331 protein-coding genes, 12 tRNA genes, 1 pseudogene and 1 riboswitch are annotated in these 367,675 nt (G+C 63.9%); of the genes and pseudogenes, 133 read left to right on the top strand and 211 right to left on the bottom strand.

The features are described 5' to 3' along the window. Positions 1-727, bottom strand: a 727-nt coding sequence (locus tag U5A67_RS40735) for a hypothetical protein (RefSeq protein ID WP_415767886.1), incomplete at its 3' end; no start/stop codon positions are given. 9 nt (positions 728-736) lie between these two features. Here U5A67_RS40735 and U5A67_RS40730 point away from each other — a divergent pair. Further along, the gene (locus U5A67_RS40730) at positions 737-1,504 is read left to right on the top strand and encodes a pseudouridine synthase (protein WP_415767885.1); all 768 of its coding nucleotides are present in this window, start codon (positions 737-739) and stop codon (positions 1,502-1,504) included. 91 nt (positions 1,505-1,595) lie between these two features. Here the strand turns inward: U5A67_RS40730 and def are convergent, their stop codons facing one another. The 5 genes from def to U5A67_RS20810 form a co-directional block, all read right to left on the bottom strand. After that, the gene (def, locus tag U5A67_RS20830) at positions 1,596-2,129 is read right to left on the bottom strand and encodes a peptide deformylase (RefSeq protein ID WP_027814833.1); all 534 of its coding nucleotides are present in this window, start codon (positions 2,127-2,129) and stop codon (positions 1,596-1,598) included. Continuing rightward, positions 2,126-4,186, bottom strand: a complete 2,061-nt coding sequence (ligA, locus tag U5A67_RS20825) for an NAD-dependent DNA ligase LigA (RefSeq protein WP_321814473.1) — start codon at positions 4,184-4,186, stop codon at positions 2,126-2,128. Before ligA ends, def begins: the two co-directional genes overlap by 4 nt. A 197-nt stretch (positions 4,187-4,383) precedes the next feature. Next, positions 4,384-5,718 (bottom strand): cell division protein ZipA C-terminal FtsZ-binding domain-containing protein, encoded by a 1,335-nt coding sequence (locus U5A67_RS20820; RefSeq protein WP_321814474.1) that lies wholly within the window; start codon positions 5,716-5,718, stop codon positions 4,384-4,386. Between the two features lie 132 nt (positions 5,719-5,850). Further along, positions 5,851-9,369, bottom strand: coding sequence for a chromosome segregation protein SMC (gene smc, locus U5A67_RS20815; RefSeq protein WP_321814475.1), 3,519 nt, complete (start codon positions 9,367-9,369; stop codon positions 5,851-5,853). A gap of 210 nt (positions 9,370-9,579) precedes the next feature. Continuing rightward, positions 9,580-10,734 (bottom strand): DMT family transporter, encoded by a 1,155-nt coding sequence (locus tag U5A67_RS20810; RefSeq protein WP_321814476.1) that lies wholly within the window; start codon positions 10,732-10,734, stop codon positions 9,580-9,582. Positions 10,735-11,014: 280 nt separating this feature from the next. Between U5A67_RS20810 and dapC the strand changes: the two genes are divergently transcribed. The 6 genes from dapC to cls all read left to right on the top strand — a co-directional run bounded on the left by dapC (position 11,015) and on the right by cls (position 17,362). Next, the gene (dapC, locus tag U5A67_RS20805; RefSeq protein WP_321814477.1) at positions 11,015-12,238 is read left to right on the top strand and encodes a succinyldiaminopimelate transaminase; all 1,224 of its coding nucleotides are present in this window, start codon (positions 11,015-11,017) and stop codon (positions 12,236-12,238) included. 91 nt (positions 12,239-12,329) lie between these two features. After that, entirely contained in the window at positions 12,330-13,157 is an 828-nt protein-coding gene (gene dapD, locus U5A67_RS20800) for a 2,3,4,5-tetrahydropyridine-2,6-dicarboxylate N-succinyltransferase (protein ID WP_205981752.1), read from the top strand. Further along, positions 13,157-13,522, top strand: coding sequence for an arsenate reductase (locus tag U5A67_RS20795; RefSeq protein ID WP_205981753.1), 366 nt, complete (start codon positions 13,157-13,159; stop codon positions 13,520-13,522). Before dapD ends, U5A67_RS20795 begins: the two co-directional genes overlap by 1 nt. 113 nt (positions 13,523-13,635) lie before the next feature. Continuing rightward, positions 13,636-14,775: a succinyl-diaminopimelate desuccinylase gene (gene dapE / locus U5A67_RS20790; protein ID WP_205981754.1), complete on the top strand. Its 1,140-nt coding sequence runs from the start codon at positions 13,636-13,638 to the stop codon at positions 14,773-14,775. A gap of 29 nt (positions 14,776-14,804) precedes the next feature. Further along, complete coding sequence (gene prmB, locus U5A67_RS20785) at positions 14,805-15,701, top strand: 50S ribosomal protein L3 N(5)-glutamine methyltransferase (protein ID WP_205981755.1); 897 nt, start codon at positions 14,805-14,807, stop codon at positions 15,699-15,701. A 194-nt stretch (positions 15,702-15,895) separates the two neighbouring features. Next, the gene (gene cls / locus U5A67_RS20780; protein WP_321814478.1) at positions 15,896-17,362 is read left to right on the top strand and encodes a cardiolipin synthase; all 1,467 of its coding nucleotides are present in this window, start codon (positions 15,896-15,898) and stop codon (positions 17,360-17,362) included. A 20-nt stretch (positions 17,363-17,382) separates the two neighbouring features. On the opposite strand, the gene U5A67_RS20775 is transcribed toward cls, so the two are convergent. Beyond that, complete coding sequence (locus U5A67_RS20775) at positions 17,383-17,874, bottom strand: glutathione peroxidase (RefSeq protein WP_205981757.1); 492 nt, start codon at positions 17,872-17,874, stop codon at positions 17,383-17,385. 185 nt (positions 17,875-18,059) lie between these two features. Between U5A67_RS20775 and U5A67_RS20770 the strand changes: the two genes are divergently transcribed. Further along, positions 18,060-20,036 carry an ATP-binding cassette domain-containing protein gene (locus tag U5A67_RS20770; protein ID WP_321814479.1) on the top strand — a complete coding sequence of 659 codons (1,977 nt, stop codon included), beginning with the start codon at positions 18,060-18,062 and terminating at the stop codon, positions 20,034-20,036. A gap of 72 nt (positions 20,037-20,108) precedes the next feature. After that, positions 20,109-21,296: a CaiB/BaiF CoA-transferase family protein gene (locus U5A67_RS20765; RefSeq protein WP_321814674.1), complete on the top strand. Its 1,188-nt coding sequence runs from the start codon at positions 20,109-20,111 to the stop codon at positions 21,294-21,296. A gap of 103 nt (positions 21,297-21,399) precedes the next feature. Here U5A67_RS20765 and U5A67_RS20760 read toward each other — a convergent pair whose 3' ends face one another. The 3 genes from U5A67_RS20760 to alr form a co-directional block, all read right to left on the bottom strand. Next, positions 21,400-21,663, bottom strand: coding sequence for a DUF2866 domain-containing protein (locus U5A67_RS20760; RefSeq protein ID WP_205981759.1), 264 nt, complete (start codon positions 21,661-21,663; stop codon positions 21,400-21,402). Positions 21,664-21,797: 134 nt separating this feature from the next. Next, positions 21,798-23,174, bottom strand: coding sequence for a DNA repair protein RadA (radA, locus tag U5A67_RS20755; protein ID WP_321814480.1), 1,377 nt, complete (start codon positions 23,172-23,174; stop codon positions 21,798-21,800). A 104-nt stretch (positions 23,175-23,278) separates the two neighbouring features. Further along, entirely contained in the window at positions 23,279-24,349 is a 1,071-nt protein-coding gene (gene alr / locus U5A67_RS20750) for an alanine racemase (RefSeq protein ID WP_205981761.1), read from the bottom strand. A gap of 218 nt (positions 24,350-24,567) precedes the next feature. On the opposite strand from alr, the gene lplT (U5A67_RS20745) reads away from it, so the two are divergent. Beyond that, entirely contained in the window at positions 24,568-25,878 is a 1,311-nt protein-coding gene (gene lplT, locus U5A67_RS20745; protein ID WP_205981762.1) for a lysophospholipid transporter LplT, read from the top strand. A gap of 147 nt (positions 25,879-26,025) precedes the next feature. Continuing rightward, entirely contained in the window at positions 26,026-26,832 is an 807-nt protein-coding gene (thiD, locus tag U5A67_RS20740; protein ID WP_321814481.1) for a bifunctional hydroxymethylpyrimidine kinase/phosphomethylpyrimidine kinase, read from the top strand. A gap of 31 nt (positions 26,833-26,863) precedes the next feature. Here thiD and U5A67_RS20735 read toward each other — a convergent pair whose 3' ends face one another. Genes U5A67_RS20735 through tsaB form a run of 4 tightly spaced genes read right to left on the bottom strand, consistent with a single transcriptional unit; the run spans position 26,864 to position 30,252 of the window. Next, positions 26,864-27,964: a DUF1853 family protein gene (locus U5A67_RS20735; RefSeq protein ID WP_321814482.1), complete on the bottom strand. Its 1,101-nt coding sequence runs from the start codon at positions 27,962-27,964 to the stop codon at positions 26,864-26,866. Next, positions 27,961-28,938 carry a uracil-DNA glycosylase gene (locus U5A67_RS20730; protein ID WP_321814483.1) on the bottom strand — a complete coding sequence of 326 codons (978 nt, stop codon included), beginning with the start codon at positions 28,936-28,938 and terminating at the stop codon, positions 27,961-27,963. Before U5A67_RS20730 ends, U5A67_RS20735 begins: the two co-directional genes overlap by 4 nt. Further along, on the bottom strand, positions 28,925-29,419 hold the full coding sequence (rimI, locus tag U5A67_RS20725; protein ID WP_167055936.1) for a ribosomal protein S18-alanine N-acetyltransferase: 495 nt from the start codon (positions 29,417-29,419) through the stop codon (positions 28,925-28,927). The genes U5A67_RS20730 and rimI overlap by 14 nt, the downstream gene beginning before the upstream one ends. Beyond that, entirely contained in the window at positions 29,416-30,252 is an 837-nt protein-coding gene (gene tsaB, locus U5A67_RS20720) for a tRNA (adenosine(37)-N6)-threonylcarbamoyltransferase complex dimerization subunit type 1 TsaB (protein ID WP_321814484.1), read from the bottom strand. Before tsaB ends, rimI begins: the two co-directional genes overlap by 4 nt. 162 nt (positions 30,253-30,414) lie before the next feature. Between tsaB and U5A67_RS20715 the strand changes: the two genes are divergently transcribed. The 3 genes from U5A67_RS20715 (at position 30,415) to aceA (ending at position 34,689) form a co-directional block, all read left to right on the top strand. Beyond that, positions 30,415-30,684 carry an acyl-CoA-binding protein gene (locus U5A67_RS20715; protein WP_205981766.1) on the top strand — a complete coding sequence of 90 codons (270 nt, stop codon included), beginning with the start codon at positions 30,415-30,417 and terminating at the stop codon, positions 30,682-30,684. Positions 30,685-31,143: 459 nt separating this feature from the next. Beyond that, on the top strand, positions 31,144-32,904 hold the full coding sequence (locus U5A67_RS20710) for a DEAD/DEAH box helicase (protein ID WP_321814485.1): 1,761 nt from the start codon (positions 31,144-31,146) through the stop codon (positions 32,902-32,904). 450 nt (positions 32,905-33,354) lie between these two features. Then, positions 33,355-34,689 (top strand): isocitrate lyase, encoded by a 1,335-nt coding sequence (aceA, locus tag U5A67_RS20705; protein ID WP_321814486.1) that lies wholly within the window; start codon positions 33,355-33,357, stop codon positions 34,687-34,689. A gap of 188 nt (positions 34,690-34,877) precedes the next feature. On the opposite strand, the gene U5A67_RS20700 is transcribed toward aceA, so the two are convergent. Both U5A67_RS20700 and U5A67_RS20695 read right to left on the bottom strand, forming a co-directional pair. After that, positions 34,878-35,312 carry a universal stress protein gene (locus tag U5A67_RS20700; protein ID WP_205981769.1) on the bottom strand — a complete coding sequence of 145 codons (435 nt, stop codon included), beginning with the start codon at positions 35,310-35,312 and terminating at the stop codon, positions 34,878-34,880. 127 nt (positions 35,313-35,439) lie between these two features. Further along, positions 35,440-36,348 carry a LysR family transcriptional regulator gene (locus U5A67_RS20695; protein ID WP_205981770.1) on the bottom strand — a complete coding sequence of 303 codons (909 nt, stop codon included), beginning with the start codon at positions 36,346-36,348 and terminating at the stop codon, positions 35,440-35,442. 141 nt (positions 36,349-36,489) lie between these two features. Between U5A67_RS20695 and U5A67_RS20690 the strand changes: the two genes are divergently transcribed. Next, the gene (locus U5A67_RS20690; protein WP_321814487.1) at positions 36,490-37,266 is read left to right on the top strand and encodes a haloacid dehalogenase type II; all 777 of its coding nucleotides are present in this window, start codon (positions 36,490-36,492) and stop codon (positions 37,264-37,266) included. A 71-nt stretch (positions 37,267-37,337) separates the two neighbouring features. Then, on the top strand, positions 37,338-38,930 hold the full coding sequence (gene aceB, locus U5A67_RS20685; protein ID WP_205981772.1) for a malate synthase A: 1,593 nt from the start codon (positions 37,338-37,340) through the stop codon (positions 38,928-38,930). Positions 38,931-39,040: 110 nt separating this feature from the next. Here the strand turns inward: aceB and U5A67_RS20680 are convergent, their stop codons facing one another. Next, entirely contained in the window at positions 39,041-39,442 is a 402-nt protein-coding gene (locus U5A67_RS20680) for a gamma-glutamylcyclotransferase (protein WP_321814488.1), read from the bottom strand. Positions 39,443-39,645: 203 nt separating this feature from the next. Here U5A67_RS20680 and U5A67_RS20675 point away from each other — a divergent pair, with 203 nt between their 5' ends. Then, positions 39,646-40,545, top strand: a complete 900-nt coding sequence (locus U5A67_RS20675) for a helix-turn-helix transcriptional regulator (RefSeq protein ID WP_321814489.1) — start codon at positions 39,646-39,648, stop codon at positions 40,543-40,545. Positions 40,546-40,602: 57 nt separating this feature from the next. Here the strand turns inward: U5A67_RS20675 and U5A67_RS20670 are convergent, their stop codons facing one another. The 9 genes from U5A67_RS20670 to gltX all read right to left on the bottom strand — a co-directional run bounded on the left by U5A67_RS20670 (position 40,603) and on the right by gltX (position 43,853). Beyond that, positions 40,603-41,067 (bottom strand): GNAT family N-acetyltransferase, encoded by a 465-nt coding sequence (locus tag U5A67_RS20670; RefSeq protein WP_205981775.1) that lies wholly within the window; start codon positions 41,065-41,067, stop codon positions 40,603-40,605. 164 nt (positions 41,068-41,231) lie between these two features. Further along, positions 41,232-41,308 (bottom strand) — tRNA-Asp (locus U5A67_RS20665). A 77-nt stretch (positions 41,309-41,385) separates the two neighbouring features. Then, positions 41,386-41,461 (bottom strand) — tRNA-Glu (locus U5A67_RS20660). Between the two features lie 78 nt (positions 41,462-41,539). Next, positions 41,540-41,616, bottom strand: a tRNA-Asp gene (locus U5A67_RS20655). 82 nt (positions 41,617-41,698) lie between these two features. After that, positions 41,699-41,774: transfer RNA gene (locus tag U5A67_RS20650), tRNA-Glu, on the bottom strand. 75 nt (positions 41,775-41,849) lie between these two features. After that, positions 41,850-41,926 (bottom strand) — tRNA-Asp (locus tag U5A67_RS20645). A 72-nt stretch (positions 41,927-41,998) separates the two neighbouring features. Beyond that, positions 41,999-42,074, bottom strand: a tRNA-Glu gene (locus U5A67_RS20640). A gap of 55 nt (positions 42,075-42,129) precedes the next feature. Then, positions 42,130-42,205, bottom strand: a tRNA-Ala gene (locus U5A67_RS20635). A gap of 226 nt (positions 42,206-42,431) precedes the next feature. Beyond that, positions 42,432-43,853: a glutamate--tRNA ligase gene (gene gltX, locus U5A67_RS20630; protein WP_321814490.1), complete on the bottom strand. Its 1,422-nt coding sequence runs from the start codon at positions 43,851-43,853 to the stop codon at positions 42,432-42,434. Between gltX and U5A67_RS20625 the strand changes: the two genes are divergently transcribed. Together U5A67_RS20625 and U5A67_RS20620 are read left to right on the top strand one after the other, a co-directional pair. Then, positions 43,852-44,352, top strand: a complete 501-nt coding sequence (locus U5A67_RS20625) for a hypothetical protein (protein ID WP_321814491.1) — start codon at positions 43,852-43,854, stop codon at positions 44,350-44,352. The two genes, gltX and U5A67_RS20625, sit on opposite strands and share 2 nt — an antisense overlap. Before the next feature lie 47 nt (positions 44,353-44,399). Further along, a complete protein-coding gene (locus U5A67_RS20620; RefSeq protein WP_321814675.1) occupies positions 44,400-45,362 on the top strand; it encodes a patatin-like phospholipase family protein in 963 nt (320 codons plus the stop codon). A 120-nt stretch (positions 45,363-45,482) separates the two neighbouring features. Here U5A67_RS20620 and U5A67_RS20615 read toward each other — a convergent pair whose 3' ends face one another. The 5 genes from U5A67_RS20615 to U5A67_RS20595 form a co-directional block, all read right to left on the bottom strand. Beyond that, positions 45,483-46,196 (bottom strand): C40 family peptidase, encoded by a 714-nt coding sequence (locus tag U5A67_RS20615; RefSeq protein ID WP_205981777.1) that lies wholly within the window; start codon positions 46,194-46,196, stop codon positions 45,483-45,485. 160 nt (positions 46,197-46,356) lie between these two features. Further along, positions 46,357-47,976: a dipeptide ABC transporter ATP-binding protein gene (locus U5A67_RS20610; RefSeq protein ID WP_321814492.1), complete on the bottom strand. Its 1,620-nt coding sequence runs from the start codon at positions 47,974-47,976 to the stop codon at positions 46,357-46,359. Next, positions 47,973-49,127, bottom strand: coding sequence for an ABC transporter permease (locus U5A67_RS20605; protein ID WP_415767879.1), 1,155 nt, complete (start codon positions 49,125-49,127; stop codon positions 47,973-47,975). Before U5A67_RS20605 ends, U5A67_RS20610 begins: the two co-directional genes overlap by 4 nt. Next, positions 49,081-50,118, bottom strand: a complete 1,038-nt coding sequence (locus U5A67_RS20600) for a microcin C ABC transporter permease YejB (protein ID WP_205981780.1) — start codon at positions 50,116-50,118, stop codon at positions 49,081-49,083. The genes U5A67_RS20605 and U5A67_RS20600 overlap by 47 nt, the downstream gene beginning before the upstream one ends. Before the next feature lie 25 nt (positions 50,119-50,143). After that, a complete protein-coding gene (locus tag U5A67_RS20595; protein WP_241023224.1) occupies positions 50,144-51,976 on the bottom strand; it encodes an extracellular solute-binding protein in 1,833 nt (610 codons plus the stop codon). A gap of 220 nt (positions 51,977-52,196) precedes the next feature. Between U5A67_RS20595 and fabI the strand changes: the two genes are divergently transcribed. Then, the gene (gene fabI / locus U5A67_RS20590) at positions 52,197-52,988 is read left to right on the top strand and encodes an enoyl-ACP reductase FabI (RefSeq protein WP_321814493.1); all 792 of its coding nucleotides are present in this window, start codon (positions 52,197-52,199) and stop codon (positions 52,986-52,988) included. Positions 52,989-53,081: 93 nt separating this feature from the next. Here fabI and U5A67_RS20585 read toward each other — a convergent pair whose 3' ends face one another. The 7 genes from U5A67_RS20585 to cysS all read right to left on the bottom strand — a co-directional run bounded on the left by U5A67_RS20585 (position 53,082) and on the right by cysS (position 61,119). Further along, positions 53,082-53,429 (bottom strand): hypothetical protein, encoded by a 348-nt coding sequence (locus U5A67_RS20585; protein ID WP_205981783.1) that lies wholly within the window; start codon positions 53,427-53,429, stop codon positions 53,082-53,084. A gap of 655 nt (positions 53,430-54,084) precedes the next feature. Beyond that, a tRNA-Ser gene (locus U5A67_RS20580) sits at positions 54,085-54,178 on the bottom strand. A gap of 184 nt (positions 54,179-54,362) precedes the next feature. Continuing rightward, positions 54,363-55,613: an aspartate kinase gene (locus U5A67_RS20575; RefSeq protein WP_205981784.1), complete on the bottom strand. Its 1,251-nt coding sequence runs from the start codon at positions 55,611-55,613 to the stop codon at positions 54,363-54,365. A 476-nt stretch (positions 55,614-56,089) separates the two neighbouring features. Beyond that, the gene (gene tilS, locus U5A67_RS20570) at positions 56,090-57,520 is read right to left on the bottom strand and encodes a tRNA lysidine(34) synthetase TilS (protein ID WP_321814494.1); all 1,431 of its coding nucleotides are present in this window, start codon (positions 57,518-57,520) and stop codon (positions 56,090-56,092) included. Between the two features lie 47 nt (positions 57,521-57,567). Next, positions 57,568-58,539 (bottom strand): acetyl-CoA carboxylase carboxyltransferase subunit alpha, encoded by a 972-nt coding sequence (locus tag U5A67_RS20565; RefSeq protein ID WP_205981786.1) that lies wholly within the window; start codon positions 58,537-58,539, stop codon positions 57,568-57,570. Positions 58,540-58,723: 184 nt separating this feature from the next. Continuing rightward, a complete protein-coding gene (locus tag U5A67_RS20560; RefSeq protein WP_321814495.1) occupies positions 58,724-59,674 on the bottom strand; it encodes a DNA-3-methyladenine glycosylase in 951 nt (316 codons plus the stop codon). A gap of 47 nt (positions 59,675-59,721) precedes the next feature. Beyond that, positions 59,722-61,119 (bottom strand): cysteine--tRNA ligase, encoded by a 1,398-nt coding sequence (cysS, locus tag U5A67_RS20555; protein ID WP_205981788.1) that lies wholly within the window; start codon positions 61,117-61,119, stop codon positions 59,722-59,724. A 292-nt stretch (positions 61,120-61,411) separates the two neighbouring features. On the opposite strand from cysS, the gene U5A67_RS20550 reads away from it, so the two are divergent. The 4 genes from U5A67_RS20550 to U5A67_RS20535 all read left to right on the top strand — a co-directional run bounded on the left by U5A67_RS20550 (position 61,412) and on the right by U5A67_RS20535 (position 64,267). Continuing rightward, a complete protein-coding gene (locus U5A67_RS20550; protein WP_205981789.1) occupies positions 61,412-62,113 on the top strand; it encodes a tetratricopeptide repeat protein in 702 nt (233 codons plus the stop codon). 79 nt (positions 62,114-62,192) lie between these two features. Then, positions 62,193-62,780: a peptidylprolyl isomerase gene (locus tag U5A67_RS20545; RefSeq protein ID WP_205981790.1), complete on the top strand. Its 588-nt coding sequence runs from the start codon at positions 62,193-62,195 to the stop codon at positions 62,778-62,780. A 135-nt stretch (positions 62,781-62,915) separates the two neighbouring features. Continuing rightward, positions 62,916-63,410 carry a peptidylprolyl isomerase gene (locus tag U5A67_RS20540; protein WP_205981791.1) on the top strand — a complete coding sequence of 165 codons (495 nt, stop codon included), beginning with the start codon at positions 62,916-62,918 and terminating at the stop codon, positions 63,408-63,410. Positions 63,411-63,454: 44 nt separating this feature from the next. Further along, a complete protein-coding gene (locus U5A67_RS20535) occupies positions 63,455-64,267 on the top strand; it encodes a UDP-2,3-diacylglucosamine diphosphatase (RefSeq protein WP_205981792.1) in 813 nt (270 codons plus the stop codon). Between the two features lie 69 nt (positions 64,268-64,336). Here U5A67_RS20535 and cysE read toward each other — a convergent pair whose 3' ends face one another. Next, a complete protein-coding gene (cysE, locus tag U5A67_RS20530) occupies positions 64,337-65,158 on the bottom strand; it encodes a serine O-acetyltransferase (protein ID WP_321814496.1) in 822 nt (273 codons plus the stop codon). Between the two features lie 221 nt (positions 65,159-65,379). Then, a complete protein-coding gene (locus U5A67_RS20525; protein WP_415767878.1) occupies positions 65,380-66,228 on the bottom strand; it encodes an RNA methyltransferase in 849 nt (282 codons plus the stop codon). 419 nt (positions 66,229-66,647) lie between these two features. Between U5A67_RS20525 and U5A67_RS20520 the strand changes: the two genes are divergently transcribed. The 4 genes from U5A67_RS20520 to U5A67_RS20505 all read left to right on the top strand — a co-directional run bounded on the left by U5A67_RS20520 (position 66,648) and on the right by U5A67_RS20505 (position 73,146). Further along, on the top strand, positions 66,648-67,457 hold the full coding sequence (locus U5A67_RS20520; protein WP_321814497.1) for an inositol monophosphatase family protein: 810 nt from the start codon (positions 66,648-66,650) through the stop codon (positions 67,455-67,457). Between the two features lie 177 nt (positions 67,458-67,634). Further along, positions 67,635-68,933, top strand: a complete 1,299-nt coding sequence (lplT, locus tag U5A67_RS20515) for a lysophospholipid transporter LplT (protein ID WP_321814498.1) — start codon at positions 67,635-67,637, stop codon at positions 68,931-68,933. Positions 68,934-69,095: 162 nt separating this feature from the next. Then, positions 69,096-71,810 (top strand): DNA mismatch repair protein MutS, encoded by a 2,715-nt coding sequence (gene mutS, locus U5A67_RS20510; RefSeq protein WP_321814499.1) that lies wholly within the window; start codon positions 69,096-69,098, stop codon positions 71,808-71,810. A 55-nt stretch (positions 71,811-71,865) separates the two neighbouring features. Further along, positions 71,866-73,146, top strand: a complete 1,281-nt coding sequence (locus U5A67_RS20505) for a hypothetical protein (RefSeq protein WP_321814500.1) — start codon at positions 71,866-71,868, stop codon at positions 73,144-73,146. A gap of 100 nt (positions 73,147-73,246) precedes the next feature. Here the strand turns inward: U5A67_RS20505 and U5A67_RS20500 are convergent, their stop codons facing one another. Next, a complete protein-coding gene (locus U5A67_RS20500) occupies positions 73,247-73,792 on the bottom strand; it encodes an FKBP-type peptidyl-prolyl cis-trans isomerase (RefSeq protein ID WP_205981798.1) in 546 nt (181 codons plus the stop codon). A 32-nt stretch (positions 73,793-73,824) separates the two neighbouring features. On the opposite strand from U5A67_RS20500, the gene U5A67_RS20495 reads away from it, so the two are divergent. Both U5A67_RS20495 and U5A67_RS20490 read left to right on the top strand, forming a co-directional pair. Continuing rightward, on the top strand, positions 73,825-75,060 hold the full coding sequence (locus U5A67_RS20495) for a cupin domain-containing protein (RefSeq protein ID WP_205981799.1): 1,236 nt from the start codon (positions 73,825-73,827) through the stop codon (positions 75,058-75,060). A 232-nt stretch (positions 75,061-75,292) separates the two neighbouring features. Continuing rightward, complete coding sequence (locus tag U5A67_RS20490) at positions 75,293-75,568, top strand: hypothetical protein (RefSeq protein ID WP_103703960.1); 276 nt, start codon at positions 75,293-75,295, stop codon at positions 75,566-75,568. A gap of 236 nt (positions 75,569-75,804) precedes the next feature. Here U5A67_RS20490 and U5A67_RS20485 read toward each other — a convergent pair whose 3' ends face one another. From U5A67_RS20485 to U5A67_RS20475, 3 genes are all read right to left on the bottom strand, one after another. Next, positions 75,805-78,078, bottom strand: a complete 2,274-nt coding sequence (locus U5A67_RS20485; RefSeq protein WP_321814501.1) for an ATP-dependent DNA helicase — start codon at positions 78,076-78,078, stop codon at positions 75,805-75,807. 75 nt (positions 78,079-78,153) lie between these two features. After that, complete coding sequence (locus U5A67_RS20480) at positions 78,154-78,387, bottom strand: DUF465 domain-containing protein (RefSeq protein ID WP_205981801.1); 234 nt, start codon at positions 78,385-78,387, stop codon at positions 78,154-78,156. 133 nt (positions 78,388-78,520) lie between these two features. Beyond that, a complete protein-coding gene (locus U5A67_RS20475) occupies positions 78,521-79,645 on the bottom strand; it encodes a colicin transporter (RefSeq protein ID WP_321959738.1) in 1,125 nt (374 codons plus the stop codon). 87 nt (positions 79,646-79,732) lie between these two features. Between U5A67_RS20475 and U5A67_RS20470 the strand changes: the two genes are divergently transcribed. Next, positions 79,733-82,087 (top strand): Tex family protein, encoded by a 2,355-nt coding sequence (locus tag U5A67_RS20470; RefSeq protein ID WP_321814502.1) that lies wholly within the window; start codon positions 79,733-79,735, stop codon positions 82,085-82,087. Positions 82,088-82,206: 119 nt separating this feature from the next. Here the strand turns inward: U5A67_RS20470 and U5A67_RS20465 are convergent, their stop codons facing one another. The 17 genes from U5A67_RS20465 to ndk all read right to left on the bottom strand — a co-directional run bounded on the left by U5A67_RS20465 (position 82,207) and on the right by ndk (position 101,861). Next, a complete protein-coding gene (locus U5A67_RS20465) occupies positions 82,207-84,093 on the bottom strand; it encodes a potassium transporter Kup (RefSeq protein WP_205981805.1) in 1,887 nt (628 codons plus the stop codon). A 285-nt stretch (positions 84,094-84,378) separates the two neighbouring features. Beyond that, positions 84,379-84,951 carry a phosphoribosyltransferase gene (locus U5A67_RS20460; RefSeq protein ID WP_205981806.1) on the bottom strand — a complete coding sequence of 191 codons (573 nt, stop codon included), beginning with the start codon at positions 84,949-84,951 and terminating at the stop codon, positions 84,379-84,381. 24 nt (positions 84,952-84,975) lie between these two features. Next, positions 84,976-86,322 (bottom strand): adenylosuccinate synthase, encoded by a 1,347-nt coding sequence (locus tag U5A67_RS20455; protein WP_205981808.1) that lies wholly within the window; start codon positions 86,320-86,322, stop codon positions 84,976-84,978. A gap of 168 nt (positions 86,323-86,490) precedes the next feature. Then, positions 86,491-87,645 carry an ATP phosphoribosyltransferase regulatory subunit gene (locus U5A67_RS20450; protein ID WP_321814503.1) on the bottom strand — a complete coding sequence of 385 codons (1,155 nt, stop codon included), beginning with the start codon at positions 87,643-87,645 and terminating at the stop codon, positions 86,491-86,493. Positions 87,646-87,793: 148 nt separating this feature from the next. Further along, on the bottom strand, positions 87,794-87,985 hold the full coding sequence (locus tag U5A67_RS20445; RefSeq protein ID WP_027814897.1) for a DUF2065 domain-containing protein: 192 nt from the start codon (positions 87,983-87,985) through the stop codon (positions 87,794-87,796). A gap of 44 nt (positions 87,986-88,029) precedes the next feature. Then, entirely contained in the window at positions 88,030-88,929 is a 900-nt protein-coding gene (locus tag U5A67_RS20440; protein ID WP_321814504.1) for a protease modulator HflC, read from the bottom strand. A gap of 11 nt (positions 88,930-88,940) precedes the next feature. Next, positions 88,941-90,449: an FtsH protease activity modulator HflK gene (gene hflK / locus U5A67_RS20435; RefSeq protein ID WP_321814505.1), complete on the bottom strand. Its 1,509-nt coding sequence runs from the start codon at positions 90,447-90,449 to the stop codon at positions 88,941-88,943. Between the two features lie 92 nt (positions 90,450-90,541). Next, the gene (gene hflX, locus U5A67_RS20430; RefSeq protein WP_415767877.1) at positions 90,542-91,729 is read right to left on the bottom strand and encodes a GTPase HflX; all 1,188 of its coding nucleotides are present in this window, start codon (positions 91,727-91,729) and stop codon (positions 90,542-90,544) included. 59 nt (positions 91,730-91,788) lie between these two features. Further along, on the bottom strand, positions 91,789-92,025 hold the full coding sequence (gene hfq / locus U5A67_RS20425; protein ID WP_027814901.1) for an RNA chaperone Hfq: 237 nt from the start codon (positions 92,023-92,025) through the stop codon (positions 91,789-91,791). Positions 92,026-92,198: 173 nt separating this feature from the next. After that, a complete protein-coding gene (gene der / locus U5A67_RS20420) occupies positions 92,199-93,536 on the bottom strand; it encodes a ribosome biogenesis GTPase Der (protein ID WP_321814506.1) in 1,338 nt (445 codons plus the stop codon). Between the two features lie 371 nt (positions 93,537-93,907). Then, the gene (bamB, locus tag U5A67_RS20415) at positions 93,908-95,053 is read right to left on the bottom strand and encodes an outer membrane protein assembly factor BamB (protein ID WP_205981818.1); all 1,146 of its coding nucleotides are present in this window, start codon (positions 95,051-95,053) and stop codon (positions 93,908-93,910) included. Between the two features lie 60 nt (positions 95,054-95,113). After that, complete coding sequence (locus U5A67_RS20410; protein ID WP_205981819.1) at positions 95,114-95,743, bottom strand: tetratricopeptide repeat protein; 630 nt, start codon at positions 95,741-95,743, stop codon at positions 95,114-95,116. A 140-nt stretch (positions 95,744-95,883) separates the two neighbouring features. Then, positions 95,884-97,221 (bottom strand): histidine--tRNA ligase, encoded by a 1,338-nt coding sequence (hisS, locus tag U5A67_RS20405; RefSeq protein ID WP_205981820.1) that lies wholly within the window; start codon positions 97,219-97,221, stop codon positions 95,884-95,886. A 121-nt stretch (positions 97,222-97,342) separates the two neighbouring features. Beyond that, positions 97,343-98,662 (bottom strand): flavodoxin-dependent (E)-4-hydroxy-3-methylbut-2-enyl-diphosphate synthase, encoded by a 1,320-nt coding sequence (gene ispG / locus U5A67_RS20400; RefSeq protein ID WP_205981821.1) that lies wholly within the window; start codon positions 98,660-98,662, stop codon positions 97,343-97,345. A 112-nt stretch (positions 98,663-98,774) separates the two neighbouring features. Next, a complete protein-coding gene (locus U5A67_RS20395; protein WP_321814507.1) occupies positions 98,775-99,932 on the bottom strand; it encodes a helix-turn-helix domain-containing protein in 1,158 nt (385 codons plus the stop codon). Between the two features lie 209 nt (positions 99,933-100,141). Next, complete coding sequence (gene rlmN, locus U5A67_RS20390) at positions 100,142-101,302, bottom strand: 23S rRNA (adenine(2503)-C(2))-methyltransferase RlmN (protein WP_321814508.1); 1,161 nt, start codon at positions 101,300-101,302, stop codon at positions 100,142-100,144. Positions 101,303-101,435: 133 nt separating this feature from the next. Continuing rightward, the gene (ndk, locus tag U5A67_RS20385) at positions 101,436-101,861 is read right to left on the bottom strand and encodes a nucleoside-diphosphate kinase (protein WP_205981824.1); all 426 of its coding nucleotides are present in this window, start codon (positions 101,859-101,861) and stop codon (positions 101,436-101,438) included. 305 nt (positions 101,862-102,166) lie between these two features. Between ndk and U5A67_RS20380 the strand changes: the two genes are divergently transcribed. After that, entirely contained in the window at positions 102,167-102,865 is a 699-nt protein-coding gene (locus U5A67_RS20380) for a Bax inhibitor-1/YccA family protein (RefSeq protein ID WP_027814910.1), read from the top strand. Positions 102,866-102,978: 113 nt separating this feature from the next. Here the strand turns inward: U5A67_RS20380 and U5A67_RS20375 are convergent, their stop codons facing one another. The 10 genes from U5A67_RS20375 to U5A67_RS20330 all read right to left on the bottom strand — a co-directional run bounded on the left by U5A67_RS20375 (position 102,979) and on the right by U5A67_RS20330 (position 112,189). Further along, the gene (locus U5A67_RS20375) at positions 102,979-103,755 is read right to left on the bottom strand and encodes an MBL fold metallo-hydrolase (protein WP_205981825.1); all 777 of its coding nucleotides are present in this window, start codon (positions 103,753-103,755) and stop codon (positions 102,979-102,981) included. Between the two features lie 7 nt (positions 103,756-103,762). After that, entirely contained in the window at positions 103,763-104,905 is a 1,143-nt protein-coding gene (bamC, locus tag U5A67_RS20370; protein WP_205981826.1) for an outer membrane protein assembly factor BamC, read from the bottom strand. 98 nt (positions 104,906-105,003) lie between these two features. Then, positions 105,004-105,909: a 4-hydroxy-tetrahydrodipicolinate synthase gene (gene dapA / locus U5A67_RS20365; RefSeq protein ID WP_321814509.1), complete on the bottom strand. Its 906-nt coding sequence runs from the start codon at positions 105,907-105,909 to the stop codon at positions 105,004-105,006. Between the two features lie 44 nt (positions 105,910-105,953). Next, the gene (locus tag U5A67_RS20360; protein WP_321814510.1) at positions 105,954-106,622 is read right to left on the bottom strand and encodes a class I SAM-dependent methyltransferase; all 669 of its coding nucleotides are present in this window, start codon (positions 106,620-106,622) and stop codon (positions 105,954-105,956) included. A gap of 6 nt (positions 106,623-106,628) precedes the next feature. Then, positions 106,629-107,831: a tryptophan--tRNA ligase gene (locus U5A67_RS20355; RefSeq protein ID WP_321814511.1), complete on the bottom strand. Its 1,203-nt coding sequence runs from the start codon at positions 107,829-107,831 to the stop codon at positions 106,629-106,631. A 4-nt stretch (positions 107,832-107,835) separates the two neighbouring features. Next, positions 107,836-108,501: a site-2 protease family protein gene (locus U5A67_RS20350; protein WP_321814512.1), complete on the bottom strand. Its 666-nt coding sequence runs from the start codon at positions 108,499-108,501 to the stop codon at positions 107,836-107,838. A 60-nt stretch (positions 108,502-108,561) separates the two neighbouring features. Next, the gene (locus U5A67_RS20345; RefSeq protein WP_205981831.1) at positions 108,562-109,197 is read right to left on the bottom strand and encodes an L-threonylcarbamoyladenylate synthase; all 636 of its coding nucleotides are present in this window, start codon (positions 109,195-109,197) and stop codon (positions 108,562-108,564) included. Between the two features lie 171 nt (positions 109,198-109,368). After that, positions 109,369-110,199, bottom strand: a complete 831-nt coding sequence (locus tag U5A67_RS20340; RefSeq protein WP_205981832.1) for a 3',5'-nucleoside bisphosphate phosphatase — start codon at positions 110,197-110,199, stop codon at positions 109,369-109,371. 105 nt (positions 110,200-110,304) lie between these two features. Then, positions 110,305-111,204: an alpha/beta fold hydrolase gene (locus tag U5A67_RS20335; RefSeq protein WP_205981833.1), complete on the bottom strand. Its 900-nt coding sequence runs from the start codon at positions 111,202-111,204 to the stop codon at positions 110,305-110,307. Between the two features lie 94 nt (positions 111,205-111,298). Next, positions 111,299-112,189, bottom strand: a complete 891-nt coding sequence (locus U5A67_RS20330; protein ID WP_321814513.1) for a ferritin-like domain-containing protein — start codon at positions 112,187-112,189, stop codon at positions 111,299-111,301. Between the two features lie 173 nt (positions 112,190-112,362). Between U5A67_RS20330 and U5A67_RS20325 the strand changes: the two genes are divergently transcribed. The 3 genes from U5A67_RS20325 (at position 112,363) to U5A67_RS20315 (ending at position 114,425) form a co-directional block, all read left to right on the top strand. Further along, positions 112,363-112,887 carry a gamma carbonic anhydrase family protein gene (locus U5A67_RS20325; protein ID WP_205981835.1) on the top strand — a complete coding sequence of 175 codons (525 nt, stop codon included), beginning with the start codon at positions 112,363-112,365 and terminating at the stop codon, positions 112,885-112,887. Positions 112,888-112,960: 73 nt separating this feature from the next. After that, positions 112,961-113,923, top strand: a complete 963-nt coding sequence (gene hslO / locus U5A67_RS20320; RefSeq protein ID WP_321814514.1) for an Hsp33 family molecular chaperone HslO — start codon at positions 112,961-112,963, stop codon at positions 113,921-113,923. Between the two features lie 76 nt (positions 113,924-113,999). Next, positions 114,000-114,425 carry a hypothetical protein gene (locus U5A67_RS20315; protein ID WP_321814515.1) on the top strand — a complete coding sequence of 142 codons (426 nt, stop codon included), beginning with the start codon at positions 114,000-114,002 and terminating at the stop codon, positions 114,423-114,425. A 120-nt stretch (positions 114,426-114,545) separates the two neighbouring features. Here U5A67_RS20315 and ftsB read toward each other — a convergent pair whose 3' ends face one another. From ftsB to U5A67_RS20270, 9 genes and pseudogenes are all read right to left on the bottom strand, one after another. Next, positions 114,546-114,965 carry a cell division protein FtsB gene (ftsB, locus tag U5A67_RS20310; protein ID WP_205981837.1) on the bottom strand — a complete coding sequence of 140 codons (420 nt, stop codon included), beginning with the start codon at positions 114,963-114,965 and terminating at the stop codon, positions 114,546-114,548. Positions 114,966-115,066: 101 nt separating this feature from the next. Next, positions 115,067-116,350, bottom strand: coding sequence for a phosphopyruvate hydratase (eno, locus tag U5A67_RS20305; RefSeq protein WP_205981838.1), 1,284 nt, complete (start codon positions 116,348-116,350; stop codon positions 115,067-115,069). Between the two features lie 401 nt (positions 116,351-116,751). Beyond that, positions 116,752-117,606, bottom strand: a complete 855-nt coding sequence (gene kdsA / locus U5A67_RS20300) for a 3-deoxy-8-phosphooctulonate synthase (protein ID WP_205981839.1) — start codon at positions 117,604-117,606, stop codon at positions 116,752-116,754. Beyond that, positions 117,603-119,264: a CTP synthase gene (locus U5A67_RS20295; RefSeq protein ID WP_205981840.1), complete on the bottom strand. Its 1,662-nt coding sequence runs from the start codon at positions 119,262-119,264 to the stop codon at positions 117,603-117,605. Before U5A67_RS20295 ends, kdsA begins: the two co-directional genes overlap by 4 nt. 209 nt (positions 119,265-119,473) lie before the next feature. Further along, positions 119,474-120,277, bottom strand: coding sequence for an alpha/beta hydrolase (locus U5A67_RS20290; RefSeq protein ID WP_321814516.1), 804 nt, complete (start codon positions 120,275-120,277; stop codon positions 119,474-119,476). 141 nt (positions 120,278-120,418) lie between these two features. After that, positions 120,419-122,998 (bottom strand): annotated as a pseudogene (locus U5A67_RS20285) (ComEC/Rec2 family competence protein). A 61-nt stretch (positions 122,999-123,059) separates the two neighbouring features. Beyond that, positions 123,060-123,848 carry a TatD family hydrolase gene (locus tag U5A67_RS20280; RefSeq protein WP_321814517.1) on the bottom strand — a complete coding sequence of 263 codons (789 nt, stop codon included), beginning with the start codon at positions 123,846-123,848 and terminating at the stop codon, positions 123,060-123,062. Positions 123,849-123,890: 42 nt separating this feature from the next. Further along, a complete protein-coding gene (locus U5A67_RS20275) occupies positions 123,891-124,622 on the bottom strand; it encodes an ABC transporter ATP-binding protein (protein WP_321814518.1) in 732 nt (243 codons plus the stop codon). Then, on the bottom strand, positions 124,615-125,868 hold the full coding sequence (locus tag U5A67_RS20270) for a lipoprotein-releasing ABC transporter permease subunit (RefSeq protein ID WP_321814519.1): 1,254 nt from the start codon (positions 125,866-125,868) through the stop codon (positions 124,615-124,617). The genes U5A67_RS20275 and U5A67_RS20270 overlap by 8 nt, the downstream gene beginning before the upstream one ends. Before the next feature lie 372 nt (positions 125,869-126,240). Between U5A67_RS20270 and U5A67_RS20265 the strand changes: the two genes are divergently transcribed. The 5 genes from U5A67_RS20265 (at position 126,241) to U5A67_RS20245 (ending at position 133,123) form a co-directional block, all read left to right on the top strand. Then, positions 126,241-127,371, top strand: coding sequence for a regulator (locus U5A67_RS20265; RefSeq protein ID WP_321814520.1), 1,131 nt, complete (start codon positions 126,241-126,243; stop codon positions 127,369-127,371). Positions 127,372-127,388: 17 nt separating this feature from the next. Beyond that, entirely contained in the window at positions 127,389-129,095 is a 1,707-nt protein-coding gene (gene recJ / locus U5A67_RS20260; RefSeq protein ID WP_321814521.1) for a single-stranded-DNA-specific exonuclease RecJ, read from the top strand. A gap of 152 nt (positions 129,096-129,247) precedes the next feature. Beyond that, a protein-coding gene (gene prfB / locus U5A67_RS20255; RefSeq protein WP_205981848.1) for a peptide chain release factor 2 occupies positions 129,248-130,352 on the top strand; the annotation gives its coding sequence in 2 pieces (ribosomal slippage) (positions 129,248-129,328 and positions 129,330-130,352; 1,104 coding nt in all). Between the two features lie 133 nt (positions 130,353-130,485). Beyond that, the gene (gene lysS, locus U5A67_RS20250) at positions 130,486-132,030 is read left to right on the top strand and encodes a lysine--tRNA ligase (RefSeq protein WP_205981849.1); all 1,545 of its coding nucleotides are present in this window, start codon (positions 130,486-130,488) and stop codon (positions 132,028-132,030) included. Positions 132,031-132,397: 367 nt separating this feature from the next. After that, positions 132,398-133,123: a glycine zipper 2TM domain-containing protein gene (locus U5A67_RS20245; RefSeq protein WP_321814522.1), complete on the top strand. Its 726-nt coding sequence runs from the start codon at positions 132,398-132,400 to the stop codon at positions 133,121-133,123. 109 nt (positions 133,124-133,232) lie between these two features. Here the strand turns inward: U5A67_RS20245 and iscX are convergent, their stop codons facing one another. The 12 genes from iscX to U5A67_RS20185 all read right to left on the bottom strand — a co-directional run bounded on the left by iscX (position 133,233) and on the right by U5A67_RS20185 (position 142,841). Beyond that, positions 133,233-133,430 (bottom strand): Fe-S cluster assembly protein IscX, encoded by a 198-nt coding sequence (gene iscX, locus U5A67_RS20240; RefSeq protein ID WP_027814936.1) that lies wholly within the window; start codon positions 133,428-133,430, stop codon positions 133,233-133,235. 26 nt (positions 133,431-133,456) lie between these two features. Continuing rightward, entirely contained in the window at positions 133,457-133,798 is a 342-nt protein-coding gene (gene fdx, locus U5A67_RS20235) for an ISC system 2Fe-2S type ferredoxin (RefSeq protein ID WP_205981851.1), read from the bottom strand. A gap of 146 nt (positions 133,799-133,944) precedes the next feature. Then, entirely contained in the window at positions 133,945-135,816 is a 1,872-nt protein-coding gene (gene hscA, locus U5A67_RS20230; protein WP_321814523.1) for a Fe-S protein assembly chaperone HscA, read from the bottom strand. 169 nt (positions 135,817-135,985) lie between these two features. Beyond that, positions 135,986-136,522 carry a Fe-S protein assembly co-chaperone HscB gene (hscB, locus tag U5A67_RS20225; RefSeq protein WP_205981853.1) on the bottom strand — a complete coding sequence of 179 codons (537 nt, stop codon included), beginning with the start codon at positions 136,520-136,522 and terminating at the stop codon, positions 135,986-135,988. 108 nt (positions 136,523-136,630) lie between these two features. Beyond that, positions 136,631-136,954 carry an iron-sulfur cluster assembly protein IscA gene (iscA, locus tag U5A67_RS20220; RefSeq protein WP_205981906.1) on the bottom strand — a complete coding sequence of 108 codons (324 nt, stop codon included), beginning with the start codon at positions 136,952-136,954 and terminating at the stop codon, positions 136,631-136,633. A 173-nt stretch (positions 136,955-137,127) separates the two neighbouring features. Continuing rightward, complete coding sequence (iscU, locus tag U5A67_RS20215; RefSeq protein ID WP_205981854.1) at positions 137,128-137,532, bottom strand: Fe-S cluster assembly scaffold IscU; 405 nt, start codon at positions 137,530-137,532, stop codon at positions 137,128-137,130. 107 nt (positions 137,533-137,639) lie between these two features. Continuing rightward, positions 137,640-138,863, bottom strand: coding sequence for an IscS subfamily cysteine desulfurase (locus U5A67_RS20210; RefSeq protein WP_205981855.1), 1,224 nt, complete (start codon positions 138,861-138,863; stop codon positions 137,640-137,642). A 79-nt stretch (positions 138,864-138,942) separates the two neighbouring features. Beyond that, positions 138,943-139,476 (bottom strand): Fe-S cluster assembly transcriptional regulator IscR, encoded by a 534-nt coding sequence (iscR, locus tag U5A67_RS20205; RefSeq protein ID WP_143887201.1) that lies wholly within the window; start codon positions 139,474-139,476, stop codon positions 138,943-138,945. 165 nt (positions 139,477-139,641) lie between these two features. Then, a complete protein-coding gene (locus U5A67_RS20200) occupies positions 139,642-140,124 on the bottom strand; it encodes a low molecular weight protein-tyrosine-phosphatase (protein WP_321814524.1) in 483 nt (160 codons plus the stop codon). A 103-nt stretch (positions 140,125-140,227) separates the two neighbouring features. Further along, a complete protein-coding gene (locus U5A67_RS20195) occupies positions 140,228-140,464 on the bottom strand; it encodes a hypothetical protein (RefSeq protein WP_321814677.1) in 237 nt (78 codons plus the stop codon). A 176-nt stretch (positions 140,465-140,640) separates the two neighbouring features. Further along, complete coding sequence (locus U5A67_RS20190; protein WP_321814525.1) at positions 140,641-142,080, bottom strand: lactate utilization protein B; 1,440 nt, start codon at positions 142,078-142,080, stop codon at positions 140,641-140,643. A 38-nt stretch (positions 142,081-142,118) separates the two neighbouring features. Next, the gene (locus tag U5A67_RS20185; protein WP_205981858.1) at positions 142,119-142,841 is read right to left on the bottom strand and encodes a (Fe-S)-binding protein; all 723 of its coding nucleotides are present in this window, start codon (positions 142,839-142,841) and stop codon (positions 142,119-142,121) included. Between the two features lie 213 nt (positions 142,842-143,054). Between U5A67_RS20185 and U5A67_RS20180 the strand changes: the two genes are divergently transcribed. After that, positions 143,055-143,855 (top strand): IclR family transcriptional regulator, encoded by an 801-nt coding sequence (locus U5A67_RS20180; RefSeq protein WP_205981859.1) that lies wholly within the window; start codon positions 143,055-143,057, stop codon positions 143,853-143,855. A gap of 33 nt (positions 143,856-143,888) precedes the next feature. On the opposite strand, the gene U5A67_RS20175 is transcribed toward U5A67_RS20180, so the two are convergent. The 3 genes from U5A67_RS20175 to pbpG form a co-directional block, all read right to left on the bottom strand. Beyond that, positions 143,889-144,413, bottom strand: coding sequence for a helix-turn-helix transcriptional regulator (locus U5A67_RS20175; protein WP_205981860.1), 525 nt, complete (start codon positions 144,411-144,413; stop codon positions 143,889-143,891). Positions 144,414-144,426: 13 nt separating this feature from the next. Next, on the bottom strand, positions 144,427-144,735 hold the full coding sequence (locus tag U5A67_RS20170) for a hypothetical protein (protein WP_321814526.1): 309 nt from the start codon (positions 144,733-144,735) through the stop codon (positions 144,427-144,429). Positions 144,736-144,994: 259 nt separating this feature from the next. Then, complete coding sequence (pbpG, locus tag U5A67_RS20165) at positions 144,995-146,176, bottom strand: D-alanyl-D-alanine endopeptidase (protein ID WP_321814527.1); 1,182 nt, start codon at positions 146,174-146,176, stop codon at positions 144,995-144,997. Between the two features lie 748 nt (positions 146,177-146,924). Between pbpG and U5A67_RS20160 the strand changes: the two genes are divergently transcribed. Then, positions 146,925-147,497, top strand: a complete 573-nt coding sequence (locus tag U5A67_RS20160; RefSeq protein WP_205981862.1) for a phasin family protein — start codon at positions 146,925-146,927, stop codon at positions 147,495-147,497. A 266-nt stretch (positions 147,498-147,763) separates the two neighbouring features. Here U5A67_RS20160 and lpdA read toward each other — a convergent pair whose 3' ends face one another. The 3 genes from lpdA to aceE form a co-directional block, all read right to left on the bottom strand. After that, positions 147,764-149,530, bottom strand: coding sequence for a dihydrolipoyl dehydrogenase (gene lpdA, locus U5A67_RS20155; RefSeq protein WP_205981863.1), 1,767 nt, complete (start codon positions 149,528-149,530; stop codon positions 147,764-147,766). Positions 149,531-149,633: 103 nt separating this feature from the next. Continuing rightward, positions 149,634-151,307, bottom strand: coding sequence for a dihydrolipoyllysine-residue acetyltransferase (gene aceF / locus U5A67_RS20150; protein ID WP_321814528.1), 1,674 nt, complete (start codon positions 151,305-151,307; stop codon positions 149,634-149,636). Positions 151,308-151,385: 78 nt separating this feature from the next. Then, positions 151,386-154,082: a pyruvate dehydrogenase (acetyl-transferring), homodimeric type gene (gene aceE / locus U5A67_RS20145; RefSeq protein WP_205981865.1), complete on the bottom strand. Its 2,697-nt coding sequence runs from the start codon at positions 154,080-154,082 to the stop codon at positions 151,386-151,388. Between the two features lie 298 nt (positions 154,083-154,380). Here aceE and fixL point away from each other — a divergent pair, with 298 nt between their 5' ends. The 4 genes from fixL to U5A67_RS20125 all read left to right on the top strand — a co-directional run bounded on the left by fixL (position 154,381) and on the right by U5A67_RS20125 (position 161,116). Beyond that, positions 154,381-156,897, top strand: coding sequence for an oxygen sensor histidine kinase FixL (fixL, locus tag U5A67_RS20140; protein WP_205981866.1), 2,517 nt, complete (start codon positions 154,381-154,383; stop codon positions 156,895-156,897). Further along, positions 156,894-157,550: an oxygen response regulator transcription factor FixJ gene (fixJ, locus tag U5A67_RS20135; protein WP_205981867.1), complete on the top strand. Its 657-nt coding sequence runs from the start codon at positions 156,894-156,896 to the stop codon at positions 157,548-157,550. The genes fixL and fixJ overlap by 4 nt, the downstream gene beginning before the upstream one ends. A 322-nt stretch (positions 157,551-157,872) precedes the next feature. Next, positions 157,873-158,727 (top strand): bifunctional methylenetetrahydrofolate dehydrogenase/methenyltetrahydrofolate cyclohydrolase FolD, encoded by an 855-nt coding sequence (folD, locus tag U5A67_RS20130; RefSeq protein ID WP_321814529.1) that lies wholly within the window; start codon positions 157,873-157,875, stop codon positions 158,725-158,727. A gap of 292 nt (positions 158,728-159,019) precedes the next feature. Beyond that, positions 159,020-161,116: a M3 family metallopeptidase gene (locus U5A67_RS20125; protein WP_321814530.1), complete on the top strand. Its 2,097-nt coding sequence runs from the start codon at positions 159,020-159,022 to the stop codon at positions 161,114-161,116. 80 nt (positions 161,117-161,196) lie between these two features. Here U5A67_RS20125 and U5A67_RS20120 read toward each other — a convergent pair whose 3' ends face one another. Beyond that, positions 161,197-162,483, bottom strand: a complete 1,287-nt coding sequence (locus tag U5A67_RS20120) for an amidohydrolase family protein (protein ID WP_321814531.1) — start codon at positions 162,481-162,483, stop codon at positions 161,197-161,199. 240 nt (positions 162,484-162,723) lie between these two features. Here U5A67_RS20120 and U5A67_RS20115 point away from each other — a divergent pair, with 240 nt between their 5' ends. Then, positions 162,724-163,440, top strand: coding sequence for an aspartate/glutamate racemase family protein (locus U5A67_RS20115; protein WP_321814532.1), 717 nt, complete (start codon positions 162,724-162,726; stop codon positions 163,438-163,440). A gap of 60 nt (positions 163,441-163,500) precedes the next feature. On the opposite strand, the gene U5A67_RS20110 is transcribed toward U5A67_RS20115, so the two are convergent. Continuing rightward, positions 163,501-163,577: transfer RNA gene (locus U5A67_RS20110), tRNA-Met, on the bottom strand. Positions 163,578-163,709: 132 nt separating this feature from the next. Further along, complete coding sequence (locus tag U5A67_RS20105; protein WP_205981872.1) at positions 163,710-164,258, bottom strand: PadR family transcriptional regulator; 549 nt, start codon at positions 164,256-164,258, stop codon at positions 163,710-163,712. A 172-nt stretch (positions 164,259-164,430) separates the two neighbouring features. Between U5A67_RS20105 and U5A67_RS20100 the strand changes: the two genes are divergently transcribed. After that, positions 164,431-165,417: an NAD(P)H-dependent flavin oxidoreductase gene (locus U5A67_RS20100; RefSeq protein WP_205981873.1), complete on the top strand. Its 987-nt coding sequence runs from the start codon at positions 164,431-164,433 to the stop codon at positions 165,415-165,417. 68 nt (positions 165,418-165,485) lie between these two features. Here U5A67_RS20100 and U5A67_RS20095 read toward each other — a convergent pair whose 3' ends face one another. After that, a complete protein-coding gene (locus U5A67_RS20095; protein WP_321814533.1) occupies positions 165,486-166,106 on the bottom strand; it encodes a 2-hydroxychromene-2-carboxylate isomerase in 621 nt (206 codons plus the stop codon). Positions 166,107-166,188: 82 nt separating this feature from the next. Here U5A67_RS20095 and U5A67_RS20090 point away from each other — a divergent pair, with 82 nt between their 5' ends. Next, complete coding sequence (locus U5A67_RS20090) at positions 166,189-166,914, top strand: SDR family oxidoreductase (RefSeq protein ID WP_321814534.1); 726 nt, start codon at positions 166,189-166,191, stop codon at positions 166,912-166,914. A gap of 153 nt (positions 166,915-167,067) precedes the next feature. Further along, the gene (gene xth, locus U5A67_RS20085) at positions 167,068-167,853 is read left to right on the top strand and encodes an exodeoxyribonuclease III (protein WP_321814535.1); all 786 of its coding nucleotides are present in this window, start codon (positions 167,068-167,070) and stop codon (positions 167,851-167,853) included. Positions 167,854-167,910: 57 nt separating this feature from the next. Here xth and U5A67_RS20080 read toward each other — a convergent pair whose 3' ends face one another. The 5 genes from U5A67_RS20080 to U5A67_RS20060 form a co-directional block, all read right to left on the bottom strand. Then, on the bottom strand, positions 167,911-169,992 hold the full coding sequence (locus U5A67_RS20080) for a prolyl oligopeptidase family serine peptidase (RefSeq protein WP_321814536.1): 2,082 nt from the start codon (positions 169,990-169,992) through the stop codon (positions 167,911-167,913). Between the two features lie 115 nt (positions 169,993-170,107). Next, entirely contained in the window at positions 170,108-171,676 is a 1,569-nt protein-coding gene (ntrC, locus tag U5A67_RS20075) for a nitrogen regulation protein NR(I) (RefSeq protein WP_205981878.1), read from the bottom strand. A 78-nt stretch (positions 171,677-171,754) separates the two neighbouring features. Continuing rightward, positions 171,755-172,897 carry a nitrogen regulation protein NR(II) gene (gene glnL / locus U5A67_RS20070; protein WP_321814537.1) on the bottom strand — a complete coding sequence of 381 codons (1,143 nt, stop codon included), beginning with the start codon at positions 172,895-172,897 and terminating at the stop codon, positions 171,755-171,757. 185 nt (positions 172,898-173,082) lie between these two features. Then, positions 173,083-174,498, bottom strand: coding sequence for a type I glutamate--ammonia ligase (gene glnA, locus U5A67_RS20065; RefSeq protein WP_205981880.1), 1,416 nt, complete (start codon positions 174,496-174,498; stop codon positions 173,083-173,085). Further along, complete coding sequence (locus tag U5A67_RS20060; RefSeq protein ID WP_205981881.1) at positions 174,495-174,668, bottom strand: hypothetical protein; 174 nt, start codon at positions 174,666-174,668, stop codon at positions 174,495-174,497. The genes glnA and U5A67_RS20060 overlap by 4 nt, the downstream gene beginning before the upstream one ends. Before the next feature lie 379 nt (positions 174,669-175,047). Between U5A67_RS20060 and U5A67_RS20055 the strand changes: the two genes are divergently transcribed. After that, the gene (locus U5A67_RS20055; RefSeq protein WP_205981882.1) at positions 175,048-175,512 is read left to right on the top strand and encodes a rhodanese-like domain-containing protein; all 465 of its coding nucleotides are present in this window, start codon (positions 175,048-175,050) and stop codon (positions 175,510-175,512) included. A gap of 148 nt (positions 175,513-175,660) precedes the next feature. On the opposite strand, the gene U5A67_RS20050 is transcribed toward U5A67_RS20055, so the two are convergent. From U5A67_RS20050 to hrpA, 5 genes are all read right to left on the bottom strand, one after another. Next, on the bottom strand, positions 175,661-176,470 hold the full coding sequence (locus tag U5A67_RS20050; protein WP_205981883.1) for a competence/damage-inducible protein A: 810 nt from the start codon (positions 176,468-176,470) through the stop codon (positions 175,661-175,663). 54 nt (positions 176,471-176,524) lie between these two features. Further along, positions 176,525-177,358, bottom strand: a complete 834-nt coding sequence (locus tag U5A67_RS20045) for an EI24 domain-containing protein (protein ID WP_205981884.1) — start codon at positions 177,356-177,358, stop codon at positions 176,525-176,527. Positions 177,359-177,508: 150 nt separating this feature from the next. Continuing rightward, complete coding sequence (locus tag U5A67_RS20040) at positions 177,509-178,537, bottom strand: sterol desaturase family protein (protein WP_321814538.1); 1,029 nt, start codon at positions 178,535-178,537, stop codon at positions 177,509-177,511. A gap of 19 nt (positions 178,538-178,556) precedes the next feature. Continuing rightward, positions 178,557-179,543: a beta-propeller fold lactonase family protein gene (locus U5A67_RS20035; RefSeq protein WP_415767884.1), complete on the bottom strand. Its 987-nt coding sequence runs from the start codon at positions 179,541-179,543 to the stop codon at positions 178,557-178,559. Between the two features lie 196 nt (positions 179,544-179,739). Then, on the bottom strand, positions 179,740-184,473 hold the full coding sequence (gene hrpA, locus U5A67_RS20030; protein ID WP_321814539.1) for an ATP-dependent RNA helicase HrpA: 4,734 nt from the start codon (positions 184,471-184,473) through the stop codon (positions 179,740-179,742). A 23-nt stretch (positions 184,474-184,496) separates the two neighbouring features. On the opposite strand from hrpA, the gene argA reads away from it, so the two are divergent. The 3 genes from argA (at position 184,497) to proP (ending at position 188,323) form a co-directional block, all read left to right on the top strand. Next, on the top strand, positions 184,497-185,900 hold the full coding sequence (argA, locus tag U5A67_RS20025; RefSeq protein ID WP_205985030.1) for an amino-acid N-acetyltransferase: 1,404 nt from the start codon (positions 184,497-184,499) through the stop codon (positions 185,898-185,900). 44 nt (positions 185,901-185,944) lie between these two features. Beyond that, positions 185,945-186,220 (top strand): oxidative damage protection protein, encoded by a 276-nt coding sequence (locus U5A67_RS20020; protein WP_065060302.1) that lies wholly within the window; start codon positions 185,945-185,947, stop codon positions 186,218-186,220. 648 nt (positions 186,221-186,868) lie between these two features. Beyond that, a complete protein-coding gene (proP, locus tag U5A67_RS20015; protein ID WP_415767883.1) occupies positions 186,869-188,323 on the top strand; it encodes a glycine betaine/L-proline transporter ProP in 1,455 nt (484 codons plus the stop codon). Positions 188,324-188,409: 86 nt separating this feature from the next. Here the strand turns inward: proP and U5A67_RS20010 are convergent, their stop codons facing one another. From U5A67_RS20010 to U5A67_RS19990, 5 genes are all read right to left on the bottom strand, one after another. Continuing rightward, positions 188,410-188,889, bottom strand: coding sequence for a metallophosphoesterase family protein (locus U5A67_RS20010; RefSeq protein WP_321814540.1), 480 nt, complete (start codon positions 188,887-188,889; stop codon positions 188,410-188,412). A 49-nt stretch (positions 188,890-188,938) separates the two neighbouring features. Beyond that, positions 188,939-189,262 (bottom strand): cupin domain-containing protein, encoded by a 324-nt coding sequence (locus U5A67_RS20005; protein ID WP_205985026.1) that lies wholly within the window; start codon positions 189,260-189,262, stop codon positions 188,939-188,941. Next, the gene (locus U5A67_RS20000) at positions 189,259-190,668 is read right to left on the bottom strand and encodes an FAD-containing oxidoreductase (protein WP_321814541.1); all 1,410 of its coding nucleotides are present in this window, start codon (positions 190,666-190,668) and stop codon (positions 189,259-189,261) included. The genes U5A67_RS20005 and U5A67_RS20000 overlap by 4 nt, the downstream gene beginning before the upstream one ends. A 292-nt stretch (positions 190,669-190,960) precedes the next feature. Then, positions 190,961-191,221 (bottom strand): hypothetical protein, encoded by a 261-nt coding sequence (locus U5A67_RS19995; protein ID WP_415767876.1) that lies wholly within the window; start codon positions 191,219-191,221, stop codon positions 190,961-190,963. A gap of 140 nt (positions 191,222-191,361) precedes the next feature. Then, positions 191,362-191,976 (bottom strand): glutathione S-transferase, encoded by a 615-nt coding sequence (locus U5A67_RS19990; protein WP_321814542.1) that lies wholly within the window; start codon positions 191,974-191,976, stop codon positions 191,362-191,364. A gap of 473 nt (positions 191,977-192,449) precedes the next feature. Here U5A67_RS19990 and U5A67_RS19985 point away from each other — a divergent pair, with 473 nt between their 5' ends. The 9 genes from U5A67_RS19985 (at position 192,450) to U5A67_RS19945 (ending at position 201,519) form a co-directional block, all read left to right on the top strand. Further along, positions 192,450-192,698, top strand: a complete 249-nt coding sequence (locus U5A67_RS19985; RefSeq protein WP_205985014.1) for a hypothetical protein — start codon at positions 192,450-192,452, stop codon at positions 192,696-192,698. A 275-nt stretch (positions 192,699-192,973) separates the two neighbouring features. Then, positions 192,974-193,246, top strand: a complete 273-nt coding sequence (locus U5A67_RS19980) for a hypothetical protein (protein WP_205985012.1) — start codon at positions 192,974-192,976, stop codon at positions 193,244-193,246. Between the two features lie 1,044 nt (positions 193,247-194,290). Continuing rightward, on the top strand, positions 194,291-195,349 hold the full coding sequence (locus U5A67_RS19975) for a substrate-binding domain-containing protein (protein WP_321814543.1): 1,059 nt from the start codon (positions 194,291-194,293) through the stop codon (positions 195,347-195,349). A gap of 110 nt (positions 195,350-195,459) precedes the next feature. Further along, positions 195,460-196,506 carry an ABC transporter substrate-binding protein gene (locus tag U5A67_RS19970; RefSeq protein ID WP_321814680.1) on the top strand — a complete coding sequence of 349 codons (1,047 nt, stop codon included), beginning with the start codon at positions 195,460-195,462 and terminating at the stop codon, positions 196,504-196,506. Between the two features lie 32 nt (positions 196,507-196,538). Continuing rightward, positions 196,539-197,363 (top strand): ABC transporter permease, encoded by an 825-nt coding sequence (locus tag U5A67_RS19965; RefSeq protein WP_321814544.1) that lies wholly within the window; start codon positions 196,539-196,541, stop codon positions 197,361-197,363. Next, the gene (locus tag U5A67_RS19960; RefSeq protein WP_321814545.1) at positions 197,360-198,253 is read left to right on the top strand and encodes an ABC transporter permease; all 894 of its coding nucleotides are present in this window, start codon (positions 197,360-197,362) and stop codon (positions 198,251-198,253) included. Before U5A67_RS19965 ends, U5A67_RS19960 begins: the two co-directional genes overlap by 4 nt. Further along, the gene (locus tag U5A67_RS19955) at positions 198,250-199,290 is read left to right on the top strand and encodes an ABC transporter ATP-binding protein (RefSeq protein WP_321814546.1); all 1,041 of its coding nucleotides are present in this window, start codon (positions 198,250-198,252) and stop codon (positions 199,288-199,290) included. Before U5A67_RS19960 ends, U5A67_RS19955 begins: the two co-directional genes overlap by 4 nt. Positions 199,291-199,321: 31 nt before the next feature. Continuing rightward, positions 199,322-200,149 (top strand): phosphodiesterase, encoded by an 828-nt coding sequence (locus U5A67_RS19950; protein ID WP_321814547.1) that lies wholly within the window; start codon positions 199,322-199,324, stop codon positions 200,147-200,149. Positions 200,150-200,307: 158 nt separating this feature from the next. Then, positions 200,308-201,519, top strand: a complete 1,212-nt coding sequence (locus tag U5A67_RS19945) for an MFS transporter (RefSeq protein WP_321814548.1) — start codon at positions 200,308-200,310, stop codon at positions 201,517-201,519. Between the two features lie 40 nt (positions 201,520-201,559). On the opposite strand, the gene U5A67_RS19940 is transcribed toward U5A67_RS19945, so the two are convergent. Then, a complete protein-coding gene (locus U5A67_RS19940) occupies positions 201,560-202,102 on the bottom strand; it encodes a ferritin-like domain-containing protein (RefSeq protein WP_205984986.1) in 543 nt (180 codons plus the stop codon). A gap of 156 nt (positions 202,103-202,258) precedes the next feature. On the opposite strand from U5A67_RS19940, the gene U5A67_RS19935 reads away from it, so the two are divergent. Beyond that, on the top strand, positions 202,259-202,396 hold the full coding sequence (locus U5A67_RS19935; protein ID WP_205984984.1) for an entericidin A/B family lipoprotein: 138 nt from the start codon (positions 202,259-202,261) through the stop codon (positions 202,394-202,396). A 197-nt stretch (positions 202,397-202,593) separates the two neighbouring features. Here the strand turns inward: U5A67_RS19935 and U5A67_RS19930 are convergent, their stop codons facing one another. Next, complete coding sequence (locus U5A67_RS19930) at positions 202,594-203,589, bottom strand: EamA family transporter (RefSeq protein ID WP_321814549.1); 996 nt, start codon at positions 203,587-203,589, stop codon at positions 202,594-202,596. A gap of 652 nt (positions 203,590-204,241) precedes the next feature. Between U5A67_RS19930 and U5A67_RS19925 the strand changes: the two genes are divergently transcribed. The 5 genes from U5A67_RS19925 to U5A67_RS19905 all read left to right on the top strand — a co-directional run bounded on the left by U5A67_RS19925 (position 204,242) and on the right by U5A67_RS19905 (position 210,142). After that, positions 204,242-204,649 carry a GreA/GreB family elongation factor gene (locus tag U5A67_RS19925; protein ID WP_321814550.1) on the top strand — a complete coding sequence of 136 codons (408 nt, stop codon included), beginning with the start codon at positions 204,242-204,244 and terminating at the stop codon, positions 204,647-204,649. 204 nt (positions 204,650-204,853) lie between these two features. Further along, positions 204,854-204,995, top strand: a riboswitch (TPP riboswitch). A 110-nt stretch (positions 204,996-205,105) separates the two neighbouring features. Further along, a complete protein-coding gene (gene thiC, locus U5A67_RS19920; protein WP_205984980.1) occupies positions 205,106-207,037 on the top strand; it encodes a phosphomethylpyrimidine synthase ThiC in 1,932 nt (643 codons plus the stop codon). A 228-nt stretch (positions 207,038-207,265) separates the two neighbouring features. Continuing rightward, positions 207,266-207,487 (top strand): glycine zipper 2TM domain-containing protein, encoded by a 222-nt coding sequence (locus U5A67_RS19915; RefSeq protein ID WP_205984978.1) that lies wholly within the window; start codon positions 207,266-207,268, stop codon positions 207,485-207,487. A 259-nt stretch (positions 207,488-207,746) separates the two neighbouring features. Beyond that, positions 207,747-208,262, top strand: coding sequence for a hypothetical protein (locus U5A67_RS19910; RefSeq protein ID WP_321814551.1), 516 nt, complete (start codon positions 207,747-207,749; stop codon positions 208,260-208,262). 278 nt (positions 208,263-208,540) lie between these two features. Continuing rightward, positions 208,541-210,142 carry an L-lactate permease gene (locus U5A67_RS19905; RefSeq protein WP_205984970.1) on the top strand — a complete coding sequence of 534 codons (1,602 nt, stop codon included), beginning with the start codon at positions 208,541-208,543 and terminating at the stop codon, positions 210,140-210,142. A 92-nt stretch (positions 210,143-210,234) separates the two neighbouring features. Here U5A67_RS19905 and bamC (U5A67_RS19900) read toward each other — a convergent pair whose 3' ends face one another. Next, positions 210,235-211,491 carry an outer membrane protein assembly factor BamC gene (gene bamC, locus U5A67_RS19900; RefSeq protein ID WP_205984968.1) on the bottom strand — a complete coding sequence of 419 codons (1,257 nt, stop codon included), beginning with the start codon at positions 211,489-211,491 and terminating at the stop codon, positions 210,235-210,237. A 400-nt stretch (positions 211,492-211,891) separates the two neighbouring features. On the opposite strand from bamC (U5A67_RS19900), the gene U5A67_RS19895 reads away from it, so the two are divergent. Together U5A67_RS19895 and U5A67_RS19890 are read left to right on the top strand one after the other, a co-directional pair. Then, the gene (locus tag U5A67_RS19895) at positions 211,892-212,407 is read left to right on the top strand and encodes a DUF2844 domain-containing protein (RefSeq protein WP_321814552.1); all 516 of its coding nucleotides are present in this window, start codon (positions 211,892-211,894) and stop codon (positions 212,405-212,407) included. Continuing rightward, on the top strand, positions 212,404-213,684 hold the full coding sequence (locus U5A67_RS19890) for a DUF3443 domain-containing protein (protein ID WP_321814553.1): 1,281 nt from the start codon (positions 212,404-212,406) through the stop codon (positions 213,682-213,684). The genes U5A67_RS19895 and U5A67_RS19890 overlap by 4 nt, the downstream gene beginning before the upstream one ends. A gap of 45 nt (positions 213,685-213,729) precedes the next feature. Here the strand turns inward: U5A67_RS19890 and U5A67_RS19885 are convergent, their stop codons facing one another. After that, complete coding sequence (locus U5A67_RS19885) at positions 213,730-214,344, bottom strand: hypothetical protein (RefSeq protein ID WP_321814554.1); 615 nt, start codon at positions 214,342-214,344, stop codon at positions 213,730-213,732. A 174-nt stretch (positions 214,345-214,518) separates the two neighbouring features. Between U5A67_RS19885 and U5A67_RS19880 the strand changes: the two genes are divergently transcribed. Both U5A67_RS19880 and U5A67_RS19875 read left to right on the top strand, forming a co-directional pair. After that, the gene (locus U5A67_RS19880; RefSeq protein WP_321814555.1) at positions 214,519-216,261 is read left to right on the top strand and encodes a VRR-NUC domain-containing protein; all 1,743 of its coding nucleotides are present in this window, start codon (positions 214,519-214,521) and stop codon (positions 216,259-216,261) included. After that, the gene (locus tag U5A67_RS19875) at positions 216,258-218,540 is read left to right on the top strand and encodes an ATP-dependent DNA helicase (RefSeq protein ID WP_321814556.1); all 2,283 of its coding nucleotides are present in this window, start codon (positions 216,258-216,260) and stop codon (positions 218,538-218,540) included. Before U5A67_RS19880 ends, U5A67_RS19875 begins: the two co-directional genes overlap by 4 nt. An 85-nt stretch (positions 218,541-218,625) precedes the next feature. On the opposite strand, the gene U5A67_RS19870 is transcribed toward U5A67_RS19875, so the two are convergent. The 6 genes from U5A67_RS19870 to xylA all read right to left on the bottom strand — a co-directional run bounded on the left by U5A67_RS19870 (position 218,626) and on the right by xylA (position 226,119). Continuing rightward, the gene (locus tag U5A67_RS19870; RefSeq protein WP_321959737.1) at positions 218,626-218,832 is read right to left on the bottom strand and encodes a hypothetical protein; all 207 of its coding nucleotides are present in this window, start codon (positions 218,830-218,832) and stop codon (positions 218,626-218,628) included. A 319-nt stretch (positions 218,833-219,151) separates the two neighbouring features. Next, entirely contained in the window at positions 219,152-220,351 is a 1,200-nt protein-coding gene (locus U5A67_RS19865; protein ID WP_205984949.1) for a sugar ABC transporter permease, read from the bottom strand. Further along, complete coding sequence (gene xylG, locus U5A67_RS19860; protein ID WP_415767882.1) at positions 220,348-221,889, bottom strand: D-xylose ABC transporter ATP-binding protein; 1,542 nt, start codon at positions 221,887-221,889, stop codon at positions 220,348-220,350. The genes U5A67_RS19865 and xylG overlap by 4 nt, the downstream gene beginning before the upstream one ends. A 97-nt stretch (positions 221,890-221,986) precedes the next feature. After that, positions 221,987-223,015: a D-xylose ABC transporter substrate-binding protein gene (gene xylF / locus U5A67_RS19855; RefSeq protein ID WP_321814559.1), complete on the bottom strand. Its 1,029-nt coding sequence runs from the start codon at positions 223,013-223,015 to the stop codon at positions 221,987-221,989. A 221-nt stretch (positions 223,016-223,236) separates the two neighbouring features. Further along, positions 223,237-224,727 carry a xylulokinase gene (gene xylB, locus U5A67_RS19850; RefSeq protein WP_321814560.1) on the bottom strand — a complete coding sequence of 497 codons (1,491 nt, stop codon included), beginning with the start codon at positions 224,725-224,727 and terminating at the stop codon, positions 223,237-223,239. A 69-nt stretch (positions 224,728-224,796) separates the two neighbouring features. Continuing rightward, positions 224,797-226,119, bottom strand: coding sequence for a xylose isomerase (xylA, locus tag U5A67_RS19845; protein WP_321814561.1), 1,323 nt, complete (start codon positions 226,117-226,119; stop codon positions 224,797-224,799). Positions 226,120-226,413: 294 nt separating this feature from the next. On the opposite strand from xylA, the gene U5A67_RS19840 reads away from it, so the two are divergent. Both U5A67_RS19840 and U5A67_RS19835 read left to right on the top strand, forming a co-directional pair. Then, on the top strand, positions 226,414-227,640 hold the full coding sequence (locus U5A67_RS19840; protein ID WP_205984934.1) for a XylR family transcriptional regulator: 1,227 nt from the start codon (positions 226,414-226,416) through the stop codon (positions 227,638-227,640). A gap of 43 nt (positions 227,641-227,683) precedes the next feature. Continuing rightward, positions 227,684-228,769: an aldose epimerase family protein gene (locus U5A67_RS19835; RefSeq protein WP_321814562.1), complete on the top strand. Its 1,086-nt coding sequence runs from the start codon at positions 227,684-227,686 to the stop codon at positions 228,767-228,769. Between the two features lie 65 nt (positions 228,770-228,834). Here U5A67_RS19835 and U5A67_RS19830 read toward each other — a convergent pair whose 3' ends face one another. The 3 genes from U5A67_RS19830 to U5A67_RS19820 all read right to left on the bottom strand — a co-directional run bounded on the left by U5A67_RS19830 (position 228,835) and on the right by U5A67_RS19820 (position 231,795). Further along, a complete protein-coding gene (locus U5A67_RS19830) occupies positions 228,835-229,689 on the bottom strand; it encodes a 3-hydroxybutyryl-CoA dehydrogenase (protein WP_321814563.1) in 855 nt (284 codons plus the stop codon). A 182-nt stretch (positions 229,690-229,871) separates the two neighbouring features. Next, positions 229,872-230,438, bottom strand: a complete 567-nt coding sequence (locus tag U5A67_RS19825) for an acyloxyacyl hydrolase (protein ID WP_205984928.1) — start codon at positions 230,436-230,438, stop codon at positions 229,872-229,874. A gap of 418 nt (positions 230,439-230,856) precedes the next feature. Next, positions 230,857-231,795, bottom strand: coding sequence for a DMT family transporter (locus U5A67_RS19820; protein WP_321814564.1), 939 nt, complete (start codon positions 231,793-231,795; stop codon positions 230,857-230,859). Between the two features lie 899 nt (positions 231,796-232,694). On the opposite strand from U5A67_RS19820, the gene U5A67_RS19815 reads away from it, so the two are divergent. Further along, positions 232,695-233,573 carry an FkbM family methyltransferase gene (locus tag U5A67_RS19815; RefSeq protein ID WP_321814565.1) on the top strand — a complete coding sequence of 293 codons (879 nt, stop codon included), beginning with the start codon at positions 232,695-232,697 and terminating at the stop codon, positions 233,571-233,573. 93 nt (positions 233,574-233,666) lie between these two features. Here the strand turns inward: U5A67_RS19815 and U5A67_RS19810 are convergent, their stop codons facing one another. The 19 genes from U5A67_RS19810 to U5A67_RS19720 all read right to left on the bottom strand — a co-directional run bounded on the left by U5A67_RS19810 (position 233,667) and on the right by U5A67_RS19720 (position 253,971). Beyond that, positions 233,667-234,275: a hypothetical protein gene (locus U5A67_RS19810; RefSeq protein ID WP_321959736.1), complete on the bottom strand. Its 609-nt coding sequence runs from the start codon at positions 234,273-234,275 to the stop codon at positions 233,667-233,669. 20 nt (positions 234,276-234,295) lie between these two features. Next, on the bottom strand, positions 234,296-234,625 hold the full coding sequence (locus tag U5A67_RS19805; protein ID WP_321814568.1) for a hypothetical protein: 330 nt from the start codon (positions 234,623-234,625) through the stop codon (positions 234,296-234,298). Positions 234,626-234,627: 2 nt separating this feature from the next. After that, positions 234,628-235,098, bottom strand: coding sequence for a glycoside hydrolase family 73 protein (locus U5A67_RS19800; protein WP_321814569.1), 471 nt, complete (start codon positions 235,096-235,098; stop codon positions 234,628-234,630). Then, the gene (locus U5A67_RS19795) at positions 235,095-235,382 is read right to left on the bottom strand and encodes a hypothetical protein (protein WP_321814570.1); all 288 of its coding nucleotides are present in this window, start codon (positions 235,380-235,382) and stop codon (positions 235,095-235,097) included. The genes U5A67_RS19800 and U5A67_RS19795 overlap by 4 nt, the downstream gene beginning before the upstream one ends. Before the next feature lie 13 nt (positions 235,383-235,395). Further along, entirely contained in the window at positions 235,396-235,884 is a 489-nt protein-coding gene (locus U5A67_RS19790) for a hypothetical protein (RefSeq protein ID WP_321814571.1), read from the bottom strand. Positions 235,885-235,938: 54 nt separating this feature from the next. After that, a complete protein-coding gene (locus tag U5A67_RS19785; protein WP_321814572.1) occupies positions 235,939-237,015 on the bottom strand; it encodes a hypothetical protein in 1,077 nt (358 codons plus the stop codon). Positions 237,016-237,027: 12 nt separating this feature from the next. Next, entirely contained in the window at positions 237,028-239,322 is a 2,295-nt protein-coding gene (locus tag U5A67_RS19780; RefSeq protein ID WP_321814573.1) for a hypothetical protein, read from the bottom strand. Between the two features lie 56 nt (positions 239,323-239,378). Further along, positions 239,379-241,964 carry a hypothetical protein gene (locus tag U5A67_RS19775; protein WP_321814574.1) on the bottom strand — a complete coding sequence of 862 codons (2,586 nt, stop codon included), beginning with the start codon at positions 241,962-241,964 and terminating at the stop codon, positions 239,379-239,381. Positions 241,965-241,967: 3 nt separating this feature from the next. Continuing rightward, positions 241,968-244,688 carry a transglycosylase SLT domain-containing protein gene (locus tag U5A67_RS19770; protein ID WP_321814575.1) on the bottom strand — a complete coding sequence of 907 codons (2,721 nt, stop codon included), beginning with the start codon at positions 244,686-244,688 and terminating at the stop codon, positions 241,968-241,970. Between the two features lie 130 nt (positions 244,689-244,818). Continuing rightward, positions 244,819-246,960, bottom strand: coding sequence for a hypothetical protein (locus tag U5A67_RS19765; RefSeq protein WP_321814576.1), 2,142 nt, complete (start codon positions 246,958-246,960; stop codon positions 244,819-244,821). A 1-nt stretch (position 246,961) separates the two neighbouring features. Then, positions 246,962-247,765: a hypothetical protein gene (locus tag U5A67_RS19760; protein WP_321814577.1), complete on the bottom strand. Its 804-nt coding sequence runs from the start codon at positions 247,763-247,765 to the stop codon at positions 246,962-246,964. Position 247,766: 1 nt separating this feature from the next. Then, a complete protein-coding gene (locus tag U5A67_RS19755; protein ID WP_321814578.1) occupies positions 247,767-248,201 on the bottom strand; it encodes a GNAT family acetyltransferase in 435 nt (144 codons plus the stop codon). Next, the gene (locus tag U5A67_RS19750) at positions 248,198-250,507 is read right to left on the bottom strand and encodes a hypothetical protein (RefSeq protein WP_321814579.1); all 2,310 of its coding nucleotides are present in this window, start codon (positions 250,505-250,507) and stop codon (positions 248,198-248,200) included. The genes U5A67_RS19755 and U5A67_RS19750 overlap by 4 nt, the downstream gene beginning before the upstream one ends. Positions 250,508-250,524: 17 nt before the next feature. Next, positions 250,525-251,142 carry a hypothetical protein gene (locus tag U5A67_RS19745; RefSeq protein WP_321814580.1) on the bottom strand — a complete coding sequence of 206 codons (618 nt, stop codon included), beginning with the start codon at positions 251,140-251,142 and terminating at the stop codon, positions 250,525-250,527. 26 nt (positions 251,143-251,168) lie between these two features. Further along, the gene (locus U5A67_RS19740) at positions 251,169-251,420 is read right to left on the bottom strand and encodes a hypothetical protein (RefSeq protein WP_321814581.1); all 252 of its coding nucleotides are present in this window, start codon (positions 251,418-251,420) and stop codon (positions 251,169-251,171) included. Positions 251,421-251,423: 3 nt separating this feature from the next. Continuing rightward, positions 251,424-251,876, bottom strand: coding sequence for a Bbp16 family capsid cement protein (locus U5A67_RS19735; RefSeq protein WP_321814582.1), 453 nt, complete (start codon positions 251,874-251,876; stop codon positions 251,424-251,426). 37 nt (positions 251,877-251,913) lie between these two features. Then, on the bottom strand, positions 251,914-252,915 hold the full coding sequence (locus tag U5A67_RS19730; RefSeq protein WP_321814583.1) for a major capsid protein: 1,002 nt from the start codon (positions 252,913-252,915) through the stop codon (positions 251,914-251,916). 32 nt (positions 252,916-252,947) lie between these two features. Further along, positions 252,948-253,664, bottom strand: coding sequence for a hypothetical protein (locus tag U5A67_RS19725; RefSeq protein ID WP_321814584.1), 717 nt, complete (start codon positions 253,662-253,664; stop codon positions 252,948-252,950). Between the two features lie 25 nt (positions 253,665-253,689). Then, complete coding sequence (locus tag U5A67_RS19720) at positions 253,690-253,971, bottom strand: hypothetical protein (protein ID WP_321814585.1); 282 nt, start codon at positions 253,969-253,971, stop codon at positions 253,690-253,692. Positions 253,972-253,993: 22 nt separating this feature from the next. Between U5A67_RS19720 and U5A67_RS19715 the strand changes: the two genes are divergently transcribed. Beyond that, positions 253,994-254,269 carry a hypothetical protein gene (locus U5A67_RS19715; RefSeq protein ID WP_321814586.1) on the top strand — a complete coding sequence of 92 codons (276 nt, stop codon included), beginning with the start codon at positions 253,994-253,996 and terminating at the stop codon, positions 254,267-254,269. A gap of 5 nt (positions 254,270-254,274) precedes the next feature. Here U5A67_RS19715 and U5A67_RS19710 read toward each other — a convergent pair whose 3' ends face one another. The 17 genes from U5A67_RS19710 to U5A67_RS19630 form a co-directional block, all read right to left on the bottom strand. Next, positions 254,275-255,909, bottom strand: a complete 1,635-nt coding sequence (locus tag U5A67_RS19710; RefSeq protein ID WP_321814587.1) for a portal protein — start codon at positions 255,907-255,909, stop codon at positions 254,275-254,277. Beyond that, positions 255,909-256,109, bottom strand: coding sequence for a hypothetical protein (locus U5A67_RS19705; RefSeq protein WP_321814588.1), 201 nt, complete (start codon positions 256,107-256,109; stop codon positions 255,909-255,911). The genes U5A67_RS19710 and U5A67_RS19705 overlap by 1 nt, the downstream gene beginning before the upstream one ends. 65 nt (positions 256,110-256,174) lie before the next feature. Then, positions 256,175-257,596 (bottom strand): TerL, encoded by a 1,422-nt coding sequence (locus U5A67_RS19700; RefSeq protein ID WP_321814589.1) that lies wholly within the window; start codon positions 257,594-257,596, stop codon positions 256,175-256,177. Continuing rightward, the gene (locus tag U5A67_RS19695) at positions 257,593-257,961 is read right to left on the bottom strand and encodes a hypothetical protein (protein ID WP_321814590.1); all 369 of its coding nucleotides are present in this window, start codon (positions 257,959-257,961) and stop codon (positions 257,593-257,595) included. The genes U5A67_RS19700 and U5A67_RS19695 overlap by 4 nt, the downstream gene beginning before the upstream one ends. Before the next feature lie 8 nt (positions 257,962-257,969). After that, positions 257,970-258,704, bottom strand: coding sequence for a terminase small subunit (locus U5A67_RS19690; protein WP_321814591.1), 735 nt, complete (start codon positions 258,702-258,704; stop codon positions 257,970-257,972). An 18-nt stretch (positions 258,705-258,722) separates the two neighbouring features. Continuing rightward, on the bottom strand, positions 258,723-259,130 hold the full coding sequence (locus U5A67_RS19685; RefSeq protein WP_321814592.1) for a hypothetical protein: 408 nt from the start codon (positions 259,128-259,130) through the stop codon (positions 258,723-258,725). A gap of 10 nt (positions 259,131-259,140) precedes the next feature. Further along, positions 259,141-260,226, bottom strand: coding sequence for a hypothetical protein (locus U5A67_RS19680; RefSeq protein WP_321814593.1), 1,086 nt, complete (start codon positions 260,224-260,226; stop codon positions 259,141-259,143). Between the two features lie 108 nt (positions 260,227-260,334). After that, positions 260,335-260,760, bottom strand: coding sequence for a DUF2829 domain-containing protein (locus U5A67_RS19675; protein ID WP_321814594.1), 426 nt, complete (start codon positions 260,758-260,760; stop codon positions 260,335-260,337). A gap of 25 nt (positions 260,761-260,785) precedes the next feature. Next, the gene (locus tag U5A67_RS19670) at positions 260,786-261,034 is read right to left on the bottom strand and encodes a hypothetical protein (protein WP_321814595.1); all 249 of its coding nucleotides are present in this window, start codon (positions 261,032-261,034) and stop codon (positions 260,786-260,788) included. 17 nt (positions 261,035-261,051) lie between these two features. Then, positions 261,052-261,519, bottom strand: a complete 468-nt coding sequence (locus U5A67_RS19665; RefSeq protein ID WP_321814596.1) for a hypothetical protein — start codon at positions 261,517-261,519, stop codon at positions 261,052-261,054. A 42-nt stretch (positions 261,520-261,561) separates the two neighbouring features. After that, entirely contained in the window at positions 261,562-261,906 is a 345-nt protein-coding gene (locus U5A67_RS19660; protein WP_321814597.1) for a hypothetical protein, read from the bottom strand. Next, positions 261,903-262,319, bottom strand: a complete 417-nt coding sequence (locus U5A67_RS19655; RefSeq protein ID WP_321814681.1) for a nuclease domain-containing protein — start codon at positions 262,317-262,319, stop codon at positions 261,903-261,905. The genes U5A67_RS19660 and U5A67_RS19655 overlap by 4 nt, the downstream gene beginning before the upstream one ends. Before the next feature lie 20 nt (positions 262,320-262,339). After that, positions 262,340-263,005, bottom strand: a complete 666-nt coding sequence (locus U5A67_RS19650) for a hypothetical protein (RefSeq protein WP_321814598.1) — start codon at positions 263,003-263,005, stop codon at positions 262,340-262,342. 18 nt (positions 263,006-263,023) lie between these two features. Further along, positions 263,024-264,136 (bottom strand): hypothetical protein, encoded by a 1,113-nt coding sequence (locus U5A67_RS19645; RefSeq protein WP_321814599.1) that lies wholly within the window; start codon positions 264,134-264,136, stop codon positions 263,024-263,026. After that, positions 264,137-264,433 (bottom strand): hypothetical protein, encoded by a 297-nt coding sequence (locus U5A67_RS19640; protein ID WP_321814600.1) that lies wholly within the window; start codon positions 264,431-264,433, stop codon positions 264,137-264,139. Then, a complete protein-coding gene (locus U5A67_RS19635; protein WP_321814601.1) occupies positions 264,423-264,950 on the bottom strand; it encodes a YmfL family putative regulatory protein in 528 nt (175 codons plus the stop codon). Before U5A67_RS19635 ends, U5A67_RS19640 begins: the two co-directional genes overlap by 11 nt. Positions 264,951-265,015: 65 nt before the next feature. After that, a complete protein-coding gene (locus U5A67_RS19630; RefSeq protein ID WP_321959735.1) occupies positions 265,016-265,240 on the bottom strand; it encodes a hypothetical protein in 225 nt (74 codons plus the stop codon). A 95-nt stretch (positions 265,241-265,335) separates the two neighbouring features. Between U5A67_RS19630 and U5A67_RS19625 the strand changes: the two genes are divergently transcribed. The 17 genes from U5A67_RS19625 to U5A67_RS19545 all read left to right on the top strand — a co-directional run bounded on the left by U5A67_RS19625 (position 265,336) and on the right by U5A67_RS19545 (position 273,948). Next, complete coding sequence (locus tag U5A67_RS19625) at positions 265,336-266,061, top strand: XRE family transcriptional regulator (RefSeq protein ID WP_321959734.1); 726 nt, start codon at positions 265,336-265,338, stop codon at positions 266,059-266,061. Then, positions 266,058-266,351, top strand: coding sequence for a hypothetical protein (locus U5A67_RS19620; protein WP_321814604.1), 294 nt, complete (start codon positions 266,058-266,060; stop codon positions 266,349-266,351). The genes U5A67_RS19625 and U5A67_RS19620 overlap by 4 nt, the downstream gene beginning before the upstream one ends. A gap of 156 nt (positions 266,352-266,507) precedes the next feature. Then, on the top strand, positions 266,508-266,693 hold the full coding sequence (locus U5A67_RS19615) for a hypothetical protein (protein WP_321814605.1): 186 nt from the start codon (positions 266,508-266,510) through the stop codon (positions 266,691-266,693). 38 nt (positions 266,694-266,731) lie between these two features. Continuing rightward, positions 266,732-267,004, top strand: coding sequence for a hypothetical protein (locus U5A67_RS19610; RefSeq protein ID WP_321814606.1), 273 nt, complete (start codon positions 266,732-266,734; stop codon positions 267,002-267,004). A 271-nt stretch (positions 267,005-267,275) separates the two neighbouring features. Then, positions 267,276-267,434 (top strand): hypothetical protein, encoded by a 159-nt coding sequence (locus tag U5A67_RS19605; RefSeq protein WP_321814607.1) that lies wholly within the window; start codon positions 267,276-267,278, stop codon positions 267,432-267,434. 80 nt (positions 267,435-267,514) lie between these two features. Continuing rightward, entirely contained in the window at positions 267,515-268,228 is a 714-nt protein-coding gene (locus U5A67_RS19600) for a hypothetical protein (protein ID WP_321814608.1), read from the top strand. A gap of 74 nt (positions 268,229-268,302) precedes the next feature. Continuing rightward, a complete protein-coding gene (locus U5A67_RS19595; RefSeq protein ID WP_321814609.1) occupies positions 268,303-268,605 on the top strand; it encodes a hypothetical protein in 303 nt (100 codons plus the stop codon). 88 nt (positions 268,606-268,693) lie between these two features. Beyond that, on the top strand, positions 268,694-269,044 hold the full coding sequence (locus tag U5A67_RS19590) for a hypothetical protein (RefSeq protein ID WP_321814610.1): 351 nt from the start codon (positions 268,694-268,696) through the stop codon (positions 269,042-269,044). Between the two features lie 26 nt (positions 269,045-269,070). Next, on the top strand, positions 269,071-269,274 hold the full coding sequence (locus tag U5A67_RS19585) for a helix-turn-helix transcriptional regulator (RefSeq protein ID WP_321814611.1): 204 nt from the start codon (positions 269,071-269,073) through the stop codon (positions 269,272-269,274). 24 nt (positions 269,275-269,298) lie between these two features. Next, on the top strand, positions 269,299-269,586 hold the full coding sequence (locus U5A67_RS19580) for a hypothetical protein (RefSeq protein WP_321814612.1): 288 nt from the start codon (positions 269,299-269,301) through the stop codon (positions 269,584-269,586). A gap of 12 nt (positions 269,587-269,598) precedes the next feature. Then, entirely contained in the window at positions 269,599-269,787 is a 189-nt protein-coding gene (locus tag U5A67_RS19575; protein WP_321814613.1) for a hypothetical protein, read from the top strand. Positions 269,788-269,808: 21 nt separating this feature from the next. Next, positions 269,809-270,690, top strand: coding sequence for a hypothetical protein (locus U5A67_RS19570; RefSeq protein WP_321814614.1), 882 nt, complete (start codon positions 269,809-269,811; stop codon positions 270,688-270,690). Continuing rightward, on the top strand, positions 270,687-272,009 hold the full coding sequence (locus U5A67_RS19565; RefSeq protein ID WP_321814615.1) for a hypothetical protein: 1,323 nt from the start codon (positions 270,687-270,689) through the stop codon (positions 272,007-272,009). The genes U5A67_RS19570 and U5A67_RS19565 overlap by 4 nt, the downstream gene beginning before the upstream one ends. Beyond that, the gene (locus tag U5A67_RS19560; protein ID WP_321814616.1) at positions 272,006-272,266 is read left to right on the top strand and encodes a hypothetical protein; all 261 of its coding nucleotides are present in this window, start codon (positions 272,006-272,008) and stop codon (positions 272,264-272,266) included. Before U5A67_RS19565 ends, U5A67_RS19560 begins: the two co-directional genes overlap by 4 nt. Further along, positions 272,263-272,637: a DUF4031 domain-containing protein gene (locus U5A67_RS19555; RefSeq protein WP_321814617.1), complete on the top strand. Its 375-nt coding sequence runs from the start codon at positions 272,263-272,265 to the stop codon at positions 272,635-272,637. Before U5A67_RS19560 ends, U5A67_RS19555 begins: the two co-directional genes overlap by 4 nt. Continuing rightward, positions 272,621-272,857, top strand: coding sequence for a DUF4224 domain-containing protein (locus tag U5A67_RS19550; protein WP_321814618.1), 237 nt, complete (start codon positions 272,621-272,623; stop codon positions 272,855-272,857). The genes U5A67_RS19555 and U5A67_RS19550 overlap by 17 nt, the downstream gene beginning before the upstream one ends. Beyond that, positions 272,854-273,948 carry a tyrosine-type recombinase/integrase gene (locus U5A67_RS19545; protein WP_321814619.1) on the top strand — a complete coding sequence of 365 codons (1,095 nt, stop codon included), beginning with the start codon at positions 272,854-272,856 and terminating at the stop codon, positions 273,946-273,948. The genes U5A67_RS19550 and U5A67_RS19545 overlap by 4 nt, the downstream gene beginning before the upstream one ends. A 114-nt stretch (positions 273,949-274,062) precedes the next feature. Here the strand turns inward: U5A67_RS19545 and U5A67_RS19540 are convergent. The 15 genes from U5A67_RS19540 to U5A67_RS19470 form a co-directional block, all read right to left on the bottom strand. Then, positions 274,063-274,139: transfer RNA gene (locus U5A67_RS19540), tRNA-Pro, on the bottom strand. 92 nt (positions 274,140-274,231) lie between these two features. Then, the gene (locus U5A67_RS19535) at positions 274,232-274,630 is read right to left on the bottom strand and encodes a MerR family transcriptional regulator (protein WP_321814620.1); all 399 of its coding nucleotides are present in this window, start codon (positions 274,628-274,630) and stop codon (positions 274,232-274,234) included. A gap of 145 nt (positions 274,631-274,775) precedes the next feature. Then, entirely contained in the window at positions 274,776-275,186 is a 411-nt protein-coding gene (locus U5A67_RS19530) for an integration host factor subunit alpha (RefSeq protein WP_027815071.1), read from the bottom strand. An 82-nt stretch (positions 275,187-275,268) separates the two neighbouring features. Further along, positions 275,269-277,725, bottom strand: a complete 2,457-nt coding sequence (pheT, locus tag U5A67_RS19525) for a phenylalanine--tRNA ligase subunit beta (RefSeq protein ID WP_321814621.1) — start codon at positions 277,723-277,725, stop codon at positions 275,269-275,271. Between the two features lie 118 nt (positions 277,726-277,843). Beyond that, a complete protein-coding gene (gene pheS / locus U5A67_RS19520; protein ID WP_205984873.1) occupies positions 277,844-278,857 on the bottom strand; it encodes a phenylalanine--tRNA ligase subunit alpha in 1,014 nt (337 codons plus the stop codon). A gap of 248 nt (positions 278,858-279,105) precedes the next feature. Beyond that, a complete protein-coding gene (gene rplT / locus U5A67_RS19515) occupies positions 279,106-279,465 on the bottom strand; it encodes a 50S ribosomal protein L20 (protein WP_004192938.1) in 360 nt (119 codons plus the stop codon). 30 nt (positions 279,466-279,495) lie between these two features. Beyond that, a complete protein-coding gene (gene rpmI / locus U5A67_RS19510; protein WP_027793434.1) occupies positions 279,496-279,693 on the bottom strand; it encodes a 50S ribosomal protein L35 in 198 nt (65 codons plus the stop codon). A gap of 313 nt (positions 279,694-280,006) precedes the next feature. Next, the gene (gene infC, locus U5A67_RS19505; protein ID WP_084068824.1) at positions 280,007-280,528 is read right to left on the bottom strand and encodes a translation initiation factor IF-3; all 522 of its coding nucleotides are present in this window, start codon (positions 280,526-280,528) and stop codon (positions 280,007-280,009) included. Between the two features lie 49 nt (positions 280,529-280,577). Further along, on the bottom strand, positions 280,578-282,485 hold the full coding sequence (gene thrS / locus U5A67_RS19500; protein ID WP_205984871.1) for a threonine--tRNA ligase: 1,908 nt from the start codon (positions 282,483-282,485) through the stop codon (positions 280,578-280,580). A 284-nt stretch (positions 282,486-282,769) separates the two neighbouring features. Further along, a tRNA-Val gene (locus tag U5A67_RS19495) sits at positions 282,770-282,846 on the bottom strand. Positions 282,847-282,938: 92 nt separating this feature from the next. Then, positions 282,939-285,191 (bottom strand): bifunctional (p)ppGpp synthetase/guanosine-3',5'-bis(diphosphate) 3'-pyrophosphohydrolase, encoded by a 2,253-nt coding sequence (locus U5A67_RS19490; RefSeq protein WP_321814622.1) that lies wholly within the window; start codon positions 285,189-285,191, stop codon positions 282,939-282,941. A 105-nt stretch (positions 285,192-285,296) separates the two neighbouring features. Continuing rightward, positions 285,297-285,650, bottom strand: coding sequence for a RidA family protein (locus tag U5A67_RS19485; protein WP_321814623.1), 354 nt, complete (start codon positions 285,648-285,650; stop codon positions 285,297-285,299). A gap of 110 nt (positions 285,651-285,760) precedes the next feature. Next, positions 285,761-286,636: an alpha/beta hydrolase gene (locus U5A67_RS19480; protein ID WP_321814624.1), complete on the bottom strand. Its 876-nt coding sequence runs from the start codon at positions 286,634-286,636 to the stop codon at positions 285,761-285,763. Positions 286,637-286,943: 307 nt separating this feature from the next. Continuing rightward, positions 286,944-287,585: a CoA transferase subunit B gene (locus U5A67_RS19475; RefSeq protein ID WP_205984863.1), complete on the bottom strand. Its 642-nt coding sequence runs from the start codon at positions 287,583-287,585 to the stop codon at positions 286,944-286,946. A 15-nt stretch (positions 287,586-287,600) separates the two neighbouring features. Then, a complete protein-coding gene (locus tag U5A67_RS19470) occupies positions 287,601-288,305 on the bottom strand; it encodes a CoA transferase subunit A (protein ID WP_321814625.1) in 705 nt (234 codons plus the stop codon). Between the two features lie 239 nt (positions 288,306-288,544). On the opposite strand from U5A67_RS19470, the gene U5A67_RS19465 reads away from it, so the two are divergent. Next, a complete protein-coding gene (locus U5A67_RS19465; protein WP_205984854.1) occupies positions 288,545-289,111 on the top strand; it encodes a LuxR C-terminal-related transcriptional regulator in 567 nt (188 codons plus the stop codon). Positions 289,112-289,180: 69 nt separating this feature from the next. Here U5A67_RS19465 and U5A67_RS19460 read toward each other — a convergent pair whose 3' ends face one another. After that, positions 289,181-289,621: an acyl-CoA thioesterase gene (locus U5A67_RS19460; RefSeq protein WP_321814682.1), complete on the bottom strand. Its 441-nt coding sequence runs from the start codon at positions 289,619-289,621 to the stop codon at positions 289,181-289,183. A gap of 56 nt (positions 289,622-289,677) precedes the next feature. Beyond that, positions 289,678-290,457: an SDR family oxidoreductase gene (locus U5A67_RS19455; protein ID WP_205984852.1), complete on the bottom strand. Its 780-nt coding sequence runs from the start codon at positions 290,455-290,457 to the stop codon at positions 289,678-289,680. Between the two features lie 177 nt (positions 290,458-290,634). On the opposite strand from U5A67_RS19455, the gene U5A67_RS19450 reads away from it, so the two are divergent. Beyond that, complete coding sequence (locus U5A67_RS19450; protein ID WP_321814626.1) at positions 290,635-292,308, top strand: electron transfer flavoprotein-ubiquinone oxidoreductase; 1,674 nt, start codon at positions 290,635-290,637, stop codon at positions 292,306-292,308. A gap of 60 nt (positions 292,309-292,368) precedes the next feature. On the opposite strand, the gene U5A67_RS19445 is transcribed toward U5A67_RS19450, so the two are convergent. From U5A67_RS19445 to U5A67_RS19430, 4 genes are all read right to left on the bottom strand, one after another. Beyond that, positions 292,369-294,075 (bottom strand): tetratricopeptide repeat protein, encoded by a 1,707-nt coding sequence (locus tag U5A67_RS19445; RefSeq protein WP_321814627.1) that lies wholly within the window; start codon positions 294,073-294,075, stop codon positions 292,369-292,371. Between the two features lie 242 nt (positions 294,076-294,317). After that, a complete protein-coding gene (gene aroC / locus U5A67_RS19440) occupies positions 294,318-295,418 on the bottom strand; it encodes a chorismate synthase (protein ID WP_321814628.1) in 1,101 nt (366 codons plus the stop codon). A gap of 108 nt (positions 295,419-295,526) precedes the next feature. Next, complete coding sequence (locus tag U5A67_RS19435; RefSeq protein WP_321814629.1) at positions 295,527-297,512, bottom strand: MFS transporter; 1,986 nt, start codon at positions 297,510-297,512, stop codon at positions 295,527-295,529. A gap of 122 nt (positions 297,513-297,634) precedes the next feature. Further along, a complete protein-coding gene (locus U5A67_RS19430; protein ID WP_205984834.1) occupies positions 297,635-298,090 on the bottom strand; it encodes a CBS domain-containing protein in 456 nt (151 codons plus the stop codon). 413 nt (positions 298,091-298,503) lie between these two features. Here U5A67_RS19430 and U5A67_RS19425 point away from each other — a divergent pair, with 413 nt between their 5' ends. From U5A67_RS19425 to U5A67_RS19415, 3 genes are all read left to right on the top strand, one after another. Continuing rightward, a complete protein-coding gene (locus U5A67_RS19425) occupies positions 298,504-299,841 on the top strand; it encodes an O-acetylhomoserine aminocarboxypropyltransferase (protein ID WP_321814630.1) in 1,338 nt (445 codons plus the stop codon). Next, positions 299,838-300,674 carry an alpha/beta hydrolase gene (locus U5A67_RS19420; RefSeq protein ID WP_321814631.1) on the top strand — a complete coding sequence of 279 codons (837 nt, stop codon included), beginning with the start codon at positions 299,838-299,840 and terminating at the stop codon, positions 300,672-300,674. Before U5A67_RS19425 ends, U5A67_RS19420 begins: the two co-directional genes overlap by 4 nt. A 193-nt stretch (positions 300,675-300,867) precedes the next feature. Beyond that, positions 300,868-301,194, top strand: a complete 327-nt coding sequence (locus U5A67_RS19415) for an Mpo1-like protein (protein ID WP_205984821.1) — start codon at positions 300,868-300,870, stop codon at positions 301,192-301,194. Positions 301,195-301,251: 57 nt separating this feature from the next. Here the strand turns inward: U5A67_RS19415 and U5A67_RS19410 are convergent, their stop codons facing one another. Then, on the bottom strand, positions 301,252-302,559 hold the full coding sequence (locus U5A67_RS19410; RefSeq protein ID WP_205984819.1) for a YihY family inner membrane protein: 1,308 nt from the start codon (positions 302,557-302,559) through the stop codon (positions 301,252-301,254). Positions 302,560-302,660: 101 nt separating this feature from the next. Here U5A67_RS19410 and wrbA point away from each other — a divergent pair, with 101 nt between their 5' ends. The 4 genes from wrbA (at position 302,661) to U5A67_RS19390 (ending at position 306,216) form a co-directional block, all read left to right on the top strand. Then, positions 302,661-303,269: an NAD(P)H:quinone oxidoreductase gene (gene wrbA / locus U5A67_RS19405; protein ID WP_321814632.1), complete on the top strand. Its 609-nt coding sequence runs from the start codon at positions 302,661-302,663 to the stop codon at positions 303,267-303,269. A gap of 152 nt (positions 303,270-303,421) precedes the next feature. Next, positions 303,422-303,817: a DUF2069 domain-containing protein gene (locus U5A67_RS19400; RefSeq protein ID WP_241023818.1), complete on the top strand. Its 396-nt coding sequence runs from the start codon at positions 303,422-303,424 to the stop codon at positions 303,815-303,817. A gap of 145 nt (positions 303,818-303,962) precedes the next feature. Next, positions 303,963-305,390: an FAD-binding oxidoreductase gene (locus U5A67_RS19395; protein WP_321814633.1), complete on the top strand. Its 1,428-nt coding sequence runs from the start codon at positions 303,963-303,965 to the stop codon at positions 305,388-305,390. A 19-nt stretch (positions 305,391-305,409) separates the two neighbouring features. Then, a complete protein-coding gene (locus U5A67_RS19390) occupies positions 305,410-306,216 on the top strand; it encodes a metallophosphoesterase (protein ID WP_321814634.1) in 807 nt (268 codons plus the stop codon). Positions 306,217-306,320: 104 nt separating this feature from the next. Here U5A67_RS19390 and U5A67_RS19385 read toward each other — a convergent pair whose 3' ends face one another. Together U5A67_RS19385 and U5A67_RS19380 are read right to left on the bottom strand one after the other, a co-directional pair. Then, positions 306,321-306,473 carry a hypothetical protein gene (locus tag U5A67_RS19385; protein ID WP_205984808.1) on the bottom strand — a complete coding sequence of 51 codons (153 nt, stop codon included), beginning with the start codon at positions 306,471-306,473 and terminating at the stop codon, positions 306,321-306,323. 199 nt (positions 306,474-306,672) lie between these two features. Further along, a complete protein-coding gene (locus U5A67_RS19380) occupies positions 306,673-307,611 on the bottom strand; it encodes a LysR family transcriptional regulator (protein ID WP_205984807.1) in 939 nt (312 codons plus the stop codon). Between the two features lie 155 nt (positions 307,612-307,766). Here U5A67_RS19380 and U5A67_RS19375 point away from each other — a divergent pair, with 155 nt between their 5' ends. From U5A67_RS19375 to U5A67_RS19350, 6 genes are all read left to right on the top strand, one after another. Further along, entirely contained in the window at positions 307,767-309,368 is a 1,602-nt protein-coding gene (locus U5A67_RS19375; protein WP_321814635.1) for an efflux transporter outer membrane subunit, read from the top strand. Between the two features lie 11 nt (positions 309,369-309,379). Next, a complete protein-coding gene (locus U5A67_RS19370) occupies positions 309,380-311,680 on the top strand; it encodes an FUSC family protein (protein WP_321814636.1) in 2,301 nt (766 codons plus the stop codon). Then, positions 311,670-311,870, top strand: a complete 201-nt coding sequence (locus tag U5A67_RS19365) for a DUF1656 domain-containing protein (protein ID WP_167056474.1) — start codon at positions 311,670-311,672, stop codon at positions 311,868-311,870. Before U5A67_RS19370 ends, U5A67_RS19365 begins: the two co-directional genes overlap by 11 nt. 26 nt (positions 311,871-311,896) lie before the next feature. Beyond that, positions 311,897-312,760: an HlyD family secretion protein gene (locus U5A67_RS19360; protein ID WP_321814637.1), complete on the top strand. Its 864-nt coding sequence runs from the start codon at positions 311,897-311,899 to the stop codon at positions 312,758-312,760. Positions 312,761-313,065: 305 nt separating this feature from the next. Beyond that, positions 313,066-313,647 carry a HyaD/HybD family hydrogenase maturation endopeptidase gene (locus tag U5A67_RS19355; protein WP_321814638.1) on the top strand — a complete coding sequence of 194 codons (582 nt, stop codon included), beginning with the start codon at positions 313,066-313,068 and terminating at the stop codon, positions 313,645-313,647. Between the two features lie 166 nt (positions 313,648-313,813). Next, a complete protein-coding gene (locus U5A67_RS19350) occupies positions 313,814-315,727 on the top strand; it encodes a propionate--CoA ligase (protein ID WP_321814639.1) in 1,914 nt (637 codons plus the stop codon). A 52-nt stretch (positions 315,728-315,779) separates the two neighbouring features. Here the strand turns inward: U5A67_RS19350 and U5A67_RS19345 are convergent, their stop codons facing one another. After that, the gene (locus tag U5A67_RS19345; RefSeq protein ID WP_321814640.1) at positions 315,780-316,568 is read right to left on the bottom strand and encodes a 5'-methylthioadenosine/adenosylhomocysteine nucleosidase; all 789 of its coding nucleotides are present in this window, start codon (positions 316,566-316,568) and stop codon (positions 315,780-315,782) included. Positions 316,569-316,641: 73 nt separating this feature from the next. Further along, on the bottom strand, positions 316,642-319,029 hold the full coding sequence (locus U5A67_RS19340) for a UvrD-helicase domain-containing protein (protein WP_321814641.1): 2,388 nt from the start codon (positions 319,027-319,029) through the stop codon (positions 316,642-316,644). Between the two features lie 267 nt (positions 319,030-319,296). Between U5A67_RS19340 and U5A67_RS19335 the strand changes: the two genes are divergently transcribed. Together U5A67_RS19335 and galU are read left to right on the top strand one after the other, a co-directional pair. Beyond that, on the top strand, positions 319,297-322,164 hold the full coding sequence (locus tag U5A67_RS19335; RefSeq protein ID WP_321814642.1) for a valine--tRNA ligase: 2,868 nt from the start codon (positions 319,297-319,299) through the stop codon (positions 322,162-322,164). 65 nt (positions 322,165-322,229) lie between these two features. Then, positions 322,230-323,111: a UTP--glucose-1-phosphate uridylyltransferase GalU gene (gene galU / locus U5A67_RS19330; protein ID WP_205984799.1), complete on the top strand. Its 882-nt coding sequence runs from the start codon at positions 322,230-322,232 to the stop codon at positions 323,109-323,111. 79 nt (positions 323,112-323,190) lie between these two features. On the opposite strand, the gene U5A67_RS19325 is transcribed toward galU, so the two are convergent. From U5A67_RS19325 to U5A67_RS19310, 4 genes are all read right to left on the bottom strand, one after another. Further along, positions 323,191-323,418: a sulfurtransferase TusA family protein gene (locus U5A67_RS19325; protein ID WP_205985046.1), complete on the bottom strand. Its 228-nt coding sequence runs from the start codon at positions 323,416-323,418 to the stop codon at positions 323,191-323,193. Between the two features lie 185 nt (positions 323,419-323,603). After that, positions 323,604-324,659: a Gfo/Idh/MocA family oxidoreductase gene (locus tag U5A67_RS19320; RefSeq protein ID WP_321814643.1), complete on the bottom strand. Its 1,056-nt coding sequence runs from the start codon at positions 324,657-324,659 to the stop codon at positions 323,604-323,606. 91 nt (positions 324,660-324,750) lie between these two features. Further along, on the bottom strand, positions 324,751-325,758 hold the full coding sequence (iolG, locus tag U5A67_RS19315) for an inositol 2-dehydrogenase (RefSeq protein ID WP_321814644.1): 1,008 nt from the start codon (positions 325,756-325,758) through the stop codon (positions 324,751-324,753). Continuing rightward, a complete protein-coding gene (locus U5A67_RS19310; RefSeq protein WP_205984796.1) occupies positions 325,751-326,641 on the bottom strand; it encodes a MurR/RpiR family transcriptional regulator in 891 nt (296 codons plus the stop codon). Before U5A67_RS19310 ends, iolG begins: the two co-directional genes overlap by 8 nt. Positions 326,642-326,898: 257 nt before the next feature. On the opposite strand from U5A67_RS19310, the gene U5A67_RS19305 reads away from it, so the two are divergent. The 7 genes from U5A67_RS19305 to iolB all read left to right on the top strand — a co-directional run bounded on the left by U5A67_RS19305 (position 326,899) and on the right by iolB (position 335,904). Next, positions 326,899-327,960: a sugar ABC transporter substrate-binding protein gene (locus U5A67_RS19305; RefSeq protein WP_321814645.1), complete on the top strand. Its 1,062-nt coding sequence runs from the start codon at positions 326,899-326,901 to the stop codon at positions 327,958-327,960. Positions 327,961-328,103: 143 nt separating this feature from the next. Next, positions 328,104-329,270, top strand: coding sequence for an ABC transporter permease (locus U5A67_RS19300; RefSeq protein WP_205984794.1), 1,167 nt, complete (start codon positions 328,104-328,106; stop codon positions 329,268-329,270). A 13-nt stretch (positions 329,271-329,283) separates the two neighbouring features. Further along, positions 329,284-330,105, top strand: coding sequence for an ATP-binding cassette domain-containing protein (locus U5A67_RS19295; protein WP_321814646.1), 822 nt, complete (start codon positions 329,284-329,286; stop codon positions 330,103-330,105). Positions 330,106-330,122: 17 nt separating this feature from the next. Then, a complete protein-coding gene (locus U5A67_RS19290) occupies positions 330,123-332,147 on the top strand; it encodes a bifunctional 5-dehydro-2-deoxygluconokinase/5-dehydro-2-deoxyphosphogluconate aldolase (RefSeq protein WP_321814647.1) in 2,025 nt (674 codons plus the stop codon). After that, positions 332,144-334,156 carry a 3D-(3,5/4)-trihydroxycyclohexane-1,2-dione acylhydrolase (decyclizing) gene (gene iolD / locus U5A67_RS19285; protein ID WP_321814648.1) on the top strand — a complete coding sequence of 671 codons (2,013 nt, stop codon included), beginning with the start codon at positions 332,144-332,146 and terminating at the stop codon, positions 334,154-334,156. Before U5A67_RS19290 ends, iolD begins: the two co-directional genes overlap by 4 nt. Before the next feature lie 33 nt (positions 334,157-334,189). Further along, on the top strand, positions 334,190-335,104 hold the full coding sequence (gene iolE / locus U5A67_RS19280) for a myo-inosose-2 dehydratase (protein ID WP_321814649.1): 915 nt from the start codon (positions 334,190-334,192) through the stop codon (positions 335,102-335,104). Beyond that, positions 335,101-335,904 carry a 5-deoxy-glucuronate isomerase gene (gene iolB / locus U5A67_RS19275; protein WP_321814650.1) on the top strand — a complete coding sequence of 268 codons (804 nt, stop codon included), beginning with the start codon at positions 335,101-335,103 and terminating at the stop codon, positions 335,902-335,904. The genes iolE and iolB overlap by 4 nt, the downstream gene beginning before the upstream one ends. Before the next feature lie 75 nt (positions 335,905-335,979). Here the strand turns inward: iolB and U5A67_RS19270 are convergent, their stop codons facing one another. Beyond that, on the bottom strand, positions 335,980-337,665 hold the full coding sequence (locus U5A67_RS19270; RefSeq protein ID WP_321814651.1) for a methyl-accepting chemotaxis protein: 1,686 nt from the start codon (positions 337,663-337,665) through the stop codon (positions 335,980-335,982). A gap of 563 nt (positions 337,666-338,228) precedes the next feature. Here U5A67_RS19270 and U5A67_RS19265 point away from each other — a divergent pair. The 3 genes from U5A67_RS19265 to U5A67_RS19255 all read left to right on the top strand — a co-directional run bounded on the left by U5A67_RS19265 (position 338,229) and on the right by U5A67_RS19255 (position 341,057). Further along, positions 338,229-339,491: an MFS transporter gene (locus U5A67_RS19265; protein ID WP_321814652.1), complete on the top strand. Its 1,263-nt coding sequence runs from the start codon at positions 338,229-338,231 to the stop codon at positions 339,489-339,491. 181 nt (positions 339,492-339,672) lie between these two features. Then, positions 339,673-340,158 carry an adenosine-specific kinase gene (locus U5A67_RS19260; protein ID WP_321814653.1) on the top strand — a complete coding sequence of 162 codons (486 nt, stop codon included), beginning with the start codon at positions 339,673-339,675 and terminating at the stop codon, positions 340,156-340,158. Then, complete coding sequence (locus tag U5A67_RS19255) at positions 340,158-341,057, top strand: ATP adenylyltransferase family protein (RefSeq protein ID WP_415767881.1); 900 nt, start codon at positions 340,158-340,160, stop codon at positions 341,055-341,057. The genes U5A67_RS19260 and U5A67_RS19255 overlap by 1 nt, the downstream gene beginning before the upstream one ends. Before the next feature lie 9 nt (positions 341,058-341,066). On the opposite strand, the gene U5A67_RS19250 is transcribed toward U5A67_RS19255, so the two are convergent. The 6 genes from U5A67_RS19250 to U5A67_RS19225 all read right to left on the bottom strand — a co-directional run bounded on the left by U5A67_RS19250 (position 341,067) and on the right by U5A67_RS19225 (position 345,834). After that, positions 341,067-341,774 carry an ABC transporter ATP-binding protein gene (locus U5A67_RS19250; RefSeq protein WP_321814684.1) on the bottom strand — a complete coding sequence of 236 codons (708 nt, stop codon included), beginning with the start codon at positions 341,772-341,774 and terminating at the stop codon, positions 341,067-341,069. A gap of 10 nt (positions 341,775-341,784) precedes the next feature. Next, complete coding sequence (locus tag U5A67_RS19245; protein WP_321814655.1) at positions 341,785-342,549, bottom strand: ABC transporter ATP-binding protein; 765 nt, start codon at positions 342,547-342,549, stop codon at positions 341,785-341,787. Further along, positions 342,546-343,790, bottom strand: a complete 1,245-nt coding sequence (locus tag U5A67_RS19240) for a branched-chain amino acid ABC transporter permease (protein WP_321814656.1) — start codon at positions 343,788-343,790, stop codon at positions 342,546-342,548. Before U5A67_RS19240 ends, U5A67_RS19245 begins: the two co-directional genes overlap by 4 nt. Positions 343,791-343,796: 6 nt before the next feature. Then, a complete protein-coding gene (locus tag U5A67_RS19235; RefSeq protein WP_321814657.1) occupies positions 343,797-344,735 on the bottom strand; it encodes a branched-chain amino acid ABC transporter permease in 939 nt (312 codons plus the stop codon). A 19-nt stretch (positions 344,736-344,754) separates the two neighbouring features. Then, positions 344,755-345,207: a thioesterase family protein gene (locus U5A67_RS19230; protein ID WP_321814658.1), complete on the bottom strand. Its 453-nt coding sequence runs from the start codon at positions 345,205-345,207 to the stop codon at positions 344,755-344,757. A 96-nt stretch (positions 345,208-345,303) separates the two neighbouring features. Next, the gene (locus tag U5A67_RS19225; RefSeq protein ID WP_205984781.1) at positions 345,304-345,834 is read right to left on the bottom strand and encodes an NUDIX domain-containing protein; all 531 of its coding nucleotides are present in this window, start codon (positions 345,832-345,834) and stop codon (positions 345,304-345,306) included. 266 nt (positions 345,835-346,100) lie between these two features. On the opposite strand from U5A67_RS19225, the gene U5A67_RS19220 reads away from it, so the two are divergent. Next, the gene (locus U5A67_RS19220; RefSeq protein ID WP_321814659.1) at positions 346,101-346,589 is read left to right on the top strand and encodes an outer membrane beta-barrel protein; all 489 of its coding nucleotides are present in this window, start codon (positions 346,101-346,103) and stop codon (positions 346,587-346,589) included. Positions 346,590-346,655: 66 nt separating this feature from the next. Here U5A67_RS19220 and U5A67_RS19215 read toward each other — a convergent pair whose 3' ends face one another. Then, the gene (locus U5A67_RS19215; RefSeq protein WP_321814660.1) at positions 346,656-347,903 is read right to left on the bottom strand and encodes a YbfB/YjiJ family MFS transporter; all 1,248 of its coding nucleotides are present in this window, start codon (positions 347,901-347,903) and stop codon (positions 346,656-346,658) included. Positions 347,904-348,048: 145 nt separating this feature from the next. Between U5A67_RS19215 and U5A67_RS19210 the strand changes: the two genes are divergently transcribed. Beyond that, a complete protein-coding gene (locus tag U5A67_RS19210; RefSeq protein ID WP_321814661.1) occupies positions 348,049-348,957 on the top strand; it encodes a LysR substrate-binding domain-containing protein in 909 nt (302 codons plus the stop codon). A 69-nt stretch (positions 348,958-349,026) separates the two neighbouring features. Here U5A67_RS19210 and alaS read toward each other — a convergent pair whose 3' ends face one another. Then, positions 349,027-351,651: an alanine--tRNA ligase gene (alaS, locus tag U5A67_RS19205; protein ID WP_321814662.1), complete on the bottom strand. Its 2,625-nt coding sequence runs from the start codon at positions 351,649-351,651 to the stop codon at positions 349,027-349,029. 302 nt (positions 351,652-351,953) lie between these two features. Here alaS and U5A67_RS19200 point away from each other — a divergent pair, with 302 nt between their 5' ends. Beyond that, a complete protein-coding gene (locus tag U5A67_RS19200) occupies positions 351,954-353,174 on the top strand; it encodes a CaiB/BaiF CoA-transferase family protein (protein ID WP_321814663.1) in 1,221 nt (406 codons plus the stop codon). A 36-nt stretch (positions 353,175-353,210) separates the two neighbouring features. Here the strand turns inward: U5A67_RS19200 and U5A67_RS19195 are convergent, their stop codons facing one another. Beyond that, the gene (locus U5A67_RS19195; protein ID WP_321814664.1) at positions 353,211-353,798 is read right to left on the bottom strand and encodes an RBBP9/YdeN family alpha/beta hydrolase; all 588 of its coding nucleotides are present in this window, start codon (positions 353,796-353,798) and stop codon (positions 353,211-353,213) included. A 188-nt stretch (positions 353,799-353,986) separates the two neighbouring features. Between U5A67_RS19195 and U5A67_RS19190 the strand changes: the two genes are divergently transcribed. Then, positions 353,987-355,705 (top strand): glutamine--tRNA ligase/YqeY domain fusion protein, encoded by a 1,719-nt coding sequence (locus U5A67_RS19190; RefSeq protein ID WP_321814665.1) that lies wholly within the window; start codon positions 353,987-353,989, stop codon positions 355,703-355,705. A 76-nt stretch (positions 355,706-355,781) separates the two neighbouring features. On the opposite strand, the gene U5A67_RS19185 is transcribed toward U5A67_RS19190, so the two are convergent. Continuing rightward, entirely contained in the window at positions 355,782-356,231 is a 450-nt protein-coding gene (locus U5A67_RS19185; protein WP_205984775.1) for an NUDIX hydrolase, read from the bottom strand. An 8-nt stretch (positions 356,232-356,239) separates the two neighbouring features. Further along, positions 356,240-356,626 carry a hypothetical protein gene (locus U5A67_RS19180; protein ID WP_321814666.1) on the bottom strand — a complete coding sequence of 129 codons (387 nt, stop codon included), beginning with the start codon at positions 356,624-356,626 and terminating at the stop codon, positions 356,240-356,242. 217 nt (positions 356,627-356,843) lie between these two features. Between U5A67_RS19180 and U5A67_RS19175 the strand changes: the two genes are divergently transcribed. Next, complete coding sequence (locus U5A67_RS19175) at positions 356,844-357,086, top strand: hypothetical protein (protein ID WP_321814667.1); 243 nt, start codon at positions 356,844-356,846, stop codon at positions 357,084-357,086. A 46-nt stretch (positions 357,087-357,132) separates the two neighbouring features. On the opposite strand, the gene U5A67_RS19170 is transcribed toward U5A67_RS19175, so the two are convergent. Next, entirely contained in the window at positions 357,133-358,518 is a 1,386-nt protein-coding gene (locus tag U5A67_RS19170; RefSeq protein ID WP_321814668.1) for a cytochrome-c peroxidase, read from the bottom strand. A 280-nt stretch (positions 358,519-358,798) separates the two neighbouring features. Here U5A67_RS19170 and U5A67_RS19165 point away from each other — a divergent pair, with 280 nt between their 5' ends. Together U5A67_RS19165 and U5A67_RS19160 are read left to right on the top strand one after the other, a co-directional pair. After that, a complete protein-coding gene (locus U5A67_RS19165) occupies positions 358,799-360,379 on the top strand; it encodes an acid phosphatase (protein WP_205984772.1) in 1,581 nt (526 codons plus the stop codon). Positions 360,380-360,673: 294 nt separating this feature from the next. Beyond that, positions 360,674-361,069, top strand: coding sequence for a PH domain-containing protein (locus U5A67_RS19160; RefSeq protein ID WP_321814669.1), 396 nt, complete (start codon positions 360,674-360,676; stop codon positions 361,067-361,069). A 60-nt stretch (positions 361,070-361,129) separates the two neighbouring features. On the opposite strand, the gene U5A67_RS19155 is transcribed toward U5A67_RS19160, so the two are convergent. Further along, positions 361,130-361,206: transfer RNA gene (locus U5A67_RS19155), tRNA-Arg, on the bottom strand. A 123-nt stretch (positions 361,207-361,329) separates the two neighbouring features. After that, positions 361,330-362,160, bottom strand: coding sequence for an undecaprenyl-diphosphate phosphatase (locus tag U5A67_RS19150; protein ID WP_205984770.1), 831 nt, complete (start codon positions 362,158-362,160; stop codon positions 361,330-361,332). A 618-nt stretch (positions 362,161-362,778) separates the two neighbouring features. Here U5A67_RS19150 and U5A67_RS19145 point away from each other — a divergent pair. From U5A67_RS19145 to U5A67_RS19125, 5 genes are all read left to right on the top strand, one after another. Beyond that, positions 362,779-363,690 (top strand): aldose epimerase, encoded by a 912-nt coding sequence (locus U5A67_RS19145; RefSeq protein ID WP_205984769.1) that lies wholly within the window; start codon positions 362,779-362,781, stop codon positions 363,688-363,690. Between the two features lie 165 nt (positions 363,691-363,855). Further along, entirely contained in the window at positions 363,856-364,608 is a 753-nt protein-coding gene (locus U5A67_RS19140) for a peptidoglycan DD-metalloendopeptidase family protein (RefSeq protein ID WP_205984768.1), read from the top strand. Positions 364,609-365,332: 724 nt separating this feature from the next. Further along, a complete protein-coding gene (locus tag U5A67_RS19135; protein ID WP_321814670.1) occupies positions 365,333-365,641 on the top strand; it encodes a DUF2288 domain-containing protein in 309 nt (102 codons plus the stop codon). 50 nt (positions 365,642-365,691) lie between these two features. Continuing rightward, positions 365,692-366,993: an MATE family efflux transporter gene (locus U5A67_RS19130; protein WP_321814685.1), complete on the top strand. Its 1,302-nt coding sequence runs from the start codon at positions 365,692-365,694 to the stop codon at positions 366,991-366,993. 356 nt (positions 366,994-367,349) lie between these two features. After that, complete coding sequence (locus tag U5A67_RS19125; RefSeq protein WP_205984766.1) at positions 367,350-367,523, top strand: hypothetical protein; 174 nt, start codon at positions 367,350-367,352, stop codon at positions 367,521-367,523. Positions 367,524-367,675 lie beyond the last annotated feature (152 nt).

Raw genomic sequence — 367,675 nt, 5'->3', positions numbered from 1 at the left:
TCGCGATGAAGGTGGTGATCGTCGCTCGTTTGGGCCGCGTGAGGATGGCGAACGCCATCCGTTCAAGCCGCGTGAAGGTGACGGTGAGCGCCGATTCCCGCGTCGTGATGAAGGTGGTGAACGTCGCTCGTTTGGCCCGCGTGAGGATGGTGAACGCCGTCCGTTCAAGCCGCGTGAAGGCGATGGTGAACGCCGATTCCCCCGCCGCGATGAAGGCGGTGAACGCCGCTCGTTTGGGCCGCGTGAAGATGGCGAACGTCGTCCGTTCAAGCCGCGTGAAGGCGATGGTGAGCGCCGTTTCCCGCGTCGTGACGAAGGTGGTGAACGCCGCTCGTTTGGTCCGCGTGAAGATGGAGAGCGCCGTCCGTTCAAGCCGCGCGAAGGCGATGGTGAACGCCGCTTCCCCCGCCGTGATGAAGGTGGTGAACGCCGCTCGTTTGGTCCCCGTGAAGATGGCGAACGCCGTCCGTTCAAGCCGCGCGAAGGCGACGGTGAGCGCCGATTCCCGCGTCGTGATGAAGGTGGTGAGCGCCGTTCCTTCGGCCCGCGCGAGGACAGCGGCGAGCGCCGTTTCCCGCGCCGTGACGAAGGTGGCGATCGCCGCTTCGCCCGCCCGGTAAAGTCGTCGTATGGCAGCGAACGCACCGACCGCAACAGCGCCCCCGCGCGCAAGTTCGGCGACAAGCCCGCAGGCAAGTCCTTCGACAACGCACCGCGCCGCGTCCAACGCGAGGAAATCGACGGCGACAACGCGCTGCGTCTGTCCAAGCGCATGTCGGAGCTGGGTCTGTGCTCGCGCCGCGAAGCCGACGAGTGGATCGAAAAAGGCTGGGTTTTCGTCGACGGCGTCGTCGTCGACACGCTGGGCGCCAAGGTCACGCCCGAGCAGCGCATCGAAATCGATCCCGCTGCACTCGCCGCCCAGGCGCGTCAGGTGACGATCCTGCTGCACAAGCCGATCGGTTTCGTCTCCGGTCAGGCCGAAGACGGCTACGCGCCCGCCGCCACGCTGATCACCGGTGAAAACCACTGGGACGGCGACCGCTCGGGCATCCGCTTCTCCGCCCAGCACCTGCGCACGCTCGCACCGGCTGGCCGCCTCGACATCGACTCGACCGGTCTTCTCGTCCTGACGCAGGACGGTCGCGTCGCGAAGCAACTGATCGGCGAAAGCTCGGACATCGACAAGGAATACCTCGTGCGCGTGACCTACGGCGACATCGAGACCGAAGTCGACCAGCACTTCCCGGCCGATCTGCTGGCGAAACTGCGTCACGGCCTCTCGCTCGACGACGTGCCGCTCAAGCCCGCCCAGGTCAGCTGGCAGAACGGCGAGCAGTTGCGTTTCGTCCTGCGCGAAGGCAAGAAGCGTCAGATTCGCCGTATGTGCGAGCTGGTTGGCCTGCACGTCGTCGGCCTCAAGCGCGTGCGCATGGGCCACGTGCTGCTGGGCGCACTGCCGCAAGGCCAGTGGCGCTATCTGTCGGCGGACGAAGCCTTCTAAGCCTGACGACACCGGCGCGGACCACGCGCCGGAGCCATAAAAAATGGGAGCCGCGGGCTCCCATTTTTATTGTGCGCTACATCCGCGTGATTCAATCGTCGCTATTGGGATCGAGATCCGGGAACAGCACTTCGGTAAAACCAAACTTCGAGAAGTCGGTAATGCGCATCGGATACAGCTTGCCGATCAGGTGATCGCACTCGTGCTGCACCACGCGCGCATGAAAACCTTCCGCGACGCGCTCGATCGGCTTGCCGTACTGGTCGTAGCCGTTATAGCGGATCATCGAATAGCGGCTCACCGCGCCGCGCATGCCCGGCACCGACAGACAGCCTTCCCAGCCCTCTTCCATATCGTGCGAAAGCGGATGGATCACGGGGTTGATCAGCACCGTTTGCGGCACGGCTGGCGCTTCGGGATAACGCTCGTTCTGCTCGAAGCCGAAGATCACCACCTGCAGATCCACGCCGATCTGCGGCGCAGCGAGTCCCGCGCCATTCGCCGCGTGCATGGTGTCGAACATGTCGGCGATCAGCTCGTGCAGTTCCGGCGTGTCGAAATGATCGACGGGTCTGGCGATGCCGAGCAGGCGCGGATCGCCCATCCTGAGAATTTCGCGAATCATGTTGAATGCCCCTCCAGGAGCTTGTGCAACCCTTCTTCGTCGAGCACCGGCACGCCGAGTTCCTCGGCTTTCGCGAGCTTGCTGCCCGCGTCGGCGCCCGCCACCACGTAGTCGGTCTTCTTCGACACCGAGCCGGCCACCTTCGCGCCAGCCGCTTCCAGCATCTCTTTCGCCGCGTCGCGTGTGAGCGTCGGCAGCGTGCCCGTGAGCACGACCGTCTTGCCCGCGAGCACGCCCACCGGCGCCTTGGGCGCGGGCGGACCTTCTGGCCATGTGACCTTGCCGGGCGCGCGCAGTTGCTCGATGACCGTGCGGTTATGTTCTTCCGCAAAGAACTGGTGAATCGATTCCGCCACGATCGGCCCCACATCCTTCACTTCGAGCAGTTGCTCGACGCTCGCGTCCATGATCGGATCGAGCGAGCCGAAGTATTTGGCCAGATCCTTCGCGGTGGATTCGCCTACCTGCCGAATGCCCAATGCATAAATAAAACGTGCGAGCGTGGTCGACTTGGCTTTTTCCAGCGAATCGAGCAGGTTTTGTGCCGATTTCTCTGCCATGCGGTCGAGTTCCGCGAGCGTGGCGAAACCCAGGTTGAACAGGTCCGCCGGCGTGCGCACGAGATTCTGCTCGACCAGCTGATCGAGGATCTTTTCGCCCAGACCGTCGATATCCAGTGCGCGGCGCTGCGCGAAGTGCCAGAGCGCCTGCTTGCGCTGCGCCGGACAGAACAGACCGCCAGTACAGCGCGCGATGGCTTCGTCGGGCAGACGTTCGATGCGCGAACCACACACGGGGCATTCGGTGGGCATCACAAATTCGTGTGCATCTTCCGGGCGACGCTCCAGCAGCGCGCCCACCACCTCGGGAATCACATCGCCCGCACGGCGCACGATCACCGTATCGCCGATACGGATGTCCTTGCGGCGCACTTCGTCTTCGTTATGCAGCGTAGCGTTGGTGACCGTCGCGCCGCCCACGAACACGGGTTCCAGACGCGCAACCGGCGTGATGGCACCCGTGCGCCCCACCTGCACGTCGATGGCGAGCAAGGTCGTGAGCACTTCCTGGGCCGGAAACTTGTGTGCCAGCGCGAAACGCGGCGCGCGCGAGACAAAGCCGAGCGCATCCTGTTCGTCGCGGCGATTGACCTTGTAGACCACGCCATCGATGTCGTACGGCAAGCCGTCGCGCGTCTCGCCCACGGCGCGGAAAAAGTCGAGCAGACCTTGCGCGCCCTTCACGACCGCGCGCTCGCTGTTCACGGGCAGACCCATTTCCGCGTACCAGTCGAGCAGTTCGCCATGCGTGGCGGGCATCGGCTCGCCTTCCAGCACGCCAATGCCATACGCAAAAAACGACAGCGGACGCTGCGCCGTAATCTTCGAATCGAGCTGGCGCAGGCTGCCGGCCGCGGCATTGCGCGGATTGGCAAATTCCTTCTGGCCGGCTTCGCGCTGACGCTCGTTCATACGCGCAAAATCGCGGCGGAACATCAGCACTTCGCCGCGCACGTCGAGCACCTTCGGCACGCGCGCGCCCTTCAGCCGCAGCGGCAGTGAACGGATCGTGCGCACGTTTTCGGTAACGTTTTCGCCGGTTGTGCCGTCGCCACGTGTGGACGCCTGCACGAACACGCCATCCACGTAGCGCAGCGAAATCGCCAGACCGTCGAACTTGAGTTCGCAGGCGTAGTCGACTGCCTCGCCTTCGGCCTTGCCGAGCGTGTCATGCACGCGCTTGTCGAATGCGGCGATGTCTTCGTCGGCGAAACCGTTGTTGAGCGAGAGCATCGGCACGTCATGGACAACCGGCTCGAAGCCCGCCGACGCTTCGCCGCCCACACGCTGGGTGGGCGAATCGGGCGTGATCAGATCCGGATGTTCGGATTCGATGGCCTGCAGTTCGCGGAACAGCGTGTCGTATTCCGCGTCGGGCAACTCGGGCTGGTCGAGCACGTAATAAGCGTGATTGGCGCGCTCGAGTTCGGCGCGCAGCCACGCCGCGCGCTCGGTCGCGGGAGATGCTTCGGTAGGACGGGCGGGATGACGGACCATGCTGGTTGCGGCTTCTGACGAGTGATTTAAGAGTCAGATTATCTCAGGAAGCCGCGCCTGTGGCATCGGCCGAACGGCTAACTTCGTGCGCCGCCGAACCGGCCGCAAAATGAAAAAGGCGCAGCGCCTCGATGGCACCGCGCCTTTCAGGCGGGCGAACGGCCGCTTCCGGCCGCTTTCGCCCGACTCCGCCCGCGTTACTGGCTGAAGAGCCGGCGCGTCGCCGCCGAACCCGCCGGAATGCCGGCCTGTTCGAGCTTCGCGTAGAGCGTCATAAGCTGCTTGTCGATGTTCTGCAGAACCGACTCCGGCAGCGGCCGGCGCTGGTCGTCCACCACGCGCCCGCCAATGCGCTCCGCGAGCGAGCGCGCGTAATCGCACATCAGGCGGAACGGCAGGATGTCCTCGTCGGCCACCGGCACGTCGAGGATCAGCGTGATCATCTGGCCGCCCTTGTAGGTCAGGTCGTCGCGCAGGAAGTTGGTGTCGCCGAACTGCAGCATGAACACCGGGCTCTGCTTCGCGTCGAGCTTCACGAAACGCGTGCCGTCGCGCGACAGCAGCAGGCCGTCCTGCGCCGACACCGCCTGCACGTAATTCGCCGACCACGGCGCGCCATCCGACAGCACGTTGATCGAAAGCTGCGCGTCGCACTGCGCCGCAAAGCCGTCGAGTTCGCGCGCCATCGCCACGGTCTCGGTCATGTCCGGGAATTCGGGCAGACCGTCGAGCGCATCGGCCAGTTGATGGACGCCCGCGACGAATTCCGAAAACTCCAGCTCGTTGAGCGGGCCATTGCGGTTCGCGAGTTGCGCGGCGGCGCGCAGTTCTTCGTAGCGCACGCCATTTTGCAGCAGTTCCCAGCCGTCGCCGCCTTCCGGCTTGCCTTCGATGTGCACGGGCTTGCTGCCGGCGCGGCGCAGACGCTGCGCGAGCGGAATCACACGCTCGCCGGGCAGCGCGCCGCCCAGGCGAATCGGCACGATGCAGTCGATACGGCGATCGACGATCGCGGGCGGCGCCGAAGAAATCGTGGTCGCAGCCGGCATCACCGGTTCGACGCGCTCGTCTTCTTCGCTGGCCGGCGCTTCGTCCTTCGCGGCAGCGGTTTCGTCATGTTCGGCGGGCGTTGCCACAGCCGCTTCGGCTGCGTCGGCGGCATTAGCCGAGACCGCGCCTTCGGCCTGCGCCGCTTCACCTTCGGCAAAACCGTTCGGCGAGGTGTTCTCGGCCTGGATATCGACGGGCGTATCGGCAGGCGCAACCGTGCCGAAGCCCGGTTCGACGCGCTCTGCGCTTTCTTCCGCGCCCTGGCCCGCAAGCGAAGGCTCGCGACGCGAAGGCGCGCGAGCCGGTTCGATAAACGGGCTAGGTTCCTGCAGGTCGTCGCGCAACGGCGATTCGACGGCTTCCTCGGGCATCGGGCGCGGCATGCGACGGCGCACCCTGGCGCCCTGCCACGCGTTGTACACCACCACGCCCCCGACGACTACGGCACCCGCGCCGATCAACCCGAGAGTCAACTGATCCATGCATGCTCCATCTGCAATTCTTTCTTGTCTGGCGGCGCGCGCCGGCCTGTGCCGCTGCGCAAACCGCAAGCGTGGCGCCGCTGGCTGTCGCGCCGCGCGCCGTCCCTTGGATGTCTAAACCGTTTCGACCGTTTAGCCGATATTTTGTGCGAAACCCGCCGCCGTTTCCATGTCTACGGCCACGATGCGCGACACGCCCTGCTCCTGCATCGTCACGCCGATCAGTTGCTGCGCCATCTCCATCGCGATCTTGTTGTGCGAGATGAAGAGGAACTGCGTCTTGTCCGACATCGCGCGCACGAGGTTGGCGAAGCGTTCCGTGTTGGCGTCGTCGAGCGGCGCGTCCACTTCGTCCAGCAGACAGAACGGCGCCGGATTGAGCTGGAACATCGCGAACACGAGCGCCGTGGCGGTCAGCGCTTTCTCGCCGCCCGACAGCAGGTGAATCGTCGAATTCTTCTTGCCCGGCGGCTGCGCCATCACCTGCACGCCGGCGTCGAGAATTTCGTCGCCGGTCATGATGAGCTTCGCCTGGCCGCCACCGAACAGGCGCGGGAACAGCTCGCCGAAATGGTGGTTCACCTGGTCGAAAGTGCCTTGCAGCAGCGTGCGGGTTTCCTGGTCGATCTTGCGGATCGCGTCTTCGAGCGTTTCGATCGCGCTCGTCAGATCGGCCGATTGGGCGTCGAGGAAGCTCTTGCGCTCCTTCGCCGCCGCCAGTTCGTCGAGCGCGGCCATGTTGACGGGGCCGAGCGCCGCAATCGCGTTGTTGATGCGCGTGACTTCGCCCTGCAGATACGGCGCCTTCAGGTCCGGCGAAAGCTTTTCCTGCAACGCGGCTTCGTCCACACCCGCCGCCTGAAGCTGCTCGATGAACTGCTCGCCGTTCAGGCGCGCGGCCTGTTCCTTGAGCTGCAGTTCCGTGATGCGGTCGCGCAGCGGCTGCAGCGCGCGTTCCGCGTTCAGGCGGGTCTCGTCGGCGGCGCGCAGTCGGGCGCTCAGATCGTCGAGTTCCACCCGCGCGTTGCGCAGCGCTTCCTCCTTTTCGGCGCGAATTTCCAGCGCGTCCTGCAGGCCCGTGTGAGCGGTCTGTTCGTTGATCGTTTCCAGTTCGGCGCGCGCGTCTTCGAGCGAGGCGGCCACGCGCTCGCTCTGATCGTGTGCGATCTGGATATTGCGCTTGAGCTCTTCGATGCGGTTGGCCATGTTGCGCGCCGCAAAGCGCGCATCGCCGGCCGCACGTTCGAGATCGCGCGCCTGGTTGCGCGCATTGCCGAGGTCTTCGTCGAGCGCTTCGAACGCAAGCTGGTTATCTTCGAAGCGCGCCTGCAATTCGGCCAGTTCGCTGTCGTGACGCTCGAAATTCGCTTCCGATTCCGCACGCAGCGCACGCTGCTCTTCGGTCTGCGCACGAATCTCTTCGCGCTCTTCGCGGATCTGCGTGCTGCGCGCCGTGTAACGCTCGTGTGCCTGCGTCAGCTTGAGCACGTCCATCTGCAAGGCGTGCACGCGCTGGGTCGCGCGCTCGGCCTGCTGGCGCAGTTCGCCGAGCTGCTGCGCCGCCGTGGTATGCGCGGCTTCCGCGCGCACCACCGCCGAGCGGGCTTCGTCCGCCAGCAGCGCCTGGGCGCGCAACTGGCGCGTCAGATTTTCGATTTCCTGCTGGCGCGCCAGCATGCCGGCCTGTTCCGAGTCCGCGGCGTAGAGCTGCACGCCTACGCGCGTGACCATATGGCCGGCCTTCACCACGAACACGCCGCCTTCCGGCAACTGCGCGCGTTGCGCGAGACCTTCGGCGAGATCGGCGGCCACGAAGGTCGTCGCGAGCCATTCGTTGAGCACCGCGCGCAGGCCGGCATCGTCGATACGCACGAGCGAGAGCAACGGCGTGAGTCCGGCAGGCACGGCCGGTGTCAGACCTGCGGGCGGCGGCGCATAGAACGCGAGCTTGGCCGGCGGCGCGTCGCTCGCGAACGCCTTGACCCAGTCGAGATTCGACACTTCGAGCGCCGCGAGACGCTCGCGCAGCACCGCTTCGAGCGCGGTTTCCCAACCGGCGTCGACATGCAGCTTCTTCCACAGACGCGGCAACGCACCCAGTTCATGGCGTTCGAGCCACGGCTGGATCTTACCTTCGGTCTGCACGTTTTCCTGCAACTGCTTGAGCGCGGCCAGACGGGCTTCGAGCTGGTGGGTTTGCGCGCTTTCCGCATTCACGCGGTCGTGCGCGGCGCGCCGCTCGGCATCCAGACGCGGCACGTTTTCCTGCGCATCGGCCAGACGCCCCTGGGCGTCGTGCAGCACTTCTTCCTGCTCGGCGAGCTGCATGCGCAACTCTTCGAGCTGCACTTCGTCCGGTGCATCGAGCCCACCCGCTTCCGACTTCAAACGCTCTTCGCGCTGCTGAAGCTGCTGGAGCATTTGATCGGCGTTACGCTGATGCGCGGCTTCGAGCTTGATCGCCTGTTCGGTGCGCGCAATGCCCGCGCGCTCTTCGTTCAGCTGCGTCTGCGCATCGCGCCAGCGGTTTTCGAGCGCAGGCAAGGCTTCCTGTTTCGCGGCCGCTTCTTCTTCCGCGACCGCCGCCTTTTCCTCGCCCATCGCCAGTTGCTCTTCGGCGTCTTCGATGTCGTCCTGGGCTTTTTGCGCCTGCACCTGCCATTGCTCGCGCTGCGCGGTGAGCGCGGCGATCTGCGCCTGCACCCGGTTGCGCGATTCGACGATGAACTTGATTTCGGCTTCGAGGCGGCTGACTTCGGCGTTCGCTTCGTAGAGCGAACCCTGCGCGCCCTGCATGGCGTCGCTGGCCGAATAGTGCGCGACGCGCAGCGTTTCGAGCTGCGCTTCGACTTCGCGCAATTGCGCCGTATGACGTTCGAGGTCGATCTGCGCCTGCTCGATCGCGCGCTGCTGGCGCTGCTGCTCGGCCGCCGCTTCGTTCTTGCGCAACAGCCACAGCAGACGCTGCTTTTCTTCGCCGTCGGACTGCAGTTCGCGGAATCGCGTCGCCACCACGGCCTGCCCTTCGAGCTTGTCGAGGTTGGTCGAGAGTTCGCGCCCGATGTCTTCCACACGCGTCAGATTCTCGCGCGTGTCGTGCAGGCGGTTTTCCGTTTCGCGACGGCGTTCCTTGTACTTCGAGACACCGGCGGCTTCTTCGAGAAACACGCGCAGCTCTTCAGGCTTCGCCTCGATGATGCGCGCGATCATGCCCTGGCCGATGATCGCGTAGGCGCGCGGCCCGAGACCCGTCCCGAGGAAGATGTCCTGAATGTCGCGGCGGCGTGCCGGCAGATTGTTGATGTAGTAGCTCGACGTGCCGTCGCGCGTGAGCACGCGCTTGACGGCGATTTCGGCATATTGGCCCCACTGGCCGGCGGCGCGGCCGTCCGCGTTGTCGAACACGAGTTCGACGCTCGCGCGGCTACCGGGCTTGCGCGCCGTGGAACCGTTGAAGATGACGTCCTGCATCGACTCGCCGCGCAGCTCGGACGCGCGGGACTCGCCGAGCACCCAGCGCACGGCGTCGATGATGTTCGATTTGCCACAGCCATTCGGCCCGACCACTCCGACGAGTTGGCCCGGAACCTGGAAATGCGTGGGATCGACGAAAGATTTGAAGCCAGCGAGTTTAATCGAGGTCAGACGCACGGCGATATCGCTGTTGGAATAGGGAGGGTGAACGGGACCGCCCGCGCCTGTGGTCGCAGGCCGCGCGCCGCCGACCTCGCAACCGGTCGCACGACGGCGCAGCGCGCCGCATCAGGCCTACATCAAGCATCTCGGGCAGCCGCCACGGCTCGCCGCACCGCGCGCATCAAACACAGCCTGCGCGCCCCGGCCGGCGAGGATCAGCGGCAATCATACCATCGCACGCGAGCCATTCTGCCCGCTGCGCGGAGAAGCCGTGGGCGGCGCGCTGTCTTTCGCGCCGCTTTCGGCTTGTGTGGCGTCGTCGCTGACGCCGGCATCGGCCTTTGCGGCATTTTCGGCGTGATCGCCGCGCTGACCCGGCGCGCCCTCGTCGTCGTCGAGCCGGTTTGCCTGGGCGTGCGCGATGGCGCTGGCATCGGCGCTTGCGTGGGGCGTGTGCGGTTTGCGCGCTGTGCCCTCCTCGCGTTTCGCGTCCTGCGCGCGATGGACCCAGCTCGACAGCAGCGAGGCCAACACGATGCACGCGCCGCCCGCCCATTCGCGCGGCCCCGGCGTCTCGCCCGCCAGCAGCCAGGACGAGAGCGCCGTCACGACGATCTCGAACAGCATGATGATCGACGCGCGGTTCGCAGGCACGCGTGCGAGACCGTACTGCACGAGCATATTGTTCGAACTGAGCAACAGGCCGAGCACCAGCACGAGCAGCATGATCCGCGCGACCGGTTCGCCTGCGTGAATCACCGGCAGCGGCTCGAAGCACGAAGCGAGCGCGCCGAAGATCGCCGCGCCGCCAAAAATCACGGCCGTGCGCATTTCCGGCTTCATCTGCGGCAGGATGCGGCTCGTCTTGACGACCAGCACGTTACTCATCGCGAAACCCATGCCGGCCACGAGTCCGGCCCACTCCGCCGCGCTGCCCGGCAGCGGCACGCCCAGTTTCGGCGACCAGAGCATCATGACCGCGCCCAGCAGCGACAGCCCGGCGAGCGCCGCGCCCGACCACGACAGGCGTTCGTGCAGGATGAAATGGGCGAAGATCGCGGTCCATGCGGGCGTGAGATAAAACAGCAGCAGCACGCGCATCACTTCGCCGTGGATCGCGCCCCAGACAAAGCCGATATTGGTGATGCCGGCCGCGAGCCCGAGCATCGGCAAGATCCAGTGCCAGCGCACGGTCGAAATCGAGCGGCGGCGCAGCAGCAGCACGAACAGACAGCCCGCCGCGCTCGTGGCCGCGCCGGCGGCCGTGCCCGTCAGGCCGAAGCTCGCGAGCGTGCGCAGCGGATACCAGATCACGCCCCAGACCGAAGCGCCGATCAGAATCGCGAGCGTAGGCCAGCCCGCTTTGAGATTCGCGTTCATCGCGCGGCCCCGGTCAAGCGCACGACTGCGCGCGGCGCACCCTTCACAGATTGCATTTCCAGGCCCTTTTTCCTGTCTCATGCGTGCCCGGCTTGCCGCGCCAGCCTTGATGCCGCGCAACGTCCAGACGACGCCAAGTTATAATTCCCGCTTTTCCAGCCGCAGATGCCGCGCAACCTGCGCCGCAAACGCGCGCTACGCGCGTCGATCCGACGCCGCTGCGCCCTGCCCGCTGCCTGTCCGTCTTTCGCTCCAGCTCGCCTATTTAGCCCGCCAAGCCGTGAATCCGCTCCTCGACACCCTCCAGTCCTATCCCTTTGAAAAGCTGCGCGTGCTCTTCAAGGACGTCACGCCGAATGCCGGCCTGCGCCACATCAGCTTCGGGATCGGCGAGCCGAAACACCCGACGCCCGCGCTGATCCGCGACGCCATCGTCGATTCGCTCGACGGTCTGTCGGTGTATCCGGCCACGGCCGGCACGCCCGCGCTGCGCGAGGCGATCGCGAAATGGGTGACCGAGCGCTACAGCCTGCCGAAGATCGACGCCGCCACCGAAGTGCTGCCGGTGTCCGGTTCGCGCGAGGCGCTGTTCGCGCTCGCCCAGGCGGTCGTGGACCCCACGGCCGGCGTGAAAGACCCGGCGAAGCGGGCGATCGTACTCTGCCCGAACCCGTTCTACCAGATCTACGAAGGCGCCGCGCTGCTCGCAGGCGGCGAGCCGTATTTCGTGAACAGCGATCCGGCCCGCAACTTCGCCTGCGATTATTCGCAGGTGCCGGAAGACGTCTGGGCGCGCACGCAGCTGCTGTTCGTCTGCTCGCCGGGCAATCCGACGGGCGCCGTGCTCACGCTCGACGACTGGCGCGAACTGTTCGCGCTGTCCGACAAATACGGCTTCGTGATTGCGTCCGACGAATGCTATTCGGAGATCTATTTCGACGAAACGAAGCCGCCGCTCGGCGGTCTCGAAGCCGCCCGCCAGCTCGGCCGCGGCTTCGAGCGTCTCGTCATGCTCTCCAGTCTGTCGAAGCGCTCGAACGCGCCGGGCATGCGCTCGGGCTTCGTGGCCGGCGACGCCGCGATCCTCAAGCAGTTTCTGCTTTATCGCACGTATCACGGCTCGGCCATGTCGCCGGTCTGGCAATCGGCTAGCATCGCCGCCTGGGGCGACGAAGCGCACGTGCGCGACAATCGCGCCAAATACGTGCAGAAGTTCTCGACCGTCACGCCGTTGCTCGCCGACGTGCTCGACGTGAAGCTGCCGGACGCCGCGTTCTACCTGTGGGCCAATGTCTCGCGCACCGGCCTCACGGACGACGCGTTCGCCCAGCGCCTCTACGCCGACTATAATGTGACGGTCCTGCCGGGCTCGTTTCTCGCGCGCGAAGCGCATGGCGCGAATCCCGGTGCCGGTTTCGTGCGCCTCGCGCTCGTCGCCGACGTCGCGGAGTGCATCGAGGGCGCGCAGCGCATCGTCGACTTCTGCCGCTCGCTCAAACCGTAAAGCTTTCCCTGCGTGCGGGGTGTGTGCAGCCCGCCTGCCACCCGCCGTGCGCAACTCCGCTTTCCACCATCAATTTCACGAAATCACCACCATGTCGCAACAACTTCAGCAGATCATCGACACCGCCTGGGAAAACCGCGCCGACTTCTCGCCCAAGTCCGCGCCGAACGACGTGCGTGAAGCCGTCGCCCACGTCATCGCCGAGCTGGACAAGGGCGCCCTGCGCTGCGCCGAAAAGAAGGACGGCGACTGGATCGTCAACCAGTGGGTGAAGAAGGCCGTGCTGCTGTCGTTCCGCCTGGAAGACAACGCGCCGATGGCCGCAGGCGGCTTCACGCAGTTCTTCGACAAGGTGCCGTCGAAGTTCGCCAACTACACGGCTGAAGACTTCGCAGCAGGCGGCTTCCGCGTCGTGCCGCCGGCCATCGCTCGCCGTGGCTCGTTCATCGGCAAGAACGTCGTGCTGATGCCGTCGTACACCAACATCGGCGCATACGTCGACGAAGGCACGATGGTCGACACGTGGGCAACCGTCGGTTCGTGCGCGCAGATCGGCAAGAACGTGCACCTTTCGGGCGGCGTGGGCATCGGCGGCGTGCTGGAGCCGCTGCAGGCCAACCCGGTCATCATCGAAGACAACTGCTTCATCGGCGCGCGCTCGGAAGTCGTGGAAGGCGTGATCGTCGAAGAAAACTCGGTCATCTCGATGGGCGTGTACCTCGGCCAGTCGACCAAGATCTATGACCGCGAAACCGGCGAAATCACCTACGGCCGCATCCCGGCTGGCTCGGTCGTCGTGGCCGGCAACCTGCCTTCGAAGGACGGTTCGCACAGCCTGTACTGCGCCGTGATCGTCAAGAAGGTCGATGCCAAGACGCGCGCCAAGGTCGGCCTGAACGAGCTGCTGCGAGGCGACTGATGGCGAAGGCCGCAAAGACTGTCGTATACGGCATTCCGAACTGCGATTCCGTGAAGAAGGCCCGCGTGTGGCTGGAAGAGCACGGCATCGAGTTCGAGTTTTACGACTTCAAGAAGGCCGGCGTATCGAGCGCGCTGGTGCAGGACTGGCTCAAGGACGTGTCGCTCGATCAGCTGATCAACAAGCGCGGCACGACCTGGCGCGGCCTGTCCGAAGTGCACAAGGCCGAAGCCGATTCGACCGCCGGCGCGATTGCGTTGATGAGCCACAAGCCGTCGATCATCAAGCGGCCGGTCATCGTCGTGAACGGCCGCGTGAAGGCGCTCGGCTTTGCCGCCGAGCAGCTCGAAACGATTTTTGCCTGAAGGATTGATCCGATGAGCGCCAGACGCCCATCGGACAGCCCGGCCATCACCAGCTGTTGCCGGCCCCTGACTCGTCAGCGGTGCCGGCATTTTCATTTGCAACCGGTCCCTCCATGTCCGCCACCCTCGCCCTTACCGAAGCCCTGATCGCGCGCGCGTCCGTGACGCCCGACGACCAGCACTGCCAGCGCATCATGACCGAACGCCTCAGCGCGCTCGGCTTCGCGTGCGAAACGATCGAATCCAACGGCGTGACCAACCTATGGGCCGTCAAACGCGGCGCGGCCGGCACCGACGGCCCGCTGCTCGCCTTCGCGGGCCATACCGATGTCGTGCCCACCGGCCCGCTCGAGCAATGGAGCTCGCCGCCGTTCGAACCCCATCATCGCGACGGCATTCTCTATGGCCGCGGCGCCGCCGACATGAAGACCTCGCTCGCCGCGTTCATCGTCGCCAGCGAAGAGTTCGTGGCCGCGCATCCGCAACATCGCGGCGCGATCGCCTTCCTCATCACCAGCGACGAAGAAGGCCCGGCCACCGACGGCACCGTCAAGGTGGTCGAGGCGCTGCAGGCGCGCGGCGAGAAAATGGATTACTGCATCGTCGGCGAACCGACTTCGTCGGCAACGCTGGGCGACTGCGTGAAGAACGGCCGCCGCGGTTCGATGTCGGGCAAGCTTGTCGTCAAGGGCGTGCAAGGCCATATCGCCTACCCGCATCTGGCGAAGAATCCCGTGCATCTGCTGGCGCCGGCGCTGGCCGAACTCGTCGCCGAAAAATGGGACGACGGCAACGAATACTTTCCGCCGACCACCTGGCAGGTCTCGAACATGCACAGCGGCACGGGCGCGAGCAACGTGATTCCCGGCCACGCCGAAGTGCTGTTCAACTTCCGTTTTTCGACCGCCAGCACCGTGGAAGGCCTGCAGCAGCGCGTGCACGCGATCCTCGACAAGCACGGTCTCGAATACGATCTGCACTGGAGCGTGAGCGGCCTGCCCTTCCTGACGCCGCGCGGCGCGCTGTCGAACGCGCTCGAAAAAGCGATTCTCGACGAAACCGGCGTGACCACCGAACTGTCGACCACGGGCGGCACCTCGGACGGCCGTTTCATCGCGCGCATGTGCCAGCAGGTCGTGGAGTTCGGCCCGCCCAACGGCAGCATCCACAAGATCGATGAGCATATCGAAGTGAAGTTCATCGACCCGCTCAAGAACGTGTACCGCCGCGTACTCGAACAACTGATCGCCTGAGCGCCCGCGCCCAGGCTGGAGTTCCCAATATGACCCAACCGCTTTCCACGACGTTTAGCACCGTGCGCGATCTGCTGCGCTACGGCGTTTCGCGTTTCTCCGCCGCGCAGCTCGCGTTCGGCCACGGCTCGACCAATGCCTACGACGAAGCCGCGTATCTGATCCTGCACTCGCTGCATCTGCCGCTGGACCTGCTCGATCCGTTCCTCGACGCGCGCCTCGCGCCCGAAGAAATCGACAAGGTACTCGCCGTGATCGAGCGCCGCGCGACCGAGCGCGTGCCGGCCGCCTACATCACGCAGGAAGCGTGGATGCACGGCCTGCGCTTTTACGTCGACGAGCGCGTGATCGTGCCGCGTTCGTTTATCGGCGAACTGCTGGCCGACGGCCTGCAGCCGTACGTGGAAGATCCCGAGCAGGTCACCGCCGTGCTCGAACTCTGCACCGGTTCGGCGAGCCTCGCGATTCTCGCGGCGCACGCCTTCCCGAATGCCGATATCGATGCCGTCGATCTGTCGGCTCCGGCACTCGAAGTCGCGAAGCGCAACGTGCACGAGCATGAGCTCGACGCGCGCATTTCGCTGTTCGAAGGCGATCTGTACGCACCGCTCGCCGAGCGCCGCTACGACGTCATCATCACGAATCCGCCGTACGTGAACGCGGGCTCGATGGACGCGCTGCCGCCCGAATACCGCCACGAGCCGGAAATGGCGCTCGCGGGCGGCGAGGACGGCATGGACATCGTGCGTCGCATCATCAAGGAAGCGCGCAACTGGCTGACCGACAACGGCGTGCTCGTGGTCGAAATCGGCAACGAGCGCGAGAACGTCGAAGCCGCGTTTGGCGGCCTCGATCTCGTCTGGCTCTCGACGAGCGCCGGCGACGATCAGGTGTTCCTGATTCAGGCCTGCGACCTGCCGGTCTAAGCGCCAGCTTGTACCCATCGCGCGCCGCACTCGTGGCGCGCGATCCTGATACCGGGCGCGCCCTCATCCCGCTGGGTTGGGTAAGATGGACGTTTCCCGGTTTACGCGGCAAGGACGTCTTGCGGCTCGGGCCGCAGCGCGAAAGTCTGTAAGAACGAACGCGCTGCCCGGCTCCTGCAGCGTCCCGCGTCTCTATGCGATTCGACTGGTCCACTCTCGGCATTCTGCTCGCCACCGTCCATCTGCTGGGACTGGTCGCCGCGTGTCACGCCATTCTCGTCACCCGCACCTCGCAAGGGGCGATCGCGTGGGCTGTCTCGCTCGCGACGATGCCTTACCTCACGCTCATCCCGTATTTATTCCTTGGCCGCAGCAAGTTCGCCGGTTACGCGGATGCGCGGCGCCTGCGCAACGAAACGCTACGCTCCCGGGCGCGCGCGCCCGACCTCGGGCAGCTCGGCAGCGAATCGGGCGAGCGCTTCGCGCAGGAAGCGAACGGGCCCGCCGACGCGCTGAACCCGCGCGTGATCCGCACGCTCTCGCACCTCGGCGGCATGCCGCTCGTGCCCGGCAACGCGGTGCGCACGCTCGTCAACGGCGAAGCCACGTTTTCTGCGATCTTCGACGCCATCGAACAGGCACGCCAGTACGTGATCGTGCAGTTCTTCATCGTGCGCGCCGATGCGCTCGGCGACATGCTCAAGGATCTGCTGCTCGCCTGTGCCGCGCGCGGCGTGCGCGTGTACTTCCTCTACGACAGCATCGGCAGCTTCGATCTGCCCTCCAGCTACGTGAGCAGCCTGCGCGCGGGCGGCGTGGAAGTGCACCCGTTCTCCACGCGGCGGCGCATCGTCAACCGTTTCCAGCTCAATTTCCGCAACCATCGCAAGATCGTCGTGGTGGACGGCGAGCGTGCCTTTGTGGGCGGCCACAACGTGGGCGTGGAATATCTGGGCGCCAAGCCGCCGCTTTCGCCGTGGCGCGACACGCATATCGAACTGCGCGGCCCCGTGGTGGCGAACATCCAGTTCGCCTTCACCGAAGACTGGTACTGGGTCACGCAGGAACTGCCTGGCAGCGAAGCGCCCGCCGTCACGCCGCGCGACGGCGACGACATGGCCTGCCTCGTCATGCCCACCGGCCCGGCCGATCGGCAGGAGACCTGCTCGCTCTTCTTTGTGGAAGCGATCAACGCAGCGAACAAGCGCATCTGGATCACCACGCCCTACCTCGTGCCGGATTCCGCCGTCTTCGCCGCGCTGCGCCTGGCCGCACTGCGCGGCGTGGACGTGCGCATCCTGATTCCAAGTCGGCGCGATCACTACGTGGTATTCGAAGCCTCCACGCTTTACGCCTACGACGCGGTGCGCGCGGGCATCCGCATCTTTCGCTACAAGCCGGGCTTTTTGCACCAGAAGGTCGTGCTGATCGACGACACGGCCGCCGCCATCGGCAGCGCGAATCTGGACAACCGCTCGTTCCGCCTGAACTTCGAAATCATGGTGCTGACCGTGCACGCGGGCTTCGCATCGGAAGTCGAGGCCATGCTGCGACACGACTTCGAAGCGAGTTTCGAGATCGACCGCGGCGAATATCGCGATGCGCCCGCGTGGCGCAAGATCGCGATGCACGTCGCGCGCCTGTTCGCGCCGATTCTCTAGACTTCGCTCAGACCACGGCTTTACAGCAGTTTTTCGATATCCGCGGCAATGGCTTCGGGCTTCGTGACCGGCGCGTAGCGCTTGATGACCTTGCCGCTGCGATCCACGAGAAACTTGGTGAAATTCCACTTGATGCGCTCGAGCCCGACCAGCCCCAGCAGGCCCGGCGCTTCGCTCGTGAGCCAGCTATAGAGCGGATGCGCATTTGCCCCGTTCACGTCGATCTTCTCGAACATCGGAAACGTCACGCCAAAGTTCTTCTCGCAGAACGCGCCGATCTCCGCACTTGCGCCCGGCTCCTGTTTGCCGAACTGGTTGCACGGAAAGCCGAGCACCGCAAGCCCGCGCGAGGCGTACTGGTCGTAGAGCTTTTGCAGGCCCGCGTACTGCGGCGTGAACCCGCACTCGCTCGCGGTATTGACGATCAGCAGCACCTTGCCGGCGTAGTCTTCAAGGCTGACTGGCGCGCCGCCACCCAGCGGTTGCGCGGTGAACGAATAGACCGTGGACATCTGGCTCCTCCCCAAGGAAAGCGCCAGTCTACGTGAGAACCGATCCCGCCCGCACCTTGGCCAGATGGCCAGTGAAATGTCCAGCGAGATTAGCGATGATTGCGCATTAGCCGTTCGGCCAATCCCGGGCTGCGCGCGAGCCAGTTTAAAATAGCGCTTTACGTTTTATCTGCGCTGGCGCTCCCGTGATCCGCTTCAATCAATTCAGTCTTGCCCGCGGTACCAAGCCGCTCTTCGACCAGACATCGTTCACCCTCAATCCGGGCGAAAAAGTCGGTCTCATCGGCGCCAATGGCGCGGGCAAATCCACGCTGTTCGCCGTGCTGCGCGGCGAGCTGCATGCGGACGGCGGCGACTTCTCCATGCCGCCCACATGGGCAATCGCGCACGTCGCGCAGGAAACCCCGGCCGTCGATAAAACCGCGCTCGACTACACGCTGGACGGCGACGCGCCGCTGCGCGAGATCGAAGCGCGCATCGCCGCCGCTTCCGCGGCCCACGACGGCGCGGCCGAAGCCGAAGCCCACGCCGCCTTCGCCGACGCCGACGGCTACACCGCGCCCGCGCGCGCCGAAGCGCTGCTGCTCGGCCTGGGCTTCACGATGGATCAGACCCGCCAGCCGGTCGCGAGCTTCTCGGGCGGCTGGCGTATGCGCCTGAACCTCGCCCAGGCGCTGATGTGCCGCTCCGACCTGCTGCTGCTCGACGAACCCACGAACCACCTGGATCTGGACGCCATCGTCTGGCTGGAAGACTGGCTGCACCGCTATCCCGGCACGCTCGTCGTGATCTCGCACGACCGCGAATTCCTCGACTCGGTCTGTAACGTCACGCTGCATCTGGAAAACCAGCAGATCAAGCGCTACGGCGGCAACTACTCGCAGTTCGAAATCCTGCGCGCGCAGCAACTGGCGCTGCAGCAAAGCGCCTACGAAAAGCAGCAGAAGACCGTCGCGCATCTGCAAAGCTTCATCAACCGCTTCAAGGCCCAGGCCACCAAGGCGCGTCAGGCGCAAAGCCGCGTCAAGGCGCTGGAGCGCATGGAGCTGATCGCGCCCGCGCACGCGGCCTCGCCGTTCACATTCGAATTCCGCACGCCGGATTCCGCGCCCAATCCCATGCTGGTCATGGACGGCGTGCGCTGCGGCTATCGCGCCGAAGACGGCACCGAAACGCCCATCGTCGAACGGGTGGCGCTGTCGATCCAGAACGGCCAGCGCATCGGCCTGCTGGGCGCGAACGGCCAGGGAAAATCCACGCTGATCAAGACGCTCGCAGCCACGCTCGAGCCGCTTTCGGGCGAACTGCGCACCGGCAAGGGCCTGCAGATCGGCTATTTCGCCCAGCATCAGCTCGAAACGCTGCGCCCAGACGACACACCTCTCCAGCATCTTGCGCGCCTCGCACCGGACACGCGCGAGCAGGAACTGCGCGACTTCCTCGGCTGCTTCAATTTCCCCGGCGAAATGGCCACGGCGCCCATCGCGCCCTTTTCGGGCGGCGAAAAGGCGCGTCTCGCGCTCGCGCTGATCATCTGGCAAAAGCCCAATCTGCTGCTGCTCGACGAACCGACCAACCACCTCGACCTCGAAACGCGTCACGCGCTCACCATGGCGCTCGCGCAGTTCGAAGGCACGCTGATCGTGGTCTCGCACGACCGGCATCTGCTGCGCGCCACCACCGACCAGTTCATGCTGGTCGCCAAACATCGCCTGCAGCCTTTCGACGGCGATCTGGACGACTACCGCGACTGGCTGCTGCAACACGCGGCCGAACAGCGCGCCGCGTTCAAGGCCGCGGCGGCAGGCGGCACGGCGAATGCGGACGGCACGGTCAATGACACAGCGAACGACGCAGGGGCTGACGACAGCGGCGTGAACCGCAAGGAACAGCGTCGCCAGGAAGCGGAAACGCGCCAGCGTCTCGGACATCTGAAGAAGCCCTTACAGGCGAAGATCGGCAAAATCGAAAAGGAAATGGACGCGCTCAACGCGGAAAAAGGCACACTGGACGCGTTCATCGCCGATCCAGCCAGTTACGAACCCGCGCAGAAGGCCAAACTGACGGAATCGATCCGCCGTCAGGCCGAAGTGCAGGCACGCCTGGAAGCGCTGGAAGCCGATTGGCTCGAAGCGCACGAGGAACTTGAGCAGATCGGCTAAGCGCCCACTTTTTATCGTCTACGCCAGCCAGCGCTATCGTCAGGAGCTATCCGAGTGTCGACACCCGCCGCCTTGCAGGGCCTACGCGTTCTCGATCTGACCCGGCTTTTACCCGGGCCTGTGGCCACGCTGCGTCTGGCCGAAATGGGCGCCGACGTGCTCAAGATCGAACCGCCGGGTGCGGGCGACGCAGCGCGCACCATGATGCAAAGCGCCTCCGATGAACTCGCCGGCCGGCCAGGTGCGTTTTACCGGCTGGTCAATCGCGGCAAGCGCGAAACCCGCATCGACCTGAAGTCCGAAAGCGGTCGCGCCGTGCTGCTCGCGCTCGCGCGCGACGCCGACGTGCTGGTCGAAAGTTTCCGCCCGGGCGTGATGGAGCGGCTGGGCGTCGGTTACGAAACGCTGCGCGCGGCCAATCCCAAACTGGTGTACTGCGCCATCACCGGCTATGGCACGACCGGCCCGTTCTCGGATCGAGCGGGCCACGACCTCAACTACGTCGCTTACGCGGGTGTGCTCGATCAGGTGGCCGGGCGCGACGGCGCGCCGGTGCTGGCGAATTTCCAGATCGCCGATCTGCTCGGCGGCGCACTCTCGGCCGTCACGCAGATCCTCGCCGCGCTCTGGCAGGTCGCACGCGGCGGCGAAGGCCGTTTCGTCGATATCTCGATGGCGCACGAAGCGTTCGCGAACAACGTCGTCGCGCAGGTGGCGCTCGCCAACGACGACGCGGCCGCGCTCCAGCCCGGCGGCGGTCTGCTCAACGGCGGCGTGCCCTGCTACAACCTCTACCGCACGCAGGACGATCGCTGGCTGGCAGTCGGCGCGCTCGAGTTGAAGTTCTGGCAGGCCTTGTGCACGGCGCTCGGGCGCGAGGACTGGGCGCAACGGCATTGGAGTCTGGGTCAGGCGATCGGCGGGTCGGACGCCGTATCGCTCACGCGCGATCTGGGCGCAGTGATTGCGTCGGAGCCGTTACAGACGTGGATCGACCGCCTCGAAGTGATCGACTGCTGCGTTTCGCCGGTACTCAAGCCCGGCGAGGCGGCCAACCATCCGCTCTTTAACACCGACGTGCTGCAGGCGCTGCTCGACGAAGTCGAAGCGCAGCGTCAGGCAGCGGCGCAGCCGCCCGCAAGCGTTGCCCGTCTACCGATGGGCGTCACGTCGGCCGCCCCCGCTGTTTCGCCCACCAGCGCTCATCCTCAAGCTGGCCAGGCGGGCAAGAAACCGTTCAATTACGGTCCGTGGGGCTGAAGGCGCTCAACGAGGCATTAAAAGAGCAATGGGCCCATCGTGCGCCCATTGTCTTGTGTACTGCTGAAAACATAGCTGGAAATGTTGCTGCGAAAGCGCATGCCTATCTGCGCGGCAGCGTCTGGCGCGGCGCACGTTCGTCGTCGTACAGCACGTGCTTGCGGCCTTCGACATGGTGGGCGATGGTGCTACGCACCTGCGAAGGCGTCACGTTGCCGGCCACCACCTGGCGCGAAATGCGGCCATCGCCGTCGATCCACTCGACGATGCGGCAACTGCTGCCCCAAGGCTGCATAAGCGGCTCGGAGACCCGGCAGCCGCGCACGACGATCGAACTACCGCCAATGGACGATTCTGTCTGTTTCAAAGTCGCTATCCTTTCCGCTTGATGCGGGGTTGCTCATGCGGGCAAGGATAGGGAAATCGCAAAACTTTCTGGTTACAGCGCGCGCCGGGGTTGTTACTAATCGTTACGCGCCAGAACAGGCCGGCGCGCGGCGTTCAGTCGAACTCGCGCACGCGATCGATCGCTTCCTCAATTCGCTCGACGGCGATCACATTCAAACCTTCGATCGGCTGTTTCGGCGCATTGGCGCGCGGAATCAGCGCGCAGGTGAAACCGAGCTTGGCCGCTTCCTTCAGACGATCCTGGCCGCGCGGCGAGGGACGGATCTCGCCCGCCAGACCCACTTCGCCAAAAACGATCAGACCCTTGGGCAACGCCTTGTTACGCATCGAGGAATGAATGGACAGCAGCACGGCCAGGTCGGCGGCCGGTTCGGTGATCTTCACGCCGCCCACGGCATTGAGGAACACATCCTGATCGAAGCAGCCGATGCCGGCATGGCGATGCAGCACGGCCAGCAGCAGCGCAAGACGGTTTTGCTCCAGCCCGACCGCGAGGCGGCGCGGGTTGGGCACCTGCGCCGTATCGACCAGCGCCTGCACTTCCACCAGCAGCGGCCGCGAGCCTTCCTGCGTGACCATCACACAGGAACCCGGCACGCTCTGCTCGTGTTGCGACAGAAAGAGTGCAGAAGGATTGGCCACACCGCGTAAGCCTTTCTCCGTCATCGCGAACACGCCCAGCTCGTTCACCGCGCCGAAGCGGTTCTTGAACGCGCGCACCAGCCGGAACGACGAATGCGTATCGCCTTCAAAGTACAGCACCGTATCGACGATGTGTTCCAGCACGCGCGGCCCGGCGAGATTGCCCTCTTTCGTCACGTGGCCGACCATGATGATCGACGTGCCCGACTGCTTGGCGATGCGCGTCAGTTGCGCCGCGCACTCGCGCACCTGCGCGACCGAACCGGGCGCGGAAGTCAGCGCTTCGGAATAGATGGTCTGGATCGAGTCGATCACGGCGACGTCGGGCTTTTCGGCTTCGATGGTCGCCTGGATCTTTTCAAGCTGGATTTCGGCGAGCAGTTGCAGCTCGTTCATCTTCGAGCCTTTCTCCAGCAGCCCGAGTCGTTGCGCGCGCAACGCAATCTGCGCCGCCGATTCTTCGCCGCTCACATAGAGCGCGCGTCGATCGGCCGCGATTTCGGCGAGCGACTGCAGCAGCAGCGTCGATTTGCCGATCCCCGGATCGCCGCCGATCAGCACCACGCCGCCCGCGACCAGACCGCCGCCCAGCACCCGGTCGAATTCGCCGACACCGGAGGTAAAGCGCGGCACGTCCGAGGCTTCGATATCGGCGAGACGGCGCACCGGCGCGCTCTTGGCGAGCGCCTGGTAGCGATGGTTGCCGGCCGGCTCGGGCGCGCTTTCCACCAGCGTGTTCCAGGCATTACAGGCGGGGCACTGCCCTTGCCACTTGGGCGCCTGTCCGCCGCATTCCGTACAGATATAGACCGTCTTCGCCTTCGCCATGCTGGTTGCCGTGCCGCGTGTCCGCGCCTGCGTTGTGATGGGTTCGAAAGATGAGCGGGCCGTCGAGCGCTACCCGACAGCCCACTATATAGATACAGAAACGCTTATTCCGCGCGTACCGGCACGCGCGGCGCGACCGCGCACATCAGCTCGTAGCCGATGGTGCCGCACGAGGCGGCCACGTCGTCGATCGGCAGATTCGCGCCCCAGAGTTCGACACGCGTGCCCATGCCGGCGTTCGGCACCGGCGTGAGGTCGACGGTGATCATGTCCATCGAAACGCGGCCGACGATGCGCGTGCGCACGCCATCGACGATCACCGGCGTGCCTTCGGGCGCAATGCGCGGATAACCATCCGCATAGCCGCAGGCCACCACCCCGATGCGCATGGTCTTGCGCGCCGTGAAGGTCGAGCCGTAACCCACGCTCTGCCCTTCCGCGACCGTCTGCGTGCCGATGATTTCCGACGCCAGCGTCATCGCCGGTTGCAGACCGGTGCCGTCAAGCAGCGTCGCCACGCCCGACGGCGAAGCGCCATAAAGAATGATGCCGGGGCGCACCCAGTCGAAATGCGACGACGGATGCCAGAGCGTAGCCGCCGAATTCGCGAGGCTGCGCGTGCCGGCGATGCCTTGCGCGCCGCGCTCGAATGCTGCCATCTGCTCGCCGATACCGCGCGGCGCGTCGGCGTCCGAGAAGTGCGTCATCAGCGTGATCTGACCGATGCCGGGGCAAGCGCGCGCGCGCTCCCAGGCCGCGCGGTATTTTTCCGGCGTATAGCCGAGGCGATTCATGCCGCTATTCATCTTGAGCTGCACGTTGACCGGCTTCGAAAGCCGCGCCATTTCGAGCATGCGCATCTGCTCGTCGCAATGCACCACCGTCGTGAGGCTGTAGCGGTCGATGACGTCGATATCGGTAGGCCGGAAAAAGCCTTCCAGCAGCAGGATCGGCCCGGCCCAGCCGAGCTCGCGCAGTTTCACGGCTTCTTCGAGATCGAGCAGGCCGAAACCGTCGGTGGCGCGCAGACCGGGAAAAGCGCGCGCAAGCCCGTGCCCGTAGGCGTTGGCCTTGACCACGGCCCAGATTTTCGACTTCGGCGCGTATTTCCGGACGACGGAGAGATTATTGGCGAGAGCGGCGGTATGGATCGTGGCTGAGAGGGGGCGCGGCATGGGAGTTTTTTCGCAAAGACGCTTTCTAATCAGGAGCTTACAGGGTGTTTTCAGCGCCCGGCAGGCCCGCCTGATGGGCGGTCAAGGAATGTGCTAGTCCGAATACAGCTATTTTCGTGATATAAAGCCCTGCGCACAACCCATTTCGAACGTATTAAGCCCGGATGCCTCCACCCGTCCGGGGCGGACGGACCGCAGCGAGGACAGCATCGCATCAGATGAAAAAAGGCTTTTACACCATCATGGCCGCGCAGTTTTTTTCGTCGTTGGCCGACAATGCGCTCCTCATCGCTGCGATAGCACTGCTGAAAGACCTCCACGCTCCGAACTGGATGACGCCGCTGCTCAAGCTGTTCTTCGTCCTGTCCTACGTTGTTCTTGCCGCTTTCGTCGGCGCCTTCGCCGATTCGCGCCCCAAAGGGCGCGTCATGTTCATCACCAATACGATCAAGGTTGTCGGCTGCGCCATGATGCTGGCCGGCACGCATCCGCTATTGGCCTACGGCGTCGTGGGTTTTGGCGCGGCGGCCTATTCGCCGGCCAAGTACGGCATCCTCACCGAACTGCTGCCGCCTGAGCGCCTCGTGGCCGCCAATGGCTGGATCGAAGGCACGACGGTCGGCTCGATTATTCTCGGCACCGTGTTGGGCGGCGCGCTGATCAGCCCGCATATCGCCGCGCACGTGATCCGCCACACGCCCGCCTCGATCAACACGCCCGCCGAAGCCGCGATGCTCGTGATCATGGGCATCTATGTGATCGCCGCGCTCTTCAATCTGCGCATCCCCGATACCGGCGCGCGTTATCCGCGCCAGGAACATGGGGTGATCCGCCTGATCACCGATTTCGCCGATTGTTTCAACACGCTCTGGCACGACAAGCTCGGCCAGATTTCGCTCGCGGTCACGACGCTGTTCTGGGGCGCGGGCGCGACGCTGCAGTTCATCGTGCTCAAGTGGGCCGAAGTGTCGCTTGGCATGTCGCTGTCGGAAGGCGCGGTATTGCAGGCCGTGGTCGCCGTCGGCGTGGCCGCTGGCGCAATGATCGCCGCCGCGCGCATTCCGCTGAAGAAATCGCTGTCCGTGCTGCCCGTGGGCATCATGATGGGCATCGCCGTGATGATCATGGCGTTCTACACGCGCAATCTGTTTCCGCCGCATTGGGGTCTGCATATCGGCCACATGCGCATTCCGGGTTATCTGCTGTGCGCCTATCTGTTCCTGATGGTGGTGGGCGCATTGTCGGGCTTCTTCGTCGTGCCGATGAACGCCCTGCTCCAGCATCGCGGCCACGTGCTGCTGTCCGCCGGTCACTCGATCGCCGTGCAGAACTTCAACGAGAACCTCTCGGTGCTCGTGATGCTGTGTCTCTATGCCGTGCTCGTCTGGCTCGACGTGCCGGTCACGCTCGTGATCGTGCTGTTCGGCACCTTCGTCTGTCTGATGATGTGGCTCGTGATGCGCCGCCATCAGGCCAATCAGCGCGCGTTCGACTCGGTCGCGCTGATCGGCGAAAATCATCGGCACTGAGCCACACTGGATTGCATTTTTCGGCATTTTTCGACGGCGGCGCGATCGCGCCGCTGACGTTCTCCGTATCGACCTCTTCCAGCGCCGGCGCATTCGCGGCCTCGACATCGAAGCCCCTCGCGTGCGCGGCGCGTAAGCGACGCTGACATGACTTCTCCGATTCCCCACGTCCTCACGATCGCCGGTTCCGACTCCGGCGGCGGCGCCGGCATCCAGGCGGACCTCAAGGCGTTCTCCGCGCTCGGCGCGTATGGCGCGAGCGTGATCACCGCGCTCACGGCGCAGAACACGCGCGGCGTGAGCGCGATTCACGCGCCCGACGCGGCGTTCGCCACGGCACAGCTCGACGCGGTATTCGACGATATCCGCATCGATGCCGTGAAGATCGGCATGCTTGCCAACGCATCGATCGTGCGCGCAGTCGCCGACGCATTGCGCCGCCACAAACCGGCGCGCGTCGTGCTCGATACCGTGATGATTTCGAAGAGCAATCACGCGCTGCTCGCGCCGGAAGCCGTGGCGGCGCTGCGTGAAGAGTTGCTGCCGCTCGCGGGCATCGTCACGCCGAATCTGCCCGAGGCGGCGGCGCTGCTAGGCGTCGAAGCGGCAAGCGATGAAGCGACGATGGTCGAACAAGGCGAAGCGCTGCGCGCGCTCGGCGCCCAGGCGGTGCTGATGAAAGGCGGCCATCTGGGCAGCGCCGATAGCCCCGACTGGTTGATCGAAGACGCCGGCACAGTGCGCCTGGGCGGCCCGCGTGTGCCGGTGACGAATACGCACGGCACGGGCTGCACGCTGTCGTCGGCGATTGCCGCGCTCTGGCCGCAGCAGGCGACGCTCGCCGATGCGGTTGCACAAGCGAAAACGTATCTGACGGGCGCGCTCGAAGCGAGCGACCGGCTGGACGTCGGGCATGGCGTCGGGCCGGTGCATCACTTCTGGCGCTGGTGGTAAGCGGTTCGCGCCAGCCACCACGAACCCGGCACTACGAGCGCGCGTAAGCCAGTGCGCGCTCCGGCCAGTCGTCGGGGACGATGAAACCGCGCGAATGCTCGACGTAGCCGCCTGCGCCATCGGCGGTGAATGCAACGACCATCACCGGTTCGTGAGCCCGTTCGAGATTCGCAAAAAGCGTCGCGGCGTCTGCCGGCGCTTGTATCTCCATGCGTGCGAGGTGCGCTGACATCGACTCGGGCACGGCATCGCCGTCACTTTGCTGAGCCGCGCTGAATTGGCTGTTAGTTGCGAATGAAGCGGCCGGTCGAGATTCGATTCGACGCGGTGCGAGCCACGCCAATCTTGGCAGCACGCTCCAGCCATCGGCATCGCTACGCTCGGCGAACGCGCTCCAGTCAGCGTGCGTCACCCACCAGCCGCGACCATGCTCGCGCGCAAGTTCCGGTGCATCGGCCACCTGCGTCCCGGCGCGATAAAACAGCCAGCCTTTGATGTACATCTGCGCGCACCACTGCCCCGCAAAGCCCAGCGATGCCAGCTCGGGCCGCTCGCTCAGACGCAGTTGATGATCGCGCAGATGCGCAAACTTCAGATCCAGCCGATCGCGCAGATTCGGCCCAACGTAATCCGCCAGCCGCGATGCGCTTTCATGCGCTGCGCCCGCATGCAGAAAACACTTCACGGCCAGTTCCCAATGCACACGCGTGCCGTCCGGCGTTTCGAGAAGAAAGTCGCATTCGCCGATCGTCCGGCCCTCGCCGCGTAACGCGATGTTCGCAGCGACAAGCCGCAGCGCCGGTCCGTTCTCCAGATACCAGCCAAGCAGGGTTTCGGCGTAACGCCCGAGACGCGTCACGCGCGCGCTTTCGAGCGCGGCGTGCAAACGCTGCAAGCGGGAAGGATCGTGATCAAGTTGCACGAGCCAGGCCGCGACTTGCGCGGCCTCTGCATCGTCGGACCACGGCCGCGCGAGCGGCATGGCCGGTTGCGCGCGCAGCAGATCGGCACTGTCCAGCAGCCACGCGAGATCGCGCAACACCGGATCGGTCAGACGATCGACCAGCGAGCTTGCCAACGATCGCGCGTGCGGCTCATCGCCCATCGGATGCGCGGGCCGCGCCGCGCTCATTGACCGCCGCCCGCCGAGCGCCAGGTATCGCGCGCGAGGCACAGATCGCTCCACGCTTTCGACTTGTCCTGCAGACTGCGCAACAAATACGCCGGGTGATACGTGACGATGACCGGCACGCCCTCGTATTGATGCACGCGAGAGCGCAGCGAAGCAATGCTGTCGCCGGTCTTGAGCAGACTCTGCGCCGCAAAGCGCCCCATCGCGACGATGATCTTCGGCTTCACGAGCGCCACCTGACGTTGCAGATACGGCTCGCAGCGATCGACTTCATCGGGCTCGGGATTGCGGTTGCCGGGCGGCCGGCACTTGATGACGTTGGCGATATACACGTTCTGGGTGCGCGAGAGCGTCAGCGAACGCAGCATATTGTCGAGCAGCTTGCCCGCCTGGCCGACGAAAGGCTCGCCCTGGCGGTCTTCGTTCTCGCCCGGCGCTTCGCCGATCAGCATCCAGTCCGCTTCGCGATCGCCCACGCCGAACACCGTGTTCGTGCGCTTCTCGCACAAACGGCAGCGCGTGCAATTCGCGACGCGTTCCGAAAGCGCATCCCAGTCGAGCGTGGCCGTATCGTCGCGCGGTGCGCGCACCGGTTCGATGTCGTGCGGCAGCACCGGTTCGGCGACGGAATCGAACCAGGCGAAATCGTCTTCGGTGAACGGCGGCGGTTCTTCCGATGCGGCTTGCTGAACCGGCTGCTGAACCGGCTTTGCCACGACGCGTTCTGGCTGAACCGGCGGCGGCGTTTCTTGCTGCGCGGGAACGCGTTCTTCGACGCGCGCGCGCGGCATCTCGCGTTCGACCGGCGCGGCGGCACGTGCCGCAGGCGCAGCAGGTTCCGCCACCACTTCGGCCACGACGCTCGCAGGCGCCACGTCCACTGCCGCAGCCTCGGGCGCTGCGACCGTCAAGCCCTTGCGTACCCAGCGCGGCGCGAGGCCGAATTCTTCCAGGGCGATCTCATCGAGCGGCATCCGCGCCCTCCAGTGCAAAAGAAAAACGCATCACGATCGCGTCTTCGCGACTGTGATGACGGGCCGGATAGTAATTCTTGCGCCGCCCGATCGTGACGAAACCGAACTGCTCGTATAGCCGGATCGCCCGGTGATTCGACGGCCGCACTTCGAGCAGCAGCCCTTCGAGTCCCTGCACGCGCGCGATACGTACGCCCTCGCGCAGCAGCGCGAGACCGGCGCCCACGCCCTGCGCCTGCGGGGCGACGCACAGGTTCAGCAGATGCATTTCGTCGACCACGGGCATCAGCACGCTATAGCCAATCAGCGTGCCCGTCACATGGCGCATGCAGATGCCGTAATAGCCGTTGCGCAGCGAATCTTCGAAATTGCCGCGCGACCAAGGAAATTCATAAGCGGACTTCTCGATGACGACGACCTCGTCGAGGTCGCTCTCGGTCATCTGCGACAGATAGCGATCCGTCATCAGCACGCCGCTCATCGATTGCCCTCTTTCGTGCCGCCCTGTGCGCCGATTTGAGCGCCGCTCTGTGCGTCCTTCTGCGCCTTCGCGGCCATGCGCTCGGCGGTGGTCTGCGCGACCTTGTTGCGCACGTATTCCGGCGCGGCCTGATCGGCGGGCACCGTGCGGCCGGCGCGGAACGCGCGCAGCGCGGCATGGGCGAGCGGCACGGCATGCGGCAGCGCCTCGGCGTCGATGGTTTGCGCCGACATCGACGCGGTCAGCCGTGCGCCGAACGCCGCCGCGGCATTGCCGGCCAGCGTGAACCGCGCATCGGGCGCGACGATCGCTTCGGGTGCGTCGAGCGAGGCCGCGCGCAGCGTCTGCCAGTCGCCCGCAGTCGCATCCCAGGCGTAATCGGCCCAGTACGCTTCGTCCATGCGCGCATCGAGCGCGGCGAGCACACGCAGCGCCGACGCATCACGCAGGCGCGCGCTTTCTGCGCACACGAGTAGCGTGCTCACCGGCACGACGGGAATATTCAGGCCGAAGGCGAGCCCCTGGGCCACGCCGGTCGCCGTGCGCAGTCCCGTGAAGGAACCGGGGCCGGAACCGAAGGCGATCGCATCGCAATCGGCCAGCGCGAGGCCCGCCTCGGCGAGCAGTTCGCCGATGGCCGGCAGCAGGCGCGTGCTGGACACGGCGCCCGTCGCCTCGTGGCGCACCCAGACGCGCGCTTCGGGCAGCGTCTGGCCAGCCGGGACGGCTTGAGTGGAGTCAGCGGCGACGCCAGCGGGCGTGGCGGCGCGAAGCAGCGCGACCGAGCAATATTCGGTCGAGGTATCGAGGGCAAGCAGCACGGTTTCAGTCATGACCGCTATTGTAATGCGCCGTTCCCGCGCAGTCGCCGCCTGGGCATGCCCTGTGCACCGACGGCGCACGCCCGACTAGAGTGGAGGAATCGTTCCAGCCCTATGCCGGATAGCGCTGCTACCATCGTCGGGCTATGTCGATCTTTTAGGGAGAAGAAAACAATGAGCGATGTGAACGCGCAATTTACGCAGGCGCAGGAAGATGTCCAGCAACTGACCGAGCGTCCGGGCAACCTGACGCTGCTGCGTCTTTACGCCCTCTTCAAGCAGGCCACCGAAGGCGATGTGCACGGCGACAAGCCGGGCTTCACCGACATCGTCGGCAAATACAAGTACGACGCCTGGGCCGCCCTGCAAGGCACGGCCGAAGCTCAGGCGAAGACGCAATACATCGAACTGGTCGAATCGCTCAAGAGCGGCGCCGCCAGCTAATCCGCGCAGCAGCGATCTGAAAGGGCCGGATGCAACGAACGTCGCGCATCTGGCCCCAAACTCCCGTGTTTCTCCGTTCCTCATCCGCCGTCTTGCGTCAGGCTGTCGCAGGACATAAGGGCTTTGCCGCGCTGGCGCGACGCAACAAAACGAGATACAATGCACGCTGCGTTGCGCTCCGGTCGCCTCTGCGATCAGCAATACGCCACGTAGCGTTAAGCTCCAATCCAGTTTAGAACCTGTCCCCCCCTGCCGTGGCCCGCTTTCCGGGCCGTCAAGAATCAGGCTGGCGGCTGACCAATCCCGGTCAGAGTCGCACCCAAAACAGCTTCTAACGAAAAAAATCCGCCCTTTACGTGGGTGCGGATTGCCCCCGTTTTTCGATTTGCTCGCAAAATCAGACGACTTGGGTATGCCGATTGGCGCCGACGTTCTATTTCCTGTGTACCAAGGATTTTCATGACTTCGAGCAATACCCAAAGCCCCCTCGACGCGATCGCTAACGACGCCCTCGGTCTCGACGCTGCTGCTGACGCTTCTGTTGAAGCTCCCGCGCAAGCCGCCGACGCCAATGATGGCGCGTCGTTCGCGGCGCTCGGTCTGTCGCCGGAGATCGTCTCCGCGCTGATCGCAGCGGGCTATAAGGCTCCGACGCCCGTGCAGGAACGCGCCATTCCTGCCGGCATCGCGGGCCGCGACCTGCTGGTCTCCAGCCCGACCGGTTCGGGCAAGACCGCAGCCTTCATGCTGCCTGCGATCGAGCGCTTCGCGCAGATCCAGAAGGCACAAGCCGCACAACCGCGCGAGCCGCGCCCGCAAGGCGCTGCACCGCAAGGCCAGCAAGGCCGCTCGCGCCGTCCGCAACAACCGGTCGCCCGTCCGGGCCTGCTCGTTCTCACGCCCACGCGTGAGCTCGCCATGCAGGTGACCACGGCCGCCGCGACCTACGGCAAGCATCTGCGCCGTCTGCGCACCGTCAGCATTCTGGGCGGCGTGGCCTACGGCCAGCAGCTGATGCTGCTCGCGAAGAACCCCGAAATCCTGGTGGCAACGCCGGGCCGTCTGCTCGACCACCTCGAGCGTGGCCGTATCGACCTGTCCGAGCTGAAGATGCTCGTGCTCGACGAAGCCGACCGCATGCTGGACATGGGCTTCATCGACGACATCGACACGATCGTGGCTGCAACGCCGGAAACGCGTCAGACGATGCTGTTCTCGGCAACGCTCGACGGCAAGATCGCTTCGGTGACCGGCCGCCTGCTGAAGGACCCGGAGCGTATCGAGATCGTCCGCAAGGTCGAAGCGGCTTCGAACATCGCGCAAACCGTGCACTACGTCGACGACCGCGATCACAAGGATCGTCTGCTCGACCATCTGCTGCGCGACGAAAGCCTCGACCAGGCTGTCGTGTTCACGGCAACCAAGATGGACGCCGACCAGCTCGCCGGCAAGCTTGCCGACGCTGGCTTCGAAACGGCCGCCCTGCACGGCGACCTGCCGCAAGGCGCGCGTAACCGCACGATCCGTGCACTGCGCGAGCGCCGTGTGCGCGTGCTGGTGGCAACGGACGTCGCCGCTCGCGGTATCGACATCCCGGGCATCACGCACGTGTTCAACTACGACCTGCCGAAGTTCGCGGAAGACTACGTCCACCGTATCGGCCGTACGGGCCGTGCTGGCCGTTCGGGCACGGCAGTGAGCCTCGTGCATCACGCCGAGCAAGGCGCGCTCAAGCGCATCGAGCGTTTCGTGCGTGCTCCGCTGCCGGTCAACGTCGTCGAAGGCTTCGAGCCGCGCAAGGCAGCGCCGTCGAACCGCGGCTTTGGCGGCCGTGGCCGTCCGGGCGGTGGCAACGGCGGTGGCCGTCGCTTCGGCAACGGTGGCGGCAAGCCGGGTGGCTACGGTAACAACCGTGGCGGCAACGGCGGCGAGCGCAGCTTCGGCGACCGCTCGAACGGTGAACGCAGCTTTGGCGACCGTAACAACAACGGCGGCGATCGCAACGGCAACAGCTGGGGCAACCGCTCGGAAAACTCGCGCGGCGGCTACGGCCAGCGTGACGGTGGCAACAGCAGCGGCTACGGCGCCCAGCGTCGCGAAGGCGGCAATCGTGGCGGCTACGGCCAGCCGCGTGGCGAAGGCTTCGGCGGCGGCCGCCGTGAAGGCGGCTACGGCCAGCGTCGCAACGACGGCCCGCGTGGCGCGCGTCGCGACAGCTAAGCCGATTCGCGTACCGCGATGATGCAGACGGAATGAAGATTTCGTCTGTCTCGCGCGAGTCACGAAGCGCAGTTAAAAAAGACCGGTGCTCAGGCACCGGTCTTTTTTTGTCCGCAGTAATTTGTCTACAGACACGCTTTCACGATACGGGAAAATTTTTTGCTTCGTAAAATGTCGTGCTGCGTGGCACAAAGTATCTGATTGCAGGATAAAAAACGACATTTCTCATCGCGAAACGCACGCAATATGTCGTTGATTTAAATAGAATAAAAAGACGATAAATTCCCTTTTCGCGGCCTGTTGCAGAGCGATCGAATTGCCTAGACTCTTATATAAGAGTTCGCGGAACGAACGCCTCCAGACATGCACGGGACGCACGCTTCACGAAGTTCACCCGCTCAGCAGTTCCGAACAACGGTTCATCTATCAGGTAAACGGAAGGAGCTCACCATGTCGACTCGTCAACAGCAGGCTCAGGAACTTCAACAGCAATGGGACACGGACCCGCGCTGGAAGGGCATCAAGCGCGATTACACGGCTGAAGACGTGGTGCGGCTGCGTGGCTCGATCCAGCCCGAGCACACGCTCGCGAAGCACGGCGCCGCCAAACTCTGGCATGGCATCAACAACGAACCGTTCATCAACGCGCTTGGCGCCCTCACCGGCAACCAGGCCATGCAGCAGGTGAAGGCCGGGCTCAAGGCGATCTATCTGTCGGGCTGGCAGGTTGCGGGCGACGCGAATCTGGCCGGTGAAATGTACCCGGACCAGTCGCTCTACCCCGCCAACTCGGTGCCGCAGGTGGTCAAGCGCATCAACAACACGCTCACGCGCGCGGATCAGATCCAGTGGTCGGAAGGCAAGAATCCCGGTGACGAAGACTACGTCGACTTCTTCCAGCCGATCGTGGCCGACGCGGAAGCCGGCTTCGGCGGCGTGCTCAACGCGTTCGAGCTGATGAAGGCGATGATCGAAGCGGGCGCGGCCGGCGTGCACTTCGAAGATCAGCTCGCTTCGGTGAAAAAGTGCGGTCACATGGGCGGCAAGGTGCTGGTGCCGACGCGCGAAAACGTCGCCAAGCTCACGGCCGCGCGACTGGCCGCCGATGTCTGCGGCGTGCCGACCGTGCTGCTCGCCCGCACCGATGCCGAAGCCGCCGACCTGGTCACCTCCGACATCGACGATAACGACAAGCCGTTCCTGACCGGCGAGCGCACCGTCGAAGGCTTCTTCCGCACGCGCAACGGCCTCGAGCAGTCGATTTCGCGCGGCCTGGCCTACGCGCCCTACGCCGACATGATCTGGTGCGAGACCGGCAAGCCGGATCTGGAATTCGCGAAGCAGTTCGCGGAAGCAATCCACAAGGAATTCCCGGGCAAGCTGCTGTCGTACAACTGTTCGCCGTCGTTCAACTGGAAGAAGAATCTGGACGACGCGACCATCGCCCGATTCCAGCGCGAACTGGGCGCGATGGGCTACAAGTTCCAGTTCATCACGCTGGCTGGCTTCCATTCGCTGAACTACTCGATGTTCAACCTTGCGCATGGCTATGCGCGCCAGAACATGAGTGCGTTCGTCGAGCTTCAGCAAGCCGAGTTCGCCGCTGCCGAAAAGGGCTTCACCGCCGTGAAGCACCAGCGCGAAGTGGGCACGGGCTACTTCGACGCGGTCACGCAGACGGTCGAGCGCAACGCGTCGACGACGGCGCTGCACGGATCGACGGAAGACGAGCAGTTCTTCGAGTCGAAAGACCAGAACGATCAGAAGGATCAAAAGGTCGCGTAATAGCGAGGCAGGCCGAAGCGGGGGCGCATCGCTTCCCGCTTCGCGAAAGGTGGGGTTGTTTCATCGTGGCAGACGGCGGCGGTGGCCGGCGTGCGAGTCCTTGGCGGGACGCGCCGGTTGCCGTTGCCGTTGTAGTTGCCGCACGCATTGACGCATGCATTGACGCCCGTCGCGCACCGAAACGCCTGCTAGCGATAGACGATCACCGGAATCTTCGTATGTGTGAGCACGCGCTGCGTTTCGCTGCCGATCAGCAGGCTGCCCAGGCCGCGACGCCCGTGCGAGGCCATGAAGATGACATCGCAACCAGCGTTTTCCGCCGCTTCGATGATGCCGATGTACGGCGACGAATGCACGCTGACGCAGCTATCGCAGGTCACGCCCACGCCGCGCGCGGCCTCCTCGACTTCATCCAGATGCGCGCGCGCCTCTCGCTCACTGCGCGTCTGGAAATCGCCGGGTAGTTCGATCACGACATCGGCGTAAGGCGAGTACGGATATTGCGGCAGACAGGCGTAGGCGGTGATGCGCGCGCCCACGCTACGCGCCAGATCGATGGCGCCGTCGATGGCCTTTTTCGAGAGATCCGAGCCGTCGGTCGGAACGAGGATGTGCTTGAACATGGCGCCCTCCGTCATTGTTCGGGGCTGCGGGCTGGCCTCATTTCGATTGTAGTGCGCGAAGAAGCGCCGCAAGGCGCGCCTACGGGCTTCTCCGCATAGTGAAAACACGCACTGACGAGGCGCGCGTTCAGTCCTGTCCCCAGTAACCCGGTTGGCCGTAGGTATGCTTGAGATAGTCGAGAAAGAGGCGCACGCGCAGCGGCAAATGGCGGCGCTGCGGAAATACCGCATGAATGCCGATGGGCGGCGCAGCATAGGCGTCGAGCACGCTCGCAAGCCGGCCCGCCGCAATATCCTCGCCGACTTCCCACCACGAGCGCCAGGCCAGACCGTGGCCTTCGAGACACCATTCGTGCAGCACCGCGCCGTCCGAGCACTCCATGGTGCCCGCCACGCGAATCTGCACCACTTTGCCCTCTTCCTGGAACGTCCAGCCGCGTTGCTGGTTCAGGCTCGCGCCGAACGCGAGACAGTTATGGCGCGCGAGATCGGCGGGTGTATCGGGCGCGCCGCGCCGCGACAAATAAGCGGGCGACGCCACCACCACGCGGCGGTTTTCGCCGAGCTTGAGCGAAACCAGCGACGAGTCCGGCAATTCGCCCAGCCGCACCGCGCAGTCGAAGCCTTCGTTGACCAGATCGACGAGACGATCGGACAAATCGAGCGTGATCGTGACGTCTGGGTGCGCGGTCGTGAAATCGGGGACGAGCGGCGCGACGTGGCGACGCCCGAAACCCGCCGGCGCCGACACGCGCAAGTGCCCGCTCGCCTTCACGCCGCCCGCCGACACGCTCGCCTCGGCGTTCTGGAGTTCGTGGATGATGCGCTGGCAATCCTCCAGAAACGCCGATCCCTCGAACGTCAGTGTGAGGCGTCGCGTGGTGCGCACGAGCAGCTTGACGCCCAGCCGTTCCTCCAGCGCATCGATACGCCTGCCGATGATGGCGGGCGCCACGCCCTCGGCCTGCGCGGCTGCGGAAAGACTGCCTTTTGCGGCGACGGTGGCGAAAGTTTCGATCTGTTTGAAGCGATCCATGAGCACGCCTGTAGCAGAAACAATGAATTCGGCGCACAGATTAGGTGGGTAAAAGTAAAAGATCAAGTGATCAATCCCGACTTTTTCCACCATTGCACTCATGAATACAATGCTCCTCGACCTCTGATGGAGTGCACGGCTATGTCGGCCACAACGACAATCCACTATCCCAAGGCTGTGATCTTCGACGCGTACGGCACGCTTTTCGACGTGCATTCGGTCGTCGCGGCCGCCGAGCAGATGTTCCCCGCCCACGGCGAGGCACTGTCGCAGCTCTGGCGTCTCAAGCAGATCGAGTACACGCAGCTGCGCACGCTGTCGGACCCGGCGGGCGCGCGTTACAAGCCGTTCTGGGACATCACGCTCGACGCGCTGCGTTACGCCGCGCGCCGTCTGAACCTGCCGCTCACGGGCGCGGGCGAAAAGCGGCTGATGGACGAATACGCCTGCCTCTCGGCTTTCCCCGACGTGTTGCCGGCGCTGCGACGTCTGCGCGAACCGCGCGAAGACGGTACACGCCTCGGTCTGGCGATCCTGTCGAACGGCAATCCGCAGATGCTCGACATCGCCGTGAAGAGCGCGGGCATGAACGGCCTGTTCGATCACGTGCTGTCGGTGGATGCGGTGCGCGCCTACAAACCGGCTGCCGCAGCCTACGCAATGGGCACGGCCGCGTTCGACTGCGCGCCGCGCGAAATCGTTTTTGTTTCGTCGAATGGCTGGGACGCCGCAGGCGCCGGCTGGTTCGGCTACACCACTTTCTGGATCAACCGCCAGCGACTGCCCGCCGAAGAACTCGGCGTGCCGCCGCATGGCACCGGCGGCGGCATGGCGGAGCTTTCCACCTTTATCGCCGCCATTCTCGACACCGCAGCGACCGCCGAACGAAGCCGCCCCCGCCCCAGCCCGGGCGCATGACGACCGCGTTCAGCCAGCACGGTAATAACAACACCCAAGCAATTACATCTGACCGACCAAGGAGTTAGCAAATGGCGAACACGTTGCAACTGCCGCAAGGCATGCAGATCACGGCCGAGATTCAACCCGGCTTCGAACAGATCCTCACGCCCGAGGCACTCGAACTCGTCGCGAAGCTGCACCGCGCATTCGAGCCGCGTCGGCAGGAATTGCTGAAGGCGCGCGTCGAACGTACGAAGCGCCTCGATGCGGGCGAGCGTCCCGATTTCCTCGCAGAAACGAAGTCGATCCGTGAAGGCGACTGGAAGATCGCAGCGCTGCCGAAGGATCTCGAATGCCGCCGTGTGGAAATCACCGGTCCGGTCGAGCGCAAGATGATCATCAACGCGCTGAACTCGGGCGCGGATTCCTACATGACCGACTTCGAGGATTCGAACGCGCCGAACTGGGACAACCAGATCACCGGCCAGATCAACCTCAAGGACGCGGTGCGCCGCACGATCTCGCTGGAGCAGAACGGCAAGTCGTACCAGCTCAACGACAAGATCGCCACGCTGATCGTGCGCCCGCGCGGCTGGCATCTCGACGAAAAGCACGTGACGGTCGACGGCCAGCGCGTCTCCGGCGGTATCTTCGACTTCGCGCTGTTCCTGTTCCACAACGCGAAGGAACTGATCGCGCGCGGCAGCGGCCCCTACTTCTATCTGCCGAAGATGGAAAGCCATCTCGAAGCGCGTCTGTGGAACGACATCTTCGTCGCGGCGCAGGAAGGCGTGGGCATCCCGCGCGGCACGATCCGCGCGACGGTGCTGGTCGAGACGATTCTCGCCGCGTTCGAGATGGACGAAATTCTCTATGAACTGCGCGAACACAGCTCGGGCCTGAACGCCGGCCGCTGGGACTACATCTTCTCGGCGATCAAGAAGTTCAAGAACGACCAGGACTTCTGCCTCGCCGATCGTTCGCAGATCACCATGAACGTGCCGTTCATGCGCGCTTACGCGCTCGAACTGCTCAAGACCTGCCACAAGCGCAACGCGCCGGCGATCGGCGGCATGAGCGCGCTGATCCCGATCAAGAACGATCCGGCAGCGAACGACAAGGCCATGGGCGGCGTGCGTTCGGACAAGGCGCGCGATGCGGGCGACGGTTACGACGGCGGCTGGGTCGCGCACCCGGGTCTCGTGCCCATCGCGATGGAAGAGTTCGTGAAGGTGCTCGGCGACAAGCCGAACCAGATCGGCAAGCAGCGCCCCGACGTGAACGTCACGGGCGCGGACCTGATGGACTTCCGCCCGGAAGCGCCGATCACGGAAGCGGGCCTGCGCAACAACATCAACGTCGGCATTCACTACCTGGGTTCGTGGCTCGCGGGCAATGGCTGCGTGCCGATCCACAACCTGATGGAAGATGCCGCGACCGCTGAAATCTCGCGCTCGCAGGTGTGGCAGTGGATTCGCTCGCCCAAGGGCAAGCTCGAAGACGGCCGCAAGGTCACGGCCGGATTCGTGCGCGAACTGATTGCGCAGGAACTGGACAAGGTGAAGGCATCGGTGGGCGGCGACACGCAGCCGTACGACCGCGCCGCGCAGATCTTCGAAGAGATGTCGACTTCGGAAAACTTCGTCGAATTCCTGACGCTGCCGCTGTACGAAGAGATCTGAATGCAGGTCGCTTGATCCTTCGCCTGAAACCTTGAGGCGATGAAAAAGGCCCGGCGGATGCGAGTCCACCGGGCCTTTTCGTTGCTACCTGGATGTTTTGCGTCGTGCGTTTAGCGTGCGAGCCGATGCGCGATCCAGTCGCCGCCGTGAATCTGCGTCAGGCCTTCGACCGCTTTTTGCGTGACCGGATAGAACAGACAGTCGATCTGAGCGCCTTCGACTTCGACACTCACCTCGCGGGCGAGGAACAGGCCTTCGACGCCCGGATACACCTCTTCGATTTCGTCGAGCACGGGCACGAGCGCCTCATCGATTTCATAGACATCGCCGAGCACCGCTGACTCGGACGCCTCGGCGACCATGCCAGGATAACGCCCGAAGTCGAACAAGCGCCCCGCCACCGTCGTCTGGCCGACCAGACGCGGCTGGCTGATTGCATTGCGCGCAGCGGCGTGATTGATGTCGTTGATCTCGCCCGCGCGCAGCGTGCCATAGACGAATACGTATTTCATGCGGTGTGTTCCTTCGAGTTTCGCTGACGTCCTTAACGTCGCAGATGTCACGGATGTCCCAGAGCTGGGTTCGGCGCGCGGCCCAAAAAACGATCGGCTGAATTATGCGCTTGTCATTATCGCTGTGGGCGCATTCTCGCTGCGGTGTCCGCGAGATACGACACCCGCCTAAAATGATGCCGACAGAATCACCCGGACTCACCATGCTTACGCCGCCGTCCCATACTGCCCCCCACACTGCGCTAGATACGTTGCCGCCCGCCGAACTCGCCGATATCCCGCCCGAGTTCGAACCGTCCGGCGAGCATCCTTTCCGTGTGCGCTCGCGGCCGATGGCGGCCGGTGTGCGGATCGCGCGTCACACGCACGCCTGGGCGCAACTGGCCTACGCGTCGCGCGGCGTGTTGCGGATGGCGACACCCGGCACGACGTGGATGGTGCCGCCGTCACGTGCCATCTGGGTGCCGCCTCATGTCACGCACGAGGTCTCCATTGTCGAAGATGCGTTTTTGCGCACGCTTTACGTCGATGCCTCGGTGATTCCGCCCGGGCTCGACGCTTGCCGGGTCGTGGAAGTCTCCGGGCTGCTGCGCGAGGCCATTGCCGCTTTCGACGAGCGCGCGCTCGGTCTCGCGCGCGAAAGGTTGCTGGGCACGGTTGCGCTCGACGAGATCACGCGCTCCGCGCCCTTGCCGCTCGCCGTGCCGATGCCCGAAGAAAAGCGCCTGCGGTCGCTCTGCGAAGCCTTGATCGCCGATCCCGCGGGCCCCGGTTCGCTCGAACACTGGGCCGCGCAGGTGGGTGCGAGCACGCGCACGATCGCGCGGCTGTTTCGTCAGGAACTGGGGGTGAGCTTTTCGCAATGGCGTCAGCAGGCGATTCTCGCGCGCGCGATTCCGCTGCTCAATCAGGGCAAGCCGATGTCGGTGGTGGCGCAGGAATTGGGCTATCAAAGCCAGAGCGCGTTTTCCGCGATGTTCCGGCGAGCCTTTGGTGAGAGTCCGCGTGCCTTCATTGCGCGTGGCACCGGCGAGCGCGAACCGGATCAGCGCGAAGAAGAACTGACCAACGACGCGCCGATGTCTGCGCCTCGTGACGCCTGAATTACGCCCCTTGGGTCACGCCCCTTGAGTCACGCCGCCTGATTCAAGACACATGAATCAGACCAGCCGCGTCATGTGCCGGATCGAACCCAGCCGCGCCAGACGCGGCCCCGCGACCCGATACCCCATGCGCAGATACAGCCGCGCAGCCGGGTTATCGACGAAAACGCGCAATTGCAGTTCGCGCAGACCGCGTTCGCGCGCCCAGCGATGCGAGATATCGAGCAGGAAGGTCCCCGCTCCGTTGCCGCGATAGCCTTCAGCGATCTGCACATCGCGAATGTGCAGCGAATCGTTCTCCTGCGTCACACGCAGCACGCCGATCGCGTCGCCATCGAGTTCGAGAATGAAATTTTCCGATTCGCGGTAGCTGGCGAGAAAAAGATCGCCCCGCCAGATCAAATGATGCCGCTGATAGTAGCCACCCATGTTGCGCCGCGTGAGCGCCTCGGCGAACTCGAAATCGTCCATGGTGGCGTGACGCAGCTGGAAGCGCGACGGGATGTCGTTCGGTGCGAACATGGCAGGCAAGGCGGCAATCGCGAAAAATCAGAGTTTCGACAACGCTACGATAACGCGCCGGCTCAGGCAATGGCCGTTTGTCCGTACGGAAGCGGAAAAGACAGACGAGGAAGGCGGAAGAGAAATAGAAAAAGCCCGCTGGTTTGACCCAGCGGGCTTTAATCTGGCGGAGCGGACGGGACTCGAACCCGCGACCCCCGGCGTGACAGGCCGGTATTCTAACCAACTGAACTACCGCTCCAGCTTGCTGCATCACCGACGGGCGTTGGTTAGACCCGTTGGCGGCGTCGCCTTGACTGCTTTGGCGCCACTTGAATTTGGCGTCCCCTAGGGGATTCGAACCCCTGTACTCACCGTGAAAGGGTGATGTCCTAGGCCTCTAGACGAAGGGGACAACACAGGCTTACGCCTTGAACTACATGCTACCCGAAGTTTTCGCACAACTTCTGCGAAGTTTCTGGCAGCAATTAACTGGCGGAGCGGACGGGACTCGAACCCGCGACCCCCGGCGTGACAGGCCGGTATTCTAACCAACTGAACTACCGCTCCAGTACTGCTTGACCACTACACCTGCGAGATCGACACGACCCGCTGGCTGCGTCGCCTTGACTACTTTGGCGCCACTTGAATTTGGCGTCCCCTAGGGGATTCGAACCCCTGTACTCACCGTGAAAGGGTGATGTCCTAGGCCTCTAGACGAAGGGGACAACACAGGCTTGCGCCTTAAACTTATACAGCTACAACTAAAAAGCCCACTCACGCTTTCTGAGCGGGCTTCTATCTGGCGGAGCGGACGGGACTCGAACCCGCGACCCCCGGCGTGACAGGCCGGTATTCTAACCAACTGAACTACCGCTCCAACTTCGACACAACAGATGAGCGTCACCTCCCTCACCTGCCGCACCGTCAACCTCGTTGACGACGCCATGTCTGGCGTCCCCTAGGGGATTCGAACCCCTGTACTCACCGTGAAAGGGTGATGTCCTAGGCCTCTAGACGAAGGGGACATAATCTTTGCAGATAATGCCTTGCTACACTTTACTGCTAAACACACTGTTTTGTTGGTGGAGGTAAGCGGGATCGAACCGCTGACCTCTTGCATGCCATGCAAGCGCTCTCCCAGCTGAGCTATACCCCCCTTGCAAAACAGAAGCGAAATTTTAAACTGCATTTTTTCGCTTGTCAAGCACTTTCGAATCATTTTTTTACTACGCTTTGAAGTTTTGGCGAAACTTCGTTGCTTGATTCGAGGTACTTTTCGCAAGATCTGCTGCTTTTCTTGCGTTCCCCGTTCAGAGGAGACCGAATACTACAGGACTTCTTGCCCCGGCGCTAGTGCCAGAGCAAGAAAAACTTCAATTTTTTTACACAGCCGCAGAAATACCCTTTTCGATACGGCTCAGCACCACGTCACGGCCAAACAATTCGAGCACCGCGTCGATCGCCGGGGTGTGCGTCGTGCCTGCCACGAAGAGGCGCACCGGCATCGCCAGTTGCGGCATCTTGAGCTTGTGCGTGGCGAGCGTCGCCTTGAATGCAGCCGAGATCTCCGCCTTCTCCCACTGCGCGCCCTTGAGCGCCGCGAGCAGATCGGCCAGTGCCGGACGCACGGCGTCCGTGACGTGCTGCGTAAGCGCTTCGGCTTCCGGCTGCGGCTCGCGATAGAACATCGTTGCGCTTTCGGCCACTTCCTTGATCGTATTGGCGCGATCCTTGAAGAGCGCGACCACGCCTTCGAGCGGCGCGCCCTGCGCCAGCGCGGCGGCGTCCACACCCAGTTCGGCGAGGAACGGTCGGGTCAGTTCGGCCAGACGCGCGTTATCGACGCTCTTCAGGTAGTGGTTGTTGAGCCAGTTCAGCTTGTTGTGGTCGTACTGGGCCGGCGACTTGCCGAGGTGATCCAGATCGAACCAGTCGACGAACTGCTCGCAGGTGAACACTTCCGCATCGCCATGCGACCAGCCCAGACGCGCCAGATAGTTCAACACCGCTTCCGGCAGATAGCCGGCGTCGCGGTAGCCCATCACGCTCATCGCGCCGTGGCGCTTGCTCATCTTCTCGCCCTGCTCGTTCAGCACGGTCGGCAGGTGGGCATAGACCGGCGGCTCGCCACCGAGCGCGCGCAGGATGTTGATCTGGCGCGGCGTGTTGTTGACGTGGTCGTCGCCACGGATCACGTGCGTGATCTTCATGTCGAGGTCGTCCACCACCACGCAGAAGTTGTACGTGGGCGTGCCGTCCGGGCGTGCGATCACGAGGTCGTCGAGTTCTTCGTTCGAGATTTCGACGCGGCCCTTCACGGCGTCATCCCATGCCACCACGCCCGTCAGCGGGTTGCGGAAGCGCAGCACGGGCTGCACGCCTGCGGGCGGCGTCGGCAGCACCTTGCCCGGTTCCGGGCGCCACGTACCGTCGTAGCGCGGCTTTTCGCCGGCTTCACGCTGACGCTCGCGCAGTGCGTCGAGCTCTTCGGTCGACATGTAGCACGGGTACACGAGGCCCTGCTGCTCCATCTGCGCGAGCACTTCGCGATAACGGTCCATGCGCTGCATCTGGTAGAACGGGCCTTCGTCGAAATCGAGGCCGAGCCAGGCCATGCCTTCGATGATCGCGTCCACGGCTTCGGTGGACGAACGCTCGACGTCGGTGTCCTCGATCCGCAGCACGAAAATGCCTTTGTTGTGGCGCGCGAAGGCCCACGGATAAAGCGCGGAGCGGATGTTGCCGAGGTGGATGAAGCCGGTCGGGCTCGGCGCGAAACGGGTACGGACGGGAGTCGTGGTCATGGGCGAATACTCGAGGACGGTGCCGCCTCGCGGCCGGTACGCGCCGCTTCACAGCGAAGGAAGCGGACCGATCCGGCCGGCGGTGGACGGCGAAGGTTCGCGGCGCAGGCCGCTGCAGTGGCAATTCAACGAGCGGGATCGGCTCGCTGGTCTGCACGGCGCGGCGCCGAAGGCGAACGAAAAAACCGGGAAAATTAGAGACGGGATTATACCCGCCGCACGGCGGATCGACCGTCCCTGGGCAAGGGGGGCAAACGACTGGCCGATTCAGGCGGCGTTCCAGCCGTTTACCGGTCTCCAGGAGGACGAAATCGCGCTATTTATGCGCGTCACATCGCGTTACATGCACAAGACGTGCAGGCTTCGCGCTTTGCCTTATGATGTCGGCGCGCCGGCCCCTCGCCGGCTGGAATCGGTCCGCCCACGCGGGCCGCCAGAACAAATGCGGCGCGCATCACACGCTCAGCCTGCCTACGCGCCGCCTGGAGAAATTGCTTGAAGCCCAGTTCGAAGCCCGCCTTGCAGTCCCCCGCCTCGCAATCCGATTTGCAGAACGATTCCGGGTCATCCGCCGCCGCGCCCTCGGCCTTCTCGCTGCGCCGCCGCCACTTTTCGCTCGCGGCTGCGTCCAGCGTGCTCGCGGCCTGCACGACCGGCGCGCAATCGCCCGAGAACAAGCCGCAGGTTGCCCCGCCGCCGATCGCACGCACGCAGCGCCCGATCCGCGTGGGTCTCGCACTGGGCGGCGGCGCGGCGCGCGGATTCGCGCATATCGGCGTGATCAAGGCGCTGGAGGCGCGCAATATCCAGGTCGATCTGGTGACGGGAACGAGCGCGGGTTCGGTGGTCGCGGCGCTCTACGCCTCGGGCATGAACGGTTTCGCGCTCAACAAACTCGCGCTGACGATGGACGAAGCCTCGATCAGCGACTGGGCCATGCCGTTCCGCACGCGTGGCATCCTGCAGGGCGTAGCACTGCAGAACTTCCTCAACACGACTCTGCATGACCGCCCGATCGAGAAGATGAACAAGCCGCTGGGCGTTGTCTCCACCGATCTGCAGTCGGGCCAGCCGATCCTGTTCCAGCGCGGCAACACCGGCATCGCGGTGCGCGCGTCGTGCAGCATTCCGTCGATTTTCGAACCGGTGAAGATTGGCGGCCACGAATACGTCGACGGCGGTCTGGTCAGCCCGGTCCCGGCTTCGTTCGCGAAGAAAATGGGCGCGGATTTCGTGATCGCGGTGGATATTTCGTCGCGCCCGGAATCGGCTTCGACGCTCAGCCAGTTCGACGTGCTGATGCAGACGTTCACTATCATGGGCCAGTCGATCAAGACCTACGAGCTCGACAAATACGCCGACGTCGTGATCCGCCCGAGCCTGAACGCCATGTCGAGCAGCGACTTCACGCAGCGCAACGCGGCGATTCTCGCGGGTGAAGAAGCCGGTGCGCGCGCGGCGGCGGAAATCGAGCGCAAGCTGGCTGCCGCACGTAGCGCGCAAGCCTGAGTATTCTGAGTATTTTCGGCGCGCCAGACGCAAAAAAGCCTGCTTCGATGAAGCAGGCTTTTTTATGCGCCGGATCGTTAGGCCAAATCCCTCAGCCAGATCCCGCATTGAAGACCGCGATCAGTTGCCGCCGGTCGTATCGAATTGCGCGCTCACGCGCTGCTTGAGACTTTGCTGCTGGTCCGGCGTGAACGAGGTCTCGATACGGCGAGCGCCCGTGAAACGCTTTTCCCAGTAGCCGTCGTCCAGATCGTCAACGCGGATCGTGCTGCCGGTGGACGGCGAGTGCACGAACTTGTTGTCGCCGATGTAGATGCCCACGTGCGAGAACGTGCGGCGCATCGTGTTGAAGAACACGAGGTCGCCCGGCTTCAGGTTGCTCATGCTCACCTTTTCGCCGACACGGCTCATTTCCTCGGCACGGCGCGGCAGGTTCATGCCGAGCGTATCCTGGAACACGTAGCGCACGAAGCCGCTGCAATCGAGGCCCGAATCCGGCGTGTTGCCGCCCCAGCGGTAACGCACGCCAATCATATTCAGGGCGCCAACGACAACGTCGCCTGCCTTGCCAGCCATGCCGGACAGGAAAGCGCGTGCGCCGCCGCCATCGGACGGAGCCGGAGCGGATTGCGTGCTCGACGGTGCGTTCTGGATAGCGGTTTGCGCTTGCGGGAGCGACTGCGAATTCGCCTGGTTAGCCGGGGCGAATGAGACATTCTGGTTAAAGCTGCTAGCTTCGTCGGCAAACGCGCCGTTAGCTGCGGCCATCAGTACGCCGATGAACATGCCGGCGACGACTCGCGTGCAAGCCTGGGTCAGGTATCGGTGCTGCATGGGTCGGTAGAAATTGCCCGTAAATCAGGGAGTTAGAAGAAAAGTTTGGACGATACTAGCCAGATAGTATTTGTGTGTCAAAACAAATAGAAAAATACAATCGCGACGCGCACCTCATTGGTGAATTTCACCAAAAATCCCTCTAAAGTTCCTCGAAGGTTCAACGGTCGAAGGCGGCTTTCAGCAACTTTCGCGTGTAAGGATGCGTGGGGTCGTCAAAGATTTTTGTTACATCTCCGGCTTCGACGATGGCGCCGTTCTGCATGACGGCAACACGGTGCGCCATTGCCCCGATCACCGCCAGGTCGTGGCTGATAAACACGTAGCCCAGGTTGTACTTGCATTGCAGATCCGTCAACAATCGCAAGACCTGCTGCTGGATCGACACGTCGAGCGCGCTGGTCGGTTCGTCGAGCACGATTACGCGCGGCTCCAGCACCAGCGTGCGCGCGATGGCAATGCGCTGGCGCTGGCCGCCGGAAAATTCGTGCGGATAACGTTGCAGCGCCGTGCGGTCGAGACCCACTTCACGCAGCACCGCAACAATGCGCTTGCGCCTTTCGTCGGCGGACAGGTCGGGCCGATGCAGCGCAAGCCCCTCCCCTACGATGCGCTCGATGGTCTGACGCGGCGAAAGCGAACTGAACGGGTCCTGAAAGACCACCTGCAGATGGGCGCGCAGACCCAGCTTGTCACGGCCCTGATAACTCGCGAGCGCGCGCCCCTGGAAGTCCACGGCGCCGCCCGCGGTTCGTTGCAGACCCAACAAGGCCATCGCCAGCGTCGATTTGCCCGACCCCGATTCACCGACGATACCCAGCGTCTCGCCCTGGCGCACCGAAATGCTCGCGTCGTTGACCGCGCGAAAACGACCACGCGTCCACCAGCCCTTGAAGCCCGGCAGCTTCGTCGCGAAATCGACGCTCACGTCTTTCGCTTCGAGCAGCACGGGCGCGATCGGCAACACCGGCAGCACGTTGCGCTCGGGGCGGCTGGCGATCAGCCGCTGCGTGTACGGGTGCTGCGGCGCCTCGAAAATCTGCTCGACCGTGCCGGTCTCCACCAGCCTGCCCTTCTCCATCACGGCCACGCGCTGCGCGAAGCGGCGCACGAGGTTCAGATCGTGCGTGATCAGCAGCACGGACATGCCGCGCCGCGCGGCTTCCTCGCGCTGCAGTTCGAGCAGCAGATCGACGATCTGGCCGCGTATCGTCACGTCGAGCGCCGTGGTGGGCTCGTCCGCCAGCAACAGGCGCGGACGGCACGCCAGCGCCATCGCGATCATCACGCGCTGCCGCTGCCCGCCCGAAAGCTGATGCGGATAGCTGAAAATGCGCCGGCGCGGCTCGGGAATCCCGGTGCGCTCCAGTAGCCCGACCGCCTGCTCGTAGGCCGCCTTTTTCGTCACGCCGTCGTGCAGCACGATGGTTTCGGCAATCTGCTCGCCGATCGTGTACAGCGGATTGAGCGCCGTCATCGGCTCCTGAAAGATCATGGCGATGTCGTTGCCGCGCAGGCCGCGCATCGCGCGCTCGCTTTTCGCGAGCAGATCGTCGCCGTCGAGGCGAATCGCGCCTTCGATGCGCGCATCGCTCAAAAGGCGCAGGATCGCCAGCGCCGTCACGGTCTTGCCGGAACCCGATTCGCCCACCAGCGCCACCCGCTCGCCACGGCCAATCGCCAGCGCGATATCGTCGACGGCAAGCGTGTCGCCAAAGCGCACGCTCAAATGTTCGATCGACAGCAGCGGCGCGTCGATCGTTTCAGGCAACGCGCTCATTGATTGCCTCCGGCTTTCATGGCGTCGGAGATGCGCGTGTCGAGCGCGTTGCGCAGCGCATCGCCCATGAAGGTCAGCAGCAGCAGCGTGACGACCAGCACGCCGAACGTCGACATCGAAATCCACCAGGCGTCCAGATTGCCCTTGCCCTGCGCGAGCAGTTCGCCAAGGCTCGGCGTAGGCGGCGGCACGCCCAGCCCCAGAAAATCGAGGCTCGTGAGCGCGAGAATCGATCCGCTCATGCGAAACGGCAGGAACGTGATGACGGGCGTGAGACTGTTCGGCAGCACGTGACGCCAGATGATCTGCCAGTTCGACAGCCCCATCGCGCGCGCGGCGATCACATAGTCCTGATTGCGATTGCGCAGAAATTCGGCGCGCACGTAATCGGACAAGCCGATCCAGCCGAACAGCGACAGCAGCACGATCAGCAGAATAAAACCCGGCTCGAAAATCGACGCGAAAATGATCAGCAGATACAGCTCCGGCAACGCGCTCCATATTTCGATCAGGCGCTGCCCGACGATATCGATGCGCCCGCCGAAGTAACCCTGAAACGCGCCCGCCAGCACACCGAGGAAGGTGCCGATCGCCGTGAGCACGAGGCCGAATTCCACCGACACCTTGAAGCCATACAGCAGCCGCGCGAACAGATCGCGCCCGCTCGCATCGGTGCCGAGCCAGTTCTGGCGCGACGGCGGCGCGGGGTTCGGCACCTTCGAGAAGTAGTTGAGCGTGTCGTAGTAGTACGGATTCGGCGGATAGAGCGCGAAGTTGCCGGGCGCGTCGAAGCGATGGCGGATATACGGATCGAGATAATCGGCGGGCGTGGGGAAATCGCCGCCGAAGGCCGTTTCCGGATAGTCCTTGAAAAGCGGGAAATACAGATGGCCTTCGTAGCGCACGACAATCGGCTTGTCGTTGCACCAAAGCGGGCCGGCCAGACTCGCCGCAAACGCGACGATAAAGATAATCAGGCTCCAGTAGCCCAGCCGTTGCTGCTTGAAGCGCAGCCAGACGCGCCGCGCGGGCGTGGGCGATTTGAAGGCGCGCACGCTTTCGGTACGCAGGTCGGGTTCGGCGCCGGTGCGGACTCGGTTCAACTCAGCGCTCCAGTTGTTCGAATTGGATGCGGGGATCGACCCACACATAGCAAAGATCGGAAATCAGCTTGGTCAGCAGGCCGATCAGCGTAAACAGATACAGCGTGCCCAGCACGACCGGATAGTCGCGCCGCACCACCGACTCGTACGACAGCAGACCCAGGCCATCGAGCGAAAACAGCGTTTCGATCAGCAGACTGCCCGTAAAGAACGCGCCGATAAACGCCGCGGGAAAACCCACCACGAGCGGCAGCAAGGCATTGCGGAACACGTGCTTCCAGAGCACGGTGCGCTCGGACAATCCCTTCGCGCGCGCGGTCAGCACGTACTGGCGGCGAATCTCTTCGAGGAAGGCGTTCTTGGTGAGCATCGTCGTCACGGCGAAACTGCCGACGACCGAAGCCGTCACCGGCAGCGCGATGTGCCAGAGGTAATCGAGGATCTTGCCGCCGAGCGAAAGCGTGTCCCAGTCATCGGAAGTGAGATTGCGCAGCGGGAACAGTTGCAGGAAAGTGCCGCCGCCGAACAGCACGAGCAGCAGCACGCCCAGCACAAAGCCCGGAATCGCGTAGCCGATCAGCACGACCAGACTCGTGACGAGATCGAAGCGCGAGCCGTTGCGCACCGCCTTGGCGATCCCCAACGGCACCGATATCAGATAGGTCAGAAAGAAGGTCCACAAGCCGATGCTGATCGACACCGGCAGCTTCGACACCACCAGCGACCACACGCTCTGATGATGGAAATAGCTCTGCCCGAGATCGAAGCGCGCGAAGCGGCCGAGCATCAGGAAATAGCGTTGCAGCGGCGGTTTATCGAAACCATAGAGCTGCTTGAGTTGCGCGATCTGTTGCGCGTCCACGCCCGAATGCGCGCGCATGCCGAATGGCATGCCCTGCTCCGCGCCGCGGCGCAGATCGCGCACCGCCTGTTCGACAGGGCCGCCCGGCACGAACTGGATCACGGCGAAAGTCAGCGTGAGTACGCCGAGCAGCGTCGGGATCATCAGCAGCAGGCGTTTGACGATGTAGCTCCACATGATTCTGTGCTCGCTTCGAAGATGATCAGTGCTGCGCCGGCTGTGGCGATGGCTGTGCTGGCTTGCGCCACCACGTCGAGATGATCCAGTCGACCGCGCCATAGTACAGCGGCAACGTCGCCGGATACGCGAGCGTGTTTTTATAGGCCACCCGATGCGTCGCGCTGTACCACTGCGGCACCACATAGTAGCCGTGCATCAGCACCCGGTCGAGCGCGTGCGTGGCGTCGAGCAACTGCTCGCGGGTCTGCGCCTGCATCAACGCCTTGATGATCGCGTCCACGGCCGGCGACTTCAGCCCGATCAGATTGCCCGAGCCCGATTCGCCCGCGGCCTTGCTGCCGAAGCGGTCGAGCTGCTCCGCGCCGGGCACCTGCACGTCGGGAAATTTGATGGTGGTGAGATCGAAGTCGAAGTCGTCGAGGCGCTTCTGGTACAGCGCGAAATCCACCGACCGATAGTTCACGCGGATACCCAGACGCGCCAGCGCCTGCGTGTACTGCGCCATGATCGGCGCCCATTGCGCAGACGCCGCCGTATCGTCGAGCACTTCGATCACGAACGGCTCGCCTTTGGCGTTACGCAGCGCGCCGTCGCGATAGGTCCAGCCTGCATCGGCCAGCAGCGCGCGCGCCTTGAGCAGATTCGCGCGCAGCGATCCCGGCGCATTCGTATCCGGCTGCGCAGGCGGCGGCCCGAACACGGCCGGGTCCAGTTGCTTGCGCAACGGTTCGAGCAGCGCCATCTCGCCTGGCGAAGGCGTGCCTTTGGCCTGCAGATCGGTATTCACAAACCAGCTATCGATCCGCCGATACTGGCTATAAAACAGCATGCGATTGAGCCACTGGAAATCGAGCGCGAGATCGAGCGCCTGGCGCACACGCACGTCCTGCAACTGCGGCTTGCGCAGGTTGATGACGTAGCCCTGCATGCCGGTGCCGTTATGTTGTGGAAACTCGTGCTTCACCAGTTCGCCGCTATCGAACTTCTTGCCGATATCGCGACGCACCCAGTTGCGTGCGACGTATTCGACCAGCGCGTCGTATTCGCCTGCCTTGAACGCTTCGAGCCGCGCGACATCATCGGAATAGAGCTTGTAGACGATGCGTTCGAAGTTATTCTGGCCCACGCGCACGGGCAGATCCTTGCCCCAGTAGTTCGCATCGCGCTTATAGGTGATCGTGCGGCCGTTCGAATAACGGTCGATCACATACGGCCCGCTGCCGATCGGCTCCTCGAACGCGAGTTGATCGAACGCGATACGCGTGCCATCGGCTCGCAGTCCCCACTTGTGCGAAAACACCGGCAGGCCGCCCGCGATCAGCGGCAACTCGCGATTGTTGGTGCGAAACTCGAAGCGGATCGTAGCCGGATCGACCACCACGGCGCGCACGATATCGCTGTAGTAAGCCTGCATCGACGGCGCGGCCTGGCGGCTCTTGAGCGTGTCGAGCGAGAACTTCACGTCGGCGGCGGTGACGGCATCGCCATTCGAAAAGCGCGCGCGCGGATTGATATGGAACGTGACCGAAAGACGATCGGGCGCGACGTCGATATCGTCGGCAAGCAGGCCGTAGGCGGACGCCACTTCGTCCATGCTGCCGGTCGTCAGGCTCTCGAACAGCATGCCGATGCCCGGCGCGACATTGCCACGCAAGGTGAACGGATTGAACTTGTCGAAGCTCGTCGAGCGGTCAGGATTCGCGAGTACCAGCGTGCCGCCTTTGGGCGCGTCCGGGTTCACGTAATCGAAGTGCTTGAAATCGGCCGGATATTTCGGCTCGCCGTATTGCGCGATCGCGTAGACCGCGTGCGCGGCGGGCATCGTGATCCAGCACAGCGCACATGCCGCGCTCATGGCGAGCAGCGCCCGCTGGACCGACGCTGCGCGCCGCCACCAGGCAGGACTCGTTGCTCGTTGCGCCGCCTGCGCGGTCCTGCCTCGCGTTCCTGTCGTCATAGATCGGTGGGTGTCCGGGGTGCCAGGTCTAGTGTGAGAGAATTTTACCCAAACCGCACGGCTGCGCCCTACCCGGCGCGCGATGTCCCGAATGTATCGTTTCCGATCAGGAGCAATCATGGGCTTTCTCGCTGGCAAACGTATCCTGCTGACCGGCCTGTTGTCGAACCGGTCAATCGCCTATGGCATCGCGCAGGCTTGCAGGCGCGAAGGCGCGGAACTGGCGTTCACGTATGTAGGCGAGCGCTTCAAGGAGCGCATCACGGAATTCGCGCGAGAGTTCGACAGCGATCTGATTTTCCCTTGCGACGTCGCCGACGATGCGCAGATCGACGCGCTGTTTGCCGATCTCAAACAGCATTGGGACACGCTCGACGGCCTGGTGCATTCGATCGGCTTCGCGCCACGCGAAGCGATTGCCGGCGACTTTCTCGAAGGCATGACGCGCGAGAACTTCCGCATCGCGCACGATATCTCCGCTTATAGCTTCCCCGCACTCGCCAAAGCCGCGCAGCCAATGCTCGCGAATAACGCCGCGCTGCTCACGCTCACCTACCTCGGAGCGGAGCGCGCGATTCCGAACTACAACACGATGGGGCTCGCCAAAGCCTCGCTCGAAGCGAGCGTGCGTTATCTCGCAGTCTCGCTGGGCGCGCAAGGCGTGCGTGTGAACGGCATTTCGGCCGGCCCGATCAAGACGCTTGCCGCCAGCGGGATCAAGAGCTTCGGGAAGATTCTCGATTTCGTCGAACACAATGCGCCGTTGCAACGCAATGTGACGATCGAACAGGTCGGCAATACAGCCGCATTCCTGCTTTCCGATCTTGCAGGCGGCGTAACGGCCGAGATCGTGCACGTCGATGCAGGATTCAATGCCGTGGTGGGCGGCATGGCGCATCTGTGCGACTAGCAGAAAGAAGCAAAACCAAATTCGTTGCACACGCAACGGCATCGGAAAACAAAAAAGCCGCTTCGAAAAGCGGCTTTTTCAATTCTGATCGGCTTAGCGCCAATGTCCCGGCGGCGGGCCACCGTGGTCCCAACCATGGCCACGGCCCGGGCCGTAACCACCGCCGTGATGGCGATACCAGTCGTCACGGCCCCAGTAGCGGCGGCCATCCCAGTAACGGTCGCCGTGCCAGCCGATCACGACTGCAGGCGCGGCATACACCGGCGCAGGCTGATAAACGACGGGCGGCGGAGGCGGCGGAGCATAGACCGGCTGCGGAGCGACATAAACCGGGGCCGGAATACCGATGTTGACACCGACGCTCACGCCAGCGAAGGCCGCGCTCGATGCACCGATAGCCAAGCCCCCGAGCAGCATTGCAACAACACGAGCGAACTTCATGGACTCACCTTTTGGGGTTGATGTTTTGTTGAAGCCAATATAGCGCAGGCTCCCCAGCCCGCGTATTTCAACTTTGTAATAACTGATGCACAAAAGCACGATGCATTCACCTGGGTAACGTCTCGTTACATCGGGTCGACGCATCGCTGGATGGCTTGTCCAGAAACCGCTTTTATTGCCCTCTTGTTGCGGCTCAATTGCCCAATCGGGCGCGCATGCCATCTCGTAAAGCAAGCGTTTGCGCACTGCACCCACGGTGTTTTCAAGACGGCGACCGGGAGAATAGCATCGCTCGCGTATCGACCGTGAGCAGGTCCGCAGATGTGACGCCGATGAGATGCAAAGACGCAACCGAAGCCTACGACAGCATGCGATATGCCTGCCGAACCGCTTACAAGCGACCTTCCTGGATATTTCGCCTGCTCATCTGCGCGTGAAGCGCGCCCGCACCGCTTCAATTCGGATGCCGAACTATCTTGATCGACGATAGCAAAACGTCTGCACGCGTGGCTCGGCGCTCGTCAGTTCGAAAAAGGAGAAAGTCCCGCAGTCCTACAGAAGCGCAGAATCTGCATCGCGAAAACCGCAGGAAATGGACGCGGAAAAAGAAAAACCCCGCAAGCCGAGACTTGCGGGGTTTCCACCGCCATTTTACTGGCGGAGACGGAGGGATTCGAACCCTCGATCCAGGTTTTGGCCCAGATGCTCCCTTAGCAGGGGAGTGCCTTCGACCTCTCGGCCACGTCTCCCGAAAACTACGTTGGCGCCAGGGAGGCAGCGCAACGAAGCCAAGATAATAGCGGGTTAAAGCCGATCGGTCAATTCATTAGACGCTTTTTTTGCTAACTTTTTTTAGCGAGTGCGTCGAGCAGTTCGAAACCCCTCTCGCACAGCGTCCAGAATGACCTGGCCGGCCGTCACGCCGCCGTCACATCAAGCCTGTTCGAGCTCGAATGCCTTATGCAGCGCGCGCACGGCGAGCTCCATGTACTTCTCGTCGATCAAGACCGAGATCTTGATTTCCGACGTCGAGATCATCTGGATGTTGATGCCCTCTTCCGACAGCGTGCGGAACATCTTGCTCGCCACGCCAACGTGCGAACGCATGCCCACGCCAACCACCGACACCTTCGAGACCTTCGCGTCGCCGAGCACCTTCTCCGCGCTCACGTGACCCTGCACGGTGTTCGTGAGCACGTCGACTGCGCGCTGGTAGTCGCCGCGCGGCACCGTGAACGTGAAGTCGGTCTTGCCGTCCACGCTCTGGTTCTGGATGATCATGTCGACGTCGATGTTCGCGTCCGCCACCGGGCCGAGGATCTGATACGCGATGCCGGGCTTGTCGGGCACGCCGGCCACGATGATGCGGGCCTCGTCGCGCTGGAACGCGATACCCGAGATGACTGCTTTTTCCATGGTCTCGTCTTCTTCAAAAGTGATCAGGGTGCCCGACTTCATTTCCGCGTCGAGGTCCATCATCGGGTCGGTCAGGCTGGAGAGCACACGCGTCTTCACCTGATACTTGCCCGCGAATTCGACCGAGCGGATCTGCAGCACCTTCGAGCCGAGGCTGGCCATTTCCAGCATCTCTTCGAAAGTGATGCGGTCGAGGCGCCGTGCGTCGTCCACCACGCGCGGGTCGGTCGTGTACACGCCGTCCACGTCGGTGTAGATCAGACATTCGTCGGCCTTGAGTGCAGCCGCCACCGCGACTGCCGAGGTATCCGAGCCGCCACGGCCGAGCGTGGTGATGTGGCCTTCGGGGTCGATGCCCTGGAAGCCCGTGATCACGACCACCTTGCCGGCGTCGAGATCGGCCAGCACGCGTTCGCCGTCGATGTCGTTGATGCGCGCTTTGGTGAAGGCGCTATCCGTTTTGACGGGCACTTGCCAGCCGGTGTAGCTGATGGCGTCCACGCCCGCATCCTGCAGCGCGATCGAGAGCAGACCGACGCTCACCTGTTCGCCGGTCGACGCAATCATGTCGAGCTCGCGCGGATTCGGCTGCGGCGAAAGTTCTTTCGCGAGACCGAGCAGACGATTGGTTTCGCCGGACATCGCCGAGGGCACGACGACCATCTTGTGGCCGGCCTTGTGCCATTTGGCAACGCGCTTGGCAACGTTCTTGATGCGCTCCACCGAGCCCATCGAGGTGCCGCCGTATTTGTGTACGATGAGTGCCATTGTCGTTCTGAACTGGAGATGTTACCGCGCTGGCGCACCGAAGACGGTGCTGCCGGAGAGACGGTGAGGCCGTGGAAGACCAGGGAACCGGACCGCGGCAGCGGCTTGGCGCGTGCAGCACACGCGGAATTTGCCCCGGAAGCGCGAAGCCACGCTGGTTCGCGTTCCGCCCGCACACCGCTACGACGTCCTTGCAATCGTCGGATACCGCTCGAAGGAAAAATCGCGCCTTCAGGGAAGTGCGCCGCTTTTGACGGCGTCCGTGAACGCGAAAAAGCGGGCTGGACAAACAACTAACCCTACCCGATCGAGGTCAAAATTACAAGACGAAATTGGCCGACGGGAAGCCAAAAAGGCTTGTGCGGCAAGGATTTGCGGCGTTCCACCAACAGCGCCGCGCGCGCCTTGCGCAACATCGGCAGGATTTGCCGATCATGCCGCGCGGCTGCGCTCCAGACTTCGCACGCCGAATCAGCTCAGGCGATCTGCAGATCTTCGCGCCATTCGATGCGGCGCCAGGTCTGCGGTCGCGCGGCACCCGCTTCGCCAAACGCCGACCGGTTCACGCCGATGCGGGGCACGAACAGCAACGTGTCGCCGCTATAGAGCAGCGGCACATCGCGCTCCCACGCAGGCACGCCGCGCGACTGGAACAGGTTCTTGAGTGTGCGACTCAGGTTCGCGGCTTCGTCGCGCAGACGCTCGCCGCCTTCGCGCTCACGCGCCACCAGCGGCGCACGCTGGAGCACGGCTGCGGGCACTGCGTCCGGGTCGTTTTCGTCGGCGGGCGCGAACACATAGGTGCCGCGCCAATGCGGCAGACGCCAGATTTCTTCGCCACGCCAGTTCAGTTGCACGGGTTCGCGTCTAGCGCCCTCGCCTGCGCCCGGCACAGAAGCCGACGCTGCACGCGCTTCGTCCCAAAGCACCTCGCCGCGATAGCAACGCAGCGTACGACCCGCGTGATCGACTCTTAACGCGTGGTCTTCGCCTTCGCGGGCAATGGCGCGCAACTGACGCAACACATCGGCGAGACGCGCGGTGGAAGCGGCGGGCAGTGCCAGGCTACGCATCCAGTAACGCAGCAGATTGAGCGCGCGCGTATCGTCGAGCGCGATGAGCGCGGCATGGGACAACGCTTCGGGATGATCGGTGCGCGCGGCCTGAAGATCGATGCGGGCGAGTTCGTCGAGCAGACCTTGCGCCGATGCCGCATGCGCGGCCGTGCGCGCCAGCGCCTCGCGAAAACCCGGGAAATGCGCGGAGAGCGCCGGCATCACGTCATGCCGCAATGCGTTGCGCGCATAGCGCGTATCGGCGTTCGATTCGTCTTCGATCCAGCGCAGATCGTACGTGTGCGCATAGCGCTCAAGTTGCGCGCGCAACAAACCCAGCAGCGGCCGCACGCGCGGCACGCCGCCCGCGACCGATCGCACCGGCGCCATCGCAGCGAGTCCCGCCAGACCTGCGCCACGGAGCAATTGCAGCAGCACGGTTTCGGCCTGATCGTCGGCGTGCTGGGCGAGCCAGAGCGATTGCGCGTCGTGCGCGGCGCACATCGCGTCGAGCGCACGATAACGCGCGTCGCGCGCGGCCGCTTCCACACCCGCGGGATCGTCGTGCGCCACGCTCACGCAGCGCGCGTCGAAGCTCACGCCATAGGCCAGCGCCGTGGCTTTGCAGTGCGCAAGCCACGCATCGGCGTTCGGACTCAGGCCGTGATGCACGTGAAGCGCAACGAGCCGCGCCGCGCCGACAGCGTGCACCGCCGCATCGAGCAGCACCGACGAATCGAGGCCGCCGCTATACGCAATGGCGATACGCGCGTCGTCGGGCAGCGCAGAAAGCACAACGCCGAGCGCATCGCGAAGGATGCGCCCGGCGTTGGAATCGGAATGGGCAGTCACGTGTTGACGGCGCTCGCGCGCCGGCTGCAGTGATGACGTCGTGCGCCTTACGCGCCCGGCGTCGTTTCCTTGTACTTGCCGTAAGCCATCAGGCGCTCGAAACGACGCTCCTTGAGTTCGGCAATGCTCATGCCCTGGAACTGGCGCAGCGAGTCGGACAGCGCACGGCGCAGCAGCGCGGCCATCCCCTTCGGATCGCGATGCGCGCCGCCGAGCGGCTCGTTGACGATCTTGTCGATCAGGTTCAGCGCCTTCAGGCGGTGAGCCGTGAGGCCCAGCGCTTCGGCTGCGTCCGGCGCCTTCGCGGCGCTCTTCCACAGAATCGACGCGCAGCCTTCCGGCGAGATCACCGAATAGGTCGAGAACTGCAGCATCATGACCGTGTCGGCGACGGCGATCGCAAGCGCACCGCCCGAACCGCCTTCACCGATGATCGTGGTGATGATCGGCGTCTTCAGCTCGGCCATCACGTAAAGATTGTGGCCGATCGCTTCCGACTGGCCGCGCTCTTCCGCGCCGATGCCCGGGTACGCGCCCGGCGTGTCGACGAACGTGAAGATCGGCAGGCCGAACTTCTCGGCCAGACGCATCAGGCGTTCGGCCTTGCGATAGCCTTCCGGACGCGGCATGCCGAAGTTACGCGCAGCGCGCTCCTTCGTGTCACGGCCCTTCTGGTGGCCGATGATCATGCACGGCTGGCCATTGAAGCGCGCGAGGCCGCCCACGACCGAGAGGTCGTCGGCGAACGAACGGTCGCCATGGAGTTCGTGAAAATCGGTGAACAGCTCGTTCACGTAGTCGAGCGTGTACGGGCGTTGCGGATGACGCGCGATCTGCGAAACCTGCCACGGGCTCAGGTTTGCGTAGAGGTCCTTCGTGAGCTGCTGGCTCTTCTTCGACAGGCGATCGATCTCTTCCGAAATATCGACGGCCGAGTCGTCCTGAACGAAGCGCAGTTCTTCGATCTTCGCTTCGAGTTCAGCGATCGGCTGTTCGAAATCCAGAAACGTGGTTTTCATGTGTTGGAATCCTTGCACTTTGCGGCAGCGCGTATTCTACCCGCGCCAGCCGACGTCGAAATCGGAGCGGAACTATCGACTTCTTGTAACGATAGGAAAATTCTGAGGAAACAGTAAGCTGTTTAAGAAGGGCCGGAACCGCTGCGCCTGACGAATCGCGCAGCCCTGCACCGGCGCCCTGCTCTCAAGCGTGTTCGAGGCTGCGCCACATATACCACGTTGCGACGGTTCGCCACGGCTCCCAGTTGGCGGCCACTTCGCGCGCTTCGCTGCGCGTGACGGGTTCGCCGCTGAAGTAGTTGACGCTGATCGCCTGGATCAGCCCCAGATCGTCGAGCGGCAACACATTCGGGCGCGCGAGATTGAAGATCAGGAACATCTCGGCGGTCCAGCGGCCGATGCCGCGGATGGCCGTGAGTTCGGCGATCACGTCTTCGTCGTCCATCGTGGTCCACTTGCCCACGTGGAGCGCACCGGACACGAAGTGCTGCGCGAGATCGAGGATGTATTCCGTCTTGCGTTTGGACAGCCCGCACGCCGCGAGCTTTTCGTGGCCGAGCTTGATGAACTGCTGCGGCACGAGCTTCGGACACGCGGCTTCCACGCGTTTCCACAGCGCCTGCGCCGCCGCCGTCGAAATCTGCTGACCGACCACCGAACGTGCGAGCGTGACGAACGGGTCGTCGCTGCTCATTAGATGAACGGGGCCGAACTTCGGAATCAGTTTCTTGAGAATGCGGTCGCGCTTGACCAGATCGGCGCACGCCTTGTCCCAGTAGTCGGGGCGCACGACTTCTGGCGCAGCCGTAGCCTGCACCGCATCGCCTGCGCTTTCCGTCTGCGCGACGGGCGCGATGTCGATGGTGGCGCCGTTAGCCTTCGCGCGCGACGGCTTCGCCGCGCCATTGAGCGCATGTGCATCACCATCGGCCTGCACCTGCACCTTTGCGCCGCGTGCGGAACCTGTTTTTACTGTGGCCTTCTTCGCGCCGGCCGCTTTCGCGGCTTCGGCTTCCTGCTGCGCCGCGAGCGCGCCACTGCGCGCCCCACGTCGTGCGGCCTGGCTCGTTTCGTCGCCTGCCGCGCCCGTTAGCGACGCAGACCGCCTGGCCTGCGTCTTCGTGGCCGTTGCCATCCTGCCTCCTGCCTCGCGAATCGATCAGTGGAAACTGGACAGCCCGCTCACACGCGGCGCCACTCGGTCAATCCGCCCGGTTTGTCTTCGAGCGCTACACCGGCATCGAGCAGTTCGGCACGAATCCGGTCCGCCTCGGCATACTGTTTCGCCTGCTTGGCCGCCGTGCGCGCAGCGATCTGTGCTTCGATCGCCGCCACGTCGAGCGCGCCCGCGTCTTGCGCACCCGCAGCCTGCTGCAGGAACGCACGCGGTTCGCGCACGAGCACGCCGAGCACGCGCGCAAGGCGCTGCAACTGGCGCGCCAGCACCGCGTCGTGCGTGCGGTTCACTTCGGTCGCCAGCTCGAACAGCACCGAGATGGCCACAGGCGTATTGAAATCGTCATTCATCGCTGCCTGGAAACGCTGCGCATGCGCTTCGTTCCAGTCGAGCTCGCCCGCATCGGGCGTCACATCCTTGAGCGCGGTGTACAGACGCGTGAGCGCGCCACGCGCGTCGTCCAGATGCACATCGCTGTAATTCAGCGGCGAACGGTAATGCGCGCGCGCCATGAAAAAGCGCACCACTTCGGCGTCATACTTCGCCAGCACTTCGCGGATCGTGAAGAAGTTGCCGAGCGACTTCGACATCTTCTCGTTGTCGATATTGACGAACCCGTTGTGCATCCAGTAATTGACGAACTTCTCGCCGGTCGCGCCTTCGCTTTGCGCAATTTCGTTCTCATGGTGCGGGAACTGCAGATCCTGACCGCCGCCATGAATGTCGAAATGATCGCCGAGCAGCGTGCAGCCCATCGCCGAACATTCGATGTGCCAGCCCGGACGGCCGCGACCATACTGCGAGTCCCAGCTCGTGTCGGCCGGCTCTTGAGGTTTTGCCTGTTTCCACAGCACGAAGTCAAGCGGGTCCTGCTTGGCATCGTTCGCCGCCACACGTTCGCCCGCGCGCAGGTCTTCGAGCGACTTGCCCGAGAGCGCGCCGTAATTCGCGAACTTGCGCACCGCGTAGTTCACATCGCCGTCCGAACCCTGATACGCGTAGCCGTTTTTTTCCAGCGTGCCGATCATGTCGAGCATCTGCGGAATGTACTGGGTCGCGCGCGGTTCGTGATCGGGGCGCGCCACGCCCAGCGCGTCGGCGTCTTCATGCAGCGCCGCGATATAGCGGTCGGTCAGCGCCTTGATGGTTTCGCCGTTTTCCACTGCACGACGAATGATCTTGTCGTCGATGTCGGTGATGTTGCGCACATAGGTCACCTTGTAACCGAGCGTGCGCAGCCAGCGCTGCACGATATCGAACACCACCATCACACGCGCATGGCCAACGTGACAATAGTCGTACACCGTCATGCCGCAGACGTACATGCGTACGACGCCGGGTTCGAGTGGCACGAAATTTTGCTTGTCACGCGCGAGCGTGTTGTAGATGCGCAGTGATTCCATAAAGACGGTGGATACGTGGGTCGAAAGAAATCCGCAGCAGCGCCGACAGCAGCCCGTGGGTGCATGGCACCGCATTGCTCGAGGCTGCATACAGTCGCGCTCAATCAGTCATCAGGCGGAGACGACCACGAGTGGCGAAAGAAAGCCATGCATTTCGCGGGAGCCGACTGCCTGGATCGGGACTGCAACGAACCGTAACAGGTGCTCAACCAGCGCGCTGCAAAAGCGCGCGACGAAAACGCACGGACCTTTTGTTAGAATGGCTCGGAGTATAACACCGCGACCTCACCCTATGAAATCTTCCAGCGGCCGCGCGCCCCGCGCTGCGACCTTTGCCATGGCGGCTCTCGCGAGTGTCGCGTTCGTTCTCGGCGGCGCTTCCAGCGCCTTTGCGGCGCCCCCCGCGACGGCCGACGGCACGCCCGGCGCCGACACCGCCATCGCCCAGCACAACTGGGCCACGGCGCTCACGCAACTGGACGCGCGCATCAAGTCGAACCCGCGCGACGTGCAGGCGAAATTCAAGCGCGCGACCATCCTCGCGCGTCTCGGCCGCGACGACGACGCGATCGAAGCCTTCACCGAACTCACGCAGAGCTACCCCGAACTGCCCGAGCCGTACAACAACCTTGCGGCGCTCTACGCGAAGCACGGTCACTACGACGAAGCGCGTATCGCACTGGAAACGGCCACCAAGGCGAATCCGTCGTACACGCTCGCATGGGAGAACCTGGGCGACCTGTACCTGCGTCTCGCATCGGCGTCGTATCAGCGCGCGAGCAAGCTCGGTCACACGAGCGGCGCGACCCAGCAGCGCCTCGCCGATATCAACAAGATCGTCAATCCGCCGGCCGCCAGCAAGGCCGCCCGCGCGGCTGCCGCAGCTGAAGCCAGCGGCACGCGCGCAGGCCCGATGCTCGACAATCCGGTGTATCAGTTCGGCGGCCCGACCGGGTCGCTCGCGACGCCGCCATTCATGGCGCCGTCGAACTAAGCCGTAGCGCGTCGCCGGCCATCACATAAGATCGACGGCGCGCTTCGACACGTTTTTCCCCGTACTTCCGAGGATACAAATGAAATGGTTGATGTTGGCGCTCGGCAGCGCCGCCCTGATCGCGAACGCACCCGCTTTTGCGCAGTCGGCCCCGCAAGGCCAGGCCGCCCATCCGCAGGTGCTTTTCAAGACCAGTGAAGGCGACATTCGCGTCGAGCTCTATCCCGAGAAAGCGCCGAAGACCGTCGACAATTTCCTCCAGTACGTGAAGGCCGGCCAGTACAACGGCACGATTTTCCATCGCGTCATTCGCGGCTTCATGATCCAGGGCGGCGGCTACACCACGAGCTTCGTCGAGAAGCCCACGCGCGCGCCGATTCCGCTCGAAAGCAAGAACGGTCTGAAGAACACGGCCGGCATGCTCGCGATGGCGCGCACCAGCGACCCGAATTCGGCGACCGCGCAGTTCTTCATCAACACCGTGGATAACGCCAACCTCGACTATCCGAACCCGGATGGCAACGGTTACGCGGTGTTCGGCAAGGTCACGCAGGGCATGGACGTCGTGAAGAAGATCGAAGCGGCGCCCACCACCTCGCGCGGCCCGATGTCCGATGTGCCGCAGAAGGAAATCGTGATCCAGTCGGCTAACGTCGTCGGCAAGTAAGCCCACAGGCGCAAGTCAGCGCCTCACCTCATTCTCCGCGCGGCGCGGCACCGGTACACGCGAAGGCAATACGTCCCGCCTCGTACCGGCGCTGCACCGCCCCATTCCCACCAGCCACAGGTAAAGGATTCCATCATGGTCGAACTGCATACGAACCACGGCGTCATCAAGCTCGAACTCAACGCCGAGAAGGCACCGAAGACGGTCGCCAACTTCCTCGAGTACGTCAAGAGCGGCCACTACGACGGCACGGTGTTCCACCGCGTCATCGACGGTTTCATGATCCAGGGCGGCGGCTTCGAAGCCGGCATGAAGCAAAAGCCGACGCAAGCGCCGATCGACAACGAAGCGAACAACGGTCTGAAGAACGTCCAGGGCTCGATCGCCATGGCACGTACGAACGATCCGCACTCGGCATCGGCACAGTTCTTCATCAACGTGGCCGATAACGACTTCCTGAACCACTCGTCGCCGACGCCGCAAGGCTGGGGCTACGCCGTGTTCGGCAAGGTCGTCGACGGCCTGGACGTGGTCGAGAAGATCAAGTCGGTCAAGACGGGCTCGAAGGGCTTCCATCAGGACGTGCCGGTCGACGACGTCGTGATCGAGAAGGCTGTCATCGTCGACTAAGCTCGACGCACATTAGCTTCAACCTTTAGGCGCACGCTTCATCGATGCTGCAGGAAAAGACACGGGGTTTGGGAATGGCCGCTGCGGGCGTGCCCGGCGAGGGCAAACGTCCGCATGCGGCGCGGCCTTTCCTGTTCATTTCCGATCTGCATTTGAGCGAAGCGATTCCGCGCACGGTCGCCGCGTTCGAACACTTCATCCGTGTGTCGGCCGATCAGGCCGACTCGGTGTTCATACTCGGCGACCTCTTCGAATACTGGATCGGCGACGACATGCTCGTCGAACCCTTCGTCGCGCGTATGGCCGCGCTGATGCATACGCTCTCCGAGCGCGGCATCGCGCTCTACATCATGCACGGCAACCGCGACTTTCTGATGGGCAAACGCTTCATGAAAGCGGCGGGCGCGATCTGGCTGCCCGACCCCATCGCCATTACCGCGTTCGGCACGCGCATCGCGCTCGCCCATGGCGACGCACTGTGCACCGACGATCGCGGCTATCAGTTCTTCCGCAAATTTGCGCGCAACCGGCTTGCGCAGGTGCTATTTCTCGCGTGGCCGTTTCGCGGGCGCCGGGCACTGGCCGAACGCATGCGCCGCAAGAGCGAAGCCGGCCGCGAGCGCCCCGTCGCGCTCAATCCTGCGAAGTACGATGTCACCGCAAAAGGCGTGGCCGCACTTTTCCGGCGCGCGCGCGCGAACACCATCATTCACGGCCATACGCACCGGCCCGCGCGTCATCAGGAACCGGGCGGGACGCGCTGGGTGCTGCCCGACTGGGAACTCGATCACGGCACGCCGCGCGGCGGCTATCTGCGCGTGGATGCCGAAGGATTCAGGATGTTGCCGCTCGATTGAGCGCATCCCACGTGAAAAGAAAAACAGCCGCTCGAAGCGGCTGTTTTCGTATTGGGAACGACCTGCGAATCAGACGTGCGTGGTCGTGTCTTCGTCCGCTTTTGCGGCTTCCTGCGCCACCGCCTCGCCTTCGAAACCGGCCGACAAACGACGCAATTCGACCAACGCCGCGTCGGCGCCATGCAGCGCTTCGAGACGCGCGCCCAGGCGCTCCAGCGCGACGACGATCGCATCCACGCGCTGCGTTTGCGTGGCGGCGTGATCGATCAGACCGTGGATGGCGAGCGAGACAGGATCATCCGCATTCGGCGAGATGCCGTAGGCGCAAAAGCCTTCGCGCGCCGATGCCGGTTTGGCCTGCTCCGGCGCAGCCTTCGCTGGCACGATGATCCGGGCCGGATTGCCCACTGCCGTGCCGCCCGCCGGAACCGGCTTGACGACCACGGCGTTCGAGCCGATCTTCGCCTGCGCGCCCACCGTGAAGCCGCCCAGCACCTTCGCACCCGCACCGACGATCACGCCCGGCCCGAGCGTCGGGTGACGCTTCGCGCCGCGCGTGAGCGACGTGCCGCCCAGCGTCACGCCTTGATAGATCGTGCAGTCGTCGCCGACTTCGGCGGTCTCGCCAATCACGACGCCCATGCCGTGATCGATAAACACACGCCGGCCGATGGTCGCGCCCGGATGAATTTCGATGCCGGTGAGAAAACGCGCGAGTTGCGAGACATAGCGCGCGAGCCAGCGGCGCTTTGCCCGCCAGCAGGCATGCGCGAAACGATGCAGGACGAGCGCATGCAGACCCGGATAACAGGTCAAGACTTCCCAGGCGCTGCGGGCGGCGGGATCGCGCTCGCGGATCGTGGCGATATCTTCGCGAAGTCTATTGAACATGGCAGTCACACGCTGGACGTGGGGAACATGGGGAAGACTGGCCGCGCGTCGCGAACGGAAGTCCGGCGCACGGCTCGCAGCCGGCCTGACGGAACGCTCGCGCGCCTTCAGCAGCCGTGCTGATTTGCTTGTGATGTGGAATCGATTGTAGGCGAAAGGCGCACGACAGCCGGGAAGTCCACGCGGGCAGCAAGGTTGGTCGCCTGGCTGCCCGCCAGCGCTTATTTCGCGCCGCCTTTACCCTTGAGCATGAGGATGTGTTTGGCGATGCCGCGCACGATATTGACTTCCTCGCGCTCGAGCCCCGAACGCGCAAACAGGCGCCGCAAACGCGACATCAGCTTCTTCGGATTGGCCGGATCGAGGAAATCGAGCGCGATCAGCGCGTTTTCGAGATGCACGTACATGCGCTCGATGTCGTCGCTGGTGGCGAGCGGCGTGCCCGACGCACCGGCTCCGCCAGCCGCGCCATCGCCCGCCGCGGGCAAGGCCAGACCCGCGCCTTCCCCATCGAGATAAGCGACGCGCAGCTCATAAGCTAGCACCTGCACCGCCTGCGCCAGATTGAGCGAGCTATAGGCCGGATTGGCCGGAATATGCGCAAGCGCGCTGCAGCGCTCGACGTCTTCGTTCGAAAGCCCCGTGCGCTCGTTGCCGAACACCAGCGCGATATCGCCGTGCGCGACCTGGCGGCAGGCGTCCTGCACGGCCTGACGCGGCGCGCCGGGCGGCGGACCGTATTCGCGCATGCGCGCCGTGAGCGCCAGCGACCATTGGGTGCCGATCAGCGCATCGGCGAGCGTCGGAACGATGTGGGCGGCGGCAAGCACGTCGTCGGCGCCGCTGGCCATGGCGATCGCTTCGGGATCGAGCTGGACCTGCGGCACGCGCGGGGCGACCAGCACCAGACGCGAAAAACCCATGGTCTTGAGCGCGCGCGCCGCCGCGCCGACGTTGCCGGGATGACTCGGTTCGACCAGCACGAAGCGTGTGGAGGTGAAACCGCCGCGCAGCGGCTCGTGGGCGTCGCCGGCGGCGTGAACGGTATTGGATTCGGGGGGCTGCACCAAGATGAATCTCGAAGAACGGCGTAAGGAAAGGCGTATGTTATCGCGCCTCGCCACGGCGGCCTATTGGATACGGCGGGAAGCGGCGAGGTAAGCCGGCCCTCGAACGACAGCCCCCGTCCCGCAGGCATTCGCGTAATCCCGTACACGGCCAGCCCAGACGCCCCAGACTCGGGTAAAATACGAGATTCGCGCGCGTTTTTCGGCCAGCGTTCCGGTCACTTGTCTGAAGATTGACCGGCCACCGGGACTCCCGCGCACCGCTCTTATCCAATTCGTCTCCGTTGGCGGGACAGGTTCCGCCAGGCTGCGCAGCTCGAACGCGCGGCTTGCGTCCTGTCCAATCGTTAGACGCTCTTATCTTCGGCACCCCCGTGCGCCGCGCTGCCCGCGCGCGCCGGATTACAAGGATATCCAGGCTCATGCATCCCATGCTCAACATTGCTGTCAAGGCCGCGCGCCGCGCCGGACAGATCATCAACCGCGCGTCGCTCGATCTCGACCTCGTGCAGGTTTCGAAGAAGCAGCACAACGATTTCGTCACGGAGGTCGACAAGGCCGCCGAAGCCGCCATCATCGAGACGCTCAAGACCGCGTACCCCGACCACGCCATCCTCGCCGAGGAATCGGGCGATTCGGGCGACGAGTCCGAATACCAGTGGATCATCGATCCGCTCGACGGCACCACCAACTTCATCCACGGTTTCCAGTACTACTGCGTCTCGATCGCGCTCGTGCACAAGGGCATCGTCACGCAGGCCGTCGTCTATGACCCCACGCGCAACGACCTGTTTACCGCTTCGCGCGGCCGTGGCGCATTCCTGAACGACCGCCGCATCCGCGTGGGCCGCCGCGACCGTCTGGCCGATGGCCTGATCGGCACGGGCTTCCCGTTCCGCGAAAAGGACGGCCTGGAAAGCTACTGCGACCTGTTCGCCGAAATGACCAACGCCTGCGCCGGCCTGCGCCGCCCGGGCGCGGCAGCGCTCGATCTGGCGAACGTCGCTGCCGGCCGCATGGACGGCTTCTTCGAACAGGGCCTCAATCCGTGGGACGTCGCTGCAGGCGCACTGCTGATCACCGAAGCCGGCGGCCTGGTGGGCAACTACACGGGCGATTCGGACTTCCTGCACGTGGGCGAAGTCGTCGCGGGCAACCCGAAGATCTACGCACAAATGGTGCCGATCCTCTCGAAGTACACGCGCATCAAGAAGGAAACGAAGGAAGCCTGATCGCGCTTCACAGGCGGCGGCGCGCGGGGGAAAACTGCAGCGCCCGGCCGCCCATGTCACAATCGCCGCATCGGTGGCAGCCTGGTCGATCCGGCCAGGCCGCCCATCCCGGCGAGTCAAGCGGCTTCGGCCGCTTTTTTGTTTGGCGCGCCCGGTCCATCTTTCGATTTACCTGCGATGAAAAAAGGCTTCTACACGATCATCGCCGCGCAGTTCGTTTCGTCGCTCGCCGACAACGCACTTCTGATCGCGGCAATCGCGCTACTCACGGTGATTTCCTCGCCGGCCTGGGTCACGCCGCTGCTGCAAATCTTCTTTACCGTCTCCTACGTGCTGCTTGCGCCCTTCGTCGGCGCTTTCGCGGATGCACTGCAAAAGCGGCACGTGATGTTCGTCTCGAACGCGCTCAAGGCAACCGGCTGCCTGATGATGATCGCGGGCGTGCATCCGATGCTCGCGTATGGCGTGGTCGGCTTCGGCGCGGCGGCTTACTCGCCCGCAAAGTACGGAATCCTCACTGAATTGCTGCCCGCCGAAAAGCTGGTGGCGGCCAACGCGTGGCTGGAATCGGCGACGGTGCTTTCGACGATCGTCGGCACGATGATGGGCGGCGCGCTGGTCTCCACTTACGCCGAGCGCTTCATCACGCGTCATCCGATGCCGCTGATCCATTCGGCCGCGGATCTCGCGATGCTCGCGACGATGATCACCTACGCAATCGCCGCGCTCATCAACATCGGCGTTCCCGACACCGGCGCGCGCTATGAAAACCGTCTGAAGCAGCCGGGCCGGCTCGTCTCCGATTTCACGCACTGCTTCAACGTGCTCTGGGCCGACAAGCTCGCGCAGATCGCGCTGTGGGTCACGACCCTGATGTGGGGCGCAGCCGTCACGCTGCAATTGCTGGTGCTCAAATGGGCCGACGCCAACCTCGGTCTTTCGCTTTCGAAGGCTGCCGTGATGCAGGGCGTGACCGGTTTGGGCATTGCGCTGGGCGCGGCCGCTGCGGCCGCGTGGGTCTCGTTGCGCGCTTCGCTGCGCGTGCTGCCCGTGGGCGTGCTGTGCGGCGTCGTGGCCATGGCGATGGCGTTCTACAGCAAAGGCCTGTTTCCGCCAGGCGAAGGCGTGCGTTTCGGCAGCTTCATCATGCCCTTCTACCTGCTGTTTGCTTATCCGCTGATGGTGCTGCTCGGCACGCTCGCGGGTTTTTTCATCGTGCCGATGAACGCCCTGCTCCAGCATCGCGGCGCAACCCTGCTTTCGGCCGGCCACTCGATCGCCGTGCAGAACTTCAACCAGAACCTGGCCGTCCTGCTGATGCTCGGCGCCTACGCGCTGCTGCTGACGGCGAAGATGCCGGTGCAGTGGATCATCGTCGTGTTCGGCATGTTCGTTTCGGGGATGATCTGGCTCGCGATGCGGCGCAGTGCGGCAAACGCACGCACGATCGATATGCAGGCGCTGGTGGACGAGTAGTTCTTCGACGCCCGACAACCATCGACGCACAATCCCCGTCAATCTGGCGCGCATTCCTACGCTATCGCACAAGGATTTGCACGCCGCCTGGCCATCCGGCCAGGTTCACGCGCCCCCGCCGCGGGTTAAACTCACGCCCTGAACCTTAGCAAGACTCCGAGGATGGCTACACACACCGCCAGCGCCGGCGACATCGCGCAACACACCCCCATGATGCAGCAATACCTGCGCATCAAGGCCGACCACCCGGACACGCTCGTGTTCTACCGGATGGGCGACTTCTATGAGCTGTTCTTCGGCGACGCCGAGAAAGCCGCGCGCCTGCTCGATCTGACACTCACGCAGCGCGGCGCATCGGCCGGCAATCCGATCAAGATGGCGGGCATCCCGCACCACGCCTGCGAAGGTTATCTCGCCAAGCTGGTGAAGCTCGGCGAATCCGTGGCGATCTGCGAACAGATCGGCGACCCGGCCACCTCCAAAGGCCCGGTCGAGCGCAAGGTCGTGCGTGTGGTCACGCCCGGTACGCTCACCGACGCCGCCCTGCTCTCGGATAAAAACGACGTCTACCTAATGGCGGTCTGCCCCGGCCACAACCGGCGCGGCGTGACCGTGAACGTCGGCCTCGCGTGGCTCAATCTGGCGAGCGGCGCGCTGCGTCTGGCCGAAGTCGCGCCGGAACAGGTCGCTACCGCGTTCGAGCGCATCCGTCCCGCTGAAGTGCTGGTCGCGGACATGCCGTCGGAATCGTCGGGCTGGGCGCCGCCGGCGGGCGTGGGCGCGCTCACGCGCGTACCGTCGTGGCACTTCGACCTCGCCTCGGGCAAGCAGCGCCTGTGCGACCAGATGGACGTGGCAAGCCTCGACGGCTTCGGCGCGCAGACGCTCACGAGCGCCTGTGGCGCGGCCGGCGCGCTGCTGCTTTACGCTGCAGCCACGCAAGGCCAGCAATTGCGCCACGTGCGCAGCCTCAAGGTCGAAGCGGAATCGGAATACATCGGCCTCGATCCGGCCACGCGGCGCAACCTCGAATTGACCGAGACGCTGCGCGGCACGGAATCGCCCACGCTCTGTTCGCTGCTCGACACCTGCAGCACGACCATGGGCAGCCGTTTGCTGCGTCACTGGCTGCATCATCCGCCGCGCGACGCCGCTATCGCGCAAATGCGCCAGCAGGCGATCGGCGCGCTGCTCGACGCGCCGCCGCCCGCGAGCGTCGACTCCCTGCGTAGCGCGTTGCGCCAGATCGCCGACGTCGAACGTATTACGGGGCGTCTTGCGCTGCTGTCGGCACGTCCGCGCGACCTGTCCAGCCTGCGCGATACCTTCGCCGCACTGCCCGTCTTGCGCGAGCAGGTCGCCATGGCGGGCGGTGCATCCGCGTCGCTTGCACGCATTGTCGATGCGCTGGAGCCGCCTGCCGAATGCGCCGATCTGCTGCAGCGCGCGGTCGCGCCCGAACCCGCCGCGATGATTCGCGACGGCGGCGTCATCGCACGCGGCTACGACGCTGAACTCGACGAGTTGCGCGACATGTCGGAAAACTGCGGCCAGTTCCTGATCGACCTGGAAGCACGCGAGCGCACGCGTACCGGCATCGGCAATCTGCGGGTCGAGTACAACAAGGTGCACGGCTTCTATATCGAAGTCACGCGCGGTCAGACCGACAAGGTGCCCGACGACTATCGCCGTCGTCAGACGCTCAAGAACGCCGAGCGTTACATCACGCCCGAACTGAAGACGTTCGAGGACAAGGCGCTGTCCGCACAGGAACGTGCGCTTGCGCGCGAGAAGGGTCTGTACGACGCGTTGCTGCAGGCGCTGCTGCCCTTTATCGCCGATTGCCAGCGGGTGGCCGCCGCGCTTGCGGAACTCGATCTGCTCGCCGCGTTTGCGGAACGCGCACGCGCGCTCGACTGGAGTGCGCCGGAGTTTTCCGAAGCGCCGGGCATCGAGATCGAACAGGGGCGCCATCCGGTGGTCGAGGCGCAGGTCGAGCAGTTCATCGCCAACGACTGCGCGCTTCACGCCGACCGCAAGCTGCTGCTCATCACCGGCCCGAACATGGGCGGTAAATCGACGTTCATGCGTCAGACCGCGCTGATCGCCCTGCTCGCTTATGTGGGCAGCTACGTGCCTGCACGGCGCGCGCGTTTTGGCCCGATCGACCGCATCTTCACGCGTATCGGCGCGGCGGACGATCTCGCGGGCGGACGTTCGACCTTCATGGTCGAAATGACCGAAGCCGCGGCGATTCTCAACGATGCCACGCCGCAAAGTCTCGTGCTGATGGACGAGATCGGGCGCGGCACGTCCACCTTCGACGGCCTCGCACTGGCGTGGGCGATCGCGCGGCATCTGCTCGCGAGCAACGGTTGCCATACGCTGTTCGCCACGCACTACTTCGAGCTCACGCAACTGCCTGCGGAATTTGCGCAGGCGGCTAACGTGCATCTTTCGGCGGTCGAGCATGGGCACGGCATCGTGTTCCTGCACTCGGTCAGCGAAGGGCCGGCGAACCAGAGTTACGGTTTGCAGGTTGCGCAGCTCGCGGGCGTGCCGAACGCGGTGATCCGCGCGGCGCGCAAGCATCTCGTGCATCTGGAGCAACTGTCGGCGGGCCAGCCGACACCGCAACTCGATCTGTTCGCCGCGCCCGCTGCATCGATCGACGCGTTCGACGAGATCGACGATCCTCGCGACCACGACACGCGTAACGCGCAGCACTACGTGGAAGACGCGCCCGCCGATCCCGCAGCCGCGCTGGTTGCCGAACGTCTGCGCGCGCTCGATCCAAACGAGTTGCGCCCGCGCGAAGCGCTCGACCTCCTGTACGAACTGCATGAGCTGGCGAGCAAGCCGGACGCCAGCCGCTAAGCGTCGCCTCGCGACGCCGCCGTGGCCATCACGATATGGCCGCGGCGGTTCTGCTTTGCCTGCTCTGCAACGTGCGCTGGCCGCACTCCTTCTGCCGGGCGCGCTTGCCTTAACAGGCAACGCATACGCAGCACCCACGCAAACGCCCACCTGGCGCTACGCGTTCGCCGTCGTGGCGAACGTCGTCACCGAACCCGGCGACGAAACCACGCTGCAGCGCCTGATCGACGCGATCGGGCGCGATCCGCAGATCTCCTTTCTCGTCTACGACGGCAATATCAAAGGCCCGCGCGAATCGTGCCTCGACCGTCTCTATGAACGTCGCCACACGCTGCTCGATGCATCGCGCGCGCCGGTTGTCTTCGTGCCCGGTCAACGCGACTGGGTCACTTGCGGCAACAGCGGCGCCGGTGGCTACGATCCGGTCGAACGGCTCGATTTCCTGCGCCAGAACTTCTATGCCGATGCCAAGGCGCTCGGCGAGACGCCGCTTTCACTCACGCGCGAAAGCGAAGTCTCCCGTTTCCGGCCTTATCGCGAAAACGTGCGCTGGCAGGTGGGTGACACGGTGTTCGTCGCGCTCAATGCGCCCAGCGGCAACAATCACTATCTGAACGCGGGCGGGCGCAACGGCGAGTTCGAAGACCGCGTGATCGCCAATGGTTTCTGGCTCGAACACGCGGCGGAGTTTGCGCGTCGCCGTAACGCACGCGCCATCGTCATCTTTATGCAGGCCGACGTATTCCCCGAGCGCGAAGAACGCAACGACCGCTTCGCCTGGCTGCGCTTTCACCGCGCGCCGCGCGACGGCTACGCGGAACTGCGCCGCAGCCTGCTCAAGCTCGCCGATAACTTCCGCGGCCCGATCGTCATCGTGAATCCCGACGAAGCCCGGCTGCCGCGCGGCTTCACCATCGAGCAGCCGTTGCGCAACGAAAAGGGAATCAGGATTGCTAACGTAACGCGCGTAGCGTTTTCGCTGCGTGATCCGCTTACGCAGTGGCTGCAGATCGACGCGGACATGGCACGTAATACGCCGCTACGCGTCAGCGTTCACGACGTACCGAAGCATCTGCCCTTGCTGCCCACGCAGCCGCAACCGATCGTGCCCGACATGCCCGAGATTTCGTCGATGCCCGATGTCACGGAAATTCCGGGCATGCAGCAGGCGCCCGATCTCAACGCAGCGAGTTCGGCCAGCGGCAGTAGCGTGAGTGAAACGGGGACGTTTGGCGCGCCGCCGGCATCGAGCGCATCGCAAACGGTTGCGCCGCCAAGACCGCTGATGCCGCCGCCGTGGATTCAGCAGCAGACGCCCGCCGCGCCTTCGAACTGATCGCCGCAGAACAGCGGGGCGACAAAGAAAGCGGATTGAAATCCAATCTGAAACGAAATGCGCCGGCATAGGAGCCGGCGCATGGAACTACGGGTGTTGCTTAGTGCAGGGTAGGCTTCGAATCGGCTTCGTCGCCGTCTTCGTCTTCATCTTCGTCGACGACTTCGAGGCCATCCGCGCCGTGCGCGTGCTCATGTTCGATTTCGTCTTCGGTCGCCTGACGCACTTCCTTGACCGACAGCGAGAAACGCAGCGCCATGCCGGCGAGCGGGTGATTGCCGTCGAGCACGACCTTGTCTTCTGCGACGTCGGTGACCGTGTAGATGAGCGCGTCGAGGTCTTCGTCGCCCTCTTCCGGCGTGCCTTCGAACTGCATGCCGACTTCGAGCGGTTCCGGGAAGCGGCCACGCGGCTCGATCTTCACCAGCTCCGGGTCGTACTCGCCGAATGCATCCTGCGGCTCAAGCTGGATCTGGGTCTCGAAGCCCGGCTCCTTGCCGTCCAGCACTTCCTCGATCTTGGGGAACGTGCCATCATAGCCGCCGTGCAGATAGACCATCGGCTCGTCGCTTTCCTCAATCAGATTGCCCTGCGCATCCGATAGCTTGTAAGCGACCGACACGACGGTGTCCTTTGCGATTTTCATTCGATTCTCCAGATTACAGACCTCATTATACGATGCCCAAGCGGTCCCCTGAGCACCCGGAGGACGCCCGCAAGCAGCGCGCCTCCCCTTCCCTGGCATGTCCTGCGCCCGATACGCCCACGCCGCTGCTGGGTGGCCTGAGTCCCGCGCAGTTCATGAAGAAATACTGGCAGAAAAAGCCATTGTTGATCCGCCAGGCGATACCCGGCATCGAAGCGCCGCTCACGCGCGACGAACTGTTCGAGCTGGCCGACAGCGAAGATGTGGAATCGCGCCTCATCACGCATTTCCGCAAGCGCTGGGCGCTCGAACACGGCCCGTTTGCCGCCGATGAACTGCCCACACCCAAAACGCGCCAGTGGACCCTGCTCGTGCAGGGCGCCGATCTGCACAACGATCGCGCCCGCGCACTGCTCGAACGCTTCCGTTTTGCGCCCGACGCGCGCCTGGACGATCTGATGATCTCCTACGCGAGTGATGGCGGCGGCGTCGGTCCGCATTTCGACTCCTACGACGTGTTTCTCCTGCAGGTGCATGGCACGCGCCGCTGGCGCATCGGCGCGCAGCGCGATCTGTCCTTGCAGGAAGGTATGCCGCTCAAGATTCTTGCGAATTTCGAGCCGGAAGAAGAATGGGTGCTGGAGCCGGGCGACATGTTGTATCTGCCGCCCCACATCGCACACGACGGCGTGGCCGAAGGCGAGTGCATGACGTGCTCGATCGGCTTTCGTTCACCTTCCACCGACGAACTCACGAGCCAGTTCCTCTATTGGCTCGCCGAACGCGGCACGGAGAGTGCGGAAACGGGCAAGCGCGAGCTTTATCAGGACCCCGATCAGCCCGCTGTCGAGCATCCTGCACAACTGCCCCCGGCACTTGTGGAGCGCGTCTCGTCAGTGCTTGCTAAAGTGCGCTGGGACGACGCCGATGTGTCGTCGTTCGTGGGCTCCTGGCTTTCAGAACCGAAATCCAATGTGGTGTTCGACGCCCCCGAAAAGCCCCTCGACGAGGCCCGTTTTGTTGCGCGCGCCGCGAAAAACGGGATAAGACTCGACCGCAGGACAATCCTGCTTTACGATGCGCGGTCGTATTACCTGAACGGGGAACAGTACTTGCTCAAAGAGGCAAGGAAGTGGTTGCCGGAACTAGCCGATAACCGCTTGCTGGATGGGAAACGCTTTGTAACACTCTCACACGATTCGAGTGTGACAGTGTTGCTACACGAGTGGTATTGTGCGGGCTGGTTACAGCTAGGGGTGCTTGCGTAAGCGCTTCGGGCTGTTATACCGTACTAATATAGTGCTTGTATGAGAAAGACAACGTATTGTCCCCGGATTTGTCGACGGTCGATACGAAAGTGCCTATAATTTCCGCCCAGGCCGTAGGGAAGATTCACGCTCTTGCAGTGCATCTCCACCAGCGGCTCAAGGTCGGTGTTGGGGCACATTACCGGTATTATTTTGCGCTGTTGCTTACCTTTAACCATAAAAGGACGTGATCATGAAGAAATCCCTCCTCGTAGCATCCCTGCTGGCAGCTGTTGCACTGGCTGCATGCAACAAGAGCAGCGACCAAGCTGCTGCGCCGGCTAGCGATGCGACCGCTGCTTCGGCACCGGCTGCTGCCGCTTCGGATTCCGCAGCTGCTGCATCGGGCGCTGCTGCTGCTGCGAGCGACGCTGCTGCTTCGGCTACGGCTGCTGCTTCGGACGCAGGCGCTGCTGCTTCGGACGCTGCTGCTTCGGCTGCTGCTCCGGCATCGGGCGCAAGCCAGTAAGCTGCATTCGCCCGTTGCCCGCGAAGCTTCGGCTTCAGCGGGTATCGAAGCGAACTGTCGTGCAGCCTGACGTCATCGTCAGGCGTGCGACAGGCAAACGAAAAAGCCACGAACGCGAGTTCGTGGCTTTTTTGTATTTGCGCGCTTTAAATGCGGATTCGGTGTTGCTTCGATAAGACGAGGATGAATTTCATGCTCCACGCATGTAACTCACCTCGCTTAACTGAAAGCGCATATTACGCGCCTTCCTGAGCCTCTTCTTCGCCCGAGAAAAACGCCTGCACAACTTCGATCTCGCGCGTGCGTTTAAATGGCGGCAAACTCTGCCAGATCCGTCGGCCATAAGGCTTATCGACAAGACGCGTATCGCAGATCATCAGCACGCCTCGATCGGTTTCCGCGCGAATCAGGCGCCCTGCCCCCTGCTTGAGCGTGATGACTGCCTGTGGCAGTTGATGGACCGCGAACGGGCTCAAGCCCTTCTTCGTCAGCGCATCGAGACGCGCGGCCAGCACAGGGTCATCGGGCGGCGCAAACGGCAGCTTGTCGATGACGACGAGCGACAGCGCATCGCCACGCACGTCCACGCCTTCCCAGAAGCTCTGGCTGCCCACCAGAATGGCATTGCCATAGGCGCGGAAGCGCTCGAGCAACTCGGTGCGGCTCGCATCGCCCTGCACGAGTAGCGGCGTGTTCCAGCCACGTGCTTCGATCGTATCGCGCAGACGATCGGCGATCTTGTTGACCGCGCGCAAGGTCGTGCACAACATAAAGACGCCGCCGCCCGAAGCCTCGATGGCGGGCAACGCTGCATCGAACACGGCATCGGTGAATTGCGGCGACGACGGCTGCGGCATATTGCGCGGCACGTACAGCAAGCCCTGCTGCGGATAGTCGAACGGGCTGGGCAAGGTCATCGAACGGCGCGAACTCAAACCCATCTGCGCCGCATAGTGCGTGAAGTCGCCGCGCACCGAAAGCGTCGCCGAGGTGAAGACCCACGTGCGCGGCACACCCGCGCGTTGCTTCGCGAAAATCGGCGCAACGGACAGCGGCGTTTCGTGCAACTGGACTGTGTGCGAGAACACTTCGACCCAACGGACTTTTTCGTCGTCGCCGTGTTCCTGCGCGGCTTCGCCCGGCTTTTCTCCGGCCTTCTCGCGCTTGTTGTCGGCCGCCACGACTTCGGCTGATCCGCCTGCCGTCCAGCCGCCGAGCACGCCTTGCAGTTCGCGCGCGCGACGCAGACAGACGCCGAGCGATTCCGCGCGCTCCGCCTGGCCAGCGAGCGCATTGGCCAGCGTGCCAAGCTCGGTCTGCAAGGCGTCGAGCGAATCGAATAGCGGATGATCTTCGGGGAGCTGCGTGATCGACACGCGCAGCGAATCTTCCTTGAACGCGAGGCGCACATCGCGCGCCGCCCGTTCGAGCCCTGCGCCGAGCTTGACCCACTCCACGGCATCGCGCGCGTGGCTCAGACCTTCGGCGACGCAATCGCGCGCGAGTTCGAGGAACTGGGACGTCGACAGCGTCTCGCCGAAGAACAGCGTCGCCGTCTCGGGCAACTGGTGCGCTTCGTCGAAGATGATGGTGTTGGCGCTCGGCAGCAGTTCGGCCATGCCGGTATCGCGCAGCATGATGTCCGCGAAGAACAGATGGTGATTCACCACCACGATGTCGGCCTGCTGCGCCTCGCGGCGCGCCTGCATCACGAAGCAGTCCTTGTAATTCGGACACTCCTGCCCAAGGCAGTTATCGCGCGTCGATGTAACCATCGACCACACAGCCGCCGTTTCCGGCACGCTCGCGAGCTCCGCCTTGTCGCCCGAACGCGTGATCTTCGCGAAGCGGATGATCTCCTGCAGATACGAGGTTTCCTGTCGCGACGGCAGGCGGCCGTTATCGGCCGTGCGCTGCAGGTAGTAGTGGCACAGATAGTTCGAGCGGCCCTTGAGCATCGCGACACTGACGGGCACGGCGAGCGCGTCGCGCACCGTCGGAATATCGCGGGCGAACAGCTGGTCCTGCAGGTGCTTGGTGCCCGTCGAAACGATCACCTTGCCGCCCCAGAGCATGGCCGGCACGAGATAGGCGTAGGTCTTGCCCGTGCCGGTCCCGGCTTCGACGATCAGCGTGTTGTCGCCGGATTCGGGGGCGGCATTGGCGAGATTCGCGGCTTCGTCGCCAGCCGATGCGGCGATGGGCGCACCACGTTCCAGACGGCGCGCCGGACGCGACTGCGTCTCGAACATCGCCGGTTCGGGCAGCGCCTTGGCGGCGGCTTCCATGGCGGCGGCGACGGCACGCGCCATCTCGATCTGCGCGGCACGCGGACGATAGCCGTCGATCTCGCGCGCCAGCAGTCCATCGGCGGCGAACAGTTCTTCGAGCTCGGCGACACGGCGCGGGCTCAGTGCGGGCGGCGACGCCGTTTGCGCGGCGCGCGCGTCGCCGTTCCGCGCGCTGTCGTCGCGCGCAGAACCGGATCGGGAAACGGTCGTTGAGTTCAAGGCAAGCGGTTCCTGCTCGGATCTCGGGGCGCGGCCCGACTGCTGCCGCGCCCCGGCGCCTGCCGGGACCCGGAATCAGGCGTGGCCGTTCGAGGTCTTCGGTAAATCGGGGTCCAGCTGCAATTGCAGCAGGAGTATGTTGTCTTTCAGCTTGAGCTTGCGCCTTTTCAGCTTCTGCAGTTCGAGATCGTCGAAGTCCGACGTCTCGCACATCCGCTCGATCGTACGGTTGAGATCACCGTGCTCCGATTCCAGTTGCAGAATACGGTCACGAAGGACCTCGCTCTTGACTTCACGTTGCTCGCGCATGCTCGCCTCCTCGTCATGATCGGCGTGCACCTTGCGAAAGGGTCGCACGCCTGAGGTTGCTGTCTGGCTGAAAAAGCGTGATGTTGCCGGGTAAGCCTGGTAACGCCCGGCATGGCCTGGGCGTTGCCGGGTATTACTGGTTCTGCTGCTTTTGCTGCTTCAGCAGATCCTGCTGTTGCTTGAGCTGCTGTTCCTGCTGCTGCTGTTCCTGCTGCTGCTTTTGCTGCGCCTTCTCGGCCGCCTGCTTCTGACGTTCCTGCACGTCAGCCGCGTGCTTTGCCGCGTCCTGCTGCTTCTGCTCGAAACGCTCCGCCTTCTGGTCGCGCTCCTGAGCCTTCTGCTGGCCTTCGCGGCGTGCCTGGTCCAGTTGCTGCTGGTAATTCGACTGCTTGCGGTCGTAGGCGGCCTGATTGGCGTCGCGCTGCGACTGTGCCTGCGCACCTGCACGCTGCGCCTGATCGAGCGCGTGCTGACGCTGCTTGTTCTCAAACGCCTGCGTATTGGCGGCACGCTGCGGCGCTTCTGCCTGACGCTGCGCCTGATCGAGCTCATGCTGGCGCTGCTTGTCCTCGAACGACTGCGCGCTCTTCGCCTCGTTGGCGGCGCGCTGCGGCGCGTCGGCCTGATCGCGGGCGCGCTGCAGAGCGGCCTGTTCGTCGCGGCGGCGCGCGTTATCGGCGCGCTGCTCTTCGTCGAGTGCCAACTGCTCGCGGCGAATGTCGGCCTGCACCACGCGCATCTTGTCGCGCGCCTTGCCCAGACAGTGATTCACGAAAAACGTGTCGTAGCAGTTGTGCTGCGCCACGCCATATTCATAGTTGTTTTCCGCCGTACGCCGGTCCAGCACCTTCTGGCGCGCACCGAAATCGTTCGGCGCACCGCTCGTGTCCTGCGCGCCGGAAGCCGCCAACGGCACGGCTGCGCTGGACGCCGGGCGCACGCCTTGCGCGCCCTTGCCCGCGGCATCGACACCGGACACCACCCCGGAAGCCGCTTCCTGCGCGAGGGCCGGAACACTCGCCGATGCCAGCAAGGCTACGGCACACGCCGCCGCACGGGCGGTGGTCCGCCATGCCGCGACTTCGCGCGCAATGGACCGGACGGAAAGGGAATCGGGTATCAAGCCAGGCATCAAGCGGGATGGGTTCAACGTCTTCTGAGGGCAGCGGAACATGCCGCAAATTCTAACATCCCCCGAGTTGAGCGCCCCGCCATTTATGGCAAAATGCCCCGCTCTACTGGCCGGCGGGCCTCCCATCGCGGACCTGTCCCGCCGGTTGCCGTGCCGGTTGCCGGATAGCCAATCCGGACCGCAAACCGATCCTCGCAGGAATATCCAGACCCTATGACGGAAACCGTAGCACTCAAGATCGTCCAGCGTATCGCCAGCGAGCTGACCGTTCAGCCGCGTCAGGTGGCGGCCGCCGTCCAGCTTCTCGACGAAGGAGCGACCGTTCCGTTCATCGCCCGTTACCGCAAGGAAGTCACGGGCAATCTCGACGATACGCAGCTGCGCACGCTCGAAGAACGCCTGATCTATCTGCGCGAGCTCGAAGAGCGCCGCGCCGCGATCCTCGCGAGCATCGAAGAGCAAGGCAAGCTCACCGACGAGCTGCGCACCGCCATCGCAGCCGCCGACAGCAAGCAGGTCCTCGAAGACCTCTATCTGCCCTACAAGCCCAAGCGCCGCACGCGTGCGCAGATCGCCCGCGAAGCCGGCCTGCAGCCGCTCGCCGACGCGCTGCTCGCCAACCCGCTGCTCGATCCGCAAACCGAAGCCGCGCAGTACGTCGACGCCGAAAAGGGCGTCGCTGACGTGAAGGCCGCGCTCGACGGCGCGCGCGACATTCTCTCGGAACAGTTCGGCGAAACCGCCGAACTGCTCGGCAAGCTGCGCGACTGGCTGCACAACCAGGGCGTGGTGATGTCGAGCGTGGTCGAAGGCAAGGAAAACGAGGAAGGCGAGAAGTTCCGCGACTACTACGACTACTCGGAAACCATCAAGACCGTGCCGTCACACCGCGCACTCGCCCTGTTCCGGGGCCGCAACGCGGGCGTGCTGATGGTCAAGCTGGGACTCGGCGGCGAGCAGGATACGCAGACGCCGCATCCGGGCGAAGCGCATATCGCGCGTCACTTCGGCATCGCCAATCAGGGCCGTCCGGGCGACAAGTGGCTTTCCGATGTGTGCCGCTGGTGCTGGCGCGTCAAGGTGCAGCCGCATCTCGAAAACGAACTGCTGACGAACCTGCGCGAGCAGGCCGAAAACGAGGCGATCCGCGTATTCGCGCGCAACCTCAAGGATCTGCTGCTGGCCGCACCGGCCGGCCCGAAGGCCGTGATCGGCCTCGATCCGGGCCTGCGCACGGGCGTGAAGGTGGCCGTGGTCGATCGCACCGGCAAGGTGCTCGCCACCGACACGATCTACCCGCACGAGCCGCGCCGCGACTGGGACGGCTCGCTCGCGAAGCTCGCGCGCATCGCCGCGCAGACGCAGGCGGAACTGATCAGTATCGGCAACGGTACGGCTTCGCGTGAAACCGACAAGCTGGCAAGCGAACTGATTTCGAAGCATCCGGAACTGAAGCTGCAGAAGATCGTGGTGTCCGAGGCGGGCGCGTCGGTTTATTCGGCATCCGAACTGGCGGCGAAGGAATTCCCGGACATGGATGTCTCGCTGCGCGGCGCCGTGTCGATTGCACGCCGTCTGCAAGACCCGCTCGCCGAACTCGTGAAAATCGAGCCGAAGGCGATTGGCGTCGGCCAGTATCAGCACGATGTGAACCAGCGCGAACTGGCCCGCTCGCTCGACGCGACCGTCGAGGATTGCGTGAACGCGGTGGGCGTGGATGCGAACACGGCGTCGGTGGCGCTGCTGGCGCGCGTGTCGGGTCTGAACTCGACGCTCGCGCGCAATATCGTCGATTATCGCGATGCGAACGGTCCGTTCCCTTCGCGCGAACACCTGAAGAAGGTGCCGCGTCTGGGCGACAAGACCTTCGAACAGGCCGCCGGCTTCCTGCGCATCAACAGCGGCGACAACCCGCTCGATCGCTCGTCGGTTCACCCGGAAGCGTACCCGGTCGTCGAGCGCATGCTTGCGAAAATCAAGCGCTCGATTGGCGATGTGCTCGGCAATCGCGAGGCGCTTTCGGGACTCTCGCCGACCGAATTCGTCGATGATCGCTTCGGTCTGCCGACCGTGCGCGACATTCTCTCCGAACTCGAAAAGCCGGGCCGCGACCCGCGCCCCGAGTTCAAGACCGCCACCTTCCGCGATGGCGTCGAGAAGGTCTCGGATCTGGTGCCGGGCATGGTGCTCGAAGGCGTCGTGACCAACGTGGCCGCGTTCGGTGCGTTTATCGACGTGGGCGTGCACCAGGACGGTCTGGTGCACGTTTCGGCGCTGTCGACGAAGTTCATCAAGGACCCGCACGAAGTCGTGAAGGCCGGTCAGGTCGTGAAGGTGAAGGTGCTCGACGTCGATGTGAAGCGTCAACGTATCGCCCTCACCATGCGTATGGACGACGATCCTGCAAGCGCTGCGCAACGTAGCGGCGGCGGCGCGGGTGCCGGCGGCAATCGCGACCGGAATGAGCGCGGCGATCGCGGCGGTAACGGCAATCGTGGTGGCCAGCGTTCGCGCGATGCGGAACCGGCTGGCGCGATGGCGGCGGCGTTTGCGAAGTTGAAGCGGTAAGCGTCCTGCAATGCACGTGAGCCTTCGGGCTCACGCTGCTCACCTTGCACACGCAACAAAAAAAGGCGCCTTCACGGCGCCTTTTCTACATCTGGCTCCGGCCGAAACCGGAGTCATCATCAAATCTCGATCTTCGTCCCCAACTCCACCACGCGATTGGCGGGGATGCTGAAGAAATCGGTCGGCTTCGCGGCGTTCTGATGCATCCACGCGAACACACGCTCGCGGAAAATCGACATGCCGGGCAACTGCGTCGGCACCACGGTTTCGCGCGCGATGAAGAACGACGTGTCCATCATTTCGAACATCAGCCCTTGCGAGCGGCCCACTTCCTCGAGCACGGCCTTCACGTCCGGCGTTTCGTTGAAACCGTAATCGGCCTTCACCAGATACAGACCGCCGCCCACATCCCGCACGTTCACGCGCTCGGCATTCGGCACGTAAGGAATGTCGCGAATCTTGAAGGTCAGGAAGAAGGTGCGTTCGTGCAGCACCTTGTTGTGCTTGAGGTTGTGCAGCAGGCTCACCGGCACGAGCGTGTCGCTGCCCGTCAGGTAGATCGCCGTGCCCGACACGCGATGCGGCGGATGCGCCAGCAGACCCTGCAGGAAAGGCATCAGCGGAATGCCGTCGGCGGCCGTGCGCTCCTTGACGATCATGCGCCCCTTGAACCAGGTCATCAGCAGGAAGAACAGCAACGCGCCGATTCCCAGCGGCAGCCAGCCCCCCTCTTCGACCTTCAGCAGATTGGCGCCGAAAAAGCCCAGATCCACGGCCAGCAACACGCTGATGATGGCCGCCACGAGCGCCTTGTTCCACTTCCATACCTTCGTCATCACGACGGCGACCAGCACCGTGGTGATCACCATCGTCGCGGTCACGGCGATACCGTAGGCGGCAGCCAGGTTGTCCGAACTCTTGAACGCCACCACGATGCACAGAATGATGAACAGCAGCATCCAGTTCACGACCGGCACATAGATCTGGCCGATGGCGAGATCGGACGTATGCAGCACCTTCATGCGCGGCACGTAGCCGAGCAGAATCGCCTGACTGGTGAGCGAATACGCGCCCGAAATCACCGCCTGCGACGCAATCACCGTAGCAACCGTCGAGAGCACGACGAGCGGCAGCAGCGCCCAGTCCGGCGCGAGCAGGAAGAACGGGTTTTCGATCGCGTGATGGTCCTGCATCAGCAGCGCGCCCTGGCCGAAGTAGTTCAGCACCAGCGAGGGCATGACGAGCGAGTACCACGCGCAGCGAATCGGCTTGGCGCCGAAGTGGCCCATATCGGCGTAGAGCGCTTCCGCGCCGGTCAGCACCAGTACCACCGAGCCGAGCACCACGTAGGCCTGCAGCAGGTGCGCGCCCATGAAGGTGAAGGCGTAATACGGATTGAACGCGGCCAGCACACCCGGCTGCTCGATGATGCGCGACACGCCGAGCACGGCGATCGTCACGAACCACAGCACCATGATCGGCCCGAACAGGCGGCCGACGAGCGAGGTGCCGTGGCGCTGAATCCAGAACAGCGCGATCAGGATCACCATGGTCAGCGGCAGGACCAGATGCGCGAGTTTCGGTGCGGCGAGCTCGAGCCCCTCGACCGCCGACATGACGGAAATCGCCGGTGTAATCACCGCGTCCCCGTAGAACATGCAGGCGCCGAAAATGCCGAGCGCCGTGAGCACCACCGCCGCCTTGCTTCTGCGGTCGAACGAGCGCATGGCCATCGCCATCAGCGCGAGCACGCCGCCTTCGCCGTTGTTGTCGGCGCGCATCACGAACAGGACGTATTTGACGCTGACGACGATCACGATCGCCCAGAACAGCAGCGAAATAACGCCGAGGATGGAAGTGTCGTTGAGAGGAATGCCGTGGGCGGGGCTGAACGCCTCTTTCAGCGAGTACAGCGGACTCGTGCCGATGTCGCCGAACACCACGCCGATGGCCGCTACGGCGAGCGAGGGTAGCGGCTGTTTTGCCACGTGCGTGTTAGTTGTCATATACGCGGAGATCCGTTTGAGGCGGAAAAAACGAGCGCTATTCTAAACCGGCTTCGGGGGCGGAACCCAGTGGGGCCGCAGCGTATGCGTTGTGACCCCGCGACGCACCGCTTTCCGGGGCAGTTTAGCATCGGCCTTTGACAGCGTCTGCCCGCCTGCGCCACATAGTGAGCGCAAGCAGGCGCCAAAGCGCGGCAAACGCCGCAGCACAAAGGCCGCGCGCAAAAAAAACGGAGCCTCGTGAGGCTCCGTTCGATGCCATGGCGGCCGCGCTACTGCTGCGACTTACTTCTGCGAATCCTGCTGGGCCTGCTGAAGGCCTCGCTTGATCCATGCGCCAAGATTGTGCGGACGTACCGTGTCCCATTCCTCGAAAGGCTGGTGAATCCACGGATTGGTCGGCAGATGCTGGACAAAGTAGTCCGGCGTCACCTTCGAGCAGCCCTTGTACCAGAGCACCGCGGAACGCACGCCGGTCACCGCCGGGTAGCGCAGCTTCAGGTGCTCCTGCACGCGAGCGAGTGTGACGCCCGAATCGACCAGATCGTCGACCAGCAGCACGTTGCCCGAGAGTTCGCCGCGCGTCATCGTGATGTACTGCGCGATGTCGAGTTCGCCCTGCTCCGTGCCCGCCGCTTCGCGGTACGAGCTGGTCGCGAGAATCGCCAGCGGCAGATCGTAGATGCGCGAGAGCTGGTCGCCCACGCGCAGACCGCCACGGGCGAGACACAGGATCTGGTCGAACTTCCAGCGCGACTCGTGAACCTTGAGCGCGAGCAGTTCGATCAGCCGGTGATACTCATCCCAGCCTACCCACAGATGCTTATCGTCGTTGCGCGGGTCCGTCATTTGAATCATCTTTTGCTTCTACCTTCTTACCACTTAGACCTTGAACGGATGACGCAGCAGGATCGTTTCGTCGCGATCCGGGCCGGTCGAAACCATGTCGATCGGCACACCAGCGACTTCCTGCACACGCGTGAGGTAGGCCTGGGCGCTCTTCGGCAGTGCGTCGAACTGCGTGACGCCGATCGTGCTTTCCTTCCAGCCTTCGAACGTTTCGTAGACCGGCTCGCACGCTGCAACCTGCGAGGCGCCGCGCGGGAGAATATCGACATCCTTGCCGTCGACCTTGTAGCCGACGCACAGCTTGACTTCCTCGAGACCGTCGAGCACGTCGAGCTTGGTGATGCACAGGCCCGTCACGCCGTTGATCTGGATCGAGCGGCGCAGCGCGGCAGCGTCGAGCCAGCCGGTGCGGCGCGGACGACCCGTGACCGAACCGAATTCCTTGCCGACCTTCGCGAGCGTGAGGCCCACTTCTTCCTGGCGATCGGCGTTATCGGCGTCGTACAGTTCGCTCGGGAACGGACCCGAACCGACGCGCGTGCAGTACGCCTTGGTGATGCCCAGAACGTAGTTCAGCTTCTGCGGACCGACGCCGGCGCCAGCCGAAGCCGCACCTGCGACGCAGTTGCTCGAGGTGACGAACGGGTACGTGCCGTGATCGATGTCGAGCAGCGTGCCTTGCGCGCCTTCGAACAGCAGATTGCTGCCTTCGTTGTTCACGTCATACAGACGACGCGAAACGTCCGTTACCATCGGCTTCAGACGGTCGGCGTACGAGAGCATCGTGTCGAGCGTCTGCTGATAGTCGACAGCCGGCGCGCCCAGATACTGCGTGAGCACGAAGTTGTGGTAGTCGAGGTTTTCGCGCAGACGTGCAGCGAAAGTTTCCGGCTCGAACAGGTCCTGCACGCGCAGACCGCGGCGTGCCACCTTGTCTTCGTAGGCCGGGCCGATACCGCGGCCGGTCGTACCGATCTTCGCAGCGCCGCGCTTCGCTTCGCGAGCCTGGTCGATGGCGATGTGGTACGGCAGGATCAGGGTGGTGGCTTCGGAGATGAAGAGGCGCTTCTGGACGTCGATGCCCGCTTCTTCGAGTTCGCCGATTTCCTTGAACAGGGCTTCGGGCGAGAGCACCACGCCGTTGCCGATGTAGCAGGCGACGCCGGCGCGCATGATGCCCGACGGGATCAGTCGGAGAATGGTCTTCTTGCCGCCGATGATGAGAGTGTGGCCGGCGTTGTGACCGCCCTGGAAACGCACCACGCCTTGCGCGTGGTCCGTCAGCCAGTCGACGATCTTGCCCTTGCCTTCATCGCCCCATTGGGTGCCCACGACGACGACATTGCGTCCCGGGGTTACATTCACTGCGCTGGCAGACATGGTGTTTCGTTAGCTGGTTAAAAACGTATTCTACCTGGGTTCGGCGGCAAGACCGCCATTTTTTCCCGAAATTCGCGGAATTTCCGTTTCCGCTCAACGGCATGCGGGTTGGCGCCCAGGGCTTACTGCACCGTTTTTGCGCCCTTCCCGCGCCATCAAGCGGACATTTCAGGCGCCGTGCGCTTCCACGACCCACACGCCGTTGCGCTCGACCAGAACGCGGTCGCAGGCGAATTCGTCCATATCGTGTTCGTGCCCCGGCAGCGCCTGGATGACGACTTCGCCGGCATCGCGCAGGGCCGCGACGGCGGCGCGCAGCGCTTCGTCGTGACGCCACGGCGCGAGCACCGCGGTGCTGCGCGCTTCCACCGGCGAAATACGCGCCACTTCGCGCAGATCGAGCGAGAAACCCGTTGCCGCACGCGCACGGCCGTAAGCCTCGCCGACCTTGTCGTAACGGCCGCCGCGGGCGACCGCGTTCGGCACGCCGTCCACATACGCCGAGAACATCACGCCGCTGTGATACGCGTAACCGCCCAGATCCGCGAGATCGAGCATCAATTCCGCGCCTTCGATTTCGCCCATCAGGAATGCGAGATCGTCGAGTGCGCGCGCGATACCCGGCAGCGCCGGCAGGCGCTTGCGCGCTTCGTCGATCACGCTGGCGTCGCCGTACAGCGAAGGCAGCGCGCGCAGTGCGTCGCGCGACACCGGCTGCAGCTTCGCCGTCAGTTCGGCCAGACGCGGCACGTCCTTTCCTGCGAGCGCTTCATACAGCGCGTCGCCGAGTGCGGCAGCGGCCGGATCGGCTTCGAAAATCGCCGCGAGCACGCCGGCGTGCGACAGATCCAGGCGCACCTTCGAGAGGCCCGCCAGACGCAGCGCGTCGAGCAGCAGTTGCTGGATTTCGAGGTCGGCTTCGAGACCGGCGTGACCGTAGATTTCGGCGCCGATCTGAATCTGCTCGCGCGTGGCGTGCAGACCGCGCGGGCGCGTATGCAGCACGTTGCCCGCGTAGCACAGGCGCGTCACGCCCTGACGGTTCAACAGATGCGCGTCGATACGCGCCACCTGCGGCGTCATGTCGGCGCGCAGACCGAGCGTGCGGCCCGAGAGCTGATCCACCAGCTTGAAGGTACGCAGATCCAGATCGCGCCCGCTGCCGACCAGCAGCGACTCGATGTACTCGAGCAGCGGCGGCATGACCATTTCGTAGCCGTAAGCGCGGAAACGGTCCAGCAGGCGGCGGCGCAGCTCTTCGATCTTGCGTGCCTCGGAAGGCAGCACGTCGGCGATATTCTCGGGAAGTAACCAGGTCGACATCGGGTGAGTCCTACAACGAAAAAGGCCGCAAAAAAGCCGCGATTCGGGCCGCGCGAGCAACGCGAGACGCGACGAAGGCGCGCGCGAACGCACCCTGCACGGGCCGGACGATAGAAACGGCGAACGCCTCGCGGCGCGCGCCTTGAATTCAGGTAGCGAGCATCAACAGCACGAGACCGAGCACCATCACGATCAACCCGCCGATCCGGATGTGATGTGGCGGCCGTTCCGCAATTCTACGGAAAGTGTCGCGCCACGCCGTCGGGAAGACGAACGGGAACATGCCCTCGATAATCAGCATCAATGCGATCGCGAGCAACAGGGAGCCGGCTATGTCCATGCGAAGAAGATGCGCCGCGCACACGCGCGGCGCCAGTGTCTCGTTTAGTGTTTGCGCGGTGCGGCGGGCGCCGACGGCGCGTCCCCGTTAGGGCTGCGCATGTAGCGGAAGAAGTCGCTCGACGAATCGACGACGACGACATCGCCCGGCTTGAAGCTCTCGCGGTACGCCTGCATGCTCTGGTAGAAGCGGTAGAAGTCTGGGTCGCGGCCATACGCCTGTGCAGCGATCGCAGCGGCCTTGCCGTCGCCGTCGCCCTTGATGGCCTGCGCCTGGCTGTACACATCCGCGACGGCGCCCTGCTGCTTGCGCTCCGCATCGTCCTTGATCTGCTGGGCTTCGGCGGCGCCCTTCGCGCGCTCGTCGGCGGCGGCCTGCTCGCGTGCGGCGCTCATGCGCTTGTAGACCACGTCGGCCACTTCGGACGGATAGTCGATGCGCGTGAGTTCGATATCGATCACGTCGATGCCGAGCGGCGCGGCGGCCGTCTTGAGTTCGTCGCGCGCGCGGGCCGCGATGGCTTCCTGCTGCGCAAGCGCGTCGACCAGCGTGACCTTCGAGAACGCGTCGGCCAGCGCATCGCGCGAAAGCGAAGCGAGCCGGTCGGCGAGCGTTTGCGGATCGCCCTTGGTCGCCGCGAACAGCTTGAGCGGCGCGCCGATGCGATAACGCACCACCGGATTCACCAGCAGCTCGCTTTTATCGGAGGTCGTGTAACGGTCCGCGTCCGGCGCGTCGAACGCCTGGATGCGGGTATCGAGGAAAGTCGTGGTCTGGAACGGCGGCGGCAGCTTCACGTGCAGACCGGGTTCGGCCAGCGAGGCCTTCGAGCCGCCCGAGGACGACACCACGGCCACATGACGCGGATCGACGACGAAAACCGCCGACGATGCCACCAGCACCACCACCACGAAGGCAACGACGAACGCAATGATCTTGTTCATGTCGGCGCCCCTTATTGCACGTCGTCTTCGCGGCCGCGCGAGCGGAACGCGTCGCGCGAACGGAAGGCATCGCTAGCCGCTTGCGCCGCATCGCTGGCCGAGGGCGCGGCTGCCGCGCCCTGCTGCTGCGAGCCTTGCTGTGAGCCTTGCTGCGCGCCCTGTTGCGGGGCTTGCTGCAGGCTTTGCGGCTGCGCGTTTGGCTGCGCGTTCGGTTGCGGATTCTGCTGCATATCGCTGCTTGCTGCCGGCGCGGATGCGGCGTTCGAATCGGCCGAACCATTCGCTGCGTTCGCCGCGGGCACGACCGCGCCCGAAGTAGCCGCCGCAGCCGCAGCACGCTGACGCGTTGCATCGACGATCTTGTCGAGCGGCAGATAAATCACGTTATTGCCCGACTTGCTGTCGACGAACACCTTCGTCGAATTCGAGTAGATGTGCTGCATCGTGTCCAGGTACATGCGCTCGCGAATCACCGCCGGCGCTTTCGCGTACTGCTCGTAGACGCTGTTGAAGCGCTGGGCGTCGCCCTGTGCCTGCGCAACCACGCGGTCGCTGTAGGCCTTGGCATCGTCGATCAGACGTGCGCCGTCGGCTTGCGCACGCGGCAGCAGCTGGTCGGCATAGGCCTGCGCATCGCGCTTTGCACGCTCGCGGTCCTGATGCGCCTTGGCTTCGTCGTCGAAAGCCGCCTGCACGCGATCGGGCGCCGCGACGCTTTGAATCGTCACGCCCACCACGCCCAGCCCGGTCTTGTACTGGTCGAGCGCGTGCTGGATCGTATCGGCGAGTTGCGCGCGGATCGGTTCGCGGTCCGCGTAGAGCAGATCGTTGGTGCTGTGCGCGCCGACGACCGCACGCACGGCAGCCTGCGCGGCCTGGCTCACGGAAAGATCGGGATCGACACTGCGGAACAGGTAGTCGGTCGGCTGCTTGACCTGGTACTGCACGATCAGGCGCACGTCGAGAATGTCGCCGTCATGCGTAATCACGGACGCATCCTTCGCGTTCGACGGACGCACCACGTTGTTACGGCCGATCTCGACACTGCGGATCTGGCCGACATTGACGACATCATGCGCCTGGAACGGGAACGGCAGGCGCCAATGCACGCCCGGACCCACCGTATGGCGATACTGGCCGAACTGCAGGACCACGCCGGCCTGACCGTCCTGAATGATGAACACGCCACTACCCACGTAGATGGCGATCAGCACGCCGAGCACGAGGCCCACGCCGATGCGCGCACCGTGGCCGTTGTCCGGTCGCGGGCCGAGGCCGCCAGGCCCCTTGCCCTTCTTGCCGAAGAACGACGACAGGCGGCGATTGAACTCGCGCCACATTTCGTCGAGATCGGGCGGGCCGTCGCCCTTGCCGCCGTTGCCGTTGTTGTTGCCGTTGTTACCTGAGGGACGCCGTTCGTCGCTACGCTGGCCATTGCCCTCGCCGCGGCCCCATCGCGGGTCGTTCAGCGAGAAAATGGCACGCGCGCGCCAGCCAGTCCGCTTGTTGTAATCGTTCACCTGTGTTCGTTCACCAGAGTAGACAGCGGGTCATGTGCGTGGAAGCGCGCCCGCGCACCACAAGGGCGACGCCGGGCGCTACCGGATTCGGTTCAGCGGCCGTGCTCGGGTTCCCTGCTGGGTTCGTGCGACAGCGGATTCCAGTCGGCGGCGGCCTGAGGCTGCGACGGCTCGCCAAGGGGTTCGGCAGTCGCGATTTCGGCGATGGCGGCGCGCAGCGCATCCAGTCCGACGCCCGTGCGCGCGCTCAAAAAGACGCGCGAAATATTACCATACTCATCCCGCTCGACCGTCCCGCCTCGGGCCGCCAGTTCGGGCACGGCGTCGATCTTGTTGATCACCAGCACCTGGCGGATCGTATCGGCGCCGATCTCGTGCAGCACCTCGTTGACCTGATCGATCTGATCGAGACGCACGGCGCTCGACGCATCGACCACGTGCAGCAGCAGATCGGCCTGCACGGTTTCCTGCAGCGTCGCACGGAAAGCGGCCACCAGCTGGTGAGGCAGTTCGCGGATGAAACCGACGGTATCGGACAGCACGATCTGGCCGACTTCATCGCCAAGCCAGACGCGCCGCGAAGTGGTATCGAGCGTGGCGAACAGCTGGTCGGCGGCGTAGGCCTGCGCTTTCGTCAGCGCATTGAAGAGCGTGGATTTGCCCGCATTCGTATAGCCGACCAGCGACACCGACATCGTGCGCGTACGTTCGCGCTGACGACGCTGCGTGCCGTGCTGACGGCGCAGCTTGGCGAGCTTGCCCTGCAGCATCTTGATGCGCTCGCCGATCAGCCGCCGGTCGGTTTCGAGCTGCGTTTCGCCAGGACCGCGCAGACCGATACCGCCTTTCTGACGCTCGAGGTGGGTCCAGGCGCGCACGAGACGCGTGGCGAGATACTGAAGCTGGGCGAGTTCGACCTGCAGCTTGCCTTCGTGGCTGCGCGCGCGTTGCGCGAAGATGTCGAGGATGAGGCTCGTGCGGTCGACCACGCGGCGGCCGAGTGCGCGCTCCAGATTACGTTGCTGGGCGGGCGACAGCGCGTGATTGAAGATGACGATTTCGATGTCGTTCGCTTCACAGGCGAGACGCAGTTCCTCGGCCTTGCCGCTGCCGATAAACATGGCGGCGTCGGGGCTCGAACGGCGTCCGGTGAGCGTGACAGCGGGAGTGGCGCCCGCGCTTTTGGCGAGCAGGCTGAGTTCTTCGAGACTGGCTTCGAAGTCGGTCTTGCCGAAGTCGATGCCGACAAGTGCGGCGTTGATCAAATTAGCTGGTATCAAAATGGAAACGGCCGGTCGCGAAGCGCCTGCGAGGCGCCCCGGACCGGCCGCGTCATGGGTCAGGACGCTTCCGAATCCGGGTGGAAATTCACCGGACGGGCCGGGACCACCGTGGAAATGGCGTGCTTGTAAACCATTTGCGTAACCGTATTACGGAGCAACACGACGTACTGGTCGAACGATTCAATGTTCCCCTGAAGCTTGATGCCGTTGACCAGGTAGATCGAAACAGGCACGTGCTCCTTGCGCAGCGCGTTCAGAAACGGGTCTTGTAACAGTTGCCCTTTGTTGCTCATAGCAAACTCCGTATTTTTTTGCAGGTTTAACTTATATTGGGGTGAAGAAAAAGAAATCCACCACCAATCGCTACACTATAGCTGATTCTCGTTACCCCGCGCCGCTAGCGGCAGCCCGGCCAGACGGCCCGGCAGCGCCATTACGCGCGGTTATGCGGGGTAGCGAACGCAGCTCAGTTCTTTTCGGTGTAGGGGTTCGTCGAAGAACGAAACTCTATGCGCAATGGAGTGCCCGTCAGCGAGAAAGTTTCCCGGAAACGATTTTCCAGATAGCGTTTGTACGTTTCCGTAATCGCATCGAGCGCGTTGCCGTGGATCACGATAATCGGCGGGTTCTGGCCCCCCTGGTGCGCGTAGCGCAGCTTCGGGCGGACCGGGCCGCGGCGGCGCGGCTGCTGGAACTCCACTGCTTCGATCAGCGCGCGCGTCAGGCGCGGCGTCGGCAGCTTGGCCATCGCGGCGGCGTAAGCGTCGTCCACCGAGCGCATCAGCGCGCCGATACCGAACTTTTCCGTCGCCGAGATGAAGTGGAACTTGGCGAAGTCGAGGAACTTCAGCTTGCGTTGCAGGTGGTGCTTGGTGCGATCGCGTGCGTGATCGTCCATGCCGTCCCACTTGTTCACGCCCACCACGAGCGCGCGGCCCTGCTCCACCACGAAGCCGGCGATATGGGCGTCCTGGTCGGAAATTTCCTGGTGCGCGTCGAGCAGCAGAATCACGACGTTGGCGTCGGCGATCGACTGCAGCGTCTTCACCACCGAGAACTTCTCGATCGCTTCGAACACCTTGCCGCGACGGCGCAAACCGGCCGTATCGATCAGCGTGTACTTCTTGCCGCCGCGTTCGAAATCGACGTAGATCGAATCGCGCGTCGTGCCCGGCATGTCGAAGGCGATCACGCGGTCTTCGCCGATCAGCGTATTGACGAGCGTGGACTTGCCCACGTTCGGACGGCCGACGATCGCGATCCTCACACCGCGCTTACCCGGATCTTCTTCCTCTTCTTCCGGACGATCGGCGTAGGCCTGGTCGAGCGCCTCGTTGATCATTTCCGTCACGCCGTCGCCGTGCGCAGCGGAAATCGCGCGCGGGTCGCCCAGACCGAGTTCGTAGAAGTCGGCGGCCACGGTGCTGTACTTCATGCCCTCGGCCTTGTTGACCACCAGGAAGATCGGACGGCCGGTCTTGCGCAGGTAATCGGCGATGTGCTTGTCCTGCGGCGCCAGACCGTTACGGCCGTCGCAGATAAACACAACGATGTCGGCTTCCTCGACAGCCTGACGCGTCTGGCGCGCCATTTCGTGCAGGATGCCGTCCTTGGCGACCGGCTCGAAACCGCCGGTGTCGACCACCAGATAGGCGCGGTCGCCCGTGCGCCCTTCGCCATAGTGGCGGTCGCGCGTGAGACCGGGCAGGTCGGCCACCAGCGCATCGCGCGAACGCGTGAGCCGGTTGAATAGCGTGGATTTCCCCACATTGGGGCGCCCAACGAGGGCGATTACGGGTTTCATCTGATCTTTTCTACAGTAAGGCGCGGTCCCGGAACGTCCGGCACGCTGCGCGGCAAGCGTCTGCTATGAGTGCCCGCAGAAGCTGCAATAGTTGCAAATTATCACGAATCGGGCCGTGCGCCCGATTGCCGGCGCGATGCCGCGACTGCCAGCCCGAAGCGACAAGTTGCGCTTCGTCGTTCGACTGGAGCACCGGAGGTAGCCGCTCCGGGCATCCGTCGTCTCATTAAGTTCGCGGGCGCTGCCTGCCCCACTTGCGCGGCGTTGGACCACTCCCCAATGCGCGCCGGAAAAACACAAGAGGCCGCCGCCCTTGGGCGCGGCCCCTCGATGCGACACCAGGCGGCTGGCCGCCCGGCGTCATCGCTCGATTAGCGCGGACGCAGACCGTACAGGTCGCCGTCCTTCGTCAGCACGACCAGCGTATTGCCAGCCAGCACCGGCGCTGCCGTAATCGGGCTGCCGTCGGTCTTCACGCGCGCAACGAAGCTGCCGTCGTCGAGCGAGAGGAAGTGCACGTAACCCTGATAATCGCCCACCGCCACGGCATGACCGAGCACGGCCGGCACGCTGACGTCGCGGTTCTTGAGCTTGTCGGTGCTCCAGGTCTGCGTGCCGGTGGCCACGCTGTAGGCCTTCACAACCGACCAGTCGTCGCCGCCCACCACCGTGGTGTCGTCCTGAGCGATGCCGCTCGTGCTCGAGAACGGCTTTTCCCACATCGGACGGCCCGAGTTGGCGTCGAAGCAGCCAAGCTGGCCCTGGAACGTGACCGCGCAAGTGGTTGCGCCAACCAGCGTGGGCGGACCGCTCACGTCGTTGATACGCTCGACTTCCGTCACGCCCTTCGGATACGACACCGGCGTTTCCCAGAAAGCGTCGCCGCTTTGCAGGTTGATCGCCGAGAACGCGCCGCCCGGGAAGCCGGCCAGTACGGCCTGGTCGCCTGCGAACGTCATGCCGGCCGACACGCGCAGGTTCAGCGGCACCGCACGGTTGCGATAGGCCCACTTCTGCTCGCCCGTCTGCGAATTGAACGCGACCACCTGGCCGTCGATCGTGCGCACGACCACGAGGCCGTTGCCGACCAGCGGCGGCGAGATGATTTCGCCCGGCGCCTTGGCTTGCCACGAGAGCTTGCCGTTCGAATCCAGCACGTAGACGTCGCCCTTCAGGCCGCCGACCGCCGTGAGGTTGCCGTCGCTGCCCACACCTGCCGACAGATCGTCCTTGAGCTTGGTGCTCCAGACTTCCTTGCCCGTTTGCGCGTCGAACTTCGCGACCGAGCCGTTCTCGCCCGCGGCGTACACGGTGTCGCCCACTGCGACCGGCGAGAACAGATAGCGGCCGGCCTTGCCGACGCTCGCCTTCCACACCTGCTGGACGTCCAGCGCCGGCTTGAACTCGGTCAGCGGCACCGGCACGCGGCGCTCGTCTTTAGTCGACGAGCAAGCCGCCAGTGCGAGAACGGTCATCGCACAGGCGACAGGCACAACGGTTCGTTTCAGCAGATTCATCGGTGAACGAAGCATGAATGAAGTTGATTGAATGGTTTTGCGATCGATGCAGGCTGCGCGTCAGCCGCCCAGTGCGTCGAGCTTGAACTGGACCAGTTGACGCTCGGAAGCATCGGTCTTCGGCAGGCTGTCGAGCGCGAGCTTGTAGGCCGCACGCGCGTCGTCGTGCTTGCCCGCTGCGGCGAGCAGGTCGCCGCGGCCGTCGGCCACGACGCCCTTGAACGGACCCGCATCCGGTTGCGGAATCAGCGCGAGGCCTTGATCGTAGGCCTTTTCGTCGAGCAGCACGGAAGCCAGACGCAGCTTCGCAACCTGACGGAATTCCTCGTCCTTGGCGTGATCGGCGGCCCATTGCAGTTGCGCCTTCGCACCGGCCGTGTCACCCGCCGTATAGAGCGACTTCGCCACCGTGAGCGCGCTCATCTGCGCGTACGCGGTGCCGCCGAAACGGTCTTCCATGTCGGTTGCAATGCGCGTGAGCAGCGCCTTGTCATTACCGGTCGCCGCCTGCTGCACCTGGTCGTAGAGCACTGCCGCTTCCGCAGCCTGACGGCGCTGCCAGAAGTTCCAGCCATTCCACGCGGCGAGCGCGAGCAGAACGATCAGCACGAGCCACGTGGTCGCATTGCCCCACTGCGTCCACCAGGCCTTGAAACTCTCGATCGATTCCTGTTCGTCGTGGTAACTCATCGCGTCGCGATTCCTCGATTATTTTTTGAAGCCTGTTTTCGGGCGCGCTACTGAGTCCATGCACAGGTCCATGCAGGACGAAGCGGCGCGCCACAAAGCCGGTCAAACAGCCGGACTACGCGTCCGGCCCAAGCGCCCGATCAATCCTCGCCGTCTTCGGCGGATGCAACCATCGCATTGATCAGATATTCGGTCAAGTCCTCAAAGGCTACCGTTTGTTGCTCGCTGCGGGCTTCCGCCGCCTGGCCGCGCAGCGCCTTTACGCCGGCCACGCCCTTCGCGACTTCGTCCTCGCCGAGCACCACGGCAAACGCTGCGCCGCTGGCATCCGCACGCTTCATCTGCGACTTGAAGCTCGCTGCCTGGCCATCTGCGCTGCAGTGGAGAATGACGTCGAGGCCCGTATCGCGCAGACGCTCCGAGACGATGAAAGCCTGCTCGCGCGCGGCTTCGCCCTGATGCACGACGTACACGTCGCAGCCTTCGGCTTCCGGCACGAGGTTCTCTTCCTTGAGCAGTTCGAGAATGCGCTCGATGCCCATCGCCCAGCCGCACGCTGCCGTCGGCTTGCCGCCCAGTTGCTCGATCAGCGGATCGTAACGGCCGCCGGCCGCGACCGTACCCTGCGCGCCGAGCTTGTCCGTCACCCACTCGAACACGGTCAGATTGTAATAATCGAGACCGCGCACCAGACGCGGGTTGATCTTGAACGGGATATTGTTCGACTTCAGGATGCGCTGCAGGCCTTCGAAGTGCGCCTTCGATTCCTCGCCGAGGAAGTCGATGAGCTTCGGCGCCTTGTCGGCCATGTCCTGCAGCGCCGGATTCTTCGTGTCGAGCACGCGCAGCGGGTTCGTGTAAAGGCGGCGCTTGCCGTCTTCATCGAGCAGATCGACGTGCTGTTCGAGATACTTGATGAGTTCGACGCGGTGCGCCGCGCGCTCTTCCGCGAGACCCAGCGAGTTGATTTCCAGCTTGATACCGGTCAGACCGAGATCGTCCCAGAGACGCTGGCACATCAGAATGATTTCCGCGTCCGCATCGGGACCCGCGAAGCCGAGCGCTTCCACGCCCACCTGATGGAACTGGCGATAACGGCCGCGCTGCGGACGCTCGTGACGGAACATCGGGCCGATGTACCACAGACGCTTCGGGCCGTCGTAGAGCATGTTGTGCTCGATCGACGCACGCACGACCGCCGCGGTGTTTTCCGGGCGCATCGTGAGGTGCTCGCCGTTCAGCGCATCGGTGAAGCTGTACATCTCTTTTTCGACGATGTCGGTGACTTCGCCGATACCGCGCGTGAAGAGCTGCGTGTGCTCGACGATCGGCGTGCGGATGTTCTGGTATCCGTACGAACGGAGCATGGACTTCACGGTCGTTTCGAAGAAGTCCCACAGCCCTGCATCCTGCGGCAGGATGTCGTTCATGCCCTTCACGCCGGTGAGCTTCTGCGGCTTGCTTTTCTGTTCAGTCATTGCGATGCGAAAGTGTCGTTGCGAGTGCGCGGCGTATCCATTCCCGCCGCGCTGCTCGATGTTCGATGTTCGGGTGTCCGTAGCAAGTGCGCGCGGGACGTCATGCCCCGCGCCGCCGCGATCAGGCCGTCGCTTCGGCCTTGCCGTACTTGCGTGCGACGTAGTCGCTCACGATCTGCTGGAACTCTTCGGCGATACGCTCGCCGCGCAGCGTCTTGACCTTTTCGCCGTCGATAAAGACCGGCGCGGCCGGGTTCTCGCCCGAGCCCGGCAGGCTGATGCCGATGTTTGCGTGCTTCGATTCACCCGGACCGTTGACGATACAGCCCATCACGGCAACGTTCATGGTTTCGACGCCCGGATACGAATCGCGCCACACCGGCATCTGCGCGCGCAGATAGCCCTGGATTTGCGAAGCGAGTTCCTGGAACAGCGTGCTGGTCGTGCGACCGCAGCCCGGGCAGGCGATGACCATCGGCGTGAACGAACGCAGGCCCATCGTTTGCAGGATTTCCTGGCCGACCACCACTTCACCCGTGCGTGCACCACCCGGCTCCGGCGTGAGCGAGATGCGGATGGTGTCGCCGATGCCTTGCTGCAGCAGCACCGACAGCGCCGCCGTCGAGGCGACGATGCCCTTCGAGCCCATGCCCGCTTCGGTCAGACCCAGGTGCAGCGCGAAGTCGCAGCGCTTCGCCAGCTGCTGGTACACGGCGATCAGATCCTGCACGCCGCTGACCTTGCACGACAGAATGATCTTGTCGCGGCTCAGGCCGAGTTCGACCGCGCGTTCCGCCGAGCCGATGGCCGACTGGATCAGCGCTTCGTACATCACGCTCTGCGCTTCCCACGGCACGCTGCGCGCCGCGTTTTCGTCCATCATGCGCGCGAGCAGATCCTGATCCAGGCTCCCCCAATTCACGCCGATACGCACCGGCTTGTCGTACTTGATGGCCGCTTCGATCATCTGCGCGTACTGCGTGTCGCGCTTGGCGCCCTGGCCTACGTTGCCCGGGTTGATACGGTACTTCGACAGCGCTTCCGCGCACGCGGGGTGATCGCGCAGCAGCAGGTGGCCGTTGTAGTGGAAGTCGCCGACCAGCGGCACCATCACGCCCATGCGGTCGAGCTGGTCGCGCACGTGCGGCACGGCGGCGGCCGCTTCCGGCGTGTTGACCGTGATACGCACGAGTTCCGAACCGGCCTGCGCGAGTTCCTTGATCTGGATCGCAGTGCCGATGGCGTCGGCGGTATCGGTATTGGTCATCGACTGCACGCGCACCGGCGCGTCGCCGCCGATCGTCACCAGCTGACCACCCCAGCGCACATGGACGGCGTGCGACTTGCGGCGCGGCGCGTGGCCGCCAAGGATCGGTTCGTTGGACACGATCTGACTGTTGCTGGTCAGGGATTGCGGTTCGCTTTGCATCGAAAAACCCATTTACACCTCGCGCGCGCCACCGTTCACAACGAACGGCTACGCTGCACGAATTGAAAAAGCGTCGCGGCCGGCAAAAAACTATTCGCCGGCCGCGACGCGTGCCATGTCTCTATCAGGGCAGCACGAAACGCGCGACATTGCCGCGCGCCGACGCGTATTTCGCCGCGTCGACCGGCTGACCGTCGATGGTCATCGACTCGATGCCGGCCTTGTTGCCCACTGTTACCTTCAGCGGTCCTACACCGGTGATCTCACGGGCGTCGCTGCCGTGGACCAGGCCGGAGAAGACCTCTTTGCCATCTTTCTGCCGCACGCTGACCCAGGTGTCCTGCGTCACGCGAATAGCGAACGTCGAGGTGTCGCCCGCTGCCGCCACCGGCGCCGAAGCGCCCTGCGCGGCTGCCGGCGCGCTCGCTGCAACCTGCGCTTGTGTCTGGGCCGCTGCGCTCGCCACCTTCGGCGCGACTGCCGTATTCGCTGCCGGCGTTGCGCTGGCCGGTGCAGCAGGCGCAACCTGCGCCGCCTGCGGCGCGCTGGCCGTGTTCTGATCGGTCGTACCGGCCTGATCGTTCGCTGCAGCGGCGGCTTGCGTTGCCTGTTCTTCGTTTTGCGCGTCCGATGCGCCAGCCGTTTGCCCTGCCGTCTGTCCTTCGGCGACCGTCGCCGACGAAGCCGCGGAATCGCCGCTGGCCGTGCTGCTGCCCACGCCGTTCGCCATCGACTTGATACGCGCGAACCACGCCGACGAATCGCCGCTGTTCGTGTGCCACATGCCGATGAGCACCACCGCAATAACGACGATCGCCACGCCCCACAGCCACGACGCACGGCGACGCGGCGCACGCACGCCGCTACCGCCCAGCGACAGCGAGACACGGCCGCGCGGCAGATCCGCACCGGCCGAAGCCGGCATCGACAGATCCTGTTGCGCCTCGCCGCGCTCGCGACGCAGCGCCTGGGTGAACGGCGCGGGATCGGCGCCGAGCAGCTTCGCGTAAGCGCGCACGACGCCCATTGCGAACGTGGCGTCAGGCAGATGGCTGATATCGCCCGCCTCGAGTTCACGCAACTTCGACACCGCCACCTTCAGGCGCGCCGAAACGTCCTCGACCGACCAGCCCTTGGCTTCGCGCAGCTGCGCGAGACGCGCACCCACCGCACCGAGCGTCTCAGGCACGGCCTGCACCGGCGACGGAGCGCCAGAAGGCGCCGAACGGCCTGCGTTCGTCTCTGTCCCGTCGGTCCCGAAAGGGTGCTGCGGCTCGCTCATCCCAAAGTCCTTGCGTCGATTCTTTTTAACCTGCAACCAGCGGGCGCACCGCGCCCCGTCCCGATTCGCAGACCGTTTATAACAAAATGCGCGGCATCTGTGCCGCATACGATCGCTTCTGCAACGTTTCTATCAAACTGCCGGCAGCGCTGCGTATCCCCCCGCGCAAGCGCACCGGTTTTGGCTCGCGCTATGGCGAGCCGGACCGCTTAATGCTGAACCGGCCTGACTTCGATGACTTTCTGACCCGCGCGCTGCGTACGTTCAGCCAGACGCGTGCGGTCCTTCACTTCGCCTGCCAGCTGGCCGCAGGCTGCGTCGATGTCGTCGCCGCGCGTCTTGCGGATGGTCGTGACCACGCCTGCGTCCATCAAAATCTGCGAGAAACGCTTGATCTGCTCGTTTTTCGAACGCAGCAGACCCGATTCCGGGAACGGATTGAACGGGATCAGGTTGAACTTGCACGGTACGTCACGCGTCACGGCGAGCAGCTGGCGTGCGTGCTCTTCCGTGTCGTTGACGCCGTCGAGCATGCAGTACTCGAACGTGATGAAATCGCGCGGCGCCACTTTCAGATAGCGCTGGCACGCGGCCATCAGCTCGCGCAGCGGGTACTTGCGGTTCAGCGGCACGAGTTCGTCGCGCAGCGCATCATTGGGCGCGTGCAACGAGACGGCGAGCGCCACCGGCAGATCTGCGCCGAGACGGTCCATCATCGGCACCACGCCGGAAGTCGACAGCGTCACGCGGCGGCGCGACAGGCCGTAGGCGTTGTCGTCGAGCATCAGGCGCATGGCGGGCACGACCGCGTCGTAATTGAGCAGCGGCTCGCCCATGCCCATCATCACAACGTTGGTAATGACGCGCTCACCCTTGCCGTCGCCGCCATTGGCGCGACCGCCCGCCTCGCCCAGCGACGCGCGCTGGGCGAATTCCGCCATGCGCAGCTGGCCGATGATCTCGGCGGTGGTGAGATTGCGGGAAAAACCCTGCTTGCCGGTCGAACAGAACCGACAATTGACCGCGCATCCCGCCTGCGACGACACGCATAGCGTGCCACGCGTTTCTTCGGGGATGAACACGGTTTCGACCGCGTTGCCATTGCCGACGTCCACGAGCCATTTGCGCGTGCCGTCGGAGGAAACGTTGTCGGAAATAATGTCGGGCATGCCGATGACGGCACGCCCTTTGAGCTTCTCGCGCAATGATTTCGCCAGATCCGTCATGCCGTCGAAGTCGGCGGCATTGTATTGATGGATCCAGCGTTGAAGCTGTTTGGCGCGAAACGGCTTCTCGCCCAGGCTTTCGCAATAAGCGACGAGCCCTTGGGCGTCGAGATCGAGAAGGTTGACGGTGGAACTACTCGTCATATCGAATCCTGCCATTTCAGTGCGAGAGCGCGTTCACCGCCAGTTTCAGGAGAACCCGGCGCCGCACGGTGAACGACATCGCCGTTCGCGACCCTATGCTACTGTGAACTGCTGCTTACCGCGCGTTGATGAATTAACGCGAGTAAACGTTGACTTCGGGGAAGAAGAACGCGATTTCAACGCGTGCCGTTTCCGCTGCGTCCGAACCGTGAACTGCGTTTGCGTCGATGCTGTCTGCGAAGTCAGCGCGGATCGTGCCCTTTTCTGCCTTCTTCGGGTCGGTTGCGCCCATCAGATCGCGGTGCTTCAGGATGGCGTTTTCGCCTTCCAGCGCCTGGATCACGACCGGACCCGAGATCATGAATTCAACGAGGTCCTTGAAGAACGGACGCTCTGCGTGAACAGCATAGAACTTCTCTGCGTCAGCGCGCGAGAGGTGGACCATGCGCGAAGCAACGATCTTCAGGCCAGCGTTTTCGAAGCGGCTGTAGATCTGACCGATCACGTTCTTTGCCACTGCGTCCGGCTTGATAATCGACAGGGTGCGTTCGATCGCCATAAAAACTCCAGAAAATTAAGAGGTTACAGGTCCAAATGAATCCGCAATTGTAGCATGTTCCCATGTATGATTGCGATTGAACCCTGTTAGGCCGGATAACCAGCCAAAGACAAGCGCAAAAGCGCGCAAGAGCCGCGCCGCCGGGGCTTTCAGCGGGGTTTAAGAATCCCGGCATACGCTCCCTCACGATAGCCCAAACTGTGTGGCAACCCGTTGAAACTCTGGAGCGCCGCGCATATCTTACGAGGAGTGGCGCACGCATCTGCCGGTCGCCGCTAACCACGCGTCTCACGCAAGGAGAAAGCATGAACGAGTATCCCTATAACTTCGGCCGTGGCGGCAGCGTCACCTCGGCGGAGACCCGCAACCGCGTACTGCGCAACACCTACTGGCTGCTCGCGCTGTCGATGGTGCCGACGGTGCTCGGCGCGTGGGTAGGCGTCACTACGGGCTTCTCGCTTTTCGCCGCCACCAGCCCCGCCATGAGCCTGCTCGCGTTCTTCGCGATCGCTTTCGGCTTCATGTTCGCCATCGAGCGCACGAAGAACAGCTCGGTCGGCGTGTTCGTGCTGCTCGGCTTCACGTTCTTCATGGGCCTGATGCTCTCGCGCCTGCTGTCGTTCATCCTCGGCTTTTCGAACGGCCCGTCGCTCATCATGCTCGCTTTCGGTGGCACCGGCGTGATTTTCGCCGCAATGGCCACCATCGCCACGGTCAGCAAGCGCGATTTTTCGGGCCTCGGCAAATGGCTGTTCATGGGCGTGATCGTGATCCTGCTCGCCAGCGTCGCGAACATCTTCCTGCATCTGCCCGCGCTGATGCTCACGGTGTCCGTGATGGCGATCGTGATCTTCTCGGCGTACATGCTGTTCGACGTGCAGCGCGTCGTGAACGGCGGCGAGACGAACTACATCTCGGCCACGCTCGCGATCTACCTGGATCTGTACAACGTCTTCACGAACCTGCTGGCGATCCTCGGCATCTTCGGCGGCAATCGTAACTAAAGCTTGAAGGGCCGGATCGCACCCGATTCGGCCCCGCAAACAAAAAGCCCATGACTCAGGTCATGGGCTTTTTTTCGTGCTGCGATTCGAGCATCTGGAGGATCGTCGTGGCGTTACAGCGAAATCCAGTCGAATCCTTCGGCCTGCGATGCCACCCCGATTTCCGTGGCGGCGTTGCCCAGCACGTCCATCATGGCTGATCGCGCCAGTTCCGGCGTGTTGTTCTGCTGGCTCAAATGCGCGGCGATCAGGTGGCGCAACTTCGATCGGTCGAGCGCAGCAAGGATCTCGCCCGCCGCGTCATTGTTCAAATGCCCATAAGCGCCGCTGATGCGCGCCTTCAACGAAGCCGGATATCGGCTCGTCGCCAGCATGTCGAGGTCGTGATTGAATTCGAGCACGAGCGCTTCGCAGCCGCTCAACACCGCGTTGATATGCGGCGTCGATTCACCCACGTCCGTCAGCACGCCCAGCCGGCTCGCGCCATCGTTGAACACGAACTGCAGTGGCTCGCGTGCATCGTGCGGCACCGTATAAGGCAGCACGCCAAGCTCACCGATCTCGACCGCTTCGTCGCCCCACAGCACATTGAGTTCGACACCCGCCGCCTCGTCGGCGCCGACTGCGCGCGCCGTCCCCCAACTCGTATAGAGCGGGATCGACCAGCGGCGCGCAAGTGTCAGCGCGCTGCCGATGTGGTCGCTGTGTTCGTGGGTGATGAGAATCGCGCTCAGGGTATCGGCGGCGAGGCCCGCTCGCGCGAGCCGCCGCTCCACTTCCTTCGCGGAAAAACCGCAGTCCAGCAGCACGCGCGTAGGCGTCGTGCCGCTGCCTGCTTCTACGACCAGTGCGTTGCCTTCGCTACCACTGCCGAGGCTCGCAAACCGCACGGCCGGATCAGTTCAGTTGCGCGTGCAGCGCGGTGACGATGCGCTGTGCGTCCGACGACGTATCGACCTGACCGCTCTGGTTGAGCACGGCCACCTGGGTTTGCGAATCGCTCTTCGCGCGCACCGAAACGAGGAATTCCGGACCCTGGTTCTTCGCGTCCTTCTTCGGGTTGTAGAACAGCTTGCCGAACAGACCGTCGCCCTTGAGTTCCTGCATCGAATCCGCGTAGCGCACGTAGTAGATGCCCTTTTCGCGGTCGCGGTTATCGACCGTGAAGTTGGTGCGGTCGAGCGCAAGGCCCACGCGCAGCCAGGCGCTATCGAACGATTCCGGCAGATCGAGCGTCGTACCGTCCGCGCCCGCCGCCACCTTGGCAGCCGACGACGACGGACGTGCATCGGTCAGCAGTTGCTTCGACTGCGCGTCGGTCAGGCCGAACTTCTGCATGATCTTGGCGAGGAACGCAGCTTCGAGAGCCGGATCGCGCGGACGCTCGACCCACTTCGAACCGGTCTTGTCCTGCCCCGTCAGCACTTCTTCCATCGCGCTATGCGTGACGGAGATGTCGGTCTGGCCGTCCGCGCCGCGCGTCACCAGCGTGCGGAAACGGTCACGCGTGCCCGACGAGTACGCGAAGTCGATCACGCGGCCGATCGTGCGACGGAACCAGTCGTCCGGAATGTTGGCGCGGTTTTCGGCCCAGTCCGTGGTCATGATGCCGGTGGCGGCCGAATCGGTCGTCAGCGTAAAGCCGCTTTCCGACCAGAATTCCTGCAGTTGCGGCCAGACGTCGTCCGGCGTGCGGCCGTCGATCACGAGCCAGCGGTGATCGCCGTCACGCTCGACGTGCATGCCGAGCGGGTCTTTCGTGTCCGGCACGCCCAGCGTGGCGTTGCCCGCCTTCGTGACGGTGCGCTGGGCGCTGCCGCCGAGCGTCAGCGTCGGCGCGGGGGCGACGTACTTCTGGCCGCCGGGCGCAGCCGACAGATCCTGCGGCACAGCCAGCGGCGGTGCGCTCGGCGTGTCCTTGTAGTTGACGCGATCCGACGCGAACATGTCGTTCAGCGACTCGCAACCTGCGAGCGAGCCGACTGCGAGCGCCAGCACCGCCATGCGGGTTGCGTGGAGGGAAAGAGCGGAACGTTTCATGTGGACCTTCGTAATACGGGAACGCTAAGCCTTGATCTGCCAGAAGTCTGTCAGCGTATGGGCGATGGCGACGTCGATTGAAAATGCGGCGAATCGGCTCAGCCGATCAGACCGGCCTCGCGCAGCGCCGAGCGCACCACGTCGTGGTAACGCGCGTCGAGCGGCGTGAGCGGCAGACGGATACCGCCTTGGATGCGGCCCAGCTCCTGCAGCGCCCACTTCACCGGAATCGGGTTCGATTCGATGAACAGGTTCTTGTGCAGCGACAGGAGATTCAGGTGAATCTCACGCGCCGTCTTCACGTCGCCGGCGATGGCGGCCTTGCACAGATCGCTCATCTGACGCGGTGCGACGTTCGCGGTCACCGAAATATTGCCGTGGCCGCCCAGCAGCATCAGCGCGATCGCCGTGGGATCATCGCCGCTGAAAATCTTGAAGCCTTCCGGCGCGTGCTTGATCAGGTGCGCGGCGCGGTCGATATTGCCCGTCGCTTCCTTGACGCCGACGATGCCCGGCACCTGTGCAAGGCGCAGGATCGTCTCGTTCGTCATATCGGCGACGGTGCGGCCCGGCACGTTGTACAGGATCACCGGCAGATCGACCGCTTCGGCGATCTTCGAGAAGTGCAGGTACTGACCCTCTTGCGTGGGCTTGTTGTAGTACGGCACGACCTGCAGCGAAGCCTGCGCGCCGACGGCCTTCGCGTGCTTCGTCAGTTCGATGGCTTCGGCGGTGGAGTTGCCGCCCGCGCCCGCGATGATCGGCATGCGGCCTGCGGCGTGTTCGACGGCCGTCTGGACCATCAGGATGTGTTCTTCGACGTCCAGCGTAGCGGATTCACCGCTCGTGCCGACGACGACGAGGGCATCCGTCCCCTCTTCCACGTGCCAGTCGATCAGTTTGCGGAAAGCCGGCAGATCGAGACTGCCGTCTTCGTGCATGGGGGTGACGATCGCGGGAATGCTGCCGCCAAGCTTGATGCCGTCCTGAGTGCCGTTAGCCATGAAACGTCAAGGAAATGAGTACGTTAAACCGCGATTGTAGCGGATTAGATGGTCAGAACGTAACGCGATACGGGTTGTACCTGAGTCGCCTGTATATGACCGGGTATTTCTGCCGGCTGAACCGCTGACTGCGTTGCGCCTGGAAGCGCCGGTTTTTCCGCTTCGGCGTGGGCTTCGCGCACGGCGCAGATGCGCTGCACGAAGGCCTCGCGCGGATGCTGGAGAAAACCGTCCTGATAGGCGATCACACGCAAAGTGGGCATGCAGACCGCCAGCAACTCGCCGGGCGCCAGCAGGAACGCCGGGTTAGACGGCTTGCCGACGGTTTCGTTGCCTTGCGCGAAAGTTTCGTAAATCAGCACGCCGCCCGGCGCCAGCGCATCGAGCAGGCGCGGCATCAAGGGACGATGCAGATAATTGGTGACAACGATCGCGGCGAAGCGCGCATCGGCGGCCAGCGGCCAGGGTGCGCCTTCGAGGTCGCACTCTAATGTGCCGATGCCGGGTACGTCGCGCAGGGTGGCCAGCGCAGCCGGATCGCGATCGAGCGCCGCGACCGGGTGCCCGCGCTGCGCGAGCCAGCGCGCGTGGCGCCCGGCCCCGCAAGCCAGATCGAGCACGGTGCCGCCCGGCGCGATCAGGTGCGCCCACTGGCGCACCCAGTCCGATGGCTCACCCAGCCCGTGCAGCGTCTGGGTTGCGTGCATCGTCATCGCGCTTCAGGTGTAGGACAGGCCCATCGCCTCGCGCACGTCGCGCATGGTTTCGGTCGCGTACTTGCGTGCGCGGTCGCAACCATCGGCGACGATGGCGCGCAGCAGCGACGGATCGTCCATGTACTTCTGCGCGCGTTCGAGCATCGGCTGCTGTTCGCGCAGGATGCCTTCGATCACCGGCTGCTTGCACTCCAGACAGCCGATACCGGCCGAGCGGCAGCCCTTCTGCACCCACTCGTGCGTGTCGGCGTCCGTGTAGACCTGATGCAGCTGCCACACCGGGCACTTGTCCGGATCGCCCGGATCGGTGCGGCGCACGCGTGCCGGGTCGGTCGGCATGGTGCGGACCTTCTTTTCGATCGATTGCGCGTCTTCGCGCAGTGCGATGGTGTTGCCGTACGACTTCGACATCTTCTGGCCGTCGAGGCCCGGCATACGCGAGGCTTCGGTCAGCAGCACCTGCGGTTCCGGCAGAATGATCTTGCGCGAGCCTTCGAGGTAGCCGAACAGGCGCTCGCGGTCGCTCATCGACAGGCTTTGCGATTCCGACAGCATCGCACGCGCCTGTTCGAGCGCTTCTTCGTTGCCTTCCTGCTGGTAGGCGTTGCGCAGCTCGTGATAGAGCTTCGAGCGCTTGCCGCCGAGCTTCTTCGCAGCTTCGTTGGCCTTCTCTTCGAAGTCCGGCTCGCGCCCGTACATGTAGTTGAAGCGGCGCGCCATTTCGCGCGCCATTTCGACGTGCGGCACCTGATCTTCGCCAACCGGCACGAGCGAAGCGCGGTACAGCAGGATGTCGGCGGCCATCAGCACCGGGTAACCGAGGAAGCCGTAGGTGCCCAGATCCTTGTCGCGCAGCTTTTCGATCTGTTCCTTGTAGGTCGGCACGCGTTCGAGCCACGACAGCGGCGTGCTCATGCCGAGCAGCAGCGCCAGTTCCGCATGCTCGGGCACGCGGCTCTGGATGAAGAGCGTCGCCTGGTTCGGATCGATGCCCGAAGCCAGCCAGTCGATCAGCACGTCCCAGACGTTCCTCTCGATCACATCCGGCGTCTCGTAGTGCGTCGTGAGCGCGTGCCAGTCGACGACGCAGAAGAAGCACGGGTACTCGGACTGAAGCCGGACCCAGTTTTTCAGCACGCCGTGATAGTGGCCGAGGTGCAGCGACCCGGTGGGCCGCATGCCGGAGAAAATACGGTCTGGGAACATGATCTTATGAGAAGAGCGAAACAAGGGGAGTAAGCACTGCCGTCACCACGTCGTAGCCAATCGACACGAGCGGGCGCAGCCAGAATCGCGTGAAGACGCCGGAGACCAGCAGCGCCATCACGATGATGAAACCATAGGGCTCGAGGCGCGAGAGCGCAATGCTCGCACGCGTGGGCAGCAGCGCCGCGAGCACCCGGCCGCCGTCCATCGGCGGCAGCGGAAAGAGGTTGAGCACGCCGAGCACCAGATTCACGCCCACGCCGGCAGCGGCCATGCGCGTGAAGAACGCTTCGTCGACGCCCGTCACCGCCAGCGCCACGCCGAACACGCCCCACGCGAGCGCCTGCACGAAGTTGCAGGCCGGGCCCGCAGCCGCGACCCATAGCGTGCCCCAGCGCGGATTGCGCAGATTGCCGAACGCGATCGGCACCGGTTTGGCGTAACCGAACACGAACGCGCCGCTGGTGAGGAAATACAGAATCAGCGGCATCGCGATCGTGCCGACCGGATCGATATGGCGCATCGGGTTCAGCGACACGCGGCCGAGCACATAGGCGGTGTTGTCGCCGAGCATGCGCGCGACATAGCCGTGCGCGGCTTCGTGCAACGTGATCGCGAAGATGACGGGCAAGGCGTAGACGACGAGCGTCTGAATGATCGTGGCTTCCATGGCGGCGTATTGTAACAACGCGCTAGCGGCGCGCCGGTCGTCGTGAGTACAAAGCGCGCATCAGGCCTCTTCTTCGAGGCCGAAAGGCGCGAGCGAACCGCGTCCCGCGCGCACCAGCACGGGTTCGTCGCCGCTCAGATCGATGATGGTCGACGGCTCCCACGGGCAGGCGCCGCCGTCGATCACCAGGTCGAGCTGCTTTTCGAGGCGTTCGCGGATCTCCTCGGGGTCGTTCAGCGGGTCCGTGTCGGGCGGCAGGATCAGCGTCGAGGCCAGCAGCGGCTCGCCCAGTTCTTCCAGAATCGCGAGCGGAATCGGATGGCCCGGCACGCGCAGGCCGATGGTCTTGCGCGACGGATGCGAGAGCCGGCGCGGCACCTCTTTGGTCGCTTCGAGCACGAACACATACGGCCCCGGCGTCACCGATTTGATCAGCCGGTACTGCCGGTTGTCGACCATCGCAAAATTGGCCAGCTCCGACAGGTCGCGCACCATCAGCGAAAGCAGCGCCTTTTCGTCGAGATGACGGATGCGGCGCAGACGTTCGGCCGCCTGTTTATCGTCGATGCGCGCGGCGAGTGCGTAGCTCGAATCGGTCGGCAACGCGATCACGCCGCCATCGCGGATGATCTGCACCGCCTGCTTGACGAGGCGCGGCTGCGGATTTTCAGGGTGAAGCCGAAAAAACTGTGACATGGCAGTAATCAGCTGACGTAGGCAAAGCGGATGGAGAGCGAACCGGACGCGTCACGCCGTGAAACAGTCGCACAACAGCGGCATACGTGCGGCGCGCGGCCGTACGCAAGCATGCGAAAAAACGCGATCAGGCTCAGAAACGAAGGCGACGGGCCGCGTGGGAAACGCGGCCTACAGCCATCGCTCCCAGACAGGCTTGAGATCGGACGGCAGCGGCGGCAGCGTGCCGGGCTCGATCGAATCCGCGCCCTTGGCGTGGAAATCGGAGCCGCGCGACGCCTCGAAGCCGAAGCGGCGCGCCACCGCGGCATATTCGCCGTACTGGTCGGGCGTGTGGCTGCCGGTGACGACTTCGATGGCCTTGCCGCCCAGATCGATGAATTCGCCGAAGAAGGCGTCGAATTCGAGTTGCGTGTAGTTGTAGCGCCCCGGATGCGCGACCACGGCCTCGCCGCCGGCGGCCTTGATCCAGCCCACGGCATCGGCGAGCTTGGCCCAGCGGTGCGAGACATAGCCGGGCTTGTTGTCGCCCAGCCAGCGCGAGAACGCGTCCTGCATGGTCTGTGCGCGGCCCGATTCCACCAGGAAGCGGGCGAAGTGCGTGCGCGAGATCAGATCGGGATTCGAGACGTACTGGAGCGCGCCTTCGTAGGCGTTCGGAATGCCGAGTTCGCCCAGACGCTCGCCGATCGCTTCAGCGCGCGCCGCGCGGCCATTGCGCGTGCGGGCGAGCCCGTCGACCAGCGCCGGGCATTCGGGATCGACATGCAGACCGACGATATGCACGGTGCGCGACGCCCACGTGACCGAAACCTCGACACCGCTCAGATAACGCATGCCGAGCGACTCCGCCGCCTCGCGCGCTTCGCGCTGGCCGCCGAGTTCGTCGTGATCGGTGAGCGCCCACAGCGTCACGCCGCCTGCCTTCGCCAGCTGCGCGACGGCAGCCGGGGCCATCTGGCCATCGGAGACGGTGGAGTGACAGTGGAGATCGGCGTTCATTGCGGGCGTAAGGAATGAGAGCGTCTATTTTACTGCAATGCGACGAAAGCGTGCCCGTGGTCCCGGGCATGGCCCGGCTTCGTTCCTGTCAGCTCGATGCAGCGATCAGGCTGCGCAGAATGCCTCGATGAGCCGCGCCACGGCCTCGGGCTGATCGTGATGCACCATATGCCCCGCTTCTTCGATAAAGCGCTCGCGCCAGTCGGGAAACGCTGCGAAGCGCTGCTTGAATTCGTCGATGGGCACTTTGCCGGCGATCCACGCCAGCGTCTCGGAATTCGTGGCTTCGACGTGCAGCACTTTCGCGCTCACGCAGGCCCACACCGCCATGATCTCTTCGAGCCGGTACAGCACCGGGTTCACCATCTTGTGCGCCGGATCGCCGAGCAGCATATAGCCGCCCTCGCCGTTCGCGCCCGCCACGGGCTTCGACCAGTGCTGCGCGAGAAAGCGCGCCCGCGCCGCTTGCAGGCGCGGATTGGTCTTGACGAGGCGCGCGGCGACATCGGCAAGCGTGGCGTAGGGGCGCAGTTGCGGCGGCGAGCGCATTTCGTCGAGCCAGTCGCGCACGCGTTTGGGCGCCTGCGCCGGCACCGTCGCCGACATGCCGAAACCCTCCAGATCGACCACGCGCCGCACACGCTCGGGCCGCACGCCCGCGTAGAAGCACACCACGTTGGCGCCCAGACTATGGCCGACGAGGTTCACCTGGCCGTCCGGCGCGTAATGATCGAGCAGCGCGTCGAGATCGGCGACGTAATCGTGGAACCAGTAGCTGCCGCCACCGCGCTGCGCCGCCGGCCAGTCCGACAGACCGAAGCCGCGCATATCGGGCGCGATCACCTGCCAGTCGCCGCCCAGCGCATCGACGACGAACTGGAACGAAGCCGCCACGTCCATCCAGCCGTGCAGCATGAACAGCACAGGTGCGTCTTCCGCGCCCCAGCGGCGCACATGCAGGCGGATACCGTTGACGGTGACGAATTCAGATCGGGAGAGGTTCATTGCGCTGCGCTCGCACAAAAACGAATGGTCGTTCGATTATATCGGTACGCCGGCAGGTTTCGATCGGTGTGACACCTGATGTCGCGCGGCGGCGTTATTTTTCGCTCGCGGCGGCGTCCTGGGCGATCAGCGCGTTGAGTTCGTCTTCGTCGAAACCCGCCGAGCGGCGCGCCTCGACGTTGAACGGACCGCGCATTCGGGGCGCGTGATAACGCGCGGCGAGCGTGAGCCACGCCTCGTGCGGATCGAGCCCGCGTTCGTCGCACAGCTGCCGGAACCAGTGGTTGCCGATACGCACATGGCCGACTTCGTCGCGCAGGATGATGTCGAGGATCGCGGCCGATTCGTGGTCGCCCGCCTGCTTCAGGCGCGCGCGGATCGGCGGCGAGGCGTCCAGACCGCGCGCCTCCAGAACGCGCGGCACCAGCGCCATGCGCGCGAGCACGTCGTCGCAGGTGCGCTCGCACATCTCCCACAGGCCGTTATGGGCGGGGAAATCGCCGTATTGATGGCCGTAGTCGGCAAGACGCTGGCGCACCAGCGAGAAGTGATACGCCTCCTCCGCCGCGACCTTGAGCCAGTCGGCGTAAAAGGCGTTGGGCATGTCGGGGAAACGCCAGACGGCGTCGAGTGCCAGATTGATCGCGTTGAATTCGATATGCGCGAGCGCATGCAGCAGCACCACGCGCCCTTGCGGCGTGCTCATGCTGCGGCGCTGCAGGCTGCGCGGCTCGACCAGTTCGGGCTGCGCCGGGCGGCCGGGCAGATCGGCGGGCGCTTCCAGTACGTGTGGGGCGTCCCAGGCGGACTCGCCGCGCGCCGCTGCCTCGAGCGTGCGCGCATGGAGCGCGCTCACGGCTTCGGCCTTGGCAAGCGGGTCGCGCTCGCGCAGCGCGGCCAGCGCGACGGCGCGCCAACCGCCACGCAGCGGCGCGGACGAAGGAGTGGGAACGTTCTGGACAGCGGCGGAAAGCACGGAACTCATCGCGAAACAGACGGAAATGGGCGTGGAACTCGAATGACCGGGAAAACAGCGCCCCGGAAGCATTGAGCGCAACCGTTTACAATACGCGATTCACCCGCTCTGCGCCGCCCGCGCCGTGACGTGTCCGGGCGCGCAACCCGCAGTTACCGCAAGAAAACAGGAGACGCAACACCGTGGCCATCTACAAGCTTGGTGAAGCAGCGCCCACCATTCACGAAAGCGTGTTTGTCGCAGACAACGCCACCATCATCGGCAAGGTCGAACTCGCCGAGGAATCGAGCGTCTGGTTTGGCGCCACGCTGCGCGGTGACAACGAGCTGATTTCGGTCGGCGCGCGCAGCAATGTGCAGGAAGGCGCGGTGTTGCATACCGACCCGGGCTACCCGCTCACGCTCGAAGCGAACGTGACGGTTGGCCACCAGGCCATGCTGCACGGCTGCACGGTCAAGGAAGGCGCGCTCATCGGCATTCAGGCGGTGGTCTTGAATGGCGCAGTGATCGGCCGCAACTGTCTGGTTGGTGCGGGCGCGGTGGTCACCGAAGGCAAGGTGTTCCCCGACAACTCGCTGATTCTCGGTGCGCCCGCCAAAGTGGTGCGCGAACTGACCGAGGCGGACATCGCCGGCCTCAAGCGTAACGCGGACGTCTACGCCGAGCGCCGGGAGTATTTCAAGGCGCAGCTCGTGCGCATCGGCTAAAGCCTCTGGTAGTCAGGGCTTGCCGCTGTGCGACGCGGGCCGCGCCGCCAGGAACGAAACGAAGGAAAAGATTGTGAACGACCAGTTGCAGAAATTCATGTTCAGCGCCGCGCCGGTGCGTGGTGAGATCGTCTCGCTGCGTAACACGTGGCAAGAGGTGCTCGCGCGCCGTCAGTACCCGGCTCCCGTGCGCACCGTGCTCGGCGAGATGATGGCCGCCTGCGCCCTGCTTTCGGCCAACCTGAAGTTCGACGGCACGCTGATCATGCAGATCCTGGGCGATGGTCCGGTGCGGATGCTGGTCGCGCAGTGCAGTTCGGACCTGTCGATGCGCGCGACCGCGCGTCTGTCGGACGGCATCGACCCTAACGACGCTTCGGTCTTTACCGACGACCTCACGCTCGACCAGCTCGTCAACGTGAGCGGCGACGGCCGCTGCGTGATCACGCTCGATCCGGCCAACAAGCAGCCGGGCCAGCAGCCGTATCAGGGCATCGTGCCGATGAACGGCGAAGACGGCCCGCTCGCCTCGATCGCCGAAGTGCTCGAGCACTACATGCATCACTCGGAGCAGCTCGATACGCGTCTGTGGCTTGGCGCGAACGAAGACCGCGCCGTTGGCATGCTGCTGCAGAAGCTGCCGGGCGATGGCGGCATCGTGCCGCATCCGCACGAACTCGACGCCGATACCTGGGAGCGCGTCTGCACGCTCGGCGGCACGCTCTCGCGCGAGGAACTGCTCGAACAGGAGCCCGAAACGCTGTTCCGCCGTCTGTTCTGGCAGGAAAACGTGCAGCATTTCGAGCCTACCGGCACGCGCTTTTCGTGCAGCTGCACGCGCGAAAAGGTCGGCGCGATGCTCAAGATGCTGGGCCGCGAAGAGGCCGACAGCGTGATCGCGGAGCGCGGTCACGTCGAAGTGCATTGCGACTACTGCAACCAGCGCTACGAGTTCGATCCCGTCGATGTGGCGCAACTTTTCGCCTCGCCGGGGCTCTCAGAAGGTGTGTCCCCCGCCGCGGACCAGCGTCATTGATACCGGCCTTCTCCGGTTCAAGACCTGCGGATCCGGGCAGCCTGGGACGCTACGTCTGACTGGGGAAGGAAAAGACATGAATACACGCTTCGGGGCCGGGCACGCTGTAGAACGCGCTGGATGGCGATCGGCGCGCACGCTGTTTGCCGCCGTCACGCTGGCCGCACTGGGCGCGGGTGTCGTGCTGACGAGCGGTTGCACGCTCGATCCGCCCGGCCCTTCGCCGATCTACAGCCGTCTGCCCGAAAACGCTGCGGCAATGCCCGGCATGGCGCCGTCGCTGTCGCAGGATCAGCTCAAGCGTTACGACGCCATCGACCAGCAGGCGCTCAACGATCAGGACCGCGCCATGGCTGCCGAAGCCGCCGCCGATGCCTGGTCGCGCGCCTACGCGCCGCCCGTCACCGTCTACGGCGGCTACTACAGCGGCGGCTGGGGCGGCGGCCGTGGCTGGGGCACTGGCATCGGGTACGGTTATCCGGGCTGGGATTGGGGCTGGTAAGCCACGTCCTGCACGGTTTTCGACGTACAAACAAAAAGCGCGGCATCCAACTGGATGTCGCGCTTTTTCTTTATCTGCCTTGCCCGCTTTATCCGCAACGCGAGCGAAAACCAGCGGAAATCAGCCGGCCTTCTTCGCTTCCCTGCCGTGACCGTGGCGCTTCTCCGGCACGCGTGACACCGGGTTCGGCACCACCTTGACCGGCGTGGACATCTCGCCGCGCGTGGACGTATTCGACGAACCTACCGGCGTCGACGGCAACGGCTGGTTCGGCGACACGAACTGCACGAACACCTCGCTGTCCTTCACCATGCCCATCTCATAACGCGCGCGCTCTTCGACCGCCGCCGTGCCATTCTGCAGATCCTGCACTTCGCCCGCGATGCGTTCGTTGCGCAGTTTTTCGTCGTCGTTCTGCTTCTGCTGCTGGGCGAGTTCGCCTTGCAGTTCGTGCACGCGCAGCCAGCCGCCATGGCCCCACCAGAGCGGATACTGGATCAGCGCAAGCAGGATGATCAGGACGACAGTGACAAGCCGCATGAGTAGTGCCGGATAAATACACGCCGCCCTGCGCTTAACGCAGGGCGGCGGAAGGGATGACGAAAGTGGACAGCAAGGCCGCTGCCGGGGTTCAGGTCCGCTTAGCGCAGGTTATAGAACGCCGACTTGCCCGGGTAGCTGGCGATATCACCGAGGTCTTCTTCGATGCGCAGCAGCTGGTTGTACTTCGAGATACGGTCGCTACGCGAGAGCGAACCCGTCTTGATCTGACCCGCGTTCAGGCCAACGGCGATGTCCGCGATGGTCGAATCTTCGGTTTCGCCCGAGCGGTGCGAAATGACGGCCGTGTAACCGGCGCGCTTGGCCATTTCGATGGCTGCGAAGGTTTCCGTCAGCGTGCCGATCTGGTTGATCTTGATCAGGATCGAGTTGCCGATGCCCTTCTCGATGCCTTCCTTCAGGATGCGCGTGTTGGTGACGAACAGGTCGTCGCCCACCAGCTGGACCTTCTTGCCGAGCTTGTCGGTCAGGATCTTCCAGCCTGCCCAGTCCGACTCGTGCATACCGTCTTCGATCGAGACGATCGGGAACTTGTCGGCGAGCGTGGCCAGGTAGTCGGCGAATTCAGCCGACGACAGTTGCAGGCCTTCGCCGGCCAGCTGGTACTTGCCGTCGTGGTAGAACTCGCTCGCTGCGCAGTCGAGTGCCAGCAGAACGTCTTCACCTGCGCGGTAGCCCGCCTTTTCGATCGCTTGCAGGATGGTCGACAGGCATTCGTCGTTGCTGCCGAAGTTCGGTGCGAAACCGCCTTCATCGCCCACGGCCGTGCTCATGCCGCGATCCGACAGGATCTTCTTGAGCGCGTGGAAAATTTCCGCGCCGCAACGCAGCGCTTCGCGGAACGTCGGCTGGCTCACCGGCACGATCATGAATTCCTGGATGTCCAGGCTGTTGTTCGCGTGCGCGCCGCCGTTGACGATGTTCATCATCGGCACCGGCAGTTGCATCGCACCCGAACCGCCGAAGTAGCGGTACAGCGGCAGACCAGCTTCTTCAGCAGCCGCCTTGGCGACGGCCATCGAGACAGCCAGCATTGCGTTGGCGCCCAGGCGCGACTTGTTGTCGGTGCCGTCGAGTTCGAGCAGGGTCTTGTCGAGGAAGGCCTGTTCCGATGCGTCGAGGCCCATGATTGCCTCGGAGATTTCGGTGTTGATGTGCTCGACGGCCTTCAGCACGCCCTTACCGTTGTAGCGGCCGGCTTCGCCGTCGCGCAGTTCGATCGCTTCGCGCGAGCCGGTCGATGCGCCCGACGGCACAGCCGCACGGCCCATCGTGCCCGACTCGAGCAGCACGTCGCATTCGACGGTGGGATTGCCGCGCGAATCCAGAATCTCGCGACCGATGATATCTACGATTGCACTCATGGTTTCCTCAGGAAATGACAGTAATTCTTGCGAGACACGCACCCTCTGCATAGTCCGGCGCGGCGCAGTTTCTGCACTCGGGCGGGACACACCGTCATATGGGACAGGCGGCGCGGTCGTCGGGTTCAACTTGTTGCAGCGCGAGGGTTACGCACCTGCTGTAACCGCTGCGCTGCCACGCTGCCTTGTACATCTGGCGCGGCGCGACTGCCTTCCTGCGCAGCATGGCATCGCTTCATGACACCTGCTGGGCGGACGGGCCGCGTACCGCGGCTCCTCCATCGCGCCGCTCATGCAATCGAAGCGGCGCGCAATACACAAACAACGCTGAAACTTTACGACAAGGCACGCGACGCGCAGCGAGCGCGCCGGTGCTTTACTGCGTGATTCCGTTCAACCTGTCAGTTGAAGTCGTTCTCGAGGAACGGCGTGCGCTTGACCGCCTGGTCGAGCGTCACGAGCGTTTCGAGCAGGTCGGCCATGCGGTTCAGCGGCACGGCGTTCGGACCATCGGACTTCGCCTGGGCCGGGTTCGGGTGGGTCTCCATGAACAGACCCGCCACGCCCGTCGCGACAGCAGCGCGCGCGAGCACCGGCACGAATTCGCGCTGGCCGCCCGAGCTGGTGCCCTGGCCGCCCGGCAGTTGCACCGAATGCGTGACGTCCATCACGACCGGGGCTGCCGTCTCGCGCATGATCGCGAGCGAGCGCATGTCCGACACGAGGTTGTTGTAACCGAACGAGACACCGCGTTCGCAGGCCATGAAACGGTCTTCGGAAAGCCCCGCTTCACGTGCCGCATCGCGGGCCTTGTCGATCACGTTCTTCATGTCGTGCGGCGCGAGGAACTGGCCTTTCTTGATGTTCACCGGCTTGCCCGAACGTGCGCAGGCGTGGATGAAGTCGGTCTGACGGCACAGGAACGCGGGCGTCTGCAGGACGTCCACGACCGATGCCACCGGGCCCACTTCCTCTTCCGTGTGGATGTCCGTCAGCACGGGCAGACCGAGCTGGCGCTTCACTTCGGACAGGATGCGCAGACCCTCGTCCATCCCCAGACCGCGGAACGACTTGCCGCTCGAGCGATTGGCCTTGTCGAACGACGACTTGTAGATGAACGGGATGCCGAGCTTTTCGGTGATTTCCTTCAGGCGGCCCGCCGTGTCGATCGTCATCTGTTCAGATTCGATGACACAGGTGCCCGCGATCAGGAAGAACGGCTTGTCGAGACCAACCTCGAAACCGCACAGGTTCATGCTTTCTCCTCAGCGCGCGCCTTCTGGTGCGCGACCGCCGCTTCGACATACGCCTTGAACAGCGGATGGCCGTCGCGCGGCGTGGACGTGAATTCCGGGTGGAACTGGACGCCGACAAACCACGGGTGCATGTCGCGCGGCAGTTCCATCATTTCCGGCAGATCTTCGCTCGGGGTACGGGCGCTGATGATAAGGCCGCCAGCCTCGAGCTTGGGCACGTAGCCGTTATTGACTTCATAACGGTGACGGTGACGTTCGTTCACGTCCTTGCCATAAATTTCCGCTGCGAGCGTGCCGGGCTTGATCGGGCAACGCTGCGAACCGAGGCGCATCGTGCCGCCGAGGTCCGAATCTTCGCTACGCTTTTCGACCTTGCCTTCGCGGTCGGCCCATTCGGTGATGAGTGCCACCACGCGGTCCGGCGTGTCTGCGTCGAATTCCGTGGAGTTCGCGTGCTTCAGACCCACGACATCGCGGGCGAATTCGATCACGGCGAGCTGCATGCCGAGGCAGATGCCGAGGTACGGCACCTTCGCTTCGCGAGCGTATTGAATCGCCTTGATCTTGCCTTCGGTGCCTCGACGGCCGAAGCCACCCGGCACGAGAATCGCGTCGAGGTGCTTGAGGCTATCGACGCCCTGCTCGTCGATCACTTCCGAATCGATGTACTCGATGTTGACCTTGGCCGACGTCTTGATCGACGCATGGCGCAGCGCTTCGATCAGCGACTTGTACGACTCGGTCAGATCGACATACTTGCCGACCATGCCGATCGTGACTTCGTGCTGCGGGTTTTCGAGCTTTTCGACCATTTCCGACCAGATCGACAGATCGGCGGGCTTGGCGGAGAGCTTGAGTTCGTCGCAAACGATCGAATCGAGGCCTTGATCGTGCAGCATCTGCGGAATCTTGTAGATGCTGTCGGCGTCCCACACCGAAATAACGGAGTCTTCCGGCACGTTCGAGAACATCGAGATCTTCGCGCGCTCGTCGTCGGGAATACGGCGGTCGGCGCGGCACAGCAGCACGTTCGGATAGATACCGATTTCGCGCAGCTTCTGCACGCTATGCTGCGTGGGCTTGGTCTTGAGTTCGCCAGCCGTCGCAATGAACGGCACGAGCGTCAGGTGCACGAAACAGCAGCTGTTGCGACCGAGGCGCAGGCTCATCTGACGCGCGGCTTCGAGGAACGGCAGCGATTCGATGTCACCCACCGTGCCGCCCACTTCAACGATTGCCACATCGGGCTCGCCGCACGTCGCGGAAGCCGCGCCGCGTTCGACGAACGCCTGGATTTCGTTGGTGATGTGCGGAATGACCTGCACCGTCTTGCCCAGATAGTCGCCGCGGCGTTCCTTGCGGATCACCGATTCGTAGATCTGGCCCGTGGTGAAGTTGTTGGCCTTGCGCATCTTCGTGGTGATGAAGCGCTCATAGTGGCCGAGGTCAAGGTCGGTTTCCGCTCCGTCTTCCGTCACGAACACTTCGCCGTGCTGGAACGGGCTCATCGTGCCGGGGTCGACGTTGATGTAAGGATCGAGCTTGAGGAGGGTGACTTTGAGACCGCGCGATTCGAGGATCGCGGCGAGGGAGGCGGCGGCAATACCCTTGCCAAGGGAAGAAACTACGCCGCCGGTGACGAATACATATTTGGTCATCGCTAGATGCTCGCGGGAAAAACGGATTATACCGTAAAGCAAGGGCTAACCCTGAATTTTGCTTGAGCACTTTGCACAATCGTGTGCGGCATCGTCAGGCGCCTTTGCGCAAGCGCCTGTCAAGCAGATCGATGCCGATCGCGCCCTTTTGGACGCGCGCTGCGGGCACGTTCCAGGCGCCGGGTTTCAGCCGATCCAGGCGCCCCGGTTCAGCCGCCGTTCTCCATCGCATAGAGCATGCGTTGCACCGCGCGAGCGGTCTCGATCGGCCGCTCCATCGGATAGAGATGGCTGCCTTCGATCCACTCTAGGCGCGCGCCGGCGAGACGTTGCGTCGCAGCCATGCCGACCTGACGCATCTCCTTCGAACGCGTGCCCGCGATGAAGCTGACCGGCACCGGCGAGCCGTGCGCGAGACGCGTGCCGAAGGTATGCGGCAGCGTGCGATAGATCAGATATTCGGTGCGACGGTCGAAGGCGAGCGTGCGGGTGCCGTCAGGCGAAGTCTGAGGAATACCGTGATCGATATAGTCCGACAGGACACGCTCGTCCCAGCGCGCGAAAGCGGGCTTCGAGTGGAAGTGACGCCAGGCTTCGTCGCGGCTCGCCCAACTGGTGCGGCGCGTGCGCGTGGCCGCCGCCGGCGACAGCCGCTCGTCCAGCCCGGTCCATTGCGACACCTTGAGCATGCTGCTGCGCCAGCCCGCGATCACCGGCGAGTCGAGCATCACCACGCCCCTCACCCACTGCGGCTTCCTGAGCGCCGCCATCAGCGACAGATAACCGCCGAGCGAATGGCCGACCAGCCACACCGGCTCTTCATAGCTGCGACCAATGTCTTCCAGCAGTTGATCGACGAGATGCGGCCAGTCGCGCGTGACCGGAAAGCGCGTGTCGTGGCCGATGCGCTCGATGTAACGCAAGTCGTAGGTATCGCCGAGTTCCGCGAAGAGCGTGCGATACGTCGAGGCCGGAAAGCCGTTCGCGTGCGAAAAGTGGATGACGTTCTTCAATGGCGTGTTGTCTCCGTTCCGGTAGGCGGCGCCATGGCACGCATCGCCTGGCCGCCTGCTCCCTGTGTCTGTCTTGTTTGTTGTGTGCCGCGAGTGGTGCATGTGCTGCGAGTGGTGCCTCTGCTGCATGTGCTGCGTCCGTCAGTCGTCGCCCGCGTCCATCCAGTAACGCCGCTGCGTGTCGCGAAAACGCTCGACGGCAAGCTTGCCGGGCGCGGCTTCGATACGCACTGCGCCATCCGCGTCGCTGCGCGCAAGTACGATGTCGCGCGACGCGTAGCGCGCAAACACGCCCGGATGCGGGTGATGAAAACGGTTCAAATAGCCTACCTGAAATATCGCGACGAGCGGCCAGACAGAGTCGAGGAACGGTTCAGTCGACGATGTGCGGCTGCCGTGATGCGGCACGACAAGCACCTGAGACCGCAGCGCGGCGGCGTCGCGGGCAACCAGCGTGCGTTCGGCGGAGGCTTCGATATCGGCGGCGAGCAGCGCGGAAACCGCGCCCGCCTGCCCCTCCGCGGTAGACACGCGCAGCACGCAGCAATGCGTATTGGGTTTGCCGGAGAGCGGCCCTGCGTCGGGCCAAAGCACCTCGAACGTGACGCCGTCCCAATACCAGCGCTGCCCGGCAGCACATTGCACGGTCTGCGCTCCCAGCTTGCGCGCGCTGGCCCAGAGCGGATGCGCCGGCAGGATGCCCGCTACGAACTGCCGCACCGGCACGGCATCGAGCACCGCGGGCGCGCCACCGGAATGATCGGAATCGTCGTGACTGATCATCAGCGTGTCGAGCCGCATCACGCCGTGAGTCAGCAGATAAGGCGCGACGATACGCTCGCCCGCGTGGGTCGATTCCGGTCCGGGTCCGGCGTCGAACAACAAGGTGTGCCGCGCGGTCTCGACCAGCACCGACGTGCCCTGCCCGATGTCCAGCGCCGTCAGCCGGAATGCGCCCGGCGGCGGACCGGTTGGCGACGGCACCAGCAACGGCAACCACGTGATGGGCGCAAACCAGCGCAGCGGCCAGCCGCGTGGCGCAAGCAGCCAGACCACGCCGACAGCCGCACAGGACAACGCCCACACACCCGGTTGCGGCAAGCGCAGCAAGGCCCACGGCCAGCCCTCCAGCATCCCGAGCGTGTCGAGGAGCTAGGTCAGCATGGTGTGGGCGGCCTGAAACGCGTAGCCGTCGAGCGGCGTGGGCAACGCGACGCCGGCCAGCACCATCGGCGTGACGAACAGGCTCACCCACGGAATCGCGCCGGCATTGGCAAATGGGCCGATCAGCGGTATCTGCATGAACCAGTACGCAGTGAGCGGCGCGAGCGCCAGTGTCACCGCCCACTGGACACGTGCGCTGTCGCCTAGTCTCGATGAGAAACGGTTGAAAGCCCGCCGCCAGCGCTCGCGGCTAAAGATCGTGGCGATCCGCGCGCGAACGGCTCGCGCAAGACCGTTGCGCGCGGGCGCGGCTTCGTGCTCGCGCATCGGATCGAGCTCTTCCGGCGACAGCGCGGATGCTTCGAGGCGACGCACATGCGGCACGCCGCTTGCCGCAAAGAGAATGGCCGCAACCGCGCCGAACGACAGCCAGAAGCCCGGCGCCGTCACCGCCCACGGATCGCGCAACAGAACAAGCCCGAGCGCCCACGCGAGCACGTGGCTGCGCGACACCTCGCGCGATTGCCAAAGCGCCACCGCCGTCACCGCCAGCATCCAGAGCGCGCGCTGCACCGGCACGTTGAAACCGGCGAGCGCGGCATAAGCCGCCGCTGCAACGACAGCCCCCGCCACGGCCACTTTTTGCGCGGGCAGGTGGATCGGCGCTTCGACACCGCGCCAGCGCACACGACGCCAGAGCGCACCCGCGAGCCAACCCGCCAGCCCGGCGACAAAAGCCAGATGCAAGCCGGAAATCGCCACGAGATGACTCGTGCCGGTGTTGCGCAACAGCCGCCAGTCGGCGTCGCTGACGGCGTCCTGTGCGCCGGTCGCCAGCGCCACGACAAGGCCGCGATGCGGCGCATCGGCGAGCACCGCGTCGATACGCGCCCGCGCCGCCGCACGCGAGCGTTCGATCAACACACCTACGCTTTGCGCGTCGGGCTTCAAGCGCGCCGCGTGCTGTTCATCGCTGATATAGCCGGTCGCCCGCACACCGCGCGAGAGCAACGTCGCTTCTGAATCGCGCAAGCCAAAGTTGCCTTCCGAATGCGGACGTTTCAGCCGCACGCTCAAGCGCCATCGAGCACCCGGCGTGAGCATCGGCAATGGCGCATCGCGCGCGACCCAGCTCAGCTGGATCAACGACGGCAGCGCTTGCGCATCAGGCGCACGCAGGCCCCAGGCGTCGACCGCAAAAAGGAAACTCGCCGCGCCCGCATCCTGCGAAAGCATGCGCGTGATATGGCCTGTCACTTCGATATCGCGCTTCTGCCACGCGGCGGGCAGCGTCTGCGCGAGCCGGATTTCCGCGCGCCATGCCGCGTAGCCCCAGCCCACGCCAGCGGCCGCCAGCCAGATCGCCAGCCACGCGGAAACTCGCCGCGCGCACCGCCGTGCACCGGCATCGTCGCGCTCACGAAACGCCCAAATCGCCCAGGCTACGCAAGCAGAAATGCAGGCAGCCAGCGCGAACCAGACGCCCCGCCCCGGCAGCCCCGCCGCGCGCTGCAACGCAATGACGCCCAGCGCAAAACCGCACCACATTGCCCGCATCGCGCCTCCCGGTTTCCGGTGAAGCGCAACACGCGCAAAAGCGCTTCACCACGAGAGGAAATTATGCAGACGAAAGCGCGAGCCGCGGCAGCGCCGCCGCAGCGTTAGCCGTTGTGCCAAGGGCGAGTTCCTCGGGCGTCAGGCCACGCAAGGCCGCGAGTACGGCGCCGATGCGCGGCACCTGATCCGGCGAATTGCGCTGCTTGTAGAGCCAGGACGGCGAGATATCGGGCGCATCAGTTTCCATGACGATCGCTTCCAGCGGCAACTGCTCCGCCAGCCGCCGGATCTGCAACGCGCGCTCGAAAGTCGTGTTGCCGCCGAAACCCAGATGCATGCCCTGTTCGATAAAGGCGTTCGCCTGCTGGAAACTGCCGTTGAACGCATGCGCAATGCCGCATCGCACGCCATTGCGGCGCAGGCCCGCCAGCACTTTGTCCTGCGACTTGCGCACGTGGCAGATCGCGGGCAATTCGAACTCGCGCGCGAGACGCAATTGCGCGTCGTAGAAGTGCTGCTGGCGCGCGTCGTCGAGTCCCGGCACGAAATAGTCGAGACCGATTTCGCCGATCCCGACGAACTTCGGATCGTCGAGACTCGCCTCGATCTGCGCGCGCAATTCGGCGAGATCCTCGTCACGTGCGCCTGGCGTATAGAGCGGATGAATCCCCAGCGCGTAGACCGCGCCGGGTGTGCGATGCGCGAGCGCGCGCACGGTGTCGAAATTCCAGCGCGCGACGGCCGGAATCACGATCCGCGAGACGCCCGCCTCGCGCGCCGCCGACGCCACCGCATCGCGATCGGCGTCGAACTCACCGGCATCCAGATGGCAATGCGTGTCGATCCACATGAAAGGCGCACTCCGGCCAGCCAGGCCAACGAATCTCGTCGATCAGACCGGCACAACCGGCTCTTCGTGCAGCATGCCGTCGCGCAGACGCACGATGCGATCGCAACGCGCCGCCAGCTCGGCATCGTGCGTGACGATCACGAAGCTCGTCTGGAACTGGTCGGAGAGTTCCATCATCAGGTTGAAGACGTTGTCCGCCGTGCCGCCGTCGAGGTTGCCGGTCGGTTCATCGGCGAGCACGCAGGCCGGATTGGTGACCAGCGCACGCGCAATCGCGACGCGCTGACGCTCGCCGCCCGACAGCTCGCCCGGCCGATGCCGCGCACGATGCGCAAGCCCCACGCGATCGAGAATCGCCAGCGCTTCGGCGCGCGCCGCTTCCTGCGGCATGCGGCGAATACGCAGCGGCATCGCCACGTTATCGAGCGCCGAGAATTCCGGCAGCAGATGGTGGAACTGATAGACGAAACCCAGCGCGCGGTTGCGCAGATCGTTGCGATCGCGCTCCGACAGTTCCGTAAACGGCTTGCCGAGCAGTTTGACGTTGCCCGTGCCCGGTTCGTCGAGACCGCCCAGCACGTGCAGCAAGGTGCTCTTGCCCGAACCCGACGCGCCCACGATCGCGAGCTTTTCGCCGCGCTTCACGGTGATATCGGTGTCATGCAGCACCTGCACGGAAAGCGCGCCCTGGCCGAATACCTTGGAGATGCCGCTGGCTTCGATCACATAGGGGTAATCGCCCGCCGCGGCTTGAACCGATTGACGCTCATTCATAACGCAGTGCCTCCGCGGGACGTACCTTGGCCGCGCGCCAGCTGGGATAAAGCGTCGCCAGCGCGGACAGCACGAACGCAATCAAGCCGATCCGGATCACGTCGCCCGGGACGAGTTCCGAAGGCAGCTCGCTAATGAAATAAACCGACGGCGGCAGGAACTGCACGCCGAGCAGATGTTCGATCATCGGCACGAGCCATGGAATGCTCCAGGCGATCAGGCAACCGAGCGCAACGCCAATGGCCGTGCCCACGAAGCCGATCGTCACGCCCTGCACGACGAAAATCTTCATGATCGAGCCGGGCTGCGCGCCGAGCGTGCGCAGAATCGCAATGTCGGCCTGTTTGTTCGTCACCGTCATCACCAGCGACGACACGAGGTTGAACGCCGCCACCGCGATGATCAGCGTGAGGATGATGAACATCATGCGCTTTTCGATCTGCACCGCCGAGAACCACGTCTTGTTCTGCTGCGTCCAGTCGCGGATGTAGAGATCGCCGGACAGCGTGTGCACGAGCTGGCGCGCGACCGTTGGCGCACGCTGCATGTCCTTCAGGCGCAAGCGCACGCCACTGGGTGCGGCGAGGCGATAAAGCACTTCGGCATCGCGGATATTCACGAGTGCGAGCGTGCTGTCGTACTCGTAATGCCCGGACTCGAACACGCCCACCACCGTGAACTGCTTCAGGCGCGGCAGCATGCCGGCCGGCGTGATCGTGCCTTCCGGCGCGACCAGCGTGACCTTGTCGCCCTTCGTCACGCCCAGACTCACGGCGAGATCGGCGCCGAGCACGATATTGAAGCTGCCCGGCGTCAGATCGTTCATGCTGCCGAGCTTCATTTCCTTGTCGATGTCGGAAACCTGCGGCTCTTCGGACGGCTCGACGCCGCGCAGCGCCACGCCGCTGACGCTGTCGCCGCGCGTGAGCAGCGCCTGGGCGTCGACATAAGGCGCCGCGCCGATCACCTCGGGATTGGTCTTCGCTTCCTTCGCCGTGAGCTGCCAGTCGGGCATCGAACCCGTGGGCGAGAAGATCTCGACGTGAGCGAGCACCGAGAGCATGCGGTCGCGCACATCGCGCTGGAAGCCGTTCATCACCGAAAGCACGACGATCAGCGCCGCAACGCCGAGCGCAATGCCCGACATCGAAATCAGCGCGATGAACGAGATGAAACCGTTGCCGGTCGTGCGTTTGCCGGCGCGCGTATAGCGCCAGCCTATCTGCCATTCGTAGGGAAGTTTCAAGCGAATCCTTTTGTGCTTCGTCGTTGCTTCGTCGTGATGCTGACGTGGCATCCGCTTCCCGGCCAGAAGCCCGATGCAGCGCGCATGCCACGTTTTTGCGTGTGGTGCCGGCGCGACCCTCCAGGCGCCGGTCAAGCCAACAATCAAGCGCGAAGTTTGCCACACTCCCGCCCCCTGAAGGACTTTGCGGCGGTGTGCGAGACGATCCGCGCCTGACAGATTGGACGCGAATTTCGCACGCAGGTGCCCGGCAGTTTTGTATCGGCACGTACGCAAGTGACTGATTTGTATGGCGAGACGCGCGCGCAGCACGAGGCCGCCACGCCCACGCACTCCGACTCGCGAGCCGCGCTGCGCCAGCGCCGAAGTACAATGCGCTCCATCATGTCCGCAGACCGCCTCCATCTTCTCGTGCCGTTCGCGCTGCCCTCGGCGGCCGTGGCGTCCACTGCCCTTGCCGGGCTTCAGTTCCCCGCCTTGTCGAAGCTGGTCGCCCGTGGGCGACTCGGCGAACAGGTGATCGGCGAGGATTTCCAGCGCACACTGCCGCACGAGCGCTGGGTCGCGCGCGCCTTCGGCGCCAATGCGCCCCGCGCCGACGCCACGCCCAACGGCGCCGCTGCCGACGACGAAGCGCCGCTCGCGCCGTGGATGCTGCTCGCCGATGGCGGCACGCCCGGCGACAGCACCTGGGCCTGCATCCAGCCGGTTCACGTGCGCATCGCGCACGACCATCTGGTGCTGATCGATCCCGATTCGCTCGAACTGACCGACAGCGACGCCGCCGCGCTCTACGCGGTCGCCAGGCCGCTGATCGAGGAACTGGGCGTGCGCATCGAAGCGCCCACGCCGCAACGCTGGTATCTGTCGAGCGATCAGTTCGGCACGCTGGCCGGCGCGTCGCCCTTGCGCGCTAGCGGCCGCAATATCGAAATCTGGCTGCCGCACGAGGCGCATTCGGGCCAGCGCTCGCGCGCATGGATGAAGGTGCAGAACGAAGTGCAGATGGCCTGGTTCGAGCATCCGGTCAACGAAGCGCGCGAGGCCCGCGGCCTACCCGCCGTCAACTCGATCTGGTTCCATGCGCAAGGCGCGATGCGGCCGGTGCAGCGTGCCTTCGCGCGCGTGCGCTCGGATGCCGCAGCCACGCGCGGTCTGGCTCTGGCATCGGGCGCGCAACTGCTTGGCGTGCCGGAAACCTTCACCGCGCTCGCGGCTTCGCCCGATCGATCGGACGCAGCAACGCCTGGCACGACGCTGATCGAAATCGATCCGTTCTCGGCCGCCTATATCCAGCAGGACTGGGGCCGCTGGAATGCCGCCTTCGCGCAACTGGAGCGCGACTGGTTCGCGCCCGCGCTGGCCGCGCTCGAAAACGGCACGCTGGCCGAACTGGGCGTGACGCTGTGCGGCGATACCGGCTCGGTCACGCTGGAAGCCACGCGCGGCGATCTGCGCAAATTCTGGCGACGCCGCGAATTCGCGTCGCTGTTCATCGAATAACTTCTCAAGCGTCAAGCATGACCCGAATCGTCACCCGCGCCTGCTCCCCCGCCGATACCGAGGCGCTGATCCGCCACGGCCTGCATCCCGTGCTCGCGCGGCTTTACGCCTCGCGCGGCGTATGCCAGCCCGACGAGATCGAAACCGGCCTCGCCCGCCTGATTCCGCCCACCGGCATGAAAGGCCTGGAAGAAGCCGCCGAACTGCTCGCCGACGCGCTCGAAGCGGACTGCCGCATGCTGGTGGTCGCCGACTACGACTGCGACGGCGCGACCGCCTGCGCGGTGGCCGTGCGCGGCCTGCGCATGTTCGGCGCGCAGATCGACTATCTGGTGCCGAACCGCTTCGAGTACGGCTACGGCCTCACGCCCGAGATCGTCGCGCTCGCCGCGCAGCGCAAGGGCGGCCCGCCCGATGTGCTGATTACCGTCGATAACGGCATCGCCAGCGTGGAAGGCGTGGAAGCGGCCAACGAACTCGGCATCGAAGTGCTGGTGACCGATCACCACTTGCCCGGCGACACGCTCCCCGATGCGCGCGCCATCGTCAATCCGAACCAGCCTGGCTGCGAATTTCCGAGCAAGTGCATCGCGGGCGTGGGCGTGATGTTCTACACGCTGCTCGCCCTGCGCGCGGAACTGCGCCGCCGCGGCGCATTCAGCGACGGCAAGCCGGAACCGCGTCTGGACGGCCTGCTCGATCTGGTCGCGCTCGGCACGGTCGCCGACGTCGTGAAGCTCGACGGCAATAATCGCGTGCTGGTCGCGCAAGGCCTGCAGCGCATCCGCAACGGCCGCATGCAGCCGGGCATCGCCGCGCTCTTCCGGGCGTCGGGGCGCGAGGCGAAAAGCGCTTCGGGCTTCGACATGGGGTTCGCGCTCGGACCGCGCCTGAACGCGGCGGGCCGGCTTTCCGACATGTCGCTCGGCATCGAATGCCTGACCACCGACGACGCCGGCCGCGCCTACGAACTCGCCCAGCAGCTCGACTCGATGAACCGCGAACGCCGCGAGATCGAAGCCGGCATGCAGCAGCAGGCGCTCGCCGATCTCGCCGATGTCGATCCGCAAGGCAACGCCACCATCACGCTCTTCAACGAAGGCTGGCACCAGGGCGTGATCGGCATTGTCGCGGGCCGGTTGAAGGAGAAGTTCCACCGCCCGTCCTTCACCTTCGCGCCCGCCGACGATGACGGCGAGCTGGTCAAGGGTTCGGGCCGCTCGATTCCCGGCTTCCACCTGCGCGACGCCATCGACCTGATTTCCAAGCGCGATCCTGGCCTGATCCACAAGTTCGGCGGCCATGCGATGGCGGCCGGCATGACGCTCGCCGCCGCCGACGTGCCGCGCTTCGCCGAGGCCTTCGAACGTGTCGGCCGCGAATGGCTGACCGCCGAAGCGCTCGCCCGCACCGTGGAAACCGACGGCGATCTCGAAGACGCCTATTTCACGCCCGATTTCGTCGAGATGATCGACGCAGCGGTCTGGGGCCAGGGCTTTCCGGCGCCGGTGTTCTCGGGCGAATTCGAAGTCGCCTCGCAGGCGCTGGTGAAGGACAAGCACCTGAAGCTGCAACTGCTGCGCGGGCGTCAGCGCTTCAACGCGATCTGGTTCAACCACACCGAAACGCTGCCGCAGCACACCACCGTCGCCTACCGTCTGGTGCGCGACACCTGGAACGGCGTTTCGCGCGTGCAACTGGTCGTGGAGCACGCCGCGCTCTGACCCTGTAACGATCGCGCCGCCGTCGCGATCCGCCTTGGCCGATCGAGCGCGCCGAAATACGCCCGCGCCCACTCCCGCATGGGCTGGAGGCCGGGCCAAGCGATGCCCGATCGGCTATAATTGCGTGTTTTACACGCCGGATCACGACAAAAATGGAAGCGGAACGTCTCAACGCTATCGAAGCCCTTCTGGCGGACCTGCGCGCGCGCGCGGGCGAGCTACGGGGGTATCTTTGACTACGACGTAAAAGCCCGACGGCTCGTCGAAGTCAACAGCGAACTCGAAGACCCTAACGTCTGGAACGATGCCAAGCACGCCCAGGGTCTCGGCAAGGAAAAGAAGCTTCTCGAAGGCGTCGTGCATGTGCTCGACGGCATCGAGAACGACTCGCGCGACACCCAGGATCTCTTCGAGATGGCGCGCGAAGAAGGCGACGAAGACACGCTCGTCTCCGTCGAAGCCGACGCCCAGGCGATCGAAGCACGCGTCGCCGACGTCGAGTTCCGCCGCATGTTCGCGAATCCGGCTGACCCGAACAACGCCTTTATCGACATCCAGGCCGGCGCCGGCGGCACCGAAGCCTGCGACTGGGCGTCGATGCTGCTGCGTCAGTACGTGCGTTACTGCGAGCGCAAGGGCTTCAAGATCGAAGTCCTGGAAGAATCGGAAGGCGACGTCGCCGGTATCAAGAGCGCAACCATCAAGGTCGAAGGCGAATACGCCTACGGCTTCCTGCGCACCGAAACCGGCATTCACCGCCTCGTGCGCAAGTCGCCGTTCGATTCGTCGGGCGGGCGTCATACGTCGTTCTCGTCGGTGTTCGTGTACCCGGAAATCGACGAGTCGTTCGAGATCGACGTCAATCCGGCCGATCTGCGTATCGATACCTACCGCGCTTCGGGCGCGGGCGGTCAGCACATCAACAAGACCGATTCCGCGGTGCGTATCACGCACATCCCGTCGGGCATCGTCGTGCAGTGCCAGAACGACCGGTCGCAGCACCGTAACCGCGCCGAAGCCATGGCCATGCTCAAATCGCGCCTCTACGAAGCCGAAATGCGCAAGCGCCAGTCGGAGCAGGACAAGCTGGAAGCGGGCAAGTCGGATGTGGGCTGGGGTCACCAGATCCGCTCCTACGTGCTCGACAACAGCCGAATCAAGGATCTGCGCACGAACGTCGAAATCAGCAACACCAAGGCCGTGCTCGACGGCGATCTCGACGCCTTCATCAGCGCAAGCCTGAAACAGGGCGTGTAAGGGCGTCAAGCCTGTTACGCGCCACGGCGGCCCTGCCGTCCAGCGGCCGCCCTCTCCCGCCGCCTGCGCATCGTCGCGGTTTTCCCACGATGCGCGGCGCGGCCGGAACCGAACTCCCAGAACCCGAGCCATCATGACCGAACCGACCCAGCAGAACGCGCAGAATACGCAAAGCGCCGCGCCCGACATCGACGACAACCAGATCATCGCCGAGCGCCGCGAGAAACTGCGCGCGCTGCGCGAGGCAGGCGTCGCCTTCCCGAACGACTTCCGTCCCACCCACCACGCCGCCGATCTGCAGCGCGATCACGCCGAAACCGACAAGGACGCCCTCGAAGCGAATCCGCTCGAAGTCGCCATCGCCGGCCGCATGATGCTCAAGCGCGTGATGGGCAAGGCAAGCTTCGCGACGGTGCGCGACGGCTCGGGCCAGATCCAGTTCTTCATCACGCCCGCCGACGTGGGCGAAGCCGTCTACGACTCGTTCAAGAAGTGGGACCTCGGTGACATCGTCGCCGCCAAGGGCGTGCTGTTCCGCACCAACAAGGGCGAACTGTCGGTACGCGTGACCGAACTGCGTCTGCTGTCGAAGTCGCTGCGTCCGCTGCCGGACAAGTTCCACGGCCTGTCGGACCAGGAAATGCGCTATCGCCAGCGCTACGTCGACTTGATCGTCACGCCGGAAGCGCGCGAAACGTTCGTGGCGCGTACCAAGGCGATTTCGTCGGTGCGCCGCTTCATGTCGGACGCGAACTTCATGGAAGTCGAAACGCCGATGCTGCACCCGATCCCGGGCGGCGCGGCAGCCAAGCCGTTCGTCACGCATCACAACGCGCTCGATATGCAGATGTACATGCGTATCGCGCCCGAGCTGTACCTCAAGCGCCTCGTCGTGGGCGGCTTCGAGCGCGTGTTCGAAATCAACCGGAATTTCCGTAACGAAGGCGTTTCGCCGCGTCACAACCCGGAATTCACGATGATGGAGTTCTACGCCGCGTACACGGACTACACGTGGCTGATGGACTTCACGGAACAGCTGATCCGCCAGGCTGCGATCGACGCGAGCGGCAGCGCCACGCTCGACTATCAGGGCCGCGAGCTCGATCTGGCCAAGCCGTTCCATCGTCTGACGATCGTGCAGGCGATCCAGAAGTTCGCACCGCAGTACACGACCGAGCAACTCGCCGATGCCGCTTTCCTGCGCACGGAACTGAAGAAGTTCGGCGTGGACGCGAACCAGCCGCAGTTCCTCAACGCCGGCGTGGGCGCACTGCAACTGGCGCTGTTCGAAGAGACGGCCGAGTCGCAACTGTGGGAGCCGACCTTCATCGTCGATTACCCGATTGAAGTCTCGCCGCTCGCACGCGCGTCGGACACGACGCCGGGCATCACCGAGCGTTTCGAGCTGTTCATCACGGGCCGCGAAATCGCCAACGGCTTCTCGGAGCTGAACGATCCGGAAGACCAGGCCGCGCGCTTCAAGAAGCAGGTCGAGCAGAAGGACGCCGGCGACGAAGAAGCGATGTTCTACGACGCCGACTACATCCGCGCGCTCGAATACGGTATGCCCCCGACGGGCGGCTGCGGTATCGGCATCGACCGTCTGGTGATGCTGCTGACCAACAGCCCGAGCATCCGCGACGTCATTCTCTTCCCGCATCTGCGTCGCGAAGACTAAGTCGCTGACAGACTCTGCCGCCCTGCTCTAAGGGTGACGCGTCTCACGGGGCGCATGCGGTTCACGCCGCATGCGCCCCGTTTCTTTTGGGCGCGCGCGGCTGCGTTGCCAGATCGACTGTCAATCGTTTGTAACGATCAGTAAAAGCTGCCGGGACGCTACTCGCCGTCGCCAGGTATGCCGATTGCGCAATCGGGCGAAACCGCGTTATGCAGGGCCGCGCAGCCCGCTACACCGTCCGGCGCATTTTTCCGGTTCAGCGATCACGCGTGACGGGTTACAAATTGAAACGCCAGGGTCGCAGGTTTGGCTCACACTGGTCTGACGAGAAACACCCGAGCCAACTCTGCCAAAGACGGAGCCTGTCATGAACAATCCTGATCCGAAACTGACCACGCAGACCAACCCGAACACGCCGAATCGCCGGATTCATCCCCTTGTCGCGACGGCGGCGGGCGCGGTGATCGTCGCGAGTCTGGCGGCGACGGCGGCGATTACCGGCGTCTTCCCGAAGGCGTTGAGCAACGCCGAACAAAGCGCACAAAGCCAGACCGGCCAGACGACCGTGATGGCTTCGCAACCGGTCGTGGATTCGACGCGCCCGGCCACGGCCGCAACCAACGCGCAGTACGCACAGAACACTGCGCCCACGCAGCAGCCCACTGAGGCGCAGCAGCAACAGGTGCCGGCGGCTGCGCAGCCGCAATACGGGCAGCAGCAACAACAGTACGCCCAGCAAGCGCAGCCGCAACAGGCCGCCTGTGCGTCGTGCGGCGTCGTCGAAGGGATTTCGGCCACGCGCACGGAGGGCCACGGCACCGGGATCGGCGCAGTGGGCGGTGCAGTGGCGGGCGGCGTGGTCGGCAACCAGTTCGGTGCGGGCAACGGTCGCACGGCCATGACGCTGCTCGGCGCGCTGGGTGGCGGCCTCGCCGGGAATTCGGTGGAAAAGCATCTGCGCAGCACGACGGCTTATTCGGTGCGCGTGCGCATGGACACCGGCAAGACGCGCTACTTCACGTACCACGAAGCGCCGCCGTTCCAGCAAGGCCAGCGCGTGCGTATCGAGCACGGCGCGCTCGAAGCGGCTTGAGCTACGTGAGGCACCTGAGGTCCGCGCGTTAAACCCGCGCCAGAAACACAAAAGGCGATTCACCGGATGGGTGAATCGCCTTTTTCATTGGCACTGCGAGAACGCGCTATCAGTAGCCCGCGTCCTCGATCCAGGCTGCCTGAATCGCCTCGAGGATCTTTTCGTTCGAACGCTCGGGATCATCGTCGAAACCTTCGAGTTCGGTGATCCAGCGATGCAGATCGGTGAAGCGCACATATTGCGGGTCGACTTCCGGATGGGTGTCGGTCAAGGCCACTGCGATGTCCTGCGTATCGGTCCATTTCATGGCTGCGCGCTCCTCCTCAGGATGGATCAGTGATTTTCCTTCGCGTGATTGATCGAGTAACGCGGGATCTCGACCACGAGGTCATCCTCGGCCGGCACGAGCGCCTGGCACGACAGCCGCGAAGTGGGCTCCAGACCCCATGCCTTGTCGAGCAGGTCGTCTTCGAGTTCTTCCGACGGCTCGAGCGCGTTAAAACCTTCGCGCACGATGACGTGACAGGTCGTGCAGGCACACGACTTTTCGCAGGCGTGTTCGATTGCGATGCCGTGTTCCAGCAGCACGTCGCACACGCTCTCACCCGGCTTGGCGTCGATCACTGCGCCTTCGGGGCACAGTTCGACATGGGGCAGCACCACGATTTGAGGCATTCTGATTTCCGTATCCAAAACTTGTCATATCGGGCGCGCCCCGTCTGCCGACGGTGGCACACCCATTCTACTGGCGTCGCGCGCTTCGCTGCATCGGGAAAGCACGCAGGCAGCGCGCATAGCGCGATGCGTTTTTAGCCGCGCTTTTAGCCGATCTCGTCGAGCTTCTTGCCCGCCAGCGCGCGCTTGATGCCCTTGTCCATACGGCGAGCGGCGAACTCGTCGGTACCTTCGGCAAGCGCCTTGGTGGCCGCTTCGATACCGTCGGTGTCTTCGCTTTGCGCGATCTGCGCCAGCGCCGCGACCAGCTTGTCGAGTTCCACGCGCTCGGCGTCGTCGAGCAGTTCGCCGTCGGCGGCCAGCGCCGATTGCGTCGCTTCGATCACGCGCTGCGCTTCGACCTGCGCCTCGCGCAGCGCGCGGGCGCGCATGTCGATGTCAGCGGTCTTGAAGCTGTCCTCGAGCATCTTCGCGATGTCGTCATCGGCGAGACCGTAGGACGGCTTGACCACCACCGACGCCTCCACGCCCGACAACTGCTCGCGCGCGAACACGGACAGCAGACCGTCCGCATCCACCTGATAGGTCACGCGGATGCGTGCCGCGCCTGCCGCCATCGGCGGAATACCGCGCAGCTCGAAACGGGCGAGCGAACGGCAGTCGGACACGAGCTCGCGCTCGCCCTGAACGACGTGGATCGCAATTGCCGTCTGGCCGTCCTTGAAGGTCGTGAATTCCTGCGCGCGCGCGACCGGAATGGTCGAGTTGCGCGGGATGATCTTCTCGACCAGACCGCCCATCGTTTCCACGCCCAGCGAGAGCGGGATCACGTCGAGCAACAGCCAGTCGTCGTCGCCGCCGCGGTTGCCCGCGAGCAGATCGGCCTGGATCGCCGCGCCGAGCGCGACCACCTGGTCCGGATCGAGATTCACAAGCGGCGGCTGGCCGAAGAACTGTTCGACCGCGCGGCGCACCACCGGCATGCGCGTCGCGCCGCCGACCAGCACCACGCCCTTGACGTCCGCCGCGCCGACCTTGGCGTCGCGCAGCGCCTTCTTCGTGGGCGTGAGCGTGCGCTGCACGAGCGCCTGCGTAAGCGCCTCGAAGCGCGCTTCGTCAATCGTCACGGCGAGCGCCGTGCCGTTCGACAGCGTGACGTCGATGCGCGCTTGCGCCGCCGAGGACAGCGCTTCCTTCGCATCGCGCGCGCGATCGAGCAGCAGGCGCACGTCTTCGGGCGCGAGCGCGGCGCGTTCGACGCCGCCCTGCTCCAGCACGTATTCGAAGACTGCGTGATCGAAATCGTCGCCGCCGAGCGCGGAATCGCCGCCCGCTGCGAGCACTTCGAACACGCCCTTGGTGAGCTTGAGAATCGACAGATCGAAGGTGCCGCCGCCGAGGTCGTAGACCGCGTAGAGGCCTTCGGAGCCGTTATCGAGACCGTAGGCGATCGCCGCGGCCGTCGGCTCGTTGAGCAGACGCAGCACGTTCAGCCCGGCCAGACGCGCGGCGTCCTTCGTTGCCTGGCGCTGCGCTTCGTCGAAGTACGCGGGCACCGTGATGACCGCGCCGACCAGCTCATCGCCGAGCGAGTCTTCGGCGCGCTGACGCAGCGTCGCGAGAATTTCCGCCGACACTTCGACCGGGCTCTTCACGCCGTCGATGGTCTGGATCTGCACCATGCCCGGCGCATCGACGAATTCGTACGGCGCGTTCGCCGCGCCTTCGACGTCGGCCTTGCCGCGGCCCATGAAACGCTTGACCGAGACAATGGTATTGCGCGGATCGGTGGCGGCTTCGGCCTTGGCCAGACGGCCGATGCGGCGGCCGCCGTTGGCCAGATAGCGCACGACGGAAGGCAGCAGCACGTGGCCGTCTTCGTCGGGCAGCACATCGGGCACGCCGCTGCGCACCGCGGCGACCAGCGAGTTCGTCGTGCCGAGGTCGATGCCGACGGCGAGTCGCCGCTGATGCGGCGCCGGCGCCATGCCGGGTTCGGAGATTTGCAGTAATGCCATCTGTGTGATCGCTTGATCTATTTGAGGCCGTGGCTGCGCAGATTCTGCGCGCCTGGCGGCCTCTGTATCCGTGGTTCTACGCTCTTTTGCGTCGCTTCGTTGGCGCGCTTGGGTCTGACTCGGTCCGACCCGGTCCTGGCCGGTCTGGCTCGCTGTCCCGCTCGCGCGCCTAGCCTTCCAGCCGCTCGATCTGCGTATCGACTTCGGCCGCGACGCGCTCGATGAACATCAGCTGGCGCACCGCTTCCGCCGCCGGCTGGTTCGAGCCGCTATCGAGCAACGCGCCGAGCTTCGTGAGGCGCACGCGTTCGTCGTCGCGCAGATCGCCGGCGAGCGAATCGAGCGCATCGACATTCTTCGCGCCGACCGCATCCTCGATCGCCTCGCGCCATTCCATCTGCTGCATCAGGAACGCGGGCTCCATCGCCGTGTTGTTCTCCGCGCCGACGTCGATGCCGCGCAGATGCAGCATGTACTTCGCGCGCTTGAGCGGGTCGCGCAGCGTCTGATACGCCTCGTTCGCGCGCGTGGCCCATTGCATGGCGACGCGCTTTTGCGCCTCGCCCGCCGCGGCGAAGCGGTCGGGATGAACCTGCGCCTGCACGGTGCGGTAGGCGTGATCGAGCGCGTCGGCGTCGATCGCGAACTGCTCGGGCAGGCCAAAGAGCACGAAGTGGCTATCGGAAAGCGAATTAAGCGAGGCCATCGGATTGAGCGTTCTGGTGGGGCTGGGAAGGAATCGCGAACATCGACAATGCAGCGTCGAAAAATCAAAAAGGCGGCACAGGCCGCCTTTTCAGCGCAACGCGCAGGCTTACACGCGGAAGGACTCGCCGCAGCCGCACTCGTCCTTCACATTCGGGTTGTTGAACTTGAAGCCTTCGTTCAGACCTTCGCGCACGAAGTCGAGCTGCGTGCCGTCGATGTACGACAGGCTCTTCGGATCGACGATGACCTTCACGCCAAAGCTTTCGAAGACGTTGTCTTCGGGCGCGAGCTCGTCGACGTACTCGAGCTTGTATGCAAGACCCGAGCAGCCCGTCGTGCGTACGCCCAGGCGCAAGCCCACGCCCTTGCCGCGACGGATCAGATACTTCTGCACGTGCTGTGCCGCTTTTTCAGTCAACGAGATTGCCATAACGTTTTCGCCCCACTCCATGTCGTGCGCCGATGTGAGCCTTCCGGCTCGCGCCCGCTTGATCACGACGCGGCGCAGGCTTGCCTGCATCCAGATCGTTCATTCCGCAGCGGCGCGCCACCCGGTGCGCCGCTGTCCCGCCTGCTCGCGCGGCATGCTGCCGCGCAAGGCTGTTACGCCGCGTCGACCTTCGCGTCCGCCGTGTGGCGTTGCTTGTAGTCGGCGACCGCTGCCTTGATCGCGTCTTCCGCGAGGATCGAGCAGTGGATCTTCACCGGCGGCAGCGCCAGTTCTTCGGCGATCTGCGTGTTCTTGATGTCGAGCGCCTGGTCGAGCGTCTTGCCCTTGACCCATTCCGTGACCAGCGAGCTCGAAGCGATTGCCGAGCCGCAGCCGTAGGTCTTGAACTTCGCGTCTTCGATCACGCCGTCCGCGCCCACGCGGATCTGCAGCTTCATCACGTCGCCGCACGCCGGTGCGCCGACCATGCCCGTGCCGACTGCGTCGTCGTCTTTCGCGAACGAGCCGACGTTGCGCGGGTTTTCGTAGTGGTCCAGAACCTTGTCGCTATATGCCATGATCACACTCCTTCAATGCGTTGGCCGCGCTGCAGCAGTTATCTGCTCGTGTGCGCTGCGGCCGGGTCGATGTTCGTTGCTCTGTCGAGGTCTACCGGGCGTGGCGCTTAGTGCGCGGCCCACTGGATGGTCGACAGATCGATGCCGTCCTGGTGCATTTCCCACAGCGGCGACAGTTCGCGCAGCTTGGCGATCTTCGTCTTCAGCAGGTTGATGACGTAGTCCACATCCTGTTCGGTCGTGAAGCGGCCCACCGTGAAGCGGATCGAGCTGTGCGCCAGTTCGTCGTTGCGGCCGAGCGCGCGCAGCACGTACGACGGTTCCAGCGAAGCCGACGTACACGCCGAACCCGACGACACCGCCACGTCCTTGACCGCCATGATCAGCGACTCGCCTTCGACGAAGTTGAAGCTGATGTTCAGGTTGTGCGGGACACGCTTTGCCATGTCGCCGTTCACATAGGTTTCTTCGATTTCCGAGAGACCCTTGAGCAGACGGTCGCGCAGCATGCCGACACGCGCGTTTTCCGTTTCCATCTCTTCACGTGCGATGCGGAACGCCTCGCCCATGCCGACGATCTGGTGCGTCGCCAGCGTGCCCGAACGCATACCGCGCTCGTGACCGCCGCCGTGCATCTGCGCTTCGATACGGATACGCGGCTTGCGACGCACGTACAGCGCGCCGATCCCCTTCGGACCGTAGGTCTTGTGCGCCGAGAACGACATCAGGTCGACCTTGAGCTTTTGCAGGTCGATGGGCGTCTTGCCCGTCGATTGCGCCGCGTCGACGTGGAAAATGATGCCCTTTTCGCGGCAGATTTCGCCGATCGTCTCGATGTCCTGGATCACGCCGATCTCGTTGTTCACGTGCATCACGGAAACGAGGATCGTGTCCGGGCGGATCGCCGCCTTGAACACGTCGAGGTCGATCAGGCCGTCATCCTTGACGTTCAGGTACGTGACTTCGTAGCCTTCGCGTTCGAGTTCGCGGCAGGTGTCGAGCACAGCCTTGTGCTCGGTCTTCACCGTGATGATGTGCTTGCCCTTGCTCTTGTAGAAGTGCGCGGCACCCTTGATCGCGAGGTTGTCCGATTCGGTTGCGCCGGAGGTCCAGATGATTTCGCGCGGGTCGGCGTTGACGAGCGCAGCGACGTTCTCGCGCGCTTCCTCGACTGCACGCTCCGCGTCCCAGCCGTAGGCGTGGCTACGCGACGCCGGATTGCCGAACTGCTCGCGCAGGTACGGAATCATCTTGTCCACCACACGCGGGTCGACGGGCGTCGTCGCGCTGTAGTCCATGTAGATGGGCAGGTGGGGAATGTCGTTATTCATCTATCGCTCCGGGGAATCTGGGTGCTGCGCGTGTACTGTGCTGTATTGCTGTCTGGCTAACTGGCGGCGCTCGCTGCGCTCATGAACTCGCCATATTGAAGATCGAGTTGGGCCCGAGCGGCACCGCCCTCACGGGCTCGACCGCGGGCGCCTCAGTGCGGCGGTCGCGCAGGACGGCGGGCGCGGCGCCTTCGCGGGCGCGCTGCTTGTCCACCAGATCCTTGAGCGACACCGAATCGAGGTACTCGACCATCTTCTGGTTCAGCGTGGACCAGAGTTCGTGCGTCATGCAGTGGCCGTCGTGCTGCTTGGTGCCTTCGCAGGCGCCCTTGCCGCCACACTGGGTAGCGTCCAGCGGCTCGTCCACGGCGATGATGATGTCCGCGACCGTGACGTCCTCGGCGCGACGCGCGAGGTTGTAGCCGCCGCCCGGTCCGCGGACCGATTCGACGATTTCATGACGGCGCAGCTTGCCGAACAACTGTTCAAGGTACGACAGCGAAATGTGCTGGCGCTGGCTGATACCCGCAAGCGTCACCGGGCCCTGCTCCTGGCGCAGGGCCAGGTCGATCATCGCCGTAACGGCGAAACGGCCTTTAGTGGTGAGTCTCATGATGTAGGGGAACCGCAATTCTCGACAATTTTCGTCAAGTATAAATACATGACTAGTTTAGTCAAGTATCCGCGCCGTGAATCGGGTTATTAGGCGTCTGACGAAAAGGGAAAACGACGCAAAACTGATATCAGGGCGCGCCGTAACGTTCACTTCAAGCCTGCTTCAATCGGCCAGTTGCGGGCGCAGGGCCGCCAGCAAGCCGGTGCACGCGGCTTCGCACTGAACCAGTACCGCTTCGAATCCTGCTTCGCCGCCGAAATAAGGGTCCGTTACCACGCGCTCCTGCGCGTTCGGCGCGAACTCCATCAGCAGACGGATCTTGTCGCGGCCCGACGCCGGCGCGACCTGCTGGAGCGCCGTGACATTGGCGTCGTCCATCGCGACGATCAGGTCGAACGCGTCGAAATCTTCTGCCGCGATCTGACGGGCGCGCAGCACCGCAAGGTCGTAGCCGCGCTTGCTGCCGGCACGCTGGGCGCGCTCGTCGGGCGCCTCGCCAATGTGCCAGTTGCCGGTGCCGGCCGAATCGACCAGCAGGCGCCCGGTCAGCCCCGCATCGTCGACAAGGCGCTGCATCACGGCTTCAGCCGTGGGCGAGCGGCAGATGTTGCCGAGACAAACGAAGCAGACGGAAACCTTTTTCATCCTTTTTTGCGTCACGGAAGGCGAAGGATTGGGCGAACGGCGAATCCGCGATTATACAAAGAGCACGATTTGTGCGCTTGGCTCGACTCGGACCCATCGCCGCTCAAATTGCGCTGGCCTGCGGCAGCGGCGCGGCGCTACGCAGCGCCTTCACCGGCGCTTTCATTTCGGCGCCGTCGCCTACCAGACCGTATGAGACGGCGCGCGCGAGTTCTGCGCTCACCTGATCGGCGGCCAGAGGGAATTGTTGCTCGGCGGTATTCCACGCATGAAGCCATGCGACTGCTGCAAGGGGCACGATCAGTGCCACCGGCCAATACACCACTATTTTCTTTTTCATGATGCGACTCTCTATCGACTGTGGGGCGATGAGTTCGGACGCACTATCGCCAGTCGAAATGATATAGAGGTTCGCAATCAGGAAAAACCCGGCAAAGTCGAACACACTGTTGCCGCAGATTAAACAGTGGCTGCATTGCGCTTGACGACGCCTGCGCGGAGGCGTCGCCGTGGGCATCAGCTACGCTTGCGCGCCGGGACGTTGGCGTCCAGATGCGTGTGGCGCGCCGCGTAGAGTTCGCGGAAAGTTCGCCCAACCGGCGCGGGCATGTCGCGGCCGTCCGTCCAGCCGCGCGCGAACGGCAGCTTGCGGATCAGGCGCGCCTGCCCGCCCAGACGCTCCAGTATCCGCACGCCGAGTTTGGTGAGCAGCCCATACGCGGTGGGGTGCAGCGCCAGCCAGCCCCACACGGCCAATGCCGCGCGCTCGCGCCACGGCCGCAGCCGGCGCTCGATCTGCTTTTCGCGCAACTTGCGCAGCAGATCCGAAAGCGGAATGCCCACCGGGCAGACACTGTTGCACTCGCCGCACAGCGTAGCGGCCTGCGGCAGGTCCAGCGCCTTGTCGATGCCCACGTAGCTTGGCGTGAGCACCGAACCCATCGGCCCCGGATAGACCCAGCCGTACGCGTGGCCACCCACCTTCTGATACACCGGGCAGTGGTTCATACAGGCGCCGCAACGTATACAGCGCAGCATCTCCTGGAACTCGCCGCCGATCAGCCCGGTGCGCCCGCCATCGACGAGCACGACGTACATATGTTCAGGGCCGTCCTGATCGTCCGCGCCGCGCGGGCCGGTGAGCATCGAAAAATAATTCGACGTGGCCTGCCCGGTTGCCGAACGCGGCAGCAGACGCATCGCGGTGGCCAGATCCTCGAGCGTCGGCAGAATCTTTTCGATCCCGGTGACGGCCACGTGCACGCGCGGCATCACCGTACACATGCCTTCGTTGCCCTCGTTCGTGACCAGCACGACCGAACCGGTTTCCGCGACGAGGAAATTGCCGCCCGTCACGCCCATATCCGCCGATAGAAAATGGGGGCGCAGGACTTCGCGCGCCTCGCGCGTCATATCGGGAATCTCGGTCAGGCGCGGCTTGTCGTGCGTGCGCGCGAAGAGATCGGCGATCTCATCCTTATCCTTGTGCACGACGGGCGCGATGATATGGCTGGGCGGCTCGTTGTTGTTGATCTGCAGGATGTATTCGCCGAGATCGGTTTCGATGGACTGCACGCCCATCTCCGCGAGCACGGTGTTGAGCTGCATTTCCTCCGACACCATCGACTTGGTCTTGATGACCTTGCGCACTTCATGCCGGCGCGCGATATCCGCGACCAGTTTTGCCGCGTCGCGGGCCGTTTCGGCAAACAGCACCGTCACGCCGCGCCGCGTGGCTTCGGCTTCGAACTGCTCGATCCAGGCGTCCAGATTCTCCAGCGCGCGGTTGCGGCGCTCCTTGAGCGCGGCGCGCGTGGCTTCGAAGTCGATCGCCGTGATCGCCTCCGCGCGCGCGCTGACGAACTTGGTCGACAGCTTCTTGAGATTGTGTTGCAGGCGCTGATCGGCCAGCTTCTGGCCGGCGCGTGCCTTGAATTGCATCGACGTAACTTGCATGGCGTGGGGAGCGTGAGTTGTCGTGAATGCCGGCGGTTTCAGATGTCGCCGGCCAGCACCTGGGCGATATGCAGCACGCGGGTGCTGTGGTCGCCGGTTCGGCGCAGGCGACCTTCGATATTCAGCATGCAGCCCAGGTCGCCGAGCACCACCGTGCCCGCCCCGCTCGCCTGCACGTTCATGCATTTTTCGTCGGCAATGGCGGTGGAGATCTCACCGTACTTGACCGCAAAGGTGCCACCAAAGCCGCAGCAGTGCTCGCAATCCTTCATTTCCTGCACCTGCACGCCACGCTGCGCGAGCAGTTCGCGCGGTTGCGCCTTCACGCCCAACTCGCGCAGACCCGCACACGAATCATGGTAGGTGACCGGCCCGCGAAACTCGCCTTCCGGCAGCGAGACGCGCGCGACATTCACCAGGAAATCGGTCAGCTCGTAGACGCGCTCGCGCAACTTGCCATAGCGCGCCATGAGTTCGGGATCGTCGCGAAAGAGATCGCCAAAATGCACGCGAATCATGCCGCCGCACGATCCCGAGGGCACCACCACGTAATCGAACTGCTCGAATTCGCGCAGCGTCTTTTCCGCCAGATCGCGCGCCAGCGCGCGTTCGCCCGAGTTGTAGGCCGGCTGGCCGCAACAAGTCTGAGCGGGCGGCACGACGACTTCGTAGCCGGCTTCTTCGATCAGCTTGAGCGTCGAAAAGCCGATTTCGGGGCGCATCGTGTCGATAAGACAGGTGACGAACAGGCCGACTCGCATGGGGGAAATCCTCTAGAAAGCATCGAAAACCGTCCCCGATTATCCGTTGTTTCGCCGCCTGCACCAACGCAGAACTGCCCCAGGCCGGTGCTGCCGCAGCGCAGCAAGCGCTTCCCGCAAGACGCTTACTTTTTTCACAATACGAGATACAATGAATTTTTGCTTCCCGCACCTATCCCGCGTCAAACGAATCCGTACCCGGAAAACGCCCCCATGACCGACACCAATCCAGATCCGAAGACCTCGATTCAGGTGATCGAGCGCATGATGCGCCTGCTCGATGCGCTTGCTGCGCATACCGACCCGGTCAGCCTGAAGGAACTCGCGCAACGCACGGAACTGCACCCGTCCACCGCGCACCGCATTCTCAACGACATGGTGAGCTGCCGCCTTGTCGATCGCTCGGACCCGGGCACGTATCGGCTTGGCATGCGCCTGCTGGAGCTTGGCAATCTGGTCAAGGCACGCCTTTCCGTGCGCGACGCGGCACTTTCGCCGATGCGTGAACTCCACCGCCTCACGGGCCAGACGGTGAATCTGTCGGTTCGCCAGGGCGACGAGATCGTCTACATCGAGCGCGCGTATTCGGAGCGCTCGGGCATGCAGGTCGTGCGTGCGATCGGTGGCCGTGCGCCGCTGCATCTCACCTCAGTGGGCAAGCTCTTTCTGGCCGCCGACGAAGCAACGCGCGTTCGCGCCTACGCCACGCGCACCGGTCTTTCAGGCCATACGCGCAACAGCATCACGGATCTGAGCCGCCTCGAACGCGAACTCGCTCATGTGCGCCAGGAATCCTGCGCGCGCGACAACGAGGAACTCGAACTGGGTGTGCGCTGCATCGCAGCCGGGATCTACGACGATACCGGCAAGCTGGTCGCGGGTCTGTCGCTCTCCGCCCCTGCCGATCGCCTGCAGGATTCGTGGCTGGGACAACTGAGCAAGACGGCGCTCACGATTTCGGAATCGCTCGGCTACCACGCCGAACCCGCCGAAGGTCACGTGCAGCACGCTTGAGCGCGCCTGCCTCGATAGCGGCAAGCACGCCTTTCACGTAACGAGTTCGGCCAGTTGACGCTTGACGCGCGCATCGACTTCGCGCGCGTCCTTCGCCAGATTGACCTGCTTGGCCGTACACGCGGTATCGAGCAAAGCGGCGTCGATGCTATAACCCTCGCGCGCGCTCAGCCACGTGAGGATATCGCCCAGATGCCAGAGCGACGGACTGCCCTCGTGCACTGGCTGCGGGAAATCCGCCACGTGCGCGAGCATCAGCTTGCGCATGTTCTGCCGCGACATCCCCGTTAGATCCGCAACGTCGGTCAGGCCGACGAAGTCCGGTGCGGCCTCGACCAGGCGCGCCAACGGCACTGCCTCTTTCACGTTCTGCAACGCCGTATAGATCGCTGCCCACGCGCTTTCGCTGTCACGTGCGAAGGCCAGCGCGATGCGCCCCGGCAGTCCCACGCCGATGGTGGCGTCGTCACAGCCGGCTTGCGCGAGGCGCTCGATCAGTTCGTCCTGGTCGCAGTCTTCGGGCGCAAGTTGATACTTGAGCGTGAATACATAGTTCATGCGTCACTCCTGCTTAATGGTTCGCTGCGGTTCCACTGCCGTTGCGCTGCCGCGCAGACGCCACAGGCGGGGTTTTGGCGCACAGCGCGCTACAGTTATCCACCACGCGCTTCAAAAGGTGCGCATGATTGCCCGCATTGCGCGGCGTGCTCCAGATGCTCGTAATGCAGAATTCCCCGCAGCGGCAATCGGTCTGCTTTGCAGGGCAATACATCCTTCCCCACGCGTGACCGTTGCCTTTGCTTTGTCGTACTAACCAACCTTGTGCTTCGGCGTAAGCCAGTGCGGCTTCGATCTCTTTCTTTGGATGCGTTCGTCTCATCGGCGAGCCCAGTGTATGTGCCGCCCATCAGGTTGTCAATTGACAACCATCAAACAACAGGCGGACGATTCGCCATACCCGGTTGGGCATCGCGTGTCGAAACACGGAAAATTCTGCCGATGGAATCGCGGCTCAAACAGCCGTCCGGATGGCGTAGGAAAACCTGATCGCCCTGCTGCCCTGAAAGCGATCGCAGAAAAACAAACGCCCCGCAAAAGCGGGGCGTTCGAAAGACAAAAACGGCGAGCAGCGCGACGAATCAGGTACCCGCGCCGCCAGCGTCCGCGCTCGTGATGCGCGGTTGCTGGTCCGCACCACCGTTATCGAGCCACGTGCGCACACGCGTCGCATCGGCGAAACGCGAATACTTGCCGCTCGAATCGAGCAGCACCATGATGACCGGACGGCCATGGATGGTCGATTGCATGACGAGGCACTCGCCCGCTTCGTTGATGAAGCCGGTCTTCTGCAGGCCGATATCCCACGACGGGTTACGCACCAGCGCATTCGTGCTGTTGTAGGCCAGCGTGCGCTTGCCGGTGTTCACGTCGTAGCTGTGATCGGTCGAAAACTGGCGGATCATCGGGTACTGGTACGCCGCGTTCACCATCTTCACGAGATCGCGCGCGGTCGAGACATTGTGGCTCGTCAGACCGGTCGAGTTCTCGAAGTGCGTGTCGGTCATGCCGAGTTGCTTCGCCTTCGCGTTCATCGCCGCGATAAAGGCCGGACGGCCTCCCGGGTAGTAGCGCGAGAGCGCCGCTGCCGCACGGTTTTCCGAGGCCATCAGCGCGATGTGCAGCATGTCTTCACGCGAGAGCACCGAACCCACCGAAAGGCGCGAACCCGTGTTCTTCTCGAAGTCGCGGTCTTCGTCGGTGACTTCGATCTGCTCGGTGAGCGGCGCCTTCGAATCGAGCACGACCATGGCGGTCATGAGCTTCGAGATCGAGGCGATCGGCACCACGGCGCGCGAGTTCTTGTCGAACAGCGGCTCGAGCGAATTCTGGTCGACCACATAAGCCACGCCCGAACGCAGCATCAGCGAATCCGGCGTCTCATGCAGGCCGAACGCCTGACCGACGCTCGGCTGACGCGGCTCGAACGCCACGCGACGCACCGCCGTGTGATGACGGCCATTCATCGAGTAGCTGACGCGGCGCTTTTTCGCCGTGGGACGCGCATCGTCGTCCTTTGCGGCGACGGTGCGGGTTGCGCCCGCCTTCTTCGCGACCTTCGCAGGCGCGTCGGCCTTTGCAACCTTCTTGGTGGCCTTCTTGGCCTTCGCCGTTTTCGCGGCGGCGGTGTTCTGCGACGCAGCAAAAGCACCCTCGGGCGCTAGCAGCGTCGCACTGATGGCCACGGAAACAGCCACCGACAGCGCGGTGCTGACAACCGATGAGGGCACCAGTCTGAACGACAGGAACTTGTCGGATTTCATTGGTGTTCTGGATGAAGCGGCGGGATCGTTCGCCAAGTGTAGTAAAACCACGAAAAATTCGCAAATTGAAGCACTTATGGCTACTCGTTAAACCGAAGTCTGGTTTTTGATTGAGCAGACCAATGTACTTCACGCATTCGATGGAGTCAGACAATCGACCGGACGGCCCCACCCTGCCGCGCCTTGCGCCGACAACGTTTGCTGTCGCCTACGCATTAACGGCGCGCGTCAAAGTTAACTTTATGTGGGATAAATACCGAGGACGTTGCTCTGACATCCATGCCGCCGAACCACGCGACGCGGGTTCGACTGCAATAACCGCTTAACGTTCCATGTAGGAATCCGGTGGACGCACCCTGGTGCATTCCCTGACAGAACCTCATGGGACCGGACTGCGCGCACCACAAAAACCCAGTTTGCGCCGTCAGACTCAATCTTGCCAGAACCAGCGCGCATATGCGCATCCTTGTCAGGCAAGGGATTGCGGGAAATGACGCGTGGACACCATGTCGCAGCTCGACGCAAATAGTCTTCGACCCCCATGCCACTCGCATAAGTACTTGTTTAACAATACTTTAATGAGATTGTGCGCCGCATCAAAAGTCCTTGACATTCATCTGTGCCGACCTAAAATCAGGATCAATGTTGCGACGCACAAAGCTGTAACAGCGTCTGACAGACCACCAGAGTCTTGCCACTTACTCCAGGCGACCCACCTACGAGGCCGCCACCATCCAGGAGCGTAAACATGAGTCTGCTGACCCCTGAGCAATTCGCCGCTGCACAGAAAGCCAACCTCGAAACCCTGTTCGGTCTGACCGGCAAGGCCTTCGAAAGCGTGGAAAAGCTCGTCGAATTGAACCTTCAGGCCGTTCGCTCGAATCTGGCGGAATCGCAGGAGCACGCCCAGCGCGCTCTGTCGGCAAAGGACGCGCAGGAATTCTTCGCGCTGCAGTCGAGCTACGCCCAGCCGCTCGCAGAAAAGGTCCTCTCGTACGGCCGCCACGTTTATGAAATCGCCTCGGCTACGCAAGCCGAGTTCGCGAAGGTTGCTGAAGCTCATTACGAAGAACAGAACCGCAAGGTGCAATCGCTCGTCGACAACGTCGCGAAGAACGCACCGGCTGGTTCGGAAACCGCTGTCGCCGTGATCAAGTCGGCCATCAACGCCGCCAACACCACGTACGAAACGGTCCACAAGGCAACGAAGCAAGCTGTCGAAATGGCAGAAAGCAACTTCAACGCCGCTACGGCTGCTGCCAGCAAGGCTGCTGCCCAGGCTTCGCGTTCGGCCGCTGCTGCCGCCAAGAAGCCGGCCTGAGTTTCAAGGCCGTCCAGCATTGCGCTAAAGGGGCGCATCGCGAAGTTCGCGGCCCTGCCTTGAACTTCGCCCGCGCCTCGCGCCGGATCTGACGCTCCGGCATGCCGCCCGGCATGTCGCTTGCCCGGTCACCGGTGACCGGGAATCTTTTTTACGCTCCGGCGCCTCTCGCACCCTCTGGCGTTACCCAAATAGAAAACGGCGCACTCCTCGCGGAGTGCGCCGTTTTACTTTCACGCCCGCCACCGAAGCGGCGCAGCGCGAATTTACTTCTTCTTCTGCGGCGGCAGGTCGGTACAGACGCCTTCGTACAGCTCGGCGGCCATGCCCACGGATTCGCCCAGCGTCGGGTGCGGGTGAATCGTCTTGCCGATGTCGGTCGCATCCGCGCCCATTTCCACCGCGAGGCAGACTTCGCTGATCAGGTCGCCAGCGTTCAGGCCGACGATACCGCCGCCGATCACGCGATGCGTCTCTTCGTCGAAAATCAGCTTGGTGAAGCCTTCGTCGCGGCCATTGGCGATCGCGCGGCCCGAAGCGGCCCACGGGAACACTGCCTTGCCGTACTTGATGCCTTCGGCCTTGCACTGCTCTTCGGTCTTGCCGGCCCAGGCCACTTCCGGATCGGTGTAGGCCACCGACGGAATCTGCAGCGCGTCGAAGTACGCCTTCTCGCCGTGCGCCGCTTCCGCCGCCACGTGGCCTTCATGCACGGCCTTGTGCGCGAGCATCGGCTGACCGACCACATCGCCGATTGCGAAGATGTGCGGCACGTTGGTGCGCAGCTGCTTGTCGACTTCGATGAAGCCGCGATCCGTCACCGCCACGCCAGCCTTGTCCGCGCCGATCTTCTTGCCATTGGGCGAGCGGCCCACGGCGACCAGCACGAGGTCGTAACGTTGCGCTTCGGCCGGAGCCTTTTCGCCTTCGAACGTGACGTAGATGCCGTCTTCCTTCGCTTCGGCCTTCGTCGTTTTGGTCTTGAGCATGACATTCGCGAAGCGCTTCGCGTTGTACTTCTCCCAGACCTTGACGAGATCGCGGTCCGCGCCGGCCATCAGGCCGTCGAGCATTTCCACGACATCGATCTGCGCGCCGAGCGTCGAATAGACCGTCGCCATTTCCAGACCGATAATGCCGCCGCCGATCACCAGCATCTTTTGCGGGATCTGACGCAGTTCGAGCGCGCCGGTCGAATCGACCACGCGCGGATCTTCCGGCATGAACGGCAGCTTCACGGCTTGCGAACCCGCCGCGATGATCGCCTGCTTGAACTTGACGATCTTCTTGCCGTTTTCGCCCGCCACTTCCATGTGGTTCGGGTCGATGAACGAACCGAAGCCCGTCACGACTTCGACCTTGCGCGCCTTGGCCATGCCGGCGAGACCGCCGGTGAGCTTCTTGACGACGCCCGACTTGAAGTCGCGCAGCTTGTCCAGATCGATCTGCGGCTTGCCGAACGAGATGCCGTGCGATTCGAGCGCAGCGGCTTCATCGATCACCAGCGCCGTGTGCAGCAACGCCTTCGACGGGATGCAGCCGACGTTCAGACACACGCCGCCAAGCGTCGAATAACGCTCGACCAGCACGGTCTTCATGCCCAGATCGGCGGAGCGGAACGCCGCCGAGTAGCCGCCAGGGCCCGCGCCGAGCACGAGCATGTCGCATTCGACGTCGGCGCTGCCGCTGAAGCTGCCGGCTTGCGGTGCCGGGGCAGCCGCCTTCGGTGCTTCGGCAGCCTTGGGCGCTTCGGCCTTCGGTGCGGCAGCAGCGGGAGCCGGAGCGGCCGCGCCTTCCGACACTTCGACGATCGCGACCACGGTGCCTTGCGACGCCTTGTCGCCGGCCTTGATCTTCACTTCCTTGACCGTGCCCGCGACTTCGCTGGGCACTTCCATCGTGGCCTTGTCCGACTCGAGCGAGAGCAGCGACTGCTCTTTCTCGATCACGTCGCCCGGCTTGATGTTGACTTCGATGACATCGATGTCCTTGAAGTCGCCGATATCCGGCACTTTCACTTCGACGAGACTCATGGTGTCCCCTTCAGGAACGACCGGCTCGCGCCCGCCGCGGCGCGCATCTGCCTGAACGATCGGGCGGGATGCGGCGCGGCGGCGCGAGCCGGTCGAAGCGGTTTTACAGGATCACGCGGCGGAAATCGCCGAGGATCTGGCCGAGGTACGCGTTGAAGCGCGCGGCAGCGGCGCCGTCGATCACGCGGTGGTCGTACGAGAGCGAGAGCGGCAGCGTCAGGCGCGGCACGAACTGCTTGCCGTCCCACACCGGCTTCATCGCGCTCTTGGACAGGCCAAGGATGGCCACTTCCGGCGCGTTGATGATCGGCGTGAAGTGCGTGCCGCCGATACCGCCAAGCGACGAGATCGAGAAGCAGCCGCCTTGCATCTGGTCCGGCTTGAGCTTGCCGTCGCGAGCCAGCTTCGACAGTTCGGCCATTTCCTTCGCGATGTCGACGAGACCCTTCTTGTCAGCGTCGCGGATCACCGGGACGACCAGACCGTTCGGCGTGTCGGCGGCAAAACCGATGTGGTAGTACTGCTTGAAGACGAGGTTGTCGCCGTCGAGGCTCGCGTTGAACGCCGGGAACTTCTTCAGCGCGGCGACGCAGGCCTTGATGACGAACGCCAGCATCGTGAACTTCACGCCGGCCTTCTCGTTTTCCTTGTTCAGTTGCACGCGCAGCGCTTCGAGGTCGGTGATGTCCGCTTCGTCGTTGTTGGTGACGTGCGGGATCATGACCCAGTTGCGATGCAGGTTCGCGCCCGAGATCTTCTTGATACGCGACAGCGGTTGCGTATCGATCGGGCCGAACTTCGTGAAGTCGACCTTCGGCCACGGCAGCAGGTTCAGACCCGCGCCGCCACCTGCGGCCGGAGCAGCGGCAGCAGCCGGTGCGGCCAGCGCGCCGGTCATGACGCCCTTCACGAACGCCGTGATGTCGTCCTGGGTGATGCGGCCCTTCGGACCCGTGCCCGAAACGCGGCCGACGTCGACGCCCAGATCGCGTGCGAACTTGCGCACCGACGGCGAAGCGTGGCTCGGACGGCGTGCGCCGCCTTCGCCTGCGGGAATGTTCGGAGCCTGTGCGAGCGCGGACGGCGCAGCGGGCGCGGCCTTGGCGGGCGCAGCCTGCGGAGCGTCGGACGGTTGCTCGACCGGTGCCTTCGCAGCCGGTGCCGGTGCAGCAGCCGCCGCACCTTCCGCTTCCACGACGACGATTTCCGCGCCTTCCGACACGCTATCGCCGACCTTCACCAGAATCGCCTTGACGATGCCGGCAACCGGGCTCGGCACGTCCATCGTGGCCTTGTCCGATTCCAGCGTGACGAGCGACTGTTCCTTCTCGACACGGTCGCCCACCTTCACGCCGATCTCGATAACCGGCACGCCCGTGTAGTCGCCGATATCCGGGACCTTGACGGTCTGCGCGCCACCGCTTGCAGCGGGCGCAGCAGCAGCCGGAGCCGGTGCAGCGGCTTGCGCAGGCGCGGCAGCCGGAGCAGCCTTCTCTTCCTTCGCAGCCGGTGCGGCCGCCGGAGCCGCAGCGGCGCCAGCGGCTTCCAGCACGAGGACGAGCACGCCTTCCGAGACGTTATCGCCGACCTTGACCTTCACTTCCTTCACCGTGCCCGAGGCCGGGCTCGGCACGTCCATCGTCGCCTTGTCCGACTCCAGCGTGATGAGCGATTGCTCTTTCTCGACGGTATCACCCGCCTTCACCAGCACCTCGATCACAGGAATGTCCGTGTAATCGCCGATGTCCGGCACCTTGACTTCGATCGCTTGACTCATTGTTAGTGTCTCCGGGGCCGCATAAGAACGCCTCCCCGCTTCGGGGAGGCGCGCTTGCGATGCACAGGGGGTGATGCGTTAGACGGTCATCGGGTTGGGTTTCGACGGATCGAGGTTGTACTTGGCGAGTGCTTCGCCAACCACCTTGCGCTCGATCTTGCCTTCATCCGCGAGCGCGTTGAGCGCTGCAACCGTCGTCCAGTAACGATCGACTTCGAAGAAGTGACGCAGTTTTTCACGCGTATCCGAACGGCCGAAACCGTCGGTGCCGAGCACCACGAACTTGCGCGGCACCAGACCACGGATCTGGTCGACCAGTGCGCGGATGTAGTCGGTCGAAGCGATGACCGGACCTTCCGTGCCCTTGAGCAGCTTTTCGACGTGCGATTCGCGGCGCGGCTCGCTCGGGTGCAGCAGGTTCCAGCGCTCGACTTCGTGGCCTTCGCGGGCCAGTTCGGTGAAGCTCGGGACGCTCCAGAGGTCGGCTTCGACGCCCCAGTCGTTCTTCAGCAGGTCGGCGGCAGCGATCACTTCGTTGAAGATCGTGCCGGCGCCCAGCAGCTGAACGCGCGGGCCCTTGGCCTTCTCGTCGCCCTTACGGAACGCGTACATGCCCTTGATGATGTCGGCGGCTACGGCCTCACCCTGCGGAATCGCCGGGTGCTCGTAGTTCTCGTTCATCACGGTGATGTAATAGAACACGTCTTCCTGGTCCTGCACCATGCGGCGCAGACCGTCTTGCATGATGACCGCGAGTTCGTAGCCGAAGGTCGGGTCGTAGCTCACGCAGTTCGGCACCGATGCCGCCCACAGGAGCGAGTGACCGTCTTCGTGCTGCAGACCTTCGCCGTTCAGCGTCGTACGGCCTGCGGTGCCGCCCAGCAGGAAGCCGCGCGAACGCATGTCGCCAGCGGCCCACACCAGGTCGCCGATACGCTGCATGCCGAACATCGAATAGAAGATGTAGAACGGGATCATCGTCTCGCCGTGCGTCGAGTACGACGTCGCGGCGGCGATCCAGTCCGACATACCGCCGGCTTCGTTGATGCCTTCCTGCAGGATCTGACCGCTTTCCGATTCCTTGTAGAACATCAGCTGGTCGGAATCTTCCGGCACGTACTTCTGGCCTTGCTGATTCCAGATACCGATCTGGCGGAACAGACCTTCCATACCGAAGGTACGCGATTCGTCCGGCACGATCGGCACGACGCGCTTGCCGATCGCCTTGTCCTTCAACAGGATGTTGAGGATACGCACGAACGCCATCGTCGTCGAAATCTCACGGCCTTCGCCCGTGCCCTTGAGCAGCGGCTCGAATGCTTCGAGCGCCGGCACCGGCAGCGACTCGGCCTTCTGGCGGCGAGCCGGCAGGTAACCGCCGAGGTCCATGCGCTTCTGGCGCATGTATTCGAGTTCCTTCGAACCTTCCTCGAACTTGAGGTACGGCACGTCGACGATCTGCTCGTCGGTGATCGGCAGGCGGAACTGGTCGCGGAACTTCTTGAGCTGATCCACCTGCATCTTCTTCTGCTGGTGGGTGATGTTCATCGCCTGACCGGCTTCGCCCATGCCGTAGCCCTTGATCGTCTTCGCGAGGATGACGGTCGGCTGGCCCTTGGAGTTCGAAGCTTCGTGGAACGCCGCGTAAATCTTGTGCGGATCGTGACCGCCGCGGTTCAGGTTCCAGATGTCGTCGTCGGACCAGTCGGCGACCAGCGCCTTCAGTTCCGGCGTGTTGAAGAAGTGTTCGCGAACATACGCGCCCGACTCCGACTTGTACGTCTGGTATTCGCCGTCGACGACTTCCATCATGCGGCGCATCAGCGCGCCCGACTTGTCGCGTGCGAACAGCGCATCCCAGCGCGAACCCCAGATGACCTTGATGACGTTCCAGCCGGCGCCACGGAACTCGCTTTCGAGTTCCTGGATGATCTTGCCGTTGCCGCGCACCGGGCCGTCCAGACGCTGCAGGTTGCAGTTGATGACGAACACGAGGTTGTCCAGACGCTCGCGGCCGGCCATGCCGATCGCGCCGAGCGATTCCGGCTCATCCGTTTCGCCGTCGCCGAGGAAGGCCCAGACCTTGCGGCCTTCGGTCTTCACGATGCCGCGCGCCTGCATGTACTTCATGAAGCGGGCCTGGTAGATCGCCATGATCGGGCCGAGACCCATCGAGACGGTCGGGAACTGCCAGAAGTCCGGCATCAGCCACGGGTGCGGGTACGACGAGATGCCCTCGCCGCCGACTTCCTGACGGAAGTTGTCGAGCTGGTTTTCGCTCAGACGGCCGAGCAGGAACGCGCGCGAGTAGACGCCCGGCGACGAGTGGCCCTGCACGAAAATCAGGTCGCCACCGTGTTCCGGCGACGGTGCGTGCCAGAAGTGGTTGTAGCCGACGTCATACAGCGTGGCCGCCGACGCGAACGAGGCGATATGGCCGCCCACGTTGGTGTGCTTGCCCGCGCGCAGGACCATCGCCATGGCGTTCCAGCGCGTGTACGAGCGGATGCGGTGCTCGATATCCTGGTCGCCCGGGTTCTTCGCCTGGGCCACGACCGGAATCGTGTTGATGTACGGGGTGTTGGCCGAGAACGGCAGATGTTCGCCATGCACGCGGGCGAATTCGATCTGCTTCTCGATCAGGTAGTGGGCGCGGTCGGGGCCGATGGTCGAGATGACGCCATCGAGCGCCTCCAGCCATTCGGCGGTTTCCTGGGGATCTTCGTCCTTGTCAGCGGCAACGTACTTCAGGACTTCGTCGGGTACAGCGGACATGCTCGTCTCCTGGATGTAAGGGGAACGCTGTTGATCGGACCATGCGGGCAGCAACGTGTGTAGACGTGACCAGGCCGACCGCAGCAGCTTTGCGGGCGATTGTAATTAGGCCGTCCGCGTTCGCGCAAGGAAATTTTCGAATTGCGGGATGGGATTTTATAATGCGAAAAATTGTTGCAGCGCACGCTGAATCGTTCGCGCCCTTGTACCGAAGTCGGCCAGTTTGAACCCGTTTTTCGGCGATTTATCGCTTTTTTCGCGGCATTTCCGTGTCTTACGCTGAGCTACAATCCTTGCCATGTTGACCGAACGGCTTTTCGCACGCTCGGCGCGGCCGCCCGGTTCGCCCGGCGACACGTCGCCGTCCCGCTGGCACCACGGACCGTGGTGGTCGAATTCCTATTTGCTGACGCCTCTCCTGTCGATCCTGGTGTTCCTGATCGTCATGAGTCTGATCTTGTGGAGCCTGAACCGCCGCGAGCAGCAGCAGCAGGAAGACACGCTCTACCGCAATGTGGCCTGGGCCCAGCAACAGATCCGCCTCTCCATGACAGGCGCGCAGGAGCAATTGCAGGCGCTCTCGCGCGATCTGGTGGCCGGCCACAACGACCCGCAATCGTTCCAGGTGTCCACCACGGACATCATGCAGGGTCATCCTGAAATCCTTTACCTGAACTGGTACACGAGCCAGCAGGAGCCGCGCTGGCCCACCACGGCCATGCCGATGTTCGGCCAGCGGCTGGCCAAGCCGAACGACGCGCAGATGGACGAAGCCGTAAAGGCCGCGTTCGCCGAAGCCCGCTCGACGCGCCGCCAGGTGTACTCGCCGCTTATTTACGACGACGTCGGCAACGGCTACATCACGCTCCAGACGCCGGTATACCGCGATCGGGAATTCCTTGGCTCGATCGCGGCCGTGTTCTCGGTCGAAGGCATCCTGAAGCACGACATTCCGTCCGAGCTGTCGGCCAAGTACAAGATCTCGATCCTCGACGCGAACAACCGCGAACTCGCCACCACCTCGACCCGCCCGCGCCTGCCGCGCGACGTGTTCTACGACCTGCCGCTCGACCCGCCGGGCCAGGGCGTTTCGGTGCGCGTGTACTCGTATCCGCAGATGACCAACTTCACGAACAATACGCTCGTGTGGCTGGTCGCGGGGCTGTCCTGCTTCGTGCTGTGGAGCCTGTGGAGTCTGTGGAAACACACGCGCCAGCGCTTCGAGGCACAGCAGGCGCTGTACGCGGAAGCGTTCTTCCGCCGCGCGATGGAAAACTCGGTTTTGATCGGCATGCGCGTGCTCGACATGCATGGCCGGATCACGCACGTCAATCCGGCGTTTTGTCGCATGACGGGCTGGGATGAAAGCGATCTGGTGGGCAAGAACGCGCCGTTCCCGTACTGGCCGCGCGACGCCTACCCGGAGATGCAGCGCCAGCTCGACATGACGCTGCGCGGCAAGGCGCCCTCCTCGGGTTTCGAGCTGCGTGTGCGCCGCAAGGACAGCTCGCAGTTCCATGCGCGCCTCTACGTTTCGCCGCTGATCGACAGCTCCGGCCGTCAGACCGGCTGGATGTCGTCGATGACCGACATCACCGAACCGAAGCGCGCGCGCGAAGAACTCGCCGCCGCGCACGAGCGCTTCACCACGGTGCTGGAAAGCCTCGACGCCGCCGTGTCCGTGCTGGCCGCCGACGAAGCCGAACTGCTGTTCGCCAACCGCTACTACCGCCACCTGTTCGGCATCCGCCCGGACGGCCATCTGGAACTCGCGGGCGGCGGCGGCTTCGATTCCGCCAGCGCGTCGTCGGATTCCATCGACATGGTCGATGCCTACGCCGGCCTGCCCGCCACCGCGCTCACCGACAGCGCCGCCGACGCGCAGGAAATCTACGTCGAGCGCATCCAGAAGTGGTTCGAAGTGCGCCGCCAGTACATCCAGTGGGTGGACGGCCATCTCGCGCAGATGCAGATCGCCACCGACATCACCACGCGCAAGCAGGCCCAGGAACTGGCTCGCCAGCAGGACGAAAAGCTGCAGTTCACGAGCCGCCTGATGACGATGGGCGAAATGGCCTCGTCGCTCGCGCACGAACTGAACCAGCCGCTCGCGGCGATCAACAACTATGCTTCGGGCACGGTGGCGCTGGTGAAATCGGGCCGTGGCGCGCCGGAAAACCTCTTGCCCGCGCTCGAAAAAACGGCGCAGCAGGCCGTGCGCGCCGGCATGATCATCAAGCGCATCCGCGAATTCGTGAAGCGCTCCGAACCCAAGCGCCAGGCCGCGCGGGTCGCCGATATCGTCGCCGATGCCGTGGGTCTCGCCGAAATCGAAGCGCGCAAGCGCCGCATCCGCATCGTGACCGACATGCGCTCGCGCATGCCGGTGATCTACGTCGATCCGGTGCTGATCGAGCAGGTGCTGGTCAACCTGCTGAAAAACGCCGCCGAAGCCATGGCCGACGCGCGCCCGAATGCCGTGGATCCGGTGATCCGCGTGATCGTGAAGCGCGAAGGCGGCAACGTCTGCATCAGCGTGGTGGATCAGGGCCCGGGCGTGGACGAAGCCACGGCCGAGCGTCTGTTCGAACCGTTCTACAGCACCAAGTCCGATGGCATGGGAATGGGGCTGAATATTTGCCGCTCGATTATCGAATCGCATCGCGGGCGCCTGTGGGTGGTCAACAACATTGAAGCTGACGGCCACATCAGCGGCGCCACGTTCCATTGCAGTCTGCCAATCGGCGAATCGGACCAGCCCACGAGGGACGGCCGCGACGAGCCGACTCCACAAACCGTTACGGGAGAGCCATGAACAGCCCAGTCACCACCCAGGAAACCGTCTTTGTTGTTGATGACGATGAGGCCGTACGAGACTCCCTGCGCTGGCTGCTCGAAGCGAACGGCTACCGCGTTCAGTGCTTCACGAGCGCCGAGGAATTCCTCGACGCCTATCAGCCCGCACAGCAGGCTGGCCAGATCGCCTGTCTGATTCTGGACGTGCGTATGCAGGGTATGAGCGGGCTCGAGCTTCAGGAGCGCCTGATCGCCGACAACGCCTCGCTGCCGATCATCTTCGTGACCGGTCACGGCGACGTGCCAATGGCCGTGTCGACCATGAAGAAGGGCGCGATGGACTTCATCGAGAAGCCGTTCGACGAAGCCGAACTGCGCAAGCTGGTCGAGCGCATGCTGGAAAAGGCCCGCAGCGAAAGCACCAACGTGCAGCAGCAGCGTGCCGCCGCCGAACGCCTGGGCAAGCTCACGGCGCGCGAGCATCAGGTGCTGGAGCGCATCATCGCCGGCCGCCTGAACAAGCAGATCGCCGACGACCTCGGCATCAGCATCAAGACCGTGGAAGCGCACCGCGCCAACATCATGGAAAAGCTCAACGTGAACACGGTCGCCGATCTGCTCCGTCTGGCGCTTTCCAACAAGCCGCAACAGGCGCAGCAGCCGCAGTCGTAAGCCGCGGTTGGAAACCGCAATTGTAGGCCTTTGAACGGTTTCTCCAGCGGACCACCCCGACGGGTGGTCCGCTACGTTCGCCCTAACACATTCCCCCGCATTTTTCCTGCCTCGCCCGGCTGACGATCCGTCCGGCCGCGACAAGTCACACCCGTCTGACAGGTATAATGTCGGCCTTCGCAGCAGCGCCCGCTGCGCGCGACGTCGGGTTCCCCGGGTCCTCAGCCCCGAACCCGCCGCGTCGATGCGATCGCCCCTGCCGGGCGCGCTCCAGCGTGATTGCCCGCTTTTGTCCCTAGCCACCCTCGATTCTCGACCGACCATGACTGCCACTCTCATCGACGGCCTCGCCCTCTCCAAGAAACTGCGCGCCGATGTCGCCACGCGCGCTGCCGCCCTCACCGCTCGCGGCCATCAGCCGGGCCTCGCGGTCGTGCTGGTCGGCGACAATCCGGCGAGCGAGGTCTACGTGCGCAACAAGATCAAGTCGTGCGAGGACAACGGCCTGCATTCGTCGTACGACCGCTATCCGGCCACGCTGTCGGAAGACGATCTGCTCCAGCGCATCGACGAACTGAACAACGATCCGAAGATCCACGGCATCCTGGTTCAACTGCCGCTGCCGAAGCACATCGACAGCCATAAGGTGATCGAGGCGATCGCGCCCGAGAAGGACGTGGACGGCTTTCACGTCGCCAACGCCGGCGCGCTGATGACCGGCCAGCCGCTGTTCCGCCCCTGCACGCCCTACGGCGTGATGAAGATGTTCGAGGAGTACAACATTCCCCTCGAAGGCGCGAACGCCGTGGTGATCGGCCGCTCGAACATCGTCGGCAAGCCGATGGCGCTGCTGCTGCTCGAAAAGGGCGCGACGGTCACGATCTGCCATAGCAAGACTTCCGACCTCGCGAAGCACACGCGCGACGCCGATATCGTCGTGGCCGCCGTGGGCAAGCGCAACGTGCTGACCGCCGACATGATCAAGCCGGGCGCAACGGTGATCGACGTGGGCATGAACCGCGACGACAACGGCAAGCTTTGCGGCGACGTCGACTTCGCAGGCCTGCTCGACAAGGCCGGCTTCATCACGCCGGTGCCGGGCGGCGTCGGCCCGATGACGATCACGATGCTGCTCGTCAACACGATCGAAGCGGCAGAGCGCGCAGCAGGCGCGTAAGCGCAGCGCCCGACCCGCACGCAGACACGAAGCGGCCCCATGCGGGCCGCTTTGCTTTTTGGGGCGCGGATCGCGCGCTGGCCGCATTCCCTTAGCGCCAACGACGCCGATTGCGCCACCCTGCCCCGACTTCTGTTAATTTGCACAGACGACCCGGTTGGAAAGTGCGCCCCGCGCCCCAATAACCGATCTATCGGGGCGCGCGCCTTTTCAGTTGGCCTGGCGCGCCCCGGCCCTACACAGTGCGACAACCGCATGCGAATCAACCGCGACAGAAGGAACAGGACGCATCATGGCAATTACTTCCTCCGATAATCCGCTGCTCGATTTTTCCGGCCTGCCGCGCTTTGGCGAGATCCGTCCCGAACACGTGACGCCCGCGCTCGACGTGCTGCTCGCGAACGCCAGCGCCGCCGTCGAACGCGCCGCGCAACCGATGACGCCCGCGCAATGGAGCGATGTGGTCGAACCGGTCGAACGCGTCACGGAACCGCTCTCGCGCGCCTGGGGCGTGATCGGCCATCTGAACGCCGTCGCCGATACGCCGGAACTGCGCGCCGTCTATGGCGAAAACCTGCCGCGCGTGACCGAATTCTGGTCGAGCGTCGGCCAGAATCTCGCGCTGTTCGAGAAGTACAAGGCCATCACGAATCACAACTCGTTCCAGTTGCTCACGAGCGAGCGCAAGAAGATCCTCGATAACGCCCTGCGCGACTTCCGCCTCTCGGGCGCGGAACTGCCCGAAGACCAGAAGCCGCGTTTCGCCGAACTGCAGGAGCGCCAGGCCGCGCTCGCCAAGGCGTTTTCGGATCACGTGCTGGACGCGACCAACGCCTACGCGTTCTACGCCAAGGATGAAAGCGAACTGGTCGGCCTGCCCGAAGACGTGATCGCCGCCGCGCGCGAAGCCGCCGAGCGCGAGAACAAGGAAGGCTGGAAGTTCACGCTGCACTTCCCCTCGTATTTCCCGGTGCTGCAATACTCGGAAAACCGCGCGATGCGCGAGACGATGTATCGCGCCTATGTCACGCGCGCATCGGAACTCGGCGCGGTCTACGGCGGCGGCAAGCCCGAATGGGACAACACCGCGATCGTCGACGAACAACTGAAGCTGCGCGCCGAAGAAGCGAAGATGCTCGGCTACAACAACTTCGCCGAAGTCTCGCTCACGCCGAAGATGGCGGAAACGCCCGCGCAGGTCATGAGCTTCCTCGAAGACCTCGCCACGCGCGCGCGCCCGCATGCGGAAAAGGACTGGCAGGAACTGCGCGAGTTCGCCGCCAGCGAATTCGGCCTCACGCAGATCGAACCGTGGGACATGGCCTTCGCCGCCGAGCGTCTGCGCCAGAAGCGCTATTCGTTCTCGGAAAACGAGGTCAAGCAATACTTCCCTGAAGACTTCGTGCTCAAGGGCCTGTTCAAGGTCACGGAAACGCTCTTCGGCGTACGCATCCGCGACGACAGCGCGCCGGTCTGGAACGACACCGTGCGCTTCTTCCGCGTCGAAAACGCCGACGGCACGCTGGTCGCGCAGTTCTATCTCGACCTCTACGCGCGCGAAGGCAAGCGCGGCGGCGCATGGATGGACGACGCCCGCTCGCGCCGCAAGCTCGAAACGAACGGCGTGCAGACGCCGGTGGCCTACCTCACCTGCAACTTCTCGGCGCCTGTTGGCGGCCGCCCGGCCTGCTTCACGCACGACGAAGTCATCACGCTGTTCCACGAGTTCGGCCACGGCCTGCATCACATGCTCACGCGTGTCGATGAGTTGTCGGTGTCGGGCATCAACGGCGTGGAATGGGATGCGGTCGAACTGCCCTCGCAGTTCATGGAGAACTTCTGCTGGGAATGGGACGTTCTCACGGAAATGACATCGCACGTCGATACGGCCAAACCGCTGCCGCGCGAACTGTTCGACAAGATGATCGCCGCGAAGAACTTCCAGAGCGGTCTGGGCACGCTGCGCCAGATCGTGTTCTCGATGTTCGACATGGCGCTGCACGTCGATTTCGACGCCTCGAAGGGCAAGACCGTGAACGATCTCGCCCGCGAGATCAACGAGCGTTATCACGTGATCGCACAGGCGCCGTTCTCGCGCTGGCCGAATACGTTCAGCCACATCTTCGCGGGCGGTTACGCGGCGGGCTACTACAGCTACAAGTGGGCTGAAGTGCTGTCCGCCGACGCCTATGCGGCGTTCGAAGAAGCGGCTCAGGCTGCGCAGTCGAGCGTGCTCGATCCGGCCACCGGCACGCGTTATCGCAAGGAGATTCTGGAAGTGGGCGGCAGCCGCCCGGCGATGGAATCGTTCAAGGCGTTCCGCGGCCGCGAACCGAATATCGACGCGCTGCTGCGTCATAACGGCATGGAGCAGCCGCCGGCGCAATAAGCGCGCTGCGCTATATCGCCTGGTCGTTTCAAGCAAAACCGCGCACTTCACCGTGCGCGGTTTTTTTATTGCCTGGCGTTTTATCGATGCAGCTTGAAATCGACGCTTGCGGGCCGCCCGTCCAGCGCGAGCGTTGCACGCTGCGCCGGCTGACGGCTCACCACCTTGCCGCGGCTAATCACGGCCAGCCGCGCGGCGCGCAGGCGGATCGCCTCGATGGGGTCGCGCGCGTCGAGCACCACCAGATTCGCCGCGCAACCCGGCGCGACGCCATAACTCTCGAGGCCGAGAATCTTCGCGGGGTTGACCGTCACCGCATCGAAACACGCACGCGAGGCTTCCACGCCCGTCATCTGCGCAACATGCAGGCCCATCTGCGCGACTTCGAGCATGTCGCCCGAACCGAAGCTGTACCACGGGTCCATCACGCAATCGTGGCCGAACGCGACCGTCACGCCCGCCGCCATCAGTTCAGGCACACGCGTCATGCCGCGACGCTTGGGGTAGGTATCGGCGCGCCCTTGCAAGGTGATGTTGATAAGCGGATTGGCGATGGCAGCGATGCCCGATTCGCGCATCAGCGGAATCAGCTTGCTCACGTAGTAGTTGTCCATCGAGTGCATCGACGTGAGATGCGAGCCGGTCACGCGGCCATGCAGCCCGAGCCGGTGCGTGTGCGCCGCGAGCGTTTCGATATGGCGCGAGAGCGGGTCGTCGGATTCGTCGCAATGCATGTCCACGCGCAAGCCCTTTTCGGCGGCGAATTCGCAGAGCAGGCGCACGGACTCCGCGCCGTCGGCCATCGTGCGTTCGAAGTGCGGAATGCCGCCGACCACATCGACGCCCATCGCAATCGCGCGCTTGAGGTTGTCGAACGCGCCCGCGCTGCGCAGCAAACCATCCTGCGGAAACGCCACCAGTTGCAGATCGAGATACGGCGCGACGCGGCGCTTCACTTCCAGCAGCGCTTCGACCGCAAGCAGACGCGGATCGCAGACATCGACATGCGAGCGGATCGCCAGCAAGCCGCGTGCGACAGCCCAGTCGCAATACTGGAGCGCACGCTCGACCAGCGCCTGCTGCGTGAGATCGGGCTTGAGTTCGCCCCACAGCGCGATGCCCTCCAGCAGCGTGCCCGATGCGTTCACGCGCGGCAGGCCATAGGAGAGCGTGGCGTCCATATGGAAATGCGCGTCGATGAACGGCGCGGACACGAGCGCGCCCGCTGCATCGATTTCCTCGCGTGCCTGCGCCGCGATAGTCGGCTCGACGGCGACGATGCGCCCCGCCTCGATACCGACATCGACACTGGGATGCCCGGCGGGATGCGCATGTGCGAGCACGGCGCGGCGAATAATCAGATCCATGTGCGGCTCCTTGCTGGCGTCTTGTTCTTTAGCTCGGTGGTGGATCGATTCTATCGGCGCCAGAAATCAGCCGCTATCCGGGCTGCCCGCCGGGTATTGCGAGAGTTGCGGGAATTGCGAGAAAACTGTCCGGTCACTGTCCCCTCGCCGTATCGTGACAGTTGGGCGCGACCGTACCTGTACAGCCAGGACAGCACGCCTATACTCGTGCGGACACTTCAACCATTCGCGATGCAGGCCATGAAGACAATCGGTGTAATTGGCGGTATGAGCTGGGAATCGTCGGCGGAGTATTACCGCATGCTCAACGGCGAAACGAAGGCGCGGCTTGGCGGACATCACAATGCCCGCAGCCTGATGGCCACCGTGGATTTCGCGGAGATCGAAGCGCTGCAACGCGCGGGAGACTGGGACGCGCTAGGCGTGTTGATGGCGCAGGCGGCGCGGCAACTGGAACGAGGCGGCGCCGATATCGTGCTGCTCGCGACCAACACGATGCATCGCGTTTGCGCGGCGATCGAGGCGGCGATCACGATCCCCTTCCTGCATATCGCCGATCCCACTGGCGCAGCGCTGCGCGCGGCGGGCGTCACGCGCGTAGGGCTGCTGGGCACGCGCTATACGATGGAGCAGGATTTTTATGTGGGCCGGCTGCGCGACGTGCATGGCATCGAAGCGATCGTGCCGGAAGCCTCGGAGCGCGACGACGTGCATCGCATCATCTACGACGAGTTGTGTCACGGCGTGGTGCAAGCGGCTTCGCGTGGCGTGTATCAGCGTGTGATCGAATCGCTGGCCGCGCGTGGTGCGCAGGGCGTGATACTCGGCTGCACGGAAATCACGCTGCTGATTGGCGCTGGCGATTCGGCCTTGCCTGTATTCGATACGACCGCATTGCATGCGAAGGCGGCGGTCGATTGGTCACTCAAGCAAGCAGCGCGAACAACCGACGCGTAGAAAACAAAAAAGGGTTACACGCCGATGCGTTGTAACCCTTGATTTCTGACAGAACAGCTTTGGTTGCGGGGGTAGGATTTGAACCTACGACCTTCGGGTTATGAGCCCGACGAGCTGCCAGACTGCTCCACCCCGCGTCCGTCAGAGAAAAGAATTATAGGGTGCGGCTGTCATGAAGTCAACACTTATTTTTACTAGCCCTTCTGCACGCGCTTGCGGATTCCAGCGTGAATCACTTCGCGCATCGCAATTAATTCGGAATCCAAACGTTATTCGCTGGCTTGCCCGCCGTCTTCGTCAAAGAACGCCTGCAGCTCGGCGGCCCATTCGAGCCACGTTTCCTGCGTGCGAATCCCCGCCTTCAAGATCGCGTACTGCAACTGCTGACCACGCGTGAGCGACGCTGCGCCGAAGTCGCGCTGCTCGATGGCGCGATAGGTATCGAGTCGCTCGCGCGCCTCATCCATCATGCGGCGCAGTTCTTCCATCAGCCCGAGCGGGCCGATCACCGCATCGGCGCGCAATTTCAGCAACAGCAGATTGCGGTCGTCGCCGGTCAGACGCGTTTCACGCACCCAGCGCGCCACTTCTTCGCGCCCCACCGGCAGCACCCGATACACCTTCTTGCGCGTCGCCGCCGCGTCTTCTTCGACCACGGCCACCCAGCCCGCATCCACCATCCGGCCGAGTTCGCGATAAATCTGCTGGTGCGTGGCCTGCCAGAAGTAAGCGATCGCCCGGTCGAAGCGGCGAGCCAGGTCATAGCCGGACGACGGCTTCTCCAGCAAGGCAATGAGGATGGCGTGTGGCGTGGACATGCGGCGATTCTAAACCACGCTTGCGGCGATACTGCCCCGGTTATTTCCCCGAGCGCGCACACTATGCAACTGGTTGCATAGTGTCTGGCGCTTTGCTATGTTTATCGACACCAACAACACGACGGCGCCCCGCCCTTGGGCCGGGGCCGCCGGTTCCGTTCAGGAGATATGCATGTCCTTGCCCGCCGTCCTGCGCCGCGGTCTGTCGATTCCCGTCGTCGGCTCGCCGCTTTTCATCATCTCGAACCCCGATCTCGTGATCGCGCAGTGCAAGGCCGGCGTGGTCGGCTCGTTTCCCGCGCTCAACGCACGTCCCGAGCATGTGCTGGGCGAATGGCTCGATCGCATCACGACCGAGCTTGCCGAATACAACGCAAAGCATCCCGACCGTCCCGCTGCGCCGTTCGCGGTGAACCAGATCGTCCACAAGTCCAACGACCGTCTGGAGCACGATCTGGGCGTATGCGCGCAATACAAGGTGCCGATCGTCATCACGTCGCTGGGCGCGCGCGCCGAAGTGAACGACGCGATTCACGCATGGGGCGGCATCGTGCTGCACGACGTCATCAACAACACCTTCGCGAAAAAGGCGATCGAGAAAGGCGCCGACGGCCTGATCGCCGTCGCGGCCGGTGCGGGCGGCCATGCCGGCACGCTCTCGCCGTTTGCACTGATTCACGAGATTCGCGAGTGGTTCGACGGCCCGCTGCTGCTCTCGGGCGCGATCGGCAACGGCAACGCCATTCTGGCGGCGCAGGCGGCGGGCGCCGACCTCGCTTATGTCGGCTCGGCGTTCATCGCGACTGAAGAAGCCAATGCGGTCGAGGCGTACAAGCAGATGATCGTCGAGAGCAGCGCGGCCGATATCGTCTACTCGAATCTCTTCACGGGCGTGCACGGCAACTATCTGCGCCCGAGCATCGTGGCAAGCGGCCTCGATCCCGACGCGCTACCGGAATCGGACCCGTCGAAGATGAGCTTTGCGTCGAGCGGCGCGAAAGCGTGGAAACACATCTGGGGTTCGGGCCAGGGCATCGGCGCGGTCAAGAGCGTCGTGCCCGCTGCGGATCTGGTCGCGCGTCTGAAGCGCGAATACGACGCCGCACGCGCGCGGCTGGGCGTGATCGCCGCGCCCGCAGACACGCCGGTCGAAGCCTGACCGTCAGGGCGGGAACGCATGACTCGCGCTTGCGTTCCCACTTTGAAAGCGCGCGATGCGTCAGCCCGTCAGCCGCGCGCTTTCACTCGCGCGATTTCCTCTTCGACATCGCGCAACCGGTCCTTGCCGAAGAAGATTTCGTCGTTGACGAAGAATGTCGGCGCACCAAACGCACCACGCGCGAACGCGGCTTCGGTGTTTGCCATCAGCGTGCTTTTCACTTGCGCATCGGCGAGCGCCGCTTCGAAGCGGGCCGCGTCGAAACCATCGGCTTCGAGCGTGGCACGCAACACGGCCGGATCATCGAGCTTGAGACCGTCTTCCCACATATGCGCGAACATGCGATCGACGTAGCGCTCGAACACGCCTTCGCGCTGCGCGGCCACGGCGCCACGCATCAACGCCAGTGTGTTCACGGGAAAATGCGGATTCATGCGATACGCCGTCAATCCGTGCTGCGCAATAAAGCGCTTGATTTCGAGGAACATGTATTTGCGTTTGTTCTCGATATTCGCCGTCGTTTCTGCGGGCGAACGGTTGCCGGTGAGTTTGAAAATGCCGCCCAGCAAAATCGGCACATATTCGAAGCGCACGTTCTGGCGCGCTTCGATCTGCGAGATCACCTTATGGCTCAGGTAAGCGTTAGGACTCCCAAAGTCAAACAGAAACTCAACTTTCACATCGCTCATCGTCTCTCCTCCATTTGTACGTGAATGCCTTGACGCATATTCCTCCACACAGACGAACATGACAAGCACACCCACTACTCCGATGCAAAAGAAAGCCGTCCTCGTGATTGGCGCCGGCGACGCCACCGGCGGTGCGATTGCACGCCGCTTCGCGCGTGAAGGCTATATCGCCTGCGTAACGCGCCGCCACGCCGACAAGCTCGCGCCGCTCGTGGCGCAGATCGAAGCCGAAGGCGGCGTCGCGCACGCGTTCGGTTCGGACGCGCGCAAGGAGGAGGACATGGTCGCCCTCTTCGCCGAAATCGAAGCCAATATCGCGCCGATCGAAGTCGCCATCTTCAATATCGGTGCGAACGTGCGCTTCAGCGTGACGGAGACCACTGCGCGCGTTTATCAGAAGGTCTGGGAAATGGCCTGTTTCGCGGGCTTTTTGATGGGCCGCGAGGCCGCCAAAGCGATGTTGCCGCGTGCGCGCGGATCGATTCTCTTCACGGGCGCCACGGCGAGTTTGCGTGGACGTGCCGGGTTTTCCGCGTTCGCGGGCGCCAAGCATGCGCTGCGTGCGCTTGCGCAGTCGATGGCGCGCGAGCTTGGGCCGGAAGGCATTCACGTCGCGCAGGTGATCGTCGATGGCGCGATCGACACAGAGTTTATCCGCGAGAATTTTCCCGAGCGCTACAAGCTCAAGGAGCGCGACGGCATCCTGAATCCCGAGCATATCGCCGATGCGTACTGGACCTTGCATCAGCAGCCGAGGGACGCATGGACGCACGAAATGGATCTGAGGCCGTGGATCGAGGAGTGGTGAGCGGCGGCGCGGCGGCATGAGCGCGCAGCGGCTCCCGCAGCGCGCGGGCGTGTTCCCGGTATGATTCGTTATCGATCGGATGCAGGCGGGCGGTATAGTCCCGGCATCGATCCCGGGCACTCGCCCGCCGCACAATCACCCGGTTCATCATCCATGAAAATCGCCACCTGGAACGTCAACTCCCTGAAAGTCCGTCTGCAGCACGTCATCGACTGGCTCGGCGAAAGCAAGGTCGACGCGCTTTGCCTGCAGGAACTCAAGCTCACCGACGATAAATTCCCGCGCGCCGAACTCGAAGCGCACGGCTATCGCAGCTGGTTCGCGGGCCAGAAGACCTATAACGGCGTGGCCATTCTCGTGCGCGACGGCCTCAACGTCGACGAGGCCACGGTCGTGCGCAATATTCCCGGCTTCGAAGATCCGCAGCAGCGCGTGATCGCGGCGACCGTCGAAGGCGTGCGTCTGGTCAGCGCCTATTTCCCGAACGGCCAGGCGCCGGGCTCCGAGAAGTTCACGTACAAGCTCGCCTGGCTGAATGCGATGCACGACTGGCTCGCCCAGGAAATGCAGCAGCATCCGCAATTGGCGCTGCTCGGCGATTACAACATCGCGCCCGCAGACCGCGACGTGCACGACCCCAAGGCATGGGAAGGCCAGAATCTGGTTTCGCCGGAAGAACGCGCGCAATTCGAGCGGCTGATCGCGCTAGGCTTTGTCGATTCGTATCGCCAGTTCGAGCAGCCCGAGAAGATGTTCACGTGGTGGGATTACCGCATGTTCGCGTTCCGCCGCAATGCGGGGCTGCGCATCGATCACATCCTGCTCTCGCCCGCGCTCGCGCCGAAGCTGGTGGCGTGCGAGATCGACAAGGTGCCGCGCAAGTGGGAACAGCCGTCCGATCACACGCCGGTGATCGCGGATATCCATCTCGCGGGCTAAAAACCTTATCGACCAACGCGGGCGGCATCACGTACGCCGCCCGCGCTCAAACCCGCTTCACCACGTTCCGCCCAGCGTCGTCCACAGAAAGCGGAACACCAGCGCGTCGTACTGCGCGCGCTCCAGCGAATCGCTGCCCGGCCCGTGGCCGCCGTCCGTGTTCTCCAGATACCAGACGTTCGCGTGCCCTTGCTCCTGCATGCGCGCGACCATCTTGCGCGCGTGCGCAGGATGCACGCGATCGTCGCTGGTCGAGGTCGTGAACAGCACGTCCGGATACACCACGCCCGGCTGCACACGCTGATACGGCGAATACGCCGCGAGCGCCTGCGCTTCTTCGGGCTCCTCAGGATCGCCATATTCGTCGATCCACGAAGCGCCCGCGTGCAGCAGCGGATAGCGCTGCATGTCGAGCAGCGGCACTTCGCAGAGCACCGCGCCGAACAGTTCCGGGCGCTGGACCATGCACGCGCCCACCAGCAGGCCGCCATTGCTGCCGCCGCGAATGCCGAGTTGCGGCGCGCTCGTGAAGCCTTCCGTCACCAGTTGCTGCGCAACCGCGATGAAATCGTCGAACGAGCGTTGACGGTTTTCGCGCTGCGCTTCCACGTGCCACGACGAACCGTATTCGCCACCGCCGCGAATATGCGCGATGGCGACGATGCCGCCCTGCTCCAGCCAGCCGATACCCGATCCCACCAGATACTGCGGCGTGAGCGAAATCGCAAAGCCGCCATAGCCTTCCAGCAGACACGGCAGCGGTTTGCGCGCGCCGCCTTCGAGCGCGTCGCGCGGGCCGATCACCGTGAACGGCACCCGCGTGCCATCGGCCGATCTTGCGTGCGAGCGGATCACCGTCAGCGATGCGGCATCGAATTGCGTGGGCCAGCGATCGAGCAATTCCCACGTTTGCAGATCGTCTTTCGCGAGGTCGGCGAGCCAGTACTCGGGCGGCAAAAGGTAATCGTCGACATCGACGAATACTTCATCGTTGAGCGTGTCTTCGATCGGCGAAACCTCCACCTGCGAACTTGCACGCGCGGGAAAAAGGCGCGATTGCCACGTCCATGCGCCCGGCTCTTCGACGGGCTGCCAGAGCATCGTGCGGCTTTGCACGTCGTCGAGCCACGAGACGATCAAGACGTTCTTCGTATAGGTCCAGTCGCACGCCGATGTCACCGGCGTGGGCGTAAAGAGCGCCGTGACATTGCGATCGCCGGCCACAAATGCGTCTTCGCGAATCGCCAGCAGCGATCCGCCCGCATACGTCTGCGCGCCGAGCGTCCAGTCCAGACGCGGTTCGAGCAGCAGCCAGCCATGCCATGCGCCCACCGCCACATGCGAGGGCACGTCGTAGACCTGCCACTGCCCGTTCGCATCGAGACGATACGAATATGAATCGAAGAAGTCGACGCTGCGCACCACGTCGTGACGCTGCTCGATCGGATCGTAGTCGCCTTCCACGCTGATATCGTCGAACTCGCCGCGGAACACCACGGGCGCATCGGCCAGACGCGCGCCACGGCTCCAGCGGCGCACTTCGCGCGGATAACCCGAACGCGTGAGCGTCTTCTTGCCGTGGTCCCAGCCGACGTACACCGTATCGCGGTCGATCCACGAAATCGTGTGCTTGCCCTCTTTGCCGATGGCAAACCCGCCGTCGACAAACACGCGCCGCTCGAGATCGAATTCACGCACGACGACGGCATCGGCGCCGCCATCGGAAAGCTGGATCAGCGCGCGATCGCCATCGGGATAGAGAATGTCGATACCGGCGCACACCCAGGGCACGCCTTCTTCCTCGCCGAGCGCATCGAAATCGATCAGGCTTTCCCACTGCGGACGATGCGCACGCCAGTCCGCCCATTTCGCGCGGCGCCAGAGTCCCTTGGGATTGTCTTCGTCTTCCCAGAGATCGTAGGCCCACTCCTGCCAGCGGGTGGGGATCACGGGCCGCTCACGCGGCAGATAGGCTTGCGCCAGGCGCTTCTCCAGCGCCTCGAAACGCGCGCCGCCTTGCCACGCGGCACGCGTGCGCGCGTTCTGCTGCTCGACCCACGCCATCGCGGCGGGATCGTCGAGTTCTTCGAGGGACAGGAAAGGATCGGCCTCGGCGGGCCATGGAGAAGTCACGGGCATATTCGGTCATCGACAGGAAAACAGCGTCGATTATGCCCGAGAGGGTTCGTGCGCAGCGGCACGGCGGACCGCGCATTCATCGCCGGGACCGCCTTGACCGCTGCGCACGGTGCGCTTATTCCAGGTTGAGTTCCTGGATCTTGCGCGTGATGGTGTTACGGCCGATGCCCAGCCGCTCGGCGGCTTCGACCTTGCGCCCGCGCGTGAAGTCGAGCGCTTCGCGAATCACCGCGGCTTCGAAACGACGCGAGAGTTCGTCCATGACATCGGCGCTATTTTCGCGCAGCAGACGCGCGACTTCGGTACGCAAGCCGCTTTCCCAGACGCTCACCGCCAGCGAGGCCACGCCATTGACGGCGGGGAAGCCGCTGGGCAAACCACCGCCCACGCCGCTCGCCACGCCCGGCAAACCGCCAAGGCCGACGCCCGAGCCCGCCGCCACGCCCGCAAGCGCGCCATTGACCGCCACCGCGCCCGCGGCCGCAACGTCGCCTGCCAGCGCCTGCGCGCCTTCGGTCGCCGCCACGTGGGCGGGCAGCAGATCGGGCGGCAGATCCTTGATTTCGATGGTCTGCGCCGGCGCCATCACCGTGAGCCAGTTGGCCAGATTCTCCAGCTGACGCACGTTGCCCTGGAACGGCAGCGACGACATATACGCCAGCGCTTCATCCGACACGCGCTTGGGCTCGACGCCCAGTTCGCGCGCACTCTTCTGCAGGAAGTGGCGCGTGAGCAGCGGGATGTCCTCGCTGCGCTCGCGCAGTGCCGGTAGACGCAGACGAATCACGTTGAGGCGGTGATACAAGTCCTCGCGGAACAGGCCCTGACGTACGCGCGTTTCCAGATTCTGGTGCGTGGCCGCAATCACGCGCACGTTGGCGCGCAGCGGATTGTGGCCGCCGACACGATAGAACTGGCCATCCGAAAGCACGCGCAGCAGACGCGTTTGCAGATCGAACGGCATATCGCCGATTTCGTCGAGGAACAGCGTGCCGTTCTCGGCCTGCTCGAAGCGGCCTTGGCGCATCGCCTGCGCGCCCGTGAACGCGCCGCGCTCGTGGCCGAACAGTTCGGATTCCAGAAGATCTTTCGGAATGGCCGCAGTGTTCAGCGCGATGAACGGACCATTCGCGCGTGGGCTATGTCGGTGCAAAGCGCGTGCAACAAGCTCCTTTCCGGTGCCCGACTCGCCGGTGATGAGCACGGTCGCGGCCGAATGCGAAAGCCGGCCGATGGCGCGGAACATGTCCTGCATCGCGGGCGCCTGGCCCAGCATTTCGGGCGCTTCGGCGGGACGCTCGTCCCAGTGCTGCTCGCCGCGCATGCTTTCGTCGACGGCGCGGCGAATCAGCTCGACTGCCTTATCGACGTCGAAGGGCTTGGCGAGATATTCGAATGCACCGCCCTGGAACGCGGCCACCGCGCTGTCAAGGTCGGAGAACGCCGTCATGATGATGACGGGCAACCCCGGCAGACGCTCGCGCACGGTTTGCAGCAGCTCGAGCCCCGAGCCGCCCGGCATGCGAATGTCGGAGACGAGCACCTGCGGGCTGTCGTGGTCGAGCGCGGCCGCGGCATCGCGCACGTTCGAGAAGCTGCGGGTCGCGAAATTTTCGCGGGCGAGTGCTTTTTCAAGCACCCAGCGAATCGATTGGTCGTCGTCAACTATCCAGATCGGCTTCATAAGGTCGGTCAGAAGTCCTGGTGGCGTGCGGTAGCGGTAGATCGGGAAACAGGTTCAGCTAATGTTCTTCAAACGGCTTCAGGAATCGAGCGGCAGCAGGATCTGAAACTCGGTATGTCCTGGCCGGCTTTCCACTTCGATCAGACCGTCGTGTTGCTGGACGAAAGTCTGCGCGAGCGTGAGGCCCAGACCGCTGCCGTCTTCGCGTCCCGAAACGAGCGGATAGAAGATGCGGTCGCGGATGTCCTCGGGAATGCCGGGTCCGTTATCGATGATATGCAAGTCCAATGCCAGCTTGCACAAGCGTTTTGAAATCGTGATCTTGCGCGCGACGCGCGTGCGCAATTCGATGCGCGCGTCGCCGCGCGAAATGCGCTCGCGCAGCGCCTGCGCCGCATTGCGCACGATGTTCAGGAGCGCCTGGATCAGTTGTTCCTTGTCGCCGCGCAGGTCGGGCACGCTCACGTCGTAATCGCGCTCGATCGTCAGGCCGCGCGGGAACTCCGCGAGAATCACGGCGCGCACGCGCTCGCAGACCTCGTGAATATTCACGTCGCCGACAATATGCGGATGACGGTGCGGTTCGAGCAGCCGGTCCACCAGCGTCTGCAGGCGGTCCGACTCCTTGATGACGACCTGCGTGTACTCGCGCAACTCGCCGCGCTCGAGCGTGCCCAGCTCGAATTCGAGCAACTGGGCCGCGCCGCGAATACCGCCGAGCGGATTCTTGATTTCGTGCGCGAGATTGCGGATCAGATGCTTATTGACGGTCGCGAGGTCGTGAATCCGCTCCTCGCGATCGCTCTTCAGATGCCGCTCGTTCTCGAAGAGTTCGAGCAGCACGTAATCGGGTGCGCTTTCCAGGAAGCCGACAATCGCGTGCACGTGCAACGATTCGCGGCCCGGGCGCTCCAGCGTCGCGTCGAGTCGCGTCGCGTGAAAGCGGTGCGCGGCGATCGAAGCGATCGTCTCCAGCAACTCGTCGGCGTTGGAAAAGAGATCGGACCACACCATCTGCGAAAGCTGACGGCGCGACAGATCGAGCATCGCCTCGGCCGAAGGATTCGCGAACGCCACGCGCAAGCTGCGCTTGTCGAGCACGAGCACGACCGTCGGCAGCGCTTCGAAGCCGGGCAGCAAGCCCGATTCGACGAGCGGCACATCGTCCGAAAGCGCGTCCGCGTGGCCTTTTTTTGCCTTGATCAGATTCTTGAGCACCATGTTTCGGCACCGGTGGCTTGAGGGCGCGCCGGCTGGCTGTCCATGTCGATGATGGTTGGCACGACGACGTCGATGACGTCCACGCAGCCAACAAAAAAGGGACGGCACCGCCGTCCCTTCGTGACCCGTCGCGAACGTCGGACAGACACTTCGCTACGCGAGTGCGAGCGAAGCGCCATCGTCGATTACAGCGAGTAGTACAGTTCGAACTCGACCGGGTGCGTGGTCATACGCACGCGTTGCAGCTCGCCTTCCTTCAGTGCGAGGTAAGCGTCGATCATCGAATCCGTGAACACGCCACCGCGCGTCAGGAATTCGCGATCCTTGTCGAGTGCTTCCAGAGCCTGGTCGAGGCCGGCGCACACGGTCGGGATCTTTGCATCCTCTTCCGGCGGCAGGTCGTACAGGTTCTTGTCGGCGGCTTCGCCCGGATGGATCTTGTTCTGGACGCCGTCCAGACCTGCCATCATCAGTGCCGAGAAGCACAGGTACGGGTTGGCCATCGGGTCCGGGAAGCGCGTTTCGATACGGCGGCCCTTCGGGTTCGAGACGTGCGGAATACGGATCGATGCCGAACGGTTACGTGCCGAGTAAGCCAGCTTGACCGGCGCTTCGAAGTGCGGAACCAGACGCTTGTACGAGTTCGTCGACGGGTTCGTGATGGCGTTCAGCGCGCGAGCGTGCTTGATGATGCCGCCGATGTAGAACAGCGCGAATTCCGACAGACCTGCGTAGCCGTTGCCTGCGAACAGGTTCTGGCCGTCCTTCCAGATCGACTGGTGAACGTGCATGCCCGAACCGTTGTCGCCAACGATCGGCTTCGGCATGAACGTCGCCGTCTTGCCATACGTGTGCGCCACGTTATGGATGATGTACTTCATCTGCTGCGTCCAGTCCGCGCGCTGAACCAGCGTCGAGAACTTGGTGCCGATTTCGTTCTGGCCTTGACCAGCGACTTCGTGGTGGTGCACTTCGACCGGGATGCCGATCTGTTCGAGCAGCAGGCACATTTCCGAACGGATGTCCTGGAACGTGTCGACCGGCGCGACCGGGAAGTAGCCGCCCTTGACGCCCGGACGGTGACCCGTGTTGCCGCCTTCGATTTCGCGACCCGACGACCACGGAGCTTCGTCCGAGCCGATCTTGACGAACGAGCCCGACATGTCCGTGTTCCACTGGACCGAGTCGAAAATGAAGAATTCGGGTTCCGGACCGAAGAATGCCGTGTCGCCCAGACCCGTGCTCTTCAGGTACGCTTCAGCGCGCTTTGCCAGCGAACGCGGATCGCGCTCGTAGCCCTTGCCGTCAGCCGGCTCGACCACGTCGCAGGTCAGAACCAGCGTGGGTTCTTCATAGAACGGGTCGATGAAAGCCGTGTTCGCGTCCGGGACGAGCAGCATGTCCGAGGCTTCGATGCCCTTCCAGCCGGCGATCGACGAACCGTCAAATGCATGACCCGACTCGAACTTGTCTTCGTCAAAGTGCGACAGCGGAACCGAAACGTGTTGCTCCTTGCCGCGCGTGTCGGTAAAGCGGAAGTCGACAAACTTGACGTCTTCGTCCTTGACGAGTTGCATGACGTCGGCCACGGATTTACTCATAACCTATTCTCCTGATTAACGATTTCGGCGAACGCTGCCGCCTGCCCAATCTTCTGATCTTGCCGGTTGCCGCTTTGCGGCATGCCTTCGGTCGCCAGCTGGTACAGCCGGAGTCCGGTGGCAGGCCGGTTGCGATTCGATCGCGACATATAAAGCAGCTTCCGTGCCATGTTTGCGCCAGCGTGGCGCAAATTTGATCCGGATGCGTCCCCAAGGGGCGAGCGTTGGGCAACCAAGGGGCAACTACACCGAACATGCGGGTAACTCCCGCCCCTCGTTTTCCCCAGCGCCCTCTTCTCGGGCCACTTACCGGCACCAATTCCGTGCAATCCCGGATTTGGCGCGCGAAACTCACTCCATTATGGTGCATAAACCGGTTTACGCACCAAGCCTGCGCAAATATGCCACCGCGACGCGCGGCGGCCCTGCCTGCAACGCGTGCCGTGCCCCGCTCCTGCTCATTGCCGCGCCACGGCCCGGCGCTTCCCGCACTCATGCAGCGCGCTAGAATAATCCTTTGGTCCAACATGAAACGGGAGATTGATCGTCATGAGTACGCTCGAACAGTTGTACGCCCAGGCCGACACGCGCCGCGCCGAGAACCAGCTGCCGTATGCCGGCGCGCTCTCGCCCGCCGAGGCGTTCGAGCTCCTGCAACTCGATGCGCGCGTCAAGCTCGTCGATGTGCGCACGCGCGCCGAACTCGACTGGGTCGGCCGCCCGGTGATCGGCGACGGCCAGTATGCGCATGTCGAGTGGACGCGCTATCCGGGCGGCGTGCCCAACGCCGAGTTCGTCGCGCAGCTCAAGAGCGTCGCCGACGCCGACACGCCCATCCTGTTCCTGTGCCGCAGCGCCGCGCGCTCGAAACTGGCCGCCATCGAAGCGGCCAAGGCCGGCTTCACCCAGGCCTTCGATCTGCTCGAAGGCTTCGAAGGCGACAAGAACAGCGAAGGCCATCGCAAGACCGTTTCCGGCTGGTGCTTCCGCGGCCTGCCGTGGCTCGGCGCCTGAAGCTGCCTCGCTCGTTAGACACCCTCACAACCCCCGCCAGCCCAAAACCCTGACGGGCCACTTTGAGCGCCCCGTGTGACACGCCGATGATGCGGCGGGGGCGCTCCATCCAGCCTCATCGAGCGATTCCGGGCGATTCCGGGCAACTTCAAGCCGCTTCCGGCGGCTCCACCACATCGCCGCCCAGCAGGTGCACGCCTTCGCGCAGCTTCACGAAAGCCGCCGCCACCGCTTCCGGCTCACCCTTCACGCCCAGATCGATATGGCGGCGCGCATAGATGCCGCCGCGCTCGCTGTCGCCCACGCTCGGCAGACTGAACACGCGCACGCCCGGGAAATCGCGTTCGATGCTTTCCATCAGCGGCGTGAGCGTCGATTCGGGCAACTCGAACACCAGCAGCGACTTTTCCGCATGCGGCATCTGATGATGCAGATGGGCGTACTTCGTATCGAGCACCCATTCGATCATCGGCCACGCCATCACCGGGAAGCCCGGCACGAAATGATGATCGTGAATCGAAAAGCCCGGAATCTTGTTATAGCCGTTCGGGATGATCTCGCAGCCCTGCGGGAAGGTGCCCATCTGGAAGCGGTGAAGATTTTCGGGCGAGCCGAAATCGACCGGATCGCTGCCCGTGTGCATATCGCGGATGCGCTCGCTGATCGCCGCCTTCGCGTCCGCATGTAGAGCGAGCGGCACGCCCAGCGCGGCCGCCGCGCACTGGCGCGTATGGTCGTCCGGCGTCGCACCGATACCGCCCGTCGAGAACACGATATCGCCCGAGGCAAACGAGCGCTTGAGCGTGGCGGTAATGCGCGCGGGATCGTCGCCCACGTACTCTGCCCAGTCGAGCGCGAGGCCGCGCGCGCCCAGCAGTTCGATGACCTTCGGCAAATGCTTGTCGGTGCGGCGGCCCGACAGAATCTCGTCGCCGATGATGATGACGCCAAATGCCATGTGTTGCCTCGTCGTATGAATGTTCTTTGAAAGTGTCGGCGGATGCCGGGGACGTCAGTGCACGATGGTCACTTCATGGCCCAGACGGTGCGCCTCTTCCGTGCGCAGGCGCTGCAGCGCGCGCAGGCAGTAATGGCCGAACCAGAGCGCCGTGAACACCAGAATGAAAGCGTAAATCCAGATAGTCAGCGCGGCGATCACGGGGAAGAACAGCAGCATCCACGCCGACGCCACCCAGATCGCCGTCGGCAGCGAGCCCAGCAGCCCGCTCGCCACGCCGATCGCCAGCAGCGGCAGACGGTTGCGGCGCACGAGTTCGCGGCGCTCCGCGCTGCTCGCGTGCAGCGCGAGCGCGTCGTAAGTCATCACGCGGTAGGTCAGCCAGCCCCAGAGCAGCGGCGGCACCAGCACGCAAAACGGTGGAATGAACCAGAACGGCAAGGTCACGATCAGCAGCACGATGCACAGCAGCGTGGTCCAGAGCGAGTGCAGCACGCTGCCGTACCAGCTACCGCCACGGCGCGCTTCGAGCGAGGCGTACTGGCGCGTGGTCAGATGGCGGATCACGCGCGGCATCGCCAGCGCGACGATCAGCAGCAACACCGTGATGACGATCAGCGGAATCGACAGGATGATGACCACGAACGGCCCAATCATGCTGCGCAGCGAACCGAAGCCCACCCAGTCGAACACATGGTAGACGTAACCGGTGGCGGGCCAGGCGTCGAGCGTGCCGCGCACGCCGTCGATCAGCGGTTGCCAGAAGGCGTAGAGCAGACCGCCCCACACCGCGGCCGCCACCAGGAACGGCACAAACGTGAGGAACAGCATCGAGGGGTGGAATGCGCTGGTGAGCGCGCGTCCAAACGAGCGCAACAAGTCGTTCATGCGGGCGTGAAAGCGGAGGAAAAACGGAGACGGGTCACGAAGCCAGCGTGGTTCAGTGCGGCAAAACGACAGCATAAACCACGGCGCGCATCCGGCGCACGAGGCGCGCGGCGGTGAAAGGAAAAAGGCAGCGTGGGCCGCCTGAGCACCTTATTGTTGCGAATTGCGCTGGGCAAAACCGGCTTTCAGACGCCGACGCGCCGCCAGCCGCTGCCCGATGCGGGCGAACGCGAGCCCCTGCTGCGCCCAGAAGCCCTCGCCATAACGCGCGCCTTCCAGCTGGGCGCGAATGCCCGTAGGCTCGATCCGCTCGTTGAAGGACGCGCTGCCGAACAGCATGTCCCACCACGGAAACAGCACGCCAAAGTTGCAGCCATACGTGGTGCCTTCGTGACCGTAGCCAATCGCATGATGACGCCGATGAAAACGCGGGCTCACCAGCAGCCGCTCGCCCAGCCAGCCAAAATGCACGCGGATATTGGCATGCTGCACGTTCTGCACGAAATTCGTGAGCGCCACCAGCACGACATACTGCGCGGGCGGCACGCCGATCACCAGCGCGATGCCCGCGAACATGCACGACTGCATTAGCACATCGAGCAGATGGTTGCGGTTATCGCACCAGAACGACATCTTGCGCTGGCTGTGATGGACCGCGTGCAATTCCCACCAGAGGCTGTAGCGGTGCGACAGGCGGTGATACCAGTAACCGGAAAAGTCGAGCACGACCAGATAGATCGCGAACGCCACGAGCGGCACGGTGGTCACACCGGGCCAGAGATTGTCGATATCGACACTCATGACGCCGTGCAGGCGCAGCCAGCTTTGCGCACGGTCGAACGCCGGCTGCATGGCGAAGAAAAAGAACAGATTGAGAATGCCCAGCCGCGTGACCCAGGTATAGATGGCGTCCACGCCCACGCCCTTGCGGTCGCCCCACTTCTCCGCCGGCATGAGCGCTTCGAGCGGACGCAGCAGCAGATACATCGCCACCATTTCCAGCAGCCCGACGATCACCCAGTAAAGCGCGTCGAAGCTGTCTTCGTCCACGTTCATGAAACCGGCGTCGAATAACGCCGGTTGCAGCACGTTCACGTATAGGAGCGTCTGGAGCCACGACACGAAGTCGTCGGCGCCAGACACCACCCAATGCGCGCAGGAACCGAGCAAGGCGAACATGGGCGGTGACGTGCAGACGTTATGCGCCGTTGGGCGACATGACCGGCGCGCGGTCGTAGAAGTAGATGCCGTGCGGCGAGCGGCCCACCGGAATCGTCTTGACGAGCTTCTTCGTCTGCATGTCGATCAGGCCGATGTGCTTGGCGAAACGGAACGTCACCCACAGCCAGCGCTTGTCGGCGGAAAGTTCCATGTCGTCGGGTCCGGGCATCAGGCCGTTGATCTCGCCCACTTTCTCAAGCGATTCTTCGTCGATGATGCTGATGACGTTCGACACGCGGCTCGACACCAGCACGTGGCGGCCATCCACCAAAGAGCGGAAGTTATGCGCGGCCTTGCCCACCTGGATCGTCTTGACGATTTTCTGGTTGCGCCAGTCCACCACGGCGACGTAATCGGCGCCCGTCATGCCCACCAGCAGATATTTTTCGCCAGGCGTGAGCCACATGCCCGCGGGCGCCGGGCCGACCTTCATCTTCCACAGCACTTTCTGCGTAGGCAGATCGACCGCGGCGATTTCACCCGAGACCTGCAGCGACACGAACACGATATTGCTGTCCTTCGTGAACGCGAGGTGGCTAGGCATGGCCGAAAGCGGCAGGCGCTTCGCGACCGTGAAATTGCCCGCGCCGCCGTAGTGATAAATGTCCAGACGGTCCAGACGCAGGCCGGTGGTCACGAACCACTTGTTGTCCGGCGAAAAACCCAGCTGATACGGGTCTTCGACGTTTTCGATCCAGCGCTGCGGCTTGCCGGTTTTCGGATCGACGAACAGCAGGTTGTTCGACACCGAGTTCGCGACGATCAGCGAGCTGTTGTCCGGCGTCGGAAACAGGTGATGCGGCTCCTTGCCCGTGGGCACCGTGCCGACGAGTTCGTGCGTCTTGTCGTCGATGAGGCTCAGCGTTGCCTCGCCCGAATTGAGCACGATGATGTTGTTCGCATGCGCAATGCTCGGCATAACCGTGGTGAGCGCGGCACCGACCAGCGCGGAGCACGCAAACATCACGGCCTTTTTCGCAAAGCTTGCGGCGGTACGGCGGAATTCGTTTGTACGCATGAAGAGTCGTTCCCTGGCAGATCAGTGATTGTAGAACGCTTGCCGGTTCGCAAGGTTGACGTAGGGCCACTGAAATGTGGAAGGGGCGCAACGCGCGCCCCTTTTTCGAACGATTGTTATGGCCCGCAAAGCGCCATCGACTTCATCGCTGCATCGATTCCCAGACCTTGTGGAGCCGCTTGACCGACACCGGCATCGGCGTGCGCAACTCCTGCGCAAAGAGCGAGATGCGCAATTCTTCGAGCAGCCAGCGGAATTCGCTCAGACGCGCATCGAACACGCCGCCGCGTTGCGACAGCGCACGCTGATACTGCTGCGCGAGCGGCTGGAATTCGGCGACCTGGCGCGCATCGCGGCCGGGATCGGCGCGCAGCTTGTCGATGCGCAGCGCCACGCCCTTGAGGTAGCGCGGGAAATGCACGAGTTGCGCATACGGCGTGTCCAGAATAAAGCGCTTGCTGATGAGCGCATCGACCTGCGCCTGCATATCCGCAGCGGGCGCGCCGAACGCCTTCGCCTGCACGAGCTTCTTCGCCAGCGACGCGTATTCCGCCAGAATCTGGCCGACCAGGCGCGCAATCTCCTGCGCCAGCAGCGAAAGACGTCCGCGCCCTTCGTCCTTGCGGGCGTGGAAACTCGCATCGTCGTCGGGCAGCGGGTCTTGCAGGCAGGCGCGATCGAGCGCCAGTTCGACCAGTTGATCGCGCAACTCTTCCTGGGTGGCGCGCGCCATGAACTGCATCGCCATTTCGCGCAGGCCCGGCAGGTTCTTCTCCAGATAGCGGATCGGCTCGCGCAACTGCAGCCCGAACAGACGGCGCAAGCCCGCGCGATGAATCCGCGCCGCCTCTTCCGGCGAATCGAATACCTCGACGTCGCAATGCGAGCCGCGATCGACCAGCGCCGGATAACCGTACAGCGTCTGGCCGCCACGGCGGATTTCCAGCAGTTCGGGCAGCTTGCCGAAATTCCACGTCGTGAGGTTTTCGTAGAGCGCGGTCGCGGCCGTGTCACCGCTTGTGGGCGTGTGCGGCGTGTTGAGTTTTTTGGCCACGCTCTGCGACGACTGGGCTTTCTCTGCCGCTGCCGCACCTTCCGCGCCCTCGCCCTGCGCATGCGTTTCCAGCGCCGCCAGCGCGGTGGCGCTCGCCAGCTTCTGGAACTGCTGCTGCGCCTGCGCGCCCAGTTCCGTGCGCAACTGCGCGAGATTGCGGCCCATCGCGAGCTGACGTCCGTGCTCGTCGATCACCTTGAAATTCATGAACAGATGCGCGGGCAGCGTCTCCAGCTTGAAATCGGACGATTTCAGCTGAAGCTGCTTCTGTGCGCGCACATCCGCGATCAAGGCTTCGACCAGGCCGCCCGCACCGAAGCGCTCGCCGCCCAGGCGATCGGCGAAACCCGCCGCGTATTCCGGCAAGGGCACGCAATGGCGGCGCAGCTTCTGCGGCAAGGACTTCAGCAGCAGATGCGCCTTCTCCTTGATCATGCCCGGCACGAGCCATTCGCAGCGCCGCGCATCGACCTGATTGAGCGCGTAGAGCGGCACCGCGAGCGTCACGCCATCGCGCGGCGAACCCGGCTCGAAGTGATACGTGAGCGCCATCGCCGCGCCCGACATGGTCATGCGCTTCGGGAACAGCTCGGTCGTCACGCCGGCCGCTTCGTGGCGCATCAGGTCGTCGCGCGAGAGATAAAGCAGACGCAGCTTGTCCTCGGACTGACCGCTCTTTTTCACCTCGTCGCGATACCAGCGCTCGAACGTCGCGCCCGCGTAAATGCCTTCGGGAATCGCCTGATCGTAGAAACCGAAGATCAGTTCGTCGTCGACCAGCACGTCCTGGCGGCGCGACTTGTGTTCGAGTTGCTCGATATCGGCGAGCAGCTTGCGGTTGTGCGCGAAGAACGGCAGCTTCGTGTCGAATTCGCCTTCGACCAGCGCGCCGCGAATAAACAATTCGCGCGCCCGCGCCGGGTCCTGTTTGCCGAACGCCACCCGACGCCGCTGATACACCGGCAAGCCGTACAGCACGCCGCGCTCGAACGCGCTGACCTGCGCCGCACGCTTTTCCCAATGCGGCTCGGACAGCGAGGTCTTCAGCAGATGCGCGCCCACTTTTTCGAGCCATTCCGGCTCGATCTTCGCGATACAGCGCGCGTACAGGCGGCTCGTTTCGACCAGCTCCGCCGCCACGACCCAGCGCCCCGCTTTCTTCACCAGCGCCGAACCGGGCCAGAGATGGAACTTGATGCTGCGCGCGCCGAGGAAATGCGGCTCGTCTTCCGCCTTCAGGCCGATATTGCCGAGCAGACCGGTCAGCAGCGCGTGATGGATTTCCTCGTAGGTCGCATCCGCTTCGTTGATGCGCCAGCCGTGCTCGCGCACCACCGTCAACAATTGTGAATGCACGTCGCGCCATTCACGCAGCCGCAGATGCGAGAGGAAGTTCGCACGGCACGAGTCGACCAGTTGCTTGTTCGACTTCTTGTGCGCGACCGCGTCCTCGAACCACGCCCAGATCTTCAGCCACTGGAGGAATTCGGAGCGCTCGTCGGCGAAACGGCGATGCGCCTGATCGGCCTGTTCCTGCGCCTCGATCGGCCGGTCGCGCGGGTCTTGCACCGAAAGCGCACTGGCGATCACCAGCACTTCGCGCAGCGACTGCGAATCGCGCGCGGCCAGAATCATGCGGCCCACGCGCGGATCGAGCGGCAGGCGCGCGAGTTCGCGGCCGAGCGTGGTGAGCGCGTTATCGTCGTCGACGGCGCCGAGTTCGTTGAGCAGTTGATAGCCGTCCGCAATCGCGCGGCCCGGCGGCGGCTCGATGAACGGGAAGGTTTCGATCGCCGTGAGATGCAGCGACTTCATGCGCAAAATCACCGCCGCGAGCGACGAACGCAGGATTTCCGGGTCCGAGAAACGTGCGCGCGCGATGTAATCCGAATCTTCGTAAAGCCGGATACAGATACCGTCGGCGACCCGGCCGCAACGGCCCGCGCGCTGGTTCGCGGCGGCCTGCGAGATCGACTCGATCTGCAGTTGCTCGACCTTGTTGCGATACGAATAGCGCTTCACGCGCGCGAGGCCCGTATCCACGACGTAGCGGATGCCCGGCACCGTCAGCGAGGTTTCCGCCACGTTGGTCGCGAGCACGATGCGGCGCGCGTTCGACGGCTTGAACACGCGCTCCTGCTCCTGCGCGGAAAGGCGCGCGAACAGCGGCAGGATTTCCGTGTGCGGCGGATGATGCTTGCGCAGCGCCTCGGCGGCGTCGCGAATTTCGCGCTCGCCGGGCAGGAACACGAGCACGTCGCCCGAGCCTTCGCGGCACAGTTCGTCGACGGCATCGACGATGGCGTCCATCAGGTCGCGATCGGTGTCGCGCTGCGATTTTTTCGTCGGCGCATTGCCCTGCGCGTTCTTCACGGCCGGGCTGTCTTCCTGCACCGGGCGATAGCGCACCTCGACCGGGTACAGACGCCCGCTCACCTCGATCACCGGCGCGGGCTTGTCGTCGCTGCCGAAGTGGCGCGCGAAACGGTCGGCGTCGATGGTCGCGGACGTGACGATCAGCTTGAGATCGGGCCGGCGCGGCAGGATCTCTTTCAGATAGCCGAGCAGGAAGTCGATGTTCAGACTGCGCTCGTGCGCCTCGTCGATGATGATGGTGTCGTAGGCCTTGAGCAGCGGATCGGTCTGCGTTTCCGCGAGCAGAATGCCGTCCGTCATCAGCTTGACCGAGGCGCCGGGCGACAGATTGTCGGTAAAGCGCACCTTGTAGCCGACCACTTCGCCGAATGGCGTGCCGAGTTCTTCGGCGATACGCCGACCGGTCGCCGAAGCCGCGATCCGGCGCGGCTGCGTGTGACCGATCAGGCCGCTGCCGCCCGCGCCGAGGCCGCGCCCGAGCGAGAGCGCGATCTTCGGCAACTGGGTGGTCTTGCCCGAGCCGGTTTCGCCGCTGACGATCACGACCTGGTTGTTGGCGATCGCGCGCGCGATTTCCTCGCGGCGGCCGGAAACCGGCAGCGCTTCGGGGAACGTGATCGGCGGGATCGGGTTGGGCGTGACGGGCGCACGCGGGGCGCGGGGCGGGCGCGGTTCGCGCGGTTCGCGGGGTTCGCGCTCCTGGCGTGGCGGGCGTGGGGCCGGTTCGCGTGCGCCTTCGCCGCCAGCGCGCGGCGCGTGGCCGGATTTCGGCTTCGCGGGCTGTTGCGGATTGGGGCGCGCTTGATTCGGTGCTTGATTCGGTGCTTGATTCGGTGCTTGATTCGGCTGCGGCTTTGCCTGCTGCTGGGTTGCCTGCTGCTTCGGCTGCTGTTGCGCACGCGGCGGTGGATTGCGCGGCGGGTTCGCCTGCGCGCCAGCATCGCGCGGCTCGCGGCGTTCCTGCGATGGCTTCGCTTCGCGCGGCACGGCGGTTTGCACTCGCTCAGTGCGTTCCTTGCGCTCGCTACGCTCATTACGCGCTTCGGGCGCACGCTGCTCGCCGCGCGCCTGCGGCGCGGGCTTCGCGTCATCGCGTTGAGCGGCGCGTGGTTCGGCTTTCGGCGCTTGCGGCTGGCGCGGAGTCTGGGCCGGTCGAGGCGTTTGCGGCGTTTGCGGTGCTTGCGTTGCCTTCGGCGCCTGAACCTGCTGCGGTTTCGCCTGCGCGGGCGCGGCGGCAGGCGTCGCGGCGCGCTTGTCCTGCACGCGCGCGCCACCGAGCACGCCGCCCTTCATCAGCGCGGCAAGCCGGTCCGACGACGCGAGATTCTGCCCATCGCCATACTTTTGCGACGCGTGCTTTTCCTGCGCGCCGCCGTGCGCCGTGTCTTTCCCGGCGGAGGTGTTGCTGCCCTGCGCCGAGGCAGGTCTTTTGGGTACATTCGACATGGGGGCGCATTATAATCCCGGGCATGAATTCCCAAACCGACCTCGTCCCCGCCACCGCGAATGCGCCGGCTTCCGCCGCCGCCGCGGAGTCCGCTGCTGAGCAAGCTGCACAGCAGGCCGCGCAGCACGCACAATTCGTCGACTGGATGCGATCGGTCGCGCCCTACATCCATGCATTTCAGGGCAAGACCTTCGTCGTCGGTTTCGGCGGAGAAGTGGTGCATCAAAATCTGCTCAACGCGCTCGTCGCCGACATCGCGCTGCTGCAGGCCATGGGCATCCAGATCGTGCTGGTGCACGGTTCGCGCCCGCAGGTCGAAGAACAGATGAGCCTGCACGGCGTCGAATCCGAGTTCTCGCACGGCATGCGCATCACCAATGCCCGCGCGCTCGAATCCGCCAAGGAAGCCGCCGGCGAAGTGCGTCTCGATATCGAAGCCGCCATCAGCCAGGGTCTGCCGAACACGCCGATGGCGCACGCGCACATCAGCGTCGTGTCCGGCAACTTCGTGACGGCGCGTCCGGTCGGTATTCTCGACGGCGTGGATTTCCAGCACACGGGCGTCGTGCGCAAGATCGACGCCGATTCGATCCGCCATTCGCTCGCCAGCCGCAAGCTCGTGCTGCTCTCGCCGCTCGGTTTCTCGCCCACGGGCGAAGCGTTCAATCTGTCGATGGAAGACGTGGCGTCGGCTGCGGCCATCGCGTTGCGCGCCGACAAGATCGTGTTCCTCACGGAAACGCAGGGTCTGATCGGCGAAGACAGCGAGCTGATCCGCGAAATGTCACTCGACGACGCCTACAAGCTGCAGGAAAGCGGCACCGTGCTGGGCGACGCCGGTTTCTATCTGAAGCATTCGATTCGCGCCTGCCGTGGCGGCGTGGGCCGTGCGCACATCATCCCTTACGTGCTCGACGGCGGCCTGCTGCTCGAACTGTTCCTGCACGACGGCGTGGGCACCATGATCTCGTACGAGAACCTGGAAAGCCTGCGCGAAGCCACGCCCGACGACGTCGGCGGCATTCTTACGCTGATCGAGCCGCTCGAAACGGACGGCACGCTGGTGCGCCGCGGCCGTCACCAGATCGAGCGCGACATCGACCATTTCTCGGTGATCGAGCACGATGGCGTGCTGTTCGGCTGCGCGGCGCTGTATGCCTACTCGCAGGAGCGCATCGGCGAAATGGCGTGTCTGACCGTCTCGCCCGAAGCACAAGGTTCCGGCGACGGCGAACGCCTGTTGCGCCGTATCGAACAACGCGCCCGCGCACGCGGCCTCACGCGTATTTTCGTGCTCACCACGCGCACCGAACACTGGTTCCTCAAACGCGGCTTCGTCAAGGCCACGGTCGACGACCTGCCCGAAGACCGCCGCCGCCTCTATAACTGGCAGCGCAAATCGCTCGTGCTGATGAAGCAGCTCTGAGCGGCGCAAGCCACCCCACACATACGACTTAGGAGAAGCACAGCATGGCCCGTATGATCCAATGCGCGAAGCTCGGCAAGGAAGCCGAAGGTCTCGATTTTCCGCCGCTGCCGGGCGAACTCGGCAAGCGCATCTATGAAAGCGTCTCGAAGGAAGCCTGGCAAGGCTGGCTCAAGCAGCAGACCATGCTGATCAACGAGAACCGCCTGAACATGGCCGATCCGCGCGCGCGCCAGTACCTGATGAAGCAGACCGAAAAGTACTTCTTCGGTGAAGGCGCCGATCAGGCATCGGGCTTCGTGCCGCCGACCCAGGGCTGAGCCCGCCGGAAATCGCCCCGTTCGATCCGTCCCCGACTGGATCGCGGCCCGCGAAATCCCGCAAAAACCGCGCCTTCGAGCGCGGTTTTTTTATGCGCTTCACGCGAAAGATCGGCCGGGCGCCTCGCCCGCCCGAATCGCCGCAATCCCCCGTCCCATAAGGCCTCACGGCTGCCCGCCGGCACTGCGACAATGGGGCCGTTTGCACGATCTTCAGTTATCGTGCTATCATGTCGCTTCTTTCGACAGGCATTAGCCATCAATTGCATTCAGGTCGGCACCCAAAACCGCCTTCAGCCTGAGTGTTTTTATACAAGAAGAACGTTCCGCCACACGGACATTCTTTTTCGTTTCAGCGACGCTTCACCGGGCACCCTCGTGCTGGTCCAGCGTCACATGCGCCCTGCCCCCCAACAAGGCCACGCAGGCGCAACGCATACGCACAATTTGATCGAGTGTCGTTTCGCGACATTCAGCATGCCACTCGCGCACCGCCTGCACGCCAACGCCGCAGCCGGACCGGACGTTCCCATTTGCGGCGTTCCCGCGCGACCCGCAGCCATCATCGGCCGCTATCGCGAAACGGCACTCTCCGGCAACCGTGGCGAGCTCTTCTGGAGTTCGTCGCAGTCATTGGAGATGCAGACCTTGACCGCTTCCACTTCCGGCTCGTCGGCCCAATCCGACCTTACGCTCGACGACATTACGATCGTCGACAAAAGCCTCCTCAAACGCGCCGTCGGCGCCATGGCGCTCGGTAACGCCATGGAATGGTTCGACTTCGGCGTCTATAGCTACATCGCCGTCACGCTCGGCCAGGTGTTCTTCCCGTCGAGCAGCCCGTCGGCGCAGTTGATCGCTACCTTCGGCACCTTCGCGGCCGCCTTCCTCGTGCGTCCGATCGGCGGCATGGTGTTCGGCCCGCTCGGCGACCGCATCGGCCGCCAGCGCGTGCTCGCGATGACGATGATCATGATGGCCTGCGGCACCTTCGCCATCGGCCTGATCCCGTCGTATCACTCGATCGGTATCGCCGCGCCCGTGCTGCTGCTGGTCGCGCGTCTCGTGCAGGGTTTCTCGACCGGCGGCGAGTACGGCGGCGCAGCCACCTTCATCGCCGAATTCGCCACCGACAAGCGCCGCGGTTTCATGGGCAGCTTCCTGGAGTGCGGCACGATGGTGGGCTACGTGTTCGGCGCAGGCACGGTCGCGGTGCTGACCGCCCTGCTCTCGCATCAGCAACTGCTCGACTGGGGCTGGCGCGTGCCGTTCATGATCGCCGGGCCGCTCGGCATCGTGGGTCTGTACATCCGCACGAAGCTCGAGGAAACGCCAACCTTCAAGCGTGAAGTCGAACTGCGCGAAGCCGAAGAAGTGTCGCGTCCCAAGCTCACGCTGCACTCGCTGCTCACGCAGCATCTGCGCCCCTTCCTGCTGTGCGTGGGCCTCGTGCTGATCTTCAACGTGACCGATTACATGGCGCTGTCGTATCTGCCGAGCTATCTGTCGGCGACGCTGCACTTCGACGAAACGCACGGTCTGTTCCTCGTGCTCGCCGTGATGGTGCTGATGGTGCCGATGACGATCGCCTTCGGCCGTCTGTCCGACGCCATCGGCCGCAAGCCGGTGATGCTCGCGGGCTGCGTGGGTCTGATCGTGCTGGCGATTCCGTCGCTTACGCTGATCCAGACGGGCGCTGTCCTGCCGGTGTTCTTCGGCCTGCTGATCCTGGGCACGCTGCTGTCGTGCTTCACGGGCGTGATGCCTTCGGCGCTGCCCGCGCTGTTCCCGACGGCGATCCGCTACGGCGCGCTGGCGATTGGCTTCAATGTTTCAGTGTCGCTGTTCGGCGGTACGACGCCGCTGGTCGCCGCCTGGCTGGTCGAGCACACGCAGAATCTGATGATGCCCGCGTACTACCTGATGGGCGCGGCCGTGGTCGGCATCATCTCGGTGCTGGCGCTGCACGAAACGGCGCGCCGCCCGCTGCCGGGTTCGGCGCCGATCGTCAGCACCAAGGCCGAAGCCCATGCCGTCCTGCGCGGCGTGCGTCTCGCCCGCGAGATGGACGACGACTACGCCGCCATGCCCGCGCGCGTGTAAGCCGAACATTTCCGATCGGAAATCAATGAAAAGGCCAGCTTCGAGCTGGCCTTTTTTGCGTCTGCGCTTATCGAAGCTTAGCGAATCTAGTCGATCAGCTGGCTGTGTTCGACCTGCAATGCGCCGTCGTTTCCGATCGTCAGCATCGCGGCGGTGATCGGCAACCAGAAGCGGCGCGGCCCCGCGCTGCCCGGATTCACATAGAGCACGCCGTCGCGCGTGTCCTGCGAGGGCTTGTGCGAGTGACCGCTCACGACCACGGCAATGCCCTGCGAGGCGGGATCGCCGCGCAGATCGGGCAACTCGTGGACGACCACGATCGCCACGCCGCCGATCTCCACGACCGTCTGCACCGGCAGCGCTTCGGCCCACGCGCCGCGATCGTTGTTGCCGCGCACGGCGGTGAGCGGCGCAACCGCACGAAGCTGATCGAGCACGGCGGCGTCGCAGATATCGCCTGCGTGGACGATCGCATCGCAGCCTTGCACAAAGGCCAGCAGCTCGGGACGCACGAGATTGTGCGTATCGGAAACAAGCGCGACGCGTAGCGGTTTTCGATGAGGCATGGGCTGGTCTGGATCGGCGGAAATAGGCGCACGTCACACGACGCGCGGATCATGCGCCGAAGTATACGGCGAGCCACACGGTTGGCGTCTGCGGGTCCGTCCACGCGACGCGATGCCGGCAATGCGCGCGAATGTGCACATGATCGCCGGGTGTCAGGCGCATGCGCCGGTCGTCGAATTCCAGTTCCGCCGCGCCGGACAGCAGCACCACCCACTCGTCGCGCGGATCGTCGTACCAGAAGCCCGCCGGGCTCGCCTGCCCGGTCGAGACGATCCGCTCGATCAGCACGCCATCCTGCGCAACGAGACGCTCGAACACTTCCTCGCGCGCATGGGCGTCGATCCCTTCGAACAGATTCGACGCGCCGCTCATACGAGCGGCCTCAACCCGTCGAGCAGGGTCGGCACGAGTTCGCTCACGGTCGGATGGACGTGCATCGCGAATTGCAGCGTCGTGCAGGGCGCGTCGGCCGTCATGGTGTCGATGAAAGTGTGGATCGCCTCGTCGCCTTCGATGCCGAAGATCATCGCGCCCAGGATGCGCTGCGTCTGCGCATCGACCAGCGCTTTCATGAAACCCGCCGTCTCGCCGCGCTCGCGTGCGCGGCCGACGCGCGACATCGGCAAGGTGGCGATCAGCGCCGGCTTGCCGCTCGCGCGGACTTCGCGCTCGCTTGCGCCCACGCGCGCGAGCGGCGGGTCGACGAACACGGCGTAGGCGGGAATGCGCGTGTCGGCGCTGCGGTGCGCACCGTCCAGCAGATTCGCCGCGACGATCTGGTAATCGTCATAAGAGGTATGCGTAAAGGCGCCGCGCCCGTTCACATCGCCGATCGCCCAGACGCCCGGCACACGCGTGCGCAACTGGCCATCGACGGGAATCAGGCCGTGCGTGTCGCACTCGATGCCCGCGGCTTCGAGGCCGAGATCGTCGGTATTGGGAATGCGACCGGTGGCGAATAGCAGATGCGAGACGTCGAGCGTTTCGCCGCCCAGCGCGATGCGGATGCCATGCGCGGGCGTCGCGCCCAGCGGCGCCACGCTATCCGGCGCGTTTCCGAAACGAAACTCCACGCCTTCGCTCACCAGCACGTCCTGCACGGCCTTCGCGACATCGTCGTCCTCGCGCGCGAGAATGCGCTCGCCGCGCACCAGCACCGTCACGCGGCTGCCGAACCGGCGGAATATCTGCGCGAATTCCAGCGCCACATAGCTGCCGCCGCAGATCGCCAGATGCGTGGGCAATTCGGTGAGCGAGAGGATCGTCGAATTGGTTTCGTACCAGATGCGTTCGAGCCCGGACACCGCCGGCACCGCGGCGCGCGTACCGGTATTGATGAAGATTTCGCTGGCTTCGAGCGTCTCGGTCTGCCCGCCTTCGGACATCACGCTCACCGTATTCGGCCCGGTAAAGCGCCCGTGTCCTTGCAGCACGGTGACGTTCTGCGCGTCGCGCAGCCAGCGCTCCACGCCATCGCGCGAGGCGCCGATGATGCGGTCCTTGCGCGCTTTCACGAAGGCGAGATCGACGCTCACATCGCTGTGATGGCCACCCGGTCCGATGTTCACGCCGTAATCGCCTGCGTGGCGCGCCACATGGGCGGCACGCGCGCAGGCCACGTAAGCCTTGGTCGGCGTGCAACCGACATTCACACAAGTGCCGCCGAACGCCGCGCGCTCGATGACCGCCGTTTTGCGCCCGCTCGCGCCAAGCCGCACGGCCAGCGGCGGACCACTCTGCCCCGTGCCGATGACAATCGCATCGAATCGCTGTGCCATGCCGCTCTCCTTCGCGTGAGGAACACCCAGCGCGCACGTCGCATGCCGCGCGCACCGGAATACGTTCGCGTCATGGTACGCCGGGGGCGTCCCGCGCCGCGCGAGCGCGTCCGTGAAGTCTTTATGCCGGGAAAACGGCAAAAAAAGAGCCACCCCGGATCATGGGGTGGCTTACAGGGTGACAGCACAACAGCAAACGGGCGATGCCGCTGCGCGTCGGGGGGGAAGCGTTGATTCAGGCGATCTTTGCGTCAGGCGTAGCGCTCAGGAAAGACAGTCGAACAAGGGCCGGTCAGTGCACGCTTTCGCCAGGCGCTGCACAGCCGTGGCTCGCGCACCAGAGATCGCGCGAGCGCTGGAAGGCGGCGCGCGCGCCGCGCGTCGCAACCAGCAGCCCGATCTGGCCCATGTTGAAGTCGAGCGACACCATCAGCTGCATCAGGTCCACCATCGGCAGGACCAGCGCTGGCTGATAAAGTTGTCGTTCGATAAAGTCTTTCATGACGGCTCCCGCTACACCCGCTACGCCTTCGTGACGCAGCGGTATTGACATGGGAGCATTCTAGGAATGTAGCGTCCGCCGATAAATGGGCCGAGCGCGAAGTCACTTGTCGTCAAACTCGAACAATCGTTGTTAGAGCGGGCTGTTCGAGCGACACAGCAAGGCGCGGACGGCCAACGCCGCTCGTCGCATCAAGCCAGCGGCGTCGCGACAAACGCCGGCAAGGCCTCCGCCCGCAAGGACAGCGCTGCCACAGCCGGATATCGGGCCGGATCGACCGAATCCGGCAACACGAACTGCGTGAACCGCCACGCCACCGCCGCCGTGATATCGGCCTGCGTGATCCGGCCGGCGCACAGCCAGCCTTCGCGCCCCGTCAGCAGTTTGTCGAGCACCGCCCACGCCGCGTGCATCTGCGCATTCACGCGGGCGAACCAGGGCTCGTGCTGCCGCTCCTCGGGCCGCAGGCGGCGCTCGTAGACCTGCTGCACGGTCTTCTCCATGGCCGCCAGCGCGAAGCCGTTCACGCGCAGCGCAAAGGTGCGCTCCTGCGTTTCCTGCGGCAGAAGGCGGCGCGCAGCGGGCACTTTATGGTCGAGGTAATCGAGGATCAGCGTGGAGTCGATCAGCACGGTGCCGTCGTCGTCGACGAACGTGGGTGCCTTGACGACCGGATTGATCTGCGCGAATTCATCGTACTGGCCGAACACCGAGAGGCTGCGATGCTCGAACGGCATCTCCAGCACGTGAAGCGCGATTGCGACACGTCGCACGTAGGGGGAATCCATCATGCCAATCAACTGCATGACTCACCTCGCATGAGAAAAGAGGACCGGACCGTCGATGGTGCAACATCGGCGCCCGCATTTCAAGATTCGCCAGGCGATCCTCACAATCGTTTCCGATGCGATGATCGCCGCCATAAGCGCGCGCGAAACTGATCCTCGTCAAACCGCGATATCGTCGCGAATGTGGCCGGGGCGATCTGCCACGCACGATTATTTTTGTCCGGGATTACATTGGTTAGCAGACAAGCGGAGTGACGCAATGCGCCATTGCTGCGTTGCAATGCCTGTCTCGTTTTAATGGCTTCCGGCGCGCTGCCTTACTGCGCAAGGCAAAGCGGATCGACCCCGATAACAGCAGGATGCCGAAGCATCTTTGCGCTGAAATTCAAGGTGTTTTTCCGCGCCGCATGTGCTGCACCGCATCGCCGGGAAACTCCTGGATTCATCGGCGCAAAGCCTGAGCTAGTCTGAACGCACAAGGAGACGAAATCATGAGACAGGTATTCAACATTGGCATCGTCATCATCCTCGCACTCCTCGTCGGGAACCGCGTGCTGACTCGTGTGCAGGCGCACGAGGGCGGCTCGGTGTCCTGCGCGAAGGGCTCCGAACTGGTTCGGCTGGAGGCGCTGGCGCGCGGCTTCAGCACGCTCGGCGCGCGTAGCCAGGGCGAGAACTTCATGTCCTCGTGCCTCGTGTCCGGTCAGGCACAGGTCGGCAAGGTCGTCGCACACGACTGAATCCGGCTCGGCTGAACGCTGGCTGAGTGCCGATAGCAGGCTCCGCGCGCATCGTCCTGCTTATTAGCGGGATTGCGCGCGGCGAATCACGTCATTCCGGCGTGTCGATTAGCGTGTTCACCTTCCGGCTTTGTCCGGATCTTCCCTCGCGTGCGCCGCTCAAGCGCACGCCGCCTCGTCTTGCCCTCCGGTAATCCAACGTCTGCAAACCTTTGTTTCGGGTTGCCAATGCCGACGTTTGGCGGCGACAATGGTGCGCAATCAGGGGGGACTCTATGAAAGGTGGCATCCTGTTGCTCGGACTCGGCATGCTGACGGCATGCACATCGGTGACCGGTATCAATTCGAGACAGGACGGACATCTTTCGGTCACCAGCCGTGCGCGCTGGGACATCGTGTCCTGGAATCACGTGCGCAGCGCCGGCATGAAGGAAGCCGAGGCCTACTGCCACAAGCGCAAGAAAGAACTGCATACCGTCGAGGTCCACAGCGAAGGCTTGCGCGGCGTCACGACCCAGTCTGTAGAAGTAATCTTCGACTGCATTTAAGCCGTATTTTCACAAATCGCGCAAAGCCCCGTCCAGCCGCCTTCCCCGTCTTCTGCCCCGCCGCAAACCTTCCCGAATCTTACGATCGCACAATAGTTTGTTGTCGTTCTCCCTGATACTCAAATTGCATCGGCGCGCTACACTTGAGACACACTTTGTTACGGTTTGTCTCACTTCGTATCATGCTGACCGCTTTCTTTATCGCTTCGCCGCTTGGCATTGCCGCATTGTTCGGATTTGCACGGCTCGTGAACCCTCGCACTGGCCAGATCGGCAGCCGCTGATCGCGCGCGGCGCACACTGATCCCGGATCGTCGCAGCACGCACAAGCCGGGCACCGCGACTCCACTTCCTCGCACGACACCGCCAACGTTTGCGGTTTCTCGATCGGCCCGTCAGCTGGCCACGTCTTTTCGCCCCATTGCGCAGCAGAAAACAAAAAACCCGCAAGGCATGACGCCTGTGCGGGTTTCAGGGCTTCTTGCGAAGCGTATCCAGGTGGCCCTGGTGCCGGCGACCGGACTTGAACCGGTAAGCCGTGAGGCGGCGGATTTTCGTCACACTACGTCTTTAGACGCCGCGCGCTGTGCAAACAACTTAAAGCAACAAGCGGCGTTCGTGCGCTGGACTATGCCTTCGCCCTAGCCTGAAAACTTGTGCGCGCTTTGCAGCGGCCCAAACCTTCGAACCTTAGGCGCCCCCCGTCTAGTCTCTACACCTTCCATGCCGACGCTTGCGCGTCAGCCGGCTTGGCTCGGCGTTGCCTCGGTAACCGCACGCTTGCGCGTCGCCTGGTTCCAGGGGGTTCGCCGAATTTGAGGGGTTCTGCACCGGCCGTTTCCGGCTGGGCACTCAATCTGTTTTTAAGTCCGCTATGTTTACCAATTTCATCACGCCGGCAGGGCGGACGGCATTCTACCACTGCCCCGCGCACCCTCCCAAGCGCCGCCGGTCATCCGCCGTCATCTGGCGTTCATCGCGCGGTCACATGCGCTTTCCATAATCGGCCGCATCGAAAACGTTTACAACGCTCGGGCCGCCCGCATGACGCCAACCATCAAGGATGTCGCCGCACACGCCGGTTTTTCGATCGCCACGGTTTCCCGGGCGATCAATGCGCCGCACACGGTCAATCCCGTGACACTCGCCAAGGTGCGCGAAGCCATCGACGCACTCAAGTTTCGCCCCAGCCCGATCGGCCGCCAGCTGCGCGGCGAGCGCACGCGCCTGATCGGCGTGGTGTTGCCGACGCTCGCCAATCCCGTGTTCGCCGAATGCCTGCAGGGCATCGACGAACTGGCTTCGGCACAGGGCTTTCGCCTGATGCTGATGACGACGCAATACGACGCCCAGCGCGAGCGCCACGCAATCGAAACGTTGCGCGCGCAACGGGTGGAAGGCCTGATCCTCACGGTCGCCGATGCGGATACCCACCCGCTGCTCGACGAACTCGACGCCGATGGCCCGCTCTACGTGCTCATGCACAACGACACGACGCGCCGCCCTTCGGTATCGGTCGACAATCACCAGGCCGCCTGTGACGGCGTGCGCATGCTGATCGCGCACGGCCACCGGCGCATCCTGATGCTTGCGGGCACGCTCTCGGCATCGGACCGCGCGCGCCAGCGCTACGCCGGTTATGCCCACGCGATGGAACAGGCCGGCCTCACACCCGCGCCCGCGCTGGAAATCGACTTCAATGCCGAAGCGCTCGCGCCTTCGGTGCTCGCGCATCTGAGCACGGGACCTGCGCGCCCCACGGCGCTCTTTTGCAGCAACGATCTGCTGGCGATGGTGGTGATGCGCGGTCTGCGCCGCGCGCGCATGCGCGTGCCGCAGGACATGTCGATTCTCGGCTTCGACGGCCTGGCGATGAGCGAACTGCTCGCGCCGCCGCTCGCGAGCATCGGCACGCCCAACGGCGAAATCGGCCGCGCCGCCTGGCAGCGTCTGATGGCGCGCATCAGCGGCGAATACGTGGGCCCGACGCTCGATCTCACGCTGGCGCACACGCTGCGCGAAGGCGGCACGATCGCGGCCATCGCGACGGGCAGCGGCGCGTTGCGCGCTGGCGTCAGCGGCCGGGGCGTCGCGCTCGGCTAAGCCTTTTTTCGACGTGCCACGCGCCGCGCGCCGCTAGAACGGCGTGCCCGCGCGCGTGGCCAAACGCCTCGACACACCATGCCGCCCATCCGCACAGGAGCCTCGACGTGATACGCCGCTTCGCCCGCTTCGTCCACTCCGCCAGCACGGCGCTCAGCGTCACGCTCGCGCTTGCCGCAGGATTCGCCGCATCGAGCGCCTCGACGCCGGTCCACGCCGACGAAACCGCCATCTGCTACAACTGCCCGCCCGAATGGGCCGACTGGGCGAGCCAGATCCAGGCGATCCAGCGTCAGACCGGCATTCGCGTGCCGTTCGACAACAAGAACTCCGGCCAGTCGATCGCGCAATTGATGGCCGAGCAGAAAAGCCCGGTCGCCGATGTCGTCTATCTGGGCGTGTCTTCCGCGTTCCAGGCGAAGGACAAAGGCGTCATCGCGCCATACAAACCCGCGCACTGGGACGAGATTCCGGCCAACCTCAAGGACCCGCAAGGCTACTGGTTCGCGATCCATTCGGGCACGCTGGGTTTCTTCGTCAACAAGGACGCGCTCGAAGGGCGACCGGTGCCGCGCTCGTGGGCCGATCTGCTCAAGCCCGAATACAAAGGCATGATCGGCTACCTCGATCCGTCGAGTGCTTTCGTGGGCTATGCGGGCGCCGTGGCGGTGAATCTTGCGCTCGGCGGCACGCTCGACAACTTCCAGCCGGCCTTCACGTGGTTCAGCAAGCTCAAGGCGAACCAGCCGATCGTGCCGAAGCAGACCGCCTACGCGCGCGTGCTCTCGGGCGAGATTCCGATCCTGCTCGATTACGACTTCGACGCCTATCGCGCCAGGTACAAGGATCACGCCAATGTGGAATTCGTGATTCCCGCCGAAGGCACGATCTCGGTGCCCTATGTGATGAGTCTTGTGAAGAACGCGCCGCACGCGCAGAACGGCAAGAAAGTGCTGGATTTCGTGCTCTCGGATCAAGGCCAGAAGCTTTGGGCCAGCGCGTATCTGCGTCCCGTGCGCGCGAACACGCTATCGCCCGAAGCCGCCGCGAAGTTCCTGCCCGCCAGCGACTATGCGCGCGCCAAGCCTGTCGATTTCGCGAAGATGGCAGCGCAGCAGCGCGCATTCGGCGAGCGCTATCTGCAGATCATGCATTAACACTGTCTTCGTTCTGGTCATTTTCGTCTTTCATGCACGATCTCACCTTTCCGCTGCGCTGGCGCGTGGCGCTCGTCGCGCCCGCGCTCGCGGTGTTTCTCGCCTTCTGGCTGCTGCCGATGGTGGTCCTCGTTCAGGTCAGCGCCGATGGTCATCTGATCGGCACTTATCGTGTACTCCTGACTAATGGCCGCTACATGGCGAGCCTGCTGCAGACCGTGCTGCTGTCGGCGGCGGTCACCGTGGCCACACTCGTGCTCTCGACGATCTGCGGCCTGCTGCTCGCGCGCCGGGAATTCACGGGGCGTCGCCTGCTGGTCGCGCTGCTGACGTTTCCGCTGGCGTTTCCGGGCGTGGTCGTCGGCTTCATGGTCATCATGCTGGCCGGGCGCCAGGGCTTGATCGGCGCGCTCGCCATGCGTCTGACCGGCGAGCGCTGGGTGTTTGCCTATTCGATGGCGGGCCTGTTCCTGGGCTATCTCTACTTTTCGATTCCGCGCGTGATCGTCACGGTGATGGCCAGCGCCAGCCAGCTCGACACCTCGCTCGAAGAAGCCGCGCGCTCGCTGGGCGCCTCCTCGTGGCGCGTCACGCGCGATGTGATCCTGCCCGCGCTCGCGCCGGGACTGATCGCGGCGGGCGCCGTCTGCTTCGCAACCGCGATGGGCGCGTTCGGCACCGCCTTCACGCTCGCCACCGATATCGACGTCTTGCCGATGACGATCTACACCGAGTTCACGCTCAACGCGAACATGGTCACGGCGGCAGGCCTGTCGATCGTGCTCGGCGTCGTGACGTGGGCCGTGCTGATGATCGCGCGCAGCCTCACAGGCGCTGCCGTGGCGGCGACGGCATGAGTACGCTCATCAGAACCGACGCGCCGGTCGCGAGGCGCCGCCTCGCCCTGCCCTCCGCACGCACGTGGATCGCTGCGGCGCAGTGGTTTGTCACGCTCCTCACCTGCGCGTTTCTCGTCATCCCCGTGGTGATGTCGATCGTCGCGGGCCTCACCGTGAACTACTTTCGCGGCGTGGCGAGCGGCCTCACGCTGCGCTGGCTCGAAGCAGTCTGGACCCAGTATCACGACTCGGTGTTCCTCTCGCTGGAAGTGGCGGCCGCGACGCTCGCGATCACGCTCCTGACCGGCGTGCCCGCAGGCTACGCGCTCGCACGCAGCCGCACGCGGTTTTCGCGTCTAATCGAAGAGTTGCTGGTGATGCCGGTTGCGCTGCCCGGACTCGCTTCGGCGCTCGCGCTGCTGGTGGTGTACGGCGGCTTCTCCGCGTTTCGCATGAGCGCGGCTTTTATCGTCGTGGGTCATGTGGTTTTCACGCTGCCGTTCATGGTGCGTCCGGTCGCCGCCGTGTGCGCCGCCGCGGATCTGCGCACGCTCGAAGAAGGCGCCGCCAGCCTCGGCGCGCATTTCGTGCAGCGCTTCTTCACGATCGTGCTGCCCAATGCGCGGCCGGGCATTCTGGCGGGCGCGCTCGCCGTGCTTACGCTATCCATCGGCGAATTCAATCTCACGTGGATGCTGCACACGCCCGATACGAAAACGCTGCCCGTCGGCCTCGCCGATACCTATGCGTCGATGCGTATCGAGATCGGCAGCGCTTACACCCTGCTCTTCTTCGTGATGACGATGCCGCTACTCGTGGCGATGCAATGGTTCGGCGCACAGACGCCGGGCACGGGCACACGCAAGCGTGATCAAGCCGCAAAGCACACTCATCAGGATTCCCAATGAAACTCGATTCGATGCCGATTGCGCTCACGCAATGCGGCAAGACCTATCGCGGGGCCCGCGTGCTGGAACCGCTCGATCTGTCGATTGACGCGGGGGAAACGCTGGTGCTGCTCGGCCCGTCGGGCTGCGGCAAGACCACGACGCTGCGTTTGATCGCCGGCCTTGAAACGCCCGATGCGGGCGGCCGCGTGCAATTCGGCGACGACGACGTCACCGCGCTGCCCATCGAGCGCCGCAAGGTCGGCATGGTGTTCCAGAACTACGCGCTGTTTCCGAACCTGAACGTGCGCGGCAATATCGGCTACGGTCTGAAGATCGCCCGCGTTCCCGCCGCCGACGCCCGCGCGCGCGTGGACGAACTGCTCGCCATGATGCGTCTCGAAGCCCACGCCGAGAAACCCATCGGCCAGCTTTCGGGCGGGCAGCGCCAGCGTGTCGCCCTGGCGCGCGCGCTCGCGCCGCGTCCGCGCGTGCTGCTGCTCGACGAGCCGCTCACCGCGCTCGACGCGCGTTTGCGCGATGCACTGCGCGGCGAGATGAACACGCTGCTGCGCGAGCTGGGCGTCACCACGGTCTACGTCACGCACGATCAGGCCGAGGCGATGGAGCTGGGCGACCGCATCGTCGTGATGAGCGCGGGCCGCATCGAGCAGATCGGCACGCCGCGCGAGATCTATTACCAGCCCGCGAGCCGCGCGGTCGCGCAGTTCGTCGGCACGCTCAACCGGATCGCAGGACAATGGCGCGACGGCGCGCTCGTGACTTCGGGCGGCACGCTCGACGCCAGCGCGCGCCCCGCTTCGGGCGCGGCCGAACTGTTCTTCCGCCCCGAAGACGCCACGCTCGCCGATCCCGCCCACGCGCCGCTGCGCGGCGTAATCGAACAGGCGACCTTCCTCGGCGAGCGCACGCGGCTGACCATCGGCGGCGCCGCGCCCGATGCGCTTTTCGTCGATGTCGCCGGTCGCATCGAACTCGCGCGCGGCACGCGCGTGGGCATTGCCATCGCGCCCGAAGCGCTCATCGCGCTCGCGTAATTTTTACAATCGAGAATTGATCGAGGTCACCATGCTGCTCGCGCAAATCAGCGATCTGCACATCAAGGAACCGGGCGCGCTCGCGTATCGGCGCGTCGATACGGCCGCCAGTCTCACACGCACGGTCGAGCGCCTGAATGCGCTCTCGCCGCGCCCGGATGCCGTGCTCGTGACCGGCGATCTGGTCGATCGCGGCCACGCCGACGAATATCGCCATCTCAAGACGCTGCTCGCGCCGTTGCGCATGCCTTGCTGGGTGCTGATCGGCAATCACGACGGCCGCGAAGGGCTGCGCGAAGTGTTCCCGGAGCGCGCGGAGTTGCGTGCAGGCGGCGAGTTCGTGCAATACGCCATCGATCTCGGGCCGCTGCGCCTGATCGCGCTCGATTCGATGTCGCCCGGCGAGAGCGGCGGCACGCTTTGCGCGGCCCGGCTGACGTGGCTCGAACAGCAGCTGGACGCGGCGCGCGGCAAACCGGTGATCGTCGCGCTGCATCATCCGCCCTTCGATTGCGGCATCGCCCATATGGACTCGATCCGCCTGGACGAAACCGCCGCGCGTGCGCTCGAAGCGCTGATCGCGCGCCACCCGAACGTCGAGCGCGTGCTCTGCGGCCACGTGCACCGGCCGATGTTCGTGCGCTTTGGCGGCACCATCGCCAGTGCCGTGCCGGCGCCCGCGCATCAGGTGACGCTCGATCTCGCGCCGGATGCGCCTTCCACCTTTACGCTCGAGCCGCCCGCGTTCGCGCTGCATCGCTACGACGCGGCGCGCGGCATCGTCACCCATCACGCCTATGTCGACGATGCGGACGGCCCCTACCCGTTCCACGAGCCGTCGGGCGAACTGATCGCCTGACGCGGCAGGCGGGCGGCATCGGTCGGCATCGCCACGGAAGCGGCCGCCAGCACGAACCCACGGGCTCCGGTATCATCGGCACGCCCCGGTTCGTCCGGGCCGCTGTTCCGCACTTTCCCGTTCTGGCGGGCTTTGCCCGCGCTCGTAGCCCCGTGTCCATGTCCACACCCGATTCCGCATCCGCTGGCGAAAGCCAGTCGCTGCGCGGCCTGTTGCTCCTGCTCGCCACCATCGCGGGCATCTCGGTCGCGAACATCTACTACAACCAGCCGCTGCTCGACGACTTCCGCAAGGCATTCCCGTCCGGCGCGGCCTGGATCGGCGCCGTGCCGGCCTCGACGCAACTCGGCTACGCCGCCGGCATGCTGCTGCTCGCGCCGCTGGGCGACCGCTTCGACCGCCGCCGCATCATCCTTCTGCAGATCGGCCTGCTTTGCCTCGCGCTGCTGGCCGCGACCTTCGCACCGACGCTGCCCGTGCTGATCGGCGCGAGTCTCGCCATCGGCGTGCTGTCGACCATCGCGCAGCAGGCGGTGCCGTTTTCGGCCGAACTCGCGCCGCCCGAAGCGCGCGGCCATGCGGTCGGCACGGTGATGAGCGGGCTGCTGCTCGGCATTCTGCTCGCGCGCACGGCGGCCGGTTTTGTCGGACAGTACTTCGGCTGGCGCGCGGTGTTTGGCGCGTCGATCATCGCGCTGCTCCTGCTTGCGGTGGTCATCGTCAAGAAGTTGCCGAAGAGCAAGCCGACTTCGACGCTCAGCTACGGCAAGCTGATCGGCTCGATGTGGCATCTGGTGGTGGAGTTGCGCGGCCTGCGCGAAGCGTCGGCAACAGGCGCGTGTCTCTTCGCCGCCTTCAGCCTGTTCTGGCCCGTGCTCACGCTGCTGCTCGCGGGCGAGCCGTTCCATCTCGGGCCGCAGGTTGCGGGGCTGTTCGGCATCGTCGGTGCGGCGGGCGCGCTGGCCGCGCCGTGGGCCGGCCGTTCCGCCGATAAACGCGGCCCGCGTGCCGTCATCACGCTGTCGATCGCGCTGATCGCCATCGCATTCGTGATTTTCGCGTTCTCGGGCAAGAGCCTGATCGGACTCGTGATCGGCGTGGTGGTGCTCGACGTGGGTGTGCAGGCCGCCCAGATCTCGAACCAGTCGCGCATTTACGCGCTGCGCCCCGAAGCGCGCAGCCGCGTGAATACCGTGTTCATGGTGTGCTACTTCATCGGCGGCGCAACCGGCTCGGCCGTCGGCGCGGCCACGTGGCACGCCTTCGGCTGGGTGGGCATGTGCGTGGCCGGGCTCGCATTCAGCGCGCTCGCCGCGTGGATTCATTTCGCCACGCGCCCGCGTCTGGACGCGAGCGCGCAGGCGCTTTGATCACCGTTTCATTCGCCGATCCAGTCGCACAGCGCCGGGCCTAACGGCCCGAATCGAGCAGATCGGTCATATCGTCGGCGTGCTCCTCCTCCACCGCCAGAATCTCTTCGAAGATGCGGCGCGTGGTGGTGTCGGTATCGCCGAGATACTGGATGATCGCGCGATAACTATCGATGGCGATGCGCTCGGCAATCAGGTTTTCGCGGATCATGTCGTGCAGATCCTTGCCTTCCTTGTATTCCGAATGCGAGCGCTCGCTCAGGTGCGCGGGCGCGAAATCCGGCTCGCCGCCCAGTTGCACGATGCGCGCGGCTAGCATGTCCGCGTGCTGCTGTTCTTCGTTGGCATGCTCGAGAAATTCGGCCGCAACGGCTTCCGATTCGATGCCCTTCGCCATGAAATAGTGGCGCTTGTAGCGCAGCACGCAGACCAGTTCGGTGGCGAGCGAATCGTTGAGGAGCTTGAGCACGGCCTCGCGATCGGCACGATAGCTCGGGGTGACGGAACCCTGATCCAGATTGCGGCGCGCCTCTTCGCGCACGCGCTTCAGGTCAAATTCAAACGCAGCGTGTGACTTCGACATCTGACTCTCCTTGAACGGTGGGGACGACTGACTGCTGTCCGTCCCAAGCGCAAAGGGTGGGCCTGAAGGCGTTGCACGCGTGCTGCACGGGTTCGCACGGAGGTCAGGCACGCGGCGTGCTGTAGGAGGTCTCCCTTAATCCGTGGAGATTCCCTCATGAAACGCCTGATTGCCTTGCTTCTCGTTGCCGCGTCGGCCGCGGCGCTGGCGGCCTGCAACACCGTTGCAGGCGCTGGCCAGGATATGTCCGCGGGCGGTCACGCCATCACGAATACCGCCGAGCAAGCCAAGTAACGCGGCTCGGCAGGCGTGATATGCGGGGTATGGAAACGGCGGTTGAGTGCCGTTGAAATGCACTCGCTGCGCGTTCGGCGCTGCCTTTTCAGGCAGCGCCGGATCGCGTTAAATGGCGTTATTGGACAGCGCCGTTAATCGGGTTAATCTGCAATCCGAATGATTTTCGCAGCCTGCGAAATGTGGCAGAAAGACCTTCATGACGCGCGCCGACGATCGTCGAATACGAACGAAAGGCCCACGCTGCCCAGAATCAGCACGGTCGCGATGATCGTGGAATGGGTAATCGGTTCGCCCAGCGTGAGCGCGCCCAACGCCACTGCCACCACTGGATTCACATACATGCAGCTACTGGCCACGATCGGGCTGGTATTGCGGATCAGATAACCGTAGGCAACATACGCGGCCATCGTACCGATCAGCATCAGATAGCCAAAGGCGACGAACGGCACAAAATGCAGCGCGCCCATGCGCTCGCCGGTGACGATCGCCACGAGCGTCGAAATCCCGCCGCCCAGGCCAATCTGCAGTGCCGTGGCGATAAAGAGATCGGCAGGCAATTCGAGCCGCCCGGCCAGATGCGCGCCGATCGCCCAGAACAACGCGCCGCCCAGAATCGCCAGACTGCCGCCGGCCGTTCCGCTTGCGCCGCCGCCGTGGCTCAGGATCGCGATGCCGACAAGGCCCAGCCCCACCGCGGCCCATTCGCCTTTGGCGACGCGCCGCCCGGCAGCCGCCGCGATCAGCGTGGCGAACAAGGGCACCGTTGCGACCATCACCGCCGCCGTGCCGGTGCCGACCGTGCGCATGCCGTAGGCCAGCATGCCGCTCGACAGCCCCACGAGCATCGTGCCGACCACGCCGGCATTGCGGATCTGCGTGAGCGTGGGCATGACGGGGCGCCGTCGCATCGCGAATACGAACAGGCCGATGCCCGCCAGCAGGTTACGCAGCCCGGAGAGCAGCAGCGGCGGGAACGATTCGAGCGCCACATGCACGGCGAGATAGGTCGAACCCCAGACGAAGTACACGACGGCCAGCGCCAGCGCGACGCGACCGCCGCGCGTCTGCGGCAGCCGCACGCTGCGCGCGAGACGCCAGCTGTGCGCGCCTAGTGTGCCGAGCAACTGCAGGAAACCGCGCAAATACGGGCTGATGGACGAACCGGAAGGCAAACGGGGCGGCATCGTCATTGCACCGCCGCAGAACGGGAGACAAACCAGAGGGCTAACCGCGAACGCCCCGCCAGACCAGGGACGGGACGAATAAAGCGCGACGGCATGATGGAGGCGACGAGAGAGAGTAGGAGACGCGAAAGTAAGCGCACCAGAGCAGCACACGACCAAGCCACACAGGAAATTGCAAGCCGGTCGAAAGCCGCCCGAAATACCCGGAACGGGCGCCACGCATTATGCAACAAGGCGCCGCGTTGCGGACGCCGCGAACGTGCTTTATGCGCCGACGCGCAGCGCGCGCGCAACGGTCGCGAAATAAGGGCGCAGCGATGTCGTGCGAAGACAGAAAACCGTCGCTTCATGCCAGGTCGATGCGCCATTTTGAGACCGTGCTAGGATGTCACATTCTTTCATTGTCATTACATTCATCATGCGTCCGCTGCCTGCGTTTTTCGCCTCGCTTCCACCGCGCGCCGCGCGCCCGGTGGCGGCGCGCGCGTGCGCGCTGCGACGCCCTTCCGGCCTGCCGGCCCCGCTCGCCTTCGCCCGGCGTCCGCACTGAACCACCCTCCTTTGCCGGAGCCGTTCAGTCGGGCTCCGGGCCGATCCCGTACGCCCTATCGAGGCCTTCCCTGAAGGCCGCTTCATCTGGATCGCAAAGGAGAATCCCATGTCGAAGAAAATCCGTTATCTGACCGAGCTCGATCTCGCCCGCCTCGAAAAATGCGCCGCCGAAACCGGCGCCGCGCCCGCGCGCCAACTGATGCTCGACGAACTGCTCGAACGCGCCGAGATCGTCGATTCGCGCGAAATTGCCGCCAATATCGTCACCATGAATTCGCAGGTCACGCTGGTGAGCGATCGCACTGGCGAAGCCGTCACCTGGACGGTCGTCTACCCGGCCAACGCCAGCGTCGATCAAGGCCGTCTCAACGTGTTTTCGCCCGCAGGACTGGCGCTGCTCGGCGCGAAACGCGGCGAAACCGTGCGCTTCACACCGCCCAGCGGCGCCGTCGAAACGCTGAAAATTTCGCGCATCCTGTTCCAGCCCGAAGCCGCCGACGACTTCGTGCTGTGATGCGCGATTGCGCCGGTCAACGAGCCCGCCGAGGCGCCCGGCGCAGTCCATCGAGAAGTTTTTTCGCCTCGTTTTTCGCCCTTTTTCGCGTCAAAAACGCGTTCTCTCCTATATAGGTCGCGCGCGCGAATTCCGCGTGTACGCAGCACATTCCCTCGCGCAAAGGCACTTGCCAGAGTGTCGCAGCGCGGTGTATCGTTTGGCCTGCTTACGCGGGGGTCCTGCGTTATGCGCCGCTTCGAACTGTTCACACGAATAGCGTCAGGCAGCGTATTTCGCGGGTGAGAAATACCCTTTGAACCTGATCTGGATAATGCCAGCGCAGGGAAGCGTCCGGACCTTGCAGCAAGACACGCATTACCGCCTGCACCCATCCTCATTGCGAGGTCCGTCCACGTTCCGTCTCGTCTCCTGCGAAGCCGTAGTTCCCACTTTGCATTGCATGGAGAGAGACGCATGAACGCGAATCCCAAGTTCATTTCCGCCAACGCGCACGTCGACGAAGCCGCGATTGCGCCGCTGCCCAATTCCCGCAAGATCTACGTGACCGGTTCGCAGCCGGACATCCGCGTGCCGATGCGCGAGATCACGCAGGCCGATACGCCCACGGGCTTCGGCGGCGAAAAGAATCCGCCGATCTACGTCTACGACACCTCGGGTCCGTACACCGATCCCGAAGCGAAGATCGACATTCGCGCAGGCTTGCCCGCCGTGCGTCAGGCATGGATCGAAAAGCGCGGCGACACCGAAGCGCTGCCCGGTCTCTCCTCCGATTACGGCCGCGAGCGCGCCGCCGATCCGGCCACCGCCGAGCTGCGTTTCCCCGGCCTGCACCGCACGCCGCGCCGCGCACAAGCGGGCAAGAACGTCACGCAGATGCACTACGCGCGTCAGGGCATCATCACGCCCGAGATGGAATACATCGCCATCCGCGAAAACCAGCGCCGCGCCGAATACCTCGAAAGCCTCAAGACCAGCGGCCCGAACGGCGCGAAGCTCGCCGCCATGATGGGCCGCCAGCATCCGGGCCAGGCGTTCGGTGCCGCTGCCTTCGGCAAGGATGCGCTCAAGGAAATCACGCCGGAATTCGTGCGCGAAGAAATCGCCCGCGGCCGCGCGATCATTCCCGCCAACATCAACCACCCGGAAAGCGAGCCGATGATCATCGGCCGTAACTTCCTCGTGAAGATCAACGCGAATATCGGCAATTCGGCGGTGACGTCCTCGATCGGCGAGGAAGTCGACAAGATGACCTGGGCGATCCGCTGGGGCGGCGACACGGTGATGGATCTGTCGACCGGCAAGCACATTCACGAAACGCGCGAGTGGATCATCCGCAATTCGCCGGTGCCGATCGGCACGGTGCCGATCTATCAGGCGCTCGAAAAGGTCAACGGCAAGGCCGAAGACCTGACGTGGGAGATGTTCCGCGACACGCTGATCGAACAGGCCGAGCAAGGCGTCGATTACTTCACGATTCACGCGGGCGTGCGTCTGCAATACGTGCCGCTGACGGCCAACCGCATGACGGGCATCGTGTCGCGCGGCGGCTCGATCATGGCCAAGTGGTGTCTCGCACATCACAAGGAGTCCTTCATTTACGAGCATTTCGAAGAGATCTGCGAAATCATGAAGGAATACGACGTGAGCTTTTCGCTGGGCGACGGCCTGCGCCCCGGCTCGATCTACGACGCCAACGACGAAGCGCAACTGGGCGAACTCAAAACACTGGGCGAGCTCACGCAGATCGCGTGGAAGCACGACGTACAGGTAATGATCGAAGGCCCCGGCCATGTGCCGATGCAGCTCATCAAGGAAAACATGGACCTGCAGCTGGAATGGTGCGACGAAGCGCCGTTCTACACGCTCGGGCCGCTCACGACCGATATCGCGCCGGGCTACGATCACATCACCTCGGGCATCGGCGCGGCGATGATCGGCTGGTTCGGCACGGCGATGCTCTGCTACGTCACGCCGAAGGAACACCTTGGCCTGCCGAACAAGGACGACGTGAAGGAAGGCATCATCACGTACAAGCTCGCGGCGCATGCGGCCGATCTGGCCAAGGGTCATCCGGGCGCGCAGGTGCGTGACAACGCCTTGTCGAAGGCGCGTTTCGAGTTCCGTTGGGAAGACCAGTTCAACATCGGCCTCGACCCGGACAAGGCACGTGAATTCCACGACGAAACGCTGCCCAAGGACTCGGCCAAGGTCGCGCATTTCTGCTCGATGTGCGGCCCGCACTTCTGCTCGATGAAGATCACGCAGGACGTGCGCGACTTCGCGGCCAAACAAGGCGTCAGCGACGCAGAAGCCCTGAAAAAGGGCATGGAAGTGAAGGCGGTGGAATTCGTCAAGCAAGGCGCGGAGATTTATCAGCGCCAGTAAGGCGAGAACGCCCTTTCGCTGCGCTGCACGATGAGCTGACGTATCGTGCAGCGCAGCGAATGATGTTTTCCACACCGAAACACTTTTTAACGACTCCGACAACTCGCTGACAAGCGCACACACCCGGATACGGAGGGCGTGGCTAGCATGGGTGTACTGGAGGTGCGAACTGGGCGCGATTTATGCGACTCGCTTTGCACCGGATACCCCCTATAGCTGGAGTCGAACATGAAAAACTTCGCTCGCACCCGTACCCTCTTCACCGTGGCTACGCTCGTTGCCGTGATCGGCAGTCTGAGCGCTTGCGACAACATGTCCCGACGCGACCGTGACACTGCCATTGGCGCAGGTGTCGGCGGTGCCGCTGGCGCCGTGATCGGCGGCAGCGCGCTTTCTACCGTGGGCGGCGCCGCAGTCGGCGGCATTATCGGCAATCAGGTTGGCAAGTAAGGTTTCGCGCCGGAATACGTGACTGCGTGACGGCTGGCATCCCGTATAGACGATCCTTTCGTCACGCTTTTTCGTCACGCTATGTGCAGTACGAAAGCCGCTAAAAAGAGCAACAAAATACAACAGGCAGATTGGCCGGTCACACGGCTTCAGAGAGGATATGCGGCACGTGCTCCTGCAGGGGCATGTGCCGTTTTTGCGTTCACACATGGCGCGATTGTTCAGGCGTGATAGCCTGAAGCGTTCGTCTGGAGTCGCCATGAAATCCCCGCTTTCTACTCGCGCGCTGTGCCGTCCGCTCAGAACGGCGGCGATCGTGTGCGCTACCGGCGCGCTGCTCGCGCTCTCGGGTTGCTATTACTACACGCCTTACGGGTACTCGGCCTGGTCGCCGTATTACTACCCGGGTTATTACCCTACCGTTCCCGCCGCCAGCACGCAGCAGGAAACCGCCGTGGCCGTTGCAGGCTCAACGACGACGCGCACCGTTACGCAAACCTACGCGCGCCCCAACCCTGCGCCCGCTGCCGTCGCGGATGCTCAATATCCAGGACCGCTTTATCCCTCGCCGCCCGTTGCGGTCGCAGTGCCGGCGTGGCAGGTCTATCCGGCCTATCCGGCCTATTACCCTTATCCCGCGTACTACGGCTATTCCGGTTGGGGCTGGGGCGCACCGGCGGTTTCGATCGGCGTCGGCTTCTGGGGCGGCGGCGGTTACTGGGGACGCGGCTACTGGGGCCATGGCGGCTATGGCGGCGGTCACTGGCATCACTAAAGATCGCTCTGGCACCGCACGACCGTACTTTCCCTGCTTGACCCTGGCGCTCCGTTTTCTATCCTGCAAGTGGGGCATCGGGGATTGAAACACTGCCTTACTGAATAAGCCCTCCTCAGCGGTGGAATTCGCGAGCGCCGCGCGCACGCCGCTCGCGTTCTGCCGTATCTGCCTGCTTGTATCTGCTTGTTGTTTGCATTCCGCCTGACGCCATGCCCGGCTCGCCGTGCGCCCTCACGCACGCCCACGCCGATACGAACCAGCAGAAAGGAGACGTCATGTTCCACCAGTTGTTGACTCCCATCGGCAATTCGCTGCTTTTGTCGTTTCTCGTCGCGGTGCTGCCGATCGTCGTGGTGCTCATCCTGCTCGGCTGGGCGCGCCGGCCCGCCTGGCAGGCCTCGCTCGCCGGGTTGATCGTCGGGCTGATTGTCGCGATCGCGGGCTGGCAGTTTCCGGTCAATCTGGCGATCAGCGCAGTACTCAACGGCGTGGTGTTCGCGCTCTGGCCAGTCATGTGGATCGTCGTGACGGCGATCCTGCTCTACAACATCGCGCTGCGCTCGGGTCGCTTCGCCGCCTTCCGCATGTGGCTGCTCGACAATCTGCCCAACGACCGGCGCATCGTGCTGGTGGTCGTGGGCTTTTCGTTCGGCGCGTTGTTCGAAGGGATTTCCGGCTTCGGCACGCCGATCGCCATCACCAGTTCGCTGCTCATCATGCTGGGCTTTCCGACGCTCGAAGCGCTCACCTTCACGCTGATCTTCAACACGGCGCCGGTGGCCTTCGGCGCGCTGGGTGTGCCGATCACGGTGCTCGGCGCGGTCACGCACCTTCCCGCCGATGTGCTCGGCCAGATGGTCGGCCGCCAGTTGCCGTTCTTCGCGCTGCTGCTGCCGTTCTACGTGATCGCCATCTACGCGGGCGTGGGCGGCATGCTGCGCATCTGGCCCGTGCTGCTGGTTTCGGGCGGCAGCTTCGCGCTGACGCAGTTCGTCACCTCGAACTACGTCAATTACAGCCTCACCGATGTGCTCTCCTCGCTCGTTTCGTTGATCCTCACGATCCTGTTCCTGCGCGTGTGGAAGCCCGCGCCCGATGCGCAGTTCGAAATCCGCGTCGATCGAAGCAAAGAGGTACGCGGCAATATCACGGGCGCGCAGGGCTGGTATCCGTGGATCATCGTTGCGGTCGTGGTGATCGTCTGGACGGTGGCCAAGGTGTTCGCGATCGGCGACGTCAAGGTGCCGTGGCCGGGCCTGAACAAGGCCGTGTTCATCACGCTCTACAAAACGCCTTATGGCGCCGTGTGGGACTTCCAGCCGCTCGCCACCGGCACCGCCATCCTGTGCGCGGCGATCATCACCGCGTTCGTCGTGCGTCTGAAGCCCTCCGATTTCGGCGGCGCAATCGTCGATACCTGGGTGCAGACGCGCATCGCCATTCTCACGGTCGCGACCATCGTCGGACTGGCGTTCCTGATGAACTATTCGGGGCTGACCTACACGCTGGGTCTGGGCGTGGCCTCAGTGGGCGCGCTGTTTCCGCTGGTCTCGGCGTTCCTCGGCTGGGTGGCCGTGTTCCTCTCGGGCAGCGATACCTCTGGCAACGCACTGTTCGGCAATCTGCAGGTGGTGGCCGCGCAGCAGCTCAACCTGAACCCGGTGCTGATGGCGGCGACCAATTCGTCGGGCGGCGTGATGGGCAAGATGATCTCGCCGCAGAACATCGCCACTGGCGTCGCGACCACCGAACTCAAGGGCCAGGAAGGTCACGTCTTCGCCCGCACCTTCAAGCATTCGATCGTGATGACGGTGCTGCTCGGCATTCTGGTGTGGCTGCAACAGTACGTGCTGACGTGGATGATTCCGCCGCACTGAACACCGCCGCGCCGATAAGGACGTAAAACGAAAAAACCCGCCTGCTTGCGCAAGGCGGGTTTTTTATGGGCAATGCCTGGATGACGCGCGTCTTAGTGCAGCTCTTCGACCACGAGACCCATGATTTCGCGTGCGGGACGCGACGAGTCGATCTCGCCCTTGTCGTCCACCACGGCGATGCGCGTCTGGTTTTCCGTGACGGCGCGCACGTTGACCTTGTACTGCTTCGCGACCTTTTCCTTGCGGCCGTGGAAGATCTGGTTCCAGAAGCCCTGCTCGGCCGAAGTCATATCCTGCGGATCGACGTAACGCACGTAGTAGACGCCCTTCGAGCGATCGCGGTCGTCCACCGTGAAGTTGGCGCGGTCGAGCGCGAGGCCCACACGCAACCATGCACGGTCATACGGCTCCGACAGCGTCAGCTCGGTCGAGGTGTACTGGCCGCCCGGCAGCGTGCCGCCCGACGCACCCTTCGAACCCGCAGCCGCGGGGCTCTGGCCCACCGCCGCCGCGTTCTGCGCAGCGATGGCTGCCGCTGCGGCATCCGGCGCCTTCGACGATGCAGCCTTCGCACCCTTCTTGTCGGCCTTCGCGTCCGCGTCGGCGGCAACCTGCGCGTCCGGCACGCCCGGCTTGGCGCGCGCCAGCGTCACCATCAGGCGCTTCAGGTATTCCTGTTCGAGCGCCGGATCGTTGGGCTTGGGCACCCACTTGCTGGTTTCGTTGTTCGTGCCGGAAAGCTGTTCGCTCAAGCCCTTCTGGCTGATGAACACATACGTGCCGCCCGTGGGCGAGGTTTCCAGACGCGTACGGTACTTGTTGCGTTCTGCCGTGACGTAGGAATTGCCCGTGGCCCAGGACAACGTATTACGGATCAGGCCGTCGTTGATCTTGGGATGGGTTTCGTTCCAGTCGGTTTCCATCAGGCCCTTGTCGCGCTGGTCGACGACCAGCAGGAAGCCTTGTTCCTGCCAGAAGCGACGCACCTGCGCCCAGACGTCGGCGGGCGTGCGGCTGTCGATGACCAGCCAGCTTTCCGTGCCGTCACGCTGGATATGCATGCCCGGCACCTGCGGCAGGACCTGGCTGTTGTCGTCGGTCGCGGGCGCGGCGGCCTGCACCTGCTTGAGCGCCGACAGCGAGGTTTCGCCGCCCTGCGGGGGCAGCGAGCGCTGGTCGGCCGTTTCGTCGAGCATGTTCGGCGGTACGGCCAGCGACGATTGCTTCGCCTTTGCGTCACTACGGTAATCGATCTTGCCCGGCGTCGGCGAGCTGCAGCCGGCGACCAGCCCGCCCGCCATCAGGAGCGCAAACGCGCGTGCGGCAAGACGTTGATGAAAATCACTCATGTTCGGGTAATCCCTTCGGCTACGCCACGGACAGTTTGCGTGGATCAACCAGCCATTTTACCGGCGAGATGGCGCGCTGTGCAAAAACCGGATTAAGCGGACGCGTTTCCGCATGTTGCAGCGGTAAGAAGCGCGCTTCGCCGGACGGCTTGTAACGCTGCGCAGGACTCGTGACGACCGCGCAGATGTAACGTTCGTCCACATTCTGAAAACACTCTCCGCGCAACATCAATCAGACAAATCCTATTTTTTATCAATGACTTGCCGATGCTGACGGCCAGCCGCAGAGCTTGCGCCGATCGGCATTGTTGGCGTGTACGCCTTGCCGCACCGGCGCGATGCTAATTTCCCCAAAAAAAATCAGAAAGAAAAATTCTAAAACGTCGTACGGAGAGAATTCATGACAACTTGCAGCCTCATCCGGCTGGGCCGCGTCACGTCCGGTGCCCGCCTTCTATCGCTTCTGGTGCTTCTGGGCCTTCTGGGCGCGCTATCCGGCCCCGCGCAGGCCGCGCTCGGCGACATCGTGCCGACGGCGGCGCGCGTGAGCCTCGCCACCGACGCCGCCGACGCAACCCAGTCGCTCGCGGGCGGCGCACTGCGCGTCACGCAGTGCGTCGATGCAGCCGGTACGCGCGTGAGCGAATACGTGGCCACGGCCAGCGGCCAGATCGTCGCCTATACGTGGCAAGGGCCATCGGCGCCGAATCTGCACACCCTCCTCGGCCGTTATGCCGCCGACTTCCAGAACGGCGCCGTCGCGCTGCATGTGGCCGATCGCGACAATCTGCACGCCGCGCGCGTGGATACGCCGAGCGTGATCGTCGAATCCGGCGGTTTGATGCGCAGCTACGTGGGCCGCGCGTGGCTGCCGGGCGCGCTGCCCGCAGGCGTGAGCGAAGGAGATCTGCGATGAGCGCGCGCCTGTGCGTGTTCGCGGCGATGCTCGCGGCCGCGCTCGCTGCATGTGGCGGCGGCGGTTCGTCGTCCGCAGCGGCGGCGGCACCGGGCGGGACGTCCGCGGCCAGTACGCCTGCGGCATCGGGATCGTCCGGCGCCTCGCCCCCCTCCACCACGCCCGCCACGAGCACCGGCAGCGTGACGCAATCGACCACGCCCAACGTCTTGCCGATCACCGTCGCCTCGACGCCCACTTCGACGCGCAACATGCTGATGGCGAACGTCACCGTCTGCGTGCCCGGCACCAGCACCTGCGCGACCGTCAACAACGTCCAGGTCGATACCGGCTCGCAGGGGCTGCGCCTGCTTGCCTCGGCCTTGCCGGCCGGCTTCGCGCTCCCGGCCGTGCCCGCCGGCAACGGCAGTGATCCGGCCGGTTCGTGCGCGGCGTTCGGCTCCGGCTACACGTGGGGCGCGGTGCGCAGCGCCGACGTCAAGCTCGCGGGCGAAGTCGCCTCCGCCTTGCCGATCCAGCTGATCGCCGACCCGTCCGTGCCGACCATCCCCAGCGCCTGCAAGGGTTTTGGCCTCGCCATGATCAACGCCACGGCGCTGCGCTCGAACGGCATTCTCGGCGTCGGGCCGTTCGGTGCCGATTGCGGTGCATCCTGCGTGAATGGACCCAATAGTTCGTGGTACTACGCATGCCCATCCGGCAACTGCACGGCGAGCACGCAGCCGCTCACGCAGCAGGTGAGCAATCCGGTCGCGGCCTTCGCCACCGACAATAACGGCGTTATCGTCGATCTTCCGGCGATTGCGAGCACGGGAGAAAGCGCAGTGAGCGGCTCGCTGATCTTCGGCATCGGTTCGCAGGCGAACAATGCGCTCGGCAGCGCGACCGTGCTGCGCGGCAATTCGGTGACGGGTTTCGTTTCGACCACGACATCGGATGGCAGCGTCTATTCGCAGAGCTACATCGACAGCGGTTCGAACGGCTTCTTCTTCGCGAACGCGACGCTCACGCGCTGCGGCGTGTGGTTCTGCCCGAGTTCGCCGCAGAGCCTGGCCGCGACGCTCAAGGGCGTGGATGGCGTGGCCGCGCCCGCTTCGCTGTCGGTTGCGAATGCGACGTCGCTGTTCGCGACCGGCAACTGGGCGTTCAACAATCTTGCGGGCTACAACGGCAGCGCATTCGGCTGGGGCTTGCCGTTCTTCTTCGGACGGCGCGTCTACACCGCCATCCAGGCGCAGACGACACCCGCAGGCACGGGGCCGTACTACGCGTTCTGAATGCGCGCGGGGCGCTGGCCTGTAGTGACCTGTGCTGACTTCGGCTTATTCGGCCTGCGCGTCGGATGCGGGCGTTGCGGGCGTGGTCTTCGCAAGCGCGGCTGGCGAAAGCCAGTGGAACGCGGTGAGCGCGCCGGTGCGGTCGTACTGGCATTCCGCGGCGGCGCCAGGCGGCGGCGCTTTGTGCAGGCCGAGCTTCACAGCGAGGATGCCAAGCGGCGTGGTGGGTTTGGGCTCTTCGACCTTCGGCGCCGAAGCCGCGCTGACCGCAGAGGCGCCCGACGCCGGCACGGCAACCGCAGCGTGCTGCTTGCCCGTCACGCCAGCCGCACTGGACGAAGCCGATGCAGCGGATGCCCCCGACGACGCCACCGCCGGCGAACCCGCATTCGGCATGCCGCCCACCGCGAGCGCTTCCGAAGCCCCGAGCACGCCCGAAGCCGGAATCATGCCGCGTTCGAGTTGCCCTTCGATGACGACGCGCTTGCCGCGATACGCCACCGCCGTGTGCGTGACGGAGAAGTCGCCCAGCGACGCACTGGCGAGGCGGCTGCGCATCTCCTGTTCGCAGGCGCTGGGGTTCTGGTACTGCGCAACGCAGCCCGCGAGCAGGGTGGCGCCGGCCGCGAGGCCGACGAGACAGGCATTCCGTTTGTTCATCGCTCTTGTCGCTGTTTTGTCACTGTAGTCGCGCGTGCAGCGCGATCCGGTTTTCAGGCTGCGCCAATTGTAGCTTACGGCCCGCCCGACGCCGATCTACGCCGGACGGCCCCGCCGGCAGCGAAGCGCGCGGGCCTGCTATCATCGCGGCTGTATATCCATACAGTGCCGCGCGTGCTCCCCGACTCCCCCGATCCGTTCTACTACCTGGCGAATTTCGAGCGCGCGCTCGGCTGGCTCGACGCGCGCTGCGCCGACCTGTTCGACGACGCCGAACGCCGTTTCGCGCAGGAATTCGGCGCCCTGCCGCTCGCGGCGCGGGCGCTGTTCGTGCGCATGCTGATGCGCAAGGGCCCGCACTTTCGCGCGAGCAAACTCGATTACGCCGAGATCGGCTGCCCGCGCGCGGCGGCCGCGCCGCTGATCGAGGCGGGCTGGCTCGACGCGACGCCGGAACTCGCGCTCGACGCGCTTGCGGCGCTCGTGACCAAGGCAGAATTGCAGACGCTCGCTGCGCGGCTCGTCGCGCAGGGCGAAGCCGCCACGTCCGACCTGATCGCCCTGAACCCGCGCACCGCCACACGCGCGGCCACGCTCGACGCGCTCGGCGCCGCCGCGCCCGCCGCACGTCTTTGGAGCGCGTGGTTTCCCGCCACGGCGGATACGGTTTTCGACTTCGTCGCCGCGCCGCTGTGCGAACGTCTGCGCCTGATGTTCTTCGGCAATCTGGATCAGGACTGGTCCGAATTCGTGCTCGCCGATCTGGGCGTCTACCGCTACGAACCGGTGCCGCTCGACAGCGCCTCGCGGGCCTTCCAGCAGCGCGCCGATATCGACGCGTATCTGGCCCTGCGCGATTGCCGCGCGATTTTCGATGTCGCGCCCGAAGATCCAGGCGCGCTCGACATCGCCACCGCGCTCGATGCTCTCGACGCGCTTGCCGCGCACACGCACCACAACGCCTGGCTGCGCGCGCGCCACGACCGTGTGCGCCACGCGGCGGGCCAGTCGGCCGAACGGCTGGGCGAAGCGGCGCTGGCGATGCGCGCCTATCTCGACTGCGGCCACCCCAAATCGCGTTACCGGCGCGTGCGCGTGCTCGAGCAACTGGGACAGCGCGACGCGGCCTGCGCGCTCGCCCAGTCGATTGCCGAAGCGCCCGCGAACGAAGAAGAGGCGCAGCGCGCGGCGCGCACGCTCGGCCGTCTGACGCGCCGCCGCGCGACGTCACGCAGCCAGCCCGCCGCGCCCGATCACTCGCTCATCGAACTGACGCTGCCCGCCGCGCACCGGCCGCTGCGCGTGGAAGAAGCCGCTCGCCTCGCGCTCGCCGGCAGCGACGCCGAAGCGCCCGTGTTCTACGTCGAAAACACGCTCATTACGGGCCTGTTCGGCCTGTTGTGCTGGCCCGCGCTGTTCGCGCCGCTGCCGGGCGCGTTCTTCCACCCGTTCCAGCGCGGCCCCGCCGATCTGCATGCCGCCGATTTCGTTACGCGCCGCGCGGCGCTGTTCGACGCCTGTCTCGCCGAACTCGAAACCGGCACGTATCGCCACACCATCGCGCAGCGTTTCGCCGATAAATACGGCACGCAGGCGCCCTTCGTCGCATGGGGCACGCTCGACGACACCCTGCTCGCGCTGGCGCTCGACTGCTTCCCGGCCGCGCATCTGCGTCTGTGGTTCGAGCGCCTGTTGCGCGAGCCGGCTGCGAATCGTTCGGGCCTGCCCGATCTCGTGCGCTTCTGGCCGCGCGAGCGCCGCTACGAACTGATCGAAGTCAAAGGGCCTGGCGATCGCCTGCAGGACAACCAGCGCCGCTGGCTCGCCTACTGCGCCGCGCACGGCATGCCGGTGACGGTATTGCAGGCGCGTTGGGCAAGCGAGGACATCGCGCAGGAAGCCGTGATCGCGCCATGAGTTACACCGTCGCCGTGCGCATGCTTTGCGAGTTCACCGCCAAACGCGGCGACCTCGATCTGCGCTTCACGCCCTCGCCCGATGCGAGCGAAGGCCGCGCGGGTCACGCCGCTATCGCCGCGCGCCGGCCTGCCGGTTATGAAACGGAAATCGCCCTGAGCGGCACCATCGGCACACTGACCGTGCGCGGGCGCGCCGATGGCTACGATCCCGCGCGGCAGCGGCTCGAAGAATTCAAGACCTATCGCGGCGATCTGGACGCCATGCGCGAGAACCAGCGCGCGCTGCATTGGGCGCAGTTGCGCGTGTACGGCGCCTTGATGTGCGAGAAGCTTGGCCTCGATGCGCTCGAACTGGCGCTGGTGTATTACGACATCGGTTCGGGGCGCGAAACGGCGCTCGTCGAGCAGGCCAGCGCCTGGCAGTTGCGTGCGGATTTCGAAGCGCAATGCGCGCGCTTTATCGCATGGGCCGAGCAGGAAAGCGCGCATCGTACCGCGCGCGACACGGCGCTTGCCGCGCTGCGGCTGCCGCATCCGAGCTTTCGTCAGGGCCAGCGCGATCTCGCCGAGGCGGTCTGGCGCGCGGCCACCCAAGGCCGTTGTCTGCTCGCTCAGGCGCCGACGGGCATCGGCAAGACCATCGGCACCTTGTTTCCGCAGTTGAAGGCCTGCGCGCGCGGCGGCATCGACAAGGTGCTGTTTTTGAGCGCGAAAAGCTCCGGGCGGCAACTCGCGCTCGATGCGCTCGACACGCTCGCGAATGCACAGAACGACGCAAGCGACGAAACCAACGCGCCGCTGCCGCTACGCGTGCTCGAACTCGTCGCGCGCGACAAGGCCTGCGAGCATCCCGAACTCGCGTGCCACGGCCAGTCGTGCCCGCTCGCGCGCGGCTTCTACGACCGCCTGCCCGCCGCCCGCGAAGCCGCGCTCGCCCGCGTCCATCTCAAGCGCGACGCGCTGCGCGAAGTCGCGCGCGAACACGCGGTCTGCCCGTATTACCTCGGCCAGGAACTCGCGCGCTGGAGCGACGTGATCGTCGGCGACTACAACTATTACTTCGACGTGAGCGCGATGCTGTTCATGCTCGGCGCACACAACCAGTGGCGCATGAGCCTGCTGGTGGACGAAGCGCACAATCTGCCCGAGCGCGCCCGCGCGATGTATTCCGCCGAACTCGTGCAGACGCGCATGGATGCCGTGCGGCGTACCGCGAGCGCGCAGGTCAAGCGCGCGCTCACGCGACTCGCGCGTCACTGGAACGCACAGAACGCGCTTTCGCCCGATGCGTGGCGCGCAAGCGATACGCTGCCCGACGGCCTGATCGGTGCGCTGGGCGACGTGATTGCCCGCATCGGCGATCAGCTTGCGGAACCCGCGCTGGTGCGCGACGCCGATCTCGAACGCTTCTATTTCGACGCGCTGCATTTCCTGCGTCTCGCCGAACGCTTCGATACGCAATCGATCTTCGACGTCACGCCCCTGGCCGGTCATGCGGGCAAGCGCACGCGTTCGACCTTGTGCATACGCAATCTCGTGCCCGCTAACGCCTTGCGCCCGCGCGTGGCCGCCGCGCATAGCGTGACGCTCTTTTCCGCCACGCTCTCGCCCGCGCATTTTTACGCCGATATGCTCGGCCTGCACGCGAACACGGTGCAGGTGGAAATCGGCACGCCGTTTCGCGCGGAGCAACTCGATGTGCAGATCGCGCGCGATATTTCGACGCGCTACAAGGATCGCGCACGCTCGCTCGACACGCTGGTCGAGCGGATCGCGCGGCAATATGCGCAGCGTCCCGGCAACTACCTCTGCTTCTTCAGTAGCTACGACTATCTTCAGCAGGCCGCCGATGTCTTCGTTGCGCGTCACGCGCACATCGATACATGGATGCAGTCGCGCACGATGGACGAAGCACAGCAGCAGGCATTTGTGGCGCGCTTCGTGGAAGGCGGTTGCTGCATTGGCTTCGCGGTGCTGGGCGGCGCGTTTGGCGAAGGCATCGATCTGCCGGGCACGCGACTGATCGGCACGTTTATCGCAACGCTGGGCATGCCGCAGGTCAACGCCGTCAACGAAGCGATGCGCGAGCGCATGGACGCGCTGTACGGCGCGGGCTTCGACTACACCTATCTGATTCCCGGCCTGCGCAAGGTCGTGCAGGCAGCCGGCCGCGTGATCCGCAGCGAACACGATAGCGGCGTGGTGCATCTGCTGGACGACCGGTTCGCGCGGCCCGATGTGCGCGCCTTGCTGCCTGCATGGTGGGATATCGCGTGACGCCTGATTGATACGGAATCCATATTAATTCCGTCGATAAAAAACGCAGCGCCACGAATGGCGCTGCGCTCACATCGAACTTGAATCACGCCGATTTCGACTTGCCGCTCCCCTTGCCATTTTTCTTCGGCGGCGGCGGAGGCGGATCGCCTTCCAGATCGTCGGCGGCAATTTCCGGGGCGACTTGCTTCACGTCGGGTTTCGCGGCCTTGCCATCGCCCTTGCCCTTCTTCGCGGCTTTCGCTTCGGGAATATCGGCGGGCACGGCGATCTTGTCGATGCGAAACGGCACGGCGCATTGCATGAATGCGTCGGAAAAGTGACAGGCGGCAGCGCGTCGCACAGATAGAGGCCCAGCAAACGACCACGCGGATTGCGCGAAGCGTGCGGCGCCGCGGCAGGCGGTGGCAGCTCCGGCAGCATGAAGCGGGACGATGCGCTGGAGGCACACGACGAATCGATTGTGGCTGGAATCCGCACGCCACGTACCGAAGCCGCAACACGTGTCAACGCGCTTTCAACCGGCTTGTTGCGGCGAGAAAAGTGCAAAAGAAAACGGGCGGGATGCGCGTCCCGCCCGTTGGGCTCACCGCTTCACATCAGACAAAAACTCAGCGGCGGTTCGACCCCGACACCACATCGACCCACACGGCCAGCACAAGAATGCCGCCCTTCACGATCATCTGCCAGTAGGCGTCGACATCGAGCATCGACATGCCGTTGTCCAGACTCGCCATCACGAGTGCGCCGATCAGCGCGCCGTAGACGGTGCCGGAACCGCCGCGCATCGACGTTCCGCCGATAAAGCATGCAGCGATCGCATCGAGTTCGCCCATCGTGCCCGCCGAAGGCGAACCCGCCGCGAGCCGCGCCGAATTGACGATTCCGGCGACCGCGCACATCAGACCCATCAGCGCGAAGATCGCCAGCTTCACGCGGTTCGTATTGACGCCGGAAAGACGCGTGGCTTCGAGATTCGAACCCACGGCATAGATGCGGCGGCCGAATACGGTTTGCGTAGCGATCCACGTAAAGATGCCGAGCAGCGCGAGCAGCAGCAACACCGGCACGGGAATGCCGCCGTAGCTGTCGAGCATCAGCACGAAAGCCAGTACGATCGCCCCCGCGCCGACGATCTTCACGCCGTCCTGCCAGAGCGGCACCACGCTCAACTGATAGCGGCGGCGGTTCGCACGCTGGCGCACCGTCAGCACGGCAAGCAGCACGAACAGCGCAAACGCGAGCACATCGCCGGCAATACGCGGCAAATAGCCTTGCCCGATAAATACAAAGGAATCCGAAACAGGTGCGATGGTCGAGCCGCCGGTAATCCCCAGCAGCACGCCGCGAAACGCCAGCATGCCGCCCAGCCCGACAATAAACGACGGCACCCGCCGATACGTCGACCACCAGCCGTTGAACAGCCCCACCAGCACGCCGAGCGCGAGCACCGCCGGCACCGTCACGCCAATCGGCCAGTGACGGTTCACATCGAGAATCGCCGCCACGCCGCCGAGCAGACCCAGCAGCGAGCCCACCGAAAGATCGATCTCGCCCGCGATAATGACGAACACCATGCCGCACGCGAGCATGCCGGTGATCGACATCTGCCGCAGCAGGTTCGACACGTTGCGCGGCGTGACGAACGCGCCGTGCGTGAGCACCGAGAAAAACACCCAGATCGCGGCCACGGCCAGCAGCAGGGCAAGAATCTTGTAGCGCGCGAACAGTTGCTGGAAACGCAGGCCGAGACGGTTGCCGCCGGCCAGTTGCTCGTCGCGCGCGCCTTGAGTCGTGACGTCAGGGGTCATGCTGCACTCGCTGAAAGAGATTGGGCGCGCGCACTCTGGATCGCGGCGCCGAGAATGTGTTCCTGCGTGAGGCCGTCGTTGGCGAAATCGCCGCGCACCTCGCCTTCGCCAATCACCAGCACGCGATCGCTGATGCCCAGCACTTCGGGCAATTCGGACGACACCATCACAATGGCCACGCCGCGTTTCGCGAGCTGGAACACCAGCTTGTAGATTTCGTATTTCGCGCCGACATCGACGCCACGCGTGGGTTCGTCGAGAATCAGCACTTTGGGCTCGGTCAGCAACATCTTGGTCAGCACGGCTTTTTGCTGATTGCCGCCCGAGAGACTCGCGATAGACAGCATCGGATTGGCCGCGCGCACCGAAAGACGCTGCATTTCCGTGCGGATCGTGTCGAGCTCGGCGGCGGTATCGATACGGCCGTGCCTTGCAAAACGCTCCAGCACCGAGAGCGTGATGTTGTGCCCCACGCCCAGTTGCGGCACGATGCCGTGGCGCTTGCGATCCTCGGGCACCATGGCGATGCCCGCGCGAATCGCGTCGAGCGGCGCGCGAATCTTCAACGGCTTGCCGTCGAGCAACACCGTCGCCGTGCAGTTGCCGGGATACGCGCCGAAGATCGCCTGCATGGTTTCCGTGCGTCCGGCGCCCACCAGTCCCGCCACGCCCAGAATCTCACCGCGCCGCACGGCGAACGACACATCGTTGACGCGCTTGCGCCGTGGATTCGTGACGTCGTAACAGGTGACATTGCGCGCCTCGAACACCACCTCGCCAATCTCGTGCGGCTCGCGCGGAAAGAGATTCTTGATCTCGCGCCCCACCATCATCGCGATGATGCGGTCCGTGGTGAGCGAAGCCATCGGTTCGGTCGCCACATGCCGCCCATCGCGGATCACGCTGACCGTATCGCACACGGCTTCGACCTCATCGAGCTTGTGCGAGATGTAGACGCAGGCCACGCCGCGGCGCTTCAGATCGCGCACGATATCGAGCAGGATTTTCGTTTCGGCCGCCGTAAGCGAAGACGACGGCTCATCGAGTATCAGCAGCTTCGCGCGCTTGTTGAGCGCCTTGGCAATCTCGATCAATTGCTGATGGCCGCCGCCGTAGTTCATCACCGGTTGCGCGACGTTGATGGCGTCGATGTTCAATTCGCGCAGCAGTTCATCGGCGCGCTGATACATCGCCGCGTAATTCATGCGCCCGCCCGGCAGCGTGATTTCGTTGCCGAGAAAGATGTTCTCCGCCACCGAAAGCTCCGGCACCAGCATCAGTTCCTGATGGATGATGACGATGCCCGCGCGCTCGGTATCGCGCACGCTCTGCGCTTCGAGCGGCTGGCCTTCCCAGCGGATCTCGCCGTTCCAGGTGCCGTGCGGATACACGCCCGAGAGCACCTTCATCAGCGTGGATTTGCCCGCGCCGTTCTCGCCGCACAGGCCGACGCACTCGCCGGGCCGCACCGTCAGGTCGATGCCGTCGAGCGCCTTGACGCCCGCGAAAGTTTTGACGATGCCGCGCATCGTCAGCAAAGGTTCGGTCATACGCTTGATTGCCCGCGTTGAAGGCCCGCGCGCGTGAACGACACAGCGCGCGGGCCGCCGGATGGCTGGACTGGCCAGGCCTGAGTTACTGGCTGGCGAGTTGCGCCTGCGTATAGAAACCGTCCTTCACGACGATATCGGCGTTGCTCTTCGTGAGCAGCGTCGGTTGCAGCAACACGGTCTGCACCTTCTTCTTGCCGTTGTCGTATTGCGCGTTGAACGCGGGCTTTTGACCCTTCGCGAGATCGACGGCAAGCTTCGCGGCTTCGCTTGCGATGAGCTTGAGCGGCTTGTAGACCGTCATGGTTTGCGTGCCCGCCATCACGCGCTTGACCGCCGCGAGGTCGGCGTCCTGACCCGAGACCGGCACCTTGCCCGCGAGATGCTGTGCGGCGAGCGCCTGGATCGCGCCGCCCGCCGTGCCGTCGTTGGAGGCCACGATCGCGTCGATCTTGTTGTTGTTCGCGGTGAGCGCGTCTTCCGTGATGCGCAGCGCCGTCGATGCGCTCCACTCCGGCACCCACTGCTGGCCGACGACCTTGATATCGCCGCGATCGATCGCCGGCTTCAGAACCTTCAGTTGTCCTTCACGCAGCATCTTGGCGTTGTTGTCGGTCGGCGCGCCGCCCAGCAGAAAATAATTGCCCTTGGGCTGCGCGTTGAACACGCCCTGCGCCTGCAGCTCGCCCACCTTTTCGTTATCGAACGAGATATAGGCATCGACATCGGCGTCGAGAATCAGGCGGTCGTACGACACCACCTTGATACCGGCCTTCTTCGCTTCGGCCACCACGTTACCGAGCGTTTTCGAATTGAACGGCACGATCACGATCACATCCACGCCGCGCGAGATGAGATTTTCGATCTGCGAAATCTGGCGTTCTTCGCTCGCATCGGCCGATTGCACCGAGACTTTTGCGCCCATTTTTTCGGCGGCCGCGACAAAGTAATCGCGGTCGCGCGACCAGCGCTCGACGCGCAGATCGTCGATACAGAAGCCGATTTCCGGATGATCCTTGCTCGCATGCGCAAGCGGCGCGGCCAGCGACAGACTCGCGAGCACAGCGCCGCAAACTAGCGAACCCAGAACCGAACGACGTTTGGCGAACTTCATGTCTCCACTCCTCGTGTTATCGCGCGCTGGCCGTGCGAAGCGCGGCGGCGGCGCGTCGTTGCGTTATTGAATGTGCGGTGTGACGGTGGAACGGGCGATTCGATTGACGACTTGACTGGCTGTTCAAGCGCGCACGCCGCCGCGCGCGCCCGTGTGAAGGGGGCTGCGCGGTGCGTGACGCGGTACGGCTGGGAACTGCGGTGCTGCGATAAAGCGAAGGCTCAGGCGCTGCCGGCGAAGACCGGTTCGAGCGCGCGATACAGCGAAGCAAACGTGGGGCGACGCGCGTCGCGATACCACGCGTGGCGGGCGGCGTCGGGTTCGCGTACCGCCAGTACAGGTGGTTGCGGACACACCGAATCGAGCGTCGCGCCGGGTTCGACCGCGAGATGCGCGAGGCGCGCGGCGCCCAGCGCCGGACCCACCTCGCCGCCCGCACGCAGCGTGAGCGCGCGCCCGCTGATATCGGCGAGCATCTGCGTCCAGTAGGCGCTGCGCGAACCGCCGCCGATCACGGTGATGGTGTCGGGCACGAGGCCCGCTGCGTGCAGCGCGTCCATGCCGTCGAGCAGCGCGAAACCCACGCCTTCGAGCGTTGCGTTGGCGAGATCGGCGCGCGAACTTTGCGGTGTCATGCCGTAGAAAACGCCCTTTGCGTTGACGTTGTTGTGCGGCGTGCGTTCGCCGCTCAGGTAAGGCAGAAACCAGGGACGACGCGAATCGAGATCGGCGTTCGTGTGCGCTTCGGCATCCGCGAGCAGCGCCGCGACGTTTTCGTGACCGGTCAATTGCGCCGTGAAGTCGAGACAGCTGGCCGCATTGAGCATCACCGACATCAGATGCCACGTCTGTGGCAGCGCATGGCAGAAGCTATGAACCGCGGAATCCGGGTTCGCCAGGAAGCCGTCCGATACCGCGAAATACACCCCCGACGTGCCGAGCGACAGCATCGCGTCGCCTGGACGCACGATGCCGACGCCCACCGCACCCGCCGCGTTATCGCCACCGCCCGCCACCACCGGAATCTCGCGCAGGCCGAATTCACGCGCGATATCGGCGCTCAACTTGCCCGTGACCTGGTTGCCTTCGAACACGTCCGGCATCTGCGCGCGCGTGAGGCCGCAGGCGGATAGCAACGTGTCGCTATAGTCGCGCTTCGCCACGTCGAGCCACAGCGTTCCGGCCGCATCCGAAGGATCGGTCGCGAATACGCCCGTCAGCAGCCAGCGCAAATAATCCTTCGGCAGCAGCACATGCGCGATCCGCGCGAAAATCTCCGGCTCGTGTTTTTTCACCCACAGCAGCTTGGGCGCGGTGAAACCCGGCATCGCCAGATTGCCCGCCAGCGCGTGCAGTTCCGGCGCGGCGCGCTCCAGTTCGATACATTCGGAATCCGAACGACCATCGTTCCAGAGGATCGCCGGGCGCAGCACTTCGCCATGTGCGTCGAGCAGCGTCGCACCGTGCATCTGCCCGGTGAGGCCGAGCGCTTCGATGCCATTCGTGTCGATGCCATTGCGGCGCACCGTATCGAGCAGATCGTGCAGCGCACGCTGGGTGGCGCGCCACCAGTCCTGCGGCGCCTGTTCGGACCAGCGCGGCTGCGGACGGCTCGCCGCGAGCGGCGCGCTCGCACTGCCGAGCACGTCGCCCGCGCGGTCGAGCAGCACCGCCTTCACGCCCGACGTGCCAAGGTCGATACCGATAAACATGTCTCCATCCTTATTCTGCTGACGGCCCGGCGCGGGTTCACAACGCGCCGGCGGCCGTCGCGGTCGCGCTCAGCGCTGGCCGTAAATCGCCTGATTGACGACGTTTTCGAGGCGTTCCTGCTGGCCGCTCGCATGCTGCGGATTCATACCGTGCGCGGCGGCATCGGCGGCGAGCGACGACAGCGAATAGCCGCCCGAAAGAATCTTGCGCCCGAATTCGGTGTCCCAGCCCGCGTAACGCTGGCGTTTGAACTGTTCGAGCCGATCGTTCTCGACCAGCACCGCGGCGCGCTCCAGCGCGATCGCCAGCACGTCGATCGCGCCAACGTGGCCATAGAACATGTCTTCGGCATCGCTGCTCTGGCGGCGCACCTTGGCGTCGAAGTTCATGCCGCCCGTCGTGAAGCCGCCGTGACGCAGGATTTCGTAGAACGCGAGCGTGAGTTCTTCCACGCTGTTCGGAAACTGGTCGGTATCCCAGCCGTTCTGCTGATCGCCACGATTGGCATCGACGCTGCCGAACACATTGAGCGCATACGCCATGGCGATTTCGTGATGGAACGAATGGCCCGCCAGCGTCGCGTGATTGGCTTCGATATTCACGCGGATTTCGTTTTGCAGTCCGTATTGCGTGAGGAAGCCATGGACGGTGGCGACGTCGTAATCGTATTGATGCTTGGTCGGTTCCTGCGGCTTCGGCTCGATCAGCAGCGCGCCCTTGAAGCCGATGCGCTCCTTGTGCTCCACCACCATCGCCAGAAAGCGCGCGAACTGATCGCGCTCTTTCGCGAGATCGGTATTGAGCAGCGTGTCGTAGCCTTCGCGGCCGCCCCACAGCACGTAGTTTTCGCCGCCGAGCCGATGCGTGGCGTCGAGCGCGTTGCAGACCTGCGTCGCCGCATAAGCGAACACTTCCGGGTTCGGGCTGGTGGCCGCGCCGCCCGCATAACGCGGATGCGAGAACAGGTTTGCCGTGCCCCACAGCAGCTTCATGCCGCTCGCGTGCTGCTTCTCGCCCAGGTAAGCCACCATGCGTGCGAAGTTTTCCTTGTAGTCCTTGAGATCCTTGCCTTCGGGCGCGACGTCGGTGTCGTGGAAGGTGTAGTACGGCACGCCTAGCTTCGTGAAGAATTCGAAGGCCGCATCGGCCTTCTGATGGGCGCGCTCCATGGCGTCGCCGGGCTGCTGCCACGGACGGTGAAACGTGCCCTGCCCGAAGATATCGACGCCCGGCCACACGAACGAATGCCAGTAGCAGACGGCAATGCGCAGATGCTCTTCGAGCGTCTTGCCCAACACTTTTTTCGTGCGATCGTAATAGTGGTACGCAAGCGGATTGTCCGATTGCGGGCCTTCATAGCGAATCGCGGGAATGGCTTCGAAATACGACATGACGTCTCCGTTTTAATGTTGCGGCGCAGCGCAAGCACAGCGCGGCACGCATCCAGCAAGGTGACGCCATACTGCCCGTCTGGCGAGGCGAGCGGCAATTGCGAAATTGCGCGAGCGGCGTAACGATTCCTGCCAGTTTTCCGCGTGAGTCGCGCGCACGCCGCGCGCCCGGCCTAAAATAACCGGACGCTTAAAAAGAGCCGCCGCGCCCTGCAGCCGCGCGAGCCCGACACGAACCGGAGACAACCCGGAGACACCTCGGAGACAAGCGCGCCAGAACGCGCGCGACACGCCATGACCCGTGCCCCCGCTTCCCAGAACTCGCCGCCCGCGCACCGCATTGCGCTGCTGTTCAATGCGAACAAGGTCTATGACCGCGAAATCATCGCGGGTATCGGCCACTATCTGCGCTCGACGCGCGTGGCGTGGGATCTGTTTCTCGAAGAGGATTTTCGCTGCCGTCTTGCGGGCATCGAGCGCTTCGACGGCGACGGCATCATCGCCGACTTCGACGATCCCGCCGTTGCCGATGCCTTGCAGGATTGCCGGCTGCCTGTAGTGGCGCTCGGTTCGTCGTTCGAGGACGCCGCGCACTACCCAGCCGGACTGCCGTATATCGCCACCGATAACCGCAAGCTGGTGTCGCTCGCGTGGACGCATCTGATCGGCGCGGGTCTGCCGCATCTGGCGATGTACAGCCTGCCCGAGGCGCAGGAGAACCGCTGGGCGCAGGAGCGCGAACTCGCGTTTCAGGCGCTCGCGCGCGAGGAAGGCATGGATGCGCCGATCTATCGCGGCCTGGCGACCAGCGCGCCGTCGTGGAATCAGGCGCTCGAGCAATTGAGCGTGTGGCTGCACGCGCTGCCCAAGCCGATCGGCGTGATTGCCGTGACGGATGCCCGCGCGCGCCATCTGCTGCAGGCGTGTCTGATGCACGGCATTGCCGTGCCCGAGCAGGTCGCGATCATCGGCATCGACAATGATCCGCTCACACGCACGCTCACGCGCATTCCGATTTCGTCCGTGATTCAGGGCACCGAGGAAATGGGCAAGACGGCCGCGCACCTGTTGCATCAGATGCTGCGCGGCGCGCGCTTTCCGGGGCGGCGCATTCTGGTGCCGCCGGTCGGCATCAATGTGCTGGAGTCGACGCGGCACGAACCGCTGTCGAGCCCGCATGTGATGCGCGCGCGCCATTTCATTCGCCAGTACGCGTGCCAGGGCATCAAGACCGAACAGGTCGCCGATTACGTGGGCGTGTCGCGCTCGTCGCTCGAAGAGTATTTTCGGCGCGAGTTGCATTGCACCGTGCATCAGGAGATCCTGCGTCACAAGCTGGACGCGGCGAAGGCGATGCTCGCAAGCCGCGATGCGTCGAGCGCCGAAGTGGCGATCCGCTGCGGATTTACCTCGCTGCAGTATATGTACGCGGTGTTCCGGCGCGAACTGGGTTGCACGCCGCGCGAGTATCAGGACAGTGTGACGCCCATCTCACCCGCTTCGCGTGCGTCGGCAAGCTGACACGCAAAGCCGGACCGCCATCGAATTCAACGAGCCAAGCCCCATGAACCACCCTCTGCATATGAGCCCGATCACCTCCGAAACGTGGGGCACGCTGCCTGGCGGCGACGCCTGCCGGCTCTATACGCTGCGCAACGCGCAGGACATGAAGCTGACGATCAGCGATCTTGGCGGCACGCTGGTGTCCTGGCATGCGCCCGATCGCGCGGGCCGTCTCGCCGATATCCTGCTCGGCCATGACACGCCCGCCGCCTACGCGAGCGCCACAACCTATATGGGCGCGCTGATCGGGCGCTGGGCCAATCGCATCGCGGGCGCGCGCTTCATGCTCGACGGCGTCGGCCATACGCTCGATCGCAACGAAAACGGCAATCTGCTGCATGGCGGCGCGAACGGTTTTCACCGCGCGCTCTGGCAGGTCGAAGAGGATCGCGGCACGCTGCTGCTGCGCCTCGACTCGCCTGAAGGCGATGGCGGCTTTCCGGGCAATGTGAGCGTCGAAGTGCGCTACACGCTCGCGGACGACGGCACGCTCACGATCGCCTACGAAGCCGTCACCGACGCGCCCACGGCGCTCAGCCTCACGAATCACGCCTATTTCAATCTGAGCGGCGATGCGGGCGCGGACGTGCGCGGCCACATCCTCACAATCGACGCGGACGCTTTTTTCGAAGTCGACGAGCAGATGATCCCCATCGGCCTGGCGGACGTGTCGGGCAGCGCTTTCGATTTCCGCCACGGCGCGCCATTGGGTGCGCGCCTGGAGTGGCCGCATGCGCAGCTTGCGCGCGCGAACGGCTTCGATCATTGCTACGTGCTGCGCGGCGGCGAACAGGCGGGCGTGCGGCCGGCGCTGCGGCAGGTGGCGAGCGTCTACGAACCGGGCAGCGGGCGCGAACTCACCGTCACCACCGATCAGCGCGGATTGCAGTGCTATACGGGGAATTATCTGGAAGGCCAGCCGGGACGCCACGGCGCGCCGTGCGTGAAACACGCGGGCCTGTGTCTCGAAGCGGGCGGCTTCCCGAACCAGATCAACATGGCTGCGCCGGAATGCGACGACGCGGTGTTGCGGCCCGGCGGCACCTACCGCCAGGTGACGCAATACAAGCTGGGCGTGCGCGCCTGAGCAGCACGCACGCGGCTTGACTTCGTGGCTAACTTCGTGACTAACTACGTGGCTAACTTCGGCGCTTACTTGTCGTACTGGTAGACGCCGCGGCCGCTCTTGCGGCCGAGTTGCCCCGCCGCCACCATCTCGCGCAGCAGCGGGCAGGCGCGATACTTCGAATCGCCGAAGTCCTTGAGGAACACGTCCATCACGGACAGGCACACGTCGAGGCCAATCAGATCCGCCAGCGCGAGCGGCCCGATCGGATGATTCGCGCCCAGCTTCATGCCCGCGTCGATTTCCTCGGCGCTCGCCACGCCTTCGGCCAGCACGAAGAACGCTTCGTTGATCATCGGCACGAGAATGCGGTTGACGACGAAACCAGGCGCGTTCTTCACGCCGATCGGCGTCTTGTCCAGACGCTGCGCGAGTTCGCGCACGGCTTCGGCCACATCGGGACGCGTCTGCAGACCGCGAATCACCTCGACGAGCGGCATCATCGGCACCGGATTGAAGAAGTGCATGCCGATAAAGCGCGACGGATCGGCCAGCGTGGTGGCCAGCGTCGTGATCGAAATCGACGAGGTATTCGACGCGATAATCGCATCCGGGCGCGCGGCGGCCTCGATCTGCTTGAGGATGCGCGTCTTGAGTTCGGCGTTCTCGGTCGCCGCTTCGATCACGAGATCGGCGCTGGAAAGACGCGCGTAGTCCGTCGAAGTTTCGATCTGCGCGAGCGCCGCGTCGCGCGCCGCGGCGTCGAGCTTGCCCTTCGAGACGAGCCGCTCGAGGCTGTGCGTGAGCGTGGCCACGCCCTTTTCCAGCGCCGCGTCCGTCACGTCGATCATCACCGCCTTCAACCCGGCCACGGCCACCGCCTGCGCGATGCCGTTGCCCATGGTGCCCGCTCCCACGATCCCAACCGTTTCGATTGCCATGCCTTGCTCCTCACTCCTTTATCTGCGACGCCGGTACATCGTCTATGGAAAACCGGTGATGCCGCACGCGTGGTGCACTGCATCATAAGCAGAGTGTAACGGGTTGGACGGCTGGAGGGGGACGGGCGTGACGGGGGGGCGGCGGGTGTGCGCCCCACCGCCGGTGCGGGCTGCCGATCTGCCTAGAAGTTGTACTGCAGATAAACCTCGCCGAAATTCAGGCCCGGATTCGGCGTCTTGATGTCGGCGTTCGAGATGTGCTGGAAGCGCAGGCCCGCCTGATAGTTCTGGTGCTCGCCGAACTGCGCACCGATGCCCACCATATCGGCGAACTGGAACGCGGTGGACATCGTGCGATCAGGCGTGAGCTCGACGTGCGACAGCAGGCGGATACCCACGCCCGCTTCGAAGAATGGCCGAATCCAGCCCGAGTCCTTGATGATGCGGAACACCGGCGTCACGCCGAATTCCCAGATATTTGGCTGCGAAGCCGCGGCTTCATCGAGCTTCCAGTAGGCGGCGTGGAATTCGCCCACTACGGTGAAATGGAAACCCGCGAAGTGCCACCATTGCAGGCCGGGGTCCCAGACCAGACCGAGATCGAGCTTTTTGACATCGTGATCGGCGACGCCCGCGCCCAACTGGACGCCGAACTGATCCGCGTGCGCCGACGCCGCGCCAAACGCCAGCGCCGCCGCACACGCGCAATGCGCCAACCGGGCCTGCCACGCCCATTGTCTTTTTGTCATGAATTTCCCCGACAAGGAATTTCACTTCACGACCGGGCCGTCACGCGGCCTGCTCTCCCTTATTGCTGGCCTGCACCATCGCACCACGCGATTTATACCTGTTTGCAAATGAATCGCCTGATGTGCGAAGCAGTGTAGGCGCGATTTAACACCTGCGCCTGTTCGGCCGCCCACATCCGGGCGACAAAGCACTCGCTGACTGAATGCTTTCATTGAAAATCGGCGGGGATTGCAATGCGAATCAGTCGCGCTTAAACCGGCTTTAAGTGGCGGTTTAAGCGTGATGAATCGCTGACATTGACTGCGGGGATAACTGCCGATAATTGGCGGAGAGTATCGGCAGTCTGGCGCTGCGTCGATATCGTTGCGCGCACATCGATGTGTGCGCAACGATCATGAGAGGAGAGAAATTGCAGCGTTACTGCTTGGCGGCGGCGCGATCGGCGCGCGGGCCGAAGCCCGGCAAACGCTTGATAAAACCCGTCGCCAGCGCTGTGCCGACAAGAATCGTGAAGCAGGCCTCGACCATGCCAATCGACACATGCTCGCCGAGGAAAAGCGCGCCCCAGAGAATGCCGAAAATGGGAATCACGAAAGTCACGGTGATCGTCCGCGCCGGGCCGATTGCAGCAATCAGGCGGAAGAACATCAGATACGCGACGCCCGTGCACGCCACGCCCAGACAGAGCGCCGCGCCCCACGCCTTCAGCGAGATGGCGGCGTGCGGCCAGGTCGCGATTGCAAACGGCGCGAGCACGATCGCCGCGGCCGTCATCGTGCCGGCGGCAACGGTGAGCGGATCGATACCCGTTAGGTGACGCTTGGTCAAGCTCGCCGCGACGCCGTAGAGCGCGGAAGCGAGCAGCGCGGCAGCAGCAGCCAGCAACGTCGACGAGGTGCTCGCGCCGTTACCGGCACCCGTGGCGATCTGATCCCACACCAACGCCAGCACGCCGAGAAAGCCGATCACGAGGCCCACCACGCGCGGACCGCTCAGGCGATCCTTGAGCCAGACGTAGGCGACCACCCCGCCGAACAGCGGCGTAGTCGCATTGATCACCGAAGTCACGCCTGCGGAAAGCGTGAGCTCCGCCCACGCGAACAGGCAGAATGGCGCCGCCGAATTCAGGATGCCGACCACGAGCAGCGGCCACGCACGCGCGCGCAACGTGCCGATGGCTTCGCGCGGCGAACGTCGCGTGAACAGCACGAGCAGCAAAAACGTGGCGCCGATGCCGACGCGCAACGCCATCAACGGCGCCACGCCCAGATCGGTCACGCCGACGCGGATAAAGAGAAACGAGCCGCCCCACAGGGAGGCGAGAAAGACGAGCTGGGCGAGTTGGATCGGATTCATAGGGATAGCGCTGTCGAACGCGCGGTTGTGCCTCGTGAGGGGCCTGCCTTTGTTATGGCGTCCGGGCTTGCCCTCACCTGCTGCGAAGCAGAATGCGAAAGGCCCGCAACCCGGCGTAATAGCAACGAGATGCGGAACGTGACAGAGGCACCGGCGGATATGCGCACATCGTAAGGGGCGCGGCGCGTCTCTCATAACGAATGATTCTCATCGATATGTGAGAAAAACTAACAGCCGGATCTTGCGCAGTCATTCTGCGCGTAGGCGATGCTAACGCTTTGAATGTAAAAGGTTAACGATTGGATATCCGCCTGCACTTGAGCGCGAAGGCATGTGACATCAAGCGAGATCGCGCAGAGGCGTGGAATTTGTTGAGGGGCGATGAGAGGTCGACGATCGCATCGCGTTTTTTACGCGCGCAAATGCAAAAACCCGCACGGTTTTGACACCGTGCGGGTTCTATTCTGGTCGGGGCGAGAGGATTTGAACCTCCGACCACCTGCACCCCATGCGGGGTTTCGCTCGCCGCTCAGGCGCGACCACATTGCCTCTCGCGAAAACCCGTCTAATGCTTGCATATTTTTTAAGCAGCTAGAACCCGCATTCCACCGACTTCCTTATTTCTGTATTAGACAGATCGCGAGCGCGGACGACCCACACGGAACTGTGTATACGTACAGTAGTTTTCAGGAAATTACTGCATCGAAAATATTCCTGTCAGGAATATTCGCAGAATACAGGGTTTGGCCTGTACTCCACTTCCGAGTGACCTTTGAATTCAACGGTTACAATGCGAAAGAATTATTCATAAGAATAATCCGTTACGCATAAAACGGATATTGATGCTGACGTTAGGGATATTCAAGCAATAAATCACCAGAATAAACCGAGGATACGACATGAACCACGAAGCCGTGCTTGAAAACACCACTGTCGCCGGAGGCGCGGCAGCCCGAGTAGACACGAAGCGCATGCAGATCTGGGAGCGCACCTACGACATCGCTGGCGACAAGGGCTATCTGGCCGCCAAAGGCGACTGTTTCGAGCCGGATACCACCGCGACTCTGCGCGCCCTATCGCGCGAGCATGGTGCCGTGGCGCTGGATGTCGGGGCGAACATCGGCCTCACCGCACTGGCACTCTCCCAATACTGCTCGAAGGTCATCGCCGTCGAACCGATCCCGGTGACGTTCGACTACCTGTCGAAAAACATCGCGGCCCGTGAAAACGTCACCTCGTTCAATTTCGCGCTCGGGTCTGAAGAAGGCACGATCAAGATGCAGGGCAGCGAGAACTTCCTCGCTGGCGCGTTCGTCGCCGACGCCTACACCGTCAACGACGGGCACCACTTCACCAAAGAAATCCCTGTACGTCGCCTCGACGACGTCGCGCGCGATATCGGCATCAACAGTCTGGACCTGGTCAAGATCGACGTGGAAGGCTTCGAGCTGGAAGTGCTGGGCGGCGGCCGCGCGCTCCTGGGTGATTTGAAGCCGATCGCTTACATGGAGATGAACCACTGGTGCCTGAACATGTTCCGGCGCCTCTCGATTCCGGAATTCCGCGAACGCATTCTCGACGTGTTCCCGTACCTTTTCGCGATCGATGGGCCCGACTATGTCGACTTCACCGCGCCCAATGCAATCCACGCGATCTGCCACGCGCACATCCTGAAGAACCGTTTCAACAATCTGGTCGCTGGCTTCGACCGTCACGAACTCGTTGCTCGCCTTGAGCTCCGCAAGAAGCTGGTCGACGAAAGAAACGCCACGCACTAAACATCGATGCAAAAAAACAGCCCACGGCCTGTAAATGGAAATTACAGAGCGTGGGCTGTAAAGCGCCGAACACGCATCGGCGCGCGAGGAGACTTATGCGGTCGTAGCCGCAGCAGCTGAGCCGATCGAGGCAACCGCGTTATAGGCCGCCTTGGCCTGCGCGATGATGTTCGAGATGATCGACTTGATGGTGTCGTTCCAGTCGGCAGCAACTTTCGCCGCGACGGCTTCGAGCGCGGCCAGCACACCTGCCAACTTGCCCGCGCCGTTGTCTGATTGGCCGACGGCCGCGTAGGCATTTTCGAACGTCTGCATCAGCGACGGGATGTACGTCACGAGCGTCTTGACCGAGGTAACGATGCTGGACGCCGCCGTGATCGCAGCGCCGACAGCGCTGATTGCGGTTTCGACGATGGTCTCGGTCTTGGTGATTGCGGCTGCGATTTCGGTGAGCGTGAGCATTGCCATTTCCTTTTCAGTTGATGAGGCCGCGGGCGCGGAGGCCGCCGAGGCATTTTCGGGTTGCTCGGCGTAGGGTGGATTCGTCCTCGACGACGCCGACGGCGTGGACGCCCCAGAGTTGCTGGGAAGTTGAGAAGTCGTAGAGCTGGAAGGCAGTGGCCCGGAGTTGGTCGACGGACATGGATGCGATGTCCGCGCGCCGAACAGACGGGCCCGCAGGGTAGTCAGGAAGCTGAGCATCGGGTCTGTCCTCGCCGCAATCAACGCTCGGAATCAGGGTGTGCACGGGAGCGAGCGATGGCGCGATTGACTTCGTCGGAGCCGTCGGACAGGCTGCCAGCATCACGCACAGCGGCAGCATCAACATCAGTTTGCGCAGCATTGGCGGATAGCTCCTTTTCGGTTTGCGCGCGCGTGTCGCGCGCTTCGCTGGCCGACAGTGCACCGGCCTTGTTGGCGACCTCAACAGCCTGGGTGTTCTCGTCCGGCGCCTTCGCGTCATCGCCGAACTTGATCCCGCACCAGCCGAGCACGGTCTTGATCGCGGTCCACGCCGCGTTGAAATAGCCGAAGTACGTGAGCCACGCCATACCTACACCTTGTCGAGTGATTCGAGACTGCGAGCCGCGATGATCGACTTCAGCTTCGCGGCGTAATTCGGATCGGTGGCATACCCAGCGGCGGCCACCGCGTCGGCGAACTCAGGCCCGGTCGTGCAGTGAAACGCTGCGGCGTAGCGCGGATTGCCGGTCAGGAACTTCGCGTGATCAGCGATCGAACCGAGCCAGTCCGGGTAGGCGCGAAAGGCCGCGTTGATGACGATCCGCTTGCCATTCACTACTTCCGCGGTGCGCTGCGTCGTCACCGGGCCCACCCAACTGCTGTCTGCCTTGATACCGAATAGATTGAAGCCCGGGCAGCGCGCACCCCACGAGGACTCGAGCGCGGCCTGTGCAACCGTGAAACTGGCCGGGATCTTCGTTTGAGCCATGCTCGCCTGGGCAGCGGGCCCGATCTGCGCGATGAATTGCGCGGGCGTCGTGATAACCGGCGGCTTGCTCATTGCGCGCGCGCTTGACGTTTGGTCACGCGCAGCAACATCGCCACGATATTGGCTATCGCGATCCAGTCCGCCTGCGTTGCCGATGGGAAAAAGTGCTGAAGGATCGGCAGCAGGTCTGGCCAGTTCGCCTGCACCCACACCAGCAGGTCCGGCAGGTGCTGAAGCAGCCCCACCAGATGACCGATCAGAAGTGCTAGCACGGCCACAAAGGCCTGCCAGCGCATCGACGACCATTTCCAGAACTCGCGCCAGTCCTCGACCAACTCCAGTTTTAGGCTGTTCACTCACGATGCTCCCTTACTTGCTGGACTTGCTGTCCACGTTGTTGGCTCGAAACTCAAGCACCGTCAACCGCCTGTCGTCTGATTGCAGCTCCTTGCCGACGTCCTGCGAATACTTCGCCAGTTGGTCGTCGCGCGCTTGCCGCGCCGCCTGCAAATCGGACTGCCAGGGACGCCACTGCGAATACAGCGTGCCCGACGCTGCAACGATCAACGACCCGACGACGCCAAGCACGCGAATCGCGCGTCGGTTGCCGATCATGTCGTCGCGCAACGGCTTGATGTCCTCCTCTCGAAGCTCATCAATCCGGTCATCGACGTCGTCGGACTTCTCGAAAAGCCGTTGCTGGCCAACCTGAAGCGATTTGATCTGCTCTTGTTGAGACGCCAGAGTGAGCTGCATCTGCATCATCAATTCGAGCTTGCCTTCGATTTTCTGCTGCCCATCAAGTGAGTTGTTCACTCGCTCCAGCAGCATCGCTAACGTCGAGTCGGTGACGACCATTTGCTCACCCATCCTTCCCCCGGCCCAGAGTTTTTCTTCTATCTCAGATTTGAGTTACCGCACTCGGCGCGCTCTAATGAATCCATTGCAGGTAAGCGTGCTGGTCGCAAAAACTGGCTGCGCAACCGCGTAATAGGTGGTAGTCGCACTGATATTCACGCGAACGGTTGGCGTAGCGATGGTCTGTGCTGCGCCAGTCCCGAGTGACCCGCCGATCTGCGTGTAGGTGCCGAGCGCGCCTACTACGGTTGCCGACGTGCTGACACCTGCCAGGGCTTGCGAGATCGATGTTGTCCCAGCAGGAAGGAAAGTAATCGTTGCTTGCACATCCCAATCACCAGCCGTTAGCGACACAGAAGTGCAAGCAGCGATGGTGGCCGTTGTCATCGACGTGCTGGAAGTCGTGGCCGTCAACAGCTCACCGACGCTGCCAGCGTTCGCACTATCGGCTGCCGTCGTGCCCTTGATACCGCTTGTCGTCGACGGCGTGACGATGCCAGTTGCCGTGAGTGCGGCGGTCGTAACCGTACCCGTGAACGTGGGCGACGCAGAGAATACTGCGCTACCAGTTCCAGTCTCATCGGACAGGACGCCCGCTAGCTGACTCGACGTGGTACTCGCGAACTGCGCCAGCGTGCTGGTGGTCGACGCCGGGCTCGCAAGATTGGCGCTATCCCATGGCGTCGCACTGTTGAACGTCGGCCGCACCGTGAACGCTTGTCCAAGCGTCCACGTATTCGCCGTGCTCAACAGCGGAACCGTGGCGCCGCTCGTGCCCACTGTTTGCGTCGCTGCAGTACCAAGCCCGAGATTCGTGCGCGCGGTCGCGGCCGTGCTTGCACCAGTCCCGCCATTCGCGAGTGGAACCGTCGATGACCCAAGCAGATTCGCAAGCGCTGCGGTTTGCGTCGTCGCGCCGGTACCGCCATTGGCGATCGCAAGCGTGCCTGTGATGCCCGTGAGCGGCACGGCACCCCACACAGGGGCGGTGCTGGCGCCCGTCGAGATGATTGCTTGCCCAGATGTCGACCCTGCTGGGCTCAGAAGCTGAATTGGATTGAGCGTGGCGCCGCTGCAGGCGATCGCAATCGCACTGAGTACGCCGAATAGGAATGTCTTAAACGTGCGCATGTTCACCTCGTGTCAATTCGTATGGCCAGCGTTGTACGTGCCAGGCCCACCTTCAACCGCGCCCGTGCCGCCGCCGGACGAACGCAGACGACCGCCTACCGTAAGCGTGCAGTTCGTGCCCACGTAAAGTCCCACCGCACCTGAATTCGACTGGTTCCAGTTCTGGAGCCAGAGATTCGTGACGGCGATATCGGCAGAACCTGTGCTCGTCATGTAGATGCCGCATCCGCCCGCGAACGTCGTGCGATAGTTGGCAATGTCCATCGTCAGGTTGTTGACGTTGTTTGCCGTGATGCCATTCCAGCCAGAGTTGGCGGTAGTCCCGATGACCGAACCTTGGTGATACAGGTTTGTGACCTGACCATCGCACGCGCCGCTCGTCTCGTTGAAAAGCAGGCCGATATTTACGCTATCGAGGCCGATGTTCGAAAGCTGGAAATGCTGAGTTGAGCCGTCGGTAGACGAGCCAAACACGATGCCGATCTGGCGTCCCCACAGGAAAATGTTGTTCGCGATGAAGTTGTCGCTTCGAATCGCAGATATCCCTTGCCCATTTGCCTGTGTCCATGCCTGACCGTAGGTGCCAAGCGAGAACAGCCAGAAGTGCACGTCATCGATCACGATCGTGTCAGACGAAGCGATCATGTTGATGCCGACGAAGATCGGGTCACCCCAAATGTGCTTCATGGTGACGCGACCGCTGAAATTGCCTACCGATCCGATCTCGATGAACTTGTAGCAATTCCAGCAGAACAGGTTCTCCATCAGCACCGCGCCAGCGGAATACGATGCGCCCTGAACAATGATCGTTGGCGGGTAGACAGTCGGCGTCCAACCGGAAGCATCGGTCGGCTGGGTTTGCTGGAAAGCAAGATCTCGAATCGTCGCGTGCTCAATTGTGTTCGCGAACGTGACCGTGCTCGCACCGGTCGGGCCATTCGATACAGTCGTGACGATGTAGCTGGAGCGCGCGCCCGGCTTCGAGTTGGAGCCCTGAATACTGTCGTATTCCTGCCAGCCAGAACCCTTCAGCGTGATGCCGCCGTAGTGCACGGTAATGCCAGCATTGATCAGCGTGCCACCACGCGGGAAATGAACGATGCCGCCGTACTTCGATTCAAGGAAGTTGATAACCGCCTGCACTGCGGTCGAGTCATCAACTGGAACCGTCGTGCCGTTAATCGGATTCGCGAGCGTTGCATACGCGTTCACGCGCGCGCCAGCCTGCCGGATGTCAATCGTGTCGTGGTGGTAGTTCAGATACCACCGGCCGCCGTCGGCGCCCACAACGATGATGCCAGGCACTTCCGTCGACGTCGTGTCGGTGTCGCTGAGAATGTATTCGCCACCACCGCCGTCGCCCGCGTTGTAGAAGCCACTCACAAAAACGCGTTTGATCTTCGTGCTATCGACGAGCTTCAAATCAGCGATGCTGTCGCGGTTGAGGTGGAGAATCTTGCCCCACGCCAACTGACCAAGGCCTAGCGAATACGGCGCGATCGACTCAGCGCCAAGAGAATTTGGCTCAACCTGATCAGGACCAACGGAATTATTGGCCGGCACGTAAATAGACAAAGTCGTGCCGCCAAGACACCAGATTTTCCCGATGCCTTGCGGAATAGGCGCATCGAACCGCAGCGTCGTGTCGTCGAGCGTATAGCTGTCAGGATCCTGCGTGATGCCCTGCATGACGACCGGCCCGAGGTTGGCTTTCGTGCCATACGCGCGCGATAGCGTAACGGACGTCGAGGTGCCAGACGTATAGTCGACGCCGTCTTCCCACTCCTCAATACGCAGATCGCCAGCGCCGACGCTAGCCGGCATTGGCAACAGCGTCTGACCACCGAGATTGTCAAAGCCAAGGACCGTATTAGCTCGCTCAGATGCGATCGGAAGCGTGCCGTCTGTACCATATTCGCTGAGCGGGTAACGGATAGAGTTGATGATGGCAGCGGCGATCTGCTGGCAGATCATCGTCAATTTGTCGAGCGCGGTCTCCGTCGTCTTTGCAGGAAATGCGCTGTTTTGCTGATAGGCCGACTCTTGCGTTACCGGCACGATCCGGTAAATGTGGAGCTTGTAGCCAGTTGCTTTGGCCACCGCGAGCGTCAGAACGCCACCATCCTCGTCGCCCGCACCGGAAAGAGAAAAGTCTGTGCCGAAAACAAGAGGCACGACGTTTTCCGCACCGTCGATGAAGTCGGCGTAGATGTGCGCATCGTCGAGAAAATAAACAGGGATCGCGTATTCGAGCGTCACGCCATCCGTTTGATACGTCACGTCCTGAGTGGAAGATTCGACCGTCATTGGCGCACCTGTCTAGAGATGCGCCAATGATTTCGGTTTACGTTCGCACTTTCCTGCTATCCGCCAGCAGCCGTTGCTAGGTTTGGAGAACGTTGCGGGGACAACGTAGCTGGTGACCACCAGTAATCATTTCCATATTGCTGGTTAGATCTCCGAATGTTCCGTTGCGTTACCCCAGGCGAAAGGTTCTCGGCTATGTTGTCCCAGATCAGGCGATTCCAAACGGTCTTCCAGTACCAGAGATTGACGATCGGCAGATTGCTTTGCACGGTCTTCATGAGATCAGCACCGAAGTGCGTTTCTTTGCCGCTGTAGTAATCGCCCAGGTTGCGTTTGATCGCAAGTAAAGGTTGAATTGCTGTCGACACAACCGGACCGCCAACAAGATTTGCTGCGAACTCGCCGTACTGGTCGCTGGAAAACAGGTTGTTCACGAGATCGCCCATGAAACCTGCGCCACCTCCAAGAGTGAACGCTCGCATCCAGAACGAAGCCGCCTTCCCGGGATTCCCGACCATCGGCTCGGGATCTTTACCGGACAACATATCTTTTATCTGCGTCGCGATCGCCCCCATGATCGTCGTGCTCACGACGAGCGCCGCGCCATAGGCCAGCGGATTCGCGAGAGCGGGCGCACCTTCGACGCGGAAATCTCCCGTGCGTCGCATCTCTGCGAGGCGCCCCCAATGCCGTGTGATCATCGCGATAGGGAACGTCTTGAACTGCATGAATGTGCGCTGCAGTTCGCCGTGCCAGGTGCCCGTTGAACCTGCGTTGATCACCTTTGCGGTCAGGTCAGGATTAAGAACTGCGAACTCGCCCTCCTCGCGAATCATGCCGAGGATTTTGGGCACCACATTTTGCGCGTCAGGGTGCCCTGACGAATAGATCGAGTCGGGCGTGAGATACCGGTTGCCACCGAACTCGGCCATCTCGGCCCCATTCACGACAGCCCAATCTGAATCGGTGATGCCAGCGCGCGACAACGTTCGGCGATCCCATTCGGTCAGGTCTGCCCAAGGCTTCTCGGCGATGCCCGCCAGCCCGCGCATCATCGTGGCCTGAAATCCCGAGCGCATTGCGTCCGTCCAGCCCGTCACGCCGCCGAACTTCATCGTTGACGCGGCAAGGTTGCGCGACCAGCTCTGGCTTAGATTGTCCATTCCCCAGCGCGTCATGCCGTGCTCGAGCTCTTCGGCAATGATGCCCTGCGTCGACAGCCAGTCACGCAATTCTCCCGACCCGGGCGCCATCAGACGCGCGGCCGTGCCGAGCGTCTGAAAGAACGGCAACTTGTTGTAGTGGGCGGTGACGAACATCGAGCCGACATCGCCAAGCGCGGCGAGCACGGTGCTTTGCAGCTTCATCGCGGTAACTGCCGTGCGCACTGTCGCGAAGTTACGCGCGAGCGTCGGATCCACCGGCGTATTCGTCACGCCGTTGACGTAATCCCAATAGGCTCCGATCGACGTCGGGCCCTTTTCGAGTTTGCGCATTGGCGTGCCGTCGTGCTCGGTCGTGCGCTCGATCTGCCCCAGGATGGTACGCGTGGCGTTCGGCCCATAGCGTTCGGTAAGCACGACGTTCTTCGACATCACGTTGATGTGGCCATACATCGCGTCAAGCATCGTGCCTTCGCCATAGGCGGCGTTGTAGGCCATGTGCGACTCCGCGTCGAGAAAGTGCAAGACGCGGTGCTGCGAATTTGCGTTAGCCCGCGCGCCAACGACATTCCGCGACGCGTTCAGATCGCTCGGCACAGTTCCCGAAATTTCGTCCCAGATGCCTGGCTTGCGTGACTCAACCTTCTTGCCGTCTGCGGCCGTGCGCGCCTGCTGCCACGGGCCGCGCTCTTCGCCAGTCAGCATGCGCATGACTTCCGCATCAGTCATCGGATCGCCGTAGTCATTCAGGAACTGCGTGCGGTCGAGTAAAGGAAAAACGAACTGCGCCCAACGGGCGCGCTGCACATCCGAGCCGTCACCCAGCACCTTGATCTGGCTGTGCTTGATCGGCGCGTATCCGTAGCCAACGCGGCCTACGTTGCCGCCAGCCGTGTTGAAGCGCGTGCGCAGCGCCTCGTTCGTCTTCGTGATCTCTTCGGCCGCGCCTTTCGCCACATCGTTGCCGGTAGAGCCAGGATCATAAATCTCGCGCACGATGTCGCGCTCCATCGCCGGGTTGTCGACGTCGAACGCTCGCGCAAGCCAGTTTTGCCCGTGTTTCATGCCCTCGATCGCACCCATCGTGCGACGCATGTAATCCGCCTTCGTCGCGTTCACGAGCACGTACGTCTGTTCGATGTCCTTTTTTACCTCGCGCTCACGAGCGCCCTTTTCGAACGCTTTCTTCGGATCGGCGAATACAGCGCGATCGATACGATCGTCGGTCTCAACCTGCTTGGAAAGCTGCAATAGCTTGCGCTGACGGGCGAGATCTGCCTCATGTTGCAACTGCTGCTGCGCCCACTCGGCTCCAGCGTTGATGCGCTGCGCGAGCGTCATCGCGCCCCAGGCGTCAACGTCGCGATTGCGCACGACGCGCATGCCAGCGCGCACGCGGTTCTCGATACCGTCCAGTTCGGCCTTCGTCAATTTCCGGTTTGCAGCCTGCGAAACGGCCTGCGCACATTTGTCGTGCATGGATCAACCCCCAAGCGAAAGGAAGCACTGTGCGGCCACGCGGAACAGGTTCGCGCCCGAAACAGTCTCAGAGTGCTCGCGATCAATGAGATCGAGCGCATCCTGTAGCGGACCGTCAAACGCCGCAGTGCGCGGGTTCGCGGAAGAAAAGTCGCTACCCTCAACAGGCGCGTCGAGCGTGACACGTCGATCAGGGTTTTCGGCGGCGGACTTGCGCAGGTTCGATTCAACGACCGAGCCAGTTGCAGGTGCGGCGTCAGGCGGGGCGCCGATCTCCAGACTCGGTGCTTCGCCGTCGCGCGGCGGCCGTAGAAGATCCATCGCCGTCCAGTTTTTGCCAGCGGAGTCGACCATCCCCTTTTCAAATCCGACGATGCGATGCAGCGCTCCCTCGCTGCTCAATGTCACGTCACGCCCTTCGAGCAATGCTGCGCGCACGCGCTGCTCAATCGCTGCTGCAGCCTTACGCAAGTTCACCGACCCATTCTCGGCCAGCGACGCACGAGTAATCACCTCTCGGCCATCGGTGCGTGCCGCGCCGTCGTCGAGACGACGCATCCCCGCCGCTTCAGCGTCACGCAACTCGAAGAATGCATACGGAGCTTTCTGGTCCGTGCCTTCGTCGTCAAACGTCTTCATCAGACGGGGATCGCTTTCCGGGATATCGTGATAGAAGACGTGCCCCGCTGCACCCGACTTCGCGGCATAGCCTTCGGCGTATCGTCGATCTCCCGGCGCGACCCAGCGTCCGGTCGGATTTTCGAACTCCTGGCCACCGTGGTACAGGCGAACGAACCCAGGCGCGAGCGGCGGCTCAGCGCCACCAGCATCATTCGGGGAAGTAGCCGCGCCCGCCATCGAACCTTCAGCCGCAGATACTGGCGTCGGCTCACGCTCCACAGTGGCGAGCCGCTGGACGAAGTCCGCAAGCGGCCGGCGTGTCGTCTGAGGCACATCGATCTGATCGCGCGCGGCGCGCAACTTCCCAAGCTGCTGATCAACGCCAGCAATCGCGTCGTTGGCGCGCTGGGCTTCGGCGTTGCGCTGGATGATCTGCTGCAGACGCTGGATCTTGTCGGCATGATCTTGAACCATGTCCGCGTATTCCTGACGCTGCGCCTCGATCTGCTTCTCGGCGCGCTTCGCCGCCGCCTTGAATTTGACGCCCGTCGACTGGATCTGGCGAGTCAGCGTCTTTGGATCTGACTCGAAAGAAACCGGAGGCGTCGCCTGCAGGCTTGCCAGTTCGGCGCGAGCATCGGTAACGCCGCCGCGCTCGGCTAATTGCGAAGCCTGCTGCACGAGATCCGCGCGCGACGCTTCGGCATCATTGATCATCCCGTCGAGCGCGCTCGCGCGCGACGCATCGTCACCACTGACGAACGATGAAACGTCAGGAAAGCGGCCCGCTGCCATCTGCTGCGCGGCGGCCTCAAATGCGGCCTGGTGCGCGCTGGTCGACGTTAGATCGTCGGGCGTCCCGAACACGTGCGCGTCGTCAACGATGCGCTGGCCCTGCGCCTTGAGCGCCGCGTCTACCTGATCGCCCGTGGGCGAAAACGTCGCGCTGTCGATCGCATGCGTCGCGGCGAACTGATCGAAGCGGTGAAGATAGTCAATCGTCTCCTGCGCCGTCGGCGCGCCGCCCGCCTGCACTGCGCGCGCCTGCTCGACGCCGCCGTTGTATTCCGTGACCGCCGCTCGCATATCGCCGTTGTAGCGCTGTAGCAGATCCTTCGCGTATGCTGCGGCCGCGTTGATCGAGTTGACCGGGTCAGTAGGATCGCCGTTTCCGTACGCTCCCCACGTGTCCTTCGTGAACTGCATTACGCCTTTGGCGCCCGCGCTGCTCACCTGGTTACTGTTCGAGCGCTCGCCCTGGTTCTTGATGAACAACAGGAAACTCGGCGGCACACCGGCGGCCTGCGCGGCCTGCGTCGCGTATGCGTCGAGCGCAGGCGAGTTGTACGGCAACGCCTTGCGCGTGGCGACGCTCATATCGGTCAACGGTACGCCCGGGCCAGCGGCCGCCGCAGCTGCCGCGCGGGCGCCCAGCGCCACGTGCACACCTCCGAACACGCCAGCCACCAGCGTCGACGCAGCGAGGTTCACCGGATCAAGCGGATTGATCTGGTCCGCCAGCCCGTCATAGTTGGCGTTGCGCAGGATCGCCTTTTCTGCCGCGCCCTGCACGATGCTCATGCCCGGGCCGCCGATACCCACCAGCGCTGCCGTACGCGCGAGCGTAGATCCAGCGACAGGCAGCACGGCGCCCACACCGCCGATTGCGCCCTCGACGCCACCCGCTGCGGTCCGCGTGCCAACGTCGACGCCCTGTCGCTTCAGGTCCTCGGCACGGCCCATGCCGATTGCCGTGCCGCCCACCGCAGCGCCAGCAAACGGGCCGCCGAGCACTGCCGCCGGAACTATCTGCGTAAGGCCGCTGACCGCGCCCTGTACAACCTGATCAACCGTCGTGGTGTTAGACGGGTCTGCCTTCAGGGTGTCCGCAAGATCGTATGCGGCCGTGCCCACGCGCGACTCGAAGAGATGGCCAGCGCTAGCCTTCGCGAGCGCGGCGTTCACATGCGCGTCCGCCTGCTGCACAAGTTCCGGATTACCGGCCAGCATGTCGGTATCAACGTAAAGCTGCGACAGGCCGGCGGCCGTGTCAGCGGCGGCGCCGAACAGAGATGTCGCGCCCTGCCCGATACCGCGTCCCACCGCGCGCGCGATGGAACCGATTGACGTCGACGAAGCAAGAGGCGGCGACGGCACATTGACCTGATTCGAACCAGTAAGAAACGCCGACGTTGAGTCGGCGTAAAGATCATCGATCGGCGGCATTCGAGCCTCAGAACGTTGGGGTATAAGTCGGATCGGAACTGGTGGTCGGCGCCGTTGCGACAGGCGCTCCCTGCGCGCCCTTCTGCGCGAGCGAAAGGTGCACGTTTATGGGTGCGCCACTCGAATCGGTGACGAACTTCGAGCCGGTCGACACGGCATATGTGCCGCGCACGCCAACGCGCACGAGCTGGTAGCTCGGAAATTTCGCCATAAAGTCCGCAACCGGGATCGGCGTCCCATTCGCATACACCATATCGACCGGCTTGCCGCCCACTGTGTTCTCAATGTTCTCGGCTGTGGCACTCTTCACTGAGTTTTGGAAATCGTCCTCGTGCCAGCCATACGGCATCGCAACGCGGTTTGCGTCGCCATTCGGGCGCAAGCCTCCGGTTGTCGAAATGCCGCCTGTTGCAGAATTGATGCCGTTCTGAATATCGGCCGAAGTCGGGATGCCGCCTGATCGGTTCGCGCGCGCCGCGCTTCCTGCGGCGATATACCAAGCCATTTCCTTCGCGTCATCTGCCTGCTGCGGCGGCAACGCTCCGTCTATCGCGTTCGCGATCTGAGCTTTCAGGCCAGTCCCCGCACCCTCGTCGACCTTGACCGTCTTGTCCTTGAGCGCCTGCTCGCCCTGCAGAATGAACGCGCTGACCGGTGCGCCGCTCATCGTCATCAGAGGATTGCCGTTACCGCCGCCGGCGCCCGCCTTCAACGCGAGCGCGACAGCAGGATCTTTCTCTTTCCACTGCTGAGCTAGATCATTGATGCGCGCAGCCTGTCCGAAAACGCCGCCAAGTGAATCGAGCACCTGCGCCTTTTGATCGATTGGCAACGCCTGCACCTGCTTGAATACCTGTGTCGACTCATCTGGCGTCAGGAGAGACACGCGGCGCCCGGCGGCATTCTCAACGGCGCCCGCAGCAGACACGCGCGCGCTAAGCGAATTCATCAGCGAACCAACACTCGAGGTATCCACCTGTGGGATCTGTTGGATAACGCCGCGATCGAGCGCCGCGTTCCACGGATCGGTTTTGTATGCCTCCACGCTTGCCGTGTAGATCTTCTGGCGGGCCGCGACGGCGGCCGCCGTGGCTGGATCTGTGCCCACGCCCGGCGTGGCCGCTGCGCTCTGGTCAGCCTGGATCGATGCGCGCTGCTGCGGAAGTGGCATGCTCGCGAAACCGGCATTGCGCGAGGCTTGTTGGATCAGTTCCTGAGTCTGCCCGGCAACTGCCGTGCCATTCGTTGATGCGAGCAGCGTCGTCTGATACGGCAGGCTAAGCTGCTTGCCGTCGTTGACCAGCGATAGCGCCTGATTATAGGCATCGACGCCAGCATTCTCGCGCTGCAGCGCGGCTGCATCTGCTGCGTTCTGTTGCTGCAACCAAAGTGCCTGCGCATGGTTCTGCAGCACATTGAGCTTTTGCGGCTCAACGCTACGCATCCACTCGTAGCCGGCCGGCATCGGCTTGTCTGCGGGCGTCTGGAACGCGCTGATGAAGCCGCTCGGGTTGTCCTGCGATATGCGCGCACCCGCGGCGAAGGCCGCTTCCTGCGTAAATTTCGTCACGAGCGCCTGCTTCATATTGCCGTCGATACCAGCTATGCCGTTGACGGTCCCGAGCAGCGGCGCGAGCGCGGCGGTGTATTGCGTAGGATCCTGCGCAATCGTGCGCGTCACGTTGTCAGAAGCGTCGCCGAGATTCTGCGCGATGTACTTCGTGCGCATGTTGTTCTCGGCATCCTGCATGGCCACGCCGTAGGTCGCCTGCTGGTGATCGAAATACAGGTTGAGCGTCTTCAGCGCGTATGGGTCTGTGACGCCCTGCAGCGTGTCGGTGCGGATCTTGTCGAACGATTGCTGGAAGCCCTGCGTCAGGCCATAGCCGCCGGCCTGTGCATTCGAAATCGCATCGTTTTTCGCCTGATTCAGTTGCAGCCCGACTTGCGAAGTGACACGCGCGGCCTCGGTCGACGCCGCATCCTTCTGGACAATCTGCTGGGCTTCAGCATATTGCGTTACCGCCTGTGCTACCTGCCCGATGGACTGCCCGAGCGTGCTCGTAGGCACAGCAAGAGGAGCCGTAGGGATCGGAGCGCCATCCTGAATCGACGTTTGCTGCTGATAGTTTGGGATCCTGACCGGCATATCATTGCGCTCCCACAACAGACTTGAGGCCAGCACCAAGGCGCGCAAACTGCGAATAGCCCATCAGCGCCGACGTGCCCGCGCCGATCACGCCGTTGATAAGCGAATCAGTCGAATTGCTCGCGAGCACTTTTGCCTGGCTTTCGAGGTTCGAAGCCTGATCCTCGTATGCCTGCCCTTGCAAGATTCCCTGATAGCGCGTTTGCAGCGCGTCCAGCTCGGCCTGCCCGGCGCTCTGCACCTGCGTACTCAGCATCGAGCCGCTGTTCGAGACGAAGCCCGACTCAGCCGCCGCGGCAGATTGTGCGCCCAGCTGCTGCGCTGAATTACGGCGGACCTGCTCTTCGCGCTGAATGCCAACGTTGAATGCGTTTTGCGCGTTTTCGCGCGCGACCTCGGCGTTATTCTTCGCAAGCTGCGACTGCGCGCTCTGCTGCTTAGATGAGGAGATCCCGGAAACCAGGTTGCTGACAGCGGACAGCGCCAGCGATGCCAACTGCGTGGTCGATAGCGCACTCACAGTCCCAGCTGAAGCGGCCGATCCAGCCGTAGCGGCCGTGCCTGCTGCAGCAGCGCCAGCGCCCGCAGCAGCACCGGCACCAGCGGCCGCGCCTGCGCCAGCAGCAGCGGCCGATCCAGCAGCAGCGCTGGCCGCGCTCGCGGCGGCCGCACTCGCTGCCGCCGTGCTTGCGGCGCCAGCGCCGGCGGCAGCGGAAGAAGCAGCGCCCGCTGCTGCCGCAGAAGACGCCGCACTCGCGCCAGCAGCAGCGCCCGCGCCAGCTGCTGCACCACCAAGAATGGCCATATCACTTCACCCTTGCGTAAAGAATCATGTCCGCCCCATCGGGCGTGTATTTCCGACGAATTCCCTCAACGATAAAGCCGAGGTGATCGGCCCACCTGCAGCCAGCAGCGTGATCTGCGCGCACGTCGATTTCAATGCGCACCCATGGCGATTCGTCGAGTACCCGTTTGACAAGCCGATGAAGCCTAGGGAAATAACGGAACGCGCGCGGCGTAATCATCGACCACGCAATCGCACGATCCGTCCACGCCTCAGCTATGCCGCCGCACGCGATCGGCTCGCCGTCTTCGACGACGGCCCACGCGACACCCTTGTTTGCGATGAGAGTGCGGGCATAGTCTTCGTCGATCGTCTGGATCGTGGTCTGCTGCGCCGTCTGCAACTTCGCGCCAACGGCGACCACGTGGTGCACATCAAGCTTCTCGAGTGTGATCACGACGGCGATATTCCCATGTTGGGCATCAGCGCCAGAATCACGCTCGGCAGCGGCTGCTCGTTCTTGAAACAGATCGATGGAGATTCCTCGTATCCACCGCGCCATTTGACTTTCACCTTGTCGCCAGTGAAAAGCGGCACGGCCTGATCCTGAAGATCCGGCACGCGACGGAACAGGATCTCCTCCATCTTCGATGCCGAACCACCGCTGCGCACGTTGGACGCGTCAAACTGCGGGCCGATGAATCCGCCAACCGAGCGATAGAACCGAATCGTGACATCGGTGATTCGCTTCTGTTTGCCCTGCACTGTGCCGGCCGCCGATTGAACGCTCATCTGCATCGTTTCAAATCTCGCGGGCGCGGCCAAGCCAGCATGGACAGTCGACGCATCCAGTGGGATCGTGATCGATCCGTTCGTCACGGTCTGGTCTGGAACCGTCGCGCCGTCAGCGAGAACCTGTACCGTCTGCCCTTCAAGATGATCAAGGCCTGAGAACGTGGATTTGGGCGTGCCCGTGTACGTCAAACCACAGTCGACATAGAACGATTCCTCGATTTCCTGATCGTCCTGGAGCGGACGGACCATGTATTCGATGTAGCGCTTTGTCACGCCGTTGATCGTACGCCGCACGATCATCCACACGTCGTCATACGAACCATCCGGCGACGGCAACGTCTCGACGCATTCGACGAAGCCGTTGGTCATTGGGTGACGGTGCCACCCATAGACGTTAGCCTCACCCGGCTCGCGGTCATACGTCATGCCGATAAGCATCCCATCAGCACGAGCGCCCCACACGACCGAATATGGTTCCTGCTGATAGGCGATCGAGATCAGGCCGGTGTACGTGCCATCTGTCCCGCGCGTGATGTGATCTGCCAAATTCGTCGTATCGGACGAAATATATTTGTTCGTCGAATAGTCGTAGTCGAAACTACGCACCTTGCGGCCCGCCTTCTGCACGAAGATCGCGAGACCGCCAACGTCGAGCGGTACGAGCGAGCGCGAGCCGTAGCTCGAGTTGCGCGTCGCCTGAATATTCGTGGGGCTGACGGCCGATGCCGTCGACGTAGGCGCGACGACCCACTCTTCGCCATTCATGCCGACCAGCAAGTTGTCCTGCTCGACAAGCCACACGATCTGATTCAACCTTCGTGCGTTTAGCTGCTCCGTCATGCCGTCATCATCGACCGTGGTATCAGCTTCCTTGAACTCGAAGTTTTCGTAGTCAGCGGAAACCGAAAGCGCAATCCAACGCCCCCGTGCGAGCACAAGGCGATTACGCCAAAACGTGCCGTTTGCCGGATAACCATCGGTCGAATTGAACAATGCACGCCGCCATTTGTACGTACCCGTGCTCAGGATCTGCGCTGGGATCATGACGGAGTCATTTGGGTTACCACTCGTAACCGTGCCACTTACTTGCGTGCCGCTCACCAACGATGTGATTTGCACGTAACCGTAGCCGCTGTGCAGATACTCCCATTCCACACCGATCGAGCCATAAGCATCAGTAGACGTCGGATCCTCGCCATCGCCGTCCCACGCCAACCCAGCGGTGTGAACCGGCGTCTCGACTCCAGTTACCTGCGTGCTGTTCGAGCCCACTGCAGTGCACTTGTAGACTCGCTCATCGACACGCCGAAAATCGCCGACGGAGACAGCCTGATAGGTCGCCCAAGGCTTGACATCCGAAAAGTCTTTTTGCTCGAGGTAAAAGATTGTGCCGACGTCTGCCGCCGTGAATATCGACGAACTGGCAGTCAGCACCGTCGTTCCCGTCTGAGCGCTAGACGTAACGGTTACCGACTCGTCACTGTTCTGATCCTGAAACGGACCGGCAACCCAGTCCACCGCACTCAGCGTGAACGTCGTCGAGCTCGTTCGAATCAACTTCTGGGTCTGATGCGACTCGTGGAAAATGTAGAGCGTGTCGGCGCTCTGAGCAAACCGCAACGCAAACGTGCCTTCAGTGCTGATAAGTTCAGCGATCACGTACGGCGTCGCGATAGTCACTTGCGTCGAGCCGCTAAGCAGTTGACCGCGATTTGCATAGACGCGAATAACCTGGTCGGCGAATTCGAGCATGTAATTCGTGCCGTCCGAAACAGTAAAGCTCTTCAGCCAGCCACGGTCATTGCTATCATTCACCTCGCCAATAAAGCAGGTGCCACCGCGACGCACAAGAGGGCCTTGCACGACCGGAATGAAGTTCTCCAGAGTCTGACAGCCATTCGCATATTTATTGAAGTCGACGCGGCCGCCCATGAAGGGCGAAAGCTCACCCGCGTCGAACGTCGTCATGATCGGAGATGCGTCCATCATTCTTCCCAGTGGTGATGGTGATCCCGTGCCGCGCCGCGCGCTTCCATCCACGTGTCGTCAGCGATAGCCTGCGACGGGCGTTCTAGCGCATTGGCGCGCTTCGCCACAGCAACGGCAGACGCGTATTCCTGCCACTTCGTCTGCGCCTTGCTTGAGTTCTGTGTAATAGGCTCGGCACATTCCGCAGCCAATCGACATGCAAGCACCTCGACGAACAGGTCATCGAACAACGAGGTATCCGCGGGCACTGCGATATAACGAAGGTGCAGCGGGGCAGGCAGGTCGGTGAGGATAGAACGACCTTCGACCGAGAACAGCCCGCGCGTGTCGGGCCGCGGATAGACGATGACTGGGCCAACCTGAAGGTTCCTGACCCAGTCAGTCGGAAGAGGAAAGGCACGCGCGAAACCAAAAGCCGGCGCGGTTGAAGAAGCCGCGAGCTTCGCGCGCGCCTTGGCAAAACTCCAGACGTTCGCCCGGAGCTCTGCCTTGAGAACGACGTCCCACATCGAATTCAGCGTCTCTGCTGCTTTCGAATCCTCGTCAAAGCTGGTGATTCGCTGCTCGCCGAGTTTCGTGAGTGCGCGGTTGCCGATGATGAGCTTGGAAGTCACAGGTCACTCCGTTACGGCGCGCCTGATTATCCCTGCTCGCCGGGTTCGTTCGTCGTCGTACTCGTCTCGCGCGCGCCAGAGGGTTTTGGGCCGGGCACGCCCTTCTCGCCCTTGGCAACCCGCTCCATCCATCGCCCAGGCTTGCCGTTGAACTCGAAGACTTCACCGGCTTCGACGATGCGGTGAACGACGCGCCGACCCGTTGCTTCAGGCCGGTTAGCCGGTTGCGCATCGTCGACCGGGATCTGGCCGCGCTCCTTTGCGATATAGGTCGGCATCTATCAAGCCACCGTGTAGCCGGACTTATAGATCGCGTTCGCCTGCGCATCCTTGACCAGGAATGCCGAGAACGCACCAGCCGTCAGCGGACCGGTTGCGACCGTGTAGCGCACGCCGAGATAGCGCTTGTACGTGCCCGACGGCAAGCGCACCTTGGCGAGCGTCGCCTTGGCGGCCATCTGCGCAAGCGAGAACGGCCCGAGCGTCACGTGCACAGTGCTCGAACCCGACGACAGATCGGTCGCCGTGTCGGATTCCAGCGTCACGGTTACCGTCGCTGCACCAGACGCCGTGGCCGACGTGTCGACCTGCAGCACGAGCGTCACGTCCTCGCCAGCGCCAATGTCGGTCGTCGTGTTGGCTTGCGCCGGGTTCGTGTCGATGGTGTTCGTCGAAACAGCCGTTGCGGTGACCGCCTGGCTGTCCGAGAACTCGTTGGTTTTATCGAGAATCATGAAACCTCTCCTGATGCGCGATCCGCGCGTTCGGGGTTTAGCTGACGACCGATTCGGTATTCAGGATCTGGTCGACCGTGCGGATCGGAATGCCGAGGAAGTTCGTTTCGAACTGACCGGCCGCTTCGGAAATCGACAGCGCCTGGAACGATTTCGACAGCGCCATCTTTTCGAGCGCGCTCTTGATCGTCCGATTCACATAGAAGCGCGGCGACACGTTGCCCTGCAGATTGGGCAGGCGATTCTTCGCGTCGATCATGTAGTTGATGAGCTGCTGCGCGTTTTGCGTGCCGGTCTGGCCCGACGCGTCCGACACGTCAATGTTCGCGACGCGCGCCACATAGCGCCAGTCCTTCACTACCAGACCGCAGTTCCATTCGAACAGGTCGGCATACGCGCGATAGCGGTTGTTGTTCGCGTCGAACGCATCGATCTCGCCAAGATCCTGGTGCGAAAGACCTGCCTTCGAGTTTTTCGGATAGATGCCGTAGACGGTCGAACGGCCCCAACCCACCAGCCAGATCGACGTGTTATCGCTGCCAGAGCCACCAGCATTGATGATGTTCTGCGCGACACCACTACCCGAGATTGCCGAATAGCGCGGGCCGAAACCGTAGAACTGTTCCGGGTTGATGCTCGTATCGCCGTAGATCAGCGCGGTGCAGTAGTCCTGCCCCATCTTCTCGATGAAGGCGTTCGCTTCGTCGAGGCGGAACACAGACGGATCGTTCGCCATGTTCACGGCCTTGACGTCCGGCTCGCTGCGCGCATTCAGCATGCCGCACGTGTCATCAACCTGCGCGGTCGTGCTCTTCGAGGCCGGAACGCCGCCGTAGAGCTTGCGCCAGACGGTAGCCGGCAAGCCGGTGCGGATCGTCGAGCGATTGCCGGTCGGCAGGTTGCCCTCGATCCACGGAATGTCCTGAACGATTTCGTTGGTCTGCGAGAGCAGCTCGGCGACATCCGCGGTCGAACCATCCGGGTCGAGGCGCTTGGCGATGTCGATGATGTTGAGATTCTTGTTGCCGACGACGGTCATTTTGATCGACTCCGTTTAGTGGTTTGGCTGCGTTACCCTTTCTTGGCCGAGCTTTTGAACATCCGTTGCGCTCGGGCCTGATCCGGATCAAGCGGCGCAGCGCCACCGCCTTCCGACCCGCCACCGGCGGCATTCAAAACACCTTCGCTCAACGCCGCGCCGATCTTCGAAAACGTCTTGAGGATCTGCGCGGCGCCTACTGCCTTCTCCAGATCCTCGGAGACTTCCCTAGGCACTCCGAACTGGAGAAGCGCCTTGCGACCGAGTTCGATATTTGCGTCGTAGTTGCTGCCCCATTCCTTCTGCAGCGCGGCCATCTGCGTTTCGCCCAACTGCTTCTGCGCTGCCACCGCGGCTTCATTCAGCCCAGCGACGTGCGCATTGAATTTCGTGACAAGCGCTTCGGCCGTTTTTTGCGAAACGCCAGCTTCGTGGAACCACGTCGCTGCCTGCTTCGCGAGCGCGTCGCTTTGACCATCCGGCACCGGAAGCTTGTAGTCTTCGGCTTTGGCCGGCGCAGCGTTCGCGGTTTCGGTATCGCGGAACGACTTGATCGCTTCGGCCGCTGTCTTGTAACCCTTGCTTTCGGCATACGCTTTCAGATCAGCGTCACCGAGAGTTTCGAGGAACGAAGGCGCACTTTCCTGCGTCGCCGCTGCAGCTGCACCATTGCCGCCGTCTGAACCGGTTGCTGCTGCGGCTACGCCACCACCCGCGCCGCCGGCATCGCCACCAGTCGTTTCATCCATAAGCACGTATCGCGTCATCAATCGCTTAAACATTCGGTTCCTCGCTGGTTGTATTGCTCGAGTCAGTCGACATTTCAGAGACTGTCGAGTTGGGTGTTTCGATGACGCCGGCCGCGCGCAGCACGGCCAGCAGATTGTTGAAATCGTCCAGCGTCGGCGCGGCCGTTAGATCGGCAATCGCCGTCCCGAGTAAAACGCCACCTCGGACTTCTGTGGTCGGCACGGCATCGCTGGCCATCGCGCCCAGCATTACGAGCGCAGCATCGCGCCCTCGAGCCGTCACGAGCATCGCGCCAAATGCCGTCATCGGTCGCTCACTCGGATTCGGCATGGTCTTGCTCGCTCAGAATCTGTTCGTCGGTAATGCGAAGGATCGAAAACAACCGGTTGAACACTTCGCGACGACCTTCGGCAAGCATCGACGCATGCGTATCAACGCTGCGCGACACGGGCGACACAACGACAGTCGAGCGATAGACACGACAGAAGTGCGCGAGATCTGTCATCACCGCGCGCGCGGCCGGCGTCAGATTTCCGCTGTCATCAAGAAAGCACTCGGCGTAAGCCTTGCGGCGGCGAAGCCGCGCAAAGATGCGGTCTGTTAGCTTGCTCATACGCCAGGCGCTCCCGACATTTGCGCCGCGGACGCGAAGTCTTTTGCAGCAGATGCAGCCTGCGGCGCGGCGTTGAGGATGTTCGTGAGCTGCGCGGCCTGCTGTTCGGCAGCTTGCTGCTGAGCGATCTGGTCTTCAGAGACGAGATACTTGACGGGCACACCGCCAATGTCCGCGAGGCCGCGCGCGACCGCTTGCCCATCGATCACCTTGAGCGCACCCTGGTCGAGCTGCGCAACGGTTGCGACCTGCTGGACCCACTGCAGAACGGCGGTGCCTTCGCTAGCTCGCATCGCCTTGTTGAGCGGGCTGTCGTAAATGATGTTGACGTTCGCGCCCGCCTCGATCATTTCAGGAGGCATCGGCGGCAACAGACCTGGCACGTGAGCGCAAATGTCGAGTTCTCGCTCAATCATCTGGCCGAGCATTTCGGTTTGCACCCGGCCCATCGTCGGCGCCAGCAGAATGCCCTTCTCTTGCGCGCGCTCGAGCACCTCGGTCGCCGTCATCTGCGGCGCTTCAGTCAATATCTGAAACAGCGTGACGTAAAACGATGCGTTGATCGTCTGGCGCTTCGAGTCCGCGTACTGCGTGCCGAACTGAATGTTCTCGCCGGTCTGCAGAGGCTTAACGAGCTGATTGCCCTGCGGATCAAGGCCGCCATGATTGAGCGCGCCAGAACGTAAATCGAAGCCTTCGAGAACGCCGTCTTCCGTGAGCAACAGCGGCGGCTCTACCGCCTTCTGTGCGCCGCGAATGATCGTGCGCTCCATCTCATTAACCATCTTGATATCGGGCAGCGAGTCCTCGGCGGGCGAGCCGCCATACTGCGTATCCGAATCAACGTAGAAGCGGCCAACGGCATAGGGATAGGTGCGGAATCCGGACAGGGCAATGAGTTCGCCATTCCACACCCAAGCAGATTCGAACGCCATATTGAGCGCGTCCATGCGCCCGGCGACGCGATCCGCTCGTGGTTGCACGCGGTGGATGAATTCGAACTTCGCCTCGGGCGTGCGCTCAAACGCTTTCTGCATGTGAATCGGCAGCTTGTCCATGCCGAACTTCTGCACGGCCTGACGAGCGCTCAGCGTCCAGCAATCGCACGACTTGTCGACGAAACCCGCCGCGTTCTCGACGAAATAGAACCCCTTGAGCGGCCGCGCGCGGTAGCGGATCCCCTGCCCGACAACTTCCTCGATCATGAGCGGGCCGTTACCGAACAGACCTAGGCTCTGATACGACTGGCCGATCTGCGTCGTGAACCCGCTACGCCATGAATAACGCACCGCGAACAGGATCTGCACGACCTGGTCTAGGTATGCGCGGACGTTCTCGTTGTCGGCCAGACTCTTGTTGTCCGTCGCAAGGCGGTGCCAAACCTGTGTGTGCGGCGTGATCATCGAATCGATGGCCGCAGTAAAGTTGCGCAGCGCCTGCGCCGCGGTCGAGTCAAAAATGCGCGAGTTGCGAAGCTTGCCCGGGTCGCTCTTCCGATTAAAGCCGCTCATGCGCGGCATCATGAAATCGATGATCTCGTTCCACGTCGCCTCGAACGAAGAACGACACTTCTTCATTTCCGCGAGATCGTTGTGGACCGACGAGACCAGGTCCTTTTCATCGCTCGCCATTACGACCCCAGCAGGGTTTTCGTGGCAACGCTGCCCGGCGAAACCGTCGCGTTATCACCGGCTGAAATGGTCGCGGTGACGCCCTTGCGCCGCTGCAAACGATCTTGCGCATCTTGCTGCGCCCGCGTCGTGTCGGTGATCGCCGGCGTGTTTGTCGCAGTCGTCTTGGGGATGCTGGGCGAGCTGAACAAGGTGGTCATTGCCAATCCAGAATATGCGTATGAGAACGCATGCTCGGGGATCGGCCACGCACTATCCTGCGAGGTCAGTCAGTGATGGCGCGCTTCGGTAGTGCGGTTGTGCGCTTGCGCTGAACCAGCGGCTTATGCTCGCCCGCGCCGACCAGCAGATACTGCAACGCTTCGGCAACGTGCGAATACATGTTTTTCTCTGCCTTGTCGGCGAACCGTTCACCCGAGACCTGAAGACGCCTGAAGCAGTATCCGCCCGAAAGCGCTTTGCGGAGCGTCTTGCAATTGGGGTGGATGAGAATGCCAGGCTCTCCGTCGATCAGTCGCGTTAGCGTCCCGTCAACGGCGCCATAGCGCAGCATCGTGTCATTGGTCGGCGCGGGCTTAGCCTCTAGCCCGGCAGCACGCAGGATCTTGAACGGCGTTTCTTCGTCATCCGCTTGAGAGCGCTGATCGCCTGCTGGGTCGCCTGAGATAGGCAGGATCTGCATGTCGGGATAGTGCAATTCAATGTGCCGATGGATTTCGTCAGCGAACTTGCGCGCGCCCATGCTGGTCGCCACCAGCTCCGAATGCACACGCCAGCCGCCCATCGCCTTGCGCTGCGCAAACACCGCGGCTGGCGTGAGACCGAAGTCCATGCCGATGTAGACAGGCGCGCCGCGACCGATCTCGAACACGCGGCAATGCAGCGAATCGACATAGTCTGGATGAATAGGACGACCATCGATCACGAAGCCGTATTCGTTCCCAAGGTTGACCTTGATCCAGTCCTGTTTCTTGCCCTGCATGCCATCAAGGTAATAGCCCGCTGGCAGGTTCTGGATGTTCTCGGCCTTTGGATTCACTACCCAATCTTCGCCATTGCGCACGACACCGCCTGGCTGGGTCAGGAATTTCCAGCCCTTAGGCTTCAACTCCTCGGCTAGCTCATACAGCCAATGGTCGTTGTCTGGCGAGTTCGTGTCGCCGAAGATCCCGTACCACGACGGGTGCACGTCCTTCGGATAGCGGCCAACGCGCAAGTCCAGCATGTCGACGACGGCCTTGGACAATTCCTTCACCTCGTTCAGCCACACCCACGTCGCCTGAAGGCCGCGCGCTTTCTTCACGTGCTCTGGTCGATCGAACGCGATGAACATCACCTCGGCCTCGACGGACGTCCCGTCCTCCAGGTCGAACGACAGATAGTGCGTCGGCGGCTCGCGTCCGCCGGCCACGTATCGGCCGAGATCCTCGAACATGTCCAGCCAGTCCTTGATCGTGGTCGACGACAGATCAGAATAGGTGTTGCGCACCGCGATGCCGCGCGTGCGCCGCACGCCGTATGCATCCGGCTCCTGTTCACACGCGATACGAAAGCCTTTCCAGCAACTGGCGTTCGTTTTGCCGCTGCCGAGCGGCCCGCGAATGATCACGCGGCGCTCACGCTCGAGGATGTATTCCTCGAGCGTGTCGCCTTGCGGCAGATAGCGAAATTCGATTTCGTCGCTCATGCGTCAGCGCACGAAGCAGCCGCAATGACGATGGCGCGACGCGTCGCAGCGCACGCGTCATCGCGAATGCTGACCTCGGCAGTCCATTTCGATTCGTCCGGATCGCAATACCGATCCCAATCGGGATTCTCAACACCAGCGACGACGAATTTGATTTCACCTCCGGCATTGATCTGCATGTGAAGACTCAGCCGCACAGCAAGCCTCAACGCATCGCCGTCGTCGTCGAGCGGATTCCAGCATGTGTGGTGCCCGTCACCATGAAAAATCGCCCACGTGCCAGAGCACGTCTCATCGAACTCAAAATCGACAATCCCAGCAGCGCGCGCGGCCCGCGCAAGCAACTCACGATCCTCGTGAAACATAGCGCCTCCTATTTCGTTCCAGCATTATCGACTTTCCGACGTCCAGTCAGATCCTTGACGCGTACCTTCGGCCGCGTCAACTCCAGCTTGTCGTTGAACATTCCGAGATGTCGCCCGATGAGTTCGGCCGCCTTCGTGCGATCGCGAACCTTAGTCTCCACGCCCTCTTTCGTCTGCTTCACCCCATCGAACAGCCGCTTCGCGTCGCCGACGAGCGTGCGCGTATCGCGCAACCGCACGCGCTCGAACCCATAACCTTCGCATTCAGGGCAATCAGGGCAAGGCTCACGGTTCGCATTGAAGCCAACGCCACCAGACTCGTCGAACACGGGAAGCGCTGCCTTAGGCACCTTGGCGGCACGTGCGCGTTTCAGATCAATCGCGTGACGTCGACGTGCATCTTCCAACTCGCGCAGCGTCTTGAATTGGTAAGCGTGGCCCGCACCCCAACAATAGCGGCAGCAGCATCGCCAGATTTCAGCGATCTCGGACGCATCGGCACGCATCACCGCGGTCAGTTCGTTGAGAACCTCGTCCGCCGTCACTCTCACACGCTCAGATCGCTCAGCCATCAAGCGATTTATTTCGGCGCACACGGCGGGCCGCTGCATCAGGTTATATCCCGTCTGCCTCGCCCCGTTTTTGCTGTAGCCAGCGCGGTGAGCGGCGTTCGCCTGAGACAGATCGACGAGATACTCTTCGCAGAATCTCTGCTCGCGCGGCGTGAGTTCTCGATCAGCCATACGCACAGAACCCCGATTTCATATTTCGAACCCCGGTAGCGTAAGCGAGACCGGGCCTTCCGGCTCGCGACGGTCGCTTGTAAGCGACACCTTTTCTATAACCTGGGCGATGCCCGGGCGGAACACAGCGTCGAGCGCGGCGAATCCATCGGCGACACATGCGCGCGGCGTGCGGCTGCGCGTGACCGTCGCAGCGCTGGCAACGTAATTTGTGCGCGGCGCCACGTCGAGCGGCTTGCTCGTCACGCGGCACCACAGCGCGAGAATGGCCTCGCCGCGCCGGTGACTTGGCTCGTCGATGCCGTTGCGGTAGTTCCGAACCGCCGTCGGGCTTACGCCCAGCGCGCGAACGATGGCCGCGTCGCGCAAACCGGCGCGACGAAAATCCTCAAATACCTCGGTCCAGTCGATCACGCGCTGAGTCATAGGCGCGTCCTTATTCAGCGACGGCCGCAGCGCGGCGGCCGAGACCACCAGACGCAGCATCGAGCACGCCAACGAACGCGACCAGTTCATCGCGCGACATGTCCGCGACGGCCACGCCATTGCTCGAGCAAGCCAACCCGGCGTCGTAGTCGCCCTGATGGACCTCGCGTTCCGCCGACTGCGCGGGTTCGGCGTCCTTGGGCAAACGCATGTTGGTGAGCGTGTCGTCGAGGAACCCCACGAATGCAATCAGCTCATCGCGCGACATATCCGTCGCGTCCAGACCATGCAGTGAACATTTCAAACCGTTCGCATAGTCCTCCTGGTGCTGCGATAGCCAGTCACGGGTATCGGCATCGGTCTGGATAGCCCCCTCGGTGCCGTCGCCTTGCGATGCACTCGAAACAGACAATGAGGTGTCGCTTGCGGATTGGGACGCCGCAAGCGATGCAACGCCTTCCCCCAGCGCCGCGACCGCCGGCGCGTCAGATGCCGAGATAGACGTGTCCGAGGTCGAAATAGAGCCGCCAGGCTCGCCGATCGAAGAAGACGTCTGCGACTCCCCCGATGCGGACGCGCCAGCCTCCTGCGCGTCACCAGATGAACCAAGGCTCGATTCCTGGGTCATCTGGGTCGATGACACCACATCCGAATTCGGCGCAGTCATCGAGCCATCCAGCGCATTCTTGGCATCGGCCACCGCGCCGCTCACGTTTCCCAAGTCACCCGCGAACGCGTCCGATGCTTGTTGCGTTGAGCCATCGATCAACGTCGGTTCGGGCTGCATCGTCTCGGACGTCGACGCAGCGCCCGTAGAGGTGGATGCCTGGTTCGAAGCGTCCGTTGAAACATCCGCGACAGTAGGTGCGGTAGCCGTCAGAGCCGATTGCTCCGCATCCCCAGCGACCGCACCCGCGTTTCCCGCGTCAACTGCGCTGCCCGAGGTCAAGGCATCGCTGGCAGACGTCTCGCCCGTGGACTGCGCGCCCGACGAGGCACCACCAGCATCGTTTCCCGCAGCGGCCGCCGCGTCGTCTTCAGTAGCGAACATCGGCAACGCCGACATCAGAAGAAATTTCAGAAGTTTCGAAGGCATTTCAGTTGCTCCGTATAAAAAAGTCGATCACTTATCGAACCGCTGCACAAGCCAGACGCCCGGGGTCTTACGCGCTACAGCCGCCGCCCCAGTTCGCCGCTCCCTGAGTTATTCGACGACCATCCAATCGTTCGCGAGCGCATCGGAACCGCTCGGCGCCCACGTCGCGATCGAACCGTCGGCCGCGCGCAAATCGAGGTGCGGCCGGTAATTGATCTCGGTCCCCTCCGGATAGATGCCAAGCAGCGGCGCGCGGTTGACCCTGAACGTCGAGCCGGACACGAGGAACACGAACATGCCTTGGCCATTCCAGCCGCGCCGCGCAAGCTTCTTGCCGGCCTTCAAAAGCACGAGCGCATCGCCGAAAGTCAGGGCCTGCGCAACGCCCTCGATCGCGCGATACGCATCCTCGAACGTGTCTGCCGGCGACCAACTCGTGTACCCGTCCGAGTACTTGACTGCATAGCCATCGCGGCCATCGCGCAATTCCGGCCACGCCGTGATGATCTTCGTACCGATGTAATCCTTGGTCATGACGATTTCCTGTTGAGTGCTGCTGTCAAAGATCGCTGCCGACAGCCAAAGCCACCGGCGGCGTGGTACTTCCTACCGTCCACAACTCCACGAGCGCGCCCGCTGCGAGCGCGGCTAACTCGTCGGGCGACGGACGCCAGAACGAAACGACGTGCGGAACACCGTCCGCAACCACTCGCGTGACGGGCAATGCATCGCACGGCAGCTCGCGCTGATCCCAGCCAACGGGCGCGCCGAGAACTGCGTTATTGGAAGGGTGTTGAGTGCGTTGCATCGTCGGCGCTCCCTGCGTTATTCAGTGGTAAAGCCGGACCAATCCCTGAACGACGCCACAACCTGGCCGGCGCGCTTGAGGATCAGCGTGCCGCTCGCGGTATCCCAGGAATCAGCGACTACGTCTTCTGGAACGCCCAAGCTCATCACGCGAAACTTGCGCGATTCGGGGATTTCAAATTCGACGACAGTGCGCCGAACAACCGCCTCAGGCTCATACGTCGCGGCGAAAATGTCCGCCTTGCACGGGTAAATTTCGCCCATCACGCCGGTGATAAGCATGTCGCCGCGCTCGAAGCGCATCGAGCCTTCGAGCGTGGGGACGAGATAGCAGTCGTCGTTTTCGTGCGTGATAGCGTGGCCTGCGTATTCGAACGACCACGGAAATCCGTTCGTCAGCGGCGCGCCAGTCGCGATACCAGCCGCAACGAGTTCTTCGAACGTGATCGCCTCGATGACGACCGGCTTCTTGCGGAATCGAGCCATTGCACTTGCTCCCTAAATAGGTGACGCGGTTTTTGGCGAAAGTCAGTCAGCGTCAGTGCGCAGCTCAAGTTCGCCGGATTCAAGAAAAGGCCGGAGGGTTTTCCTGTTCTTCGAGACAAGCGCCTTGCAGCGCAGCCACGCGCCGAGATCGTCGGCGTCAAGCCACGCATCGCGCCGCGCCTCGACGCCAGCGCGCCGCGCGCGCGGCACAAAAACCTCTACCTCAACGCGTTCGTGCTCGATCGAGCCGTCCGCGCGACGAATGCGCCGAACGACGCGCGGCCGAGCCTCGTATTCGATATCGCCCGGCACATACGAGACGCGGCGATACCGGCCGTGCTCGACGGCCACGACGCTCGGCACTTCGCAGGTGAGCATCGGCATCATGTGGCGGACTCCAGTGCGGCAAGCTTCGCCGCGCGGACCGGCGCCCAGCGCTCAAAAGCCGAATCCCAAACGCCGAACTTCGCCTCGCGCGGCGCCGCTCCCTGGTCAATCCACGCGTGGCAAGCCTGGCAACCCGGCACCGTGAACTCGTGCGCCGCCTTGATGCCCATGCCTTTACCGTGGCGCGCCTGGTTCGAATGGCACGGCACGACCGACTCTGAACAATGCGAGCACACACCGGCGACGCGCAGATAGCACTGCTCGCCACGGCACGCATCCAGATAACGTGAGCCTTCGGCAATCGTCGGCTTACGCGTGCGGCGCTTCATCGGCGCCGAGCGCGCGATTGGCGTGCGCGACGACAGGCTGTTGAACGGGCAATCCGGCTTACGTTTGAAGCCGGTGCGCTTCATGGGCGTTTTGCGCGACAGCATCAGTTCACCCTCCCGCTCGCCGCCATCTGGATGCGCATGTGCGCGAACGGATCGAGCGTTCCAGCGCGCAAACGCTTTTTAAGCCGCTGATCGCGGCAAGACTCACGCGAGGTTTTACGGGCAGGCCGCGGCGCGTCGCGGCCCGCGCCAAGTTCCCACGCTGCGCTGCGCTTACCCGTGAGGGGATCGCGAGGCCAGTCACCGATATGGACTTCAGCCCGGCGACGCTCGATCGCCTTGGTGACCGAATTGATAGACGCGCCAGCCCGCTCAGCCAACTGTGCGACCGTCAAACTTTCCTTGGCGAGGGACTGCTCGATCGAAGCCCAGACCCACGAGCGGCCCACGCGGCCGGTGGTGTGCTTGACGCGGATTCCCAAGCGGTACGCCTCGCCCTTGATTGCGGCATAGGTGCGGTTCGGCAACAGATCGCGCGCGGCGGCTTTGATCGATTTGCGGCCCGCGTACACGACGCGAAGCGCAGCGCGCTCCTGTTCGGACCAGTCCGTCGCACCGCGAAAGCTCAACCCGCGCTTCGAGGCGAACGTTTTGAGCGCGTAGAGCGTGCGACCCGGAAACCGATGCAACTGCTCGGAAAGCACCATCCCGCTGTCGCTGATCAGCTTCAGCTCCGCAATCTCTTCTTTGGACCACCGCGTACCCATAATCCCCTCGCAAATCCGTTAAAAGTCGGCCGGCAAGACGTCGGCAAGAAATTCGCAGACCTGTGCAAAGCGCACGTTGCCGCGCCAGTACTGCAAAACGTGATCGATCCATGGGCCACGGCCAGAAGCCTTTGCAACACGGACGAGAAACTCGGGCGTCGATTCGTGCGACCGACGCTCGACGCGCACGCGCCGGCCCTGCGCGCCGATGTCCGCGTCACCGCCGGTCCACCAGTCCGCGCTCGCGCTGGTCGTCGTCGTCGAAGTCGAGGTCTCGGCCATCACTTCGGCCACGAAGCGGCCGAGGAAAGAGGCGTAGATCGGACGGCTATCGGCGGCCTTTTCGCGACGCTTGGCGGCGCGGCGCGCGGCTTCGCGGACCTGGGCGGCCGTAACGCCCTTGCCGACCCACGTGAGCACCAGCACGCGGTCGGCCACCGGATCGACTTCGACGTTGGTGAGGGTTTTCAGGAGTGCCAACAGGTTCGCTTCTGCGTCCGGCGCTGCGATGCCGGGTTCGTCGTCTGCGTTTTCCTCATCGGCAGCAGCGGCAGCAGAGTTATCCACAGGCGGCGTCGCGCGCGCTGCTGCTGCTGTAGTCTCTGAAGTAATCTCTGCAGTAATCTCTGTACCGTTAACGGGATGGGAATCTCCCATGCCGCGGGACGGGTTTTCACCATCCGGCGGCATGGGTTTTTCCACTCCCGCGAACTGGTCTTTGTCCATCTCCCGAGATGGACTTTTACCATCTGGGGATATGGACTTTTCCAACTTGGCCGGACCGCGTTTTCGACGCACGCGCACAGGCGGATCACCTGACAAAAGACGCTCGAGCGCGTCATCGTCGATACGGAAATAAGTGCGATGTTCGATGCGCTTCGCCGTCTCGATGAGCACGCCGCAATCACGCAGCTTGGCGCGCGCCGCGCGCTGCTCTTCGTAGGACAGCCCCGTCTCAGCCTGCAGCTCCTCAACGGTCTTGTGCACGCCCAGCGCGCTCGTCGCCTTGTCCTGCCAATAGAAGATCTGGCAGAAAAGCACGGACGCGTTGACGCCGCCCAGGTAGCGGCTCAAATAGGGGTAATAGGCGATCGGCCGCCCGAGTTCGCGGAGAACGTCAGCCGCGCGCATTCAATGCCCACACGGAAGGTCGGCGCCGATCCGCTTCGCGGTGCCGCACGAGAGGCAGAGCAGCGGAGCCTCAAACACAGCGCCCTCGAGCGCGGGTAAGATCCAGCGCGTCGCAAATGCGGCGACGTCAACATCGAGGTCGGAGGCGGAAAGAAAAAGGCTGGCGCCGCCGCCAGCCCAGTCAAGCTGCACATGCGTGGTATGCCCGTCGACAGAACGCACGCGAGCGCGCGAATCCTCGTCAGCGGGCAGCTGGTCCGCCAGCGCGCGGCCAATCATGATTTCATCAAGCGGCACTCTCACGCCCTCCTGCACGACCGCCAGCCACGTCGGCGACGCTGCGCAGCGCGTGAGCACCAGCGGCTTCGTCCTTGCAATAGATGCGGAATGTAAGCGCCAGAAGCTCCTGGATGCAGCGGTGCATTTCGTCCGCCAGCCGCAAGAGGTCTGAGCGCTCGCGGGCATCCACTTCGCCATCCTCGATAGCTTCCGAGTGACGACGGCTGAGACGGCCGAACGCGTCAAGCAGCTGCTGGAATTTCGCGAGGAGTTCGTCCTTGTCGAGTTCGCCGATTTCGGGGTGCGCGAAGAACGAACCGCCCGAGCGCACCGCGATGGCTTCAGCGAAAAGCGTGGTGCCGGTAAGCGACTGCATCGCAAGCGCGTGCTCGATGGTCACCGACTGCCCCTTCACCTCGTAAATGCGGTTCTGGAGAGCCGACGCAGTCAGCCCGAGCGCGGCGGCCATCGCATCAGCGCCGCCGTCAAACCTCTTGCACATCGCCTGATAGGCGCCCCGCAAACTTGAATTCATAGAACGACCCCTGTTTTCTGTGGTTTTTCTTGATTCGTCGGTTGATTAACATCCAACTAACGAAATCAAACGACGGCCTGCTCACCTGCCGCCTCGAACTCATCGAGACGAGCGAAATAATCGGCGAGCGCTTCGATCTTGCTGACAGCCGGATCCTTGATCTGGCCTTGGCCGATCTTGCGGATCGTCGAGATCGAAATGCCGGAGCCCTTCGCAACGTCGGGCCAACGCCCGCGCGTCTCCGACAGGCGACGGCGCACGAACACGCTCGGTTTTTCGGTACGGACCATTTTCGGACCTCTGTGACAGTTTCACCGAGTATAGACCGTTTATGGCTATTCACACAAGCCACATAGGGCCGTCGATGCAATCCATAATTGGCTACATGAAAGAGCAACCGAAAACGATCGTCGGTAAGCAGCTGTCCAGCCTCATGGAGTCGGTCCCTTCACTTGGGACCCAACAGAAGCTGGCGGCCAAAACGGGGATCGGACAAACCACAATTGGCCGCATCAGACGGGGTGAGGTAAACGCAACGCTCGACAATCTGAAACGGATTGCCGAGGCCTTTAATGTGCCGGTAAGCTACCTGTATGGAGAGACGGACGTTCACGGCCTGACGCCAGAAGAACGCGCCGTAGTTCTGTCACGTACAGAAAAAGAGATCCTTGAGCCAAACGTCGCCCAAGGACCGGACATTCGAGGAAAACTGCCGTTGATTTCGTGGGTGCAAGCTGGGAACTGGACCGAAGTAATCGATAACTTCGCACCAGGTGACGCCGAAGACTGGATACCGTGCCCTTTCAATCACGGTCCCAACGCCTTCGTTCTTCGTGTTGTCGGCGAAAGCAACTATGACCCCACCGGGCCAAAGTCCTACGCGCCCGGCGACTTCATCGCCGTGGATCCCGCGCGCGAGCCAACCAACAGGAGCATGGTCGTCGTCCGTGTCGATCACGAGGACAAGGCCACATTCAAGCAACTGCTCATGGATGACGACGGGACGATGATGCTCAAGGCACTCAACCCGAACTGGCCCCAGCGGATCTTCGCAATGCCCAAAGGCTCGCGGATCGTGGGCATCGTCATCGGAAAGTGGATACCAGAATGAAACTCCCGCGCTCCCGGACCAGACAACAGCGCGCCGCATGGATCGGCGTGATTGCGTCCGGCGCGGCCGCGGCGCTGGCGTTCGCCGGCGCACTCCACTTCAGCATCAATGCCCCACTGGCAGACGCGTGGTTCGGGGCATTCATCCCCGAATATCAAGCTGGCTGGGCTGGCGGACTAGGGCGTGTCGCCGAGATCGGCCTCGCCGTCTCAATCGTTTTCCTTCTAATCGGCGCCGGGCTCGGCCGCTCCATCAGGTCGGTTTTCCAATGGGTGGGCCGCGGCGAATAAGCGGCCACCACGACACACAACGATCCACGCTGCGGCGTGGATTTTTTTCGCCCTCGAAAATATCAGACCGTAAATGGCTTGACACATCATCCATAGATGGCCTATCGTTCTAGCCATAGACGGTCTGAACGTCTCAACCTTCGAGCGAAAAGCACCATGGCCACGCAACAGATCGACGCACTCTTCGCCTTTGAACTGAAAGAGCGAATCCTGGCTGCGCTCGCACTGCACCTGAACAGCCGCACCGACGAACTGCGCCGCAGCATCAACGCGATGTGCCGCGCGCTTTACGAGGCGACCGGCGAGGTCTTCTCGTGCGGTCAATTCGTCAAGGTCGCCTGACGCCCGCCCGGTCCACCACAAAAAGAACGAGGAACCAAGTGGAAATCTTCACTCTGACCGATCCGCGCGACTTCGGACGATCGTTTTCAGAATGCACCGATGCCGAGCTGCTCGCGTCGTTCATCAGCGCGAACGCTTGCGTCGACGCGATCCGCGAACTCAAGCGCCGCGGCTTCACCGAGCGCAACGCCCAGTTCATCACGGCCGAACTGAACGACGGCGCGACGCACATGCTGCGCGAACTCGCGCGGCGCGGCATCGATCCCGACACGAAGTTCCACTTCGCTGGCGCGGCCACTTTCGGACGATAGACCATGCGCAACCTTCCTGACTGGTTTCCGCTCGCGATCCTCGGCCTGCTCTACCTGGCCGCTTCCGGTATCGCGCCTCCCATCGAAATGATCATGGGCCTCGTCAAATGAAAGAGCTTCTTTTTCAGTGGATTCGCGCAGCGATTATCTGCACCCTGCTCGCGTTCCTCATCGGTGCCGTGCACCAGTACGGCGGAAATGAAATCGCACGCGCAGGCGGCTTCTGGCTCATGCGCTAAACCTTCAACACGTTCCCGTAAAGGCTCACCTGATGTTGATCATCGTTTGGGTTTTATTAGCAATCCTCATAGAGATGGTGCTTGCCGTGGGGCTCGGGAAGATTCTGAAACGCGCCGCCCAGCAGTCGCGGCCCGTCGACGAGACGTTGCAACACCACGACAGCGAGCCGTATGCACGCTGGTACGAGTAACCCCTCGCCGAGTTGCGCAAATCGTGTTAGCCGGCGCCAATATGGGCCGTTCTTTTTTAAAAAGAGAAATGGAGCGATAAATGGAACAACTTCAAAGCGCAGTAAATGCGGCCTTCTCCAACGTGGTCGCGTCCGGCGTCATCGAGAAGGCTATCGAAGAGCAACTGACAAAGTGCGTCACGTCGATAATTAATGATCATCTCAGATCGTATTCGGACTTCGGTAAGCAGCTCGAAAAGGCAGTTGAAAGTGCACTTAAGGTCGATTTCGATAACCTCGGATTGCCTGGCTACAACGATCTGATCTTGAAAATCATCCGTGCGCAAGTCGCTCAGCACACAAGCGGCAGCATTGCGGGACAAATCGAAGAGCAGATGAAAGAGCTGCTCGCTCCAGCGCCAGCGGAGATAAAGTTATCGACGTTGGTCGAAGAGTTCATCAAAGACGCACACGACGAAATCGGGTGCTCATGCGATTCGCCCGATCGCATTACGCTTGTCGTGCGCGACGGCACGGACGGCGGCCGCTATTCGACGCTCAAAGACTTCTATCACATCTATCTGGATGCTCAGCCGGATAAAGAGCACTACCGGTGCGCCTACAGAATAGCCGTGCATGACGGTCACGTGTACAGCGTCACGATCGACGAAAAAGACCCGAGTAAGACTTTTTTCGTTGGACCAGTACGAGGCTTCGATAAGCGCGTCTTCCAGCTTTACGCTGCGAAGTCAAAGCTCATCGTCGACGGCAACGAAGACGACATCAACACCTACTACCCCGGTCACGACGACTGATCAATCGCTCCAGCCGCTGCTGATAGCTGCGGCTTTGAGGGCGCAGCCCCGGCCCTTCTTTTTCGAGATCAATCATGACTGCGATTCTAAAACCTTATCTCGTGACGCTCGAAGTGACCGCAGTGGTGATGGCCGAGGATGCCGACCACGCTTTCAACGTCGCAAAGCTCGAGCGGCGTGAAATCTGTTCCGACACGGACATGACCATTCTCGTCGGCAGCGAGGTCACGAGCGAGGAGGACTTGTCGCGTCATGACTGGAGCGGCGATGCGCTCCCGTACGGCGGCGACGGGCGCGCCAGACTGCGCGACATCCTCGCAGCGCTGGACGCATTGAAAGATCGCGACAACAAAACCATCGACATGTTCGGCGGATGACCATGCCGATGCGCGCCATCCCGGCAGTACTCGCAGTCACGCGCCGCAGCAGTCCGCAAGCAGCTTGAACCCCAAACCTGAGATCGCCATGACCACCCAAATCGACATCGAAGCACTCAGCAAGACCGAACGCAGCATCCTCCTGTACGCCGAAACCGTCTGCGTCGACTACGGCGGCCTGCTCGACGCGCAACGCATGAACAGCGATGACCTCGAAGCGCTGCGCAAATTCCAAGCTGCCGGGATTCTGTCGTTCGGTCGAATTCCTTCTTGGGTGCTCGACGAGGTTCGAACCGATAGCCGTCGTCCGATGTACTGGATCACGTTCGCCGACGCGGCATGGAAGCTTGCTCACGCACTGCGCCGCAAGCGCTCCGAAAAAGCCAGTGTGTCGCGTGCGAAGGTCGACGCGGCGCTCGCTGAAAAAGCGGCGGCCTGAACCCCAACCGATTGAGTGAGACGAGCATGAGCGACATTCGGCATCAACTACGCGATCTGAGAATCAAGGAAGGCGTCACGCAATCCGATCTCGCAAAATCCGTAGGGCTAAATAGAACCTCGATTACGAACATCGAGTCGCTGCGACAGACCTTGACGATGGATAACCTGGTCTGCATCGCTGATGCGCTCAACTATCGCGTCGAGATCAAATTCGTCAAGCGGCGCTGACCCACCACTAAAGCAGAGACGCATATGAGCGATACCAAACTCTGGATGCTCCACATCCAAGGCCCTGACGACGTGGTTGGCGCGCCGTCGAAAGACGACGCCGAGAAAGTGGCGGCAGCGTTCAACAAAATCCACGGCGAGTATCTGGCGCGCAAGCGTGCCGAGACGGCCGCAGCCGGCGGCGATCCTGACAACTGGCCGACCGTCGTGGCAGTCGTCGCTGAGTGGGATAGCACGGCCGCAGCGCACGCCAAAAGCGTGAAGAAGTACTGGCCCGAGTACGCCGAGTATCTGGCGACTCCCGCGGCATAACGCGAAGCAGCCATGAACGACCGCGAGCTGCACATCCACATGGCGCGCGTACACCTGATGCACGCACGCGTGTCGCGGCATCACCCAGGCTGGCACGCAACGCTCCTGCGCTGGGCGGCAGACCGCCGAAACCGCGCCGCGTATGTGCAGCCGGCCATCGAACAACCGCAGGGCCCGGCGCAACTTGACCTGTTCGCCTGACCCACTCACGAGGATTGAACCATGGATGCAAAGCAAATCGCTGCTGATCTCGAAAGCGAATATATGGCGGTCGCAAACGGCGACAAGAAGCCCGCAAAGATTGCGCTGGAGCCGATGGTGCGCGCCGTTGAGGAATTGCGCCGTCTCGCCGCTCTCCCTTCCGATGCAGCGCAAGCGCCGCTAACCAATGATCAGCGCAACGTGATCATTGACTTGATCAATTTGGCTCGGGAAGCGTACAACGCGCTGGATGACAGCGAAGAGCGCGAAGGCGACGATGGGCGCGAGCACGTCGTCAATTCGGTTTGCTTCGATTTCGTCTGCAATGCACTGGAGCGCCTTGAGCAACTGCCTGACGACAAGCCAGGCGAAACGCTCGCTGCGGCGGGAAAAGCAGAGTGGGCATTGCGCCACCTTCTCGCCGCTCCCGTCGCGCCGGCTGCGGCAGCGCCGAGCGAGGATGCCTACGTGGCGCAGCGCATGAGCGAAACGCTGGCCGAAGTCTGGGCAACCATCATGGGCGACGATGCGCAGCCGGAAGATGAATCGCTGAACGCCGTCGAGCGCGTGAAGAAAGCCGCCCAGGTGCTGCGCCTCGAAGTTGACCTGTACCGCGCGCAGCGTGAGGAAGTAGCAGCGCCGATCCCTCTTCTCGCGGCAGACCATAGAGGAATTCGCGTCGACTATTCCGGAATGCTCGGGGGCGCCCAGCGCGCAATGACTCGCGGCTATCAGGAAACGGGCCTCGCGGAAATGCTGCGCCAGTTCAAAGAGCATCTCACGGAGCTGGGCAAGCGCTGGTATGCCGGCGATACGTCAGTAGTCGATGAACTGCTGCAACTCTATTGCATCGAGAAGGACGCGCGCGACGCACTCGTCGCAGCATCGGGAGCCGCACAATGAGCAACGAAAACAAGCAGCCCGACGAGCGCGCGGCGTTCGAACGTGATTATGTGGCCGTATGGAACAAGGCGCTCACTGACGCAGGCTGGACGGCCGCTCACACGATCGACGATGTTAAGGATCTGCGTGAAGGCGATACCTACGGCGAGGGCCGTGATTACCTCAATGGGCGCTGGGAAGGATGGCAAGCCCGCGCCACCCAGCAAGCCACTATGTGCCCTGCTTGTGGCGGAAATGATGCGGATATGCCCTGCGCATTCCCTAGAGGTGGTCAGCCCGGATGCCCGCGTGACGCTCGCTTGGGACGAAACACCCAGCAAGCCACTAAGGGCGATGAGCGGGCAGCGTGCCCGAGCTGCGGCGGAAGTCAATCGACGTGGAAATGCACCTGCGACCCGATTTGGCCTGGTTACAACGGCGAGTTTTCAGCAACTGGCGTTGCTGAAGTCGATCGCATCGTGAATAGGCTGATGTCTAGCGATCCGCAGTTTGACGATTGCGCCGATGCCGCGGACTTGATTCGCAGGCTCGTAAAGGAGCACCAAGACCTGGCCGGTGAGCTTCGATCTGCTATCGCCACCCCCCCTTCCCCCGTCGCGGGAAGCGCAGGGCAAGCGCCGTTGACCGACGAGCAGCGAGCGGCACTGAAGCACCTTGTCGCGCGCGGATCGACGTTCCCGGATCACAACGGTAGAAGCGGCAGCACATCGCGCGTCGACTACGCACATCTTCAGGTGGCCGCGAAAGTCCTCAGCAGCATTCTCGCCGCCCCCACCGCACCCAGCTTGACGACTGATGCAGGGGCGTTGACTAATGAGCGGATCAACGCAATGTGGGATCAGGTCAACGATGCGCGAGGCCATGCGCGGGCTGATCGCAGCGTATCTGTCGCCGTACAGTTCGCTCGCGCCCTGCTCGCCGCCCATCCCACCGAGCAGCGCCCCGATCCCAGCGACATTCAAGGCTGGGCCGTCACAGTCAACGTCAACACCGTCGACATTCTGACGATCGGGCACAACAGCCTAAGCGGGATCGACAATATCAGCGACTTCGCCGAGGTCGTGCGCAACTGCGCGAAGCATCTGATGGGATTCATCGGCGACGACCGCACCGAGCAGCGCATGAGCGACGCCGCGCGCGAGTGCGAATGGACTTACGACGATGTCGATTTCAAGTGGGATTCGGCATGCGGCGAAAGCTGGGTATTCAACGACGACGGCCCTGTCGAGAACAAGGTGAGGTTTTGCCACGGCTGTGGTGGCCGCGTGACGATCGCCGCCCGCAAAGCCGAGATCGAGCGCAGCGGAGGTGGAGCGTGAGCAACGTCGAGCAATTGCCCGTCAAGGCCACGAGCGACAGGCCCGCGCCAAAACGCATCATGCGGCCTTGCGAATACGGAATGTGGAATGCCGTCAAAGACATGGAAACGCAGATGGGCACCGTCGAGGCATACAACCGCCTGTGCGATTGGGCGCAAACGCTGAAAGCGAAGATCGACGCCGGGAAGGCCGAGCAGCAAAACCGGCTGTTCGCGACCGATCCCAATTGGATCTATCCGGCCGGAGGCGATCGATGACCGTCTACGTCGACGACATGCGCGCCGCCTACGGGCGCATGGTGATGTGCCACATGATCGCGGACACCGACGACGAGTTGCACGCGATGGCAGACGCTATAGGCGTGGCGCGCCGCTGGCACCAGAAGCCCGGCACCGCGCGCAGCCACTACGACATCGCATTGAGCAAGCGCGGCGCAGCCGTCATGCGCGGGGCTGTCGAAATCACGTGGCGCCAGGCGGGCGCGATGACTGCACGCCGCGCGTCGACCGGGGAACTCGGGCCAGCAGACGAAGCACTCGACTGGCTCGCCGCCAGCCGGTCCGCCAGCACGGCGTCGGCACCCGATCAATTTCAACTCAGCGAGGATCCAAATGGCCGCCGTACTTGACCAGCCGCTTGAGCTGACCGAAGACGAGATCGTTCGCATGACGGGCTACCGGCGCGCGGGCAAGCAGATCGAGACCTTCAAGGAACTGGGCATCCCCGCACGTAAGCGCATCGATAACACCGTGCTCGTGCTGCGCGTGCACTGCCTCTACCCTGTTGCGTCGCCCGAACGGACGGCGCACGATAAGCCGAAACTGAAGCCGATCGCCCGAAAGAAATGAACAGACGTCGCAAAACTCATCGTGGCATGCCGCGCCGGGTCTATCCGCGGCACGGTGCCTATTACTTCTACGCGCCCGAGCCGATGCGCAACCCGTGGACCGGGAACATGCAGCGGTGGATTCGCCTGTGCTCGATCGAAGAAGGCGAGCCGGAGATGTACACGAAGCTGGGCGAGCTGATCGGCAACAAGAAAATGGTCGACGGCACGATGCCAAGCCTGTGCGAGGACTGGAAAAGCCAGAAGCTGGAGCGCTACAGTGAAGAGGTGCAGGCCGAGTACCGCCGCATGGCCGACGTTATCGCGACCGCCTTCGAGGACTACACGGTTGTCCAGGTGACCACGAAGGACTGCGCGGATTTCCTGCGCGACAACTTCAAGACGAAGCGCAACTCCGCCGTCAAATACGCGAACATCCTGCGCAAAATGTTCCGGTACGCAATTAGCGAGCGCGGTTTCCGGCAGGACAACCCGTGCGACCAACTCGACCTGACCGACTACCAGACGAAACGCCGCGAGTATCTGCCCGCGCACGCGATGGTCAAGGCGATCCGCGACGCGGCGCTTACTGGCAAGGACGGCTTGCCGACGGAATCAGGGCCGATGTTCCTGTGCATCGTGGACATGACCTATCTGGTGTGGCAGCGCGCGATCGACGTCCGCATGCTGCTGGAGACACAGATCGGGCCGACCTCAATCCGGTTCAAGCCGTCCAAGACCGCCAGCAGCAGCGGCAAGGTTCTGGACGTCGAGATCACGCCGCAGATTCGCGCAGTGATCGAGCGCGCCAAGTCGATCAAGCGCAAGTACGGCGTCATCAGCCCGTACCTGTTCCCCACCCAGAAAGGCGGACCGTACTCGAAGACCGGGCTGCATTCGATGTGGCGCCGCGCGAAAGAACGCGCGAAGGTGACGGACGGGATTCAGTTCAAGGACCTGCGTGCGCTCGGCGCGACGGACGCGGCGAAAGCAAAGGTTGATCGCTCCGAGATCCAGACGCGCCTGGCGCACACGAGCCGGAAAACGACCGAGATCTATATCAAGGAAGCAATCCCGGAAGCGTCGTCACTCGATCTAAAATTGCCCTGGTGAACGCTATGAGTATTAGACGAGTGTCTAATATTCTGTCTAAAAAGTGCTGTACGTACGCACACGTTGACGGAAAAGAAAAAACCCGCACAGCCAATTACTGTGCGGGTTCTATTCTGGTCGGGGCGAGAGGATTTGAACCTCCGACCACCTGCACCCCATGCAGGTACGCTACCAGGCTGCGCTACGCCCCGAGAGCTAGAAAGTATAACAGACCCTTTTGCCGATTTGAATGCCTGAATTGCAATTCGTCGGAAAGAATCTTTGCCGATGCCAGGACAAGCGATCAACGCCCCAGCAGATCGATCACATGCAGCAACTCCTTGCGCAACTGATCGACATCGACGTTGGCCATATTGCCTTCGCACACCGCGGCATCTTCTACTTCCGCCGCTGCGTCCTCTTCCACCACCGCACCGTGCGAGTCGAGACGGTTGCGCGCGCCATTGATCGTGAAGCCTTGCTCATAGAGCAGTTCGCGAATGCGCCGGATCAGCAGGACTTCATGATGCTGGTAATAGCGCCGGTTGCCGCGTCGCTTCACCGGCTTCAACTGCGTGAACTCCTGCTCCCAATATCGCAGCACATGGGGCTTCACGCCGCACAGCTCGCTCACTTCGCCGATCGTGAAGTAGCGCTTGGCGGGTATCGGAGGCAAGACGACCTTTTCGATTGTCGATGTCATCGCCGGGTTGCCGTCGTGGTGGTTGCGCAAAGTGGCGTCGCCGCCAGAGTCCGTTGTTGCCAGTCACGCCCGCTGCAAATCACCCGTGCGGGCGCGCGCGGGTCGTCCCGCGCATGATGCCTTGATCGATCGCTTCCTGGGTCAATCAGCGCGGGAAGCTTGCCTCGGCGCCGCTTTCCACCAGCGCCTTGAGCTTCTGGCTTGCGTGGAACGTAACGACGCGGCGCGCAGCGATAGGAATCGCTTCGCCGGTCTTCGGGTTGCGGCCCGGGCGTTGCGGCTTGTCGCGCAACTGAAAATTGCCGAAGCCGGAGAGCTTCACGCTGTCGCCGCCTTCGAGCGCGTCGCGAATCACTTCGAAGAACGCTTCGACCATATCCTTGGCTTCGCGTTTGTTGAGCCCGACGTTGTCGAACAGCAGTTCCGCGAGTTCAGCTTTGGTCAGCGTGGGCGTATCGTTCGCGGCGCTCGCCGACGAGGCAGGTATGTCGCGAATCATGGCGCTACGCTGTGCCGCGAGAAGGGCTTCGAAATCACTCGAGTTCATTTCGTTCATCTATCTTTGAAATGGCGCGCTTCCGGTTGCCAGGTCCTGCACAAACCGGAAGCCTATGTCGGTCAGGTGATAAGCCGCAGGCTTATCCGCGCAACCGGGCGCCAAACACTCGAGCCAGGCGATCCATCAGGGACTTGATGGCCGCATCGACCGTTTCGTCCTGAAGGGTTCCGCCAGTATCTTGCAGGGTCACCCGGAAGGCAAGGCTTTTCTCGTCCGCGCCAAGTCCGGAAGTGTTTGATTTTGCACGAAATTCATCGAACAACGCAACCCTCTGGACAATCCGCGCAGGCTCGTCCTGGATGCCCTTGTGCATCTCGTCGAGCAGCGCCTGGACCTCGATCTTCTGATCGACGACCACTGCGATATCGCGTCGCACCGGCGGGAATTTCGACACTTCCGTCGGCGTCGGCAGCTCGCGCGCCATCAGCGCATCGGCTTCGATTTCGAACAGGATCGGTGCGTGCGGCAGATCGTACTTCTGCATCCAGCGCGGATGCAGCTCGCCAATCCAGCCCACAGCACGGCCATCGACTTCCACGCGTGCGCTGCGTCCCGGATGCAGCGCGGGATGCTCGGCCTTCACGAAACGCGGCGTCTTTGTCGCGCCGAGATTCGCAAACAGCGCTTCGAGATCGCCCTTCACGTCGAAGAAGTCCACGCCGCGCGATTGCGCGCCCCACTGCTCGTCGAGCGCGGGACCGTACGCGAGTGCGCCGATCATCTTCGGTTGTGCGAAACCTTCCACCGTCATCTCGCTCGCCTTGATCGCCGGATCATGCAGGAACACACGACCCGCTTCGAACACGCGCACGCGGTCCGCACGGCGGTTGAGGTTGTGGCGCAGCACGTTGATGAGGCTGCCGAACAGCGTCGTGCGCATCACCGAAAGCTGGCTCGCGATCGGGTTCAGCAGCTTGACCGGATTGCTGTTGCCCGCGAAATCCTGCTCCCACTGGGCATCGACAAAGCTGAAGTTGATCGTTTCAGCGTAGTCGCGCGCAGCGATCGCGTGACGGATCGCGTGAATCGAGCGGCGCGTTTCGTTGGTCGCGCGCATTTCGCTGCGCGCCACCGGCGGCTGTGCCGGAATCTTTTCGACGCCGTAAATACGCGCGACTTCTTCGATCAGGTCTTCTTCGATTTCGATGTCGAAGCGGTACGGCGGCGGCGTGACGCTGAAGCTCTCGTCACCCGCGTGGTCGACGCTACGTTCGAACGTGAGACCCAGACGCGTGAAGATCTCCGCGATTTCATCGGCGCCAATCTTCACGCCGATAATGCGGTTCGCACGCGCAACGCGCATCTTCACCGGCGCGCGGTTCGGCACGTTCACGGTCTGGTCGTCGACCGGGCCGGCTTCGCCGCCGCAGATGTCGAGGATCAGTTGCGTGATGCGTTCGATATGCTCGACCGTCGTCGACCAGTCCACGCCGCGCTCGAAACGATGACCTGCATCGGTCGAGAAGTTGTAGCGGCGCGAGCGGCCACGAATCGCATCCGGCCACCAGAAAGCGGCTTCCAGATAGATGTTTTTCGTGTCGAGCGTCACGGCCGTGCTGTCGCCGCCCATGATGCCCGCGAGGCTTTCGATCTCGCGCTCGTCGGCGATCACGCCCACGGTTTCATCGACTTCGACGGTATTGCCGTTGAGCAGCTTGAGCTGTTCGCCCTGCTTGCCCCAACGCACATCCATCGAGCCGTGGATCTTGTCGAGATCGAACACGTGCGACGGGCGGCCCAGTTCGAGCATCACGTAGTTCGAGATGTCGACCAGTGCCGAAATGCTGCGCTGGCCCGAACGCTCGAGGCGCTCGACCATCCACATCGGCGTCTTCGCATGCGCATTCACGCCGCGAATCACGCGACCCGAGAAGCGGCCGCACAGATCCGGCGCCGAGATCTTCACGGGCAATGTTTCGTTCAGCTTGACATCGACCTTCGGGAACACGGGCGCCTGCAGCGGCGCGCCGGTGATCGCGGCGGTTTCGCGCGCGACGCCGTACACCGAGAGGCAATCGGCCTTGTTCGGCGTGAGCTTGATTTCGAAGATGGTGTCGTCGAGGTTCAGCGCTTCGCGGATGTCCTGACCGATCGGTTGATCTTCCGGCAGGATCATCAGGCCGCTGTGGTCTTCCGAGAGCTTGAGCTCGCGTGCCGAGCACAGCATGCCCTGGCTTTCCACGCCGCGCAGCTTCGAGAGCTTGATCGCGAACGGCTTGCCGCCTTCTTCGGCGGGCGGCAGTTCAGCGCCGACCAGCGCCACGGGCACCTTGATGCCGGGCGCGACGTTGGGCGCGCCGCACACGATCTGCAGCGTCGCACCGGTGCCGGCATCGACCTGACAGACGTTGAGTTTGTCCGCGTCCGGGTGCTTCACGACTTCGAGCACACGGCCCACGACGATCTTCGTGGTGGGCGGCGCGGCCGGACGCAGGCCTTCGACTTCGAGGCCGGCCATCGTGAGCGCGTGGGCGAGTTCATCGGTCGTGAGCTTCGGATCGACAAAGCTTCTCAGCCAGGATTCGGGGAATAGCATTTGGTTTTACGTTCCAGACAGATTGTGACCGTCGCGAAGCGGGTTCTCGCGCACTGCGTCGAGTGCTGCGTCCGCTTCGCGCCCTGCGGGCGAAATGTCGCTGCGGTGTCGCTTCGGCTTAAGCGAACTGGCGCAGGAAGCGCAGATCGCCTTCGAAGAACAGGCGCAGATCCTGCACGCCATAACGCAGCATCGTCAGGCGTTCGAGGCCGCTGCCGAACGCAAAGCCGATATAGCGCTCCGGGTCCAGACCCATGTTGCGGATCACGGTCGGATGCACCTGGCCCGAGCCCGAAATTTCGAGCCACTTGCCGGCGTTCTTGCCGTGCTCGAACATCATGTCGATTTCCGCCGACGGTTCCGTGAACGGGAAGTACGACGGACGGAAGCGCACCTGGATGTCGTCGCGCTCGAAGAACTTCTTCAGGAAATCCGTATAGACGCCCTTCAGATCCGCGAAGCTGATGTTCTCTTCGATCCACAGGCCTTCGACCTGGTTGAACATCGGCGAGTGCGTGGCGTCGCTGTCCACGCGATACGTGCGGCCCGGCACGATCACCTTGATCGGCGGCGTGTGGGTGCGCGCGTAGCGCACCTGCATCGGGCTCGTGTGCGTGCGCAGCAGCAGCTGACGGCCATCGGCGTCCTTGCCGTCCACGTAGAACGTGTCCTGCATCGAGCGCGCCGGATGGTTTTCCGGGCTGTTCAGCGAAGTGAAGTTGAACCAGTCGGTTTCGATCTCGGGACCGTCGGCCACGTCGAAGCCGATCGAGCCGAAGATCTGCTCGACGCGTTCCCACGTCTGCATGACCGGATGCAGGCTACCCGTGCCCGTGCCGCGGCCCGGCAGCGTGACGTCAATCGCCTCGGAGGCGAGACGCTGGTTCAGGAGCGCATCGGCAAGCGCCTGGCGGCGCGCGTTCAGCGCGGCTTCCACCTGTTGCTTGACGGCGTTGATGCGCGCGCCCTCGGTCTTGCGCGTTTCCGCGTCGAGCTTGCCAAGACCCTTGAGCAGCTCGGTCAGCGCGCCCGACTTGCCGAGAAAACGAGCCTTCTCGTTTTCAAGCGTGTTGACGTCGGGGGCGGAAGCGAAAGCGGTTTGCGCGTCGGCGACAATCTGGTCCAGATCCATTGATCCCATCTTTTCAGCGTCAGTGTTTGAGACTTGAGCGGTGCCTTGCCCGGGGTGCGAATGCGAGTGTTACGCACGATCGCGACGACATGAAGGCACGGCATGAGGCGGCGTGGCCGCTTGCAGCATGGCAAGCGCGCAGGAAGCGCTTCACCAACAAAAACGGGGCTCGGTGAGGAGCCCCGTTTTTGTTGCAGCAGCACCGAAACAACCGGACGCTGCTGCAACGAACCTGCGCAATACCCGACTTAGGCAGCGACGGCGGCCTTCACCTGCTTGACGATCGCAGCAAATGCAGCCTTGTCGAACACAGCCATGTCAGCCAGGACCTTACGGTCGAGTTCGATCGAAGCCTTCTTCAGGCCGTTGATGAACACGCTGTAGGTCATGTCGTGCTGACGCACCGCTGCATTGATACGCGTGATCCACAGTGCGCGGAACACACGCTTCTTGTTGCGGCGATCGCGATAGGCGTATTGGCCTGCGCGCATGACCGCCTGCTTGGCGATGCGATAGACGTTATTGCGACGGCCGCGGTAACCCTTGGCCAGGTTGATGATCTTCTTGTGGCGGGCCCGTGCGGTAACCCCACGTTTGACTCGAGGCATGAGTAGCTCCTATGAGTTGTCGGTTGAGGATTACGCGAACGGCAGCATTGCGCGCACGGACTTCAGATCGGAATCATGAACGGCCGTTGCACCACGCAGATGACGCTTGTTCTTGGTGGTCTTCTTGGTCAGGATGTGACGCTTGAAGGCTTGACCGCGCTTGACGGTACCACCCGGACGAACCACAAAGCGCTTTGCGGCGCTTTTCTTGGTCTTCATCTTGGGCATGACAAAAACTCCATTTATTTGATGGACATGGGTGTGCGGCTGGCTCCCGCGCACGGCTTGCGCCTTGCGTTTTTGCCCTCATACCGCCCTTCGAAACCCACTCCACTTGTTTTCGCAACTGGCAGCTCTAAAAAGACAAGCTGCCGTCGCTTTCAGGAAAAGCGCCGCCTGCCGCACTTTCGTGCAGCGCGCGGGCGCCATTTCCGGAACCTGCTGCATGCCTGCGCGCACGGACACCCGCGCGCGAGACATCGAGAACTGCTTGAATCGCCGCGCAGTGCAAAGGTGCAAGCACCTCACACTGCGCGCCGGATCACTTCTTCTTCTTCGGCGAGAGCACCATGATCATCTGGCGCCCTTCCATCTTCGGCATCTGCTCGACCTGACCGACTTCTTCGAGGTCGGTGCGCAAGCGCTCGAGCATGCGCATACCGATTTCCTGGTGAGCCATTTCGCGGCCGCGGAAACGCAACGTGATCTTCGTCTTGTCGCCTTCATCGAGGAATCGGATGAGATTGCGCAGCTTGACGTTGTAATCGCCGTCGTCGGTACCCGGGCGGAACTTGACTTCCTTGACCTGGATGACCTTTTGCTTGAGCTTGGCTTCGTGCTGCTTCTTCGATTCCTGGTACTTGAACTTGCCGTAATCCATCAGGCGGCACACGGGCGGCACTGCCTGGGGAGCAATTTCAACCAGATCGACGTCTTGCTGTTCCGACATGCGGAACGCATCTGCCAGCTTTACGATGCCGAGCGGCTCGTTCTCGATTCCGACGAGACGCACCTCGGGTGCAGTGATTTCACCGTTGATGCGATGCGACTTATCCGTAGCGATGTTACGTTTCCTCTAAAAATTAAAAAAACGAGCCGCGCTGCCAGGTGGCTTACTTGAACGAACTGACGTCCTGCGCCAGACGCTCAGCGAATGCGTCGACGGGCATCACACCCAGGTCGACACCGCCACGGGCACGCACGGCTACCGTTTGTGCTTCACGCTCTTTGTCACCGACAACCAGCAGGTACGGGACCTTCTCAAGCGTGTGCTCGCGTATTTTATAGCTAATTTTCTCGTTGCGCAAATCGGCCTGCACTCTAACCCCTTGTTTTTGCAACGATTGGGTCAGATTAGCGGCATATTCGGCCTGACTTTCCGCGATATTCATCACAACGACCTGCACCGGAGCCAGCCAGGACGGCATTGCACCAGCATGGTGCTCGATCAGAATACCGAGGAAACGCTCCATCGAACCGAGGATTGCACGGTGCAGCATGATCGGGCGACGGCGGCTGTTGTCTTCCGCCACGTACTCGGCGCCAAGGCGCTCCGGCAAGACCATGTCGAGCTGGAGCGTGCCGCACTGCCACGAACGGCCGAGCGCATCCTTGATGTGGTATTCGACCTTCGGACCGTAGAACGCGCCCTCGCCCGGCAGCTCTTCCCACTGCAGGCCGCAGGCCGTCAGCGCTTCGCGCAGGCCCTGTTCGGCGCGATCCCACGTCTCATCCGTCCCCGCGCGCGAATCCGGGCGCAGCGACAGCTTGATGTCGATGTGCTCGAAGCCGAAATCCTTGTAGATGCTCATCGCCAGCGTGTTGAAGGCGATCGATTCCGCAATGATCTGGTCTTCCGTACAGAAGATGTGCGCATCGTCCTGAACGAAACCGCGCACGCGCATCAGACCGTGCAGCGCGCCCGATGCCTCGTTGCGGTGGCACGAACCGAATTCCGCGTAACGCAGCGGCAGGTCGCGGTACGAACGCAGGCCGTGGTTGAACACCTGGACGTGGCCCGGGCAGTTCATCGGCTTGACGGCGTAGTCGCGCTTCTCCGACTCCGTCGTGAACATGTTTTCACGATAGTTCTGCCAGTGACCCGACGCTTCCCACAGCGAGCGGTCCATGATCATCGGCGTCTTGATTTCGTCGTAGCCCGCGACGCGCAGACGCGCGCGCATGTACTGCTCGACCTGCTGCCAGAGCGTCCAGCCCTTCGGATGCCAGAACACCATGCCCGGCGACTCGTCCTGCATGTGGAACAGGTCGAGTTGCTTGCCGAGCTTGCGGTGATCGCGCTTTTCGGCTTCTTCGAGGTTGTGAAGATAGAGTTCCTGATCTTCCTTCTTCGTCCAGGCCGTGCCGTAGATACGCTGAAGCTGCTCGTTCTTCGCATCGCCGCGCCAGTAGGCGCCTGCGACCTTCATGAGCTTGAAGACCTTGAGCTTGCCGGTGGACGGCACGTGCGGGCCGCGGCACAGGTCAGTGAAATTGCCGTGCGAGTACAGCTTGATGTCCTGATCGCCCGGAATCGACTCGATGATCTCGGCCTTGTACTTCTCGCCGATGCTCTTGAAGTAGTCGACCGCATCGCCGCGCGAAACGACGCGGCGCGTGACCTGCTCGTCCTTCTTCGCGAGTTCCTGCATGCGCTTTTCGATCTTTTCCAGATCTTCGGGCGTGAAGGGACGGCTGTAGGCGAAATCGTAGTAAAAACCGTTGTCGATGACCGGCCCGATCGTGACCTGCGCTTCCGGGAACAGTTCCTTGACCGCGTAGGCCAGCAAGTGCGCCGTGGAGTGACGGATGATGTCGAGGCCGTCGGCGTCCTTGTCCGTGACGATGGCCAGCGATGCGTCGTGATCGATCAGCGTCGACGTATCGACCAGTTCACCGTCGAGCTTGCCGCCGAGCGCCGCTTTGGCAAGGCCGGCACCAATCGAAGCCGCCACTTCGGCGACCGTGACGGGGTGATCGTACTGTCGAACCGAACCGTCGGGCAGACGTATCGCAACCATGTTTTTCTCCAGAAGTGCCGCGTGGCACGTCGTATCGTTCGTGGAAGATTGTGGGTAAAGCTTCCCCGCGAAAACGTCGCGGCGAAAAAAAATGCGGCCCCGCTTTCGAGGGGCCGCATTCACTTTTCAAACCAGATTGCAGGGCGAAAGAGGTCCTCGACTAGCGTCGCTCCGAAGTAGTTTCGGTCAACGTTCGCGGTGTCATAACCGTATTCGCCTTAAGCGCTGAGCGCCTTACTGCTATGAAGCCCCGATGCAACAACACACCGCGACTTCGATTTCGTTGGTAGGCTCGATTGGACTCGAACCAACGACCCCCACCATGTCAAGGTGGTGCTCTAACCAGCTGAGCTACGAGCCTGAAGAAGCAAGACTATATGACACTTTCGCGAAGTTGGCAAGCGCTTTTTGCGTTGCGGCATAAAAAGTCGCCGCATATCGCGTCAGCGTTATCTAGGCCCTGCGCGACGCGCGCAACACCCCGCCCACTTCGCCCAGCAGCACGCAGGCGCGCTGGATCTGCGCGGAGCTCGACACCTCGACGGTGAACTGCATGAAGGCCGCGTTGCGGCGCGACTGCGACTTCACGCCGATCACGTTCATCTTCTCGCGCGCGAAAACTTCCGAGATATCGCGCAGCAACCCCTGGCGGTCGGTGGCTTCGATCGAGATATCGACCGGATAAACCGACTGGCCACGCCCGCCCATCACATCGGCGGACCAGGTGGTTTGCAGCACGCGCTCGGGCGAGCGCCGCGCCATGCGCTGGAACGTCGCGCAATCGGTGCGGTGGATCGACATGCCCTTGCCGCGCGTGACGAAACCGCTGATGCCGTCGGGCGGCGCCGGACGGCAGCAACGCGCCAACTGCGTGAGCAGCGCATCGACGCCCACCACCAGCACACCCGACGAACCACCGTGCGCCACATTCGAACCGCTCGCGCGCTTGGTCAGCTGCTCGGGCGTTTCCTCTTCCGGCTCGGGCGCCGGCGCGTCGCTCAACGCCTGCTCGACATAGCGCAGGCTGAACTCTTCCTTGCCGACCGAGCTGAAAAACTCGTCGGTCGACTTGAAGCCCAGCTTGCTCGCGAGCTGGTCGAGGTTCACCGACGTGCGGCCCTCGCGCTGCAAGGTCTTTTCGACCATCGCGCGACCGTTGGCGATGTTCTCCTGCGCCTCGATCCCGTTGAACCACGCACGCACTTTCTGGCGCGCGCGATGGCTTTGCAGATAGCCGAGCTGCGGGTTGAGCCAGTCGCGCGACGGCCCGCCCTCCTTGATCGCGATGATGTCGACGGTCTGGCCGTTCTGCAGATGCGTGTTGAGCGGCACCATCGCGCCGTCCACGCGCGCGCCACGGCAACGATGGCCGAGTTCGCTGTGCAGGTGATAGGCGAAATCGAGCGGCGTCGCGCCCTGCGGCAGCGCAATCACGCGGGCCTGCGGCGTGAGCACGTAGATGTGATCGTCGTCAAGCGTTGCCTGGCGCAGTTGCTCCCACGGCTGACGGCCATCGGCGACATCGTCCTTCCACGCGAGCAACTGGCGCAGCCACGCGATCTTCTCGTCATAGCTGCTGCTGGCGCTGAACTGGCCGCCGTAACCCTTCGAGCCGGCTTCCTTATAGCGCCAGTGCGCGGCCACGCCGTATTCCGCGAACTGATGCATTTCCTGCGTGCGGATCTGCACTTCGAACGCGCGCCCGTCGTCGCCCACCACGACCGTGTGCAGCGAGCGATAGCCGTTGGGCTTGGGCCGCGAAATGTAATCGTCGAACTCGCGCGGCACCGGCTGCCAGAGGTTGTGCACGATGCCCAGCACCGTGTAGCAATCCTTGATGTCGCGCACGATCACACGGAACGCGCGCACGTCGTACAGCTCGGAGAAGTCGATCTCCTTGCCGCGCATCTTCTTGAAGATGCTGTAGATGTGCTTGGGCCGCCCACTGACCTCCGCGTCGATATGCGCAGCGGCGAGTTCCTGCTGCAGCCGGGAGATGGCCTCGGCCACATAGCTCTCGCGCTCCACGCGCTTTTCGTCGAGCAGCTTCGCAATACGCTTGTAGGTGACCGGCTCCTCGAAGCGGAACGCGAGATCTTCCAGTTCCCACTTCAGCTGCCAGATGCCGAGCCGGTTGGCGAGCGGCGCGTAGATATCCAGCGTCTCGCGCGCGATCTCGGGCGCAGGCGTGACCTTGGCCGCCGCGTAATAGCGCAGCGACTGCAGCCGCGAAGCAAGCCGGATCAGCACGACACGAATGTCCTGCGCGAATGCGAGCAGCATCTTGCGCAGCGATTCGACCTGAGCACGGCGCGCGGCCTGCGCGTCGCGGCTTTCGCGGCCGCTTTCGGGCACCACATGCTGGGCGGCGGCCCGCACACTCACACTGCCCAGACGCAGCAGCTTGCGCACGTCGAAAACGAGCTTCGCGACTTCGGCGCCGAATCGCGCTTCGAGCGTCGCTTCCGGGTCGTCCAGATGCGGGGCGATGTTGAAGAGCGCTGCCGCCAGCACCGCAGGCGGATCGACGTTCAAACGGCTCATGATCGACGCCGTGCCCTGCGCGTGTTCGACGAGCGGTTCGCCCGTGGACAGGCGAGCGTCACCGGCGTGCTCGCGCACGAACGCGAGCGTGTCGTCGAGCGACGGCAGCCTGACAGACGCGGGAACTTCGGCGGGAACGGGAGGTAAGGTGTCGCTGCTCATGATGCGTCGCCCGCCGGCATGCCGGACGGGCTGCTAACTACGGTAAAACGGTTCAACCATGGTCAAACTACGCAGCAAGGCCGCGCTTCGCACGGCCGGTCTTGCTCAATCGCGCTGCGCGGCCACCACGACGATTTCAACGAGGCATTCCGGGTTCGCAAGCTTCGCCTCGACGGTCGCGCGCGGCGGCGTTGCGCCCTGTGCGACCCACTTGTCCCACTCGGCGTTCATACCCGGAAAGTCCTTCATGTCGGCGATGTAGATCTGCACGGACAGCAGCAGCGTCTTGTCGCTATTCGCCTCGCCCAGCAGACGATCGATGTGGCCGAGACATTCACGCGTCTGCTCGCCGATGTCCTGCTTCGTGTCTTCGGCGATCTGGCCAGCCAGATAGACCGTGCCATTGTGGATGGCGGTTTCCGAAAGACGCGGCCCGACGTGGTGACGAATGACTGCCATGAATTTTCCCGATGAGTTGGATGTTCGGTATAACTGGATCTGTCCGCCGCCGGCCGGTTTCGCACTGCGCCCAGACGCCGGACAATCCAATATTATGACGCGCTCGCGCCCTATGCGGCGAAGAAACGGCGCGCGATCTCGATCTGGTCGGCCGGAAGAAACGTGGGCGCGTGCCCCACTCCGGCGATTTCGACGCTCGATAGCTGCTGGCCCGTGGCTTCCATTTTTGCCACGGTTTCGCGCGAAAGCAGATCGGAAAGCTCGCCGCGCACGGCCAGCACCGGCCCCTTGAACGCCGCCAGCGAGCGCCAAAGGAACTGCTCGCCCTGCTCGTTCTGCTCGGGCGTCACGCCCTTGAAGGCCTCGGAGATGCGCGGGTCGTAACGATAGCGCCACGCCCCATCGACCTCGTGCAGCAGCGGCGTATTGATCTCGCGCCATTCGTCCGGCGTGAGCGGGCCGAACGAAGCCGCCAGCAACGCGGCGTTGTCGATACCCTCCTGCAGCGAAGCAAACTTGACGTCGCGCCCCACATATTCGCCGATGCGTTCAAGCGAAGCCGGTTCGATATGCGGCCCGATATCGTTGAGCAGCAGGCGGCCGATCGGCGCGTCAGGCAAACCGGCCAGCGCCATGCCGATCAAACCGCCCATCGACGTACCGAACCAGTCGACTTTCTCCACGCCGGTACGCGCGATCAGCGTGACCATATCCGCAACGTATTGAGCGACACCGTAACCACGCGGATCGACGAGCCACGACGACAGCCCGCGCCCGACCACATCGGGACAGACGACGCGATAGGTCTGCGACAGCACTGCCGCCAGACGATCGAAATCGCGGCTGGAGCGCGTGAGACCGTGCACACACATGAGCACACGCGGGTTGGCGGGATCGCCCCATTCGGTATACGCCACGCGATGCAACCCGGAGGGGCTCAGGCACTGGACGTAATGCTGGCGCGGCTGGGCAGACGGCTCGGTCATCGTTTGATCCTCGCAGAAAGCGTTCGTAAGCGTGGGGGCATTGTAAACGGCTTTGGCCGGCGGGACCGGTGCGCGCGGCGCCGCCGGGATCACTGCGGCGATTGCGAAGCCTTACCTGGCGGGCTATTGCAGACTTCGCCACCCGCCATCCGGGCTATCCCGTCTGGCCGAGGTTTCAGAAACCGGCAATCGCGCCAGAATGGCTGCATCGAAAACAAAACGGGCGAAACCGAAGTTCCGCCCGTCATTGCACCCTTGCGCCTCTGCCATGCAACCCGCTTCAGCGACTACTGTATCCAGACCGTGCTCAGCTCACCGCGCTCACGTCCAGCGGTGCGCCCGTTTTGGTCTTGATCTCGTCCACCGTGACGCCCGGTGCGAGTTCGGTCACCTTCAGACCCGCGTCGCTCACCTCGATCACGCCCAGGTCGGTGATGATCAGATCGACCACGCCCACGCCCGTGAGCGGCAACGTGCACGCATCCAGAATCTTGTGCTGGTCGCCCTTGGCCACGTGCTCCATGAGCACCACCACACGGCCCACGCCCGCGACCAGATCCATCGCGCCGCCCATGCCCTTGATCATCTTGCCGGGGATCATCCAGTTGGCCAGGTCGCCCTTTTCGCTGACCTGCATCGCGCCCAGGATCGCCAGATTGATGTGGCCACCGCGAATCATCGCGAACGAGTCCGCCGACGAGAAAATCGACGAGCCCGCCAGCGTGGTCACGGTCTGTTTGCCGGCGTTGATCATGTCGGCGTCCACCTGATCTTCGGTCGGGAACGGGCCAATGCCCAGCAGACCGTTTTCCGATTGCAGCCACACTTCCACGCCTTGCGGTACGTGATTGGCCACGAGCGTCGGCAGGCCGATACCCAGGTTCACGTAAAAGCCGTCCTGCAGTTCCTTCGCCGCGCGCGCGGCCATTTCGTCACGATTCCATGCCATGATCGGTCTCCCCTCTTAGGCGCTTGCAGCGCGCACGGTGCGTTGTTCGATGCGTTTTTCCGGTTGCGCATTCAGCACGATGCGCTGCACGAAGATGCCCGGCGTATGGATCGCATCCGGGTCGAGTTCGCCGTTCTCGACGATTTCCTCGACTTCCGCGACCGTGATCTTGCCCGCCATCGCGCACATCGGGTTGAAGTTGCGCGCCGTACGGCGATAGACCAGGTTGCCCGACTTGTCCGCCTTCCAGGCCTTCACGAGCGCAACATCCGCCGTGAGCGAATGCTCCATCACGTAATGCTTGTCACCGAACTGGCGCGTTTCCTTGCCTTCAGCGATCAGCGTGCCGTAGCCCGTGTTGGTGAAGAACGCCGGAATGCCCGCACCGCCCGCGCGCAGCTTTTCGGCCAGCGTGCCCTGCGGCGTGAATTCGAGTTCGAGTTCGCCCGAGAGGTACTGGCGCTCGAATTCCTTGTTCTCGCCCACATAGGACGAGATCATTTTCCTGATCTGGCGCGTTTCCAGCAGCAGGCCCAGGCCGAAGCCGTCCACGCCGGCATTGTTGCTGATACAGGTAATGCCCTTGACGCCCGAATCGCGCAGCGCGCCGATCAGCGCCTCCGGAATCCCGCACAGCCCGAAACCGCCAACCGCAAAGGTCTGGCCGTCCTTGACGATGCCTTCGAGCGCGACAGCCGCGCTTCCATAGACTTTGTTCATCAGTGTGTCCCTTCCTCGAATGGAAATACGTTGATGCGTTGTTCGATCAATCTAGTTGTTCAGCCTGGCACGCGGGTGCGATACACGCCCGGATGCCCCATTCTAGTCATGCCGCAGTGGCGCTGCCGTGAACCCGGCGCACGGCCCGCGCGGCCCTCTGATGGATGGGAAGCGTACGCTGGGCGGGCATTGCGGCACAATACGCAAAAATACATAAAGCCATACCCGTATCAACCGCCATGCCTGAAACCGCCACCGTCACTTCCGCGCTCGATTACCGGACCGCCTTTCACCTTGCGCCCATCGGCCTCGTGATTGCGCGCGAGCGCATCATCGAAGACTGCAACGAGGCCGTTTGCGCGATCTTCCGCTGTCCGCGCGAGGCGCTGGTCGGCCAATCGTTTCAGGTGCTGTATCCGTCAGCGGACGAATTCGAGCGCATTGGCGAGCGCATTCCGCCGATCATGACCGCGCAAGGCAGTTACGCCGACGACCGCATCATGAAGCGCGCAAACGGCGAACTGTTCTGGTGTCACGTCACCGGCCGCTCGCTCGACCGGGCGGCGCCTCACGCGGCGGGCGTCTGGACCTTCGAGGATCTGAGCGCGACGCGGCGCGTGGCGGTGGAACTGACGCCGCGCGAGCGCGAAATCGCCGCGCAACTGGTGACGGGCAAGACGAGCAAGCAGATCGGACGGATTCTGGACATCAGCCCGCGCACGGTAGACGTCTACCGCGCACGGCTCATGCGCAAGTACGACACCGGCAACGCCACCGAGCTGCTGCAGCGGTTGCTTGGGCAATAAAGCCGGTTCTGAGGAGAGGGAGACGCGGCGCAGGTCGGCGCCGCGTGAAACACGCGCAGAATGCGCGTATCAGCGCGCCTTGACGAGCGGCGCGTTTTCGATGGTCGAGCGCAGGTGATCGGGAATCGGCACCGACTTGCCGGCTTCGTAGTCGATCCAGACGCAGCGCGCATTGCCGCGTGCATAAACGGTGTCGGGCTCGTCCGCGCGGCGCAGTTCGAAACCGGTGTCGAAACTGCTGCGGCCGGGCTGGCCCACCGTCATCGTGCAGACGATGTCGCCCGGATAGTGCAATTGCTTGAGAAACTCCATCGACGCATTGACGATCACCGGCCCCTGCCCGTTACCGCTCTCACGGCTTTCGCCGGCCACGCCAAGCTGTTCGAACCAGGAAATCCGCACCTGCTCCATGTAGCGGAAGTAGACCGTGTTGTTCACGTGACCGAACGCGTCCATGTCGCCCCAACGGATCGGCATGGTCATTTCGAAAACGGGGTGGTAATCCTTCATTGCGTTCATTGCACTTCGACTTCGGGTAGCGGGAATACGTTAAGGAATACGGCGGCTCAGGTCAGGCCGAAACCATCGTCGGCGGTGATGATCGAGCCGTTCATGAAGGCCGATTCGTCGGCGGCCAGCAGCAAAAGCAGACCGTCGAGATCGGCGGGCGTGCCTACGCGGTGGCGCGGCAGCATCGAAACGAGCTTCTGGCCCTGCTCGGTCGCCCAGTGGTGGTGATTGATCTCGGTATCGATATAACCGGGACAGATCGCGTTGACGTTGATGCCGTGGCGGCCCCACTCCAGCGCCATCGCCTTGGTCATATGCACGACCGCTGCCTTGCTGATCGAATAGAGGCCGATCTGCGGCAACACGCTCAAACCGGCCACGGAAGCGATGTTGATGATGCGGTAAGCCGGTTTCGAGCCACCGCCGTTGCCGCGCATGATCATGCGTTTGGCCACTTCCTGCGCGACGAAGAAGGCGCCGCGCGTGTTGGTGTCGAACACGTATTCGAAATCGGCGGGCGTGACGTCGGCGAGCTTTTGGGTGGTCGAGACGCCCGAATTGTTGACGAGGATGTCGATGGTGCCGGCCTCGGTTTCGGCATGGGCGACCGCCGAACGGATGCTCTGGTAGTCGGTGACATCGAGCGAAACCACGTGCGCGGCGCCGCCATCGGCTTCGATTTCCGCACGCAGCTCCTTGAGCCGCTCGACGCGACGGCTGGCCAGCACGACTTTTGCGCCGGCCTGCGAGAGCACCTGGGCGAAGCGCTTGCCGAGACCGCTCGACGCGCCGGTAATCATCGCCACCTTCCCTTCAAGATTGATCGAACGGCCCATTTTCGCTTCCTGTTCAAGGGATGACGGGACGCCAGAACGCACCACCGGCGGCAAGCCGGGCATTCTGGCATAAAATAGAACGATCGTGCTAATGCGGGTTTGTCGGGTTGCGGCAAGGGGAGCGTTACCCGACAATACGAACCCGAAAAAAGCATTCTAATGGCAAGAGGAGCTTTAATGACCCCCACAAGTCTCTTGGAGCAATACGGCCCACGCGAGTCGATGGAATATGACGTCGTGATCGTCGGTGGCGGCCCGGCCGGGTTGTCGGCGGCCATCCGCCTGAAGCAACTGGCTGCCGGAAAAGGCGCCGATATTGGCGTGTGCGTGCTGGAAAAAGGCTCTGAAATCGGGGCGCATATCCTCTCGGGCGCGGTCATGGACCCGCGCGCGCTCACCGAACTCTTCCCCGACTGGAAGGAGCAAGGCGCGCCGCTGGACGTCCCCGTGACGGAAGACAAGTTCCTGTTTCTCTCGGAAACGGGCGCGAAGGCCGTGCCGAACTGGGCGCTGCCCGACAATTTCAAGAACCACGGCAATTACGTGATCAGCCTCGCGAACGTGACGCGCTGGCTGGGTCAGCAGGCCGAGGCGCTCGGCGTCGAAATTTTCCCGGGCTTTCCGGCCGCCGAAGTGCTGTTCAACGACGATGGCTCGGTCAAGGGCGTCGCGACGGGCAACATGGGCGTCGGCAAGGATGGCGAGCCGACCGAGAATTTCCAGCTCGGCATGGAGCTGCACGCCAAGTACACGCTGTTCTGCGAAGGCGCGCGCGGTCATCTTGGCCGCCAACTCAATGAAAAGCTGAAGCTCGGCAAGGACGCCGATCCGCAGGTCTACGGCATCGGCATCAAGGAACTCTGGGAAATCGATCCGGCCAAGCATCAGCCGGGTCTGGTGATTCACACGGCTGGCTGGCCGCTGGAGAGCGATACCTACGGCGGCTCGTTCCTGTACCACATCGACAATAACCAGGTGATGGTGGGCTTTGTCGTCGGCCTCGCTTATACGAATCCGTATCTGTCGCCGTTCGAGGAATTCCAGCGCTACAAGACGCATCCGGCAATCCGCCAGTATCTGGAAGGCGGCAAGCGCGTGTCGTACGGCGCGCGCGCGATGACGGCGGGCGGCTTGATGTCGCTGCCGAAGCTCGTGTTCCCGGGCGGCGCGCTCGTTGGCGACGATGCGGGCTTCCTGAACGCCGCGCGTATCAAGGGCAGTCACGCGGCGATCAAGACCGGCATGCTCGCTGCGGAAGCGGCGTTCGAAGCCGTTCAGGCGGGTCGTCAGAGCGATGAACTCGCGGCTTACCCGGAAGCGTTCAAGAAGTCGTGGCTGCACGAAGAGTTGTACAAGGCGCGCAACTTCAAGCAATGGATGAGCAAGGGCCTGTATCTGGGCACGCTGATGGTCGGCATCGAGCAGAAGCTGCTGGGCGGCAATGTGCCATGGACGCTGCACCACCAGCATCGCGACAACGAGATGCTGAAACCCGCGTCGCAATGCAAGCCGATCGAGTATCCGAAACCTGACGGCAAGCTCACGTTCGACCGGCTCTCTTCGGTGTTTATCTCGAACACGAATCACGAAGAGAATCAGCCCGCGCATTTGACGCTGAAAGATGCGAAGGTGCCCGTCGATGTGAACCTGCGCACCTACGCCGGTCCTGAAGCGCGCTTCTGCCCGGCGGCCGTGTACGAATTCGTGAAGAACGACGACGGTAGCGATCGTCTGCAGATCAACGCGCAGAACTGCGTGCACTGCAAGACCTGCGATATCAAGGACCCGACGCAGAACATCGTCTGGGTCACGCCGGAAGGCGGCGGCGGACCGAACTATCCGAACATGTAACGTTGTACAAAGGGCCGCGTCTAGCGGCCCTTCTGCTTTCTACCCTGCCCCGCCCCAGCGCTACGCTGCGCGCGCCGCCACCCATTCCTCAAGCGCACGCTCGACACGCCGCAGCACGTCGTCCCAGCCATCGGGCTGCGTCTGCCGAAAGACCCGCGCAGTCGGATACCAGGGCGAATCTTCGCGCCCCCTGAACCACCGCCAGCACGCGGCATAGCGCGACAGCACCCACACCGGCTTGCCGAGCGCGCCGACCAGATGCGCCGTCGATGTATCGACGGTAATCACCAGATCGAGATTCGCAACGATTGCCGCCGTATCGGCGAAATCGCGCACATCGTCCATGGGATCGAACGGGCGCAGCGCGGCAGGCAATGCTGCAATCTGCGGGCGAGTGGATTCGCCCAGTTGCAGGCTCACGAACGTGACGCCCGGCGTCTTGAGCAGCGGCACAAACGCCTGCGCATCGAGCGAGCGGCGCTGATCCATCGCATACGAGCCAGCCTGATCCGCACGCGGATTGCCTGCCCACACGAGGCCGACCTTCGGCGCGCCGGCTGGCAGGCGCTGTCGGAATTTGTCGACATCCGCCGCCTGCGCATGCAGATACGGCACGCGCGCCGGAATCGTCGCGACCGTCGTGGCGAAACGCAGCGGCAGGCTCATCATCAAACACCAGTAATCATGGCGCTCGATCCGGCCTTGGCCGTTGAGCGGAATCACCGTGTCGGCGCCCGCCAGCGTTTCAAACAGCCGCTGTTGCGTCGGCGCGCACGCCACGCTTACCTGCGACGCGCCCAGTGCCTTCAGCATCGGCACATAGCGGCAGAACTGCAGGCTGTCGCCGAGCCCCTGCTCCGGCCAGATCAGCACCGATTTGCCCGCGAGCGATTCGCCCTGCCACTGCGGATAAGGCACCGGCGGCCGCTCGACGCCTTCGGCACCGATCGACACCTCATGCCGCGCTTCGTACAAAGGCCAGCCCGCCGCGTAGTCGCCGAGACACAGCAACGGCAAGGCCAGATTCGCGCGCGCGGCCGCGTAGTCCGGGCGCAGCGCGAGCGAGCGTCGATAGGCGTCGATCGACTCGTCGACACGGCCGAGTTGCCAGAGCGCGTTGCCGAGGTTGTTATGCACCTCGGCGAGATTGTCGTTGAGCGCGAGCGCGCGACGGCACGCCTCTTCCGATTCCGGCAGCCGGTTCATGTCCTTCAGCAGCAAACCGAGATTGTTCCAGGCGAACACGTTGTCCGGCCGGTGCGCGAGCGCGGCGCGATACGCCGCTTCGGACTGCGCGAGCCGACCGAGCCGCCACATCAGCAGCCCTTGATGCAACAACGCGCCGACGTGCGCGGGATCGATTTCGAGCGCCCGCTGGAGCAATGCCTCGGCTTCGTCCGGCTGCGCCTGCTGCATCAGCACGACGCTGAGGTTCGAATATGCCGATACGTCGTTCGGCCGTATCGACAACACGCAGCGGTAAGCACGCCCGGCCGCGGCGACGCAGCCGCGCTGGAACAACCAGGCGCCCAGCGCGAAATAAGCGTCAGCCTGTGCGAGCGCGGTGGTCAACGCTAGCGCCTCGCCGGGCCGGTCGCGGCCGGCAAGCGTGCGCGCCGCGAGATCGAGCGCTTCGGGGTCGTCCGGCTGGGCCGAAAGCACCTGTGCGAACGCGTCGAGCGCATCGTCGTGTGCGCCCGCCGCGTGCAGAGAGCGTGCGGTCCGCCAGATCTGCGACAGCGAAGCGGGAGGAAGCGAAGCGTTCATGGACACTGCCCGTCAAATGCGCGAAATGCGCCGATCGGGGCAATGTATGGGGCTTCGCTGCGCCAGTACATTGGCGAAGTCTTAAAAAGACGCAAACCGGCATGGTCATGCGACACCTTGCCTCGCACGACGATGCGTTCGTCGCTAAAACAAAACGCCGCCAGGCGAGCGTCGATGACGCTCTGCCTGGCGGCGTTGTGGCGCTTTCAGCCCGGCGCGCGCCGGGCAACGCAATCGGCGATTCAACTATCGCTGGCCGCGATCTTCGGCGTCGACACCACCACATCGGCGTTCTGCGCGCGATGGCGCATGGCGTGATCGATCAGCACGAGCGCCAGCATGGCTTCGGCGATCGGCGTGGCGCGAATGCCCACGCACGGATCATGGCGGCCGAAGGTTTCGACCACCGCCGGCTCGCCCGCCTTGTCGATCGAACGGCGCGGCGTGCGGATGCTCGACGTCGGCTTGATCGCGAGCGACACGGTGATGTCCTGCCCCGTCGAAATGCCGCCGAGAATGCCGCCAGCGTGATTGCCGTGGAAACCGTTGGGCGTGAGTTCGTCGCCGTGGGTCGAGCCGCGTTGCGCGACGCTTGCGAAGCCCGCGCCGATCTCGATGCCCTTCACCGCGTTGATGCCCATCATCGCGTGCGCGATGTCGGCGTCGAGGCGGTCGAACAGCGGCTCGCCCCAGCCCACCGGCACGCCGCTCGCGACCACGTTGATGCGTGCGCCGATCGAGTCGCCGTCCTTGCGCAGCGCGTCCATATACGCTTCGAGCTGCGGCACGACATCGGCGTTCGCGGCGAAGAACGGGTTCTCATGCACGTGCTGCCAGCCGACGAACGGCACGTCGATCTCGCCGAGCGCGCTCATGTAGCCGCGCACTTCCACGCCGAAGCGCTCGCGCAGCCACTTCTTCGCGACCGCGCCCGCCGCCACCGTGGGCGCCGTCAGACGCGCAGACGAACGGCCGCCGCCACGATAGTCGCGGATGCCGTACTTCTGCCAGTAGGTGTAATCGGCGTGACCCGGGCGGAAGGTCTCGACGATATTGCCGTAGTCCTTGCTGCGCTGGTCGGTGTTGCGGATCAGCAGCGCGATGGGCGTGCCGGTCGTGACGCCTTCGAACACGCCCGAGAGGATTTCGACCTGGTCGGCTTCCTGGCGCTGCGTGACGTGACGCGAGGTGCCGGGACGGCGGCGGTCCAGATCGATCTGGATATCGGCTTCGGTGAGCGCCATGCCGGGCGGGCAGCCGTCGATGACACAGCCGATGGCGGGGCCGTGGGATTCGCCGAAGGTGGTGACGGTGAAAAGCGTACCGAGCGTGTTGCCGGACATGGCAGTCGTCCAAAGTAATTCGGGGAATCCAGCATTATGCCAGTCCGCGCGGCCCCGCGCCTGGGGCGCCTTTCAGGCCCGATGCCGCCGCCCCGCTTTACGCCGGCTTCAGCGCCGTGCGCCGCGCAGTTCTGTCACCATGCGCTGCAGTCCGTCGACGCTCACGTCTTCGGGCGCGACAGGCTCTCCCACCGCCAGCGTCAGCCGGCTCGTGATGCCGCGCCGCACCGGCCGATCCTGCCCCGAAGCCGCATGCCGCGAGAACATGCTGCCCCACAGGCCGCGCAGCGCCATCGGCACGACGGGCGCCGGGTGGCGCTTGAGAATTTCGGTCACGCCATGGCGGAACGGATTCATCTCGCCGTCGCGCGTGATCTTGCCTTCGGGGAAGATGCAGACCAGTTCGCCCTCGGCCAGCGCGGCGGCGCAGGCATCGTAAGCGGCTGCCAGCAGCGCGGCGTCCTGGTGCGCGGGCGCGATCGGAATCGCCTTCGCGTGCCGGAACATCCAGCCGAGCAGGGGCGAGCGGAAAATCTGGTGATCCATCACGAAGCGGATCGGCCGCGGGCTTTCGGCCATGATGACCACGGCATCGACGAAACTCACGTGGTTGCAGACCAGCACCGCCGGGCCTTCGGCGGGAATGCGCGCGGCGTTCACCAGACGCACGCGATAGACCGTATGCACGAGCACCCAGGCCACGAAGCGCAGCAGGAACTCGGGCACCAACGTGTAGATGTAGGCCGCCACGACGATATTGAGCAGCGCCGTCGTGAGAAAGATGCCCGGCACGCCCACGCCCGCCGCCGAGAGTCCCATCGCCATCAGCGCCGAAGCAATCATGAACAGCGAATTGAGGATGTTATTGGCGGCGATGATGCGTGCGCGATGGCTCGGCGCGCTTCGACTCTGGATCAGCGCGTAGAGCGGCACGCTGTAGAAACCGCCGAACATCGCCAGCAGGAACAGATCGGCCAGCACGCGCCAGTGCGCGAAGGTGCCGATGAATTCGCCCACCGACAGCAGATGCGGCGCGGCAGGCAGCGCGTGGCTCGCGAAAAAAAGGTCGATGCCGAACACACTCATGCCGATCGAACCGAGCGGCACGAGGCCGATTTCGATACGCCGGCGCGAGAGCTTTTCGCACATCATCGAGCCGAAACCGATGCCGAGCGAGAACATCGCCAGCAGCAGCGTCACGACATCGGGATCGGCCGACAGCACGTCTTTCGCGAAATTGAAGAACGAAGCGAGAAAGGTCGCGCCCACGAACCAGAGCCACGAAATGCCAAGCAGGCTCAGGAACACCGTGCGGTTGCCGTGCGCGAGGCGCAGATTGCGCCAGGTCTCGGTGAACGGATTCCAGTTGATGCGCAGCGCGGGCTGCGACGATGGACACGGCGGCACGAACCCGCTGGCCACCCGGCCGATCAGCGCGATCACGATACACAGCCCGCCGAGCCACCAGGCGCCCACCGGCGTGCCGGCCGCTGCCGTTGCCGCTGCTGTCACCGACGCCTCGCCCGCGCCGATCCCCGCCGCGATGCCGCCCATGATGGTGCCGATCAGAATCGCGACGAAGGTGCCCATTTCCACCAGGCCGTTGCCGCCGACCAGTTCGTCATTGTTGAGCTTCTGCGGCAGATACGCGTACTTGATCGGCCCGAACACCGTCGAATGCACCCCCATCAGGAAGGTGCACAGATAGAGCAGCGGCGCGCTGTGCATCCAGAAACCCGCTGCGCCAACCAGCATCACCGCAATTTCGAAGGTCTTGACCCAGCGCGTGAGGACGGCCTTGTCGTACTTATCGGCGATCTGCCCCGAGGTCGCCGAGAGCAACACGAACGGCACGATGAAAATCGCCGAAATCAGGAACGCGACGGTCTTCGGATCGACGCCCGAAAAACGCGATGCCTGATAGGTCACCAGCGACGTGAAGCCGATCTTGAAGACGTTGTCGTTCATCGCGCCGAGGAACTGCGTCCAGAAAAACGGCGCGAAACGCCGCTGGCGCAGCAACTCGAACTGCGAGGCGTGGGCGGTCTCCTCCACGGGCGCCGTCTGCGCGGCGGGCATCGGTCTATCGTTCATCGCGTTGTGATTTATGCGGTCGGGATCGTTCGGCAGACGTGAAAAAGCGCGCCTGACGCGCGCTTTTCTCATGCTGATTCTTTGAGGCGGCCTCTGAAACCAGCCTGCCCTGACGACGGCGATCAGGTCGCCGAATGACGCTCTTCTTCGGGCCAGTCGCGGATATACGCCTTGAGCAGCTTGTTTTCGAAGCCCTGCGCTTCCACGACCGCCTTCGCGACGTCGTAGAACGAGATCACGCCCATCAGCGAGCGGCTTTCCATGACCGGCAGATAGCGCACGTGATGCTCGAGCATCATGCGGCGCACTTCGTCTACTTCGGTTTCCGGCGTGCAGGTGATGGGATGGTCGTCCATGACCTTGCGGATCGTCGTGGTGCCCACACTGCCGCCGTTGGTGCGCAGCGTGAGAATGATCTCGCGGAACGTGAGCATGCCCACGAGATCGCCGTATTCCATGACGACGAGCGAGCCGATGTCGTGCTCGGCCATGGTGTTCACTGCGTCGTGCAGCGACGTGTCGGGCGTGACGGTGTAGAGCGTATTGCCCTTGACCTTGAGAATGTCGCTCACGCGCATGATGTGTCTCCTGTATCGACCAAAGCTGGCGCTCGAGCGCCCGGCGCTGGTCCCGTGCAGAGGGTTAATCGGGGGGAGATGCTGAAAGATGCCTACCTGTTTTCGATCCTAGCGGAAAGGCCGCCAAAAGAAAAGGCGCAGGAAAACGGGCCAAACGGCGTAACCGGGCCCTAAAACGCCTTGCCGGCGCAAGCAAACGCCGGAATCTGCACGGTTTGCCAGGCGCGGCATCGGCTATTCGGGTTATACCTGACGGCCAGGGCACTGCGCCCGCTCAAGCCCGCCACGCAAGGGTTTGCGGCCGCCGCGCTGGACTTCGGCGATGGCTGCGACGTGTTTTTAGGGCGCATGCCCGGTGTTACGATGCCAGCACCTTTCACCCGTCGCCGGTTCGCGCCGGCTGTGCTGCCAGAATGTCCGATCCTCGTTTCGACACGCTCGCGCTGCATGCCGGCGCCGCGCCCGATCCCGCCACCGGCGCCCGCGCGACGCCGATCTATCAGACCACGTCGTTCTCGTTTCGCGACACCGACCACGCCGCCGCGCTCTTCAATCTGGAACGCGCGGGGCATGTGTACTCGCGCATCTCGAACCCCACAGTGGCGGTGTTCGAAGAGCGGGTCGCCGCGCTCGAAGGCGGCGTGGGCGCGATCGGCACCGCCAGCGGGCAGGCCGCGCTGCATCTGGCCATCGCCACGCTGATGGGCGCGGGCGCGCATATCGTCGCGTCGGCTGCGCTCTATGGCGGCTCGCACAACCTGCTCAACTACACGTTGCGCCGCTTCGGCATCGAAACCACCTTCGTGAAACCCGGCGACCTCGACGCCTGGCGCGCAGCGGTGCGCCCGAATACGCGCCTGCTGTTCGGCGAAACGCTCGGCAATCCTGGGCTCGATGTGCTCGACATCGCCGCTGTCGCGCAGATCGCCCATGAACATCGCGTGCCGCTGCTGGTCGATTCGACGTTCACCACGCCGTATCTGCTGCGGCCTTTCGAGCATGGCGCGGATTTCGTCTACCACTCGGCCACCAAGTTCCTGGGCGGGCACGGCACGACCATCGGCGGTGTGCTGGTCGATGGCGGCAGCTTCGATTTCGAGGCATCGGGACAATTTCCAGAGTTCACGCAGCCCTATGCGGGCTTTCACGGCATGGTGTTCAGCGAGGAAAGCAGCGTCGCGCCCTTTCTGCTGCGCGCGCGCCGCGAAGGTCTGCGCGACTTCGGCGCCTGTCTGCATCCGCAGGCCGCCTGGCAACTGCTGCAAGGCATCGAAACGTTGCCGCTGCGCATGGAACGTCATGTGTCGAACACGCGGCGTATCGTCGAATTTCTCACTGCACAGGATGCCGTGGATGCCGTCGCCTACCCGGAACTGGAGAACCACCGCGACTACGCACTCGCCCAGCGCCTGCTGCCACGCGGCGCGGGCGCCGTTTTCAGCTTCGATCTCGCGGGCGGCCGCGAGGCAGGCAAGCGCTTTATCGAATCGCTCTCGCTGTTTTCGCATCTCGCCAATGTGGGCGACGCGCGCTCGCTGGTGATCCACCCCGCCTCCACCACGCACTTCCGCATGGACGAAGCCGCGCTCGAGGCCGCGGGCATTGGCGCGGGCACAATCCGTCTTTCGATCGGCCTCGAAGATCCCGACGATCTGATCGACGACCTCAAACGCGCACTCAAGGCCTCGCAGAAAGGCAGCGCCGCGCCCAGGGCGACGGCCGCGACCGCGGCAGGCAAGGAGGCGTCATGATCGTCGATGTCGATGGCAAAAGCGTCTACGCCTACACCGGCGGCCGCGCGTTCGATCCTGCGCTGCCCGTGGCCGTGTTCGTGCATGGCGCGCAGCACGATCACAGCGTCTGGGGACTTCAGACACGCTATTTCGCGCATCACGGCTTCAGCGTGCTGGCCGTCGATCTGCCAGGCCATATGCGCAGCGCGGGGCCTGCGCTCACGAGCATCGGCGCGCTGGCCGACTGGCTGGATTCGCTGCTCGCGGCGCTCAAGGTGGAAAAGGCGTTCGTGGCCGGGCACAGCATGGGTTCGCTCGTCGCGCTTGAATTTGCGGCGCGCTATCCCGCGCGCGCGCGGGCGATCGGCCTGCTCGCCACGGCCTATCCGATGACGGTTTCGCCCGCCCTGCTCGAATCGGCCCGCGAGCGCGAGTCCGAGGCGATCGAACTCGTCAACGCCTGGTCGCATTCGACGCTCGCGGCCAAACCGTCGAGTCCCGGCCCTGGTTTCTGGCTGCGCGGCATGAACCGGCGTCTGATGGAGCGCGTCTCCATCAACGGCGAGCCGCAACTCTTTCACACCGATTTTTCCGCCTGCAACGCCTATGCAGACGGTCTGACGAGCGCGGCGAAAGTGGCCTGCCCGGTGCGCCTGATCGTCGGCAAACGCGATCTCATGACGCCGCCGCGCGCGACGCATGACATCGCGCAGGCGCTCCGGCAGTCGGGTAATGTCGTCGATACGGTTACGCTCGATGCAGGCCACGCGCTGATGACGGAACAGCCCGACGCCACGCTGGACGCGCTCCATGAATTTGCCGCGCGAACATCGCGCGCGGGCAACGGCTGATCGACCCAGGGCGGGCCGTAAAAATGCGCTGCGAATCGCGCCAACCGGGCCGCCGCGTGCGTCGATTTCGTGGCTTTCCCCGGCTTGCACGGTCGTGCGATTCGCAAGAGAATGGGCTGTTCAGGATTGGCTTTTGCGAGCCGTTTGCACAAGCGTTCTTGTCCTCACCGTAGATTGACTACAAGGAGGAGACATGGCCCACGCCACCCACACCGAACATCAACACTTCGCGAATTTCGCGGAGTTTTATCCGTTCTATCTGAGCGAACACAGCAACCTCGTGTCGCGGCGGCTGCACTTTATCGGCTCGCTGGGTGTGATCGGCTGCATTGCCATGGCGATCGCCACGGGCATGTGGCTCTGGCTGCCGCTCGCCGTGATCTGCGGCTACGGCTTTGCCTGGATCGGTCACTTCATGTTCGAGAAGAATCGCCCTGCCACCTTCCGTCACCCCATTTACAGCCTGATGGGCGACTGGGTCATGTTTTCGGATATCTGTCGGGGCAAAATCTCGTTGTAACGCCCTAACGCCCGCGAGTGCGCATCCAGCGGCGCGCCGGGCAGTCAGCGGCAAACGTCACGCCGCCGGGTGCGGCAACGCCGGCGGCTGACCGCTTGCCTCGGCCATGCGCGCCAGTTCGCGGCGCGCCGCCAGCAGCGAGGCCAGCGAAACCGACAACTTGTCGTTCTCCAGCGCCGCCAGCAGCATTCCGGCATCGATATCGCTCGATTTGAGCTGATACGCCAGTTCCTTCCGGTCGATCACGAATCGCGCGTAAATGCGCTCCACCGAAATGCGCGCCGGATTGGCGATCAGCACGTAATGCGCTTTCACGCCGTCTTTTTCGAGCCGCGCAATCAGTTCGTCTTCTTCGAGGTCGTTCACCAGCCGCGTCACGGTTGCCAGATCGCGCCGCAGCAGTTGTGCGATCTGTTCGGCGCTCAGGCCAGGACTGCCCGCGTCGCGCGTTTCGGCGAGACCGGCCAGCAGTTCGAGCGCGTCGAGCAGATCGCTGCCCGGGAAACGCGGACGATTGAAGCGCCCCGTGCGGATCTCCGGCAGCGCCGACGTGATCATCGCCCCCACCAGCGTGATGAACCAGCTCAGGTACATCCAGAGCAGAAACATCGGCGCGGCGGCGAAGGCGCCATAAACCGCCGTGTAAGTGGGAATGCGCCGCACGTAATAGCCGAAACCGCGCTTGGCCAGTTCGAACGCGATAGCCGAGGCAATTCCGCCGATCAGCGCGTCACGCCATTCCACGCGGCAATTCGGCAGATAGACGTAGAGCATCGTGAAGGCCAGCGCGGTCAGCGGCAGCGAGGCGCCCATCAGCATCCAGTCGAACAGCATCGAAACATGCTGCTCGGTGGCGAGCGCCAGCGAACGCGTAAAGAGATACGACGAAATCGACAGACTCACGCCGATCAGGATCGGCCCGAGCGTGAGAATCGCCCAGTACACCAGCACGCGCTGGGCGAACGGCCGCGCCTTGCGCACGCGCCAGATCACGTTGAATGCCGATTCGACCGTCATCATCGTCATGACCGAGGTGACGAACAGCACGATCATGCCCATCGTCGTCAGGCCCTTGGCCTTCGACGCGAACTGGTTCAGGTACAGGAAGATCTGACTGTTGATCTGCGCCGGCATCAGGTGCTCGGCGAGAAAACCCTGCAGCGAGTTCTGGAACGACGAGAAGATGGGGAACGCGGTAAAGAGCGCGAACGCCACGGTCGCCAGCGGCACGATCGCCAGCATGGTCGTAAAAGTGAGACTGCCCGCCACTTGCGGAATGCGGTCTTCGCGGCTACGCCGCGCCGCGAAACGCGCGAGGCGTTTCACGATATCCAGATCGATTCGTACTCTCGACAACACATCCATTGTCCAGCCTTCCCCAGCCAGCGCCGCGCTTCGTCTGGAAACCGCCGGGAAACCCGCGGCGAACCCAGCCCCTATAATATCCCGTCCACCGACGAGGCCCGATGAAACCGATTCTTGTGCTCTATTACAGCCGCCATGGCGCCACCCGCGAACTTGCGCGCGCCATCGCCCAGGGCATCGACAGCGTGCCTGGCGCCGAAGCGCGCATTCGCACGGTGCCGCCCGTATCCGCGGTCTGCGAAGCCACCGCGCCCGACATTCCCGACGACGGCCCGCCCTACGCCGAACTGCGCGACCTCGAAGAATGCGCGGGACTCGCGCTCGGCTCGCCCACCCGCTTCGGCAATATGGCCGCGCCGCTCAAATACTTCCTCGACGGCACCACGCCGCAGTGGCTCGCAGGCGCGCTCGCCGGCAAACCCGGCTGCGTGTTCACGTCCACCGGCAGCCTGCACGGCGGCCAGGAAAGCACGCTGCTTTCGATGATGCTGCCGCTCCTGCACCACGGCATGCTGCTCGTGGGCATTCCGTACACCGAAAGCGCGCTTTCGTCGACGGATGGCGGCGGCACGCCTTACGGCGCCTCGCATCACGCCCGCGCCGACGGCCGCAGCCACGGCCTCTCCGCCGATGAAAAGGCGCTGGCCGTCGCGCTCGGGGCGCGCCTCGCGCGGGCCTCGCTCTCACTCGCACAAGGCGAACGTCCATGAGTCAACGCCCGTTCGAATCAGAAGGCAATGCAGATGGCGTGAACGCCGCAAGCGCGCCTCACACGTCGGACGGGCCGCCTGTTACACCAGCGGCTGGCGACGCGCAGCCGCGCACTTTACCGTCATCGCAAAACTCACGGCGCGAGCGTGCTCTGACAGAAGCATCGCCCGCACCCGTCGCTACACGCAAGTTCGCGGCGCTCGGCGCCTTCGTCGTGCTGGCCGCGCTCACTGCGCTGTGTCTCGCCTGGGAGTGGCGCATTGCGCCGCTGCGCCCCGGCGGCAGCGCACTCGTACTCAAGGCCTTGCCGCTTGCGGCTGCGCTGCCCGGCGTGTTCCGTCGGCGCCTGTATACGCTGCAATGGGCGTCGATGCTGGTGCTGCTCTATTTCGCCGAAGGCATCGTGCGCGGCATGACCGATCCCGCGCCGGGCGATCTGCTCGGCTGGATCGAGGTCGGGCTGTCGCTCGCGTTCTTCGGCTGCGCGCTGGCCTACGTCGCGCCGTTCAAGCGCGCCGCGCGGCGCGCGAAACGCGCCACCGCGTAGACTTCTGCCCGGGCGAGCGACGCATCGGCACGCGAGCGTGTCACACTAAGCCTTTAGCCAGCACTGCCGGCCAACCGCCGCCGCATTCCGTGTGCCGCTCAGCGCGCCTCACATCGCCACGGCACCGGAATCACCCCACTGAGCCATGACCCAAACTTCCCCCCAAGCCTTCCTCGACGCCTGCGCCGCCGCCATCGGCGCGCAGCACGTACTGACCGACGCCCACGACACCGCGCCCTATCTCGCCGACTGGCGCAAGCGCTATCAGGGCGCCGCCTTCGCCGTGCTCTGCCCGGCCAGCGCCGAGGAAACCGCCGCTGTCGTCAAACTCGCGCACGCGCATCGCGTCGCGCTCGTGCCGCAAGGCGGCAACACCGGCCTCGCAGGCGGCGCGACGCCCGACGCGAGCGGCCAGCAAGCCGTGCTGAGCCTGCGCCGCCTGAACCGCGTGCGCGAAATCGATGCCCATAACAATACGATCACCGTCGAAGCCGGCGTGATCCTCGCCGAAGTGCAGGCGCGCGCCGCCGATGCCGGCCGTCTGTTCCCGCTTTCGCTGGCCGCCGAAGGCAGTTGCACGATCGGCGGCAATCTGTCGACCAACGCGGGCGGCACCGGTGTGCTGCGCTACGGCAACGCGCGCGAGTTGTGCCTGGGCCTCGAAGTCGTCACGCCGCAGGGCGAACTCTGGGACGGCCTGCGCGGGCTGCGCAAGGACAACACCGGCTACGACCTGCGCGATCTGTTTATCGGCGCGGAAGGCACGCTCGGCATCATCACGGCCGCGGTGATGAAGCTGCACCCGCAACCGGCCGCGAGCGTGACGGCACTGGCGGCGCTCGGCTCGGCGCACGCTGCGCTCGATTTTCTGTCGCTCGCGCAGCGCTACGCAGGTCCGCTGCTCACCGGCTTCGAGTTGATGTCGGACTTCTGCATGCAGCTCGTGGGCCGCCATTTCCCGCAACTGCGCTACCCGTTCGCCGAGCGTCACGCGCAAGTCGTGCTGCTCGAATTGTCCGATAACGAAAGCGAAGAACACGGCCGCGCCCTCTTCGAGCGGCTAATGGAAGCGGCGCTCGAACAGGGTCTGGTGGAAGATGCGGTGGTGGCGGAAAGCCTCGCGCAATCGCAGGCGTTCTGGAATATCCGCGAACATATTCCGCTCGCGCAGGCGCAGGAAGGGCTGAATGTGAAGCACGACATCGGCGTGCCGATTTCGCGCATCGGCCATTTCATCGAGGAAACCGGCGCGGAAATCGCGCGCGTGGTGCCGGGCGCGCGCATGGTGACGTTCGGCCATCTGGGCGACGGCAATCTGCACTACAACGTGCAGGCGCCCGAAGGCGGCGACCCGAAGCAGTTCCTCGCCGACAACGAAAAGACCCTGAACCGCATCGTCTACGACAGCGTCGCGCGCCATCGCGGCACGATCAGTGCGGAACACGGGCTTGGCCAGTTGAAGGTCGAGGAAAACGCGCATTACAAGAGCGAAGTCGAACTGTCGATGATGCGCGCCATCAAGACGGCGCTCGATCCGCTCAATCTGATGAACCCCGGCAAGGTCATCCGATAAACCGCCAGGAGGCGACGACGTGAAGATCCGCGTGCTGTCCGATCTGCATCTGGAACATGACGAGCCCAACCTGATTGCGCACGCCGACGCCGATCTCGTCGTGCTCGCGGGCGACATCCACAATCACGGGCTCGGCCTGCGCTGGGCGGCGGAAACCTTCGATCCGCAGGTGCCCGTGATCTACGTGCCGGGCAATCACGAGTATTACGACAGCGAACTCGGCGCGCTGGAGGCGGCGATGCGCGACGCCGCCGCCTCGCTCGATAACGTGCACTTCCTGAACAACGCCGTGTATGTCGATCCGGCGCAGCGCTTTCGCGTGCTCGGCACGACGCTGTGGGCGGATTTCGAACTGTTCGGCGCGGATGACGCCGCGCGCGAAGCCGCCATCGCGGCGGCCCTGCGCGTGATGCTCGATTTCAAGGGATTGATCCAGCTGTCCTGGCCGGCCAGCGTCGATGGCGGTGCGCGCGACTTCACGCCCGCAGATTCGCTGGCGCTGCACGCGCAGGCGCGCGCATGGCTGGAGGCGGAACTGGCGAAGCCCTTCGCGGGCAAGACGATCGTGGTGACGCACCACGCGCCGCATCGGCTAAGCCTGGCGGCGCGCTATGCGAACGATCCGGTATCGGCGGGATTCGTGAGCGACCTGGGCGCGCTGGTGGGCGCGCCTGCGGCGCTCTGGATACATGGCCACACGCATACCTGCTTCGATTACACCGTGAACGGCACGCGCGTAGTGTGCAATCCGCGCGGCTATCGCGACCGGCGCAGCGGTCTGCCGGAGAATCCGGCGTTTGCGTGGGACAAGGTGGTGGAGATTTGAGGCGTATTTAACGCAGACTCAGCGCAGACTCAGCCCGCAGACTCAGCCGCGCGACGAGCGGTGCAGCGACTTGCGCGCACCCGCTCGTCTCACCCGGCGAACACTCAGCGCAGGTCGCGCGAACGGTCGATCGGGCGCTGCACGCGCAGCGTGACCGGCTGAAGCTGGGCGCGGCGCATGCGCAGAAGGTCGCGCGATGCGGCGATGCCGATCAGGCTCATCATCACGGCGATGCCGATCATCAGATGCGTATCCATGGAAATCCTCGGGTTCAGGCGAATTGACGTTTCAGTTCCGCTACCTTATCAAGCCGCCGCCCGCGTGTGCGTTAAGAAGTGTTGCGAGAACGCGTAGCTGTAACAGCCTGTCACAGCGCGGCTCGCAAGCACACGTCCAAACGCCCTTCCCCCAGCCTTTCCGGCCTGACCGAGCCACGCATTACGCGCACTACGTGAATTACGTGCGAGCGAAGCGGCGCAGTTCCGTCTGGTCTTCCGCGAGCGTCGCAGGCAACTTCTCGCGCAGCAACTCGACCCACGTGCGGATCTTCGCATCCAGATACTGACGCGACGGATACATCGCGAACACCGTCATTTCCTGCGAGCGGTACTCGGGCAGAATCCACACGAGTTCGCCGCTGCGCAGCCCGCTGATCGCCGAATAGATCGGCAGCAGGCCCACGCCCATGCCTTCGCGCACGCCCACGGCCATCGCTTCGGCCACGTTCACCTGGAAGGTAGCCGGCCCGAGATCGATGGTCTCGACGCCCTGCGGCCCGGTGAACTGCCATTGCGACGACGGAAACACCGGCGTCACCAGTTGCAGGCAACGGTGATTGACGAGGTCGTGCGGCGTCTGCGGCACGCCATGGCGCTCCAGATAGGCCGGCGACGCGCAGGCGATGCTGAACGCGCTGGTCAGCCGCTGCGACACGAAACCCGAATCCGGCAGATCGGTGGCCAGCACGAGCGCCACGTCATAACCCTCGTCGAGCAGATCCGGCATGCGCTGCGCGAGCGTCAGTTCGACATGCACATCGGGATACAACTGCTGATACTGCCCCACCGCCGGCACGACATAGTGCTGGCCGAAACTCGTCATCGCGTGAACCTTGAGCTTGCCCGACGGGCGCGCATGCGCGTCGCCGGCTTCGGCTTCCGCCTGATCCACGTAGGCCAGGATCTGCTCGCAACGCTGCAGATAACGCTCGCCGGCTTCGGTGAGCGCGATGCGGCGCGTCGTGCGGTTCAGAAGACGCGTGCGCAGGTGAGCCTCCAGGTCGGAGACCGCGCGCGACGCATAAGCCGTGGTCGTATTCAGGTGCTGGGCGGCGCCCGTGAAGCTGCCGGCTTCCACCACCCGGACGAATACCCGCATGTTTTGAAGCGTATCCATACCTATCCTCTATCTGACGGACGAATTGTTGCACGTTTTGTAATATCAATTATCTCATAACGCGTAAGAATGCCTTGCATCTTTACCGGTTATTCGCCAATCGGTCAAAAAATATAATGACGCACATCAATCTATAGCCGTTAAGGGAGTAAATCGTGCAGTCTCCGGTACCGAAAGGACTAGCCGTAGCCGCGGTTCTTACGTTCTCGTTGATAATCGCGGGATGCGCCAGTACCGGGGGAATCGCCCCTCAAGCGAAGCACGTCGACGCGAGCGAACTGGACGCCGGATCGGCGATCCGCGCCGCCAACACCGACGCAAAATGGCCCGCCGCCGACTGGTGGCGCGCCTACAACGACCCGCAGCTCAATAGCTGGATCGAAGCCTCGATCTCGGGCAATCCGTCGCTCGCGGCCGCGCAGGCACGCGTGCGCGAAGCGCGCTCGATGGCGGGCGTGGCCGAAGCCGGCCTGCTGCCGCAGATCAACGGCAGCATGTCCATCCAGCGCCAGCATTGGTCCGACAATATCTATTACGGACCGGGCTCACTCGCCAACTCGAATTCGTGGAACAACACCGCCACGCTCGGCCTGTCCTATCACCTCGATCTCTGGGGCCAGGACAAGAACAATGCCGAGCGCGCGCTCGACGTGGCGCACGCCACGGCCGCCGATGCCCGCGCCGCGCAGCTCGAACTCGAAGTGAACGTCACGCGCGCGTACATCGATATGTCGATGAACTACGCGCTGCTCGATATCGCCAAGCAGACGCTCGCCGAACAGCAGAAAGTGCTCGCGCTCGCGCAGCGCCGTCTGAAGGGCGGCATCGGCACGCAGCTCGAAGTCAGCCAGGCCGAAACGCCGCTGCCCGAGTACGAGCGCCAGATCGATTCGCTCGAAGAAGCCATCGCGCTGGGCAAGAACCAGCTTGCCGCGCTCGCGGGCAAGGGTCCCGGCGCGGGTGAAACGATCCAGCGCCCGGCGCTGGCGCTGGGCGCACCGGCGGGTCTGCCCTCGGCGCTGCCGGCCGAACTCATCGGCCATCGCCCGGACATCGTCGCGGCGCGCTGGACCGTGGCCGCGCAGGCGCGCGGCATCGACGTGGCCAAGGCCGACTTCTATCCGAACATCAACCTGCTCGTGTCGATGGGCGGTTATGCGGCGGCCGGCCCGATGTTCCAGTTCCTGAAGTCGATGAGCGGCAGTTATGCGGGCGGCCCCGCCCTGTCGCTGCCGATCTTCGACGGCGGACGTCTGCGCTCGCAACTCGGCGCGCAGTCGGCCACTTACGACATCGCCGTGGAGCAGTACAACCAGACGATCGTGACCGCGCTCAAGGAAATCGCCGATCAGGTCGTGCGCATGCGCTCGCTCGCGACGCAGGAAGACGACGCGCATCGCTCGGTGGCGGCCGCGCAGCGCAACTACGATCTGTCGCAGGAAGGCTATCGCCGCGGTCTGACCGACTATCTCAATGTGCTGATCGCGCAGACGCAGTTGCTGCGTGCGCAAGAAGGCGTCGCGCGCATCCAGGCGGCGCGTCTGACCGCGCATGCCACGCTGGTGGCGGCGCTGGGCGGCGGCACGATCGCTGCGGGAGCCGATACCGCGGCCGATCCGGCCGTGGCGAGCCCCACGGCCGCCGAACAGTTGCCCGCGCACGGCAAGAAGACGCGCGCCGTGCCGCTCGCACCGGCCGCGCTGCTCGCGCCGCATTCGTCGGCTGACGACGCCGGCGCGCCAGGCAGCGCGCACTGAGGCAGGCGACGATGCAAGCGTCCTCTTCCTCCACGCAGCCGGACGGCCAGCGCTTTCTGAAAGCGTTCGCCGACTGGGCTCGCACCGACGGCCTCGTCTGGCTCTATCTCTTCAAGACCATCGCCGCCGCGCTGATCGCGCTCGGTATTGCGATGAAGCTCGAACTGCCCTCGCCGCGCACCGCCATGACGACGGTGTTCATCGTCATGCAGCCGCAAAGCGGCCCGGTGTTCGCCAAGAGTTTCTACCGGCTTTGCGGCACGCTGATCGGCCTCGTCGTGATGCTCGCGCTGATCGGCCTGTTCGCGCAGCAGCCCGAACTCTTCATCGCCAGCACGGCGCTGTGGGTCGGCATCTGCACGGCGGGCGCGGCGCGTAACCGCAACTTCCGCTCGTATGGCTTCGTGCTCGCGGGCTACACGGCCGCGTTGATCGGCATTCCGGCCTCGCAGCATCCCGACGGCGCGTTCATGTCGGCGATGACGCGCGTGGCCGAAATCTCGCTCGGCATTCTGGCTTCGGGCGTCGTGAGCGCCGTGGTGTTTCCGCAGTACACGGGCGAGTTGCTGCGCTCGACGGTGCGCCGCCGCTTTTCGTCGTTTGTCGATTACGTGTCGGCGTCGCTCGCGGGACGCGTCGATCGTTCGCAGATCGAAGCGACCAACGCGCGTTTCGTGGCCGATATCGTCGGCTTCGAGGCGAGCCGCAGCAATGCCGTGTTCGAGTCGCCGGATTCGCGCATGCGCTCGGGCCGTCTTGCGCGCCTGAACACCGAATTCATGGCGGCATCGACGCGCTTTCACGCGCTGCATCAGCTGATGAACCGTCTGCGCGGCGAAGGCTCGAGCGCCACGGTGGCCGCGCTGGAGCCGTATTTCCACGAGATCGCGCCGCTGTTCGAGATCGCTGGCGAGCGCGTGCTCACGGCCGCCGATGCGACCCAGGCGTCCGCGCAGCTTTCGCAGTACCGCGCGGCGTTGCCCAGGCGCGTGCGCGAAACGCGTACGCAGCTCGAAGCCACGCTGGACGACGCCGAAAAAGCCGCCGCCCTGCTCGACTTCGACACCGCGACGGAACTGTTCTACCGCTTCGTGCACGAGATGAACGAGTACACGGCGACCTACGCCTCGCTCGCCGTCGACACGCATTCGCGCGAGAAATGGATCGCGCGCTACATGCCCCGGACCAATCTGTTCGCGGCCAGCGTGCACGGCATGCGCGCCGCGATCGTCATGGGACTGCTGGGCGCGTTCTGGATCGCCACGGCCTGGCCGAGCGGCACCAACCTCGTGCTCAACGCCGCGGCGACCTGTGCGCTCGCATCGGCCTCGCCGCAACCGACGCGCATGGCGAACCAGATGGCGGTCGGCACGATGCTCGCGGCGATCGTCGGCATGGTGCTGACGTTTGGCGTGTTCCCGCACATCGACGGCTTCCCGATGCTGTGCGTCGCGCTCGCGCCGGCGCTGGCCTTCGGCACCTTCCTGACGACGCGCCCGGCCTACGCGGGCTACGGCGTGGGCTACTGCATCTTCCTGTGCTTCCTCGCAGGTCCGGACAACGTGGTGCAGTACAACCCGAGCGGCTATATCAACGACGCGCTCGCGCTGGTGGTCTCGCAGATCGTTTCGGCGGCCGCCTTCGCGGTGCTACTGCCGCCTTCGACGCGCTGGCTGCGCAACCGTCTGCTCGCCAATCTGCGCGGCCAGGCCGTGCACGCATGCCGTGCGCGTCTGCAAGGTCTGCCGGGCATGCCGGGCAGACCAGGCGTAGCGGGTCTGCGCAACCGCTTCGAAAGCGGCGCGCGCGATCTGATGTTCCAGCTCAACGCGATTGCAGGCAGCGATCAGGCGTTCCGCCAGGACACGCTGCGCTGGATGTTCTCGACGCTCGAAATCGGCAATGCCGCGCTCGATCTGCGCGAAGAACTGGCGGCGATGACGACGCAAACCGGCGCCCATCCGCGCTTTGCCCAGCACGCGCCGTGGCGCGAGCAAACGAACGTGGTGCTCAAGCGCATGAGCGCGCTGTTCGAGCGCCCCGATGCGCGCCGCCATGCCGAAGCGCTCGCCGCGACCAGCACTGCCATCGCCACGACGCAAAGCGTGCTCGAAGCCGTGCTGCGCGACGCCGCGCCGCGCGAGGAACGGCACCCGCTGCAGCGCTGCCTGAGCCATCTGCATTTCATGCGCACCGCGCTCATCGATCCGCAGTCGCCGTTCGCGGCCTATGCCGATGCCACGCGTGCCGATACGAATAACCCGTCGGGCAATCGCCCCGGCGACACGCAAGGAGCGAACCATGCCTCGTGACGTGGCGTTTCTGGACGCCTACATTCCGGCGATCGTCCTGCTCTTCATTCTGGGCGCGGCGATCACCTGGGTGCTCGATTCCGTGCTGGCCCGTACCGGCCTGTACCGCATCGTGTGGCACCCGTCCCTGTTCCGCGTGAGTCTGCTCGTGGTCGTGTGCTGCGTGATCGGGCTTGCCGTCTATCGTTGAACCGGCGTTGAACCGGCTAAAGAATCATGACTATCCGAAACATCATTGGCTTTATCGCGACGGCCATCATCTTCGTCGTCGCCATCCTGGTCGGCCGCGCGCTGTGGGTCCACTACATGGACGAACCGTGGACGCGTGACGGCCGCGTGCGGGCCGAAGTGGTCAACATCGCGCCCGACGTCTCCGGCGCCGTGGTCGATCTGCCTGTGAAGGACAACCAGATGGTGCACAAGGGCGACCTGCTGATGCAGATCGACCCGTCGCACTACCAGATCGCCGTCGAGCAGGCCGAGGCGGCCGTCGCCGCACGCAAGGCCGAGCTGACCATGAAGCTCGACGACGCCCGCCGCCGCGCCGACATGGACAGCCTCGTGGTCTCGCAGGAAAACCGCGAAAACGCCTCGCACACCGCGAATTCGGCGCAGGCGCAGTACCAGCAGGCCATCGCCGCACTCGACGCCGCCAAACTCAACCTCGAACGCACGCGTGTGATCTCGCCGGTCGACGGCTACATCACCAATCTGCAGGTGTTCAAGGGCGACTACGCGATCGCCGGCCAGGCCAAGCTCGCCGTGGTCGACAGCCATTCGTTCTGGGTCTACGGCTACTTCGAGGAAACCAAGCTGCCGCACGTGAAGGTGGGCAACAAGGCCGACATCAAGCTGATGAGCGGCGGCACGCTCGAAGGCCACGTGGAAAGCATCTCGCGCGGCATCTACGACCGCGACAATCCGCAAAGCCGCGAACTGCTCGCCGATGTGAACCCGACCTTCAACTGGGTGCGTCTGGCCCAGCGCGTGCCGGTGCGCATCCATATCGACAAGGTGCCGGACGGCATGATTCTCTCGGCGGGCACGACCTGCACGGTGGTGGTCAAGCCGGGCGCGTAAGTCCCTCGCAACGAGCATCGGACGACCGGCCGGTTCGCCCGACGACGAGCAGCAATCAAGGAGCGCCTTCGGGCGCTCCTTTGTCTTTGCGCGAACACTTTCTCGCACATTCCAGGCATTGCCCGACAGACGATGAGCAACGCTTGCAAAATAAGGTTAGCCCAAGCGCCGAACCGTTCTCAAAATTGACTCACGTCAACACAAAAAGCATCGACAGCTAAGAGTATTCTGACTTTACTGTCCTTCGCCAAGGGAGTCGCGTGAGCTTTCTCTAAGAGCACGTTCCGTATGTCTTCGCCCGCTACATGAGTGTGCCGACAGACACCGGCGCACGCGTCCAGACATCGCCCAGCATCGTCGTACTGGGTATCGGCAATCAGCAATGGGGCGATGCGGGCTTCGGCATGCGTGCGATCGAGCGCATGAAGGCCGGCTGGCAATGTGCGCCGCACGTCGAATTCGTGGCCGGCGGCATCGAAGGCCGCGCGCTGCTGCCGCTGGTGGAATCGGCGCAACGCATGATCGTCTTCAATGCCGCCGATTTCGGCTGCGCGCCGGGCACGCTCTGCGTGCGCGAAGACGACGACGCCGTGAAGCATCTGGGCACGCCTCCGGTCAGCCTGCATCAGATGGATTTCGCCGATGTGCTCGCCTGCGCCCAGCTCAAGGGCCGCTATCCGCGCGAGCTGGTGCTGATCGGCGTGCAGCCGCTGGCCCACGACGACTACGGCACGGGCCTGCGCCCCGCCGTGAGCGCGCAGATCGATCCGGCCATCGCGATCGCCTGCCGCTGGCTGCGGCGCTGGCATGCGCAGCCGCGTCCGCGGGCGCGCGCGGGTGCCGCGGCGGCGTGCGCCGTCGATCAGGATCGAGGCGCGGGGCGCTGAGTCACGGCCCGGCCGCGCACGCCCAGGCACGCGCCATCGAAGACACCCTCGAACGCGGGTTCGCCCGCGTTGCCCGCCGCCGTTGCGCTGCACTATCCTCGGTTTTCTAGCGCCGGTTCTGGCCGGTCGGGCCACAACGGCGATCGGGCACGGGAGGATGGACGTCATGCAGAACGTCAGGCGTTACCGCGATTTTCACCGCGAGTCGATCGACAACCCCGAAGCATTCTGGCGTCGCGAAGCCGCGCGCATCCATTGGGACACGCCGTTCGACAGCGTCCTCGACCGCTCGAATCCGCCCTTTGCGCGCTGGTTCACGGGCGGTCGCACCAATCTCTGTTTCAACGCCGTCGATCGCCATCTGGCCTCGCGCGCGCAGCAGAACGCGCTGGTCTACGTTTCGACCGAAACCGGCATCGAGCGCCGCTACACCTACGCCGATCTGCACGCCGAAGTGAACCGCATGGCCGCCGTGATGCGCTCGCTGGGCGTCAAGCGCGGCGAGCGCGTGCTGATCTATCTGCCGATGATTCCCGAAGCCGTGTTCGCCATGCTGGCCTGCGCGCGGCTGGGCGCGATCCATTCGGTGGTGTTCGGCGGCTTCGCGGCGCCCAGCCTCGCGGCGCGTATCGACGACGCCAGACCCGTGCTGCTCGTGAGCGCCGATGCAGGCGCGCGCGGCGGCAAGGTGATCGACTACACGCCGCTGGTGGACGAAGCCATGGCGCGCGCCGAACACGCCCCGCCGCACGTGCTGCTGATCGACCGCCAGCTTGCGCCGGAGCGTTTTTCGGCGCCGTATCTGGTGCACTACGAACCGCTGCGCGCGCAGTTCCACGACGCGCAGGTGCCCTGCGAATGGCTAGAATCGAACGCGCCGTCCTACATCCTTTACACCTCGGGCACGACCGGCAAGCCGAAAGGCGTGCAGCGCGACGTCGGCGGCTATGCGGTGGCGCTCGCGGCATCGATGGACTACATCTTCGGCGGCCGCGCGGGCGACACGATGTTCACGGCGTCCGATATCGGCTGGGTCGTGGGCCATAGCTACATCATCTACGCGCCGCTGCTCGCGGGCATGACCACGGTGATGTACGAAGGCACGCCGCTGCGCCCGGACGGCGGCATCTGGTGGCGCCTCGTCGAGCAGCACCGGATCAACCTGATGTTCACGGCGCCCACGGCGATCCGCGTGCTCAAGAAGCAGGACCCGGCGCTGCTGCATTCCGCCGATCTGTCGAGCCTGCGCACGCTGTTCCTCGCCGGCGAACCGCTCGACGAACCCACCGCGACGTGGATTTCGGATGCGCTCGGCAAACCCGTCGTCGATAACTACTGGCAGACCGAAACCGGCTGGCCGATGCTGGCGATCCAGGGCGGCGTGGAGGCGCTGCCGCAGAAGCCCGGCTCGCCCGGCGTGCCCTGCTACGGCTACGACCTCGTGCTGCGCGACGAGCACACCGGCGAGCCCTGCGCGAGCGGCACGAAAGGCGTCATCACGCTCGGTTATCCGCTGCCGCCGGGTTGCATGCAGACGGTCTGGGGCGACGACGCGCGCTTCGTGAAAACCTACTGGGAAAGCGTGCCCGGCCAGCAGGTCTATTCGACTTTCGACTGGGGCGTGCAGGACAAAAACGGCTACGTGACGATCCTCGGGCGCACCGACGATGTCATCAACGTGGCGGGCCATCGGCTGGGTACGCGCGAGATCGAGGAAGCGATCTCATCGCATGCGTCGGTGGCGGAAGTCGCCGTGGTGGGCGTGAACGACGCGGTGAAGGGTCAGGCCGCGCTGGCTTTCGTGGTACTGCGCGACGCCTCGGCCGCCGCCGATCCGAAAGCCGCCGACCGGCTCGCCGCCGCCATCGCCACGACCGTGGACCGCCAGCTTGGCGCGATTGGCCGGCCGGCGCGCGTGCATTTCGTGTCGATGTTGCCGAAGACGCGCTCCGGCAAGCTGCTGCGCCGCGCGATTGCGGCGCTGGCCGAAGGACGCGAGCCCGGCGATCTGCCGACGATCGAAGACGCGTCGGCGCTCCAGCAGATTCGCGAGACGGTGCAGGCGGCGCGCAAGGAATGACTGCGCGCCGTTTTACCGCACCGCGATTCAGCGGCCTCGATCAGCGACCAGATCAGCGACCATAAGCGGCCAGAAAGTGGCGAAGAATACCGGTGGAGTAAGTGCCGGCAATATCGGTGAGGAACGACGAGAACGACGCGCTGGCGTGCTCGTCGGCGGTATCGGAAATCGTGCGCACGACCGCGCACGGCACGCCGTACTCGTAGCAGACCTGGGCGATGGCCGCGCCTTCCATTTCCACCGCCAGCGCGTCCGGCAGCGCCTCGCGCAGTGCGCGCACGGCGGCGGCGCTCGCCACGAACTGGTCGCCGCTGATCACCAGACCGCGATGCACGCGCGGCAGCGCATGTTCCAGACGCGGCAACGCGGTCTTGAAACGCGCCGCCAGCGCCACACCCTCTTCTTCGACGAAACGCTCGCTGGCCGCCGCCAGCGCAGCGGCCAGCGCGCTATCGGCATCGAAGCGCGCACGGCCGAGCAGCGGAATCTCGTGGCGCGGAAACAGCGGTTCGGCGTTCATGTCGTGTTGCAGCAGCGTCGTGCCGACCACTACATCGCCCACATGCACGTTCTCGCCCACGCCGCCCGCCACGCCCGTAAACACCATGGCTTCGACGTCGAATGCATGAATCAGCGCGCTGGCCGTGGCGGCCGCCGCCACCTTGCCGACGCGCGCGAGCGTGACCACGCACGCTACGCCATGCACGGTGCCGAGGTGGTAGTCGCGCTGCCCGAAAGTGCGCGTCTGCACGCCCGATTCGGCCTGCATGGCGGCGATCAGATCGCCGAGTTCCTGCGGCAAGGCGGCGAGCACGCCCAACGGGCGGGTGTTGCTGGTCATCGTCTGGATTCCCCGTTTGAATTTGGCTGGCTTGGGCCGGCTAATCTGGCTGATCCGGCCAATCCGGCGCTATTTAGTCGACGGCCTGCAGCTTCGCCACCGCCAGCGCGAGCCACTTCTCGCCGTGGCGTTTGAAGCGGACCTGCGCCTTGGCGTCGGTGCCGCTGCCTTCGAGCGCCGTGATCTTGCCTTCGCCGAACTTCGTGTGGAACACGTCCTGGCCCACGCGGAAGCCCGCTTCGGCGGCGCGCTGCTCGTTGGCGAAATTCGGCAGCGGGGTTTTGTCGGCCACATAAGCGTCGCGTTCGCGCGAGCCGCCGCCGTTACCGCCACCGCCATTGCCACCATTGCCGCCGCGCGAGAACCAGTCGCGGCCCCAGCCGGCGTTGTCCGAGCGACCGCCCCAGCGCGCGCCCGCCTCGACCTTCGGCGTGAGCCACTTGAGCGTTTCCTGCGGCAGTTCGTCGAAGAAGCGCGAACGCACGTTGTAGCGCGTCTGGCCATGCAGCAGGCGGCTTTGCGCGAACGACAGATAGAGCCGCTCCTTCGCGCGGGTGATCGCCACGTACATCAGGCGGCGTTCTTCTTCGAGACCATCGGCTTCCATCGCGCTGTTCTCGTGCGGGAACAGGCCTTCTTCCAGCCCGGTGATGAATACCGCCGAAAATTCCAGCCCCTTGGCCGCGTGCACCGTCATCAGTTGCACCGCGTCCTGGCCCGCCTGCGCCTGGTTGTCGCCCGCTTCGAGCGAAGCGTGCGAGAGGAAACCGGCGAGCGGCGTCATGACATCGGGGTTCTGCGCGGGATCGATCAGCGAAGGCGCGTCGAGCACTTCGATCTCGCCGTCCTGCGACACGATTTCGGGCAGGTTCGACGCGCCCGGGCGCAGCGGAATCGAACGCGCCGGCGTGTCCATGCCGTAACCCGCTTCGCTGACGAACGCCGTGGCGGCGTTCACGAGTTCCTGCATATTCTCCAGGCGGTCCTGGCCTTCGCGCTCGCCCTGATAGAACTCGGCGAGACCGCTCATCCGCACGGTGTATTCGACGGCTTCCGGCAGGCTCATCTGCGCGGTTTCGGCGCGCATTTTCGCGACCAGATTCGCGAACGAACCGAGCGTCGTGCCCGCCTTGCCCGTGACGTAGGGAATCGCCGCGGCCATCGAGCAGTTGTAGAGACGCGCCGCGTCCGCCAGTTGCTCGATCGAGCGCGCACCGATGCCGCGCGCCGGGAAATTGACCACGCGCGCGAACGCCGTATCGTCGTTCGGGTTGTCGATCAGGCGCAGATACGCCAGCGCGTGCTTGACTTCCTGACGCTCGAAGAATCGCAGGCCGCCATACACCTTGTACGGAATGCCGCCGTTGACGAGCGTGTGCTCGATCGTGCGCGACTGCGCGTTGCTGCGATAAAGAATGGCGATCTCGTGACGCGCGAGCCCCTGATTGATGAGCGCGCGAATCTCTTCGACGATGAAACCCGCTTCCTGCGAATCGGTGGCCGCCTCGTAGACGCGCACCGGTTCGCCATGACCGGCATCGGTGCGCAGGTTCTTGCCCAGACGGCGCGAGTTATGCGCGATCAGATGGTTGGCGGTATCGAGAATATGACCATGCGAGCGGTAGTTCTGCTCGAGCTTGATCATGTGCTTGACGCGGAATTCGTTCTCGAAATCGCGCATATTGCCGACATTCGCACCGCGGAACGCGTAGATCGACTGGTCGTCGTCGCCGACTGCGAAGATCGCGTTGCCCTCGCCCGCCAGCAGCTTGAGCCAGGCGTACTGGAGCTTGTTGGTGTCCTGGAACTCGTCCACGAGGATGTCGCGAAAGCGCGCCTGATAGTGCGCGCGCAGCGGCGGGTTGTAGGCGAGCAGTTCGTAACAGCGCAGCAGCAGTTCGGCGAAATCGACCACGCCTTCGCGATGGCACTGCTGGTCGTAGGCTTCGTACAGCTCGACGAACTTGCGGTTGAAGTTGTCGGTGACGTCGACGTCCTTCGGGCGCAGACCCTGCTCTTTCGCGTTGTTGATGAAGTACTGAACGTTCTTCGGCGGATATTTTTCGTCGTCGATGTTCAGGCCCTTCATGAGACGCTTGATGGCCGAAAGCTGGTCGGAGGTATCGAGAATCTGGAAGGTCTGCGGCAGGCCGGCGTCGCGGTAATGCGCGCGCAGCATGCGGTTGCACAGGCCGTGGAAGGTGCCGATCCACATGCCGCGCGTGTCGATGGGCATCATCGCCTGCAGACGCCCCATCATTTCGCGCGCGGCCTTGTTCGTGAAGGTCACGGCGAGGATCGTCATCGGCGAGGCGAGGCCTTGCTGGATCAGCCACGCAATACGCGTGATCAGCACGCGCGTCTTGCCGCTGCCGGCCCCGGCCAGAATGAGTGCCGGTTCGTTGGGCAGCGTGACGGCGGCGTGTTGTTCGGGGTTCAGATTGGCGAGCAGTTCGGGCATGGGGCAGCGGAATCCAGAGTAGACCGCCATTATAAATGCCCATGCCGAACCGTCCGGCATGGCTCGTTCGCGGTCTTGCCCGCGCTTGAATCTTGAAGCGCCTCCTGAAAAGCGCCCGCAACGCCTCGCGAAGGATGGCGGCAATCGCGATTCGAGGACCGCCGCGCAGCCGCAGCGGCCCCCTCTACCGGGCTGCGGGCCGCTACAGCCTTCGCTAGCCCGTATAATCGAAGGTTTTCCGCATCCTTTTTTCGGCAGATTCCACCCATGAGCGACAGCACGCTAGCGAAAAGCTTCGAGCCCCAGACCATCGAGGCCCACTGGGGCCCGGAATGGGAGCGTCGAGGCTACGCCGCCGCGACCTTCGAGCCCGGCCGCAAGAACTTCTCGATCCAGTTGCCGCCGCCCAACGTCACCGGCACGCTGCACATGGGGCACGCGTTCAACCAGACGATCATGGACGGCCTCGCGCGCTATCACCGCATGCTCGGCGAGAACACCCTCTGGGTGCCGGGCACCGACCACGCGGGCATCGCCACGCAGATCGTCGTGGAGCGCCAGCTCGACGCGCAGAAGATCTCGCGCCACGACCTCGGCCGCGAAAAGTTCGTCGAACGCGTGTGGGAATGGAAGCAGCAGTCGGGCTCGACCATCACGGGCCAGGTGCGCCGTCTGGGCGCGTCGATCGACTGGTCGCGCGAATACTTCACGATGGACGACAAGATGTCGGCCGCCGTGCGCGACGTGTTTGTGCGCCTCTATGAACAGGGCCTGATCTATCGCGGCAAGCGCCTCGTGAACTGGGACCCGGTGCTGCTCACCGCCGTTTCGGACCTCGAAGTCGCCAGCGAAGAAGAAGCCGGCAGCCTCTGGCATCTGCGCTACCCGCTCGCCGATGGCTCCGGCCACCTGACGGTCGCCACCACGCGCCCGGAAACCATGCTCGGCGATACGGCCGTGATGGTGCACCCGGAAGACGAGCGTTATGCGCATCTGATCGGCAAGATGGTCAAGCTGCCGCTGACCGATCGCGAAATTCCGGTCATCGCCGACGAATACGTGGACCGCGAGTTCGGCACGGGCGTCGTGAAGGTCACGCCCGCGCACGACTTCAACGACTACCAGGTCGGCCTGCGCCACAGCCTGCCGATGATCGAGATCCTCACGCTCGACGCGAAGATCAACGACAACGCGCCTGAAAAGTACCGCGGCCTCGACCGTTTCGAAGCGCGCAAGCAGGTTGTCGCCGATTTCGAAGCGCTCGGTCTGCTGGATTCGGTGCAGCCGCACAAGCTGATGGTGCCGCGCGGCGACCGCACGGGCGTCGTGATCGAGCCGATGCTGACCGACCAGTGGTTCGTCGCCATGACGAAGCCCGCGCCGGAAGGCACCTTCAATCCGGGCAAGTCGATCACCGAAACCGCGCTCGACGTGGTGCGCAACGGCCAGATCAAGTTCGTGCCGGAAAACTGGACCACCACGTACAACCAGTGGCTCGAAAACATCCAGGACTGGTGTATTTCGCGCCAGCTCTGGTGGGGCCACCAGATTCCGGCGTGGTACGGCGAAAGCGGCGAGATCTTCGTCGCGAAAACCGAGGAAGAAGCACGCGCCAAGGCCGACGCCGCCGGCTACACGGGCGCACTGAAGCGCGACGAAGACGTGCTCGACACGTGGTTCTCGTCGGCGCTCGTGCCGTTCTCGTCGCTCGGCTGGCCCGCTGAAACGCCGGAACTGAAGGCTTTCCTGCCGTCGTCCGTGCTGGTCACGGGCTTCGACATCATCTTCTTCTGGGTGGCGCGCATGGTCATGATGACCACGCACTTCACCGGCCAGGTGCCGTTCGAGACGGTCTACGTGCACGGTCTCGTGCGCGACGCCGAAGGCCAGAAGATGTCGAAGAGCAAGGGCAACACGCTCGACCCGATCGATATCGTCGACGGCATCGAACTGGAAAAGCTGGTCGCCAAGCGCACCACGGGTCTGATGAACCCGAAGCAGGCCGCCACCATCGAGAAGAAAACCCGCAAGGAATTCCCGGACGGCATCGCCGCGTTCGGCACCGATGCGCTGCGCTTCACGATGGCGTCGATGGCCACGCTCGGCCGTAACGTCAACTTCGACCTCGCGCGCTGCGAAGGCTATCGCAACTTCTGCAACAAGCTCTGGAACGCCACGCGTTTCGTGCTGATGAACTGCGAAGGCCACGATTGCGGCTTCAGCAAGCCGGGCGACTGCCAGCCGGGCGATTGCGGCCCGGCCGGCTACACCGACTTCTCGCAGGCCGACCGCTGGATCGTCTCGCAGCTCCAGCGCGTGGAAGCCGACGTCGCCAAGGGCTTTGCCGACTATCGCTTCGACAATGTGGCCAATGCCATTTACAAGTTCGTCTGGGATGAATACTGTGACTGGTATCTGGAACTGGCAAAAGTACAGATCCAGACCGGTACGCCGGAGCAGCAGCGCGCCACGCGCCGCACGCTGCTGCGCGTGCTGGAAACGGTCCTGCGCCTCGCGCATCCGGTGATTCCGTTCATCACCGAAGCGCTGTGGCAGAAGGTGGCGCCGCTGACCGACGCTTACCCCGCAGGCAAGGCCGAAGGCGAAGCGTCGATCATGACGCAGCCCTACCCGGTCGCCGAACAGAAGAAGATCGACGAGTCCGCCGAGCAGTGGGCGACGGACCTGAAGGCCGTGATCGACGCGTGCCGCAACCTGCGCGGCGAGATGAACCTCTCGCCCGCAACCAAGGTGCCGCTGCTGGTCACGGGCAACGCCGAACGCCTCGAATCGTTCGCGCCCTATGCAAAGGCGCTCGCGAAGCTGTCGGAAGTCCAGGTGATCGCCGACGAAGCCGCGCTGGACGCCGCCTCGGCGGGCGCGCCAGTTGCTATCGTAGGTACGGACAAGCTGGTGTTGAAGGTCGAAATCGACGTGGCCGCCGAACGCGAACGCCTCTCGAAAGAGATCACGCGATTGTCGAATGAAGTGACGAAGTGCAATGCCAAGCTGGGAAATGACAGTTTTGTAGCAAAAGCGCCGCCTGCTGTGGTTGAACAAGAGCAGAAACGACTGGCAGAATTCCAGGCAACGCTGGGCAAGCTGACCGCGCAACTCGCGCGCCTGCCTGCCTGATTCGGCTAAGGTGAGGTCTGGCGGCGCGCGCGGCGCCGGACCCCAAGAGGACCAGGACAACAGACATGCTAAAAGTGACTAAAGCGGTATTCCCGGTGGCGGGCCTCGGCACGCGCTTCCTTCCGGCAACGAAGGCCAGCCCGAAGGAAATGCTGCCGGTCGTCGACAAGCCGCTGATCCAGTACGCGGTCGAAGAAGCCATTGCGGCGGGCATCACGGAGATGATTTTCGTGACGGGCCGCAGCAAGCGCGCGATCGAGGACCATTTCGACAAGTCGTATGAGATCGAAGCCGAACTCGAGGCCCGCGGCAAGGCCAAGCTGCTCGAGCTGGTGCGCAGCATCAAGCCGGCCAACGTCGACTGCTTCTATGTGCGTCAGCCGGAAGCGCTCGGTCTGGGCCACGCCGTTCTGTGCGCGGAAAAGCTGGTCGGCGACAACCCGTTTGCCGTCATCCTCGCGGACGACCTGCTGTACGGCACGCCGCCCGTGATGAAGCAGATGGTCGAAGTGTTCGACCACTACCATAGCTCGGTGCTGGGCGTGGAAGAGATTCCGCCCTCGGAAACGCGCTCGTACGGCATCGTCGACGGCAAGGAGTGGGAAGACTCGATCGTCAAGCTCTCGGGCATCGTCGAAAAGCCGGCGCCTGAAGTCGCGCCGTCGAATCTGGGCGTGGTGGGCCGTTACGTGCTCAAGCCGCGTATTTTCGACCACCTGCGCTCGCTCAAGCCGGGCGCGGGCGGCGAACTGCAGCTCACGGACGCGATCCAGTCGCTGCTCGCCGACGAACAAGTGCTGGCGTACAAGTATCACGGCACGCGTTTCGACTGCGGCAGCAAGCTCGGCTACCTGAAGGCGACGGTGGAATTCGCGCTGCGTCACCCGGAAGTCGCCGCCGATTTCGAGGAATACCTGCGCACGCGCAACCCGGTGCTGGAAGGCTAAGTTTTCCTTCCGCAACGAAAAAGCCCGCAATCTCACGATTGCGGGCTTTTTTATGCCTGAAACGCGGTTTTAACGCGCTTTAGCGGCGGCGCATCAGGAACACGAACGTCTTGTCCTGCTGCGTGCTTTCGACGATCTCGTTGCCCGTCTGCTTCGCAAACGCGGCGAAATCGCGCTGCGAGCCGGGGTCGGTCGCGAGGACCTTGAGAATCTGGCCGCTTTCCATATCGGCGAGCGCCTTCTTGGCGCGCAGGATCGGCAACGGGCAGCTCAGCCCGCGTGCATCCACTTCCTTGTGAACCTGAATCTGCATCGGGGTTGCATCCTTCGGTGGCGCGTCAGCACGCGCGGTCAGTTTCCGACACGTTTGCTGGCGCTGTGCATCTGTTTTGCATCTGCTCGGTACGTCAGATTGCTGCGATTTTACCGCAGCCGCACGCCGCACCGCTCGTGCCACGCTCGCGCCCCGCTCATGCCACGCTCCGTCAAGATTCAAAGCGTCACTGCCTGCCCCGTCTGCAGCGACTGCCGCAACGCATAGCCGATGCGCGTCGCCTCCAGCGCATCCTCCAGCGTTGCGCCCTCGCCAGCACTGGCGGCCGCGCCGTTCAGCCGCGCGCGCACCGCCGCCACGAACGCCTGCGCCTCGATCAGAAACGCTTCCTCGAAGCGATCGAAGAAGGAGGGCGTGCATTCGCTGCGCGCGCCGTGCGCGTCGTAAATCTCCACGCGATTCGTGCGCGGCACCCGGCCGATGCCCAGCGCCCCCGCCGTGCCGATCACCTCGCTCGACGTATCGTTGCCGTGCGCCATGGTGCGCGAGGCGTAGAACATCGCCAGCTTGCCGCCCTCGAACTCGCAGATCGCCACGCCGTTATCGACATCGCCGAATTCACGCAAGCCGTCGTGCAACGCCACCGCGCCCGCCGCGAACACACGCGTGGCGCGCGGCTTGCCGAGCAGCCAGCGCGCGACGTCGATATCGTGCACTGTGCAATCGAGGAAAATGCCGCCCGAGCCCGGCGCGAAGCGCACGAAGAAACCATCGGGATCATTGAGATCGCAGGTTTGCGAGCGCACCAGAAACGGCCGGCCGATCGCGCCCGCGCGCAGTTTCTCGAAGGCGTCGTGATAGCTCGGATCGAAACGGCGCATAAAGCCAATCGTGACCTGCTGGCGCGCAAAGCGGCGCGACTCCTCGACCACGCGCTCGCATTCGGCCACGTCGAGCGACAAGGGCTTTTCGCAGAACACGTGTTTGCCGGCACGCAAGGCCTCGACGATCTGCTGCGCGTGCAGCGCCGAAGGCGTGACCAGCCAGACGGCGTCGATCCGATCGTCGGCGAGCAGTTGGGCGTAGTCCCCATAAAAACGCGCCTCGGGCAGCGCCGTGCGCGCCCACGTCAGATCGTCTTCGAGCGGGCTGCACGCGGCCGCCAGCGTGGCGCCGGGCACGCGGTACGCGAGATTCTGCGCGTGCCGCCGCCCCAGCCGCCCGAGTCCCGCCACACCCACGCGCAATGGCCGGGCACGATCGTTTGATTGCATGGTCCGTCTCCTTCGATTTTGATTCGGAATCCTTCGCATAGAAAAAGCGCTGCTTCATACCATGAAAAGCAGCGCCCGCTCGATCCGTCTATCAACCGCCCAGCTTCACCACACGTCCTTCGCGCCACGACAAGGCCGCCGCTTCGGCCAGTTCGAGCGCTTTCAAACCATCGGCGACGCTCGTGCGCACCGGCACGCCTTGCGTCACCGCTTCGTGGAAGTGCGCCATTTCGCGCGCGTAGGCCGCGCGATAGCGTTCGAGAAAGAAGGCTTCCGGCACATCCTGCGCCACCGAAGTCTTCGACCACGCCACCACTTCGGTCGGCTTCATATTGCCCGCCTGCAACATGCCTTCGCTGCCGAGAATCTCGAAGCGCTGATCGTAGCCATAGGCCGCGCGCCGCGCCGTGTTGATCTGGCAAAGGCGTCCGCGCTTCGTGCGGATCGTCACGGCGGTCGAATCGATATCGCCCGCATCGGCAATCGCCGGATCGGACAGGCAGCTTCCGGTGGCATGCACGCTTTCGGCTTCGTCGTCGAGAATCCAGCGGAAGATGTCGAAGTCGTGAATCAGCATGTCCTTGAAGATGCCGCCCGAATGCTTGATGTACTCGACGGGCGGCGCGCCCGGATCGCGGCTCGTCACGATCAGCATTTCCGGCGTGCCGATTTCGCCCGCATCCAGCCGCGTCTTGAGCGCCGCGAACGTGGGATCGTAACGGCGCTGAAAGCCGATCATCGCGACCACGCCCGCACGCGCGACCGCTTCGGCACACTCGCGCGCGCGGCCGATGGCGAGATCGACGGGCTTTTCGCAGAAGATATGCTTGCCCGCTGCCGCCGATTTCAGAATCAGTTCGGAGTGCGTATCGGTGGACGAGCAGATGACCGTCGCGCCGATTTCCTTGTCGCCGAATGCGCTATCGACATCGCCGACCTGCGCGCCATGCTGCGCGGCAAGCGCGGCGGCGGCCTCGCGGTTCACGTCGATCACGTACTTCAGACGCACGCCGGGCTGGCGCGCGAGATTCGCCGCGTGAATGCGGCCAATACGGCCCGCGCCAAAAACCGCGACGTTCAGCGTCTTTCCATCAGTCATCGTATCCTCCAGGGTCGGTCGATTCTTCTACGTTGAGTTCGAGCCGGTACGCGAGCGCCACGAACAGCGCCTGGCACAGACAGAACGTGCTGGTCAGCGAGCGGAACGCAAATGCGCTCCCCTCCTTCACATAGAGTTGCGCATCAGCGTGACGCGCGAGCGGCGAAAGCTGGCTATCGGTAATCACCAGCGTCTTCGCCTGATGCTGCTGCGCCGTGCGCAGGCAATACTGCGTCTCCTTGCCGTACGGCGCGAAACTGATGGCGACCACTACGTCGCCCTTTCTCACGCTGCGAATCTGCTCGTGATACATGCCGCCGAGGCCCGAAACCAGATGCACGCGTTTGCGCGTGTGCTGCAGTGCATAGACGATGTAACTGGCGACCGGAAACGAGCGGCGCACGCCAATCACGTAGATGTTGTCCGCGTGTTCGAGCATCTGCACGGCGGCGTCGAACTGCGCGTCGTCGAGACCCGCTTCCAGTTCGTCCAGCCCGCTACGGCACGCGCCGATAAACTCGCGCGCCACCGAGCCGCCCATTTCCGGGCTCGCCTCGCCATCCTTTGCGTCGATCAACTGGCGGATGCGCTGCTGATAGCTCGTCGCCGATACGCCCTGTCCCGCATACGCCTGGCGAAACACCGCCTGCAGATCGGAAAACCCCGAAAAGCCGAAGCGCTGCGCAAAGCGCACCACCGCCGAAGGATGCACGCCGCAACTCGCGGCGATGTCGCTCGTGCGGTCCATCATCACGCTCGCGCGGTTCTGCTCGATATACGTGGCAATGCTTTTGAGCTGCCGCGGCAGCGCCTCGTAATCGTGTGCGATGCGCTGCATCAAATCGTCCACGCCTGCTACAGCGTCGCTGGTTTCATCCGCCATGATCGTTTTCCCTGCTTTTACCCCTGCCCTTTGCCGCACTGCCGCAAACCCTTGCTGGGCGGGCGATACGGACGAGGCTAACGGAGCCGATTATAGGCAGCGCACGCACGGAATGGAACAGATTTTCCATTTTTATTTGTAATGAAATTTCTGTTGCAAGCCCTCGGACGATCGCCTAATCTTGTCGATGAGCGCCGGAGAATTCGCTCGCGGGGCTCACCCCAAAAACGAACGACAGACCGAGAAAGGTGGAGACAATGACGCAACGCAAGGGCAAGACCATGCTCCGAAGGCTGGCTGCGGCGCTCGCGCTGGCAGCGGGTTTGACCGGCTTGAGCGTAATGGCCGCACAGACGGCGCAGGCCGCCGACGCGCACTTCGTCCTCATCAGCCACGCGCCGGATTCGGACTCGTGGTGGAACGTGATCAAGAACGCCATCAAGCAGGCCGACGAAGACTTCAACGTCGAAACCGATTACCGCAATCCGCCCAACGGCGACATCGCCGACATGGCGCGTCTGATCGAGCAGGCTGCTGCGCGTAACTACGACGGCGTCATCACCACCATCGCCGACTTCGACGTGCTCAAGAGCTCGATCGGCAAGGTCACGGCCAAGAAGATCCCGCTCGTGACGATCAATTCCGGCACCGAAGAACAAAGCGCGCAACTCGGCGCGATCATGCACGTGGGTCAGCCCGAATATGTGGCGGGCCACGCCGCTGGCGAAAAGGCCAAGGCCGCCGGCGTGAAGTCGTTCCTGTGCGTGAATCACATCGCCACCAACACGGTGTCGTTCGATCGCTGCCGCGGTTTCGCCGATGCGATTGGCGTCGATTACAAGACCTCGACGATCGACTCGGGCCAGGACCCGACGGAAATCCAGTCGAAGGTCAGCGCCTATCTGCGCAACCATCCGAACACGGGCGCGATCCTCACGCTCGGCCCCGTGCCGGCCGCAGCCACGCTCAAGGCGGTCCAGCAAATGGGCCTCGCGGGCAAGATCTACTTCTGCACCTTCGACTTCTCGGATGAAATCGCCAAGGCGATTCGCGCGGGCACGATCCAGTTCGCCATCGACCAGCAACCCTACCTGCAGGGCTATATCCCGGTGGCCGTGCTGGCGATCGTGAAGAAGGATCACACCACCGATCCCGCGAAGATTCGCCAGATCCTCGAAGCGAATCCGAAGTTCAAGCAGCGCCTCGATACCTATGGCCTGCAACCGTCCTACGGCCCGAAAAATATCCGCTCGGGCCCGGGCTTCATCACCAGGGAGAATCTGGACAAGGTCGTGAAGTACGCGGGTCAGTACCGCTGATCTGTTCTTTTCGTCAGTCACGCGCGGCGCGGCACGCGGCGGTCCACACCGCGCGAACCTGCCTCGTCAAACGCATGCAACGCCGCGCGTCTAATTACCGGATCGAACCTGCATCGCAGTGATCCGGGTAGATAGGAGACATCATGGGTGTAGCCGGCAAACACTTTCCCTCGCACGCACCGGACGGCAGCGATGCCGCCACGCCGCCGACCGCGAACGCCGCGGCCACCGACGAACGCGTACGCCATGAATCGTGGTTCGGCCTTCTGCTCGGCCGGCCGGAATTCGCCGCGATTTCGGGGACCGTGCTCGTGTTCGCCGTATTCGCGATTGGCGCAGGCGGGTCCGGGATGTTCGACCTCGATGGCGTGATGAACTGGTCTCAAGTGGCTGCTTATTTAGGCATCCTTGCGGTTGGCGCCTGTCTGCTGATGATCGCCGGCGAGTTCGATCTTTCCATCGGTTCGATGATCGGCTTCGCGGGCATGATGGTCGCCATTCCGACCATGTATTTTCACTGGCCGATCGCGCTGTCGATCCTGTTCGCCTTCGCGGGCTGCACGGCGCTGGGCGCACTCAACGGCTACCTCGTGATGCGCACGCGGCTGCCTTCGTTCATCGTCACGCTCGCGTTCCTGTTCATCCTGCGCGGTCTGACGCTCGCGCTCTCGATCATGTTCGCCGATCGCACCATCGTCTCCGGCGTGGGCGATGTCGCGAAAGCGGATTACGTGACCAACCTGCTGTTTCATGGCACGGCCTTCAAAGGCCTGTTCGTGGCGCTCGCGCATGTCGGCATCGGCAAGATGCTCGACAACGGCCAGCCGCTCGTGCCGGGCATTCCGAAGGTGATTCTGTGGTGGATTGCGCTGGTGATCATCGGTGCTTTCACGCTGGCCCGCACCCGCTACGGCAACTGGATCTTCGCCGTGGGCGGCGATGCGAACGCCGCGAAAAACGTCGGCGTGCCGGTCAAGCGCGTCAAGATTTCGCTCTTCATGCTGACCGCGTTCTGCTCGTGCCTGTTCGCTGTGCTGCAAGTGTGCGACATCGGTTCGGCTGCAGCGGATCGCGGCTTGCAAAAGGAATTCGAAGCGATCATCGCTGCGGTGATCGGCGGCTCCTTGCTGACGGGCGGTTATGGATCGGTGATCGGTGCTGCGTTCGGCGCGCTGATTTTCGGCGTCGTGCAGATCGGCATCACGTACACGAATATCGATTCGGACTGGTTCCGCGTGTTCCTCGGCGGCATGCTGCTGGTGGCCGTGCTCTTCAACCATTATGTGCGCCGCCGCGTCGCGCAATCGTAAGACGGAGGCCAACATGTCGGATACCACTCAAGCGAATGCCAACGACGCGAATGCGGACTACATTCTCGCGCTCGATAACGTCAGCAAGCACTTCGGCAAGGTCATTGCGCTCAACGGCGTCACGCTGCGCCTCAAGCGTGGCGAAGTCCACTGTCTGCTCGGCGATAACGGCGCGGGCAAGTCCACGCTGATCAAGACGCTGGCCGGCGTGCACGCGCCCACCACCGGCCAGTATTACGTCGATGGTAAGCCGGTGCGCTTCGAATCGCCGAAAGACGCGCTCGACCTTGGCATCGCAACCGTCTATCAGGATCTCGCGCTGGTGCCGCTGCTTTCTGTCGCTCGCAACTTCTTCATGGGCCGCGAGCCGCAGAAAAAGCTGTTCGGTTTTATCAACGTGATGGATCTCGATGCGAGCGCAACCATCGCCAAGGATCGTCTCGCGGAAATGGGCATTCATGTGCGCGATCCGCATCAGGCGATTGGCACGATGTCGGGCGGCGAGCGCCAGTGTCTGGCGATTGCGCGCGCGATTCACTTCGGCGCCCGCGTGCTGATTCTGGACGAACCGACCGCCGCGCTGGGCGTGAAGCAGAGCTTCAACGTGCTCAAGCTGATTCACGCGGCGCGCGCCAAGGGCATTTCGGTGATCTTCATCACCCACAACGTCCACCACGCCTACCCGATCGGCGATTCGTTCACGCTGCTCAATCGCGGCCGCTCGCTCGGCACCTACACGAAGGACACGATCACCAAGAACGAAGTCCTCGACATGATGGCGGGCGGCGCGGAAATGCAGAAGATGATCGCCGAACTCGACGGCGCCACGATCTGATACCGAATTCATCAGGAATGCAAATGACAAGCTCTGTCACGAATCCGTCGTCGCGCTTCGCGTCCGGGCGCAGCCGCGATATCGTCTGCCTCGGCCGCCTCGGCGTCGATCTCTACGCGCAGCAAGTGGGCGCGCGGCTCGAAGACGTATCGACGTTCTCGAAGTATCTGGGCGGCTCGTCGGCGAATATTGCGTTTGGCTGCGCGCGCCTCGGGCTGAAATCGGCCATGCTCACGCGCGTCGGCGACGATCACATGGGCCGCTTTCTCACCGAAACGCTCGCGAAAGAAGGCTGCGATACGAGCCATATCCGCATCGACCACGAACGCCTCACCGCGCTCGTGCTGCTGGGCATCAAGGATCGCGATACGTTTCCGCTGATCTTCTACCGCGAGAATTGCGCCGATATGGCCGTCGATGCCACCGATTTCGACGAAGCCTTCATCGCTTCCTCGAAGGCGCTGCTGATCACGGGCACGCACTTCTCCACCGAACAGGTCAACCGCACCAGCCTGAAAGCGCTCGACTACGCGCGCCGCAACAACGTGCGCACCGTGCTCGATATCGACTATCGCCCGGTGCTTTGGGGCCTCACCGGCAAGGCCGACGGCGAAACGCGCTTTGTCGCCAGCGCGGGCGTGAGCGAGCATCTGCAGCGCATTCTGCCGAACTTCGATCTGGTGATCGGCACGGAAGAAGAATTCCGCATCGCGGGCGGTCAGGACGATCTGGTCGCGGCGCTCAGGCGTGTGCGCGAAGTCACGGCGGGCACGCTGCTGGTCAAACGCGGGCCGCTGGGCTGCCAGATCGTGGAAGGCGCGGTGCCCGCCTCGCTCGATGATCTGCCGATGCAGCGCGGCGTCGAAGTCGACGTGCTCAACGTGCTGGGCGCGGGCGATGCATTTGCCTCGGGCTTTCTGTCCGGCTGGCTGCGCGATGCGCCGCTGGAAGACTGCGCGCGCGCGGCCAACGCCTGCGGCGCGCTGGTGGTCTCGCGTCACGGCTGCGCGCCCGCGATGCCCACGCCCGCCGAACTCGACTACTTCCTGAGCGAAGCGAAAGCCGATCCCGTGCGCATGCGCCGCCCCGACCGCGACGCCACGCTTGCCCGCCTGCATCGCGTCACACCCGCGCGCAAGCAGTACGACGACGTGCTGGGTTTCGCCTTCGATCATCGCAACCAGTTCTTCGATCTCGCGCAGCAGACCGGCGCGAGCGAAACGCGCATCTCGCACCTGAAGAATCTCTTCGTGGAAGCCGTCGCGCAGACCGAAAGCGCGCTCGGCCTGCAAGGCAAGATTGGCGTGCTGATCGACGATCGTTACGGCCAGGATGCGCTCAATGCCGCGACCGGGCGCGACTGGTGGATCGGGCGTCCGGTGGAATTGCCGGGCTCCGTGCCGCTGGTGTTCGATCATGGCCGCTCGATCGGCACGACGCTCGCGGCCTGGCCGATCGGTCACACGGTCAAATGCCTCGTGCAGTTCCATCCCGACGAGCCGATCGAACAGCGCCTCGAACAGGAAGCGCAACTGCGGGCGCTTTACGACGCCGTGCAGGCGAGCGGCCACGAACTGCTGCTCGAAGTGATTCCGCCCAAACTCAACGGCAAGCCGAACGCGCCCGACACGGTTTATCGCGCGCTCAAGCGGCTCTACAACATCGGCCTTTATCCGGAATGGTGGAAGCTCGAACCGATGGAAGCGTCGCAATGGCGCGAGATCGACGCGCTGATTGCCGAGCGCGATCCGCATTGCCGTGGCGTGGTGCTGCTGGGTCTTTCCGCGCCGATGGATCAGCTCATGAACGGCTTCGCGGCAGCGGCGGCATCGGACACCTGCCGGGGCTTTACCGTCGGCCGCACGATCTTCTACGAGCCGAGCTTCGCGTGGCTCAAAGGCGAAATCGACGATAAGGAAGTGATCGCGCGCGTGCGGCACGCGTTCGAAACGCTGATCGCCGCATGGCGTTCGGCGCGCGGCGCGGCGGCGGGCCAGACGCACGCCCCTTCGGCGATGGCGCACGAGGAGAAAGCGGCATGAATCAACGCATCGCTCCCATCTCCAGCGCGGCGCAGGAACACACGCAGAGCGCCACCGTGCGCCTCACCGCCGCGCAGGCGCTGGTGCGCTATCTCGCGGCGCAGCGCGTGGCCTGCGAAGACGGCTCGGGCCGCACCGAACCGCTGTTCGGCGGCGTATTCGCGATCTTCGGGCATGGCAACGTGGCCGGGCTTGGAGAAGCGCTCTATCAGTATCGGCATGAATTGCCGACGCTGCGCGCGCACAACGAGCAGGCCATGGCGCACAGCGCGATTGCCTACGCGAAGGCGCACTTTCGCCGCCGCATGATGGCGGTCACCACGTCGATCGGTCCTGGCGCGACCAACCTCGTCACCGCCGCCGCGCTCGCGCATGTGAATCGCTTGCCGGTGTTGCTGCTGCCCGGCGATATCTTCGTTTCGCGCGAGCCCGATCCGGTGCTGCAACAGATCGAGGATCTGCAGGATGGCGGCCTTTCCGCGAACGATGCGCTCAAGCCCGTTTCGCGCTACTTCGATCGCATCGTGCATCCCGCGCAGTTGCTCACTGCCCTGCCGCGCGCGCTGCGCGTGCTCACCGATGCCGCGCTGTGCGGCCCCGTGACGCTCGCGCTGCCGCAGGACGTGCAGACGATGGCGTGGGATTATCCCGCGAGCTTTTTCACGCCGCGTCTCGTGAGTTTCCATGCGCCCGCGCCGGTGCAGACGGAAATCGATGCCGCGATTGCACAGCTTCATCGCGCGAAGCGGCCGGTGATCGTCGCGGGCGGCGGCGTGCTTTATTCGCGCGCGGCACCGCAATTGCAGGCCTTTGCGGCTGCGCACGGCATTCCGGTGGTGGAAACGCAGGCCGGCAAAGGCGCGCTTGCGTGGGACGACCCGCTCAACGCGGGGGCGATCGGCGTGACGGGTTCGCCCGCTGCCAATGCGCTCGCAAGCGAGGCCGATTGCGTGCTGGCTGTCGGCACGCGTCTGCAGGACTTCACGACCGGCTCGAACTCGCTGTTCGCGAATGCGCATATCGTCAGCATCAACGCCAATGGTTTCGACACGCTCAAGCTCAATAGCGTGGCCGTGCAGGCCGATGCAAAGCTCGCGCTCGATGCGCTCGACGAAGCGCTCGTGCACTGGCGCGCCGAAGCCGACTGGAGCGCCCAGGCCCTGCGTCTGGCCAACGAGTGGCGCGCGAGCGTCGACAAGCTCACGCACGCGCCGCAGGAACGCAACTGCCTGCCCTACGATGCCGATGTGATCGGCGCGGTGCAGCGCTCATCGAGCCGTTCGTACACCGAAGATATTGTCGTCTGCGCGGCAGGCACGCTGCCCGCCGAACTGCACAAGCTCTGGCGCGCGGGCCAGCCCGGCGCGTATCACGTCGAATACGGCTATTCGTGCATGGGCTACGAAATCGCGGGCGGACTCGGCGCCAAGCTCGCGCGGCCCGAACGCGAAGTGATCGTGATGGTCGGCGACGGCAGCTATCTGATGATGAACAGCGAAATCGCCACCTCGGTGATGCTGGGCGCGAAGCTCATCGTCGTCGTGCTGGACAATCGCGGTTATGGCTGTATCAACCGGCTTCAGCAGGCTTGCGGCAGCGCGCCGTTCAACAATCTGTTCGAGGATTGCGCGCAAGGGCCGCTCGGTGCGCCGCGTATCGACTTCGCTTCGCATGCGCGTTCGCTGGGCGCGCAGGCCGAGCACGTCGCCAATGTCGCGGAACTCGAAGCGGCGCTGCAACGCGCCCGCGCGGCCTCGCGCACGTACCTCATCAGCATCGATACCGACCCGGCCCGCACGACCGAAGACGGCGGCTGGTGGTGGGAAGTCGCGGTGCCCGAAGTCTCGCCGCGAGCGGCCGTGCGCGAAGCGCGCGAGCGTTACGACGGCAAGCTTGCGGAACGCGGCGCACGCGCAGAGCAAGCAGCATCGACCAAATCGCCGAAGGCCGACGACACGATAGGCGACACGATGGGCGACACCACCGGCGACCCCGCATCCAACGCATGACGCAATTCACGATCCCCAGATCGAGGCACGCACATGAGCGCATTTGACGTACGCATTGGCATCAATCCGCTGTCGTGGATGAACGACGACCTGCCCTCGCTCGGCGGCGAAACACCGCTTTCGACGGCGCTGACCGAAGGACGCGAGATCGGCTATCAGGGCTTCGAACTCGGTAACAAGTTTCCGCGCGAACCGCAGGCGCTCAAGGCGCTGCTCGCGCAATACGATCTCGCGCTGGTGTCGGGCTGGTATTCGGGCATGCTCGCGAAACGCAGCGTCGAGGAAGAGATCGCCGCCGTGGACAAGCATCTCGACCTGCTCGCGCAGAACGGCGCGACGGTGATGGTCTACGGCGAAGTCGCCGATTCGATCCAGGGCGCGCCGCGTCCGCTTTATCAGCGTCCGCGGTTTTTCAGCGAGCAGCAATGGGACGAATACGCCGCGCGTCTCGATCGCTTCGCGCAGCATACGTTGTCGCGCGGCGTGCGGCTTGCGTATCACCATCACATGGGCGCGTACGTGGAAACGCCCGCCGATGTCGACAAGCTGATGGCGCGCACGAGCGACGCCGTCGGCCTGCTGTTCGACGCCGGGCATATCACGTTCGCGGGCGGCGATCCCGTCAAGGAACTCGACAAGCACATCGCGCGCGTGTGCCACGTGCATTGCAAGGACGTGCGCCCCGCCGTCGTGAAGCTCGCGCGCAATCGCAACTGGAGTTTTCTGGACGCGGTGCTGGCAGGCGCGTTCTCGGTGCCGGGCGACGGTTGCGTCGACTTTCCGGCGATCATCGGCCGGCTCAAGCGGCATGGTTATCGCGGCTGGCTCGTGGTGGAAGCCGAGCAGGACCCGGTGATCGCGCCGTCTTACGAGTACGCGCAAAAGGGCTATCGCACGTTACGCACGCTGGTCGATGTACAGGATACCGAAGCAAAGGAGGCAGCATGAGCTTGCTGGTCAAAGCCTCGCGCGAAGGCCAGACGATCGCGCGCGTGACGCCCGCTACGGCGGGCTGGCGTTATGTGGGCTTCGCCGCGTATCGGCTCGGTGCGGAAGAAGTCGTGCATATCTACGAGACGAATCGCGAAAGCTGCATCGTGGTGATGGCGGGCGCGGTGGATATCGAGGCGAACGGGCAACGTTATTCGAATCTCGGTTCGCGTGACAGCGTGTTCGAAGATGCCGCGCCGACTGCGCTTTACGTGCCGCCCGGCGTGAAGGCAACCGTGCGCGCGAAACGCGATGCGGAGGTGGGCGTGGCCAGCGCGCCCGCGCAAGGTACGTTGCCGATTCGCCTGATCGAGCCTGCGCAGATGAAGCGTTCCACGCGCGGGAAAGGCGCGAATACGCGTTACGTCTGCGATATTCTTCCGCAGACCGAAGCGGCGGAATCGCTGCTGGTGGTGGAGGTGCGCACGCCTTCGGGACATTCTTCGAGTTATCCGCCGCACAAGCACGATGCCGATCGCCTGCCACAGGAAAGCGCGCTGGAAGAGACGTATTACCATCGGCTGAACCCGAGTCAGGGGTTTGCGTTTCAGCGTGTCTATACCGATGCTCGCGATCTCGACGAAACCATGGCGGTTGAGGACCACGATGTGGTGATGGTGCCGCGCGGGTATCACCCGGTCGTCGTGCCGTATGGCTATGACTCGTATTATCTGAACGTGATGGCCGGTCCCACGCGCGAGTGGCATTTCCATAACGATCCCGCGCATGAGTGGATTATCGAGCGGGATGCGAAATAGAAGGATTGACAAGCACGCTGGAATGAAAAAACGCCGCTGAAGAGCGGCGTTTTTTCGTGCGACGATCAGGATGCCTCAACCCAACTGAAACTTCCCCACCAGGCGCTTGAGCACCTTCGCCTGATCGTCGAGCGACTGCGCCGCCGCCGTCGCCTCTTCCACCAGCGCCGCGTTCTGCTGCGTACCCGAATCCATCTGCGAGACCGCGCGGCTGATTTCCTCGATGCCCGCGCGCTGCTCGCTCGAAGCCGCCGAAATCTCGCCGATGATGTCGTTCACGCGCCTCACGGCCTTGACCACTTCCTCCATGGTGCGGCCCGCGTCGGTGGCGAGCGTCGAGCCGTTTTCCACGCGCTCGACCGATGCCGTAATCAGCGTCTTGATCTCCTTGGCCGCCGCCGCGCTGCGCTGCGCCAGATTGCGCACTTCGCCCGCGACCACCGAGAACCCGCGCCCTTCCTCGCCCGCACGCGCCGCTTCCACGGCCGCGTTCAGCGCCAGAATATTGGTCTGGAACGCGATGCCCTCGATCACGCCGATGATGTCCGCGATACTCTTCGCGCTTTCGTTGATCTGGTTCATCGTGTTGACCACGCGGCCCACCACCGTGCCGCCCTTTTCCGCGATCTGCGATGCGTTGCCCGCCAGCGTGCTGGCCTGCTGCGCATTTTCGGCGTTCAGGCGCACGGTCGAGGTCAGTTGCTCCATGCTGCTCGCCGTGCGTTCGAGCGCGACGGCCTGCTCCTCAGTGCGATGCGAGAGATCGAGATTGCCGGTCGAGATCTGGCTCGATGCGCTGGCGATGGCCTCGGCGCTCGCGGCGATTTCGGCAACCGTGGTCGAGAGTCCGGTCTGCATGTCGCGCAGCGCGCCGAGCATGCTGGAAGCGTCGCGCGCATGCACGCTCACCGGCTGCGCGAGGTCGCCCGAAGCGATACGCGCGGCAATCGCCTTGGCATGCGCCGGCTCGCCGCCGAGTTGCCGCGCGATGCGCCGCACGACCCATTCGCTCACCACGAACGCGAGCACGAAAAGCCCAACCGTCGCCACGGCGATCATCACGAACGACGACTTGTAGATGAACGCCGATTTCGCAATCGTTGCCTTCGCAGCCGCCCCGCGCTGCTCGACGATCTGATCGACGAGCGTTTCGAGCTTGCCGGTTTCGACCAGCAGCGACACATCCTGCGTGCCGACTTGCCAGCTCATCTGCGAAAGATCGAGCGGTTGCGCCTTCACGAGCGTCACGAAATCGCGCAGATGGCCGCTCCAGGTTTGCGCCGCCGTCGCGAACTGCTTTTGCTGCGCGAGCGCGTCGCTGCCCGATTGCGCGGCGTACTGATCGAGCGCCTGCATTTCGGTCACCAGCGTGCCGAGGTCTTTTTCGATGTCCTGACCGAGTTCGTCGCGCTCTTTCGCCGTGGTGGCCGTGAGCAGCATTTTCTGCGCGCGGCTCGCGCGCAGCACATGGCCGCGCGCTTCCTCGGCGGCGCGGCTGGCAACATGGCCCTGATCGTAGATCGACTGGGTGGAATCGTTGAGCCGGCTGATCTGCGCAAGTGAAAACGCGCCAATCACCAGCGTGCCGATCAGCACGACCGCGAACGCGGTGCGCAGCATCGACTTGACCGACAGTTTGCTGCTTTCCCCCGCTGTGCCGCGCTTGCGCTGGCGTGATGCGCCTGCAGCGCCTGGTCCTGCTGCCCCATCCACTTCCGGCACGAAACCCGCGTGCAGGCTCGCCTCTTTGATTGCTCTCATCTTCGGTCTGTCCCCGTGCAAAGCCGTTGGCCTGCCTTGGCGCTTTTGGCGCCGCGGCAGGTTTGTTGCAAGGCTGTCGCTGCTTTTGTTGTCCGGCGTCACGCCGCCATCGGTCAGATGGCCGTCGATGAAATCATGCGCACTGCGTAACGCCTCAACTCCGGTCAACGGCATGGCGTTGCGCAATCTTTAGTCGTGCGCTAACCCAATCCGCGTTCCGGCCCCGTAGCCCGACGTGCGCGGGATCCTTGCCGCGCACAGGTATCACCGGGTTATACCCGGCCAAAATCGGCGATCAAAAAAAGCGCGGCGCTTTAGAGACAAAAATCGACAAATCTCGGCGCGCCCGTCAGCACCGTGCGGCAAGCCGTCGCAGCAACAAGCGCGGGTTGCACCTTCTTCGCCATGTCCGATTCGCGACAAATGTTGTCATGACGATTCGCTCAAGACACATTACACTGCGCTTCATAACTCCTATACATGACAACGTCACGCCATCGCCGTCCCCCGCTGGCTCACTAGCGGCGCGGCGCCCGCGTGCGGCTCCTCTGCTTATCGACATCATGGAAACCAGCCTCGACAAGCGCGCCGTGTCCGGCGCCGCCCCTGCGTCCGCGCAATCCGCGCCGACGCCTGCCGCCTCCGGCGCGCAGCGCACCGTCTACTCCGTACTCGGCGCGATCAGCTTTTCGCATTTGCTCAACGACATGATCCAGTCGTTGATCCTGGCCATCTATCCGATGCTCAAGGACAACTTCTCGCTGTCGTTCACGCAGATCGGCCTGATTACGCTCACCTACCAGATCACGGCCTCGATGCTGCAGCCGCTGGTCGGCGTCTATACCGACAAAAAACCGATGCCTTACTCGCTGCCCGTCGGCATGGGCTTTACGCTCTGCGGTCTGCTGCTGATGTCGGTGGCGCCCAGCTTTGGCGTGCTGCTGGTCGCCGCCGCGCTGGTGGGTTGCGGCTCGTCGGTGTTTCACCCGGAATCGTCGCGGGTGGCGCGTATGGCGTCGGGCGGCAAGCACGGTCTCGCGCAATCGCTCTTTCAGGTGGGCGGCAACGCGGGTTCGTCGCTCGGGCCGCTGCTCGCCGCTGCGATCATCATTCCGCACGGCCAGCGCAGCATCGCGTGGTTCTCGGTGGCCGCGCTCGTGGCGATCTTCGTGCTCACGCAGATCGGCCGCTGGTACAAGGCGCATCCGAATCTGAAGAAAAAGCGCGCCGAGGCGCCGCAAGTCGCGCTCTCGCGTGGCCGCGTGGCGATGGCCATCAGCATTCTGGTGCTGCTGGTGTTCTCGAAGTACTTCTATCTCGCCAGCATCAACAGCTATTTCACCTTCTATCTGATCGACCGCTTCCATCTGCCGGTGCAGACGGCCCAGGTGCATCTGTTCGTGTTCCTTGCGGCGGTGGCGGCGGGCACGATCATCGGCGGGCCGGTGGGCGACCGTATCGGCCGTAAATATGTGATCTGGGGTTCGATCCTGGGCGTCGCGCCGTTCACGCTGCTGCTGCCCTACGCGAACCTGTTCTGGACCAGCGTGCTGACGGTGATCATCGGCGTGGTGCTGGCGTCGGCGTTCTCGGCGATCCTGGTGTACGCGCAGGAACTGATTCCGGGCAAGGTGGGCATGGTCGCGGGTCTGTTCTTCGGCTTCGCGTTCGGTCTGGGCGGTATCGGCGCGGCCGTGCTCGGCCAGCTCGCGGATGCCACCAGCATCGGCTTCGTCTACAAGGTCTGCTCGTTCCTGCCGCTGATCGGCATCCTCACGGTGTTCCTGCCGAACGTCGAGCGAAAACAGCCGAAGAAAGCGGCGTGACGCTTGAGCGCTAAACGGCAAAACGGCCGGCTGCCCTGCGGGGCGCCGGCCGTTTTTCATGGCGCACGCGCGCTGTCCTGAACGCTGCCTTGAACATTCAGCCGCTTCGTACCAGGCTTGAACCACGTCGCCGCACAACGAGCATGGCGACGACCTTCGAGACGTCCGCGCGAGGTGCGCCATGCAACTGTCCACCGTCGATATCGTCAAGCCCGAGAACACCAACTTCATTCTCGGCCAGTCGCATTTCATCAAAACCGTCGAAGATCTGCACGAAGCGCTGTTCGGCGCGGTGCCCGGCCTCGCCTTCGGGCTGGCGTTCTGCGAAGCGTCGGGCAAGCGGCTGGTGCGGCGCTCGGGCACGAACGACGCGCTCGTGACGATGGCCACGGACAACGCGCTGCGCATTGCCGCGGGCCACAGCTTCATCGTCTTTCTCGGCGATGGGTTTTTCCCCGTCAACGTGCTCAACGCCGTCAAGGCGGTGCCCGAGGTGTGCCGCATCTTCTGCGCCACAGCGAATCCCACGCAGGTGCTGATCGCCGAAACGGATCAGGGACGCGGCATCGTCGGCGTGGTGGATGGCGCGCCGCCGCTCGGTGTCGAAGCCGATGACGATGTGCGCTGGCGCAAGGATCTGCTGCGCGCCATCGGCTACAAGGCGTGATGCCGATGACGGTGCTCGACGCTCGAACGCTCTGGCCCGCGCTGCGCGCCCAGACGCGCCACGCCCTGCAATGCGGCGCACTGCAGCCGATCGAAACCGCGCTCACGCATCTCGACGAAGACGGCGTGCGCTTCGCCGTGCGCCAGGTGTCGAGCCTTGCGCGCAAGGAAGCGGCTCGGCGCACGGATGCGTCCACGGCGAGCGCGCCGAACGCGCCACGCCGCAATCCCTTTTTGCCTTACGAAGCCGATCTGTGCGTCGGCGACATCTCGCCAACCCACGTCGCGCTGCTCAACAAGTACAACGTGATCGACGATCATCTGCTGATTGTCACGCGCCGCTTCGTGCCGCAAACCGCGCTGCTCGATCAGGCCGATTTCGCGGCGCTGCTCGTGGCGCTGCGTGGCCGCGATGCGCTCGGCTTCTACAACGGCGGCGAGGAAGCTGGCGCGAGCCAGGCGCATAAACATCTGCAAGCGGTGCCTTTGCCGCTCGACGATTCGGGTTTCAAGGCGCCGATCGAAACGCTATTTAATTCGGCATCCGTAGCAAACAATACGATTGCCTTGCCTTTCAGACATGCGTTCGCATCGCTCGATCTCATGGCGAACGATGCCGAACACGCCGCGTTCACGTGCTATCGCGCGTTGCTGCACGCAGCAGGCATCGGCGCGATCGACGTGGACGGTCTCGCGCACCAGAGCGCGCCGCACAACCTGCTCGTCACGCGCCGCTGGATGCTGGTCGTGCCGCGCGCGGCTGAACGCGTCGACGGCATTTCGCTGAACGCGCTGGGTTTCGCCGGATCGCTATTCGTGCGCGACGCGCAGCAACTCGCAACACTCGCGCAGATCGGGCCGATGACGGCGCTTTCGCGCGTCGCCCAGCCGCTACGCTGAGGCACGCGTTCAGCCCACGCCCAGCCAGTCACGCGCCACGTCTTCGCGTTGCGCGAGTTGCGCTGGCGTGCCGTCGAACACGATGCGCCCATGTCCCATCACCGCGATGCGATCCGCCAGTTGCGGCGCGAGCGCAAGACGCTGCTCGATCAGCAGCACGGCCACGCCGCGTTCGCGCAGCGTGCGCAGACACGCACCGACGCGCGCGGCCATCGGCGCCGACAAGCCCTCGGCGGGTTCATCGACGATCAGCAACGCAGGATTGCCCAGCAGTGCGCGCGCCAGCGCCAGCATCTGCTGCTCGCCGCCCGAGAGCACGCCCGCGCGCGCGGCGCGGCGCTCGCGCAGGATCGGGAACAGCGTGTGGGCGTCGGCGAGCGTGAAGCGCGTGGCTTCGCGGCGCTTCGTCATACCCAGCCGCAGGTTGTCGTCGACGCTCAAGGTCGGGAAGATGTCGCGCTGCTCCGCCACGTAGCCCAGGCCCGCGCGCGCGACTTCGAAGGTGCGCAGCGGCGCGAGATCGGTGCCCGCGAAACGGCGCGTGCCGTCGGCGGCGACCATCGACATCAGCGCCTTGGCAAAGGTCGACCGACCCGACCCGTTGCGCCCCCCTAGCGCCACTACTTCGCCCGCGCCGATGCGCAGATCGACGCCATGCAGCACCTGGCTCGCGCCGTACCACGCGCGCAGATTTGCGACTTCGAGCAGCGGATGCATCGTGCCGGATTCACGCATCGGGCGACTCCGGATTCGCGCCGAAATAGGCCTCGCGCACGGCGGCATCGGCGCGAATGGCATCGGGCGTGCCGGTGGCGATCACGCGACCCTGCGCAAGCACGGAGACGCGATCGGCCAGACCGAACACCGCGTCCATGTCGTGCTCGATCAGCAGCACGGTTTTGCCCGCCGTCATCGTGCGGATCAGGTCGATGGCGCGCGCGGCTTCAGCGCGGTTCATACCCGCCGTGGGTTCGTCGAGCAGCAAGGTGTGCGCGCCGCCCGCGAGCGCGAGGCCCAGGTCGAGCGCGCGTTGCTGGGCGTAGCTCAGCGTCGCCGCAGCGCGATCGGCCACGTGGGCGAGATCGAGTGCGTCGAGTAGTTCCGCGGCGCGGCGATCGGCGCGTGTGGAGCCTGACCAGCGCGCGGCGAAACCCGCTGCGCCGGTGAGCGAAGCCAGCACCGCGCAACGCAGGTTGTCGCGCACCGTGAGGCCCGCGAACACGCTCGTGGTCTGGAAGCTGCGCGCGAGGCCGCGTCGGGCGCGCGCAGGCGGCGCGAGGCGTGTGACATCCTTGCCACGCAAGGCAATGCGCCCCGTACTCGCGCGGCGCTCGCCGGCGATCAGGCTGAAGAGTGTCGATTTGCCCGCGCCGTTCGGGCCGATCAGCGCGTGGCGCTCGCCGGTCAGCACGTCGAGATCGACGCCTTGCAGAACGCGCGTCGCGCCAAAGCGCTTTTCGATACCGCGAAGCTGGAGTGCGGGCGTCGTCATGCGGCCGCCTTTTGCGCGTCGGCGAGCGAACGGGCGGCGCGGCGCGCCTGTCGCGTCAACCCTATCGTCGCGATCGACAAGACGACGATGGCCGCGGCGAGCGCCGCCGATGCGCGCGGAGAAAGCGCGACGAGCCATGCCGCCGGATCGTCGTCGCCGAAACGCAGCGCGTAGGCCCACTGCACCGCCAGCACGAGTGCGAGCGTGCCGCATACCGTTGCGAGCGCAACCATCGTCCAGTGCGTGCGACAGCGGCGCCAGCCGTGTTGCGCGAGCTTCGCGCGCTGACGCGCCACCACACCCGCGAGTCCATCCGGCGCCGTCAACACCAGGACGATAAAAAAGAGCCCCACGTAAAGCATCCACGCGCGCGAGACGCTCGCGACGCCCACGCTGAAGGCCACCCAGACGAGCGCGCCCAGCACAGGGCCGAAGAACGACGACGCGCCGCCCGTCATCGTCGCGATCAGCACGGCGGCGGAGCGCGTCATGCCCACGCTCTCCGCTGCGGCCAGTTCGACGTTGATGAGCGCAAGCGTGCCCGCCACGCCCGCGAAGCAGGCGCCCAGCACGATCATCGTGGCCCGCACGCGCGCAGGCGACGCGCCCAGCGCGGCGCAGCGCAGCGGGTTGTCGCGCACGGCGTTGGCGAGGCGCGCATACGGCGTGCGCGAGATCGCGTAGATTGCGGCGCTCGCCGCGAGACACCAGACGGCGATCACGCAGTACGCCTGACGATCCGGGCCGAAGGTCCAGCCGAAGATGGCCGGGCCGCTCGCGCGATCGATGCCCACACCGGCTTCGCCGCCGAACCAGTCGGGCAGCGCCCACGCGGCGGCGGCAACGAGTTCGCCAAGGCCGAGCGTGATCATCGCGAAGGCCGTGCCCGCGCGTCGTGCCGCAACCAGCGCGATCAAAGCGCCGACCGCCGCACCCGCCGCACCGCCGATGATCGGCAAAAGCGGCAAAGGCAGGCCGACATGGTTGAAGACCTGTGCCGCCGCCAGCGCGCCCAGCCCTGCCGGCGCGGCGTGGCCGAACGAAAGCAGCCCGGTTTCGCCGAGCAGCAGGTTATAGGAGAGCGCGAACACAATCATCGTCGCGGCCTGGGCGAGACACGCGAGCAGCCAGCCTTGCGGCGCGCCAGACGGCGAAAGCCACGCCGATACGAGCGGCGGCACCGCAAGTAACGCCGCCAATGCGAGCCATGACGCGCGCGTGCTGTTTTTGGGGCTGGCCATGGCGCTTCAGGCGTCCTCGCCACGTTGCCCGAGCAGCCCTTGCGGGCGCACGGCCAGCATCGCGACCATCAGCAGATACGGCAGCAGCGGCGCGATCTGCGCGAGCGTGAGCGCGCTCCAGGCGGGCGCGATCGTCACGCCGAGCCGCGCGGCCAGCGCCCCAAACGACACATCGCTCGCCACTGCGAAGGTCTGCAGCCAGCCCACTGCGAGCGACGCGAGCAGCGCGCCGCCCAGCGAGCCGAGCCCGCCCGTCACCACCACCACGAAGATGATCGAGCCGACCGATTCGGCCATCGCCGGTTCGACGACAAAGAGCGGCGCGGCCACTGCGCCTGCCAGCGCCGCGAGCGCGGTGCCGAGCGCGAACACCAGCGTCTGCACGCGCGGCACGTTATGGCCGAGCGCTTCCACGGCCTGGGCATGCGTGAGCGCGGCGCGCACCACCAGCCCCGTGCGCGAGACGCGCAGCGCGGCGAAGATCAGCGCGAACATCGCCACGGCCACGGCCATCGTGAAGGCGCGATAACGCGAAAACGCCGCGCCACCGTAGGTGAACAGCGCACCGTCGAGCCAGCCCGGCACGGCCGCGGCGAGCGGCTGAAGCCCCCAGCCCAGCTTGACCAGTTCGCCGATTGCCCACGCCGAACCGAAGGTCAGCAGCAGCGCATTGAGCGGCCCGCCCGGTCGCGCGCGCCGCAGCAGCGCCACCTCGAACACAGCGCCCGCGAGTCCCGCCAGCAGCGGCGCGAGCACCAGCGCCCAGCCAAAACCGAAGCTCCCCGCGAGCGTCACGCCCAGATACGCGCCGAGCATGTAGAAACTCGCATGCGCGAAGTTGAGCACGCCGAGCATGCTGAAGATCAGCGTCAGTCCGGCGGACAGCATGAACAGCAGCAAGCCGTAGCTCGCGCCGTTGAGCGTATCGATAACGAAGGCCTGCACGGGCAGCAACCGGAACGCGTCAGCCGTCCGTGGCGGCAAGCGCGAGCGGCGCAAGCGCGGCGCGCAACGCTTCGGGCAGCGCGCTCACCGGCCGGCGCGTTTCGCGATCGACGTAGACGTGCACGAAATGCCCCTGCGCAGCGGGCGTGCTTTCGCCTTCGCGAAAGAGACCCACCTCGTAGCGCACGCTCGACGAACCCAGACGCGCCACGCGCAAACCCGCTTCGACACGCTCAGGAAACACCAGCGGCGCGAAGTAGTTGCACTGGGTCTCGACCACCAGCCCGATCGTCTGGCCATGCTCGACATCGAGCGCGCCGGCACGAATCAGATACTCGTTCACGACGGTGTCGAAGTAGCTGTAATAGACGACGTTGTTGACGTGGCCGTAGACGTCGTTGTCCATCCAGCGCGTGGTGATGGACAGGAAGTGGCGATAGTCGGAGCGGGCAATGGCGACGGGTCGGTTCATCGGATCGTAGGGACGAAGTTCAGAAAGAGAATCGAGGCAGACCGGGCAGACCTGGCAGACGAAAGCGCAGGTAATTCGTCAGTAATGCAGCGGCGCTCAGTCGCCGGGACGCTCGACGAATTCGAACGGCAGGCCGCGTCGGCGCATCCACTCACCGAGCGCCTGCCCCGTGCCCGCGCGCCAGGGACGCAGCTTCGCGGGCTCGACAAGACGGTATTCCAGCAGTTCGGGCGACAGCGACACCGTGCCCGACGCCTTCACGTGATACGCAATGATCAGTTCGTTCTTGCGGATGAACTCATAAACGCCGATCAACTCGACGCTCTGCGCGTGCAGCGCGGTTTCTTCCAGCACTTCGCGGGCGATGCCCTCTTCCGGCGTCTCGCCGTTTTCGAGGAAACCCGTGATCAGCGCGAACATGCCTTCCGGCCAGGCGGCGTTGCGCGCCAGCAGGATGCGCCCTTCATATTCGACGATGGCCGCCACGACCGGCAGCGGATTGTTCCAGTGCACGTAGGCGCAGACGGTATCGGGACAAGCCAGCCGCACACGGCCACCCTCGTGGGCGGGGTCGGCGCGCTCGACGAGACGCGAGGCGCAGCGCGGGCAAAACTGATAATCGCTCATGGATCGATGGAAGGCGCAAAAAAGCACGAAGCGGCTATTTTAGTGCGCTATCGATGACAGCGTGCGAGCGTGAGTTTTCAGGGGCGCAATCGTGCGTTGCCGCGTGACGCCGAAGCCTGACATTTGTTGACGTCTCGAATGTGCACCGTCGCGAAATGCCCAGCGTTATCGGCGAGGCAACAACGCCTGAATTCGCTGGATTACCTCAACGCATCATGCTTTCGAAGAAACTGTTTGGCATCCTTATTATTTCCCTGACATCGTGCATGTCGCTCGCCCATGCGGACGCGCCTGCAAAGCCGTTCGATTACGCCACGAGCAGCAGCAGCCTGTTTGCAGGTCCTTACGCGGGTTTCAAGGTCGGCGCGAATATCTCGAATGCCTCGGGCGCGGTCAACAAACCGACGCACACCACCCTGTTCCCGGGCCTGACGCTGGGCTACGGTGTCGATGTCGGTTCGCTGATGATCGGCGCCGAAGCCTTCGCCGATTTCCATCACGGTTCCGCTACGTTCAAGGACGGCGGTGTCGACGCGAAGATCGGCATGCCGATCGGCCGGATCATGCCGTATGCGCGCGCGGGCTTCACGGTCGACTGGCCTTCCACGCGTCCGCACTGGGGTCTGGGCGCGGAATACGCCGTCACGCGCAATCTTGGCGTGGCCGCGGAATGGACGGCGGATCACGCCAGTTCGAAAAACACGAGCTGGAATAACAACAGCTTCACGGTGGGCGTCCACTACTACTTCCGTTAAGCGTAAAAAAGCCGTCCTTTGCGGGACGGCTTTTCCGGCTGCGCCGGTTCGTGGGCCTTATTGGACTTATTGAACTTGTTGGCGCAATCGCACCGTGCGCCACACCAGCCCCGCCGCGCCCGCCACCAGCGTCAGCGCCGCCAGCCACAAGGATGGCGAAAACGATCCGCTCGACGCAGCAAGCGGCGCGGCTACCAGCGGCCCGAGAATCTGGCCGATTCCATACGCGCCCGTCGCGTAACCCATCAGCGCGGCGGCATGATCGCCACGCATGATGCGCGCTTCGCGCATCGCGAACAGCGTGATCGCCGTGAACGGCAAACCGATCAGCACGCTGCCGAGCGAAAAACCCAGCGCATTCGGCCAGACGATGCCCGACGCAATGCCAAGCGCCTGCAGCACATAGCACGCGGCGAGCAGCAAGCGGTTGTCCCAATGCAGCGGCAAACGCGCCGCACACAACGCACCGACGATCAGCGCCGCACCGAACATCGGCCAGAACAGGTCGGGCCAGATCGAGCCCGGCAACGCATGGCGGGCGATCACCGGCAGGAAGGTCGCCGTGATGATGTAGCCGAAACCGGGCACGCCGTAGAGCGCGACGAGCCAGAAGGCATCGGCGCGGCTTGCCCGGGTGCTGCTCTGCGCGCTCGCCGGGTTTGCCGTTGCCGCCGCAGCAGGCGCGACCGGCGGCGTTTCGACGAACACCGGCCAGACGATCGCGACGATCAGCGCGCACACGAGTCCGAAGCCGATCCACCCTGCCCGCGCGCCCAGGCCGCCAGCCGCGCTGACCAGCAACCCCGTCGCCACGATGCCCACGCCAGGCCCCGTGTAGATCACGCCGCTCCACGCATGCGCGCCGAGTTGCGTGAGCCGCCGCAAGCCCCATTGCGACGCGAACACGAAGGTCGCCGCGCTCACCGCGCCGGCCACGAAACGCACGATCGCCCAGAGCCAGAACTGCTGCGTCACGCCCATGACGACGGTGAGCAGCGCCGTCGCCACCAGCCCAGTGCGTACCACACGCGCCGGTGCGAAGCGCAGCGCCGCACACCCCATCGCACCGACGAAATAGCCCGCGTAATTCAGCGACGCCAGCCAGCTGCCGTGGCGCAAGTCCAGTCCGCCGCCATGCAGCATCAGCGGCAGCAGCGGCGTGAACGCAAAGCGCCCGATGCCGAGCGCCGCCGCCAGCGTCAACATGCAGGCCAGCGCGGCGCGACGCGCCTCGTGGGGACGGTGCTTCGGGTGCGTCAGCGGCGCATCCGAAGCACTGGGTCGAGCGTTCACGTTAGAAGCAGCGTTAGTCATGATCGGCGATTCATACAGGGACAAATACAGGGACAAAACAGAGGATGAGCGGCATCGCGGACGACACCGTTCCGATCATCTTAGTCAAGCCAACCGTTCACGAAAAATGAATTATGATGATCCAATCCATCCCGAGGAGAGAATCATGGATCTGGCCGCGCTGGCGATCTTCCGTGCCGTGGTGCGCGAAAACGGCGTGACGCGCGCCGCCGCCAAGCTCAACCGCGTGCAGTCGAACGTCACCACGCGCATCAAGCAGCTAGAAGAACAGCTTGGCACGCCGCTCTTTACGCGCGATGGCCGCCGGCTCGTGCTCACGCCCGCGGGCGAAACGCTGCTGCCCTACGCCGAACGCCTGCTCGCGCTCGCCGATGAAGCGCGCCACGCGCTCAAGGCCGGGCGTCCCTCCGGGCGGCTGCGCCTGGGCACGATGGAAAGCGTCGCGGCAAGCCGCCTGCCTGGCGTGCTGGCGCGCTATCACCAGAGCTGGCCCGAGGTTACGCTCGAACTGGAAACCGGTACGACTGGGTGTCTGGTCGAGCGTCTGCGCGAATTCGAAGTCGATGCCGCGCTGATTGCCACGCCGCTGGCCGGTCCGCCCGACGCCGAGGTGTTCGAATGCGTGCCGGTCTATCGCGAGGAACTGGTGATGATCACGCCGCGCGGGCATCGGCCGATCCGCCAGCCCGGCGATGTCGCGCTGTCAACGCTAGTGGCGTTCGAGCGCGGCTGCGCGTATCGCAGCTACGTGGAGGCGTGGTATCTGGAGCACGGCATCCGGCCCACGCGCGTGCTGGAGCTGGCGTCGTATCACGCGATCGTCGCCTGCGTGGCGGCGGGCGCGGGCGTGGCGGTCGCGCCGCGTTCGGTGCTCGATCTGCAACGCAGCGCCGACGACATCACGATTCATTCGCTCGGCAAGCTTGGCCGTATCGATACCTTGCTCGTGTGGCGGCGCGGGCATTTTTCGCCGGCGCTCGATGCGCTGAAATCGGCGGTGCTGGAACACGCCAGCCGCGAAACGCCCGCGCCGGCCGACATCGCCACGGCCTGAGCGCCTGGCGCGCCAAACAAAAAGGGCCGCTCTTTCGAGCAGCCCTTTTCTAACGGCAAGTCTGAGCGCTTACAGCTTCGCTTCGACCCAGCCCTTCACGCCTGCGAGCGCGCCCGGCAGGTTCGCCGGTTCCGTGCCGCCAGCCTGCGCCATGTCCGGACGGCCACCGCCCTTGCCGCCCACCTGCTGGGCAACGAAGTTCACCAGGTCGCCGGCCTTGACCTTCTTGCTGGCCTCGGCGGTCACGCCTGCGATCAGGCTGACCTTGCCGCCTTCGACGGCCGCCAGCACGATTGCCGCGCTCTTGAGCTTGTCCTTGAGCTTGTCGACGGTTTCGCGCAGCGTCTTGGAGTCTGCGCCTTCGAGCGTGGCGGCGAGCACGTGCACGCCGTTCACTTCGATGGCCTGGCCGGCGAGTTCGTCGCCCTGGCTCGACGCCATCTTCGACTTGAGCGCGCCCAGTTCCTTCTCCAGCGCCTTGACCTGATCCTGCACCTGGCCGATGCGTTGCGTCAGTTCCGAAGGCTGAGCCTTCAGCGCTGCGGCCGCTGCGTTGATGCGCGCGTCGAGATCCTGCACGAAGCGCACGGCGTTATCGCCCGTGATCGCTTCCACGCGGCGGATGCCCGCTGCCACGCCGCCTTCCATCACGATCTTGAACAGGCCGATGTCACCGCTGCGATGCACGTGCGTGCCGCCGCAGAGTTCGCGCGAGAAGCCGAGGTCGAGCACGCGCACTTCGTCGCCGTACTTTTCGCCGAACAGCGCCATGGCGCCGCCCTTCACCGCGTCGTCGTAGGACATCACGCGCACGATGCCCGGCGCGTTGGCCAGCACTTCCGCGTTGACGATCTGTTCGACGCGACGGATTTCGTCGTCGGTCATCGGCGCGTTGTGGGCGAAGTCGAAGCGGGTCTTGTCCGCGTCGACGAGCGAGCCCTTCTGCTGCACGTGCGCGCCCAGCACTTCACGCAGCGCCTTGTGCATCAGGTGGGTAGCCGAGTGGTTGCGCTGCGTGCGGGCGCGGCGCACCGCGTCGATTTCCGCCTTCACGACGTCGCCCACCTTGAGCGTGCCTTGTTCCAGCGTGCCGTGGTGACCCGAAACGTCGGCTTGAACCTTGAGCGTGTCGGCGACGGCGAAGCGGATGCTCGCGTTCGAGATCACGCCCTGGTCGCCCACCTGGCCGCCCGATTCCGCGTAGAACGGCGTGTGGTCGAGCACGACCACGGCGTCCTGGCCGGCCTTCACTTCGTTGACCGATGCGCCGTCAACGTAAAGCGCGACCACCTTGGCGTCGTCGAAAGCGATTTCTTCGTAGCCGTGGAACGTGGTCTTCGCGCCCGAGTATTCGAGGCCCGCCGCCATCTTGAACTTGCCGGCCGCACGCGCCTGTTCGCGCTGGCGTGCCATGGCTTCGTCGAAGGCTGCCTCGTCGACCGTGACGTTACGCTCGCGGCAGACGTCGGCGGTAAGGTCGAGCGGGAAGCCGTAGGTGTCGTGCAGCTTGAATGCGAGTTCGCCGTCGAGCGTCTTGCCGCCCTTCGAATCGAGATCGGCCAGCGCGGCGTCGAGAATCGACATGCCGTGTTCGATGGTTTCGAAGAAGCGCTCTTCTTCCTGACGCAGAACGTCCGTCACGCGTTGCTGCGCTTCGGTCAGTTCCGGGTAAGCCGCGCCCATTTCCGCGACCAGATCGTTCACCAGCTTGTGGAAGAACGAGCCCTTCTTGCCGAGCTTGTAACCGTGGCGGATCGCGCGGCGCACGATACGGCGCAGCACGTAGCCGCGGCCTTCGTTGCCCGGAATCACGCCGTCGACGATCAGGAACGAGCAAGCGCGGATGTGATCGGCGATCACCTTCAGCGAGTTGTTTTCCAGATCGCTGATGCCGGTTTCGCGCGCAGCGGCCTTGATCAGGTTCTGGAACAGGTCGATTTCGTAGTTGCTGTGCACGTGCTGCAGCACGGCGGCGAGGCGCTCCAGACCCATGCCCGTGTCGACGCACTGCTTGGGCAGCGGCGTCATGTTGCCTTGCGCATCACGGTTGAACTGCATGAACACGAGATTCCAGATCTCGATGAAGCGGTCGCCGTCTTCTTCCGGCGAGCCCGGAGGGCCGCCCCAGATTTCCGGGCCGTGGTCGTAGAACACTTCCGAGCACGGACCGCAGGGGCCGGTGTCGGCCATCTGCCAGAAATTGTCCGACGCGTAACGCGAGCCCTTGTTGTCGCCGATGCGGATGATGCGCTCGACCGGCACGCCGATTTCCTTCGCCCAGATGTCGAACGCTTCGTCGTCTTCCTGATAGACCGTGACCGTGAGCTTGTCCGCGGGCAGCGCGTAGACCTTGGTCAGCAGTTCCCAGCAGTAGTGGATCGCGTCGCGCTTGAAGTAGTCGCCGAACGAGAAGTTGCCGAGCATCTCGAAGAACGTATGGTGGCGCGCGGTGTAGCCGACGTTTTCGAGGTCGTTGTGCTTGCCGCCTGCGCGCACGCTGCGCTGCGCGGTCGTGGCGCGCGAGTACGGGCGCGATTCGGCGCCGAGGAACACGTCCTTGAACTGCACCATGCCCGAATTGGTAAAGAGCAAGGTGGGGTCGTTGCCCGGCACGAGGCTCGACGAGCGCACGATCGTGTGGCCCTTCGACTCGAAGAACTTGAGGAATTTCTCGCGGATTTCGGAGGCTTTCATGGCGTGCTGTATTTACCTTCGGGGCGTCAGTGCTGAATCTTGTTTGAACACGGAAACGCGCAGTTTCCGTGATGCTGAATCGAACGATTATACGGGATCGCCGCACGCTCGCGGCGGCCCGCTCGGCGCGGTTGGCGCGCTTGCGACACCGGCCTGTCGCGGATCATCGTCGGTACGCCTGGTTCCGCTGTGCGAAACCTTGTACCGAAATTTACCATGCGGCGTGCGGATCGCTTAAGATGGGCCTCAACCGGCCGCCGGCATCGGCGAGTCCTACGTAAAACGACATTGGAAGACATCGCATGGGCGCTCTGAGCCACATCCGCGTACTCGATCTCACCCGCGTCCTTGCCGGGCCGTGGTGCGCGCAGACCCTCGCCGATTTCGGCGCCGACGTGATCAAGGTGGAGCGCCCGGGCGCCGGCGACGACACGCGCCACTGGGGGCCGCCGTACCTGAAAACGCCCGCTGGCGAAGATACGGCGGAAGCCGCGTATTACCTCGCGGCGAACCGCAACAAGCGCTCGGTGAGCGTCGATATCGCCACGCCCGAAGGCCAGCGCATCGTGCGCGAACTGGCCGCGCAAAGCGACGTCGTGCTGGAGAACTACAAGGCCGGGCAGCTTAAAAAGTACGGGCTCGATTACGACTCGCTGCGCGAAGTGAAGCCCGACATCGTCTATTGCTCGGTGACGGGCTTCGGCCAGACCGGCCCGTATGCGTCGCGCGCCGGTTACGACTTCATCGTGCAAGGCATGGGCGGCTTCATGAGCATCACCGGCGAGCGCGACGCCCTGCCCGGCGGCGGCCCGCAGAAGGCGGGCGTGGCGATCGCCGATCTGATGACCGGCATGTACGCGACCGTCGCCGTCCTCACGGCGCTCACGCATCGCGACCGCACGGGCGCGGGCCAGTACATCGACATGGCGCTGCTCGACGTGCAGGTGGCGATGCTCGCCAACATGAATTCGAACTTTCTCGCGAGCGGCAATCCGCCCGCGCGCTGGGGCAACGCGCATCCGAATATCGTGCCGTATCAGGCATTCCAGACCCGCGATAGCTGGATCATTCTGGCGGTGGGCAACGACGGCCAGTTCCGCAAGTTCGTCGAGGTGGCGGGCCGCCCGGATCTCGCCGACGACGTGCGTTTCGCGACCAATCCCGAACGCGTGCGCCATCGCGACACGCTGGTGCCGATGCTCGCGCAGCTGATCCGCGCGCGCAGCAAGGCCGACTGGATCGGCGCGCTGGAGGGCGCAGGCGTGCCGTGCGGGCCGATCAACAATCTCGCCGAGGTGTTCGAAAACGAGCAGGTGATCGCGCGCGAGATGCAGGTGGATGTGCCGCACCCGTCGGGCGGCACGGCGCGGCTGGTGCGCAATCCCATCCGCATGAGCGCGACGCCGCCCACGGTGGCGGGCCATCCGCCGACGCTCGGCGAACATACCGAAGCGGTGCTGCGCGAGGTGCTCGGCTATGACGGCGCGCAGGTGGCGGCGTTGCGCGACAAGGGCGTGGTGTAAGTGACGTAATTCGGGGACGTAACTAAGTGACGTAATTCAGGCGGCCGCGCCCGCTTTCATCGACATCAGCCAGTCGAAACCCTGTGGCCAGTCGGCCAGGCCGCTTTCCGCGTTGATGTGCCCGCGCGCGCCAATCTCCATCCAGCGGCTGCCCCACGCCTGCGCGCAGCGCTGCGCGAAGGCCACGCCGCCATAGGGATCGTCGCTGCTGGCGACGACGACGCTTGCGAACGGCAGCGCCACCATCGGCACCGGATCGAACCCTTTGGCGTCGCGCGGAAATGCGGGGCCATGCGGGTCCGGCAACGCCACCAGCAGCGCGCCGGCCACTTTCGCGCGCGTCGCCGCGCTGGCGTGGCGCGCGGCCCAGTGTGCCACCGTCAGGCAACCGAGGCTGTGCGCCGCCAGCAGGACGCTGCGCTCGCCGCCCGTCGCCGCCACCTGATCCGCTACCAGCGCCGCCTCCAGCGTCGCGCACCAGGCATCGCAATCCGGCCGCATCCAGTCGGGCATCGACACCCGCTCGAAGCCCGTGTGCCCGGCCTCCCAGCGCGTTTGCCAATGCCCCGGTCCGGAGTTCATATAGCCCGGCAGGACCAGCACGCGCGGCTCGTTGATCGACATTTGTTCTCCGCCAAAGTGAGCCCGATGCGACACCCCGGCGCCAGGACTGGCGGGAAAGGTCGCGTCAGGTAGAATGGAAGGCACCACCGGCGCCCGGTGCGGCTTCGGCAGGGTCGAGTGTCCATGAACATTCGCCCGCCGACAGGCTGGCCACTTGCACCGCGCCCTCGAACGACTTCCCTTTTCGCATGAATACCGAACGTAAAGACGCCGACCGCACGGACGCGCCTGCGGCATCCAATTTCATCCGCAACATCATCGACGACGACAACCGCTCGGGCAAGTGGGCTCAGCGCGTGGAAACGCGCTTCCCGCCGGAGCCGAACGGCTATCTGCACATCGGCCACGCGAAGAGCATCTGCGTGAACTTCGGCGTCGCACAGCGCTACGACGGCGTTTGCCATCTGCGCTTCGACGACACGAATCCGGAAAAGGAAAGCGTCGAATACGTCAACTCGATCATCGACGCGGTCAGCTGGCTCGGCTTCGAGTGGAAGAAAGAAGAGAAGGAATACCTCTTCTTCGCGAGCGACTACTACGACAAGCTCTACGAATTCGCCGAACTGCTGATCCAGCGCGGCCGTGCATACGTGGACAGCCAGTCGCCGGAAGAGATGCGCGCGAACCGCGGCTCGGCCACGGAAGCGGGCAAGAATTCGCCGTTCCGCGATCGCTCCGTCGATGAAAACCTCGACCTGTTCCGCCGCATGAAGGCCGGCGAGTTCGCGGAAGGCGCGCACGTGCTGCGCGCGAAGATCGACATGGCGGCGCCGAACTTCAATCTGCGCGACCCGGTCATCTATCGCATCCGCTTCGCTCACCACTATCGCACCGGCGACAAGTGGTGCGTGTACCCGATGTACGACTACACGCACTGCATTTCGGACGCGCTGGAAGGCATCACGCATTCGCTGTGCACGCTGGAGTTCGAAGATCACCGTCCGCTGTACGACTGGGTGCTGAACGAACTGGCCGACGCCGGCGTGTTCGCACGTCCGCTGCCGCAACAGATCGAGTTTTCGCGCCTGAACCTCACGTATGCGATCACCAGCAAGCGCAAGCTGCTGCAGCTCGTGACCGAAAAGCACGTGGACGGCTGGGACGATCCGCGTATGCCGACCATCGTCGGCGTGCGTCGTCGCGGCTTTACGCCCGATGCGATCAAGCTGTTCTGCGAGCGTATCGGCGTGACCAAGGTCGATTCGTGGATCGACATGAGCGTGTTCGAAGGCGCGCTGCGCGACGATCTGGACGACAAGGCGCCGCGTGCGACCGCCGTGCTCGATCCGCTCAAGCTGATCGTCGACAACTATCCCGAAGGCCAGTCCGAGCTGTGCAGCGCGCCGGTGCATCCGCATCACCCGGACCGCGGCAACCGCGAATTCACGTTCTCGCGTGAACTGTGGATCGAGCGCGAAGACTTCCAGGAAACGCCGCCCAAGGGCTATTTCCGTCTGTTCCCGGGCAACAAGGTGCGCCTGAAGTACGGCTTCGTCGTCGAATGCACGGGCGCGGAAAAGGACGCCGACGGCAATATCGTCGCCGTGCACTGCAACTACTTCCCGGACAGCAAATCGGGCACCGAAGGCTCGAGCAACTACAAGGTCAAGGGCACGATCCAGTTCATCAGCGCGGACAACGCCGTGCCGGCCGAAGTGCGTCTCTACGACCGTCTGTTCCGCGAAGAGCAGCCGGACGCGGGCGGCCGCGACTTCCTCGAAGCGCTGAACCCGGATTCGAAGCGCATCGTCCAGGCGTACGTCGAACCGGCCGCGAAAAACGCAGCGCCGGAAGACCGCTATCAGTTCGAGCGTCACGGCTACTTCGTTGCCGACCGCTACGACTCGAAGCCGGGCGCGCCGGTGTTCAACCGCATCGTCGGTCTGCGCGACAGCTGGGGCAAGTAAGCGCCAAGCCCGCCCTCGCCTGCGTCACCGAAAGTCAAAAAAGCCCTGCATTTGCAGGGCTTTTTTTATTGCGCCGCTAGATGCGCTCGTGCAGCGCCGCCAGCGAAAGCGTCGTGTGGAACAGACGCGCGAGACTGCGGCTCGCGTATTGATCGACATCGGCGGGCGCGGTCCAGCGCCACGCGTCCATCTCGGGAATCATCACGCCGTCGTGGCGGCGCGCGAACATCGACACGCACACGCAGCGCGACAGATCGAGTTCGCTTGCCAGCGCCCGCGCGGCAAACAGATGCAGATCCTTGTCGCGCCGATACGCGAAGCGGCCGAGATCGACGAGGCGCGCCGCATCGATGGCGATGCCGGTTTCCTCGACCATTTCGCGCAATGCGCTTTGCGCCGCGGTCTCGTCGGGCTCGCCATGTCCCTTCGGAATATCCCAATGGCCGGTGCCGGTCGCATGGGCGAGCAGCACGCGGCCATGCTCATCGAGCAGCACGATGCCGCAGGAAACAATCTTGCCGTTCACTGCGCCCCTCAATGCTTCTTCTGATAGACCCAGGCGCCCTCGCCGACGCGGCAGAACTGCGGACGCAGCCTCATCGACTGGCCTTTGGCGTTGACGGTCACATCCGAATCGCGGCAGGTCTTGTCGCCATCCTTTTCGGTCTTGACGACCGTGATGACGGCGTCGATCTTCACGCCGTTGCGCAGTCCGTCGTTGTTCCAGTTGACCGTTTCGCCGTCCTGCTTCGTGGCGACCGCTTCGCGCACGGCTTGCGCGAGCGAGTTGTAGTCGGCCTGCTTCATCCACGCGGCCGGTGTGTCGTTGAGAAAGCCCAGATTGGCGGCGTGGGCGCTCGATCCGATCGCGAGCAGGCACACGGCGGCAAGGCCGGACAGAACACGGGGCAATTTCGACATCGAACATTCTCCTTGTAGGGCAACGGTCTGCTATCTCGTCCAACTATCTGAAAAAGAATAGCACGCGCCCTATTTCTGCCTTGGCCATCTGCGCGGCGTGGCGCCACGCATTCCTGGCCTGCCCGCGGCATTTTAGGATTGGTCCGATGGAGCGCCCGACAGCGAAACCCTAATCTTTCACTGTCATCCGCTTAATTGCTCGTAGGACTTATCTGTCATGAGTTACGCCATCGCACTTCAGGTTTTCGCGGTCTTGCTGGCCCTGCTCTGCATCGGTCTGATGGCGCTGATCGCCCACCATACGCACACGCCGCAAACGGATCACGCTAGCGAAGCCTTCGCGATCCGTTTCGATAACGCGCCGCGCTGGCCCGAAACCGTGATGCGCGGCGGTGCGCTATGCCTGCTGATTTCCTTCGTGGTCCTGACCGCCACCTGTCTTCTGATCGCGGGCAATTGAAGCGCGAGATCTCACGCTTCAAGCGCCTCAATCGCTCCACTACGCTTCAATGCGCCGCCGGTTGCCAGCCATCGGTGAGCGTGCCCAGAAACGCAATCACATCCTTGATTTCCGCATCGGTATAAACCGGCGCATCGCCGCGCTTGCGATCGAACGGCGCGTCGGTATTCAGATTGGTCCAATACTGGCGCGGCAGATCGTCGAACTTGTTCACCTTGCCCTTCACCACCGGATAGAACTCTTCCGGATTCGTATCGCGACGCGAATAAAAACGCATCACGTCTTCCAGCGAGTGATAAATGCCGTTGTGAAAGAACGTTTTCTTCAGCGCGATATTGCGCAGCGTCGGCGTGCGGAACAGGCCGCAAAACTCATCGCGATGACCGAGATCCGTGCGCTCGGGTCCGCACGCGCCCAGATCGAAAAAGCGCGGATCGTGATTCACGGCAAGCGCGCGATTGCGCGGCACGCCCACGGCGATCAAACCGAAATCGCTGAACTGCGGCGGCGAACCGTCTTTCGCGCGCTGGCTGATATGGCAACTCGCGCAATTGCCCTTCGTCTCGTCGTTGAAGAGTTGCAGCCCGCGCAGTTCGGCGGACGTGAGCGTGGCCTTGCCCGCGAGATACGCGTCGTACTTGCTCGAATACGGATAGAACACGTCCGGCGCCTGCTCGAAGGTTTCGAGCGACTTCAGCACGGCCTTGAAGGTGGCGTCCTCGTCGTCGAAGATGTGCTCGCCGAAGGCTTCGCGAAACGCGTTGGCGTAAGGCGCTGCGCGCACGGCGTCGGTGACCTTGCGCGGCGTGCTCGCCATCTCGAACGACGAAAGCAGCGGGATACGCGCCTGATCCGCGCCATGATCGACGCGGCCGTCCCACGTGAGGCCGCCGGTCGGGCCGGCATCGACGCTTTCGTCGCCTTCGTCGTCGGAGTCGTGATAGTGCTCGGCGAACGCCGGCACGGCCTGCAGATACTTGAGCGTCGGCACCGCGCGCATGCCTGGGCGATGCATATCGGCGCCGCCGATCTGCACATCGAGCGCATTGGTGGGCGTGAACGCGCGGTCGGGGCTATGGCAGGTCGCGCACGACATCTTGCCCGAGCCCGACAGCGACGGATCGAAGAACATCTGCTTGCCGAGCGCCGTCATGCGGCGCACCTGCGCGTAGACCTCGGCGCGCGACTGGCCGTGCGTAGCCGCGGCGGCATTCGTCGAGATCTTCATCAGCCTGGCGCCGTTGCTGTTTGAAGTTGCGTTGGCGTCGTGCGCGCTGGCGCCGGCTGCGTTGCGACTATCGGCGCTATCCGGCTGCGTGGTGCCGCCGTCGCATGCCGCGAGTGCCGCGAACATCGCGGCCGCCAGCATCAGCCGCGCCGAACGCGCGGGAGTCCCCATTCGCGTCGAACGACGCGCCAATCTACGCAACATGAACTGATCCCCGGAACATGGCGGCGCGCGCTGCACAGCGCCCTTTCGCCGCGATTGCCGATGCGTCTCATCACGCATCGAAGTCGCGAAAGCGTATGTCAACGATGTGACGTTCAGATGACGTAACGTAATACGAACGTCATGCAATCACAGGGAATGAAAAAGCTAAATGTAATTATTTACATATAGCTGTCAAATTGCGTTGAGACACTTCGCCTCGCCCAATGGCAGGCGCCCCTCCCGCGTCGGCCCAAGGGGACCCCAACGCGAGAGAGAAAAAATGATCAACAAAAAATGGTTCTATGCGACGCCGATCGCAGCGGCGGCAGCGGCGCTCGCCGTCGCGGCCTGCGGCGGCAACGACGTCAAGCCCGGCCTTGCGTCGGTGAAGAATATCGTCGTGATCTATGCAGAGAACCGCAGCTTCGACAATCTCTACGGCAGCTTCCCGAACGCCAATGGTCTGCAGAACGTAACGACGGCGAGCGCCCAGCAGCTCGACCGCGACGGCACCGTGCTCGCCACGCTGCCGACGGTCTGGAACGGTCTCACGCAAACCGGCATCACGCCCGCCATTACGGCCGCGATGACCGAAAACATGGCCAACGCGCCGTTCGCCATCGACGATCCGAATGGCTACAACGTCCCGCTGTCGACGACGACGCGCGACCTGTATCACCGCTTCTACGAGAACCAGATGCAGATCCACGGCGGCAAGAACGACATGTTCGCCGCGTGGGGCGATTCGGGCGGCCTCGTGATGGGCCACTACACGACCAGCGCCGAAAAACTGCCGCTGTGGAAAATCGCCCAGCAATACACGCTCGCCGATAACTTCTTCATGGGCGCATTCGGCGGCTCGTTCCTGAATCACCAATGGCTGATCTGCGCGTGCACGCCGTACTACGCGAACGCCGACACGGTCACCGCCAAGCCGACCATCTCGACGGTCGACGCCGACGGCGTCTCGCTCACGCTCGCCTCGAACTCGCCGGCATCGGCGCTGACCGGCGTGCCGAAGTTCGTGAAGTCCGGCAACCTCACGCCCGACTTCTACGCAGTCAACACGATGCAGCCGCCGTATCAGCCAAGCGGCAACTCCGCCGCGTCGGGCGGCGACGCCAACCTGGCCGATCCGAACAACGCCTCGACGCTGCCGCCGCAAACGGCGCAGAACATCGGCGATCTGCTGTCGACCGCGGGCGTGTCGTGGGCGTGGTACGGCGGCGCATGGGGCGCAGCCGTGAGCGCCGTGCAGAACAGCACGAGCAACGTGATCTACGGCGCGAACATGACGGCGCCGAACTTCCAGCCGCACCACCAGCCGTTCAACTACTTCGTGAACTACGCGCCGGGCACGACCGCGCGTACCACTCACCTGCTGGACGGCGGCATGGACGGCAGCGAGTTCATCAAGGCGATCGACGCCGGCACGCTGCCGGCCGTGTCGTTCTATAAGCCGCAGGGCAACCTGAACGAACACGCGGGCTACACGGACGTGGCAAGCGGCGACCAGCATATCGCCGATGTCATCTCGCATCTGCAGAAGAGCCCGCAGTGGAAGGACATGGTGATCGTCGTGACGTACGACGAAAACGGCGGCTTCTGGGATCACGTTGCGCCGCCGAAGGGCGACCGCTGGGGCCCGGGCTCGCGTATTCCGGCACTCGTCATCTCGCCGTACGCGAAGAAGGGTTTCGTCGATCACACGCAGTACGACACGACCTCGATCCTGCGCCTGATCACGCGCCGCTTCTCCCTGCCGACGCTGCCGGGTCTGACCGCGCGCGACACCGCACTCAAGAGCAACGGCGGCCAGGCGATGGGCGACCTGACCAACTCGCTGGACCTGAAGCTCTAAGCCAGTACGACCATCGACGGCTGGACATCAGGGTACGTCCAGCTTTTTCGCGGGCAGCTTTCGGGCTGCCCGTTTTTTTGCTGCTCTTCCGCTCGTTTGCGCCCTTTTGAAGCACGCTTCGAACGCGACTTTTGACCACAGCCATTGATCTTCGCCATCGCCTAACCTGAATTTAGTTGCTTAGGCATGTTTTGATGGAGATCAAATATGAGGCGCGTGGAATCGACATTGCCGCCCGGCGAGCGGGTCGTTTATGAGGGGCACTTGAGCATGTGGGCGATGAGTCCAGGGCTCGTGCTCGGCATCGTGCTGATGGTTTGGGGCGTGCTGGTGGGGTCGCTCGGCGATGCGGTCTTTTCGGCGCTGCTGCTGTTCGGTGGTGGTTTGCTGATGTTTGGTTTCGCCATTGCGCTGTTGCTGACGACGCAGCTGGCGCTCACGCGCAAGCGCCTGATCGCTACGTTTGGCGTTTTCAGGCCGCGACGCGTGATGTTCGAACTCGGCGAGGTGCGCCGCGTGCATGTGCGCCAGGGACCGGTCGGCGGGATTTTCGATTACGGCACGCTGGTGATCGGACGTGGAGGCGCACCGGCGCTGCGGATCGCGGGGATCGAGAAGCCTTTTATGTTTCGTGAAAGGCTGGCGAGGTTGCGCGATGCGTTGCTTGCGCAGATGAGGATGGCCGCTTGAGGCAGCGGCGATGCTGCGCGACGAATAGCAAAAAGCCCGCAAAATGCGGGCTTTTTCGTTTGGCGCGACAGGAGGGGCTCGAACCCCCGACCCTCGGCTTAGAAGGCCGATGCTCTATCCAGCTGAGCTACTGTCGCGTGGGAAATCTGCGTGTTGAGCGGCGTCTGGCGCGGATTAAACGCCTCGCGAACAACGACGGGCGTGGATTATACCGCGATCGACCACGCGCCGTACCCTCTCCCTACGCGACGGATGCCTGATCAAACCGGTTGCGGATGCATCACGAACCAGCCAAGGAAGATCGCGCCTGCGATCACGCAGTACAGACCGAACGACGCCAGACGGCCGCGGCCTTCGAAATAGCGCATCAGGAACTTCACGCTGAGCCACGCCGCAATGCCGGTCAGCACACCGCCGACGAGCGCCGTCGTGAGTTGATCGCGCGCATGGAACAGCTTCGGCAGTTCGAGCACGCCCGCAGCAAAAATTATCGGCGTACCCAGCAAGAACGAAAATTCAGCCGCCTTTTCCGTCGTGAGACCGGCGGCATTGCCCGCGATCATCGTCAGGCCGCTGCGCGAGAAGCCCGGGATCAACGCGCCAATCTGCGCGAGGCCGACCAGAAACGCCTGGCGGAACGTGAGCTTTTCGGGCGCACGATGCGCACGCGCCTGCTGCAGGCGATCACCGACCCACAACAGCACGCCGTTCACCATCAGCGCCGCCGCCACGATACGCAGGTCGTGGAAGATCGCTTCGATGCGCTTTTCGAGCACGAGACCCACGATGCCCGTCGGGATCGTGCCGATGATCAACGCCCACATCATGTGACCGTCGTCGTTCTTGCGGCCGCCCAGCGACGCGAAGAAACCGCTGATCAGCGCAACCCACCGCGCGCGGAAATACCAGAGCAGCGCGACAGCCGTGCCCAGGTGCAACGCGACGAGGAACGGCAGCAGTTGCGGTGCGTGTTTATCGATGTGCATGCCGAACAGCGCCGGCACGAGCAACGTATGGCCAAGGCTGCTGACGGGGAAGAGTTCTGTGACGCCTTGCAGCACGCTCAGAAACAACAGAAACGAGAGACTCACGCGGGGATCCTCGGAAGGGTTGGACAGGACGCCGGACCATCGCGCGGACGGCGCGGCAAAGCGCCCCGATTATGCCTGGCCCGAATTGCAGCGCCAAGCTTCCAGCCGCATTTGTCGGAAAAGTTACCGCGTCGCAACAAAATAAGGCTGCGATAAGCGAGACGTGTGTAGGAAAACGGCGGGTGCAAATGCCGATGGCCGCGCTCTGGCGGCCTCAATCCCATGCGTGAGAATTCTTGCGGAAACCGGCGCGAAGGCCGGCGAAAGACAATCGAAAGCGAAAGACCTGCGTGTTGCCGAAGGGGTAATTCGCGCGCGTTTTTAACGCGCCATTTTGTAGAAGAAGTAAGCGCTGCTTCCAACGAACAGGCTGAAAAGTCCCATACCCATGGCCATTGCGAGATCCATTCCTGCACCCTCCTTCCTTATTGCACATTGCTACGGCGTATCGTCTTCGGCATGTGCGAAAACGCACGGTCGTCACGGATTATGGGCGCGCCCTCACGCACACAACACCCACGATTTCCCGACGAGGGTTTTCACGCATCCGAAAGCAGCGCACAATCGCCAGGCACTCCGGCGCCGCCGGCTCCTTCCACCTTCTCACGACGCCTCGACATGGAATCCCGTCCCCCGCACGACATCCTCGAACTCACCCGCGGCGCTTCGACGCTGCGTTTCGCGCCGTGGGCCGGCGGCCGGCTGCTGTCCTGGCAGGTCGGTGGCGAGCCCGTGATTCGCTGGCCGGACAACGCCAACTGGGATCAGCCTGCGCGCGTGCGCGGCGGCAATCCGCTGCTGTTCCCGTTTCTCGGGCGTCATTTCGTCGATGGACAGATCGGCCGCTGGCGCGACACGCAAGGCGTCGAACATGAGCTGCCGACGCATGGTTTCGCGCGCGATCTGCCCTTTTCCGCCGATGTCGATGCAGACGGTCACGGCGTGCGCATGACGCTCGCCGATTCGCCGGCCACGCGCGCGGGTTATCCGTACGCGTTTCGCTTCGAGGCGCTTTACCGGCTCGCTGGCGATCACGCGCTCGACGTCACGCTCACGGCGACCAATACCGGCGATGTGCCGCTGCCCTGGTACGCGGGCCATCACTTCTACTTCGAATTGCCCCACACGCAGCGCGCGCAGAGCACGGTCGAGATGCCGCCCGCGCAGCGCCGCCACCAGTTGCCCGACGGTTCCATCAGCGCGCCCGAAGCGGGCGAGACGCACTATCGTCTCGACGATGCGGGCATCATCGACCGTTTCCATGTGCTCGAACGCACGCCGCCCGCGACGCCCGTGCGGCTCGTCACGCCGGGTCTCAAGCGTGCGGTGACGATCGATCTCGATCGCCCTGACTCGCTCCCCTGGTTTGCCGTGACGACCTGGACCGAAGCCGCCGATTCGGACTTCTATTGCGTCGAGCCGTGGCTCGGCCTGCCCGATGCGATCCACAACGGACAGGGTTTGCGCTGGCTCGCGCCGGGCGCGAGCGAATCGGCCACGCTGCAACTGCGCGTCGAGTCGCTGGGTTGATACATCGCGTCTGATCGCCGCGAGAAGTCAGCCAAAGCCAGCGGATATCAACCGATTCGTCGGTTGAAAGCCAATCGCGGCCTCAAACCCGCTAAAATCGGACGTTTTGCCGTCGCGGCGCCCCTTGCCGGGCCAGCCGCCGGCAGCGTCTAGCGAGGTTGACCGTTGGCTACAGGACTCAATTCCAGACTCAAACTCGAATTTGGACAAGGATTCAAACGTGTCGCATGCGCAGCGCTGGTCGCGCTGCTCGCTGCGTGCGGCTCGGCGCCGGTCGGCCCCGGCTTCTATCGCGTCGAACGCGGCGACACGCTCTACCAGATCGCGCGCAGCAACCGGCAATCGGTGTCGAGCATCGTGCGCTGGAACAATCTGTCGAACCCGGACGCGATCGAAGTCGGTCAGGTGCTGCGCGTCTCGCCACCTGCCGGTTCGAGCGCCGGTGCGCAACGCACGACGCCGCGCGCGTCTTCATCGGCTTCCGCTGCGGCATCGGCGCCGCGCGATAGCGCCGCCGACACCACCGCGAGTGCTTCGCCAGCGGCCGCGGCACCGATCTCCCTCGTCTGGCCAAGCGCCGGTCAGGTCATCCGCAGCTTCGACGGTCGCGACTCGAAGGGTATCGACATCGTCAACACCGCGGGCACGCCGATCGTCGCGGCGGCGCCGGGCACGGTCGTTTATGCGGGTAACGGGCTGCGCGGCTACGGCAATCTGCTGATCATCAAACACGAGGGCGATTACCTCACGGCTTACGCGCACAATCAGTCGCTGTTCGTGAAGGAAGGCCAGGCCGTTTCGCAAGGCCAGAAGATCGCCGAGATGGGCAGCAGCGACAACGATCGCGTCATGCTGCATTTCGAGCTGCGTTATCAGGGCCGATCGATCGATCCGGCGCGCGACCTGCCGCCGCGCTGATCGATGTCCGTCGAAGCGACAGACGACCAGCAAGTCCATGCGCTTCGATCTCCGAAACAAAAAAAAGCCCGGCATGGCGCCGGGCTAACGGGGGTTTGGCGCATATCGGCAAAGGACCGGTTTACCATGCGCCGAATGGCAATCTATCAATCGGCTTAACCCGGCGCAATCACTTAATTCAACGGAAAATGTGACGCGGCGCACGGTTTGTGTGTCGTAACAATTCCCGATGACGAATTGACGTGCGGACATCGCCGCATTTGCGCATAAAAATGCGCGTTGCAGCGCTCTTTGCGCAATCGGTTGAAATCGTCGCAAACGCTTGTCCAGCGGGCACTTCACGACGATAGCGATCATGCGTTTTAGCGCGTATGGGAGCGCTTTCTGTCGCGCTGCAATACGCCGTTTTGCGCGTTCGCACGGCCCCCGTTATTTGGTGTGCAAACGCACGTATCCAAGCAATTATCCGCGTGAGTGGGATTTTTGAAACACTCGTGTTGCCGAAATCGATGGGCATTTATTCGACGCTTTGGCGATTGTCTTTACGCTGCTATTTGTCGGATTAATTGCCTTTAATCGAGGTGGTCGATAACGTTTTTCGATTCCCCGGCGATGCGATTGGCGGGCCGACCTGTCCTTGGTCGGCACTCGATACGCACTCGCGCGCTCCATCCCGACGCGGCCTATCGTTTATAGTATCGGCCGCACCTTCAGGCCCAGCATCATGACTACCGACGACGCAACTCCCAGCTCCCTTTACGCCAAACTGCTCGGCGAAACCGCCAAGATCGACTGGCAGGACCTCGAACGATTCTTCGCCCAGGGCAAGCTACTGCACGTGGCGCGCGACCTCGACCTCGTGAGCGTCGCCGAAGCCATCGCCAGCGACGACGGCACGCAAGTTGCCCAATGGCTGTCGGCCGGCCACGTCGAGCGCATGCAAGCCGAAACCGCCGCCGACTTCGCTGAGCGCAAGCCCGAGCTTTGGGCTGTTGTGGTGTCGCCCTGGGTCTGCGTGCAGGAACGCAGTTGAGCGATCCACACGCGCTGCCGACGCGCGGCGGCTGGCATCGGCGTGTGCTGATGCTGGCGTTCCCGATCGTTCTCGCGAATCTCACGCAGCCGATTCTCGGCGCCGTCGATACGGCGGTGGCCGGTCATCTGGGCAACGCCGCGGATCTCGGCGGCGTGGCGCTTGGCGGGCTCTTCTTCAGTTTCGTGTTCTGGGGCTTCGGCTTCCTGCGCATGGGCACGACCGGGCTCGTGGCGCAGGCACACGGCGCCGGCGATCGGGCGGCGCTGCGTCTGAATATCGTGCGCGCGATGTTGCTGGCGTTCGGTATCGGCGCGCTGATTCTGCTGTTGCAGACGCCGCTGATTCGCTATGCGCTCGAACTGATCGGCGGCAGTGACGAGGTGCAGCGCAACGCGCAGCGCTATTGCCACGCGCGTATCGGTTCGGCGCCGTTTGCGCTGGCAAATTACGTAGTGCTTGGTTATCTGCTGGGTACACAGCGGGTGCGCATCGCGCTGGCTTCGCAGGTGCTCATCAATGCAGTGAACGTGGTCGCGGTGCTCGCGTTTGTCTACGGCTTCGGCTGGGGCATCGCCGGAATCGGCGCTGCAACCGCCACTGCCGATGCAGCGGGTTTCGTGTTCGGGGCGGTGGTGTTGTGGCGTCTCTGGCCGCGTGGGCTTGGTCCGCTCGGCTGGTCGTCGGTGTTCGAGCCTGCCGCGCTCAGGCGTCTCATCGTCATCAACCGGGACATCTTTCTGCGTACCATGTGCCTGCTCGGCTCGTTTGCGTGGTTCGCGCATGTCGGGGCCCGGCAAGGCGATGCGGTGCTCGCCGCCAATGCCCTGCTGCTCAATTTCCAGACCTTTATGGCCTTTGGACTCGACGGGTTCGCGCACGCTGCGGAGGCACTGGTTGGCGCGGCCATCGGCGCGCGCGATCGCGATGCTTTCCGGCAGGCTGTGAAGGTCAATCTGTTCTGGTCCGTGCTGGGCGCGCTTGGATTTTCGCTGGTCTATTGGGGCGCCGGTTCGTGGATCATCGATAAATTAACGGATCAACCCGCCGTACGCGCGGCCGCGTTGGCTTTTCTGCCTTGGGCCGCGCTCTCCCCGCTCGTTTCCGTGTGGGGCTTTCTGCTCGACGGCGTCTTTATCGGCGCCACGCGCACGCGTGAGCTGATGCAGGCGATGGTGGTGTCGCTCGCGATCTTCCTCGCTGCTTCGTGGGCACTCGTGGGGCCGTTCGGCAACCACGGTCTCTGGATCGCGCTGCTGATCTTCATGGCGGCACGCGGATTCACGCTGATGCCGCTGCTTGGGCGCGTCACCGGTACGATTACTCCGCTGAAAACACAACAGGCGCCCTGAGGCGCCTGTTTTTTTGCCGGCTCGTTACTGTGCCGGCTTTGGTGCGTCCATCATCATGGGCGGACGATCGTCCGTCGGCACGCCATGATAATCGGGCGGATCATGCGGCGGCGGACCGTGATGTTTGTTCGTCGCATCGTTAGCGCACGCAGAAAGCAATGCGGCCGTCGCAATGGCCAGCCAGGCTCGAGACATTCGAGACATCAGCACAAACTCCTTCAAGAAATGTTGCCGCGCAACAGTCTAGCGTCTGTCCGCCGATTCTGGCGGCTTGCCAGCAGCGCTATTTTTCCGCCTGCTTTTCCGTCTCTGACTGTCCTAAGATGAAGTGATGGCTGCGACCCAAGGAGGCTGCCATGGATGCGGAAACTATTGCGGGACTGATCGGGCTGGCTGTTGGGCTGCTCGTGCTGTTTGGGCTATCGATTTTCGAGTCGAGGGCCTATCGGAAAGAGCACAACGGCGAAGGGATGATGCATCACTGGCTCGCCGAGCATCACGTGCTGGAGCGTGTGCGGCGCCGGCATTGAGTGGTGGCTGGAAGAGCGGTCGACCCGCTCTTCAGCTCTGATACACGACAGCTTTTAGCTCGCTGATTTGTGAGCACGTGGGCGATTGTGCCTACGGTTTTGCCGTCGGACTTTTGGGAGCATGCATCGTGAGTGCCGATGCGTGCTTTCCT

Source organism: Paraburkholderia sp. J69-1 (assembly GCF_905220255.1).
Lineage (GTDB): Bacteria > Pseudomonadota > Gammaproteobacteria > Burkholderiales > Burkholderiaceae > Paraburkholderia.
The sequence above is the reverse complement of the archived record's forward strand: the minus strand, read 5'-3'. Positions and strand labels throughout refer to the sequence as shown.

Excerpts from the sequence above, each read along its gene's own strand:
- U5A67_RS20055 (WP_205981882.1), top strand. The coding sequence starts at position 175,048 with ATGAGTACGCTCGAACAGTTGTACGCCCAGGCCGACACGCGCCGCGCC.
- U5A67_RS20690 (WP_321814487.1), top strand. The coding sequence starts at position 36,490 with ATGTCGGCCACAACGACAATCCACTATCCCAAGGCTGTGATCTTCGAC.
- U5A67_RS19650 (WP_321814598.1), bottom strand. The coding sequence starts at position 263,005 with ATGGGTACGCGGTGGTCCAAAGAAGAGATTGCGGAGCTGAAGCTGATC.
- dapD (WP_205981752.1), top strand. The coding sequence starts at position 12,330 with ATGTCGCAACAACTTCAGCAGATCATCGACACCGCCTGGGAAAACCGC.
- U5A67_RS19950 (WP_321814547.1), top strand. The coding sequence starts at position 199,322 with ATGCTGCTCGCGCAAATCAGCGATCTGCACATCAAGGAACCGGGCGCG.
- U5A67_RS19830 (WP_321814563.1), bottom strand. The coding sequence starts at position 229,689 with ATGGCAATCGAAACGGTTGGGATCGTGGGAGCGGGCACCATGGGCAAC.
- U5A67_RS19675 (WP_321814594.1), bottom strand. The coding sequence starts at position 260,760 with ATGACCAAGGATTACATCGGTACGAAGATCATCACGGCGTGGCCGGAA.
- U5A67_RS19815 (WP_321814565.1), top strand. The coding sequence starts at position 232,695 with ATGAACCACGAAGCCGTGCTTGAAAACACCACTGTCGCCGGAGGCGCG.
- fixL (WP_205981866.1), top strand. The coding sequence starts at position 154,381 with ATGTTGACCGAACGGCTTTTCGCACGCTCGGCGCGGCCGCCCGGTTCG.
- rimI (WP_167055936.1), bottom strand. The coding sequence starts at position 29,419 with ATGAGCGGCGTGCTGATGACGGATCGCTATCTGTCGCAGATGACCGAG.
- U5A67_RS20410 (WP_205981819.1), bottom strand. The coding sequence starts at position 95,743 with ATGAGTTACCACGACGAACAGGAATCGATCGAGAGTTTCAAGGCCTGG.
- def (WP_027814833.1), bottom strand. The coding sequence starts at position 2,129 with ATGATTCGCGAAATTCTCAGGATGGGCGATCCGCGCCTGCTCGGCATC.
- U5A67_RS19230 (WP_321814658.1), bottom strand. The coding sequence starts at position 345,207 with ATGAACCGACCCGTCGCCATTGCCCGCTCCGACTATCGCCACTTCCTG.
- thiC (WP_205984980.1), top strand. The coding sequence starts at position 205,106 with ATGAACGCGAATCCCAAGTTCATTTCCGCCAACGCGCACGTCGACGAA.
- U5A67_RS20480 (WP_205981801.1), bottom strand. The coding sequence starts at position 78,387 with ATGCGCGAGCAACGTGAAGTCAAGAGCGAGGTCCTTCGTGACCGTATT.
- U5A67_RS19215 (WP_321814660.1), bottom strand. The coding sequence starts at position 347,903 with ATGACTAACGCTGCTTCTAACGTGAACGCTCGACCCAGTGCTTCGGAT.
- glnA (WP_205981880.1), bottom strand. The coding sequence starts at position 174,498 with ATGAGTAAATCCGTGGCCGACGTCATGCAACTCGTCAAGGACGAAGAC.
- U5A67_RS19790 (WP_321814571.1), bottom strand. The coding sequence starts at position 235,884 with ATGGTCGTCACCGACTCGACGTTAGCGATGCTGCTGGAGCGAGTGAAC.
- U5A67_RS19990 (WP_321814542.1), bottom strand. The coding sequence starts at position 191,976 with ATGCAGTTGATTGGCATGATGGATTCCCCCTACGTGCGACGTGTCGCA.
- U5A67_RS20210 (WP_205981855.1), bottom strand. The coding sequence starts at position 138,863 with ATGAATAACGACATTCCCCACCTGCCCATCTACATGGACTACAGCGCG.
- U5A67_RS20500 (WP_205981798.1), bottom strand. The coding sequence starts at position 73,792 with ATGAAAATCGCAAAGGACACCGTCGTGTCGGTCGCTTACAAGCTATCG.
- U5A67_RS20700 (WP_205981769.1), bottom strand. The coding sequence starts at position 35,312 with ATGTTCAAGCACATCCTCGTTCCGACCGACGGCTCGGATCTCTCGAAA.
- U5A67_RS20820 (WP_321814474.1), bottom strand. The coding sequence starts at position 5,718 with ATGGATCAGTTGACTCTCGGGTTGATCGGCGCGGGTGCCGTAGTCGTC.
- U5A67_RS19875 (WP_321814556.1), top strand. The coding sequence starts at position 216,258 with ATGAGTTACACCGTCGCCGTGCGCATGCTTTGCGAGTTCACCGCCAAA.
- U5A67_RS20445 (WP_027814897.1), bottom strand. The coding sequence starts at position 87,985 with ATGGACATAGCCGGCTCCCTGTTGCTCGCGATCGCATTGATGCTGATT.
- U5A67_RS19915 (WP_205984978.1), top strand. The coding sequence starts at position 207,266 with ATGAAAAACTTCGCTCGCACCCGTACCCTCTTCACCGTGGCTACGCTC.
- U5A67_RS20550 (WP_205981789.1), top strand. The coding sequence starts at position 61,412 with ATGAAATCTTCCAGCGGCCGCGCGCCCCGCGCTGCGACCTTTGCCATG.
- U5A67_RS20575 (WP_205981784.1), bottom strand. The coding sequence starts at position 55,613 with ATGGCACTCATCGTACACAAATACGGCGGCACCTCGATGGGCTCGGTG.
- U5A67_RS20115 (WP_321814532.1), top strand. The coding sequence starts at position 162,724 with ATGAAGACAATCGGTGTAATTGGCGGTATGAGCTGGGAATCGTCGGCG.
- lysS (WP_205981849.1), top strand. The coding sequence starts at position 130,486 with ATGACCGAACCGACCCAGCAGAACGCGCAGAATACGCAAAGCGCCGCG.
- U5A67_RS20460 (WP_205981806.1), bottom strand. The coding sequence starts at position 84,951 with ATGATTCAAATGACGGACCCGCGCAACGACGATAAGCATCTGTGGGTA.
- fdx (WP_205981851.1), bottom strand. The coding sequence starts at position 133,798 with ATGCCTCAAATCGTGGTGCTGCCCCATGTCGAACTGTGCCCCGAAGGC.
- U5A67_RS19475 (WP_205984863.1), bottom strand. The coding sequence starts at position 287,585 with ATGGCATGGAATCGTGACGAAATGGCCGCGCGCGCGGCGAAGGAACTG.
- U5A67_RS20775 (WP_205981757.1), bottom strand. The coding sequence starts at position 17,874 with ATGTCCACGGTCTATTCGTTCACCGCGCAACCGCTGGGTGGCGGCGCG.
- U5A67_RS20610 (WP_321814492.1), bottom strand. The coding sequence starts at position 47,976 with ATGAGCGCGTTGCCTGAAACGATCGACGCGCCGCTGCTGTCGATCGAA.
- U5A67_RS20275 (WP_321814518.1), bottom strand. The coding sequence starts at position 124,622 with ATGAATGAGCGTCAATCGGTTCAAGCCGCGGCGGGCGATTACCCCTAT.
- aroC (WP_321814628.1), bottom strand. The coding sequence starts at position 295,418 with ATGTCCGGCAACACGCTCGGTACGCTTTTCACCGTCACCACCTTCGGC.
- U5A67_RS20090 (WP_321814534.1), top strand. The coding sequence starts at position 166,189 with ATGCAAAAGAAAGCCGTCCTCGTGATTGGCGCCGGCGACGCCACCGGC.
- U5A67_RS19365 (WP_167056474.1), top strand. The coding sequence starts at position 311,670 with ATGCCTCGTGACGTGGCGTTTCTGGACGCCTACATTCCGGCGATCGTC.
- U5A67_RS19940 (WP_205984986.1), bottom strand. The coding sequence starts at position 202,102 with ATGTCGAAGTCACACGCTGCGTTTGAATTTGACCTGAAGCGCGTGCGC.
- U5A67_RS20355 (WP_321814511.1), bottom strand. The coding sequence starts at position 107,831 with ATGTTCCCAGACCGTATTTTCTCCGGCATGCGGCCCACCGGGTCGCTG.
- U5A67_RS20730 (WP_321814483.1), bottom strand. The coding sequence starts at position 28,938 with ATGCCGCTCGATGAGATCGCCCTGGAAGAATTCGGCCTCGCGCCGCGC.
- U5A67_RS20315 (WP_321814515.1), top strand. The coding sequence starts at position 114,000 with ATGAATACACGCTTCGGGGCCGGGCACGCTGTAGAACGCGCTGGATGG.
- U5A67_RS19780 (WP_321814573.1), bottom strand. The coding sequence starts at position 239,322 with ATGACGGTCGAATCTTCCACTCAGGACGTGACGTATCAAACGGATGGC.
- dapA (WP_321814509.1), bottom strand. The coding sequence starts at position 105,909 with ATGGCTAACGGCACTCAGGACGGCATCAAGCTTGGCGGCAGCATTCCC.
- ispG (WP_205981821.1), bottom strand. The coding sequence starts at position 98,662 with ATGGGTTTTTCGATGCAAAGCGAACCGCAATCCCTGACCAGCAACAGT.
- U5A67_RS19485 (WP_321814623.1), bottom strand. The coding sequence starts at position 285,650 with ATGGCAGTCATTCGTCACCACGTCGGGCCGCGTCTTTCGGAAACCGCC.
- U5A67_RS19245 (WP_321814655.1), bottom strand. The coding sequence starts at position 342,549 with ATGACGACGCCCGCACTCCAGCTTCGCGGTATCGAAAAGCGCTTTGGC.
- U5A67_RS19580 (WP_321814612.1), top strand. The coding sequence starts at position 269,299 with ATGAGCGATACCAAACTCTGGATGCTCCACATCCAAGGCCCTGACGAC.
- bamC (WP_205981826.1), bottom strand. The coding sequence starts at position 104,905 with ATGAAACGTTCCGCTCTTTCCCTCCACGCAACCCGCATGGCGGTGCTG.
- U5A67_RS19820 (WP_321814564.1), bottom strand. The coding sequence starts at position 231,795 with ATGAATCCGATCCAACTCGCCCAGCTCGTCTTTCTCGCCTCCCTGTGG.
- U5A67_RS19430 (WP_205984834.1), bottom strand. The coding sequence starts at position 298,090 with ATGCGCGTGAGCGACATTCTCAAGGTCAAGGGCAATACGCTCTACACC.
- U5A67_RS19630 (WP_321959735.1), bottom strand. The coding sequence starts at position 265,240 with ATGGTCCGTACCGAAAAACCGAGCGTGTTCGTGCGCCGTCGCCTGTCG.
- U5A67_RS19465 (WP_205984854.1), top strand. The coding sequence starts at position 288,545 with ATGCCTGAAACCGCCACCGTCACTTCCGCGCTCGATTACCGGACCGCC.
- U5A67_RS19735 (WP_321814582.1), bottom strand. The coding sequence starts at position 251,876 with ATGATTCTCGATAAAACCAACGAGTTCTCGGACAGCCAGGCGGTCACC.
- U5A67_RS20605 (WP_415767879.1), bottom strand. The coding sequence starts at position 49,127 with ATGTGTGGGTCGATCCCCGCATCCAATTCGAACAACTGGAGCGCTGAG.
- U5A67_RS19125 (WP_205984766.1), top strand. The coding sequence starts at position 367,350 with ATGGATGCGGAAACTATTGCGGGACTGATCGGGCTGGCTGTTGGGCTG.
- U5A67_RS19335 (WP_321814642.1), top strand. The coding sequence starts at position 319,297 with ATGAGCGACAGCACGCTAGCGAAAAGCTTCGAGCCCCAGACCATCGAG.
- U5A67_RS19585 (WP_321814611.1), top strand. The coding sequence starts at position 269,071 with ATGAGCGACATTCGGCATCAACTACGCGATCTGAGAATCAAGGAAGGC.
- U5A67_RS20005 (WP_205985026.1), bottom strand. The coding sequence starts at position 189,262 with ATGAGCGGCGCGTCGAATCTGTTCGAAGGGATCGACGCCCATGCGCGC.
- U5A67_RS20020 (WP_065060302.1), top strand. The coding sequence starts at position 185,945 with ATGGCCCGTATGATCCAATGCGCGAAGCTCGGCAAGGAAGCCGAAGGT.
- iscR (WP_143887201.1), bottom strand. The coding sequence starts at position 139,476 with ATGAGACTCACCACTAAAGGCCGTTTCGCCGTTACGGCGATGATCGAC.
- U5A67_RS19955 (WP_321814546.1), top strand. The coding sequence starts at position 198,250 with ATGAAACTCGATTCGATGCCGATTGCGCTCACGCAATGCGGCAAGACC.
- U5A67_RS19785 (WP_321814572.1), bottom strand. The coding sequence starts at position 237,015 with ATGCGCACGTTTAAGACATTCCTATTCGGCGTACTCAGTGCGATTGCG.
- U5A67_RS20180 (WP_205981859.1), top strand. The coding sequence starts at position 143,055 with ATGACCGACACCAATCCAGATCCGAAGACCTCGATTCAGGTGATCGAG.
- U5A67_RS19645 (WP_321814599.1), bottom strand. The coding sequence starts at position 264,136 with ATGCGCGCGGCTGACGTTCTCCGCGAACTCGGGCGGCCGATCGCCTAT.
- dapE (WP_205981754.1), top strand. The coding sequence starts at position 13,636 with ATGTCCGCCACCCTCGCCCTTACCGAAGCCCTGATCGCGCGCGCGTCC.
- U5A67_RS19180 (WP_321814666.1), bottom strand. The coding sequence starts at position 356,626 with ATGTCGAAATTGCCCCGTGTTCTGTCCGGCCTTGCCGCCGTGTGCCTG.
- alaS (WP_321814662.1), bottom strand. The coding sequence starts at position 351,651 with ATGAAAGCCTCCGAAATCCGCGAGAAATTCCTCAAGTTCTTCGAGTCG.
- U5A67_RS19265 (WP_321814652.1), top strand. The coding sequence starts at position 338,229 with ATGGAAACCAGCCTCGACAAGCGCGCCGTGTCCGGCGCCGCCCCTGCG.
- iolB (WP_321814650.1), top strand. The coding sequence starts at position 335,101 with ATGAGCTTGCTGGTCAAAGCCTCGCGCGAAGGCCAGACGATCGCGCGC.
- U5A67_RS19170 (WP_321814668.1), bottom strand. The coding sequence starts at position 358,518 with ATGTTGCGTAGATTGGCGCGTCGTTCGACGCGAATGGGGACTCCCGCG.
- folD (WP_321814529.1), top strand. The coding sequence starts at position 157,873 with ATGACTGCCACTCTCATCGACGGCCTCGCCCTCTCCAAGAAACTGCGC.
- U5A67_RS20105 (WP_205981872.1), bottom strand. The coding sequence starts at position 164,258 with ATGTCCACGCCACACGCCATCCTCATTGCCTTGCTGGAGAAGCCGTCG.
- U5A67_RS20495 (WP_205981799.1), top strand. The coding sequence starts at position 73,825 with ATGCCCAAGCGGTCCCCTGAGCACCCGGAGGACGCCCGCAAGCAGCGC.
- U5A67_RS19615 (WP_321814605.1), top strand. The coding sequence starts at position 266,508 with ATGGCCACGCAACAGATCGACGCACTCTTCGCCTTTGAACTGAAAGAG.
- U5A67_RS19260 (WP_321814653.1), top strand. The coding sequence starts at position 339,673 with ATGCAACTGTCCACCGTCGATATCGTCAAGCCCGAGAACACCAACTTC.
- U5A67_RS20360 (WP_321814510.1), bottom strand. The coding sequence starts at position 106,622 with ATGACGATGCACGCAACCCAGACGCTGCACGGGCTGGGTGAGCCATCG.
- U5A67_RS19200 (WP_321814663.1), top strand. The coding sequence starts at position 351,954 with ATGGGCGCTCTGAGCCACATCCGCGTACTCGATCTCACCCGCGTCCTT.
- U5A67_RS19450 (WP_321814626.1), top strand. The coding sequence starts at position 290,635 with ATGACCCCCACAAGTCTCTTGGAGCAATACGGCCCACGCGAGTCGATG.
- U5A67_RS19165 (WP_205984772.1), top strand. The coding sequence starts at position 358,799 with ATGATCAACAAAAAATGGTTCTATGCGACGCCGATCGCAGCGGCGGCA.
- U5A67_RS19360 (WP_321814637.1), top strand. The coding sequence starts at position 311,897 with ATGACTATCCGAAACATCATTGGCTTTATCGCGACGGCCATCATCTTC.
- bamC (WP_205984968.1), bottom strand. The coding sequence starts at position 211,491 with ATGAGTGATTTTCATCAACGTCTTGCCGCACGCGCGTTTGCGCTCCTG.
- U5A67_RS20535 (WP_205981792.1), top strand. The coding sequence starts at position 63,455 with ATGCTGCAGGAAAAGACACGGGGTTTGGGAATGGCCGCTGCGGGCGTG.
- U5A67_RS19905 (WP_205984970.1), top strand. The coding sequence starts at position 208,541 with ATGTTCCACCAGTTGTTGACTCCCATCGGCAATTCGCTGCTTTTGTCG.
- cysS (WP_205981788.1), bottom strand. The coding sequence starts at position 61,119 with ATGGAATCACTGCGCATCTACAACACGCTCGCGCGTGACAAGCAAAAT.
- lpdA (WP_205981863.1), bottom strand. The coding sequence starts at position 149,530 with ATGAGTCTCGTCGAAGTGAAAGTGCCGGATATCGGCGACTTCAAGGAC.
- U5A67_RS20040 (WP_321814538.1), bottom strand. The coding sequence starts at position 178,537 with ATGTTCGCCTTGCTCGGTTCCTGCGCGCATTGGGTGGTGTCTGGCGCC.
- U5A67_RS19370 (WP_321814636.1), top strand. The coding sequence starts at position 309,380 with ATGCAAGCGTCCTCTTCCTCCACGCAGCCGGACGGCCAGCGCTTTCTG.
- pbpG (WP_321814527.1), bottom strand. The coding sequence starts at position 146,176 with ATGAAATCCGACAAGTTCCTGTCGTTCAGACTGGTGCCCTCATCGGTT.
- U5A67_RS19715 (WP_321814586.1), top strand. The coding sequence starts at position 253,994 with ATGGTCTTGCTCGCTCAGAATCTGTTCGTCGGTAATGCGAAGGATCGA.
- U5A67_RS19985 (WP_205985014.1), top strand. The coding sequence starts at position 192,450 with ATGAGACAGGTATTCAACATTGGCATCGTCATCATCCTCGCACTCCTC.
- U5A67_RS19455 (WP_205984852.1), bottom strand. The coding sequence starts at position 290,457 with ATGGGCCGTTCGATCAATCTTGAAGGGAAGGTGGCGATGATTACCGGC.
- U5A67_RS19685 (WP_321814592.1), bottom strand. The coding sequence starts at position 259,130 with ATGACTCAGCGCGTGATCGACTGGACCGAGGTATTTGAGGATTTTCGT.
- U5A67_RS20695 (WP_205981770.1), bottom strand. The coding sequence starts at position 36,348 with ATGGATCGCTTCAAACAGATCGAAACTTTCGCCACCGTCGCCGCAAAA.
- U5A67_RS19705 (WP_321814588.1), bottom strand. The coding sequence starts at position 256,109 with ATGACCACCTTGTTCAGCTCGCCCAGCATCCCCAAGACGACTGCGACA.
- U5A67_RS20245 (WP_321814522.1), top strand. The coding sequence starts at position 132,398 with ATGAACAATCCTGATCCGAAACTGACCACGCAGACCAACCCGAACACG.
- pheT (WP_321814621.1), bottom strand. The coding sequence starts at position 277,725 with ATGCTATTCCCCGAATCCTGGCTGAGAAGCTTTGTCGATCCGAAGCTC.
- U5A67_RS20710 (WP_321814485.1), top strand. The coding sequence starts at position 31,144 with ATGACTTCGAGCAATACCCAAAGCCCCCTCGACGCGATCGCTAACGAC.
- rlmN (WP_321814508.1), bottom strand. The coding sequence starts at position 101,302 with ATGACGAGTAGTTCCACCGTCAACCTTCTCGATCTCGACGCCCAAGGG.
- U5A67_RS20280 (WP_321814517.1), bottom strand. The coding sequence starts at position 123,848 with ATGTGGATCGACACGCATTGCCATCTGGATGCCGGTGAGTTCGACGCC.
- U5A67_RS20670 (WP_205981775.1), bottom strand. The coding sequence starts at position 41,067 with ATGTTCGCACCGAACGACATCCCGTCGCGCTTCCAGCTGCGTCACGCC.
- U5A67_RS19345 (WP_321814640.1), bottom strand. The coding sequence starts at position 316,568 with ATGACCAGCAACACCCGCCCGTTGGGCGTGCTCGCCGCCTTGCCGCAG.
- U5A67_RS20080 (WP_321814536.1), bottom strand. The coding sequence starts at position 169,992 with ATGCCCGTGACTTCTCCATGGCCCGCCGAGGCCGATCCTTTCCTGTCC.
- hscA (WP_321814523.1), bottom strand. The coding sequence starts at position 135,816 with ATGGCATTACTGCAAATCTCCGAACCCGGCATGGCGCCGGCGCCGCAT.
- U5A67_RS19350 (WP_321814639.1), top strand. The coding sequence starts at position 313,814 with ATGCAGAACGTCAGGCGTTACCGCGATTTTCACCGCGAGTCGATCGAC.
- U5A67_RS19175 (WP_321814667.1), top strand. The coding sequence starts at position 356,844 with ATGAGTTACGCCATCGCACTTCAGGTTTTCGCGGTCTTGCTGGCCCTG.
- U5A67_RS19490 (WP_321814622.1), bottom strand. The coding sequence starts at position 285,191 with ATGAGCAGCGACACCTTACCTCCCGTTCCCGCCGAAGTTCCCGCGTCT.
- U5A67_RS19385 (WP_205984808.1), bottom strand. The coding sequence starts at position 306,473 with ATGGATACGCATCTGATGATCGGCATCGCCGTGATGATGAGCCTGATC.
- U5A67_RS19295 (WP_321814646.1), top strand. The coding sequence starts at position 329,284 with ATGTCGGATACCACTCAAGCGAATGCCAACGACGCGAATGCGGACTAC.
- bamB (WP_205981818.1), bottom strand. The coding sequence starts at position 95,053 with ATGAATCTGCTGAAACGAACCGTTGTGCCTGTCGCCTGTGCGATGACC.
- U5A67_RS19620 (WP_321814604.1), top strand. The coding sequence starts at position 266,058 with ATGAAACTCCCGCGCTCCCGGACCAGACAACAGCGCGCCGCATGGATC.
- U5A67_RS20440 (WP_321814504.1), bottom strand. The coding sequence starts at position 88,929 with ATGAACAAGATCATTGCGTTCGTCGTTGCCTTCGTGGTGGTGGTGCTG.
- U5A67_RS19980 (WP_205985012.1), top strand. The coding sequence starts at position 192,974 with ATGAAAGGTGGCATCCTGTTGCTCGGACTCGGCATGCTGACGGCATGC.
- U5A67_RS19885 (WP_321814554.1), bottom strand. The coding sequence starts at position 214,344 with ATGAACAAACGGAATGCCTGTCTCGTCGGCCTCGCGGCCGGCGCCACC.
- xylF (WP_321814559.1), bottom strand. The coding sequence starts at position 223,015 with ATGAAGTTCGCCAAACGTCGTTCGGTTCTGGGTTCGCTAGTTTGCGGC.
- kdsA (WP_205981839.1), bottom strand. The coding sequence starts at position 117,606 with ATGAACCTGTGCGGTTTCGAGGTTGGTCTCGACAAGCCGTTCTTCCTG.
- der (WP_321814506.1), bottom strand. The coding sequence starts at position 93,536 with ATGAAACCCGTAATCGCCCTCGTTGGGCGCCCCAATGTGGGGAAATCC.
- U5A67_RS19550 (WP_321814618.1), top strand. The coding sequence starts at position 272,621 with ATGGCCGCCGTACTTGACCAGCCGCTTGAGCTGACCGAAGACGAGATC.
- U5A67_RS20295 (WP_205981840.1), bottom strand. The coding sequence starts at position 119,264 with ATGACCAAATATGTATTCGTCACCGGCGGCGTAGTTTCTTCCCTTGGC.
- U5A67_RS20050 (WP_205981883.1), bottom strand. The coding sequence starts at position 176,470 with ATGGCATTTGGCGTCATCATCATCGGCGACGAGATTCTGTCGGGCCGC.
- U5A67_RS19410 (WP_205984819.1), bottom strand. The coding sequence starts at position 302,559 with ATGGATGTGTTGTCGAGAGTACGAATCGATCTGGATATCGTGAAACGC.
- U5A67_RS19145 (WP_205984769.1), top strand. The coding sequence starts at position 362,779 with ATGGAATCCCGTCCCCCGCACGACATCCTCGAACTCACCCGCGGCGCT.
- hisS (WP_205981820.1), bottom strand. The coding sequence starts at position 97,221 with ATGACTGAACAGAAAAGCAAGCCGCAGAAGCTCACCGGCGTGAAGGGC.
- fabI (WP_321814493.1), top strand. The coding sequence starts at position 52,197 with ATGGGCTTTCTCGCTGGCAAACGTATCCTGCTGACCGGCCTGTTGTCG.
- U5A67_RS19530 (WP_027815071.1), bottom strand. The coding sequence starts at position 275,186 with ATGAACGAAATGAACTCGAGTGATTTCGAAGCCCTTCTCGCGGCACAG.
- U5A67_RS19460 (WP_321814682.1), bottom strand. The coding sequence starts at position 289,621 with ATGAAGGATTACCACCCCGTTTTCGAAATGACCATGCCGATCCGTTGG.
- U5A67_RS19535 (WP_321814620.1), bottom strand. The coding sequence starts at position 274,630 with ATGACATCGACAATCGAAAAGGTCGTCTTGCCTCCGATACCCGCCAAG.
- U5A67_RS19480 (WP_321814624.1), bottom strand. The coding sequence starts at position 286,636 with ATGACCGAGCCGTCTGCCCAGCCGCGCCAGCATTACGTCCAGTGCCTG.
- gltX (WP_321814490.1), bottom strand. The coding sequence starts at position 43,853 with ATGACCACGACTCCCGTCCGTACCCGTTTCGCGCCGAGCCCGACCGGC.
- U5A67_RS19270 (WP_321814651.1), bottom strand. The coding sequence starts at position 337,665 with ATGAGAGCAATCAAAGAGGCGAGCCTGCACGCGGGTTTCGTGCCGGAA.
- rplT (WP_004192938.1), bottom strand. The coding sequence starts at position 279,465 with ATGCCTCGAGTCAAACGTGGGGTTACCGCACGGGCCCGCCACAAGAAG.
- U5A67_RS20010 (WP_321814540.1), bottom strand. The coding sequence starts at position 188,889 with ATGCCTCATCGAAAACCGCTACGCGTCGCGCTTGTTTCCGATACGCAC.
- U5A67_RS19995 (WP_415767876.1), bottom strand. The coding sequence starts at position 191,221 with ATGTCAATACCGCTGCGTCACGAAGGCGTAGCGGGTGTAGCGGGAGCC.
- xylB (WP_321814560.1), bottom strand. The coding sequence starts at position 224,727 with ATGTTTATCGGTATCGACCTTGGCACGTCGGGCGTGAAGGCGGTGCTG.
- U5A67_RS19765 (WP_321814576.1), bottom strand. The coding sequence starts at position 246,960 with ATGCCGGTCAGGATCCCAAACTATCAGCAGCAAACGTCGATTCAGGAT.
- U5A67_RS19255 (WP_415767881.1), top strand. The coding sequence starts at position 340,158 with ATGCCGATGACGGTGCTCGACGCTCGAACGCTCTGGCCCGCGCTGCGC.
- U5A67_RS19600 (WP_321814608.1), top strand. The coding sequence starts at position 267,515 with ATGGAACAACTTCAAAGCGCAGTAAATGCGGCCTTCTCCAACGTGGTC.
- recJ (WP_321814521.1), top strand. The coding sequence starts at position 127,389 with ATGACCCGAATCGTCACCCGCGCCTGCTCCCCCGCCGATACCGAGGCG.
- U5A67_RS19695 (WP_321814590.1), bottom strand. The coding sequence starts at position 257,961 with ATGTTTCACGAGGATCGTGAGTTGCTTGCGCGGGCCGCGCGCGCTGCT.
- pheS (WP_205984873.1), bottom strand. The coding sequence starts at position 278,857 with ATGGATCTGGACCAGATTGTCGCCGACGCGCAAACCGCTTTCGCTTCC.
- U5A67_RS20680 (WP_321814488.1), bottom strand. The coding sequence starts at position 39,442 with ATGAAATACGTATTCGTCTATGGCACGCTGCGCGCGGGCGAGATCAAC.
- U5A67_RS19740 (WP_321814581.1), bottom strand. The coding sequence starts at position 251,420 with ATGCCGACCTATATCGCAAAGGAGCGCGGCCAGATCCCGGTCGACGAT.
- U5A67_RS19760 (WP_321814577.1), bottom strand. The coding sequence starts at position 247,765 with ATGGCCATTCTTGGTGGTGCAGCAGCTGGCGCGGGCGCTGCTGCTGGC.
- U5A67_RS20675 (WP_321814489.1), top strand. The coding sequence starts at position 39,646 with ATGCTTACGCCGCCGTCCCATACTGCCCCCCACACTGCGCTAGATACG.
- U5A67_RS20190 (WP_321814525.1), bottom strand. The coding sequence starts at position 142,080 with ATGCAAGTTACGTCGATGCAATTCAAGGCACGCGCCGGCCAGAAGCTG.
- U5A67_RS19805 (WP_321814568.1), bottom strand. The coding sequence starts at position 234,625 with ATGGCGTGGCTCACGTACTTCGGCTATTTCAACGCGGCGTGGACCGCG.
- iscX (WP_027814936.1), bottom strand. The coding sequence starts at position 133,430 with ATGAAATGGACCGATACGCAGGACATCGCAGTGGCCTTGACCGACACC.
- iscU (WP_205981854.1), bottom strand. The coding sequence starts at position 137,532 with ATGGCATATAGCGACAAGGTTCTGGACCACTACGAAAACCCGCGCAAC.
- U5A67_RS20595 (WP_241023224.1), bottom strand. The coding sequence starts at position 51,976 with ATGAGCGCGGCATGTGCGCTGTGCTGGATCACGATGCCCGCCGCGCAC.
- U5A67_RS19195 (WP_321814664.1), bottom strand. The coding sequence starts at position 353,798 with ATGTCGATCAACGAGCCGCGCGTGCTGGTCCTGCCGGGCTATATGAAC.
- U5A67_RS20160 (WP_205981862.1), top strand. The coding sequence starts at position 146,925 with ATGAGTCTGCTGACCCCTGAGCAATTCGCCGCTGCACAGAAAGCCAAC.
- U5A67_RS19300 (WP_205984794.1), top strand. The coding sequence starts at position 328,104 with ATGGGTGTAGCCGGCAAACACTTTCCCTCGCACGCACCGGACGGCAGC.
- U5A67_RS19910 (WP_321814551.1), top strand. The coding sequence starts at position 207,747 with ATGAAATCCCCGCTTTCTACTCGCGCGCTGTGCCGTCCGCTCAGAACG.
- U5A67_RS19445 (WP_321814627.1), bottom strand. The coding sequence starts at position 294,075 with ATGAACGCTTCGCTTCCTCCCGCTTCGCTGTCGCAGATCTGGCGGACC.
- iolE (WP_321814649.1), top strand. The coding sequence starts at position 334,190 with ATGAGCGCATTTGACGTACGCATTGGCATCAATCCGCTGTCGTGGATG.
- U5A67_RS20585 (WP_205981783.1), bottom strand. The coding sequence starts at position 53,429 with ATGAAGTTCGCTCGTGTTGTTGCAATGCTGCTCGGGGGCTTGGCTATC.
- lplT (WP_321814498.1), top strand. The coding sequence starts at position 67,635 with ATGAAAAAAGGCTTCTACACGATCATCGCCGCGCAGTTCGTTTCGTCG.
- U5A67_RS19730 (WP_321814583.1), bottom strand. The coding sequence starts at position 252,915 with ATGACCGTCGTCGGCAACAAGAATCTCAACATCATCGACATCGCCAAG.
- U5A67_RS19225 (WP_205984781.1), bottom strand. The coding sequence starts at position 345,834 with ATGAGCGATTATCAGTTTTGCCCGCGCTGCGCCTCGCGTCTCGTCGAG.
- U5A67_RS19555 (WP_321814617.1), top strand. The coding sequence starts at position 272,263 with ATGACCGTCTACGTCGACGACATGCGCGCCGCCTACGGGCGCATGGTG.
- thrS (WP_205984871.1), bottom strand. The coding sequence starts at position 282,485 with ATGGTTGCGATACGTCTGCCCGACGGTTCGGTTCGACAGTACGATCAC.
- U5A67_RS20615 (WP_205981777.1), bottom strand. The coding sequence starts at position 46,196 with ATGCAGCACCGATACCTGACCCAGGCTTGCACGCGAGTCGTCGCCGGC.
- U5A67_RS19250 (WP_321814684.1), bottom strand. The coding sequence starts at position 341,774 with ATGCATCCGCTGCTCGAAGTCGCAAATCTGCGCGCGTGGTACGGCGCG.
- U5A67_RS20560 (WP_321814495.1), bottom strand. The coding sequence starts at position 59,674 with ATGGCAACGGCCACGAAGACGCAGGCCAGGCGGTCTGCGTCGCTAACG.
- U5A67_RS19720 (WP_321814585.1), bottom strand. The coding sequence starts at position 253,971 with ATGACGGCATTTGGCGCGATGCTCGTGACGGCTCGAGGGCGCGATGCT.
- hrpA (WP_321814539.1), bottom strand. The coding sequence starts at position 184,473 with ATGTCGAATGTACCCAAAAGACCTGCCTCGGCGCAGGGCAGCAACACC.
- iscA (WP_205981906.1), bottom strand. The coding sequence starts at position 136,954 with ATGGCAATCTCGTTGACTGAAAAAGCGGCACAGCACGTGCAGAAGTAT.
- U5A67_RS19750 (WP_321814579.1), bottom strand. The coding sequence starts at position 250,507 with ATGACGACGTTCGACGCGGGTGAGCTTTCGCCCTTCATGGGCGGCCGC.
- U5A67_RS20810 (WP_321814476.1), bottom strand. The coding sequence starts at position 10,734 with ATGAACGCGAATCTCAAAGCGGGCTGGCCTACGCTCGCGATTCTGATC.
- rpmI (WP_027793434.1), bottom strand. The coding sequence starts at position 279,693 with ATGCCCAAGATGAAGACCAAGAAAAGCGCCGCAAAGCGCTTTGTGGTT.
- U5A67_RS19635 (WP_321814601.1), bottom strand. The coding sequence starts at position 264,950 with ATGAATTCAAGTTTGCGGGGCGCCTATCAGGCGATGTGCAAGAGGTTT.
- U5A67_RS20395 (WP_321814507.1), bottom strand. The coding sequence starts at position 99,932 with ATGAGCGAGCCGCAGCACCCTTTCGGGACCGACGGGACAGAGACGAAC.
- xylA (WP_321814561.1), bottom strand. The coding sequence starts at position 226,119 with ATGTCGTATTTCGAAGCCATTCCCGCGATTCGCTATGAAGGCCCGCAA.
- U5A67_RS19670 (WP_321814595.1), bottom strand. The coding sequence starts at position 261,034 with ATGCAACGCACTCAACACCCTTCCAATAACGCAGTTCTCGGCGCGCCC.
- U5A67_RS20735 (WP_321814482.1), bottom strand. The coding sequence starts at position 27,964 with ATGAGCGCGGCGCGGCCCGCGCATCCGATGGGCGATGAGCCGCACGCG.
- U5A67_RS20625 (WP_321814491.1), top strand. The coding sequence starts at position 43,852 with ATGGGCGAATACTCGAGGACGGTGCCGCCTCGCGGCCGGTACGCGCCG.
- U5A67_RS19240 (WP_321814656.1), bottom strand. The coding sequence starts at position 343,790 with ATGGCCAGCCCCAAAAACAGCACGCGCGCGTCATGGCTCGCATTGGCG.
- U5A67_RS20490 (WP_103703960.1), top strand. The coding sequence starts at position 75,293 with ATGAAGAAATCCCTCCTCGTAGCATCCCTGCTGGCAGCTGTTGCACTG.
- cls (WP_321814478.1), top strand. The coding sequence starts at position 15,896 with ATGCGATTCGACTGGTCCACTCTCGGCATTCTGCTCGCCACCGTCCAT.
- U5A67_RS19355 (WP_321814638.1), top strand. The coding sequence starts at position 313,066 with ATGAGTGTGCCGACAGACACCGGCGCACGCGTCCAGACATCGCCCAGC.
- U5A67_RS19835 (WP_321814562.1), top strand. The coding sequence starts at position 227,684 with ATGAACCACCCTCTGCATATGAGCCCGATCACCTCCGAAACGTGGGGC.
- iolG (WP_321814644.1), bottom strand. The coding sequence starts at position 325,758 with ATGACTGATGGAAAGACGCTGAACGTCGCGGTTTTTGGCGCGGGCCGT.
- U5A67_RS20200 (WP_321814524.1), bottom strand. The coding sequence starts at position 140,124 with ATGAAAAAGGTTTCCGTCTGCTTCGTTTGTCTCGGCAACATCTGCCGC.
- U5A67_RS20175 (WP_205981860.1), bottom strand. The coding sequence starts at position 144,413 with ATGAACTATGTATTCACGCTCAAGTATCAACTTGCGCCCGAAGACTGC.
- U5A67_RS20170 (WP_321814526.1), bottom strand. The coding sequence starts at position 144,735 with ATGAGACGAACGCATCCAAAGAAAGAGATCGAAGCCGCACTGGCTTAC.
- U5A67_RS19660 (WP_321814597.1), bottom strand. The coding sequence starts at position 261,906 with ATGATGCCGATGCTCACCTGCGAAGTGCCGAGCGTCGTGGCCGTCGAG.
- U5A67_RS20265 (WP_321814520.1), top strand. The coding sequence starts at position 126,241 with ATGCGCTCCATCATGTCCGCAGACCGCCTCCATCTTCTCGTGCCGTTC.
- U5A67_RS20380 (WP_027814910.1), top strand. The coding sequence starts at position 102,167 with ATGAACGAGTATCCCTATAACTTCGGCCGTGGCGGCAGCGTCACCTCG.
- U5A67_RS20045 (WP_205981884.1), bottom strand. The coding sequence starts at position 177,358 with ATGAACGACTTGTTGCGCTCGTTTGGACGCGCGCTCACCAGCGCATTC.
- U5A67_RS19800 (WP_321814569.1), bottom strand. The coding sequence starts at position 235,098 with ATGAGCAAGCCGCCGGTTATCACGACGCCCGCGCAATTCATCGCGCAG.
- U5A67_RS19680 (WP_321814593.1), bottom strand. The coding sequence starts at position 260,226 with ATGCCTTCGAAACTTCTGAAATTTCTTCTGATGTCGGCGTTGCCGATG.
- U5A67_RS20545 (WP_205981790.1), top strand. The coding sequence starts at position 62,193 with ATGAAATGGTTGATGTTGGCGCTCGGCAGCGCCGCCCTGATCGCGAAC.
- U5A67_RS19625 (WP_321959734.1), top strand. The coding sequence starts at position 265,336 with ATGAAAGAGCAACCGAAAACGATCGTCGGTAAGCAGCTGTCCAGCCTC.
- hscB (WP_205981853.1), bottom strand. The coding sequence starts at position 136,522 with ATGGCCTCGCTTAATTCGCTTTCCGATAGCCACTTCGTGCTCTTTGGC.
- radA (WP_321814480.1), bottom strand. The coding sequence starts at position 23,174 with ATGGCGAAGGCGAAGACGGTCTATATCTGTACGGAATGCGGCGGACAG.
- U5A67_RS19960 (WP_321814545.1), top strand. The coding sequence starts at position 197,360 with ATGAGTACGCTCATCAGAACCGACGCGCCGGTCGCGAGGCGCCGCCTC.
- U5A67_RS19470 (WP_321814625.1), bottom strand. The coding sequence starts at position 288,305 with ATGAACAAAGTCTATGGAAGCGCGGCTGTCGCGCTCGAAGGCATCGTC.
- U5A67_RS20125 (WP_321814530.1), top strand. The coding sequence starts at position 159,020 with ATGGCAATTACTTCCTCCGATAATCCGCTGCTCGATTTTTCCGGCCTG.
- lplT (WP_205981762.1), top strand. The coding sequence starts at position 24,568 with ATGAAAAAAGGCTTTTACACCATCATGGCCGCGCAGTTTTTTTCGTCG.
- U5A67_RS19190 (WP_321814665.1), top strand. The coding sequence starts at position 353,987 with ATGAATACCGAACGTAAAGACGCCGACCGCACGGACGCGCCTGCGGCA.
- U5A67_RS19690 (WP_321814591.1), bottom strand. The coding sequence starts at position 258,704 with ATGGCTGATCGAGAACTCACGCCGCGCGAGCAGAGATTCTGCGAAGAG.
- ftsB (WP_205981837.1), bottom strand. The coding sequence starts at position 114,965 with ATGCGGCTTGTCACTGTCGTCCTGATCATCCTGCTTGCGCTGATCCAG.
- U5A67_RS19935 (WP_205984984.1), top strand. The coding sequence starts at position 202,259 with ATGAAACGCCTGATTGCCTTGCTTCTCGTTGCCGCGTCGGCCGCGGCG.
- argA (WP_205985030.1), top strand. The coding sequence starts at position 184,497 with ATGAATTCCCAAACCGACCTCGTCCCCGCCACCGCGAATGCGCCGGCT.
- glnL (WP_321814537.1), bottom strand. The coding sequence starts at position 172,897 with ATGGTGCTCAAGAATCTGATCAAGGCAAAAAAAGGCCACGCGGACGCG.
- U5A67_RS19775 (WP_321814574.1), bottom strand. The coding sequence starts at position 241,964 with ATGCACGACAAATGTGCGCAGGCCGTTTCGCAGGCTGCAAACCGGAAA.
- U5A67_RS20565 (WP_205981786.1), bottom strand. The coding sequence starts at position 58,539 with ATGAAAACCACGTTTCTGGATTTCGAACAGCCGATCGCTGAACTCGAA.
- aceF (WP_321814528.1), bottom strand. The coding sequence starts at position 151,307 with ATGAGTCAAGCGATCGAAGTCAAGGTGCCGGACATCGGCGATTACACG.
- iolD (WP_321814648.1), top strand. The coding sequence starts at position 332,144 with ATGAATCAACGCATCGCTCCCATCTCCAGCGCGGCGCAGGAACACACG.
- U5A67_RS19435 (WP_321814629.1), bottom strand. The coding sequence starts at position 297,512 with ATGAACGATAGACCGATGCCCGCCGCGCAGACGGCGCCCGTGGAGGAG.
- ntrC (WP_205981878.1), bottom strand. The coding sequence starts at position 171,676 with ATGAAGCCGATCTGGATAGTTGACGACGACCAATCGATTCGCTGGGTG.
- U5A67_RS20185 (WP_205981858.1), bottom strand. The coding sequence starts at position 142,841 with ATGCGAGTCGGCCTGTTCGTCACCTGTCTTATCGACACGATGCGCCCC.
- U5A67_RS20450 (WP_321814503.1), bottom strand. The coding sequence starts at position 87,645 with ATGTCGACCTGGTTACTTCCCGAGAATATCGCCGACGTGCTGCCTTCC.
- U5A67_RS20600 (WP_205981780.1), bottom strand. The coding sequence starts at position 50,118 with ATGTGGAGCTACATCGTCAAACGCCTGCTGCTGATGATCCCGACGCTG.
- U5A67_RS19545 (WP_321814619.1), top strand. The coding sequence starts at position 272,854 with ATGAACAGACGTCGCAAAACTCATCGTGGCATGCCGCGCCGGGTCTAT.
- U5A67_RS19865 (WP_205984949.1), bottom strand. The coding sequence starts at position 220,351 with ATGACCCCTGACGTCACGACTCAAGGCGCGCGCGACGAGCAACTGGCC.
- U5A67_RS19135 (WP_321814670.1), top strand. The coding sequence starts at position 365,333 with ATGACTACCGACGACGCAACTCCCAGCTCCCTTTACGCCAAACTGCTC.
- U5A67_RS19575 (WP_321814613.1), top strand. The coding sequence starts at position 269,599 with ATGAACGACCGCGAGCTGCACATCCACATGGCGCGCGTACACCTGATG.
- U5A67_RS19710 (WP_321814587.1), bottom strand. The coding sequence starts at position 255,909 with ATGGCGAGCGATGAAAAGGACCTGGTCTCGTCGGTCCACAACGATCTC.
- U5A67_RS20350 (WP_321814512.1), bottom strand. The coding sequence starts at position 108,501 with ATGGAAGCCACGATCATTCAGACGCTCGTCGTCTACGCCTTGCCCGTC.
- U5A67_RS19975 (WP_321814543.1), top strand. The coding sequence starts at position 194,291 with ATGACGCCAACCATCAAGGATGTCGCCGCACACGCCGGTTTTTCGATC.
- U5A67_RS19700 (WP_321814589.1), bottom strand. The coding sequence starts at position 257,596 with ATGAGCGACGAAATCGAATTTCGCTATCTGCCGCAAGGCGACACGCTC.
- xth (WP_321814535.1), top strand. The coding sequence starts at position 167,068 with ATGAAAATCGCCACCTGGAACGTCAACTCCCTGAAAGTCCGTCTGCAG.
- U5A67_RS19565 (WP_321814615.1), top strand. The coding sequence starts at position 270,687 with ATGAGCAACGAAAACAAGCAGCCCGACGAGCGCGCGGCGTTCGAACGT.
- U5A67_RS20540 (WP_205981791.1), top strand. The coding sequence starts at position 62,916 with ATGGTCGAACTGCATACGAACCACGGCGTCATCAAGCTCGAACTCAAC.
- U5A67_RS19320 (WP_321814643.1), bottom strand. The coding sequence starts at position 324,659 with ATGCAATCAAACGATCGTGCCCGGCCATTGCGCGTGGGTGTGGCGGGA.
- hfq (WP_027814901.1), bottom strand. The coding sequence starts at position 92,025 with ATGAGCAACAAAGGGCAACTGTTACAAGACCCGTTTCTGAACGCGCTG.
- U5A67_RS19130 (WP_321814685.1), top strand. The coding sequence starts at position 365,692 with ATGCTGGCGTTCCCGATCGTTCTCGCGAATCTCACGCAGCCGATTCTC.
- U5A67_RS19590 (WP_321814610.1), top strand. The coding sequence starts at position 268,694 with ATGACCACCCAAATCGACATCGAAGCACTCAGCAAGACCGAACGCAGC.
- U5A67_RS20035 (WP_415767884.1), bottom strand. The coding sequence starts at position 179,543 with ATGTTTGCGTGCTCCGCGCTGGTCGGTGCCGCGCTCACCACGGTTATG.
- tsaB (WP_321814484.1), bottom strand. The coding sequence starts at position 30,252 with ATGACTGAAACCGTGCTGCTTGCCCTCGATACCTCGACCGAATATTGC.
- U5A67_RS20330 (WP_321814513.1), bottom strand. The coding sequence starts at position 112,189 with ATGAGTTCCGTGCTTTCCGCCGCTGTCCAGAACGTTCCCACTCCTTCG.
- U5A67_RS20470 (WP_321814502.1), top strand. The coding sequence starts at position 79,733 with ATGACGGAAACCGTAGCACTCAAGATCGTCCAGCGTATCGCCAGCGAG.
- U5A67_RS19725 (WP_321814584.1), bottom strand. The coding sequence starts at position 253,664 with ATGGATGAAACGACTGGTGGCGATGCCGGCGGCGCGGGTGGTGGCGTA.
- alr (WP_205981761.1), bottom strand. The coding sequence starts at position 24,349 with ATGCCGCGCCCCCTCTCAGCCACGATCCATACCGCCGCTCTCGCCAAT.
- U5A67_RS20475 (WP_321959738.1), bottom strand. The coding sequence starts at position 79,645 with ATGGGAGGCCCGCCGGCCAGTAGAGCGGGGCATTTTGCCATAAATGGC.
- U5A67_RS20455 (WP_205981808.1), bottom strand. The coding sequence starts at position 86,322 with ATGTCTGCCAGCGCAGTGAATGTAACCCCGGGACGCAATGTCGTCGTC.
- U5A67_RS19965 (WP_321814544.1), top strand. The coding sequence starts at position 196,539 with ATGCACGATCTCACCTTTCCGCTGCGCTGGCGCGTGGCGCTCGTCGCG.
- thiD (WP_321814481.1), top strand. The coding sequence starts at position 26,026 with ATGACTTCTCCGATTCCCCACGTCCTCACGATCGCCGGTTCCGACTCC.
- U5A67_RS20100 (WP_205981873.1), top strand. The coding sequence starts at position 164,431 with ATGTCCTTGCCCGCCGTCCTGCGCCGCGGTCTGTCGATTCCCGTCGTC.
- U5A67_RS19595 (WP_321814609.1), top strand. The coding sequence starts at position 268,303 with ATGACTGCGATTCTAAAACCTTATCTCGTGACGCTCGAAGTGACCGCA.
- U5A67_RS20120 (WP_321814531.1), bottom strand. The coding sequence starts at position 162,483 with ATGGATCTGATTATTCGCCGCGCCGTGCTCGCACATGCGCATCCCGCC.
- mutS (WP_321814499.1), top strand. The coding sequence starts at position 69,096 with ATGGCTACACACACCGCCAGCGCCGGCGACATCGCGCAACACACCCCC.
- U5A67_RS20520 (WP_321814497.1), top strand. The coding sequence starts at position 66,648 with ATGCATCCCATGCTCAACATTGCTGTCAAGGCCGCGCGCCGCGCCGGA.
- U5A67_RS19210 (WP_321814661.1), top strand. The coding sequence starts at position 348,049 with ATGGATCTGGCCGCGCTGGCGATCTTCCGTGCCGTGGTGCGCGAAAAC.
- aceB (WP_205981772.1), top strand. The coding sequence starts at position 37,338 with ATGGCGAACACGTTGCAACTGCCGCAAGGCATGCAGATCACGGCCGAG.
- U5A67_RS20000 (WP_321814541.1), bottom strand. The coding sequence starts at position 190,668 with ATGGCACAGCGATTCGATGCGATTGTCATCGGCACGGGGCAGAGTGGT.
- ndk (WP_205981824.1), bottom strand. The coding sequence starts at position 101,861 with ATGGCGATCGAACGCACCCTGTCGATTATCAAGCCGGACGCAGTGGCA.
- U5A67_RS19305 (WP_321814645.1), top strand. The coding sequence starts at position 326,899 with ATGACGCAACGCAAGGGCAAGACCATGCTCCGAAGGCTGGCTGCGGCG.
- U5A67_RS19945 (WP_321814548.1), top strand. The coding sequence starts at position 200,308 with ATGTCCACACCCGATTCCGCATCCGCTGGCGAAAGCCAGTCGCTGCGC.
- U5A67_RS19570 (WP_321814614.1), top strand. The coding sequence starts at position 269,809 with ATGGATGCAAAGCAAATCGCTGCTGATCTCGAAAGCGAATATATGGCG.
- ligA (WP_321814473.1), bottom strand. The coding sequence starts at position 4,186 with ATGGTCCGTCATCCCGCCCGTCCTACCGAAGCATCTCCCGCGACCGAG.
- U5A67_RS19310 (WP_205984796.1), bottom strand. The coding sequence starts at position 326,641 with ATGGCGGATGAAACCAGCGACGCTGTAGCAGGCGTGGACGATTTGATG.
- aceE (WP_205981865.1), bottom strand. The coding sequence starts at position 154,082 with ATGTCCGCTGTACCCGACGAAGTCCTGAAGTACGTTGCCGCTGACAAG.
- U5A67_RS19340 (WP_321814641.1), bottom strand. The coding sequence starts at position 319,029 with ATGCCCGAACTGCTCGCCAATCTGAACCCCGAACAACACGCCGCCGTC.
- fixJ (WP_205981867.1), top strand. The coding sequence starts at position 156,894 with ATGAACAGCCCAGTCACCACCCAGGAAACCGTCTTTGTTGTTGATGAC.
- galU (WP_205984799.1), top strand. The coding sequence starts at position 322,230 with ATGCTAAAAGTGACTAAAGCGGTATTCCCGGTGGCGGGCCTCGGCACG.
- wrbA (WP_321814632.1), top strand. The coding sequence starts at position 302,661 with ATGAAACCGATTCTTGTGCTCTATTACAGCCGCCATGGCGCCACCCGC.
- U5A67_RS19925 (WP_321814550.1), top strand. The coding sequence starts at position 204,242 with ATGTCGAAGAAAATCCGTTATCTGACCGAGCTCGATCTCGCCCGCCTC.
- U5A67_RS19825 (WP_205984928.1), bottom strand. The coding sequence starts at position 230,438 with ATGACAAAAAGACAATGGGCGTGGCAGGCCCGGTTGGCGCATTGCGCG.
- U5A67_RS20465 (WP_205981805.1), bottom strand. The coding sequence starts at position 84,093 with ATGACAACTAACACGCACGTGGCAAAACAGCCGCTACCCTCGCTCGCC.
- U5A67_RS20095 (WP_321814533.1), bottom strand. The coding sequence starts at position 166,106 with ATGAGCGATGTGAAAGTTGAGTTTCTGTTTGACTTTGGGAGTCCTAAC.
- U5A67_RS19290 (WP_321814647.1), top strand. The coding sequence starts at position 330,123 with ATGCAAATGACAAGCTCTGTCACGAATCCGTCGTCGCGCTTCGCGTCC.
- U5A67_RS19655 (WP_321814681.1), bottom strand. The coding sequence starts at position 262,319 with ATGAAGCGCACCGGCTTCAAACGTAAGCCGGATTGCCCGTTCAACAGC.
- U5A67_RS20345 (WP_205981831.1), bottom strand. The coding sequence starts at position 109,197 with ATGTCACAGTTTTTTCGGCTTCACCCTGAAAATCCGCAGCCGCGCCTC.
- U5A67_RS19420 (WP_321814631.1), top strand. The coding sequence starts at position 299,838 with ATGATCGTCGATGTCGATGGCAAAAGCGTCTACGCCTACACCGGCGGC.
- U5A67_RS19895 (WP_321814552.1), top strand. The coding sequence starts at position 211,892 with ATGACAACTTGCAGCCTCATCCGGCTGGGCCGCGTCACGTCCGGTGCC.
- eno (WP_205981838.1), bottom strand. The coding sequence starts at position 116,350 with ATGAGTGCAATCGTAGATATCATCGGTCGCGAGATTCTGGATTCGCGC.
- U5A67_RS19840 (WP_205984934.1), top strand. The coding sequence starts at position 226,414 with ATGACCCGTGCCCCCGCTTCCCAGAACTCGCCGCCCGCGCACCGCATT.
- U5A67_RS19425 (WP_321814630.1), top strand. The coding sequence starts at position 298,504 with ATGTCCGATCCTCGTTTCGACACGCTCGCGCTGCATGCCGGCGCCGCG.
- U5A67_RS19810 (WP_321959736.1), bottom strand. The coding sequence starts at position 234,275 with ATGCTCAGCTTCCTGACTACCCTGCGGGCCCGTCTGTTCGGCGCGCGG.
- U5A67_RS19380 (WP_205984807.1), bottom strand. The coding sequence starts at position 307,611 with ATGGATACGCTTCAAAACATGCGGGTATTCGTCCGGGTGGTGGAAGCC.
- U5A67_RS19930 (WP_321814549.1), bottom strand. The coding sequence starts at position 203,589 with ATGACGATGCCGCCCCGTTTGCCTTCCGGTTCGTCCATCAGCCCGTAT.
- prmB (WP_205981755.1), top strand. The coding sequence starts at position 14,805 with ATGACCCAACCGCTTTCCACGACGTTTAGCACCGTGCGCGATCTGCTG.
- U5A67_RS19395 (WP_321814633.1), top strand. The coding sequence starts at position 303,963 with ATGACCCAAACTTCCCCCCAAGCCTTCCTCGACGCCTGCGCCGCCGCC.
- U5A67_RS19890 (WP_321814553.1), top strand. The coding sequence starts at position 212,404 with ATGAGCGCGCGCCTGTGCGTGTTCGCGGCGATGCTCGCGGCCGCGCTC.
- aceA (WP_321814486.1), top strand. The coding sequence starts at position 33,355 with ATGTCGACTCGTCAACAGCAGGCTCAGGAACTTCAACAGCAATGGGAC.
- cysE (WP_321814496.1), bottom strand. The coding sequence starts at position 65,158 with ATGTTCAATAGACTTCGCGAAGATATCGCCACGATCCGCGAGCGCGAT.
- U5A67_RS19605 (WP_321814607.1), top strand. The coding sequence starts at position 267,276 with ATGTTGATCATCGTTTGGGTTTTATTAGCAATCCTCATAGAGATGGTG.
- U5A67_RS19220 (WP_321814659.1), top strand. The coding sequence starts at position 346,101 with ATGTCGCTCGCCCATGCGGACGCGCCTGCAAAGCCGTTCGATTACGCC.
- U5A67_RS19415 (WP_205984821.1), top strand. The coding sequence starts at position 300,868 with ATGGCCCACGCCACCCACACCGAACATCAACACTTCGCGAATTTCGCG.
- U5A67_RS20340 (WP_205981832.1), bottom strand. The coding sequence starts at position 110,199 with ATGAACGCCGATCTCCACTGTCACTCCACCGTCTCCGATGGCCAGATG.
- U5A67_RS20195 (WP_321814677.1), bottom strand. The coding sequence starts at position 140,464 with ATGAAAAAGAAAATAGTGGTGTATTGGCCGGTGGCACTGATCGTGCCC.
- U5A67_RS20715 (WP_205981766.1), top strand. The coding sequence starts at position 30,415 with ATGAGCGATGTGAACGCGCAATTTACGCAGGCGCAGGAAGATGTCCAG.
- U5A67_RS20795 (WP_205981753.1), top strand. The coding sequence starts at position 13,157 with ATGGCGAAGGCCGCAAAGACTGTCGTATACGGCATTCCGAACTGCGAT.
- U5A67_RS19665 (WP_321814596.1), bottom strand. The coding sequence starts at position 261,519 with ATGGCTCGATTCCGCAAGAAGCCGGTCGTCATCGAGGCGATCACGTTC.
- U5A67_RS20060 (WP_205981881.1), bottom strand. The coding sequence starts at position 174,668 with ATGGCACGGAAGCTGCTTTATATGTCGCGATCGAATCGCAACCGGCCT.
- U5A67_RS20335 (WP_205981833.1), bottom strand. The coding sequence starts at position 111,204 with ATGAACCTCTCCCGATCTGAATTCGTCACCGTCAACGGTATCCGCCTG.